Source organism: Teredinibacter purpureus (assembly GCF_014217335.1).
Taxonomy (GTDB): domain Bacteria; phylum Pseudomonadota; class Gammaproteobacteria; order Pseudomonadales; family Cellvibrionaceae; genus Teredinibacter; species Teredinibacter purpureus.
On the sequence record NZ_CP060092.1, the window covers coordinates 3,244,719 to 3,706,091 of the forward strand.

Below are 461,373 nucleotides of genomic sequence, written 5' to 3' on the forward strand. Positions count from 1 at the left end.
ACTCTCAATACGGCATTCGTGCACTTAACCAATCCAGTATGTACACCGCCATTACCAACGGAAACGGCATTGGTGCAGGGCGTCTAGCGCATAACTTCGGTTTCCAAGGCCCTGCGATGGCTACCGATACACTCTGCTCTTCGTCCCTTGTCAGCGTACATTTAGCGATACGTAGCTTACAAAACCACGAGTGCGAACTCGCGCTGGCCGGTGGTGTGAACCTCATGTTAACGCCCAGCATGTTTATCGTAACTTGCGCCTCCAATATGCTCGCAGCCGATGGGCTTTGTAAGACGTTTGATAACGCCGCTGACGGTTATGCTCGTGGCGAAGCCTGCGGCATGATAGTACTAAAACGCCTTAGTGATGCAGAACGCGATAACGATAATGTTCTCGCGGTTATCAGCGGTAGCGCCATCAACCAGGATGGCCCTAGTAGCGCACTACCAGTACCTAATGGGTTAGCGCAGGAAGAGGTTATTCGTTCTGCGTTAAAAGATAGCAATATAGAAGCCAGCGCAGTTAGCTATATCGAAGCCCATGGCACAGGCACCTCGTTAGGTGATCCACTAGAGATTGAAACGCTATCACGTGTATTTAAACCTTCAGGGCAAGAAACACAATCGCCCCTGCTAGTTGGTTCGATCAAAACGAATTTCGGGCATACAGAAGGCGCAGCAGGTATCGCCGGCTTACTGAAAGTTATCCTGTCGATGCAAGCCAATACATTACCGCCCCATATAAATGTACAAAAATTAAGTGAACATATTGATTGGGACAATACCGGCGTTAAGGTTTGTACTCAGTCTCAAGATTGGACGCCCGTTGATACACCGCTTTATGCAGGTGTCAGCGCATTTGGTATAGGCGGCACCAATGCTCATATTATTGTTCAATCAGCGTCAGCCACTGACAAGCCAACGGCCCCGGCACCACTGAACAGTAGCGTACTAACCTTATCAGCGAAATCGCAAAAATCCTTAATAGCGCTTACTAAAAAATACGCGCGTTACCTCGATACAACACCCGATACGTACGATCGAATTTGTTATACCAGCAATGTCAGCCGCTCGGCATTCAATCATCGTATAAGTATTTGTGCGCACAACAAAGAAGATTTAGTTGAATCACTTAAAACCTTATCTCTTAGTGAAAAGTGGGCTACCTCACCCGCAAATAAAGACAAAAATTCTTTTATTTTAAATGCTAACCTAAACATTACGCACATTAAACAAGTCGTGAACAGCCTTAAAAACAAACCTGTTTTTAAGGCTGTTGTTGGACGGTATGAACCGATTTTTAGCGCCCATTGCGGTAGGGATTTATGGCCATTACTTGTAGGCGAAGAAGGACTCAATACTGATAAAAAATGCCAGCGCGCGCTTTCCGTTATAGTGGAATTAATATTCGTAGAAACAATGGTTGCGTTTGGATTTACGCCATCTGTAATCACTGGAGTGGGGCTAGGTGAATATAGTGCCGCCTGTTTTGCAGGAGTACTATCGGTTGCAGAGCTGTTAGACATTGTTAGTGCCGTGAACGAGACCTGCTCTCAATACCGGCAAGAAAACAAGGTTAAACTATTGGAGCTGAAGTGTGAGTTACGCTCAGCAAAGTCATTCCTTCGCTCGGTAAGTTTTCCACAAGACGCCATTAGCATCGCTGCACTGAACGCTTCTGACAGCACCTATATCGTAGGCTCCGAAGCAGCTATTAACCTCGCGTGTGAAGCATTAACGGATGGTAGTATCGCGTACAAGATGCTAGGCGCAGCGAGTGTCGACCAGTGCATGCCCCTAATAAAGGATACGGGTTTCTTAGCCGATAAATTAAGTGCAATAACCTTAGGTAAGCCAAAAAATAAAGTTGTTTCGGCTACTACGGGGCAATTGGTACAGGCAGAACTCATTACTCAGGAATACTGGCTACGTCAGTTCAATAAGCCCGTTAAGCTAAAAGCCATTACTGAAACACTGGCTTCACTCAATATCCACACTATTATCCAAACAGGTAATAGCGGCAAAGGTGAGCGTAGTTTAGCGAGCTTTATGACAGCAACAAACAGAAGCCGAGGTAGGGATGGCTTTACGCTGTACTTTTCTCACGAGGCAGAAGAGGCAACGAATCATAATACATTAAACACCTTTATCGCCGCAGCGTGGCAAGCTGGCCTAACCATAGACTGGAAAAACTATCACCAAGGTGTCGAACATCAACCGTGCAGGCTGCCTAGCTATGCTTTTCAAAAAGCCCCCTGTTGGCTTGACTTTGCAGAAGCGGTTTTTGATACCTCACGTGATACGTTAATGCAGGGAAATGAACTGCCTACGGAAAAAACAACGTTTATAGAATCCTCGACTGATATTGGTGAACAGGTTCGCTCTTTAGTCGCAACGGTTAAAGGCCTCGAACTCGAAGATGTATTACCTGAACACAATTTCCAAGAACATCTCGGTTATGATTCCATGACTATCATGGAACTCAAGACGCTATTAGAGAAAAACATCCATTCGGCGAAGAATATCGAACTAAAAGATATGATGATGGTGCAAACGGTAGCCCAGCTCATCGAATTTGTTAAAAAAAATCAATCCGAATCGATCAATAAAAAACAAGAGATCGAAGTAGAAGACTAACGACGAACAAAAACTGAGAATCAAACTGGACAACATTTTATGCAAAGCGTAACCATCATTGGTGTAGGGACTCATCTACCCGGAAAGCCCATCGATAACAAAAAAATTCAAGAAAAGTTTAATGTTAATGCCGAATGGATTGATCTCGTTATTGGAAACGAAACACGTCATTTGGTCATGGATCTAGATACAGGCGAAGTCAACAGCACTCTCGCCGATATATGCGCCCTCGCTAGCGCTCAGGCGCTGGATAAAGCACAAATAGACCCAGAAGAAATTGACTTTGTCGTGATGGGAACCGCAACGCCCGACCACTTAATGCCCGCTACGGTAAATTTTGTCTGTGAAAAACTCGGGATTAACAATGTTCCCACCTACCAGTTGCAATCAGGTTGTGCCGGTGCAATGCAAGCTCTTGATATAGGCACTGTCTTATTGCGGAGTGGGCAATATACAACAGGTCTCATTATTGGTGGTGATGTTTGCGCAAAGTATATTGACTTAAGCCAAGATTTTAGCGGTTTATCATCGTCCGAATTAATTAACTACGCACTTTTTGGCGATGGTGCGGGGGCAGCGGTACTCACCAATGAAGACAGTGAAGGGATGGAAATACTCCATACATTGAATCGCTGTGAAGGCTTGAACCGTGAACCCGGGCAGGAACTTAACTGGTTAGGTTCAGCGGCTATTAAATATGATGACGTACAACCACTGCGTGAAGAGTATAAAGCGATTGAAACGGAAGTGCCGCGTATGGCTCGGGAAACTACCACCGAGCTATTAGCCAAAGCGGGCTGGGACGAAAATAATGTCGACTATTTTATGACCCCTCAGCTAGCGGGATTAATGACAGATAAAATTATTGATTACATGGCGTTACCCCATGAAAAATCCGTTAATTGTGTTGCGGTCAGCGGTAATAACGGTAATGCATTACCTTTTCTACAACTAAAAATGCTGTCCGAAAAACTGCAAAAGGGGCAAACCGCAATTGGCGTAGCCATTGAATCATCTAAGTGGATTAAGGGCGGAATAGTGCTGCAAGGCGTATAGCCAACAAACAACGCCGTAAGGCAGCCTATACGCCGACGTACAATTTCTCTGCCCGTTAACAGGGTGGTTGATTTGGGTTTTTCAATAGCAATACAGTGACCAAAAGATATAAGTGGGGCCGAAATGGGTGAGCGAGATATTATCCGCCAAGTAAAATCGTTAAGACAGAATATTGCAGAAAGTGGTGCAAGCGCTCAGCTCGCCACACTGTTATCTCAACTGCATGACATTCATTCCAAATCTAAGGCGGGCTACCTGCTAAGAAAAGTCACGTTTGAGGAACTCAATCAATCTAAAACGTCGAACATTAAGCCCATTAAAATTGCGGTTATCAGTAATTTCGTCTGTGACGAGATCACTAATTATATTCGTACCGCTTGTTTAACTGATTCCATCTTTGCGGATATTTATTGCGCCGATTTCAATCAATACATGTGGCAACTACTTGACGACGACAGCGAGCTCTACCAATTTTCACCAGATATTACACTGTGCCTGCTAGATGAACATATATTCCTCGATAATATGCCTGCCGATTGGTTGCTGGAAGATTATCTAAACAGTATGGACTCTGTCTTAGAGAACATCACACAAGCGTTTAATCGTTACTTCCACAATAGCGATAAGCTACTGGTTACCAATACCGTTGTGCTAGGACAAGAGCAGCATCAGCTACTTATCGACTACCGTTCAAAAATGACGCTAAGCCAAAAGTTTCGTCAGTTTAATACGGCAATAAATGAAGCCTTTTTTGAGCAAAGCGCCGGCATAGTCATTGATACCGATATTTTACTGCAACAGCAAAACGTAGAGCTTAAGCGCTTGAATTTGTCAGGATTTGCCAAAATGCATTTTAGCGAAGAATTGCTGGATCAGTTTGCCAATGAATGTAAAAAAGTAGCGCAAACGCTTCTTGGTAACACCAAAAAATGTCTTGTCCTCGATTGCGATAACACGCTTTGGGGAGGCGTTGTTGGCGACGATGGTATAGCAGGCATTACGCTGGGAAGCAGTGCAGAAGGCGAACTGTACGCACGTTTCCAAGCAGCAGCGAGACAACTGGGTAAGCAAGGTATAATTTTAGCCCTTAATAGTAAAAATAATCGGGACAATACTGATCAAGTTTTTAGCCAACACCCAGATGCAATACTGAAAACAAAGGATTTTTCTTTCCAATGCGTTAACTGGGACCCCAAACACGAGAATCTAAAAACCATTGCACAACATCTCAATATCAGCTGTGAGCATATAGTTTTTGTGGATGATAGCGATTTTGAATGCGATATGGTTAGAGAGTTATTGCCAGAAGTTGCCGTGGTAAAACTTTCCGGTAATCCAGAAGAACATCTTTTACAGCTCACCTCGCCAGGATTTTTTAATTCCCGGGTGCTAACCGCTGAAGATTACACTCGTAGTGAAAAGTATAGAGCCGAATCAGAACGTAAAGTAGAGAAAAATAAACACACCGACATTAGTGGTTACCTTCACAGCCTAAATATCGCCGTCGATGTTTCGTTTGCTGATGAATTCACGCTACCACGCGTAGCACAAATAACCCAAAGAACAAATCAATTCAATCTCACTACAGAAAGACTAAGCGAGCAAGATGTACAGCGGCTTTATCTCGACGACTATTGCCACATTCTTACCGTTTGTGTAGACGATAAATTTGGTAGTAGCGGAATTGTCGGTTGTGCAATCATAGATGAAAAACCAGATGGAAGCTTTCATATACGTAATTTACTATTGAGTTGTCGGGTGTTTTCTCGTGGAATCGAAACAGCAATAGTTGGGTATATCATTCGCTTCGCACGCGAGAAATTTGCAAGCACGGTATACGGTTATTTTTCTGAAACAACCAAAAACCAAAAATTTTCAGGTTTCTATCGTGAAAATGGTTTTGTCGCCGACGGCCATGTCAACGGCGAAACGGAGCTTAATCGTTACAAGCTGAGCGAGCTGGACTTTCAGTCGCTATTCGCAAAAATCCCTTGGGTCACACTTAAAACACACACGGATAACGCCGTAAGCACAATGGAGCAATAAGCAATGATTGAATTAGATGAAGTTGTCGAATTGATACAAATGATTGTCGATAGTGAAGCAGACATTACCGAAGCGATGGGGGTAGATTCAATTCCAGGTTGGGATTCCGTCAACGCCCTGCGTTTATTTTCTCAGCTTGAAAAAGAAACAGGCCAAAAACTGTCGATGAAACTATTTTTGGAGACACGTACCGTTGCAGATATTGTTAATTTTATTCAGGCGGGCTAGTAGGACATGGTAGATATTAACGATTTCCCGCAGCAACGTCGTCACACGTATTACTTCCTCAAAGATGCAAGTAATACTGCGCCCGTATTGTTAACCACTAAAGTTGATATGAGTGCGATGGAGAAAAGTAGAGCGTCACTCAAAACCGAAGGTGTAAATGTCAGTTACATTGCATTCTTAATTAAAGCGATTTCCGTGGTGATAAAACAATACCCGCAAGCAAATGCCAGCATGCTTGACGGATGGCGACCTAAAATAGCACGTTATGAACGGGTAATTGCAAAGTTTACGCTAGATAAGCATGACGCAGGAGAACGGTTGGTAGCATCTGCCGTAATCGAAGACAGTGACTTACTCGGTGAATACGATATTCAGCGAGAAATTGAGCGGTTTAAAAACGCAGACTACAGCGATGCCGATGAATACAATAATCTACGTAGGCTCAATAGTTTAAAGAAACAGGTAGGGCAATGGTTATATCGAAAACTCATGTCTAACCCGAACAAGCGCCACGCTATACAAGGTTCTTTTACCATTACATCCCTTGGCCACCGGCCCGTGGATGTGTTTTGCCCAATTAGTAGCAACTGCATAGCGTTTGGGGTAGGGGCCATTCAAGATAGCGCAGTCGTTATGGGTGGCGAGATAACTGTACGTCCGATGTTGCCATTAAGTATGGTGTTTGATCATCGCGTTATCGATGGCGCTATGGCCGCCGACATTCTGCATGATATTAAAAACGTCATTGAACAGTATCAATTTCCATTAAAATAATAAAACTTTAGACACAATACGGGGTTGCCTAATATGGAACGTAAAGAGATTAAAACACAAATATGTATCGTTGGTGCAGGCCCGGGCGGGGCATTTTTAGCCTTACTATTAGCGAGGGCCGGTATTAATACAGTGCTACTGGAAAAAGCCGATGATTTTAACCGAGATTTTCGCGGAGAATCCCTTTCTCCAGATGCACGACAATTATTGGAAGACCACGGCCTAGAAGACTTTATTGAACATCATGGTTACTTAGAATCCCGAGCGCTTAATTTATGCGATAACGGTGACAGCCTCATGCGCTTCGAGTTTTCCGATTATAAATTCAAAAACCAGTGTGTTATCGAATTCCCTCAGCCTGCATTGTTGCAAGTACTCACCAATAAAGCAGCCGAATACGACAATTTCACATTTTTGGCAAAGGCCTCGTGCAAATCGTTAATCCAAGATGATAAAGGGGCCGTAAACGGTATTACTGTAAAAAATAGCGATAAGAGCGAAATTATAATACACGCTAACCTCGTGGTTGCCGCTGATGGTCGCTATTCTAAAATGCGTAGTTTGGCCAACCTAGGTGCCGATATTAAAAAGGCCCCGCGCGACGTCTTATGGTTAAAAGTCCCTCGTCCAGCCAATTGGCCTTCAGAAGTTAGTATAAAACTGAAAAAAGATCGTCATCTAATCGTATTGCCAACCTTCCCAGATCATTTACGCCTCGGTGTGAATATTCCTGCCGGTCAGTATAAAAGTTTTCGCAAGCAAGGCATCGAACATCTACACAACTTCATCATCGATCTTGAGCCTCGAATAGAAAAAGAGGTCCGTGAGACGATAACCGACTGGTCGTGCGTAGCCTTGTTGGATATTTTTACCGCGCGCGTACCGCGTTGGTATGTAGATGGCATGGCGTTGTTGGGAGATTCTGCTCATACCATTACTCCCGTTATGGGGCAGGGTATTAAGCATGCTCTGTTTGATGCAAAAAAACTATACGAAGTCATTACCGATCGTTTGGCAGTCGCGCCTGAGGCACTTATTCGTGGAAAATATTTGGAAAGCTACCAAAAGGAACGCCAAGAAGAAACCGACTTTATTCTTGGCATTCAAGAGCGCCAAGAACGCATATTTAGTTTTGCTAGCCCTCTTAAGGTTCTGTTGCGCCGAACCGTATACCGGATTATCAACAACTTGAGCGGGGTAAAGAAGAAAATGGTCGAGCGTGTTTACTTCGCCGGTTATCTTAAGGCTGAAGCAGATCGTAAATCCGTTTCCTAAACAATATTATATTCAGGGGGAATCACTTGTGAGTTATTTAGCAGAACTTCGTGATCTTGTTATGTTGCATGCTCATGCGCAGAATATGGATATTCCACGCTGCAGTAATATTTTGGAGCGCGTGAGAGAGTTACAAAGCGAAAAAGAGGGAAGCTGGGCATATGAATGGATGTCGGAAGCAAGAGGCCTGCTAGGGCAAGGTAATAATTATGATGCATACCAGTACTTTAATTTGGCTCGATTCCCCTACCCATCAACCCCGTTAATGCATGAGGCACACTCAACTTGTGTGGCTACATTTAAAGAGTGGATTAATAACGCGGCGCCCGACGTAGAATGTTGTCATGCGCCATATAGAGGCTGCATTATTCCATTTTATTTATATCCGTGTGACAAAAAAAATGCACCCACACTCCTTGTCATGGGGGGGATTGTGTCCTTAAAGGAGCAGTGGGGCCAATTTTTGCTGGCGGGGAAAAAGCTCGGTATGTCCGTTATTGTGGCCGAGATGCCTGGCGTTGGTGAGAATCCATTACCTTATGATGAGCATAGTTATGGCTATCTAACCGCACTACTCGATGCTGTTTCGGCCAAGGTTAATGTTGATTACGTGCATACAGTAATGATGAGTTTCAGCGGAAACTTGGCGATTGGTCAAGCGCCTTTTGACCAGCGTATACGTGCTATTACCAGTGTCGGTGCCCCTATACAAGCATTTTTTCTTGATCTCGAATGGTGGCAAAGCGTACCTAATACAACCAAGTACACCTTAGCGCATTTATGCCGACAGGAAGTCGATAGTGTATTTAGCTATTTGTCACGATTTGCTATCTCAGAGGAAGAAATAGCAAACTTGGACATTCCATTATATTACGTGCGCAGTAGTCGCGATGAAATCATCCCCTCTGAAGAGGGCAATATTCTTAAACGTAATGCCCGTAATTTTTACCTAAAAGAATTTGACGATGTTCATGGCTCGCCGGACAACATGGCAGAAATGCAAAAATTCGTACCCTGGACAGTATTAAATGAGTCGCGTCAAAAACCTTTTATAAAGCATATTTTAGGGGTTTTGTTGTTGGTAAATAATTTCAAGCGAAAGCTTGGGTTAAAAAAATAGAGCTCGGAACCCCATACGATGGCTACGCAAACCACCCGTAACGACAAACCGTTACCGCAAGAAAAAACGGTAGTACACCACAACATTAAACGATGGTTGCCCCGTTTAGGGGACAAGCCCAATGCTAAAGTTCGGCTTTATTGCTTTTCCCATGCAGGGGGAGGCGCCTCGGTTTATTATCCTTGGAATAGTTACTTTTCCGATGCTGTTGAAGTTTGCCCAGTACAGCTACCCGGTCGCGAAGAACGTTTGGGCGAACCACTCATTGACGACTTCGAAAATTTGATTGGCAGTTTACTGCCCATAATAGCAAGTAGTATTGATCGTCCCTATGCTATCTACGGCCATAGTTTAGGCGCTTGTATTGGCTACGAAATTGCCAAACGTCTATACACGGAATACGCTTTATCCCCGTTATGTTATTTTGGCGGAGCTCATCGCAGCCCCTGTAAACCATACTACTATCCATCTGTTAGAGGCTTGCCAAACGCTGAGCTTACTAAAATGGTCACACGTTTTAACGGCCTGCCTCAGGCATTTCTCGACAGTCAAGAAATGATGGATCTGATGTTACCAGTATTGCGCAGTGATTTATTTCTGTGTGAATCGTATCGGTACGTGCCTAGCCTGCCGTTGCCGTCTGACATTATTGTTTTTTCTGGTCAATTTGACCGTAATGTAACCGCAGATAAACTTTCATCATGGAAAAACCATTCTACAAAAGAGGTGACCTTCATCAGCCTCGATGGAGACCATTTCTTCCTTAAAACCCATAAAAATAACGTTCTAGAGGTTGTTCAATCTACCTGTGAAAGTCTATTAGGTTGTAAATTATAGCTTTTGAAATTAGACAACAACAATCACTATGTGTGACTACTATTTATTTCTTCACACGTTAAATACGCACACGTCGTAATGAAATATAATTTAACCAATTGACATAAAGGAAGATCGATCAAATGCTTCGAGAAGTCAGGACAGACGTTGTTATCAACGCGTCTAAAGAATTCGTTTGGGAAACCTTGACTCGTTTTGAGGACTACCCTTCGTGGAACCCGTTTGCAACGTCAATAGAGGGAAATCTCATTGTAGGTGAAAATCTAGCAGTAACAATAAATGTTCCAAACCAAGGCATTATGAAATTCAGACCTAGAATAATCGATGTGAAGCACAACGTACGTTTCGCATGGCAGGGTAAGGTTCTAGTAAAAGGCGTTTTTGATGGTGAGCATAGTTTCGAGCTAGAATCGATTTCAGATACGCAGTGTCGGTTGGTTCATCGTGAAGTGTTTAGTGGTTTTTTAGTGGCAATGATGTGGAAAAAACTCAGCAACAATACACATGAAGGCTTTAGTCATATGAACCAAGCACTCAAACTGAAGTGTGAAGGTGCAGCGTAAATGAACGAAACAGTAGCGGTTAAGCGTGCTTCGCCAAGTTGGGTTAGGGCGCTAACAAGCGCCCTTGTTATTGGCAGTTTTTGGAGTGCATGGGCGGCGTATATTAATGCCGATCACGGCAGTGCTGCACAGCTGAACGCGGCTTTTGCACAAGGTAGTGTGTCTTTTGTTATTACGTTTTTTATGACAATTCTATTGGAAACTTTATTTTCATTGTGCAGACACCCGTACGCTCGCGTCATTATTCCGATTTTTGGCACCATGGGTATAGTCATTATAGTAACTACTTTTGCCCACGTTATTATGGGTACGCCTGAGATCATTAACACCATGGCCGCCCCCTGCATTGCAGGCACGGTTTATTGTAGCGTCTATGTTTTTAAATTAACCCGCCAGCGAAAAACGACGGAAATACTGTAAATGAAAATGATTATTTGGAGCCTCGAGCACAAAGCGTTCAGTGTAATAGCCTCTCTCATGCTGGTTCTTGCACTTGCTAGCGGCATGAAAGGCCTAAGTTTGACTAATGATTATAATATTTATTTTGGCAAGACGAATCCTCAGTTGATCGAATATGAAGCGCTGCTAAACAGCTATTCAAAAAATGACAATATAATGATAGCCATTGGTGCGAGGGATGGGTCAGTTTTCGATAGAGAAACACTCGCGGTTATAGAGGACATTACGTTAGAAGCATGGCAGACACCGTTTTCCCGTCGAGTAGACTCCTTAACCAATATGCAATATACCTTCGCGGACGAGGACGATTTACTCGTACGTGCACTTGTATTAGACGCTCATTTAATGAGTGCGGCGGAAATCGATAAGGTGAAAAATATTGCGCTAAATGAGCCTTTATTAAAAGGTTCGTTAGTGTCGCTAGATGGTGCTGCCGCGGGTATCAATATCATTTTACAAATGCCGGGTGAAGATCCTATTGGCGAAATCCCCCAAGCGGTTGAGTATGTGCGTGAAAAAGTCAGCGAGTATCGAGAGCGTTATCCAGAACTGGAGTTTCACCTAGTTGGGCAGGCCGTGTTGGCCATGGCTTTTCCCGAAACATCCCGTGCCGACATTAAAGGCTTATACCCTTTAATGTTTATATTGGTGCTAGCGCTGTTATTGGTGTTGTTACGTTCGGTGGCGGTATGTCTATTAACCTTACTTATCATTATTTTATCGTCCGTAGCAGGTATGGGTGTATTTGGCTGGTTTGATATGAAACTGGCCCCAATCGCAACGGCAGTACCGGTGATGATAATGTCTTTAGCCATCGCCAACTGCGTGCACATTACCATTGCGTATTTTAGCCAATTAAGTTTTGGGCAAACGCCTGCTGCAGCAATGCGCAGTAGCTTAGCGCTAAATTTTAAGCCCATACTGCTTGCCAATATAACCACAGCAATTGGCTTTTTAACCCTTAATACCAGCCATTCACCGCCGTTTCAATTATTAGGTAATATGGTTGCACTTGGCGTTATGTGCTCGGCGATGCTTTCACTCTTTTTCTACCCAACATTACTCATGTTTTTTGTGCGTCGTCGCACGCTTATTTCTGACGATGAACAACAACAGCAAACATCTATGCAGCGTCGTTTTTCACTACTCGGCGAATTTATTGTTCAGCGTTACAAGTTTTTTTTGGCGATCACCGTTGTCACCAGCATTACATCGGTGGCATTAATGCTACAGAACGAACTGAATGAAACGACGTTGAATTATTTCGATGAACGAATGGAATTTCGCCAAGATATTGATTGGGTAAATGAAAATCTAACCGGTGTAATGTACGCCCATTTCTCGGTGGGTAGCGGGAGCTCTAATAATATTGTTGACCCAGAATACTTGGCGAACCTAGACGACTTCGCTACGTGGCTACGCAAGCACCCTGATGTTCGCTCTGTGCGCTCCCTAAGTGATATATACAAACGCTTAAATAAAAATATGCACGGTGATAGCAATGAATATTTTCGGGTACCTGACGATCGGTTAGAGGCGTCACAATACCTTTTACTGTATGAACTTTCCTTACCGTTTGGTCTCGACCTTCGCTCTATGATTAATATTGATAAATCGGCTAGTAAGGTATCGGTAAACTTACGTAAAATGTCTTCGCGTGAGATGCTAGCTTTCGAAAGTGAGACGCTTTTATGGATGCACGAAAATCTACCAGAGCCTATGTGGGCGAGGGCGTCTAGTACAAATGTTGTTTTTGCCCATATCAGCAAACGCAACGTAAACAGCTTGATCGGTGGTATTGGCGTAGGCATTTTGCTTATATCGCTTATTATTATGTTTGTCTTACGTTCCGTAAAATTCGGTTTTGTGAGCTTAGTGGCAAATGCTTTACCGTTCTTTATCGCTTTTGGATTGTGGTCATTATTTGTGGGTAACATCGGCCTTGGTGTGGCTGTTGTTGTCGGTATGGCCCTTGGTGTAGTAGTGGATGATACTGTTCACTTCTTAATGAAATACCAAGCAAATCTAAAGCATGGAATGTCTAATCATGATGCGCTAGTGGATGTTTTTCGTCGTGTTGGTATAGCGCTAACGATCACTACTGTTTGTCTCGTAGCCGGTTTTATGGTGCTTTCCCAGTCCTATTTATCGCTCAATAAAAACATGGGTATGATGACGGCCCTAACGATTGCAATAGCCCTCATTATTGATTTTATTTTTCTTCCAGCCTTACTCAAAGTGCTTGGGCCTAAAAAGGCCCAAGCACTTTGATACGGAACAGGGATTGCATGTTGTATAGCATAAAACACTGGGGTGCCTTTCAAGCATTCACCGCCTCCCTTATTTTGGGTACAGGCACGATACTCGCAACTAATATTGCAACGGCTGATTCTGACTGGAGCAGTGTAGAAGTTTCGTCCGAACTTAGCGTCTTCAAGAATGAGGGGGTTCTAGGTCAGGAAACACGTAATTTATCCTTTAGTGTGACACCCGAGTACTTTAAAGAGTGGAATGACGCGCGTGATAGCATAACCTTAATTCCTTTTTTTCGCTTAGATGAAAACGACAGTGAGCGTAGCCATGTTGATTTAAGAGAATTTAAATGGGTACATCAGTTCGAGACGTGGGATCTCACAGCGGGTTTTGATATCGTCTACTGGGGCATTACAGAATCACAACAATTGGTGAACATCATCAATCAAACCGATTTTGTCGAAGATATAGATGCACAAAGCAAATTAGGGCAACCTTTAGTCTCTGCGAATTACGGTAGCGAATGGGGCTCTTTCGAAAGCTATATTCTTTTGGGTTTTCGGGAGCGTACATTAGCGGGTATAGAAGGGCGTTATGCGTTCCCCATTGAAATCGATCACGACCATACACTCTACGCATCGGAAAAAAAATCTCAACACATTGACGTTGCTTTTCGATGGAGCCAAATGTTTGGCGGTGGTGATATAGGGGTCTCATTTTTTCAGGGTACCGAGCGTATGCCGCAGTTCGTCATAGATAATGGCGTAGCGCCAGATGATTTGCGATTACGCCCTTATTACGATTTGATGCGGCAGGTGAGCATTGACTTCCAGTATATTTCAGGTAGTTATTTATGGAAGTTTGAAGCGCTCAATAAAAATCCCGACAATAGTGTTGCCTATAGCGCAGGAACAACAGGTGTTGAATACACACAGGTAGGGCTGTTCGATACTCGCGCAGATATTGGCTGGATAGCAGAGTACCTCTATGATAATCGCGGCGAGCAAGCGCCAGCCGAAGTTTTCGAAAATGATCTTTTTCTCGGTGCACGCTGGGTACCGAACGATACGGTTTCAACAGCGTTACTCCTCAGCGTAATACACGATATTAAAGGCAAAGAAAAAGTATTCACCTTAGAGTTCAGCCGTCGATTTTCGGCGTCTTGGACGCTCGATATTATGGCAAGGGCATTTAGTGGCGGTACTGCACTTGATAGTGAATCGCCCGATTTTATAATGCGATTATTGCAGCCCGAGCCAAACGAAAAACTCGCTTACTTACTTGAAGAAGATTCAGTGCGGATCACCTTAAGCAAATACTTCTAACACAGCAACGGCCCTGTATAGAGTGGTCAACGAATAATAAGATGGAAGGTTGTAACCTATGAAAATATTGAATAAAAACAAGTCTAAAAAGCTATCACTTTTGATAGTTCACCTATGCTGTGTATTGTTATTTGGCGTAAGCGCCAGTTTTGCTCAAAGCCCCGAGGAAAAAGGAAAAGAGGTGGCAGCCGAGGTCGACAGACGAGATTCAGGCTTTGTCGATCTGGTAACTGAAATGACAATGACCTTAAAAGATAAAGGGGGGCGCGAAAGCGCACGAGATTTACGTATTAAAACGATTGAACTAGAGGCTGGTGATAAAACCATTACGGTATTTGATACACCAAAGGATCAAAAGGGTGTTGCTCTGTTAACTCACAGCTACAAAGACAAAGATGACGACCAATGGTTGTATCTACCCGTAATTCGACGCGTTAAACGTATCGTAGCGCAAAATCGCTCTGGCCCATTTGTGGGCAGTGAATTTGCCTACGAAGATATAAACACCCCACAAATTGAACGTTTTACCTACCTGTATATAGGCGAAGAAATGTGTGGTGAGGTTACGTGCATAAAATATGAGCGTTATCCCATAGACCGTTTCTCGGGGTACACGAAGAATGTTATCTGGGTGCACAAAGACGAAATGCGCTATGCACAAATTGATTACTATGACCGTAAAAAGAGCCTTCTAAAAACGCTTAAATTTCATGATTACAAACGTTACATTAATAAGCTATGGCGACCCGATTTTATAGAAATGCACAATCATCAAACTGGCGCCAGCACTCGGTTAGATTTTTATAAGCGGGTTTTTGGGCAAGGGCTTAACGAAGCAGACTTTATGTCGAATCAACTTAAACGAATCAAGTAGCGTAACCAAGCAAGTATTGGTGTGCTGTATACGCGCGCACGGCCTTAAAGGGGCTAAAACGTGCAGAGAAAGGCTTTATTAGGGTGTTTTCGCCCCTTTTAAGGTCGTGCGCTCTACTTCCGATAATAACAATTATCGGAAGTAGAGCGTGCTTACCCGCCGCGTCTATCGCCTTATTTTACCAATAAGCCCCGCTCCGCTTCCCCCCTTAAATCGTTCTTTTGTGAATAACGCCAAGCTGATACGGGAACGTTTAGCTGGGAATATAAATACAGGCTTTTTGCGCTGTACTCATCACGTATTATTAGGGGTACATCAAAACATCTTTAACATGCTTCAAATTGTTCGTTACCCATGTTTTTGACACGGCTCCCCAGTCATTAATTTGGTAATGCCCGTTTTTTGTGCCACCTATAAATTCGACGTTAATGCCCAGCTCCTTAAGAGCCGCTAAAGTATCCTGGGCCGTGCGCTTGGGCATGCCGGTCATGTCTATAATAGCTGGAACTGTATTGATGCCGCTATCGATCAAATAGGCCAAATAGATCCGACGATAAAAGCTTGTTTTGGTCTTACTGGGTTTATTTGTCTGCATACGTGCTTAATACCAATAACGATTGAAAGGTGTAAATGGTCATTGTCGCCAAAATTTCGGGGCAACGCTATACCTACTCGCGATCACTTACACCTGTAACTAAAGGCTTTCTCCTCTTGATTGTAACTATTGCGGCTCGCCGTCATTGTAGCCTGCACTTCCTATGTTAATCGGGAGGCCAGCCATTCCTTAATGGGCTGAGTTAAGGTGCTTCATCGTCCAGTCTGGCTGAACTTTCCTCTTTAACTTGCCGGCAGTAACATTGAAGGATTCTGGCCTTTATTTAATGGCGCTTAGCTCGCCTGCTCTATTAGTACTTAGTTGAAATCGTCTCTTACCATAACGACCTCTAACTGTTATTTCGTGCTGCATTAAAAATCATGTATATACCTATTACTTTAGTTGCGACGCAGGGAAACGTGAAACGACCCCATGAAACAAGATTGCAAGGATTATTTATACCTACCCCTAAAAACTGGTATTGTTATCCAACAATCAGCACGACACGCGAGCTTATGGCTTGCTTAACGAATACACCTTCAGGTTTGCCCAACTGGCGCTTAATTAAGCCCTCCTCACCCTCTTCGATTCAAAAGTAACACGATAAAAACCGATTGCCCATCGGTTTTTATCGTGTTACTTTTGCTTCCCGTATAAATACTGCGTGATTCATTCTATGAACCTTGGCGAACTCGAAAAATTAGTGCTTCAGCACATCTGGAATACTGGCGAAGTGGATGCCAAACAAGTATTCGCACATTTCAAGAAAACTCGCGGTGGTACGTTAAATACCATCCAAAGTACCCTAGATCGCCTATTCAAAAAAAAATTGTTAAGTCGAGAAAAACAAGGACACGCTTACCTATATAAAGCAGCAATAAATCGAAATGCTTTTATAGGGCAATTAATTAATGATATCGCCAGTGATTTTGGCTCAACAAATGACAGTCCCCTACTCGCTGCTTTCTCCTCTCTATCTTCAGATCTTGATAGTGAACAACTGGATGAACTCGAACGACTGATAGAGGAAAAGCGCGCGGCTTATCGAGCTGGTGGCGCCAAATGATTTTGGGCTACTGGGGGCTGAGCCTGAACATACTGTCAATTATTTTTATAAGCCTCTGCGCGTCGCTTATCTTTATCAGCGTAATCATTTACTTCATCTCTAACTCGCTAAACCGCTTTCAGGCTAATGCCAAAATCAGTATTTTGTGGTGCATCGCTATTCTTCCTTGGTTTATCAGTTTATTCAGCATTGTTATGCTCGTGCTCCCCGAATTTACGTCAAATAGCGATACATGGTTATCCATCTTTCTACACTGGCATCACATTTACCAATTTAAAATTATTAGCTGGCATGGAGCTTCGTTATTTTTGTTTTGTATTATTTTTTTTAGTGTGTGTTCAACAAAAATGACCAAGGCTATTTATACTAATAAAAAACTTAATCAGCTCGAGTTCTTTATACAGAACGCTAATTCTAAGCAAGCCCTGAGGGTGATCGAATCGGAAGAGTCACGGGCGTTCACTTCGGGATTTTTTAGTCCCAGGTCGTACATTACAAGTGGTCTCAGCAATCAATTAACTTCACAGGAAGTAACCGTGGTAACCGAGCATGAGTTAGCGCACGCAAGGAGACATGACCCATTGAGAAAATACATCTTTTCACTATTCGCAGCTTTTTTCCCTACGATTATTGCACGACAACTGAATCGTGAATTTTCGCTGGCTTTAGAGCAGGTCGCGGATCAGGATGTATTACCGACTGTAAACGATGTGACCGTGATCGCAAAAACCCTTCTCAAAGTGTCCAAGTTAAGTCATCGCTCCTTCGGCAAAAAAATGGCAGCCTCGAATTGTCATTTTTCTACCCATCCGTTGACTTTACGCATTGAGTATCTCCTCAGCGATAACAAAGGTCAGTCATTTCCGATCTTATTATTATTTTCGTTTTCCATATCGGTAGCCCTGCTTAGCATCTTGTCTGTTGATCTATTTCATCACGGGCTTGAACGGCTATTTAGCCACTAAATCACCTATTTTAACTTTACGCTTTTAAAGGAGCGCTAATGCTATTGTTTATACCCTTTAGCACAACCCAAAAACCGACTATAAATCGGTTTTTGGGTTGTTTACTTAAGCTTGTAGGCTTCTCCGGAACAGCAATTTATTTCGGGCTGTCGGCCCCCCTTATGGCAACTGAAACGCCTCATGAGGCATTGACGCTCAGGCAAACGGTAGAGCTTAGTTTGCTAAGCCACCCAACACTTGCGTCTTATCAATACCGCGTAAAAAGTGCCAATGCGCAAACCCAGCAAGCCGCTATTGGTGAAAAGCCGGAAATCAATCTGACGCTTGAAGATGCGCTCGGTACCGGCGAACACACGGGTCTCGGTAATGCGCAATCAATGCTCAGTATCAGCTGGATTTTGCAGGGTGGTCTGCTTGATCAACGTGTCAAGTCTGCACGGTCCAAAGCTAACGTAATGGAGGTTGAACGTGACATTCAACGTTACGATGTTGCAGCGCAAACGGCACATGCGTTTTTAACGGTGCTGGCTTATCAGGAAAGGTTAGTTGTGGCTAAAAATGCACGGCAACACGCCATTCAAATACTCAGAGAAATACAAAAACGGGTGGATGCCGGCCGCTCTCCGTCTACTGATAAGTTACAGGCTGAGGTTAATTTGGAGCGACGCGAACTTGAGGTAGAAGATATTCAGCATGAATTAAAGTCAGCTAAAAAGGTTCTGGTATCGCAATGGGGAAGCACTAGTGTCGATTTTCTTTGGGTTAATGGAGCGCTAACGCTAAACGAACAAGTCATCCATTACGACACCTTGGAAAATGGGATAAACAACAATCCTCAAGTACGATATTTTTTAACACAACAACGGGTTATCGACTCTGAAATCACCTTAGCGCGTGAAGAGGTAAAAAATCGCTGGCGATTTAATACCGGGGTCCGACGCTACGAAGCGACGGAAGATTATGGTTTAACCTTTGGCGTATCCCTGCCGCTGGGTAAATCCACGCGCAATCGGCATCACATTTCGGCACTTAGTGCTGAGCAAGCTCGTTACGCCGCTGATGCTCGTGCTAAAGAAATTCAATTGTCTACCCAGCTTTATGTGTTGTACGAAGAGCTTCAACACAGCTATCACCTTAACAACGCACTCACACACAAAATATTGCCACGCCTAGAGAGAGCGCTTGTCGAAACACAAAAAGCTTACTCACTGGGAAAATATAGCTACAGAGAGTGGTATGCCCTACAAAACGAAGTCTTGGATACGAGAATGGAATTGATCGATGTACGCTTAAAAGCGCACAACAATTTAACGGAAATTGAGCGTTTAACGGGGCTGAACTTAATGGGAACGTCATCTGTAAAAGAATTTGAAAACAACGGGGATAACCAATGATTAACTCTCTTCTACGCCCTTTTATACCGCTGCGCTCCTTTATTATTGCGCTTATTGCTTTAGCTTTTTTTGGCTATATCTCTTTCAGCTTGGCCGTTGAAACAGAAGTTAACGTAGCGGAACCTGAGAAAGGAGAGCATCGCGGGCGGCTGTTAAAAGATGGAGGTTTTGTACTGGAGCTCGCCATTTTTGAAACGGGTGTGCCGCCGGAATTTCGTGTGTGGATTATGAAAGATGGGCAGCCCGTAAAGCCGGAAGACGTTTCGCTGGTGGTAACGCTCACCCGCTTAGGCAATGTGGTTGACACGATCAACTTCAAACCACAAGCCGATTTTTTACGAGGCGATATGGACATTTATGAACCACACTCGTTTGTGGTGACAATTAAAGCGGACTACCAAGGCAAGAAACATCAATGGCAATACGATAATTTTGAAGGTCGAACACGTATAGAGCCCGCGGTGGCCGAGGCGATGAAGATACAAACCGAAATAGCCGGTGAAGCCACGCTGGTTGAAACCATCGAAGCATTCGGCAAGTTAGTCCCGCAAGCCGATGCCGAGCGCAACATTAGTGCGCGCTTTGAGGGTGAAATTACGACAGTACATGTGCGCTTAGGGCAAGCGGTAAAGGCTGGCGATAAACTCATTACCCTCAACAGCAATGAGAGCCTAAAAAGTTTCACCATTAATTCGCCGATTAATGGTGTTGTCACCAGCAAAGCAGCCAATCCTGGTGAACAAAGTGGTGGACGAACCTTAATCTCGATTGTTGATACGTCAAAGCTCACAGCAGAGCTATCAGTATTCCCTGCTGATCGTCAACGTGTTGCTATAGGCGCAGAAACCACCCTACATGTTAATGGCTACGAAGCGGTATTGACCGGACGTGTTAACGCGATTGATACACAGCTCAAAGCAAATCAAGCTAGTACTGTGCGCGTAGAAATAGACAACCCAGTGAATGCGCTGTCCGCAGGTCAATTTATTACCGGTGATATCGACGTCGCGCGCTATACCGTTCCTCTGGCAGTTAAACGGATTGGTTTACAGGCCTTCCGAGACTTTACCGTGGTGTATGCAAAAGTGGGGGACGAATATGAGGTGCGGATGTTGGAGCTTGGGCGTGAAGCCGGAGAATGGGTGGCGGTATTGGGGGGATTAAACCCCGGTACCGAATACGTGACTGAAAACAGTTTTATTATCAAAGCCGATATTGAAAAGTCCGGCGCTTCTCACGATCACTAAGGCTTACCCGCTTAAGGAAATATTATGCTTGAATATCTGATTCAATTTGCTATCCAGCGTCGGGCCTTAATTATGATAGCGGTGCTGGCCATCAGTGGTTTGGGTATTTGGAATTTCACCAAACTACCCATTGATGCTGTTCCCGATATCACCAACGTCCAAGTGATGATCAACACTGAAGCTCCCGGCTATACGCCGCAAGAGATTGAACAACGGGTGACATTTCCCATCGAAACCGCAATGGCGGGCCTACCCAATCTACAATACACACGCTCGGTTTCCCGATACGGGCTTTCACAAGTCACGATTATTTTTAGTGATGACACCGACATTTACTTTGCCCGGCAGTTGGTCAATGAGCGCCTATCTAGCGCACGATCCAATCTCCCTCGCTTACTCGAACCAGAATTAGGCCCTATAGCCACAGGCTTGGGTGAAATCTTTATGTTTACGGTGGACGCTGAGCCCGGCGCAGTTAATAAAGACGGTTCACTGGTAACGCCCACGGATTTGCGTTCAGTGCACGATTGGATTATTAGACCGCAACTGCTTCGGGTACCGGGTGTGGTGGAAGTGAATCCCATCGGTGGTTATAAACGTGAAATCTTGGTGGCGTTTGAACCCGAAAAGCTACTGGCGTTCAAGTTGACCCAACAGGATGTTATTCAGGCGATTCAGAATAACAATCAAAATCGTGGTGTTGGCTTTGTTGAACACAACGGCGCGCAATGGTTGTTACGTGTCCCTGGGCAAAAAGAAACGCTCAACGACATCGGAAATATTGTGATTCGCAGCGATCAAGGTGTACCGCTGCGCATTAAAGACATTGCCAATATTGAAGAGGGTAAAGAATTACGCAGCGGCGCGGCCACCCAAAACGGTCGAGAAGTGGTGATGAGTACGGTATTTATGTTGGTCGGTGAGAATAGTCGCACCGTGGCCAAAGCCGTGGCAGAAAAATTGGGCGAAATAAAGCAAGGGCTGCCACAAGGTGTTACAGCAACGGCCGTCTACGACCGAACCACTCTGGTCGATAAAACCTTAAAAACAGTTCAAACCAATTTATTTGAAGGCGCATTATTCGTCATCGTCATATTATTCTTTTTGCTGGGCAATGTACGCGCTGCCTTATTGACTGCAGCAGTTATTCCGATCGCCATGTTAATGACGGTGACCGGTATGGTGCATGCCGGTGTCAGTGCCAATTTAATGAGTCTGGGCGCTCTGGATTTTGGTTTGCTCGTAGATGGGGCCATTATCATTGTCGAAAATTGTTTGAGACGCCTCAACCATGCCTCTTCTCCTGGCAAAACTTTGGACACAAAAGAACGCTTTGACATTGTTTTTCACGCAACACGTGAAGTGATTCGCCCTGCCTTGTTCGGGGTATTTATTATTACGGCCGTTTACCTACCCATCTTTGCATTGACAGGTGTGGAGGGCAAAATGTTCCACCCCATGGCCTTGACCGTCGTAATCGCTTTAGCCTGTTCGATTGTACTGTCGATTACCTTCGTTCCCGCCTGCATCGCTTTATTGTTCAAAAAACCTGTCACAGAAAAAGACAGCGCCATTATTAAAGTATCGCGCTCTACTTATAAACCGTTGTTGGCCATTGCGTTAAAAGCACGCTGGGCAGTCGTGGCGATTGCACTTGTATTAGTTGTTGGTTCCACTTGGCTGGCTACGCGCTTGGGTAGTGAGTTTGTGCCCAACTTGGATGAAGGCGATATTGCGATGCACGCGCTGCGCATTCCTGGAACTTCGTTGACACAGTCGATTGAGCTTCAAAAAACGCTGGAGTCTGAAATTACAGAACTTCCTGAGGTGCTCCACATTTTTTCTAAAATTGGTACTCCCGATGTCGCTACTGATCCGATGCCGCCCAGTGTCGCTGATACCTTTGTCATCTTAAAACCCCGTAGCGAATGGCCAGATCCGAATAAAACCAAAACTCAAGTTGTCGATGATTTGGCCGAATTGGTTGAACCGATTCCCGGTAACCGCTACGAATTTTTACAACCGATTCAGATGCGCTTTAATGAGTTGCTATCGGGCATTCGTGCAGAATTAGCCATCAAAATATTTGGAGATGATTTTGAGCAATTAGACAAACTGGGCAACGATATTCAGCGAGCCATTTCCAGTGTGGAAGGTATTGCCGATGTGCAAATGGAGAAAACTACCGGCTTACCGATTATGACCTTGCAGCCCAAAATCGATGTGCTGGCGCGGTACGGCTTAGCCGTGAGTGAATTGCAGGACCAGCTGGCCATTGCATTGAGTGGTGAAGTCGCTGGTCAATTTTATCAGGGCGACCGCCGCACCGATATTGTGGTACGTTTGCCTGAAGCGCGTCGAACGGATATGGATCGCTTAAAGTACCTGCCCATTCAGCTAGCTAACGACAACGCTGTTCCCTTACAGGAACTCGCAACAATGGAACTGGTTGAAGGCTTTAACCAAATCAACCGCGAAAATGGCAAGCGTCGTGTCTTTGTTACCGCCAATGTGCGCGGGCGTGATTTGGGCTCTTTTGTAGCCGATATTCAAACTCAAATCAAGGAGTCTGTAGATATTCCAGCGGGCTATTGGGTGGAATACGGTGGTACCTACCAAAAACTTCAATCGGCTTCAAAACGTTTAATGTTAGTGGTTCCGATCACACTAATCATGATTGTGGGCTTGCTGTTTCTCGCACTGGGTTCCTTCAAAGATGCTCTCATTATTTTCACAGGCGTGCCTCTCGCCCTCACCGGTGGCGTTCTGTTTTTGGTGATGCGTGATATCCCGTTTTCCATTTCCGCAGCAGTTGGCTTTATTGCCTTGTCGGGCATCGCTATTTTAAATGGCTTGGTCATGGTGTCGTTCATTCGTGAACTAATCCACGACGGTTTGAGTGTTGAAAAGGCCATTATTGAAGGCGCGTTGACACGGTTACGACCAGTATTAACCACAGCACTGGTTGCGTCCTTAGGTTTTGTGCCGATGGCCTTAAATACTGGCATAGGCTCAGAAGTGCAGCGTCCACTTGCCACGGTGGTTATTGGTGGGATTATTTCATCAACATTATTAACACTGTTTGTATTACCGGTGCTTTATCACTTGGTATATCGAGACAAACAACAACTCAATTACGGCTAGCTAGAAGGGTAAAACGCCTTAAAGTAACAGCAACGTCCAAATAACAACGTTTGATGGGAACATTATGTAAAACTATTAACGATGGGTTTGCTGTGCCTCATCAGCATCAATGCTATATCGCACGGCATGTCAGAGGAAGATCAAGCCAGTATATTGAATGCGAGTTATATGGAACATATGCATCTTGGCGCGACGCATATGTTATCTGGCTACGCCCACTTGCTACTCCTGTTTTGCGTGATCTTTTTCTTAACCCGCTGTCGCGATATTATGTGTAAAGTTTCGGCATAAGATTCAATTTTTATCGCGAGCAGTAAAGAATTCCCCGCTGGATCGCGTTGTTACTGGGTATTAAAACACCGTGATTAACATCCTTTTTATGGGGCTTTGTTCACTAGTCTCGTCCCTTCGTTGCCACATCTCGGTACGTCAAGAAGAGGTGCCCGTTTTGCCGCGGCGCTGTTTCTTGGTAAGGCATTAGTAACGATTAATTATTGAATATCTATTGCTAGCCAATATTGTCATACGCTAAACAACCTTTAAAAGGTGTTAACAATAAAGCATACCTAACGGCCCTTAGTGTGCATGCAAGTATAAATTCGGTGTTGTAACGGTAAGCCCGACTAATGTTTTACATAATTACTATTTTTTATAAACATATCCAAAGAAAATCCTCTATAAATAACCAAACGCATGCAAGTATAAATACGGTAGGACGCAATTATTTATTAGTTGGCGCTATACGCGCTTGTCATATTTTTCGTTTAAATATTTATCTGCCGCAAAATATCGTCCACGTCACAAAGTAGTGACGTGCTACTCCTCCAATCATATTGGCATGCCTTTATTCCATATATTATCGATCGTACGTTTCATATCCACTTTTAAAAACGGCGAGAAAATAAATGAATGAAGACATTAAATTAAAGTTCGATAGTTTACGGGTTACAACTGACGCTAAGCTGGATGGTTATATCGAGCGAATATACCGTGACATTCCTTATGCCAGCCACCAAAAAGACGCTGACAAAATAGATATGGAATACTACAAGCGTCACAGCATCGAAACGCCTATACGAATTAAATTAAAGCGCACTATCGATGCTTTGGTTATTCATTATTTCACCAAGCATAACCCGAAAGCTGCAAAAGACTGGGCAAATTATACCGATGATGAAATGCTCCATGGCCACATGTTCGCTAAGGATATAGAACGCCTATGGGGATTAAGCTTTGAAGAGGTAATGGCTCACGAACCACTATTTGCGACTCAGTTACTTAATGGTTATTTTTACTTTCACTTAGAGTATGAAGGCCCAATGGCCGCGATAGCATCGGCATACTTCCTTGAATATGTAACGGCGAGAACTCAACCGGAGTGGCTAGACAACCTACAAAGTAAGCTTGGTGATAAATCAGTAGCCGGTGCACGCGCCCATGTAAATCTGGACTTAGAAGAAGATCACTCAGGATTTGTTTGGGAGACATTAATGGCTACGGTTAAATCCGAAGACGATATCGTAAAACTTAACAAACATTTTGACCGTATTTTTGGTTTATTCTGCGCGTACTTGGTAGAGGTTTATCAGTCTACGGCGGGAAAAAATGAGGATAATCCCCTCATGCAAGCCCCTATTGCTGCAGTTAATTTCTCTGAAGCCGTAAGCGCATAAAAAAATCCCATACTGGTTAACTGCCAGTATGGTTTCCCTTCGTCTACATCTAACGAGTTCGTCATGACGACTATATCCAACCACGCCTCGATTTTACCGACAGGCTTAAATATGATGTGCAGCACAAAGCGGCGTATGGATAACCCCTTACTAAAAGCAATTCTATCGCCGCTTTTACACTCAATAGCCAAGCGTTATGTAAAAGGTTCTGCAAAAAATAACCTGACTTTTGGTGTAGTAGATAACCTTCAGAAATGGGAAAAAATTCGTTCGCTACGATTATCTGAGTATAACGAAATACTACCGTATATGACGGACGTCTTAAACGAGGATGGAACCGATCTGTACGATTCTAGATCGGTGGTGTTTGGCTTATGGGATGCGGAGAAAGCCATTGCGACTATACGTTTTACGGCCGCACCCTATGAATTCTCTTGTTTTCTTAGCCCGGAAGAGAACAAAAAGTCGCTAGAAAGTCTATACACTAGTACCACAGTTGAGTTCTCACGATTAATAGTCGCTCGAAAAACACCCTACAAAGGTGTACTGCAAGCTCTAATAATATTCGCCGGGCTCAATATTTTGTGCTTTACCGATTACAGGCACTATATCGGGTATACCAAGCTAGGCGTATTCAAAAAATTGAAGAAATTCGCGATAACTGATCTGGATATACGCTTTTCAATTCCTAGCCGTGGCGAACACAGCTACTGCATGTTATGCGGTAATTTTAGGAATGACGTGGCACTACTCGTTAAAAAAATAATGCCTAACCCTTTCCCATTTTTCTCCCCCAAAAGGTTAGCAGAAGCGGACAATGAACACTAAAAACACTACACACCGCCCTTTTTTTTGACGGAAAGTTTAAAGGGTTGTGGGATTCAATTAAGAATTCGCCCTACCCTTTACACTACACGCTACGCTGGCCATGGTATTTTAAAAATCCGTCCGTTCGAAATCACTCGGGAATGCAACCTAACAATGATAAATACAATATTTCAATAAGTGACTGCACAGATAAAGGCCATGAAAATAGCCTTAAGCTGCTGTTTGCCGGCGACATCATGGTACTTAACGGAGATAAAGCACCGGTATTATGCACAGAGCTGTGTGATCTAATTTCAAGCAGCAATCTTTTTATAGCAAACCTAGAGGCACCTCTTGGCGACCATAAACCGGTACTCGATAAAAAGTACGCATTTCGTTTTCATATGCCTCGCGAATTTCTCCTGGATATTCAGCAGCAGATAGGCCTACCCTTCGAGCAATGGGTATTAACCAATGCAAATAATCATTCGGGTGATATGGGCATAGACGGTTTCAATACCTCTATAAACCTTCTTGAATCACTTGGCGTAAACCATGTTGGTCATCGAGATTTTACATCGCCATTTAGAATTATAGAAAACAATGGATTTAGAATTTCCGTCGCCGGGTGGACGCACTGGTTAAATCGTGATTTGAATACAGGCATACAGCCCGTTATTACTCCCTCAGACATTCATAACGTAGACGTTAATCATTTTAAACAACAAAACAATCTAGATTTCGTCATTGGTTTGCCGCACTGGGAATTTGAATTTCAACATTTCCCCCGTAAAGGTACTCGTACATTAGGTAAAAATTTCTCAGAGATTGGGTTTGACTTGTTAGTCGGGTCACACCCTCATGTACTTCAACCCTACGAAAGATTTAGTGATACGTTCTGCTTCTATTCGCTAGGAAATTTTTGTGGGCTGGGTGTGGCTAAGCCCGTTAAGATAATCCCAATACTTGAACTAAACCTAGTTAAATCAGAAAATGAAGAAGCGTCAGTTAAAAACTTTAGTATTCATTACTTTTATCAGCTTCACCAAGGAGACAGTATTTCTATAGTGCCGCTTGAGGAAGTACCTTGTGATGTAAAGTCACTTGCTGAGTCACGTATTAGTAAAGTAATGAAACGCAATCAAACATCAATTGGAGATACACGCGCATGCTAGTAGAGAACGACATTACCAATGACATATGGGAATGTGAGATATGTGGCTACCTTTATGACCCAAGCAAAGGCTCCGCTCGGGATGGCATTAAGCCCGGAACACCTTTCGAGGAATTACCAGAAAACTGGGTATGCCCTGATTGCCAAGTAGGGCAAGAATATTTTGAAATTCACAAAGGCTGAGCTTCCATATGGGAAACCCAGCAACAAGACGAACCTTTTCCACAGCAATAATTTCTGCGCTGTTCTATGGCAGTTGGGCGCTCTACATTAACTATAATTCTGATCGGTTGTGGCAATCTGTAATTACACAAGCGGCGTGTAGCTTTATTGGTGGGCTACTGGTGGCCGTGCTAGTAGAGAAAACATTTAAAGCGCTGGAACCGCCTTGGCGAGTGCCAGCGGCGGCTTTTGGGCCCTATTCACTTGCGCTTTTCTTGTTTTTACTCGCCCACTTAGCCGTTGGCTCGGAAAACCCTCTTTTACTGCTAGTTCCTAACGCTCTTTTGGGTACAGTTTATTTCTATGTGTATTCTTTGAGGTTAAGTATTCAGGCTAAATCAATAAGCCCCGGCTAATACTTGCAAGACTATGGTATTTAATGTGTGAGGTTTAACTCTCATCGAAGGCGCTACGGAAAACGGTTTACCTACCAATACTAAGCTCAATCACAACAAATATTTTATTCGGTAGCGGATATTGTCAAAAGTGTCTGGAGGGAGGCGCGGTGCTTTTTAAGCACTAGATCGGCCAACGTATACTGATCAAGACAAATAAAAAAACTCTCCATCGCTTCTGCAAAAACTTGCTTTAATTGGCACGCGGGCGTTATTACGCACTGATTGTCCTGACCAAAGCACTCAACCAACGTTGAATCTTGTTCTATCATTCGGATAAGCTGCCCAACATTTATCTGTTCTGGCGAACGGCTTAATCGAATGCCCCCGCTATTCCCTCTAGTGGCAATGAGAAACCCTTTACTGTTTAGATCTTGCACCACTTTCATCAAATGATTTTTAGAAATTTGATAACGTTCAGCCACCTCCCTGATCGTAACTAGCTCGTCTTCTTTCAATGCTAGGTAAATTAGTACGCGTAGTGAGTAGTCGGTAAAACGCTTAATCTTCATAATTCTTGAACTCTTCGCTGGTCACGCTGCGAGTTTAAAGCATTTTAACCCAAAGGTTCGTATTAATTGCACCTTTGATAGGAACCGTATAGTATCGACATCAAAGATACATATAAAATACATGTTAGCCTTCCAGTGGTGGATATGCCCTCGCCCAAGGTTGGCTGCGGCATACACTTTTCACTGAAATACCCATTTCGTCTCCGCTATTTTGCGCCGTGGTATTGGGCACAAAAACCACGGAGTTTGTACAAGAAACAAGGCAATCAAGGTGATGCTTACGTGGGAGCCTATTAGGGTTATGGCACAAAACACAAGGAGAACTACCAGCACAGATATAACGAGTTAAGCGGCTTTCAGCAGAGGCCGAGCACTATTAATGTTTACGTTTAGCACTGGTGCTGAATAGCGGTCTGCAATCTCACAAAGCAGTTTTATTTTAGATAACAGTATTTTTTGCACGCGCAAGGAATGGAGACTAACAATGAAAGAATATAAAAAATTATGGTGGGCCCTTATTGGTGTGCTTGCCGTTACATTTTCAATACTGGGTTATTTCGGCACTGAGATCTATCGCGTTGCGCCACCAATACCAGACGCATTTCAATCTAGCCAAGGCGAAATTGTAACCACTCATACACAAATATTGGATGGCCAAACGGCCTGGCAATCTATCGGAGGTATGCAGCTTGGCTCCATATGGGGACATGGTGCTTATCAAGCTCCAGACTGGTCTGCCGACTGGCTCCATCGCGAACTTTTACATTGGCTAGAGCTAACGTCTCAGGCTAAGCATAATACAGCGTATGAAATGTTGTCGGACAAAGAAAAGCATTCTCTACATTACGACCTCAAGCTGGAGTACCGCACAAACGGTTATAATTCCGAAACAAAGACGGTTACGTTGTCAGAGCGTAGGATTGAAGCCATTGCATTAACCGCAGCATATTATAATGCGCTTTTTGGTGGTGCGGATGAGCTAAAAGAGACTCGCGAGCATTACGCGATGAAAGAAGTCACTTTACCGAATGACGAGAGACGAGCCCGCCTAACGGAATTCTTTTTCTGGACAGCATGGGCCGCATCAACGGAACGTAGCCCTGGTGAAGCAACTTACACCAATAACTGGCCTCACGAGCCGTTAATTGACAACAAGCCAACGGTCGAAAATATTGTTTGGTCGATTGTCAGCGTAGTGATCTTGATTGCCGGTATTGGCGGCTTGGTATGGGGTTGGGCATTTTTACGCAAGGAAGAAGAGCCCGCTATTGCGCCACAAAAAGATCCAATCACCTCATTTAATCTAACCCCATCGCAAATCGCACTTGGTAAATACCTGTTTGTGATTGTGGCTCTATTTACCTTCCAAGTATTCCTGGGTGGGTTTACCGCCCATTACACCTTAGAAGGTCAAAGTTTTTACGGTATCCCTACATCGGAGTGGTTTCCTTATAGTCTTGTACGTACGTGGCATATTCAAGCGGCTATGTTTTGGATTGCTACAGGGTTTCTTGCAGCGGGATTGTTTTTAGCACCCGTTATCAATGGCGGAAAAGACCCGAAATTCCAAAAACTGGGTGTTGATGTGCTTTTTTGGGCACTGATTGCGGTGGTTATCGGTTCGTTTACAGGTAATTATTTGGCCATTGCACAAATAATGCCGGCTGAACTTAGCTTCTGGTTGGGGCATCAAGGTTATGAGTATGTCGACCTTGGTAGAGTATGGCAGATCGGTAAGTTTGTAGGTATTGTCCTTTGGTTAGGTTTGATGCTTCGCTGTATCGTTCCTGTATTACAGCAAAAGGGCGACAAAAATTTATTGGCCTTATTCACAGCGTCAGTTGTCGCTATTGGGCTCTTCTACGGCGCTGGATTTTTCTATGGTGAACGCACTCACATATCCGTGATGGAATATTGGCGTTGGTGGATAGTACACCTGTGGGTTGAAGGTTTCTTTGAAGTGTTCGCAACCACTGCACTTGCTTTTATTTTCTGCAATATGGGTTTAGTTACTAAGCGCATGGCGACAATCGCTTCACTTGCTTCAGCGTCGCTCTTTTTGTTAGGTGGTGTGCCGGGAACATTCCATCATTTATATTTCGCAGGCACTACCACCCCAGTTATGGCCGTTGGTGCAACATTTAGTGCGTTAGAAGTTGTGCCATTAATCGTACTCGGGTACGAGGCTTGGGAGCACTACAACTTAAAAACCAGAGCACCATGGATGAGTAATATCAAATGGCCTCTGATGTTCTTTGTCGCAGTTGCTTTTTGGAATATGCTAGGCGCTGGCGTACTTGGGTTTTCAATCAACCCTCCTCTTGCCCTTTATTATCTTCAAGGCCTAAACACTACAGCCACGCACGCTCACGCGGCCTTATTCGGTGTGTACGGTTTCTTGGCGCTAGGTTTTACGTTGCTCATCCTTCGGTATATACGCCCTCAATTAACCTTTGATGATACGGTAATGAAAACCGCTTTTTGGTGGCTAAATAGTGGATTAGCATTAATGCTATTTACGAGCCTTTTACCTGTTGGCATAATTCAATTTGTGGCAAGTGCTTCAGAAGGTCTTTGGTATGCGCGCAGCGAATCTTTGCTTCAAAGCGATGTACTTGTCACATTAAGATGGGTACGAACTTTTGGGGATGTCGTATTTATTGTAGGTGCTTTAGCCGTAAGCTGGCAGGTTGTAAAAGGTGTTTTCTACATTGGCTCCAATTCTGGCTCAAACATCCCTACTCGTAATGGCCAAGCCAAATAGGTCTGCGTGTATTAAATAGAGTGGCGCTATTGATATAGCGTAGAAGGGAGCACTTTAACGAGTGCTCCCTTTTTCTTAGCCATTAGACACTGCAGCAACTCCCTGCCCCAGCGTCTATTGTACGCTGTTGATATTTATATAATCAAAATCGGAATTTCAAACCGATGTAGATAGAACGTGGCTCACCGGGATTCAGGATGGAGGCATCTGGCGAACCTATATCCACAACCGTAAACGTCCCAACATAATCGGTGTCAGTAAGGTTTCGAAGCTCACCGTAAACCTCCCAATTGTTCTGATCAAGACCCGCACGAAAACCCAATAACGCATAGGAATCAACAACGTAGTTATTACTAAAATCTGCGTACCGCTTATCGATAACATCGAAAGTTGGGCCCGCAAAAAAGCCACTTGTATTGCGATAAATGATCTCGCCTTTCACGGCATAACCGGGCGCGGCCGGAAGCTGATTGTTGCCATAAACCGGATCGTTATGGAAATTAAAGTTATTCATGGTAACGCTTAGCAATGGTTCTATACGGCTTGTATCGTTGTCCCCCAAACCGAAGCTCGCACCAAATAGAGCTTCAATACCGGCATGAACAGTATCGTCTACGTTAGCAGATAGGCTGGTGCCCGGCGCATCAGGATCATCCACTGACAGAATTTCATCAGTTAACGCTCCATAATAGACGGCAATATCCCATCGCCAATAATCTGTTGTTCCCGTTAGATTTTTTTGGCCGCGTGTACCCACTTCGATTACAGTACCCTGCATGGGGTCTAGCGGTTTATTGTCCGGGCTAACATCATCTTGCAATTCAAAATTTGTGGGCGCTTCGTAAAGGCGGCTGAGGTTTGCAAACAATTCAACATCGTTGGCCTGCTTATAAAGCACACCCACTCTTGGGTTCAGGTTTTGAAAATCGGCCTTAGGGTTGAAAAGGCTGCCGTATTCATTATTAATATTCTTAACATCACGGTCAGATGAAATAGCTTGCACTCCGTACACGACATTCCATTTCGGAGCAACCTGCCAACGATCAACCAGAAATACCTCTAAACTACTAGCCGTATTGTCCACACGAGTGGTAAGACCATTACGAATACCATGACCGTTGCGATAGTTACCACCTTCAACAATTGTATTTGAATAGTTAAGCCCCGCTAGAATATTGTGTTCGCCCGCGTTAAGGTTATAGCGCAACGAGGTTCCAGCTGTATTCTGCTCAGTATTAATCAGCAGGCTAAATACTTCTACAGGAGGATTAGGGCCGTTACCATCGAAATCCACCATTATTTTATCCACGATGGGATGATAAAGCATTTGCGATTCGTAGGAGACGCCTATAGAAAGATGACTATTTTCATTGATATCCCAAACAGTCTTGTTAGCTGCACGCCAAGTTTCAACGTTATATTGGTAATTGCCATTCAGCGCCTGTGTTTGTGCTTGCGTTGGATTTTCGTGTAATTCCTCTCGAGTCAATGACCCCGGCAGCTGCTGATTATTGTCGATATACGTAAGATATAACCGCGTGTGCACCGTATCACTCAGCTTCCATCCAGCGTTGGCGTAGATACTTTCTCGTTCTTGCTTTTGGTGATCACGGTAACCGTCCCAACGTTTGGCTTCCAGTGTTACGAGCCCGTCGATATCGCCCGACACCATGCTCGCTGTCATTCTTGCTTGAGCCTGGCCGTGACTGCCACCATTAAAAAATATTTCTGGCGGGCTATCGCGGGCGGTCGGTGTAATAAAATTAATGGCACCACCAAGTGTACTTGCGCCGTAGGTAAGTGCATTGGCCCCATGAGCCACAATGGCGTAGCGTGCACTTAATGGATCCATAATACGATTATGATTATTGCCGTCCGCCGTCGTTACTGGCAATCCATCTTGTAATAATTTTACACCATTTCCATCATAGTGGGTGGCATCGAGATTAGAGCCGCGGCTTGAGAAAAATGAAGTGTCGCCAGTAGAACCACTCGCTGCCCAGACGCCAGGAACATAACGCAGCATGTCTTCTAGGTTGGAGACGTTGCGCTCTCGCAAATCTTCGCCATCTACAAGCGTAATGCTGCCAGGTGTAAGAGCCTTTTCTTGCTCAATCTCAGCCTTACTTTTTTGTCCCACTACCAACACTGTTTCAAGTATTTCTGAATTATTTGGCGTCTCCGAAAAAACACTTTGTGAAAATCCGAATGCTAGGCAGAGCGGAATATTAACGTATTTATATAGCTGCATGAAATTATCCTTCGTAAAAATTCGGTAAGCGCCGTTCTGGCGCGCGAACATTACTACACAAATTAACAAAATATAATGTGCCTAATTGTCGCAGCCCTACCATCTTCAGACACAAAAAAAATTGTATATGCGGCCAACAAATATAAGCACTCTAAAATAAAGTGTCATTATTATATCGTTGTTTTTCTTCGCGCCATTGATTTATACAGTGCGACAATTTGCCGCATTTCCGAAAAATAAAATCTGGTATTCTTCTGGCTACATTTTTAGGTCAATAAGAATATTGCTAACGCATTATAAAAATAATTATCACCACAAGCATTAAATAATATTAATAGAGAGGTTTTGCCGTGACTATAAGGTTTATCACACAATATTTTTTCGCCACTTTAACGGTTCTATGTTTTTCTGCCAATAGCCATTCTGACAACAGTGGAAGCGCCTCTCCTACTGTCCATAATGATGCGCATGCAATACGGGCCATTATTAATACAACATACGACACTCCAGAGAATAAAGTCACAATCAATCCAGTTGTCGTCGAAGGCGATCATGCAGTCGCTAGCTGGATCGTTGCTGAAAAAGGTGGTCGAGTTGTCATGTTTCGAACGCCTAACAATAAGTGGGAAATTGTATTGTGTTCAGGGAAGGTCGTAAAAGAAGAGAAATTTTTGAAAGAAACAGGAATACCAGATATCAGCGCGAGAAAACTTGCCATTAATCTCGCGAAAGAAGAAGCAAAACTACCGGCCGCCACAATTGCACTTTTCGATAGTTTTAGCGCAATTGTTCGTGGCGCCCATCACAGTAGAAACGACTCTAACGCAAGTGAACACTTCAAAAACAGCGATACTTTACACCCGAGCAATCACAACGACTAAACAGCTAACAATAATATTCACGAATTAAGTCACTAGTTAAACGCAATTGTGCTCGAACGATATTTAGCAACCAATAACCAATTAGTGTTTCACGGCTTTATAGCCGCAAGCGCAGTGCATGTAAACAACAAACCAATGGTTGGAAAATTCGTTGGTGTAGTTAATTATCGGCGATAGTCGTCGATACAGTACCCATAACGCCTAGAAAGTTACCGCTCGATTATTGTTTTTTTTGCAGGCGCTTCAAGGCTACCCAGCACATCAACGTCTACAGGATTAGGCCACCCTTCAAAATTACCGGGTAACTATTGAGTAGTTTAACATCAAAAAATATACGTCACAGCCACAGCCAAGGATTTAAACATGAAATTGCCTCCTCTGGTGGAACCCCTCGCCGAACTAAGTTCAGAAGAAATTGCACGCTATAGCCGTCACCTACTGATCCCTGAATTTGGTATAACCGGCCAGAAACGACTTAAAAACAGCAAAGTGTTGGTTATTGGTGCGGGTGGGCTCGGTTCGCCAGCATTGCTGTACCTTGCCGCGGCAGGTGTTGGCACCATAGGTATTGTTGAGTTCGACACGGTCGAGGAGTCTAATCTACAGCGACAGGTGATCCATCGCGTTGAAGATGTTGGCGAACCAAAGGTTGAAAGTGCAGCAAAATCAATTCGTCAATTAAACCCCTATATTCAATTAACATTATACCCGCAACGTTTGGACGCCGAAAATGTATGCCTTATTTTTAGTGGGTACGATTTAATTGTTGACGGCACCGATAATTTTTCCACGCGGTATCTTGTTAATGATGCCTCTGTGTTAACCGGCAAGCCCTATATATGGGGCTCTATCTTTCGCTTTGAAGGGCAAGCGTCTGTATTTTGGGAGAATGCACCTGACGGCTTGGGGCGAAACTACCGAGACTTATACCCAGAACCACCTCCGCCAGAGTTTGCACCGTCTTGTTCCGAGGGCGGTGTGTTGGGTGTGCTGTGTGCTTCTATTGGCTCTATTATGGCTACAGAAGCGATTAAATTAATTACCGGTGTGGGTGAGAGCTTGCTTGGTCGCTTAATGGTGTATGACGCACTCGACATGACTTACCGTACCCTGCCTTTGGGCAAAGACCCAAATCGAACACCTATCACAACACTTGTAGATTACGATTATTTTTGTGGTTTACAACACGTAACAGAGGATAACCGGCTACCCACAAGTATTCACCCAAAAGATTTAAAAAAACTTCGAGATACGGGTGAAAAATTTCATTTGATCGATGTACGTGAAGAAACTGAATGGAATATTGCGCATATTTCTGGTGCGCTTCACATTCCTAAAAACGCTGTCGTGAATGGCGGATTACCTGAGAATATCACAAAAGATTCACCTATTATTTTGCATTGTAAATCGGGTGTTCGTTCTAGGGATGTATTTTATTCATTACAAAAAAGAGGATTTTCCAACGTAAAGCATTTAGAAGGCGGAATTATTTCTTGGATAAAAGAGATAGATCCATCTCTACCACTGTACTAATTTTAAAATAACAAGTCGACGATGATGTCCGCACCATAAGCTTACGAGAAAACCAAAGCCAACTAGGAGACTGCTCAACAATGTTAACTATTCTTAACAACCTTATAGATGCGATGAAAACACAAGCACAGCAGGATCATCCCATCGAAACCTGTGGCATTATCGCTGGCCCGAAAGATTCACACTTACCTTTGCGTTTGATCCCTATGCGTAACATTGCACAATCCAGTACGTTTTTTGAGTTTGACCCCCAACAACAATTGCGAGTATGGCGCGAGATGGAAGCTCTCGATGAAGTTCCCGTTGTTTTTTATCATTCACATACACAATCGGCGGCTTATCCTAGCTATACCGATAGGCTCTATGCCTCCGAGCCAGAGGCACATTACGTAATAATAAGTACAGATCCCACGAGAAAATGCAGCGTACGTAGTTTTCGTATCATAAAGGGTGAGGTCACTGAAGAGCGCATTGTGAACCTCGTTAGTTATAACAATACCATTGCCTGTTAAACGAAATTTTAAAGGAGACTCTTATGCCCATCACTGTCAATATTCCAACCATTCTGCAACCTCTTACGCAGCATAAAAAACGGATTACAGCAAACGGAAAAACGGTAAATGAAATTATCGATGATATTGATATTCACTACCCCGGAATTAAAAATCGCGTTATAGCAGAAGGGAAAGTACATAGATTTATGAATATATATGTGAACGATAATGATATTCGATTTACGGAAAATCTACGTACAACTATTAGCGAAAATGATTCTCTGACTATTCTTCCTGCTGTTGCAGGTGGTTAACGGCCCTTAATCGCTGAATTTTTTCTTCCGGATATTCTATGCAAAAACTTACACACTTGTTGAAAGGCTGCTCGCTCGATGTAGATGTAATCGGTGCTTCGGTAGGTTCACCAGCGGGATTTTCCTCTGTAATACAGTCTCTTTCTGATCAAAGCCGTACGCTGGGCCTACAGCCAAAGTTAAATCAGGTAAATGCGCCCTCTCCCTCTCTTGCTTTTCGGTTTTCAACACCCTTCACAAAACCAGTTTATTGCACTATAACAGCATGGGAAAATGCTCCCCAAAGGGCTGGTGGTGAAATGGTGTTACAAGCGGCCACGGGAATAATGTCAGTTCATGGGCGTGCAACCGGCAACGCGCAAGCGCTTGGTTTACCCTATGTTTCTACACTCACATCAGCCTTAGCGCTACACGGTGCTTTTGCTTCTGCCGTCGGACAATTGCGCGGCCTTGATTGTGAACGCTGCGATATCTCGATGATGTCTGCTGGATTGTTGGCGGTTGGGCAATACCTAGCCGGTGCTACTGCAAACACCGATACAGAAAAATTAACACCCGACACCTTTACGGGTGAACTCCACCCGCCTTTTGTCTCGTCTGATGGCATTATTTTTGAACTAGAAACACTGACACCTGAACCTTGGAAAAATTTTTGGTGTGCAATAGGTGTAACCCCTAAACAAGCAGGTAAAGGTTGGTCCGCATTTTTAATGCGTTACGCAAAGGCCGTTGCTCCCCTTCCCTCTGAGCTAAAACAAGCGGTTTCACGATTATCCTATAAGCATATTGAGGAGCTGTGTAAAAGTACTGGCCTATCGATTTGCTCCGTACGCAGTATTGCAGAGCGACAAAAAGACAGCGATTATGCAGAACAACGGCAGCATGGCCCGTGGCATTTTAGCACCGAAGGTGCTTCGCACTATAACGCACAGAATAATAGCCACACACCAAACAGTAGCCACAAACAGCGCCCAACAAACCAATTGCCTTTAACAGGCTTGGTTGTTATTGAAGCCTGTCGACGTATTCAGGGCCCATTGGCAGGACATTTATTGGCGTTACTCGGCGCTACAGTAATTCGTATAGAACCTCCAGGGGGAGATCCACTGCGTGGTATGCCACCCGTTGAGGGCGATGTGTCAGTACGTTTTGATGCACTAAACCGTCTAAAAAGCATACGTGAAATTGATCTGAAAACGGCTACTGGGCAAGCAGAAGTAAAAGCGCTAGCACGTGATGCTGATGTTTTTTTACATAACTGGGCACCAGAAAAAGCTGCTGAATTTCAGCTGGACAGCGCCGATATGGCCAAGATCAATCCCCATCTAATTTACGCTTACGCCGGCGGCTGGGGGACATTAGATGGACAGCAAACCTTGCCCGGCACCGATTTTATGGTGCAAGCTTTTTCAGGTATCGCTGCAATAATTTCGGCACATTCGGGTCAAAATGGCGGTTCTTTGTTTACCGTACTGGATACATTGGGTGGCGTTATTGCCGCACAGGGTATTACAGCTGCGCTGCTGGCTCGTTACCTCAATAACGAAACGGTACGTGTTGATACCTCTTTGTTGGGCGCAGCACATTTACTTCGCCACAGTAGCAATTCAATAGATAGCCGTTTACACATAAATCCTTTAACGTCATCCGTTAACTTTCTACCGGTCAATAATATTTACCGAACGCTACAAGGTTCGCTAGCGATTGAATGTTTTGATGAACAGAGTATTGCGCGTTTTGCTGAAGCGATTGGCGTTACCGTACCCATACAGACACCCAGCTTCATTGACGCAGTAAAAGAAAAATTGTTGACCAGAGCTGCGCAACACTGGCTAAAAGTAATAGTGGCTGCTGATGTTGCCGTTGCGAAAGTCGTAGTCGATCTAGATGAGTTAACGACGCATCCTTACAGCAAAATCTGTTTGGCTCTTGCTCCTAACACCTATGCACAAGTAAAAAGCCCATGGCGATTTAACAAGACACCTTCTGTTATGAATAATTCCGGTATTAAAGACCTCGTGCCCTTCGCGCTGCGCAAACAATGGGTGGATGAAGGTGTTTACCCTAATCAATCTATCTTCGCCCTATTCCAGCAACACGCGCAGCAAGAACCGGATAAACCTGCAATTTTAACGTTGATGGACACGATTACCTACGGCCAGCTTCAAGACAGTACGTTACGTTTGGCAAGCAGTTTTCAACAGCTGGGCATTGTAGCAGGCGATGTTATCGCGTATCAGTTACCCAACTCCTGGCATTGTTGTCTCATCGACCTAGCAGCGGCAGCATTGGGGGCAGTAGTAGCCCCTTTCCCTCTGGGGCGCGGGCGTTTAGATATAGAAGCGCTGTTAGGCCGCTGTAACGCTCGTGTATTTATTGGTGTAGAACAGTATGCGGGTATAAATATTTGTGAATTGATTGAATCGCTACGACCAACATTACTTTCATTGCGTTTTATGATTGTTGATAGCGCATCGCGAACAGCTTGGTATAATTTGCAATCGCTACTGGAAACCACACCGATTACACGTGAACATCTACCGGATGTTTGCCCTCATTCGCCAGCACGTTTATTGGTGTCATCAGGTACTGAGTCCGAACCCAAACTTGTTGCCTATTCACACAATGCATTGTTGGGTGGGCGCGGTAGGTTTTTACAACGATTGATACAGGAAGGAGGTCATTTTCGCGGTCTGTATCTGGTGCCTTTGGGATCGGCTTTTGGTTCTACGGCAACGGTCGGCGCTTTATCTTTTTTAGGCGGCTCTATTGTCCTTTTATCAAAATTCGATCCTGCCGCAGCAGTTCAAGTCATGCAAGAATTTAAACCCACGCATATTCTGGGTGTGCCCACTATGTTTCAACGCATTGCGGTAGAGCCCAGCCTAGCCAGTATCGACAAATCAAGCCTTCACTGTGTTGTTAGCGGCGGCGCAGTCATTGATGAGGCTACCATTCATCGCTGCCGGGACGCCTTCGCTTGCAACTTTGTAAACCTCTACGGTTCCGCCGACGGGGTTAATTGTCACAACCACCCAGAAGATCACCCCGAGACAATTCTCCACACTGTTGGTAGGCCCAACCCTTCGGTTTGTGCCCTTAAAATTATCGATGAGCAAGGCATTGAATTACCACAGGGTAGAACGGGCGAAATTATCGCACGCGGCCCTTTAAGCCCCATGCAATATGTCAATGCGCCTGAACTAGATGCACGCTATCGCGATTCCTTAGGTTGGGTGCATACCGGTGATATAGGGCGCATGGACGAATACGGATACCTGGTTTTATCGGGCCGAAAAAAAGATATCATTATTCGTGGTGGTGTGAATATTAGCCCCGTTCAGATTGAAAAATTAGCCACTGGCCATCCGGATATCATTGGTGCAGCTTGTGTTCCTATTGCCGATCACGACGTAGGCCACCGAATGTGTATTTGCTTGATGTTACGTATTGGCGCAGAACGACCGAGTCTGTTGGCCATGTCTGAATTTCTGGTCGCCGAAGGCATAGAAGTGAATAAGCTGCCAGAATATTTACGCTTTTATAAAGACTTCCCGCTAAGCCCCGCAGGAAAAATTGATAAAATTAGCTTAGCTGCTGACCTAGAATCACTCAGCACATCCGTTGCGCGTGCCGAACAGGTTGTTTAACCATGATAGTTTCCAGCGAAAGTATAGCGCTAACCGTGCGCGAATTTGTCGATCAAGAAATAATCCCTAATGAATTATTCTTGGCCAAGAATGATAACGCTGCACAAAAATTATTAGGAGAATTGCGCAAAAAAGCTCAGGATGCAGGTTTGTTTGGTTTGTTTTATCCCAAGATAAGCGCCGGGAAATTCACATCTTTGAGCAACTATCTTGGCGTTGCAGAGCAAGAGGGCCGAAGCGAATATGGCCCGTTAGTTTTTGGTGGAGAAGCAACATTAGATGCACATATGCTGCATCAATACGGCAACCCGGTTATTCGTGAAAAATTTCTTGCGCCAATGGCTGCGGGTGACATTATTGCCGGCTATGCCATGACCGAGCCAGAAGCCTGTGGCTCAGTTCCCGCGACACTTCATTCGTCGGCAACATTGATAAACGGGCACTGGATAGTCAACGGGCGAAAGTGGTTTATCTGTAGAGCTGATCGTGCATCCTTTGTCACGGTGGTTGCGCGTACAAATCCTTGCGCGACTATTGATCAAGCCTTTTCTATGATTGTTGTACCGGTAGCCACACCAGGTTGTAGTATCGACAATCACATTAAGATATTTGGGCAATATCGGGGCCAAGCAGAAATCTCCTTTAATAAAGTCAGTGTACCCGAGGACTATTTACTGGGTAAGCAGGGCTTGGGATTATCAATGATAGGCCAGCGACTGAATTTGGGCCGAATATTACGCAGTGCACAATGGATAGGCCTGGCACAACGCTGTTTCGATCTAATGTGTGAGCGCATAGGGTCTCCGCGCGGCGTTTCCATAATGCTTGCGGACAAACAATTAATTCGCCAGCATGTTTTCAATGCCTATAAAGCTATCGCTAGTGCACGTGCGTTAATGCAAGCAGCGGCCCAAGCACTGGACAGTTGGCAGCCTAGCGATATAGCCGTAAATATGGCCAAGGTTGCCGCTTCGCAAGCCCTGAACTTAGCCGCTGACTCTGCCATACAAGTATTTGGTGCAGAAGGCGTTAGTGATCGCACGCCCTTGGCCAGTATCTTTCAAATTGCACGAACAACACGCATTTTGGATGGTGCCGATGAAACGCTAATCAGCAGCCTTGGTCGCCGTATCCTTGCCAGTCACCCTAGTTATAGGGTTGCCCATTCCAACGCCAACGTTAACCTTAATCAAGCGCCCATCTATTATCATGACAACAACTAATAGCCCACCGTTTCGCGCTGTATTGTGGAGGCTCAATGTGGTGCTCGTAAGCGCCATGAGCTTGCCCATGTTAGTGCTGTATGCCATGAGCAGTTTAGGGCCGTTCATTACACAGGATTTACACATACATCCAGGCTTACTAGGCTATGTGATTTTTTCATCGTTTGCTGTTGCTGCTTTATTATCTTTAGTAGCGGGACGTTATGTGGACCGCCTTGGCTCTCGCAATGCCCTGCTACTACTTTTCCTAGTGGTCGCACTGGCATTCAGCCTTATCGGTTTTACCTCGCAGTTTTCTGGGTTAATGTCAGCCGCTGCCTTGTGCGGTGTGGCTCAGGCATTGGCAAACCCCGTAACAAATTTATTAATTGCACAACAAGTTCCACCAAAACAAAAAGCCTTTACTGTTGGTTTAAAACAATCCGGTGTACAAGTTGCAGCACTCTTTGCCGGTTTGATATTACCCACGCTGGCCAGCATATTAGGCTGGCGAAACGCCGTGGTCATTATAGTGCCGTTGTGTTTATTGCTCGCCGTAACAAGTACAACGGTAACGCCAAATACCCATACCCCTAAGGATAATGCCCTACCCCTTACTGCACCCAATCAACGCCTGTCGTTATTGATGGGCGTGCAATTTTGTGTCGGTGTTTCCTTGTCGGCCTTCGTGATCTTCGTGCCGTTATTTGCGCACCACCTAGGCATGGCAAAACCTCTGGCCGGATTACTGATTGCAGGGTTTGGCGCTATGGGTATTCTCTCCCGTATCTTACTGACGTCTATCAGCGCAAAAATGCGCGAAGAAGCAGTATTGCTCGCGATACTAATCGCCGTCGCTGCGTTGGCCGTCTTGCTCACAACGCACGCTACCCCATCCCGCTATTGGCCGATCTGGTGCGGTGTTATTGGCATGGGTTTAACCGCCGTTGCGACCAATGCTATAGCCATGGGGATGTTAATAAGAGACCCAACACTGGGGGCTCTAACGACAGCATCCGGCTTCGTATCAGTAGCGTTTTTTGGTGGGTTTGCAGTCGGGGCTCCCATTTTTGGCGCGATTATTAATTCGAGCTTAGGGTATGGTGTCGGCTGGAAACTGCTCTGTTCAATATTATTGTTGGGGTGTTTTATTGCGAGCCTATTAATCGTTGCACGACATCGCGCAACACGGGCAAAGAGCCAAACAATATGATCCAAAATAATAAGACGGCATGTACAACACAGCTCCACTGCAATAAAGCGCTAAGCCAAGTGGAAATAGAGCACGCTCTCACTCTCCTATTTAATCGAATGGATACCATTAAAGCGGATTGCGGTGAAAAATTTCCATTGTTTTCGCCTGACACACAAGATAATTGGCTTCTTTCCAAACGAGGAAGCTGGGCCGGTGGATTTTGGGGTGGCTGGTGGTGGTTACGTGCAAAAGTAACCGGTGATTTAACCGCAAAGGCCTATGCAGAAAACATTTGCCATAAACTTGCCCCGCAACTTGCTACAAGCTCTATCAATCGCAGTTTAATTTTTTGGTACGGCTGCGGTTTAGGAGCACAATGGTTCGGTGACTCTGTTGCTAAAAAACTCTGCGAGAAAGCTTCAAATGTACTGGCGTCATCTTACTGCCACGCACTAGGCATTGTGCCACTCGGCGTAGAAATGGGTGGAGGGCCTCAAGGCGATGAACGCTGCACTATCGATAGCCTCGCCTCTTGCAGCCTGCTACTCACTAAGTTTGGCAGTAACCACAATAAAAAAATTGCAAAGCAGCATGCCGAAACACTGCTTACACTTTGCTGTTCCAAACACGGCACTTACCACTCCGCCATTAACCTCGTTAACGGGACACTGCAACCGCAAGGCGTTGCGGGCACTTGGTCGCGCGGCCAAGCATGGGCGATGCTTGCATTGAGTCAGGCGGCCATTTACTGGGGAGAACCTTATTTAAGCCACGCGCACGCCGCAGCAAATTACTGGAAGCACACTCGACCATTGCCAAACGCCCCTTCAAACTTAAACAAACCCAATGGCCCTGCCGACCCCTCCGCAACCCTTATTGCAACTATTGCTATCCTGCAGCTTGGCAACAGATTGCCAGATGAAAGTAACTGGCGGATCTATGTTCATCAGCAAGTACGCCATATTTTATCCAACACTTATTTCACTGGTTTTACGAACAACGAAAAACAAAAAGCGTCCGGAATTTTTTGGGGCAATTGCTATAATATCGCTAACAACAAACACGCGCTGGTTGAATGTGTGTGGGGCAGCTTCTTTTTAACGGCAGTATTATCAGTATTAGGGAATAAAATTTCCGCCGATGAAATATAGCGTTAACGCCTTAAGGGGTTTGACGTCGCTATTTTGTGGAGCCTATTTCGGGGGCTTAGTTCGTACGTACAAGGGTATGTAATCTCCCCATTATTAACCCCAATTAATAATGGGGTTAACGTTCCCTATTCTTCGCTCCAAATCGTCGGCGCGGCAGTTTCCCCCACCTAGCTGTCATCGCGGTTCGCATTCTATCGGCATAATGTTTTTCGAGGAGATTCCATTGAATGGGCTCATTCAAGAGCGACTGGAGGTTATTCACTGTCATGGCTCAATCCCGTTTGTAAACATTCAGAACTTTGCTGTGTATCGCCATGTACTGTAACTGGATCGAAGTCGGATACATCATTGAGTAACCCAATAGGTGGCTCACATGGCAGAATAAAGCGCTATACGTGCTAAATATGGTAATACGCGATCCCACCATAACCGCCGTAACGGATAGGGTTTTCACACAGTAAACTGTCTTCGTAACGATCCCAAAGTTTTCCACAATGTTTGTGTAGATTGAGCGCGCATAAGTAGAGCCGCCAGTTTTGATAGACACCTTTTTCTTTTCATTGTTAATGATACAGTATATCATATCTTAACTGAATGGATTGCTACGGAGGGAAGTACACAAAATGAAAGATGTTTTAGGCGCTGCCTGCTCGGGACTTTGCTTAGTCCATTGTTTGGCTCTACCTGTTTTAGCAACCACGGGCACTACCTTTGTCGGGCTCGCTGCGCTGTCTGGTGAAGCAACTCACCTATGGCTTAGTGCTGCCATGATAATTATCGCACTCTGGGCTTTCCCTAAGGGGTGGCGTGTTCACAAGCATTTACTGCCTGGTTTATTGGCCTTGGCAGGATTTGGATTAATGACTGCTGCCCTAATGGTGGCGGAGTCCATGGAGGTCTATTGGGCGGTTGCCGCTGGTATAACCTTTATTGCTGGGCACCTAATAAATCGACATTTGTTGATTACACGGAACCTTCAATGAGATTACCGTTACCCGATTCTGCAAATGCTAGCGCAATTAATTCGTCACCTCGTATACCTGTGATGGTGTTGTCCAGCTTTTTGAGGGCTGGAAAATTCAGTTTCGAGAAAGCTCAGCAAGCGCCAGGCTAGCGCAAAGAAAATCGCGGTGAGTATGTATAGGAAACCGAAGAGTACGGTATCAGTAGTTTTATGTCCCGCGCGCGCAAACCCTTTTTCCCACAAAAGTATTTTGGCTTTCGCACAGCAAAACCCATGAAGGCAAACTTATTCGCTCTAAAGGCTATTTCGGGTTAGCAACACGCCAAGAGCAGCGGGCCAATGGAGCCAGCTACGTGAAATATTTGATGAATGTGCCCCCCCATTGGCAAACATGTGATATTCAAAAGTCTCACAGTAATTGGAATGCGGAAGATCGACGCATGTTTATTGAAGACGTTGTGCTGGTGATGAATATGCAGGTGCTGGTACCGAATGGCATCCGCCAGAGCACGTAGAACGCTTAGGCAATAGTGCGGTAAACCCCTTATCAGACGCAACGCCCAACAGCCTAGCGCTTCGTAATGTTGCGTTATTGAAGCCCGAAGTGCGGCATGGTAATAAAAGATCGCGGCGTGGTCCACCGTTCGCCAGTGGCGACTAAAACAATGCCACGTTTAGTACTTACACTGGATCTTGCTAAGCGGCCAAGTACTTAGAGCATAGTAACGAAGAAACAGAATTTAAAAAATATCGCTTAATCTTTGGAGTAAACAATGAAGTACCCACTATTAGCTGCAGCCATTGCGGTAACCACCATAAATGCTTACGCCTTAGAAGGCACTGTAGCAAACGACCATGGTACCCCCATTGTTGGGGCCAAAGTTAAACCTAACGGCCACAAAAAAAGTGTTGTTACAGACGGGCAAGGCCGCTTTAATCTAGCCGATGATGTGGAAGAAATTCACGTAACAGCGCCGGGCTACAGCCATCGCATCGTGCATTTGCACGAGCAAGACGGCAAAACACTCATTATTACTTTAGCCGACACCGTTATCGAACAAGTGGATGTTATCGGCTTACCTATTCACGCTTCTGTGATTGAATCGGCGTTACCCGTGTCAGTACTCAGCGGTGAGGCACTGCGGAATCAACAAGCCGCCACGTTGGGAGATACCCTAGATAGGCAGCCAGGTGTGAATACAAATTTCCATGGCAATGTTGCCAGCACGCCGGTTATTCGCGGTTTAAGCGGCCCGCGTGTACTGATCACGCAAAACAGTTTGGATGTGAGTGACGTTTCCCGTGTTGGCCCCGACCATTCTGTAGCGTCAGAAGTCTCTACTGCCCAACAGGTTGAAGTGCTACGCGGGCCCGCCACCTTATTTTATGGCAGCGGTGCAATTGGCGGTGTTGTTAATGTGGTAGATAAGCGCGTGCCGACTGATTCCGAAACCCGTGGCGAATTTTTATTAAGTCGTGAATCTGTCAATAGCCAGAATCTGGCCTCCTTTAATGGAACAACAGGCACAGATACTTATGCCTTCTACGTTGACGGTTTTTGGCGTGAGGCAAACGATTATGAAGTGCCCGTTGCGCCAGAAAAAAACCACAATGACGACCAGCATCTTAGTGAAAACACCGTGGCAAACAGCGCAGAAGAATCCAGCGGCTATACACTAGGCACCAGCTACTTGCTGGACAATGGCTATGTCGGGCTTTCAGTTGGGCGCTTAGAGCGTGAATACGGTATTCCCGGTCACAGTCACGGCAGCCAAGACCACGAGGAAAGTGAAGAAGAACGTATTTACGCCGATTTAAAGCAAGACCGCTACCAACTGCTGAGTGAACTGGATGTTGCCCTGCCCTGGCTACGTGCCATTCACACACGTGCGGCTTACACCGATTATACCCATGCCGAAATTGAAGAAGGTGTTGTAGGCACGTTGTTTTCCAATCAAACCTCGGAAGTGCGTATCGATTTACTTCATCAGGAATGGGCACACTGGAAAGGCGGTTTGAATGTCCATTACAAAAACAGCGAAGTCGCGGCTGAGGGAGATGAGGCATTTACACCACCGTCAATCTCCGAAACGCTGGCAATGGCACTAATGGAAGAAAGGCACTTTGGTGATGTATTAGTGCAAATGGGCGCGCGCATTGAGCACGTGAGTATCGTTGCCGACAACGTGCTGCTGCCGCACTTAGAAGTACATGACCATGAAAGCCTAGACATGGACGATGACGATCATACGGATGAAGAGACGCGTGTCTTTGCGGCTGATCACGATTTTACTCCGGTCAGTTTGTCTTTCGGCGCGGTGTGGGATTTTAGGCCCGGCTATAATATGGGCGTTTCACTTTCGCACTCGCAACGCGCGCCATCTGCATCAGAACTTTTATCGTTTGGGCCGCATATCGGTACGCGATCATATGAGATTGGAGCATTGTTTTCTGTACACGACGAAGACGGCGAATCTCATTTCGAACTGAGTGCCGATAATTTAGAATTGGAAACCTCTAGTAACATCGATCTGACTTTTCGTAAACATGAAGGCGACGTAGGTGTTATTTTTAATGTTTTTTACAACCACATTAATGACTACTACTACCAAAGTGCAACGGGATTGTTTACTGAAAGCGGCCACGAAGACGAGCACAACCATGGCGGTGAGGACGAAGATGAGCATGAAGATGACCTTCCGGTTTATCTGTTTACCCACGCTGATGCTGAACTTTATGGCTTTGAAGCTCAGGGTATTTGGAAACTGAATAATCGCTGGAAAACGACCGTCTTTTCTGACTATGTTCATGCCGAACTTACCGACGGAACCTATTTACCCCGCACACCACCACTACGCTTCGGTGCCGACGTGGATTACACCGGTGACCAACTCAGCGCCACCCTAAGCTGGACGCAATACGCTAAGCAAAATAAAACGGCTCAACTGGAAACCCCCACAGACGGTTATGACACGCTAGACGCAACGGTGACCTATTATTTGCCGGTTGGACCTCATGAGCTAGCACTGTTTATCAAAGCTGAAAATATCACCGACACTGAAGCCCGCGTCCACACCTCCTTCATTAAAGATATAGCACCGCGACCAGGTCGAAATTTAACCTTGGGTATTCGTGGGCAATTTTAGTCTGAATATATTGACACCTACAGCATTTGAATTTTTCACTATTGAGGCTCAAACATGAAGCAAGTGAGTAAAACATTAATAACCCTAAAGAAGCCCGTGGTATTGTTTATCGCAGCGAGCGCCATGGCGGTACTCGCAGGTTGTGGTGATGCCAAAACAACCATCATAGAAAAACACTCTATTCCTGTTGATGGTGACGGTCACAATCACGGCGGCAGTGAACACGAAGACGAGCTCATGGGTCGTTTATTGGTAGTGAATTCAACAACCATTGAAGCTCAGATATTTGACCTAGAAGACAATGAACGGATAACAACCATTCCACTGGATGCACTCCCGAGCGCTGTTCACGCCTCAGGTGGGTATCGTTTTGCGGCATTGATCGATCGCAATGCTGACAAAGTGGGCTTCGTTGACGGTGGCCTGTGGCAGGAACCCCACGGCGATCATTTTGATGTATTCGCAACCATACCCATGTTAAGCAATTTCACCTTAACAGGCAGCCGCCCAACACACTACGACACACACGAAGGCAGTGTCGCGGTTTTCTTTGATGGCAATGCAAACGCTGGTAACAATGCATCGGTTCAAGTTTTTGATGATGAAGTGGTTGCCGAAGCAAACATGGCGGCAATGGTTAGTTTTAATTTGCCCATGCACGGTGTCGCAAAACCCCGTGGCGAACACTTATTGGCGACTATTCGACGAGAAGATACAGAGAGTACATCTACTAATTTTAACCTCCCTGATCAACTCGGTGTTTATCACCTACATAACGGTGAGTATAAATTAGAACAAACACTCGATGTCGCTTGCCCCGACTTACACGGTGCCGCACAGAACGAAACAGTTGCGGTATTTGGCTGTGGAGATGGCGTTCTATTGGCATCTGAAAGCAATGATGACACCTACCGTGCGCAAAAATTGCTAAACCCCGACGCCATGTTGGAGGGCGCACGTATTGGCAGCCTTTGGGGGCACCATGAAAGTGACAAATTTATCGGTTTGGCCAGTAATGATAGTGCGAGCCAATTTTTTATCATCGACCCCGAAGAAGGCGAAATCGAGCTTATTGATTGGCAACCGATGCCAAATGCCAAACCCGTTGCCCGTGACTTTACCTTTGAGGCCGAGCAATTTGTGATTCTAGATAACCAAGGCTACCTCACGTTAATTGAACAGCATCAAGAAAATGGCCACACGCACTGGGAATACGGTGCGCGCTTGGCTATTACTACAGCGGATGTGAATTTAATGCCCGAAGGTATGAAATTTTCCATGACGCTAGCTCAGAATGGCCATACCGTTTATATTGCTGACCCTATTGCTCAACACATAGTGGTAGTGGATTTGGGCTTGCTTGAGGTCAACGCTGAAATTGAGCTGGATTATGCTCCAACCATGATCACCTGGTTGGGTATTGTCGACGAGCACGACCACTAACGTCATCGACCATCCACTTATATCCACTCTCCCAATGGGATTTTCGCGGAAGCCTAGCTTCCGCCTTTATAAGTTAACGAGTACGTGAGAGTCGTTTATGCCAATATTATTGCGTATGCTCTTAATCGGGCTTTGCCTATCTTGCCCTAAAGGGATGGCCCAAAGCCGATTAAACCCCGCGGCGCATACTCACGGTACAGCACATATAACGGTCTTATATGAGGCGGGGCAATTGCTTATCAAACAAAAAGCCACTGTACTTGGCTTTGAGCATAGTCCTCAAATTACAGAACAATGACAACAACTACGTCAGCGGAAAAAAGTTTAACTGATCCAAAGAACGTTATCGTTTTACAGCCTGTAGCCGAGCTACCCTAGACATGCGCATGATAATGGCCATAAACCCCATCAAGAACATGATAATAACAACGATGGTACCCTCTCGGGTTATGATGGAGAACCTCATGAAACGCATCACGATATTCACCTTAGTTATGCGTTGAAATGCAATGGGCAGGTACCACCTACCCTAAAATTGCAAGCGTTCAGCCGCCACCCAAATTTTGAAAAAATACAGGCGCGATGGATTACGAACGGAAAACAAGGCGTAACAACACTGGACAAGAATCATGTATCACTGGAGCTAAAGCCATGAAGCAAAAACAACTGAATACTATTATGAACAAAGCACAGGATATTTGTTCGCAATCTGGTGGACGTTTGACAGAAAAACGTAAGCGTATTTTAGAACTTTTACTCGTATCAAATACGCCTCAATCTGCATACGAAGTGGCAGATGCCTATAATAAGAGTGCCGAAACCTCCATGCCGCCCATGTCGGTCTACCGTATTCTGGATTTTTTGGAGTCTGAGCAGCTGGTTCACAAACTCAGCTCGGCCAACAAATATGTTGCGTGTTCTCATATCGCTTGTAGCCATACTCACGAAATACCGCAATTTTTAATTTGCGGAAAGTGCCAAAATGTTAAAGAAATCGCTATTGCCAAACGCATAATCGAAGAGTTGGATATGCAAGTCGAAGACGCAGGCTATAAACTTATAAATTCGCAATTGGAACTTCAATGTCTATGCGATAACTGTTTGGTGAGCGCAGCATAAAATTCACAACCCTTTTTATGCATCTCTGGAAAAGCTATACGCGGGTGACACCATCGTTCTTCAAAAATAGGTTTCACAATTAACATTTAACGCGCAACGCTTAATTTCGGTCGTTACCCAATATGCCAAAAGCCCTCAAGTGCTGGAGCTTGCATGGATGAGCAAGGATGCACTGGAACTCACGTTATCAACCAAACGCATGACCTATTATTGGTCTCGATGTAGAAAGCATCTTTGGATAAAGGGTGAAACAAGTGGACATACCCAAACACTCGCATCTATGTCTTTTGATTGCGACGGGAATTCTATTCTATGCCGTATCGACCAGCTCGGACCTGCTTGTCATACTAAGCGTGCCGGTTGCTTTTATCTAACGGTTGATAACGACAAACAGACAATAATTATCTCTTGATACGCACAAAGTCGTATTCATCAACTACCCGGTGTATAAACTATTATGACTGTATTTGATGGCAATAATTTGATCAACAAGTCAGAAGAGACTAACAATGAACACTGTTGTAGCAATATTAGTTGTTGCGCGCCACAAAGCCCTACTATTCGCTTGACACCAAAAGTAGGTAGAAATAAACCCTGTCCATGTGATAGCGGTCGAAAATTTAAAAAGTGCTGCGGGCACCGTAATAAAGGAGCTTAACTTGGCGTCGCAAAAACATAACCTTTCTGCCGTACCCACCAATATCATTACCGGCTTTTTAGGCGTAGGAAAAACCACCGCAATTTTGCACCTGCTCAAATCTAAACCTGAAAGCGAACGTTGGGCTGTATTGGTGAATGAGTTTGGCGAAATTGGTGTGGATGGCAGTTTATTTCAAGGCCAACACGCCGAAGTGAATGGTGTATTTATTCGTGAAGTGCCAGGAGGCTGTATGTGTTGTGCGTCGGGCCTGCCTATGCAGATTGCCCTCAATCAGTTACTCACCCGCGCAAAGCCTAACCGATTATTAATCGAACCAACAGGGCTTGGCCACCCTAAAGAAGTACTCGAAGTATTAAGCGCCAGCCATTATCACGATGTATTGCATATTCAAAAATGCATAACACTCATTGACGCCAGAAAATTACACGATACCCGTTACACAGAACACAACACATTCAATCAACAAATTGATATCGCTGATGTTATTGTTGGCAATAAGCAAGACCTCTATCAAGCAGGAGATCAAACGCTTTTGAACAATTATGTTGCCGACCGTAAACACCCAGAAATGTCGGTAATATTTTCACGCCATGGCCAAATCGATCCGTCGATATTGAAAGGTTCGTCGGAAACAGCGAAGGCTATTAATCTACACCACCATCACAATCATCAATCCCCACGTCCCAGCAGTAACAATACGCCATTGCCTGAAGATGGATTTTTAAAAATTGAAAACTCAGGTGAAGGCTATCAATCTACTGGCTGGCGATTTTCACCTGATAAAATTTTTGACAGGCAGCTGTTGTTTTGTTGTTTAAGCGGAATTCGCGCTGAACGTATCAAGGCTGTATTTATTACTCATGAAGGGGTTTTTGCTTACAATGCCACCGCGGATGCGTTAACAGAATTTGAGCTGGACGATTGCATAGAAAGCCGTATTGAAATTATTGCCCGTAATGGCGAATCTATAAATGAGATTGATTTATTGCAGTGCGTGGTAAAATAATTAGCCGATCGTACACGCGAAAAACGATTATACAACCTTCGTTTAGAGCGCCTCATAACAACATATGACTCACCTGCTACGAGGGTAACTACAATATTTTTTCTACCTTCATACTATTTCCGAACAACGCCTAGCCATCGGTAGGAAAAACAACCAACAAAATAATCAATAAACGTATCAACTTACTTATACAATCTATTTTTTCAATAGTTTATTCACCTTCACGAAGACCGATTCCAACACCACCTAAAATCGTATACCTAAAACTAAACGCATAGCTTTCGTCTGCTGAAAACGATCTTATTTCGAACCACTGGACGTGGCAAAACGATACTACTGCCATTAACCTCTTCACTAAACCTCAATCTCGTTAAACCTACCGGCACGCACCCCATGTTCTGGTCAAGTAAAACCGGACACCTATTTTTTATAAATTCCCTGCTAACGCGCTTCACTTGTTGACTGCAGAATCGAAGTGTCGAACCTGCTCTATTCGAGCAGAACCGACTCTTCCATTTTGCAGCACATACTTGGATTCTTCGTATTTTATTGGCGATAAATCTTCATTCGCCGAATGAAAACGATGTACATTGTAGTAGCGCATATATTTGCCCACGTCAGTCTTCATGTGCGCTCTTGTCGGCTGCGCAATCTTAAATATCCAATCGTGTTTAAGGCTTCCGAAGAAGCGTTCAACAACCGCATTATCCCAACAGGCACCAACGTCTCCCATACTCGCCCGCATATCGTAAGCCGCTAGAAGTTTTCGATAGCGCTTACTGGTATATTGTGAGCCTCTATCGCTATGAAAAACTAAGCTTTTAGGCGGCTGTCTTAGGTTGTAGGCCTTTATCAGGGCCTTGCTCACTAAATTAGTTGTCATGCGCTTATCAATGTACCAACCAACAATTCGACGCGAGTACAAATCCATAACAATCGCCAAATACATCCAACCTTCGCCGGTCTTCAGGTAAGTGGCATCGCCCGCCCAAATTTGATTCGGCCCCACTGGGTTAAAATTCTGATTCAGCAAGTTGTCGGCTACGGCATCCGAGGTTTTGCGTTTAGCTGTCACTTTATAGGCGGTTCGCTGAGTGACCCTTAAGCCAAGCTTGCGCATCAAGTTACGAACCCGATAACGACCAATCTGAAAGCCTTCTTCGCGTAATTTCTTCATCATCTCGCGACTACCCAGGCTATTGCGACTCTGCTCGAAAAGCCACTTCATCCTACGGTGTAGGTGCAAGGTATCGCTTGTTATCACTGTGCCTGGGCGCTTAAGCCAATCGTAATAGGACGTTTTCCCAACGCCCATCACGCGACACAACATAACTACAGGAAAGCGAGGTGATTCAGTCTGAATGAAATCGTACTTTACTTCATTTCTTTCGCAAAGAAGGCGCTGGCCTTTTTTAAAATCTCTTTCTCCATGCGCAGCTCTTTGTTTTCCTTGCGCAAGCGCTTAAGCTCGACTCTCTCATCCTCGGCCAGCACTTCACCTGCCTCACTAGACTCCACCTTTTCTTTCCATTTGTAGAGCATGTTGGTTGCGATACCCAACGATTTAGCGGCCTCAGGAACGGAATAGCCTTGTTCTCGAACAAGCGCAACGGCCTCTTCCTTAAACTCTTTCGGGTACTGCTTGTAAGTACGCTTCTGACTCATAATGACACCTTAATTGTTGACTAATATTGTCTCTCATTAAAGTGTCCGGTGCTATTAGACCACTACAGTTTGTATCACACGCAAAAACTGTGGCGTGTAGTTTGTGTAAAATGGGCGAAGCCCATACACAAACGGAGCGACGCAGTTTTTGTCGTGTGCATACACTTGTTAGTAATTTACGCACTCAATAGTCTGCGGGGAGAATGCTTTTTATTGACTCTGGCACCACCGTGTATGAGTACGGAATATAAAGAGATAAGTGTAAAGGACCGGCACGACTCCACATTACTGGTTGATTAATACCTTCCAGAACCACCTTATATTCTTGCCCCAGCTTATCTGTAATAAAATTAATATCTTCAGCTACTAAGCCAAGTATTTCATTACGGTATTGGGCCGGATTTACTACGCTAACGTTAACCTCACTAAGAGGTATTAATTCTACGCGGCCTACGACTGGAACGGATTTTACGAATTTTTTTAGTTTGACAACTAAACTACTAGCATCAGACATATTTTCATTAATTCTGGCTTTAAATGTAATTTGCGCCTCACTAGTATCCTGACGCTTACCCTTAACCAAATCTATTTCGTAGTTACTTTTTGTTAGTGGTAGTACAAGGTTACCTTGAGCAACGCTAATTTGTATGCTCTTGTCCTTATTTGCTAACGCTATCGCTGTCTTTATAGTTTTGTATATTTCAGATTTTCTTTCCTCTAAATCGCGAGTGTCATTAACTATTTTTACGTTCAGAAGTAAAAAATCACCTTTCTTTTTTAATGTCACGCCTGGCAATTCAGAAGCTGACGCCCTAATGCCTGTAACAATCACTTCTTCCTCCATGAAATCTTGTCCTAGAACATTAGCGCTCAATAAGGCTAAAACTATTAAAATCTTAAATTTCATACATAACTTCCTGATTGTTTACTAACGCTTTGCTAAACGGCGCACAGTGCGTAGCTTGTTTTGTGCAATAATTTGCGAAGCAAATACACAAAAGAAGCGTAGCAATGGGCGTCCAGTGGAGGCCACTCGTGGCCGGAACGATGTTTGAGCAACTTGTTGAACGAAGCCGCTACGCGGCAAAGTTAAAACCCTTATGTATTAGATAATTCCTCTCCGAGCAAGCCCGCTCGTTAACGAGAGGAATATCTAATGAACAAAACACAGCAAAAACGATTCGATTCACTGTACCGCAAGCATGTTAGCGCATTGAAACGGCAAGGCAAAGCCAATACAACTATCGATGTTTATTCTCGCGCCCTTAGGCGTATTACAGCGTTTTTCGACTGCCCGCCTGATACCCTTACCCAAGAACACTTCGAAGCCTATTTCGAATCCCTTGTTCGCACCCACTCATGGTCTACCGTCAAAGTCGATCGCAATGGCCTCCAATTCTTCTATAAGTACGTACTCAAAAAAGAGTGGAACTGGGTCGAGATTGTTCGGCCACCTAAAGTCAAAACCCTTCCCGATGTGTTAACGCTAAAAGAACTCGAACGCCTACTGAATGGTACCCGGGAGTTACGCTTTCAGGCCTTTATCTTTACTTCGTTTAGTATGGGGCTTCGTCTTGCTGAAGCCCTGAACCTTCAGGTTGGCGATATTGATAGTGAGCGTATGAAGGTTCACGTTCGATGCGCTAAAGGTAAGAAAGATCGCTACGTCACCTTGCCGCAGTCAACACTACAGACCTTACGCGCTTACTGGGCAACACACCGCCACCCTAGGTTCCTATTTCCGCGTGGACGCGACGCTCAGGAGCGGCATACAGCAACAGCCGCCATGGACCGAGGCGGTCTTCAGAAGTCTTTTAAGGTCATTGTAAAAGACGTAGGTATTAGTAAAGCGATCACCATTCATAGCTTGCGGCACTGCTACGGTACGCTATTGACAGAAGCCGGTGTAGGCCTACGCTCTATTCAGCATGAAATGGGGCACGAATGCCCAAAGACTACAGCCTTGTATACACAGCTATCCAATCACACAGACGTTAATGCGGGCAAACGCATCAACGCACTCATGAACAAGCTGCGTATTTTGTGGGGCCAAGCATGAGTACGCCAGCGCACACCCTACAAGCTATCACTGAAAAGTATCGAACCCGTTTTGAGCCTCGCTATAGATCCAAGATTAACAAAGATCAATGGTCGGCCTTGAACGCCATAACCGGTTGTCGTAAAGGGCAGTATGGCGAACTAGGCACAACCTGTTCTTCTTGCCCCTACAGCCAAAACATTCCGCAATCATGCGGGCATAGGGCCTGTAATCAATGCCAATATGGCAGCACTCAAGACTGGCTTGAACGGCAATTACAAAAACAGCTGCCCGTAGATTACTACATGGCGACCTTTACGTTGCCAAGCGAGTTAAGAGCCCTATCAAAAGCCCATCGTAAAACGGTATACAGGCTTTTACTCGAATCGGCGACGAAGACTCTAAAGACATTCGGGCTAAATAAGCGAGGCTTTGAGGCAGAACTGGGCATGTGCGCAGTATTGCATACTCACTCACGACGTCTCGACTACCACCCTCACGTTCATATTGTCATTCCTGGTGGTGGCCTGCACCGCCGCCGAAAGGAATGGCGCAAGCTAAAAGGCAAATACCTATTTAACGGCCGAGCCCTCGCCAAGGTATTCCGAGGAGTCTTTTTAAAGGCACTCAATGATGCGGGGCTACCACCTCATAAATCACCTAAGAAATGGATTGTTCAGTGCACTAAGGTCGGACGAGGTAAAGAGGCGCTGCAATACTTATCGCGGTACTTATACCGCGGAGTAATCGCCAACACCAATATCGTTGCCGACGACGGCACCCACATTACGTTTCAATACATCGATAGCAAAACAAAGATAAGAAAAACCCGCACGCTACTGGGCGAAGATTTTTTGTATCTTTTGCTTCAACACGTATTACCCAAAGGGTTTAGGCGAGCGCGCGACTACGGTTTCTTACATGGAAACGCCAAGCGTATATTGCGCATTGTTCAGTGGATACTAAAAGTGGATATTGAGAACACCACACAGAAAGAGCCTCAAATGAAAAAGCGAATGATGTGCCCCAAGTGTCACTCAATAATGAATGTAATAGGTAGGCACTGGCTTAAACCATCCCCACGCTAGCGCACGAATAAAGTAACAAAAAAGCCATTTAAATAGGAGAACCACTACACGATGACGCAGTGATTTTTAATCACCTACTGGGTGAGGACTCTGTTCGCCCAACAAAAATAGTGCCGACAAAAACCGGCACTATTACAAACACCTCCTATCGACTTATTTACTAATAAAGAGCTCGACCACGGGCTTGTTCAACAATGAGATATGTCGCGGCAAGCGCGACATATCCTTATTTGTTAGGTGCTTTAAATAATTAAACATAAAATCCTAGCATTAATGCGACCCAAGTAAGAAAAAACATAATGAAGCTTGAATTTTCTGATTCATTGTTAAGGTGCCAGAAAAGCATTGTTAAGAAAAATGCGATTGGGGTGTTTATGAATTTTGAAATCTCTGCCGTTATTTCCCTACCCTCGAACGCCAAAAATACTCTCAAGACGATACATAGTAGTGACAACACAAAGAAAGACCGAATCATCCATATCCGTGTATTGTGATCAGACACCATAGGGTCGATTTTTCGGAGCTGAAAAACGTTTTTTAATATCCTTATAATGTCTTCATCGGCTTTATTCATATATTTAAAACCATGAGCATAATTGTGCACCTAACGCCCAAATTTGCGGACGACTGAAGCGAAGCGTAAGGCGTTCCGCAAGATTTGATTGTTATACACGCCGAATTCGCAAAGTAAGTGCAACGCGCCTGCATCTTCCTTTATATAGGGTGAACTGGGATACTCATGGTTTTTCTCGACCGGCAAGAAGAGGAGCCTCATGATGTACCACCAGCTCACCACTGATGAAAGATATACTATAGCGGCCTATTTAAAGCAACGTAAATCTCAAGCCTATATTGCACGGGCCTTAGGCCGCGATCCTTGCACGATCTCCAGAGAGTTAAAACGAAATCGTCGCCCAGACGGTAAATACTGCGCAGCGCGAGCAGTAAAACGTACCTCTCGAATACGGAGGGAGTCTCGTCGTAAATGGCAATTCAATGATACCGAGCTTCAGATGGTCATCGCCTTAATACGCCTCGATTGGAGCCCAGAACAAGTTTCCTTGTGGCTTAAGAAGTGCAATATATTATCAATCAGCCATTCGACCATTTATCGCTATATTTGGTACAACATGTTTTATTCAGGGGATCTCTATAAGCACTTACGTCAATCAAGCAAGAAACGCCGAAAAAGATATAGAAGCCCTGACTCTAGAGGCGTTTTAGCCAATAAGGCCCATATCTCTGAGCGACCTCTAGGGGCAGAAAATAAGAGCCGAATCGGTCATTTCGAAATTGATACCGTTCATGGTTCACGCGATCAACATTCAATTGTCACGTTAGTTGAACGAAAAAGTAAATACACGATCATTGGCAAAATTAGGAACCGTACGACTGACGAGTTAAATCGAAAAGTTATTCAGCTAATCAAAAAACAGGTTAATCAGGTAAAAACAATTACCGCTGATAACGGTACCGAGTTTCATCAATACAAAAAAATTGAAGACGTCACTAACTCAACATTTTACTTTGCCAACCCCTACCACTCATGGGAAAGAGGGTTAAACGAAAATACCAACGGTCTCATACGACAATATTTACCTAAAGGAGAATCAATGAAGAGCATAACTCAAAAGGATTGCGATAAAATTGCAATGAAACTTAACCGACGACCTAGAAAATGTTTAAATATGGAAACACCGGAGGCAGTCTATGTTCGTTAATCACTTTCATTGCACTTCAGTTGATAACCTGGGTCTGCTGCCATTCCTTAACTACTTCATCCCAATCAGCATTTCTCTCAACTACATTTCCATCTTCATCTTTTCTTGTCCAAACATCCCAAAAATCAGGATCGTCTGAATGTGGCTGTTGCTCTTTTGTTAAATTCTTCATTTTAACCAAAACAGGAAGCTCAGATGCCCAACCCATAAGTATTGCATGTTGAGATGGCAGAGAAGGCAACTCACGGAGTAGTCCACGTAAATTATCTGGTACCATTTTATGCACTTGCTCTTGATCTCTATCGTTACTAATCCGATGCAATAGAAAGGTATTACATTGAGATAAAACCGTAGGTGATAATTCCGAAGGGCGCTGCGAGGAAATCACCATTCCAAGCCCAAATTTTCTTCCTTCACGTGCAATTTTCTCAAATACTTGGCAACAAACAGCTGCAACATCCTGATTTTCAGTGTCATCACGATAGCGTTTAATAAATATATGCGCTTCTTCAGCCACAAGAACTGTTGGTAAAGATTTATTATATAGTCGCTTATAGCGTTGCAATGATTCAAAGATAATCCTTGAAATAACAGCAGTCACAAGATGGGTGATTTCGCTTGGGACTAAAGAAAGATCAATAATTGAAACACAGCTGTCATCCTCACCAGCTCCATCCTTACCTATATAACTTTCTAACCACTTAGCTAAATCAACTCTCTGCTCTGCATCATTAGTGATAGGCTTCATTCTTGTATCAGAGAGCATGGTGCGTATTCGAGCAACTAAATACTCTACATACTGTTCACTACCGTTTTCTTGTGCTAAAGCTTCTAAATAGGCTACTAAATTCCCCCCCTCAAAGGGTACTGGTATATCTTCACTTTTAGGAAGAAGCTCATCTTCATTACCCCCAAAACTAAGAAATGATCTTACTATTCCATTAATAAGAGTATCAATTTCGGCGACTGTCGCATTGTAATCAGGATATTTCCCGCTTCTTTGATTACAATAACTTTGAGTATCAACAATTAGTTGGTCTAAATCTGGGTGCGGAGTAGTTAAATTTGCTTGGTACTCTTCAATGCTTTGACGCCAAGCATCTATTTTAGCCAAAAGATTTTTTACACCGGGAAAACTATTAAGTGCAGCGGCGCCTTTAGACTTATCCGCTCTCAAAGAAACAAGAATCGTACCGAGATACTTTTTAACCTCCAAATCTAAATTGGTATTAAATTCAAACTCTTCATTTCTCATAGCTCTTAGGGAACGCTTCAACAACGGCAGTTGAACTTTTGGGCTTGCTTGTGTGAAAGATGCCCATTCTGCACTATTCCAAAGCCATGAAGGCACTTGTAATTGGTTTTCACCTTGCTCTGCTTCGACTTTAAATACTCGGCCTTTAAATTTTGTAGAGGGGCCTAAAGCACGTGCATATTCACCATTTGGATCAAGCACAATAAATCTAGCATTAGGCTTTTTATCTGACTTCATTGCCGCTTCTAACGACCATTGAATTAAGCCAGCAACTGAACAGGATTTACCACTACCAGTATTGCCAAGTACCGCAATATGCCTACCAAATAATCGATCTGGATCTACTGCAACATTTGCATTATTTGCAAGTGGACTTTGCCCTATGGTAACTCTTCGATTATTACCAGACTCAACAATTGATTTAAGTTGAAAATCCGTCGGCAGTAAGATAGCAGAACCAATAGAAGGAAATGATTCCGAACCTCGTTGAAATTTGAAATAATCAACACCTTTTTTTTGAAATTCGCTTGAGAGTCCCGACCGGATTTAAACTGATTTTTTTCTGTGGGAAAGGTAGATTAACTAAACCAAAATCTTGGATATCCCTTTGTTTAGGATAAGGCGAACGCTCAACGGCAAGCCACTCAATTTGTCCAACCAAATAACCATTATCACAAGAGACTAAAACATAACTGTTTACTCTTGGGAAGTTTCTTGGTGTTCCAGCATTTAAGGCAACAGAATCTGGTGAATCGATATCGAGGACTGCTCTAATTTCATTTGGCGAAACAAAATCTACAGTACCAACTCTTAACTGTTCTCCTTGCTCAATGGGCAGCGAGCTCATTCTTCATCACCAATTGTGCTTTGAATTGCTGCAGGATATAAACCTCTTGATTTCAAAAGTTCAGCCATACGAATTGACGTGCGATCTATTGCAGCTTTAGGAAGGTAATAATCGACTAGTGTTTTTAGGCCTCCTAAATGATCACCAAGTAATAAAGATATTTGAGCCTGACGCCCGCTATCCTTTATGAAACTCATGATTCTTCCAAGCGGATCGGCATAGGCAATAATCACGATATGCGTTGAGGGTATTGTTAGCATATCCGTAAGAACTCGATTTATATGTTCATCACCAAAACTGTAGCCATAGGTTACAAGGGTGCTATTTGGGCGGCATGTTGCTGATGCTAAATCTCTAAACAACTCTACATAGGGGTATTCTGATGTTTCACGATCTTTAACTGAATTTGGATAAATCATCAACTGCTGGTAGTTAGCTGTACCAGCACCTTCGACTTGTAAAAATGGCTCGACAGAAGCCGCTCCAAAAGGTAGCCCAAAACGCCTTATAGCCCCCTCGTTTGCATACCAGTCTAATGAACCGTGAAGTTTAGTAAAACGAGCTACACCTTCTAAATACCTTGGCTCGCCACGTATACCAGGTGGATTGTAATGATAATCAACCTCTAAACGTGATGATCTGAAGATTGGCGCAATACTACCGACAAATCGATCGACTAATCTAAGGCCAGCTATTTCGGCCCCTGTTTCTAAAATTCGATCATAATTAGTTGTGAATATATGCAATCTATCACGCGTCGCAGTTCGACTTGAAAAGCTCATTAAAAAATTAACCAAATAATTAAATGTTTCAGTTTTCAAGTCTGAATCTGAGTTTCTAATAAGATTTTCACCATGGCTTATGGAGCGCGAAAATTCTTTTAAAGCCCGAGATAACTCTTTCTGTAACTGCTCAAGTCCATCCAATAATTTCTGATTTGGTCTGTCCAATGCTGTTAAAACTTCTATACCTTTAATTAACTCATTAAGTGATCGTATTTGATCTTCAATATTTCCTTTGTTTCTACCAGCAGCTGTTGCTGCTTTTTCGACATGAGCATTAATTTCAGACCTACATATTTTTAAGTCTTCTATCCACCCCATACCTTGTGGAGGTTGCCCTGTTGCAGATTCCTGCACGGCTGCACTAAGGCCAGCACCGACAAGTAAATTAAGGTGCTCTGATTGAAAGAGTGCAGTTAGCCAAGGCTCTACTCTTGATCGTATAAAGTCTGGAGTAATTTCATCTTCAGCTTTTGCCCAAACACAGTCGCCAACAACTTTAAAAGCACCATTATCACCATGCGCGTCCAATTGTACTGGAGATTGGTCATCGCCTAATTTTAGGTATTGAGTCAAGTTATATACATCCTTATTAAATGGTGAGATCTGAATAGGAGCTAACGAGCCTGTAGAAAAACATAATCCACAATCAGTTATCCATAAGCTTATATTTATTATTTCATTGCCTGCCATTTAAGCAGATTTCATTAACATAATCACGATTATGCGATTTAGCATCGCGTATTTGTGGATATGTCTGTGCATTTAAGCAATTCTTCCGTAATTCTTAATCTTTTCGATGTTGTGTATCAAACTAAATAAATACCACTGCCCTTGCACCTTCTCTTTACCGCGTAATGAGAAGCGATTTAATCCTTTATTCGTACCGATATTTCCAAAAACCGGTTCCACAACTGACATTCGATGACTGTAATACAGCTTTCCTTTTTTACTATCAACGCGCTTACGCATCCAATCGCTAGGTGTCTTGCCGTTTGTATAGGAACCTCTGATTAACCTATCAAAAATGCGATAATAAAAACACCTCATAACTTAAGCCCGAATGATATGAAACAACAAAGCCTTGAAGCCAGTGGATTTGAAAAATACCGCAAGAAAACGCGTAAAGAGATATTTCTGGATCAAATGAACGAGATTCTTCCCTGGGAAGAGCTTTGTGAAGCGATCGAACCCTTTTATCCCAAGGCATCCAGCTTGGGTGGGCGCCCAACGATTGGTATAGAGCGCATGCTACGCATTCATTTCTTGCAGCATTGGTTTGAATTGTCTGACCCAAGTGCCGAAGAAGCACTTTATGATTCACGAGCTATGCGACAGTTTGTCGGTATCGATTTGGGCAAAGAGCCTGTTCCTGATGAAACAACAATGTGTAAATTTCGTCATTTAATGGAACGTCATAATTTGGGCGGTGAGTTATTTCGGTTGGTGAATGCGTACCTTCAAGAAAATGGCCTTAAGCTCAACCGCGGCACCATTGTGGATGCCACGATTATTGATGCACCACGCTCGACCAAAAACAAAGCGCGTCAACGAGATCCCGACATGAAATCTACTCAGAAAGGGGGGCAATGGTATTTTGGTATGAAAGCCCATATTGGCGTTGATAGTCAAACAAAGCTAATCCATTCCGTACGGGTAACGTCCGCGAACGTTCATGACTCACAAGTACTTGGGGATTTACTTCATGGAGAGGGGCGGCGCGTCTATGGTGACTCGGCCTATACGGGACAAAAATCGCAAATAAAGGCCAGTGCACAACATGCCAAAGACTTTACTCATAAGCGTGGTCGTCGCAATCACCCACTTACAAATAAAGAGCGCCAGGAAAATCGTAACAAGTCAAAAATTCGACCACGGGTAGAGCATTTGTTTGGTGTAATCAAACATCAATTTGGTTTTCGCAAAGTGCGTTATAAAGGTTTGGCTAAAAACGCACAAGCGGTATTTACGAAATGTGCATTAACCAATTTGTTTTTGGCTAGACGTCATTTAATGACAATTTAACAGGCGAGGTACGCCTGAAAACGGCTTATCGCCTCAATGGCGATAAGAAAACGTTAATATTTAGCTGAAATATTGTGTGCTTATAGATTTAAATAACGTTTGTAGGAACTCTCGGGTTAATCAGATGTTCCTATAGGTAGTTGATACCTGTCGGCCATGTCCCTCACGTGTGTCCGCAGATTCTGGATTACGCATGCAGTTTTTTTTATCGGACAGTGTCTGCAGTCCGTTAACTTACCTTCGAAGAACAGTTTTATTTTTCCATTGCCGTCATCGATTTCATTCTTTAACCACAACTCATTACCTTCTGGACAGTGGCATGTTTTTTCTTTTTTGTTAAAGGTAAATTCACTTGAAGGGATTACGGATTTAATGCCTACCACGGTATCGCGATGGCGCTTTCCATGTTTGGCTTTTTGATTACGGAAGCGCTTGTCGCGCGAGCGGAATTGATTATCAGGAATGTAAGCGTTTATACCTTCTTCTTGTAGATAAGCATCATTAGTTTCGTTTGAGAATCCGGTATCGGCGGTGACGACAATGTCCGTTTTTAATATCGACTCATGCATGCCCATTCGACGATAGCGTTTGTCGATGGATTCCAATACAGGCTTAAGGGTATGGTGTTCTTGCCCCTCGCCGAAGACTTGGGCATCCACAATAATTTGATGTTTCTTATCCACTGTAGCCACACCGTTGTATCCCTGAATGGTGCCTTTGCTGGTCGTCATCTTCGCGGACTCGTTATCCGTGATATTACTTTTAACTTCTTTTGGCCGTTTAGCTTGGCCCATCCGTGGGCTGGCTGTCTTTAGGAATTGGTTGATTTTTTCAAATTGCTTTTTAAGTGTTTCGGCTTCTTGTGCAACTTTTCTTTTGGTATCGCGCTCAGTGGGTTTTCGAGCATCTAAGTTTTTGTGCTCTTTTAAGCATTGCAGGATTCGTTTTCTAATTTTATCGCGTTTCTGACCCAGCTCTTTTAAGGTGCCAGAATATTCCTTTGAGGCATTTGATCGCATCTTACAACCATCAATAGCAAGTAATTCATTGCCAATTAAACCTTGCTCGTCACACACTAGGAGCACTTGTTCAAATACCGATTCTATCGCTTTTGGGTAGCGGCTAACAAAGTTAGCAATACTGGTAAAGTGAGGAACGGAATCGCAAGAAAGTGCTTTAAAGATAATATTCGTCTCGCACTCCCACTGAATATCCCGGCTGGAGGTAATTCCACGCGAATAGGCAAACAAAATTATTTTTAGCAGTATTGCGGGATCGTAGGCAGAACGTCCACCACTGTCATTTTTGTAATGATCATAGAACGCAAAGAGGTCAATGTGGTTATCGATTAGGTGGGAAACAGTAAACTCGAAGGTATTAGGCTTTATCTGCTGCTCAAAATTAATTACCACCATGGCATCTTGGTTGTAATTATGCTTTTTGAAGTTGCGCATAGTGATCTCCTCCGATTTGAGATCCATTCTATCAAAAAATACCTTGTTTTGAGAGTTTTTCTACAGCCTGAACGCTTTTATAAACGGCGCGCGGCTTTTTGCGCGTCCAGTGTAGGCCATTTGTTTTTGTGGCCGTAACGATGTTTTATAAACTTGTTAACTGCTTGTGAATTGCTCGTACAAATACTTTTTATTTGCAGCTGAAATTTCACAGAACTGACAACCTAACGGCAGAAAACCCATAATATATTTAGTAACCTTTACTTTCTCGAACCCCGGACTAAAAGGTTTAAATGTCATATTAATTTTACTAAGCCCAACCCTGAAAGTAAGGTTTTTATCGCTGCACTTTAAAACTGTAGATTCAGAAACCTTGAAGTCGCCAAAAACTGAAGATTGAAGGCCAACTATTGGGGATATTTTATAGTACAGCTCCCCGTTTTTCTCATAGAAGCTTGAGTTTATGGAGCCCAAAGGTATCTCTTTCATACGATTGCCAGTTAACGCCGCGCACAAGGGCCGGAACGTAGTTGATTGTTTTGTGGTAGCGTTAGCGTTAAGCCACAAAACAAGCGACGCAGTGGAGGTCCAGCCACGAAGTGGCGTGCTTGATGCGCCTTGTTAGGGCGGGATCAGTCATCATAACGCTCAAACCATTGAGAAACTAGATCGGGTCTTATTTTATACAAATTTTCAAAACTCGATTTAGGTGCAAAGCGTGCTACAGAAAAGTATTTAAGTTTTGGGTTCGATGCTACGTAGTCTAATTTCTTATCCTTTAGCTGTACAGAAGCCATGAATAGCGCTTCAAGCATGGGCATTTCAGAAAATGGCTCGAGCGAATCTACTTTTTGCTTTGTCCAAATAGCACCTTCGACCCCTACGGCAATTAGGGATTTAGCACCTTTTATAAAACTGTAATCAGTAATGTCTTTTGATTCAGTTATCCAAAGCTTTTCAAGCCTTGGTAGCAGTGCTAACCCCTCAAGGCCATCACATGGTTTTAGTTTTTCTAATGCTAGATATCTAAGATTTGGCAATTGACTTAGCTTGTCTAGGCAGTCTATGTCTATATTTGCGAGAACCAAACTATCCAGAGATTTTAATTCACATATTTCTTTAAAGAATGAGTTGTTTACTGCCGTAGCAGTCAGGTGATTAATCTTCTTTAGATTGCTAATACCTACGTGTGAATTTCCCTTCCGCCAAAAGTTAAGATACTCTATGTCACTGGCGACTTCAGATATTTTTCTATAAATCTCCGTATGATGATATCTCTCTCGATAGAGATCATGGGATGTGATTTCTTCTGGAATCATACTGAGCCCTAACGCCAGTAGCAATTGCCGGAGTAAGTTGGCTTGTGTTTTTGCGTCTTATTGCAAAAACCAAGACAGCTTACGGAGGTCAATTGGCTACTTTTGTTATGACTATTTTTCATTGCTAGCAGTAAACTCATAAGATTTACACCGACCCTCACCATACAAGAACGAAACACTGTAGCTAAAACCAGGTTTATTGCTTACATACCCAAGGAATTCAGGTACACCTGATTCATTTATTGATGAATGAATAGATTTACCAACCAACTTTCCATTTAGGCTTATTGAATAGATTCCTAGCTCAAAGGGTTCACCCTTATACTTTAATGGGGCTGTAATACTAATTTCGGTGACCGATTCGTAAAACTCAGACTCTTTCTCAACGAAGTTAAAGCCATTGGGTTCGGAAACATTAAGCTGAACAGGCCCAACAATACACGCGAATGTATTAATGGATAAAAAAACAAAGAAAAGGAAAATATACTTCATAGTTGCCTTAAGTCATAACGCCGCAATTACCGGCCGTAACGTAGTTGTTTGTTTTGTGCCAGCGTAGCTGAAAAGCACAAAACAAACAACGTAGTGGAGGTCCAGCCAGCTTGCTGGCGAGGGTAGATTGCTTTGTTATGCAATTTACTGATTCTCAATTTTTTGTACTAAGTCTTCTGAAATATTTGGATTCCCGCCATACTTCCATTTCGGGTGAATCGGTAGAAATAATGGTATCCAGCCAGACATGTACGTTGCCTTAGCCTCCCCAACACTTACACTACCAACTTTCACCTCATAGTCATCAACGCAATGAGTTGGAATCAAACCAAGGGTTAAGACAAAAAGCATTGGCTCAAAGCACTGACCTCCCTGAGGATAATCATTAAGCTTGATGACTTCAATTTTTTCGCGATTATCATCTTTAATCTTTGAAAAATCAAAAGAACTAGATGTCTCGATTTTATAGCTAGCACAACCACTAAGAAAAAGAGAAATTATAAATACGCCGTGCTTCATTACTTGCCCTGCATAACGCCCCTAAGCAGAGGCAAATTTTGTATTTAGTTGCGAAGCAACGTTAAATTTGTCCTGCCAGCTTTGCTGGCGTACTGGCTTGGTTTGTTAGAACTAAGCTCTTAAAGTGATACATATATTGCAAAGACCGCTAATATGAGTGGAAAAATGTAGTCAGTGAAAAAGCTTCTGGCCACTATAGCTAAGACCCCTGCTTTTAAAGACTGCCACCAAACTTGACTCATGGAAACGGATAAATAGCCTGTATTTTCGCCACCTACGCCATCTTTTTCTGAGCCGACCATAATGCTCCAGGTAAATATCCCTGATTTCCTAACACCAAGGTCCTCATATAACTCAAGTCCCTTCCCATCGGGATATTCATCATCCCGCAACTTAGTGATTTTTTTGTTCGCATATTGGTTCAACCTTCTATAAAACTCGAATTTAATTCCAAATGAAGGTTCTTGAATGAAGTAAAGCCAATACCGATAACTAAAATACATGGTCATCAATTTAAGGCCAAGAATGATGACTTCAGGACGTTTAAAAGTTGCACTAAGCCCAAGAATTTGGAAGGAGTTTATTTCAGCTTGAGCATAGTGTAAGAATATAAGGGCGGAGCAAGTTAGGATTAGGTTTCTTCTTTGCCTTAATAATCCTGCTGACAAATCATGTGCCTTTTCCATTTGCTTTCCTCAGAGTTCTAACGCCTGTAGCACCTGCACAAATTGCGGAGTGCCTTTTTGTGTAAAATTGAGCGTAGCGAATACACAAAAAGGCGCGCAGCAATTTGTGTCCGGTGACTACATTTGTTATGAGTTTTTCGTAACATGCGTTTTCTCTGGGAGTAACAACGCCCCATTTTGAAGAACACCTACCATTACAAAGCCATCTTCTTTATTGTGACTAGGCTCTTCTGACTGATACATAAACAAATACACCCAATGTCCTTTTAGGCTCACACACTCCCTCTGCATAAACATTACGGAAAAAAGTGATAGTTGAATTTTATTTTTAGATGCCCATAAATTTGCAATCTTTGTTGCCTTACCTACCGAAAGCGGTGGCTCCTCGCTATCCGAACCCCAGGTTGGCACCCCTTCTAAGTCTTTATGAGATGCGTAGAAAGCGTACTCTTCGCCTTCATAATCCGTATACCCATAAAAAGGCAAGTTTGTGCACGACGCCGAAAAACAACCTACCGGAAAAAATAGCAATAAAATTATAAGAGCTTTATTCATGGTGTACTCATAACGTTGCCAGCAGCGGCAGCTTGCATGGAGCGCCTTTTGTGTTAAGAGCGCAGCAAACACAAAAGGCGCGGAGTGTAAGCTGTCCAGCCCACGCAGTGGGCGATGCTGACTGGCCTTGTTAGCTTTTTGCACGTACTGCATTGTATAGACTACCTACAAATTTTAATAAACAAGCAATACCAAACATGGTGCCTAGCAAGGCGAACACAACTACCAAACCAACATATTGCTCGAAAAAAAATATCATTAAGTATGATAAAGGAGCTGTAGTAAAACCATAAAGCCACCATTTAGCCATTTTAAGATGGTACTGCCTCTCAGTTTCATCTTCCTCCCGCACTGGCCCCATCTGCTTAGTAAATGCAAAGTTCCCAGGCCCACTATGTGGCGAAATTATAAAAAATATGAATGCGATAAAAGGTAAGCATGCTAGCGAAGCTGAAAATACATTACCCTGATACAAATACCAAACACTCAGAGCACCCCAGCATAAAAAAGGTATTGAAAATGGTAGAATTGAAAATATTTTCTTCATTCGATTTAAGCTAACGCCAAGTTAACCTGCCGAAGCGGTGTTGTTTGTTTTTGTGGTAGCGTAGCGTGAAGCCACAAAAACAAACGACGCAGCGGAGGTCAGGTTGAACTTTTTGTTAGGCTTATTCACTAGGTACCTCGCTATATCCACTAATGGTATTAGACTGATCTAAGTACTGTACTGATTTAGCACCATTCACAATTAGGTAAGAAACCGATACTTTTACTAGTTCTTTTTTGAAATCAGAAGTTTCGAGTAATCGTTCTCCGCTTAAGTCTGTTATACGTATCAAGGATGCCTCTTCAGGCGTATCTGCGTACCTTTTACCTGATACGGATTCATTCCCCAACTCAAAAATAATAGTCTCATAGTCATAATAAAATCCATAGGCTCCATCACTATCTGGGCCAGAAGAGTCTATACAGTGAGTGAGTGTTATTGACACTCCATCAAACAGTTGCTTTTTGGGTTCGTCACAGTTGAAGCTCATTTCTGACTCAGACTTCGAGACCATAGATACGCCCAGTAAGAGAATAATAATTAAATACCGAATTTGACTCATGGCAAAGCCTAACGCCGCCCACAGGGGCCGCAGTGGAGGCGAATGTTTTGCGGTAGCGTAAGCGACAACCGCAAAACAAGCGCCGAAACGGAGGTCCAGCCCGCTTGCGGGCGAGCCTGATGGGCATTGTTAGGCATTAACCTCCTACTAACTGTTTGTACCAATACAATTGATCTCCGAACCACAAGCCAAAAAGAAACTGAAAGTAAAAAATAAACACCAATGGAATGACAACAACACATACCATTGACAATATAACTATGATTAATTTCTTCTTTAGATACGAGTAATTAGAGCTCGTTCTTACCCAAATTAAATATTCGGCAATTAATTCAAACAAGGCCGAATGAGGCAGAGGATATAACTTTGGGCTTATGTACCAGCCCAAACCATAGATTAGCCACGTAAATCCGACAAAGGGAAATATGAGGCCTGACCCATAAAGAATAATCCATACAGGGTATTGGAACACAAGCTCAATTAAGTTCTTTCGGTTTTTATATGGATGTGATTCCCAGCTCATAGCTATTGATGCCTAACGCCTTTGTAACAGGCATTTTTTGTGTAGTGGAGTTTTGCGGTAAAGTGGCGAAGCCACCGCAAAACGGAGCGTAGCAAAAAATGTCCTGTTGACAAACTTGTTAGCATTTAACGATCTCCCTTAGTGTAGAACGACACTAGCTCCTTAGCTTTTGGGTATAAATCCTGCCCGACTAAAATGCCATGTGCGACGCCGCCTTCTTTACCACCTTTTTTATACATAAAGTGAAATACTGCTTCTTTTAGAGCGTGTAAAGTTAAGCAAGGTTGTGCGCGATACATTGTGGAATCTCTTTTAGAACTAAGAGGAACATAACTTACCCCCTCGCCACTAGATTTGAGCAACATATTAATACCAGAGAATTCAAGATTACGATACTGCGCCACCGACGACAGGTTGATTGTTACACACTCAAATTTAACCCATGACTCATCAGTAAGTTCCCATGTAACTTCAAGCTTACGATTATCACGATCCCTAGTACTTTCCGAAAAAGCGGAACCAGAAATCAAAAACAGAATTACGAACCAAAACTTATTCATAGATGCTAACGCCTTTGTCATTTGCGTTTTGGTTGTAGTGTAGTTTTGGGGTAAAGTGGCGCAGCCACCCCAAAACGAAGCGTAGACCAAAACGTCAAATGGACAAATTTGTTATGAATTTTTTCCATTTTGTTTCTCGATCAGTAAGTTGTACCTCTGGCTCCACTCTTTGAATTGCCAAATGATTAGTTCATTTTTTTGTAGCAAGCTAGGAAAGATTAATGACTCGCCAACCTCTAGAACGTATTTATTTTCACCTAACGTAAATTCTTGAACAGTAACCTCGCAACCATGAAAATAGTTGACATCAGCTGAGTACTGACCGTCAGACATCACAAATACTGACTTAGCAGTATCGCACGCATTTTCTTTAGATTTGCCAACAAATCTTACTTTGACTCCTGATACATTAAGGTCAGAAGACTCTTCAAACCGAACACGTTTACCAAAAATACCTTCGTCCCCAAAAACCTGAAAACTCAGCATACTTAATATTAATAACGCGATTACTCTATTCATGGCTCTCATTCATAACGCCGCCAGCAACTGCCGGAGTGAATTGGCTGCTTTTTTGCGGTTTTTTGCAAAAAAGAAGACAGTTTACGGAGGTCAGATTGACTGGCCTTGTTCTGTGTTTCCAAGGTAATTTACCTTACTTTTATAAATTTTTGATGCACTAACCAATGATGCTGTGCAATTACTACAATAGTGGTCGAGCTGACCATGGTTGAACTCAAAGATAAGCCTTGCTGACGAAATATCTTTTGGCTCGAATCCCTCGGTAATTACTAAGCGATAAAATGTTTCTTTAAGCGAGTTAAGTGCGGCACGTAACGGTTCTATATGCAGGAACACTTTTGGGCATGGCTCCATATCGGATACACAAACCTCTATGGAATCGATGCCTTCTGCCTCACAAGCCTGCCCAAGATGCGGATGCACAAAAGAAAGCGCACCCACCGCATGGTGAGCAATGCTCTGTACAACACTTTTTAATCGCTTATGAGATGCCATGATTCCCCTGACACAGAACGCCAGTATCACACGCAAAAACTGTGGCGTGTAGTTTGTGTAAAATGGGCGAAGCCCTTACACAAACGGAGCGACGCGGTTTTTGTCGTGTGGATGCTTTTGTTATGCATTAGCCCATTGCGAAGCTATTTGTAAGCCCGCCAACAGCCAAAAATAGAAGAGCTAGCTTACCGTACACTCCGATTTCTACTTTTTTCCACTCGCTTAAGTTTACTATAGCGATGTTTCCAGTAGCAGCTTCAGTAAACAGAAGGGCGATACCTATATAGGAAATTACCTGCGGAATTAAACCGATAGAAAAACCCATACCCGCGTAAGTTGAGTATGCTCCGAGAGCAACCATTACTAAAGCAAAAACTAAGAAATAAGTAGCCTTTTTTCGGGCGACATTTTTACTCATACTCTCTTTCCTTGATTTATGCATAACTCCTTGCTCAGCGGCGTGGTGAGCTTGGCGGATTTTTTGAGTATTTTTCAAAAAAGATGACAAGCTTACTACGTCCGATGCAGCAATTTATAGTTTGACCGTTCCTGTTTTACGGTAGTTTCTCTTTCGGTGAGATTAGTGGGAACATGCTTCTTCTGGTTACGAATATGGAGCTTTAAACTTTTAAAGATCATAACAATACTTTCGAACCAGAAGAAGTCTTTCGTTTCAAAACGCATACTCAGGGAATGTCGTTGCACCGACTTTCTATAATGCCTGCGCGAAACGAATTCATTGCATGCCCCCTTGCACCATACTCTAAGGAGATAGAGGATGAAAGAACCGAAAGTTTCAAATTTTTCCCTATTAGTCGGCATTGATTGGGCCGACCAAAAACATGATATCTGTGAACGCTCCGTGGATGGCAAGAACCAGCGATTACTTGTGATATCGAGCAAACCGGATGCCATTGATGATTGGGCGAACTCGCTTAAAAAGCGCTACCCTGATAAACCCGTTGCCGTTTGCTGCGAGCTTAAGAAAGGACCGCTGGTTTACGCTCTTCTTAAATATTCTCATATTGTCATTTTCCCCGCCAACCCCGCAACGGTCTCCCAATATCGGAAAGCCTTTGCCACTAGTGGCGCAAAAGACGACCCCTCCGACGCTATGATTCAAGCGGATTTCTTAATGCTCCATATGAACAAACTTCGAATGCTCGAGCCAGAATCTGCATCGATTCGCGCTTTAGCGCAGCTATTAGAGACTCGTCGCAAAATGGTTCAAAACCGCGTGGACATTTGCAATAAAATCATTGCTGCTCTAAAAAATCATTTTCCTTTAGTTTTGGATATATTTCCAGATAGGGACACTACCATCTTTTGCGATTTCCTAGACCGATGGCCTACATTAAAAGAGGCCAAAAAAGCCCGAAAGAGCACACTTCTGAGATTTTTCAATAATCACAATGCACGCTATCCGGACATTAACGAAAAACGTATCAGAGACATTAAAAACGCTGTGCCGCTTACTGACGATTTTGGCGTAATTGAGCCCAGCGTCATTTTAGTCAATATTCTTGTGAGCCAGCTAAGACTTTTGATTGAAGCTATCGATATATTGAACAAGGAGATAAAAACACGGTATCGTGTCACGAAGGACCATTTCATTTTCGACAGCTTTCCTGGTGCGGGCCCGCAAATGGCTCCTCGAATTTTAGTCGCCTTTGGCGAGAACAGAGAGCGCTATGAAACTTGCGAAGAACTTCAACGGCTATCCGGTGTTGCGCCTGTACTCGAACGCAGCGGTAATCAAGAATGGGTTCACTGGCGGCGAAGTTGCCCTACGTTTCTAAGGCAAACGTTTATTGAGTGGGCCGGGCTAAGTATTCGATATTCTTTTTGGGCTCAAGCCTACTATGACCAGCAAAAAGCTAAAGGTAAACACCATCAAACGATAATTCGGGCACTGGCTTTTAAATGGATTCGTATTGCTTTTAGGTGCTGGAAAACAAAAACACCCTATGACGAAACAAAATATTTAAATGCTCTTAAAAAACGAAATTCGCCTCTGTTGAATTTTGCAGTACAAAGTTAAAACCTGAGCATAAGCTAAGCAACAAACACATTATCGGTACTAACAATATTGTTGGTTGTCGCAACAGTCTGCGCATGTAAAATAATTACCCGACATTATTCTTATCCGATTTTTAACAAACCGACCTCCTGAGGCATTAATACAAACATTTATGAAATAGTGCTTGACTGTCCTACTCAGGGCGTATTGTTATGGACTTTTATGCACAAAAAATAAGCCCATGCAATTAAAATAAACTGCAAGGGTACTCGAATTAATAGATAAATAGGCCCCCATTGATGACCGCCAAGACCTATACTATTGAATGCTGCATAAATATTGGCTGGAAAAAATATTACAAGGACGATGATTGCAGATTTTGCTGCATTGACCTGAAATTTTGGAATAAATAAAGCGATCCCTATCACCACCTCTAGCAAACCCGTCAAATAAATTACCGCTTGTCGAAATGGAACCCAAATAGGTAGCATTTCTACCATACTCTCAGTTTTAACAATGTGCCCTATGGAGAAAAATATAAACGCTATACCCAGCCCCCAGAAAGTGAACAAACATACATTTAATTCTAAGCCTCTTACTTTAGAAATAAGAAAGGCCACAACTAAAGGTAAGGTTAATAAAATTAGTACGATTATTGGAGTAGTCATAATTCCCTCATTGAGCCATAACGCCTTTGTCAGTTGCGTTTTGGTTATAGTGTAGTTTTGGCGTACAGTGGCGCAGCCACGCCAAAACGAAGCGTAGACCAAAACGTCAACTGGACAAACTTGTTAGGACTTTTTGTATAAATCATGTTTCCCAACAAGAGGTGAAAACAGCATAATTTTTCCATCTTTACTAAACCCATATTTAGCGATTTTCGCTGATGCGCTTCGACTTTCCGCATGGGAGTCTACCCACTCGACATCAATATAAAACTCTAGTTCGAATATTTCTGGTGAATCCCCTTTTCTTAATGCTCCTTGTTCCACAAAACTTTTCGTAAAACTCTCCGTAAAGCTAATTTTACATTGAACTGCCTTGCGGGAACTTAAAAGCATTGAAGGGCCTTCGCCTATCTCAACTCTCTGGGCCGGTGTACTACTCCCCTGTTTATTTGCATGCTCAAAACGCCCTAGAACTGACGTTAGAAGCAAGTCTCGTGTGCCATTATTAACCAGCGCGATTTGGGGATTCATAAACTCGCCAACTTTATCAATTCGCACTAGATGCAACTTATGCTTAACTCTTAACTGGCTCCAATAGAATGTGAGAAAACTTAGAATCAGCGCTAGTGAAGATATGATTATTGGTAAGTATTTCATCGTGGTCCTAACGCCGCAATCAGCGGCAGACTAGTTGTTGATTGTTTTATGCGACTATGGCGAAGCCATGCACAAAACGAGCGACGGCTAGGCTGTCCAAGCCACGAAGTGGCTGATGCTGGACTGCCTTGTTAGGTGCTTCACCACTACTCCTTTTTGCTTTCAACGATAACCCAGTTTCCGTCAATCAATTTCGCCTCATACATTGCGAAATCCTTTTCATTTGCGCTGGAAAAGAACCTTATTGAATCAAATACACCATCATTATCAATATCAATCACGTCGATCGAAGATTGCCCCGATCCACTAGGTTGATGCACCATAACTGTAGGCGCTGGACCTAATGAATCATAAGAAAACGTGAGGCCATTATTTTTGTTTACCAAGATAAAGTCTGAGGATTTCTCTGGGAGAGTTAAAATCTCCCATTCATCTATTTTGACTTGATTAAAATCACTACTATCAGCGGTTATCGGATCACTCCATCGCACTCGTTCGCGATCTACATTTTTTTCACATCCAACCAGAAATATTGAAAAAATTAAGAATGCTATTTTTGTGAAGTTCATTTTGCCACCTAACGCAGAGCTAAATTGCAGTTTTGGAGGAGCGTTTTTGTGGTAGTGTTTTTTACCACAAAAAGAAGCGACGGAAAAACTGTCAATTTGAGCGTATTGTTATGGCCTTGGTAAATTCAGAACTTTCTTAATAGCATTATGCCGACTAAGCCTATTCCCTTTATCTCTTGTACCTTCTTTAGCGAAAGATTTATATTGATATATATCAGCAATACAATCAGAAAAATACCTTTCTAACAATTCATCGTTATCATAATTATCTATGAAATCACGGTAATTATTAACTTGCGAATGTGATAGCTGGGATTGATCAATTGTCACCTCGTAAATAGCGGTGAATAGACTATAAAGATGTACTTGTCGTCGTAGGATTTTAATTCGCTCATTATTACCTTCAATCACCCTCCCAATTTGCTCCAACACAGATTTAAACCTCTCAACATCGTCATCTTTAGAGGGGTAGCTGTCATTATATAGGTCATATATCGTATTTAAGTTATCATTCCGTATATCCTCCTGAATACCTTGCTTCATAAAAACCAATAAGGTACTTATGAATGAGATATCACGCATACGCCTTCTATCAGCAATGCCGAACAAGCGATTATCGTTCCAGAAGTCGAGCTCAGATAAATATGACGTAACTTTCATGAACTCACCTTCGAACTCTGCATTTCGAAGTTCTTGCGGATTAAGCGTCAAATTATTGCTATTCAACCTTAGAAACATCGTGACAATATTTTCCCTTGATACACTATTTCTAATTACTCGAACAGAAAAAACATAAGCCCAAATAGCTTTCTTTTCTTCAGTTTCTAAATCTTTGAAAAAACGATTTTTGACGCGATCATAACATTCATTTGATTCGTTCAAAGCAGAATCAGCCAACTTGAAAGAGTTTGCTATGAATTGAAAAACTGCACCAGTTCTTTGCTGCCCGTCAACAATCGAATAACACGTATCTCCTGAATTCTCATCCGTACCAGTATTCCAAAGATAAATTTCCGGTATGGGATAGCCCATCAGAATAGACTCGACTAGTTGAACTTGATTTTTTTTAGTCCAAACATAGTTCCTTTGGAATGAGTTATCAACAACCAAAAGACCACTGTTATGTAGATCGGATAGCCATTTAATTGTCTGTGGTTGGATATCAATTGATTCAATTAACTTCATTATTCATTTCACCCTTAAGTTTGGCTATCCCTCTTACGTGGTAATCTTGTACCGATTCCCAGTCCGAATAAATTCGATAGTTTATTTCATGGAGTATATTAAATTTAAGCTGTAGATCTGCTTTAAAAGTACGCACCTTCCTTTGCCACTCCTGAAGAACTTCATTACCGTAGGTGGAATCCGAGTCCTTTATACTGACAAAACCATTAAATATGTTGGTACATTTCCACTGGTAACCCTTCAAGAAAGTTTGCTGTGAAATCTCTTTATAGGCAGACCACATACTTCTATACATATCTTTTGACACTATTATGAGGTCAAAATCAGATTCATCATTAAATTCTCTAAAATTTTTATTTGGCGAAAAGCTATATCTTGTTTTCGCACTCCCAACTATAGAAATATTATTAAAAGGTATTTCCAGCTTTACTGAAATAAACTTTTTAAACTCATCATAATCTGCACTGGATTCACCTCCGTCACGCTGGAAATACCATACATCCTGACCAATTAAATACCTATAATAGATTTCCGTCTCATCATTCGAATCAATAAACTCTTTTATCTCTGCTTGATCCATCGTATTTGTTTACCCTAACTGATTTCGGTTGGATATTCGTTTGAGCCATAACGTTGCCAGCAGCGGCAGCTTGCATGGAGCGCCTTTTGTGTTAAGAGCGCAGCAAACACAAAAGGCGCGGAGTGTAAGCTGTCCAGCCCACGCAGTGGGCGATGCTGACTGGCCTTGTTAGATTTTTGCACGTACTGCATTGTATAGACTACCTACAAATTTTAATAAACAAGCAATATCAAACACGGTGCCTAGCAAGGCGAACACAACTACCAAACCAACATATTGCTCGAAAAAAAATATCATTAAGTATGATAAAGGAGCTGTAGTAAAACCATAAAGCCACCATTTAGCCATTTTAAGATGGTACTGCCTCTCAGTTTCATCTTCCTCCCGCACTGGCCCCATCTGCTTAGTAAATGCAAAGTTCCCAGGCCCACTATGTGGCGAAATTATAAAAAATATGAATGCGATAAAAGGTAAGCATGCTAGCGAAGCTGAAAATACATTACCCTGATACAAATACCAAACACTCAGAGCACCCCAACATAAAAAAGGTATTGAAAAAGGTAGAATTGAAAATATTTTCTTCATTCGATTTAAGCTAACGCCGAGCTCACCGGCGCATATTGCGGAGAGCGTTTTTATGTAAAATGGAGCACCGCGACATACATAAAAACGAGCGTAGCAATATGCGTCCGAGTGCAGCGATTTGTTACATTTTTAGCTCGATATTGTACTCCGCATAGCAGCCAACAAACGAGAAACTATTACTTTCCTTATTGTAGCTACCAAGTTTCTTGTAATTTACCGACAAATTAGCTGCATTAAAGAATTCTTTGCTTCCAATAACTGTTGTCGATACCCAACCAATATAATCTATTCTGGTGAAGCTCAAGGCAACTTGTATTTTACCACTTGTAAGTGTGCCACTTACATATTTATGCTCTTTGTAATACTCAGGAACCGATATAAACAATTCGATCTTTTCATTATTTGAAGACCACTCCATTCGTTGTGGGATCTCCAAATCATCACATGACAATGAGCAATTTGAAAAGAGCAGTATTAACAGTGAAATATGTTTTTTCATGGGTAAATGTAACGCCTTTGTAACAGGCATTTTTTGTGTAGTGGAGTTTTGCGGTAAAGTGGCGAAGCCACCGCAAAACGGAGCGTAGCAAAAAATGTCCTGTTGACAAACTTGTTAGGCTTTTTCACGCCACAATGCCCAAATTTCATTTGCCAACCCGACATACCTATTACGATTACCCGCTGTATCCTCACCAAACCAAACAACGAACTCTTGATGTATGATATCTAAGGCTTCATCTTCGTTATTCGCCGTTGGCAGCCTAGATATTACAGTTCCAGCTTCTGGATCATATTCGTCTGTATTTGTTTCAAAGTTAATCTCAATTGGATCATGCTTGAACATTAAATCAGAGACTGCTTTAAAAAACTCGGGTTGCTGCTGCTTAATCTCTTTATATATGTTTTGGCGAGCTTCATTCCTTCGGGATATTTGCGACCTCCAGATATAGAGCGCCACACAAGCGAAGCTAACTACTATTATGATAAATATCTGATTCATTCCCAATGAAGCCTAACGCCGAGCTCACCGGCGCATATTGCGGAGAGCGTTTTTATGTAAAATGGAGCACCGCGACATACATAAAAACGAGCGTAGCAATATGCGTCCGTGTGCAGCGATTTGTTACTTGTACCAAACACCTACTCACTTTTAACTACGCTGCTACGCCAATTTCTGTATTTGTTTAAAAAGCCTGAAGCTTTGGTTAGACCCAACTATAACCGTGGGATAGCCAAAACAGAAGGCATAAAATTGACCCAAAACAACAAGTGATTATGGCAACCAACAGAAAGGAACAAACGGGAGGAATAAGCCGCAAACTCCCTTTGCTAGGTAAAGCTTGGATGCGCTTTTTTGCAACGAAGCTTTACCGGATTACCAAATCTACCTTTTTCGAAGCACGTTGTAAGCGACCAAAGGTGACTTACCTAAACTTGATGGAGGGTAACGAATTTAGGAACACCCTACTGAAACTTAACTACACACCAAACTTTTTTTAATAGACAAGTAACGCTGAGCTAAACGGCGCACAATGCGTAGCTGGTTTGTGCAATAATTTGCGAAGCAAATGCACAAACAAGCGTAGCATTGGGCGTCCAGTGTAGGCCGAAGGCCGAAACGGTGTTTTAGCGTATTGTTATGTAAGTGAACACCGAACCACCCCATACCTAAACCACCGACAATTTACAGTTAGAAATGGTACTACTGGTACACTGCCAATAGAAACCCTAAAGCAGCTAAGCTTCGACGGTCTGACCTACGACCGTAGGCAGCCTAACCAATACCACCTACAGCGAACTAAGAAACAATTGCGCCAGCGAAGGATGGACTAGGTTGGCGACATGAATAACGTTACACCAACAACTTACTTATAACGAAGCTTGCCCGAGAATTTAAGTGGCATACCCGCCTCGCTTACTACATTACAAAATAAATAACTTAAAAAGGGCCAACGGCACATAACGCCTTGCTCTGCTGCATTTTTGGAGTGGATGATTTTGTGCTATTAAGCACAAAAGAAGTAACGGAAAAAATGTCAGCAGGAGCAACTTGTTAGAGTTTTTGTACATTTTTAGAACTTAATATGATTTTTGTATAATGATGGCCCGTATGGCCATGAAAAGCATTACCGTTTACCCGATATTTGCCACCCACCTCAACTTCAACTCCTTCTGGAACCACAAGTTGAACCTTTCCAATTTTTACTTCTTCATCTGAAAGTTCACCATCCGGTGAAAAACATTCGGGTTCTACTAGCTCCAAGGCACTATAGTGCGCGATCATTTCTTGAGTTTTATATACAGCAGGTACTACTGTACCGATAGTCTCCACCTCACTTCCATCGGTTGGAAAGCAGGCTAAAACCAAGCTTGGAAATATTAAAATTATTAACGCGATAAATTTCATAATGAAACTCTAACGCCGCTATCACCGGACAGCTAGGCGTCGTTGTAATTTATGTTAACGAAGCGGCAGCGTAGTGCATAAATTGCAAAACGTAGCCTAGCTGTTCCGGTGCATAGCCTTGTTAAGCAAAGACGGTATAAGGCCACACACCTTATTGAAATATATTATTGCACTGACGAACCAATATATATGTACATACAATAGAATAATGGAGCACACACTAACCAGCCACTAAACAAAACTACCGTAAAGCTATTATTTGATATTAGGCCTTCATACTCAGGCATTTTACGTTTTATTATTTTACTTACAACTTTAGTGAGCGCAAGACCTACCAAAATCGGAAACCCTGCAGCAAACACAACTATTAGAAGTAAAACCCATAATTCTAATGGAGCCTCATCGATATTGTGAGAATACATAAGCTCGTTCTTTAATTAGTGCTTAACGCCCGTAGCAGGCGCATTTGTGGAGGTGAATTTTGTGTGGCAGCGTAGCGCCCGCCGCACAAAAAGCGCCGGAATAAATGTCGCACTGCCTACGCTTGTTATATTTTTCCACTTTCTATGTTTGCACTGAGTTTAATAATTTCCAACATTGCTTCGTAAATTACATTCATTTGGTTACTTACCAAAGTGTCAGATGCACCCGATTTACCCCATAGATTTATTAAATCTTGATTGGAAGGGCTCTCGTTTAATACATGCCTAATGAAGCTCATCAACATCTCTTTTTCCGAAGAGCTAAGCCCTTCTAGGGCAAACAATATTCCTTCGTGAAAATCCGCGTGTTCAGAAAAGAAATCTTGGTATATGCACAATCCAAATTTCAACCAAACTTTCGGTATGTCGATCATTTTTCAATCTCGATGATTCTGGAAATATAACGCCCCGCTTAGAGGCAGTTTTGGAGCTGATTGATTTATGGCAGTCTTTTCGCCATAAATTTAAGCGGCGGAAAAACTGTCCTTCTACAGCGGCTTGTTAGGATTGCACTGTTAACCATCACCAAGGCACTTAATAACACCCTCAGTTAAGGGGTGAAATACTTGCACTGGGTAATAACTACTGTGACCACCATTTTCTTTTGAAACGATATCATATCCACTTGGGCATAATTCTGCGGCTCGTTTTTCCCAATATAGCTCGACTGTTTCTGGAGAAGTAGTACCGTTTCCCTGATACGAAACTTCAATAGACCCATCATCTAACTGCTTATCTTTATAGCCACCTGAGAAACCATATTTACCATATGCAGTTGCGCATCCAGACAAACATAAAACAAAAATTGTGAAATATAAGTTTTTCATAAATCCCCTAGATTGATTGATAGAAATATCCTAACAGTTTATTCAACGTCGTTAAGACGCATTTCCACAACACTTATACTTATATACCTAAATCTAGGCATAGAACAATAGTATTTATACAGCGTGGATATATGTCAGTACGACGTTAAAGTTCGTGAATTAAGAGCCAGTTTATACCCAATACGGATTTTAATTCTAGGGCCAACTAATAGACGATTATCTGTGGCAAATACCACACCACTGAACATATTCCATATACCTTTAGTCTCTTTTCGATTTAGAGCCATCAGGTCAATAGGCATGCCCTGCCTTGACGCTAATCAAGTGCGCCACTTTAGGCCAATCAACAATCAATACGGGCGCCCCGATAAGACCTTCTCATCATAATGCCAAACAAACCGTAATGAGCCGCCCTTATTAGTGACTACCACAATCTAAGGGCAACACCAATCCATTTATTCCTTAAACAACAGGAGTAGAGCGCCAACAAAACCGAAATCAGTCGGTACTACGAATACCCCTGCCACTCAGTTTGGCGCTTGCCACCCAGCTCTTTCCATAAGCTCATACCCGTTCATTCGCGCAGGTGAATTCAATGAAGCAACGCTGGACGTATTATAATGGCAGCGTTACCCGCCCACCAAACAAGGAAATAAAACTTGCAACAAACAAAGCTTGGTTCGCTTATAGAGTCTTTAATCAATATCGCGATTGGATTTTCAATAAACTTCACTGCAAATTTAACGCTATTTCCGATTTTTGGCTGGGAAATATCAATCGCTCAAAACATAGGGCTTGGCGCTTGTTATACAGCAATATCAATAGTGAGATCTTACTGCATTCGCCGGTGGTTTAATGCTCGCCTACATGCAGCGGCCATGCGAATAGCCAGTAAAACCCTATAAATTGCTACTACGGTAAAGCGGCAGGGTTTTCCACACAACTCCAAATGCTCGCACGCCCAGATAAAGGTTATGCGCACCCGTCAAAATACAAAAAGGCACAACCTCAAAGCCATAAAGATTCTTTTTGTTTTGTGATTTTTTACAGGTGAATAACGGAAAGCAGAGAGAAGGAGGAGTAGGTTTTGATGGCAATTCGCGAGCACACCCATCCATAACGGCCGAAACACCAAAGGCGCAACAAGAGATATAAGATCTTAGGAGCGAAGAATTGCAAAGGCCTTACATGAGGGGAGTAATTACAACAGGAACAACCCGTTAAATTTAGGAATGATATTAGGAATTGATGTTAGGAAAGCTGGTTTTACGTACAGATATTGGTTTAGGAGGGCTTTGTAAGATGTTGATTTTAAACAAAAAATATGGGGTGACTGACGGGGTTCGAACCCGCGACCACTGGAATCACAATCCAGGGCTCTACCAACTGAGCTACAGTCACCATCGAAAAACCAAAAACAAATTTCTCTAAAATTGGCGCACCCGGCAGGATTTGAACCTGCGACCGTCCGCTTAGAAGGCGGATGCTCTATCCAGCTGAGCTACGGGCGCCTATCTATTTTGCGGGTCGCTTACTCTCAACAATGCTTCTGTTTTAATCTTCAAACTAGGTTTAATGTTAGAACAGATATTGCGGGTTGAGTAACCACGCCAATGTAATGCAGGCTCGAAAATGGTCGGAGTGGAGGGATTCGAACCCCCGACATTCTGCTCCCAAAGCAGACGCGCTACCAGGCTGCGCTACACTCCGACTACACATGGCTTGTTAGCCGTGTCCGAGAAGGCGTGCATAATACCTACGAGCCTTAGTCCCGTCAACGCCCAAGTTGATGCTTTTTAAAGATTTTTTTAGATTCCCTTTTTGAATGCTTGGTGCCCGCCCCTAGCTGTGGGAAAATGCGCGGCTTGAAAGCTTTAGTCTGTGTACTTTAAACACAGGTATAGCCTCTTTATTGTACGCTTGCGCCCTACCGAATCAATTTAATGCTAATTTTTGAACAACTAAGGAAATTCACCCTATGTCTGCACTACTACTTGATGGCAAAGCACTTGCTCAGAAAACTGAAACAGAACTTGCTCAACGCGTAGAGTCTTTGCGGCAGAAAACGGGAGCTGCGCCTATTCTGGCGACAATACTTGTCGGTGATGACCCTGCATCTGCGACCTACGTGCGCATGAAAGGGAATGCATGTACACGCATAGGGATGGATTCACTAAAAGTTGAAATGCCCTCCACCACCACAACCGAAGAGCTCCTGTCTAAAATTGAGGCGCTGAACACAAATCCTGACGTACACGGTATATTGTTACAGCATCCTGTTCCCGATCAAATTGACGAACGCGCTTGCTTTGACGCCATTAGCCTGCAAAAAGACGTAGATGGCGTAACCTGTTTAGGCTTCGGCCGTATGGCAATGGGTGAAGAGGCCTATGGCTGTGCGACTCCCAAGGGCATTATGCGGCTTCTCGAAGCTTACGGCATAGCAATTGAAGGCCAACACGCCGTAGTGGTCGGTCGCAGCCCCATTCTTGGCAAGCCAATGGCTTTAATGTTGCTGAACGCTAATGCGACCGTGACTATCTGCCATTCCCGTACCAAAAACCTAGAAGAGCATATTCGCCAAGCCGACATAGTCGTTGGCGCGGTTGGCATTCCGGAATTCATCAAGGCCGAATGGATTAAAGATAACGCCGTAGTCGTTGATGCGGGCTACCACCCTGGCGGTGTTGGCGATATTGAATTAGCTCCCCTCATGGAGCGTGCAGGTGCTGTCACGCCTGTTCCCGGCGGCGTTGGCCCTATGACCATCAATACTCTTATTTATCAAACTGTCGATTCTGCTGAAAAGTCGATGGCCTAACTTTAATGTACGGGCTAGGGAATACGTAATGCGCCTCGATAAATATATCGCTGCTAATACCCCCCGCTCTCGGGCTGAAGTTTCCAAGCTGGTAAGGCAAGGCGCCATCACCGTCAACGGCGCTCGCGCAATAAAAGCGTCACAACATTTTGATGAACGCGGCGATACAGTGATGCTACTGGGAGAAACAGTAAAAGCATTAGGCGAAACCTATTTAATGCTTCATAAGCCGGCGGGCTATATCTGTGCGAACAGCGACGCCGAACACCCAACCGTAATCGATCTGCTTATCGCGCGCGATAGTAAAAAATTCGCGCACCCTCTACCAATTGAGCATTTACAAATTGTTGGGCGACTCGATATTGATACAACAGGGCTGGTATTAATGACAACCAATGGTGACTGGAACCACACAATTACGGCACCGAATAAAAAATGCCTTAAGGGGTATAGTGTTGAAACCGCTGAACCTATCGACGAGTCTCTAGCGGTAAAGTTTTTAGAAGGCATTCAATTGAACAATGAAAAGCATTTGACCAAGCCGGCAATACTCCGCGTACTTGGCAACACTCGATGCGAACTCGACATAAGCGAGGGTAAATACCATCAGGTAAAACGTATGTTTGCAGCCTGCAATAATCGCGTCACGTCATTACATCGCTATAGGATTGGCCCGATTACGCTTGACACCCACTTAGAAGAAGGCGACTTTCGATTGCTGACTCCGTCAGAAATCGCGTTGAATGCCTCGTGACACGTTCTGACCCACACAGCCTGTATGCGCTTTTGCTTTCAGCAGAGCTTCCTCTAGACGCCGATATTTTGTGGGTGGCGGACGAAAATATGCCGCCCGAAGCGTTACACCAACTCTCTCGGTTCGAACAGCTCACCTTTTTAACGAATCGTGCCGACGTGTATGCCAGCGCTAAGAACGTCCTGACTCTTCCCGCGGCTGTCGTTTGTTTTTCGGACTTTGATTTTACAGATTTTAATCTTGCGTCTAAAAAGTTCGACGCTATTGTTTACCGAATATCAAAAGAGCGCGCTGTTTGCCACTGGGTACTCAATAATACACTCCCATTGCTCAAACCGGAGGGGCGGCTGGTACTGGCCGGTGATAAAAACGATGGCATTAAATCGTATGTCGATAAAGCGTCTACAGTATTGGGGTTTGCCGGTAGGGCTCAAAAGAAAGGCAATGGGTACATTGCCAACCTAAAGGTTAATACCGCTAGACCAATCGCCGAATGCGAACGTCTTGACGATAAAAACTACCCTCTTTCACGCAACATTGGCACTTTGTACGGCCAAACGTTTAGCAGTAAGCCTGGTATTTATGGGTGGGATAAATTTGATGCCGGTAGCCGGATTCTAGTGGATACTTTTTATGATTGGATTAAAACATTAGAAGATGAGAATACACTGAAAGAACTAACCGCATTAGATTTGGGTTGTGGCTACGGGCTCCTTTCACTGGCTCTTCACAATGCCGGTATCGGCGGCATAATAGCCACCGACAATAACGCTGCTGCCGTAGCAATGTGTGATTTAAACTTGACGAACAATCATGCCACTAATTTTACAGTAACAGCCGCAGATTGCGGCAAAGGTATCAATACACACGCCGATATTGTGCTGTGCAACCCGCCTTTCCATCAAGGGTTTTCTATTGATTCAAGCTTAACAGCCCGCTTTATTCAAGCGGCAGCCAACACCTTGCGCCGACAGGGCGTGGCTTTTTTTGTGGTGAATGCGTTTATTCCCATCGAAAAAGTTGCGCAAAATCACTTTAAATTCTGCACAACCCTTTTTAATAACAAGCAATTCAAAGTGCTTATGCTAAAACATTCAGCCTAAACACTTTATTGTTTGAGCAAATCTTCGTAGCCACCCTCATTGATTACGTTGGTATACCCCATGCTAGCCAAAACATCCCGCGCTATTCCGGAGCGGCGACCCGTCCGACAATAAACACGAATATCCGTGCCCTTGTCCATAGTCACGCTATCGATATTATCGGCAATAACATCGTAAGGAATATTTATTGCGTCACTATAGTATCCGCCAGCGTATTCTTCTGCGGTTCTAACATCTATCCAAATAACATTATTGCTAGTATTTTCGTCTTTCATATTTTCTCCGGCAAGGGTCGAACCACTAAAAAGCAAAAAAGTAAGCGCTACGAGAAATGTAAACACTCCTAGAATACTTTGTTTTTGATGTAAGTTTACATAATTCATAACGTACTCAGTGTTGCGTTCAATTTTAATTGTGCGTGTATTCATTTGAGCACTCGCCAATCAAATAATACGTGTTAATGTGAAATTAGCGATACTTTTTCGATGACGTGCCGGCAGCACACTCTTTTCCGATAATGCTTCCAGCAAGCGGTTTTTTAACCGTACTTTGTTAAAGTCTAGCCTAGAATACACGGCTATCGCATTATGATACTGTGGTTTCGTAAACGCAAAAATAGCTTTAAACATTTTATTCTGCTTAGCGTACTTTGTCGCTTCGCAGCCACGCAATTGGGCCACTGAACTGTAATTGATAACCAGTATACCCTGAGGCGCTAACAACGCGTACAGTTGAGACAACCAGTGTGCGCTGGGCTCTATTACTCGCTCAGCAAGGCATTGCCCGTCGGGTTGTTTAATATCGAGAAATAGATCTTCAACAATAGTATCAAAGCGGCCCAAATAATACGTGTCTGTAGTGGCGCCAGCCACCCACGCCTTTGCACACTGGTGCGCTAATACAACATTGTGCGGTTGTTCGATAAAATATTTTTTTGCGATACGTAGGTGAGTTTTATCGAGATCAACACCTTTTATGTGTTCAAAATCGAAATAGCGATTAAGTAAATTAATAACCGCACCACCACCCACGCCCAGTACAAGACCGCACCGGTTCGTCGTGTCACGGCCAGTTGACACTAACGCAAGCTCGTGTAGAAAAGAAGGTAATATAAGCAAATCCCACAAGCTACCTGCAATCGGGGTGTTAGGGTTCCACTGGCTATGAAATACGCCATTTGAATAAAGCCGCAGGGTCGCTCCAGCAGTACGCACTTGATACAGCCTGTGCCCCACTGTTTTTTGCCAAATGATAGCCATATCAGTAACCGCAATAGCGTTGCTCTGCCGCTACCCTTGTATCCGGTACTTCAGTTCCCTGCGTATGCGCCACCCATGCCTGCATGCCAGAAAAGTCACACCAGCCAGCATGAAGCACCCCATGACCGCCGCCTGTACGAATCAATGTGACGTCACCACCGCTGTTGGTATAGGTATCGGCAAGTTCCTCCGCCCACTCCCGAGGGGTTACAGGATCATTTTCGCCCGATAAGATCAAAGTGGGTATCGAAACGTTATACGGTTGCTGCAATTTGGCATCAACCGTTAACGGGTTGGTATTTAACGTCTTTTGAAAAAAATTCGCAGCACAAACATCATAGCGCTGCATTACCGTTAGGTACTCGCTCCACGCTGGATACTGACTAATCGCTCGCTCTATATCGGCCGCCGTAGCACGAGGATTGTCCGTACACTCTGTTGCAAAATACGCGAATGAATTGAAGGCCGGATCAAAACTTGAATGAAGAAAGAGTGAAAGTAGAGTGTTAATATTGTGATTTTTTGGCGATACGCGAACCGTTTTGAGTTGCTCCAGCTCGTATAAGGCCGCATAAAATTGCTCATGCAATGACGCGTTATAGAGAACAAAGTACATTAAAGCCGCTAAACGTGAACGACTCATATAAAACGTAAAGTGGTCGGTTGTATAAACGGGTAATGCCTGCTGTTCATCGGTAGCAATTTCATGGCGAAACCCGTTTTCAACGTGAAAATACAAGCGTGAGTCATGCACATTAACGCCCTTCTGGCTCTCTTCACTTTCGATCGCGTCAAGCGCTGCATTAACGCTATCCCATAAGTGTTCGAAAGACGAAAACGACGTTAAGTACTCGATGAGGCGTTCATCATTACCTGCTGCAAGCGACAAGTCACGGGTGAATTTAGCCCAATTGCGTTCATGTAAGCGAAGCGCGTTATCTTGTAATGCCGCCCACTCATGTAATACACCTTTATTAAAAGGGTAAGGTGAATCGAGTATTTGCGATGTCAACTTTGCACTCTGTTCGGGTACTAAAAGGGCTAACTGTGACGCCTTTAAGGCCACTCTAGTGCCGTAAGATACGCCCCATAAATGCCATTGCTCATATTCAAGCGCGCTGAGTATCCCAAGTATATCTCGCGCTTGCTGCTCCGTAGAAAAATCGCTGAGTTTGCGGTAATTAGGTAAGTCCATCGCTTGCAACCGAGCACTAAACCCTTCCATACATGCGTGTAGAACGGGTGCTGCGCGACGCGCCTCCTCTTCGAAACCAACCTTTTCAGACATCACATTTAATGATACTTGGTCATACTCGGGGCAATACCAATAAGGTTTGCTGCCTGGAACGCCTCTGGGGTTATAAATTAAAAGGTCGGCCTCAAGAGGCGAGCCACCATACCAATCGAGCCAATACTCAAGATTATCAGCTTGCGTCTGAAAGCCATCGCCAGGGCCACCCGCAATATAAACGAGTACCGATGTATTATCGTTACGCTCATGGGGTTTTGACAGAATGGCGACCGGTAGCTGAAAACGTTTACTTCGTTCATTTGAATACCACAGGCAGCGAACAGCCACGTCAGTTTCACCTACGTATGAGCGAAGCCCACAGTTACGGTGAACAATTGAAACGTGATCGGTTGCCGCCGATGTTTGTGCGGGCCCCTTAGGCTCTGAGCAGCCCACCAGCAAGGCTGCGCAGGCTAGAACAGCGCGTAGCACTACACCCATTTACACACAGCCTTTCAGTTTGGGCCATGGCAACGCTGAAAAAGGCATGAGCGACAATAATTTTGCTCGACATTCATCCGTTTGAAATTCGGCGCCAAATTCCGGCTCAGACGTAAAAGTATACGGCTGACCGTTTAGCGAAAAGCTCAAATGTTGCGCATGCAGATAGCATCGGTCAGCTTTTTCCCCACCGTAACGCTCATCCCCGACTATAGGTGTGCCCAGTGATTTCATTGCAACCCGTAACTGGTGCGTTTTACCGGTGTGCGGCTTTAGTACGAACAATCGCTTTGAGTTGCCGAGCCCATAGCTAAAAAATTGCGTAATTGCAGGGTTTTGCATTGTTCGGCGTAGAATCCAATCGCCCCCTCGCGACGTTTTCATATCACCTTTAATCATACCTTGCTTCTTGCTCGGTTTTTTTGAAGACAACGCAACGTAGGTTTTTTGTATTTGCTTGTTTTGAAAAAGTTGAGACAAGTCGCTATTGGCTTGCTTGCCTTTAGCAAACAGCAATAGGCCTGAGGTTACCCTGTCCAGCCTATGACATGGAAATAATGCTTGATCGTTGAACTGCTCCCGTATTCGACTTGTTAGGTTGCCTTCTCCCTCAACCGATTCAGGGTACCCATGGACGGACAAACCAATAGGCTTGTCTACTACAATAAAAGTATCTTGTTCTGCCACTACCTTAATTTCGGTGCTCATTATCTGAAGTTAACCTTATAACATATTGAATTTTCGAGGTTTTTGCTATTCTACCATTAGCACGAAAATAACTTGATAGGCGCTTTCCTTCAATTTAAGATTCTCTTGCCGTCAACCTTCTTGCTATGGTTCAGCCTACCTTAGGGCTTATAATCCCCCCAAAGCGTCTTGGATGCCTATAGAAACCGTTACCCTTTTACCAGATTTAGAGCTAACCAATGAAATTGTCCCTTATCTTTTTTCTTTTGTGCCTTACCTCATCTAGCTTTGCCGTGGATATTGATATCGCCAATAAAATCCTAGCCAACAGCGATTCTGGCCCTCAGGTTCGGGAATTAAATTGGTTGAATATTAATTTTATGGACCGGCAACGAAAGTCCATTCAAGGGCTTACCAGTGCTCACTACGGCCGTTTTATTAAAGGCGATAAAAGTGACCTAGCGCTACTTCAACGATTGGTAGACGATAGCGTTATTGCACAAGATAATATCGAACAGCTACAAGCGCTAGGCGTAATTTTGGGCGATGTATTTGCCCACGAGCACGAGTCATTAAGCTGGGTTATATACGAAGACGACCTAGCCGCAACTCAAGCGGTTTGTGCGGGCGAATCAAAGAATTGCTTATTCCCTATCACAATGCTGTCGCGGCGTATGGAGGTTGGCCTAAAACCAAATATTTCGGCCCTATACCAGTCAGCAATCGACGATATGAAACCCTATTTACCTAAGCTTCCGTATGCTGTTCAGTAAAGCGAGTCATTAACGTAAACACTGGCGAAACATATTCTAAATAAGGATGGAAATTAAAACTATTCGTTTTTAATTTCCATCTCACAAAGAAAAACTCTTCGCGCTCTCGACTATCACTCCCGATCATCACTGCTCATTCAACCTCTCCTATCAACCTCCCTTTGCCCCTCCGTCATATTCCGAAGACGTTACGTGAATATAGCCGCCATCAATACACTATCTACTGATAAACCCATCATTTTGTATTGTTTTCGTAATAGAACGGGCCTAAAATCGGCAACAGAAGTGGGAGAAATAATGCAGAATGAGTTTTTGCCCTATTCAATTTCCGGGCAAAACAAGGGCTCTTCAGCGTGCCTAAATTTAACCGAGAACATTTTCTTGTTTGCACTCTAGGCGTTGCCCTCCCCTTCTTTGTTTGTTATATCCTCGTATAAGCAGGCGCTACCCCATGTCTAACTCACCGTAGTTTCGGTTTGAACGATACGGTAAAAATGGAATTTGGATTAGACCTGCTATTAAATTTAGTCGTTTAATAGACAGTAAAGCAACAAAGGTTAAAGAAAGACAATGTCAGAAAAAATTAACGGAACCGTTAAATGGTTCAACGAAAGCAAAGGCTACGGCTTTATTTCTCGCGATAGTGGAGCCGATCTTTTTGTGCATTTTAGCAATATTACCGGCTCAGGCTTCAAAACCCTGAAAGAAGGTCAGCCAGTTACCTTCACTGAAGGTTCTGGCCAGAAAGGCCCTCAGGCAGAAGAAGTAGAACTCGCTTAACACATTAAGCGCCGACTAATTCTACTCGCCACTGATGTGTTGCTTGCTACAGCCTGAGTCACCAACCAGAACTCATGCCCGATTCTCACAAATGTGTATTTAAAGGCACTGTGCAACAACACTATTATCATTTTTTTCGTACGTTTTAATCTTTCATAGCCAATATTAAACCCTCAAAAAATAAGGGCCTCAACCAGGCATTGCATAGGTACACCTTCCTATTACCCCGCTTTTCTCAGCACTGCATCCATTAGTCCGACCGGTAATACAACTTTTAACGCCGCCATTAAATACGTTGGAAACGTAACGCGATAGCGCGCGCGCGGCCGCTTACTTTCAAGTGCATGAATCAATTTCTCTACCACCGCTTCGGGCCCCAATGTAAAAGGCACCGCTGGGCCAGGTTTCTCTAAACGTTCTAACGCTTCCCCATAAGCTAAGGCATGTCGACTATTATCAGTATCGATATTTTGCTTGAGCGCACTCAGCGCATTTTTTCTAAATGCCGATGCTATAGGGCCAGGTTCAATTAGTGATATTTTTACAGGCGAGCCCTTGAGTTCTAGCCGTAGAGTATCGGTTAGGCCTTCTAGGGCGAATTTGGCCGCGTTATACGCCCCGCGCATAGGCATAGCAACAAAACCAAGTACTGAGCTATTTTGAATAATACGCGCATCGTCCATTGCTAACATCGAGGGTAGTAATTGGATAGTTAATTGATGCGTACCAAATACGTTGACGTCAAACTGCTGCCGTAACACCGCCCGAGAAAGATCCTCAACAGCACCAGGCTGACCATAAGCGGCATTATTAAATAAACCGTAAAGCTTGCCTGCCGTCATTTTGATAACAGCGTTTGCACAATTGTTCACAGATTCTTCATTCGCTAATTCTAGCAATAGAATATCGGAGGCCGTAATCCCAGCGTTAAGTAATGGGGTTTTGTCTTCCTCTTTGCGTACCGTAGCAATAACTCTATAACCGCGCTTATGAAGCATAATCGCTGCACTTTGCCCTATACCACTCGAACAGCCCGTAATCACAACGGCTTTTTTACTGCTGTTTTTCATTCCAAAATCTCTTTAATTTAATGATTGATTTAGATATTGCAATGTTCGATCGATTGCTTTTGCGAGTTTTTCTGAGGCCTGCGACTGAACAAATAATCGGTAACGCTCAGTTTCATCAAACTCATAAATACCTTTCGCTAAACCAACAGATTCTACTACCCACTGCTCAATACGCATGTCGAAAGGCTGAACCTTATTGTCCGATGGTGCTTGTGCACGGTATGCAAAATCCTCCCATGCGCCAGCACCCCTGTCCCACAACTGATGAAGATTCAGTGCACAATGTTTTGCGCGGCCACCCCTAGTAACACAAACACCATTCCCGCCTCTGTCGTGCTGGCATTCAACGTTTGAACCCGAAAAAGCATGAAGAGGTTGATGTATATCCGTAATCAAGTGGACGATAAAACTGAGTAGCATAGCTTTCTCGGGAACGGCATTAGCCTGTTCAAAACGCATAACAAGCTCGGGTAAAACAGTGACCAATTTCCCCTCATTGGCCCACAGGCAACCACTTAATTGATTGCCTGTAGCAATATCGTAAAAAACGTTATGGTAATGCCAAAACCGTGTTGGTATATCGGCTATAAGGTGTAAGGAGGAGGGAATTTCAAGTGCACTTTTGGCATACAACTGCCTTAAAGTTTTATCGCGTACAGTCTCGGGCCAAAGCGCAAAGTAGCAGAGCGACTGCGCCACTAAGCAAGGTAAATTGCGTTTAGAGGCTACACTCGGGCTACCATTCAGCGTATAGAGCGTATCCGCCAATTGCCGATACTGATGCTGTTGAGAGATCTCAAGCTGCTGGTCAATGGCCAGTACTGCGAGTGTATGACCTTTAACATTCCACCCCAATACTTTCGACGGCAGCATGCCAAAGAGCAACACACAACACCAAACAACTCGAATAGAAAACAAGGCCGCCCCTTTAGTGCGTTAAAATCGCGTAGATGCATTTTTTAAAACGTCGACTAATGTGGCGCCCCGCCTTCGTTGGGGCTCCGCAGTATAAGAGTACTCATTTATCTTAGCGTTCAGCGCAAAATTCTACACGATCACATTACCGTGAGGCCCTTAGCACAGAGCGCCACGTAGAAAGCGTAAGGCTTTAACACGCCGATTTATTGTTTTTTACGCGAGGTTTTCACTAAATCGTACGCTGTTTGAATTTCCTGCGCGCGCTCCGTTGCCATTTTCACCATATCTTCCGGCACACCACGCCCGGTTAATTTATCGGGGTGATACTCGCTCATGAGTTTACGGTATGCGCGCTTTAAATCTGTATCGGATACGGAAGGTTTTACGCCGAGAGCCGCGTAAGCAGTACTTAAGTCATTCTCACTGGCTTGGGGGCCAGAGCGTTGTTGACCACCCTGCCCCTTATAGAAGTGACTTTGCGCTTTAACCATGCCAATTAGGTGATTAAAGGCAAATCGAGAATACCCCAAATCTTGTGCTACTTGAGACAAGATACGCTCTTCAGCCTCATGAAAATGGCCGTCAGCGAAGGCCAGTGTTATTAGGTACACCAATAAGATTTGCTTTAAATCTGGGTAGCGTCCACATGCCACATTAAACGATTGAATTGCCGCATCAACAGAATAGTCGGCCTCTGTTCCTTGCTTAAACAGCGTAATAGCTTTTTGTCTTGCCGAGGGGCCAAGGTTCATTTTGGTCATTAACTGTTCTGTGCCCGCAATTTCATCTTCTGACACTCGGCCATCCGCCTTGGCGATATACCCTAGTAACGGAAACACAGCATCAAAAAAAGCGCCTTCAATTTCTGCACGCTGCCGTGGATTAAACTGTTGATTAAGCCCCGATCGCCCTCGATCAAACATATGACCAACGAGTAGACCAATGATAGCGCCGACAATACCAAAACTTGATAACCCAATTAACGCTGCGACTATTTTCCCCATGCGGTGTGACCTTATTAGCAAAACGAGTATTGCCCACGATTATACCGACTATTCCATGAAAACTGGGGCCAATCACGCCTGTAAATCGCAAGAAATTATCACGCCCGTGATTACTTTAGGCTTAACCTGCACGTTAAGAGGGATAAGCGATTGATAGGCGTTCTCTTAAAAGAGGGGGTTGATCAACAGGAAGCAGCCTAGATAATTGAAATTTATACGCTCGAATAGCCAATATTCGGCAGTATTTTAAGGTATTTCGTCTCGTTATTGGGTTAGAACCTTAGACTGATTGTGCAGGAGAGTCGGTGTTTTTCAAGCTAGCTGCTCGGTGACGCAGAAAATAACCGCCGTAAGATTGGTTCCGACGACGAGCCCCTTGAGAGTCCAGCGATTAATATGCCTTTCTCTCGAGTTAATCCGTACTACTATCATTTTTAATGTAGAACGTTAAAACAGAACCCTCGCCTAATTTACTCGATAGACTAATTTTCCCTCCGTGCATTTCGACAAACTTCTGTACTAAATATAAGCCAAGCCCGGTGCCTTTCTCCACACCAAATTTATCGTCTACTTGGGAAAACTGTTTAAATAATTTACGCTGGTCTCCCTCTGCAATACCCACACCACTGTCAATTACCTCGAACCCGATGTAGCCCGGCTTCCCTTCTCTCTCAAACGCACGCAAGCTCACGTACCCTTGCGCTGTTGCTTTGACCGCATTCGATACTAAATTCGTTAAAATTTGAATAACTTTATGTTTATCACAATACAATCGCCTATCACCTTCGAGTTCATACACGCGAAATTCAAGGTTTTTCTCTTCCGCTAAAATTCTTGTTTCTGCATGCGCCTCTTTCATAATGCTATTAACGCCAGCCCAACTAAGATGCAACCGCGCAGTACCTGATTCAATCGCGGCTAAATCCAAAACATCTTCGATAAGTTCTAAAAGATAATTGCCATTGCTATTAATGCGCTGTAGTGCTTCTATATGGAAGTCATCAATACTTCCCTCAAGCTTAATTTTGAGTCGGCGACTAAAACCTATTATTGAATTTAAGGGTGTCCGCAATTCATGAGACATTTTGGCAAGAAACTCCGTTTTTGCCTTGCTGGCTTTTTGTGCCTCGTCACGGGCAACTTCCAGCTGTGTTGACCGCAAATTAAACCAATGCGCCAATAACCCTAACTCATCATTCTGGTCGTATTTAAGCGTTAACCTTGATTGAGCGGTTTCGGCAACCGCGAATGAAAGCTGCTCTACCATATTATGAATTGGATTAAGAATACGAGTACGCAAAGCCAAATAAGCGATAACACCAAACACAAGCGTCGCTAACGAAATATAGATGACCAGCTCTTTACTTACCGTGTCGGTGAGCAGTAAGTATGCTGATTTACGAAAAACAGTTACCACTTTCCAGTTGGTTGTCGGCATTTGGAATACAATAGCCGACGCGCTCTCGGCCAAAATGCTATCACGTACAATCTCGAATCGCTCTACCTCTTCTGGGTAAAGGTTGCCGATACCTCTATAACTTAACAGGTGCGCAGCTATACGGCGGGCCTCTCGGTTATCAATTTGGTAACTACTTTTTTCAAGTAAATTGACGTTAACATTATATTCGTCGGATCTTTCCGAAAAACGGCTCAAAAGACGCTCTTCAATTAATTCAAGGTGTTGAGAAAAGGACGCAAAACTTGGCTGGATATCCGCGAGTTCATGTGCGTAGATAAAATCAGGCGTAGTCGCGCCGCCCTGATTTCGTTCCGTTATCACGCGATCAGGATAAGGGTAAGCTATAAATTTATTATTTCTATCCACCACAAACGCGTAGGCGTCGACACCATTGGCTAGCTTATCGAGCGTACGAGAAACACTATCGAGCTTCAAATCGACGGTGGCAACACCAACGAAATTGCCATTATCAAACATGGGAGCCGTACACGTGACCATGGGTTGAAGTGAATACGGATCGGTATACGATTTTGACCAATAAACGTCACCCGGTTTTAACAGCCTCGCCGGTACATACCACTCCTCGTTATGATAACCGGGGCCGTTAGTATCATTGTAATCATCATAATATTCTAACTCCCCTGCTTCGTTTCTACCCCAAAAAAAGCTTCGTCTCACCACTCCCCGCTTAAAGGCATGCGGTTCTGGCCATATGCCGCCACCGGCAATAATCGACTCTTCTCCTGTCTGGTTAAGTAAATCGGGAATACTGTGATTAAATAAATAGGCTTCTTTAGGAAGTGACACGCCCGCGACAGCAAGACTACGAGTGATGCCCGCAATTTGAGCTAACTCTTGCTCCATAGCCAACGCAATATTTTGCCCAAGCTGAGCCTGAGTATGCTTGCCTAACTGCTCGAGTAACGGCCTGCCTTTAAACCAGATAACAGACGAGCTCACCAGCAGGATTAAGGCTATCAAACAGACTAGCCCAAGTATTAGCTGGCTTGATAATCGGAATCCAAACGCTTTATGCGCGCGATTATCCAGTTTTTTGTGACTCGTAACGTGATTCGCCATTGGGTATCGAATTAGGCATCCTGTGACTAGAAATCCGTCGGCGACAAACTTCTAATAGATAAGAGTTGATAATAATTAGTGGATATAATCAGGATAGACTAGGTATAGAAAGAATATATTGAAATGCGACTTTTTACGGTTCTGTGATTGCGCGCTGTCGCCTAACTCTACATGGACGGCATTATTTCGCCATTACTGCCTTTAGCCGGTCGTAGGCTTGTCGCACTTCATGGAACTCCTGCTCTGAGCCTCCCCTATCGGGGTGGCAGGCCTGAGCCATTTGTCTGTAACGAGCGATCACCTCTGGCCATGTCGCTTGGGGCGTTAACGATAGCCGAGCAAGAGACTCTTCTCTCTGGTCAAGCGAATTGAACTTTACCCAAAAAGAGGACATCAGAGCAACAACCGATTCGGACGTTGCCTGAGTATAATGGGAAAAGTCGAAATAAAAATCACGCAGTTCGGCCACAATGCTGTCGGCGCTGACAGCATGCGAGCCCACGGTTTTTTCGTTTGTACGGGTAAGTACAAGCCCTGTGGGTGCTATCGCCATTTGATAAGGAGCATAGTCTGTTGGGGTATCGTTAAGACAAAAAAAACAGTGTCGTACAATGAAATGTTTTTGGAAGAGTGAAAGTAACGCATCTGAAGACCAAACCAACCCGTCTATATGAGTTACGGCCTGAATACAACTGTACTCCTCAATCGAAAAACAGATGCTACCCTCTGATACGGCATGCGCTAACGCGGTCTGAACAGTGTTGTGTATTAAATATTTCGCTTCACGAATACTGGACGCTTTAGGCTCTTCCAACGCCGACTCTCCTTAACGAGATAGTGGCCTGATTAACTAAAACTGAATGGAAAAGGCCCTGTATTTCTAGCAGAACATTAGAATCACGCCCTACAGCCTAGCCATTCTTACCCCTAAGCATAGCCTTTAGTTCTGCTAAATCCTTTCGAATATTTTGAAGCTCGATATTTTCTTTACTAAGCTCTTCTTCAACAAGCGTTTGATGCTCTTTTTCCATGACGTTAACGACAATGCCAATGACCATATTCAAAAAGGCAAAGGCAGTAAAAAAGATAAATGATAAGAAATAGATCCAGCTCAGTGAATAGACTTCCATTGCCTCGTACATTACGTCTGTCCAGTCTTCGAAAGTCATAACACGGAATAATGTCAACATACTAATCGATACATCGCCCCACAGCGTAGGGTTTATATCGCCAAAAAAGGTACTGCCTATAGCCGCATAGATATAGTAAATAATGAACATTAACAGCATGACGTAGCCAAGCTGAGGCAAGGCTTTTAGTAGGCTGGTTATTAATACTCTTAACTCGGGTATTACCGAGACCATCCGAAGCACACGAAATATGCGAATGAGGCGCCCAACAATGGCTAAATCAGAATTTTCTATGGGAATTAAACTGACGGCAACAATAAGTGTGTCGAACACATTCCAGCCACTGTGAAAAAAGCGAGACTTATTCTCTTCCGCCAAAAAACGAATAGTGATTTCAACCAAAAATATAAGCGTTATTAACCAATCTAAAACCGCAACGGCTTTCGCGACGCCTTCAGGGATATCATAGGTTTTGGCGCCGACAATAAGCGCAGAAAACACAATAATCCCAATAATAAAGAATTCAAAAACTCGATTCGCTTTAATATTTTGAAACAGTTTATTTAACGTGATAGCAGACATAGAAATGTAAATGGGTAACCGTGTTTAAGAAGCCGCTTAAAGTATATAAATGATGGCGCTATCACCTTGTTAATACAATTAAAATAGCGCCGTAACGAATGGATACCTGATTATTCTGTACTGTCACCCTCACTATAGAGACAGTCGCGAGCAAACAAAACCGCATCATCTTCGGTCCATTGATTGTTCGGCCGCTCCATAAGCGCTTCGCACCATTCTTCTGTCATTTTTTTTTCAGCGCAACCCAGTAACATGACGTACAGCAGCCCTAAAAAAGTATATACCCCAATACGATAACCAATATTCATTTGCCTACTCCTTTCGCCATGTAGTTCCCGTGGCGGAGTCTTCCAACACAATACCTTTGCTTTTAAGCTCCTGACGAATTTCATCGGCACGCGCATACTCTTTATCTTGTTTTGCCTGATGCCTAGCAACAATAGCTTGGTCTATCCAATCCGTATCGTCGTCTGCGCTTCCTTTAAACCATGTTTCTGTATCTTCTTGTAACAACCCCATTAAATTGGCAAGCGCTAATAGCAGGCCTTTTTGATCGCACGCGTCTTGACTTGAGGGCTCTGACTTATTCATAGATTTTGCTAGCTGATGTAATTCACTTATTGCCAACGGCGTATTGAGATCATCCATCAACGCGTTAAAACCGGGATTACGTCGAAATGATTCGTCTGTTGGTAGGTTCTCTTGCTCAACCCGTTGCAGTGCGCAGTAAAGGGAATCTAGGCTAGACTTCGATTGCTCTAATAGCTCAAAGGAAAAATCCAATTCCGAGCGATATTGTGCAGAAAGTAAGGCGAAACGTATAACTTCGCCGTTGTAGCGTTCCAACAGCTCACGAACTGTTCGAAAGTTGCCCAACGATTTCGACATTTTTTCGCCATCGATATTAACATAGCCGTTGTGCATCCAGTATTTAACGTATTGCTCACCTCCATGAGCACACTGGCTTTGAGCCCGCTCATTTTCATGATGAGGGAATATTAAGTCACGGCCGCCGCCATGAATATCTATGGTATTACCCAAATGTTTTTCTATCATTGCAGAACATTCTAAATGCCACCCAGGGCGCCCTCTTCCCCAAGGACTTTCCCAACCGGGTTCTTCTGTACTACTGGGTTTCCAGAGCACAAAATCACCGCCGTAGCGCTTATAGGAAGCCACTTCTACACGGGCCCCTTCTAGCATGTCGTCTAAACAGCGGTTCGATAATTTTCCATAATCAGGCATCGATTTAACATCAAACAAAACGTGTCCGTCCGCCTCATAGGCATGCCCTTTTTCAACCAAGGTGGCTACCATATTTATCATGGGTTCAAGGTGATCGGTGGCGTAAGGGACGATTGTTGGCGGTAAGGCATTGAGTTGTGCCATGTCACAATCGTAAGCGTCGGCATAACGACGGGCCAACACCGATATTGGCTCCTTATTTTCTGCCGCCGTTTTCATAATTTTATCGTCAATATCGGTGATGTTACGGGCATAAGTGACGTCATCATATAAATAACGCAGTACACGAAACAAGGTATCAAACACTACAACTGGGCGCGCATTGCCAATATGTACAAGGTTGTAAACCGTAGGGCCGCATACATACATTTTCACGGTATTAGCCGTAATTGGCTCGAAACGTTCTTTTGTTTTTTTGGCTGTATTGTAAATAGATAAAGTCATAAGGCTACTTGAATTACGTTGGTATAAATATCTTGTGATCGTTAAGTATGGATGTAAACTTACGGCGTTATTTTTGATCCATTTTCGCCCAGCTATCGCGCAAACCGATGGTGCGATTAAAGACTAATGCCGTTGAGCCAGTATCGCGGCAAAAATACCCTTCACGCTCAAACTGATACCCCTCACCCAAACACGCTTGCAATAAACCTTTTTCACCTTTGCAATTGGCCACAATGGTAAGGCTTTCGGGGTTAATACTCTCAAGAAAGTCTTTACCACCGCTATCTGGTGAGGCTTCCGTAAATAGGCGGTCGTATAAATTTACCGTAAATTCGGCGCAATCGTGTGCTGCCACCCATTGAATTACACCCTTGGCTTTAATGCCGTCGGCAGGGTCATTGCCTACTGTATTTTCAATAATACGGGCGTGAACTGCGATAATATCACCCGCATCATTTTTGATCGCTTCGTCGGCTTCGATAATATAAGCGTTACGCAAACGCACGCGCTTACCAATAACCAGACGTTTATATTTTTTATTCGCTTCTTCTCGGAAATCTTCAACATCGATATACAGCTCACGACCAAATGGAAGTTCACGTGTGGGCAAATCGTCTCTATTAGGATGGCCCGGCGCCGTTAGCAATTCTACTTTTTGTGCGTCGTAATTGGTGAGCACCACTTTTAAGGGATGCAATACGCACATTGCTCGCGGTGCATTTTTATCGAGGTCATCGCGTATCGCATGCTCTAGCATCGCCACATCGACCACGCCATCCGACTTAGTAACACCAATCATGTCACAAAATTTTCGAATAGATGCGGGGGTATAACCTCTGCGCCGAAAACCTGCCACAGTGGGCATACGAGGGTCATCCCAGCCGTCGACGTGTTTTTCGTCGACTAATTGCTTCAGTTTACGCTTCGATGTCACGGTGTAGTTTAAATTTAGCCGGCCGAATTCATATTGTTTCGGTTTAGTAGGCACGGGCAAGTGCTGTATAAACCAATCATATAAAGGGCGATGATCTGCAAACTCGAGCGTGCATATAGAGTGCGTCACGCCTTCAATGGCGTCTTCTTGCCCATGAGCGAAGTCGTAAGTTGGGTAAATACACCATTCGGTACCCGTTTGATGGTGAGCCTGCTTGCGAATACGGTATAGAATAGGATCGCGCAAATTAATGTTGCCGCTAGCCATATCGATTTTTGCACGCAACGCTTTTGAGCCTTCATCGAACTCGCCGTTTTTCATACGCTCAAGTAGGTCTAGACTTTCCTCTGCCGGCCTATCTCTATATGGCGAGTTTCTACCCGCGTCCGTCAAAGTGCCACGGTATTCACGTGCCTGATCGGCCGTCAAATCGCATACATAGGCATTGCCTTCACGAATAAGGTGTTGGGCCCATTGGTAGAGTGTGTCGAAATAACGTGAGGCATATCGAATCTCACCCGACCACTTAAACCCGAGCCATTCCACATCACTCTTAATAGCCTCAACATATGCCATTTCTTCTTTTGCAGGGTTTGTATCGTCAAAACGTAAATTACAGGCACCCTCAAAGGTTTCCGCTAGGCCAAAATTCAAGCAAATGGCCTTAGCATGGCCAATATGGAGGTAGCCGTTAGGTTCTGGCGGAAATCGTGTGACCACCTGTTGATGAACCCCTTCCTCAAGATCTTTCTTAATAATTTGCTCAAGGAAATTTAGTGGTTTGTCTTCAACGCTCATGAATCGATAACTCGTCTGCAAGATGGGTAAATGTGGCCTAGCGTTAGAAATGTTGCTAGATTTTCTATACTGGCAAAAACGCGTATTATAGCCGCCTTCCGCCAGTGTGCGCAGGTTCATTTTGGCTAGCGCACACACTTTAAAACGCCCTAATGTGTAATAGGACATAGAAATGATTAGATTACAGACGAATTTTGGTGACATTGACGTTGAATTAGATTTCGACAAAGCACCCGTAACAGCCGCAAATTTTAAGCAATACGTTGAAGAGGGGTTTTACAACGGTACAATTTTCCACCGCGTGATTAAGGATTTTATGATCCAGGGCGGTGGATTCAACGAAGATATGAGCCAAAAAGAGACGCGGGACAACATTGAAAACGAGGCCGATAACGGGCTTTCCAATGACAATTTGACCCTCGCAATGGCCAGAACTATGGACCCTCACAGCGCAAGCGCTCAATTTTTCATCAACGTAAAAGATAATGGCTTTCTCGACCACAAAAGCAAAGATATGCAAGGCTGGGGATATTGCGTATTTGGCAAGGTTGTAGCCGGTGCTGAAATCGTAGACAAGATTAAGGCTGTTCCAACCGGTAGCGCACACGGCCATCAAGACGTACCCGTTGACGCCGTAATCATCAATACTGCGACTATTGTCGACTAAACCCTCTCTAACGATAAAACAATACTATGACCGACTTCTTTATTTCGGACCTACACCTTCATGCCTCACGCTCAGCTATTGCTGAGGCATTTTTTTCGTTTGTCGAAAAAACAGTGCTATCCAAAGATGAAGGCGATCCATCCCAAAATCGTTTATATATTCTCGGCGATTTTTTTGATGCTTGGATTGGCGATGACGATGACGATACTTTTGCTGCATCCGTTAAACTTAAACTGCGTGGCTATGCCAATACCGGCCTCCAGTTATTTTTCCAGCATGGCAACCGCGATTTTTTAATTGGTAATGATTTTGCTAGTGCCACTGGCATGACATTACTACAAGAAGAGCATGTTATTACGGTTAACGGTGACGCCGTTTTACTTATGCACGGTGATAGCCTGTGTGTCGACGATGTGGAGTACATGCAGTTTCGTGCTCAGGTACGTAACACTGAATGGCAACAGCAGATTTTGCAACTGCCACTTGAGCAACGCCGTGTTATGGCACAACAACTCCGGTCGCAAAGCCAATCAATGAATGCAATGAAGGCCGAAGATATCATGGATGTTAATGCGCAAGAGGTTGAAAACGCGCTGGCTCGCCATGAACTTTCAATTCTAATTCACGGTCATACCCACCGCCCAAATGTTCATGAACTTAAAGAACAACAGGGTTTACGGTACGTACTCGGGGACTGGGAATCGAACGGTTGGTATATTCGTGCAGATGAAAAGGGCTTACAGCTGCTTTCTTTTACTTTGTAGGTTTCATGGTATAACGGTGTAGAGTTTTCTCTCTCACCGCAAAAAATCAGGCTGTAATACTGATTACAGCCTGATTTGTTTTTCTAATAATAACTACTCTTCTATCGTATTCGTTTTAAGTCGCTTCTCGTAAATCATTTCAAGCTCATATAAATCTTGCTGTAATTCGAAAAATCCATGCCAATGCGCATAATCTGCCGCGCCCATCATGGCACCCTGCCTTGCTCGACGCCCCTCGTGGTGCCAGAGGTAGTAATACTTCACTTGGAACGGATCTGTCCACGGGTTTTCTTTTAATAAGTTCTTTTCTTTTAATTCATTTAACATGGCCGTTGCAGGCTGATAATAAGCCTCATTATAGAGGCGAACAGCTTTATCGCCTTGCGCAAAAAAACCCTTAGTATGTGATGGGCTATGGCAATTGTGGCATACAGATTCCATTTTCTCTCGACCTGCAGGACCATCCCCTAGCAATGGACTTAAAACATCATCAGAACCGCGCACTTTTGACTCTTTGGCCCATAAATTCCAGTACAAACGTTCACTGACATTATGCGTAACGGTAAGCTCACCGATCCCGCTCATATGGCAGGTTGCGCACGTAGGCGCTCTATAATCCCCTGGTTCCCACGCATCGGGTGCGGTATCCCAGCGCCAATCAGCTGAATCTGTATTGAAGATATGACCGTGCTTTGAATTGTTAAAAATCTCGATATTTGGATGGTCCGGCCCCAAATGGCAAGAAGCGCAAGCACTAGGTTTACGCGCTTCGGCAATATCAAATTTATGACGACTGTGGCAAGCCGTACAGCTACCAGTAGAGCCGTCGGGGTATACGTTACCCATACCATTGTTCGGCCAAGTTTCCACTGTTGGCCTATTGTTTTCATCAAGCAGAAGTTTAGTACCGTGACATTGCATACACCCAGTTTCGGATGGCGCCCCTTGAAGCTCTGGGTGATTACGCCCCTCGTGAATATTGGTCAGCGCATGCAAATTATCTTTCGGTACGATCTGGTGATACGCCCTAAAATGCCCACTATTATCGAATTGTTTTTTTGCATCGACATGACATCGACCGCAAACATTCGGTGAAACTAAAGCTGTAATATAAATATCGGTGCCGACTAAGGACTCGTGCTGAGTGGCCATGGGGGACTCTTTCGTCACCGCATGACAATCGATACACGAAACACCTGCATGCGCATGTCGGCTCATTTTCCAGTCTGCTACTTGGCCAGGGCTTTCTACTTGGTGACAACTAATACAGTCTTGCCCAATGCGCGAAATATCGCGTTCCATCTTCAGGGTTTTGACCTCGGCCACCCCTCCCACGTTAGCGTAGACGCCTGCAGAACAACATAGCAGAGCCACAAACAATAACCCCCTTTTAATCATCATTATTCTTCTCCCAACCATGCTTTTCTAGATGAATACCCAAATTAGAATGCCCTACATTTTCGTGACAGCCCACACAATGTAGGCCCTCCTCTTCTTCGTTAAAGTATTTACGGTGAGGAAGAAAAGACTTTCGATTGGCTTCGCTTGTCGTTGATAAATATTTATGACACTGCAGACAGCCAGAATCGTATACGTAGCGTTCTCGATTTAATCGGTTACCATGCCAATCAATATCCAATGGGTCTTTTAATATTTCCATTGTAGGGTCGACAATCCCATGGACACCCTTTACCCATAAATAGTGCAGTGCGTTATCTTGAGGAATGTGACAATCACTGCAGCTGGCGCGCCAACCCGTGGTGTTATTACCGCCATGTAAATCTTCACGGTACGAGGTTCCGATAGGTTTATGTGAATGACACCCCGAACAAAACTCATGGTCGCCAGTGGTATGAATAACCGTATCTACAAGTGCCCAGCTTAATGACATAAATAGCCCTAAAGCAGACCCAATAATCGAAAATTTAATTAACTTTTGATACGTCATCAAAATCCCTTGTTTTATTATGAATAAAGCCTTTGGATTACGAGTATCGAAAACTGACCATGAAGTGTTATTTAACAAAGGCTAATAGGTTTTGGTGATCACAAATTGGATATAAATCAAACTACCAGCAATTAACTAGCGTAATTCATTACGGCAATACAGTTCTTAGTAGACGGCGTTCAAGCTAAAGGGTTGGAAGTTGATTTAGCCGCCCGAAAATTTACCGGTATACGCAACGTGAAGGTACTGCCCTTTCCAAACTCACTACTAACAGACACATTGGCGCCCAACAAACGTGACACGTTAGCCACTATTGCTAGCCCTAGCCCTGAGCCTTGACCAACAGCAAAACGTGTATTGTCATCAAATTGTTCAAAACGTTTAAATAACTTTTTTTGATCCTCAGGTTTAATACCCAAACCTGTGTCTGATACGCGAATTGCCACGCTCATATCACCGTACCCAGACTCTATTTCGACTTTAACAAAACCTTCATTGGTGTACTTTACGGCATTAGATAATAAATTAAACAATATCTGTCTAATTCTAACAGGGTCCGACTGAACCTCCGGAATACTGGCTGGATTAAAAACTAATTCAATACCTTTTTCCTCGGCCGCAGGATTGATTTGAGAGGTGCAATCCATACAAAGTGCGCTTAAATCTACGTTAGTAATCTTCAGCTCTAGCTTATTAGCTTCAATTTTACTGAGATCCAAAATATCATTGATCATGGCCAGTAAATGACGACCATTCCTTTCAATTGCATCCACCGCTTTTAGCTGACGCTCATTTTTTGTATCTAATTGTTTTCCCAGCCTAACGGTAAATCCAATTATGGAATTAAGTGGCGTACGCAGTTCATGAGACATATTGGCAAGAAATTCTGTTTTGATAGAAAGCGCTCGCTCCGCGCGTCGTTTTTCTATCTCTAACTCTTCATTCAGAACTTTCTGATCGCGAACCATTTTTTTACTTTCAACCAACAGTTTAATTGTTTGTTCGTTTTTTGACTTAAAGACATTAGCGGCTGAAGACAACAAACCAATCTCATCCCTCCTGTTCACAGCAGGAATAGAGCCCACATCTTTTCCTTCTGCCAACTGAATAAAAACGGAGGTAATGGCCTCTACCGGCCTCGTTATACGCAAATAGAACAAAACAAACACTATGATGGCCAATAAAATTCCCGCCATTGACAGGATACTGCTCCACACATTATTCGAACTCATGCGTTCTTTTGCCGTTAATCGCGTATTATCGGCCCGCTGTGAAAATATATCCTCAAGCGTTTTTCCATGGTAGAGAAATTCATTTGCTGAACCAGTCATAACAACATTAATGAGATAAACGTAATGGCGAGTCAATGCTACAATGCGAGAAAAATTTTTCTGGTAAACCTGTAGATTTTGATTAACAGCCACTCGCTCACTATCACTACCGGTTATACCTGCCAAAAGTATTCTGGCTTCCTCAACTCTCCTATCAAACTCCGTAATATGATTGTGATCAAATGATGCCAAATAAGAGAGTGAAGCCCCATGTGCGAGAAGAACAGAATTTTCTATTGCCATCAGCTCTATGTCGGTGGCGTTAATCATTGGAATTTCCGCTACGGGTTTGGCTTGTAAATGTCGAGTAATAAGCTCACTGCGCTGTATACGCATACCCGTTACAACATCAAAATTTTGCTTATAATCGTCCAGATGCTGGGCCATGACATTAATCGATTCGAGATATTGAATAACAGAAGGATAACTTTTTAATCGTACGAGCCTATTTACTATTTGAATGTAGTAAAAATTTACCTTTTCTATCGCACCAGGGCTGGACGTTTCTTTGAAAATCAATATATTGCGTTGTAAGTCAACAATATCTTTTTCCACTTCACTTAGGAGATATGAAACACCTTCCGTTTCGATTAGCTCATCTAGAACATCGTTAAATAGACGGTTGGTAAGTGAAGAAAAATAGATAAGCGAAGCCAGCGGTAACACCATTAAAAAAAAGGCTGCCACAATTTGTGTTTTTATTGAATAAAAGCTAGGTGTTTGCATAATAACCGCGAATGAGGAAAGTCCTTTAAGTTCAAGATTAAAACGTAATTAATCAATTACATGCTAATAAACTCGTACCACTTTTGCAGGCTATAATCGTAGCTTGGCATAACCGTATTCCAAACAGCTACGTTGCTAAAACGTTTTAAATAAGAGCCTCCCGTTCGAACAGCACCTGCTTTAACCGACACATTGCCATCGGTGCCCTTTAGCGGTGCTCTTGCTGCCTCACCTTGATACCAGTAACCCCACTCATCATCCGTAAGCAGTGTTTTGGATCGTTCAGGGTTGGAAATATAGTAACCCTGCCTCGCGATATAAGCGCCAGGCCACCCAGAAAGCCACCAATTCATATAATCATACGCTGCGTCTTTTACCTCATTCTTGGCCTCAGAAGATAAACACATAACCCCATGCCAGCCACGGTACCCTTCTTTCGGCGCAGCGTACCTCACCGGTATATCGAGGCCATTTAACGCGGCTACCGCCGGCGAAAACATACTTTCGATAACCACTCTGCCCGACTTCATAAACTCCACAGATTCTGGAACAGATGTCCAAAAACCACTGAAGTGCCCTCTGCGTTTTTTCTCAGCCAAAATTCCAAACAATGTATCTATCTCGGTACGGGTCATAGCGCCAATATCGTTGAAGGTCATTAATCCAGATGCTTGTGCCGCGAGCGCCATATCAAATATACCGATGGTGGGCGCATTTACTACAGCCACTTTGCCACGATAGCGATTGTCGATAAGCCAACCCCAACTTTCGGTTTCGTAGGGAATTCCTGTAGCAATTGTGCGCGTGTCATAACCAAACGAATCTACATTGTGTACGTACGGCAAAAAACTAATGTCGTTACTCTCTATCGAGCCTAGCTCGCCCCCCGGTTGCACATATAACAATTTGCTGGGTGCATCACCGGCACCTATTTTTGCGTCTGGTGTCAGACGGCCGGTTTTAGTGAGTGAATTAACTTCAGGCCAATTAACAATGCGTGATTTATCAATTGGCTGAATGGCACTGGCTTCCCAAAGAATATTGATACTGTTCGACCATTGTTCATACAAATCGAAAGACTGGGGGAAAAGAGAGGCTTTTTGGAGGACGGCTGCGCTTCCTTTTGGTTCAAAGACAATGTTGATCCCAAGGTCGCTCATTGCCCGTTGTCGTAACTCTTCCTGCAATGTCACGTGCGTACCCAAAATACGCAGAGTTACATTTTTTTTTGAATGGACATAAGGAGCCTTGGCCCCCGTTATGAGTGCAGTTGCGGTGGTTGCAGCTGTTCCAATAAAGTTGCGCCGCGTGAGAGAAGCTGGAGTTCCCCCCTCTTCACCCTTTTTATTCCGAGCCATTCAACTACCCCAAATATCATTGCTAACTGAATCAACGCGACCCACGTAGCACGATTAGAACGAGGGCCTCCTCAATGAGTGTAGATGGGGAATACAGACCAAGCCAGCGGACTTTAGGAGAGTTAAATACTTGTAAAATCGGAATCTATGCGTCTACGAGACCACTATGAAATCGAAATTCATCATCAGCCGCATTAATAAGGTTTTTATCACGCTCCAAAAACAACGTGATACGATCTGATATATCGGCACCTCCTGCTGCTTTTCGTGCCAAACCGAGATAATCTTGAAAGTGACGGGCTTCAGACTTCAGTAAGGAGAGATAGAATTTTTGTAGTTCGTCATCAAGATGAGGGGCTAACTTTTCAAACCGCTCACAAGAACGCGCCTCGATAATGGCGCCCACAATGAGGGTGTCAATTAATCTTGCAGGCTCGAAAGTACGTACAGGCTTGCGTAGCTCCGCGGCATAACGCGAAGCGGTTTCCTGACGATAAGGAATACCACGCTTTTCCATAATGGCGATAACTTGTTCAAAATGACGCAATTCCTCCCTCGCAAGCTTCGACATTTTATTGAGTAGCTCAAAATCATCGACGTATCGATACATCAAATTTAACGCCGTACTTGCAGCTTTTTTCTCGCAATTGGCGTGATCTATTAATAGCATCTCTGGATGCTGAAGCGCTGACGCAACCCAACGATCAGGTGTAGAGCACAGTAAAAACTCATGAATTGTTTGTAACATAATTAGTGTGAAAAATACCGTTCGAGGTGGGCGCATGAAAGCGCATAAAATTCGGCGTCCATTATATCGCGAAGCTCCGTTAGTGCGCAGCTTTGCCATTCAACGTTTACTCTACAACCGAAAGTTTCAATATTTTGAATTTGCTTGGCGCCCGCCTTGAGTAAATCAAAAACCCAGCAATAGGGATCTGAATAATCATTTATTCGAATATCATGGCGCGCTAGCGCAGCACTTAACACGGAGATATTCACGATTTGTATTTTACTTTTTACAACTTGAGTCAGTAGTAATTGTAACCGATCTAACACCGCGTTTTTTTCAGTATCGCTGTAACCATTCCAATGAATGACTTCATGATTAAAACGTTTACAACCTCGGCACACAGAATCACCAATGCCGGTCGAGCATACGCCTATACAGGGAGTTTTAACGCCTTTTCCCGATTTGTTGGCAACGCTCATTTTAATCATCTATTCCGCCACTACTCTTTTATTAATTCAAGCACACCAAAAACACTGGCATCTATCCAGCCTCTGTTTCTTTCGCCATTAACCGCGGCTATATTTTCAGTGCCTATAAAATGGTCTCTTGTCTTGCCACCGTCGTTATCGCAATAGGCAAACATAAACCCCATAATTTTACCTGATTGTAGCGTTACTGGTTTTGCCGTTACTGCCCCGTCTTTATAGTCATCGGCATAGATATCCAGTGCTACCTCCCAAATTGTGGCGTCACCCGTTCGCTGCCAACGACTCATAAGGTGTTCGTTATAAAGATGAGGCTGTTTATCGAGGCCTGCATCCACAACCTGATTATCCAGTGCTATATGGTAGGCAAATGCATTGTGGTTATATTGATGATCGCCACCTGATGCATCTTCATCTACAAATATTTCTAAGGCTTCATCATCCCAATAATGACTGAGTGGATCCGCGTATACATCAGACAAACGATCGTCAATTATTTCGGCCAACACATACAGTTTTTTGTTGTCCCAGACGAGTTTAATTCGGCCACTAAAATCGTCTGCCGCGAGATTTTCACCGATAATAACCTGATCAATGGCTTTCCATTGCGCAGCCTCCCAAATGGTTTCCGATGCAATACCGTCTATCACTGGCGCTTGTGCGGCATAAGGCGCACGGTAATAACTTCTGCTGTCTTGCGCAAAGGCCTCAAAACAGTGCAGAAGCAGTAACGTAAACACCCAAATTGAAATGGGTTTCAAAACCGTTGTCATTATTATCATTTCCTCTAAGCTGGCATTATTTGGGCCGGAATATAGTCAGTTCAACGCAAAATTACTAGCAGACAACCAATGTTGCCCACTTTTAACCGCTCCACCTCGGCCGGAACTATCGGTCATTCACCAATTTGCGGTAGAATTCGCCTCCCGGTGATTGTGGGCCGTAATTTGCGTGTTTTTTAGACGTTGCTATCCTCATGTGAAGCTGAACCCGCTTTATGTGTGTTGAGCACCGTACTGCTAATAATACAGCAATGATCGCAACATTTATGAATGAGCGCGTCCTTGCTAAACACCACCACAGCCTATTTACACTGACTATTCATCGATAACGGTTATCGATAGCCTCGTACGCAGAGATCCTGTGGCAACGAGTAATTCATCTATTTAGAGGACAATTATTGTGCTTGAAGCCTACCGTGAACACGTTGCTGAACGTGAAGCTCTTGGAATTCCACCGAAGCCCTTGAGTGCTGAGCAAGTATCAGAATTGGTACTACTGCTTAAAAACCCACCCACTGGAGAAGAGGCTGTACTGCTTGACCTGTTAAGCACACGCGTCCCCCCAGGTGTTGACGAAGCCGCCTATGTTAAAGCTGGCTTCCTTTCTGCTCTAGCAAAAGGAGACGACGACTGTAGCCTAATTGATAAAACGGCAGCTATAAAGCTTCTGGGCAATATGCACGGTGGTTACAATATTGAGACGCTAGTCGCCCTGCTTGATGAACCCGAACTCGCTGAAGCTGCAGCAAAAGAACTTAAACACACCTTGCTTATGTTCGATGCTTTTCACGATGTGGAAGACAAGGCAAAGACCGGTAATAGTCAGGCACAAGCCGTACTTCAAAGCTGGGCTGATGCGGAGTGGTTTACAAACCGCAGCGCCGTTGCAGAATCCATCAAGGTGGCTGTATTTAAAGTTACAGGCGAAACCAACACCGATGATTTATCACCCGCTCAAGATGCTTGGTCTCGGCCCGATATCCCATTACACGCATTGGCCATGTACAAAATGGCCCGCGACGGCATTGAACCAGAAGAAGGCGGCGTCAAAGGACCGCTTGCGCAAATTAAGGCTGTGCAAGCTAAAGGCGTACAAGTTGCATTCGTAGGCGATGTTGTTGGAACAGGTTCCTCGCGAAAGTCGGCTACAAACTCTGTACTGTGGTATTTCGGTGATGATGTTTCCGGCGTACCCAACAAGCGTGGTGGTGGTATTTGTATAGGCGGTAAAGTAGCCCCTATTTTCTACAACACTATGGAAGACGCAGGGGCATTGGTTTTTGAAGCGCCGGTAGACGACTTAGGTATGGGTGATATTATCGAAATTCGCCCCTACGATGGAAAAATATTGAACGACGCTGGCGACTGCATTTCAGAATTTGAGCTCAAATCTGACGTATTGCTTGACGAGGTACGTGCCGGCGGCCGAATCAACCTCATTATTGGACGCGGCTTAACCACTCGCGCCCGAGAGTCCCTCAACTTGCCCGCCTCTACCTTATTCCGCCAGCCTACTGCACCAGCTGACAGCACAAAAGGCTTCAGCCTTGCACAAAAAATGGTGGGTAAAGCGTGTGGCCTAGCCGAGGGACAAGGCGTCCGAGCGGGTACCTATTGTGAACCTCGCATGACCACGGTAGGATCGCAAGACACTACCGGGCCAATGACTCGTGACGAACTCAAAGACTTAGCGTGTTTAGGCTTTTCAGCCGATTTAACCATGCAGTCCTTTTGCCATACTGCAGCTTACCCAAAGCCCGTGGACATAGACACGCAGCACACCTTGCCAGATTTCATCATGAATCGCGGTGGCGTATCGCTACGCCCAGGTGACGGTATCATCCACAGCTGGCTTAATCGCATGCTGTTGCCAGATACCGTTGGTACAGGCGGTGATTCGCATACACGCTTCCCCATGGGAATATCCTTCCCTGCTGGCTCTGGGTTAGTGGCTTTTGCTGCTGCGACAGGCGTTATGCCATTGGATATGCCCGAATCTATTTTGGTTCGTTTTAAGGGTGAGATGCAACCCGGCATAACGTTGCGCGATCTAGTGCATGCCATTCCGTATTACGCAATACAAGAAGGTTTGTTGACCGTTGAGAAAAAGGGCAAGAAAAACATATTCTCCGGAAGAATTCTTGAAATTGAAGGTCTAAATGAATTAACCGTTGAGCAGGCTTTTGAACTCTCCGATGCCTCCGCAGAGCGCTCAGCCGCTGGCTGTACTATCAAGCTCCCCGAAGATTCTATTGCCGAATATTTGCGGTCCAACGTTGTGTTATTACGCTGGATGGTAAGTGAAGGCTATGGCGATAGGCGAACGCTTGAGCGCCGTGCAAGCAACATGGAAGCGTGGCTGGCGAACCCCAGCTTAATGGAAGCTGATGCCGATGCGGAGTATGCCGCTGTCATAGAAATTGATCTTGCTGATGTTAAAGAACCTATTGTTTGCGCACCCAACGACCCCGATGACGCACGTTTATTATCCAGCGTTGCTGGCGACAATGTCGATGAAGTCTTTATCGGTTCGTGTATGACCAACATTGGCCATTTCAGAGCGGCAGGTAAGCTGTTTGAGCAAACGCCTGGGGCACTTAAAAGCCGTTTTTGGATGTCTCCTCCTACCAAGATGGATCAACACACCTTAATGGAAGAAGGCTATTACAATATCTTTGGCGCTAAGGGTGTGCGCATGGAAATGCCAGGCTGCTCACTTTGTATGGGTAACCAGGCACGTGTGGCCGATAATACAACCGTATTATCCACCTCTACGCGCAACTTCCCGAACCGTTTAGGGGCTGGAGCCAACGTTTACTTAACATCTGCCGAACTAGCGGCCGTCGGTGGCATACTCGGTAAACTACCTACACCGGAAGAATATTTGGAATATGCATCGAAAATTGACACTATGTCCGCCGAAATATTCCGCTATATGAATTTCGATCAAATCGCTGACTTTGTGAAAGGCGCCGAAGATGGAAAACGTATTGCCGCCGTCGAAATTGAGGAAGTAAAGGTATAACAACCTTGTTCGATAATACCGAATACTGAATAAGCCCCGCATATGCGGGGTTTTTTTATGCTTCCCAATCGTACTCGTAGCCTCTACTCTATCAGGACTAATACGCAATATATTGAGCCATAGCTATGAGCATAAACCCACATGACGATTTAGGTGTAATTGAAGTACTAATGAAACGCTTGAACAAGCAACGCCTGCCTCATGCACTCGCACTGGAAGAAAAGGTGGGAGGAGGCAACAAGCTTAATGATTTTGATATGGAGTTTTTAGAAGAAGTACTAAAAGACATTAGACACGTTAAACCAATCTATGATCGGCACCCTGACTACCAACCTATACTCACTAAACTAATGGCGCTGTACACGAAAATAATCGAACGGGCTGCGCTAAATGAGTCTATCGACAGCTAACAGTCTAAATTTTTACGTACTTTGTATCTTTTACGTTTTTGTAACAGTCGCGAACGCACTATAAAACGCTGACAGCCCTGAAAAACGCAAGGGCCATCAACCTCTTATATGGGCTGCATATAACTTTCGAAGATGGCTCACGCCACTTTTGCAATAGGCTCTTCGTCTTCTGTTACGATAAATAGCGCAAGATCGGAAGGCAAGGTTTCCGAGAGTACCGTAACGGCCATTTCGTAACGCTTAGAAACATTTAAACAACGAACATCGAAATAACCGCTCGCCAAATTTTGAATTTGATCGCCAACATCTATTTGTGCGTCAGCAGGAAAATGAATCACTAACGCCTGCCCAAAGCCTACGTCGGCTAAAGCTAAACGGCTGTTTGAATTAATGTGTGAAATACGTGCATCGATCATGTTGTGTGCCCCCGCAACTAAAGTTTGTTTTCGTCGGTAGTGCTATACCCCGCGAATTTGAAAGCATTATAAAGGGCGGCTTGACCTCTGGATGCGAGTGAACGATGGCATAGCATGTGAGACATTGCTGACAAAGCTGTAAGTCATTAGAGTCAAAACGTGATCAACGCCACATTTCGGGTGTTTTCTCAATTCGGTCTACGTTTACGTCCTCCACCCTAATAGCCTCGAGCACCGCAGCGATAACGACCATACTGCAGCCTACCCATTCCACAGGCATGAGCCTTTCACCAGCGATAACAAGCGCAGAAATAACCGCTACCACTAACTCTACGATGATAATGATGGACGACCGCCCTGCTTCCATCTGCGTCACAGCCCATTGCGAGCCAATATTGGCCACCATAAGCCAGCACAACGTGTACCCTACAAGCCAGCCCCAATGAGCCAATGGAACACCATGGGGTAAAGGTTGTACGTTGGTGATAACGAGTAACCCGGAAATAAGCGCACAACCCAAAAACATAGCCAGTAGTTTGGTGGGTAATGGCAGATCGGGCACGCCACGAAAGACGATATTGTTGAGCGCGAAACACAATCCAGAAGACAACGCCAGTACATCAAGCCATGATAAAGATGAACTAAAAGCCTTCGTACCCCCCAGCAATAAAAACGCACCCAGAAGTGCTAGTACAACTCCACACCAGCGAATAAGGTCAGGCCGTTCTCCGAGCAAAAGCCAACCACCCAAAACGCCCCACACAGGAAGCAGATAAAACAACACCATCACTCGAATGATATCGCCATACATTAACGCGTAAGTAAAACAGAGGATCGCGCCACCGCCAGCGATAGAAATCGCAATTAACGATCGGTAATGCGTAAGGATCAAAGCCCCACGGAAACCCAAAGGCAAGAAAATAATAGCCAGTATCGCCTGAGAGATTAGCAGCAACGAAATGCCGTTAAAGCCCACTTGCTCTAAGTATTTGAGCGGCAACCAGGATAACCCCCAAAGAACAGAAGCAAAGACAAGAACAATAACGGGAAATGAGCGAGCGCTAAACATTGAATAGTATAACTAGGTGGCTTAATGGAGCATGATTATGCCCCAAAGGTATTCTTCTGATCACCCCTTTCAAAGAAAGCTTCAATATTATCTTTTTCCCACATCGCATCTTGATAGCCTAAATCCATCAGTTCATTGCAGTATTCGCGTGTGAACAACAGATAGCTCGCCGCAGCAGAGCCCCCGCCATGGGCTGTAGCACCAATAGCACGAAGAAAAAACCTTAAGCTAGCAGGCATATGCCGCACACACCGGCCTGCAATTTTATCGAGGGGTTTAGAGGGTGAAATAATAAGCGTATCAACGGGCCGTAAATGATGAGTTTTTTCGCAACGCTGGGCATCAACCAGTTTTAATAAGTGATTCACGCGCTCCAAGTGCTCAATATCGCCCTCTAGCGCGTCAATAAACGCGCTATTAAACATTTGCCCTACTATTTGCGCCATTGAAGGAGAATGTTTAGGCCGAGGTAAATACTTAGGAGCCCCCCAATGAGAGGGATTGCGATTGCCACTCACGCCAATGATAAAAACCCGATCGGCACCTAGATGCAATGCCGGGCTGATAGGAGCCATTTGTCGCATAGCGCCATCACCAAAATACTCACGACTTAACGGTACCGTTGGGAAAACCGTTGGGATCGCAGAAGAGGCCATTAAATGCTCAACGGTTATCTCTGATGGCGTACCCACACGTCTGTATCGCCGCCACCCTCTAAGTGCACTGTTCCCTTGAAAAAAGCTAACGGATTCGCCGGAGTTATACCCCAAAGCCGTAATACATAAAGCCTCCAGATTTCCGTTTGCGATATTCTTAGGTATGTTGTCGAAAGTAATAATACGGGAGAGAAACTCTCTTAACGGCGCATTATCAAGCAGCGCTAAGGGTTTTGAGGTACCGATACCGTGATTAAATAGCGAACCTCCAATTTTTAGAGACCCAGCAATTAACGGCCACCAACCCGCGTGAAATACATTGTCAATTTCGAGGCTTTTCCATGTATCAGCCAAATCTAACGCGCTTTGCCTAAATTCCCCAGAGTGCGACGCTAGAGCGGTCGCATTAATAGCACCCGCAGACGTACCACAAATTATTGGAAAAGGATTATGTAGGTCAGGAAGGATATCCGCCAATGCATTTAACACGCCTACCTGATAGGAGGCGCGAGCACCACCACCAGATAGAATAAGAGCATTTGTTGACATTGGCGTTCATAACTTAAATGGGCTTAACATTAAGTGTAGCGCCTTCGTAGCCAGTTACCTCTACCAATACACCACTATCAAGGTCTGTATCACAGGAAACAACCCACAGTGCATCATGAATTTGCACTTTACCGACGCCTGCCTTTACCGGCACGAGTATTGCGGTTTTATGCCCTACAAGCCTTGCCATTTTATTGTTTAACATTGGGTCTTCTGTTTCTATGTTATTGGGCCGTACAAATTTCCAATACATGTACGTGGTAACAACAGAAAGTACGCCGAAAATAACAAATTCAACGGGCCAAGGTTGTTCCGTCATCCCCGAAATACCCGCCGTGATAAGTGCAGAAACCCCTATCGACAGCAAGAAGCCTCCTGCGCCAAGAAGCTCCAGCCCCAACAACACCAATCCAATGGCTAACCAGAACCATGGCCCTACAATTTCAGACAACGACTGATCCATGTAAAGCCCTTATTTCTTAACATTATCGAATAATTCTTTAATGCCGCTAATAGAGCCAATTACACTCGAGGCTTCTATTGGCATTAAAACGACCTTACTATTGTCTGCTGCTGCAATTTTACCCAGTGCGTCGACATACTTTTGCGCAACAAAATAATTAATTGCTTGCTGATTACCCTCAGCAATAGCAACACTAACATCTCGCGTAGCTTTTGCTTCAGCCTGAGCTTCACGTTCACGTGCTTCAGACTCCAGAAATGCCGCTTCACGCTTACCTTGCGCACTCAAAATTTGCGCCTGCTTATCACCCTCGGCAACTTTAATTGACGACTCACGCTCACCTTCTGCTCGTAATATTTGCGCGCGTTTTTCTCGCTCTGCTTTCATTTGATTTGCCATCGCATCCACAAGGTCGCGTGGTGGCCGAATATCTTTAATTTCAATACGTGTGACTTTTAAGCCCCAGGGGTTAGTAGCTTCATCCACTTTAATCAACAACGCAGTATTAATGGCGTCTCGATTCGAGAGCATTGCGTCTAGCTCCATAGACCCCAGCACCGCACGAATATTCGTCATCACCAAGTTCTGCATGGCTCGCGGCAAGTCATTAACTTCATACGATGCCTTAATAGAGTCGATAACTTGGAAAAAACATACGGCATCGGTAGTCACCATCGCATTATCGGCACTAATCACTTCTTGGGGTTCAACATCAAGTACCTGCTCCATCACGATTTGACGATGCCCAACAGCATCGACAAACGGAACTATAATGTTAAAGCCAGGTTTTAGTACGCGAATGAAGCGCCCCCAACGCTCTACAGTCCATTCTTCACCCTGCGGAACACTTTTCCATCCTTTAAATATGACGACAACGACAAACGCGATAAATATTATCGCGACCAGATTGAGATCTACCATACTAACCACTCCTGTTAAACATTATCGTTATGATAACGTAACTATTTTCCCTATAGATACCCTGTAAAACAGGTTTAACTATAAGCCTTCCATAGAGCATATTAATCTCTAAGCTCTCGCCTTAAAATTTTCCCTACGTTAGTTTTAGGTAAAGCGTCTCGAAACTCAATAATTTTCGGCACTTTGTAGGCCGTTAAATTTTTACGGCAAAAATTATAAACCTCTTCTTCTGTAAGCTTGTTATTCACCGCGACGACGAACAACTTAACAATTTCACCACACTTTTCATCAGGGATACCAATTGCGGCTGCTTCGACAATTTCAGGCATTTGAGTAGCTGCGTCTTCAACTTCATTAGGGTAAACATTGAACCCAGAGACTAGTATCATATCTTTTTTACGATCGACAATTCGAATACAGCCATCGCTGTCTATCTCGGCTATATCGCCTGTTTTAAGCCAGCCATCGTCCGATAATACTTTATTCGTCTCATCTTCGTTGTTCCAATACCCCTTCATAACTTGCGGCCCGCGAACACACAGTTCACCCGGCCCGTCCGTTACAGGCTTGCCGTCATCGTCGAGCAATAATATTTCCGTTTCGTTTACCGCAGTTCCAACGGTGCCTCGTCGAATATCATCGATTCTATTGCTGCACACCACCGGCGATGTTTCGGTCAACCCATATCCTTCGCAAACATCGCACCCTGTTACCGCCTTCCAAGTATCAGCGGCGTGATCAGTTAAAGCCATGCCGCCCGAAGACGTCACTTTAAGGCTAGAAAAATCTAATGCTTTGAACGCTTCATTGCGTGCCAGTGCCGTAAACAAGGTATTGAGGCCCACAAAAACGGTGAAGGGTTGAGCGGCCAACGCTTTGATCATTGAATTGAGGTCGCGAGGGTTTGGGATGAGCAGATTGTGCTCACCAAGACAAAAACCCGCTAAGGCGTGAATATTTAGTGCATAAATATGGTACAAAGGCAAACAAGCTACAAACGTTTCTTTGCCTGGAACAAAAGCGTTCTCCAATTGACAAAGCGTTTGCCAAACATTAGTTGTCACGTTTTTTTGCGTTAACATCGCGCCTTTCGATATGCCCGTTGTTCCTCCGGTGTATTGCAACACCATAAGAGAGTCATCGCTAAAGACGGGTCTAGCAAATGGTTGGGCGGCGTTTTTCAAGCATTGTCTAAGTGACACCTTATTCTCAAATTCAAAAGGTGGCACCAATTTCTTAACGTATTTAACAACCGAGTTAATCAATAATCGCTTAGGCGTTGGATGCAAATCAGCAAGATTTGTCACTATCACCGTTTCTACTTCGGTTTGCTTCACAATACTTGCGGCATTGTGCGCAATATTTGACAGCACAATAAGTACTTTTGCGCCGCTGTCTCGAAGCTGATGCTTAATCTCCCGAGGGGTATAAAGAGGATTGGTGTTGACCACAACCAAACCTGCTCTCAATATCCCATAAAGCACGACCGGAAATTGCAGTATGTTTGGTAATTGAATCGCAACACGATCACCTTCTGATAAATTGAGATCATTGCGTAAATAGCTGGCAAAGCGATTACTCAAGTCATCCATTTCTCGGTAGGTTAATGTTTGCCCCATGCAGGTATACGCTGGTTTATCCGCATAGACCTCAAATGAGTGTTCAAGAAGTTCAAGTGTGTTGTTATATCTTGGTATCAATGAAGACTCCTAAAAATAACTGAATAGTAAATTAATGACTGAGGGTGGTTGCTCGAGATATAGGCCCAATTATGGGCTATTCTCAACGTCTTACAATTATTATATGGATTCAAGCGTTGGTAATATTCCTCTAAAGCATAAATATACGGTATAAGCGGTTCGCTTCGGCTATATTGCAACTAAACACTGTGTTCACTTCGCTTTATTAGCGCTTCTAGGTATTCGTTAATTGTTCATTTCACGCACCTAAAATACAGCAAAAAAGTTTGGGGGTTGTTAGAAACAATAATCGAAGCCAAAAAAAAGAGTGAAGATCAACTCTCACTCTTTCTTGATACAACCCCACTCTATCGCTGGGAACAACGCAACCTATATTTAAAATTGCGCCTCGTCCATCGACATGAGGCTGGTAGCACCCGCTTTAATAGTCGCCTGTAAGGTTTTAGTTCTAGGCAGTAAACGAGCGAAGTAGAACTGAGCCGTTTTAACTTTCGCTTCATAGAAACCCATCTCCGCCTCATTCGAGGACGTTAACGCCACCTTAACCGCCCTCGCCCACAAATATGCTAGCGTCACATAACCTGAAAACATAAGGTAGTCGACCGACGCAGCTCCCACCTCTTCAGGGTCAGCAATCGCCGCCAAACCAACGTGCATAGTCAAGTCCCCCCATTCTTTATTGGCCTCAGCCAATGGGGTAATGAATTCTGACATGCTTGGGTCGTCTTTGTTGGCTTCGCAAAATTTGTGTATTATTTTGGTAAAACCTTTTAGCAGTTCGCCCTGGCTCATAAGAACTTTTCGCCCTAGGAGATCTAGTGCTTGTATGCCGGTTGTGCCTTCGTAAAGCATTGAAATACGGGCGTCCCGTACATTTTGCTCTGCTCCCCACTCCCTTATATAACCATGCCCGCCAAAACATTGCATACCCAAATTGGCTGATTCAAAACCCGTTTCCGTTAAGAATGCTTTTGCTATTGGCGTCAGGAACGCAAGTAAATTCTCCGCATTCTGCTTTTCCTCACCCTCTGCATGATGCTCCACATCAACTAATTGAGCAGCATAGTAGATAAGCATACGCCCACCTTCGGCAAACGCTTTTTGTGTAAGTAACATACGACGAACGTCGGGATGAACAATAATGGGATCTGCAGGGCCAGTAGGATTCTTCACACCCGAAAGTGACCGCATTTGCAACCTGTCACGGGCATAGGCTAGTGATTGCTGATAGCCTAACTCGGCATGCGCCAAACCTTGTATGGCCGTACCCAAACGGGCCGTATTCATAAAGGTAAACATACAATTTAGGCCACGGTTTGGTGGGCCTATTAGATACCCCTTTGCACCATCAAAATTTAGGACACAGGTGGCATTACCGTGTATACCCATTTTGTGCTCAAGTGAACCACAGTTCACTTGATTGCGTTCGCCTGCATCACCATTTATATCCGGCAAAAACTTTGGAACTACAAATAGAGAAATACCTTTGGTGCCTTCTGGCGCATCGGGAAGCCTAGCCAATACAATATGGATTATATTGTCCGCCAAATCGTGCTCACCTGCTGAGATAAAAATTTTAGAGCCGGTAATAGCATAACTACCATCGTCCTGCGGTTCAGCTTTAGTTTTTAACATCCCTAAGTCTGTTCCGCAATGCGCTTCAGTCAAGCACATTGTGCCTGTCCATGCGCCTTCTACTAACTTTGTAAGGTAAGTACTCTTTTGCTCATCGGTTCCGTGAATTTCGAGTGTATTCATGGCGCCGTGTGACAAACCGGGATACATCGCCCAAGACCAGTTGGCCGTACCAGTTAATTCACTTAAAACGGTACCCAATGATTCAGGAAGACCTTGCCCTCCATGTTCTTGGGTATGACACATCGATGGCCAACCGGCCTCAACATATTGGTCATAAGCTGCCTTAAAACCTTCGGGTGTTGTCACAACACCCTCGCTTAATGTACAGCCTTGCTCATCGCCGATGCTATTGAGCGGGGAGATAACCTTTTCACAAAACTTAGCGCCTTCCTCTAGCACAGCTTTTACCAACTCTCGCGAAGCATCTTCGCCACCGGGCAACTTGGCACAATGCGCTTCGTAGCCCAGCAATTCGTAGAGTGCAAACTCTATATCTCGTAATGGGGCTTTGTAATCCGACATCCTGGCATCCTCTTTTGTGTATGCATACTCTACAGCTTAGTATCAGTCTTTAAGCAATGGCAAACAGTGCGCTAAAAGCACTTTTGATTAAGGCGTATAGAGTTGCGCAGAGTCGAACATCTTACAATTACCAATTCGCGCGACATGAGTATCAATATTTCAACTTTATAACTGTATTATTGACTTTTTGAAGGCGGGAATTGCGCTAACAAACCGGAAAGTTGGCGTGTGATTCTTGCTTGCCGAGCTTCAGGCGTACTATTTCTTTTAACTTTTCCCTCAACGGTTCCACGCCATAACACTTCGTTAGTTTGGGCATCCAACACATCGACAATAATACTGCCTTGCTGATAGTACGTGTTTTGACTAGGGGGCGTGCTATAACCATAGTTATAGCCAAAACCTCCTCGGTATACACCAAAGGAGGCGTTGTAATTGTCTACGCGCATACGCTCTTCAACAATCAACACATGGCGCACATGAAAATCAGCCTGCTCCTTATCAACTTCACTGTATCGCTCAGCGAAAACATTTTTTAACACTGAGGCAATACGATCAACTTCTAACTCCGATACTTTTGGGTTTTGATAATGCGTTTTATCAAATTTCAACACGGCAAAAGATTCTAGTGTTGAAAAATCATACTCCGTACGATAATCAACGGCAGGCTGACGAGTTGCACAACCACTCATCATCAATATTAAAGTGACACATAGCAATATAGAACGGTTTAAAAACATTACATTATTCCTCGGAACTTATTATTTCAACGAGCAAAGTAGTACTGCTCGTTATAAACCCCCAAAATATCCTGCTCGTGTATAACACTATTTGTCTTTGTATTATTATTCGCAGCAGAATTTGGGGTTCGGCGGTTTGCTAAGCTTTTTGATTCAATCGCGCTCGGTATTCACCCGGCGTTTGCCCAGTCCATTTTTTAAACGACCTAAAAAAAGCACTAGGCTCGTCGAAACCTAATTTTTCTGCAATATCTGAATTAGACAGCTCAAGACAGGAAAGATAGTAAATAGCAGCTTCCATCCGACAGTCATCCTTTAGCTTTTGATAAGAAACAGAATCTTTCGATAACTGACGACGCAGCGTTGTAACCGACATATTTAACTGCGATGCCAGTTGTTCTGCAGATGGCATCGCACGGCTCACATCACGTTTTAATATATTCCGAACACGCTCGCCAAAGCTGAGTTTGAGGGAATCTTCAGTGACTAAATGATAAGGCGCTGTGCGCAAAAAAGACAAGAGCGAATCATGGTCTTGCACTAACGGAAAGTCTAAACACTTAACGGGAAAGCTGAAGCCATTTTTCGGTGCATCATATTGTATATTGACGTTCTGCGCGTAGGCCAGAGGCTCTACGTTTTTTCCCGCAGGATAGGATAACTGTAATGTCACTAGTGGTATCGTTTTACCCGCAAGCCACTCGGTAAACTTGTGCCAAGCAATTATCGATGTAAGCATATACGAAGGGTCAGCATCATTAATAAGCGCATCATACTCCTCCACCGAAATTGAATGAACCGGTGCCATTGATACACTGGCTATTTGCTCATCCACATCTAATTTAAACCGTACTTTCATTCCCCGGCATATTTCGGAAAACTCACCGGCACGAATAATAGCTTGCTGCAGGTTAGCGCACGTTAATAACGTAAGACACATCATTCGAAAAGAGCCAAGAGGCACTTTGCCCCCAACGAACATCCCAAACCATTCATCTTCTGCCGCACGCATAACAGCCTGATACAACAGCCCATAGCGCTTACCCGATATCTCTCTACGAGACTGAAGACTTACCCAGTCAAGCTCCGCTTGGTTTAAAATATCATCACGATCGCAACCTGACGCTTGCGCCTGCTCCAACAAACGAATAGCGTAATCACTAGGGATCATTGAATCTTTATTGCTCATGGCAATTCATTTCCCTTCCCCGCCTTTGGTGGCGTTGGCTGCGATACCAACTGATCACGATCGCGCCTAACGGCCAACCAGCGTAACAACAAAGCTAACGGCGCGGTTATAACGAGTATTAACACTAGCGCCGCCAAACAAATCCAAAAAATGGTCAGTAATTTTTCTACCGGATAATTAAAACGAGTAACCATCATCCAGAGTGCAGCAGCGCACGCAAAAAGTGTGACGAAAAAGTTATAACGTTTGTTAACTTTAAAATTAATTTTCAATCTACATTACGTCTCTAGTGGTGATGTTCAATTTTTACAAAAAAGTATTTTCTTGAGTCCACTCACACTGAACTTGCTGTATCCCTGCACCCGGCGTATGGCTGTTCGCCCTACTTTCCCAGGTAAAAGTGTGTGTGCCCGTCAATTCGGTTTCTAAATGTACAACAGCAGACACCCAATACATTTTATTGAGTAGTGTCTCAAATTTTTCCATCCACTGCGCCCATTCATACTCTATCGCCTTATAAGACGCACCAAAATGCATTACCTCTGTTTGATAGTGCTCTGTGCCAGTTTCCATATGGGGAATGGCAAACATTTCTTGGCAAAGGTACGGCCATTCATCCGCCTTCGGCAATGACAACATTGCACTACGGTTAGCCTGACGCCTCATCGCGTCATCTTGATAGTGCACTGCATCTTTAATACATCCGTAAACAATTGATTCTTGATCCATTATGTCGACCCCGTCCTTAAAATGGCCACCACCACGAAGAATCTAAACGGTCTTCGCATTTGTTGAGCTGTGCCTGATACATCTTCGCCCGCTTATCAACCTTTCGGGCAACAGCGGTTAGCCAGGCCTTCTTTTTATAAGTACCGCGTTTATAGCCCCCATGACCTTCATGGTAAGCCAAGTATAATCGGTAGGTATCATTCGCCCGAATACCGGCTGAAGTAACGCTAATATGATTAAACCACGCAACAAAATCGATTGAATCTCCATACTCGTCGCGATCCGCGCCCCAACTCCCTGTCTTATCCTTGTACCAATCCCATGTCTCGTCTTTCGCTTGAGGGTAACCATAAGCGCTACTTTTACGAGGCCCTGGTATAAAACCAAGAATTTTCGTGCGCGGCGGTTTAGCTTTAGGTACAAACCGACTTTCTTGATGCATGATAGCCATGTTTGTGGCTATAGGAATGCCCCACTGCTTACTCGCCTTCTTTGCCCTTTTATACCAGCCATCTTTTTCGTCGAATATATGGCAAATATTATCCTGATGTTTCGGTGGTGTAGATACACACCCTGTAAGTAATAAAAACGTTGATACTACAACCATCAATATTGACCGTGCCGTAATTCCCTTTAGCTGCACTACCGTCACGCTCATCATTATTATAATGTCTCTATAAATTCAATGAAGGTCGCTTCGTCCATAATTTGAAGCCCCAAACTTTCGGCTTTTGTTAATTTTGACCCAGCGCCAGGCCCCGCAACCACACAATGTGTTTTTGCCGACACGCTGCCAGCAACCTTCGCACCTTTTTTCAATAACCGCTCTTTTGCTTGGTCACGCGTCATCTTTTCTAGGCTACCGGTCAAGACGAACGTTTTACCCTCTAACGGCAACGATTTCCGTTCAACAGGTTCTGTTTCTGGCCAATGAACACCTGCTATTTTAAGGGATTCAATTGCTTCAATATTGTGTGGTTGCCGAAAAAAGTCGTAGACATAATGCGCCACTATTGGGCCAACATCATCGACACTCTGTAACGCCGATTCTTCAGCAGCGATTAACCCCTCTAGCTTGCCGAAATGTTGCGCAAGATTACGAGCGGTTGCTTGCCCCACCTCTCTGATACCCAGTGCAAATAAAAAACGGGGTAAAGTTGTCGATTGAGACTTTTCGAGCGAACGCAATAGGTTCTCTGCCGATTTACTGCCCATGCGCTCTAATCCTGCTATGGAATGGCCCTCTAGTGTAAATAGGTCGGCCACTTTATTCACAAGCCCTTCATCAACGAACTGTTCTACGAGCTTATCGCCTAAGCCGTCAATATCCATCGCTTGACGGCTTGCGAAATGTTTAATTGCTTCTTTGCGCTGAGCTTCGCACACCAACCCACCACTACAACGGGCAACCACCTCGCCTTCTAATGTTTCAACAAGCGAACCGCAAACGGGGCACTCGCAGGGAAATTCTATTGGCTCCCGTGATTCACCCATATTATTCGGTACCACAGCGACAATTTGCGGTATAACATCGCCCGCACGCCGAACAATAACAGTATCACCTATACAGAGCCCCAAACGATCTATTTCATCACGGTTATGAAGTGTCGCGTTTGAAACCGTAACACCGCCGACAAAAACAGGCTCTAATCTAGCAACAGGGGTAATGGCACCCGTACGGCCCACCTGAAACTCTACCGCATTCAGGCGGGTCAACTCTTCTTGTGCGGGAAATTTATGTGCAATGGCCCAACGCGGCGCACGTGAAACAAAACCCAATGTTTTCTGAAGCGCAATACTATCAACTTTAAATACAATGCCATCTATATCAAATGGAAGCGACGCTCTTTCAAGCCCTAAACGAGCAAAATAATCGAGACAACCTTGCGCGCCCGTTACCACGTCAAGCTGCTCGCTAATAACAAAACCCCAAAGCTCCAGTTGTCGAAGTATTGCACTGTGCGTTGAAGGTAAATGTCCCTCCACATAACCAACACTATACGCACACATGATTAACGGGCGTGTTGCGGTAATAGAAGGGTCCAACTGCCTTAAACTACCCGCAGCAGCGTTGCGCGGATTAACGAACGCTTTCTCCCCTTTAGCCACTTGCCGTGTATTAAGCGCTTCGAAGCCTTTTTTGGGCATGAAGATTTCTCCACGCACCTCGAGCACAGAGGGAAACCCTGCGCCAACAAGCGCTAACGGTATAGAACCAATGGTGCGTACATTTTGCGTAATATTTTCGCCCGTTGCCCCGTCACCCCGTGTAGCGCCTTGCACTAAAACGCCATCGCGATAGAGCAAACTTACAGCAATGCCGTCATATTTCGGTTCACAACTGTATTGAATAGACGCATCGCTCTTCACGCGCTCTTTAATACGCTTATCAAACGCGTGCATATCCTCATCACTGAAGGCGTTATCGAGCGATAACATGGGTACTAAATGTGTAACAGATTCAAACTCAGGGAGAGGTTTGGCTCCCACTCGCTGGGTTGGTGACGTGTCGTCACGCAGCGAGGGGTAAGCCTCTTCAATCGATTTTAATGCCTGAAATAACCGATCATATTCTGCATCCGGTAATTCTGGCTGGTCTAGAAGGTAGTATTGTTTACTATGATAATTGAGCGTCGAAACCAGTTTGTCTCGATGCTCTAACACCTTTGTCGGAACCGACAATTCGGGGTTGCTCATGATTGTATTTCTCGAATGGGCAATGCTTAAGCTCGAGTGAGCCGCTGCTTTCTTTCATATTCCACAACAAGTTCACGATCATAATCTATCGTTTGCTGCGTCATTACGCTGCGATTCTTATCTTTTAATTCGCCATTTAATGCAGCAGCTAACGCTTTTGCCGTTGCTGCCAAATTATCGTACGCACGTATGCTTAACCCATTGGGAATCTTTCCTTCTTCGTCGGTAATTTCGAGCGGCAAACTTAAAAACAAACTCACACCAGGTGTATGAAAACTTTTCATTTGTGCGAGACTAAACGTACCGGGTACCACCATGTTAGCGAGACTGAAAAGTACCGGCCCATCGCCATCATCGTTTACGTGCCTATGAAATATATCCATAGCGCCTAACCGCATACCCTGCTCCATAAGAGCGGCCAGTAACGCATCACCGTCAAACCGAGCGCTGGGTTTGGCCATTACATTAATAATAAGCACTTTATCGGGTTGCAAATACTTTGTGTTGTCGGCTGTATTGTCGATTGTACTCGCAGAAGTTATCTCCGCTTCTACTGGCGAATGGTCAGGCTCATGATGATTTTCAAGTATAACGCTAGGCGCTTCTGCAACAGGCTGTTCTTCATGTTCTACCGTGGTATCGATATCTTTAAGGTCACCTAAAATAGGCTCATTAACATGTTCTATTTCATCTTCTCCTGACGCACGCTGTTCGGCTTCGGACAAATCTTCGGCTACAGAGTCCATCAGCATAGGAACATGCTCATCTAGATTGAGCGTCACCTGCTCTGGAATCCTGTTGGGAGCGCCGATAGTTGTCTTCTTCGCCAGGTAAGTACTCTTGAGCGATTCATTAATACTGCTGACATGGTCGGGATCGCGATATCCAGCCACTCGTGCACCACCACGCGGAAATTCGCTAGAGCTAACCGAGACTTTCCCTCTATCGGCTTCTTTTGCTTTTTTGGATATTTGCAAATTTTCACGCCTAGATTGCCTCATACGCCGAAATCCATCCAGCAATATACCGACAATAAGCAAAACGATGATGACCGTTAACCAATCTCGCATGCCGCTTATTTTCCCCCTAAACTTTTGTGTTCTAAATTAATCATGCAACATTTTCTATTACTGCGTTTCAAAAAAAATGACGTTAAGTTGATGCCAGTTCTGCTGCGGCTTCAACATCAACTGTTACCATGCGAGAAACACCCGGTTCATGCATGGTAACGCCCATAAGCTGCTGCGCCATTTCCATGGCAATTTTATTATGCGTAATATAAATAAACTGTACTTGGCTCGACATTTCTTCCACCATTCGGGCGTAACGTCCAACATTGGCGTCATCCAAAGGCGCATCAACCTCGTCTAGCATACAAAACGGCGCCGGATTTAATCGGAATATTGAGAAGACTAAAGCAATGGCTGTTAGCGCCTTTTCCCCACCAGACAACAAGTGAATAGTGCTATTTTTTTTGCCTGGTGGTCTCGCCATAATAGCGATACCTGTATCGAGCATATCGTCGCCGGTCAACTCTAGATAAGCATGCCCACCACCAAACACTTTAGGAAACAACTCTTGTATCCCAGTATTTACTTGATCAAACGTCTCTTTAAATCGCGTTCGTGTTTCTCTATCAATTTTCTTAATGGCATTTTCTAACGTTTCCAGCGCTTCGCTCAAATCGTCGTTCTGCGCATCCAAATAATTTTTTCGTTCAGACTCTGTTTTGTACTCATCAATTGCCGCTAGGTTGATTGGCCCTAGACGCGCAATACGATTGCCCATTTTTGTTAGCGACTCTTCAAGTAACGCCTCGTCCTCATCATCGTCAAGCAAAGACAGCACAGTAGCCAAATCGTATTCTTGTTCGACCAACTGCTGCTTGAGGCCTTCACTTTGAACATCTAGCGTTTGTGCATCCAAACGTGCTTTTTCGAGCTCCACTCGAATGCCACCAATCGTGGATTCAATTTGGTGCCGCTGCTTTTCAATATCACGTAAGGCCGACTCAACCGTTTCTACAATCTTTCTAGTTTCAGTCAATTCCTGCTCAACAGTAATACGCTTTTCGAGTGACGCTTCTAAATCTAGCTTATGCTCTTCAACTGGTTCACGATTTTCTTCCAAAGACCCTTTGAGGGTTTCACGCCGCTCTTGCATTCGACCCATCTGGTCTTGAAGTCGTTGAATGCCTTGTTTAATGGCATCCACTTGCGTTTTTAACGATTGGTGCCGCATTGCAAGTTCGTGAGCACGATCCTTGTCGTGACGAGCCTTTTGGCGGGCTTCGTCTAATTTACCGCGTATGCTGTCTCGTCTGTGCAGCAACGCCTCTCTTTCGGCAGTATCTGTCTCCATAGCTGAAATGGAAGCTTCGAGCAACGTTCGCGCGTCAACAAGGTTGACAGATTCAGCATCCATCTGTGCTTGAGCGTCAGCGATATCACGCTGGGCGCGTTCGCGACCCTCAGTGACTTGATCTACTTTTGCCCGGCTCGAGCTGAGCGACGATTTCGCCTCATTATACTTCCGCCCTAAGTCATCAGCCTCTCGACGAAGATTTTCGCGCGCTTTTTCACTATCACTATTGCGTAATTTTGAGGTCTCAACTTGTTCGATAAGGGTTTCGATGCGCCCTTCGAGCGCCTCAATATGTAAACTGAGTTCGTCCAATTCTTTTTGGCGAGCAATTACACCTGCATTGGCGTCATCCGCCTTTACAACCTTTAGCCAATTTGAACCCAACCAAATTCCGTCTTTGGTGACTATCGATTGGTCCGCACTTAGAGCTTTGCGCTTAGCGAGAGCTTCAGCTAAATCCTCGGCAACCAGAATACCCGCCAACGCTGACGACAAATTTACGGGAGAGCGTAACTTAGACAGTAACGTATCTGTGCCAACCGAATCGGTTACCAATGTCGCGTCAAAAAATGTCATTTCGCCCGCGTCAAAACTATTTAAGGACTCGCTAATAGCGTCGAGTGTACTTTCCATACAGACGGCCTGAAGTGTGTTTCCAAGCACAACCTCAACCGCGGTTTCCCACCCCTGTTCTACCTCTACTTTCTCGGCCAGCCTCGGATAATCTGCCAGCCCCTGAGATTCTAACCACTGCGTAGTTGAGCCCGCCGCTTGACCCAGCGACGCCTGCTGAAGCGTTTCGAGTGACGCATGCCGCCCACGGGCGCGCTGAATGTCCGACCGCAACAAATCACGCTCTTCCGTAAATTTGTGCTGTGCGTCGCGCGCTTCATTTACAACGTCGGTAAGGGCTTCAACTTGCTCTCTTTTTTCTTCCGCTGAAAGCTCTAGTGTTGCCAGCTCTTCTTGGAGAATCTCTATATCGTCGGCAACATCATCGATAACGAGCGCATCTCGCTCAGATTTCAACCGATCCATTCTCTCCAGTAATCGCGTTTGTACCTGTTCGAGATACTTAATACGAGACTGCTGAACTTCAGCCTGCTGACGTGGCTCAGCGGCCTTCAAATTAAATTGATCCCAGTCTTGCTGCCACAGATGCATAGACTCCTCAGCCTCAACGAGAATAGAACCAGACTCTTCTTCGGAACCCTGCACCAACTCCAGCTCCGGTAGTATTTCAAGCAGCTCAGCTTCCCAACCTTCAGCTTTGGCCATATCAACGGATAAATGTTCCTGAGCTTCCGTACAATCTCGCTCCGTTTGTTCTAGGTCTATACGTAATTGACGCTCACGCTCTTCCGCATGCTGGATCGCTTGTTCAATACGCGTAATATCGGAACCAATAGCGTAGTAACGGCCTTGAACTTCGTTGAACGTGTCGCTTTTCTCCGTATATTCCGCTCGATACTTTTCGATATCCGCGTCATGGCGCACCTGCTCCGTTACTCGAGCTTCAACTTTAAGCTCCAACTCTTTGATTTCTTTGTGCTTTTGGTCTGATTTAAGCTGTAATTGCTGATAACGCAGGGCCTGCAGCCTTGCTTTTAGCGCACGCTCTTCTTTCTTAAATTCAGTGTACTTTTCAGCTGATTGCGATTGACGTTCTAACCGTGAGAGTTGCCGTTCGAGTTCTTCTCTAATATCGGCAAGACGCTCAAGGTTTTCATGCGTACGCCGCATACGATTTTCAGTGTCGCGACGACGCTCTTTATATTTTGAAATGCCTGCCGCTTCCTCGATATAAACGCGCAGCTCTTCTGGCTTAGCCTCAATTAATCGAGAAATCATACCTTGTTCGATAATAGCGTAGCTTCTCGGCCCAAGGCCTGTTCCTAAAAATATGTCGGTGATATCACGTCGCCGACACTTATTACCGTTCAAGTAATAAATATTCTGGCTCTCTCGCGTGACCTTTCGTTTTATGGCAATTTCCGAGTAACCAGCAAACTCTCCAACAATGGTGCCATCGCTATTATCAAATACGAGCTCAATAGATGCCTGCCCAACAGGTTTTCGACCACTTGAGCCATTAAAAATGACGTCTGTCATCGCCTCGCCACGCAAGTTTTTCGCCGAAGATTCGCCCATTACCCACCGAACAGCGTCGATAATATTGGACTTACCACAACCATTGGGCCCAACTACAGCACAAAGATTACTGGGGAAATTAACGGTGGTTGGGTCGACGAAAGATTTAAATCCCGCCAATTTGATACATTTCAACCGCATATATTTTAGACACCGATTTTGAACTGAACGCCACGCCTTACTATGATGAAGGACTGTATTGGCTAAAAAGGAAAGCCGCCGATTCTACACAGATAGGCTCGGCTAAGCATTACTGAATTTATTAAATTAGAGACTAGCGAGGCGCCTTTACCCTTATGGGATCTGCTCGAAGATCTTAAGCGTTATCGTCTTCGTCTGCTCCGCAACAATTATTGGACCTTCCGAGACTTGCCAATCACCAGACTGGGGTATCGCACTACCAGAGCCAGTTATACGCGCAACAAGCTCCACCTGAGGAAAACTACCCAAATCCATACCGGGCGCCATGGCCATACTATTGTCCAACTGTATTCGGATAGGTAATTCAGACACTTTCAACTTCCGAATGGCTAAAGGCATTTTGGGGCCTTGCCAAGCGCGTGCATAGACAAACACTTGGTCATCCGGCTCTGCATTTACTAAGCTTTTATCAAAGCTTACCGAAACATTTAACACTGAATTCAACGCCACTTCAGGTGTTGTATCACTCTGATGATTAGCTCCAGACTTATTCAACGCTGCTTGTGCCCGCGCAATACCGCCGGTCAAAGCAACTGACGACGGCGAGCTAGGGTCTAGTTGGGACACCGCCAAACTCCAGTGCTCAATTGCAGTTTGGTACTTCCCTGTTTGGAAAGCTTCTATCCCCGCTAAGCCAAGCGCTGTTGGCATTTTTGGGTTTAACTGTAGCGCCAAATGAGTGTTTTCGCTGACCTCCGGCGTAATCGTATTACCCGCGAGCAAGAACAACGCCTGAGCGAGTTCAGCCATCACTTGGGCGGCCCGAGGCTCAATTTCAAGTACTCGCCTAAAAGCTCTAACCGCTTCGTCGTAATCACCCACCTCCGAAGCAACGGTCGCAAGTAAATGCCAGTTATGTTCATTTTCGGGCTTGCTCTCGAGACGAACCTGTAAACGCTCGATAAGCTGCTCACTAAGCTGGTTTCGCTCATCCATTGACGCCGCATGAGCACGTTCTTTAGCAAGCTCGTAGATTGCCCAATCAGGCTTAGCACCCAGCCAACTGTATAATGCTAAAGTGCATACTGGGAGTGCAACCGCTAGCGCGATAACAGGCAGACGGCTTTTAAAGCTCGCAATAATGGGTTTATCCGACTGCGAAGCAGTGCCTTCGTTTTCTATAACCAAGGTTTTATCGAGATCTTGTTTAAGCGCACTGAACTCATTCGCTTCTAGTTCGCCGCGCAGATGTGTAGCCTGAAGCTCTTTTACGTGCTCTTTAAACACATCTTGATTAGCTTCTTCCTGCGCATCTATCAGCAATTCACGCTTCTTTTCTTTACGAATGAAGACTGTGGGCCAAAGAACGAAAATTATCGCCAATACAATTAGCGCCAAGAATCCTTGCCAAAATGCAATTTCCAAAGAACTTCCCCTAAATAGCGTTTAATATCTTGCGGCAGTCACATTGGGCCGCACTCATTATTGTTATAGGTACAACAGCACTACGCCTGAACGTCGCCGCTACCGCTGTCCACTAATCGCCGTCTACGAAAGGCAATCACAACAAAAACACATAACCCGACGAACAACATCACGGCGGGTGCCCACCAAAGTACCAACGTATTATTTTGTATTGGCGGCCGATACAAAACAAAATCCCCGTATCGATTTACCATATACGTCTTTATCTCACTATCACTACGCCCCTCTCGAATCATGCGAGCCACCTCATTGCGCAAATCAATCGCAATGGCTGAATTCGAATCGGACAAGTTCTGGTTTTGGCACTTAGGGCAACGTAACTCCTGCGCTAAACGTTGATACCGTGCACGATCTACTTCTGAGTCAAACTCATAAGCATCAATACCTGCTAGAACATTTTTCGCGCCACAAGCCAATACTCCGATAAAAAAGACCCAATGCAGGTATCGAATAAATGAAAAAACTGTCCAATGATTCAAGTGGAGCACCCTCAACGTTAAATGGCCGACATTATAGCAGCGCGCTCCACTCCAGATACAGCACAGTACTCACACCAACAAATTTGGCCATAAATTCAACAACTTGCACATTCTTTTCTCTACCACGCTTCGCCATGCAACCCATCAACTCAAAAACCCGTAAGAATGTGTCACAAAGGTATTGACCGCCATAAAAGAATCATTACAATAGCCGCTCCTTCGAGGGTGGTTAGCTCAGTTGGTAGAGCGGCGCCCTTACAAGGCGTAGGTCACAGGTTCGACCCCTGTACCACCCACCATATCTGCTTTGCAGTATGGAATCGAAGTTACGCGGCCCGGTAGTTCAGTTGGTTAGAATGCCGGCCTGTCACGCCGGAGGTCGAGGGTTCAAGTCCCTTCCGGGTCGCCATATACAAAAAAGCCCCGCTCTTTATGAGTGGGGCTTTTTTGTATATCACCGTAAAACACTTTCGGTCCAACCAACCCATCTGCACGGTTAAAGCGACACGCCCTTATATCAACAACTATCACAAGCACAGCCAAGTTCGGTGGCACTATAATTCTTATTTGCTCGTTTTTAACGCTTTCACCGGAACGAAAGGCGCAAACAGCGCTCAAAACTCCATGAAATGCCGGCTGCCCACCCCTTAGCAGCAGTACTCTGTGCTATATTTGGCGTATGCTTCTCCTTGCGAAGCGCACGCGACTTCTAACAAACTATAAACGCTGGTTACCCTACGTATGAGATTGATCGCCACTTTTCGTTTTTGCGTTTTATCATTATTACTGCTGCCATTTGCATTAAACGCTTCAATTGTTTCGCCGCTCCAGTACACCAGCAGCCAAGCCGAAACAGTTAAAGATGTCATCAATAAATTACAGTCTCGGCATTATCGCGAACAATCTGTCGACGATCAGTTATCTCAGCAATTCTTAGATCACTACCTTGACACCCTCGACCCCTCAAGAATGTTTTTCTACCAAAAAGACATCGACGGCTTTAGTAAAAATGCCTCCAACTTCGACGACTTTTTCAAGAAAGGCAACTTAGAGCCTGGATTCGACATCTACCATACTTTCAGGCAGCGCCTCGTTTCTCGACTAGAAGGCGTGCTCGAACTACTTGAAGACTCAAATGTTAAGTTCAATTTCACAGAAAAAGATTCCATTAATTTGGACCGTGAAAACGCTACCTGGCCAAACACACGCGCCGAAGCAGACGACCTTTGGTATAAACGATTAAAGCTCAGCCTCCTCAACCTTAAACTTGCAGGAAAAACCGCTGAAGAAGCTCGCACCACGGTACAACGCCGCTATAAAAACCAGTTAAACCGCGTTCTACAGCAAGACAGCGTCGATGTATTCGAGACAATGGTTAACGCCTTAACCATGCTTTACGACCCTCATACAAATTACTGGAGCCAACGCACCTCCGAAAACTTTGACATAAATATGTCACTCTCTTTGGAAGGAATTGGAGCAGTGCTCCAATCAGAAGATGAATTTACCAAAGTCGTGAGGCTCGTAGCCGGCGGCCCGGCAGACAAACAAGGCCAACTCAAAGCTGCCGATCGAATTGTTTCTGTCGGTCAAGGAGATGACGGTGAATTGGTCGACGTTGTTGGATGGCGCCTCGATGAAGTAGTAAACCTTATTCGTGGCCCTAAAAACACCATGGTTAAGCTTGAGGTTGTACCTTCCGACTCGCCCGCGAACACCGTTTCAAAAGTTATTCGCATTAATCGCGGCAAGGTTAAACTAGAAGACCAAGCCGCACAAAAAGCGATTATGGAGTTATCCGACGGGAAATCTATTTTTAAAGTGGGCGTCATTCACTTACCCGCTTTCTACATTGACTTTGAAGCCTACAACAACCGTGATCCGAATTTTAAAAGCAGTACTCAAGACGTATTTGTGTTGCTAGAAGAATTACGCGCTGAAAACGTCGATGGTGTTATTCTCGATTTACGCAACAACGGCGGCGGTTCGCTTCATGAAGCAACTCGCCTAACAGACCTTTTCATCGATCAAGGGCCCGTTGTTCAAATTCGCTCTCCTGATGGCAGGATAAACCGTCACAGCCGCTCACACTCCAAGGCACGGTATCGCGGCCCTCTAATCGTTTTGGTAAACAGATTAAGCGCATCAGCCTCCGAAATTTTTGCTGGAGCTATTCAAGACTATAACCGCGGCTTAATCGTAGGCTCACAGTCGTTTGGTAAGGGAACGGTTCAATCCGTTACGCCCTTATTAGAAGGTAAACTAAAAATCACGGAATCTAAATTTTACCGTGTATCCGGTGATAGCACGCAACACCGAGGCGTTGTGCCTGACATATCCCTCCCCCTACTCATCGACAATGAAGAAGTGGGTGAATCATCTTACGATAACGCTCTACCGTGGGATCAAATACACGCCGTACCGCACGCCTCGTACTTTGATTTCTCTTCTCTTATTCCCGCGCTGACAAAAGAGCATGAAAAACGCGTAAGTCACGACCCAGACTTCAGGTTCATTCTCGATCAAATCGACATAATGAAAGAAAACAAGCTGAATAAAGTAGTGTCTCTCAATGAGAAAGACCGTATTGCAGATAAAGAGCGGCTTGAAACACAAGCTATGGATATAGACAACAAACGTCGCATCGCAAAAAATCTGGCACCTTACAAAAACTTAGTTGAGTTCCGGAACTCCGAGAAAGAATTTGAAGAAGACGAAAAGAAAAAAGCATCCTCTTCAGAGCACAACAAAATCGATGTTGACGGCGACACTCTCTTGATCGAGGCGGGCAATATTCTCGTGGACCTTATACGCTTAACGCCCACAACTAGTACGCAACAAGCGGCCACCTTCTAATCAAACCGGCCCTAGCGCTTAGCTTGGGCCGCTCTTTCTTTTTTTGAAAAACAATACTCGGATTTATAACCGCCATGAAGTGTGTTTCTTTTAATGTAAATAGTATCCGCATTCGTTTACACCAACTGCAAGCCGTTATCGATAAACACAATCCTGACTTTATCGGTGTACAAGAAACCAAGGTAACCGACGAAGATTTTCCTATCGACGCCATAAAAGAGATGGGGTATCACGTCGCCTTTCTTGGCCAAAAAACACATTACGGCGTTGCGCTACTGTCTCGTCACCCCTTTGTTAAAACACAAAAAGGTTTTCCTGGCGACGATGACACCGCACAAAAGCGATTTGTCTGCGGAGAATTCGAAGTGGACGGCCAGCCTATTGTTGTTATGAATGGCTATTTCCCACAGGGTGAAAGCAACGAACATCCTACAAAATACCCTAACAAACGTAAATATTACGAAGATCTACAGCACTACCTTGAAGAAAACTTCTCACCTAAAGACAACATACTAGTCATTGGCGACATGAATATTTCTCATAAAGATATCGACATAGGTATTGGCGACGACAACCGTAAACGGTGGATTCGCTCTGGGAAATGCAGCTTTTTGCCAGAAGAACGCGAATGGTTAGAGCGCCTATTGGCATGGGGCCTTACTGATACATTTAGGCTCGTTAATGGCGCTGCAGAAGGTGAGTACAGTTGGTTTGATTATCGCAGCAAAGGCTTTGAACGGGAGCCCAGACGCGGCCTTCGTATTGACCTTGTGCTTGCAACCGAAAGCCTTACCCAAAAGTGCACTGCTGCAGGAATAGACACTGATGTAAGAGCAATGGAAAAACCTTCTGACCACTGCCCTATTTGGTCGGAGTTTAAGCTTTAATTCAGTTAAACGGCTTTATTGAAACGTCACACTTCAAAGGTAAACGCTCCGTTTCAATAAAGCACTCTTTAATCTTCGCTTACAACCATTAGCGCTAACCAATTCTCTACCACTCTACGCAAATGCTTTTTAGGGTTTGATAAATCGACAAAATCATCTACGCCCAACTCGTAAGCCGTTGACTCTGAAGCGCTAGAAGAAGAGCTGATGCCTATAATTGGAATATAAAACTCGGTACCGTTTTGCTGTTCTATATCACGAATCCCGTCAACAATACGAATAAAAGCAGGTTCTTCATCGCAATCTACCATTGCCATTGCCGGTGATTTCTTCGAGAAAATTTGCGCGATTTTCGACTCATCAGACACAATGGTTAACTCAAATCTTAACCCTTCAAGCATCTCTCGCACCCGCGATTCAGCATTTTCTCGTCGACTAATTAACACCATCTGTTGATAGGTTTCATCCAACGCCTCGACGGGAACATCCTCAATGGGAATATCGATATCGTCAAAGTGGCTATACACTTCCTTGAAAGACGACTCTAATTCATACAGCCCCGATGGCTTGTTAACGACATGAAGGTACTCATTATCCGTAAAACCTTGATTAATCAAAAGACGCTGCTGGCGATCGGTTGCAGCGACCAATTGGTGCGTATAGCGCAATTCGGAATGTTCCGACAACTGTCGATTAAACTCCGCAGCCTCATCGTCCCCCTCCTGAAAATAATAGAAAACACATTCAATAGGCTTTCCATCTTTATAGCTATTCACTAATTGTTGCTGTGCGCGCTTATATTGGGATTCGGTATACACCTCAAACCCCAAGGCAATTAGCTCTCGTCGCTTGATATCGACAATGCGTCTATCGCTCTGAATAAGCATTACGCTGTGGCCATAAAACGAATTTCGATGAAAATCAAGATGACCCGCTTGCTCAGCTATATCGAATTTTGCGTCGAAACGATAAAGATGCCCTTCTTCAGCAATTTCACTCACCTCTATACTGCCATTCATAAGATCTGCCAAACCCTTTGCAACAGCGAACGAGAGGTTTACTCTTGGGACATTTGCTTCGTCATCACCAAAAAAACGTTTCTTGTGTGCTGTATTGAAACTCGAGATATTAATATAAAGTTCGCCAGCTGTTTCATACTCGCGCAGAAATTCCACTTCAATCAATATCACGCCGCTTTCAAGTGTTTTTACATTGAGAGAAATCAAAGTGCGCAGAATTTGAGCCAGCCTTGAGGCATCGCCCTTTAACCGCATTGGCAGTGTTGGTGAAAGTGCCGTTTCAATCCGGACTCCTTCAGCCTCAGAATCGTCGATATATTCTGCCACTATGTGCTGTAGTTCATGCCGAATATTAAATATTTTGTTTTCGAGCGTGAGCTCTTTATTCAAAACACTATTGAAATCACTTACATTGTGGAAAACATTTTGAAAAGATTTTTCGCATTGCCGCATTAGCGGGCGGTTTACCGTCCCTTCATCTAACGCCTGTAAAGCCTCTTTGGAGCGCGAATAAATACGCTGTAAATCATGCCGTAAATACGTTAAAAACTCTCTATTCAATTGAACGCTTGCACGAGTGTCTCGTTTCTCTTCTTCGATAGATTGTGTTTTTCGGGCAAGTGCATAAGCGGCTTCTAATCGCTCCCAATAATTTTCCGAGATTAAACGACATTGGTGCGCTAACACAAAATAGAAAACCAGCATTAATATGCCGTATAGATAGGATGTAAAATAGTCAACAAATAGCGCTGATACTGCAGCTGGCACTAGGCCAATAAATTGATAATAAGATAAGAACTTTTGGTAAGGTGCAAACGCATGCGCAGTTGTTGAAAAAAAGACGACCGTATACAACCACAACAACGGCGCTTCGTTTCGCATCTCTAGCTTTAACGTGATACTCACAAGAATCACGGCCCACCAAAACGCACCCAGTAGTGTTGCAATAAAGTAACTATTTCGCCAACGCTGTGGCGCACGCGGGTACAGCTGATCGAAACGAAAAAGAAAGAAACCACGAACTATTGTGATAAACAATAACCCAATGGTTAGCGTGATGGTTAAATCTCTATTTTCATCAACAAAACGGCCACCTACCAAGCACACTAGATAAGCAACAAAATTGAAGATCAAGCCGCGTCGACTGTATTTCGCCATTCGCGAATCAGTTGTACGCATGATGCTGCGATCTTTTTGGACTTTGCTGGAAGGTAAGAAAAATTTAAACATAAATGCCGAATCCTAGCTTGATCGTTTTTTAAACGCAGCACGTTATAGGGTTACGGCATTTTACTCCTGCTATAACGACAGTAACAAGTTAAGCAGGAGCAATGGCCTGAACGAGCTAAATACTCATTCGGGTGAGAGGTAGCAGGCTATTCGCTTATCTTTGCTGTTAGCTCTGGCAACACATCGAACAAATCACCTACAAGGCCGTAATCAGCAACTTGGAAAATAGGAGCATCTTCATCTTTATTGATGGCGACAATCACTTTCGAATCTTTCATGCCCGCTAAATGCTGAATCGCTCCCGAAATACCAACGGCTATGTAGAGGTCAGGTGCCACAATTTTCCCTGTTTGCCCCACTTGCATGTCGTTGGGCACAAAACCAGCGTCAACAGCCGCTCGAGACGCACCAACGGCACCACCAAGCTTATCGGCCAAAGTGTATAACAACTCAAAGTTATCGCCATTTTGTAAACCACGGCCACCTGACACAACAACTTTGGCGGCGGTTAACTCTGGGCGATCAGACTCTGCCAACTGCTGACTATCAAACGACGATAATGTTTGCGAGCCTTGCGTCTCAAGCATTTCACTGGCTGCGCACCCACCGGTATCATTACACGCATCGAAAGCCGTAGCGCGAACGGTGAGAAACCGAATGGCATCGTTACTTTTAACAGTCGCAATAACATTCCCCGCATAAATAGGGCGCTTAAACGTATCTACCGAGTCAATAGCCATAACATCGGATAATGGCTGACAGTCTTTCAACGCCGCCGCACGTGGCAATGTGTTTTTACCCGCGGTTGTGGCGGCGGCCAACACATGAGTGTAGCTATCCGCTAATGTTGCGATTATGGGTGCAACATCTTCCGCTAGCTGGTGCTCCAATGCAGGCGCTGCGGCAACGATTACTTTAGCAACACCGAGCAGTGAAGCAGCAGCACTCACCACAGAATCAGAGCCGTTGCCCACGATCAATAAATGTACGTCGGCATCGATCTGGAGCGCCGCTGTAACGGTATGTCGAGTGGCCGGTTTAAGGGTTTGGTTATCGTGCTCGGCAAGAACTAATACGCTCATGAAATCACCTTTGCTTCATTCTTCAATCGTTCAACAAGCTCGCTAACATCGGCCACCTTGATGCCGGCCGAACGTTGCGCGGGCAACTCAACCGCAAGAAGCGTTGTCCTTGGGGCTGTGTCTATATTCAAGTCGCTGACCGGCAGTACCTCTAACGGTTTACGCTTGGCTTTCATGATATTAGGTAACGCGGCAAAACGCGGTTCGTTAAGCCGTAAATCAGTGGTAACCACAGCGGGCAATGGCAAAACGACGGTTTCCAAGCCACCGTCGATTTCTCGAGTAACCGTGACGGAAGTATTTTCTACCGACACGTCTGAGGCGAAGGTACCCTGCCCCCAGCCACACAGCGCGGCCAACATTTGCCCCGTTTGATTGTTATCACCATCAATAGATTGCTTACCCAGAATAACTAAACCCGGCTGCTCTTTTTCAACAATAGAATGTAAGCACTTGGCAACGGCCAGTGGCTCCAACGCCTCTGTTGTCTCGATCAAAATGGCACGATCTGCGCCTAACGCCATGGCTGCACGCAACTGCTCTTGTGACTTTGTCGGGCCGACACTCACAACTACAACCTCATTGGCTTTACCCGCCTCTTTAAGGCGAATAGCTTCTTCAACAGCAATTTCACAGAATGGGTTGACTGACATTTTAACGTTGGTGAGATCGACATCACTTCCATCCGAATTAGGCCGGACTTTAACGTTGTAGTCGACAACACGCTTGATTGGCACCAAAATCTTCATGGTAATTTTATACTCCAACTATCTTTTCGTTTTGGGAGGTTCTGTTTGTCTATGATTATAGGCAAGGTAATCGAAGGCTATGCTATTGTCGCGTGCTGAACAAGCGTAAAACCTAAAAAAATGCACGGGTTATGTGTTTTCGACGAAGTTTGTTTACGTCGCGAACTTACTGATCGCAAATGATAGAATCTACGCCAGCTTTTGGTATTGGTCGCACGGTTTACTGCGCCCTATACTTCACCACCCACTATAAAAGAGGCTTATCGTGGCAAAAGAATTTATGGAGTACGACGTTGTTATCGTCGGCGCTGGCCCAGCAGGCCTGAGCGCGGCTTGCCGTTTAAAACAACTCGATAAAAACCTCAGTGTATGTGTTGTCGAAAAAAGCGCAGAGGTAGGCGGTCACATTTTATCCGGTGCTGTTTTTGAACCGCGCGCGCTTCAGGAATTGTTTCCTGACTGGCAAGAAAGACAATGCCCGCTCAATACTGCTGTTAAAAACGATCAGCTTTATTTGTTAAGTGGCGAAGCCTCCGCTTTTAAAATTCCGAGTATCCTTGCACCGAAAACCATGCGCAACCATGGTAACTACATTATTAGTTTGGGTAACTTTTGTCGTTGGCTAGCGGAGCAAGCTGAACAGTTAGAAGTAGAAATATTTCCCGGTTTTTCTGCCGCTGAACTTCTGCTTACGGACAGCAATACGGTTGCGGGAGTTATTACCGGTGACATGGGCGTTGCGTCAGACGGCTCAGAAAAAGACACTTATATGGAAGGCATGGAGCTGCGCGCAAAATATACGATTTTTGCCGAAGGTTCCCGAGGGCACCTTGGAAAGCAATTAATTCATCATTTCAATCTTGATAAAGCCGCCGATGCACAGCACTACGGCCTTGGTATAAAAGAGCTATGGAAAGTATCGCCAGATAAACACCAGCCAGGCTTGGTTGTTCATACTGCCGGCTGGCCGCTCAACGAAAGCCAGTCACATGGCGGTGGTTTTCTTTACCACTTAGAAAATCAACAAGTCGCCGTTGGGCTTATAACTGACCTTTCTTATTTTAACTCTCACGTTAGCCCTTACGATGAGTTTCAGCGTTACAAGCACCATCCCATCATTAAAGCTCACCTGGAAGGTGGAGAACGCGTTGCCTATGGTGCGCGCGCCTTAACCAAAGGTGGAATACAGGCAATACCTCAAATGGTTGCCCCGGGCGCGTTACTTATTGGTGATGATGCCGGAACACTGAACTTTGCCAAGATCAAGGGCTCTCATACGGCAATGAAATCAGGTCTTTTAGCCGCTGAAGCAATTCATTCCGCCTTGGGCAATGGCCTGCAGAACACTCAACTCGATACCTTTACCGCGAGTTTTAACGCAAGCTGGGCTTTTCAAGAGCTCCATTTGCAACGCAATTTTGGCCCTGCCCAACACAAATGGGGAAACCTTATCGGCTCCGCTTATGCATTTGTCGATATCAACATATTCAACGGGCACTTACCGTGGACATTGCGTGACACCACGCCAGACCATAAGACATTAAAGCCCGCCAGTGAATGCACTCCCATTCACTACCCAAAACCGGATGGCGTACTGAGTTTTGACAAACTCTCCTCTGTATTTTTATCGAACACGAACCACGAAGAGGACCAACGCTGTCACTTGCAACTAAACGATGCAGCAATCCCAATTGAGCACAATTTAAAAATTTTTGATGAGCCGGCTCAGCGGTATTGTCCCGCCGGCGTATACGAAGTAATCAAAAATGAAGCCGGTATTCCCGTTTTCAACATCAATTCACAAAACTGCGTGCACTGTAAAACCTGTGACATAAAAGACCCTTCACAAAACATTACATGGATCACGCCTGAGGGTGGCGGCGGCCCCAACTACCCCAACATGTAGCGGTTTATAAACTAACAGAGGTTTATGGCTCGCCGGCAAACAGACCAGCGAGCTGTTGAACATAGCGTTCCGTAGCGCCCTCGAATAAATAAAGCGCCCCATGGTCTTTTGTCAACCCGTAATTCGAGCGGCTAGTAACGAGGCTAGAATTAAGTATCTTATGAGTATGAACGTCGACCAACAATATTTGAAATTGTGTATTGTAGATGCCCAATAAAGACGAGTGCTGGCTCAGGGGCTCTTGTTGAAGAAAGTCAATTAGACGCGGGTACACCAGTATCCGGCTTCCGTTATGACTAGCGGCATTCAGTGCCTGTTCAAGTGTGAAAGTTGCCATTGACGCAGTGGAAAGCGGATAGTGCTTTATAAAAGCCGACTCTAATGCACTCAATAGGGATAACCGGGCTCGATTATATTCGAGCTTACCGCTATTCACAGTATAAGGGTAACCTGGTTTCGCTATAAATAGCGGTGTCTTGGTATCCAAACGCCATCTTTGCTGATGATCTATCTCATGTTTTTCTGACAAGCGTAACGTCTGAAGACTCTTATCAACAACTGACGCAGTATAGGACGCGGTACACCCCCCGAGAAAACAAAGAGTAATAAAGCAGTACCAATGTTTAACAGCTCCAATCAACATATCGAATCCTTACAAGACCGTTATATGTAATCAATCGATCTCATTAGCCGCTTGAGGGATAGCGAGCTTAACAAGACCCAAAAATAGCGTTTGTTAACGTTTTATCGGCGGTAAATGCAAATTATTGAAGGTTTTTTTATGCAGTCTTATCTTGAGCAAATTCTCGACCTAGAAAAACTCGATTCGAACCTTTTTCGAAACAGGCACCACCAAGAAAACTTTAAGGGGACACTGTTTGGTGGGCAGGTTCTCAGCCAAGCATTACTGGCCTGCCATGGAACACAAGACGATCCACGTGGACCAACACTGCCGCACTCACTACATGCTTATTTTTTAAGGGCCGGTAAAAGTGATGCCCCCGTCATTTACGATGTTGAAAAAGTCCGCGATGGTCGTTCTGTTATAAGCAGAAGAGTTGTTGCTCGTCAGTTTGGTCGACCCATTTTTAATATGTCGGCGTCATTTCACTACCCCGAAGAGGGTTTTCATCACCAAACGACATTTCCTGTGGGTATTCCTATGCCTGAGGCATTATTGGAACAACGCTCACCCCCAAGCAGTGAAGACCCTTTACCCGCTCCAGATAAAGGTCACGCCACCACGAACCCCTTTCACCTACTGCCTGTCGATGACGATCTTTTTACCTCGACTAAAGTCCGACCCGCTGAAGCCTATTTTTGGATAAAAACGCGAGAACAGCTATCGCTAGACAAAATAGGGCACTGCGCCGTCCTAGCATTCGCTTCTGACCTTGGGCTATTAGCCACGGCGCTCTTACCCCACGGGACATCCATTATTTCCCCCGACATATTTCCTGCAAGCGTCGATCACGCCATGTGGTTCCACAGCATGGACTTTCGCGCCGACGAATGGTTACTGTGCCATAGCTATAGCCCTTGGGCTGGTGCTGGGAGAGGGTTCGCTCACAGCAGTCTATTTACAAAAGAAGGACAACTCATACTCACAACCGCACAAGAAGGCTTAATTCGACAGGTTTAACCTTACAGATCGCTGCCGACGTCTATACTTTATTAAAGTTAAGACAGGTGAGCGGTACAACATGAATCGAATAAACATAGCTGAGGCAATACATTCATTAGAAGAATTATTAGCTGCACTGAATAACGCCTACTGGGAAACCAGCGATATTCATCGTAAAGATTGTATGTTCGACTTAGTAACTACCCTATTCGGTGAACTCAACGAACTGGCAAAACTTAGTATTTCTGACCACGCTATGACCTACGAGCCTGTAACAAGTGCTTTTCATTCGAGCAATGCCAATTTAAGACAGATTCAAAATAATATTGAAAAATGGTTTCCGCGCACAACGACGGCAAAACAATTGCAAACCGCTATTCCGCCTGTAGTCAATTTGTTTGAATTTAACTGAAAACTCTCTAGGCACTCTTTAGGCATTATGCTCTGACATAATGCCCCGTACCGCCAAACCGGCCCCCTCCATCGCCTTCGTATTAAAATGGCTAAATACCCGCTAACCGGCCAGCCTGCGGCAATGCTAACTCGCACCTTTTTATTGTAAAAACATATAGCTTTGCATTTAAAATAGAGATCCAACTATTAAGAAATGATTTAAAAATAAGCCGCCTTAAAAGTGGAATTACACGAAATATCACCGATACTTGTATGTACCGGCATCACTCATCCCCCCAAGTGTCAGTGTTACCGGTAGAGCTCCTGTAGCTCGTTAAGGATTTATTCCTTAATGTTTCACTCCTAATGGTCCTGGCCCGGCGCTCTCCCCCCAGAAACGCCGGGCTTTTTTTATTGTCAAAAATTTACCTGTCACTTTTCTCTCGAGTAGCGATTATACGCCTTGCGTTTGCATACCATGCCGGCGGGTTTTCTAATTCACCGTCATCTCTAAGCTTCGGGTATTCAAGGTTGTGCTGTTTACAATAGGCTGTTATTTTTGGGTGAGCCCAATGCATAAAACGATCGTCATAAAGACCTTGCTCAAGGCGGGGTATGTCGTACAAGCCTGCTTCTGTGCGCTGTCGATGCGCCTCCATTAGAATGACGGCCGACGCTACCGACACATTAAACGATTCAACCATTCCTACCATCGGCACAACGATATTGTGATCCACCTCACCACGAGCATAAGCACTCACACCGTTAACCTCAGCACCCAACAACAATGCCGTCGGTTTGGTGTAATCTATTTGCCGAAAATCAACAGATTGTTCACACAGGTTTGCCGCGATAACCTGAAAGCCCACATTTTTTAATTGGCAAATGGGTTCGCTTACCGTTGAATAGTGCTTCTGCTGAACCCACTTGTCTGCACTAGCTGCTGCACCACTGTACGTTTGATAGCCGAATTCAGGCATAACGCAATGGATGGTATCCACCCCTACCGCATCACATGTGCGTACAATGGCGGAGATGTTACGGCCTTTATGGACTTCGTCAGTAATCACGGTTAAGTCTGGCTGGCGTTGATCTAGCACAGAACGGATTCGCCGAAGGCGCTCTGGGGTCATACGAGACTCTCCTATCGTTATTTTCGGCAAGAATAGAGGTTCTCTGACTTAAAATAAAATAATCTAAGGCCATATTTCATTTATAAGTCATAAGTGTTCATAAACATGCCAATCAAGACGTGTAGGTTGTCCACATTTCCTGTGGATAAGTTAGTGGATAGAGCTTGGGAAAAACCTTAAGAAGCCCAGAAATACTCGACGCCTTTCAGATTGATCATTTTGCGATCAATTTCTATTTATTGTTATTTATCAATAAGTTAGGGGCTTTACCAAGGCTTTTTTGCTCTCTACGTGCGGTTTTTGTGCAATGTGGCGCAAATTTCTACAGGTAATTTTATGGGTGTGAATAAAACGTTAGTCGCTACTTACGCTCTAGGGCTCATAGTCACACAACTGAAATAAACCAGCTAAAGATGTGGCGTATATTGCTGCGGTAATTTGCGCCAAAGTATTTCGTTATAACCCTGTAATTTTTATTCTCTTTAATTAAGCCAACTACACGCTTGAACAATACATTTATGAAACCCATCGAACAAATCGTAATAACGGCGAATGACCGATTACAACGACATCTTGTCTCCACGTCTTTAGGCGGCCTGTTACCCCGTACAGCATCGGTAACCCCAGCCGCCAATATTGTGAGCCTGGAACGCTGGTTTAATGACATTTGGTTAACGCTACAAGATAAAGCTTACCCTGGTACAGACAAACGCCTACTCAACGACCACGAAGAGTACTTTCTCTGGCTACAAATACTGAACAACCCTGATTTTGAACAACATTTAGAACTGCACGGTATTGCGCTGGGCTCGCTCATCAATAAAAAGCAAATGATTGAGCAGCTTATGCAAGCGCGTTCATTAATGGCGCATTGGCAGCTCAACGATAATGACCTTAACGAATTCAATAATATTGAAACCAAGTTCCTAGCCTCTAGCCTCGATTACTTAACTCGCTCACTTAATCTGTGCAATGGCCTATTGAAAGATGACGCCATCCAAATTGTGGGTGACGCTATACAGAACAACGGTATAAACAAGCCAGCGTCCATACGGCTGCATGGCTTTGTAGAGCTTAGCCCTCTTTGGCAACAGAATTTATCCGCTCTAAGTACAGATATTCAACTAAAGCAGTACATTCAACCGTCTAACGCTACAGCGCCTATCACTCAATATTCGTCGCTTCAACAGGAAATAGAGCATGCTGCGCAGTGGTGTCAATCGCTACTCGGTGAATTGGAGCCAAACGAACAAATAGCTATTATCGTACCCAATCTCGCTACGATACATACAGAGATTGAACAAGGTTTTAACCGCGTTTTTGACCCCGGTTTTATCACCAATCTTGACGCCGAATTTGCGAATGTACCTTATGATATTTCACTGAGCCACATGCTTAGTGATGAGCCTATTATTCATGCCATTTTTGAGCTAGCCAATTTTGCTGAAAACCGGCTAGAACTCGAGTTAGTTCAAAAACTCAATCTCTGTCGCTATTGGGGGCTGGGAAGATCAGAAGCGAGGCATAGAGTTAGCCAACAGCTAGCGCAACGACTTAGCTTTGATGTGTCAAATGCTGATTATATTGATTTACTCTCCTCTGTAGAAACCGCCATAGCTCGAGAAAACAATGAGCACCCTTTTGATCATGATCGCGTATCCACGTTCAGAAAAGACACTCGACAACGCTATCAATCGTTTGATTTGAAAGACGGCAAAAAGGTTATGTGCTCGTTACTCGAAAATTTAGGCTGGCCGGGGCATGTCACACTCAACAGCCGAGAGTATCAAGCCGTACAAAATTTTATGGCTTTACTCGACAAGCTCGCGGGTTACGCTTCGCTATCGGCGCACTCGAAACAGACTCGATCAAACGGCAGAATACGCTTTAACGCGTTTATGAGCCTGCTAAAAGATTTAGCCTCCAAGACATCATTCCACGTGCAACTACCCCCTCGCCCCATACAAGTACTCGGCCTTATGGAGGGGGCGGGAATGCAGTTTGCGCACTGCAGAATGATCGCCATGACCGCCGCTAATTTTCCTGCGCCCCCTCAACCCAACGCGCTAATTCCCTATCACTTGCAAGATAAGGTAAAAACGCCTCGCTCTACGCCTGAACGAGAACTCGAATATGCGGAGAGCTTGCTGTGCGCCTACCAAGAATGTAATCCCGCGCTTGAATATAGTTTTCATTTGTACGACACCCAAGATCAGCCCCAAGAACTAAGCCCTATCATTCCGCAACATAATGCGCAATTAACGCCTATAGAGCCTGACCACCTATCTAACCTCATCGATGCCTATGTCACTAACGCAGCTAACGCAGCTACGCACTACGAAACTATTGACGTTACCTACACCACCCCCTACCCACTCAATAGCGTCATTGATGGCGGGAGCTACCATCTCCAGCTCCACATCGCCAACCCCTATTACGCCTTTGCAACCTACCGCTTAGGTATCCCTAAAAATGTTGAACCCCAATTTGGTTTTCCTGCGTTTATTAAAGGCACCTTGATCCATCAGCTATTGGCGCTTTTTTGGGAGGACTGCCAAAACTCTGATAATTTGGCTGCAAAATCTAATGACGACGTTCAGACATTTTTGAAACGCCATTGCGATGACATCATTCATCAGCATATTTATCGACATCGCTTAAGCATAAGCGGTGACTACCTAGAGGCGTACAAAACCCAGATATGTTTACTCGTTAACAACGCCATACAAATGGATAGAGAAAGAGGAGCCTTTTGCGTACTGGCCATCGAGTCAGACGCGACCGCAGAATTCCTTGGATATCAGTACAGGCTTAAGCTCGATCGGATAGATAAAATTGGTGATGAAACATTCGTCATCGACTACAAAACCGGCTCGAGTAACTTAGCTAATATACAAAAACAGCTGCTTAGCGAGCCACAACTTCCGCTCTACGCCTGTATAGACACTACAAACCCGCACGCAGCTATAGGTTATTGTGAGATAAGGCCCAATCAATGTCGTTATCTTGGTATTGGAGAGCTCGCAACACCCGTACACGGTATTCACCCCCCCGCTACGCTCAATCGCTATGAGTTACCCGCAGATTGGACACAAACTTATACTTGGTGGACATCTATTTTGGAACATTACACTCACACGCTTGCCACGGGCTACAGCGTCAATATTGAACGCAATCCTGTCATCGTGAATTATTACACCCACTTAGCCCCCAGCACTAGATTCGTCGGCCAATCTGCCACCGAGCCGTCGGAGTAACTTATGACGACAAAACCTATTGATTACGCGGTTAGAGAAGCGGCACTGGATATTAGCGAGTCGTTTGCAGTATCGGCCCCAGCCGGTTCAGGCAAAACGGGATTACTGACACTGCGAGTACTTAACCTACTCGCTTACAGCGATAAACCCGAAGAAATTTTATGTATTACGTTTACCCGTAAGGCCGCACAAGAAATGCGCGAGCGAATTTTGGGTGCACTGACGGAGGCTCAACAGCTAAGTCACTACGATATTGATCGCCTTGCTGACCCGCATAAGCGCCAATTAATGCAGCTCGCAAAAAAAGCAGCCGACAACAATCAACAACGTAACTGGCAATTGGAGAAAATGCCGTTTCGGCTAAAGGTGTTAACCATTGATGGTTTTTGTCGAACGTTAACGCAACAAATGCCACTGATGAGTAAGATGGGGGCCAACCCCGCCATTAGCGAGGACGCCACCGCAGCGTTTAGCGCGGCCGTTCGCTCGCTGCTTGAGGATTGCCATTCGCATGGCTGGCCAAAGGCTCTGCACACACTGTTCAACCATTTGGGTGGCGATTTAGATCGATTAGCCAGTTTGCTCGTTTCACTACTCTATACCCGCGATCAATGGCTGCCCCTCATATATCAATCGAGCAACCCAACTAATGAGCAAGCCATACGTAACCTGCTGGAAACCAACCTGCAGCGCTGGGCGTGCGACATACTCCGCGAGCTTGAAGAAGAATTAGCTCCGTATGAAAGCGACTTGTGTGAACTGCTCGATTTCGCGGGCACTAACATGCAAGAAACAGACGCAAGCTCAGCTATAACCGTCTTAGCGGGGGTGACCTGCTTTCCTGATGCACATAATACTCAGCACGCATTGACCACTTTCTGGCAACCTTTCGCAAAGTCTGCGTTAGCATCGTCGACGCAGACATTTCTAAAACGCGTCGACAAACGTCACGGTTTTCCAACCGGCGACAAACTACAAAAAGCGGAATTTACAGCGAAGAAAAAACGTTATGTTGCCCTTTTAAATGAGCTCGCTACTCAGCCGAGTATCTTAGACAATCTCGTCTTAATATCGTCATTCCCTTCACTCGAGTACTCACAAAAGCAATGGGCGGTACTCTCTGCCCTAATGGCGCTGCTGCCTTTACTCGTTGCACATTTAAAGCTGATATTTCAACAATCTGGCGCTGTCGATTTTGTCGAGGTTTCAGAAAGTGCTCGTACCGCATTGGGTGGGTTCACTAACGTTACCGATTTATCACTGAAACTCGACTACCAGCTAAAACATATTTTGATTGATGAATTTCAAGATACTTCTCATTCACAATTGTCGTTATTACAACTACTCACCCGCGAATGGGATTCAGACCCAGACAAAACGCTGTTCGTCGTGGGTGACGGCATGCAGTCTTGTTACGGTTTCAGAAACGCCAATGTAGGCATCTTTTTAGATGTACGCCAAAATGGTCTCGCTGGAAAGCCCTGTGCGAGCGTTGACCTTAGTGTTAATTTTCGATCGACCGACACCATCATTCAGTGGGTTAACGAACATTTTCAAGCTGCATTCCCTCAAGAGGACAATATAACGCTCGGTGCCGTGCGCTATACGCCCTCGTCAGGCTTTAATTCCAACACAGAAATGGCCGCTGAAAAAACAACAAACGCCGATACGAGCTATGTTCGTGCAGTCGGTTTTATCGATCAAGAAAACCGACTGACAGAAGCGCACTACATAGCAACGGAAATTGAAGCACTCTATTCACGCTTCCCTAACGACAGTATCGCCATTTTGGTGCGCGGGAGAAGCCACCTAAACGCTATCCTACCCGCGTTAAGCCAACGTAATATTGCTTATAGTGCCGTCGACATCGACCCACTCGTTTCTCGTCAACACATCCAAGATTTATTGGCGTTAACGTTGTTACTCGAAGATCCCTCGTCGCCAATCCACTGGCTGACACTATTGCGCAGCCCTTGGTGTGGTCTCAACAACATCGACCTTCTGTCATTGTATCGCCCCATAAACATTGACGAAAAACACTCGTCCATCGTGTATAGAATTGAACTAGCGCTCAAAAACAATACACTTTCCAGCGACGGGCTAGCGTGTTTAGAACGTTTAGCCAATGGCGTTCTGCACGCGAGCAATCAATATCAGCGACGCTCCTGCAGAGAACTTGTAGAAGCCTGCTGGCTCCGCTTGGGCGGGCCAGAAACGCTCGAGAATGAAACCCATCAACATGATGCTAATGCTTTTTTCTCGCTATTAAGTCGTCACTCATCTCATGGGGGTATCGACGACCCTAAACAATTTGTACGGGCCTTACAAAAATTATATGCGCAACCCGACATGACTGAAAATGCCGTTCAAATACTCACTATGCACAAATCGAAAGGATTAGAATACGATACGGTTTTTCTACCCTCTCTAGACAAACAAAGCAGGGGCGATTCAGCTGAGCTATTTTACTGGCACGAACGCCTAAACACTGAACACAACATCGATTTGTTACTTAGCCCCATTTCAAGTTCAGATGCTGATAAAAAAGATCCACTGACCGCACTTTTAGGCTCAGAATCTAAGCGACGCAAAACACTAGAAGAATGTCGGCTTCTCTATGTAGCCTGCACAAGAGCAAAACACCGCTTAGTGTTAACGGCCAATCTTTCCAGTGACGATAAATCCGAAGAAACAGACGCAGTAAAACCGCCCATTAAATCGTCCATGCTCGCTAAGTTATGGCCTACCCTGCAGTCAACACTGGTGATGGAGATCAATTCTGGTACAGCAACGCAACCGGTACCGGTACCGGAAGGCTCGGCGCACGCACCACAGAACCAGCAAATCCCTCGGTTACCACTAACGCCCCCGTCAGAAATATTACAATTCGAAACGCATCATAACTGGCTGCCAGAGTCTTACGATAACACCGAGCTTAGTGTATTTGACGGCGCGTATGACACCCACCTGCACGCTGCTGCAACGGGTACGGTATTACATAGAATATTGTGCCAACTTCAAAAAGACGGGTTAGTCGAGTGGGATCAAGACCGTATAAGCCAGGCCAAGCCCTTCTGGGCCGCGCAGCTATCTCAACTAGGTGTTCATTCGAATATCATTCCACCGGCACTTAACCTACTAGCAGACACGGTACGCACCGTTTTACAAGATCCCAAAGGTGTATGGGTGTTGAGCAACGAACATCACGCAAGTGAAAGTGAATATCAGCTTCATTACGGGCAACCACCAAAACTTGCAATTGTTGACCGAACTTTTATTGATAAAGAAGGAACGCGCTGGATAATTGATTATAAAAGCACCGTCCCAAAAGAAAATATTGAGTTAGAAGCCTTCTATGCAGCAGAAATTGCCCGCTATAAAACCCAGCTCGCTTTTTATACGGGATTATTACGACAACTGGATAAAAACACGCAACGTAAAGAGGTAAAGCAATACAAGGCTGCGCTTTATTTTCCTCGGCTCTGTGAGTTGGTCGAAGTTAGCTTACCCTGATAGATCTTATAGTTTGTTACTTTTTATCGGCCTAATCACCCAATTTGCAAATTGAATCCAGTACAATACGGACACAATGATGATCACCAGCTGAGTACCGCTGACGCGTTTTCGAAGCTAAAACCCAGTAATGAATGAACTCGGATACACCTATGTCAAATATCCAGGATTTAAATGTAGTTTCTCAGGAAGTATTAGTTACGCCTGCCCAGTTACAAGAAAAGCTCCCTCTTACAGAGAAAGCTTTAAACACCGTAAATTTGGGCCGCGAAACGGTACGTAATATTTTAGATGGTAGCGATCCACGATTAATCGTGGTTATCGGCCCCTGCTCTATCCATGACCCAGAAGCTGCAATGGATTATGCTCGCCGCTTAAAAGTACTGGCCGAGAAGGTTAAAGACTCGCTATACATCGTTATGCGTGTCTATTTTGAAAAGCCTCGTACAACAACAGGCTGGAAAGGGTTGATCAACGACCCCCATATGAATGACTCCTTCAAAATTGGCGAAGGCTTACACGTAGGTCGTCAATTATTACTCGATATCGCCGAATTGGGTTTACCTACTGCCACCGAGGCACTCGACCCTATTTCTCCGCAATACCTACAAGATTTAATTACGTGGTCTGCTATCGGCGCACGTACAACCGAATCTCAAACACACCGTGAAATGGCTAGCGGTTTATCCTGTGCTGTTGGCTTTAAAAATGGTACCGACGGTGGCTTAACTGTTGCAATCAATGCACTTCAATCAGTCTCCAGTGCTCACCGTTTTCTCGGCATCAACAAACACGGCTCCGTATCTGTTATTACAACGCGCGGTAATGCCTATGGACACGTTGTATTAAGAGGCGGTAATGGCAAGCCCAATTACGACTCTGTCAGTGTTGCAATATGCGAGAAAGAGCTTATTGGCGGTAAAGTCGCCAACAACATTATGATCGACTGCAGCCACGCTAACTCAAACAAAAATCATGAGCTCCAACCATTAGTAATGGATAACGTAACCAACCAAATACTGGAAGGCAACAAATCCATCATGGGCGTTATGATTGAAAGTAACATTGGCCCAGGCAATCAAAAAATACCCGCAGACTTGAGCGAATTAACGTACGGCGTATCGGTAACCGATGCCTGTATCGACTGGGAAACCACCGAGACAGTTATCTTAAGCTCCGCTGAGAAGCTTACTTCCGTACTGCCGAACCGAAAGCGCTAAACCACGACACACCTAACGAGAACGGGCCTACATGGCCCGTTTTTTGTGCTCATCGTTTTCTTATAACTAACCTTCCGTTGCCTTTGAGGAACAGCCTCGCCCACTCTATACCCCCTCCCTTCCTGTTAAAACCTAGAAATGACTTTACAAATAGGGCCTAACCCCCTGTTATTATTTGCATTAACCGAAACCACTGAGCGACCGAGATAGACAGTAACACCACCAGCAGTATACCGTTCCTTTCTTAACGTATAATAAACACTCATTTTTTGATCTAAACCAGCCAAAAGTAGTGGATTTACGCGCTAGTTGCTGTTAATTTCTCATTAGCATAACCGATGGGTGACCACTAATAGGTTTAGTTATGGTATTTATCGGCTAAAGCGAAACAAACAATAAAAATCAATTCATCAGAAAAGATACAACAAGGAGTGTGTCAGTTCTCAACAAGACTACGGGGTACGCTCATGACCACCCTCACGGAAAAGAACTACACAAGAACCACGGCGCCCATATCCCAACCTTTTGGCGAGCTTTACGATACCGTTGCAGACTGGTTTGATATCCGCGTCGCGGAAATGTCTGGGTTCGACTACGTATTTGCACCAATGGAGCTTTGCGATCAAATAACCGACTTTGTGACACTGCAGGAGTTTCTTCAGAACGTTCAGACAGTCATCCACTCCGAAGCAGATCGAACAATCTTAATTGGTTTTTGCCGAACTGAAGACGGCGCCATTGAAATGGACCGCTATGATGTTGAATGGGCAAATGACATGATTATCGACTGCAGACGATCAGCCTTAAACGGCACGCCACAGTATGAATTCGTAGAGATGATGCTGAAACACAGCGAAAAATTAATTAACGACGTCTAAATACTGTGTACACCGACAAAGTAACAACGCTGGTTGTCGGTGTACATCTCTCCTTTACTCACAAAACACCTCATTGCTGAAGAAGTGTCACCATCCCCTAAACTAACAGTTAGTAGTAAGCTTGAGACTTATCCGTATGGTCTGTAACGTCTTTTACCCCTTTTAACTCAGGAACTTTAGCAACTAAAGATTTCTCAACGCCCTCTTTTAACGTCATGTCGACAGCACTACACCCCTGACAACCACCGCCAAACTGTAAAATGGCATAATGATCCTCGGTCACCTCAACCAAACTAACATTACCCCCATGAGAGGCTAACCCGGGGTTAACTTCATTGTGGAGAACGTAATTTATTTTGTCTTCAATAGGGCTGTCGTCACTTATTTTCGGCATTTTAGAGTTTGGCGCTCGAATAGTAAGCTGCCCACCCATCTTATCGGAAGAGTAATCAACCTTTGCTTCATCAAGAAATGGCACGCTTCGACCTTCAAAATAAGCCGTAAAGCCGTTCAGATCGAGCGTAATGTCATCATCAATTTCTTCACCTGGGCGGCAATAAGCAATGCACGTTTCAGCTTGCGGAGTGCCCGGGCTAGAGACAAACATTCTAATCCCAATACCTTCGCATTCTTGCTTATCAAGAAGCTCTTTAAGATAGCTTTGTGCCGATGGCGTGATAGTTACATTTAACATCGAAGTCCCTAAAATGGCCAGGTTAATACCCGAGTGAATTAGTAGGGTATGGTAGCCGAAATCCCCTTCAATGAAAATGTAAAATAGTCCTTCTCTGTACTGTCGTACATAACCACACCCCCAAAATACTACCCACTCACAAATACGAGTTCCTTTATCGAGCGGGCGCAGAGGCTTAATTTAATTACAACCGAGGTGCCGCGGTTACACCCGAATCACTTATACTTACGCCCGCTAGCCGCAGGCGCGAGCCTAATCAAATAGGCGTGTGATTTAAACGTCAATCTGGTAGCATTCACTACCCAACATCTATATCAATATATTTCGATATAGATGTTGGGGCGGCAATACGGCCCTAGCCCGTCAAAAATTTCATTTTCACTTACTACGTTTGTCACAGGTAACTTATGTCTCCCGAACAACTGAAACGCGCTGAATTACTCCGCACGGCATTAAAAGACAGAATTCTCATCCTTGATGGTGCGATGGGTACAATGATTCAACGGCATAAGTTGCAAGAAAACGACTACAGAGGCGAGCGCTTCGCAGCACATCATAAAGATTTAGGGGGTAACAACGATTTACTCACCCTCACTCAACCCAACCTTATTCGTGATATCCATAAAGCCTATCTAGACGCTGGCGCCGACATATTAGAAACCAATACGTTTAATGCTACGCAGGTTTCGCAAGCCGATTACGATACCCAGCATATAAGCTACGAACTAAACGTACAGGCAGCCAAACTAGCCCGAGAAGCCGCCGACGACGCAACACGCCAAACACCAGAAAAACCGCGATGGGTTGCCGGTATTATTGGGCCAACCAGCCGCACTTGCTCTATATCACCAGACGTAAATGACCCCAGCGCACGAAACGTTACGTTTGAAGAGCTTGTTGAAAACTATTCAGAATCTACCCGCGGGCTTATTGAAGGCGGCGCCGATATTATCTTGATCGAAACGATTTTCGATACACTCAACGCTAAAGCCGCTATCTTTGCCGTTAAATCGGTTTTTGTCGAGATAGGTTCAGAACTTCCCATAATGATATCGGGCACAATTACAGACGCTTCTGGGCGCACCTTATCCGGCCAGACCACAGAAGCCTTCTACAACTCACTTGCCCACGCAGACCCAATATCAATCGGCCTTAACTGTGCGTTAGGCGCTAAAGAGCTAGAGCCTTACGTAAAAGAGCTATCGCGCATAGCAAACTGCTTTGTCTCGGCTCACCCTAATGCTGGTTTACCAAACGAGTTTGGCGAGTACGATCAAACCGCAAATGAAATGGCCGAAATTGTCGCCGGTTTTGCGGAGAAAGGTTACCTTAATATCATTGGCGGGTGCTGCGGCACGTCTCCTGAGCATATTTCCGCTATAGCAAAAATCGTTACCCCTTATTCGCCACGAAAAATTGTTACCCCGCCCTCCGCCTGCCGACTATCAGGCCTAGAACCGTTCAATATCAACACCGATTCTTTATTTGTAAACGTAGGCGAGCGATGCAATGTCACCGGATCCGCTCGATTCAAACGTTTAATTCTTGAAGAGGATTACAATACCGCGCTAGAAGTTGCACAGCAGCAAGTGGCCGAAGGCGCCCAAGTAATCGACATAAACATGGACGAAGGCATGCTCGATGCCGTCGCGGCCATGACCAAGTTTTTAAACTTAATTGCCGGCGAGCCTGATATTGCACGCGTGCCCATAATGGTGGATTCGTCCAAATGGGAGGTTATTGAAGCTGGATTACGCTGTATACAGGGCAAACCCATTGTTAACTCCATTAGCCTTAAAGAAGGCGAGGCTGAATTTTTGGAGCGTGCCAAATTATGTCGGCTTTACGGTGCTGCCGTAATCGTGATGGCATTCGACGAAAAAGGCCAAGCCGACACTGCCGCTCGAAAAATCGAAATATGCAAACGCTCCTACGACATCCTCACCAAAGAGGTGGGATTTCATCCAGAAGATATTATTTTTGACCCTAATATTTTTGCGGTTGCAACAGGTATAGATGAACACAACAATTACGCCGTAGACTTTATTGAAGCAACCCAGTGGATACGAAAAAATCTACCGGGCGCAGGTATTTCCGGTGGTGTTAGTAATGTCTCTTTTTCCTTTCGTGGTAACAACCCTGTTCGAGAGGCCATTCACTCCGTCTTCCTATATTACGCCATTCAAGCTGGAATGAGCATGGGCATTGTCAATGCCGGACAACTCGCCATCTACGATGACCTTCCCGAAGAACTACGCAAACTCGTTGAGGACGTTATTCTCAATCGGACACCCGAAGGCACAGAAGCGTTGCTCGCTGTCGCAGAACAATATCGTGGTGACGGCCAGACACAAGCAAAAACCGAAAATCTCGAGTGGCGGGAGCTTCCCGTCAACAAACGATTAGAGTACGCACTGATAAAAGGCATCTCTAACTTTATCGACGAAGACACGGAGGAAGCTAGGCTCAACACCAATCGCCCTCTTGATGTAATCGAAGGCGCTTTGATGGATGGCATGAACGTCGTCGGCGACCTATTTGGCTCAGGAAAAATGTTTTTACCGCAGGTCGTAAAATCTGCTCGCGTGATGAAACAAGCGGTGAACTGGTTACAACCTTACATTGAAGCTGAGAAAACAGGCGAGACTCAATCGAACGGTAAGATTCTGATGGCCACCGTTAAAGGCGATGTTCACGATATAGGCAAAAATATTGTCGGTGTCGTACTTCAGTGCAACAATTTTGAAATTGTCGATCTAGGTGTAATGGTACCCTGCGAGAAAATACTGGAAGTCGCCGTACAAGAAAAATGTGACATCATTGGGCTTTCAGGTTTAATTACACCATCCTTAGACGAAATGGTAACTGTTGCTAGCGAAATGGAACGTCAGAACATTAACCTGCCACTTATGATTGGAGGTGCAACAACATCAAAAGCGCACACCGCCGTCAAAATCGATCCTAAATACACTCTAAACCAAGCTATCTATGTTGCGGACGCCTCTCGCGCAGTAGGTGTAGCGTCCAAAATAATGTCTGACGACGCGCGCCCTGCCTTCTACGAAAAAACACAGGCAGATTACGAAAAAGTCCGTGAGCGCAGAAGAAATCGTACGTCTGTACGTAAACCTATGCCCTACGCTGAAGCCGTTAGCAACAAAACACAGCTGGAATGGAATAATTATAAGCCGACAACGCCGCAATTTATCGGCACCAAAATAATAGAAAACTATCCGCTTGAAAAACTACTACCCTTCATCGACTGGACGCCCTTTTTTATCAGTTGGGATCTTAGTGGTAAATACCCCGCTATCCTTACCGATAGTGTTGTTGGTGAAGCCGCCACACAGCTATTTGCAGACGCTCAAGCATTACTAAAAGAGATTATCCGCAACCAATCATTACGCGCCAGTGCGGTTTATGGTTTCTGGCCCGCCAATACAGTTAACGACGATGATATCGAAGTTTCCGATAGCGATGGAAACGCTATAGCAACCCTGCACCATATTCGCCAGCAAATAGACAAAACGGATAAGGGCAACCCGTTAACCTCTCTCGCTGACTTTATTGCCCCTAAAACCGCAGGCTATACAGACTATATAGGCGGATTCACGGTTACTGCCGGCATAGGTGCCGACGAACTCGCAAAACACTATCAGGATAAAGATGATGACTATAACGCCATCATGGTAAAAGCACTGGCAGACCGGCTGGCAGAGGCGCTAGCAGAAACCCTACACCAACAAGTGCGAGTTGACGACTGGGGGTACGTAAATAATGAGAAACTCAGCAATACTGAACTCATCAAAGAAAAATACCAAGGTATTCGTCCAGCACCGGGTTATCCGGCTTGTCCTGACCATACCGAAAAAGGCACATTATTTACACTGCTACAATCGGAAGAATCCATTGGAGTATCACTTACCGAACACTTTGCCATGTATCCGGCCGCATCGGTATCAGGCTGGTATTTTGCCCACCCTGACGCTCGCTATATTAACGTAGGGACCATTACGCGAGATCAAATAGACTCCCTCGCTAAGCGTAAAGGTATGAGCATTGAAACACTCGAAAGATGGTTACAATCGATCCTTCATTACGACACCTAGACAAGCCCGTGAGGCAAAAGCAGAACAAGTAAAAACACCCGCCAAAACACACTAAAGAATGGGATTTTAATCACACAAAACCCATTCTTTAGTGCCCAATCCAGATATACACCTACAATCAAGCTAACCTATTTTGTAGAAGTAACTAACTGGAATCATTGCTCATGTACCCTCTTAAAACGGCAACCTGTCACGTCATCCTCTCGATTTTAATTAGTGTAAGCCCACTTTCTTATGGTCGTGATGCCAACTCTCATATGATGACCCAAGAGCAAGCGCTAGCCGTGATTAATGAATACAAATCGTTGCGCACTACCTGCTCAGACACAAAAGACAAGGCGCGTAAAAACTGTTTTAGTGAATTAAAGGAAGCGAATAAACTCTATACCGTAGCAAAAAAGATGTTGGCGAAAGCAAACGCCACCTCTACACAGCAGGGGCTGCATTACGTAAGTTTTACACAATAGAAATTGGGGTTTGAGGTAATCTCTGGCACTATGAGCGCTTCAATTTAAACGTGCGCAGCTTTTTCTATGTCCAGCAACCCCGAAAAACAATCAGAACCCACAGCCACGGAGCAGCCTCGGAAGCTTAGTTTTTTAAGATTGATGCTAACGGCATTTGCGGCTGCATTTGGTGTGCAGAGCAACAAAAATAGAGAAGCCGATTTCGCCCAAAAAAGCATTGTTCCCTATATCGCAGCAGGCGTAATTTTTACCCTATGCTTTATGATGACGCTTGTTTTTATCGTTGCTATGGTTGTTTAACTCCAACCTATCACGCATAACGCTTACATAAAAAAAGGCCCCACTCAAAGAGCAGGGCCTTTTTAGCCTTTCCATACCAAGCCAACACTTATAGCGTACAACACGGTAGGACTCATCCTGTATGGGCTAAAACTTATTGTCCGCTAATCCAGAATACGCAAGTAGTAACGAAGATCAAAATCAACGCAACTGCAGCTACAGCATCTGCAACACTGTCACCTGTTTCCATCATTTGAATGTCATCTTCCACCGACTCCCCCTTGTTATTCTCATGTAGAGTACGATTTATAAAACGAACATGATTCACATATAAGAACTGTTCAACGAAGCTCTATTCAAGCGTAAGTGGGGCAAATTGGCAAGACCCTTTGAAGAATTATCACCATTAGTTCTAAATAAAAGTGCCATTTAACTGATTATCCCTACTTTAAGCCCCTAAACCGACCCGCATCCAGTCGACTATTGACTATTTTCTGGTCAACCAGAAGCACACGCACCATCCTATCTTTCCAGAGGCTCGCAGGCGACGATCAAATCCTGTATCCTTGCGCTCTTTTTTATTGGCAGTATTTACGTTTTAACCACGTAGATAATGGGTATACAAGCCCTCTCTAAATTTACGTGTATAACGGTAATACGTCTTTACCACTATAACCCGATAATCAGGTAATGCTATTCAATGTACGTTTACGACGAACATGACCATAAAATCATCCGTGAGCGCGTAGCCCAGTTTAGAGGTCAAACAGACCGTTTTTTGGCTGGTGAACTAAAAGAAGAAGAATTTCTCCCGCTACGCTTACAAAATGGACTTTATATTCAGCGACTAGCGCCAATGCTTCGAATTGCAGTGCCTTACGGCATGCTTAATTCCAAGCAGTTACGTAAAGTTGCCCATATCACGCGGCTTTACGATAAAGGCTATTGCCACTTCACTACGCGTCAGAATATACAGCTAAACTGGCCGCAGCTTGAACAAGTGCCCGATATTCTGGCTGAGCTTGCAGACGTTGAAATGCACGCGGTTCAAACAAGCGGTAACTGTATTCGCAATGTGACTTCTGACCAATTCGCTGGTGTGGCACAAGATGAAATTATTGACCCTCGCCCCTATTGCGAGATTATTCGTCAATGGTCTACATTCCACCCAGAATTTGCCTTCTTGCCACGTAAATTTAAAATTGCTGTTTCAGGCACTGAAGAAGATCGCGCAGCTATCCATTTTCACGATATCGGCTTACAACTAGTCAAACAGGAAAATGGCGCAATCGGCTTCACCGTTCTCGTCGGCGGTGGACTCGGCCGAACACCGGTGATTGGCAGTATCGTCCGTGAATTTTTACCGGAACAAGATCTGTTAACCTATCTAGAAGCAATATTACGGGTCTATAACCTACATGGCCGCCGCGACAATAAGTACAAGGCGCGCATCAAAATATTGGTGAAAGCAAAAGGTGTAGAAACCTTTGCCAGCATGGTTGAGCAAGAGTGGAAACTCATACAAGACAGCCAAACGCTTCTTACTGATAAAGAGATTAATCGCGCTAAAAGTTTCTTTACTGCACCGGAATACGCTATTTTCGATGCTGACGAGAGCCAAGCGTTGCTTTCAGAGCAAACGGCCAACAACAAAGCATTTTCCAATTGGATTAACCGAAACGTCACAGGCCACACAAAGCCCGGTTACAACGCTGTAACTTTATCACTGAAACCCACAGGGGTAGCACCAGGCGACGTTACTGATACTCAGCTAGAGGCTATAGCAGACCTTGCCGACCGTTATTCGTTTGGTGAAATTCGCACAACGCACGACCAGAACGTTGTACTAGCCGATGTAAAAACTCAAGAGCTTCAAAACCTTTGGGCTGAACTTAAAATATCAGGTTTTGCAACGCCTAATATTGGCACGCTTACCGACATGATCTGCTGCCCTGGCGGCGATTTCTGTTCGTTAGCGAACGCTAAATCTATTCCTGTTGCCGAGGCTATTCAACGTGAGTTCGACGACCTTGACTACCTCTACGACCTAGGCGACCTCGCCCTTAATATATCAGGCTGTATGAACGCCTGCGGCCACCATCATATTGGCGATATAGGCGTGTTAGGTGTTGATAAAAAAGGCCTCGAATTCTACCAAGTACAGCTGGGCGGAAATTCAAAAAATGATGCTGCACTCGGTAAAGTACTAGGCCCGTCTTTTTCTCGCGACCAAATGCCAAGCGTTATTCGCAAGCTAATCGATGTATTCGTTGAGCAACGAATCGAGGGCGAAGCCTTTTCATCGACGTATCGCCGTGTCGGAATAGATTCATTCAAGGAGCGCGTATATGCCAAAGCTAATTAAAAATGGGGAGGTCACGGAGAACCCGTGGGTCACATTAACCTCAGAGGAAGTTGTAGGCGCAAACCTTGCTTCGGGCCAATGGCTCATACCGCTAAGCGACTATTTGACGTTTGTGGAAAAGAAAAGTGCCGAGCTTGCAAACTGCTCACCGTGGATCAGTACCGATTTTGACCTCTCAAGCCCACACTTAGAGATTGCACTTCAACATGCCTCTCTAATAGGTATCGAGTTTCCAGCGTTCACCGATGGACGCGGTTTTTCTCTCGCACGCACCATTCGAGAGCTTCATGAATTCAAAGGCGATTTGCGAGCCGTTGGCAATTTTATTGCCGACCAAATGTTTTTCTTAAGTCGATGCGGCATTTCAAGTTTCGCTGTAAATGACGACATTAGCACCAATACCGCGCAAGAATGCTTAGCTGATTTCTCCGTTAGGTATCAGGCAGGTATAGACGAGCCTCAGCCTCTCTTTAGACGTAGAAGCTAACGCCTTTTCACGCGCCTTCGTTTTCTTTACGAACAAAGGCGCGTATATTCCTCCTCCTTCTTTTTCAGTACTCCTCTGCAATATTCCACTCAACACTACCACCACTTCAGTGCTAGACTAATAGGGTATGAATACACCCTACGGCTGATGAATATCAGTGCCCCACTCCCCTAACGAACAAAAAGCAACTGACTTATGGAAGGCGGAATATTTAGCGCTTTTTTTGCCATTTTTTGCGGCGCAGCGGTTCTCGCCTCAGTTGCACTTTATACCCGCCAACCTCTTTTAGTTGCGTACATCGCGTTAGGTGTCGCACTCGGCCCTTTCGGCTTCTCTGTTATTGAAGATATCTCTCACATTGCGGAAATGGCAGAGATTGGCATTATATTTTTACTTTTCTTGCTTGGCTTGGATATGCAGCCACGCGCCCTGCTGGCTGTTTTAAAAAGCGCCACTCATATCGCCATTATCAGTAGTGCTGTGTTTGCGTTAATCGGTATAGGTATTGGGCTTTTATTTGATTTTACCCTAATGGAGTCGGTCGTTATTGGTATGGCCTCAATGTTCTCCAGCACCATTATTGGCATAAAACTCCTACCAACAACGGTATTGCACCACAAGCACACCGGCGAACTAATGATCGGCTTACTATTGCTTCAAGACTTTATCGCAATTTTTTGTTTGATGATTCTTCTAAGCGGTAAAAACGGTGAGCTAGACTTCAAGTTGCTCGGCTTTGCTGTCGCAGCCCTTCCTGTATTAGTGCTTTGCGCCTTTCTATTTGTAAAATTTATACTAATCAAATTAATCACTAAATTTGATCGCTTTCACGAATATATTTTTCTTGTCGCCATAGGCTGGTGCTTGGGTTTAGCGGAGCTAGCGGAGCTATTAAATCTTTCAGCCGAAATTGGGGCGTTTATTGCGGGTATCTCAATAGCAACCAGCCCAATTGCGCAATACATTGCCCTTAACCTTAAGCCTCTACGCGATTTCTTTTTAGTTTTGTTCTTTTTCAGCTTAGGCGCAAGGCTAAACATTGAACTACTGCCACAAGTGCTTTTTGCTGCAAGCGTGTACGCTATCGCTATGTTAGCGGCCAAGCCTTTAGTGTTTTATGGTTTACTCAGGCAGCAAAGTGAAAAACCCGCGCTCGCGTGGGACATAGGCTTTAGGCTGGGGCAGATCAGTGAGTTTTCACTGTTGATAGTATTTGTTGCCTTGAGCACAGGATTGATTGGGGAAAAAGCATCACTTCTCATTCAAAGTGCAGCGATATTTAGCTTTCTAATATCGAGCTATATCGTTATCTTCAATTTCCCCAACCCGATTGCCGTTGCTGACAAACTTCGGCGGGACTAACTCATTATTTTGTTGTTCAGTTTGGTCAGTGTTTTGTTCACTACACTATCAAAGGCCACCGCCACACTTAAACCAAGTTTCTCAGGCAACGTTTTCTTTTCTATATAGTTAATTTCAAACACGTCCGCTTCCGAGCATGCATCCATTAAATATTGATCAGACGTCTGAATTTCATCAACCAAATTCTTAGCCAACGCTCGCGACCCAAACCAAATTTCACCCGTAGAGACTTCATCTACATCCACCGCTTTGCGATTTTCATGGATAAACTCTTTAAACAATACATGGGTGTCTTCTAAATCTTCTACGAATTTCTTACGACCCTTATCGGAAATTTCACCAAACATAGTGAGCGTACGCTTGTACTCGCCCGCCGTCAGCATTTCGTAATCAATATCATTCTTTTTAAGTAAACGATGAAAGTTAGGTAGCTGTGCCACAACGCCAATCGAGCCAATTATAGCGAAGGGAGCACTAATAATTTTATTCGCCACGCATGCCATCATATAGCCGCCACTCGCGGCTACCTTATCAACGCAAATAGTGAGAGGAATATTTTTATCAGTGATACGCGTTAATTGGCTAGAAGCCAAACCGTAGCTGTGCACCATGCCACCTTGACTTTCCAATTTCACGACGACTTCATCGTTTTCTGTGGCAAGCGCTAGTATTGCCGTTACAATTTTTCTTAGCTCTTCTGTTGCCGATGCTTTTATATCACCATCGAACTCCGTTACAAACACGCGCTTTTTGGCGACTTCGGCTACAACTGTATTATCACTTTCAACGGGCTCCTTTTTTGATTTTTTAGCCGCTTTTAGTTTTTCTTTCGCGACTTTCTTTTCCAACTTCGCATCAGCTTTACGCTTTTTTTCTTCCAGCTTAAGGTCTGACTCATCCAACACTACAGACTTTATACCTTCAACAATATCGTCAAACTTTTCGTTTAACATAGTCACTTCTATATGACCTTTACCTTGGCCCTGCGACTTCATGCTGGACGCCGCGACTACAACAACAATAGCCACTATAGCCACAACTAACGTTATGCTCTTGGCTAAAAACATGCCATATTCAAATAAAAATTCCAAAATCCCACTCCAATTCGTAGTTTAATAATTTAACGCCAACGCTCAACCGCTCGAGTTGCGACATCATTCATAGGTCTGGCAACTAGGCCACTCGCACTCAGCGATATCTGATAGAAAGCCCCGTCCTCCATCGGGAGGTAAGTCGCACTGCCATAGCTGGCATCAATAAGAGGGACAAAACCTCCACTATTTTGCAACCAACTCCAACTATCTATCCAATACTGATTTTCTGATAGCTGATGAACACTACGTTTTTTTCGGTGTTCATCCTCAAGTGAATAATACCGCCCACTAAGGCGGTCTAAACGGTACCCAGGCTTCGCCCCCATTCCCTTAAGAAAACCCGTCCAAGCTATCACTCGAGCATCGATTTGCCATTGATCTCCATAAATTACAACGCTGTTTTCAGACCCCTCATGGATCAACGTTAAGGTTGCAGTGTAATCTTGAGTATCATTCTGACTAAAGCTGATTGTACCTAACGTTTTTTCACTCAAAAGTTGTTTGTAACTTAACAGATCCAAGCTAACTAGCACCATAAATACAGCTAGTGCGAGTAAACCTAAGCCTACACTGCCCCGCATCCACGCAATAATCCAGCGGCCTTTCCCCACCATTTTCAAGCCAAAATAAATCGCCACTAGTGATATCACTATAATGAGGCTTACGAATCCGCTGTATAACATGCTCGCTCCTATTAGCTGACCGCTTGGTTCGTTTTATCTTTTACAAACCGCCTTATTAATTGCCCGGAAATCGTACTCTCCGGAGGAATAAGGGGAAGATCACTGTAATGGAACCAGTCGGCCTCTAAAATTTCTTTTTCGTCAATACGTATATCGCCAGCCTTATGCTCGGCAATAAAACCAAACATTAACTGCCCAGGAAAAGGCCAAGCTTGAGAGCCTGCATACCGAAGGTTATGTACGACAAGCCCAACCTCTTCCTCCACTTCACGGGCAAAAGCCTGCTCTGCATTTTCCCCCACCTCAATAAACCCCGCCAGTGTACTAAACATTCCCTCTGGGAGCCTATCTCCTCTTGCGAGTAAGCAATGATTTCCACGGATAATTAAACCAATGACACAAGGTGATATTCGAGGGTAAAAATTTAATTGGCATTGCTGGCAATCTAGGCTAGGTTCATCGTCGGCTAACACCGTTTTACCGCCGCACTTGCCGCAGTATTGATGCTCGATAAGCCATCGGCTCGTTTGAACCGCTCGACTCGCCACTTGAAACGCCGCCTGATCGATATTACCCAGACAACTTCGGAGGCTACGCCATTCCAATTGATCGCATGCCAAAGACGCCGTTGAGCACAGGTAAAGCGTTAACGAAGGTGTGAGTTTAAAGTGGAGGGCCTCACACAGAAAGCCTGACGGTAGTTGCGAACGGGATAAAAGGTATTCACATGACCCCGCTTCTACCAATAGTCGTTCGCCGTCTAAAACAACGATAATACGAATAGGTGTCTCATCCCCATTGCCCTTTGAGTGACTAGTCCTCTCCATAAACAGCTAAACCGAGAGTTTCGAGGCTTTCTTCTGCAATTTTGAGTACAGACTCATCCATCTCTAAAGAGGCGTTAGCAGAATCCAAATAATATTCAACCGCCACCACCGCATCGGCGAAGGTTTCGAGCAATTCTTTTAGCGCCGCTGGTCGATCTTGATCCATCAAAACCCCATCAACAAAATCAACGCACTTTGAAAGAATTTCAGCCGCGCGATCCTTCTTGAGCATTATCATTCCGCCACGCACAGTGTTTAACGTTTTCGCAATGTTACGTATATGGCCACTATCAAAATTAGAATCCGCATACGACGTTAATGCGCGCTTGGTGAGGGATAAGCCCGCTTCGCACTCTTCTATTACAATTCGGCCTGCCTCTGACAGCTCGTTTGAGGCAATAATTTCTGTTTGCGCGAGTTTGTTCGCCTCGGCCAATTTTGCATCGGAGAGTTTGGCATTTTCAAGGGAGGCTACCGCACTATCTAAGTACAACATGGTGCTGGCAACATCTGAAAGCTCGCTGAGCTCAGGGCCATTTTCTTCTAGTTTCCACAAATGAATGCGCTTTATTTCATCTTTTAAGATATTGCTGGGCGAGACAAGCCCAACTATCGATAAGATTTCCGCAATTTTTTGCAAGTTACCCAAAAACTCGTCGAGATCATCAATTTTTTGGGTACTGCTTTGCGCAGCACTTTCAAGCACCTTTTTCGTATTTGAGAGCTCGCCCTGTAGCACTTTTGCAAGGGACATAACCGTGTGCGCACTGGGGCCATGAAGAGCATCACGCTCATTCGATAAATCAGTATCTTTGTAGTCGAAATTTTCAATATCATATTTCGACCGAATATTACGGATATCATCCGAGTCTTTACCCGAGAGCGCTAATAAATAAACCAACTCTTTCAGCAAAGCCCTAGGGGGAGAGGCATTAAGAGCGCCCTCTCCATTTTGCTGAACTTGCCTTAGTACGCGATCAATTCGACCAAACAACATTTTCCGCGTTTCGAGCAATGACATATTCTCCGTTTGCATAGCATCGAGCACGAGATTCGACATCCACCAAAGTTGTGTCAAAGCATGGCTACTGCCAGACAAACGCTGCATTCGGATCATCGCTCGGCGCATCATGGCATAAGAGTTTTTAACCTGTTTTTCACGCATCAACCCCAGAAGCCCTATTTGATACATTTGGCGCAGTCTCGACACCACCTGATCAAACGCGCTTCCTTGCAGATCTAAAGGCTCGAAAGCCGGCATTACCGGTGTTTGGCTTAAATCGACATGAAAAAAATGACACTCGGTAAGCGCCGGTTCAAACCGAACTTTTCGGAGTTCATTAATTTGAGGAATAAGCAAAACAGGAATTTTTCGCTCAACTTGCTGAATGTATTCTAGGTAACGCGTTAGCACAAAAAACGTATTCGATATAACTTCTAGGCGCCTGTCATATTCGGCACCTGAATTGCCCGGGGATATATCCGTAGCGGTTACCAGCAGCTCTTCGGCTAGCAAACAAGCCCCACGAAATTGAATTAACCGCAAAATGCCGACTATCTGACGAATGCCATCTATGCAGTTTTGCAACGATTCACTATTTTGCTGCTGCCCTACGAAATTTTCTAAATTACGTGCCGAGTCGTCAATGGTGGCCACTAATTCATCACGCACTAATTTAAGTGATTGAAAATTAACGGCATCAGTTGATGAGTTCACTATACGACGTCCTCGCTAGGGGTGGGTTCTTGCCGGAATACGGATGTATAATTCAGTTAAGTATAATGGCTAATGTTAAAAAGTCTTTAATTTTCTGAGAGTTACCCAATTACCTTAATAGAAAATCTCGATCTAGTCACATTGCCTTGCTTAACACGTACGACACTGCAAACGACGCCACAACATCAACCAAGGCGCCTAAGGGACCAAATTCTATACTGGGCGATCAATATTCGCCCAACGCCAAACAGTAAGTCTCTGATAAATGTTGATTTTTAAGTAAAACTCCGTCATTTTACCGGCCCGCTTGGACATGTAAAATCAATATTATCATTGCGCAAGCGGGGCAGTCGTCGCAAGTAAACAACCTCTATTCTGGCCCTTTAGCACTCTCCCAATGGCGTTCATACTATGAGCTACTCTTAATGGGTTAAGTTAGAAAGTCAGCATCAGCCTTATTTTTGTGATATTTAAGGAATTCACGCCATGCAACAAAACCCATTAGCCGCCCTAACGGACAATTTTCTCGGTCAGTCTGGTACCTGGTACAAGCAAACAATCATAGCGTTTCTCGTAATTAACCCCTTTCTCTTCGCTTTCGATCCTTTCATAGCGGGTTGGGTACTCATCCTCGAGTTTATTTTTACACTGGCTATGGCGCTTAAGTGCTACCCCCTTCAGCCGGGCGGCCTACTTGCAATAGAAGCTGTTGCGATTGGAATGACCTCTCCAGAGAGTGTTTTTCATGAAACCGAAGCTAACTTTGAAGTAATATTACTGCTGATGTTTATGGTGGCAGGCATCTACTTTATGAAGAGCCTTCTACTTTTTGTCTTCACAAAAATATTGCTAGGTATACGCTCCAAAATACTGTTATCGCTACTCTTTTCGGTGGTCTCAGCAGTTCTTTCCGCCTTCCTTGATGCGTTAACCGTGACCGCCGTACTCATAGCCGTCTCGGTAGGGTTTTACGCTGTTTATCATCGATACGCATCTGGGGGGCATAAAACAGGTAATCACGACCACTCTCACGATGGGGATGTTCACGATCACCATCGTGAGGATCTCGAAACCTTCAGGGCCTTCTTACGCAGTCTCGTGATGCACGGCGCCATAGGTACCGCATTAGGCGGCGTTTGCACGTTGGTTGGTGAGCCCCAAAACCTACTAATTGCCCAGCAAGCGGGATGGGATTTCATCGAGTTTTTCAAAGTTATGGCCCCTGTATCCATGCCAGCCTTGGTTGCAGGCCTTATGACTTGCGCGCTTGTCGAAAAGCTTGGTGTGCTGGGTTACGGTGCAAAATTACCCGAGAGCGTACGAAAAATATTAATGGACTTTGATCAGGAAGAATCGGCTAAACGAACCACGAAAGAAAAGGTGGAGCTTATTGTTCAAGCAGTAGGCGCCCTGTTGTTGGTTCTCGCTCTCGCGACTCACGTAGCTGAAGTCGGTCTCATTGGGCTTGCTATTATTGTCTTCTTAACAGCGTTCAACGGTATTATTGATGAACACCGTATCGGCCACGCATTTGAAGAAGCGCTCCCCTTTACGGCATTGCTTGTTGTGTTTTTCGCTATTGTTGCCGTCATTCACGACCAACATCTATTCCAGCCTATTACCCATGCGCTGCTGTCATTGGATCAGAATATACAAGGGCCGATGTTTTTTGCAGCAAATGGTATTTTATCTATGATCAGTGACAACGTGTTTGTCGCTACCGTATATATTACTGAAGTTAAAAGTGCTCTAGAGGCTGGCGAGATTAGTCGCGAGCACTTCGACTTGCTAGCAGTTGCCATTAACACCGGTACCAACTTGCCAAGTGTTGCAACCCCCAACGGACAAGCGGCTTTTTTATTCCTTTTAACCTCCGCTTTAGCCCCACTTATTAGGCTCTCATACGGCCGCATGGTAATAATGGCTCTGCCTTATACCTTTGTATTAGGGATAGTAGGCTTTATTGCCGTCTTTCAACTAGCCGGTTAAAACCCTAGGGTTTTAACCATACACAGTTGCCACCGGAAGCTTTGTCTACGGTGGCTAATTTAGACTCATGCAGTGCCAGCTCTTCATCGCTGGCACGTATGACCTTTAAAGTACGGCGGGCATTGTCCATGCGCATAATTGTATCGCCACTCTCACCGCTATCACTTCCCTCTACTTGGTTCGCATTTAATGCCAAATTAGTTTGGCCACCGGTCATTAGCAAATAAACGTCAGCTAGAATTTCCGCATCCAGCAGAGCCCCATGCAGGTCTCTCTGAGAGTTGTCCGCACCGTACCGCTTACACAAAGCATCGAGGTTATTTTTCTGCCCCGGATGTTTTCGGCGTGCATAGACCAGGGTATCTAAAATCCCACAACGCGCTTCGATAGTGGCCAAATTTTGATTCATCTGTTTTAGCTCATGATTCAAAAAGCCCACATCAAAGGGAGCATTATGAATAACGAGTTCTGCATCGCCAATAAACGTTAAAAACTCTTGCGCAATTTGAGCAAACACCGGTTTATCTGCCAACATTTCATTGGTGATACCGTGCACCTCAATGGCACCTTCATCAATTTCACGCATAGGCTTGATATATTGATGGTAATGTCGGCCCGTTAATTTACGGTTCACCATTTCCACACAACCAATCTCAATAATCTTATGGCCTTGAGATGGCTCCAGACCGGTTGTCTCTGTATCCAATACGACTTGTCGCACGTTATAATTCCTTTCTATTGTTCATCAATGCCACGATTCGCCAACTGGTCAGCAATGTCATTTTCACGATGACCACTGTGCCCTTTTACCCAATTCCACTGCACAGTATGCCTTGCGGCTTGTTCATCAAGAGCCTGCCACAAATCCTTATTTACCACGGGTTTTTTAGCCGCATTACGCCAATTATTGCGCTTCCAATTTGTTATCCACTCGGTAATGCCTTTACGAACATACTGAGAATCAGTCACCAGCGTGACATCACAGGATTCTTTGAGCGCGGTTAATCCTTCAATTGCCGCCTGCAACTCCATTCGGTTATTCGTGGTATGAGCTTCGCCACCGTAGAGTTCTTTTTCAGTATCGCCGTGCCGTAATAACACGCCCCAACCACCAGGCCCGGGATTACCTCTACAGGCCCCGTCGGAAAATAATTCAACTTTTTTCAATGGATTACCGTTTTAAATGAAATTTATTTTTGCGCCTTAACGGCAGTATTAAAGCAGATCGACTACTTCGAGCACTCATCGAGCGCTTACGTATTTGCGAAGCCCCCAGCAATGTAGATTTATCCCACTCGGGTTTAAGGGGTGTTAACCCGACCTTATCTTTTCGCGCTATCAGGCAAAAAGTCGAGCCAAAAGGCACTGTTGAACCTGTTTTACATGACATAAAACGGCTGTGCACCTGATAGCGAGCGTGATTAATGGGTAAATTATGCGATAGATATTGAAGCCTAACGCAGGAAAAATCCAAAAACTCTAACCAATCGCGTAACCGCCCCGCTCTCAACGCTCGTCGTTTCCAGATAACATTAGCGCTGTAAAATTGAGCAATTAACTGAATCAATCCCAGCATACTCAGAGGGTTGAACCCGAATATAACAATATGCCCACGCGGCACCGTCACTCTAGCGGCTTCTTTGAGCACTTTATGGGGGTTATTGGAGAACTCCAGTACATGATGCAACAAAGTAACATCTATTGATTCATCTGGCAGTGGCAAAGCATCCAAATCGGCCAAACCTTGGACATCACATAGATGGGTTTTAACATCGGAGGAATTCACAACCGCTGGCGACAAAGAAAAACAATGGTTGATACGGCTAGACTCAGACAGGCGCCGATTGGGCAACACGCTAAGCTGCATAAGGTGGTAACCAAATAAACAACTCAGCTCTTCACTTAACACCTGTTGTTGTGCAGCCAACATTGATTGCCCAAGGGGTGTTTCGTACCACTTAGCAATACTCCCGATGGTTTGGTGCAATGGCTTGAGACTAGTATGCGCTCTCATAAAATTCTTCAGCATTTTGCCTTGTTGCACTTTCGAATGTGACGCAATAATGTAACACTCCCCAAAAGAAAACAAGCGCTTCGAAAGAAGGTACTATACCTTTATGTAACGCGCGACCAATCACACCAACTCCTCCAAATATTATATATATCAATATGATAGAGATAAAAGCTATACCAATACTTCAAGATAACTATGTCTGGGCATTGCTACCCAAAAACTCAAACGATGCCATTATTATTGACCCAGGCCTAGCCGAACCGGTCACGCAGTTTCTTCAAGAAAATAACCGAAAGCTCACGGCTATTCTAGTGACACACCACCACTGGGATCATACCGACGGCATAAAAACATTAGTAGACGCTGCGCAATGCCCTGTCTACGGGCCCGACAGCCACGCCATACCGCAGGTTACACACCCACTCATTAGCGGTGCAACTATCTCACCTTGCGCTAATGGTCAACTGGCTGTAATCGCTATTCCCGGTCACACCGAAGAACATATCGGCTATCAACTGTTACACCAAGAGCAACCTATTCTTTTTTGTGGTGACACGCTCTTTTCTGCCGGCTGTGGGCGGCTACTCGGTGGCACCGCCGAGCAACTCAAACACTCATTAGACATGATCAAGGAACTCCCTTCATCGACCCTCATATACCCTACTCATGAATATACACAGGCCAATTTAACGTTCGCTAAAGCGGTAATGCCGAACAACCGCAGCGTTAAAGATTACACCCGATGGGTCGCTCAACAGCGCAACAAACACGCGATAACCCTACCCACCACCGTAGCACGTGAATTAGCACTTAACCCTTTTATGCGCTGCAATGATCAAGAGGTGGTAGACGCTGTAAAAGGTCATTTCTCAATAGACGCCTCCGACGAGCAAACGATTTTTACCCATTTAAGGCTTTGGAAAGATCATTTTTGACCGAGAGGGCCGGCCTTGCAATCCCTGACTCGACCAGTAAACTGCAGTTCTTAACGTTGTTTCTTGCGAAAATCACAGCGCATAGAACCAATATGAAAGGCGAAGGTCACACCTATTCGCCAATTGATACCAAAGAGATAATTTGACGTACCCTATGCCTGCACTGACTCAACGAACTATTCGCCTTTTTCAAGCCACTTGCTGGTCGCTCATCCTCTCGAGCCTATTGCTTTCCGGCTGTGCAAATGTCTCGTTACCGCAATTGGTCAGCGGCGAGCAAGCCGTGAACGAAACGCCCACGATTCCTTTTTTACTTGAAGAACCCGAAGATTCGCTTTCAACTGAAGACATAGCCCTGCTGCCCGAACCTCTTCCAGAGGATCTATGGGCCCGGATAAGACTCGGTTATCAACTCGACAAACCGATGAATAAACGAGTAGAACAGCAACTAAAATGGTATGCGAAGCACCCCGAATACATGAACCGTGTGGCCAAACGCGGCGAGCGATACCTGTTTCATATCGTCGATGAAATTGAAGCCCGAGGGTTACCTATGGAGCTCGCGCTGTTACCCATCGTTGAAAGCGCTTTTGATCCATTCGCCTATTCCCACGGACGAGCTTCGGGTATTTGGCAGTTTATCCCCGGTACCGGCAAAATGTTTGGGTTAAAACAAAACTGGTGGTATGACGGACGACGCGACATTACCGCTTCAACCGATGCTGCACTACGCTACCTTGACAGGCTTCACAAACGTTTCGACGATGATTGGATGCTGGCGCTAGCCTCATACAATAGTGGCTCTGGTAACGTATCGAAATCCATGCGAAAAAACCGCAAAAAAGGCAAGCCGACAGATTTCTGGAATTTGGCTCTACCCCGTGAAACAGAAGCTTATGTACCCAAGTTAATTGCCCTAGCAATACTTATTAACAACCCCGAAGACTACGGTTTAACGCTTCACTCTATTCCTAACAAACCCTACTTCGCCAAGGTGGAAACTCACGCTCAAATCGATTTGGCGCAAGCAGCAGAGCTTGCTGAATTAGATATGGATGCCTTTTACCACCTAAACCCCGCATTCAATCGCTGGGCCACCGACCCAGACGGCCCGCACTCGTTACTCGTTCCCATTGCGAACGAGGCAATATTCACACAGAAATTATCAGAAATCCCTAAAGAAGAGCGCGTAACGTGGGAACGCTACACCATTCGAAACGGGGATTCGTTATCCACTATCGCGTCACAATATGACATTAGCGTTCAGTCGCTCAAAACCATCAATAACATACGCGGCTCAACTATTCGCGCAGGGAAAACACTCATGGTACCCGTAGCGACCGCCGGCACCGATTTCTACAGCCAAAGCCTTGAGCAACGTCTAGCGCATAGACAAAACATGAGTGGCCGATCAGAAACTGGAACACGCGTTAACCACAAAGTAACATCAGGTGAAAGCCTTTGGACTATTGCCAAACATTACAATGTGAGCACACGAAAAATTGCCCGCTGGAACAATATGGCCCCCAAAGACCCTATACACCCCGGTCAAAAACTGGCCATCTGGACCAGTACAAAGCCCCTACAAACCCCATCTAGTAACGCAGTTATTCGAAAAGTGTCATATAAAGTTCGACAAGGCGACTCACTTCATCGAATAGCCGATAAGTTTCAACTAAAGGTGAAGGATATTATGCGCTGGAACCAACTTAACGCAGCGAAGTACCTACAACCAGGGCAATCGATCACCTTGTTTGTCGACGTTACTCACGTTAACTAGGCTCTTTTTCGCCGCTATAAAGGCAGCCAAAGTGCAACGCAAAGGTCACGCTCACGCAAATACAGTGAGCGTTTCTTTAGTGCTTCTTCGGTTGTCGCGTCAAGCAAAGCTGAGCCTGTCCGGCAAAATGCTTAAAACTTTCAAATTGCTCCTGATCAAGCTGCCCACCAAAAGTCCATCGATCGGCATAAAACAAACCTACTTTTCTCTCATCTAACTGAAGCACGGAAATAAACGCCGGAAATTTACCCACAATACGTTTAATTTCATCATTGAACAGATGGGTATTCGTTGCGACTGCGTTTTGATCAAACCAGTGATTACTGCCTTGCGATACTGCCTGGGTAAAAATATTTTCGCTATAGGGCCCTATATCAAACAAAAATCGAGAGCGCCAATGCTCCGTGCCCTCCCCTAATACATATTTTGCTTTGAGCTTTCGCTTATCAATAAAAGCGATAGCTACACGCTCTAAACCAATACCGCGGTGCATGCCTTCCAATACCATTTGGAAAATAGTGTTCACATCCAGCCGATCTTCGGACGCAGTAGAGAGTTCGCGTAATATGCTAAGCTGAACACTTGGGTCTCCTTTAAGTATTTTACTAATCGGTTTGCGCTGCGTAGCATCGACTATTTTTGTACTCGAGGGGATCAACGGGCAAGCTTCTGAAACACCATAGTTTAAAGCGACCTGAGCCGCTTGATCTGCGCCATCGCGTACCATTGCAAGTGCCGCTTCGGCATCCATCGATGTATACGCTACCACTTCTTTAAGTACTTTTTTTACCTGTGGGCTCGTCCAGCCATAAAGAGCCGCCCGGCTAAGCCTCTCCCCTGTGATAACCGCTTTTACCTTATCTGAAACGGGCGCCTGATTTCTCAACGCTTCCTCTAGGGTATCGCCAAGCTTCCAGTGCCTGGCCAACTCACGCGTAATCGCCTTAAACGAAGTGCCCAATACCGAATCCATAGCCTGCTTACGCGCTTTAGCGTCCTCTGAAAAAAGTACTGGGTCATTATATTGTTCGTCGTCCAAAGACCAAAAAGACATCTCACCCAGATGGAATAATAACGCCGCTATAAACACTTCCTCCGACGCTTTTTCGTCTATTTTTTGTACAAGCAAGCGCGCCTGAGTTGCAGCATGAAAACCCCGCGCAATCAGTTTTAACAACTGTTCTTTAGGGTGCTCACCTAGCAGAGCATCCATTACCAATAAAGAGATGCAAATAGCACGTACACCCTTTAAACCAATGAGAACAATCGCACGGCTAACGGTGTTAATCTGGGTTTTGCCGTAATTATATTGAACACTATTGGAAATTCGCAGCACATGTGAAGTGAGCTGCGGGTCCCGTAAAATAACCTCCGCTAGCTGATTAACATCGGCGTCATCACTGCCCGTAATCTTGTTTAACTCCGCTATTACGTCACCGAGAACGGGTAAATCTTGTTTCCGTAGCCTTTCTGTCCAAGCTTTCAACCCCTTTGTCGCCATTGAAATAACCCGATAATTGAATAAATGATCTGATTAAAGTGTAGCCCAGCACCCATCATTTGAGCAGTTTTCACGGTTAGACGACAATTGGCGTTCATAGAGTACCGCAATCGGCTGCAGCGCATTTCGCAGCACTAGCGTTTTGCGTTAGACTTTGAGGTAATTGAAACACTCTTTAGACGAAGGTATACAATCTCATGCGCCCTACTACCCACGCGGCTATGTCACGCTCCCTCCAATCTAGAGGCATAATAGTATTAACGCTCATCATCCTTTCTCTTGCCGGTTGTTCATTTAACAACCCGGAAATAGATGATACAAAAACGAGCTGGACTAAATTCGATGACCCTCAAGCTAGCCAATATCAACGCGAATGCAAGGGCGATATAAGCCTCTCCGCCGCCATGTTTGGCAACCTCGAGAGCGATCTTGTAACCCGTGACAATTTACTAACCGAAATAAACCGTTTAGATATTCTGCTTGATAGAAGCTTGAGTAAATCCGGCTTGTACCGAAACGTGCACCCCAACGCAGACGTGCGAACAGCCGCCGATGAATGCCAACAAAAATATATAAAATTACTGACGGACATATCACTGTCCCGTGCTATTTTTAACAAATTACTCGCAATCGATCTAACGAGCCTCGATAAGCAAGATAAGCGCTATGTAGAAAAAATGATCCTTGACTACAAACGATCCGGCGTGAACCTAGAAGACGACGCCCGCGCGCGTATTTTCGAGCTTAACCAAGAAATATTAACGCTCGGCCAGTCTTTTAATAAAAATGTACGTGAAAATGTACGCGCTATCCACATCAAGTCCAGCGACAGGCTAGAAGGTTTGCCACAAGATTATATCGATAGCCACAAGCCCAACGATAAGGGCGTCATTACAATCACAACCGCCTACCCCGACTATTTTCCAATAATGCAATACGCTACAGACGATGCGCTACGGCTCGAAATTTACAAAGAATTCCGAAAACGAGGCTACCCGGCCAATCAATCAACATTAAAAGAACTCATAGAAAAACGTCACGAACTCGCGCAAATACAAGGTTATAAAACTTACGCCGAATATGTAACAGAAGAGTTGATGATACGCACCCCGGAAGCCGCCGAAAATTTCATCAACAAGGTTAACGATCTAGCTAAACCACAAGCCGATAAAGAATACCAAACGCTTCTCACGCAACTACAAACCCTCTACCCCGATGCAACCGAAGTGGGTGACTGGCAAAAAACCTTTATAGAATCGCGCGTTAAAAGTGAAACTTTCGATATAGACTCACAGGAAATACGTCAATACTTCAGTTATACCAATGTAAAACAAGGTGTATTCGATTTAACTGAAACTATGTTTGGCGTAAAGATAGTGCCATGGCAAACAGACGTATGGCACGAATCGGTTAACGCCTATGAAATGTATGACGGCAAAAAACTTGTTGGCCGATTTTATCTCGATATGCACCCGCGTGAAGGGAAATATAACCACGCAGCAGCCTTCGGCATACAAGACGGCATTAAAGGCGTTCAACCGCCTATCGCTGCCCTCGTATGTAACTTTCCGGGTGAAAAAGATGGCAATGAATTGATGGAGCACGAACAAGTCGAAACGTTTTTGCACGAATTCGGCCACCTACTCCACGCCTTATTTGGTGGGCACCAACGCTGGCTATATTTTTCAGGCATAAAAACTGAACGAGATTTTGTTGAAGCTCCATCTCAAATGCTGGAGGAATGGGTATGGGATGCCGAGACACTGAAAACTTTTGCACGAAATGCCAATGGCGAGCTTATACCTGACGAGCTTGTAGCAAAAATGAATGCAGGGCGCTATTTTGGCCGCGCCCTATGGACACGCCATCAAATGTTCTATGCCTCTGTATCATTACACTTTTACAACCAAGATCCCGACGAACTTGATCTAACCAACACAATGGCCGAACTACAACAAATCTATTCGCCTTACGGCTATGTAAACGATACCTACTTCCACAACAGCTTTGGCCACCTGTACGGTTATTCTGCTGCTTATTACACCTATATGTGGTCACTGGTCATTGCATCAGACATGTTCAGTGAATTTGAAAAACAAGGTTTACGCAACCCGTCTATTGCGAAACACTATCGCGATACTGTACTAGCCCCTGGTGGAACGGCGGATGCCGCCATACTGGTTGAAGATTTTCTTGGGCGGCCGTACAGTTTTGAAACCTTCTCAAATAAACTCAAAAACAATCCTTAAGCGTTTGTTCTCTAATTAACAGTGGCGCCAATACCCATTGCGCCACTGAGTAAAATAATACCTAAAAAGAGCAGTTAATCATGACCAAGGCATTACAAGCACTTATTATCAGTACACTATTATGTGTAGTGGTCGGTTGCGGGAAACAAGAACTTACGAACGTAGAGTTTGGTAATAACAATCAAATACTATTTATAGGTAACGGCGACGAACCCCAAGGCCTCGATCCCCATACCACCACCGGCATGCCAGACTTTCATGTTATTTCGGCCCTATTCGAAGGGCTAACCTCACTCCACCCAAAAACCCTAGAGCCCCAACCCGCTATCGCCGAAAGCTGGAAAATATCCGACAACAAACTTGACTATACTTTTTCGATACGCAGTAATGCCCGCTGGTCCAACGGTGACAGTTTAACCGCCCACGACATCGTTTACTCATGGGAACGGGCACTTACACCCAACATGGCAAACCCCTACGCTTACATGATGCATTACATCAAAAATGCAGAATCTTTTAACGTAGGTAAATTAACCAATTTCAAACATGTCGGTGTAAAAGCTATCGATGACAAAACGCTGCTGGTAACCCTCACAAACCCTACCCCCTTTTTCTTGGAACTGCTTGATCACCACACTTATTATCCCGTACACCCGCCAACCATCAAAAAACATGGCGATATGACAGATCGTAACTCACAGTGGACTCTTCCAGAGAATATGGTAAATAGCGCGCCCTTCACACTTAAACGATGGGAAATTAACAGTGTTATTGAGGTTGTCAAAAATCCTCTTTACTGGGATGCCGAAAACGTAAAGTTAAACGCGATACACTTCCTGCCCATAACCGACCAACAAGCTGAAGAACGGGCATTCAGAAGCGGGCAAATACACTTGACCGACACACCGCAAATGGCCATAGAAAAAATTGCCACCTACGAAAAAAAATCGCCCGAACTACTCCAAAAATATGCAGTTTATTCAAACTATTTCTACTCAATAAATACAACACGCAAACCCTTTGACGACATTCGCGTTCGCAAAGCATTCTCCTATGCGATAGATCGCGAAGCTCTTGTAAAGCATATAACCAAGGGAGGGGAAGTACCGGCTTTTAATTTCGTACCGCCAGATAGTTCAGGCCACAAACCAAACGCGCATTTTAGCTACGATCCAGAACAAGCTCGGGCGCTGCTCAGTGAAGCCGGCTATCCCAATGGAGAAGGCGTTCCATCTTTCGATATTTTATACAATACCCATGACAACCACAGAAAAGTGGCGCTCGCGATTCAACAAATGTGGCAAGACACGCTAAATGTTAAAGCCAACCTTGTGAACCAAGAATGGAAAGTTTTTTTAGACACACAACATAATATGCACTACGACATTTCGCGCTTTGGTTGGGTTGCCGACTATCGTGACCCCAGTAATTTTTACGAACTACTGTTATCGTACGGCGGCAACAACTATACAGGTTGGAAAAACGAAGATTATGACACCGCTATTTTAGCGGCCCAAAGTGAACCCAATACCGCCGCCCGATATGCCCTTTTTGAACAAGCAAACAAATTAATAGTAGACGAAATGCCTATTATCCCTCTCTACTTCATGGTCGATTTAAACTATGTACAACCCAACGTTAAAAATTGGCACCCTAATGTTTTACATCGACATCCCTTTAAATCGGTCTATCTAGCCACACCCCAGCCAGCCAGCGAGTAACGTAACACGTGTTTAAATTCATCTGTATTCGCCTGCTATCGGCTGTGCCCGTTTTATTTTTGGTCGTACTCATTACATTTATTCTTATTCGGATGGCGCCAGGAGGCCCCTTCGATGAAGACCGTGCGGTGCCTCCGCAGGTACTTAAGAACCTTAACGAGCGCTATCACTTAAACGATCCTATTGTGGTGCAATTTAGCGACTACGTCATCAATATTTTACAGGGCGATTTTGGCCCCTCCTTTAAATATCCTACACGTTCTGTCACAGAGTTAATTGCTACCGGTTTACCCGCAACCATCGAGCTTGGCCTGTACGCCCTGCTCTTCGCGATTTTACTCGGTATTTCGTCTGGTATAATCGCAGCCTTAAAACCCAACACCCTCCAAGATTATATTCCCATGTCTATTGCCATGACGGGTATCTGTTTGCCCTCGTTTGTGATGGGCCCACTTTTAATACTCGGCTTCGGCATAGGGTTGGAATGGCTACCTGTGTCGGGCTGGGGGCTCTCGCCGGGCGATAAAATTCTGCCTTCCATTACACTCGGTTCGGCCTATGCGGCCTATATTGCGCGTCTAACCCGAAGTGGCATGCTCGATACTCTATCCCAAGATTACATTCGTACTGCACGCGCAAAAGGCGTCTCAAAAACAACACTTGTGCTACGCCATGCACTACGAGGCTCACTTACGCCTGTTATCGCTTTTGCTGGGCCTGCTGCTGCGGGCCTACTCGCAGGCTCATTTGTGGTGGAAACAATTTTTCAAATACCGGGGCTTGGGCGTTTCTATTTACAAGCCGCTTTTAATCGTGACTACACCATGATACTGGGCACCACTATCTTTTTTGCATCGCTTATTCTCTGCTTTAACCTTATAGCCGATATTCTACAAACATGGATGACGCCAAAACTGCGTCAATCCCTAAATCGTTAACCTACCTATGTTTTTTCGTATCAGCACACCTCGTCACGACATTGCGCAATTTGAAGCAGGCCGCTCGCTCTATCAAGACGCCTTTAATCGTTTGAAAAAAAATGTTCTCGCCATGAGCGGGCTAGTGCTACTAATTGTGATGTTGAGCCTATCAATTTTTGCGCCATGGATTACCCCCTACGCCTACGACACTCAAAATTTGAACCTAGGTGCAACTGCGCCATCTTTACAACACTGGATGGGCACCGATATTTTTGGCCGTGATCAGTTCACTCGAATACTCTACGGCAGTAGAATCTCGTTAATGGTGGGGTTTATCGCTACCGCAGTGGCACTGATTATAGGCGTACTCTGGGGCACCCTAGCAGGATACATTGGCGGTAAAACAGACGCCTTTATGATGCGTATTGTCGATATTTTGTATGCGCTACCCTTTGCCATATTTATCATTCTACTTACCGTCGTATTTGGTAAAAGCCTATTTCTTTTATTCCTCGCTATTGGCGCTGTTGAATGGCTAACCATGGCGCGCATTGTACGCAGCCAAATTATGGCACTTAAACATCAAGAATTTGTTGAAGCGGCCGTTTCAATGGGATTAAGCCAAAGACACATTATGGTGAGGCACTTAATCCCTAACATTCTCGGCCCTATTATCGTCTACACAACGCTCACCATTCCAAGCGTAATATTACTAGAATCTTTTTTAAGTTTTCTAGGCTTAGGTATTCAACCGCCTCAAAGTTCATGGGGATCATTAATTTCCTATGGTGTTGAAACCATGGAAGAATACCCTTGGCTTATTATTTACCCCAGCATATTTCTCAGCACAACTCTATTCGCACTTAATTTTTTAGGCGACGGCCTACGCGACGCTTTCGATCCGCGTAGCGCTAAAGATTAGCTACCATGAAAAAACAACACTCCATTTTAAATGTTACCAATCTCAGCGTCGACTTCCATACCCGTGAAGGTATTACAAATGCCGTTAAGGCTATAAGTTTTGAACTGAATAGCAGTGAAATACTCGGGATCGTCGGCGAGTCGGGTTCAGGAAAATCTGTTTGCTGTTATAGCCTACTAGGGCTAATACCTACACCACCAGGAAAAATCAAATCTGGAACAGCCATATTCGAAGAAAAAAACCTTCTAGCATTATCCGAAAACGAGTTGCGGCGCATTAGGGGTAATAAAATCAGCATGATTTTCCAAGACCCTATGACATCACTAAACCCTTATATGAGCGTAGGCAATCAGCTTATAGAAGCCTATACACTGCATGTCAACAACAATAAAATAATGGCCAGAAAAAAATCTATCGAGCTATTAGAAGAAGTCGGCTTAGTGAATGCAGAGAAACAACTAAACGCGTACCCCCATGAGTTTTCAGGCGGTATGCGCCAACGTGTAATGATCGCAATGGCGTTAATTTCCGAACCTACCCTACTCATCGCAGACGAACCCACAACCGCGCTCGACGTAACCATTCAAGCACAAATAATAGAACTTATTAAACGAATACAAGCATCACTAAATTTAGCGGTAATTTTTATTAGTCACGATTTATCCGTACTATCATTAATTGCCGATCGTATACTCGTAATGGAAAATGGAAAAATTGTAGAGCAAGGCGAAACGCAAAAAGTATTTGCTGAACCTTCACACCCTTACACACGAAAACTAATAGCGGCTGTACCAAAAGGCACGAAAGCGATAGACAAAATATGTCAGAAAAAAACCACACCACTCCTAATCGCCAAAAATATCACTAAACGCTTCCCTATAACCCAAACGGGGTGGAAACCGTATCAAACTGATCACTTTACCGCTGTTAAAAATGTTTCGCTAACCATCCATAACGGTGAGATCGTGGGCTTAGTCGGCGAGTCTGGGTCTGGAAAATCAACGCTTGGCCGCAGCCTCATTCGCCTTACAGACTGTAACGCCACAGAATTAAATATTAATGGCCGAGAACTGCAATCGCTATCATCTGCAGAACTACGTTTAGCACGAAAAGATTTTCAAATAATCTTCCAAGACCCCTATGCATCCCTGAACCCGCGCTACACCGTATACGACACACTGGCCGAGCCATTGTTACACCATGGAATAGCGACGAAAAAAAATATACTCTCCAAAATTTATACCTTACTCGATGATGTAGGGTTAGAACGACATCACATGCGTAAATACCCGCATGAATTTTCTGGGGGCCAGCGACAGCGTATAGCCATTGCCCGCGCTCTAGCGGTACAACCAAAATTTATTATTGCAGATGAACCTGTTTCCGCTCTCGACGTAACCATTCAAGCCCAGATTCTAGAATTAATTTTACAACTTACCCGTAAACACGGGCTAACCCTACTATTTATATCCCATGACCTTGCCGTTGTACGCTATTTGTGCGACCGTGTAATAGTTATGAAAACGGGAGAAATTGTTGAAGAAGGATTAGCAGAATCAATTTTCTGCAACCCACAACATCCCTACACGCACCAATTATTAGCGTCGCTCCCCACACAGGTATAATACTGACATGATACCTACCGCTTCAGGCCGAAACACACACCCCTATATTGAAACCCGCAATCCAAAATTGGAGACAGTATTGTGTCAGCATTGATAACTAAAACCGATTTTCTTGGGCATCCAAAAGGATTATTCGTGTGTTTTACAACCGAGCTTTGGGAGCGTTTTTCTTTTTATGGTATGAAATATTTGCTGCTGCTTTACGTAACCAAATACCATCTATTTAGCGACGCCGCCGGCTACGATATACTCGGTGCCTACGCAGGCTTAGTCTACACACTGCCTCTTGTTGGTGGCCTTATTGCAGACCGTTATTTAGGTATGCGCAAAGCCGTTATATTTGGTGCCCTACTACTCACCGCAGGCCATGCGACCATGGCTTTTGAAGGTACACAAGCGATCAGCTACGCTGCCGGCACGGTACTCACCGAACCACTCACCTTAAATAATGGCGAACAACTCATAGCGGGCACTACACTAGCCGAAACAGTGGTAATACAAGACACTAAAGCATTGCGTGTATTTTTCTTTGCGCTTGCACTCATTACGTTAGGCGTGGGCTTTTTAAAACCCAACATCTCCGCCATTGTTGGGCGACTTTACACCTTGGAAGATGGTCGACGAGATGCCGGTTACACTATTTATTACATGGGCATCAATACCGGTTCTTTTGCCGCTATAATTTTATGTGGCTGGCTAGGTGAAACCTATGGCTGGAATTACGGCTTTGGGGCTGCGGGTATAGGGATGCTCTTGGGACTATGCAGTTTCCTTTATGGCCAGCGTTTTATTAAAGGCCACGTTGAACCCGAAAACCCCGAAAAACTGACACAAAATATTTTGGGCCCACTCAACCTAGAGTGGGCAATATACTTACTATCACTCCTTTCTCTCTCCCTTATTTGGTGGGTAATACAACACGAACATATCGTGCATATCACCCAAAATAGTTTACTGATTGTCGCAATCGTAGGTCTAATTTTTTATTCGCTACGGCATGATCAAACATCTATATTTAGCGACATACCTGCAACCACACTAGCATTACTGTCGATGGGTAGTGGTTTAATCTGGGCCACAACAGGCCAAGATATTGGCCTAGGGTTAATGATTACGGGTTTAGTTGCGTTCATTATTTATGGTTTTAACATCAACAAAAGCGACGAATACAGCCGCACGGTTGTATTAATGTTTTTAATTTTAACAAGCGTTGTATTCTGGGCGCTATTCGAGCAATCCGCCGGTAGCATGACCCTATTCGCGGACCGCGTACTCGATAGATCTCTAGGCGACGGTGAAATTCGCGCGTCAATGTTTGGCTCCTTAAATCCTGGGTTCATCATGTTACTCGGTCTTCCTCTCGCCTACTTTTGGACTGCACTTGGCAAACGCGGCTTGCAACCCAATACCGCAATTAAATTCGGGCTGGGCATAATACAGGCAGGGTTAGGGTTTGGTGCCTTAGTTATCGGTGCAGAATATACCAATGACGCCGGTAAAGTAGCGGCTATATGGATGGTGCTGGCCTATTTATTACATACCACCGGTGAATTATGTTTATCGCCCGTAGGCCTGTCAGCCGTGAGTAAATTATCCATTCAAAAAGTTGTCGGTGTGAGTATGGGCACTTGGTTTCTTGCCACAGCCCTGTCTGAAACTATTTCCACACGCATCGGAAAACTCGCCTCTATAGACACCTCCGGTGTAGAAACAGCCACAATCGCAACTATGCTCACAACCTATACCGATCTCTATACACTACTTATGTGGATAGGCATTGCAGTGGGCACGTTTGTTATCGCCGTATCGCCACTCCTTAAAAAAGGAATGCGCGGCGTCGAATAAGGGGGAAAGGGATTTAGAGGTTTTTTATTGGCGAATAATTTACTCTTTTCTACGGAAACTTTACAAACAATAGGATTATTCAAAACAAAGGGCAATGGAATGGAATGCAATGCAATGCAATGCAATTGAACCGATACTACTCCAGTAGCGATACTGCACTTTAATTGTACGCGAAACCCCGTGTAATAAGGCTAGTTATTTCGCGGTTGCGGCTAAGCTCGCAGCCTAAAGGCTATCAAACGGTGATATTTCAAATTGAAAAACCAAATCCGTTCCACAATACATACACTTGGTTTTATTCGCTGGAATGGATAGCTTACACTTTCCACACTCTACCTTAGCGGTATTTCGTTTTGTTCTGTCTAACGCCACTTCAACCATCATCTCTTTCAGTTTAGACAATGTAATATTTTCACTTTCTGACACCACACCCCATAGAACCTCGTTAATAATCGATAATGTTTCGAGTTTTTTTTCTAACCGCTCTATTCTAGAGGAGTTATCACTTGAATTCCTCGACGCTTCCCTAACCGTTTTTTTCTCGGTTAGATCTATAGCCGGCACATTATAATGACCTATTCCATCGTTCATTCTACTCTCCTTATCTGGACATTAAAGTAATCGTAAATTATGGGACTTGGTTAGCGTGCCTTACTCCTCGCAAACACCGCCAGCACTAACTGTGCATGTTGTCCTCTCACCGCTAGGACAACTTTCAACCGGGAGCGCATCCCCCTCTGGTTCGCCTTTATTATCCAGCCCTTTTATAGATTGCGAAAATCATTCTCTAGAGTCTAGAGCCGCCGCAACGGTGTCCAGTTGCAAATTTCGCTCAGCCATATCGTTATCACCCCCCCTTTGTAATGAGCACTGTTATACCGAGCGTCAGCCTAAATATTTTAGTGCTCGCAGCAAGGGCTGAGTGAGTTTTGTAGGGTAAACATTGGTTAACGACACCGTAGCACACTGTTGAAAATTACAAAATTGGGCTATGGCTGCTATAAACGCGACTTTCACTAGCTCGAAATCAACACCATGCGGCTCAAAATGGAGTGATTTAATTTCCAAATGGCTGGTTTTTCGATACGCTTTGCAATCCATTCGCCCGACGAATTCATCACGAAAAAGTAATGGCAAGCTGAAGTATCCATACTGACGCTTGGCGGCCGGCACGTAACACTCTATCTGGTAGTCGTAACCAAACAAAGCTTTCAGTCGTTCACGCTGGATAACGCTATTGTCAAAAGGCGAAAGAATGCGCAGGCGGTCACTCAACCGAGGCATTGAACGCTCTAGCGCTCCCACCTCTATAATAAATAGTTCGCCATTATTTAAACGTACCTGCTCTAAGGTGTGCTGTGCCACTCTCTCGTCCACCAACGCTTTCACCGCTTTACGTAATGCCGTATTGCGACGCAGGTAGGTCAGCCCTTTGAGCGAAACCAAACCATGGCACCGCAACTGTTGATTAACAATGTGCGACGCAAACGCTTCCGCAGTAGGCATTTGAGTGTTGACGCCGGATGATAGTACCCGCTCAGTCAAGTCATAGGTTTTTTGAAAGCCCTCTCTACCCCTGACCATTAAATCGCCTTCCATATACAGTTGTTCTAGCGCCTTTTTCGCGGGCTTCCAATCCCACCAGCCCTCGCGTTTTTCGGCGTTAGTGGCTATATCGCGAGACCGTAATGGCCCATCGGTTTTTATACGCGACATTAATTCAGCCATAAGTTTGGTGTCGCGAGTTTTATGCCAGTGGGTTTGGCCACTTTTAATAGCGTATTTATAAGGCAAGGAGAACCGAAAGTCGGCAATGGGAAGGAAAGCCGCCGCATGGGACCAATACTCAAAAATGTCACCATCGCGTAACATTTCATTTACCATCGCAGGCTCAAATTTAGGCACTCTAGAATAAAAAACATGGTTGTGTGCGCGCTCCACAACCGATAATGTATCAATTTGTACATAGCCCAACTGGTTAATAGCATTACGAGCACCTACCACACCACGCCCATAGGGCTGCGCTTGAATCAAGCCCTGAGAAAACAACGCGAGGCGCCGCAAGCGCGCCATCTCTTGCGGGCGCTTAAGTTCAATTGTGGTCATAATGGCCTGACACCCTGTAACTCATTAATATTGAAGATGACTATTGCTCTATTTTTTGATAGTTGCAGACACCACCTAATCGCTAAAATTCAATAACAATAGCGTGGTGTTAACTCACAAAAACAGACCATAAACCTGTTAACACTATTTATTATTTAAACATAAAATGAGTGCGCTAGGCACGGTAATACCTGCCTTGCTATAGCGTGCCGATAACGCGCAGGCTTAACGCCCGGCAGGCCAGTTAACTTGAGAAATCTTTCGGGTGTTACACGAATACTAAAACGCCACTTTTTAGGGTTACTAACGTTATAATAAGCATACTTTTTTCCCGATACTGAAAATAACACAATATTGGACGATGCTCCCTGTTCATTTTCGATTACCCCAAGGAATGACCCACATAATGGCCTAACGTATTGAATATCCATACAAACCAAAACCTCACTCATTACCATTACGTCTAAAAAAAGACAAATTCTACTACCGCTATTGTTCAGCCAAGTAAATTATTTCAGAAAATTAAATACAACAACATTACACCAAAACCATACTTTCTCTACGTAAAAAAAACGCGCACCCCAAAATATTTTATTCTGAATAAGATGACGCGAACGACACATAAACGACGCCACTTTTATTCATTAACATTTCTCATCATTACATCCATAAAAATATAAAACGAAATTACGACAAACAAATTAATCCCCATTAAATATCGTGAATTCCTTCTCAAAACATATTAGCCATTAACTTTTTCTCTACATAGAGAGGTATAGTCCGTACTTTGCGCAAAGATAATTGCATGTCTTCGCGTGATATTTGAAATTAACTCTAGCAAGAAATAGAAACGTTTTATGCCGCCAAACAAACACTTTTAATAAGAGGGACACATCATGCATTATGGAAAAATTTCGTTTTTGTTAAAGACACTTTTCGCCGTGTTACTCGCCATAGGCATCCACTCCAACACTGCCTATGCCGGTGAAAACTTTACTTGTCAGTTTGTCGTTTCGTCGGAATGGGATACTGGCGCTACAGCGTCTATCGTCATTACTAACCACAGTAATCAGACCGCCGCGTGGTCCCAGCTTACAGCAGATTTCGGTACCAGTAATGGTGTCGCCGTGAGTAACGCATGGAACGCTCAGTCCAGCGGAAGCCCCATACTCACACTAAGCCCCTATGGCTGGAACAGTCAACTACAGGCAGGTGCAAGTGCCGAAATCGGGCTTCAATTAAGCAAGCCCAGTGGGGCTGTCATTGAACCACCCTTTTTAAGCGGTGACTGCGCGAGCGAAGACGGCGAAAATACGTACCCTACCGCCAGCTTTAGCTGCGAAAACGATCAAATCAATTTCGAACTCTCTACCGAGACAGGCTACATTGCCACAATCGAAGAATTTGTTATTTGTACAAGCGACTACTCCAACAGCAATAGTGACGCAGTGAGCGTCCTTTGGGACACTGGCGATGGCTCTGCACCCCTTACGGACACCACCTTTCGGCATGCCTATACTGACTCAGGCTTAGTCACTATTACACTAACCGTAAGCGATGACGAATTCAGCGAGACCACCACTCTAGACCACATCGCAATAGGCAATGGCTTACCACCCATCTCCATCCTAGATTGTGTCGCTGAAAATGTGGATATTACCTGTGCCTTCAGCACCGAAGACCCCGACAACACCAACTTTACTTATATTCTAGAGTGGGGCGACGGTAACAACAGTCAAACCACAAGCAGCGCGACCCCTCTTACGCACCGTTATGATGAACCTGGGCGCTACGCCCTACGCCTAACCACCTATGACGGCCACCATAGGCATAGAGCGGATACAGAAATAGTGATCCACACCAACCCCTCCAGTAACGAACCGCCTGTGGCAACAATCCTATCCTGCGAAAATAGAACACGCACTTATGAACAAGGCCCATCGGGATCATCCGATTTTGTGGTTGTGTGCGATTACGAAGCCTCTGACCCCAATAACGACACACTCACTCGCACATGGGATGCCGGTGATGGTAGCGAGCTCTTTGAAGGCTACAATCCAAATTTTATGTACAGCGCGGAAGGTGTTTATACCATTACCTTGACGGTGAGCGACGGCGAATTTTCAAGCGCATCATCCATAGATCATTTCGCAGAAGGCAATGACAGTAACGGCACTGCCAGCCTAAACTGTACCAGCCAAGCAGAAACCGTCACCTGTGACGCTCACGCGAGCAATGCTGAACACAAAACACTGCACATGGATTGGGGCGATGGCAACGTAGAGCCCCTCAATAATCTCGACAGCCCCCTGACCCACGCCTATGTCGAAAGCGGTGAATACAGACTTAACCTAACAGCCACTACCATCAATACCGGCATTGCTGCGGAAACAACTGTTGCTGTCGCTATTGATGACCGCAACCTTGCCCCCATCGCGCGCTTCAGTTGTGAGAATACGGAGGTGAATTACGAAACAAACACACCAGACTACGGATGGATTGCCGACATCCACCAACAAGTAAACTGCACAAACGAATCTTCAGACCCTGACGGTGATGAATTGAGCTATTCATGGCTCGCTGGCGACGGCTCGGATGCACAGACACTCACTCATTTTAACCACGAATACGACGAATCTATTGTTTACACCATTACCCTAGTGGCTAGCGATGGCGAAGCGAGCAGCAGCTTTTCCCTCGAACATCTTGCCATTGGCAACAACCGGGAAGAAGACATACCAGCCGCCGTAGAATGCCTATATTCCATTACCAATACCTGGGGAAACAATTTCCAAGGTAGCGTACGCCTCAACAATATTAGCGACGAAAACATTGAAGGCTGGTCGGTACATTGGGAGTATAACGACGGCTCCAGCATAGAAAGCCTTTGGGGTGGCGAACTGAACACAGACAATGGTTACACCGTAACGCCCTTTAGTTGGAATAGCCTAATTGCCGTTAATGGCAGCATTGAAATTGGTTTTAACGGCAACAACGGTGGAAACAGCCCTAGCATTCCCTCACTAGGCGGGAGCACGTGTAATCCATAAACCAAACATGTACACACAGCAATAAGTAATACGAAAAAAAACGGCCTCTCCCAAGGTGAGGCCGTTTTTTGTTCGTTACCTTGCAACTGCTAGCCGATAAATACTATATTGTCGGTTGTTCTAATTCTTGGATTAAATAGCTTAATTCGTCTGCTTTTTCCGTAAACAACATATGTGCGTCGAATAACCCTCGATTATAGAAAAACATCCCCACTTCTTTAGAGAAAAAATCAATCAAAAATTCCGCTTCGAAAGCTCCAATATCTTGGTCAAGCTCATCGTTAAAATACTTCTTAATTTTATGGACAATTCTATCTAACTCGTCCCGCGAAAATTTTATATCGCTCATACCCTTATCTCCACACACCTGACGCTGCTATAAAAACAATCAGATGACATCGTTTTAGTGTGTGAGTATTTTAGAATAGAATGGGTAATAATGCCCACAGGAACACTCGCCAAACTTAAGTGAAAGCCTACATTCTAACCACACTCGAAGCGATTTAATTGAGACGCCACACCCTGCCCCCCTAAAATCGAGATGAGTAAGCCTATTGCCCCCTAATATGCGCTATTCCTATCATTTGGGCGCCCTTAGGGCCATACTGCTATCACTACGCATTGACATGTCCGGCTAAATGGACGTTGACGCGCAGCCGCACGTCTTAAGCTGGCAAAAACTGGCTTTAGATTTAATGGGTTACGTCAAAAGGAATGCATTATGAGTAAAGGGCAAGACAACAAAAAAAACGTCAAGAAGAAACCGCTTTTAACGCCAAAAGAGAAAAAAGCCGCAAAGGCCGCGAAGAAATCGACAGCCAACGTTTTAGGTAATTAAGTGCGCCACTACACATTGGCCATCGATTTTATCGAAGGCCTTTATTTCGCTAATCAAAAAAACAAATAGACCAACTCGCATTTAGCCATAAAAACAGTACCCCCCTCTCAACCAGCGTCCTTGTTGCGTCCACATCTTAGTATCAAATTATGGACGGGCACTAATTATAACTAAAGCTCTTTCAATTTTTTATCTGAGAAAAAAGGAAGCGCTAATTGAGTAAGCAAGGGCAAAGGTCTACCGGAGCCATTGCCGCATTTATCAATATCAGCCTTTGCAGAAAACGTACCAAAGATTCGATCCCATAAGATTACCGCGCAACCATAGTTAGTATTACTCTCATCAAAATCTAGCGAGTGATGTAACTGATGTGATTCAGCGGTAGTAAAAACCCAGCCGAAAATGCCGGAGGTTAGCGGCAAGTTAACATGGTTCATATGAACTGTCGTGACCTTAAACATAACAGCTACCGCAACAACTTCCGGGCTCGCGCCTAAAAAGCTGAAGATCACCGCCATGCCTATATTCAAGCCTAAAAATTCTAATGGATGTGTTCGATCTGTACGGCCAACACTCATCTTTGAAATATGATGATGCGTTGCGTGCATTCGCCAGAAAAACAAAAAGCGATGCTGCAAACGATGAACCCAATAGGTAATAAACTCCGCCGCTAAAATTGCGATTAGAGCCATACCGACTAGACCTGCAAAGCTGTTGGCTGCTAAGGCGAAGGTTAGCCCAATTGATTCTCGCATAGAAGCAAACAGGGCCTCGATATTCGCATCGTAGTACACACTATAAAAAGGCACCCAAAACAGGTAGGTTGCAAGAACCCAAAAGGTGTCGCGGCCCAATTCTCGCCACTCAAGTTTCCAGTCTACACGGCGTGGGGCAAGCCACTCAGCCAGCAGCAAGGCCGGAAATGACAACCACAAGACCCAAGTAAAAAGCTGCCAAGGATCAACCCAAGCATGCAAGCAAGCACTTGCGCTCAGCAAGGTAAACCCGAGTACATAAATTGGCTGGGGCAATGACCTTAGCGTGGCACTTAGAGTTTGAGGAAAAGGCGCAGGCATAAGCGTATCCTTGAAAAATAAATGGTGTTTGATTGCGTAAAGCGCAAGAGCTCTGAACGCCACAGGGTCCGGCACTATTGAGCTGCCATAGTACCTGTGGCGCTTTTACTTTGCGTAACTTTAGGGTAATCATTAGCTAATAAATAGATAAATCGCTTCGACCGAACACCCAAAGAGCTTACAGGACCTTAATTAACCGCAAATTTTTATCCAGAGCTTGTCAAATCGACCCTGAAATTCTGGGTGCTTTGAGCAGCCATGCATAGCCAGATAGCAGTCGATGAATACTTCTTGAACGTTGTTTTCAGCCGCCTTTAAAGTTAGCTATCTTGCGCTCGACGATAAGCAACACGCTCTGACAACGAAGAATTAATCGCAAAGTAACCCGCCATTGAAATGTAGTTTCTAGCTTCTTCAATTTCTGGTAACGAGTCACCCACACGACAAAATACAATAATAATCTGTTTATGCTGAATGCCGTTTTTTACTAACTCATGTGCCAGCCTGACGGTTGGCTCTAAGTCATCCGATGATATTCCAGTAGGCAGAATGAGCAGGTCTGAGTGCTTGGCAATAGACAAGGTTTCTTTGCTGGCGGCAGGCGCACCATCAAATATAAGGAGGTGAAAGTCACCTTTGTTATAATCTGATACTGCGTCATTTACGCTTCTGTATTGCTCTACCTTAACGATGGGTTCAACTTGATGCTCATTTCTCAGCATATTCCAGCGAGTGGATGTGCCTTGCTTTGAGTCCATATCGGCAATTTTAACCATCCAGCTATTAATTGCGTATTCTCGTGCAATCAGTCTGGTTAACGTGCTTTTACCAACGCCACCTTTTTGGGAAACTATTCCAATTATCATATTACCTCTCGATGAAGAATGCGTTACTTCCGTTCATCGCGTTAAATAACGAATGCGTTATAAAGTAAATAAAAATATTGATGCCTTCTGAAACTTCAGGTTGATTGCCAAGCATTGATGAATAATCACCGCACCAACCAACGGCGCGTTAATGTGTTAAAGTGTTAAAGTGTTAAAGTGTTAAAGTGTTAAAGTGTTAATTGACGCAGGTTTTAATACTTCTTTAGATACTGATAGAGTGTTTCACGGCTAATACCCATGGCTTTAGCAATTTCCGTTTTTGTATCGCCAGATTCAATACGGATTTTTATTTCATCAATTTTATCTTCGGAAAGTTTTTTCTTCCGGCCACGATACGCGCCTCGTTTTTTAGCAAGAGCAATACCTTCTTTCTGTCGCTCTTTAAGTAGAGCGCGCTCAAACTCTGCGAATGATCCCATAACCGATAGCATCAATATCGCCATAGGGCTGTCTTCACCGCTAAACGTTAAACCTTCCTTGACAAATTCGATGCGAATTTCTTTTGATGTTAAAGTCGTAACAAGTTGCCGAAGATCGAACAGATTTCTCGCAAGGCGATCCATACTGTGAACCACGAGCGTATCGCCTTCACGAATAAAAGATAGCAAAGCATTAAGTTCGGGGCGATTAGTATCTTTTGCGGAGGCTTTGTCAGTGAAGGTGCGATCAAGCTCAATGCCTTCAAGCTGGCGTTCAGGATTTTGGTCTGCGGAGCTGACTCTGATATATCCGATGCGTTGACCTGTCATAGAAACCTGTAAATCTGATTAAGTGTCAGATTAATCTCTATGACCTCTTGAGGAAAACGTCAATTAAATAATGAATCAACTCTATTCTGACAGATTTATATTATCTGCCTGACATCAGGTTAGGGTATACCCAATATAGACATGTAAGAGTAAAAAATATTAACTGCTATTCATACCCCTGTTAAAACCTATAGTGCCGGTTGTTTATACAAAAGGAGCGGATTTTAGAGATTTTTCGGATTGAACCAGAACTAAACACTTCCCTTTTGAGCGTGTTACCGCGTTATACAACAGCCTCCTTTTTTGCTCATCTGAACCTTGTGTTGAAGCAGGCCATAGAATTATTACATTATCAAATTCTCTATTTTTTGCTCCGTGTATTGTCATTGCCCTTATTCCTGATTCGTTTGATTTCATTCTTCTCTTCTTGTTAGCAAAGCACGTTCGAATGAGGCTTACTAATTCCTCACTGGTCACAGCAGTACATCCTACGCAACGAATTTGTTTTTCGACCCATAAGCTGACGATTTTGTTAATGGAAAGATCACCACCAAAAGAAACTATTTTTGCGACATCATTTATTGAGATTTTACTGGGCATTTGAAGTTTTGATAGAAACCCGGATATACGTATTTTTTCCGAATTTTCATAATTTATTTTATATGGCCCGTTTTTTTTTGAGGTTGTTTTCGAATTTACCCATTCGATAACATTGTTTAAGTAATTCCCGCTAACTGGACTTATTATTGCTATAGATTTCCCTTTTCCATACCAGCCAATATCATTACTTACCCAACTTCCGGCCAGTCCAGGCTTATAGCCAGGAGAAACTTTAAATTTGTTTCCGGAAATGGGGGGATTCCCTTCTCTAATTGAATTAGCTGCGCCGATCAGATCTTGGTTGTTCGTTCTTTTTTGTATTGTTAGTTCGGTAACATCACTAAGTGTATCAATCCATTCACATGCTGGATTAGGTCTTAGATTTTCGTTTAGGCATTGAAATTCATCCGCGGCCACAAATAGTTTAACGTGTGGGGATAGCGCTTGAAAGATAGCCAATCTTTCTATGGTCAAATCTTGTGCTTCATCGAGGAGAATACAAGGAAAAGTTTTTGCTACCCACTTTGCAATAAAATCATGTTGTAATAGTAAACTAGCTGCGTAACAAACCTTTTCATATTCATCATGAGTAACTGTTTGCATTCCTAGATCTGTAACAAGGGTTCTCCATCGTCCAATTATTCGCCAAGCAAAACTATCAATCGTAGAGCATTCAAATCTCCGTTTGACGGTATTAATCTGAACGAGTTTATCTTCTAACCTTCGTCGAGAACCATGCATGAACGTAAGGGCTAGAATTTTTTGGTGAGGTTCTAATGGCTCATCAATCAGAGCGATTTCAAGTGCTTCCATTAGATGATATGTCTTTCCACATCCAGCTCCACCTATAAATGCTTTTACACTCATTGTTTAAAAACCCAGATTCCACTTTCGTCCTGAAGGAAATGATCATTTACCTCATTATTGCACGCATGGGCTATCGAGCTAAATAAATTACTCGCATGTTTTCGACAATCCTCATTGTTCGCAATTACATCCGCTACATGCTCATAAAAAATAAGATCCATTTTTTTAGCTTTTAAGTGGATAATAACCTCGTCAATTGAATCAAATTTTTCTCCAGATAGTTCGTTCAAACTAGCTAGTATAACTTCTGGTGATGCTTTTAAAATCCAGCCGATAGTATCTTCAATCATTGCTCCTTGCTGCCACGATAAAATGGAATTTGGGCGAGGATTACTAGCCAATACAGATTTAGCATAACGTTGTCCGTCAACATCACCATCTACTAAGCAACATACACCTTGATGAATATCTTTAAGTATTTCATAAGTTTCAACAACTTTAGCATCTTCTGTGGGAACTATTCCAACGTTTAAGTTAAACGGTTTTTTCATCGTTGTTATCCAGCCTTCATTTATCAACAAAGGTCGAATAATTATATTGAGTAAGTAATACTCTGTTTTTCCTTCTGGAATCAGAACAAAGGGATGCATTAGTGCAGATATTACTTCAGCTCGACTTTGTTGAAAAAACTTTCGCATCCAATTTGGAGAGTTGCTATTAAGTGGTTTCTTCAATAATTGTTCTGACTTTAGTTCTCCACCAATATTACGTAATAGAATCACTGAAGTTGGATCTGCCATCGATGCAATTGTTGGTGAATGCGTAGTTACAAATGTTTGTGATGATAATGATTGTAATCTATGAACAATTTGTTGTTGTGTTGAGGGTGGAAGGTGAAGTTCAGGTTCTTCAAGAGCCATGGTGAACTCTTCGCCAGATTCGGTTCGAACACGGCCTAATTCAAGCAGGAGAAGGAGACCCTGAAGTGAAATTAGTCCACTCCCTTGACGTGCGCTAGGTATGCAAAGCCCGTCTTCAGTAGAAAAATGTGCAGAAACAACATCCATTACCGATTTGCTATCAGTATTGGTTAATCTAAGTTTGAGCGAAGGCGAACTAGGAATGCATCTGCCAATTTCAGCATTGACATTATTAATTAGTGGCGAAATATTTGGATCTTGGTCTATGGCTAATTCTGGATTTCTAAGCCTATCCCGTTCAGCCAGAATCGATTCAAATGGTTGCGCCGCAGTAGTGTTTATTGTACGTCTAAATAATTCACTTCCCCATGAGAGAATTTTATCCCAAGTTCTATTAGTCCTGATCAAGAAGAACCCTAATTCTCTAATTAGTTGTGATGGCACTACTGTTTGGGAGTCATTGACAAATGGATCAATAGGATCAGAGTGATCGTGAAAATACCGCAAAAATTCAACAGACATTGATGTGTAATCAAAATATGCTTGCGCAGCAATTTGACAGCATAATTTCCACTCTTCATTATCAGGGGTAGAGTGAATGTCACCATTAGTTAAATCTAGCCATTTAGGTATAGCTCTTCCATCTCTAAACCAATGATCGTTTTGGTCTAAGTCATTGCCAGGAAAATCTATTATTGTAGCTATCAACTTGATCCGATCAGCCGGTTGAGGGGTCGAGCCAAAGAAATCATGTTCAGTTAAGTCCCTGATTAATTTGTCTCTACCGAGCAATAATGTCAATGCTTCGATAACGGTTGTTTTTCCGGTGTTATTAGCGCCAATTAGAACAGGATGCTCGCCAAAAACAATTTCACCATTACGAACACCTCTAAAGTTCTTTATTTCTAATTTATATATTTTCACATTGAAACCTTATCTAGTATTTTAGAGAAACGTAATAAATGCCAAAATATTCATAATTGATTTATATTCTCTCGTTAACGACTTATCGGGATGGGAATACAAGTGGTATCATCGAATTCATCTCCTGATATTACTGCTTGCAGACGCAAATTTTTATTGAAACTACCCGAATTATTTCCTGCTGTGAAGATAAATCCTATGAAGTCACTAACCTCCAGTTGTTTGGATATTAGCGTTACTCCATTTGCTGGAATTCCGCTTTCATTAAATAGTTGTTCAATATTTGGTTTTTCGGGATAGTCGGAAGAGTCCCAAATGGTATGCACGTAGCTAATGTTGTTCTTATTACAATATTCAAAATTGGTTAAGTGACTTAAATCCAGTCCGTAGCAGTGTGCAGTTTCATCTCGCTGGTATTGAAGGTTTTCATCTACATACCTGAACAGTGCCTCACCGTAGGCCATGTTTGAATTTCTGCATGATTGAAGAATATTCAGCAATAGGCTTTTTGTAACGTGCTTTCCTACAATAAGAAAGCAGCCTCCAGGGCAGGGAGTTTTTCTTTTGAATTCATGGAATATTATTTGCGAGTCTGTAATTTCAATGGCGTCCACATCAAGCGGCCATACCTCCTTAAGGCCTATGTTCATTAATAGGCGCTGGATAAGGAGTTTCTTCCTATACACATCGCTTGCATTTTTCAGCCAGTACTCCGTGAATGGATTCGGGTGTTCGCTCTTTCGTGACAGGTTTTCAGCTTCATCATTCATTCCCTTGATGTCACAAATATTTTGAGTACTATCGACTTTTCTCTGTACCAGGGAACTGCCGTTATGCACTATTTCATGGAGAATGAAATAGTGGTTTTCGTCAAGACTTATGCTGAAAAATCGTGATTTACTGTCTATATTCTGGAGACGTTATACGATCTCTCTATCAGTTGAGCGTGCTGTTTCGTCGTCATTGTCAAAAGCTTTAAACCAATGCCTGTTTTGCCCTTGTTCCACATAACACCATCCAGTAGTTGTGTCGCCTTTTGAAATTCCGGGAAGGATTTCATTCTCGAAATACAACTCTGTTACGTAGGCATCCCGTCTTTTACTGCTCCTTTGATTGGTGGCATTGCAATCCACGTAATCGAGCATTTTAATTATATTTTCCCTGGAAAAATCCGCCATTCTGTTGCTGTCCCTGCTATACGGCTACGTCTACAAAATCATATGACTTATACAATGTATCAAGGTGTTTGTGGTTTACCCTGAATTGACTGCGGCGTTTTATTTTGGGTTTTTCCGTCGAAGCATGTTCAACTTTAATGCCAGGGTCATAATAAACAGTTCCCAAATGCATGGCAGATAAAATCATTTCAAAATTAGTCCCTGTTCCCAGCTCCACATCCTTGCCGTAGTGATATTGGTGAACCCCGGCTACTGTGCGCCTCATGCATGGAATATAAACAGCTTGTGAGTGTTTACGTTTCCAGTGATCCATAATCTTGGCAAAGCTCCAGCTCGCTGTTACTTCTCCTTTGTTATCCAGTAAGGCAATTGCACCGGAAGCATCCGTGATAGAAGACGTTTCTGCATCAAAACCGACAAGCTCCATCCTCAAGTTAGTCAGATTCTGTACTTGCCCTACAAGATGCTTGCCACCAAAATTAATACGATCTTCCTTACCGCTCTTATCGGGATAGCCATAGGCTTTAACAAATTCTATAGCGCCAGCCGTTGTGTAATAACCTCCATTAGGTTCCGGGGTCATCAGTGTTGTGGGCTTTGAGCCTGTCGTCGGGAATTTTGTAACACCAAATTGCTTCACTTCCCAACCCAGATAGTCCGGTTCGGCGATACCGTTAGGGGAAACCCCCAACATGGCCTCAAGCGTATATCCACCGCCATTAGGTGCTTTATAGGGTTCAAAAATCATATCCGAGGTGAGCTTTTGGCTGGGTATCCAGCCCATCTGGTGAATTTCCATTAATTTGCTAATAAGCGCATCTCTGGTAGATACCTTCGGAGCTGTATGCAGTACATCCAGTTTCCAGATTTTCGGGCTGACTTCTATATAATCTGCTTTGCCCAGCTCTATTGAAAGGGTACTTTCCGGCGTTGCCAGATAGGCGTATATTTTTTCATCTTTTGCTACACCGAGAATGAGCCACCTGCCTTCACTTCGCCCCTGTTTTTCAGGAGCCATCCATTTACTGGCATCAACTTTTGAGCCACGCAAAAAACCTGAAAAACGAACTTCAGGGTATTGAGGGTAGTAAATAAGTTTGGAATGAGGGGCGGGGTAGACTGTGCCTTCAGCATCAACCCATGACAAATCAAGGGAGGCCTGATATTTAATTCTGGTTTTGGAATTTTTCTTTGAATCGGTAGCGGATGCTGTAATCTCACCCGTGGGGATAAAAGGTAGATCCGTTAAATGACCACCAAGATAGGGCTGGTTTTTACTGTTGTCATTCGGAGCAAGCTGTTTTACATAAATGTCTGATACGCCCAGATTCTGCATGATTCGTGTGACATTATCCAGACTAATTCCCTGTGCTGATGGGGTGTCATAAGTTCCCTGATCCGATACCATTAACGCTACCTTCCGAAATTTCACCATTATTGTTATCAGTCAACAACCAGTGTTCGATATTATCAAGCACTTTCTCGACCTCCTGTTCTTTTTTGCCTTTTATTGCGCATTCCCATACGATCAATATACGCCAGCCAGCATCTGCTAATTGCCGAGAATGACGCTCATCACGCTGTATATTCCCCGTAATCTTATCACGCCAGAACTCTGTATTGCTTTTAGGCCACTTGAAAAGCCTGCAATTATGCCTGTGCCAGAAGCATCCATGCACAAAAATAACGGCATGATAGCGAGGTAAAACAAGATCAGGTTTTCCAGGAAGTTGCTTTAAATGCAGGCGATAGCGAAAACCTCGCCTGAAAAGTCCTTTTCGTACGACCATTTCAGGCCTGGTATTCTTCCCCTTAATGCCAGACATCATTCGACTGCGCATTTCAGGGGAAACAATATCGCTCATCAGGCTGCCTGACGACGCTTGCCTGTTTTTCTTGTGGTGGTTTGAGGGGCTGAGGCCTTAACCGGCTTATTATCTGCTTTTGCGCTCAGAATATAAGGCTTCATCAGCTTGGCGACTGATTCAAATACAGGTACAACAACGCTGTTTCCAAATTGCTTGTAGGCTTGAGTATCTGATACAGGAATGATGAATTTACTTTCTCCTGGTTTGTCAAAACCCATAAGCCTCGCGCATTCGTGTGGAGTTAGTCTGCGCGGTCGTCGTCTTGCTCCACGATCAATCAATACTTCCGAGCCATCTTTATAATATCTGGCAGACAATGTGCGAGTAGACCTGTCTTCCGCTGTTACTTTCCCGAAGCCAAAGCCGTTACCTGCTTTCTTGTGTTTATCTGCATAGGCCTTTAAATATTTCCAAAGGTTAGGCGTAAGGATGTATTTATCATCAACTTCATTTTCAGGTTCAAGAATGTCGCCCACTTTGGGTTCATTCTTGGGGAAGAAATTGCTTATATCTCTGAGGGTGAGGCCTTTAATGTTCAAATCCCGTCTGAACGCGACTATGACAATCCTCTCTCTGTTTTGCGGAACAAAATTCTTGCCATTGATAATTTTTGGATCGGCACCTGATTCATCATAATTACGATCAACTACATCATAACCAAGTTCATCAAGAGTCTTCATAATGACTTTGAACGTCTTGCCCTTGTCATGGCTTTTAAGGTTTTTTACGTTTTCAAGCATTATCGCCAGTGGGCGCTTTGCATCAATGATTCTTGCTACGTCAAAGAATAATGTGCCTTGCGTTTCATCTTCAAATCCATGCGCTCTGCCTAATGAATTCTTCTTCGATACCCCTGCAATAGAAAAAGGCTGGCATGGAAAGCCTGCCAGGAGTACATCGTGATCAGGGATCGATTTCTGAATGTGATTGTAAACCTGCTGCTTGGTCATACCCTCTGGCTGGGTAATTTCCTTAATGTCGCCATGTACATCATGGTCACAGTGGTAATTAGCCAGGTAGGTTTTTACGGCATATTTATCATACTCACTGGTAAAGACGCATTTACCGCCTGCCGACTCAAAACCGTACCGGATACCACCAATACCTGCGAACAGGTCAATAAAAGTGAATTCTTCTTTTTTTGTAGAGGGTGAGGGAAGCATTTTTTCAAGTGAAATGCGCTCATTATAGGTAAGCCAACTTTGATCCTGTTGCCTGGAACGTTCTTTAATCCAGCGGTTTACCACTTCTCTGGGGTGGTTTATTTTATCGGCAATGGCTTGCTGGGAGTAGATGGAAGAAAGTCTGGTTAATAGGTCAAAGTCACTCGGATTTTGCATGCGATTTCCATCAGTAATAATTTGGGAGTTATTTGTGATGCATAGTCACAGATATGTCCCTTTTTTGTCAACCGATATTGACAGATTATAACTAAAAAAACTGTATATAAAAACAGGTGTATTGGCTTGGTCACACTGCTTTAACCATAACGGCCTTTCTTTGATCCGTGCCAGGGATTTACAGTGTTCTATATGAGGTTAGTTTTTAGCTTTCTTTGATTCATAAATACCCATCGCGCCATCATTTCCATATAGTGGAGCTGGTCGTCGTCGCTCAGGGCGAAGTAATGTGCGTGGTCAGTGGTTAGTTCGGACAATATTTTTAGGACGGGTGGGTTTTCAGACAGGACGCGGATATAGAGGCAAATGCCGACTACATAGAATTCAACAAACAGCGCTATTTCTTCATAGGTGCAGCAATGCTCCTTGAAGAAATAGCGCGGTACAGGGGTTTCCCGTCCAGCAGCGCAGCAGGCGCACGGACAGGACACTTGCCGCTTACTCTTGCCAATCAGCAAGGTCATAGTTGCAGTCTGGCAGAAAGACGATTTTATCCCTGACAAGATCATCGCCTAGATAAGCGGCAAGTCCTTCGGTAGATAGCTCATCTGAACCCGTCACACGGGTGAAGAATGCACCTACTTCGCCAGTCTGAATGAAGTTTGAACAAATAATGCCTCTGTCTACATCTACCAGTGCTTCAAAGGTGGCATTAAATGGATTCGAGATATACAGCCTTACATCGCCCTCTGTATCAGTAGTGGCTTTCAGGTTGAAGCTCTGGTCGCCTGCACTGTCAGTAACGATGCTGTCTGCAAGCTGGGTAATGCTTACAAACTCCATATAGGTAGGTTGCCAGTCTTCCGATATATCGGCAGCTTGAATCCCATCGGTATCACACTGGCGGAAGGTGATGGCGTCGGAGGTAATATCACCTTTCACGCTGGTGGTGTACTCAAAGTACCCTGCGTACTGGAGGCATACGATGCCATCTTCTTCCAGATACAAGGCAGGAAAAATTGAGGCATCAATGTCGTAGTCGCTTGCCCCTGCAATGTCTTCGCCTTCTTCATTCTCAAAGTAGAAGTAGATTTTCTCATCGCCGTTGATGTCGAGCTGGCGGGTGGCGGTAATGGCGTGACCGCTCACGATGGCAAGGGCTACATCCCCCTCAAAGGCAGGCATGAAGCCTGTAAATGCTGTGGGGGTAAAGGTAGGCGTTGGATCAGGTGTAGGGTCTGGCGTTGGCGTGGGGTTAGTAGAACCGCCTCCACCACTTCCACAGCCTCCGAGTAAGGCACTTAGTGCCACAGTTGCAGCAATTAATACGCGCATAGCAGTTTCTCCAATGGTCTAGTCATAGTTATGAAATGCGGCTCAGAAAGTCCGCGCAAACAGTAGCGTGCTATAGCACGTAACTATTCTCTTTTTGTTTAGGCACCGAACATTTAGGGGGAAATGACGCTATGACAGACGTGAAAACGGTATTTGGGGAAACGCTCAGAAGACATCGAACGAAAAGTAACCGCTCGCAGCAGGATGTTGCCACGCGCTGCGATATGTCTTTCCGTTACTATCAAGAATTAGAGGCTGGAACGAAGCAACCAACGATAACGACCCTGTTTAAGTTGGCTGATAGCCTAGAAGAAAGTCCGGCAACGCTCATAGAGGAAGCCTATAAGACTTGGCAATCGTCCGCGAGCAAAGCGAGCGACGATTGATGCGCTTTGGCGGCAGGCATTTTCTGACGGCAAAGCGCGGCGACCTTTTAGGAAGCCCGAAGAAAGTTGCGTTTACGCGATCCTTGCCCGTGCAACTGGCTTAAATGCGCCACAACCATTTGATTGTGACGCTATTGTTCAGGAGTTATTCGCTGGCAAGTCCATGAAGAAAATCCACGGCTTTTTGTGCTTGTGAGGCGGCTTTAAATATAAACTTTTTATCGTTTTTTAATGCTTGCAACCAAGATTTAATATAGGTGGCGTGGTCATCACGTCCATGTTGTTTAATGCGAAAGTGAGAACATAAAAACGCGCTGCCTAGCTCCGCAATCAATTCTTCAAAAGCATATTTCTTTTCATCGGTAGAATGTCCGACCTGTTCACGATCTAAACGGCTCTTGCCTCCTGTCCAGTGGGTTAGCTCGTGAAGTAATACAGCGTAATAGTTTTCTGTTGCGCTTTGCCCATTATCAAAAAACAGGGTTTTTGGGGGCATGTTGATTTCATCGTGTGATGGCACAAAAGAAGCGCGGTTTTGATCTTCCTTTATCACTGCTCCAGATTGAGTAATAAACTTTTCAATCTCTGCAATGCGTTCCACTTGTTCTGGTCAAGTAAAACCGGACACCTATTTTTTATAAATTCCCTGCTAACGCGCTTCACTTGTTGGCTGCAGAATCGAAGTGTCGAACCTGCTCTGTTCGAGCAGAACCGACTCTTCCATTTTGCAGCACATACTTGGATTCTTCGTATTTTATTGGCGATAAATCTTCATTCGCCGAATGCAAACGATGTACATTGTAGTAGCGCATATATTTGCCCACGTCAGTCTTCATGTGCGCTCTTGTCGGCTGCGCAATCTTAAATATCCAATCGTGTTTAAGGCTTCCGAAGAAGCGTTCAACAACCGCATTATCCCAACAGGCACCAACGTCTCCCATACTCGCCCGCATATCGTAAGCCGCTAGAAGTTTTCGATAGCGCTTACGGGTATATTGTGAGCCTCTATCGCTATGAAAAACTAAGCCTTTAGGCGGCTGTCTTAGGTTGTAGGCCTTTATCAGGGCCTTGCTCACTAAATTAGTTGTCATGCGCTTATCAATGTACCAACCAACAATTCGACGCGAGTACAAATCCATAATAATCGCCAAATACATCCAACCTTCGCCGGTCTTCAGGTAAGTGACATCGCCCGCCCAAATTTGATCCGGCCCCACTGGGTTAAAATTCTGATTCAGCAAGTTGTCGGCTACGGCATCCGAGGTTTTGCGTTTGGTTGTCACTTTATAGGCGGTTCGCTGAGTGACCCTTAAGCCAAGCTTGCGCATCAAGTTACGAACCCGATAACGACCAATCTGAAAGCCTTCTTCGCGTAATTTCTTCATCATCTCGCGACTACCCAGGCTATTGCGACTCTGCTCGAAAAGCCACTTCATCCTACGGTGTAGGTGCAAGGTATCGCTTGTTATCACTGTGCCTGGGCGCTTAAGCCAATCGTAATAGGACGTTTTCCCAACGCCCATCACGCGACACAACATAACTACAGGAAAGCGAGGTGATTCAGTCTGAATGAAATCGTACTTTACTTCATTTCTTTCGCAAAGAAGGCACTGGCCTTTTTTAAAATCTCTTTCTCCATGCGCAGCTCTTTGTTTTCCTTGCGCAAGCGCTTAAGCTCGACTCTCTCATCCTCGGCCAGCACTTCACCTGCCTCACTAGACTCCACCTTTTCTTTCCATTTGTAGAGTATGTTGGTTGCGATACCCAACGATTTAGCGGCCTCAGGAACGGAATAGCCTTGTTCTCGAACAAGCGCAACGGCCTCTTCCTTAAACTCTTTCGGGTACTGCTTGTAAGTACGCTTCTGACTCATAATGACACCTTAATTGTTGACTAATATTGTCTCTCATTAAAGTGTCCGGTGCTATTAGACCACTACAGGTGTTGAAAGAAGAACAGGACATTATCAATTTTACGGTACAGGGCTACAGCACGCAGGATAAATTGAACGCGGATTACCACATTCCTATTGTTAAAGACTACCGAGGAAACAAGGAATTTGAGTTAAGTGATGAGCAGAAAAATGCTGTAACGGACATTCTGCAAAGTCGTCATAGAGTGACGGCGGTACAGGGAAAGGCTGGCGTTGGTAAAACCACGATGATGGCAAGTCTAATACAAGGCATACAAAATGGAGGCGGTAACGCGCTTGTGTTAGCCCCGACAGCGGATGCAGCCTATGACACGCTACGCGATGATGGCGAAGTTCACCAATGCACTGCAATGCAAGAAGCACAAACATTAGCGCGGTTTTTCAAAGATGAAAAACTCTGGGACGCAAACAGAGGAAGCACGCTGATCGTTGATGAAGCAGGCCTAATGGGTGTGGGTGATATGCATAGCTTATTTGCTATCGCCAACCAGTATGACAACCGCATAGTGTTGGTCGGTGATACTGGACAACACAATAGCGTGATGCGCGGCGATGCGTTCCGTATCTTGCAGGAAGAAGCAGGACTTGAAACCCTCACTCTTGAAAATATTCGGCGGCAAAAAGGTAAATATAAATTTGCCGTTGATGCCATTTCAAAGGGCGATTTAACAGGCGGATTTGATCGCCTCGACAAACTCGAATCGATTACCGAAGAAAACGATGACGAAGCCCGTTATAGAACCCTTGCCGAGAAATATGCTGACTATGTTGATAGGCAGGAAACGACCTTAACGGTTGCCCCTACTCACGCCGAAGGCAAGCGCGTCACCGAAGAGATTCGTCGCTCTTTAAAAGAACGTGGACACGTCAAGGACAATGACCACCAAGTAACACGATATAAAAATCAGCAATTCACCGAAGCGGAATTGGGTTCTCGCCATAGTTACAAGGTGGGGAAAATGATCCGCTACCAGCAAAATGCCAAAGGTAATATCAAGCGAGGCTCGCAATCTACCGTTTCCAAAGTGGATAAAAATAACGTCTGGGTAAAAGACGAGAACGGCGAGGAAAAGGTTCTCGATAGATCACAGGCAAAGCACTTTAATGTCTATGAAAGGCAACAACTTGATCTAGCGGCTGGCGACAAAATCCGCATCACCGAGGGCGGTAAAAGCAAGAACGGCAAGCGGCTGATTAATGGCTCGATTTATCAGGTAAAAAACATTCAGAAGAATGGTGATATTGAGCTTGATAACGGCATGGTACTAGACACAGAACAAGGCAATATCGCGCATGGCTACGTTACCACTTCCCATGCCTCTCAAGGTAAAACCGTCAAGCATGTCTTGATCGCGCAAAGCACCGCTTATGGCGGTGCTGCCAGCGCAGAGCAATTTTATGTTTCTGTTTCACGCGGTAAAAAATCGGTGGAGATTTTTACCGATGATAAAGCTGAATTGCGCGAACAAATTCAGCGTAGCCATCAACGCCAAAGTGCGATTGGTCTTCTCAAAAACCAACCTGATACAGACAAGGCCAATAAGGAGCATTCAGAGTTTATTGCGTCGAGAACTGCAATGGTCAAGCAGGGATTATTGCAGCCCGACTTTATGCCAGTTCCACCACCGAGCAATGATCGATGGCAGGATCGCGTAAGGCAGAATCAAGGTAGAGGTTTAGCGCGTGAGTAATTCTGCCGATGACATTTTAAGTTCACTCAAAGGAAGCCTGAAAGAACAACTTCCTGAAAAATCGAGCGAAGCTAAAACCCACGAAGCAGGTGCGCCATCCATCACTTTTGTGCTTACAGGTGGATGGCCACACAGCTTTCCCTATAGTTACCTGCGTTCGTCGCGCCACACAAAAGATGGCATTACCGTTAAAACGAGCGATGCCATTATCACCGTTAAAGGCGCGCATCTGGAGTCTATTTACAGTTTTGTCCGAAGGCAAAAAATTAGTGAGATAGCTCTCTCACCCAAGCAGGAAAATATAGGCAAGCAAACCTTTGTTGAGTCCATTTCCATCCACTATATAGATGAGGAAATCACCTATGAATGACAACACTCTTTCACACACTGAAATCTCTCGCCCCCTTCCCATTGTCGATCTTAAAACGATGGATGATGAAGTGATAAAAACGCTGATAGCGGATGGCTACAAACTGTTGGATCAACGCAAGCGTGAACACGAACGACAGGTAAAGGAAGCGATTAAGCAAATGGCGATTGATGCAGGGATCAAGGTATCTTTTCGTGAGCCTGTGGAGCGCAAGAAACGGGTAAATAAAAATGACCCCGCTAACGCGGAGAAGTAAGGACACGCCAAAGCGTGAAGACTTAGTTTATTTTGGGCGCTTCGCTTGAGCGCTCACCAAAAAACAGTTGTCCTGCGCCGCCTACAGGTCTTTAAATCACACTCAGAACCGTGGCTACAACCCCGCAAGGGGGTATTCCGCCAGAACCATGAGAATGATTTAAACCTTCCGCGCGGCTCCGAAAAACAGTTTTTAAGACATCCCCTTGTATTGGGTTGGGCATGAAAGAGCGAGGTAAAACCCGTGGAAAAATTACTGCTTGAGATTTTAAACGAGCTGAAATCACAGAATGTTGCCAGCAACGAGCTTTGGAGTGCTAGCGATATAGCGCGTTACATGCGCCTGAGTACATCATCCATTCAATCTCGGGTGATATGCCGACAAGACTTTCCCCGTGCTGTGCGTATCCCTACGGACTCAGGTATGGGTGGGAGGCGCTGGTATGCCAAAGAGGTTAAGAATTGGGTGTTGAGGAACAGAGAACCCGTCATGCGCTAGAGTTTTTTTATCATTAGGCGTAATATCGGAAGGGATTTTTGCATCTAGAAAAATACAAGTATTTTGACGACAGGAAGAGTTGATATGAATGCCCTTTGGGAAAAAGTACGTGAGCTATTATCCGTATGGATGATCGCCTTCAAGACCGTGTTTATGGTTCTGGTGGGTATCTACCTCTGTTTTGAAATTGGGCAGTTATTTGTGGATGGGTGCCTTACGCCTTCTTGTGACGCGGGTGCTCACGCAACCAAGAGCAAATTTATGGATTTCTCGCTCGTATTTCTATTTGAGGTGATCGCTATTGCGCTCATTTCCCTTTTACTACCTCTGTTATGGATAGCAGGAAAGCTGGTTTTATACAGTGCGGCACTGGCATTGGGAATTGCTTTTGCTCTTGTTATGGTCGCTGTTGCAATAGGAATGATTGCCATTGTTTATCTGATGTTCAGGGATTTCGGATTTTGGGGCGGAATCATGGCTATTGGTGGCGTTGTGGTTGTCATTAGAATGTTTGGCGGTAAGGCAAGAGATTATGCTTCGTCAACCTATGAATCATATGCCAGAAATTCGATTATGAGCGCAGGATTAGAAAATGAGATGAAACTTCAAGAAAAACAACAAAATGAAATTAACTGACAATAGCAAGAACAAAATCACGCAAATCTTTTAAAAAAATTAAATAATTTTTGGTGAACTTCTAGTGAAAAAAGGCTGTTTTTAGGAGGCTTTTAACATGATTGAATTTATTTTTTCTACACTATTAAGAATTAAAATTATAGCCGGGTTATTACTCGGCTATTGCTTTTTATTTATTCCCGTATTTTTTGTGTTGGGTGTTCTGATCCTAATCCTAGAGTCAATTGGCATCCTAAGTCATAGTTATTCTGATTATTCTACTTACACGGCAATGGCGATATACACAATAGTATATTTATATGTTGCAATTGATTATCTCAGGGATACCGATAAATACAAATCAAAAAGAAGAGCCTATGATGAGAAAGTGTACAACGAATATTTGCAATCCAAAGAAGTCCTGATAGAAGAAAAAATTCCTGTCGAATCCGGTTACGATGATACCAATTCGGAATGGCTAGAAACGAGAAGAAGAGAGCTTGCGCAAGGTAATAACAAATAAGAAGCCCTATATTTATACTGATTTCGAGAGCAATACATATATTTCTTGTGTGAGGAAAATTCTGCAACTATCAATGGTTGTGCCTCGCCTTCAGAAAACAGCGAGGCTTTAAGACTACCTCGCAGGAATATAAAAACCGCGCCTATCAGCTTCGATGAGCAGCAACTTGTAATATTCACAGACTCGCTCAAGGACAAGTTTTCTCTGTAAGAAGTCCGCACGGATAATCACTCCACCGATCAAGTTCATTCTTTCGTCACGATGCTCAGAGTAGTTAAATCTAGACCCTCCCTCCACTAACGATCCAAAGCATAGCCATAGAAAAAATACGATATTGTCCGGCAGGTTTTTGGGGCGAAGATCATCACCCTTAAAATCACGCAAGAAGTTTTCCAGATAATCTAGCAGCTCTGCGTTAGGGTACTGGAAGGTTATATTACCCTCGGTGAGTTTACGCCTTGCATTATCAAGATGCGTGGAAGCGCGTTTCACGTCCTCACGCATCCTGTCGATTTCAGGGCGTGATAACTGTAAGAGTTCCCATAGTTCCATTATCCTAACCTCCCTGCGATTTCTTCGGCAGTGGCGTTATAGTAAATCATTAGGCTGCGTGGATCACGATGCCCGACCATACGGGCAAGGTCTAGCACGTCTAACTTTCTTGCAAGTCTAGTAAGCGCTTCGTGGCGAGTGTCATGAAAGGTTAACCCTTTGATTCCAGCAAGTGGCAAACAGCGACGAAAAATAGTACCACTACTGGCCTGATTACTGTTAAACACCTTGCCATTGCTATTCGTTGGTAAAAGCTCAAGCAGTCTAACGGCTTCAATGGATAGCGGCACATCGCGCTTTGTGCCGTTCTTCGTTTCATGCAAGTGCACGAATTTCTTTTCCAAATAAACATCATCCCAAGTAAGCCCCCAAATTTCGCCTTGGCGCATGGCCGTTTCGAGGGCAAACAGGAACGCAACGGCAATGATATGGCGGGTGGTCGTTATCGACAGCCCGTCAAAGCCTAAAGCATCCAGTATGCGTTCAATTTCTTTGTCACTGATACGGCGATCTCTGGGCTGCAGGTTCTTGGGTCTTCTGATTCCCCGAACGGGATTGGTCGTCGTCCAGTTCCAGCGAGTAGCTTGCTCAAAGACTGCACTGAAAAGATTGAGGTTACGATTCACCGAGCTGGCTTTGATCTTGGTGAGTGAGGTTTCTATCCATTCATCAAAGTGATGCTGTTTAAGCTCGATCAATAAAATGCCTGTCAGAGATGAGCGAAGAAATTTGTTTAAGCGGTTATGCTCGTTGCGGTGGCTTTTCTTGGTAGGGGATATTTCATCACGATAACGGTTTAAGGTATCGCCAAGCGTCTTACCCTGTACCACACCATCCTGTGAAAGCTGTGGCTCTATATCGGCAACCCATGCCATTGCCTGCACTTTTTATTGCCGAAGGTTTTTGACTTGTATTGCCCGTGTTTTCTGATTTCTGCGAGAAAACGTTTGCTCTTAAGTTTGCGAAGACTTGCCATAGTGGATGCCTCGTTCGTATTTCATTCGTAATCTATTCGTAAAATCACGCGAAATATGGCGGGTTATGGCTATATATACAGAAACATACCCTAGCGAAGAAACGCTAAGCTATTGATTGATAAGATAAAGTTGAATCTAGCCAGCTATGGCAAAATGTATAGTGGTGCCCGGGGCCGGACTTGAACCGGCACGACATTGCTGTCGGGAGATTTTAAGTCTCCTGTGTCTACCAATTCCACCACCCGGGCATGGGCTTTTTGATGTGAGGCCTGGTAAGCCTAGTGCCTTTCGGCTTTTCCTGTAACCTAGTGGTTACAGTGAAAGTGGAGGCGCGACCCGGAGTCGAACCGGGCTACGTGGATTTGCAATCCAGTGCATAACCGCTTTGCTATCGCGCCTAATAATGCTGCTTAAAACAACCTAGCGTCTTATTTTGTGCTTTGTATGAATTCTAAAATTCAACGCACTTTTCACAAGAACTACTTGTTGAACCCACGCTTTCTGCGCTTTAGGGTTCGTGCCGTTCAAGGGCTGCGAATTGTAATGGATTAAATGGGGAAATCCTAGTGCCCTTTTACTTAAAATGTTATTTTTTTCGCTGACCGTTTTATGTGCAGCCCCCGAAGCACGGGGGTTGGGCGATATATAACCAATTGTTGCAGCGGTGTTATTCGTCGCCTCTGAGGCTTGGCCACGCTGCGCGCAGGTATACGTACATGGACCAGAGCGTGAGTATTGCAGCGCTGTACATGGTGACATAACCCAGCATGTTGATAATGGGCCAACCTTCTGGGTCGACGGAGAGTAATACCACTATGGCAATAATTTGTAGTGTGGTTTTTATCTTGCCAATAGAGGATACCGCTACCGTTGCGCGCTTACCGAGTTCGGCCATCCATTCACGTAGTGCTGAGATTACAATTTCTCGGCAAATAATGATGGTAGCCGGCAGCGTAAACCATACGTCGGCATGGCTCTCTATGAGCACTGCTAATGCCACGGCGACCATGAGTTTGTCGGCTACTGGGTCTAGGAAGGCGCCAAAAGGTGTGGCGAGGTTGTATTTACGAGCAATGTAGCCATCTAGCGCGTCGGTGATACCCGCCAAACCAAATAAAATGGCTGAGGTGAGAAAGCGCCATTCGAAGGGGGAGTAATACACCACGACGAGTAGAGGTATGAAGGCGATACGAATAAGGGTTAACTGATTGGCAATATTGAACATGAAAACCTGTTGCCTGAATGCGGATGGAAATTCAATAACTACGCAGCAGGAAACCCCGCCACTTAACCTTAACTTCTGCCGCCAATTTAGCCGATTTGAGCGTTTTAACACCACCGAAAGGTGCTTAAACTTGAATGGTGAGCACGTTACTCACTGTGAAGCGTGGTGTAAACCTCTTCCGCCATTTTTTTACTAATGCTGGGCACTTTCGCTAGGTCGTCGACACTTGCTTTCATTATGGCTTGTAGGCCACCGAAAAAGTTAATGAGTTCTTTTCGCCGCTTGGGGCCAATACCGGGTATAGATTCTAGTGTGGAGGTACGGCGTTTTTGGTCGCGCCTTTGTTTGTGGCCGGTAATGGCAAAACGGTGCGCTTCGTCGCGTATCTGCTGTATTAGGTGGAGTGCGGGGCTATCGCTTTCGAGCACGAGTTCGGTACCGTTGGGTTTTATTAACGATTCAAAACCGGCTTTACGTGTGGTGCCTTTGGCTACGCCTATTAGCTGTATTTCTTGAATACCTAGCTCTTCCATGACTGTTTTTGCTTTACCTAGCTGACCTTTACCGCCGTCTATAAGCAATAAGCTGGGCAATGCCTTGCCCTCTTTTTGCAATCGCGCATAGCGGCGATTGAGCGCTTGCTCCATTGCGGCGTAATCGTCCCCAGCGGTGATGTCGTTTATGTTGAAACGTCGGTAATCTGATTTTACCGGCCCGTCTTGGTCAAACACCACGCAGGAGGCAACAGTGCTTTCGCCACTACTATGGCTAATATCAAAACATTCTATGCGGCTGGGGCATTCATCTGCCCCCATGGCTTCTCGCAGGGCTTCATATCGCTGTTGCAATGTGTGGGTACTGTTAAGCCGTGCCTGTAAATTATGGCGAGCGGCTTGAAGCGCCATGGCGAGCCATTTTGCTCGGTAGGTGCGCACATTGGCGGTAATTTTTATTGGTCTTTGTGTGTGCAGGCCTATAGCGGCACTAATTGCGTCTTCGTCGCTTATTACGTGGCTGAGCACTACGTAAGGCGGTACATCCATAGAGGAGCCACCTAAATACGTGTGGCTAACAAAGGCGCTCAGCACTTCGCTCTCGCTACTTTCGAGTTTGTTTTTAGGGTGATAGTTTTTGCTGCCTACCACGCGACCTTGCCGTACAAATAACATGTGGATGCACACACCAGCGGGCACTGCAGCACAGGCAATGATATCCATATTGCGGTGCCCTGCTTCCATTACTTGCTGGGCTTGCACTTGGCGCAGTGCCGATATTCGGTCTCGGTAGAGTGCGGCTTGTTCAAACGCGAGTGTTTGTGAGGCGGCCTCCATTTTGTTTACGAGCGAATGATGAAGGCTGTCATTTTTTCCGTCGAGAAATAGCGATGTTTGCTCTACATCGGCGGCATAATTTTCTTCGCTTATGTGGTCTACGCAAGGCCCAGAGCAACGGTCTATTTGGTACAGCAAGCATGGCCGTGCGCGATTACGGTACACACTATCTTCACATTGGCGTACACCGAAAACTTTTTGTAAAAAATTAAGGCTTTCACGCACGGCGCTGACATTAGGGTAAGGCCCAAAATAGCGACCTTTTTTCTTTTTAGTGCCTCGATGCAACGATAGCCTGGGATGCGGTTCGGCGTCGGATAAGAAGATATACGGGAAGGATTTGTCGTCACGCAACAAAATATTATAGGGCGGCTTTTGCGATTTTATGAGGTTGTGCTCAAGCACTAAGGCTTCGGCTTCGCTCGGTGTTACGGTGATTTCAATTGTATTAATTTTTCGAACAAGCGCTTGTGTTTTGGTGGTTAAACCACTTTTATGGAAATAACTGGAGACGCGCTTTTTTAGGTTTTTGGCTTTTCCGACATACAATATTACGCCGGCGTTATCGTACATTTGATAGACGCCGGGTTTACTTGTGAGGTTTTTAAGAAAGGTTTTGGAATCGAATTCAGCCGGTTCTTTTAGGGGCTGCTCTGGCTCGCCGGTGTTTTTTTCGGACATTTAGCTGAGGCTGTCTACATCTAATATTTTATGTTTTACTGCCAGTAATGCTAGCTCTACATCGCTGTTAATATCGAGCTTATCGAAAATACGATAACGATAGCTATTGACTGTTTTAGGGCTTACACAAAATGATTCGGCAATTTCTTGAACTTTAGAACCGTTTGCAATCATTATGGCCGTTTGTAGCTCGCGCTCAGATAATAATTCAAAGGGGGATAGATCACTCTTAGATGAGGAAAAGTTTTTAAGCGCTAATTGCTGCGCTAAGCTGCTGCTCATGTACATGTTGCCGATTAAGACTGAATTAACGGCATCTACGATTTCGTCGAAACCTGAACCTTTAGTAACATAACCGGATGCTCCGGCTTTTATAAGGCGCTCTGGGAACATGTCATCGGATAAGGCGGTGACGGCAATAACTTTTGTACCCTCGCACGCCGCAAGTATTTTACGAGTAGCTTCCATTCCACCAATTCCGGGCATTTTTACGTCCATTAGAACGATTTCCGGACCAAGCTCACGCGCTAGGGTAACGGCTTGCTCACCTGTTTTGGCTTCACCAACGACATCAAACCCCTCGACATCTTGCAGCATTCTAACAATGCCCATACGCACTAAGTCGTGATCGTCAGCAACCAATATTCTCGTCACCTATTTCTTCCTCTTATTATGTCTAGGTAAGCTCTTATTAAGCCTAGATTATTATGGTTTCAAGGAACTGCTTTCTTAAATGAAACAGAGGACCGAGCCCTATGGCTCGTCCTTACCTGGATTAACCCTGTAAGCGCACACAATGTACCACTCGACCCTTCGAATGCCTAGCAGAATGACGATAGCACGACACTTATACCGGATATTCGGGATTCGCCTTACAAGGTGTGTGCTTCTTGACCTGAAGCATTACCAAGTGGCGCCTATTAATCGATAAATTCGCTGTTATTTATGTGAGTTTAACCACGTTCCTGAAGGTTAGATTAATACGCATTTCGCTGGTTGTACGGGTTTTCGGCAAGCTGTGCAGCCAATGGAGCTGTGTATTGCCGTTCATAACGAGCAGATCACCCTCACCTAGATCGAGCGACACCCGTTTACCCGTAACGCTAGGCGTTTCTTGCGTATGAGCACGTTTTGGTTTCAATAGGAACGGCCTACGCTGCCCCAAACTAACGGAAGCAATTAAGGGTGTTTTACCCAACTCTTCTTCATCGTCTGCGTGCCACCCTACACTATCGTTGCCATCTCGGTATAAATTAACTAATACGCTATTAAAGGGTGCTTCCAGCGTTTGCTCGAGCATCGCTTTTAGGGATGAGAGTTCTGGTGTCCAAGGATTGGGTTTAAAAAGTCGCCCGGAATAACGTAAGCAGGCTCCGGGGTCGGCGAACCAGCATTGCAGTCGAGGAATGGGCACAGGCTGCCCAGCTATAACAATAGTAGGCTGCTGCCAGGGGTAGTTTTCGACAAACTGCGTAACAGCATATTCGGGAAGGGCTTGATCTAGCCAGCGTGGCTGATAGTGCAGCTGGGAGCCGTTGCCCAACATGATACATTCGGGCGTTTGCGGGGCGTCAAAAAGGCTATTTTGCTGCATAGCTTGGCTGTTCAAAGCGCTTTTAACCAATCTGAAAACGCCTGCTCATCGAACGGCCAACCGAGTTCTTTGCGTGTTGATAGGTCTACAACGACTGGAATACGCACGCCATAAGCGCCTAATAAGGCGCTATCTTCGGCGATATCAACAACGGTGACATTAAAACGACCACAGCGAGCAATAACCTCTTTTGCGAGGTCACAAAGATGGCAGCCAACGGTGCTATAAAGTGTTAGGTTTTTCATGCTAGGGGAATGTCATTCAGCATTATCGAGAGCGGGAGTTTACACCACTCGAAAGGAAACGCTAAAGACCTACGCAGAATCTCATTTAACGCGCCGTCGGGCGGACAATATTATAGCGCCCCTATGTGCGGCTATAACCTAACCATCCTATAGGTAGAAAGGCGATATTTACTCGGCCGTAACGAGCAGGTTAACCCTCAGTATGATGACGTTCTAACGCGCCAAACATCTGCCCCATAAACGGCTGGTACTGAGGGAAATGTGGGTGCTGCCCAAATTTCGGACGACCCGTAAACTCCGCCAAAGCGGGTAGCTGAGCTGAATCGAAACCCAGCTCACTTGTACGTTCGCGCACCGCTTCCAACTGCTGAATAAATTCACTCATACGTGCAACGCGATTATCAACGGGGGGCAATGCAAATGATTGAGGCTCAGACTGCAACTCAATTTTTTCAGTACCGGCATTCGCCACACCGCCGTAGGCCGATTCGATGCGGCTATAGGTTGTTTGGCTGAGGTTTAACGAAAATTGCATTATTTCGTCGGTATCAAAACCCACTTCCAATGCTTTTTCGTACGCTTGATAAATATCGCCACCAAAAAACGATTCGGCAACGTCGTTCAGCTGTGAGAGCAGATCGGTAATTGCACCCATTTCGCCGGCATCTAGATCCCCTTCTACCGTCAATTGGAAATTATCCATGGCATCACGATCATATTGGCTATCGCTGCCTGCTGGCCCAGACACGGATTGAAAGCGTTCACCTTGGTCTGCGTAGCTGCGAATGGTCACAACATCACCGTCGGTTGTTTTTAGTTGAAAGCTATAGAGATTACTTTCTGATTCTTCTTTATCGATTCGGGTATAGAAATCTTGTGTTGGGGCGATGAGCGTTTGGAAATTCTGAGCGTCTTGATTGGCACTCATGTCTTCGGTAAAAGGTTTGATAAAATCTTGTGGTGCAGTGGCGATACTATTAATTTGGCCTGCAGTTACCGACTGGGCGGTTTCGGCGGGCAATGGTTCTGCCGTTTCGTCAAATAAGGCTACGTCGGTTGCCGGGCTTGCCAGGCCATATTGCTCAGCCATATCATTTATGCCTTGCACTACTTGATTAAACATTCCCTCTACTGCGGCTTTAACCGCACCTTCATACAACCCCATATCTCTAAGCTGTTCCGCCGCTTCTGTAAAGCCTTTCATAAACCCTTCAAAACCAGCTTCTATGCGAGACTGCAATTCTTCTTGGCTGGCACCATCATTTACATCCGTGGCGAGTCTCTGTTCAATGAAAGCCAATACCGTTGCTGCGCCTGGGTTACTTACACTGTTATTGCTGGCAGCAGTAACACCCGCAGTATTTGCAGTATCAGTGTCAGGTGCTGCCGCTGGCGCCTGAGCGTTGGAACTCATGGTAGACGGTTGATAGGTTACCGCTGGCACACTTTGGGTTTGACCATAACTAGGCGTGTAGTGTGTGGAGGAGTATTGATAAGAGGTTGTTAGCGTTGCGCTAATGGTGGTTTTGCCACCGCTCCCGTTTTCGGTTACTACCGTACTGCTTTGCTCTGAACGGTGGCTACTATGGCTATTGCTGTAACCGCCCAATACATTGCTGGGGTTGTGGGTAGGCAGGTGAATCATAACGACGCTCCAAAAACTGGGCAGTTAGTTTCTATACCCTGCTTTCGGCAAATAATGCCGTTACTTCAATAATATTTGGTTCTGAAAAACGGTTTCTTCAGTGTGCACTAGACCGCACTTTTGTACCAGACCCAAACGCCCGCGCCAAGCACGACTAAAACAGCGCACCACAATGCCACTCCGCCAACTTTAGGCCCCCTTTTTATACCCTGCAATGTCCCGTCGGCATTAGCCTCCTGCGATATAGAATCGGCAACGTGCTGGTGAGGCGTGCGAATTTTGGGTTGCATGCCAGAGGCCGTGTTGCGCAGCGCGGTTGATGCGTGACGGGCCTTTAGGTCGGCAACTTTCACTACAGGCCTAACGGTTGTCGACTCTAAGTCTATTTGGGGGCCTGTAACATGAAATAGTAATGTGTCAAAACGGACTTGATCACCAGGTTTTAATACGGCGGAAGTTATGCGCTGGCCGTTAACAAAAGTGCCGTTAGCTGACTGTAAATCTTCAATCAACAAGCCTCTGTCACTGACCTTCAGGCGCGCATGTTTACGAGAGAGGTGCGCTACCCCTAAGCTGATGTCACATTCTTTTGCGCGCCCTAGAACGGCCGTACCCGTAATCGTAAATTCTTTACCGGCGAGCGCTGTCCCTGAAGGCGTTAGCGTCCATTGAGCCACTTCGGTGTGGTTTGCAGGCAACTCACCTTCTTCTGCACTTTTTATACGGGAATCGAGCAATGTTAATTCGGTGTGACCCCAATGCAAAATATCGCCATGTTGAAGTTTGCGCGCGTGCTTTACGGGCACACCGTTAACCCGGATTAGAGCATCACCCACACCATTCGAGATAGTTGCGGTGTTATCCAGTATCGTTAGTTCTCCATGGCTCGGGTGTAAATTTGCCGCTCTAAACGGTGCGCCGCAGTCCAGCCCAGAACCGATAACATAAAGAGGCTCCACCAGCCAAATAGGTGTCGTTTGACCCTTAAAATAAAGTTGAAGCATAACCGCCTGTTCTCAGTTTAAGTAAAGAGATGTAAAAGAACTTCCACCAACCCGCAAGACTTTTCTATTATCACCGTTAACGTGGCGTGATAAATGGATTATATCGAAGCGGAACAACGCTAAGCGAGCCTTAATCCCGTAACTTTTGAGGCATATCCGGTAATCGCTGCTCTACTTACTTAATTTAGACAATAATTTGGATTGAACCTAACGGGATATGTGACTAAGCCCCTAAATTACGCGATTCACACCTCGAGAACCAAGACACGATTATTAATTTGGTTTACGCTGGTTAGAGATCGGTATAAAAAATAAGTGAACCAGAATGCCACTAACCCAGTTTCACTCCGCTACAGATGTTGGGCTACAGCGAAGCAATAACGAAGACTGTTTTTTAAACATGCCTATGTTTGGCGTGTGGGCTGTTGCAGATGGAATGGGTGGGCATGCCGCGGGCGAAGTCGCCAGCGCTATCGCCTGCGATACCCTTCGGCGAAAGGTTACAACGGGCAGCCATTTAAAAACTGCTGTTCAAGCCAGTCACAGAGCCATTTTAGCGGCCGTCGAAAGTGGCAGAGGCGGTTCAGGCATGGGCTCTACATTGGTAGCACTGCAGTCTAGCGGTAATCAATATGAAATCTGTTGGGTGGGCGATAGCCGAGCCTACAGCTTTTATCGCACACCTACCCACGAACGACCCGACCCCCTTCTGCAGCTCACTCACGATCACTCTTACGTGCAGCTACTGGTCGATTCCGGTGTAATTAGCCGAGAAGAGATGTTGAGCCACCCCGAAAAAAACATTATTACCCAATGTTTAGGCTCCACCGATTTAGAGCGCGTAGAGGTGGACACTTTAAAGGGGCAATGGCAAGACGACGAGTGGCTTCTGCTGTGCAGCGACGGCCTATCTGACGCCGTAAGTGATGACGAAATCACCACGATTTTACAGCATTGCCAAACAACCGAAACCGCTACAACCACGCTAATCGCTGCGGCGCTCAATAACGGCGGAAGGGATAATATCACGGTGCAAATTGTTGCCGCGCCAAGTCGCTTTACTCAGGCGCTCCAAAACGCTATTCGGGCCGTACGTAAAATAATCGGTTAGTCTCCGTTAGTACCTCTACGACTCGCTCCTTATCTGTGGTATAAAGCGCCGCTAATACGCCAACCTCACGTCCACCGTTTTTGTAGCCAAGCTGAATGCCCAAACCTATTGCCACAAGCTTAAAAGTTATCTTCGCTGCGGCCATGCTTGTCGGGCTCGGCTGGTGGGTGCATATAAGCTATGGATGGGCCTCCACCTTGAGCCACTGGCAAACGGTTTCAGGTGCGGCACTGGCTGTAGGGATCGCAATGGTACTCGTAAGCCATTTAGCGCGCGTATGGCGAATTCACTACGCTTACAACCAACAACAACCAACGGCATTCAAGCGAACGCTCGCCGTTAGTTTCGTACACAATACGGTTAGCTTTCTATTACCTATGCGCCTTGGAGAGCTGGCACTGCCTACGCTAAGCCGACACCAACTTAAAATCGACGTAAAATATGCGCTGGCCACACTACTGCTAATTCGTCTATTCGACGCCCATGTTTTGCTCTGTTTGCTCGTGTTTTTTGCCGGCAGCTTATGGCTTGAAGACCTAGCGCTAGTTGCTCCCATCACTTTAATCGTTGCCTTGCCTATTGGGGTAAAAATAGTGCAGCTAGTTGGAACGCGTTTCTCAGCATTGAGTTTCGCCAGCCCTCTCTTACAACAAAGCAGCACCTGGATTACACTATACGTTCAGACGCTGATTATATGGGTGATAAAATTGTTCGCGCTGGCAACGCTTGCTGCAAGCATAGGCGAGCTGCCGATAAACCATGCTTGGATAGCCACTATTATTGCTGATGCCAGCGCTCTATCACCTATTACCGGTTTTGCTAATGCGGGCACTTTCGAACTCGCTTTCACACTGCCTCTAATACCTTTAGGCTATGCTGCCGAACCACTCATTAAAACAGCGGTCAATGTGCATCTGTTTATTTTCGTTATTAATATTTGTATTGGTATTGTCGGTTTTTTATTACTCGATTCAAAACACTCAACCCATTAATTTATTCAAGGTTTTCACGTTACTATGCATTTACCCAGCCTTACTGTAGTTATTCCCGTTTACAACGAAGAAGAGAATATTCAACCTCTATTCGAGGCTTTGGAAGCGGCGTTAAAAAACTATGCTGGCGATTGGTACGCCATAATCGTGAATGATGGTAGCCGTGACCAAACAGCCGCTCGCATTAATACGTGTGTGAGCTCCTTTGGCGCACGATTTAAGCATATTGAATTACAGCGCAACTTCGGCCAAACCGCAGCAATGCAGGCCGGTATCGACGCTGCTGAAACCGAACTTATAGCCACTATGGATGGCGACCTACAAAACGATCCTGCCGATATCCCTCGGCTCGTACGCGAATTGCTCGAAAGAGATCTAGACCTTTTACAAGGCTGGAGAAAAAACCGACAAGATGCGATGGTCTCTCGGAAACTACCCTCGCGCATTGCCAATAAGCTCATCCAAAAAATTAGTGGCGTTAAGTTAGACGATTACGGTTGTAGTCTAAAAATATACCGCGCCGACGTCGTCAAACAAATCCGTATTTACGGCGAGATGCACCGTTTTATTCCAATCTGGATGGCAACCGTATGCCCGCCTCATCGCATTGGCCAAACCCCCGTTAACCATCGCGCGCGAACGGCCGGCGAATCCAAATACGGCATTACACGTACTTTTCGTGTGCTTATCGATTTAGTAACAGTCTTCTTCTTCCTAAAATTTCGCGCACGCCCAGGCCATTTCTTCGGCTCGATTGGCTTATGGGTTGGCATGATTGGCGGTAGCATGATGAGCTATTTGATGTTTGTGAAATTCGCACTTGGGCACGACATTGGCGATAGACCTATGCTCTTAGTCGCCAGTATTCTCGTTATCGCTTCGCTACAGTTCTTAACGACAGGTGTACTATCAGAAATTCTCAGCAGAATATTTTTCCAAACAACCAATGTCAGTAGTTATAAAGTGCGCCAGCCACTTAATTACGAGCTAGGTGAGGAACCCGCTTCAGTCGTTGTTGACGAAAAAACGCCGTTATAATTCGGCCTCACTCACAACACACCGTGTTTTAATGCCCGTCTAGCAGCGCCCCTACAGGCCTCAGCCATATTAAAACACGGTGACCGTTATTCAGCTCTAGTCAGTACGACCTAGTCTTTATTGTTAACTCCAATCAACTTAAAAGTGTATCTAGCGTGCAACTATTCAGTTATCAGCTTCGACGTTTTTTAACGTCGCCATGGGCCATCCACTTTAGCATCGGCTTGAGTTTTTTCTTGGGCTTGGGCTCTATTCCTTTATTTGATTTAGATGAAGGGGCTTTCACGGAAGCGACACGTGAGATGCTTGAAAGTGGCGTTTTTTCTGCAACCTATTTAGATGGAGAGCCCCGCTACGACAAGCCTATATTCTTTTACTGGTTACAAGCCACAAGCGTAAGCGTATTTGGATTTAACGAATGGGCCTTCCGGTTACCCTCAGCGTTAATGGCGTGTTTGTGGACGTTCGCTGTATACCGTTTTGCCGCTGAATTTATTGGCCGTACACGCGGTTTAATCGCTGCGCTTTTTCTCGTTAATTCTTTATGGATAGCGCTAATTGCACGTTCTGCAATTGCAGATGCCACGCTGAATGTTTTTCTTTGTCTCGCAATTTTCGATATTTGGCGGTATTTTCAAACCCCCGCTAAGCCGTTAGTTATACGTATCTATTTATGGATGGCGCTTGCTACGCTAACCAAAGGCCCCGTAGGCGTAGTAGTACCGCTATTAACGTCTCTTGTTTTTCTTATTTCGACGAGAGCCGACAAAAAACACTATCTCGCTTACCTAAACCCGCTTGGCTGGTTTGTGTATATTGCAACGGTTGCCCCATGGGTGATTGCCGTATACCTCGAGCAAGGTAGCGGTTTTTTTGAGGGGTTTATTGTTGAGCACAACCTAAAACGTTTTTCCGCTACACGCGAAAGTCACGGCGGATCGGTACTGTACTACCTTTTTGCTCTCCCTTTGTTAGCCCTTCCTTTTACGGGGCTTCTCGCTGGTGTATTCAAGCCCATTAGAGCACAACTACGAGACCCGTTAAGCCGCTATCTGCTTATTTGGTTTGCTGTGTTTTTTGTTATTTTTTCTTTCTCTAAAACACAATTACCCCATTACATCTTAAATGGGTGTGTGCCTCTCATTATATTGTTTGCGCGGCAGAAAAATATTTTCAATCAACGCCAGTGGATTACTGTTTTTCCTTTAGCCTTCATGGCGCTATTGGTCTCACTACCACAATTGGTTAGCACTGCCGCACAACAAGCGTCTGGCTATGACGGCGCTATCCTATCGCGTCATGCCGAGGTCTTTACGCCGTCATACACTTTATACGCTGTTATCGCTTTTGGCATGATGCTCATAGCATGCCTGCTTCCACGCTTGCGTATTTGGCAACGACTCGTACTGTGCGGCATTATTTTAAACAGCTTTAGTTACACTGTTTTCGCAGATGTTATCTCGAAATTTCAGCAACAACCGATACATTACGCTATTGAGTTTCTTAAGGAGCGAGAGGCTGAACTCGGCGTAAGCGAAACCATCGTCGCGTACCGTATGCATATGCCTAGCTTCAGCGTGTACCGTAAAAAAATAACACCACTACGTGCACCGCTAATAGGTGAGCTAGTCATGACGCGCGTCGACCGCGTAAAGCGCCTTAACCATTATTTACAGGAATCGCTAGACGGCAGTCAAGCTACACTCGTCTGGCAAACAGGCGGATTAGTCATCTATAAAATTCACGAAGAGCCATAATGTTGATTACTTTATTGTCGCAGTATTTCACCCAAATTCATGGCCAGCATAAGCAATTACTGGCCACCGAATACAATCATCTTGATACTCTGAACACCGCTAAGCTTTATCAGCTTTTCGCTATAGCCATGGCTCTGTTCTGTATTGCTTTGGTGGGGTTTGGAATAAAGGGGTATCATTTTGCGTTTTACCCCATTAACGGCTTGGCTAGCCATCTTCCCGAAGTTGTCTTACATTTGCTTACAGTATTTGGCGATGGAGGCCTCTTATTGGCGCTTGTGCTACTCATAGCCAATACAAAAGCGCGCTTCCACTGGCTGGTGTTTGTAACCGCTATTCTCGGCGGTATTGTGTCGAATGTTTCTAAAGAATATTTTGATGCCTTGCGCCCCCCCGCAGTATTAGGCCTGGAAACATTTAATATTTTTGGGAAAGCCTACAAGTACCATAGCTTTCCATCTGGCCACACGTTAACGGCATTCCTATTGGCAACTGCGGGATTTTATCACGCCGAAAAGCCTTGGCAGAAAATTGGCCTAATGATCGGTGCCGTTCTGGTGGGTTTTAGCCGTATTGGTTTAGGTGTTCATTGGCCTGCAGATACACTTGTGGGTGGCGGGCTTGGTATTCTTACAGGCATAGCCGCAATTTTTATAACGCATTACTGGCGGGCAGGACGCTCAGTAAACGTTCACGGCTTTATCGTTAGCCTCTTTATCCTAGCGTGCGTGTTATTGCTTGTAGATAAAAACGACTACCGTCTGGCCCTTCCACTCCTCTACATAGTCGCAGTGTGGGCACTGTGTAGAACCGTTATTAATTACCTTGTGCCGCACACACAGCTTGATCGTTTACCAATCACCTATAGCCACTTTAAGCTGCCCGTTGTGCCCATATGGTGTAATGCACATTACCTTTTTTGGTTTTTCTTGGCTGCGGTAACCATTTACCGAATTGCTGTACTCTTTCAGCCGCATTTCAGCTTATTTTATGACGAAGCCTACTATTACCACTGGTCACTCAACCCTGATTTAGGCTATTACTCTAAGCCCCCCATGGTTGCATGGGTCATCACGGTGAGTACGGGTATTTTTGGTAGTAGTGTGGTTGCGATTAAGTTAATGGCCAGTTTGTTGTACGGCGCTGCTGCTATCACCATTTATTCCACTTTGAAGCGATACAGCACTCCGTCTAATGCGCTAATTGGCGGGCTTGTTTTTCTTTGTATTCCCATGATCGGCTTCAACAGCGAATTTATTACAACAGACGCGCCACTTATCTTTTTCTGGAGCGTTGCCCTACTGTTTGCGTTGCGCGCTATAGAAGAGCAAACCTTTTCAATGTGGTTTTATTTGGGTGTCGCAACGGGTTTGGGAATGCTAAGCAAATACACCATGGGTGCGCTACCAATAGCGGTATTCGGGTATTTGTTAACCTCTAAAATACACAGGCCTCTATTGCTCAGCTATGGCCCTTGGTTGGCGGCCATAGTGGCGGGCGCTATTTTTAGCCTGAACATATACTGGAATCACATCAATGGCTGGGTTGCCTTGCATCACACTCAAGAAATATCGCAAACGAGCGGCAAGCTATTTAACGTTAAATCTTTAGCTGAATTCACCGCGAGCCAGTGGATTATTTTTGGGCCGGTATGTAGCTATTTGCTATTAAAAGGTATTGTTAGAACACAAGGCACGTTGAACAAAGCTACCGCCGCAGACATTACCCAACCGCGTTTCCATTTATTACTCTGGGTCATGCTAACGATACTCGGCACGATTGCCTTGCAGGCTTTTTTATCTAGAGCATTCCCCAACTGGGCTGGCCCTTGGATGGTCGCAGCGACATTATTGCTCGCACTTACGTGGCCAGCGGCGTTTACCGTCAAGCGCTTTCATTCTCTACTTATGAAGGCATTAGCCATCAATTTAGTATTGCTCTCATTATTTTATCACTGGCCTGCGCTACTTCGCTGGATTGATATAGAGCCCAATCGTAAGAACGACCCCTTTCAGCGTGTGGCAGGATGGCCCGCACTTGCCGAGGAATTAAAACCTTTTCTTACGCAATACCCCAATGCAATATTAACCAGCGATTCTCGCGATCTACTTGCCTATTTAGGCTATTTCGCCATGCCGAATCAATTTCAACTAGCTCGCTGGAACCCAGATGAAACCAATATTCGCGATTACTACGATTTAAAAGCCAACCTACGCAAATGGCAGGGTAAAACCGATCAAGGTTTTATCTTTGTAAGCCGTCGAGAGCTAAACACAGCCATATCAAGTCAATTTGAACGCGCGACACCGCTAGGTGTTATTGCGACCGAAGTCTATCGAAACGACAGTATGAGTGTTTCGGTATCGTACTTAAAAGGTTTTAAGGGGTATACTCGTGACCATTAAGCGCCCTACTATCACGTCTTTTTTTCGTATTGACACCATATTGTTTACAATGAGCGTTCTGATTTTTTTGTTGTGGCCAGATATAGATCTAGCTGTTGCAGCCTATTTTTTCGATCACAACACGTTCACCTATGCAGATAACTCCGTTGTTCGCTTTATCTACCTAGTGTTTGCTCGAATCCATATTCTGTACCTCTTGTTTTTTATAGGTGCCATAATTTACTGCTCACGAAAACGCCTACCCAACGCTAAAAAACGTTGGGTTTACTTATTGATAACACTCGTAATTGGGCCTGGTATATTGGTGAATCTAGTTTTGAAAGATAATACGCTAGGGCGACCGCGGCCCCAACATATAGAACAATTTGGCGGTGAAATGATCTTTACTCCGGTGTTTTATTATTCAGGTGAATGCGCTAAAAACTGTTCGTTTGTGAGCGGCCATGCAGCCATTGGCTTTTATCTCATGGCTATTGCATGGGTCACCCAGCGGCGTCGCTGGATTTTTTACGGTATTGCGCTGGGATCTTTCGTGGGGTTTGTTCGCATATTGCAAGGCGGTCATTTTCTTAGCGATGTCCTGTTCGCAGGTTGGTTTACTTACTTCACCTACACGCTTATCGGCTACTTAATGGGCATGGTGCCAAAAACACCCGCGAGGCTGCCGCCCAGTTAACGCTAAAACTCGCTTACGCAACCCGCTAAATCGGCGACTGCACTATACTGATGAGAGGCCACTTCTTTGGAACTCGGTGAAACTCTCGTTAACAATGACCTTTAACAAGCGTTATCTGCGCAAAAACCCACTATCGGTGCCTGCCAGCCGCCTATTTTGGCGTGTGGCCATTACACTGTTACTGCTTACGACCTTTTCCAGCTCAGCGGAAACGCGCAATAGCGACACGAAAAAAAGCTTATCTGAGCCCCCGAAAGATATTCGCTTTAGCCGCTATTACAAGTCCCATATTAACGAGCACCGCTTTAGCTATATCAGCACGCTCGCACAAGGCCCTCTAGGCTTTCTTTGGGTAGGCACAGCCAATGGTTTGCTGCGCTATGACGGTCGATCGACACGGCTCTACCGAACCGACACCAACAACCCTGCAACTATTAGCGCCAACTATGTCAGGCGAATAGCCTTTGATAACAACAACATTATGTGGGTAGCAACCGAATACGGATTAAATAGCTACGACCCTGCAACCGACAGTTTCAAGCGCTGGATGCACGACCCCCGTAACTCAAACTCCCCTTCCAATAACTTCATAAAAACCGTTACGGTTACCCGCGATAATCGCGTCATACTCGGCACCGCGGCAGGTATGGATATTATCTCCGCCAACCGCCGACTGTTCAGCCACTATCAGCACGAACCGAATAACCCGAATTCTTTGAGTAACAATTACGTGCGCGTGGTACACGAGGCAAAAGATGGCCGAATCTGGATTGGTACCGAAGGTGGCGGGCTCGTGGTTTTCGACCAAAAGAAAAATAGTTTTAGGCGCTACAAGCACGACGCTAACAATGCGCAATCTATCATTGATGATTACGTAACTGCCGTCATTGAAGACCAGCACAATCGTATATGGGTAGGCACCCAAGGCTCGGGTATCAGCAGAATAGAAGCCAATGGAAAAACCATTACAAACTTCCCTCACAACGAAGATGGCTCAGGATTACCCGACGGCATTATTTATGAAATAAGTGAAGATAAAACAGGCGCATTATGGTTTTTAACTGACCGAGCAGGGGTATTAATTTACGACGAAAAAATAGATAAATTTATCGCGTTCCAGAACAAACCCTATGACACAACGACCCTTGCATTTGACACGGTAAAAGGGTTTACCGAGGACACCAACGGAAACATTTGGATCTCCGCCTTTCCGGCGGGTTTACATTACTTCAACCGAAAAGCTTCAAAATTTCAGTATCACTACAACATTCATAACAATGCCAATAGCCTGTCGAACAGCACCATTCTAGACGTAACTCGCGATCACACTGGTACTCTATGGGTGGGAACCGAAAAAGGTTTAAATGCCGTAAACGAAAAAAACAACACCGTTAAACAGTTTCTAAAAGGCGACCAACCCAACCAATTAAACGCACATGCCATACTCGCGATTCAAGAAGATACAGACGGGAAAATTTGGATTGGCAGCTGGAATGGCGGCCTCTCACGACTCGACCCAAAAACTAACACCTTAACTCACTATCCTGTAGCCGATTCGGGCCCTCACACAATTAACAGCGCATTTGTATGGAAAATATTTCTCGATTCTAAAAATAATCTGTGGGTAGGCACCGAAACAGCCGGCTTAAATCGGTACGACAGAACAACTGACAGTTTCACACGCTATGTTAATAATGCCGCCGATGACAGCACACTTAGTTACGATTATATTTGGGATATTATGGAGGACTCAAAAAATCGGCTATGGATCGCCACACAATACGGATTAAATCTATTTCACTATGATACTGAGTCGTTTACACGGTACCTTCCAGAGGATGACCGGCCCGTTAGCTTGTCTACAGGACGACTACAAGATTTAGAAGAAGACAGGCAAGGTAACATTTGGATAGCGACCCAAGGCGGTGGTTTAAATTGGTTCAACCCAGAAACAGAAGAGTTTAAGCACATTCGAGTGAATGATGGCTTGCCCGATGACAGCGTAGCGGCAGTAGAAGAAGACGACAGCGGTTACATTTGGGCGGCAACATCTGACGGATTAGTTAAGATCGACCCATATTCTCTACACATTATCACAGGGTTCTCAGAAGCTAACGGCCTAATGAGCCATGAATTTATACGAAAGGCTTCGCACAAGGATAAAGACGGAAAACTATATTTCGGTAGTTCGAATGGTCTTCTCAGCTTTTATCCTGACGAAATAGAGGTTGAACAGGCTCTTCCAAAACCCATTATTACCGATTTCCAAATATTTAATCAGGCGATGGACTTTATTGGGATTCGGTCATCCGGACACCCTTTAGACGAGACTTCGAACAAACAACACTCGCCCATTCAGCTTGATCATAAAGCATCGATGATTACTTTTGGCTATACCGCCATTAATTTCCAACAAAGGCGTCACAATTTATTTGCCTATAAACTCGATAATTTCGATACTCAGTGGAATTATGTTACCAACAAAACTACCGCCACCTATACAAACCTGGACCCAGGAGATTACACCTTTAAACTAGCCACTGCCGATAGCAATGGAAAACTATCGAATGAGATTGCGAGCATCGACATCTATATTGCTCCACCCTCGTGGAAAAGTTGGTGGGCCTATCTTTGCTATACCTTTTTTGGCGCCACAATCATATTTATACTATTAAGATTGATTACGCTAAATTTAACGACCCATAAACTTAACAAGCTCGTAGATATAAGAACACAAGAACTTACTCGAGCCAACAATGCTAAAACAGATTTTTTAGCGAATATGTCACACGAATTACGAACACCACTGAATGCTATTATAGGCTTTTCAAAGCGCCTTAAAGATAGGCGCGCCACAATCGACACAGAAAAAGCAGGGAAAGCCCTGGAATCCATTTATAGGAATGGTGTTCATTTACTGGCAATTATTAATGACATACTGGATATCGCCAAAGTTGAATCTGGCACCATGAGTATTTTCGTTATTCCCTGCGATATAAGAGTCGCCATTAAACAGGCCATTAGCGACATGCGACCTCGTGCAGAAGAAAAAGGTTTAATCATTGTTGACCCGGGAGAGTTCACCGTTAAAAAAATTATGGCTGACCCAATTAGAGTGAGCCAAATCGTAAACAATCTACTCTCGAATGCCATAAAATACACACAGAAAGGCCATATAACTATCCGTGTTACACTTCAAAAAATTGATAACATAGAATATTGTCGAATAGATTTTGAAGACACTGGTATAGGTATTCGAAAGGAAAATCAATCAAAACTATTTACGCGTTTTGAACAATTTGAGACAGAAACCAGAAAACAAAAAGGCTACGGCACAGGGCTTGGCTTAGCGTTAGTTGAAAATCTTTGTCGCGCGCATCATGGCTGGGCTGAATGCAAAAGTAAATTTGGAGAAGGCAGCACTTTCTCTGCCGTACTTCCAACCACGCAACCAGAATAATTTCACTCAGAAAGTTCTGAATTAGCGCGCACGCTATTTTACGTAATTTTAATTTTCCTCACCGATAAAAAACTGCGACATACAAATATACAATAAAATACTGTATTGCCTTAGCTCTTTCTCTCAAGCGCATCCGTTCCGATACTCCATAGCCTTAAATTGACCGATTAAAACAACCGTGCGATCATAGAGCACTTAATAAACAGAACGATCGGTTTTTAGTGGCTCAACAAGTACTGTGCAAATTGAACAAAGCACTACCTCCAGCCCAATAATTCTGTACGTTTCACAATAATTACAAGGCTGATGAAAAAATATTTCTATAGCGTTTCACAATTCACATTACTTTTGTTAGCCGGCTTTGCGGCTACATTCTGCATCGCAGAACCCATACAAAAGGCGCAATTCTGGGCAACCGGGGTTAGTACTTCTCGCGCAACATATGAATCGCTTTTAGCGGAAGAATTACTGAAAAAAACAGAAGCTGAGTACGGACCGTACAACTTCGGTGTAAATTATCTACAGGTTAATTACGATAGAGGAAGACGTGTTGTTGCTGAAGGCCGTGTCGTTAATTTCTTCACTAATCCTTTACCGGCTCGCAAGCTCGAAATCGATCGAGAACTAAGCGTTATTCACACACCGGTCATGCATGGCTTACTGGGTTATCGTGTACTTATTGTACGAAAAGATAATCTCGAAAAGTTTAAGCGTATCGAAAACTATTCTGATCTTCAGAAATTTAAGGCAGGACAAGTAAATTTTTGGGCTGACGTGCCCGTCTATGAAGAAAATGGTTTGCCACTGGTACTTAGCAGTTCATTTGAATCGCTTTTTTTTATGCTAAGTCGTGGTCGGTTTGATTACATTCCCTTAAGCGTCGGTGAAGCGCGGCAAACGTTGGAAGAAATTAGTACTCAGTACGACAACCTCGTTATTGTTCCCGACATAGTCATTTATTACCCCTTCCCTGTTTTCTTTCAAGCGAGTAAACATTACCCTGAACTCACGGTTCGTTTACGTAAAGGTATGCAAATTGCTCAATCAGATGGCACGCTAGATAAACTATTCAATCATTATTTTCACGATGTTCTTACCGAACTTAATTCGGAGAATATTCGCCTGTTTCGACTGACTAATAGTAATCTTCCAGCAGGGATTTCAGTACGAGAGCCGGAACTAATCCATACGAATAATATAGTGCTAGCCCCAGGCGTTGTGTCTATCCCCTAATATTAGGCGTTACGAGGACGCACCACTCACAAACAACGGTGCGTTTTCTTTTTGGTATTTTCGCTCAGTTTTTTCATCAAAAAATTTCTGGAAAAACAGCTCCATTCTTGGCTTCACCTCAGAGCGGAAACGACTCCCACTGAATACCCCATAGTGGCCGACACCCTTTTGGATATAATCTAACTGATGCTCCTGTGGAATATTGCAACAAAGCGTGTGTGCGGCCTGCGTTTGCCCAATACCCGAAATATCGTCTTTCTCACCTTCCACTGTCATCAGGCCCACCTGCGTAATACATTCAGGCCGAACAAGCTGCCCCCTATGCATAAAGGTTCCCTTCGCCAGCGTGTGCTCTTGAAACACGTCACGAATAGTTTGCAGATAGAACTCTTCCGTTAAGTCGAGCACTGAGAGATATTCATCATAGAAATCGCGATGTTTTTGGGCGTTATCGCAGTCGCCTTCAACAAGATGCTCAAAATATTGATGATGCGCCGTAACATGGCGCTCTTGGTTCATCGTGATGAAACCACTTAATTGTAAAAAGCCCGGATACACTCGCCTCGTTACGCCTTTGTTAGGCCAGGGCACGGTATAAATCATGTTGTCTTTAAACCACTCAAATCGCCTTTCCATCGCGACTTGGTTAGGCACGGTGGGCGATAATCGGGTATCAATGGGTGACCCCATAAACGTCATAGTGGCAGGTAGCGCAGGGCTATTGTGCTCGGACATGTACGCAACCGCAGCGAGTACTGGTGGCCCAGGCTGACAAATACCAATAACGTGGCAACCCTTACCCAGAACGTCGAGTATTTCGATAATGTAGTCTATGTAGTCGTTTAGATCGAACGCCCCTTTACTGAGTGGGACATCACGCGCATCAGACCAGTCGGTAATATAGACCTCATGATTTGGTAAAAAGGCCTCAACAGTACTGCGTAGCAACGTAGCGTAGTGGCCAGACATAGGTGCCACCAGTAATACACGGGGATGAGCAGTAACAGCGTCACTCTGGGCGCTACGAAGCTGGTCAATGTTGCGCTCAAAATGCAATAAACGACAAAAGGGTTTCGACCAAATAATCCGCTCGGTAATTGCAATCGTTTGCTCGTTTATTTCAGTGGAGGCAATACCCCACTCTGGTTTTGCGTATCGACGTGTGAATGACTCAAAAAGATCGCAAGCCGCAGCAGCCGTTCGACCTGCCCAAGTATACGATGCGGGATTATAAGGGGATTCTAAAAATCGTTTATTCGCGTCTACAACTTCTCGCAAAGGTGCTAGCGCAGCATGATTGAGTTCGTAAGCGTGGTATAGCATGACTGACCCTCCGAGACCGGATAGTCGTGTGAAAGAGCACTGGATAGATCAATAATAGCACACCAATGCTGCACTGCACCATTGGTGTGGAGGCACGCCCGCTCTCGGCGAGTGAATGGCCAACATCATTGCCATCAAACCGGTGATTGTGGCTTGGCTTAGTCGAGCCATCGTCGGGTTAGGTTGTGATAGGCATCTATACGCCTATCGCGAAGAAAAGGCCAGATCCGACGCACGGACTCTGATCGTGCAAGATCTACCTCGGCACAAAAGGCGCCTTCCACTTCTACAACCGGCGACAAACAAAATTCACCTTGCGGGCCAACGATAAAACTAGACCCCCAAAATTCTATGCCGTCGCCATCGCTCAGAGGCGACAACTCGAAACCCGTGCGATTCGCAACAAGAACCGGCAGGCCATTAGCAATTGCATGGGACCGCTGAATTGTGATCCACGCCTCTAATTGCCGCTTCTGTTCGTCCGTATCGTCATTTGGGTCCCACCCTATTGCGGTTGGATAAATCAGGCAATCGGCTCCTGCCAGCGTCATTAAGCGAGCGGCTTCGGGGTACCATTGATCCCAGCAAACAAGCACACCCAGCTTACCCAGCCGTGTTTGTACTGGCGAAAAACCATTGCAGGCTGCACCTTCTGCATCGCCCGGGGTAAAGTAAAACTTTTCATAAAAACCTGGATCATCTGGAATGTGCATCTTCCTAAAGATACCCACACAACCACGATCGCCATCATAAACCTGTGCAGTATTGTGGTAGAGGCCAGGCGCCCTCTTTTCGAAACCTGACATCACTATCACGATATTAAGTTCATCCGCGAGTGCCGCGATAAAACGTGCCGTTATGCCGTCTAAAGGTTCGGCTAAATCGAACGCATCGGTATCTTCAACTTGACAAAAATATTGCGTAGCGTGTAATTCTTGTAGCACGATAAGCTCAGCGCCTTGAGCTACCGCATCGCGAATGTGCTCTTCCGTTGCGCGCAAGTTCTCGTCTTTATCATTGCCAGAGATGGCTTGTTGAACCACGGCGGCGATAAAACGATTTTTTTTATGAGGGCTCATAGAGCGTCTCCTGCAATTTGCATCGTTGCGCAATGTAAACTGCCATGCTGCTCCAGTAAAGCTTCACACCGTATTGGAACAATTGTGTAATTGGGTGCAATGGCAGTCATTGTTGAAATGGCCTCTGCATCCTCCCTAACCCCGTAGGTTGGCACATAAATATGGCCGTTACAGATAAGGAAGTTAGCGTAGGTAGCGGGAAGTAAACGGTCGTCCACCTTGCTTCGCACAATAGGCATTGGCACTGTGTGCAATGTCCATTGTTGTTCGTTACAAATGCCCTCTAATTGTCGGTTTAATGCTTCTAGGGCTTCGGCATCGTGATGCTGCCGGTTACGACCACAGCACACGACTGTGTCGTCATTTATAAAGCGGGCAATGGTATCTATGTGGCCGTCAGTATCGTCACCGGTAAGCTGGATATTGTGTAGCCATTTAATATCGTGAAGACCTAACGTTTTATACAGCATAGTGGAGACCGCAAGGTCATTTAGCCCAGCGTTGCGTTTATCGTCCACAACACAATCACGGTTAACCAATAAGACGCCCTTACCGTTTATCTCGAGACCGCCACCTTCAATCACAAAATCGCTTTTTAATTGCGGAGCAATGCCATAACGCACCAACGCTAAGGCCGCTTGATTATCGGCCTGCGATGAATATTTTTGACCCCAGCCGTTAAAATTAAACGATTTATAACTGTAGTGCGATGCACCCTGCTGGTTTTCGTCTTCAATAAAACTCAGAGGGCCGTAGTCTCGAATCCATGTATCGTCATAGTCGATATCGGTAATAATAACTAAACGGGACCGTTCAGCATTTGACAAATTAGCTGTACGGCAAAGCTTTTCTAGCCACGAGGCCCAGTCACTTCCCGGTTTAGCGAGTAGTTGTACTATAAGACTATTGTCGTGCTGCAGAAAGTTAGTAACCATCGAGCGATAGCACTCAAGTGCTTCATCAATAACCGCATCCCAGTCACTGCCTTTATACGGCAGCGCTAATAACAATGAGGTTATCGAAGAGTATTCAGGTAGTAGGCGCACAACAAGCCTCGTCCAAAAAGACTATTGATTAAAGATCGGCGCTAGTGTCGATCGCCAAACACGCTCGTCAACAACACCAACGTGCTTGTAACGAATAATGCCTTCAGCATCGACAACAAACGTTTCTGGCGCTCCATAAACGCCTAAATCCAGGCCAAATCTACCATCTTGATCTGCAATATTAATAATGTACGGATCTTCAAAGTTTTTAAGCCATTCGCGAGCAGGCTCGTTTTCATCCTTATAATTAAGCCCAACTATAGCAACACCTTGGCCCGCCAATTTATTTAAAAACGGGTGCTCTATTCGACAGCTTGGGCACCACGTTGCCCACACATTAAGCAAATAAGGTTTACCGGCCAAATCGGCGTTGGTAACACGCTCATCTGCACGCAATAAATTGGGAAGATCAAATGCTGGCACGGGTTTATCGATAAGCGCAGACGGCAAATGATTTGGATCTATTGAAAGCCCCCTCCACAAAAAAGCGGCCATTACCACAAAAATAATTAAGGGAATAAATAACTTAAACCGGTTCACGATTCGGGCGCTCCTGTCGGCGTTACAGCCCGCAACGGCTCTTCGATTACCGAGCCTTCAGTTTCTCCTTGCACGTCCGTTTCGAGTTCATCATCGTTGTGCGTATCCCCACTTAATGCGTGCTTACTCTTTTCGGCGTTAGGAGCAAGGGCCGGTTCAGAAGAATCATTTTTTTTGGTTATTTTATAGCGTCTATCGGCAATTGATATTGCGCCGCCAATCGCCATAAGTAGTGCGCCGAACCAAATCCAACGAACCATTGGTTTGAAGTGGATACGGACCGCCCAGTCGCCATTATCTAATTCTTCTCCAAGCGCGACGTATATATCACGGAAGAAGCCAACATCAATATCGGCTTCGGTCATAATGCTACTGCCAGAAAAGTAACGGCGTTTCTGAGGTGATAAACGTGTTATTTCTTTGCCGTGACGACGCACAATCACATCACCCACATCAGCAGTATAGTTCGCACCGCGCATTCGGGTTACTTCAAATAATTCATATTCGTAACCGGCGGCATAGAGCGGCTGACCGATACGCAAACGCACGTCTCGCTGATCACTGTAGATGGTGTTCAAGCTTGCACCCAATAAAATGACGCCAAAGCCAATGTGCGCGACCACCATGCCGTAATAACTCAACGACAGCTTTGAAAGGCCTTCTGAAAGGCTTTTAGCATTATTGGTTTTACGACGAACATCCGACAAGGTCGACAATATGACCCATGCACCTAGGGTGATAGCAATTGCGGCAGCTATTGAGTAACTGCCTTCAAGCACACCCGGTATAAATGTTCCCAGCCATAAGCTGATAAGTAGCGGCCCAACCTGCCAGCGCTTTATTTTGGAGTAGTCTGTTTTTTTCCAGTTTAACATCGAGCCTATGCCAATAAGCACGGCAACAATCACCATTAATTTGACAAAGAAGAAATTAAACCACGGTTCGCCAACCGAAATTTTACCTAGGTTAAGGGCATCAGCGATTAACGGGTATAGCGTTCCCAGCAAAACAAAATTAGCGGCAATAATAAAAATTATGCTATTCGCCAGCAAAAAGGCTTCTCTGGATAATAAGGTAAAACCAGAAACACTTTTTACCATGGGGGCTCGTAAGGCAAACAGTGTGAGCGAGCCACCCACCACTAAACCCAAAAACATTAAAATAAAGACGCCGCGCGTAGGGTCTGTAGCAAACGCGTGAACCGACGTTAACACACCCGAACGCACCAAGAATGTACCAAGCAAACTAAGCGAAAAAGTAAATATAGCGAGCAGTAGCGTCCAATTTTTGAAGACGCCACGCTTTTCTGTCATAGCCAAAGAATGAATAAGTGCAGTGCCTACCAACCAAGGCATGAAGGATGCGTTTTCAACGGGATCCCAAAACCACCAACCGCCCCACCCTAGTTCGTAGTAAGCCCACCAACTACCCAGCGCAATACCCACGGTTAAAAAACACCATGCTGCATTTGTCCACGGCCGAGACCAACGAGCCCAAGCGGCATCCAGGCGACCAGACAACAGCGCTGCTATGGCAAAGGAAAATACAACTGAAAAACCCACATACCCCATATAGAGCATTGGCGGGTGAATAATAAGCCCTATGTCTTGTAGTAACGGATTTAAATCACCGCCGTCGTGGGGGATGTTCGGTAACACTCGATCGAAAGGGTTAGATGTCACTATCATAAACAATAGAAACCCAACGGCTATCATACCCATTACAGACAGCACACGTGCGAGCATATCGATGGGGAGGCGGCGACTAAAGATACTAACGGCCAATGTCCAGCCCGCCAGAATTAACACCCAAAGTAGTAAAGAGCCTTCATGCCCTCCCCATACAGCACTTAACTTGTACTGCGTTGGTAAAACAAGATTAGAGTGGTTTGCAACATAGGCGACAGAAAAATCGTCTACATAAAATGACCACGCTAGAATGCAAAACGCAATCGCTAAAAATACAAACAGCCCTGCCGTGAGCGAGCGGGCGGAAGCCATCCAAACCAGCCTACCGTTATAACTGCCGGCCATGGGAATTACGGCCAAACAAAGCGCTAGTAAAAATGCAACTATTAAGGCAATTTGCCCAAACTCAGGAATCATAACTTAGGCCTTTACAGGTGGCAGTATGCTCTTCACCGTTAGTTTGTACTGTATCGGCAACTTCTGGTGGCGTGTAGGTCTCGTCATGTTTTGCAAGAACTTTTGTAGCAATAAAAACCCCTTCCGTATTTAGTTGGCCCGTAAGAACCGCTGCTTCACCTTCGCCGAATAGATCCGGCAATATACCATCATGCATTACAGCTAGCTCCGCAATACCATCGGTCACTTTGAAATCGACCACTAAACTGTCTTTTGACCTTACAAGACTACCAGGCACCACACAGCCTCCGGCACGAATTGTTTTACCAACAGGTGCCTCGCCTTTAACAATCGCTGAAGGCGGGTAAAACAAGTTGAAGTTGTCGCGCATAGCATAGATGGATAAACCTATGACCGTACTGCTTAACACAACAATAAAGGTCACAAGAATTAAGCGTTGTTTTCTTTTAGGGTGCATTGCTAACTTAATCCGTTTTTCGGCTCAAAATAGAGCGTTGGGTTTTTATGAATTTGCGTTTAGCCGCGGTACAAGACAGTGCCAACAAAGCAATACCGCTAAACGTTATTAAATAGCTCGCCCAAACATAAGGGCCGTGGCCATTCATAGAAAAAAAGTCTTGAACACTGGAAAATTGGAAAACTACGTCCATTAGTGTCCTCCCAAAATTAATGTTTGAACCCAGCGCGTTCGTTTTTCTCGCTGAAGAATTTCAACACGGGTGCCCATTAGCAGTAGCCAGGCATAGGTGACATAAAACGCTAAAATCATCCAAATTAAGGGGTAAGCCATACTCGGGTCGATAGAAGATTTTTCGGTTAATTTAAGCGTGGCCGGTTGATGCAGTGTGTACCACCAATCAACCGATTTATAAATAATAGGAATGTTCACCATGCCAACTAATGCCAGTATGGCGCTGGTTTTATCTGCGCTCTCTTGATTTTTATAAGCTTCTTGTAGCGCAATGATACCCAAATACAAAAAAAACAATACCAGCATCGAAGTGATACGAGCATCCCACTCCCACCACGTGCCCCATGTGGGTTTTCCCCATATAGCGCCGGTGATAAGCGCTATAAAAGTGAGCACAGCGCCTAATGGAGCCGCGCACTTCATCACAATAAACGACATTTTCATTCGCCAAATCAAGCCAATAGCGCCACTAATCGCCATTATGTAATAGCCCGCTAAGGCTAAAAATGACGACGGTACATGTATGAATATTATGCGGTAGCTATTACCTTGTTTGGCATCTTGTGGCGCAAAGCCCAACCCCCATAGACTGCCAATAATAAGCATAACCACGGCTAACACCCCAAGCCCCACACTCCACACTGCTGTTTTTTCAAAAAACCAACGAGGAGAACCTAATCGGTGAAACCACTGCCAAGCCACGCTGACTCCTTCAATTTAATGATCTAGACCAATTTTTAACGCACCTGCCGCCGCCAGTGGTGCCAACATAAGAGACCCCGCTAAAAACGCCCCTAGAATAGCCAGCTGCCCGTCGATAGGGAAACCTTCTATTGCATTGCGCACCACGCCCGACCCAAAGATGAGAACCGGCACATAAAGCGGCATGATAATCAGCGATAATAACAGCCCGCCGCGCCTTAAGGCCACTGTTAGCGCCGCGCCTATGGAGCCTATAAGGCTAAGGCTTCCGGTACCGAGTAACAGTGAAACGACCATTGGCCAATACCCCGCTTCTGGCAACGACATCATTACACCAAGTACTGGCGCTAGCAAGATAAGCGGAAGCCCTGTAATGAGCCAATGAACAATCACTTTCGCAATAACAAGCCAATAGAGCGATTGCCCACTTAACACCATCTGCTCAAGACAACCGTCTTCATAATCCGCTTGAAAAAGCCTATCTAATGACAGTAGCGTTGCCAGTAACGCCACTATCCAGATTATTCCTGGGGCGAGTGTGGCTAACACCTTTGCTTCTGGGCTAATACCCAAAGGCACGAAAACCACTACACAAAGAAAAAATATAGCGGGATTCGCCATATCGCCACGATTACGAAAACCTAACAACAGCTCACGCCGTAAGCTAGCCGAGAAAACTGACCCCAATGACGGTAATCTAATCATTTAGGGGACCTGTCATTAATGGTTTTTCACCACCTACGCATGGGTTCTCGGGCAAAAAATGCGCAAGATCCAAGATTTTAACCGTTTGAATGGCAAGCGTTTGATGAGTAGTAAGCAAGACAATACCACCCCGTTCGGCGTGTTGCTGTATCTGTGTTTCTAGCGCCTGAACACCGCGTGTATCAATGGCCGTAAAAGGCTCATCCAATATCCATAGCGGCGCAAAGCTTAAGAACAGACGCGCTAATGCAACTCGTCGCTGCTGCCCCGCCGACATCTGACAGCATTCAACATGCTCATAACCGGAAAGCCCAACCTTGTCGAGCGCCTTCTCGTAGTCTGCAAGGGAGGGTGAAGAAACGTCGTTGATAGACTTAACGCCATTAAGACCAAAGTACCACTGTAAGTTTTCGAGAGCGGTTAAGGATGCTTTAACCGCCGGCTGATGACCAATATAAAGCAGAGATTCATACAGGGAAGGCGGCTCATCACACCGCTGAATGGGGGTCCAGTCTATTCTGCCTTGCGCGGGCATTAAGCGCCCTACAATCATTTTGAGTAACGTTGTTTTCCCCACACCGTTTGGCCCTGCCACTTGGACGATATCCCCGGCCCCATAGGTTGCGTTCACGCCACTAAACAGTAAACGTTCTTCGCGCTCACACGCAAGATTGGTGAGTGAAAGTTGGAAAGGCAACCGATTGTCTCCAAGGTAAAAATCCTAAGGGCAGCTATTATAACGTTACAGCTCCCGTTTGGTATCAGTAAAAAATGCGCGCCGCCAACAACCTACGCGTACATTATTTAAACGGAGTAGCAATAGCCAGCACACATATGGCTACCGTTTAAGCAGTTACAAATCACTATAGCGTTTAGGACGGGCACGATGGAAATACCACCGATTAATACCCCCACGGGCACGCAAGGTAGTATTCGAAGTCGCAGTACACCAACAAACTCGACTGCTTCACTGGTTAAATTAGTTAATGCTACACCCAACCAAACCGTTAACGTAACAGTCGAGCAACAAACAGTGGTAACTGTCGAGCAAAGACAAGCGCTAATCAAAAGCCTGACCACACCGCCTTCACCGGCCTCTAGCAGTACCGCAGGAAAAAACGACTCGACACAACACCCAAACCAAAACCCAACACCAATAGCGACGGCACGCCCAACAGTATCGAAGGCGCTACTACAACTGCTTGAAGCGTCACCGTCACTGCACTTTTTACGCGTAAAATTGCAACCCACGGCTAACAATTCAACGCTTCCCAAAACCTTTACACTACTCTCACCGGTTTCACTCAGCATAAGCAGTGCCGTTAATATTCAAGTACGTGCCGATGGCAATGCGCAACTATTGCAAGGCGCTCACAATACCCCAACGAGCCAACTTACGGCCAAGGCCGATACGCAAACATCCGACCTGTTTAAAAGCGCACGCGATTACGTGATAAAAAACGCACCGACAGCCAATATCGAACGCCAATCGCCCACGGTCGAATCGAGACAAACCACAAGCACGCTTCAAACATTACAACACGCGCTGCGTCTACACATGCCCTACCAACAACCCCTGAAAAATAGCGTAACAACGATAAACACGCTGCATAAGGCGCTTAATACACTCCCTTCAGCACTTAAAACCCACGTTGTTAATCCAAATTTGCTCAACGCGGTTACACGCCTTACTCAACCGAATATACAATCTGCGTCCCAATTGTCGCCACAAAATATTAAACACATAATCCAGCAGAGCGGGCCTTATCTCGAAAATAATATTCGAGCCAACATGGATAAACCAACGCAATCATTGACCAACTCCACTAGCGCATTGCCATTTAAATACGACACTAAAAATCTTTTACTGCAAATATTTACCGAAGCGTCGAAAAGCTCACCCGAGCCTCTACCCACAAACCGTCCCGATCCAGCGAGCACAACCTTGCAACACACGCTTTCACGTGCGGCAACGCTATTACGCGAATTCTCCCCGCTTATCGATACCTTAAAACAACTGACTACCAATGCCGCAGTCGCTCCAAAACAATCGCTCGAGCTCAAAACTCAAATAGCCCGTATTTTGACAGCCGCCTCAGCCATAGGGCTCGCCAATATTTCCGCCAATCAAATTCGTCAACTACTCAATCGTTCAACCGACGTAAACACCGGGCCCGTGATGCTGGAGTTTTCGCTTAAACTTCAGGAACACATCATTCCCGTTAGCCTGCAACTTACCCCTTACTACGCAACACCAGAGCAAGAAAGCGATACGCCTCCACCGAACAACGCTGCCAAAAAACAAAAAGCGCAGCGCTGGACCCTTTTTATGACGCTAGAGCTTGACGACTACGGCCCGCTTGCGACGGAAATAACCCTAACGGGTAATCGAATAACCACCCGTTTTTGGAGTGAACACGAAGACGTGAGGTCTCGAACCGCTGCACGCCTTACTGCACTGAAAGCCCTACTGGAAGAAAAAGGGTTAGATGTTGAAGATTTGCGCTTAGAAGCAGGAAAACCTCCCACAATGGCCATGCCTATTAAACAAACACTCATTGATATTCGAACGTAATATTCACAGTTAACTTCCAAGTACTGGCTACTACTTATTGGGGAAAATCGACGAGAGGCGACGTATGAGAAATGATGATGTGCCAACCAAAGCCGTTGCACTATTTTATGATGGCCAACAAGCGCCAACAATTACGGCCAAAGGGTTTGGCGAACAAGGCGATGAGATTATCCGGCTTGCGCAAGACGCGGGTGTGCCCCTTTGTGACAACGGGCCGCTGGTAGAGCTGCTTACGCAACTAGAACTCGGTGATAGTATTCCAGAGCAGGTCTACGTTGCGGTTGCTCATATCTTGGCGTTTGCCTACGATTTACAATTTAGTCGCCCACAAGAGCCAAACGACGGAAATAGCCACGCCCCCTATTAAACGCTATAATCCGCGCCGAAATTCTACGGCGCTAAGACGCTAGCACACACCAACTCTAGGGATAATTTCATGTTAGATGTAAACGAATATTTTGACGGAAAAGTGAAATCAATTGCATTTAAAACGGCATCTTTACCTGCAACCGTAGGTGTTATGGCTGCTGGAGAGTACACTTTCGGCACCGATTGCCGCGAAATAATGACCGTTGTGAGCGGCGAACTAATCGTAAAACTGCCGGGCCGAGATCACTGGCAAACCTTTATCTCAGGCCAAACGTTTGAAGTAGAAGCGAATACAAATTTTGATTTAAAAGTAAGTGTCGACACCGCTTATCTATGTCAATACGACCGCTAATTTTTACACCCTATTCTAGACAGCGGGTGTCTCTATAGAGGTTTGCGGCAGTACCACCGTAAAGGTGCTGCCCTTCCCGTAATCACTGTCTACCGTTATATTTCCGTCTAGCACCTGAATCAATTCACTTACCAACGCCAACCCTAGCCCAGTGCCTTGTATACCACGGTTCTGCGTTTCTCTTACTTGCTGATACTCCTTAAAGAGCAGCGAAAGCTGATCCATGGGAATACCTACACCGGTATCCGTTACACTTATCGTAAACGTATTGCCGTTATCAGAACACTCAATTGTTGCACTCACACGCCCTTTTTTCGTGTATTTAATGGCATTAGAAATTAGATTAACCAAAATTTGCCGTACTTTTCTGCGGTCACTCGTAACATTAAGATTAGGGGTACACCGGATCATATAATCGAGATTTTTTGCGTCGGCCAAATAACTCATTTGCTCGTTGATATCCGCTACAACCGAATCTACCTGGAAATCCTCAATTTCGGCCGTCATTTTACCCGCCTCGATTTTTGATATATCGAGTGTGTCCGAAATAAGTTCATTTAATTGCATTCCACCAATTTTTATACCTCGCAACGCCCGCTTATCTTTATCGGTCATGCGCTCATCTGCACGGCATAAAATTAGATCGGAATAACCTATAATCGCGTTTAGTGGGGTGCGTAATTCATGTATCATTTTCGCGTAAAAATCACGCCTCGCTTGCGCCCTCGTCACTTGCGCCTGCTGCTGAGCGATTCGCCTTTCCGTTGCGTTAAAAGCGTACCCAATGACGGTGGTACCACTTTTTTCTTCTAATGGATAAAAATTCCAGCTAAACCAATATCCATCTACCTCTACATCAATGTGTGTAGTGCTGACATTATCAAAGCAACAATGCCGACAAAAAATATTTAATTCCGGCGGGAATATTTTAGCGTTCCCTTTGCCATCAAAACCATGTGCCAGCAATAATTCTTGCATCGCACGGTTTCCGAATAACATTTGCCCTTCATGGTCAAACTCAGCGATTGCGCCCGGACTTTTCTCTACGAAACCAGCAAACTTAGTAAGCTCTTCATAATTATGTTGCTGATATCTATTTTCGAAAAAGCTAACGATACGATGGCATTCAGACTCCACAGGTGAAACCATCACACGATAATCAACACCCACATACTCACCATTATTGGCCAACCAATAGGCAGACGTCATAACGTTTAAGTGAATATCGCTCTGCGCCATTAGCACGCAGTCTTTAGCGTCATGATGAGTCTCACGAGAATGTACACACAGTAGATCGTGTATATGCTTACCGATTGTACCGACCGAATCCCAACCCAATACTGTTGTGGCATAATCAGACAACCAAAGAATATAACCATTTTCATCTAAAGCAATTAAGCCGTCTGGCCATTGCTGTAAAATATTTTTAGCTTCTTGAAACGTTAACGTCATTCGAATACCGGTACCAATCGTCTTTCAGGATCATCTTTTAAATCACCAGGCAAAAGCAGCTCGCTAATTTTTCGGTGCTGATTAGAGGGGTCGCGCAAATCTGCAACATAAGGTTCGCGTAGCGGCTTTTCGTTTTTATCGTAAATAATTCGAACAATTGGCTCTAAGTGTGTCTCGATAAACACCTGCTCAATGACCGCTTTTTCAGTTGTAGTTAAACGCACGGCACTACTAACGGGGTACACACCAAGAATATTAATGAGTGCGGCCACTACCGTCGCATCAAATTTCCCACTGTCTGCCTCGCGATACAAATAACGCAAAGCATTCGTCGGTAACATTCCCGGTTTGTCCTTCAGCTGATGTACACACTCATCATAAGTATCGACTACCGCTAATACCTTTGACGCTGAGTGCATCATATCACCACTAAGGCCTGCAGGATAACCGCTACCATCACAACGTTCATGGTGTTCACGAATGATACGAACAACTAAACGCGGTAATGCTGAATGGCTCAGCATTTTCAATCCAATATCAAGATGAGAGTGAACAAGCTTTGTTTCAGTACCTACATAACGAGAACGCTTTCCCATCAAATTGAGGGGTAACTGCAACCAACCGCTATCGTGCAATAAAGCTGCGATAGCGAGCGCCCCACGCTCTTCTTCGCTTAACTTTAATGCAAGCGCCAGATTTAATGTTAAACAGAATACACTAAAGGCATGATCGACTATTTTTTTTGACTTTCGGCTTAAATGCACGAGGTTAAGTAGGGCTTGATTATTACGCTCAAGGCTATCCAATGTTTGATCTATTAACGGGAATAACGTATCGGCAGAGACAACCTTGCCACTTTCCAAATTAGCATTCAATATTTCAACCGTATTTTTAATCTCTGTTCGAATATTGACAGCTAACTTCATCTCTGCGGCTAACGCTAGAGTAGCATCTTGCGATACACCCTCGACTACCGCTGACTTACTCTTTATCACCGACAATTTTTCAGGCGAAATAGAGCCCTCTCCACTACCCCCCCTACCCTTTTCCGATGTTAGCTCTTTGCCCTCGGGCGCGTCAGCAGACAACGAGACACGCCCCTTAGATAGATCAATTACAACTTTTTTTACGCCAGACTCTCGAAGCTTTACGACCTCTGTAACGCTTTTAATAAGACGGGTATGCTTGAGAAACGGGCTATCAATCCAAGGAATATCAAGCTTAACCACGAACATTCCAGGCTGAAGCTGATTAATTGTTATAACTTGAGTACGTCTATTATCGCTCATTAAACTTAATACTTGAATGAAGAGAGTGGGACACTGCTTTGCCCAACAAGTATAGATAGAGAATGGAATACCAACATAAAAAAACCCTGCCATTTGGCGACGCTTTATTCTTAACAATACGCCCGCCACGCCGAAGCCCGTAGCACCTAGCGCAACGGCCTATCACCACTATTTAGCGTACGAGTAATTAGGCAGCAAAATCAACGCATGGAAGGCGAAGCAGTACCTGTTAACACGCAACAGTGCATTACGGAACAAACAAAGGCAAATCTCATGCCTAGTCGATACACTACACGCTACGTTCTACAACGTTCGAAAATCACCAGCGCTATATGGGAGAACATTCTCTAGATGCATCGCCAATAAACCTAAAAAACAAAAGAAATAACGGCGCTAATCACGTATTATTGCGCAGTACGCTAGGCTAAGCGTTCATCGCGCAGGCACAACACCTCGATGCAGCAACGCTAATTCCGTACTCCCCAATCCTACCTTCAATACCATCATAGATATCCCGCATGGACGATAAAATCATCAGACGTTTAGGCCAACGCCTAAATCATATTTTTCAGTGGATAAACTCTGCAAATACTTACAGCACTATTTGGGATATATGCTGTGATCACGGCCGGTTGGGGCTGCACTTACATCAACGCTTTCCTACAACACATATTCATCTCGTTGATAAAGTGGCTTCTATCATAAACACGCTAGAAACAGATTACGCAAGCCTAAACGACGGGCGCCTGCACTTTATAGCCGCAGATGCAACCCGCTTGTCGCTTCCGGCCGAGCAACGCTCATTAGTTATCATTGCTGGTGTTGGAGGACAAAACTTACAGGCCATATTAAAAGGTATTATCGACCGATTGAAAAAAGGCTCAGCCGTTGAATTTATTCTTAGCCCCAATTCACATACCTTTGAATTACGTTCTTTTCTACGCGAACAACATTTCACGTTAATTGAGGAAAGTTTTGTCACAGAGAAAAACTTTAGCCACGAACACCTATGGCTTCGTTACCATTGCGGAAGATCGCCCGCCCAACTAAACACTGAATCGTTTCAACCCGTCACCATAATCGGTGATTCGCTGTGGCGGGACATGTCCAACATCAAACGCACGTATATACACAAACTAATACGGCACTACGAACGCATGCAAGCGAATCGCGACTGTCCCTATGCCGAGGTAGCCCTTAACGCCTATAAAAAAATAATTCAGTAAAAACCAACAATTGGCGAAAGCCCTAGAGTACCAATAAATTCTTATTATTTTAATTCCAGCGTATAGGTTCGCGAGCAAAAATTAAACGCGGGGCCTCCTGCAAACCGATTATCGTCCACGCGTATAACATAAGTACGGCCTAACCTATCGTGAAGAAAATTGCCCGAGAGAAAGCAATTAAAAAACCACGTAACTTTTGTGGACACACATAAAATGGCGAAGCTCACCCCACACCCTGAACATCTCGATTAACAACCCTCAACCCCAATAGTTTTTTCCCGAGACTGGTCTGCCAAACAGAACATTCCATCAACCAATACATCAGTAGCATACATCGGTCTGCTAGAAGCGCGGCGAGGCCAAACAGCGCACTCGACATAAGTATCCCATTAAAAAAAGCCCTTTATTGTAGAAAAATCAGCGCCAACGCTGACAGTTCAAGCGCACTAAATTGCGTTTAGCTAACACGATTTTACCCACCATTACTTTTCCATTATCATCTAAACCAACAACAGAAGGGGTTATCCCTTCGCCCAAGCGGTTAGGGATAAGCCAACGCCCTCCTCCTACAAAATCTATACCGATAATCGCCATTTCGTCCCAAGCGCCAAACTAGCTTTAAAAAAGTGGTGTAGTGTAGCAAAATTAGACAATATTTCAGCCAAGGTGAATATACCTTCACAAGAGAAAGCCGACCATCATAGGGAAAATACGCATGGCGAATATACTGCACACGTTTGGAATTGCTTTAGGGGTAATGTTAGGGGTATTGGGCTCGGTACAAGCCTACGCACAAACAGATCACCTCATTGGCCGCTGGGCTCTCAGCACCCCAACCGACGAGCATAATATTACAGCTCTACAATTTGAGCCCGGCAATCGAATCATTATTGAGCAAATTGATGGAGACGAGCATTACCGAGAAACCTATCGATATTCGGCGGAGAAAGAGCATCTTTTCATAGAAAACGACTATGACAACCCGGCCATTTACTCGATTTCCAAGAACACATTAACATTGCTTTACGACGACGAAACACTCGTACTTGAGCGTAAAAAGCACAGCCGATATTACCAAACCATTGCCATAAATGGTTACAATCAAGGTATTCAAATAGAAAAACTGAACCTTAACGTCACTATTGACGGTTCCCTAGCCTCTACTGTAGCAACCTACACGCTACGCAATCTTTATCGGAGCGACACAGAAGCTTACATTAATCTTCCCATTGCAGACGGCGCAATAGTGACAGGATACGCACTGGATATTGACGGTGAAATGACGAATGCCGTTGCAGTTGAAAAAAATAAAGCCCGAGAGGCATTCGAAGAAATACAGGACCAACAAATTGATCCGGGCATTCTTGAATATACCCGAGGGAATCGCTTTACAACGGAAGTTTATCCCGTGCCCGGAGGCGGTACTCGCACAATCACACTTACGTCAACAGAGATACTAAAACGACAATTAAATGGCTCTCTGCTCTATCAATTTCCTACCGAATTGCTAGACCCCTCAACTGAAATCAATCTTCATATTCGCACAGAGCGTCCAAAAAAATTGCCGCAACTTATTACTCACCCCTTTCCTCGACAAATACTTTCATCAAGGTCTGGGCAACATCACAATATTATTAAGGCAACATTACAGCAAGACAGTGCAAGAGTTTCACAGCTAGAAACAACTAAACTGCGCATCTACCCCCGCAGGAATGCTCGCTGGTCTCATACACTTAAAGACGATGCACTCTATGTAAAGGGTGAAATTAACGTTAACGTAGCTTTACTTGACCGCGTAGAAAAAATAGATTCCCTGTTAATTATTTGGGATAGCTCCCTTTCAATGGAAAACAGCCATAATGAAAAAATAGCAACGTTAAAATCACTTTTAAAAAACATCAAAAAACGAAAACCCAAGCCAACCGAACTTCAATTACATCGGTTTTCGGCCACCAACTCCCCATTAGAAACGTTTCCCTTTAACGAAAAAGGTATTATTGCATTATTCAAGCGATTATCAGAGGTACCCTATGACGGGGCTAGCCACCTTCAGGGCGCACTCACTGCCGCCAATACCTCCAGCGCAGATATTGCATTATTGTTTAGCGATGGCCTATCGACACTCGGTAACGAAGAATTGCCCGCGGTTAAAATGCCAACTTACCCCATTCTTTGTAACACGAAATTACATGAGGCAATTCTTAGGAATATTGCGCACGAATCACGAGGCGTAGTGCTCGACACCAATCGTTACTCTCCCAAAAAACTGGCTCAATCACTCGGCGTTCTTGCCCCCAAACTTCGCCCAGCCTCCACCAATACCGAGTGGCTAACCCATTTTGATTATAACGGCCGTTACACGTTAAAAATTTACGCAAAAGCAACAGGTGATAACGCAATATCCGAACTCACAACGCGAGTAACGTCCGATCACTCTATTAATATTGATCAAACGCCACAGTCCGAGACGGCTCTGCAGAACTTCACGACTGCATGGCTAAACCAACACATGGCTAACCCTAAACGAAACGAGCACCACATTAGAGATTTTGGATTAAAGCACGGGCTAGTGACACCGTATACAAGTTTGATTGTACTAGAGGACATTAATGACTATGTTTTTTATGGCGTTCGGCCACCGCATAACATTTATAATGCGCAGCAATACGAGACTCTACGACAGGAGCTGCTCGACTCGCAGAAAAATGAACCCAGTCAAGATACCGTTATAATGCAGTATCTACTAGACGCTTGGAGCCAGCGTGCAAAATGGTGGCATCAAGCAAAACCAATCTCTATAAAAAAAGCGCTATCACTTTTATCCCAAAAGCCCTGCACCCACAACTGTAACGCTTTGGGTTTTGATCATGAGAATAGTTTAGTCGAAGAGGTTTGGGTTACTGGAATGCGCGCTAGCGATAACCCCAATGATGCCAACAACACCATTAATTTAACACCTTGGGCCCCCAATGCACCTTACTTAACCCCACTGAAGGCAGTAGCCCCACCACTGATTTACGAGCAGTACCTTAAACTAAGAGAAAATTACCGTGAAAGCCCAACATTTTACATGGACGTAAGCCACTACCTATTACAACTGCAACGCCCACAAGAAGCCTTCCTTGTAATATCCAACATTCTGGAGATTCACCCTGAGAATGCAGGAATGGAACGCATGGTCGCATACAATTTAATACAATCTAATGAACTGACTACTGCGCTGGTAGTTCTCGAACATATTGCACAAATTGCCCCACATCAACCTGCTAGCTGGAGAGATCTCGCATTAACCTGGGAAGCCATAGGCCGCCACTCATCTGACATTAGCGCACTAGCAAACGCCGTAGAATATTACCTGCGTGTTATTCTGGGCCCATGGGAGGCCGAAAACTATATGCGCATTACCGCGTTAACTGAGCTCAACCACCTACTCAACCTACACCCCTCTCTTAGAAAAAACGCGCAAAGGTTGGACGACACTCTACTTGAGAATTTTGAACTCGATATACGTATAGTGCTGTCTTGGAACTCGAGAAACGCCGACCTTGATTTATGGATTGAAGAACCCAGCAAAGAAGATGTACATTATGGCAACCCCGTCAGCGTTGCTCACGGTTATCTACCCTTCGATGCCATTGATGGCTTCGGGCCAGAGGAATACCTCACTCGCTTCGCAATGCCAGGACAATACAAAATTGAAACGAGCTTCTACAGTGAAAACCAGATCGAATATTTTGGGCCGGTTACAGCAACCCTCGATGTTTACACTCATTACGGCCGAGCAAACGAAACACACCGCACAATAACACTGCATATTGAAGAACCTGGCGATAACATACCACTGGGGGATATCGAGTTTTTTCACTGACCTTCTATTACAAATAAAAAAAGCCTCGACACCATAGTGCCGAGGCTTTTTAGAAAGAACCGTTCTATTGTATTAAGATATTTTTCGTTTACGTGACACAATCAAACCCGCCAACCCAATTAACATTAAACCGAAAGATCCTGGTTCGGCGACATCTATCGCGCCGGTTGTAACCGTCACATTATCTAAAATGGTATTACCTTCAATTTGAGAGCCGGTTGTATAAAACGTGAAACCAGACACGCCATTGCCCGACACCACGGAAAAGGTATCAAAACTTGAACCACTACCCACCGAAACAATCTCATTTAAAACACTAACACCCGAAATATCGAATACCTCTACCGAAAGACCCGAGATGTAGGTTGACACATCGAAAGATAATGACATGATACTTGCACCAAACACAGCGTCAAACACAAGCTCAACGGTATCGGTACCTCTTACGCCATCACCATCATCCATCCATACGCCGTAATTGTTTCCTCGCAACGTATGCTCATCTCCGTAATAATTGTGTAAATTACTGTTCTGCCCTAACCATTCATTCTCCCATGCTGGAAAAGCGTCTTCAAAACCCTCAGTTAATACAGCCGCTTGTGCTTGAACGGCTACCAGAAATAATACGAATAAAGCGCCAATAGCGGTAATCTTTTTCATGCCCAGATATCCATTTAAGTTATAAAAACTGCATCTGATATCCATAAAGCATTATTCGGGCCAATATTAAGATCGCCGTATTCAGTGGGCGAGAGACGCATCACACTTTGTTAAAGTTAATTATTTCGACGGTATTAACCCTTTAATGTATAACCCTATAGTACCTATTGAGCCCTAAGACTATAGAACCAATTTAATCTTGTAAAAATAGACTGCGGATCAACCGATACGAGCATAATTTATACATATTGCGGAGTTACCCATTTAAACGATGGAAAAACAACCTATTTTTTTCACTTAAAGATAAGGCAATAGTGTTAAATTTTATGACACCCACGCCCCCCCCAACAGACTACCGGTTTATTCGATAGCGCATTTTATTACCCGCACTACACACCCTTGCAACACAAACACTAGCCGACAGTACAACACGCGCAATTGGGTAACACGGCTATTTACTCACGCCAAAGTCGCGTAAGCAGACGGTTATGAAAACATCGTTACTGAAAAACGTGCACCAAATTTCCTGGGACGCCTTACCATTATTAAGACGAAACAATGAAACATTCTGCGACAAATTTTCGAACAAATAAATACACTATATTTTTATTAAAAATAAGTGTCGCCACAATGATTTTAATTTAGGTTTAAAAAAATATTTTATATATGGTGCACGGGTTAACTCAGTTGCTTTGGAAAATAGTTAACTTAACTTCACTATTTATAACAAAATACAGGACCCAACATGCGTCATTTTAATGAAAAAAATTTGCTAAGCAGCATAGGCAGTTTTGCCATTGTGCAAAGCCGATCAAGATCAATATCCCGTTTTTGTAAAGCCGCCGCTTTATTATCAGGTTTAATGGGTGCATCACTTAATGCACAGGCCCTCACCTGCTCCACGACTGAGAATAGCTGGGGGAGCGGATACGTACTAACCGTAAGCGTTAATAATGACAGTGCCAACGCTATTTCTAACTGGGAAGTAAATTTAGATTATGCCAATACACCTGGCGTAACGAATCACTGGAACGCAATTCTTAGCACCACCGGAAATACCGTTACCGCCTCTAACGTTAATTGGAACGGAAACCTTCTCCCAGGACAAACAACTACCTTTGGCTTGCAAGGTTCTCACAACGGGCAATTTGTTGCGCCCACGTGCTCTAGTACGTCACCGAGCACACCTACACCTACCGTCACACCTACACCTATCGTTACACCTACACCAACTGTTACCCCCACACCAACCGTGACGACTACACCAACTCCGCCTCCTACCTCTATACCTACACAAGCGCCTAGCGTTTCACCAACATCAGCGCCCACCAACTCGAGTTCTTATAGCTCCTATAGCTCCTATAGTTCGAGTTCAAGCTCGAGCACTCCCAATCCAGATGTTGATCCTGAGATAGGCAGCGAAGAAACACATTTTTATTTGAGCTACGACGATTCGGCCAGCACCGCACCACGCGATTTAACTTTTGCAGCCCTTGATTCCGGCAATACACCTTCCCCTTCATGGGGACGCGCCTATGAGTTTCTTAATGCAGAAACCTTCGAACATTTTTCTGAAGAAACCGTAGAGCCATTTTTGGTATCGATGGGCCTGCTTGAACTGCCCCAGTCAGAAATCCCAATTAACGTCGTGTACGAAGGCAATATGTTTGCGTTGGGCGTTAATATAAGCGGCCCAACATTAACAAAAGAAGCCCGTAAAAACACCGTTATTACGGTGCTCCTAGACATTTCTGGCTCAATGGGCTCAGCCTATGCCAGTGAAACCCGTTCAGATATTTCAACACTACTAGACGTAGCCAAACATGGCTTAACAACCATGACCGAAAGCCTAAAAGATGGCGATATCGTCAACTTAATAACCTTCGATACTAGTGCCGATATTATTCTAACCGATTGGGTTTACGCCCCCGACGATACATTCTATATCGACGCCGTTAACGCTCTTTCTACAACCGGTAGCACAAACTTAAATGAAGGAATTGAACTCGCCTACCAAGTAGCCAACGCCAGTTTCGACGAAACGAAAGCTAACCGTGTCATTATTCTTACCGATGCCTATGCGAATACAGGAACCATCGATACCACTGTTATTGCATCACATACCATTATTAACGGCCTAGAAGGTATTTTGTTCTCGGGCATTGGTATTGGCGATGACTTTAATGAAGCCTTTTTAAATGAACTTACTGACGCAGGCAAGAGTACCTATTCTGCCATGGTAACGCCGACGGATGCCGAGCGAATATTTACAGATGGCTTTATGCGTTTTGTTGATCACGCGGTGGAAAACATTCAGTTTAGGATCGATTACCCACAGAGTTTGGATCAATTAAAATCGGCTGCAGAGGAAGTATCTACAGAGGAAGGCGAGGTCTCGACAGTTAATTACGCCTACAATAGTTCTCAGTTTTTTCTTGAGCTTTTCAACAGCACGGTAGATATCGATACAAGTGAAACCATTACGTTAACGGCAACATTCGATAATGATACTGGAGAAACTGAAACCGTTGTAGTCGAAAAAACGTTAGCGCAATTATTATCTGAAGGATCTGAACAGATATATTCTGCCGCAACCGTAACGACTCTCGCAGCTCTCGTAGCGAATGATATAACTTGTGAAGAAGTGCAAGCCAGCGGTCTGTATGAGCAAAATATTGGTACGGATATTTTTAGTCATTATATTGTAGCAATAGACAATTTTTGCTTGCTAGCAGCTCCAACTCCAACCGCTGTGCCAACCATTACACCCACTCCAGGGCCGATAACGCCAACACCAACATTACCACCTACACCTATTCCAACGTCATCACCTACACTTATTCCAACGTTACTGCCTACACCTATTCCAACGATCTAACGGATCTATTAGGGTATAGCAAGATAGCGCTTTAGATAAGCGCTATCTTTTACGCTCGCCACCTTCAACCTATAAGGCAGGAGGTGGCATTTTAGTTTTTAAAAGACCAAAAAAAGCCTCGGCTAAAGGCCAAGGCTTTTACTCAACACACTAAAAACGTAACACACCGGTTAACTCATGCGCTATCGCCTTTAAGCGATTATCTCTCAGCCTAGCGGCCAATGTAATTCATTAGCCAATCCATCGCAGGGCGATGCTGGCCATTACTTTGAATTAGGCCTGTTCCATCACGCCATGTTGTGCCAACAACATATCCCCACAGCGTAATACCTACTACAGAAGAATGATTGTAGAACACAGGAAACTGCTCTTGCATTACTTGAAGCTGCTCCTGATCATTGGTTTTCTCAATATCATATTCCGAAATATAAATAGGCAACCCAAGTGCAGCAATGCGATCTAGGTTTGTCTGAAGTTCGGACAGTGATAAATCAGCAATACCATGAGCTTGCAAACCAATTGCATCCACCACTCCAGCATTAATCGCAGGCTGAGCCATTGAGATAAATTCACTGGTGTTCCAAATAAGTACGTTGTAATCATTCAATACCAATATGGAATTGGGGCAGTACTGTCGAGCAAGCTGAAAGGACTTGATTATCCAGTCGTTACCAAAAGCGTCTTGTGCAAAATTAGCCGGAGCATGCCCAGGCGTCGCTTCGTTCACAACATCAATAATCTCGGTATCGGGGTAGCGCGTACAATAATCTCGAATCCACTCTTCAATTTCAGCAGCCTTTTCAGACGCGCTTAAAGAGTCTATCCAATTAGGGTACTGACTTCCCCATACAAAGGTATGCTGCTTGTAAGGAATACCATTTTGCTTGGCATAGTTGTAGGCATCATCAATACCGCTCCAATCATATTGATCCCGTTGCGGCTCTACCTGTGCCCACTTGCCCTTATTTTCCAACGTAATCTGATCCCAATACTGGCCGAAATCAGAACGAATGCTGCCGTTGGTGGTAATGTTCCCCACAAAAAGCGATCCGTTATTGGGAGTGGATGAACTCGAAGAACTGCTACTAGAACTTGAACTACTGCTAGAGCTGACGCTACTACTAGAACTGTTGTTACCACTTACGTCACCAAAACCGATTGATCCGTCACAGTGCAACATTTCAGAGTAGGAACCACCGCCACAATCACCGTCGTATGCACCGGTGTTGTCTTGCTGGTCTTCCGCCTCTCGGGTTTCTCCATTCACAACAATATAATCGACTTGTACATCTCGGTCGCCTGAATCGTTTGTAAACGCTACACGTATTTCACCCGTTGAATTAGTGTTTACCGTGTAGTCGCTCATGCTAGTGCTAAGCGTCCATGTCTGAATAGTGGCGCCTCCAACGGTTAAGCTAACGCTCTCGTCTCCTTCAACACCAGACATGCGAACAACAATACTATTGCCGCTGGCTGACGATGAACTACTGGAAGAAGAGCTTGAACTTGAGGAGCTGCTCGATGACGAACTAGAGCTTGAACTTGAGGAACTGCTGGAGGAAGAGCTTGAACTTAAAGAGCTATTGCTGGACGATGACGTTTCGCAATTACTGACAACGCCGCCGCTCCCGCTTTGCCCTTCACAGGTGCTTCGACCAATACAACTCTGGTTATTTTCATAACCCCAGCCACTGCTTTGATTTGCACACAGCGGACGCGGGTCATCCTGGTACCATTGACACATGTCGGTACATTGACCGCCCGTAGAACTCGAAGAACTACTTGAACTCGAAGAACTACTTGAACTCGAAGAACTACTCGAACTCGAAGAACTACTCGAACTTGAGGAAGAAGAGCTTGAAGAACTCGACGGCGAAACGTCACCAAAACCAATGGAACCATCACAGTGCAGCATTTCAGAATAAGAGCCGCCGCCACAGTCACCATCGTATGCACCGGTGTTATCTTGCTGATCTTCTGCCTCACGAACATCACCATTCACGTTAACGTAATCCACTTGTACATCACGATCACCGGAATCGTTTGTAAACGCTACACGCAGTTCACCAGACGCATTAGTAGAAGCGCTATAGTCTTGCATGCTCGTACTGAGCGTCCACGTTTGAATGGTTGCACCGCCTATAGTTAGGCTAACACTTTCATCGCCAACGGCGCCCTGCATACGCACAATAATATTTCCGCTACCAACTGAAGATGAGCTAGAGCTAGATGAACTAGACCCGCCAGAAACATCAATGAGTGTTAACATTTTTTCTGCGTAACGTGTACCAATTTCTCGGTAACCTGCGGCATCAAAGTGATACTCATCACGTCGACCCAAACCGCTTGCGGACACCCAATGGCCGTTGGTAACGACGTCCGAAATACGATGAACCTGTGTATCATGGCTGGTACAACACGCACCAGGCACCATTTCACCGGCAATAAACGGTACGGCATTCGCATTTAAACCAAGATCGTTTCGTAAATCCGTAACCACTTGGTTCACCATGTTGGGCCAGTTCGAATCGCCCGTATTGCTCTCGCCTTGATGAAAAATAATGCCTTTAATCACGCCGTCTTGCTGCGCTTTTTGCGCGAGGTCGAGCATCCACTGATAACCACCCTGCCCTAACGGTACAGAACCGTTCGCGCTTGACGGGCTACAACTACCTCGCGAAGCGCAGTCTTTCATAAAAAATTCAATTTTTTGACCCTGATATGCTGCACCAACCAAACCTACTCTTACGCCTGCGCCACTGCTATTAAGCATGGTACGACCAAAGTAATCGCCTGGGCCTAAGCCACCATTATTAAAATTGTGCGCAACATCATAGCAACGAATTAACGGTGGAGTAGCCGAGCGCCACTCACCGTAGCTCGCGCCATTAACGGTACAATTATTGTCGGCTTGCATCGCCAATAAATCAGAAGGAACCTGACGATCTTGATCAGATATTTGTCCTTGCCCTTCCATGTTGGACTGGCCGAACATAAGGTAAATATGGAAATTGGGATCTGGTGCTGCAAAAGCTGCCGTTGATGACAAAGTAAATGCCAAAACACACAGGGGTTTCTTAGCTGTTCGAAATAAAGACGTCGCAGAAGCGCTTGCCACATTAGCAATTGCACAGGCCGTCTTCATTATGGGTAGGTGTATTTTTCGTCTCATAATGAGTATGTCCGCTTGTTATTAAAGGAATAAACAACAAAAACCGGAAATAAAATTCGACAAACATTTTTGCAAGCTTCTTCATTGGTTATCGTTATTGAAGAGCCTGACAAAACCTGCAGCACACACAGCATAAAGCTATACGGCGTACTGCGTCGTGTATTCTCACAAGTCATTTTATCTCACCCACAACACCACACTATCAAAAATAACGGGATGCGAAAGGGTCAATAAAAACCTGGATTATGTCGTTCCGGAGAAAACAATCTCCACGGCCCAATAGATTAAGCCGCGTAATTAATAGTGATAATTCTCGAGCGCCTAGAAATAATATTACTAAAGTATAAAAATACTAAAGCATAAAATTCGTGGCCACTTCTTTATTGTCTGAGAGACCATAAGGGTTGTTCAATAGTATTTATATTAGACGAAGGTCTACATCGAGAGATTATTCGAATGTAACCCTTTACATTAATCCGGCTATCGAAAATTCATTTTTAAATTGGCCGTTACATAATCATTCTGTAGTATGATGTGTGAAATTATTAGCGCGTTTTTAACCCTCTAACATATTATTATCCTACAACTAGCTTTCTGCGGTATTAAAGTAATACTTATAAAAAATAGCCCACGCAATATTTTTCGACACCCATAAAAAACCCGGCACCCTATTTAAGGTGCCGGGTTTTTTATTTAACGACGCTAACGCTGGGCTCTATACCAATGAACAGCCCGCTAAAAACGTAATCAACCTTCGCTAGAATCGACTTTTAGTACAGTCAATGCCGCATACTCTTTTTCATAGCGCTTCAGCACTTTTTTACCGGCACCACCCAATACATCTACTCCTTCGCGCAATCGTACGCGGGACATATCTGCGCCCAACAGTACCATGGCATCCATTACAGAGAAGCTCGACGTAGAACCGGATATGGCTATAAATATGGGGGCAAGAAAATCCTTAAGCTTTATACCCAAGCCCTCTGCTAACAATTTAAATTCGCCAAAAATATCATCACGTTCCCACTGCCGAAGATTATCCATCTTCCATTGCGCAAACTGTAAAATTTTCTTTTGGGTTTCAATATCAAGTTTGTTAGCACTGTAGTCGGCTTCTGTTAACGGGAGTGTTCCAGTTGCTAAAAACGCGACCGTAGGAATAAAATCGCTCAGTGTTTCCATTCGCTGTTTTACATGCGGTATAGCGCTGAGTAAACTTTCTTCGTTTAACAGCCACTCCGCCAGACGTTTCGCCAACTGTTGATCGTTATGGTTTTCACGTATCCAAAGCCCATTAAGCCAACGTAACTTTTCCACGTCAAAGATAGGGCCGCCTAGCGATACTCGGCTGATATCAAAATGATTCAGCATTTCCTGCAAGCTAAACTTTTCGCTTTCATCGGGCATTGACCACCCCATGCGACCTAAATAATTCACTACTGCCTCAGACAAAAAACCCATGCGTTTATAGTAAAGAATACTGGTAGGGTTTTTACGTTTGCTCAATTTTGTTTTGTCAGGGTTCCGCAACAAGGGTAGATGGCAAAACACCGGCACCTTCCAACCAAAATATTGATACAGCAGAATATGTTTGGGGGCCGAGTTTATCCACTCTTCACCGCGAATAACATGGGTAATTCCCATTAAGTGGTCATCAACAACATTAGCAAGGTGGTAAGTAGGCATGCCATCTGATTTCATTAATATCTGTGCATCAACGAGCGTCCAATCCAGTGCCATTTTGCCACGTAACAGATCTTCCACTTCACACGTGCCGGCCTCTTCGGGTACAACCATTCGAACAACGTAGCTCATTCCCTCCGCCTCGCGCGTTGCTTGCTCGTCGTCACTTAACCTAAGGTCTGATGCCTTTAGCGCCGTATGAATACCCGCTTCTTTCCGTTCAGCTCTGAGCGTATCCAGCTCTTCCGTTGTGCGATAACACTTGAAGGCATGCTTGTTATCCAGCAATTGTTGCACATATTGGCTGTAGATTTCTTTACGCTCACTTTGACGATAAGGGCCATGACTGCCACCAACGTCTGGGCCTTCGTCCCACTCCAAACCTAGCCACCGCAGCGAATCTAATATCGCTTGTTCCGATTCCGCCGTAGAACGACTTTGATCAGTGTCTTCTATACGTAAAATAAACTGACCACCGTGCTTGCGGGCGAAACACAGGTTAAACAAGGCAATGTAGGCTGTACCTACATGTGGGTCGCCAGTAGGCGATGGAGCAATACGGGTTCTTACAGACATGAGTCTTCTCTGTAGCGGGTTTAAAGGGGGAGTCAATTATACTCCCAGCGTTTTAAAAACGGTAACGCAGTTTACCCCTCACAAGAGCAACCCACACAAAACAGGGTACACAGTATACTGGGGGCTACTCCAGAGACCTGCTAATGATCAAAAAGCACTCATCAATACTGGAATAGCGAGATTTTTCGCGGGACGCTACCGAGCTTTGGTTAGAACTACCGACAACACGACCGTTCTGATCAAAAATACGACGAAGTGACATAAAAGTGTCGCATAAGTTACGTATGAGTATGCTTTGATGGCTTTAGTAGGTGCAGTATTGATTATTGTGTGTGGTGATTTATTGCCGCCGCGAAGCTACAGGGTTATATTGGCCCCCAAAATGGCGCGCATTAATTGTGGTGCGCGGTAAGATTAAAACCTTCCTTATTTGAGTTGTGATATTTTGTGAATAACACTATTTCTGATTTCATACTGGCACGCCGCTCAGTTACGGCTAAAGATCTCTGTGCACCAGGCCCCTCTGAAGAGCAGCTGGATATTATTCTTCGTTCAGCACACCGCGTGCCTGATCACGGCAAAATTGGGCCTTGGCGTTTTGTGCTGTTCCAAGACGACGCCCGCGATCGTTTTGGCAAAAAACTCGCTAGACGCTTCGTGAAGAAAAATGAAAACGCTACTGAGGCTCAGATTGAGTTCGAACGACATCGTTTTTTAAGGGCGCCACTGGTCATTGCGGTTGTCAGTTCCCCCATAGACCACCCTAAGGTACCGGAGTGGGAGCAAGTTCTGTCTGCTGGTGCTGCCTGCCAAAACATACTCTTAGCCTCACATGCTTTGGGTTTTGGGGCCCAATGGCTAACCGAGTGGTACGCCTTCGATAAATACGTTGCCAAAAAGCTTAAGCTCACCTCTGCAGAGAAGATTGCGGGCTTTATTTACATTGGAAGCGTCGATAAAAAACCCGATGAACGCACAAGGCCAGATTTAAATCAGCGTATTACCGTATACCGGTAGGGCCCTATGCGACAACGTTATTTCCGCTCCTCCAAACGAAAAAAGGCGGGATCCAGTTACGGATACCGCCAAAGTAAGAGAGTTTTCAATCGAGTAGGAGCTAAAACTATGCTATCTGGAACTTAGAGCACCCCAGAGCCAGAAGGTTCCATTTATTTCCTTAGTTTTTAATTGTTTTTTGGCGTTTTTTCGGTCACGCACCAATACTGCTCATTATTGCCCTTGTACCACGCAAAACAGCCACTCTCCCTATTGCGTTACCTTCTGTAGGCCGTAATCCACCACGAGCTGGTCATATACCGCAAAATCTCTTGCTTTGGCGATATACCGCTTGCCTTTCACTCTAAACATCATCTCACCCCATTCACCACTTAATGCGGGCTCCCAGAAAAAAGTCCCTACTCCTTGCCCATTTGGAAGCTCTCGCATGATGTCGTTCACTAATCGTCGTTGAGGGTTGTATTCTACAAATGAAAATTTTAAGCCCTCGTAACGATGACTTAGGTGGTTTAACGTGTCACGCCACCGAGCCGACGGCCCCTGCCACTGCTCATAAGCGGATAAACCAAGCACATCGAACTTAACATTGCGTGCCAGCGCATTATCAACCCATTCCATCACGCTTTCTGGATGACCGGTATTTTCGATATGCAACATAATTTGAGCATCGCTGTGTACGTGTTTTACGGCTGCAATGCCCGCATTTAAATACAGCGCTAGATTATCCCAGTGCGCGATGCTGCCATTTAATGCGTCGTTCTGAACGGAGTTATTGCCAAAGCAATCTGTTTTAGACGTAGGCAAATGAATTAGCATGCCAGGTGTAACTTCATTCCCTACTTGTACCATATCGGGCAACGCATCGGCGTCGGCCAACGCTTGCATAACGTCTTGGGTATAGGCTGTTATTTCGTCTGCCATATCTTGTGCGCGCGTAATATGTCGCCACTGCTCCGGAATAACTTGCTTATTCGGGTCCGCCCACGTGTCGCTATAATGAAAATCCAATAACAACTTCATTCCAGCCGCTTTAACTTGCTGAGCAAAATCAACAATATGCGCCTTATCGTTGTAACTTTTACGTTTTCCTTTACACCATTGCCCTTGAGAAGAGGCATACCCATAGGCGTTACTAGGCTCGACAAACGTTCGCAACCGAATGTAATTAAACCCGTGGTTCGCCAAAAGAGCCAGTAGTGGTTTTTCTTGACCGTCAGTATCAACAAATACAATGCCATTATCGATAAACTCCGAAGCACTGGAAATATCTGCACCGAGAATAAAATCGCCCTGCCTGTGTAGCGCCACTCTTGCGTGATCTACCGCTTCAACCTGTGACATTTTTGTTCCATTTGAACCATTACAACCCGAAAACAAAAAGACCCACAAACAACAGTGAACAATCAAAAAAGTTTTACCACGGTGACACATAATTCATTACCTTTTCTAAGAGAAAAACGGCAGGCCACTTGCACCCACCGTTTTATTTACCTCAGCTTACTCAACGGTAAACTGATTATTTTATTACTTCTGAAAACGGCTACTGCGAGCTACAGGTACTCTCCGAAATACAGCTCTGGCTTTCTTCCCAACCCCATCCACTGGTAGTTGTTACGCATAACGGGTAGTCGGTGCCGTACCAATTACACACACCGCCATTATTACCTGTACTGCTCGAACTAGAGCTGGCACTAGAGCTCGTCGAACTGCTGCTTTGGCTGGCCCCTGAAGAGAGTTCGCCAAACCCAATAGCACCGTCACAATGTAGCCATTCCGATTGGCTGCCACCACCACAGGCATCATTCGCCCATACACCACTGTTTTCGGTCTGATCTTCAGCTTGTCGGGTTTCACCGTTCACTTGAATGTAGTCCACTTGAACATCTCTACCCTCTTCATCATTAGTAAACTCAACCTCCACATAACCGGTATTGCTGGTAGAGGCCGTGTAGCTGGCCATTGAGGTTGTAAGTGTCCAACTCTGAAGAATAGAACCACCCACAATGAGGTTAATATTTTCTGAGCCATCGGCGCCCTGTGCACGCACCACAATTGTGTTAGTGCCCGAAGACGCTGAGCTACTACTGGAGGAAACTGATGAGCTGCTAGATGAATTGGAAGATGGACTACTACTCGAAGAGCTCGTTGCCCCTCCGCTTACACTGCCGAAACTAATAAAGCCGTCACAATGCAACCATTCGGAATTGCCCGCTCCACCACAGGCTTCATTTGCCCATACGCCTGTATTTTCCGTTTGGTCTTCGGCCTGCCTAACTTGTCCATTAACTTGTACGTAATCGATCTGCACATCTCGATCGGTGCCATCATTGGTAAATTCAACCTGCACGCTACCCGTTGCATTAGTACTCGCGGTGTAATTGGCCATGCTGCTGGTTAACACCCAACTTTGAACAGTATTTCCTCCCACCGTTAGCGTAATATTCTCATCACCGTTTGCGCCACGTGCGCGCACGACCAAGGTATTATTACCGGAGGTAGAGGACGACGAACTACTACTCGAGCTGCTACTGCTTGAAGTACTACTCGATGAAGTACTACTCGATGAAGTACTACTCGATGACGAGGATGGATTACCCCCTTCTAAAAAAGCATCCATTCCACCTGCTGGCTGTCGAGTGTCTGGATTCCATGCACCCATTTCATAACCGTTCCAGTTGTACGCTTGAGGCTCCCAATAAAAAACACCTTTACCGCGACCATTATTGACCTGTCGCACTTTGCTTATTACGTCGGCAATAATCTCGCGCGCTTCACCGTCATTCCACGGTGTTCCAACTTCAACGACCATGACATCTTTGCCGTAAGTACTGGCCATATCGTTCAAATTGCTCAAGCAATTATTATTTGCCGTACGCCATGCCATATCGCTGGTGGTGGGGTAGGACGAAGCGCCTATAATATCGAAATTAGCGCCGTTATCTCGCAACCCACCGATATTCCAACGAAAGAGGTCGTTGTCGTGACAGTTAGACACGTGAACAATGACTTGCGCACTGGAGAAAACGGCCTTTACGGCATCGTACCCGCTAGAAACAAAACGTGCATAGTTGGCCATGCTGTCTGATGCACGCCCTTCCTCCCATAGCATGCCATCGTTTGTTTCATTGCCTACCTGCACCCACAGCGGTGTAATACCGTTATCTTTAAGTATTTGTAACGAATCATGAGTGTGCTGCCATACTGCATCCGCTAATTCTTGTACGTTGAAGTTACTCCACGCGCTGGGCTTGTATTGTTTTCCCGGGTCTGCCCAGTCATCGCTATAATGAAAATCGATCATAATATCCATGCCCGCATTCTTCGCGCGCTGCGCTTTTTGCACGACATCATCAATACTGCTGTACCAGCCACCATTGGGGTTTACCCATACCCGTAACCGAACCGCAGTCATGCCGTAGCTTTTAAGAATCTCGAGTAGATCTTGCTGTTGGCCATTAGCGTTATTCCAAGTATTCCCTTGGTCTTCCATTTCAGAAATCCAACTGATATCTGCTCCCTTTGCAAAGCCCTGGGCAGCCACGCTCATTGCGCATAGATGCGACAGCACGACAAGCAGAATAGTTAGGTTTAAATATCTCATGTATGTCTCCTCATTATTATTGGTTGGTTACTCGGAGACTGCAGCAGGGCTCATCTTAAGACCCAGCACTTTCGAGCTGCGCCAAAATATAGCATACATATTTATTATAAATATGATTATTAATACATTTAAAGTTGCCTGTTTATTTCGCTTTTAGCGTTACTAAAAACAGAACGAATTTCGAAGAATAAGCGAATAAGACGAGAAAACAAATGAATGTTTTTAGGTAAATTTAGGAGAGGAAAATTTACCTAAAAACCAGCGTGACTAAACAGCCCTACCTTGAAAAATTAAGGGCTAATAACGTGTTTTATATACTCTAAATTAAGCCACAATTCAGATCGGTCGACCGGCGTTTGCGGCGAAAGATGAGGATTTGGAATGGTATACATTCTACGATTCGCAAGATTAGAACGTGCCAACGCTTTTTTAACTTCGGGTGCATTAAAAAAATAATCATCGAATGAGCCATCGTCTATCGCCTCCTCCAAACCAGCAGCAATCCGGCCTGCCAAGACCGCGTGCGACGGGCTTACGTAAAAATAGTAAGGCATGGTGTATTTCACTACGATATTCTTTTCAACCGTAAGGTTCATTCCCGGACGGCTAGCAACCTCCTGCCAAGGCTCATGAACACCGCGCGGAAAAGCATCAAATCGCCCGCCTTCTAACATAGGGTATAAACCGGGCGCTTTTAGTGTGGTAACCACATTCATCCCACCACTTTGTAGAATTGCGGTATCGCTCCAAGTTTTACCTTGCCCCATTTTTAATTGCCGAAGGTCATCAAGAGATCGAACTGAATCAAAACGCGGCTGATCGCCCTCTCGAATAATAAATATTCTATAGCCCATCAGGCCTTTATAAGTGGGTATACGAACAGGCACATAGGTACTTTCTTTTTCAATTGAAGCGCCCGACCACATCAGGCTAAGATCACCCGTTTCCACCATTCTAGCTAAACGCGCACGGGTTATACTGTCGGTACTTTCAATAAAGGTATGATCTTCTTCGGAATAAGAAAGCGCTAATTTTAGCAATCCAATCATATACACATCATTCGGCAATGATTGTTTTTGATGGTAAATCGTTGTCTCTGCGTTCGACAATACAGGGAGCAAAAGACACACAACTAACAGCCAACACCAGCTTTTTCGATCATTCATTATCAGGTTCTCCTCGCTATTCTCTAGTTTAGCTAGAAAACGAGTTCCCTCCATGAAGAAAATTTTTGGCCAGCGTCGAGACCAAAAAAAAGTTAATGACTGATGTACAGTTTGGTGTTTTTTTCACCCCAGCTATATTGGCTAACGAAGCACACAAAAAATAAACCAATAATGCCTGCAAAACATTTAACAAAGGGAAAGAAGGGAAGAAACAAGGCGCTGGTACGCAGCGCGTAATGGGAGCTACAGTGTGCCTAAACATGGCAACACGTTTTATTGTGGACGAAAATACTTTACCGTTAACAGCCGTCTATTCCGAGTTTTCGGAACCCTCAATTAAGGTTAGCGCTTCTTGTAATAACAATTGCATCGCGGCAGAAGCTGCGGCCGGGTCACCCGCTAAAATAGGATCGGAAATTCTTTTATGGTCTGTATAACTCGCAAAAGAGACCTGTTTTAAACGGTTTGAATACGAAATACTCACGCGAAGTGCCGTCTCAATAAAATCACTTAGCTGAATAAAAAAACGGTTTTCACTCGCCAATAGAATGCTCGTATGAAACGCGATATCTGATTCCAAAGGATCATCGGCACCCATTTCAGCCTGCCGCATTCGCTCTAGCGCAGCGGCAATAGCCTCGTTCGCTTCAATGCTAGAGTTTTTCGCCGCAAGCGCAACTGCTTCAGGTTCAATCGCGTAACGCAATTGTGTAAATTCCTTTAGTAACGCAATCGATGGCCTACTGCTTAATGTCCAGCTAAGTACATCGGCATCAAACATGTTCCAATCTCTACTCGGCTGAAGCCGAATACCTTGTCGAGGTCGAGACGATATCAAGCCCTTTGCTGTAAGCATTTTAACCGCTTCGCGCATCACGCTTCGGCTTATACTAAATTGTTCGGAAAGCTGCGCTTCTGTGGGAAAGCCTCCGCCAATTTTATATTTACCTTGAACGATCGCAGCCCCTAGCTCGTGTGTCACTTGATGCGTCAAGTTGTGGCCTGCACCTGTATTTCTCATATTAATCCCAATAATTATAGTTCCGCCATTATACGCCGGCGGTTCATTAACGCTTAAACGAACTCGTTACAAAAAAGCCCTTTCAAATAACGCCCCTGCAGCGGCGGTAACTACCATCGCTGCGCCTCCCCAAAAACCAATCCGAACGATTGCTGGCAAAATCTTGGCGCCTCCCAATCTCGCAGAAACGCCCCCTAACATTACCAAACAAAACAGAGAACTTAATCCTACCACTAGTAGGGTATTCCACCGGGTGAAGGTTAAAGCGGCAAGAAGCGGTAAAAGTGCGCCAACAATAAAAGCAAATGCAGAAGCGAATGCAGCCTGAAATGGCTTCGCCGATGTGCGGCTATGAATGCCTAACTCGTCACGCGCATGTGCGCCTAAAGCGTCATACTCCATTAACGCAAGCGCAACGTCTTGAGCCAGCTCAGCGGTCAAACCACGCTGCCGGTAAATTGCCGCTAGCTCTTCTCTTTCATATTCAATATTGCGCGCTAAATGTCGTTTTTCAATTTCTAAATCGGCACGTTCACTATCGGCTTGAGTGCTCACAGACACATACTCACCGGCCGCCATAGACATTGCTCCAGCCACTAAGCCCGCGGCGCCCGCCAACATAATATCGTTATGTACGGCGCCGGCCGAAGCAACACCAATGATTAAACTTGCGGTAGACACAATGCCATCGTTTGCGCCCAACACCGCCGCTCTCAGCCACCCAACACGATGAGAAAAATGTTCGTTTTTAAACTCACTAATATTCAATTGTCTACTCCCTCATTATGATTGAGCTTAGCGTTGCGTACCTAGCAGGCACAAAAAAAGGCACAAATATGTGCCTTCTTATTACGAAAAAACGGATTGATCGACTCTGAATGAGTGTCTCATTTCAACCCACGCTATAATGTTGCCCGCAGCATCCACGCGGTTTTTTCGTGGATACGCATACGATCCCCCACAAGCGCCGCTGTCGATTCATCTTCGGCCTGTTGCGCGACGCCTAACACCGCGCGGCAAGTTTTCACCACCTGCTCATGTCCCCCAGTTAAAATTTCGACCATTTGAGTGGCAGATGGAACCCCCTCAACCTCTTCGATCGAAGTTAAACCGGCGAACATTTTATAGGTACCAGGTGCGGCAACGTCGAGTGTACGAATACGCTCAGCGATTTCATCAACCGCCGTCGCCAACTCGGTGTAATGTTCTTCAAACATCAAATGCAGCTCTCGAAATTGAGGGCCTGTTACATTCCAGTGGAAGTTATGTGTTTGCAAATACAAGGTATAAGAATCTGCTAAAAGCTTTTTTAAGCCCTCTGCAATAGCAGTGCGGTTTTCCGAGCTAATACCGATGTCAATCTGTCCCATAATAGCGTCCTTTATAAGGTTACCTAACATTAACCGCAAATCAAAACTAACCGGAGGCTCGCATAGCGTTTTCCGCCTTTATTTGTCTGCGTTTGCATCAGTTTAACCCACTATCGCCATAGTGATAACTTATGGAAAGCTAACCGTTCGATAAATAGAAGTTATGGCCAGTTATCGCTAAGTAATCCTCAAGCCAATCTACACACCCATAGCATGACGTTTCACCGAGCAAGTACCTCGCGTGCAACCACTTCTGCAACTTCAACGGAAAACGCTTGCGCCCCAATAGCATTTAAATGCCCCAAGTCAGCCCAAAGACGAGATCGCGAATAGAGTGCATCGTTCTTGAGGTACAACACTGGCCCCATTGATTCATAAAACGCCACATCGATGGGCCTACTGTTAGACGCATAATTAGGCAAATACAAAAAGACAACCTTTGTGCCGTGGGATTTTGCTTGTGCTACCAATTGCGTTAAATTAGATCTGTTCGCGTTAAAATTAAGGTGATCTCGCCATTTATTACCACGCTGCAGCTTAAACCCATTTGCGCTATCCCACTCATTCCTTTCTTTAGTTAAAGCTGACGCCGTTCGACGATAATCACGCACCGCTCCTCCATCAGGAAAAGCCAACGCGTAATTTACATGAGGCCCCGCGTAATCTTCGGGCGAGAATTCTGCAGAAACGCCAAACAATTCAGGGAAAATTGACTGGAAAAACAAACGAGTTTGCCTAAAAGGTAAACGTATTAAATTCCCCATATAACGCATATTGACTATGAGAGGAGCTGCGACAAGATCGGTACTATCGGCAAGATAATGCGTTGCTGGGTGCTGATCCCGCTCCTCGCTTTCCCGAACCTCAATAATCATTAACTCCGGCCGACGATGTTCAAAAATCTGCTCACCAATGAGGCGATGCATATCTCGGCCAAAATGCGGAATCGCTAAATTGGCTACATGCTTAGGTGCGCCTATTCGTGCGTTAAGTTCAGTCTCAAAGACCTCACTGTCAACTGCGTTCAGCGTATGTGAAGTTCCAACAAACACAATATCGAGCGGCGTTGGATCAAAGACAATACGCTCGTATATCCAACTCGCTTTACTATAGGCCCCAATATCCAGCGCCTTATAACGTAAATATTTAGTGTGTGGCAGCGCGCAAAAGGCGACGAGTAAAATACAACATGCACTCGAGACTATCAGCCAAAATTTTAAACTTTTCATGACGCTCTCGTTAAAAATTAAAATACAAAAAGACGGTGGGTTGCGGCATAAACATCAATGACAAGCAGAGAAGCATCCCAACAAACAGCGGAAATAAGAGCGCAGAGCCCTTTAACTCGAAGCTAAGCATTGCAGGCTGCCAATTGTCTGGCGTTTTACACCCGTCATAATGAAACAGTTGGTAAATATTGGGGGCAAACAAAGCGATGCAGGCGGCCACAAAAACCAATATAAAATCTATAGGAACCCACATAAACTCGGAAGCTAATGGCCCTGTTGGTGCAACAAAGCCGAACATGCTACTTAACAACGTTAACGCCCCCGCCGTTGATTCTGCACGAAAGAAAACCCACGCAACCACGACACAAAGCATTGTAATGGCTATACCCATCACCTTAGGAAGCATCACACCAAAACGACTGCAAAACTGACTAAAGCCATGATTAACAACTAAATAGACACCATGTAAACCGCCCCAAATAATAAAATTCCAACCGGCACCGTGCCATAAACCGCCCAACAGCATCGTCAGCAACAGGTTTCTATACCGCTTAAATTTACCACTTCTATTACCGCCTAAAGCGATATAGAGGTAATCCCGCAAGAAGGTCGATAGCGTAATGTGCCAGCGGCGCCAAAACTCGACAATAGACGCTGATTTATACGGCGACATAAAATTGATAGGCAGCATTAAGCCAAACATTAACCCTAAGCCTACCGCCATATCGGAATACGCAGAGAAATCGAAGTACAATTGAAAGGTATAAGCCAAGGCCCCCATCCACGCGGTAAGCCCATCCACTGAGGCACCGGCATCCGAAAGTTTAAATACTGGGTCAGCCAATTTTGCAAGATTATCGGCAAGTACCAGTTTTTTGCTCAGGCCTACAATAAACATAACGGCACCAGCGCTAAGCTTGTTGATATCGTAGGGTTTATTGTTCAAAGCCGATATTTGCGGCATGATTTCTTTGTGGTGAACAATGGGGCCGGCAATTAACTGCGGAAAGAACGTAACGAACAAGGCGTATTCGCTAAAATTGTAATTTACGTTTCGGTCTTTGTAACAATCTACCAAATAAGCGATTTGTTGAAACGTATAGAAAGAAATACCTACGGGTAGTATTAGTTTTTCTACCCCAAAATCTGCCGAAAACAGGCTTATAGCAATCTCACTAAAGAAAAACAAGTATTTAAAATAGGCGATAATTAATAGATTAAAAACAACGCCTATTATTAGAAATAGTTTCGAGGCCAGCCCTTCGTACTGTTGTAACTTTCTCGACAAGAAAAAATTTACCAATATCGACGAAATAATAATATAACCGTCGGACCAGTTCGGCAGAAGATAAAAAACAATAGAGAAAAAAAGCAACGAAGGAACAATAAATCTATTATTATATTTATTTTTTACCGTCAAAAATATGAGCAATGTGATAGGCAAAAATGCAAACACAAACCCAAAAGTGGGGAATAACATTATGTTCCTTTTTTTAAATTTATTAATTGATCGTTAATTTAATAATAATGTCAGGCGACTCAACCGAAGCCGACCGAAACTTACCCCAAAAATAGTACGACTACAACTGTGTATAACTTTTGTTTAAGCGACACGAAGAAAGCGTGCATAATACCGTAAAATAATCACAATAGAGCTGATTTATTTTTACGTACTCAAACCTTCTAAAAGCCCTACACAGCGCTTCTTTTTGCCTACTCTCCTCAATATCAACCAATACAGCCTCTCCCAAAAACGCTGCTCAAGCTGTGATTATTAGCTTTTAAATCAATAGCTTAGAATAAACTTTAAAGGATTTTATCCAAGATTTAAAGCGTATGGTTAATCTATACTCGGTCAATGTCGCTGTTTTTCAAGCTAGATGTCGCCAATCACTGAGGCTAACCACCGCTTTCTACACGCGACTACTGCATACTTTATGCCCCTTAGCGCCGCAGCTCTGGCAGTAACATTGCAGGCAAACTGACGATAACATTTACAACTTAAAAAGGAATGCCGCCCTTGTACGCGTTTCCCCACCCAAGAGCTGAGCATAAACAATAAGCGCTAAACTCCAGGTGCAACACCTTACGGCTCGCTGGATGTGTGGCTTTACTCGATGCGTGCAATAAAAGTGGGGGCATTACCAAGCTTTGCGATGCAGGTTAGTGGCGTGTAGGCATTAACATAACGATTAATATCTGAGGAGGACAAAATGCCATGTTTATGGCTACTGGGAATTATGCTGAGACAACCCGATTCTTCATTAGAGTCATCTAAATGAATACGAAAAGCTACTCTGGCATTCAACAGACTAAGAGGCGGTTGAACATGATAAACACCTTCTTTTTCACTCCACGGCCCCCAACCTTTAAGGGCTATTTTTGACGGTACCTCGCCCCAAAGCTAGTAGGCTTTTCAAGCCTGGAGATAAAATAGGAACACTAACTATTAACGAACAAGCGTATCGAGCACTGGTTGTTTATCAACCGTTTTCATCCCCTCCGGTATCTCGTACCAGCTGAGTTTGCTACTCACCCATATATGCATTGTCGGAGAAAAAATCGCAGCGTACTCACTGGATATAGGTTTTAATTTTAATTTAATAACCCCTAAATCATCCGGGCTGTAATGATAGATTCGATTTCCACATGTCCCGCAAAATTTCGCGTAGTTTCGTTTACCGCTATCCGCCACACGTCGCCATTCCTGTAACGGACCATAAAACTCAATCGCGTTAGCCGAAACAAGAGCTGTTACGCTAAAAGGGCTGGTTGATAGTTTTTGACATTCCGTACAATGACATGCCAACACCGTGGTAGGCGCTTGATGCAATACGTAAGTTATCTGCCCACATTGACACGCGCCCTTAATGGGATAATACATTTTTCCTCTCCCCGTTACTCACAAGACAAAACCAACAATACCGCAAATAAAACCACTATTGTCGTCTTCACTCATCTAAAGAACAATGGTGCCGCGCTACCTCGCACGGTATAGGCCAAAACTCTCCGGCATCACAGGTAGACAACCCGAATGATATACATAACGCTCTACCCCTCATAACGTCTATCTCAGTCTCAAATATCTCATCTTGGCTTTTAAGATTTAAACAACGGCTTACGCGATTCTGTCACTGCTGAACGTCTGTTGGCGATCGTGCCACTTTGGCGTCAGCCTACGTATTTGAGCAAGTGTCATCATACGTGCTCTTAATAGAGGCAGAACATCCACTCGCTCTGCATTCTCTAAATAACAGCGTAACCACTAAGACGCTAGCGAAAGAAAACCCCTACAAACCCATACGGCGAAGCCAAAGCGGACACCACAACCAACTATAACTAGCATTAACTTTGGCACTCAAAAATTGATTATAAAGAATAATAAATAATTAAATCTGTTGTTTTGGAGAAAATAAAATAAACCAAGCATTGCGTTTCAAAACCAAACTGTAATCTATATAGTACCTGTGTTAATTAAAAACTCGTCGAACTCTTCATTCCTAGACCTCTAACGCAGAGCATCATAATGAGCATAACTAACCCCAACTCAAAGAATGTACTACAACGCTTTCTAAGCTCAATATGGTCAAAGCTATTTTTGACCCTATTGATCATCCTCTGTATTTACACCGCCTTCACGATCAAAAACACAATTGATGAATTGGAATACGTACTAACTCCACCCACTTTAGTGGAATACGAAGACCTTCCGGTTGAGTACATAAACCAAACAGGTTGGGGTAAAAATGACAGTGAATGGTTTTACCACGCCTCACAAGGTACGGCCACCATACCCATTCCTAGCCAGTGGTTTACCGCATTAGAAGCGCCCAAATCGAGCCCCTGGTTTCTACCATTTGGCCAAGAAAAAATGTTTCTTGAGGAATACGTATACCAACTAGGGTTTATAAAATCGCCGAACAATGTATTGCCAATTGGTATGGCCACAACGCCAAGCATGTATTTTGAAGGTGTAGACAGAGAAGAAACCGCTGTAGGCTTTACATGCGCCGCGTGCCACACTGGCCAACTCACTAAAAACGGTACGCGCTATGTGATCGATGGAGGCCCAGCCACAACCGATTTAGGCTTGTTCACAAGCTCATTAGGTGCAGCACTGGGCCAAACCATACTTTCCAGCAAACTCAATATTATGAATGGCCGTTTTGAACGCTTTAGCCAAAACGTACTTGGATCTAACAACAACGTTGTAACGCGCAACCAGTTAAAGAAAGACCTTGCTGCAACCCTAAAAAACATCGCGACCCAACAAGATGTCATCCACGTTACGGAGGGCTTTACACGCCTAGATGCCCTGAACAGAATTGGCAACCAAGTCTTTGCCAATGACGAACCCTACCATGGTAATTATCAGCCTATCGACGCCCCCGTTAACTACCCTCATATTTGGACAACATCTTGGTTTAACTGGGTGCAGTATGACGCCTCCATTATGCAGCCACTCATCAGAAACACCGGCGAAGCACTCGGCGTTGCAGCATTTGTAGAAACACAAAAAAGCGACATTCCCGCACAAGATTTAGTGCAGTTTTCATCATCCATACCGGTTGCAAACCTATACGACATAGAACGGTGGATAGCAGGAACCTATCCAGATTTCGACTCCAGCAACCCCAGAATAAACGGCCTACAGGCACCGCAATGGCCCGGCGCTTTTACTAAAATTGACGCGGAAAAAGCACAAAACGGAGCCGATCTGTATCTAGAGCTCTGCCAAACTTGCCACTTACCAACCATGGATAAGCCTGAGTTTTGGCGCGATCACTGGGCAACGATCGAATATACCCAGCACAACGAACAAAAAGAAACCGTCGAAAAATACATAGACGTAAAGATTATCCCATTACAGGTAATCGACACAGACCCCGCGCAAGCGAACGTACTAACACACCGTACGGTGAACACCAAAAACCTGGATCTAAACGTAGACGTTTGTACATGGAGCCCTAAAGAAATTCAAGCTGACGTTAATCCGCAACCACGAAACCCAAGCGAATTAACCTATGTAGATTTTAGAGACAGCAGTAATACCAGTTTTGCACTAGCACTGGGAGCCTTTGTTCAACATACCAATAACCAATGGTTCGCACAAAACTACATTAACGAACAACAGCAACCTCTATATGAAGGCCTAAGACCGAATTGCTTGCAAGCCGGTAAAGGCTATAAGGCCAGACCCCTGAATGGCATATGGGCTACAGCCCCCTACCTGCACAACGGATCAGTTGCCACCGTATACGACCTATTATCCGACGAGCGCCCAATTTTCATCGAACTAGGAGACCTCGAATTTGACGATCGACACATCGGTATTACTCAAAGCGAACATGTAAAACAACTCAATAAAAACGCTAATCACCTTCCTGTAAAACACATGGAAGACTACGACCAAGGGCGCTTTGTTCTCGATACGCGCGAACCAGGCAACTTCAATACCGGTCACTTATTTTCTGAAAGAGATGGAAACAGGAAAACGATTGGCAGAAAATTATCAGAAGAAGAGAAACTAGCGCTTATTGAATACCTCAAAACACTTTAGAAAAACAAAACGCCCCTTCAGAAAAGGGGCGTTTCCCAATACACAGTAATAGACCCTATCTATTGTTTACTCGCCTCTATAGACCAGCGTAGCGCATAAATATGCGTGCTACCGCTCCAGAGCGTCTTCCCGCTCACACTCATATTCACTAAATGGCTTACTCGCGTTTTTCATACACTGTTCAGCTAAGTGTTGTGACATATCTATTTGGCTATAGACATCCAGTGTGCCGTTGCTTCCTTGTTAGACATGCCGAATTCGCAAAGTAAGTGCAACACGCCTGCATCTTCCTTTATATAGGGTGAACTGGGATACTCATGGTTTTTCTCGACCGGCAAGAAGAGGAACCTCATGATCTACCACCAGCTCACCACTGATGAAAGATATACTATAGCGGCCTATTTAAAGCAACGTAAATCTCAAGCCTATATTGCACGGGCCTTAGGCCGCGATCCTTGCACGATCTCCAGAGAGTTAAAACGAAATCGTCGCCCAGACGGTAAATACTGCGCAGCGCGAGCAGTAAAACGTACCTCTCGAATACGGAGGGAGTCTCGTCGTAAATGGCAATTCAATGATACCGAGCTTCAGATGGTCATCGCCTTAATACGCCTCGATTGGAGTCCAGAACAAGTTTCCTTGTGGCTTAAGAAGTGCAATATATTATCGATCAGCCATTCGACCATTTATCGCTATATTTGGTACAACATGTTTTATTCAGGGGATCTCTATAAGCACTTACGTCAATCAAGCAAGAAACGCCGAAAAAGATATAGAAGCCCTGACTCTAGAGGCGTTTTAGCCAATAAGGCCCATATCTCTGAGCGACCTCTAGGGGCAGAAAATAAGAGCCGAATCGGTCATTTCGAAATTGATACCGTTCATGGTTCACGCGATCAACATTCAATTGTCACGTTAGTTGATCGAAAAAGTAAATACACGATCATTGGCAAAATTAGGAACCGTACGACTGACGAGTTAAATCGAAAAGTTATTCAGCTAATCAAAAAACAGGTTAATCAGGTAAAAACAATTACCGCTGATAACGGTACCGAGTTTCATCAATACAAAAAAATTGAAGACGTCACTAACTCAACATTTTACTTTGCCAACCCCTACCACTCATGGGAAAGAGGGTTAAACGAAAATACCAACGGTCTCATACGACAATATTTACCTAAAGGAGAATCAATGAAGATCATAACTCAAAAGGATTGCGATAAAATTGCAATGAAACTTAACCGACGACCTAGAAAATGTTTAAATATGGAAACACCGGAGGCAGTCTATGTTCGTTAATCACTTTCATTGCACTTCAGTTGATAACCTGGGTTTTGCGTTACTTAAAAGCCTTAGTTGCTGACAAAGCAGCGTCTTTTAATGCCTGCCACTCCGAAGTACCTATAAAATCTGAAAGCGCAGGCAGACATCGAGGCGTTTTGGCAGCCACTTTCTGAACCGTGACATTAAATACCTGCAACGCTAAATATTCTTCATTTGTATAAGCTTTCTTATGCCATTCATGACCAAGTGGTAGCTCATAACAATCTTCCCATTGGTTAAATAACTCATCTGGAACATTAACAATTGGCACTTTTTCCTGGTAGTCCCTCTGCTCATACTCAGAAGAAAACAGCTCAAGCAACTCCATCGCCTCCACCCTATTATTTTTTTGAAGATCACTTAATTGTTCGATATCCATTTTAAACCTAACGCCAATGTAATATGCCGAGTGAAGCGAAGCGTAACGAGGTCATATTGACATTTTTGTTAGGCAATTTACCACTTAAGCCGTAAGGCATTGCAAAACCCCACTTTCTCTATTTGGCATAAATTTAAAGTTAACTATCTTTCGTTCATTGCCATCTGCTCTAATTACCTCGACATCTAATGTAACTATCAATACCGATCCATTATCTGGACCTAATCTAATGTTATCGTCCGACCACAGACTGGCTCTGCGAGATTTTTTTACAGCTGGAGAGGGATTATGATACTTAATAGGATCTAGAGTCCTAGCAACGGGAAAATCCACTTCGCCAGTCTTTTTGGCTGCATTATCAATTGTTATTGGCTGAAAATTGTACTTTCCTCCTTGGCTATCCGTAACTTTTACAGAATGAAATACGATAGATTTATTTTCGATTGTATTCTCTGTAGCCGTAATAATTATTCTGTAAGGGGAGCTGCCACTATTTGTGGTTTCATTGTGCGCCTTAACAAAAATATTCATAAAGACGCCGTCAACATAGAGCCCACTAAACTGTTCTACATCAGGCATGTTCCACGGTGAAGGGTAGCCGTCAAATTCAAAGGTCGTTTCATAGTTCCAAGCGCTCCATGGTATTGGAGCACAACAGCCTGAAATACCCACAATCAAAAAGACCAAAAATACACTAAGGTATTTATTCATATGATTTTTGCCTAACGCCTAAAGCAGCGGCGCGCGTTAGCGCGTCCAGCCCGCAGGGCGATGCTGCCTTTACTTGTTATGTGAAATTGGCACATTGTAACTAACGAACTCTTTTGTAATATGAATGTTTTCACACGGCTCGGTAGAGCGATAGTTTGCGAGCACGGATACTTTTGGCAAATCTGCTTCAGCTATGTAGAAGCCACCTAGAACCATATTAGATTTTACTGCTGTTGCCACGTCGGTTGCGAAGCCATTGTAGCCACCGATTTTCACGGTAACGATTTTACTGGGGACACCCGCTTTTTAATTCCACTAACCAAAACCCTATCTAGTGGCGACACACAACACAAACACTACATCGTGGGATTTTTGATGCGTGTCCCTCTTGTTCGCCGTATTCATGGATTTTTGATGCGTGTCCCTCTTGTTCGCCGTATTCATCATTTTTTCCTGCACAAGAATTCCAAGGACACCCACTTTTCAATTCCAAGAATTCCAAGGACACCCACTTTTCAATTCCAAGGACACCCACTTTTCAATTGACATCATAACCAACCAAGGCTAGCATTGGGACTGTATATTCATACAGAAACGGATTTCCTTATGACAACACCTCGCGCCCAACAAATATCGATTTCCGACACACCCTACTACCACATCATGTCACGCTGCGTACGGCGCACCTTTTTATGCGGAACCGACGACCGTACCGGCCAATGCTTTGAGCATCGCCGCCAATGGATTGAAGACCGTATTCGACTACTCGCCACCCTCTTTTCAATCGACATCTGCAGCTACGCCGTAATGAGTAACCATTACCACATCGTTGTGAAAATTGACCCAGAACCCACAAAGCGCTGGAGCTTTGACGACGTTATCCAGCGCTGGCTATGCCTACACAAAGGCCCCTTTTTAGTTCAGAAATACCAAAAAGGTGAGCTAATGGAAAAAGCTGAAATGAAGGTGCTGAGTGAAATTGTCGACGATTGGCGGCTTCGCTTAGCCAGCATTAGCGAATTTATGCAGCAACTGAATCAGGTGATTGCACGACAGGCCAATACAGAAGAAAGCTGTACGGGGCGATTCTGGGAAGGAAGGTATAAATCACAGCCTTTACTCACCGAAGAAGCCTTACTCACCGCTATGGCCTATGTGGATTTAAATCCCATTCGAGCACAAATGGCAAAAACTCCCGAAGGTTCCAAACATACAAGTATTAAAGAACGAATTAAACCCACCTTTAATCGTGAACGCGCTCTAGTGAATAATCCCGACCTTAACCCTTACTACCTGCAACGCTTTCCTATAAAGGCACTCGCCGTGTTTGAAGGGAACATTAAGCAAGGCGGCCAAGACGGCATACTGTTCGGCCATAATGATTACCTGACCTTGGTAGACACCACTGGCAGAATTCAACGCCAAGATAAACGCGGGGCTATCCCCAATACAATATTGCCGATTCTACAACGCTTAGCAATAGACCCTGACGAATGGCTGGAAAACACCGAAAAATTCGAAGCGATTTTTTATAGTCGGTTTTATTACCAAAGAAATGAACGAAATATCGCTTAACGCTCTTAAGTAACCCCTCCCAAAACAATCAAATGGACGGTTTAGGGCGCTCTACGCCTGAAAACTGGAGATTACGAAGACTTCCCCGCCAAACAGCATTTTTTAACTCCGATCATAATTAAACCGGAAAAATAAATTATTTAGCATCACTAAAAAAATAACTTTTTTAAGAGCGGGTGTCCTCGTTATTTCTCTACAGCCAAAACATTTCGCAATCATGCGGGCATAGGGCCTGTAATCAATGCCAATATGGCAGCACTCAAGACTGGCTTGAACGGCAATTACAAAAACAGCTGCCCGTAGATTACTACATGGCGACCTTTACGTTGCCAAGCGAGTTAAGAGCCCTATCAAAAGCCCATCGTAAAACGGTATACAGGCTTTTACTCGAATCGGCGACGAAGACTCTAAAGACATTCGGGCTAAATAAGCGAGGCTTTGAGGCAGAACTGGGCATGTGCGCAGTATTGCATACTCACTCACGACGTCTCGACTACCACCCTCACGTTCATATTGTCATTCCTGGTGGTGGCCTGCACCGCCGCCGAAAGGAATGGCGCAAGCTAAAAGGCAAATACCTATTTAACGGCCGAGCCCTCGCCAAGGTATTCCGAGGAGTCTTTTTAAAGGCACTCAATGATGCGGGGCTACCACCTCATAAATCACCTAAGAAATGGATTGTTCAGTGCACTAAGGTCGGACGAGGTAAAGAGGCGCTGCAATACTTATCGCGGTACTTATACCGCGGAGTAATCGCCAACACCAATATCGTTGCCGACGACGGCACCCACATTACGTTTCAATACATCGATAGCAAAACAAAGATAAGAAAAACCCGCACGCTACTGGGCGAAGATTTTTTGTATCTTTTGCTTCAACACGTATTACCCAAAAGGTTTAGGCGAGCGCGCGACTACGGTTTCTTACATGGAAACGCCAAGCGTATATTGCGCATTGTTCAGTGGATACTAAAAGTGGATATTGAGAACACCACACAGAAAGAGCCTCAAATGAAAAAGCGAATGATGTGCCCCAAGTGTCACTCAATAATGAATGTAATAGGTAGGCACTGGCTTAAACCATCCCCAAGCTAGCGCACGAATAAAGTAACAAAAAAGCCATTTAAATAGGAGAACCACTACACGATGACGCAGTGATTTTTAATCACCTACTGGGTGAGGACTCTGTTCGCCCAACAAAAATAGTGCCGACAAAAACCGGCACTATTACAAACACCTCCTATCGACTTATTTACTAATAAAGAGCTCGACCACGGGCTTGTTCAACAATGAGATATGTCGCGGCAAGCGCGACATATCCTTATTTGTTAGGCACTTGCACTGACCTCTTTGGCTATGACGAAGCCATAGAAACCAATTGCAGAGGTAATTTCCCAAACTTTAAGACCCATAGAGCTCAACTTTTCAATATACGTGGCAACATCTAATTTCCAATATTTTACACCATACATTCGATTCCACTCTGCCAGTTCTTTTTCTTTAGAAAGGATAAATTCTACCAAAGGAACCTCCTCGATATCTGTAATGATAGCGCCTTGGCAGTTAATGAAATTATAGAGCGCAACCCCCATGAAAGTAATTTGGCTATCATCTTTTTCCTCACCCGGATATTCGTAGACCAAATTAATTTCGATCTTTTCTCCTCGCTCTAAGACTTTATAGCTTTCCAAGTGAAAATCGTGGTATTTCATATTTGCCTAACGCCAACATAAAAGGCGGAGCGAAGCGACGTCCAGCCCGCAGGGCGAATTTTAATGTTTTTGTTATGCATTACCTGAACCAAAGTACTTAATTGGATCTAAATAGAATGCCTTTTTATAACCTTGAGTAGAATTATCTACTAACCAAGGCAGCGGTAGTAAACTGAATAAGGAAAAATGCAAGTGAGGCTGCTTACCCCTTGCATTGCCCGTATCACCTACCGAGCCAACCTTACTACCTGAAGCTACAAACAAACCTAGAGTTGACTCAAAGTTATCTAAGTGAGCAAAGTAGTGTAACCGCCACTTAGGGCCTAAGCCCACTACGATTTTTCCGCCTTTTTGAATTTGACCAGTATATAACACCAGCATATTAGTTGTGGCAACAACCGAGGCACCTTTTGATGCAAACACATCAACACCTTTATGCACCCCAGATGTGCCCCAAGGCTCATACCAAAAACTATCTTTGTTCCAATCGGATTTAGTTGCTCCAACTACCGGTATACTCTTCGGCTCTGGGATGACAAACCCAATAAATATAATACTTGAAACCCAAATTAAAATTTTAAATCGTTTCTTCATGATTTATGCATAACGCCGCCAGCAACTGCCGGAGTGAACTGGCTGGTTTTTTGCCGTATCTTGCAAAAAAGAAGACAGTTTACGGAGGTCAGATTGACTGGCCTTGTTAGCAATTTAAGTGTCAATGAGCATCGCTGGTTTAGGCCCATATTGGTTTGTTTTCCTTGATCCGGGAATAAAAAATAAAACCAGAGAAGTCAGAGCGCCTATACCGGGTATAAACACCAACAAACAAAACCACCCACTTTTTCCAAAATCATGAAATCGCTTAATCGCTGCCAGTGCAATAGCTAGATCCCGTATAAAGGATAGAGTGAAATAGCCTACTGGATCAGGCTCAAGTTTGTACATGCCAGGCACCATAAACCTAGCCGCAACTATAAAAATAAAGAACATTAGTAAGCAAAACAAAGCGTATTTTAGCCTACCCCACCGTTGACCTCTTTTTTCTTCTGGTGCTAATTCCACATTTATATCTCCATGATGATAGTGCTAACGCCGCCATATGCGGCAAATTTGGAGTTGTTTTTTTGTGCTAGCGTAGCGTTAAAGCACAAAACAAACAACGGAAAATTTGTCCAGCCAGCTTGCTGGCGCAGCATGATGGCCTTGTTAAATGGCGATACACCAAACAACACCAACACTGCGTTGCGGAACGCAAATGGAGCTTTGCTACCAAAGTGGCGAACAACGCTACATGAACACCCGTAAACGCTAAACCTGAAAACCCTAAGAAGAACGACCGGTAAACTTTACACCACTACCCCGCTCTGCTTTTTTCTTCATTAAAACTACCCGCTCGAAAATAACACTTTTTACGAGTTACTAAAATATGCTTGCAACCAGTAAAACTTAAAATACTAAAACAGACTTTTAGAGTGGTTTGCACGGTTTAATGCTGGTAGAGCTAAACGAACTGTTTCGTTATGAAACTAGCATTATATTTAAAACCACTACACAGCTAAAAATGTAAGTTTAAAACTGAAATCTTCACGCCGTATAAATAGTATGTTGCCGAGCTATTTAACGCAGAGTGCAGCTGCATTTTGGTTGGTGTGGAGTTTTGTGTAAAATGGCGAAGCCATACACAAAACAGAGCGCCGACCAAAATGTCAGCTGGCACGTATTGTTAGGCTTGCTTACTTTGCCTTTAATGTGACAACTCCAAGGAAGCTTCGGCTTCATTTTTAACGTAATATTCTTTCCAATTTATTTCCATTATAGATTTTACTTTTTCTATGAAAGTAGCCCATGTAGATTTATTTTTGTAGGTATAAATAGTTAACATCATAGGTAGGTTTGAAACGCTACTGTTACTCCAAATCCGTTTATCGACATTCATAAACAAGCCATTTTCAGAACAAAGCGAAGCATTAAACATTGTGAGGCCACCGTAATCACGATTATCATAAAAGAAACGCACATTACTCTCTTTTGCTATTTTCTCTAGTTGGCCTCTCAATTTTGGCCAATGTTCGACGTCCAGTTCTAACGAAATTAAGAGTTCAGGTTTCGCACCCGCTAGCTTTTCTCCAAAATCACCGCCATAACAAGACTCCACATAGCCTTCAGGAGGCGGATAATCGGGCTCACAACCTGAAATAGTAAACAAAATTAAAATGGCGGTTAAGATTCTGTACATACTTAAAGCCTAACGCCTCAAACAGCGCGCGGCGTAGCCGTCCGACTGCTTTGAATTGTTAACTGTGGTGGTACTGGCAATTAAGCTCATTCGACTTTAGCTGCGATACATGTACTGGTCTAATAGCACCGGACACTTTAATGAGAGACAATATTAGTCAACAATTAAGGTGTCATTATGAGTCAGAAGCGTACTTACAAGCAGTACCCGAAAGAGTTTAAGGAAGAGGCCGTTGCGCTTGTTCGAGAACAAGGCTATTCCGTTCCTGAGGCCGCTAAATCGTTGGGTATCGCAACCAACATGCTCTACAAATGGAAAGAAAAGGTGGAGTCTAGTGAGGCAGGTGAAGTGCTGGCCGAGGATGAGAGAGTCGAGCTTAAGCGCTTGCGCAAGGAAAACAAAGAGCTGCGCATGGAGAAAGAGATTTTAAAAAAGGCCAGTGCCTTCTTTGCGAAAGAAATGAAGTAAAGTACGATTTCATTCAGACTGAATCACCTCGCTTTCCTGTAGTTATGTTGTGTCGCGTGATGGGCGTTGGGAAAACGTCCTATTACGATTGGCTTAAGCGCCCAGGCACAGTGATAACAAGCGATACCTTGCACCTACACCGTAGGATGAAGTGGCTTTTCGAGCAGAGTCGCAATAGCCTGGGTAGTCGCGAGATGATGAAGAAATTACGCGAAGAAGGCTTTCAGATTGGTCGTTATCGGGTTCGTAACTTGATGCGCAAGCTTGGCTTAAGGGTCACTCAGCGAACCGCCTATAAAGTGACAACTAAACGCAAAACCTCGGATGCCGTAGCCGACAACTTGCTGAATCAGAATTTTAACCCAGTGGGGCCGAATCAAATTTGGGCGGGCGATGTCACTTACCTGAAGACCGGCGAAGGTTGGATGTATTTGGCGATTATTATGGATTTGTACTCGCGTCGAATTGTTGGTTGGTACATTGATAAGCGCATGACAACTAATTTAGTGAGCAAGGCCCTGATAAAGGCCTACAACCTAAGACAGCCGCCTAAAGGCTTAGTTTTTCATAGCGATAGAGGCTCACAATATACCAGTAAGCGCTATCGAAAACTTCTAGCGGCTTACGATATGCGGGCGAGTATGGGAGACGTTGGTGCCTGTTGGGATAATGCGGTTGTTGAACGCTTCTTCGGAAGCCTTAAACACGATTGGATATTTAAGATTGCGCAGCCGACAAGAGCGCACATGAAGACTGACGTGGGCAAATATATGCGCTACTACAATGTACATCGTTTTCATTCGGCGAATGAAGATTTATCGCCAATAAAATACGAAGAATCCAAGTATGTGCTGCAAAATGGAAGAGTCGGTTCTGCTCGAATAGAGCAGGTTCGACACTTCGATTCTGCAGTCAACAAGTGAAGCGCGTTAGCAGGGAATTTATAAAAAATAGGTGTCCGGTTTTACTTGACCAGAACAACAATTAGTGCGCGCTGTAAATAGAAGCTTAAACAACAGAGTTTTCCTGAAGCGCGAAGAGCCTAGTATCTCTTTTTTTAGTACAATGACATCTTTTTTCAGAATTGCTTGTTGCACACGAATAGCAGCTTCGTCGCCTTGACTTAACAGTTGATTCAATTTATTCATACCTTCCTCTGAGCACGTTATTACAAGCTTCTCAGAGGCCAATTTAGTAAGTGTTTCCAGCTCCCAAACTAAACTTTCTCCCCAGGATGACAAGTCAACTAATATCGCATCAACTTTTCCTCCAATTTCAATGATAGACTTTCTCCAAATATCGTTGTGGGTATGGACTCTCCAAATCGGACTATATAGTAACCTCGCTCTCCCGTTCTCTTTTATTTTCCCAAGTGCTAAATCTAGGGATGAATCACTATTTACTTGTAAAGTAGTTTTCCTTTCTCTTTTTTTTGAAAACAATGAATTTATTTTAATAGATAAAGGGCTAGAAATTATAATAAAAATAATAAATCTAAGTGCGGGTGAGTCTGGCAGTAAATCTATATCAAGAAATATTGCTGCTGAAAAAACAGCGGAAAAAACAAATACATAAGCAATAAAGTTGGCAAAGCCTTCTAAAGAAACATGAGGATTGGACACTAGTTTATCATCAAATAACGATATAGTTCTAAAGTATGAATTAAAGGTAGGTGCTATAATATTGTCTTTAATTGACGAATCCTTCTCATTAAATTTCCTAAGATAGAGAACAAGGTAGGCAGGCCTTGACCCATAATATAAAATCAATGCTGCCAATGGAATAATTAGAGACCAAATTATTGAAAAAAAGAAGCATAGAAAAATCGTAGAGATAACTAACACTATGGACAATAAGAACAAAAAGGCTTTCTGAAGAAAGATAAGCTGGCATACGAATTTTACTTTCCTATCTACAGTATAAATATAATTTACGACCTTAGTAGGCGGCATTGAATTCGCGACCCCTCTCATTTCAGAAGCTAATTTTCACATAAAAGATTAGTTGGAAATAATTAACCTTTTACATATGGAAAAGCACTATTGATTAGAACAAGTGAATGCAGAGCAATAAAGACCCACGGAACAAAAATTTCAATGTGAGTGAATGGGAGGTAAAGTTCGGGCTTCTCTCCACGACCGACAGCTTCCCACTCAGCATCATATGGGCTAACAGGCAAGCTCTTTTCAATTTCATGAATGACTTTAAATTTAGCACTATTCAAATCTTTGTATGAGCGAACCAGCCTGTACCACATGTATGATATTGCAATGCCTGCCAAAGAGACCAGCCAATAGTATTCTGAGGGCGTTTCTCCGCCGAAATTTAAATAGCTAATTAAAGAAACCAAGGCCGTATTAATAGTTACGAAAAATGAATTCGCGGTTTGTCTACGGTCGCTAATTTTTTCAGCTGAAGACTGGTATAGCTTATATTGTTCAAGCATGTGTGCTTGATAGGCTGTATTCTCTTCGTAGCTGCTAGCGTTGCCGCTAGCATATAGACTACGATTTATTTCTTCCGAGCCCATATTATCTAGCCCCACCAATCAGTTTTTTCAGATTGTCCCATGTCCAATCATACATTTTATCTGAGCTTTTTGACGTCGATGGAAAGGTGCATTTTTTATCTTTGTAACCTCTAAGAAGGAAGTAAGGAATACCTTCTTCTTGTGCCAGCTTAAGTTCGGCGTTTACACCAGTTGCATTATACTGGCCGCAGAGAACAACTACTTGGTCGGTTTGTTTGATCTTTGTTCTGGCTTTCTCTTTCCAGTCACCGGTCAGGTGATCTTTTATCGACCAGTCTGCGATTTCAAATGGTGTGTCACTATTCTTTGACTGTCCGATCAAAAGCTCTTTTATACCCTTATCGTTGTCGTAGTCAAAGCTTATAAATACACTAGATTTTGCCATCTTTCTTGCTCCATGCTTTCGTTTAGTTTTAGTGCGATCTTATTTAAGACAGTTAACGCCAACATAAAAGGCGGAGCGAAGCGACGTCCAGCCCGCAGGGCGAATTTTAATGTTTTTGTTATGCATTACCTGAACCAAAGTACTTAATTGGATCTAAATAGAATGCCTTTTTATAACCTTGAGTAGAATTATCTACTAACCAAGGCAGCGGTAGTAAACTGAATAAGGAAAAATGCAAGTGAGGCTGCTTACCCCTTGCATTGCCCGTATCACCTACCGAGCCAACCTTACTACCTGAAGCTACAAACAAACCTAGAGTTGACTCAAAGTTATCTAAGTGAGCAAAGTAGTGTAACCGCCACTTAGGGCCTAAGCCCACTACGATTTTTCCGCCTTTTTGAATTTGACCAGTATATAACACCAGCATATTAGTTGTGGCAACAACCGAGGCACCTTTTGATGCAAACACATCAACACCTTTATGCACCCCAGATGTGCCCCAAGGCTCATACCAAAAACTATCTTTGTTCCAATCGGATTTAGTTGCTCCAACTACCGGTATACTCTTCGGCTCTGGGATAACAAACCCAATAAATATAATACTTGAAACCCAAATTAAAATTTTAAATCGTTTCTTCATGATTTATGCATAACGCCTCAAGCAGCGGCGCGCGTTAGCGCGTCCAGCCACAAAGTGGCGTTGCTGCCTTGACTTGTTAAGTGATTTCTATTGTAGATTACAAACATTTTTTGCAACCAGTTTAATTTCAGTATGATTTTCGGGTATAGAGATAAGCTTGAAACCTGTACCTTTGAAATAGGACTTCAGTTGTTCTGACCTAACCATGAGCGTCTCCCCTTCCTCTCGGTTAGCCGCGATCCCGCTTTGAAAATAATCACCACCTGAATCACCACTACCTAGATCAATATACCGACCCTCTTTTAACTCAAAAAGGTAGTATGTACTCGAGTTTGATTTTTGTGGATACATAAGTCCTAAAATAGAATCTTTGTACTGGCAATATGAGACGAAGGCCTCGAGCGAATGAGCCTGCATAGAGAAAAATAGAAATAGTGCTATCAGTTTCTGCATATTCACTTAACGCCGGTAGCAATTGCCGGAGTGAGGTGGATTGTGTTTTTGCATCTTTTTGCAAAAACCAAGACAGCTTACGGAGGTCAATTGGCTACCCTTGTTAAGTGCTTACCCCAACCTAAACCGACAATAAAGAAAAACAAAAGTGAAAAACCTACGCTAAAATATGCCAATGATTCTACAAGATCTTGGCCCGAGTGAGAAAACACTAATGACAATACTACCAAAGGAGCGCTAATCGCGACCGCACTTAAATTAATAGGAAAAACTACTCCCAGCCCCTGAGATTTTCCATACCAAAGCCCAACAACTATGCCTGCCACAATGCCAGACAGGCACATTGCATCTTGACCTGAATAGGTGCCAACCAGCTTATACAAACCTACCGTTCCAATAGACATTAGAATCAACATTAAGAAGAAAATTATAGCTATATGCTTAATCATGGTTTTGACACTTAACGCCGCTATAAAAGGCGCGCGTTAGCGCGTCCAGTGGAGGCCGCTTTTGGGCCGGAACGATTTTTGATAGCCTTGTTAATTGGCATACTGGTAAACACCCACAGGGAAACTAAGAAAGAAGCCAAAATACAGACCAAGAATAATACCGCCATATTTGGGATGTTCCCACTCAGCCATGAGCCACCTAGCCATTAAAACAATAATTAAAACCGCTGCCGCATAAAAAAAGAAAAAAAACAATGCTAGCAACGCCAAACTTACAGCAACTACCAAGGCGGAAACTACGAGTACAGATCTCTTGCCTTCATACCTCTGTGAAAGCCAATACATGACAATCAACGAAAGAGTTATTTGAACAATGTAAAAAATGACGATTAGCACTGTGCTCATTTTTGCCTATTAACGCTGAGCTAAACGGCGCACAATGTGTAGCTGGTTTGTGCAATAATTTGCGAAGCAAATGCACAAACGAGCGTAGCATTGGGCGTCCAGTGGAGGCCGAAGGCCGGAGCGGTGTTTGAGCGTATTGTTATACGTAACCTCGCTAAATGGCTCCAACTTTTTTTAAAGTATAAAATAGCTCTTTACCATATTTAGTACAGTCTATCTTCGCAACTCTATCATCAAGCTCAGTAAACGCTCGATGAAGTGTAAATATCATATCGTTTTCTGTTTTTACCCGATGAAGCTGCTTAACAATAGATTTGATCGTACTATTAAGTTCATCTTCCAACATCGATTTAGCTGATTCATAATCTGGGTCTGATGGGTCTAAATCTGGTTCATCATCATCGTAAGTGGCCCAGGCTATTGGCTTCCACGTATGAACCACTTTCCTTACTTCCTTAAAAGCTTCTACTTCCAGTTTTGTCTTCATCTGTAGTTACGTATAACGCCGCAATTTGCGGCCGTAGTGTAGGCGCGAAGCGCCGAAACGGAGGTCCAGTGAGCGCAGCGAACGAGGCAAGATTGCCTTGTTAGGCAAGCTACTGATGGACATAAACACCGTCATTTTTAACAAACACCGGCCCGCTGGCAGTATAGCGCTGACCATTTCTCCATGCCCTTGTTGTAAACGATATCAAATTGCCGTTTTGCTTCTCAGCCACCCACTCGGATGGAAACGTTTCAATTTTTTCATATTGCTCTTTGCCCGCCAATCCCAATTTTCCGAGGTTAGCGTTTTCAATACGGCTAACATTCGTTGGAATATTATTGGCAATAACAAAACAAATTGTTTTATCTTTTGATTCACAAAAGGCTAATGCCGTTTTATCTGTCAACGCCAGCTTAAAACTGACCCACTTTTACCGATTATCGCCAAAGTAAAACTGACCCACCCCGTTTAATTATTGATCGATTGTGGCGGGGCGATGCCCGCATGCTTTTTGTTTTTTAGCCGATAGCTTTCTCCCGATATTTGTACAATGTGTGCGTGATGCAGTAGCCGATCGAGTAGTGCTGCGGTTAGTGTTGTATCGTCAGCAAAGGCATTTGACCATTGTGAGAACGGCAGATTGCTGGTGACGATAATGCTGCCTTTTTCGTAACGTTTTGCTATGACATTGAAGAATAAATTCGCCTCCTCTCGCCCAAAGGGTAGATAGCCAATCTCATCAATGATCATTAATTTCGGCCCAATAATATTTCGCTTAAGATAACCATCAAGTCGGCCTTGCGCTTTTGCTGTGGAAAGCTGCAACATTAAGTCGGCAGCGGTTATAAAGCGCGTTTTGTGACCCGTCAAAATGGCTTTATAGGCCAAAGCGATTGCAAGATGGCTCTTTCCTACACCACTTGGACCAAGTAACACCACATTCTCTGTCCGCTCTAAAAAACCTAATCCAGCAAGTTCCTGAATCTGTTTTTTGGGGGCTCCTGAGGCAAACTTGAAGTCGTAATCTTCTATGCGCTTTTGGGCTGGCAAACCAGCAAACTTTAGTAATGTCGCTTGCGTACGTTCAGCTTTTGCATCTAGCTCGGTGCGCAGTAATTGCTCAAAGAAGTCTGCTAGGGTTTGCTCAGTTGAGCTGGCTTTATCGGCTAGCGCCGACCACTCTCTGGCCATTGATTCCAACTTTAGCTGCGTGCAAGCACTGCGTATGCGTTCGTGTTGAATGTTCATTGAGCCACCTCAAGCAGTTGATCGTAGACGTCCAGCGGGTGCTGGAAGCTTTCTACCGGAAGTGGTCGTATAGTTGTAATAACCGGTGAATCTACTGTCTTGTATTCAGATGGCAGCGGCTGTAGATATTGCAGCTCTTTATCCATACGTATTTGGGGTTTAACATTAGTTGTGCCGTGCGTCCGCTGATGAGCTACGTCATTTAGCCAAGTGCCTATATGGGCATTTGCGGCCTCAACATTCAGAGTCAGGCCAGCTTGCTTTAATGTGGCAGACAACGGTGTGACAAAACACTGCTTAAGATAAGAGTTGAAGCGTTCAACCTTACCTTTGGTTTTAGCTCTGTACGGTCGGCAAGCCCGAGGTCGGTAACCATAGGTGTTTGCCTGATCTAGTAATTGAGCATTCCATTGGTGCTTACCGTTGCCGTACGCATCGCGCTGAATCATGATGGACTTGGCGTTATCGAAGAGTATCTCCTTTGGTACACCACCAAAGTATTCTAGCGCACCCTTGATGCCTTCAAGCCAATCTTGCTGGTTTTCAGAACTAGAGAACTTTACGTAAGTGCCTCGGCTAAACCCCATTGTAGCGACAAAGGCTTTAAGCGCATTTCGGCCTCGGCGAATGATCGTAAAGTCGACCTGCATTTGCTCGCCAGGTTCGGTTTCGAATCGCACGACAGGGTCATTAACCGAGGGTTTGAACGCATGAACAAACACCTTAATCGTTGATACGCCACCCGTGTACCCTCGTTCACGAATCTCTCTATGCAAAACAGTCGCAGGTATCCAGTGCGGCTTAGCTGCCTCAATACGTTCGAGCAAATACGGCTTGTAAGGATCTAGGATCGAAGGGCGCTGCTCTCGCTCCGAATATGTTGGTGTTTTAGCTGGTGCACGAAGGTAGCTTCGCACGGTATTTCTGGAAAGGTTGAGCTTTTTTGCAATCGCGCGAATGCCAAGCCCTTGCCTATGTAATACGTGAATATCCACTAATATCTCCTGAGTAATCATGTCACCGCCTAGCTATTAATCCGGCGGCTATAGTGCCTCAGGTGGGTCAATTTTCGTTTGGCGTTAGTGGGTCATTTTTACATTGGCGTTAACATTTATCGCTATTCCAAAGAATTTCACCACCCAAAACAGTGATAGGAAATATGATTAAAACAACAATTGCTATAATTCTTTTCATGTGTGCCTAACGCCGTTGTAACCTGTGCCCCATGCGGAGCGTACTTTTGCGGTAGAGTGGCGAAGCCACCGCAAAAAGGAGCGTAGTATGGGGAATCAGGTTGACAACATGGTTAGAATGCAACCTGCTAAACCAGCCCAATTACCAGTCCGCCGATAAGTATTACCCAATGCAACATACCGTCTTTGAAGTTGTTTAGCAGGGCGAAATAAACTAGGGCTAACCCAAACGCAATAGCTGATGAAATTACTACATACAGAAAACCTGAACCGAACAGAAGGCCAAGAACAAATCCAATTCCTGCGTATATCCCAGCACACAAAATGGGTTTGTTCGTTTGATAAAGTATCTGTATTAATGCAACAAGCATTACTATTTTTAATGCAAAGACCAAGAATTTTCTCCCAGATTATTTTTGAATTCTAACGCCTCAAGCAGCGGCGCGCGTTAGCGCGTCCAGCCACGCAGTGGCGTTGCTGCCTTGACTTGTTAGAGGGCATTTTTTATTACCCCGTTTGATACCGACAAAGCCACATAATCCATGAACCGCTCTGCGATAGTAAGACTCAAGCAAACGTCACCCCAAAACCATCTAGTGTACGGATAAGGGCCTTCCCCTATTCGGGTGGCTAGATTTCTGGCATCAGGTCCAGCCCGCCGAGATGAAATAAAATTGCAGCCTTAAAACGGGCCTTATTCCTAAAACCTTTCGCTTTTACTTTTAGCATTTTTATTCTGCTATTTATACTTTCTGCACCAGCATTATTCTTTTTATTTACGATGGCGTTTATTATCCCCCATAGATTCTTCTTTATGCTTTTAGCTACCGATTTTATAGGATTGAGGCGGCTTCTTATCGCCCAGCTGTACCATTGCTTCCAAGCTTCTTCAGCCCATATACGATCATCATAATTCCAGAGCTCCATGGCATACTCCTTTATCGCCCATGCGCGTGCAGTCTTCTTTGCTACAACGCTTAATGTTGAAATCTGTACAGAATGAATATCCTTTAGATTTTCACGTGATCTCAGCCATGCAAATTTCGATCTATGGAGCTCTAGCTTGTGTTGTTGCGCGACCATATTGGCTTCACTTTTACGAACACTATTTAGAGCCTTATTTAAGTCCATCGCAACATGGAACCTATCAAAACATATCGCTCTTTCCCAGTGAGGAATATACTCTTTGGTGGCATAAATATAGGACGGACTCATATCCATACTAATCGTTTCAACTGATTGGATTTGCTTGTCACTTAATCCTGTAAAAAATGCGTTTAAACTCGATTTTTTGCGATCTTCTTGGACATCTATTACATGCCCATGATCATTAGAAACAATGGTCACATATTCATGTCCCTTTTTGCTGCAGACCTCATCGACAGCTAGGTTTTGAATATGTAGATGAGACCGTCTTTTTAGGCCTCGCTCTACAGCCCGCTTCATTATTCCATCGGCAGCATTCCAGCTAAGCGCCAGCTTCTTACTGACGGCATTAATACTCGCCTCTTGAAGCCAGGAGATTACATAAGCCTCAAACATCAAGGTGAAACTTGATCGCTTATCAGCCCAGGGGATATCAGCTTGCAATACACCGTGCGTGCGACATTTAGAGCGAGGGATATTCGCGTGAACGAGAGTGCGAAATTGACAGCTATCGAGATGGCGCCATGTTCTTGTTCTGGTGTCATGGCGACTACATCTGGATTCACACAAAGGGCAGGTTAAATGTTTGTCGCAATCGTATTCAACGTGGACGTGAACGGTGTTGTCACGCTCATCTAGCTGAACTGATTCGACAAACCAAGGAGAAGAGATTGATAATATTTTTTCGTAAAGAGAAAGCTCGTCCATCACTGAAAACCAAGAAATAAAAGGCTGGGATTCTAGGGGAGTTTATTAGGAAAGGCTAGAAAGCCACCCGAATAGGGGAAGGCCCACGGATAACCATCTTTTTCTACCGCTTTATCTGGCGCGCCAAACTTAGAAACCAATTCATGTTTTACTTGCTCATATTCAGTTTCTGCTGAATCAGCGTTGTCTTTATTTTTCGGGCTCAAGAAAAATATACCGTTGCCTTGTTGCATCGCTTGAATCGAAACATTCATGCCACCAAAGATGGTTTCCTGCTTCCAGAAGAACTGATTAGTTTTTCCTTTTTCAGGTAACGGCTTACCACCCATTTTTGTAATTTGATGCAAGCTTTTATACCACGGCAAAATTTTACCTGAACTTTCTAGGTATAAGCCTTCAGACAATTTATATGGCACTGGCTTCATGATGCCCTCTAACGTTGCCAGCAAGGGCTGGAGTGAAGGCGCGAAGCGCCGTAACGGAAGTCCAAGCCACGAAGTGGCTGAACTTGGCTGGCCTTGTTAGCTTTTCCCTCGATTTTTATTAGCAACCTCTTCGTGCGCCTGCTTCAACCACTCATCAATAGGGTTTTTACCATCTTGCTTGTAATGTTTTAGCATCCACGAAAGAAATCGAGATTTTCTATCTATGTAAAATTTTGTTTTGTTTAGCTCATCACTAACCTTCTGGGATTTAGCGACAAATGCAAACCCTTCTTTCTCTTTTCCAAGAGGAAAGTCATGACTTCCAGAGCAGTTCTTTTTATAGTCGTCTGATAACATAGCGTATCGCCTAATCTCAGACCGCAAATTATCATTAAGCACATAAACAGAAACAAGCTTCCAAATGACGTAATCCCTGAGCACAAGCACTGCGGGCAACAAGACATATGTAGCAAGTGCCGCTACCATCACTTTTCCTATTGAAGCCCAAGTAATATCCATTATTGATTCCAAAAGCTAACGCCGTTATAAATTGCCCGCGTTGCGGGAGTGGAGTTTTGGAGTATAGTTGGCGAAGCCAACCCCAAAATGGAACGAAGCAATGCGGGTCAATTTGATAACCTTGTTCTACGTTTCATCGCCACTAAATAATTTATTGTAACCTTTCGTAGAAGAATAACTTAAAAGTGTGTCTCCCTTTAAAAAATGTAACGACCCACAATTTTCACATTCATAGACTCGATTCATATTAACTTGTTGGGAGTTCCCAATGATGTCATATGCGAATGTATCTTTAGACAGATCTTCAGGATACCCATTTCCTTTATTAGTAGAGAACCAATTATCTAAGCTACCGGCTTTTGCTGATTCAACGCATTCCTCAACAGGCATTGCAATCGCATCAGCGTAACGATCTTCATTCGATTCTGTTAGATAGTACGCAGATGTTGAAGAAGGATATGAGCCCTCTTTAATTGTATTTCCGCATTGGCACTTAATTTCATTCATATTTACGTAGAACGCCGCCATAAATTGCCGCTTGAAGCGCAGCGTAAAGCTGTCGATTTGATGGCTTTGTTAGCTGTGACACTACTTAAGTTGAACTCCGTTTATACTCATTGATAAATTAAAATATGCTTCTTTGACTGTTTTGGTCATATGTTTTGATGTTTGGTATTTACCAACTCCATTTTCCATACTCACCAACCAGTATGTTTCGCCATTTATTTTTGGCAATATATGGTTCAGCGGAATCATACGACCTTTCACAATATCGCCACACCAAGGGACTGAAACTTCTACGTTACCTAGTTTAGGATCAGTAAATTTAAATGAGCTCGTTTGACCTGATTTTTCAGAACCAACTTCCCGAACGTCCCAGTAGTTTCCGCGCTCAGCGCACAAAGCATCGTAGTATTCTTCGCACTTTAATTCCATACTCATCTCCTGCTCTTGGAAGGCAAGGCTAACGATTATGGTTTTATCAATAGGTTTCGGCTCACGCTCTACTTTCATATCTATGCATTCATAGACCCCACACCCACTTAACACGAGCATTAATAACAATAATAGTTTATTCATGGCACTCATGACGGCTAACGCCAAGTTCAGCGGCAATTAGTAGGTGGGTGTTTTGCAGTAAACTGGCGAAGCCAGTGCAAAACGGCTACCTACTAATTGTCCAGTGGAGGCGAAGCCGAAACGAGCTGCAACGCCTTGTTAACTTTATCTATGCCCATTATATGAAACTTCATCTTGGTAAATGCCAATATCTTTCCGCATTTCAGATAAGTAACTAAGTGCCTTTTCTCGAAAAACACTAAATTCAAAACCGCCTGTTTCTAATGAATCGTAGATATAGTCGATCATTGTATTAAAAGATTCAAAAACATTTTGCGGGGCAAATAGAGCCAATTGCGCAGTAATGTGTAGACGCTGTCTGTCGAATTCGTGAACATGTGCCTCGGTTAGCCCTTCTCTTTTATTTATAAGTGCAACAAGTTCGACCAATGGTAAGCGCCAATCCAACCCCATCTATCAGCAGAGCTAGACATTCAGTACCCTAATGCCTCCACTAAATAACCGGAGGGATCATGCGAAAATACAAAAAGTACGACTGGCCAAAACTCATTGAAGCGTTTAAACAAAGCGGCCAGACTCAAACTCAGTACTGCAAAGACCAAAAAATAAACTCCAGCTACTTCAACCAGCAACTGAACAAACGCCTAAGTCGCAATCAATCTAAGTTTGTTGCCGTTGGTGTTGAGTCGACTAAGATAGGCACCGTAGATACAAACTTTACGATTGCTGTTGGTCGCTGCAAAATCCAGTGTCCTGCCAATATGCCGATGCAGTCACTTTTGACCTTGGTGCATAGCTTAGCATGATTCATTGGAATGATGATATTGAGGTCTATCTGCATAGAGATCCGGTTGATTTTCGTAAAGCGATAAACGGTCTATCGCTTATCGTATCTGAAGAAATGGAGTTATCGCCTTTTGATCGCGCTGTTTTTGTTTTCTGCAATAAGCGCTGCTCCCAGCTCAAAGTGCTTTACTGGGATGAGTCAGGATTTGTACTTTGGCAAAAGCGTCTAGAGAAAGAGCGGTTCAAGTGGCCTAAGCGTTCAAAGAAAGAAACCATAAAGCTTAGTGGTGAGCAATGGCTCTGGCTGCTACGTGGCTTCGATATTATGCAAATTAAGCCTCATAAAACGCTAAGTTATCGCTCCGTTGGCTAGTGTTTTTGGTATAATCCAGCACCATGAATACCGTGGTGAAACTTGAAAAAGAAAATTCGGAATTGCGAGAAAAGCTTGCTAAGAGAGATGCGCAAGTTGAATCACTGAAGGAGCAAATTCGTCTCTTCCTTCATCGTAAATTTTCACCCTCAAGCGAAAAAGCTTCTCCTGATCAAGTCGGTCTCTTTAATGAGGCTGAATCCATTGCCGAAGAGGCAGCTTTTGAGCAAGAAGCAGATACCACAATAGTCAAGTCTCACGAGCGTACACGTAAGCCACGCATCAGCATTCCCGAAGAGCTTCCAAGAGAAGACATTATTCATGATCTATCCGAAGAGGATAAAGTCTGCCCACATGATGGTGCGGAGCTAGAGCTTATCGGTAGTGATGATTTAGAACAGCTCGATATTATTCCTGCTCAAATCAAAGTCATTCGTCATCGACGATTAAAGTATGCCTGCCCGTGCTGTGAAGAGCATGTCAAAACAGCAGCGCGGTCCACCAAACTACCAATAGAGAAAAGTATCGCCAGCCCAGGGTTACTTGCCTATGTGGCGGTTCAAAAGTATTGCGATGCGTTACCGCTTTATCGCCAAAGCGACATGTTTAAACGTATTGGTATTCACTTGGATCGTACCAACCTCGCCAACTGGATGGTAAAAGTTGGAGATCTTGTACAGCCTTTCATTGATCGTTTACAAGAGCATTTACAGCAACAAACACTCTTGCACTTAGATGAAACAACACTGCAAGTCTTAGATGAACCGGGGAAAACGGCGCAAAGTAAAAGTTATTTATGGTTAATGGCAAGTTTTGGTGATCGGCCTGCATTGCTTTATCGTTATTCAGCATCGCGATCACAAGAAACACCCAATACCTTACTATCAAATCAAACCGCCGCCATTATGGTGGACGGCTATGAGGGTTATCAGCCTGCATGCGAAAAATATAATATTACTCGCATAGGATGTTGGGCTCATGCGCGAAGAAAGTTCGTTGAAGCACAAAAAGTTCAACCAAAAGGAAAAATAGGTAAAGCGGATGTTGCAATTAACGAAATCAAGAAGCTTTACGCGATAGAGGCAGCAACCAAACACGATCCTCCGGATAAGCGTTATAGAATCAGACAGGAAAAAGCAAAGCCTATTCTTGAAAATTTGAAAAGATGGCTGGATAAAAGTCTTCTCACTATTCCGCCGGAAACGGCTGTGGGCAAAGCGTTGTCGTATCTATCGAACCAATGGGCAAGGCTTGCAGCTTACATTGATGATGGCTCGTACCCAATTGACAATAATGCAGCTGAACGCTCTATCCGTCCATTTACTATTGGTAGAAAAAATTGGCTCTTTGCAAAGAGTCAAGCTGGTGCACGAGCGAGTGCAAACATTTATAGTCTTGTTGAGACAGCAAAGGCCAATGGACTAAACCCGTATAACTATTTACGCTATGTCTTTGAAACGCTACCCAACTTAAACAGTACCGACATGGATGATCTGTTACCTTGGAATATTAAACACTCTGACCTGTAGTTGGATTGGCGCTTACGACCAATGGGTTGGATACCACTTTGTATAGATCCAGCTTTTGCTGATAATTAAGCGATTTTTGATGCGCAAGAGAAGAAAGCCGTGTTTTAAATTCACTGATTTCTTTTTCATGCTCTGACTTTTCAGATTCCAATATTCTTTGGGCCCAAACTTTACCTAAGAAACTAGATAGAGAAAGTATAATCAGGCCGCCGCCACCTAATGAAAGTAGTACGGCTTGTGCAATTTCAAACGCTTCGGGATTCAATGAACTCTCCATGTAAAGTTAACGCCAAGCTCACCGGAACATTTTACGGAGAGCGCTTTTGTGAAAAAATGGAGCGCAGCGGAATGCACAAAAACGAGCGTAGTAAAATGTTTCCGCGTGCAGCTTTTTGTTATGCATTAAAACTTGATCTCACTATGTTGCCAAGTTGTTTCACTAGTTTTTACACGCAAGGAGCGTGACACCAACTTTAAATCATTGGTGATGATATGTGCTGTATTTTGCCCTTTATTCCCATAATTAAACACTACATAGATACCTACACCAAGGTTATATGGATTGTGAAGCTCACTTTGAATCCTAATGCTGTTGGTTTGAATTTGATCTATATCAGAGAGAGCTTTCTGCGGCACTTGGAATTCTTTATCCCCAATAGAAAAAGTCATTTCAATAATTTTTCTACTTGCATAATCTCCCCCAAATTTAACATTAAGCTCAACTAGTCCATAAGGTTCTGGCAATGTTAGTTTATATGCCACGTCTTCCCATTGATGAATTCTCTCTTGAGAAGAAAAACAAATTAATGGAAAAAATAATAAGCTTATAAATAGAGCTCTAATAATCTTCACCTTGGATGCATAACGCCAAGCTCACCTGCAAATATTGCGGAGAGCGTTTTTGTGTAAAATGGAGCTACGCGACATACACAAAAACGAGCGTAGCAATATTTGTCAGGTGCAGCTTTTTATAGTTTGACCGTTCCTGTTTTACGGTAGTTTCTCTTTCGGTGAGATTAGTGGGAACATGCTTCTTCTGGTTACGAATATGGAGCTTTAAACTTTTAAAGATCATAACAATACTTTCGAACCAGAAGAAGTCTTTCGTTTCAAAACGCATACTCAGGGAATGTCGTTGCACCGACTTTCTATAATGCCTGCGCGAAACGAATTCATTGCATGCCCCCTTGCACCATACTCTAAGGAGATAGAGGATGAAAGAACCGAAAGTTTCAAATTTTTCCCTATTAGTCGGCATTGATTGGGCCGACCAAAAACATGATATCTGTGAACGCTCCGTGGATGGCAAGAACCAGCGATTACTTGTGATATCGAGCAAACCGGATGCCATTGATGATTGGGCGAACTCGCTTAAAAAGCGCTACCCTGATAAACCCGTTGCCGTTTGCTGCGAGCTTAAGAAAGGACCGCTGGTTTACGCTCTTCTTAAATATTCTCATATTGTCATTTTCCCCGCCAACCCCGCAACGGTCTCCCAATATCGGAAAGCCTTTGCCACTAGTGGCGCAAAAGACGACCCCTCCGACGCTATGATTCAAGCGGATTTCTTAATGCTCCATATGAACAAACTTCGAATGCTCGAGCCAGAATCTGCATCGATTCGCGCTTTAGCGCAGCTATTAGAGACTCGTCGCAAAATGGTTCAAAACCGCGTGGACATTTGCAATAAAATCATTGCTGCTCTAAAAAATCATTTTCCTTTAGTTTTGGATATATTTCCAGATAGGGACACTACCATCTTTTGCGATTTCCTAGACCGATGGCCTACATTAAAAGAGGCCAAAAAAGCCCGAAAGAGCACACTTCTGAGATTTTTCAATAATCACAATGCACGCTATCCGGACATTAACGAAAAACGTATCAGAGACATTAAAAACGCTGTGCCGCTTACTGACGATTTTGGCGTAATTGAGCCCAGCGTCATTTTAGTCAATATTCTTGTGAGCCAGCTAAGACTTTTGATTGAAGCTATCGATATATTGAACAAGGAGATAAAAACACGGTATCGTGTCACGAAGGACCATTTCATTTTCGACAGCTTTCCTGGTGCGGGCCCGCAAATGGCTCCTCGAATTTTAGTCGCCTTTGGCGAGAACAGAGAGCGCTATGAAACTTGCGAAGAACTTCAACGGCTATCCGGTGTTGCGCCTGTACTCGAACGCAGCGGTAATCAAGAATGGGTTCACTGGCGGCGAAGTTGCCCTACGTTTCTAAGGCAAACGTTTATTGAGTGGGCCGGGCTAAGTATTCGATATTCTTTTTGGGCTCAAGCCTACTATGACCAGCAAAAAGCTAAAGGTAAACACCATCAAACGATAATTCGGGCACTGGCTTTTAAATGGATTCGTATTGCTTTTAGGTGCTGGAAAACAAAAACACCCTATGACGAAACAAAATATTTAAATGCTCTTAAAAAACGAAATTCGCCTCTGTTGAATTTTGCAGTACAAAGTTAAAACCTGAGCATAAGCTAAGCAACAAACACATTATCGGTACTAACAATATTGTTGGTTGTCGCAACAGTCTGCGCATGTAAAATAATTACCCGACATTATTCTTATCCGATTTTTAACAAACCGACCTCCTGAGGCATTAATACAAACATTTATGAAATAGTGCTTGACTGTCCTACTCAGGGCGTATTGTTAGGCAATTTCAGGCTCAACTACCTGGTTTAAATTGAAATTCTTTGTGTTTAACATAGTACCTACGTGCAAATGAACTTCTCTCGCACCCGCGCCAAGTGCTAATTCGCGATAAACCCTACATTCTATATCAGTAATGCCTCCTTCCAGCTTTTCTATAGGATGGATTACGACGATCGGGCTGGGTGCAAAAAATTTATTTTTATGCACTTCGCGAATACCATGCAATAATACTTTTTCAGCTTTGATAAAGCATGACACCAATAGCCTAGGGTGAGAAAAAGGATTAGTCACCTCGTATTTCAAACTACCCTTTAGATGCTCAGCCTCATTGCCTATAGCATGAACAATCTCTTTCTTCGGATTTGATTTATCAATAGCAATATAAGGGCTCTGATCGTATATCAAATCTGACTCAATATTGTATATACGGATATTACTCTCACTCAATTGAACATAAACCGTTCCGGAGAATATTTTTTTAATTGAGTTAAAAATCATAATTCGATTACTGCCTAACGCCGCTAGAACCTGCATTGCATGTAGAGTGTAGTTTTGGGGTAAAGTGGCGAAGCCACCCCAAAACGGAGCGTAGCATGCAATGTCAGGTTGCTGGCCTGGTTATGTGTTTCTACTTTATTGAATTTAGTACTGACAAAACCGATTCGCTTGTTGAAATAACCACTTCTTTTTTCGCGGTGAAATGGCCGTATACCCATTTTATGCTACCGTTTGACTCTAGATATGCAACCGCTTCAGAATCAAAGCTGTAGAATACCGATATATATGCGCTAAAGTCAGCTTTACATTGGTAGATTAACCTAACATAGCCCTTCTTTAGCTCCAAATCTCCTTTCTCACTCTCAATAGCACCCTTCCAGCCAAGGGGGCGATCGGGGCATTCTTTATATGTCTTTACATGCTCTGCAACAGAAAAAGCAGATTCAATTGCAAAGACATCAATTTCTAGTTTTCCTTTCTGTTCTTTTTCTATAGCAACTCTACAGGTAATAAAAACCACCGAGATCACTAGCAACAAAAAAATTAGGATAGTCTTTTTAATCTTGCACACCTCAGTTGCGTATTACACATAACGCCGCTATAAATTGCGGCTTTGGAGTTGATTGTTTTTGTGGTAGCGTAGCGTTAAGCCACAAAAAAAAACGACGGAAAATCCGTCAATTTGATAGCTTTGTTGAACGAAGCCGCTACGCGGCAAAGTTAAAATCCTTATGTATTAGATAATTCCTCTCCGAGCAAGCCCGCTCGTTAACGAGAGGAATATCTAATGAACAAAACACAGCAAAAACGATTCGATTCACTGTACCGCAAGCATGTTAGCGCATTGAAACGGCAAGGCAAAGCCGATACAACTATCGATGTTTATTCTCGCGCCCTTAGGCGTATTACAGCGTTTTTCGACTGCCCGCCTGATACCCTTACCCAAGAACACTTCGAAGCCTATTTCGAATCCCTTGTTCGCACCCACTCATGGTCTACCGTCAAAGTCGATCGCAATGGCCTCCAATTCTTCTATAAGTACGTACTCAAAAAAGAGTGGAACTGGGTCGAGATTGTTCGGCCACCTAAAGTCAAAACCCTTCCCGATGTGTTAACGCTAAAAGAACTCGAACGCCTACTGAATGGTACCCGGGAGTTACGCTTTCAGGCCTTTATCTTTACTTCGTTTAGTATGGGGCTTCGTCTTGCTGAAGCCCTGAACCTTCAGGTTGGCGATATTGATAGTGAGCGTATGAAGATTCACGTTCGATGCGCTAAAGGTAAGAAAGATCGCTACGTCACCTTGCCGCAGTCAACACTACAGACCTTACGCGCTTACTGGGCAACACACCGCCACCCTAGGTTCCTATTTCCGCGTGGACGCGACGCTCAGGAGCGGCATACAGCAACAGCCGCCATGGACCGAGGCGGTCTTCAGAAGTCTTTTAAGGCCATTGTAAAAGACGTAGGTATTAGTAAAGCGATCACCATTCATAGCTTGCGGCACTGCTACGGTACGCTATTGACAGAAGCCGGTGTAGGCCTACGCTCTATTCAGCATGAAATGGGGCACGAATGCCCAAAGACTACAGCCTTGTATACACAGCTATCCAATCACACAGACGTTAATGCGGGCAAACGCATCAACGCACTCATGAACAAGCTGCGTATTTTGTGGGGCCAAGCATGAGTACGCCAGCGCACACCCTACAAGCTATCACTGAAAAGTATCGAACCCGTTTTGAGTCTCGCTATAGATCCAAGATTAACAAAGATCAATGGTCGGCCTTGAACGCCATAACCGGTTGTCGTAAAGGGCAGTATGGCGAACTAGGCACAACCTGTTCTTCTTGCCCCTACAGCCAAAACATTCCGCAATCATGCGGGCATAGGGCCTGTAATCAATGCCAATATGGCAGCACTCAAGACTGGCTTGAACGGCAATTACAAAAACAGCTGCCCGTAGATTACTACATGGCGACCTTTACGTTGCCAAGCGAGTTAAGAGCCCTATCAAAAGCCCATCGTAAAACGGTATACAGGCTTTTACTCGAATCGGCGACGAAGACTCTAAAGACATTCGGGCTAAATAAGCGAGGCTTTGAGGCAGAACTGGGCATGTGCGCAGTATTGCATACTCACTCACGACGCCTCGACTACCACCCTCACGTTCATATTGTCATTCCTGGTGGTGGCCTGCACCGCCGCCGAAAGGAATGGCGCAAGCTAAAAGGCAAATACCTATTTAACGGCCGAGCCCTCGCCAAGGTATTCCGAGGAGTCTTTTTAAAGGCACTCAATGATGCGGGGCTACCACCTCATAAATCACCTAAGAAATGGATTGTTCAGTGCACTAAGGTCGGACGAGGTAAAGAGGCGCTGCAATACTTATCGCGGTACTTATACCGCGGAGTAATCGCCAACACCAATATCGTTGCCGACGACGGCACCCACATTACGTTTCAATACATCGATAGCAAAACAAAGATAAGAAAAACCCGCACGCTACTGGGCGAAGATTTTTTGTATCTTTTGCTTCAACACGTATTACCCAAAGGGTTTAGGCGAGCGCGCGACTACGGTTTCTTACATGGAAACGCCAAGCGTATATTGCGCATTGTTCAGTGGATACTAAAAGTGGATATTGAGAACACCACACAGAAAGAGCCTCAAATGAAAAAGCGAATGATGTGCCCCAAGTGTCATTCAATAATGAATGTAATAGGTAGGCACTGGCTTAAACCATCCCCAAGCTAGCGCACGAATAAAGTAACAAAAAAGCCATTTAAATAGGAGAACCACTACACGATGACGCAGTGATTTTTAATCACCTACTGGGTGAGGACTCTGTTCGCCCAACAAAAATAGTGCCGACAAAAACCGGCACTATTACAAACACCTCCTATCGACTTATTTACTAATAAAGAGCTCGACCACGGGCTTGTTCAACAATGAGATATGTCGCGGCAAGCGCGACATATCCTTATTTGTTATGCAGTATTTTAGACTTATTGAAGCTTAATGACTTCACCACCTTCAAACACAATAGCTGTAATACTAGTTTTAATTGAGCCAGTACCATTTGTCACCGTGCTCAGGAGCTTGTCATAATTCTCCCCATCAATAAACTGATTATCTTTAAAGACATAGAATAAATTGGCCGTAGTTTTTTTCTTAGATTTGATTTTTTCTTCACTGTCACCATTTATCTCTAATACCATCTCTCCAAATGGATCTAAAAATTTAGTAGTAAATTTAAGAGCAATAATATTTTTATCTGACTTATTTGTGAAGATAGGCATAAAACGAATGGTTTTTTGAGAATACTTATCAACATTATGCTCGAAAAGATGAGAGGATACTTCGACCATGCTATCACTTGAATTAGTCTTTACACCTTGAATCTGATAAGTGCCATCCTTATTTAAAACTATTGTCTGTTCTGGTCAAGTAAAACCGGACACCTATTTTTTATAAATTCCCTGCTAACGCGCTTCACTTGTTGACTGCAGAATGGAAGTGTCGAACCTGCTCTATTCGAGCAGAACCGACTCTTCCATTTTGCAGCACATACTTGGATTCTTCGTATTTTATTGGCGATAAATCTTCATTCGCCGAATGAAAACGATGTACATTGTAGTAGCGCATATATTTGCCCACGTCAGTCTTCATGTGCGCTCTTGTCGGCTGCGCAATCTTAAATATCCAATCGTGTTTAAGGCTTCCGAAGAAGCGTTCAACAACCGCATTATCCCAACAGGCACCAACGTCTCCCATACTCGCCCGCATATCGTAAGCCGCTAGAAGTTTTCGATAGCGCTTACTGGTATATTGTGAGCCTCTATCGCTATGAAAAACTAAGCCTTTAGGCGGCTGTCTTAGGTTGTAGGCCTTTATCAGGGCCTTGCTCACTAAATTAGTTGTCATGCGCTTATCAATGTACCAACCAACAATTCGACGCGAGTACAAATCCATAATAATCGCCAAATACATCCAACCTTCGCCGGTCTTCAGGTAAGTGACATCGCCCGCCCAAATTTGATCCGGCCCCACTGGGTTAAAATTCTGATTCAGCAAGTTGTCGGCTACGGCATCCGAGGTTTTGCGTTTGGTTGTCACTTTATAGGCGGTTCGCTGAGTGACCCTTAAGCCAAGCTTGCGCATCAAGTTACGAACCCGATAACGACCAATCTGAAAGCCTTCTTCGCGTAATTTCTTCATCATCTCGCGACTACCCAGGCTATTGCGACTCTGCTCGAAAAGCCACTTCATCCTACGGTGTAGGTGCAAGGTATCGCTTGTTATCACTGTGCCTGGGCGCTTAAGCCAATCGTAATAGGACGTTTTCCCAACGCCCATCACGCGACACAACATAACTACAGGAAAGCGAGGTGATTCAGTCTGAATGAAATCGTACTTTACTTCATTTCTTTCGCAAAGAAGGCACTGGCCTTTTTTAAAATCTCTTTCTCCATGCGCAGCTCTTTGTTTTCCTTGCGCAAGCGCTTAAGCTCGACTCTCTCATCCTCGGCCAGCACTTCACCTGCCTCACTAGACTCCACCTTTTCTTTCCATTTGTAGAGCATGTTGGTTGCGATACCCAACGATTTAGCGGCCTCAGGAACGGAATAGCCTTGTTCTCGAACAAGCGCAACGGCCTCCTCCTTAAACTCTTTCGGGTACTGCTTGTAAGTACGCTTCTGACTCATAATGACACCTTAATTGTTGACTAATATTGTCTCTCATTAAAGTGTCCGGTGCTATTAGACCACTACACACCTCCCATCAGTTGTTGTAACAGTCTCTGCATATGCGACCGATATAAAAAGGGCTAACAACATAGTAAATACTGCTCGTTTCATTTATTTTTCTCCGTAAGTGGGTGGACTCTAGTTGCATAACGCCTTTAGCATGTGCGCCCGCCTTTTGGGCGTCGCATGGCTAAACTTGTTAAGGGCAGCACTGTATTAGCTAATTGTGCTGGACTTAGCCCGGCACAAACAAATGCGAAGCACTGCCCTTGATTATTAGTTGACGACAAAACGGAACACAGGGAACGGATGGATTGAGATGGATACAACAGCTAAACCCTCCATTGGTGCCACGTTGACGCGGTCTTTATTACAAGCCACTTTACCGGTTAAACACACGGACTGAAAGAGGCGGACGATCACTGCTAACTCGTTGGTGGAAAACCCTAAAACCACGAACAGCCTTTAACGCCCAGCTAAGCCGCCGGAACGGAGTTGATTGTTTTGTGCCAGCGTAGCTGGAAAGCACAAAACGAGAAACGCAGTGGAGGTCTGCTTGAGCTGTTTGTTATGTTTTTTGATGGCGAACAACTTGATAGTACTCCATTACAGAAGGATTGATTTGAACTTTTATTTTACTAGGAAATTCTTCAAGCTTATTGAGCCCTGACTCTATGAGAACTTTATCTTTAAATTCAAGAAGAATTGGATGCTCAAACTCTGGTATATCTAAGGTACCAATTACCCAATAAAAAGAGTGTTCATCATCGCCAGACGAATCAATTAGCGAGAACTCTCCGCTAACCTCTTTGGGCCAGCCTGGTTCTACGTCTAAAAACTCTTCGGCATCATTTTTTTCAGGAATGAAGTTTGGATCTGGGTCTACGAGCTCAACTCCCGTTAATTTTTCAAATATCCATTTATAGATGCTCATAGCTCACCTTAAAACATAACGCCGCGCTATACCGCAGCTTTGTAGTTGGTTGATTTATGGCAGTCTTTTTTGCCATAAATTCAAGCGACGGAAAAGCTGTCAGTATGAGCGCCTTGTTAGTTTGTGCACTGGGAATTTTCGCAGTTGTACACATGCGTTACTTTAGGATAATCGAGATGACATCCAATTAGCTGAAAGTGCACTTTCTGGGATGAGGCCTTAGCTGCAAGTAACATTGAATACATCTCTGGTGTTCCGACACCATTGAAATCCAAAATATACCATTCAGACTTTGAACAACCTTCTGCGCTAGATATATTCTGAGTTTTAACTCTCGCGAAATCTCTACCAACTGTCATATTGGTGATAACGCTCGGTGCAGTATAACTCGCCGCTTGCGCAGTACTTGCTAAACTCAGCAACAACGCTGAAATTATTTTCCTTTTCATAAATACCTCTTAAAAAACTAACGCCTCAAACACCGGCGTGGCAAAGCTGTCACCTTTTGTGCGTGTTTTTGCACAAAAGGTGACAGCTTTGCCACGTCCGCGTGCTTTGACTTGTTATGACTTTTATACCATAATTAGGTATATATTGGTATTACGGAGGTGAATCATGGCTAAAAACACAAGTATGACGTTAGGCGAACACTTTGACGGCTTTATTTCTCATCAAATTCAAAGTGGCCGCTATGGCTCTGCAAGCGAGGTTATACGTGCAGGTTTGAGGGTGCTTGAAGATAAGGAGAGTAAACTTGATGTATTGCGCCAAATGCTGGCTGACGGAGAAGAAAGCGGTACAGCTGACTATAGCTATGACAGCCTCATGAGTGAACTTGATGCTGAAAGTCATATATGAGCGCATTTACTTTAACACGACGTGCTAAAACTGATTTGAAATCTATAGCTAAATTTACTGAAAAGCGCTGGGGACGAGAGCAACGCTACATTTACATTAAGCAATTTGATGATACATTTCATGTGCTTTCTAATACCCCCGAAATAGGCAATAACTGTAACCATATAAAAGAAAATTACCAAAGATTTCCTCAGGGTAGTCATATAATTTTTTATCGCATAGCGACCCAAGGCAGCATTCAAATTATTCGTATTCTCCACAAAAATATGGACGTACTCTCAAAATTTGGCGGCTCATAACGCCAGTAGCAATTGCCGGAGTAAGTTGGCTTGTGTTTTTGCGTCTTATTGCAAAAACCAAGACAGCTTACGGAGGTCAATTGGCTACTTTTGTTATGACTATTTTTCATTGCTAGCAGTAAACTCATAAGATTTACACCGACCCTCACCATACAAGAACGAAACACTGTAGCTAAAACCAGGTTTATTGCTTACATACCCAAGGAATTCAGGTACACCTGATTCATTTATTGATGAATGAATAGATTTACCAACCAACTTTCCATTTAGGCTTATTGAATAGATTCCTAGCTCAAAGGGTTCACCCTTATACTTTAATGGGGCTGTAATACTAATTTCGGTGACCGATTCGTAAAACTCAGACTCTTTCTCAACGAAGTTAAAGCCATTGGGTTCGGAAACATTAAGCTGAACAGGCCCAACAATACACGCGAATGTATTAATGGATAAAAAAACAAAGAAAAGGAAAATATACTTCATAGTTGCCTTAAGTCATAACGCCAAGCTAATAGGCATTTTTTACGTAGCGTTTTTGCGGTAAAGTGGCGTAGCCACCGCAAAAAAAGCGGAGTAAAAAATGTCCTATTGAGCGCCTTGTTAGCTGCCATTTGCGCACTCACCGAGAAGTTCGACTGTGCTACTGTTTATGTATTCTGTTTTGACACAAAGTAATTTCCAGATATCCATGTCTTTTTCAGCTTTAATATAAATTTTTGCTTCGCCTCTAGCCCCATCAACTCCAAATGACATATTTGCGCTTCCTTGATGCCCAGAAGTAGACAGGTTTCCGGTTATAAAACCTGCGTCATAAGGAACTCCGATCTCTTCTTTAAATTTTGGCGAGCCTTCGAGCAGCGCCATTGACATAATGTAAGGTTCAGAATTCCTGAACAAATGACCAACCATGAAAAATAATGGTAGTGCGAGAAGAAAGCAGAGCCCTATATACGCAAATGACGCTCGCGACCAGTTTCGTTGTACTTTTACAAAATGATCTTCATCTCTCCATGTCCCGTTTTTCCATGCATATTCGCTACCGTGAGCACCAAGCTTGAAAATATAGTAGAACCCATATACCGGAATAAATATTTTAAACGCAGAATAGGTGTTATTTCCTACACCCCAAATCCAGTTTAAAAAGAACGCACCCCAATTCCATTTTTTTAAGTGTTCAGGTATCTCTTTATCCATAGAAAATCTCTAGTTTCACGAAAACAGCTAACGCCGCTATAAATTGCGGCTTTGGAGTTGATTGTTTTGTGGTAGCGTAGCGTTAAGCCACAAAACAAGCGACGGAAAAGCCGTCAATTTGATAGCTTTGTTATACGCCGGCAAATACTTCTTGAAGAATTTCATTTACTTCGTCCTGCTCAAATGTTTCGGGATCAAAATACTCTCCAGCCCACTCTTTTAATTCTTCATGTTCAGGGTGGCTCTTATCAACCCACTTTTCTAGAAAATCAGCATAACCCCATACCCCTCCGACATCCTCTGGAGGACAGCCTCGCTTTCCTTTCACGCAAAATGGTAAAAATAGTGCTTTATCGAAAGGAAGGACTTTTTCCAGCTTTATTTGGTGTTCCCATCCATCACCGAAGTCATATTCATATAGGATAGAATCGCCTTCATTTCTCAGTAAGTCTTTAACCTTATAATTTAATTCATCTTGTAGATCATCATCCCAATCCATGCCAAACTCAGGATCTACAATTCCATATCTCGATTTTCCGCAAATAAACTGATGCAAGTGCGAATTCGTCCACCCCATAACAATTTGAATTGTATGGTGAAACTCCTCCAAAGTAGAAGTGTTTAAAACCAAGAAATGCCTCCATACTGGAGGACGAGTTCCTTTTAGTTGGACCTTCAGCTGATAGATTTCTCTTAATTTACTAACCATTTATATTTAGTACTCAATTTAAACGTATAACGCCTGTATAAGCGGCAGGCAAAGCGCAGCTTTGACTGTCCAGTGAAGCACCGTAGGTGCGAAACGCGCTTTATACAATTGTTATGATTTGAACCTGCCTGTGTCAAATAACCCGATTGCCCTGCGCTAGACAATTATAAACTACGTTTTGAGGGTTTCCACCGATTAACGATAACGGTGCGATAATCGGCGCCAAATTAAAGCACCAGAGTAAGCATTGTTATACATAAAAAATTCAGGCGGAACAATCGAGATGAATACAAACCGATTGATAAACCGTTATTGATAAGCCGTAGCTTTACCAATTGACCCTACTTACGGACAAGAGAGACTGTAGGTAGGGTACTGAATATAACTTACCAGTATTAACGACTTAGCCCAACGTTGAATTAGCATTTAAGCTGATTGCTCTAGAACAAAAAAGTGTAACCTGACTTTAAAACTAAAAATGGAAAAAATCATAACGCCGAGCTCACCGGCGCATATTGCGGAGAGCGTTTTTATGTAAAATGGAGCACCGCGACATACATAAAAACGAGCGTAGCAATATGCGTCCGAGTGCAGCGATTTGTTATGAGCTGGGTGGCACTTACTTTCTACAGCGCTCTTTGTGGAGCGAACGCGGAACTTTAGCCTATTAAAAACCCAACCAGTTTAATCCACTATTCTAACAATTCGCACCTTCTTGATGGAGCCTTGAAGATGCGAACTACCTGTTTCATTTCGCAGTGGGTTTTTAAACGGTAAACCAAAGAACGAACAGGTTTGCGCTCACCTTATTCCAATGCTTTCTATTGTAACCACTTCACTACATTCTTGTGCCGAGTGAAACTATTTGCTCTTTCTCGACGTTTGCACTTACTAAACTGCTAGTTCTCAAATTGGACAGTATTCTGGAACGATTTACAAATTATTTAAACCCGCCATAACGCCGCTAGCAGCGGCCGTAGTGAAGGTGATTGTTTTTGTGTTAGCGTAGCGTCCAACACAAAAACAATCGCCGGAACGGAGGTCCAGCCCCAGAGGGGCGGAGCTGGCTAGCCTTGTTATACGTAAGGTACTAATGCTGAGCATATTGAAGAACCCAAAATGTTCCACCTACAAGTATTAACTGTAGAATCAGGGGAAACAAAATTAGCAGCCATTTTTGCATATTTTTAAGTGCACTAAATTTTATTGCAATTATTACCAAAGCGGGAATAACAGCCCACAAAATGGGCAACACCACCAATGAAACGAAATAGCCTACGTAATTGGCAACAGTGTCACCCGTATGTATGTAGTGATAATAAGTCAGAGCAGCTGAAAAGATGCTAAGGAAAATTACCAGCACTGAAACTAAATATTTATTCATACTTCGATAAAAACGTATAACGCCTTAAGCACCTGCACGAATTGTGGGGTGCCTTTTGGTGTATTGTGAGCGACGCGAACACCAAAAGGCGCGCCGCAATTCGTGTCAGGTGACTTTATTTGTTAGTGCTTTGCTGCAATTTTTTCCAAAAACGGAGATATAAATTTTTTATCCCATGTTGGGTCCAGCTCTCTGGCTTTCAGAAAGTATTCTTTTGCGCTATGAAAGTTGTTCTGTTCATATAATGCTCGCCCAATATTGTAGTTAGCTATAGCGGAATTTGGGCGTTTTGCTAACTCTGCTTCACAATACCTGACCAGTTCATCGTACTCACCATCTTCTAGTAGCTGGCTGCAAACCACCCCGAATTTTTCGCCCCTCGTTTGATCCTGAAAACGCACACCCATGAATTTAGACGCGACTACAGCTATCATAGGTATCCCTGTCGAGAACAATATACCTATGAGCAAGTATTTAATTGTTACTAATTCATTCAATATTTCTTGCTGCATTGCTCCCCCTGAGCACTAACGCCACAATAACCGAGCGGAGCTAAGCGTGGTATTGTGAGCAAAGCGAACCACGCTTAGCGGAGTCCGGTTGATTGTTTTGTTAAATGCGCCTAACACGGTACTACCGAGAACGCTGAACCCAAGGCATTGGCTATTCCGTTTATTACCTCGGTTGTAACTCGCGCTTTATTTAGTGCGATATCTATTAGTACACCAAATATAACCGAGACATACGCCAAATAGCCAAACCCCATATAATCGTTGTACAAAATGGTATAGAACCAATCTTGGCCATATATGTAAATTGCCGAGGATATTATTGTAGCCAAAACCAGAAGTAATCCAGGTAAAAACAAATGTGCCATAGCTCGTGGCTTTGCGAAGGACACCACTAGGAGAATAAGGAACATCGTAAGATTTGACCCAAGAAATATCCGTAGATCAAATTTCAGGTTACTAACTATTTCGATGTATTTTCCTTTGATTAGATCACCCAAGGTATCTTGAGCAACTTTTATGCTCTTGAGGCGATCCAAGTATCCCGATGTAATTGACTGAGCCAATGCTTTTTTCCTTTCACAATCATAGCCACACATAGAGGCGATGACACTTGCAATCTTCTCTGGCAGGTTGTTATCTAAATCCTCTTGTATTTTTTCAGATTCCAATCCAAGGCTTTCTGCGACATTTAGAGCTTTACTCGCAACGCTAGAATCTACTATAGATTGCTGCTTTTCTCTGACTTCCTTTTCTATTTGGTATTTCACGAATCCTTTCGCTGACTCTTCAATAACCCCCGGCGATACAAAGGTTACAGAGAACAGAATTCCGAAAATTAATATTCCGAATAATCCGATTGATCTTAGTGTAATACTCATAGCTTCCTTAGCATTTAACGCAAAGCTAAATTGCATTTTGGGCGTAGTGGAGTTTTGTGCAAAAATGGCCTCTGGCCATGCACAAAACGGAACGAAGGCCAAAATGTCAATTTGAGCGTTTTGTTAGCACTTACCAAGACCAAACCGCACCGTAATCAATTGAATCTACGGCTGCCGTACATAATATATTTTTATAGTTCCAAGCAACCATAACAGTATCAGGATTGGGAAGTTCTTCTTTATTTAGAAACTTGGTATGGATATACGGTTCACCAATTTTAGTTTTTATAATGGGCACCCAAGAATATACCACTTCCTTTGCTTCACTATACTCGGCGAATTCCTTATAAGAAAAATTAATTAATTCTGTAGCTCTACACTGATAGGAAATTTGAACCCTATACCCCTTATGCTCGCCACTAACAGAATAAAAAACGACCTCGTCGTCCAGCTCTACTTGTCCTTTTTCAGCTCCGACAATTAACGATTCAATGGCCTTCGCCTCAGAACAACTATCGCCAGGAATTAACTCTAAAAAGGGATTCGCTAGTATATTTAGAGGAAATAGTATGATTAAAGCAATTAGTTTATTCATAATTGTGTTTTTATTCGTTGTGCTAACGCCTTAATAATGGGCCGCGTTGCTGCGAAGCAGCGCTTTTAGCGGTCCAGCCAGCTTGCTGGCGAACATTGATTAACTTGTTATAAGGCATTAGTCACTGTACCAAAACCTTACGAATCTCTGTTCACTTTTACTCCAAAAGAAGAGTGAGCCCGCGCTTTCAAACCTGAAGTAGTCTAGTGCTGGATTAGCGAAGTCTTCTTCAGTAGGAACTATATCAGTTGGTGTAGGCCAAGCTTTGCCAACATACCGACGAAATGTACTGGGAGGTAACGTACCAACCCCCATATTGGGTGAAGAATATACATAGTTCTTATCTGGATATGATTTGTCCCAGTTACTTTCTTCCAAAATATGCCACTCATAACCTTTGGTGCCAGACAGATATAGAAAAAGGCCATCGCCATTGAACTTGTTACTTATAAGTATGTAGGCGCTATCGATTTTTCCATCGCCGTTAAAGTCGCCTTCGGCTTTGGTGAATCTGTTTTCTGAAATGTATGAGTTATGTTGATTGTCTCTTTCTTCTCCTGAAAGCTCTTTCGCGGTAGGCAGCCTCCAACCCTCTGGCAGCTCAAGCGCGAAAGCTTCAAGTGATAGCAATATAAATAACAATATTGGAATTCTTCTCATACTTGAGATGCCTTATAACGCCGCCATAATTTGCCGCCTGAAGCGCAGCGTAAGGCGGTCAAATTGATGGCTTTGTTATGAGCCGCTGTATAATGGATATTTCCGCCATAATCATTTCTGATTGAGATCAAGTTCTTTTTGTTTCTTTTTAGTTAACCCCAAAGATACTATACGGTGAGATTCATTAATATAGTACTCTAGATTTTCATCATGTTCTTTAGGTGCATCGTATTGCTGAATCCATTTCATGCCGCGAGATGCCATGTAAGGAGCTGGTCTAAACCCCGGCTGATCACTTAAAACCTCAAAATTATTCTCTGATGTCTTAAATGTAAATGCAGGGTTATTAGATTTTTCCCAGCCCCCAATAGCAAATACTTTCCCCCCTACCTTCCAAACATGAGAATTCCCCCATTGCACAACATAAGATGTTGCAGATAGAGAGCCACAAAATTTATTAAAGTCTTCGTAAGTCACGCAAGCATCCTTTTGCCTCATAACGCAGAGTGCAGCTGCATTTTGGTTGGCGTGTAGTTTTGTGTAGCATGGCGAAGCCATACACAAAAAGAAGCGCCGACCAAAATGTCAGCTGGCACGTATTGTTAGAGGCTTTACCTGCGTACATATTTCGTAGTATCTCCATTTGAGTTCGTTGTGATCTTTCCATAGATCCCCTCAGCATTATCTAGGTAATCTATTTGAAAAAACACAGCACCATTTAACCTTTTGGTAAGCATTAAGAGATCACCTGAATCACAAACAAGCTGCATGTAATAAGCTTCACCTTTTGACTCTTTGCGCTCGGCTTCAGCTTTAGTAATGGGGCTGGATACCGTCTCAGGGAAAACCTTTAAGTTCGCCCATGTGTAATATGTTTCGGTTGCATTATCACAGCTAAAGCTATAACCAGAAAAAAGCATGCTAAAAATCAAGAAAAATCGAATAACTATGCCTGCCCTCTAACGCCTCAAACACCGGCTTGGTGAAGTTGGCGACTTTTTTGGAACAAAAAAGGTGACAGCTTTGCCAAGTCCGCGTGCTTTGACTTGTTACATGCTGGTCAGGCACTCATTCAGAATATTGTTTAGTAGAACTTTATCTTGCTCTCCAACCTTAACCAACATACTGTTTATTTTTTCTGCCAATGCACCCTTTAGCCATACGGGAACACCTTGCAAATCTTGCATGTATTGGAGCGCACAGTATGACCCCATATAGCCTCGGCACTTTACTACTTGAAAAGCTACCAAGGACTTACTTTTCCCATAATGATGCTCAACAAATGAATGCGCTAACATTACGCGCCAGTCATCAGGCTTTTCCTTCTTCGTACTCTCAATGAACGCATCCCACTGCTTATCACTAAACTCTCTGGAAATGTTGGCTATTTCATCACATGGCCCCAAATACCAAAGATCCCATTCTTGATCGTGGTATTCATCCAATATCTTTTCTATGCGCTTTAGGTCACTCATCGTTTTGACATGTAACGCCTATAGCACCTGCACAAATTGTGACGTGCCTTTTTGGTAAAATGTGAGCAACGCGAACACCAAAAAGGCGCGTTGCAATTTGTGTCAGGTGGCTATACTTGTTAAGGCTTTGACTCCACAAGTAGAACAAAAGCGCCCTCCCATAATCCATAAGTGACACCATTGTTTTGAATGAGATGGGAATAAATGTACCCCACCTTCATTGGGCAACCAATGGTGACGACTGATACAGACCCTATGCCAAAACCCAACTGCTCGAACGTAGCTCTATAGCTGAATTCGAAATCCTCTCTATTAACGGAACTCTCGCTAAAAACTGGTTCAGTACACAATGAATTTCGTAGCGTAACGTTAGAGCTAGATACGATACCAGATGTACCGATAAGGGGCGTAATATTTTCCATTCCCACGGCACTAATTCCTGGAAATTTCGCACTAGAAACCATCCAGCTACCCTCATACCACTTCCCAGCGTGGGCATATACCGAAAATACCAGAATGAAAAGAAGTAGATATTTCATAGTGAGCCTTAACGCCTTGCTCTGCTGCATTTTTGGAGTGGATGATTTTGTGCTATTAAGCACAAAAGAAGTAACGGAAAAAATGTCAGCAGGAGCAACTTGTTAGAGTTTTTGTACATTTTTAGAACTTAATATGGTTTTTGTATAATGATGGCCCGTATGGCCATGAAAAGCATTACCGTTTACCCGATATTTGCCACCCACCTCAACTTCAACTCCTTCTGGAACCACAAGTTGAACCTTTCCAATTTTTACTTCTTCATCTGAAAGTTCACCATCCGGTGAAAAACATTCGGGTTCTACTAGCTCCAAGGCACTATAGTGCGCGATCATTTCTTGAGTTTTATATACAGCAGGTACTACTGTACCGATAGTCTCCACCTCACTTCCATCGGTTGGAAAACAGGCTAAAACCAAGCTTGGAAATATTAAAATTATTAACGCGATAAATTTCATAATGAAACTCTAACGCCAAGCTCACCTGCAATTTTTGCTGTGAGCGTTTGTGTAAAATGGAGCTGCGCGACATACACAAACGAGCGCAGCAAAAATTGTCAGGTGGAGCGCCTTGTTATGCGAGGCGGCACAAACCAGTAACACACACGTTGGGCCAGCTAGCCTGGCCCTTTAGCCTAAACGAAGCGATTAGACGTAAAACACTAAAACCAGATACTACCAAAAACCCAAAATAATACTACAAGAAGGTTTGGATAAAGCTTGATTTGGTAATACCTAAAAAGAAACCACTGAGAACAACGACGGGAGACATAGTGCGGACACGACCGACTAGAAATTGAATGCCACTCCCTGACTGCATCACTGCGATTTATCCTATTACACCACTGCTGGAGCGGCACAAACTACAAAGACAACTGACAACAACCTAAAACCGACAAAGCGCTTTTTTTAATACCACGCATAACGTTAAGTTCAGCGGCAGCTTTTAAGTTGCGGCTTTGTGGAATACTTTTGCGCAGCAAAACCACAAAGACGCGACTTAAAAGCTGTCCAGTGGAGCGAAGCGGAACGATGCTGCAACGCCTTGTTATGTGTGTACTCGCTCAGTGATATACGCCTGAATTACGTTTTCAATATTCTTTTCAATTTGTTCTCTTGAAAGGCCAGAAGTAACTTGCCGCTCTATGCACAGTTCATATATTTTTACAGCACACTGCTCAAGTAAAGGCCATATTCTTTCAAGTTTCGCAGTTGCTTCAGCTAACAATTCAGGACTAACCCCAATAGCTCCATATTCACGCACAAAATGATGTGCTACCCAATTCCTAACCTTTAAAGCCTCCTGAAGTTCCGCAGTTAAGCTTTCCGATAGGTTTAACTCGATAGCAGCGTCTCGGATTAATTTTCCAAGAGTTTGAGTGTAACGAGTGTCCATGATTTCACGGATACTTAATTTTAATTTTTCTTTCTTTTGGTAAGCACTAACGGCGAAAAGAGAAACAAGCGTATGTTCAAGCGATTGAGCTTGAAATGATGACATACCTAAAGCTACAGCAAAATTTCTAAATGCTTCTTCGTTGTTCATTCTGGCTTCACATAACGCCGCTATGTGGGGCATTTATTGTGGAGTGGAGTTTTGGGGTAAAGTGGCGTAGCCACCCCAAAACGGAGCGTAGCAATAAATGTCCCTACGATAGCTTTGTTATGCGACTTTCTATATATACAAAACACCCCGTTCACCACACACAACAAAGCCATAAATTTAGTAAAAATAGCTTTGATTTAGACTTAAAACCCAAAGCCACTACCAACAACCATTGAGATTAACCTAGCTTTACATCTGAGCCAAGTACCCGTCGAAAATAGAGTTACAACTACGAATACAAGAAAAACCAAAAAACTATAAACGTGAAGACTAGAATACTGGTAGCGTTTTGACGCTGTTGTGCTGATTGCTAAAGTAAACGGAGGATGCACGTAAACTCTTCGAAACCAGATGAGACTTTTACAGTAAACAACACCAATGAATTCCAAGCCCTACTCTACCAGCCGTTAAGACGCATAACGCTGCAATAAAAGGCGAGCGTTAGCGAGTCCAGCCCACGTTTTTTGTGGGCGATTTTTAATTGCCTTGTTATAAGCTACGCAGGCGCTCATTTGCTTCACTGTTTGTAGCCTCTAATTGTTGTTGAATATCCAGGCCCATACCTAAACAACGCTCAATTTCGCCGTTTATTGTTTTTAGTTCTGATACTAACCGTAATGTAGCCTCTGGTGAAGACTCGATATCTAAGCTTTTTAGCGAGTAAATAATACCGTCTGTATAAACTTTGTAAATACTACAATATGTGAAATCAATATCTCTTTCTTTCGATGAGATACCAAAATAATAGCCGACGCTCACGGCAAACACGGCGCTGATGATTATTGAAGGAATGATGAATTTCATATTGCCTTATAACGCTTGGGTAACCTGTGCCGCGTGTGGAGCACCTTTTTGGGGTAAGCTGCGCAGCAGCCCAAAAAGGAGCGAAGCATGCGGCATCAGGTTGACCCACTGGTTATATTTTTACAACCTTTCCAAAATATTGTTTCGCTAGGATTAACCTTACGATTTATGCAAAAGTACACTTTATCTATTGCCACGCAGACTGGCAGAGTTAAGATTGTTTCTATTTTTTGAATTGAACCCAAGTAATTATGCCTATATGGAAATTCGTCATTACTTCCCATTGCATTTAATATTGGATACAGAGCATTCCAAATACCGAATATTTTAGGGTGGAAAGCAGTAATATAGTTCGATATATGATCCCTTTCTTGCAATAGATCAACTTCTGATTTTGTGTAGTAATGCTGAACTAACTGCTGCGACAGGCTAGCTCCTTGCTCGTCTTTCTTTTCAAGATATTGCTCCATTTTTTCGATGTAATATGCAATATCGTCTCTGTTAGCAGATATGTAAGATGTATCGTACTGGTACTTATTTATTTTACTCTGCCAGCCAGCTTGAACAAGAAGCACGACAAAAGCAAATAACGCGACTACTGGTGAATACACACCTGAGAAAAACGACCCAAATTCAGCCCATTTAGTATGTTCACTCCAAAGCCCAATACCGAATTGGTATCCATATAGAGCTACAGGCGATATGAACACGGTAATGAAGCAAAAAGTCAAAATATGTTTTCTTTTCAACTTCACCTTAACTCCTTATAGATATAACGCCGAGCTCACCGGCGCATATTGCGGAGAGCGTTTTTATGTAAAATGGAGCACCGCGACATACATAAAAACGCTCTCCGCAATATGCGTCCGAGTGCAGCGATTTGTTATGAGCTGGGTGGCACTTATTTCCTACAACGCTCTTTGTGGAGCGAACGCGGAACTTTAGCCAATTAAAAACCCCAACCAGTTTAAACTACTATTTTTGCAATTCGCACGTCCTTGATGGAGCCTTGAAGAAGCGAGCCACTCACTTTTGTTTCGCAGTGAAATCTTAAACGGTGAACCAAGGAACGAATGGTTTTGCTCTCACCTTATTCCAATGCTTTCTATTGTAACCACTTGGCTACTTTCTTGTGCCGAGTGAAACTATTTGTTCTTTCTCGACGATGGCACTTACTAAACTGCGAACTCTCAAATTTTGACGAACTCTAGAACGATATACAAATTATTTAAACCCGCCATAACGCCTGTAGCACCTGCACAAATTGTGGCGTGCCTTTTGGTGTACTGTGAGCAACGCGAACACCAAAAGGCGCGTTGCAATTTGTGTCAGGTGGCTACACTTGTTAGGTGCCGGTAGTAACTCTAACTTGCACACCCTTTTTATATTTTTTCCTTTCAATAACTTTACTTTCTGAAACCCTGTAATTCACCCAAAATTCTTTGGGGTCTCCGGGGTATCCACATGGAAAAACAAATAACTCAGTGACTTCTTGTGCAGCGCCTATTTCAATTCGGTGAGCCACATCACCAGGAAAATCATTTTCGCCTGAATCTATTTCCATTCCATGCCAGTCGATACTCGCAACAATATTTTTCTCTACCGCATCGGGATTAAAAAACTTAACAGCCAAACCGCACCTTGATGCATTAGCAGCATTGACAAAGGTAAGAGATAATATTATTGCGAAAATATACTTCACTTGAATTCACCTAACGTCGCCATTCAGCTGCGTAAATTGTGACGATTGATTTGTGCAAGAATACGCGCAGCGTATGCACAAAACAATCGTTGCAATTTACGTCAGGCGGAGGCGCGTAGCGCCGGAGCGGACTGCAATGCCTTGTTAGTTTTTTGAGCGAACAAAGGAAGATTCGTAATGTTTTTCCCAGATGTTCTGATTTAATAACTCATAGCCTCTTGCCGCCTCTGGGCATTTCTCAAGCGCTAGCTGAATTTCATTTTCAGTTAACGATGATAGCTCAACGTTTCCAGGCACTGCCAAATCCAAGCCAAATATATTCTCACCCATATCTGTAGTTAACTTGACGTGATCTAGAACAGTTATTTTTTTAGCAACAAGACTGAAAGGTATGTCAAATTGATCTTTCTCGTCAAGATAGTAGCCACTACCACCACCTGCGAAATTCCAGTACTTAATGGTAAATAGGCTATACGCTCCAGCAGGCAAAATACGACAAAAGTAATAGCCCTTTTCTTCCTTCTTGGAATCGATTATGTCATAGCTGGTATCAGCGCCAAACATGTTTCCCCTAACAGAACTAAATCTATCGCTATACTCTAATTCTCCAGTCGCAGTATAGTAAACCGACATTGAATTAAAAGGTTGGCCGCATTTGGTTCCAGAAGAATTTGCCTTACATTGAACAGAATATTTCCCCACTAAATATGATCGCTCAGACTCATCTAGGCTTTCAATTAACTTATTTCTCTGGTCTTCATAAGTAACGCAACCAGCCATAATCACGAATGACGAAATGGTTAGAAAATGCTTTATATATTTTATGACTAATTCCTCGGTATAAGATTAAAAACTAACAGTTTATTCAACGTCGTTAAGACGCATTTCCACAACATTTATACTTATATACCTAAATCTAGGCATATAGCAATAGTATTTATACAGCGTGGATATATGTCAGTACGACGTCAAAGTTCGTGAATTGAGGGCGCGTTTAAGCCTAATACCACTTTGTGCTCTAAACCAAGTTTACGCACCACCTTATGTGGTAAATACCACGCTTTTTGACTGCGATCCCATTGCCCGTTATGTTCTTTTATTAGGCGTCTTAGCTTTAGCTCGGTGAAACCTATTTTCAATGGTAGGTACAACCCTTTTCTCGCGTCACGATCCATTGGCCGCGTGTCTACAACAATTTCTACCGTAGTTAATATTCTTTTATTGGTATCATCTCTTCTGTAACGCACGTTTACGAGTTTATCAGCCCATTTTTCGTAGTACCGTATTGTGCCCGGCGTACCGGGCGCCATGGTTTTTATCACGTCCATTGTCCAGCTTCCTTGCTGTGTTTATAGTTATCTGTACCTTAACCAACTGGCTCCCGCATGGTGACGAATTCTTCAGCGGCCGTTGGGTGGATACCAATGGTGCTGTCAAAGTGTGCTTTTGTCGCTCCTGCTTTTATGGCAATGGCAAGACCTTGCATTATTTCGCCTGCGTCAGGGCCAACCATATGGGCGCCCAATATTTTGTCTGTATTTTTATCGACAATCAATTTCATTAGCGTACGCTCATCAAGGCCACTTAGCGTATGCTTCATGGCTTTAAATTCGCTCTTATAAATGTCGAGCGTATACCCTCTTTCAAGTGCTTCCTCTTCTGTCAGCCCTACGGTGCCAATATTGGGCTGACAAAATACTGCGGTGGCAATATTGTCGTAATCCATATTAATGGGCTGTCCGTCGAAAAGATGACGCGCTAACGCCATACCTTCGGACAAGGCCACAGGGGTAAGCTGTTTACGCCCAATAACATCCCCTAACGCGTAAACCCCTTCTACATTCGTTGTAAAATTGTTATCGACGATAATACTACCATCGGTTTTTTGCGCAACGCCTAAGGCTTCTAGACCAAGATTGCCTGTTTTGGGTGTTCGGCCAATAGCTGTCACAACGGCGTCGACAGTCACATTCCGATCTTCTTCGTTTTGCGCAGAGTTCTTTATGTTCACGGTGAGTGAACCATCATTATTTTTTTGCACACTAGAGATTTGTTGCTTAAACGATAATTTAATGCCTTTTTTTCGAATTTCTTCGGCCACAAAATGGCGAATACTGTTATCAAAGTTACGTAGAAAAAGTTCGCCACGGTAGACCAGTTCAGTATCGCAGCCTAAACTATTTAAGATACCCGCGAATTCAACAGCAATGTAGCCTCCACCTTCAACGATTACTTTTTGTGGTAATGTTTCTAGGTAAAAAAATTCGTTTGAATCGATAGTGTATTCAGCGCCTTGGTAAGTAGGCTTTCGGGGCCAGCTGCCGGTGGCAATTAGAATATGCTTAACTTTATAGTTTGTGCCATTGACGCTAACGCTGTTTTTACCCGCTAAGGTCGCTCTACCGTGCAATATCTCTACATTAGCGCCGGATAAGATATTGTTATAGACGCCATTTAAGCGTTTTATTTCTGTTGTTTTATTGTCACGCAGTGTTTGCCAGTTAAAGCTAAGCTCTCCATGCCCCCATCCAAAACCTTTTGATGCGTCAAAATCTTCGCGAAATTGCGATGCATAAACAAATAATTTTTTGGGGACACAGCCAACATTGACACAGGTTCCTCCCAGATACAGTTCTTCTGCTACGGCAACCCTTGCGCCCAACTGTGAGGCTATGCGACTTGCCCGCACGCCGCCTGAACCGGCTCCAATTACAAAAAAATCGTAATCGAATGCAGTATCATTAACATCGGTTATTAAGGATGAACTGGGAGTCTCTGACATATTGAATACCTCTAGCTGAATCGCAACGGAGAAGGTACTAGCATAAGGTGCAAGAGGTCTTATATCAAACGTCTATCTCTATTGAAGGATGACCTTGATCATTTTTTCGGCGGTCGGCTCCTGAGCGTAACTCGTAGAGTTTACGGGTTGTTTTGCAAGGCCTTTGCCTGCGGTCTAACTGTTGTCGGCGCTCTTTGCGTGGCCGCCTATTATTGGACGCCACGGTGTTTTTTTGATCTTGGTGAGGTTCTACGGAGGCCGCGCTACGCTCGCGCTTAGTGGCGGAGTTTATCGGCTGTGGTCTATTGGAGGGTGTGATTGCATCAACCATGCGTGTCGTTCTATAACGTTGGCGCCGAGCAATAGCGCAGCGCAACAATTAAGTTGGTAAAAAGCGCTGTTACTGTAGCGCCTAACTTAGTAGGTTTTTCGGCAATTATCAGGTTTTCTTTAGCGGCTAACGTCGCTAGCGCAATGTTGTTGTGCGCACGTTAATTTTACGGTGTAGCTATTTCATCGGTCTGTTTAAACCACGCTAATTTCGAATGAAGCTTAACCACATCACCAATTATAATTAAAGTAGGGGCATGAACCGTGCGGCCTTTAATTAGCCCGGGTAATTTTTCTAAAGTGGAGGCATGAACGACCTGAGTTGGTAGTGTGCCCCGCTCCACCAAGGCTGCACCTGTATCGGCATCTTTGCCGTATTCGATAAGCTTGGCGCAAATTTCCTCTAACCCTACCAGCCCCATATAGAAAACTAGGGTTTGTCGTGCATCCACGAATTCTTGCCAATTTAGGTTTGCCTGACCGTCTTTTAAATGGCCCGTTATAAAACGAACAGACTGTGAATAATCTCGATGTGTAAGCGGAATACCTGCGTAGGCAGCACAACCCGATGCCGCTGTTATGCCAGGCACAACTTGAAACGGGATGTTGTGCTCGGCCAACAAATCGATTTCTTCACCCCCACGACCAAAGATAAACGGGTCGCCGCCTTTTAATCGCAGTACTCGTTTGCCCTGCTGTGCGTAGGACAATAACGTTTGATTGATGGCCTCTTGCGGCATGGCATGTTCACTGCGTTTTTTGCCCACGTAGATGCGGTCCGCGTCGCGGCGAACCATTTCCAATATGGGTTCGGATACGAGTCGATCGTACAGAACGACTTCGGCTTGCTGCATTAAACGCAGCGCCTTAAACGTGAGTAGATCGGGGTCTCCGGGGCCAGCTCCAACAAGATAAACTTCCCCTCCTGTTTCGCAATCCTCCGCGGCTAGGCGTTGCACCATCGCACACTCCGCTTGCGCTTCGTTACCAGCCAATACTTGCTCGGCTATTTCGCCATTTAGAACACTCTCCCAAAAACGGCGACGAAGCTCTCCATCCGCAAAGGTTTGTTTCACTTTGTCGCGGAAACGGCTGGCTAGCTGGGCTAATTTGCCATACCGCCCAGGTATGGTGGCTTCTAGATGTGAGCGTATGCGACGCGCTAAAACAGGCGCTTCACCCCCACTCGAAATGCCAATAATAAGGGGGTTTCTATCCACAATAGCGGGGGTTATCACGCTGCATAACTGTGGGCAATCGACAACGTTCACGGGTAGGTTTAGTGCATGACAATCACTGGATACCTGCTGATTAAGCCGGTCATTATCGGTAGCGGATATCACCAGTACTGTGTTGTTCAAATACCCCTTTTCGTAACACTGCACATAACACTCACCACCACTTTGACTGACAAGTGTTTGTAGTTCGGGCTGTATATACGGAGCTACTACATAAATAGCCGCATTGGCTTTTGCCAATAACCGTGCTTTACGGGTAGCAATGGTGCCACCACCAACGATTAGGCAACGCTTGCCCCTTAAATCAAAAAATAGTGGAAGATAATCCATTGGGTTTACCTCAAACAGGGCGGGTTGTTCGATTATCGAAAATAGATACGCCCAATGCGATTACACATTGGGCGCTACAAAGACACACTATGTGACAGGGCTAACGCTTACGTATTTTGAATATGCGTTTGACCATTCATATAGGGACGTAACACTTCTGGTACTTCAACAGAGCCGTCGGCTTGCTGGTAGTTTTCAAGTATAGCGACCAGTGTGCGGCCTATAGCCAAACCCGAGCCGTTCAACGTATGAAGCAGTTCAGGTTTTCCTGTTTCGGCGTTGCGAAAACGCGCTTTCATACGGCGCGCTTGAAACTCACCGAAACTGCTACATGAGGAAATTTCGCGGTAGGTGTCTTGTGAGGGGAGCCACACTTCTAGGTCGTAGGTTTTAGAGGAAGAGAAACCTACATCGCCACCACATAACATAACTTTACGGTAAGGCAGCCCCAGCGCTTGTAAAATAGCTTCTGCATGCCCAGTTAACTCTTCCAATGCTTGATTAGAATCTTCTGGCTTTACAAATTGTACCAATTCTACTTTTTCGAATTGATGCTGACGTATCATTCCCCGCGTATCGCGACCATAACTGCCCGCTTCGGAGCGGAAGCACGGCGTGTGGCAGGCGTATTTAAGTGGCAATTTTTGTTCATCAATTATTTCGTTACGCATAACGTTGGTAACGGGGACTTCAGCCGTTGGAATTAAGTAGAAGTCTCGATCGTCTCGTAATTTGAACAAATCTTCTTCAAACTTGGGTAACTGACCTGTTCCGAAGAGTGAATCTTTGTTGACAATAAAGGGAACATAAATTTCGTCGTAACCGTGTTCGCCGGTATGCGTATTCAACATGTACTGAATAAGCGCACGGTGCATTCGCGCAATAGTGCCGGTCATAATAGCAAAGCGAGAACCGGTAATTTTGCCCGCGGTTTCAAAATCCAAACCGCCGAGATCACCGCCTACATCTACATGGTCTTTCACGTCGAAATCAAAGGTACGCGGTGTTCCCCACCGACTAATTTCTACGTTATCCTCTTCACTCTTTCCATGTGGAACATCCTCTGCGAGTATATTGGGAATACCGAATAGAATATCGTCCATTTCAGTTTGTACCTGCCCCAACTTTTGCTCTGCGGTGGTTAACGCGCCCTTTAAGTTTTCCACTTCTTTTAAGAGGGGTGCAATATCTTCTCCGGCGGCCTTCGCTTTACCAATACCTTTGGATTTAGTATTGCGCTCTTGTTGAAGCGCTTCGCATTCAACTTGAACAACTTTACGAGTCTCTTCTAACGATTGTATTTTTTCGACATCTAACGTGTAGTGGCGTTTTTTTAAGCCTTCAGCAATTTCAGCAAGTTGCGAGCGAATAAGTTTCGGATCTAACATGATTTTTCCAGTTACAGTATTTTATCGGTGATTGTTATTCCCAAGAAAACGGCGGTTACACTAAGTAACACACTGAGCCCCAAATAAAGGATGGCCGTTTGCCAATGCCCTGCCTGAAACAGGTGCAGGGTTTCAATTGAGAATGTCGAAAACGTTGTAAACGCGCCAAGAAAACCTATCATGATGGTGTGGCGCCATTCTTGTGGTATCAAGCCTTTTTCAACTATGACCACATAAAAAATGCCCATCATTAACGAACCTATGATGTTGACGGTTAGCGTCGCAATCGGAAACTTATAGTGGTGCGGCGCAAACATTACGGATACACCGTAACGCCCCATTGCGCCCATTGCGCCACCTATTGCCACTGATAACCAAAGCATAATAATCTCGAAATATAAATTATTGATTAACCGTCAACTATAAAAGCACTGCGATGCTATTTAGTAGTCGTTTTACTCGCCGTTTTAGCGTGTTTATTTAGACTGCGTAGCCGTTGTAATTTTTCGCCAATTTGAATTTCTAAACCACGATTTACCGGTGTATAAAATTGATGTGCGTCCATTTCGTCTGGGAAATAGTGTTCGCCAGCAGCAAAGGCTTCGGGCTCATCATGGGCGTACCGATATTCGCTACCATAGTCCAGTGTTTTCATGAGTGTGGTTGGCGCGTTACGCAAATGCATCGGTACATCATAGCTCGGTAGGCTTTGTACCACTGCGCGTGCCGCTTTGTACGCATTATACACGGCGTTACTCTTTGCGGCAGAAGCCAAATACACAACCGATTGAGCAATGGCTAACTCTCCTTCAGGGCTACCCAGCCGCTCTTGTACATCCCACGCACTTAACGCTATTTGCAGGCCTCTTGGGTCTGCGTTGCCGATGTCTTCACTGGCCATTCTAACGACTCGGCGGGCAATATACAGCGGGTCACAGCCTCCGTCGAGCATTCGTACAAGCCAATAGAGGGCGGCGTCTGGGTCTGAACCGCGCACGGACTTATGTAGTGCTGATATTTGTTCATAAAATAGGTCGCCGCCTTTGTCAAACCGACGAACATCCCCTGTTAGCACTTGCTCAACGACTTGCAGCGGTACAGCCTTGCCCTCTTCCGTTAAGTCACTTGCAATTTCAAGTAAATTCAATACTTTTCGAGCATCGCCATCGGCAGCGGCTATGAGTAACGGCTGAACCCCTTCGGCGAGTGATAGCTTTTTGCGACCTAAGCCAACATCAATCGTTAACGCCCGCTGTACTAATTCACTTAGCTGCTCTTCGGTGAAACTTTGCAGTACATATACACGGCATCGTGACAATAAGGCGTTGTTAACTTCAAAGGAGGGGTTTTCTGTGGTGGCGCCCACAAAAATGAGAGTGCCGTCTTCTACGTAGGGTAAAAATGCATCTTGCTGGGATTTATTAAAGCGATGTACTTCATCGACAAATAATATTGTTTGCCGCTGGTAAGCTTGCCGCTGCTGTTGTGCTTCGATAACCGCAGCTCGAATATCTTTTACGCCTGCGAGTACGGCGGATATTGAGAGAAAATGCGCATTAATTTCATTGGCTAATAATTTTGCCAGTGAGGTTTTGCCGACTCCGGGCGGGCCCCACAAAATCATCGAGTGTATTTGCCCCTGCTCAAGCGCTAAACGGAGCGGTTTGCCCTCGCCCAGTAAATGTTCCTGCCCAAGATAGTCGACAAGTTTGCGCGGCCGCATGCGCGCGGCTAGCGGTTGGTGCGCAGAAAGGTCGGTTGGAGATTCGCTGAATAGATCTGTACTGGTCATAGCCGTTTCAACACAGGGTTACCGCTTCTTTGTTCGCTAATAAAGGCTAGAGGCCAGCAGGCTTCTAGCACGATAAGAGGTTATTCGTTGGTTATAATATCCACACCTTCTGGTGCGACAAAATCGAAAATGCTACTCGGCAGTTCGGTATTAAGCTGTTGATCTGAAAAGGTAACAGCCGTAACTTGCCCAAGCTTATCGACAAGTGACATAGACGCCAGCTGTTCATTTTCGTGTTTGCTATCGTACGTAAATTCAAACACAAGCTGTGTGAAGGTGCTCGCATTCAGGTCTAGCGTTTCAAGCGTATAGCGTGCTTTTTGTTCAATTTGCGTTACCGTCACCGCGAATGTCTCGCCCAAGCTGGAAAAATCGCCGCTTAATATTTGTGCTGGGCTGTTATCGAGACTCCGACGATCGGATACCGTTGCTTGCTCTAAGTCTGGATCATAAACCCAAAGAGAATGCTGGTTTGCCACTACCAGTTGCTCGTATGGTAGTGATACATGCCAGTAAAATAAGCCCGGATTTTTCACTTTTAACACGCCGGATGAGGGCTGAATTTCGCCTCCAGAGGGGTCCGTCAAGCTTTGCTCAAATGAGGCGGTAAAGGTTTGAATTGATTTTAACTTTGCGCTTAACTCATTCGCCGCTATAGCTTCTACCTTGTTGTCTTGCGCATACAACTTCATCGATAAAAGGGCCAAAAAGGTACACAAGTACAAGGCTGAACGTTTTAACATCATAAATAATTTAATCCCATTAAATAAACAAGGTGTTATCGCTTAGGTGGCGGTGGTGCGAGAACTTCACGCATACCGTTAGAACCCATTTCAGTGATTACGCCAGCCAGCTCCATATCTTCGATAAGTCGTGCGGCACGATTGTAACCAACACGTAATTTTCGCTGCACCGATGAGATGCTTGCCTTGCGAGATTCCGTTACAAATTCTAACGCTTGATCGTACAGAGGGTCTGATTCTGGCTTGTCCCCACCTTCCCCTTCCGTTGCAAACCCTGGAACAGGAATACTGGCCACGTCTTCACTTAATATATCATCTAGGTATTCGGGTGAACCTCGCTTCTTCCAGTCGGCCACTACTTTGTGGACTTCATGGTCATCCACAAATGCACCGTGTACCCGCACCGTTACGCCAGTACCTGGGGGAAGGTAGAGCATATCGCCATGACCCAATAGCTGCTCGGCTCCGCCTTGATCCAATATGGTTCTAGAATCGATTTTTGACGAAACTTGGAATGCCATGCGGGTGGGAACGTTCGCTTTAATCAACCCCGTTATCACATCCACGGAGGGCCTTTGGGTTGCTAAAATCATATGTATGCCCGCAGCACGGGCTTTTTGTGCAATTCTCGCAATCAGTTGTTCTACTTTTTTGCCGACGATCATCATCATATCGGCAAACTCATCAATGACGACGACAATACAAGGCATGGTTGTCAAGTTGGGGGCCGTCGCATTCTCAAGCACTATGACGCCTTCATCTTCCGCCGACCAAAATGGGTCGGGTATGGGTGTGCCCGCTTTATTCGCATCCCGAATTTTCTTATTGTAACCGGCTAGGTTTCTCACCCCCATGGCCGCCATTAGTTTATAACGGCGTTCCATTTCGCCGACACACCACCGCAAACCGGTGGCGGCATCTTTCATGTCGGTAATGACGGGCGTTAACAAATGAGGGATGCCATCATAGACGGATAGCTCTAGCATTTTGGGGTCGACGAGTATCAAGCGAACGTCTTCAGGTGGCGATTTGTAAAGCATACTCACCAACATGGAGTTTACGCCTACCGATTTACCCGAACCGGTGGTGCCCGCCACCAGTAGGTGGGGCATCTTGGCAAGATCGGCAATAATAGCTTCCCCTGAAATATCGTGCCCTAGCGCAAGTGTTAACGGCGATTTAGATTTTTCGTACGCAGCCGAGCTGATAACTTCACTTAAGCGAACCATTTCTCTGTATTCATTAGGGATTTCAATACCGACTACAGACTTGCCTTGAATAACTTCAACCACTCGCACACTAATAACCGCAAGCGACCGCGCAAGATCTTTCGCTAGGTTGGTAATTTTACTCACCTTCACCCCTGCGGCCGGCTGAATCTCAAAACGAGTCACTACGGGGCCAGGTAATACAGCGACAACTTCTGCCACTACATTAAAATCCTTTAACTTTAATTCAAGCAATCGCGACATCGCTTCTAGGGATTCTTCTGAATAACCTTTATCACTTTTAGCGTTTGCTGGGTCGAGCAAACTAACCGGCGGCAATTCTCCTACTGGAGGGGAGTCGTCAAACTTTAGGGTTTGCTGTTTTTCTTTTTGTGCTCTTACACTCACTTCTGGCGGGGATTTCTTAGGCGGCGTAATTTTTGGGGGCTTACGTTTCTTTTCTTGCGCGATATGAATTTTTGCCGCGTCCCTTCGTGCTTTAACGGCAAGCTTGGCTTGTTTACGCTCTTGCGCACCATTGCGCCAGTGCACAATACGGCCTTTTGCCCAACCAATTGCCTTAAATACCGACTGACCTACCGTATCCATTACCGCAAACCATGATATTTCGATAAATATTGTTAACCCGAACAATAAAATGGCAAGGAGCAACATGCTCCCTCCCATATACCCAAACGTATTATTGATCGCCATTGCGGTAGTGAGGCCTAAATAGCCTCCGGCAGAAAACGGTAACAGCTCGCTTTGCGTTCCGTATTGCATAACGGCGATGCCTGTCGCCGCAACCATAACTAGAATAAAGCCAATCAGTCGCAACAAAAATATGATGCCGTCGAAGTTGGCTCGACAGCGGTCGCGTAACTGAACGATCACTTGATAAGCCAGCAACATTGGGAATAAATACGCAATATTGCCAAAAAGGGAGAAAAATACATCCGCTAACCAAGCCCCAGTAGGGCCTCCAGCATTCTGTATCGCGTTGCCATCACCGGTTGTCGACCAGCCGGGGTCATTCGCTGAATAGCTGATTAACGCCAACGCTATAAACGCACATGTGAGCATTAGGCCTATAAGCATGCCTTCGCGCAGTATGCGTGCCACGGTGGTTGTTTTTTCGGCAACCTCATCCCCTTTTTTCACTTCTGCTTTGCTCAAAACTGGACTCTTATTGCGTTATAATTTAAAAGACTGCGGTATTGTACCCGCTTTATTAATCCCAATATATTGACCATCAATAATTGTATTGGTTTTCGCTATGGCAAATATAGAACGCCAAACCTAGCAGCCTTACGCCGGATACTCTAAGATTCGGCCCCAATAAGCAGTGGCCGTGTTAACTGAGCACGCTACGGACCAAGGGAATCAGCCCCCTCTCTACTTACACCCTACTTGATAAAGGAACAGCGAACTATGAGCGACGCGAAGCATTTCCCCTTGATTATTCTTGGCTCCGGCCCTGCGGGATACACCGCCGCCATTTATGCTGCACGCGCCAACTTGAAGCCGGTGGTTATCACTGGCATGCAGCAAGGTGGCCAGCTAACGACAACAACAGAAGTCGAAAACTGGCCCGGCGGTGTTCATGACCTACAGGGGCCGGATTTAATGGTTCAAATGCAACAGCATGCCGAACGCTTTGATACCGAGATCATTTTCGACCATATTCATGAATGTGACCTTAACAGTTCCCCTAAAAAGTTAGTGGGTAACGAAACTTACACCTGTGACGCTCTAATCATCTCCACGGGCGCATCAGCTCAATATTTAGGTCTTCCTTCAGAAGAAGCCTTTCAAGGAAAAGGCGTTAGCGCCTGTGCTACCTGTGACGGGTTCTTCTACCGCGACCAGAAAGTTGCGGTTATTGGCGGTGGCAACACGGCTGTTGAGGAAGCGCTTTATCTATCCAATATTGCAAGCGAAGTTATTCTTGTGCACCGTCGCGACTCTTTACGTTCAGAAAAGATACTGCAAGATCGCCTGCTCGAAAAAGCGAAGAACGGAAACGTTACTCTTATGTGGAACAACACTCTAGACGAGGTATTGGGTGATGACAGCGGTGTAAACGGCATGCGTTTAAAATCAACCGCTGATGGCAGCACCCAAGACATTGACGTGAGCGGTGTGTTTATTGCCATTGGACATAAACCTAACACGGATATTTTTGCTGGCCAACTCGACATGCATAATGGCTATATCAAAATTAAAAGTGGGCTGGAAGGTGAAGCAACCTCCACAAGCGTTCCCGGTGTATTCGCGGCGGGTGATGTTGCCGACCACATCTATAGGCAAGCAGTGACATCTGCTGGTGCTGGCTGTATGGCGGCGTTGGATGCAGAGAAGTATTTAGACAACCTATAATCTGTTAAGCACCTGCCGCCGCTAATGAGGGGAACCTGCAATGAGCCAACTACACTGGCTTGATACACATGAAATCTGGTTCCCCCCTACTGCTAGCGCATTAAAAGACCCCGACGGCCTCTTGGCCGTGGGGGGCGATTTAACTCCCCCACGCCTTATTCAAGCTTATTCTCGCGGCATTTTTCCTTGGTACAGTGAAGGTCAACCGCTACTGTGGTGGACACCAGACCCTCGCATGGTGCTGCTACCGGAAAACATTCACTTTGGCCGGTCTTTAAAAAAGCTACTGCGTAAACAGATGTTTCGGATCACTATCGATCAGGCCTTTGAAACCGTTATGCGCCAGTGCGGTACAATTGATCGCAAAGAACAAGATGGCTCGTGGATCACCGAGGAGATGATTGAGGCGTATGTAGAGCTCAACAAGATGGGGGTAGCGCATTCTGTTGAGGCTTGGCTAGGCGACGACCTTGTCGGCGGTTTGTACGGCGTAGCCCTTGGAAGCGCCTATTTCGGCGAATCTATGTACAGCCTTGTAAGCGGCGCGTCAAAAGCAGCTTTTTCAACGCTCGCTCAACAGCTAAAGCGCTGGCAGTTCGAACTGATTGACTGCCAAATAGAAAGCCCTTACTTGGCTTCTTTTGGCGCAACAGAAGTCTCTAGAGATCAGTTTGAAGAAACGCTCGCGCGGGCAATTGAGAAGCCACCCTTTGCTCCCAAAGGCATGAATTCAGCACTGAGGCGCATAAACGGTTCCCGTTCACCCTTTATTCTAGAGTGGCAGCAAGCCTGGGAAATGCCGGAAACGGGCTTTAACGGCATCGACGCCACCATTGATGGCGATACTATTTCAGGATGATCAGATTCCCATGAGCGAGCAGAACGATTTATCAACGTTAAAACTTTACGCTACGCGACCTCACCCGTGCAGCTACCTTCCCGGCGAAGATGCTACCACCGTGTTTATCGACCCTACGGCTTCGCTGGACGCAGCGCTCTATAGCGAACTATCTCGGTACGGTTTTCGTCGAAGTGGTGCAAACGTATACCGACCTCATTGCGAAAACTGTCAGGCTTGCGTGCCTATCCGCCTTATGGTCAATAATTTTAAACCTAATCGATCACAGAAAAGATGTTTGAAAAACAATCGTGATTTAACGATAACAGTTGTTCATACCATCGACACACCAGAACATTACGCTTTGTACGAAAAGTACATCAATAAGCGCCACTGTGATGGCGATATGTTTCCAGCTAGTCACGCGCAATATACAGATTTCTTAACCGCCGAGTGGGGCGTTACCGAATACCTTGAAATGCGCGACGCCAACAATAAACTAATTGCGCTAGCGGTGACCGATACGCTCGATCATGGATTATCAGCTGTCTACACCTTTTTTGACCCAGATGAAGCTCACCGCAGCTTAGGCAATTTTGCGGTACTTCATCAAATTCAATACGCGCAAAACAATAATCTCACATTTATTTATCTTGGTTATTGGATACGCAAATGTCAGAAAATGAATTACAAAATAAATTACCGGCCTTATCAGGTGTTAATTGATCAACACTGGGTAACCGTAACGGATTATCCACCCGAAATTGAGGCCAAAGGCCAGTTGTTATAATATAACAACGACTGCATAATGTACGTATTGGCTGTTTTCCCCTCGCCCCACCTTTCCAATAACGTCAAACAGGCCAGCTGGCTCCGTCCTGTTTTTCTGCCATAACCCCACTTTATTTCAGGTAACAATAAAATCCCGCTCTTTCTAGTCAATTAACTTGGATTTCACACTCATTTAGGGCAAAATGCCGCCTCTCTAAATCAACCTGAAATGACTGAGGTTTGTGCCGAATGGCAAAAGAAGACCATTTTGAACTGGAAGGCGAAGTTATCGATACTCTGCCGAATACCACCTTCCGCGTGAAACTGGAAAATGGGCACGTTGTAACGGCTCACATTTCTGGAAAGATGCGTAAAAATTACATCAGAATTCTGACTGGCGATAAAGTTAAGGTGGAAATGACACCTTACGACTTAAGTAAAGGCCGAATCACTTACCGCGCCCGTTAGTCTTTATTTGCTGTCAATAAAAAAGGCCTGCTTTATATGCAGGCCTTTTTTATTGTGTGTTGATTCCAACAGAAAGTGATTGCCGACTAAACGCAGGCCTCTGGAGAATCTTCCTTGGGTTTTTCGACCACAGGGATAACCCTTAGCACATCATCTTTCACATCGATGGTGACAACACCGCCCTTCTCCGCTAGCACACCAAACAACACCAGCTCTGCCAAAGGCTTTTTAACCTTTTCTTGAATAATACGCGACATTGGCCGAGCACCCATTTTTTCATCGTAACCATTCACTGCCAACCACTCTCGCGCTTCGGTGCTAATTTCCAGCGTGATTTTCTTGTCGTCGAGCTGGCCTTGTAGCTCCATCAGGAACTTATCAACAACGGTTTTAATAACATCCAACGACAGGCCACCAAACTGTACAATGCCGTCTAAACGGTTACGGAACTCTGGCGTGAACGTTTTCTTGATAGCCTCCATTCCATCGGTTGTGTGATCTTGCTTAGTGAAACCTATGGAGGAGCGCTCCATTGTCTCAGCCCCGGCATTAGTGGTCATAATAAGGACAACATTTCGAAAATCGGCAGTGCGACCGTTATTATCCGTTAAAGCGCCATGATCCATTACCTGAAGCAACAAGTTAAAAACATCGGGGTGCGCTTTCTCTATCTCATCCAACAACACCACGCTGTGAGGCTGCTTTGTTACCGCTTCAGTGAGTAGACCACCCTGGTCATAACCTACGTAGCCTGGAGGGGCGCCTATCAAGCGTGAAACCGTATGCCGCTCCATATACTCGGACATATCGAACCGCACGAGCTCAACGCCCATTGCCGTCGCAAGCTGCTTACAAAGCTCTGTTTTACCAACGCCAGTTGGGCCAGCAAACAAGAAAGAACCAATCGGTTTTTCATGGTTAGTTAAACCCGCACGCGACAATTTAATCGCAGAACCTATTGAGCCTATAGCCTCGTCTTGACCGAATACCGTCATTCGCAAGTTATCTTCTAATTTTGCTAGCAACTCTTTATCATTTGACGATACCGTTTTTGCCGGTACGCGGGCAATTTTTGCAATAATATTTTCAATATCCCGCACACCAATCACTTTTTTACGCTTTGATTCGGGCAGCAGCTGTTGGTAGGCTCCTGCCTCATCAATAACATCAATGGCCTTATCGGGCATAAAACGATCACCAATATACTTGCTTGCCAGCTCAGAAGCCGATTTTAGCGCGGTATCGGTGTACTTAAGATTATGGTGCTTTTCAAAACGAGATTTTAAACCTCGAAGAATTTTATACGTGTCTTCTACCGATGGCTCGTTCACATCAATCTTCTGGAATCGTCGCGAAAGAGCGCGATCCTTATCGAAGATGCCTCGGTATTCTTGATACGTTGTGGAACCAATGCAACGTAAATCACCGCTCGTTAACAAGGGTTTCAGAAGGTTTGATGCATCCATAACGCCGCCAGACGCTGCACCGGCACCAATGATGGTATGGATTTCATCGATAAACAATATTGCATGCTCTCGCTTCTTCAGCTCTGCGAGTAGGCCTTTAAAACGCTTTTCGAAATCTCCGCGATATTTAGTCCCGGCTAATAAGGAGCCTAAATCGAGAGAATAAACCGTACTACCTGCCAAGACCTCCGGTACCTCATCATCAATAATTTTTTTCGCCAAACCTTCAGCAATAGCCGTTTTACCGACGCCACTCTCCCCCACCAATAGAGGATTGTTTTTACGACGCCTAGCAAGAATTTGTACCACGCGCTCCACTTCTGAATCTCGCCCCACTAGAGGGTCTATACGCCCCTGCATAGCCTGTTCATTCAGATTAGTGGAATAGGCTTCCAGTGGGTTCTGCTGGCCGCCCTCACCTGCGGCGGCAACCTCTTCTTCTGGCGGCTCTTGGTTTGTATCACCATGAGCACCACTAGAACCTGAAACTTTCGAAATACCATGTGTAATAAAATTAACGACGTCTATGCGTGCAACGCTTTGCTGCTTCAAATAATAAACAGCTTGGCTTTCCTGCTCACTAAAAATGGCAACTAATACATTTGCACCAGTGACTTCGTTCTTACCTGATGACTGAACATGAAAGACCGCGCGCTGTAACACCCGCTGAAAACCAAGCGTTGGCTGCGTTTCCCGCTCTTCATCTTCTTCTGGAATAAGAGGCGTTGTAGAATCAACGAACTCTAAGAGGTCCCGCCGCAAAACGCTCAAATCAGCACCGCAGGCTCGTAAGACGCTAGCGGCAGACTCATTGTCCAGCAAGGCCAGCAAAAGGTGTTCGACGGTCATAAACTCATGACGTTTCGATCTAGCACCTTTAAACGCTGTATTTAATGTAGATTCTAGCTCTTTACTCAGCATTGTTTATCACACCTGAATTGGGTTCCACTGCACCACGATACCACGCCCTATGGCAACATGCGGAAACTACTTAAATTCCAATCTCATTCAGAATCACCATCATCACACGCTTCGATCTCACAAAGCAGCGGATGTTCATTTTGCCGTGCATATTGATTGACTTGTGCGGCTTTGGTTTCTGCAACATCACGTGAATAGACGCCACATAAACCTTTACCTTGGGTATGTACAGTTAACATTACGTGAGTCGCCTGCTCCCGGTTCATACCAAAAAAACTTTCCAACACCTCAACAACAAATTCCATCGGCGTATAATCATCGTTCATTAAAACGACCTTATACAGTGGTGGTTTTTTAAGCTTCGGCTTCTCAGCCTCGACAGCTAAACCGCCATCATCTATGACCGAATCGGAGTCGTCATCTTTATTTAAGGTTAGACGAAGAAATTCAAGATTACCCATGTATTACACCAACGACACAAAACGTTATAGAAGAAGATTCTAACTGAACCAAATGTACGCAAACAGCGGAGATTGAGCAAAAACTTGACAATGAAGTCGTTGTTGGTTACAAAGTATCCAATCCGTCAAGGAGACGGTTGCTGTAATAACAATAAATACCCAGAAGACACTATATGGGTGCAAAGCAACAATACTAAAGGGACCGAGCTATGCCTACCGGAACCGTCAAATGGTTTAACAACGCTAAAGGCTTCGGGTTTATTTTACCCGAAGGTGGAGGCGAAGATCTGTTTGCACATTATTCATCCATTGACATGGACGGATACCGCACACTTAAAGCGGGTCAGCCTGTCACCTTTGAAGTAGAGCAAGGTGACAAAGGTTTACACGCCAAACAAATCAAATTATCGGCAGGAGCCTCTACCTCCGTCACTGAGCCTGCACCACCACCAAAAGAAACTATGGTGGAGGAGTCTTAGCGCGAATACTGGTTAAATCCTAAGAAAAGGCCTTTATCTTTAGGTGATAAAGGCCTTTTTTGTGCTGCACTCTTGCGTACTACGTACGACGAATTACACGCCGTCAATAATCGAGTTTAGAGTGGTACTTGGACGCATGGCAACCCCTAGTGATGCTGGGCTTGGTTTGTAATAACCGTTTGTCTCAACAGCTACGCCTTGCACAGCGTTCAGCTCTTCAATAATAACCGCTTCTTTTTCAACCATTTCTTTTGCTACATCACTGAACCGTGTACTCATATCAGCATCAGTATTTTGCGCAGCGAGCGCCTCAGCCCAATACATGGCGAGATAGAAGTGACTGCCGCGATTATCGAGCTCTCCTACACGTCGTGAAGGCGACTTATTGTTATCCAAAAAGCGCGCGGTTGCTTGATCAAGGGTATCAGCCAACACCTGCGCCTTAGGATTCCCGTGCACAAGACTAAAGTGTTCAAATGACGCAGCTAGCGCTAAAAATTCACCCAGGCTATCCCAACGCAAATGATTCTCTTGCTCAAACTGCTGAACATGCTTTGGCGCGGAGCCTCCCGCACCGGTCTCAAACAAGCCGCCGCCATTCATCAACGGTACAACTGACAACATTTTTGCGCTAGTTCCCAACTCGAGTATGGGGAACAAATCCGTGAGGTAGTCGCGTAACACGTTACCAGTAACCGATATGGTGTCCTGGCCATCTTTGATGCGCGCCAATGACATCTTAGTCGCCTCTAAGGGGGGCAGAATCTGGATATCGAGCCCCGCTGTGTCATGTTCAGCCAAATACCTTTTAACCTTAGCGATTAATTGAGCATCGTGCGCTCGACTTTCATCCAACCAAAAAATCGCAGGCGTATTGCTCGCGCGCGCGCGGGTGACCGCTAGCTTGACCCAATCTTGAATAGGCGCGTCTTTCACCTGACACATACGGAAGATATCACCCTCACCAACGGTATGTTCCATTAGAACAGAGCCAGCAGCATCGATCACTTGAACCGTACCCGCTGAGGACATTTCAAACGTTTTATCGTGAGAACCGTATTCTTCTGCTTTTTGCGCCATTAAACCAACGTTAGGCACACTTCCCATTGTGGTGGGATCGAAAGCCCCATGCTCCTTACAGAAATCGATGGTGGCCTGATAAATACTGGCATAACAACGATCGGGCACAACGGCTTTAGTATCTTTTTGCTCGCCATCAGGGCCCCACATTTGCCCAGAGGCACGTATCATTGCGGGCATTGACGCATCAATAATGATATCGCTAGGGACATGTAAATTAGTAATACCTTTATCTGAGTTTACCATCGCCATTGCTGGGCGATCGGCATATACAGCTTGGATGGCAGCTTCGATTTCAGCTTTTTGCTCAGCCGGCAACGTTTGTATTTTTGCGTAAACATCGCCTATACCATTGTTGGCATCAACACCTAGCTCATCAAATAACTCACCGTATTGGGCAAATACATCTTTGTAGAAGACTTTAACCGCATGGCCAAAAATAATAGGGTCGGACACTTTCATCATGGTGGCTTTCATGTGTAATGAAAACAGCACATCTTGGGCTTTAGCATTATCGATTTCAGCGGCTAAGAATTCACACAGCGCCGCTTTGCTCATCACTGACGAGTCAATAACTTCGCCCGCTAACAACGGTAGATTGGATTTTAACGCGACAACATTATTCCCTTCGAGTAACTGAATACTCACAGTAGTAGGTTTGCTGACCGTTACGGATTGCTCGCTACCGTAAAAATCGCCCGCGCCCATGGAGGCCACGTGCGATGCGGAATTGCTCGCCCAAGCGCCCATTGAGTGTGGGTTTTTCTGTGCGTACTGCTTAACTGAAGCAGGCGCACGACGATCGGAGTTGCCCTCTCGCAATACAGGGTTAACAGCACTGCCTTTGATTTTATCGTAACGCGCTTTAATGTCTTTTTCTTCGTCAGTACTCGGAGCTTCAGGGTAATCCGGAAGCTTATAGCCTTTGCTTTGAAGCTCTTTAATAACAGCGCCCAACTGCGGTACGGAAGCGCTGATATTGGGCAATTTAATAATATTCGCTTCTGGTTTTTTCGCCAATTCGCCCAATACGGCTAATGCATCTTCTTGACGCTGATCTTCTGAAAGGTATTCGGAAAAGTTGGCGATAACCCTACCTGACAAAGAAATATCTTTAGTTTCCACCGCAATATCGGACGCCTTTGCGAAAGCTTGAATAATTGGCAACAAAGAATAAGTTGCAAGTGCTGGAGCTTCGTCCGTTTCGGTGTAAATGATGGTAGGTTTATCTGTCGACATTCTCTATACCCTTAGTGAGAAGATAAAAAGGAGGCACCCGACGCGAGTGTGCCAGTGGCTCCAATAAAGAAGGAAATCGGTGGGGATACACCGTAAAATGGTCGCAAATTATAGCAGCGTTTACCCGATGACGTAAGCGCCGTTCGCACGCTCTTCAGCACCAAAAAGATGCATCTATATGCCTACAATCATTCTTCTTAACAAACCTTTCAATTGCTTAAGTCAATTTAGTCGCAGCGAAGAAAAAACAACATTAGCGAATATCTTCACCGGTAAGAAATCGATTGCCTCGGATTTTTATCCTGCCGGCCGGCTCGATCATGATTCTGAAGGGCTGCTTTTGCTGACCAATAGCGGAGATCTTCAGCACCGTATTACCAGCCCCGATAAAAAACTGCCGAAAACCTACTGGGTACAAGTAGAGGGGGAACCCAACCAAGCAGCCATTGACGCCTTAATAACGGGCGTTACGCTAAAGGACGGAAAAACCAAACCCGCCAAAGTACGCACTATTATTGAGCCATTACTCTGGGCGCGTACTCCTCCTATCCGACAACGCAAAGAGATTCCTACTCATTGGCTAGAAATCATTATTACAGAAGGTAGAAACAGGCAGGTACGGCGAATGACGGCCGCCGTAAACCTTCCAACGTTACGGCTAATACGCGCGGCTATAGGGCCTTGGACGCTTGGCGAATTGCAACCGGGTGAATGCCGGATGGAAGAGGTTCATCTGCCAAAACAACCAGTAACAGCGAAAAAAACACGTAACCACGTAAACTCACGCAATACACCAGCAAGAAATACTCGAAAAAGGTAGCCTATGAAATGGTATCCACATGTCACAGTGGCCACGATCGTTGAGCGAGACAATTTATTTTTGATGGTAGAGGAAAATAAAAATGGTGCGCTTTTACTTAATCAGCCCGCTGGACACCTCGAGCAAAACGAAACGCTTTTTACAGCGGCTATTCGAGAAACAAAAGAAGAAACCCAATGGGAAATTAAGCTTGAGGCCTTTCTAGGGAATTCATTGTTCACATCGCCAGTGAACAACATTACTTACATGCGAACAAGTTTTATTGCTAGCGCCCTCAGGCAGGATCAATCACAACCCTTAGACCCCGATATTGAAAGCGCTCTATGGTTAAGCATAGAGCAGATTCGAGCCAACAAACATCGCTTACGAAGCCCAATGGTGCTCTCCGACATTGAGCGCTATCTAACGGGAGAACGCTACCCATTAACAATGCTAGAGCACTTTTAAGCGCCCCGGCGTACTTATAAGGTTAATCGCGATTAACTCGATTCAACCCATTCAAGGCCGCGACACGATAGGCCTCAGCCATAGTTGGATAGTTAAACGTACTGTTGGCAAAATAATCGATAGTGTTAGCTTCGCCAGGCTGATCCATAATCGCCTGACCAATATGGACGATCTCCGAGGCTTCTGCGCCGAAACAATGAATACCCAATATTTGATGGGTATCGATATGAAAAAGAATTTTTAACATTCCTTCATCTTCACCGCTAATCTGACCTCGCGCGGTATCTTTAAAAAAGGCGCGCCCGACTTCGTAGGGAACTTTAGCCGCCGTTAATTCTATTTCAGTTTTACCAACAGAGCTAATTTCTGGAATGGTATAGATTCCGGTAGGGGCATTTTCAACAAAGCGGACATTGCGCCCTAGAATGGCATCCACTACTGATCGGCCTTGGTCGTAGGAGGCACTGGCTAAACTTGGCCATCCAATGACATCGCCCGCGGCGTACACATGAGGGACCGCCGTGCGATAATTTTTATCAACACTAACCTGGCCACGGTGATTGGCCTCTAAACCGAGCGCGGTCAAATCCAAAGAATCGGTATTACCCGTGCGACCATTACACCACAGCAATGCATCAGCCCGTATCCGCTTACCTGATTTCAAGTTTAACGTCACGCCCTTACCCGAACAATCAATCGAGGCGTGCTCTTCGTTATGTCGCACCATCACACCGTTATTTCTAAGGTGGTAACTTAAAGCATCCGAAATTTCATCATCCAGAAATTCGAGTAATTTTTCTCTTGCGTTAATAAGATCAACTTTAAGGCCCAAACCCGAAAAGATTGAAGCGTATTCACAACCAATCACGCCAGCGCCCACAATAATTAATGTGCGAGGCGTATAGGCCATTGATAACACGCTATCGCTGTCGTAAATGCGAGAGTGATTAAAATCAATATCATTCGGTTGATATGGACGAGACCCCGTAGCTATCAAAAAATTCTTCGCAACAATAGAATCGCACGCACCATGTACATCCATAACTTGTACTTCATGCTCACCCACGAATTTAGCCATGCCACTGTGAACCTGAATGCGGTTCCGGCTAAAAAATTCAGTGTGTAACTCTACCTGTTTGGGAATAACTTCTAAAGCCGCAGACAAAATACGCGGATAGGTTAACGGCTGATTGTCGGCGATATGACGAAATAAGGGATGCGCTTTATATCGAATGGCCTGCTTTACAGCATTTCTCAACGCCTTCGAGGGAATAGTACCTTTATGAGTACAGTTACCACCGAGAAATGTTTGGCCTTCTACAACACCAACTTTTAAATTATTTTTTGCACCGGCCATTGCCGCTGATTCACCCGCGGGCCCGGCCCCTATCACTAAAAGATCGTATTGATAATCTGCCATTCGATGTACATCCCCTAACCATTTCTAAAATTCATGTGGCTCGTTTTATTGATTTTTTGTTGCATCATAAGCGAGCGCTTTTTTCTGGGTAGGCGTCTCTTTGCCTTCCGACTTGGCAACACGCTCTTGCTCGTCGTCACATTTCTGCGTATCGCCGCCACATATCTCGCAATTACTGGTCGTAATTCCAATCGCACCTAACCCACCACAAGAACCCTTAATAGGTTTATTGCTAAAAATGACCCCTACAGCCATGCCCACAACGACCAAAACCAAAATAAGAAACGCTAACAAATATACAATCATAATGTCACTCGATACTGATTAAATGCGGGAGAGGCTTTCGAAACAAACCCCTCTTTTGTTCGAATAATAAAATAAGCGGCAATATTATTGTCTACCGCCAAAGCGTACCCCTTATCAGGGCCTAAAACATTCATTGCTGTAGCAATAGCATCCGCTTTGGCCGCCGAACTTGCTACAACAGTTACAGACGCCAATGTGTGAGTAATAGGGTAACCGGTTTTAGGGTCAATGGTATGAGAAAACCTTTCGCCTTCAAACTCAAAATAATTACGGTAATCACCCGAAGTTGCAATTCCCCCGTGGCTAACCGAAATAGCTTGCATAACCCCTGTTTGCACGAGCGATGGCTGCTCAATGCCTAGACGCCACTGAATGCCCCTAGCATTATTACCCGCTACAGCAATTTCACCACCGACCTCAATCATATAATCGACAATAGCATGGGCTTTAAACAGCGCAGCAATGGCGTCGGCCCCGTAACCCTTGGCTACCGCCGAAAGATCAATGGCAACGCTAGCCGTTTTGGTAACCTGCAAATTTGATTGTTCGAGCCTAACAAATTGTTGGCCTACACGTTGATTCGCCGCAGCAATCAAGCTGGCACTCGGCTTTTTTTCGTCGCGCTCTTCTGGCCCGAAGCCCCACAAATTGACTAACGGCCCTACAGTAATATCGAAAGCACCACCTGAGAGCACATGAATATCACGACTTAACTGCAGCAAGTGAAACAGCGGTTGCGACACAACCGTCGGCTGATGAACGGGCGCTTTGTTTAGCAACGATAACTCTGAATCTGCTATATAAGTAGACATTGCCTGATTAACATTCTCCAGCAACTTATCCACTTCCATTTGCAAAGCACTTTGCGCAACAATCACCTCAGGGTTGAGCACCGCCGTAATATGATAGGTAGTACCCATCGTATGCCCCTCTAGGGCATATTCGCGCAACGGAGTTTCTGGTGAACAGGCATTAAGCATAAAAAAACAAAGCGAGACCAGAAGAACCGGGCTCGCTTTGCGTATGCTTTTTGATAAAAAGCAGTCTATAAAAAACATTATGTTGTGTGCTTCCTTAACCACCAAAGTCATCAAGCATAATATTTTCGTCTTCAACCCCAAGGTCTTGAAGCATTTTAACCACAGCCGCGTTCATCATGGGTGGACCACACATGTAGAACTCACAATCTTCTGGTGCTGGGTGGTTTTTTAAATAATTTTCTAGTAATACATTGTGAATAAAACCCGTTAAGCCATCCCAATTATCTTCTGGCTGCGGGTCAGATAACGCAACATGCCAGTCGAAATTGTTATTTTCTTCGGCTAATAGGTCATATTCGTCTTTATAAAATAATTCACGTAAAGAACGGGCGCCATACCAAAATGACATTTTACGATCAGTTTTAATTCGGCGTAGCTGATCAAAAATATGTGACCGCATTGGCGCCATACCCGCACCACCACCAATAAACACCATTTCAGCATTGGTCTCTTTCGCAAAAAACTCACCAAATGGGCCATAAACCGTTATTGTGTCGCCCGGCTTTAAATTAAAAACATAAGACGACATTTGACCGGCAGGAATACCTTGTGTACGTGGTGGCGGTGTTGCAATGCGAATATTAAATTTCACAATACCCACTTCATCGGGATAGTTCGCCATGGAATACGCACGAATCACAGGCTCTTCAACTTTTGACTCCATTTTAAAGAAACCAAAATTTTCCCAATCGCCGCGATACTCTTCTTCAATATCGAAGTCTGCATATTTCACATGGTGCGGCGGGCACTCAAGCTGCACATAACCACCCGCGCGGAAATCAACGTTTTCGCCTTCTGGCAATTTTAACGTTAACTCTTTAATAAAAGTGGCAACGTTTGGATTGGATTCAACAGTGCATTCCCACTGTTTTACACCAAATACTTCTTCGTCCACTTCGACTTTCATGTTTTCTTTAATGCCAACCTGACAACTTAATCGCCAGCCTTCTTTTTCTTCATGTCGCGTAAAGTGGGATTCTTCTGTCGGCAACATAGAGCCGCCGCCTTCCGTCACCTTACATTTACACTGTGCACAAGTACCGCCGCCGCCACAGGCAGACGCTAAGAAAAGGTTGTTCGCAGCCAGTGTTTGCAACAATTTGCCACCGGCAGGAACGGTAATGGTTTTTTCACCATTAATTTCGATACTGACGTCACCACTATTAACCAGTTTGGAGCGGGCACTGAGGATAATTCCCACCAGCGCCAATACCACAACGGTGAACATGATCACGCCAAGGATGATTTCAATATTCATACTCGTTTAATTCCTTGCTGATTACAGTGAGATGCCGCCGAAAGACATAAAGCCCAACGACATAAGGCCAACTACAACAAAGGTAATACCTAAGCCTTCTAGGCCCTTGGGTACATCGCTGTACTTCATTTTTTCACGTATACCGGCTAAGGCCGTAATGGCCAACGCCCAGCCCACACCGGAGCCAGCACCAAACACAACACTTTCTGTAAAGTTGTAATCGCGCTCAACCATAAATAAAGAACCACCAAGAATGGCGCAGTTCACGGTAATAAGCGGAAGGAAAACACCGAGTGCGTTGTAAAGAGCCGGTACGTACTTATCTAAAAACATTTCTAAGATCTGTACCAACGCGGCGATAACACCAATATAAGTAATCAAGCCTAAGAAGCTTAAGTCCACCTCTGGGTAGCCCGCCCACGCCAAAGCGCCGGGAGCTAACAGGTAGGTGTAAAGCAAATTGTTAACCGGTACGGTAATGGTTTGCACTACAACAACCGCAACACCTAAACCAAAAGAGGATTCCACTTTTTTGGATACCGCAAGAAACGTACACATTCCCAAAAAGAATGCGAGTGCCATATTTTCGATAAAAATCGAACGAACAAATAAGGAAATGAGTTCTTCCATTACACGGCCTCCTTCTTGGTATTGGGTGCAATTTTAAAGTCGGCATTTTCAACTTGAGCAGGCTTGTATGCACGAATCGCCCAAATGTATAAACCAATCAGGAAGAAAGCGCTGGGCGGTAATAACAACATTCCGTTTGGATCGTACCAACCACCGTTGTTCACGGTTTGCATGATTTCAAAGCCAAACAAAGTGCCGCCGCCAAAAAGCTCACGCACAACGGCCAAAGCGATAAGCATGGCGCTATACCCTAAGCCATTACCAAAACCGTCTAGGGCGCTCTGTAAAGGTGGATTTTTCATAGCGAAGGCTTCGGCACGGCCCATTACAATACAGTTAGTAATGATCAAACCAACAAATACTGAAAGCTGTTTACTTATATCGTAAGCAACGGCTTTGAGTACCTGATCAACCAAAATCACCAACGAAGCAATAACCGTCATCTGCACAATAATGCGGATACTGTTAGGTATATTGTTTCGGATTATCGATACAAAAAAGTTAGAAAAAGTTACAACCGTTGTGAGTGCAATACACATCACGATGGTGACCTTCATGCTGCTGGTTACCGCCAGCGCGGAACAAATACCCAAAATTTGTAAACCAATTGGGTTGTTGTCGAGTATGGGCTTAAATAAAAGCTCTTTAACTTTCATAAATCAGGCCTCTCCCGCTTTAAGCTTGTTGAGGAAGGGACCGTAGCCGTTTTCACCCAACCAGAATTTAATCATATTCTTTACACCAACACTGGTTAAGGTCGCACCGGATAAGCCGTCAACCTTGTGCTGTGCACCTGCAGAACCTGGGGCGACACTACCTTTAATCACATCAAAGGCCACCGTGCCATCAGCCGCATAAATTTCTTTACCCGTCCAAAGTGCTTTCCAGCGAGGGTTTTCAATTTCTGCACCTAGCCCTGGCGTTTCTTTATGGTCGTAAAAACCTAAGCCAACAACCGAGTTCATATCAGACTCTATTGCCAGAAAACCGTACATGGTTCCCCACAGGCCATATCCTGAAACAGGCAGGATAACCGTTTCGATACCCGCATCACCTTTAACTAAATAAACCTTGGCGAATTTTTCGCGACGAGATAGGCCGGCAATATCTAGTTCAGAACTTAGCGCATCCGAAAGGCTTGGATCTTTAACAGATTTGCGTTGATCAAAAGAGTCAGCATCAATTTCAGATGTAAATTGGCCACGGCTTAAATCAATAATGCGGGTTTCAATTTTTTCAAATTGCGCATCAACACTAACCCCCTCTTCCAGCAAGCCTGCTGCAGAGAGAATATTACGTTTAAAGTCGAGTTGTTTATTGGCCACCTGTAGCGGCTTGAGTACAACTGACGCCGTGGATACTACTACCGAGCATACGATACACAGCAGTAACGCGACCGTAAGGGTCTTCTTAATCGTATCGTTATTAGCCACGTGCTAACCTCCGCTTGATGTTGGATTGCACTACAAAGTGGTCGATAAGCGGAGCAAACAAGTTAGCGAATAGAATCGCCAACATCATGCCTTCTGGAAAGGCTGGGTTTACTACACGAATGGTAATGACCATAAAGCCGATCAAACCACCGAACCACCACTTACCTGCGTTCGTCATCGAAGCCGATACAGGATCGGTCGCCATAAAGAACAGACCAAAAGCATACCCCCCCAAGACCATATGCCACCAAAAAGGCATGGCAAACATTGGGTTTGAATTGGCATCACCAACAGCGTTGTAGATAAGCGTGGTAATAATGGTGCCAATAAGCACGCCCAAAACAATGCGTACCGAAGCAATACTGGTAGCCAGTAATGCACCGCCGCCAATAATTAAGGCCAGAGTTGAGGTTTCACCAATAGAACCTTGCATCTTGCCGAAGAAGGCGTCCATCCACGTCATTTGTAATTGCAGAACATCCATACCCTGCTGTGCCACAACGGATAAGGCTGTTGCACCGGTATAACCGTCAACCGCTGCCCAAACCGCATCACCCGACATAGACGCTGGGTAAGCAAAGAACAAAAAGGCTCGGCCGGTAAGCGCAGGGTTAAGAAAGTTTTTACCCGTACCACCAAACACCTCTTTACCTAGTACCACGCCAAAGCTAATACCTAACGCAGCCTGCCATAAAGGTAGGTCTGGCGGACAGATAAGCGCAAACAAGATAGAGGTAACAAAGAAGCCTTCGTTAATTTCGTGCCCGCGCTTCATCGCGAATAACACTTCCCAAAAGCCACCCACAACAAACACCGTGGCATAAATGGGTACGAAGAACGCAGCACCGTAAATAAAGTTATCCCAAATACTCGCAGGATCGTGGCCAGCCAATAAGCCAATTAGCGCACCGCGCCAACCTTCAATAGACGTCGCGCCCATATCAGCCAGAATGGTGTTGGCCTGCCAACCCAAGTTGTACATGCCATAAAACATGGCAGGAAAGACACACAACCAAACGGTAATCATGACACGCTTAAGGTCTACCCCGTCGCGTACATGGGCGGTTGACTTTGTAACGTCAGAAGGCTGGAAGAAAACGGTATCGGTCGCTTCGTAAAGTGCGTACCACTTTTCCAATTTACCGCCTTTGTGAAAATGCGGCTCTACACTATCTAAAATATTTCGTAACATTTTCATCAATTAACCCTCCTTCTCGATACGCGTAAGGTTATCGCGAAGAATTGGGCCGTATTCATATTTGCCCGAGCAAATAAACGTACACAAAGCCAAATCCTCTTCATCCAACTCCAAACAACCTAGTTTTTGAGCCATTTCAGTGTCACCCACAATTATTGAACGCAATAAATGCGTTGGCAAAATATCCAACGGCATAACACGTTCGTAGGCACCAGTGGGCACCATTGCACGCTCACTTCCATTAGCGGAGGTTGTAAAATTGAATTTCTTACCTTTAAGCAGGTTTGAGATATAAATAGGTAACGCAGAAAAACGGTTAATGCCCGGCACCATAAAGTGAATAAAGGGGCGCTCACGGCCCTCCAGTAAAACACTCACCTGGTTATGATAGCGACCAAGGAAAGCTGATGGGCCATAAGCCTTACGCCCACCAAAAACAGACCCGGATATAGTCCGATTTTCACCAACTTTCACTTGCCCTGCTAACAATTCTTCCAGATTTGCACCTAAACGCGTACGAACCATTCGAGGATCGTCAATTTGAGGGCCAGCAATAGAGATCACGCGTTCGACGTTTAATTGGCCAGTTGTAAATAGATCGCCAATAGCCATCACGTCTTGATAGCCAACAGACCACGCTACTTTTGTTGCGCTCACCGGTGCAAGAAAGTGCATGTGCGTTCCTACGTTACCCGCAGGGTGAACGCCACCGAAGGCCTGATATTCGACACTATCAATTGCCACCTGAGGGATTGGGGCGCCTTCCCCATGAGCGACAAACAACTTGCCCTCTGTGAGACATGACAACACCGCTAAGCCATTTTTAAAGCTTTCTGGACGCTCGTTTATGATGATAGTAGGGTCAGCGGCCAAAGGATTTGTATCCATTGCGCTCACAAATACGGATGAGGGCGCCGTTTCAATAGCCGGAACCTTGCTGAACGGGCGGGTACGAATTGACGTCCACAAACCTGATTCAACTAAGTTATCCACCACCTTGCTGCGTTCCAACGACGCCAGCTGGGCAGCGGGGTACTGTGCGAACACCTCCCCTTCGTCACCATCAACATCGATGACAACCGATTGCATTACACGCTGGTTTCCGCGATTTATCGCGGCCACCGTACCCGATGCCGGCGAGGTATAACGCACGCCTTCGGTTTTTTTATCAGTAAACAGGAGTTGCCCTTTTTTAACCCTATCGCCCGCTTGAACGGCCATCGTTGGCTTCATACCGTGGTAATCAAAGCCTACAACAGCAACAGAACGAATCGACGGGCCATCTTCTATGGATTGCCGGGGAGCCCCGGTGATAGGTAAATCCAATCCTCGACGGATCTTGATCATACGTCTTTGCCTAAAGTTTAAGATTTAGATGAGTGTGTTTTAAAAATCTTGTTGCCGCCGGCAAAGTGCCCTTGCTCTTGCCAGCAGTATAAATTTGATTACTTACATGCCAACTACCGTCAAAACCACTAGATAACGTGTGTAATGAAGCGCGAACCTATTCGCAATGACATTCCAATTTAGAATAGATCAAATTGGCGGACTTTTTAGTCATGGGCGGCCTCATTGCTCAAATAAGCATCAGCGCCGTAGCACCCCATAAAAAATCGCGCCAATTATATGTTTGGGCGCCCTCTATGACCAGCTAAACCCTGAAAAAAACCCAATTAACGTATTGTTTTATCGGGAATATTTTGCGTTTGAGCAAAACAATGGGAGACAGTGGCTACGCAATCACCCTTCGTCGAAAAATTAATCATCAACTATTTGCACCTAAGCCCGTGCTTTCATTAAAATCCCGCTCCTAACTCCCTCTTTCTGAGTAACAGGCTGTAATGACCCTATCAAACCCGCTCTCTCCAATTGTGCCCTCTAAAGCCGCCGACAAACGCGCCTGGGGGAACCTATGCGGCACTAGCGGCAGCGCTTTCGCCATGGTGCAAGCGCTTATAGATACCCAGAAAAACATGCTGGTTATTGCACCCGATATGGGGACAGCCGAAATATACAGGCGTGATATCGCGCAATTTCTAAAGGGCCGCGATGAACAATGTCGCGTTATGCTCTTCAACGACTGGGAAACACTCCCTTACGATAGCTTTTCACCTCACCAAGATATCATTTCCGAGCGCATGCGGTGCCTCTATCATATGCACGCACATGAACGTTGCGTCATTGTCGTTGCTGCTACAACGCTCATGCAGCGACTCCCCCCCGCCGATTTCATACTAACCAAAACACTGATTCTGAAAGTAGACGACACCCTAGACCGTGAAGCCTTTCGAGATCAGCTGGTCAATGCTGGCTACACACACGTCGACATGGTGTACCAACATGGTGAGTTTGCGGTGCGGGGCGCGCTAATAGACGTGTACCCCATGGGGAGTCGCGCCTGCTACCGCATAGAGCTGTTTGATAACGCTGTCGACTCTCTTCGCGAATTTGACCCTGAAACACAGCGCACCATCCAAAAAGTCGATCAAATTGAGCTCTTACCCGGCAAAGAGCTCCCGTTAGACAAAGCCGGTATCAATGGCTTCAAACGGCGTTGGCACGAAACCTTCGATGTCGACCATCAATCCTGCCCTGTTTATCAAGATGTTGCCGATGGCCTTTCCCCTGCAGGGATTGAGTATTATCTACCGCTATTTTTTGAAACAACATCGTCACTGTTTGACTACCTGCCCGACGCACGAGAAGACACCCTCATATTTGTGCACGAAGGCGTAAACGCCGCTATTGAGCACCACTGGAGAGACATTGAGCAACGTTACGCAAGCAGAACCGGCGACATCGAACGCCCCATCCTTCCTGCACACCTAGCGTTTCATCCGGTAGCCGACCTACACGCGTCGCTAAAGCAGTTTCCCCGCATTGTTTTACACACACAGAAAATAGCCGAGTCTACTGGTAATTCGAACTACAATTTTTCGCCCACACCCGCACTGGGAATTGACAATCGAGCGCAAAACCCCCTTCACTTACTCGAGAATTTTTTACTCGAGACTGAAAAGAGAGTTCTCTTTTGTGCCGAAACGTCTGGACGCAAAGAAATACTAAAAGAGCAATTACAAAAAATAGCCGTTTCGCCTGACGAGCCCGACGGCATTGCCGGCTTTTTAACCGGTAATAGCAGTATTGCGATTACCGTCGCTGATATCGATACCACCGTTAATATCAATGACCCCGCAATGATATTCATAGCGGAACAACAACTCTTCGGCAATCGTGTTTCACAAAAACGACGACGAACAAAGGCCACAGACGATGCCGACAACATTGTCAAAAACCTCACTGAACTTAAACTCAACGCACCCGTAGTGCATATAGAACATGGCGTTGGACGATACAAAGGGCTGCAAACCATCGAACACGATGGGCAGGCCGAAGAATTCTTGGTGCTCACCTATGCCAACGAAACCAAGCTATATGTACCGGTTGCCAACCTCCATCTTATTAGCCGTTATAGTGGCGCAGAAGAAAGCCACGCCCCTTTGCACAAACTTGGCAGTGAAACCTGGCAAAAAGCAAAACGCAAAGCCGCAGAGCAGGTGCGAGATGTTGCCGCAGAACTTCTTGATATTTACGCAAAACGCAAAGCCCGCCAAGGGTTTGCATACACCAACCCAAAAGACGCTTATCTACAATTCAGCACAGGCTTTCCGTTTGAAGAAACGCCAGACCAAGTAGCGGCCATTGCTGCTGTGCGCGACGATATGCTCTCGTCCCAACCAATGGACCGCCTTGTATGTGGTGACGTCGGTTTCGGCAAAACAGAAGTTGCTATGCGCGCAGCCTTTATCGCTGCACAAAACAGTAAGCAAGTGGCCGTACTGGTACCCACTACACTGCTCGCACAACAACATTACGAAAACTTCAAAGACCGTTTTGCCGATTGGCCGGTTAATATCGAAGTCATATCTCGCTTTAGAAGCACCAAAGAGCTTGAGGTCGTTCAGAAACAGCTGGAAACCGGCCAAGTCGATATCGTTATTGGCACCCACAAACTTATTCAGGGGAACCTTAAATACGCCAATCTAGGCCTATTGATTATTGATGAAGAACATCGCTTCGGAGTTCGTCAAAAAGAAGCTTTAAAAGCGCTGCGAACAGAAGTCGACATCCTCACTCTTACCGCAACACCTATCCCTCGCACACTCAATATGGCGATGTCGGGAATTCGAGACCTCTCAATTATTGCTACACCTCCAGCAAAACGACTGTCGGTAAAAACCTTTATTCGCGAATCCGACGAGAACTTAGTAAAAGAGGCGGTTCTGCGTGAAATACTACGTGGCGGCCAAGTGTACTTCCTCCACAATGAAGTTAAATCCATAGAAAAACGTGCTGCTGAAGTTCAAGCGCTCATTCCAGAGGCACGAATAGGTATTGGTCACGGCCAGATGAGAGAAAGAGAACTTGAGGGAGTAATGTCGGACTTCTACCACAAGCGCTTCAACGTTCTTATTTGTACCACAATCATCGAAACCGGTATTGATGTACCCACGGCCAACACCATTATTATCGAGCGAGCCGACAAATTTGGCCTCGCCCAACTCCATCAACTTCGAGGGCGAGTGGGCCGCTCACACCACCAAGCCTACGCCTACCTTTTAACGCCCCACAAAAAGGCCATGACCGCAGACGCCCATAAACGACTTGAAGCAATTGCCGAAGCCCAAGATCTAGGTGCTGGCTTTATGCTCGCTTCCCACGACCTTGAAATACGTGGCGCCGGCGAACTTCTAGGTGACGACCAGAGCGGGCAAATGCAAGCTATCGGCTTTTCACTTTATATGGACATGCTCGACAGAGCTGTAGCAGCCATCCAAGAAGGCAAAGAGATTGATCTAGAGCAGCCTGAAGACAGCAATATCGAGATTAATTTGCGTATACCAGCCCTGATTCCCGACGACTACTTGCCCGATGTGCACACCCGCCTAACACTTTACAAACGTGTAGCGCTTGTGAAAAACGAGCAAGATTTGAATGAATTACAGATTGAGATGATCGATCGATTCGGGCTACTACCCGACGCCGTTAAAAATCTTATGCGGCAAACCCGTGTTCGATTCGAAGCAGAAAGCCTAGGCATTACCAAAGTTGAAGCGAGCAAAACCGGCGGCAGAGTGGAATTTGCGAGCAAAACGAGCGTAGATCCCCTCACAATTGTTAAACTCGTACAAAAACAACCCCAACACTACCGACTTGAAGGGGCAAACCATTTAAAATTCAGTTTCGATATGGAAAATGCCGATCAACGCTTGAAGCAAGTCAGCCAAGTACTGCAACTACTCAAACAGGCCAGCTAATGATTCTTACCTCTAAAACAGCGCAACCGCTTTTCCACCCATTTTATTGTGGGCGCATTTTTCGGTCTTTACTTTTGTGTGCAGCCACTCAATTTTCGCCCCATGCCACAGCGCAAACCCCTTCAGCGCAAGACAATAGCGTTATCAACAATTACGAAAACTGGTACCAAATTGAATTAGTCATTTTCAAACGCGCTGAGCAGAATACCGCCGACAAAGAAATATGGCCCAAAAATATTGCCTTAGGCTACCCAGCCAACCTACAACACCTCATCGACCCTACAATAGCGCTACTCGACCTAGATAACGCCGCATTAGCACCCACGACAGAAGAGCAGCACCCCAATGCCGACGAAACCTTGCTCGAGCTGGAGGAGGCGTTGCCTACGCAAGCGCTTGCTTTTGAGGATGATGCGCCAACAGCAGAGAATGACACCCCAGAAAACGCAATGATTAAGGAGGGTGACTACAGCGCAGAGATTGCACCCTTTGAGCTACTCGAACAACATGCCTACATTCTCGAAAATATCGCCTATCCGCTGCAAGCCGAAAATGGGCTCTCCATATTGTTCCACCAAAGTTGGAGGCAACCAATTAACGCAGAAGAAAGCGCGCCGGCTATTGTTATTAATGGCGGGGAACAGTTTGGCGAACACCACGAACTCGAAGGCACAGTGACCTTTAGCCGCAGCCGTTACCTGCACATAAAAAGTGACCTTTGGCTTACACAATTTACCGCCAACTACGGGCAAGAAAGTGAACACTGGCCAGAGCTTCCATCAATTCCAAAACGAATCACAACGGACCCCCTCGACATTACACTAACGCTCGATGCTCCTACAGGAATTGCACCACCCAATATCACCGGCGGCCTAATTGGCGGCATGAGCAATACTGATTTTTCGTTAGACCTTAACGCTGGCACAATTTTAGATTCAGATTCACGAATGACGGCGCTACTCAACGATTTTTCAAACTTAACCGATCAACCTTTTCTCGTGCAGAAAATAGCGACATTTAATCAAAAACGTAGAATGCGTAGCGGTGAATTACATCTTATCGACCACCCTAAACTAGGCGTTCTTGTAGTCGTTCAACCCTTTACGCCGGAGATGCTCGAAAACGAAAGTATCGAGCCATAGAATGACACACCCAATAATACGATGAACGCTTAGCGATAAACTTATTGTAAGAAACACAACAATTTATCGCTAGCGATTCAAACGAACAACAGCTAAATACAAAAACCTAGCCAACGAACACTATTAAACGGCTAGTATAAAAAGTTTTAATATTTAATTTTCGCCTGAACAGCATTGCAGCGATACCACTAATTAGATGCAGGCAACATCTTCTGCCTGCAATCCTTTATCACCTTTTTGAAGTTCAAATTCCACCTTCTGACCTTCGCTTAGTGAGCGGTAACCTTCTCCTCGAATATTGCGATAGTGCACAAAAATATCTTCAGATTCTTCACCGCGAGTAATAAAGCCGTAGCCCCGTGCATTATTGAACCACTTGACAGTGCCGAGTTCTCTATCAGCCATGTCTACACCTCTTGTGTCTATTGTTATTATGTTTAGTTGTTTCTTTTGAATTACGCCTATCTATTTATTGAAGAAAGAAAACCCAAATTGATTTAACTTTTTTCGAATGATTCAACGCCACCAAAACCCATACAAGCGTTTGAGTTAGCATTCAGTAGTAATTATCACTCGAACCAATAAACTAAAGCGTGAATAGACATTAAGACAAAATCATTTTAATGTCTAGGGTAATATCAGTGTATCCACTAAGACATCTTGAACTTTTGTGAGTTGTGCCGCTAACACGTCCTTTATTCCTTCAATGTTTAGAGGCGCCACATCGGTTCCATCGCCAACGTCTTTACCATATTGAAGCCCGGCACCCCAATTGGTCACCACACAAATCGACATATAACTTATTGCTTTTTCTCTTGCCAATGCTGCTTCGGGCATTAATGTCATGCCAACCAAGTCGCAACCATCAGCCTTTAGTTTTCGAATTTCGGCTGACGTTTCTAATCTCGGGCCTTGCGTGCAACCGTATACACCGCCGTTCCATGCCGGCAAGGTATCGACCAATCTACTAAAACATTTTTCACGCAACGGGCTTTCTAGAGGCCGTGTAAAATCAATATGGCTTAGCGCCCCTGAAAACTCATCAAAATAAGTATGCTCCCTTCCCCACGAGTAATCGATTATTTGATCAGGCAATACGATTGAGGCGGGCGGCATCTCAAATGTCACACTACCTACCGCGTTAATGGCAACAATATGCTCAACACCTAACTGTGAAAGCACATCAATATTGGCGCGATAATTAACTTTGTGCGGCGGTACAGCGTGAGAATCGCCGTGTCGTGCAATAAAATAAACTTTACTACGGCCGCCACCAAGCGTCCCACCCAAAACACTAACGGGCTCTAAACTGTAGCGTGAGCGAATCCGTTGTCGTTGCGCGTTCTCTAAATGCGGAAAAGAATAAAAACCAGACCCACCAATTACTGCAATCGTCATATTGAGTTTACTTTTCGTCTAAGACATATATACCAGGTGCGTTACGGTACAACCCAGCGCTATCCATACCCAATCCAACAACAAATTCATCGGGCACTTGTAGTGCAAAAAAATCGGGGCATTCCAGCACCTCGGCTCTCTGCTTCTTTGGTGGTAGCTGCTTCCACGCTAAAACACTGGTTATTACATGTTCAGCGCCCTGTGAAAGGCACCAAGCTTTCACCATTGCGAGAGTAATACCTTCATCATAAATATCATCTAGCAAAAGCACTTCGCTTCCAGACAAATCTACACCAGGGTACGAATGCCACTGCAAGTCAGCACCGGTCGTCTTTTGGCGATACCGCGACACGCAGATACTATCAAGCAACAAAGGGAAGTTTAAATGGGGCAATAGCAAACCACTAAAAACCATTCCGCCATTTAATAAAGACAAAACAATAACCGGCTTTTTACCATTACTAGAGGAGGAGCGATAATGGCGATTTAACTTGTCGGACAAGCCGACGATCGCTTGCTGCGATTCATCGAACGAAAACAATTTTTTAGCATTTTTCATAGAGATTTTTTATCTACAGAAATTTTTACATTACGGATTAACCTCGGCCTTAACCGACAGACGATCGTTGTTAACTGTCAGGCGACTCAGGCGCCGACGCCACCTTAACAGCTTCTGGAATATGCAGCGTAGACGTAGGGAAAGCACACTCAGCACCATGAGATTCTATTATATGAATAATTTTCAATAAAATATCTTGCTTGACCTCATGAAAGTAAACCCAATTAGTTGTTTTTGTAAAACAATAAACAAAGAAATCTAGAGAGTAAGCAGCAAAGGCATTAAAATTTACAATAAGCGTTGCATCGGGATCAATTTCATCATGATTGGCGAGCATATTCTTCACTTCGGTGACGATCAGCTCCATTTTATTGGCATCATCATAACGAACACCAATGGTTTCATAAATTCGACGGTGGGACATTCGAGAAGGGTTTTCCACTGAAATTTGCGTGAATGTCGCATTGGGGACATACAGTGGACGCTTATCAAAGGTACGGATTCGAGTTAACCTCCACCCAATATCCTCAACCGTACCCTCTATATTTTTATCCGGAGAACGCACCCAATCTCCAACGGTAAACGGCCTATCCAGATACACCATAAGACCGCCAAAAAAATTCGCCAGTAAATCCTTTGCCGCAAAACCAACAGCAATACCACCAATACCACCAAAAGCCAAAACGCCCGATACGCTATAGCCTAACGACTGCAAGGCTACTAGCACGGACGTAATAATTACGGATATACGTAGCAACTTACCCATCGCCATAGCCGTGGTTTTATCCATCGGTTTATGGCTATAGTCAGGATTCATCAGGTTTATTTCTGCGCGCCTAATAAACCCAGTAAGAAACCAGGCGATAACAATAACCGCACCCAATTGACGAAGATTATCAACCGACCCCAATAAAAGAGAGGCCGATTGCTCTCCAGCCATATCCGCTGCAGTCAAAATACCAAAGCCCCATACAAACCATTTAGCGGGCCGCTGCAATGAAGATACTAGCGCATCGTCCCAAGCCGACTTAGTTTTAAGTGCTTTTATTTCTATTTTCTTTAAAAATCGACTGGTGAGTGCCGCTACGGATAATGTCAGTAGCACAACCGTAAACATGTCGACAATCCAAAGATACTCAGGCCCTATCCCCTCAACATAAATTGTGGAATAAATTTTTTTCAATTTTTCTATCATGTCTTCCATCGTTAAATCACTCAAATCGAGCTAAGTAAACTTACCGCTGAGCGCCATCGTTCGCTCTTCTGGAGCAGCCCCCATGTTAAGGTTTTTCTCGCTTTCATTTTTTCAAGGTTTGATTGAAGTACGCTCGGAAATAGCGCACGCAAAGCATCCACAACCTCCAATGCGCCACTCCGACTATTACATACTAAAACCGAATCACATCCCGCCTGCAACGCTTTGATCGCCCGTTGAGAATAACTCCCTGCCCCAACAGCCCCTTCCATAGTCAAATCGTCACTGAATATAACACCGTCATACCCCAACGTTCCGCGTAGGTAAGTTTTAAGCCACCAAGGTGAAAAGCCTACAGGCTCACCATCAATTGAGGGAAACTGAATATGTGCAGGCATTACACCATCCAAAGACTGCGTGAGATCCGCAAAGGGCTTCAGATCACGCGACTCCAATTCATCTAACGTCCTAGCGTCAACAGGTAGTTCTAGATGGCTATCGGCTTTTATCCCGCCGTGCCCAGGAAAATGTTTTCCAGTTGTCGCCATACCCGCTTCGTGCATTCCAGCCATAAAAGACTGCGCAAGCACGCCAACAATAGTGGGGTCTGGATGAAAACTTCTATCACCAATAATATCGCTCACACAATCGTCAACATCTAAGACGGGTGCAAAGCTAATATCGATATCGGAAGCCAATACTTCGGCCGCTAACAACCAACCCATTTCTTTCGCCACCAACAAGCCCTGTACATGATCAGAACTGTAGAGATTGCCGAGAGACTGCATAGGCGGAATAAGAGAGAAGCCTTCTTTAAAGCGTTGCACGCGCCCACCCTCATGATCTACAGCAAGAAGGAGCTTAGCATTACTATTGCGAATATCAGCTACCAATCGAGCCAGCTGTTCTTTATGTTCGAAATTGCGGCTAAACAAAATAACACCTCCCACCCAAGGGTCGGCGAGTAGCTTTTTATCAGCAAGCGACAAAGATGTGCCCGCAACATCAATAACAACGGGACCAAGATAAGAATGTATCATGATGGGTTTTTTAAAATCGCGGTTAAGGACGGTACCATTAGGTTCATTACGTCTTCGAGCTCACTATCTTGAGCATATTCACTGTTCAATATTGAACGAAGAGAATCGTAGCTAGACAAGGTAAACGCCATAGCCCCCAACATAAAATAGAGACGCCAATAAAAAACCACAGGTGTGAGTTCCGGCAGCGCCTTTTGCACTAATGCTGAAAAACGGCCATATGTCTTACCGTAGTTTGCAACCAAGTGGTGGCGCAAATGCTCTTGTGATTGCGTATACGCCAAGCTTAACAATCGCATTATTCTCTGCACACTTACCCCAGTAGCCGCCGGTGTTTTTAAAACGGCGGCCGAAACACACCCTAAAACTGTCTCAATATCGAGCTCCACACCGGCCGACACTTTATCTAAGGCGGCGTCCATTTCAGATTCCAAAATAGTACAAAACGGACCTAAAAACCCGGAAAACACCGCTTGAATCAATTCTTTCTTAGAGCCAAAATGATAGTTAACTGCGGCCAAATTAACGTCTGCCATTCCCGTGATCGTACGCAAAGACGTTTCCGCAAAACCACGCTCAGCAAATAAAACACCAGCTGAATGCAATATTTTTTCTACCGTATCTCCCTGAGCCATAAACCACCTCTATTTATTTATTTTTTTAATGGGTTAAAGCTGTGTACGCAGCGGTTTCAATAGTATTTACCCAAACCACGGTTTTCAGCCAAAGTTTTATAGACTTTTTCTATATTTATGAACCGTCGACTATAACAAAGGGGTTTATAAATCATCATTTATACCCCCCTAGAACCTCTAAAAGTCAGTGCAAATCATAACGTTACAGTGCTTTTACGATAATACGCCTAACAACTGAATATTTCATCCTTGCATTACCCAAAGATAGTGCGAAGCAACAGAAGAAGTGGTAGCGTAAAGTGGTAACGTTGGAGGTTGGTTATGGCAAAGATATTCCCAGTAATCGGTGTCTGGTATCAAGACACGTCAAGCAAGCAACTTTTTGAAATTGTCGCATTAGATGAAGATAATAGCGCCATCGAGATTCAATACGAAGACGGTGATATCGACGAATTTGAACTGGACACTTGGGGGCAATTAAATCTAGTGGTTGCGGCCGCCCCTGAAGACGCTAACGCAGGTTATGGTGCATCATATGCTGAACCGTGGGAAGACAATCCAAACTCTATTAATAGCGGTTATGGCAACCCACTCGAAACGATAGAACCAGAGCCTTTTCTCGGCTTCGACGACAGCCTATAAACATTGAAATAGGCCACAATTAGCACATCACGTTTTAGATTATTCTTTCAGGCAGGCATCCGCTCTACTGTTTAACTGTTTCTTTTGTCTTATTCCCGCGAAAGGGTCATTATCCCGTAGCGGATTTTCCGAAAAATTTTCGCATGCGGCACCCAAAACGGCTTCTTCCTCTGCATCACGTAACCGCTTGCCGGACTTATTTTTACGTAATATTGCGGGCGGGAAGTTTATAACGTAATAAACAAACGTGCCAATGGCCATAGCAGCCCACTTTACGATGTAAGCAAACCCTAAAGCATTTTCCGTTTGGCTCGCCAGCGAATACTCCACATAATCATCATGAATAAGAGCAATAACAAAATACATAAGAAAAAGGAGTACCGTCGACACTATAAGTGTCTTATAACGCCGCCACACCACGCTAAAGACAATAGATTTTGTTAAAAACTTAAACATAGGGTCACCTTAAGACCAAAACGACAAACCCAAAGCGGCAAGTAACATAAGAATACCCTTATCCTTAAATTCCGCACGTAGCTTATCTTCCTCTTCTTTAACAATAACTTCGAGCACCTCTTCAGCGTAGTCTTCTGGCTGTTTGCCATGCAAGTAAATACGTGTTCGTGCCCGCTCGATCGCTTTTTCTCTAATACGGCTATCCACACGCTCCTTCATTCGACAGTACTGACGCCGCATCCCAGCTCCTTTAAATAGAGTATCAAGCATTCACATTCTCCCGTTCTTTACCCCGCCGACCACTTAAACCTAGACCAACAGTTCCAGCTGCAAGTTTAACAGAGCAATACAGAACAACGAACGGTAACTTACGAAAGCAAGGCACTCTATCTCTTTTAGGCCTTACCACGAAAAGCTTGCGCACACACAAACACTGTATATAATACCAAGTACTGTATATTAAAACAGACTGAAATCACTCAGCTTAACCACCAAGCTGCGCCCATTAGACTGGAGACAACGGATGATCAAACTCACGGCAAGGCAACAGCAAATTTTAGATCTAATTAAGGATCACATTCAAGATACAGGCTACCCACCTACACGAGCTGAAATAGCAGAAATACTAGGGTTCAAATCGGCGAACGCCGCGGAAGAACACCTAAAGGCACTAGCCCGAAAAGGCGCCATTGAAATGATCGCCGGCGCATCACGTGGAATCCGCCTTCCCGAAACGCAAACCGGTATCCCCCTCGTTGGCCGCGTAGCCGCTGGCAGCCCCATCTTGGCAGAAGAGCATATAGAAGATTATTGCGATGTCCCCCAAAGCTTTTTTAGTCCTCAAGCTGATTTCCTGCTAACCGTTCACGGAATGAGCATGAAAGACATCGGCATTTTTGATGGAGACTTATTAGCCGTCCACAAAACGGACCAAGTTCGAAATGGTGATATTGTCGTTGCTCGGATAGAAGATGAAGTAACGGTCAAACGATTTAAGCGTGAAAGAAATCGAGCAATTATCGAATTATGGCCAGAAAACCCGGACTTCGACGTTATTGAAGTCGACCTGAGAGATGAAAACTTTGCAATCGAGGGTTTAAGTGTAGGCGTTATTCGTCGCAGCTAATCCCTGTAAACCAGAGGACATTACCATGGCAAATTCAGCACAAAAAATAGCTTATAATCGAAGCTGTGCCAACTCATCGCCCGTCCACTCAAACTCGGCCAGTTTGACCGAGATTGTATTATCCGGATCAAACGGCATCCCTGACTACAACCTAGTGCTACCGATGCTTGCGCACCTAAGCCAGCAAAGCCAATCCAAATGGTTTACGTGGATAGCCCCGACGGGCATTAGCAAAGCACAACTTCAATCGTTCGGCTTTAATTTAAACAATGTGCGCATCATTCACCCTAAAAATGTTAGCGATATTTCTCGAGTATTCTGGGAAGCCCTGACCAACAATACAAGCAGCACTGTTATAGCAGAGGCTGGAAGCCTTACGGAGTCAGATTTTTATACGCTGGATACCGCCTGTAAAAATACTGGCTGCAAAGGGCTACTACTACGATTTCGTTAACGCCCGCGCAGATTTACAAGCTTGTTAGACTTAAACTCGAAGGGGTACAGGACAAAGATTTATAAGTAACATTGCGAGTATTGCCGCACACGCCTTATGGATATGAAGGTTACCCATAGATCATTAGGGCAACCTATTCTGCTGAGTTAAAAATACGTTTAGGTGGTTTACAGCCGAACTGAACACCTTAATGAAGCGTAAACTCTTCAACCTTTCCCTCTTCTCGGCTCTCTTGCTCTTGAGGGTTTGAACTGTCTTGAATATCACTTGCGGCTTCAAGGCCGGCTTCGATCATTGCTTTAGCAATATCAAACTTTGCTTCATTTAAAAAATAAAGTGATTCTTCCGAAAACTTTATTCGTACGAGAGGCTCACTTCCCTCTTCATCTTTTTGTAACGCAATTTCGCCATCCGCTAATTCAACTATCTCGTATAACATTGATATCTCTTTATCGGTACTGCTTTGAGTCATCAGGGCTACCCCCTACCTATTGACAACCTAATATGTGACTCAAAATTGTATCATTTTTTATGCCCGTATTTTCACTCACTCGGTTAAAAATCTACAATCACGCTAAAACGCCTGTCAAGACTCTATAGACAAACCGCGTTGATTATCGATGAAAGCTCTAAAAGCCTGAATAACCCGCTCAACATCCGCAACCGATAGTTCATCCCATTGTTGTGGAGCGGAGCCACTGGAAGCGATTACATTAACAGCGGACGCAGCAAAAGAACGGGTTACCGGTAGCGAGGAGCCTGCCGTATAGAGGTGGTTAATACTAAAATAAAGCTGCGATAACCACTGAGCAGTATCCGTAGCTAAAACCTGAAGTTCTTTTAGCCTAAAATCGTACGCACCCACATCGAGCCGTAGAAGCTCCTCAGCACCCTCTACGACAACACGCCCATTGGTAATTTCTGAGATATAAGCCTTTAACGCAAGATGCAATTGCAATAATGCCGCCTGCAAAAATGCTTGCTTCGCAAAACCGCTCTGACCCACCAACGCATTCAACTGCGTCCGGGCATAGAGCAGCTGCAAATCGACTTTCTTTTGAAATACTTCTGCAGCAGCCATCTTATGCTTAGCTTGTTGTTTTCTTTTTAGCAGGCGTTTTTTTAACCGCGACTTTCTTCTTCGCCGGAGCCTTCTTCGCCGGCGCTTTTTTAGCTGCGGCCCGCTTAGGAGCTGGTTTATCCGTTACAACCCATTTACTCCCCTCGTAAAAGGCCTTCCAGCCCGTTGCCTTACCATCGACTTCTGACTGAACATACTGTTCTTTGGTTTTGCGGCTATACCGAACAAGCGTATCAATACCGTCACTATCCTGTGCTGGAGCACTTAACAAAAAGTTATACTTGGGGTCGAGTACGGCTTTGTGCGGTAAAATTTCTTTAACTAGCGGGGCCCGTGTCTCGCGATTTTTAGGGAACTGGCTCGCAGCTAAAAACAAGCCGCTGGCACCATCACGCAGTACGTAATGGTCATCCACTTTATCGCAAATAAGCTCCGGCATATCGATAGGGTCCATTTTAGGCGGTGCAGCTTCGCCGCTGCGCAACAACTTACGGGTATTTTTACACTCGTCAGCGGTACACCCAAAATACTTACCAAACCGGCCAGATTTTAACTGCATATCTTGGCCGCACTTGTCGCACTCAATCAAAGGGCCATCATAGCCTTTAATTTTGAATACACCCTGTTCCACCTCGTACCCATCACAATCTGGATTTCGGCCACAAATATGTAACTTGCGCGTCTCATCCAGCAGGTAGCTATCCATTGCCGTGTTACACAATGAACAACGTCGTTTTTGACGCAACTGCTTTGATTCAGCTTCTTCGTCATCATCTACGTTGACAGCCTCTTCACCAGCCACCAAATTCATGGTGTTTTTACAGCGTTCCTTAGGTGGCAGGGCATAACCAGAACAACCCAAAAACACACCTGTACTGCCGGTACGAATTTGCATTTTACGGCCACAATTTCCACAGTCGATATCTGTTTCCACTGGCTCATTGCGACGCATACCTTCATCGATATTTTGCGCCTGCTCCAACTTCACCGTGAAGTCTTTGTAAAAATCATTTAAAAGCACAAGCCAATCTTTGTTGCCGTTGGCCACCTCATCCAAAGACTCTTCCATATTGGCTGTAAAGCTGTAGTTCATAAGATCGCTAAAGCTTTCAACCAACCTCTCGGTCACTATATCGCCCATTTTATTACTGTAAAATCGACGGTTTTCCACATGAACGTAGCCGCGATCTTGAATGGTAGAGATGATAGCCGCGTAGGTAGATGGGCGCCCAATGCCACGTTTTTCTAGCTCTTTAACCAAGCTGGCCTCGGTGTACCGCGCGGTTGGCTTAGTAAAGTGCTGAGTAGGCATAACGTCGTGTAAATTGAGGGCATCGCCTACTTTTACATCCGGTAAAATAGCATCCTCCTCTTTCTTCGCTATCGCTGGCATAACTTTGGTAAAGCCATCAAATCGAATCACTCGACCACGTGCCCGCAACTCATACTCTCCAGCCGTTACCACAATAGCGCTTGAGGTAAATTCAGCCGGTGTCATTTGGCAGGCGACAAACTGGTTCCAGATAAGCGTGTAAAGGCGCTCTGCGTCCCTCTCCATGTTTTTAAGATGGATAGGCAGACAAGATACGTCCGAGGGGCGAATCGCTTCGTGCGCCTCCTGAGCGCCGTCCTTGCTGGAATACTGATTTGCCTGTTCTGGCAGGTAGGCCTTGCCATATTGATCCAAAATGAATTCTCGGCAGGTTTCAACGGCCTCTTTACTGAGATTCGTCGAATCTGTACGCATATACGTGATGTAACCCGCTTCGTACAAACGCTGGGCCATCATCATAGTTTTCTTTACGCCAAAACCTAATCGTGTTGAGGCTGCTTGCTGTAGTGTCGAGGTTATAAAGGGCGCATTTGGCGTTGATTTGGTGGGTTTGTCTTCACGCTGAGTAACATTGAAGTTACCAGCACGCAAAGACGCATCAGCGGCCATTGCCTGTGTTTCATTGACGGGTTTGAACGCCGCACCTTGAAACTTTTTAACCTCGTACTTGGCCCGCTCGCCTTTTGCGGTATCTAATTGTGCCTTAACTTCCCAGTACTCTTCTGGAATAAACGCGCGAATCTCACCTTCGCGCTCACTGATCAAGCGCACGGCCACCGATTGAACACGGCCAGCAGAAAGCCCACGTGCAATCTTTTCCCACAACAGCGGCGACACCATATACCCAACAACACGATCGAGGAAACGGCGGGCTTGCTGTGCATTGACACGTGCGATATCCAAACGGCCAGGCTTTTTAAACGCCTCTTGGATAGCACTTTTTGTAATCTCATTAAAGACAACACGACGATAGCGGTTGCTGTCGCCACCAATGGATTCCCGCAGGTGCCAAGCAATGGCCTCCCCTTCGCGGTCGAGATCCGTCGCGAGATAGATTTCATCGGCGTCTTCCGCCAATTTCCGTAATTCCGCAACAACTTTCTCTTTTCCAGGAAGCGTTTCGTATTGCGCTTCCCAATTGTTATCGGGGTCAATCCCCATGCGTTTTATCAGTTGCTCTCGCGATTTTGATTTTTTATGTATGATCTTTTCTTCTGGCGACATTTTTCGCGTCAGAGCGGCTTGTTTCGCTCTGGCTTTTGGGTCTACCGGCGCCTTATTCGAACCACTTGTGGGTAGATCTCGAATATGACCAACACTCGACTTCACCACATATTGGTTGCCGAGATATTTGTTAATCGTTTTCGCCTTTGCAGGTGATTCCACAATTACCAGCGATTTCCCCATGAGAGCCTTCTACTTTTTATTCAATGAATTTGGATGTGGTACGCGCTTTTTCACCCCATTGGGGCAATCATGCTCGCATCCCTCTTTTTATACATTTCCGTAATACTGACGTTCAAATAGCCAATTTCTATCTAAGAAATTCGCCAACCCTACTGGTTTAATTTTATACACCAATACAAACTGAATTTACGAAGGTGCGCATATATAAGTCCTTGTTGTTATAACGTCAAGCGCGAATTATTTAGCCTATCGGTACTTTTTTAGGTCGACGACCACCAATTGCCACCAACCAACTAACATTAACAAAAGAACCTAACTATCTGATAATTAGCAATATAATGCCATACGAGACTGAAAGACTACAAACCCAATCATAGCCGTGAGGCGCCTGCGCCGCCAAATACTACTAAAATAAAATTTATTACCTATGTCTCATTTATGGCGCCCATACTCATACACAATGTCTAGCATTACCTTACTTGTCATCTTTATCATCATCGCCATGATTTCGTTAATTGTGGTTAGTGCCGTCAACGAGCGGCAGACCCGCTCGCGACTCATTGGCCGAAAACTAGTGCAAATGAAACGACGTGTTGATGATTTAGAAGAGATGGCCGTTACGCTTGATGGCCTTGTGGATTCACCCGAGATTGCTCGCCATGTGAACGAAGAGGTTATTGATTTAATTTCGGGAATGATACGACTTGACCCCGAAAGTCAAAGCCTATTCGTGATCAAAAATACGGCAGAGCAATTAGCTGAAGAGTTTAGAAACCCCAATAGGCCTAGGGAAATATACCGGTTACAGGAAAGTGATTCTGCCATCGCAAGAACCCTTTTTTTATTGAACGAGACTGGCCGTATTTTACGTAAGCGACAGGCTGCTGGAAAACTTGAGATGGCAGAAATGGAAGCGCTGATCAATGACCTTGCCTGGGCACATATGATGGTAGGTGTGGTCAGCAATATCGGGCATGGACACAAAGCACTTAACCGTGGAGACGTGCTTAAGGCCTACGCTTTTTATAAAAAAGCCCAACAAGTGGCAATGCAAACCAGCATTAGCGACGACCGACGTCACGAAATAATTAAAGAAATAGGCGAACTTATGACGAACCAACGAAAAGCCTTATCCGAAGAATACATGCCCGAAAACCACTACAACCCCAAACCCGATACAGAGTCCCTGCCCAGCAGTATGTTAAATAACACCTAGCCCGCTACACGTATCATTGAGCGTCCACTATTTGAGTAAGGCGATTTAAAAACTGATCGACATCGTTCAGGCATTTGTCCACAGACAACTCCCAACGAGGCTCTTTGTGCCAACAAGACTCAGTCCAATAAACGCCGACACTGTGCTCTGTCACCTCGACCACTCGAATAGACGCTGGCAGCGCCATCAACCACTGCTGTATAGGCTCGTGCAACACTTTCGGTGCTTGCCTTTCACAAAGCCAATCCCAACCTGTGGCGAAATTCAATTCGTGCTCAAGCGTTTGCCTTGCCAAAGACCACGTCGGTATTTTTTGAAGCCTTTTGTTCGTCTCTATAGCATGGCTATAGATGGCCAGTTGTCGCGGCTCCCCCGGTGCAGGGTTTTGACCTAAGCGTACCCTTAAACCCCGTTTAGCCGCCAATGTGCGCAGCCGCGCGAGACGCTTTTGGTATCGGCTGGGCTGCACCATCATAATGGGCCCTACAATCATTACCACAACTAAGCACAGCGCTATGAATGTTGGCAGCATATCCATTCCTTAAAACCATGGGTTGATGAAGGCTATTGTCCAGTAACAGCCGGTTCGGCGCTATACTCAAATCACATGAACCCACAGTGTTCACGGATAAATTAATCTATGACAGCCGGAGGTAATATGAACAGCACTAACCACTACAAACACATTCTTGTAGGGCTTGACCTTTCAAAAGACTGTGTTCACATTTTAAATAAAGCGGCACTCATTGCAGATCTATTTAAAGCCGATATTAGTGTTGCACACATTGTTGAACCTCTCGCATTTGCTTACGGCGGCGATGTGCCCATTGACCTCACTGAAGCGCAAAAGATAATGGAACAACAGGCCACAACCCGGCTAGCCAAAATTATCGATGAAGTGGACGTTAAAACACAGGCTCAGTATATTTGTATCGGCCAAACCTCGCACGAGATTCACCGCATTGCCGAAACACACAGCATGGACCTAATCGTTGTCGGCAGCCACGGCCGACATGGATTAGCCATACTGTTTGGCTCCATTACAAAAGGTGTCGTTCAAAATGCCTGCTGTGACGTCCTTGCGGTTAAAGTTTAAGGGGCCAGATAGAACTCACAAATCGTTCTGCAAACCCTCGAGTTCTTCCCAGCGCTCATATCGCTGTGCCAATGTCTTTTCTATGGCCGCAAGTGATTTCAGGGCCTCATCAACGGTAGATGGGTCTTGTTGATAGAAATCAGGCGCGGCCATTTTAGCTTGCACGGCTTCCACCTGCCCTTCAAGTTTTTCGAGTTCGGCAGGCAGTTTATCCAGCTCTCGCTGAAGCTTGTAACTCAGTTTTTTAGCGGGTGCGGCTTTCACTGCAGGCACTTTTTCAATAGCCTCCACGGAGTTTGCAGCCGGAAGGCCTGACTGCCCAGTCTGAGGCCAAACACCGCCTTGCCTTACCCAGTCATCATAGCCCCCCACATATTCCTTAACCGTGCCGTTCCCCTCAAAGGCGATACTACTGCTCACCACGTTGTTTAAGAACTGCCGATCGTGGCTCACGAGCAATAACGTACCCGTATATTCCACCAAGATATCTTCCAGCAACTCAAGTGTTTCAGCGTCGAGGTCGTTGGTTGGCTCATCCATCACTAAAAGGTTGCTGGGCTTACTGAATAGTTTGGCAAGCAGAATACGGTTCCTCTCCCCACCGGATAACGTTTTAATGGGCGTACGTGCCCGCTCTCCAGTAAATAAGAAATCTTGCAAGTACGACATAATGTGTCGAGGTTTACCGTTAATTTCAACGCTATCACGGCCTTCACTGATATTGTCCATCGCACTTTTTTCAGGGTCTAATTGGTCACGCATTTGATCAAAATAGGCAACACTGAGTTTTGTTCCCATTCGTACACTTCCATCTTTTGGCTCTATATCGCCCAAAATCAATTTCAGTAGTGTACTTTTTCCTATTCCGTTAGGGCCGATAAGGCCAATCTTATCGCCACGAATAATTGTGCTCGTGAAGTTTTTAATGATCGATTTATCTTCCCAGCCGAAACTAACATTTTTTAGCTCCGCCACTAGCTTGCCCGAGGCAACATCACCGCCGTGCTCCATACGAGCACTGGACAACTGCTCCCGTCTTTGGCCACGCTCATCACGCAATTTTTTTAACGCCCGTACGCGCCCCTCGTTTCGAGTTCGACGTGCTTTAATTCCTTGTCGTATCCATACTTCTTCTTGCGCGAGTTTTTTATCAAATAGCGCATTCTGTCGCTCTTCTGCGTCTAATTGCTGCTTTTTAAACTCCAAAAAGCCATCATAATCACCACGCCAAACACGTAATTCACCACGATCGAGTTCGCCAATACGATTGGCCACTGAACGCAAAAATGCGCGATCGTGGGTTATAAACACCAACGCTCCAGCAAAGTTTTGCAGTTGTTGTTCTAGCCATTGAATAGCAGCAATATCGAGGTGGTTCGTTGGCTCATCTAGCAACAAAATGTCAGGCTCAATTACCAACGCTTGCGCTAGTGCTACACGCCTTCGCCACCCACCCGATAGACTATTCATTTTTACATCGCCATCGAGTTCTAATTTGGTCAACACTTGTTGAATACGCGTTTGAACCCGCCACCCATCGGCTGCCTCAATTCGTTGCTGTACGCGTTCCATTTCGACTAGGTCAGCATCTACACCTTGATGAATCAAAACCTCATAGGCATTCAAATCGGCCCCTAACGCTGGCATGCCCGCAGCTACAAATTCATAGACCGATCGCCCATCCGCCGGTGGCAACTCTTGATCGAGTGTGGCAACGCGTATGCCATCCCCCAGCCATCGACTTCCAGAATCGACATCCACCGTACCCAGTATGTATTTAAGCAGTGTTGATTTGCCCACACCATTACGGCCAATAATGCAAAGGCGCTCGCCTGGGTCCAACTGCAACGAAAGTTCGTCAAACAATATTTGTTCGCCGTAGTGAAGATGGGTGTTTTCTAATTTGCAAAGCGACATGAATTTCTCGTAAATCGTTAATCGAATGTCAGAACATTTCGATTGGGGCACTGTCAAAGAACACCAATGTGGATAAATCATAAAAGATATTCCAAATTGGCAGTGGCGGTGGCGCATTTTATCGGTAACACTTGGTTAGATGCTATGTGAATACACTTATTTTCTGTTTAATTACTCGTTGTATGCGGTGAGATGTTGTTGCGCTTTAGTCGAATTACCCTAATTTCCTCTTTTACTTGGCTTTCCATTTGCTATTTTTGCTTTCCTGTAGGTGCCTTAGGCATTACAGCCCAACCTGCCTCACTCACATCATCACGCTCCACTGAACTCAATTCTATTACCCAACAACGCTATCACTATGAGCTGGCGAAGGGTGCATTAAACAAGCAGGACTGGCAGAGCTTTGACCAGCACTTTGCCCTTCTTGGTAACTACGCGTTGGTTCCTTACCTTGAATATGGAAGGCTAAAGCACAACCTCCCACTACTAGAAATAGGTAAACTGGACAAATTCCTATCTACGTATCACGGCACTTTTCTGGAAACCCGCTTACGTGAACAGTTTCTATACACACTGGCAATGAAAAGGCGTTGGAGCGAGTACCTCCGTTATTACGAAGGAACATCACTCCCCTCTAAAGCACTACAATGCTATTGGCTATACGCCCGCAGTGATCAAGGTGATGAGGACGTGTACGATGAAATTGCGGCATTATGGCAAGAAGGACAATCGCACCCAGAAGCCTGTGACCCCATTTTTGACCGATGGCGTCAAACCGGTGGGCTCACGCAAGAGGTAGCGTGGGCTCGGTTTCACAATGCCATGCAGGCCCAGAATCAAAGCCTTGCCCGCTATGTACGTTCATTTATGGATAAAGGCGCTCTTCAACACGCCGACCTGTACCTACAAGTGCATCGCTTACCCTACTCTATTCGCAAAACGCGCACTTTTACCGAACAGTCGCTTCACATGCAGCAGATTATTGCTCATGGTATCCGGCGCTACGCTCGCAAAAATGCTAAAGATGCATTCAAATATTGGGAACTCTACGAAGCACAGCAGCTTTTCCCTGCATCACTCAGCACCAAAACGAAGCTCTATATTGCCACTCGGCTCATTCGTAACGGAGATACCGCACTTGCTGAGCGAATCATTGCCGGCTCACATAACCTGCAAGAAGATAAAGTTATTGCGTCGATTATCCGAGAGTCACTCAAATTGGAGGACTGGCCCCGTGTTTTAGAGTGGATAAACGCCCTTTCCTCTCCTGAACAGCAAACTGACCGCTGGCGGTACTGGCGCGCACGCGCAATAACGGCGCTGGATTCTGCAAACGAAACATCACAAAGCCCTGGCGATATTTACCTATCCCTTGCCGAAAAACGAAGCTTTTACGGCTTTCTTGCCGCCGACCATATTGGTAGTACCTATTCTTTACAACAATTACCCGTCGAAATTACCGCTAGTTCACTCCTCACAATGGAGAGTATTCCTGGCCTGCGGCGCGCTAAAGAACTTTGGCTGAAAGGTGATCTTGCCGAAGCTCAGGCTGAATGGATTTTTACTACCCGCGATATGGCATCCGATGATTTAATTGCCGCAGGCGAGCTCGCGCGACAATGGGGTTGGTACAACAAGGGTATCCACGCAATGATTACCGGCAACCTTTGGGATTACTTGAGTATTCGTTTCCCCCTTGCGTACGAAACTGAAATACACGATGCCGCGAGCACCACAAAAGTCGCACCCGACTTAATTTATGCCGTCGCTCGGCAAGAAAGTGCCTTTTCAGAAAAAGCTCGATCGTCAGCGGGCGCCATGGGGCTTATGCAATTAATGCCTTACACGGCAAAATCTACGGCTAAACGAAACGGAATTAAGCATAGCAAACAAGATTTATATAACCCTGAACACAACATTCGCTTGGGTGGCCATTACCTCCAGCAACTCCTTAAACGATACGAGGGGAACCGAATACTGGCGGCTGCAGCCTATAATGCCGGCCCCCGCCGAGTATCAACGTGGATAGAGAAAAACCCACAAGACCTACCCTATGACATTTGGATAGAAATCATCCCTTATAAAGAGACTCGTGGCTACGTACAAAACGTTTTAGCCTTTTCTGTAATATACGGATATCGACTTGGGCAACCCCGTAATCTTGTGAGTGATTTAGAAGCTAAAAATCGTATTTAAACCCGCCCACAAATACCGGCTACGTCCCCGAAAATTACACGCAAATCTGCTCAACCTACCAATTTTCTTCTATGCTTAGACAATCATCATTCTCTACTGAGGCCATATAATGAACCAAGTGTCAGAAGAGGCTCAACCGCCCCAGCACTCAAGTGCAGACTGGTCTCACGTAAAAGAAACCATCAACATGCTCTGCTTGGCAGTCTGTCAAATAGAAGCGACTATGGTGGACTCCAATCAATCAGTCGACACCCTGACACACTCCTTCACAAAGCTAGCCAGCCATACCGGTGACATATGCACGCAAATCCAAAAACTGTCGAAACCAGAAGAGCTGGAAATTTTTAAATCTGATTTTGCCGAAACAGCTAGAGAAATGAACACCAATATAGGCGCCTCAATACAAGCCTTTCAATTTTATGATCGCGTATGCCAACGCTTGGACCATGTCACGAGAAGCCTCGAAAAAGTCTCGGAGCTTATGCAGCATGACGAACAAATTGCCAATCCGGAACAATGGCGAAGTTTGCAAGAAAGAATTAAAAGTAGTTACACAATGGAAGCCGAGCGGATAATGTTTGAATATATTATGCGCGGAGGCACAATCGAAGAAGCGTTAAAAATATACAACCACCATTTCGAAAAAGAAACAGAGCAAGCGCTTGATGCGGATAATGACGAAATCGAATTATTCTAGTGCTGGGACACGCTATTAAAGCAACCTAGGCTCCTGTTCAAGCGTAACACCAAAGAGTGCAAGTACCTGCGACGATATTGCATCAGCCATCTTTAGTATTTGATCGCGTTCAACGCGATTAGGATTGGTAATTACCAATGCCTGATGCTCATGTACACGCACACCAAACTGTTCTTTACCCTTCCATCCCGCTTTTTCAATTAACCAACCGGCCGCAATTTTTTTGTAGCCTTCCCCTGCATCAAACATCACAACATCAGGATTACGCTGTTTTAATCGCTTAGCGACATTGTTACTCACAATAGGATTTTTAAAAAAACTACCTGCATTGGGCAGTTCTCTTGGGTCCGGTAATTTTTTTTGACGAATCGCCACAACTGCTGCGGCAACATCGTGTGGTGTCGCACTTTTACTTCTTCCTACGGCCGCCAAGGCGGCCTCCAATGCTGGGTAACATTCAGCGACGGAGGCATGACGACTCAGGCGAAAAGTAACCGCTGTGATAACAACCCGATTTTCCAAACGATGCTTAAAAACACTGTCTCGATAATCAAACTCACACGCGGCCGAATTAAACTCAACTAATTCACCCGTATCTCGATCCAACGCTTCCAGTGTTTCGAAAACATCTTTTAATTCGACGCCGTATGCACCAATATTTTGTATGGGTGCCGCACCTACCATTCCCGGTATTAACGCTAAATTTTCTAGCCCAAAAAACCCCTGATTTAAACAATACAAAACAAACGCATGCCAGTTTTCACCAGCCGATGCTTTTACCAATACTGAAGTCTCGAAATCCTCCAACAACGTAATCCCCAATAGCTTCGGGTGTACAACCAGAGCATCAACAAACGCGGGCAACAAACAATTACTACCGCCAGCCAAAATTGAAACGCTAACGCCTTTTTGTTTTGCCCACGTTAAGGCGTAACGAATATCATCAACGTTTTCTGCCGTTAAAAAGAAACGGCAACGCGACGGTACCGCCATGGTGTTGAATGGCTGTAAATCAACATTTTCTAGAATATTAGGCACAATCATAATCGATGCGTTTTTATATGCTCAAGCAAGCCCCTACAGCCATCTTCCGCTAAATCCAGAACGGTTTGAAAACCACTACCGTCACCATAATAAGGATCTGGCACTTCGGTGTAAGAAGTTTGACTAGAAAAATCCAGAAACAACGCCAGAACGCCGTTGTAATCGATCGGTTTGAGGGAATGCATGGCCGAGAGATTGGCGTTATCCATAGCCAATATATAATCGTAATGCTGATAATCAGAAGCTTCGAATGCTCTACCCCGCAAGGCAGACAAATCACACCCCCGTGAAAATGCTGCGGCACTCGATCTTTTATCCGGCGGCTCTCCAATGTGCCAGCCCGAAGTTCCAGCAGATTCAGTATGAATAACATGGGAAAGTTTTTCTTGCGCAACTACATCACGAAAAATGCCGTGCGCTGTCGGTGACCGACAAATATTCCCCAAGCATACAAATAAAACACTCGTGTTCTTCACAGCTAAGCCTCTAAAATTTCTGTGCGCACGCGATCCAAATCTTCTTGGGTATCAACACCACCGGGCACGTATTCACACGCATCCTCTACATGAATATTAAGTCCATTCGCGAGAATGCGTAGCTGCTCCAGCTTTTCTATATTTTCAAGCACCGAAATGGGCCACTGTACAAACTCATGTAACAATTTTACGCGATAAGCGTATATACCAATATGTCGACGCGTCGCTTCATTCGCGGGATGTTCACTCTTAATTTGGCCGTTTGCACTATAGCCATCCCTATCCCACGGAATGGGAGCCCGTGAAAAGTACAACGCAAACTGCTGAGCATTGCAGACCACTTTTACAGCATTCGGGTTTAGAGCAGCCGCTATCGTTACAATGGGTTCACATAACGTCGCCGCACTAGCCTGCTCGTTGTTCGCTAAATTGCGTGCAACCTGATTGATGACCGCAGCAGGAATTAAGGGTTCGTCCCCCTGAACATTAACCACTAATTCGTCGTCCGCTAAGCCGTAATGCCGAACGACCTCTTCTAAGCGATCAGTGCCAGATTGATGTGTTGTGGATGTCATACACACTTCTCCACCAAACGCTTTAACCGCAGTCATTACACGATCATCGTCTGTTGCAACAATAACGCGCTTGGCATCACTTTTTTGTGCGCAACGATAGACACGCTCAATCATTGTTTTGCCTGCAATATCCACCAAAGGTTTGCCGGGCAAACGTTGAGAGGCGTAACGCGCGGGGATTACGACACTAAATGACATCTGTAGTTACCTTTCTAATTTTTTCAAGTAGCCTACCAAGCATAGGCTCGGGCAAATCTGCTTGAATATTTAAACACCACCAATTATCTTGCGCGAAAGCTTGGCATTTCACGGCGTCTTTTGCTGTCATGACAATTGGTGAATGGTTGGCGAACGTAAAATCATGTTCGCTATAGGTATAGTGGTCTGGAAAGCTGCAGGCGGTATAGCGCAAAGGCTTTTCAACCGCGCAGTGCAATTGTCCTACTTCGTTTAAAGAGGTATAAAATTTTTGGGGATTGCCTATACCGGCTACCGCATAAAAAGGCGGCAGCGAACATAGGAAATTTAAAGGCTTTTTCTCGCCACTTTTAACATTTGTAAGCCCTACGGTTAGAAACTGGAATACCGACGCACCTAATAATGAACGGTTTCCGCCTCTTACTAAAACCTCATCCACAGAGCCTAGCCTGCTCACGGGTTCTCGTAAGGGGCCCACGGGCATACAATGCCCGTTACCGAACATTTTATCGCCATCTAGCACAACAATTTCTAACGCGCGCGGTAAGGTATAATGCTGTAAACCATCATCGGCCAAGACAATAGTGCAATCACCACTCTCGGCCAAGTACTGAACGGCCTGCCGTCGGTCGGCGCTCACAATGACGGGAAGCCGTGTCGCTTGATAAATTTCTAATGGCTCATCGCCTGCATTGGCGGCCGTTGAAGATGGCCCAACACAATGTAATGTGGTTGTCGTACGACCGTAACCCCTAGATATAACACCTGGCTTAAATCCGTTATCACGTAAATACTGCGCCAAGGCAATAATAACCGGTGTTTTGCCCGTACCACCGACTGAAATATTTCCAACCACGATTACCGGTAACGGTGATGTCGTCTGCCGCTGAGTTAATATTTTTTTCCGATAGTAAGCTATACCTCGAAAAAGGTATTCAAAAGGACATAACAACCACAGCCACCCTGGGCGGCTATACCATCGCTGTTCAACGAAAGCAGCTAAACGATTACGCCGAACCGGTTTGGCCAATAATGCAGCGTTGAGTTCTACCACTATTAAACCTCTTAATCCGCGGCGCGGCTATTCTCGTCGCCCTCTTCGGGTGTCTGAGTGGTTAAACTCAAGTTGCCATAGCCCATATCTCCCGCGAGATCCATCACCGAAATAACAATTTGATAAGGCGTGTTTGCATCTCCTGTGATAATAAACGGTACACCAGTATTGCCGCCGCCCACGTCTAATATTGCAGTACGGAGCGTGTTTATCTGTTTGTTCACCAAAGCTCGACCGTTTACTGAATACCCTCCGTGGGAATCAACAACAACTTCAATTTGATCCACAACTGTAGGCTGTTTATCGCCAACGGCTTCCGGTAAATCAATTTTTAAATGCGTTTCTTTGGTAAAGGTTGTTGAAACCATAAAAAATATCAACAATAAAAAAACCACGTCGATGAGCGGTGTAAGGTTAACCTGTTCTTCTGCTTTTACTTGTCGCTTAAATTGCATTGAAGCACCTGATTTTCGCTGAGCCTATATTTACGACGCTTTCACATCAACGCGACGATCGCTATGCAACGCATCGACTAACTTGATAGCCTCTTGCTCCATGGTCACAACCAGAGTGTCCACACGGCGAACATAGAACCGGTGCGCCATCATTGCGGGAATGGCTACACACAACCCCGCGGCAGTGGTAATCAACGCTTCCGAAATACCGCCCGCCAATACGGCTGCATTACCGGCACCTTCTAGGTTAAGCGCCGTAAAAACCTTAATCATTCCAATAACAGTGCCCAGCAAACCTAATAGAGGTGCTATAGCGGCTATGGTGCCCAAAGCACCTAAATAGCGCTCCATTTCATGCACAACTTGGCTGGCGGCTTCTTCAATACTATCCTTCATTACATCGCGACCATGGCGAGAATTACTCAAACCCGCAGCCAATATACGCCCCAATTGAGACGATCGACGGAGTTCACGTAGCTTGTCACTATCCAGCTTATTTTCTTGTATCCACTTCCACACCTGCCCCAACTGGTGACGCGGTGCAATCTTTGTTGGGTTAAGTGTCCAGTAGCGCTCGATACTGATGGCAATTACGGCAATAGAACAAACAACAATCGGCAACATCAACCAGCCGCCCGAGGTAAGAATCTCTAACACTACTTACTCCTAAAAATGAGTTTCAGGGGTTATTTACGCGTGAGAATGCACGCCTAACCCTCTGTTTTATAGGGCGTTATGATACCCGATAAAGTTAAGTTGTAGGGGTGAAAATGGGGGAAATGCTATCTATACCACGGCTTAACCAACATTGTACGTGCCGTTTCGACCGTTAAATGCCCTTGCGTATCCCATCTAAATCCAATGGCCCCTTGCAGATCTGTACGCAATATAGTCGCACCTACAGCGGTATAACGCTCAAGCACTCGTAGGTGAGGATGATGGTACCGATTGTTATAGCCAGCACTCATGACCGCATATTGAGGGTTAAGATGTTTAACCAGTGCTAGAGACGATGACGTTTTACTGCCATGGTGGGGCACTATTAGCACATCGACATCGCGTGGTAACTCGCCACTGCGCATCAATTCACGCTCAACAGGTTTTTCTATATCACCTAGAAACAAAAGCCTAAAGTGATTCGATTCAACCAACAGTACGCACGAATAATTATTGGCCTCTTGAATATGGCTCTGCGTGTTGGGCCACAATACTCGAAAATCCAACCCTGCGGCCCGCCACACACTACCCGCCTCACATTTCGCCGGATGAGTGTCAGCCTTAGGTAAGCGCTCTGGTTGCCCCGCAATAACATTGCTGGTATCCAATTCCTCTACCAGCGATAGATACCCGCCCGCATGGTCGTTATCCCCATGGCTAACGACCATGGTCTCTAACGTATGAATACCTCGAGACCGAAGATAAGGTGCTACAACACGGCTTCCCATATCAAAGCCTTCCCCATAACGGGCGCCAGTATCGTATAGCACCGTATGGTTAGGCGCTTCTAATGTAACCGCTAAACCTTGCTGAACATCCAAAACCCGCATTTGCAGCAGCAAAGAATCAGATGAAGCGCGGTATACCAAGGGACGAACAACCAATACCGCGCCCAATATCACCCCTAAGATGCGCACATTTAGGCCCCTAGGTGACAACAACAGTACGACGGTGAGCAACGCCCCCACTCCCGATAACAACGTAATTTCCGGCACCCAATACCCGTACCACTCGATGCCCGACAGCCACTCTAAATACTGCCAAAGGTAACTGAATAACGTTGAAGTGAAAGCAATAAATTCGATGGATAAAGACGGTGCAAACGGAGCCAGTAGTACGGCTAGCAGCAGCAATGGCACAATAAAAAAAGATACAAAAGGTACAGCAATTAGATTAGCCACTGGGGCCAACAACGTCGCTGGCATACCCAAAAAACCGAGCGGTAGGAATAAACCAATCAACAACCAAAACTGCGCTTTAGTTAATGCTTTAAGCATTGCGAAACGCCCACGTGCGCTGCGCCGCCACCCAAAAACAAACACCAGTATTGCAACAGCGGCAAAACTCAACCAAAAGCCGGGCGATAAGAAAGCAAAAGGGTCCAAGAGCACAACGCAGACTAATGCGACCAAAAAAACAAACCAAACATTTAACCGCCTACCACACGCCCATGCCACACCAAACAACACTACCATTACCAAAGCCCGCTGAGTTGGTATGGCAAAACCCGCTAAACCCGCATAAAAGGTGGCCATAGCGATAGACACTAAAGGCGCGATCCAGCGGAGGCCTGCTTGTCGCCAGAGCGCTAAAGCATGTGCCAACAATAAACCTAGCCAGTAGCCTATTGTGGCCACCAAACCAATATGCAGCCCAGAAATCGCCATTAAATGCACCGTACCCGTTTGGCGTAATACTCGCCATTGTGAGCCGCTAATATCCGACTTATCCCCAAGTAACAGCGCCTTTAGCAATGGTAATGACGACGCCTCAGCAACCTCCCCGTCTTTCCCCAAGTCAAACAGTTGGCCCATAAGCGCAAAGCGCCACCGTTCAAAATTTACGCCACCGGCTGCGTTACTGCCGAGCACTTTTGTCACAGGCTGTTTATCACGAACATACCCCGTTGCCACAACATCTTGCCCTAGCAACCAGGCCTGATAGTCAAAGCCACTTGGGTTTACCGCGCCTCGTGGGCGCTTTAATCGCGCGGTAAACTGCCAACGTTCGCCGGGTTCTAGCGGCTCGGCCGAACGCGCCTGATACCAACTTAAACGCAGTTTATGACCCACCTGTAAAATAGCGCTATTTGACGGCAGGTCGATGGTATCTATCTGAAAATAAAAACTCGTGCTTTTACGGTAAGCACTGTGCTGTGTCACTTTGGGCATACTCACTATCTGCCCCGTAACAGGAATATCGGCGCCTTCTAACGCTGCCGGTAATTGGGCATTTATAAGCAGTGCAATGCGATAACCGTTAACAACAAAACCCACTATCCCTACCACGAGAATACACAGCGGCCAGCGATAATGTCTTAGTACAAAGGCACATAAACAGCAAACAACTGCAACGGCCGTTAGCCCATAAAGAAGCGTCGTAAATTGATCATAGGAAATCCTTAAGATTACCGGTAAACCAGCCCCGAGAGCGAACAGTAGCAAAAGAAGAAAACGCCTGTAGATAGTGCGAGTAAAGGAGGGCAACATAGTGATTTTGGTATCCATTCCGAGGGCGCTTATCCATAATCAAAATTAGCAAACACGTTACAGACTACAATGCTTTTATCAATACAGAAAGTAGCCAAGCGGTGTCGTTCTGGGCATAATAGCCGCCGTTTGCGACCATAGGAAAAGTCGAGGGGTAAGCGAATGGAGACGTTATTTTAGTTAGCTAACTGCACCTCTTTGGAGCAACAGTTGCTAGGCAGTACAAATGACGCCTATTTTAATCTGTACGAATACGCTTATGGCTATAATGCTTAAGTTACTCGACTACTCGTACCGACTCTGTGCCATATGACACCGTATACGCAAAGCCCCTCAGCCTACTGCTAATGTGGCCAAAACGATAGATAACCCTCTTGAATTAGCGCTGTAAACTATGCCTCGAAACATTATAAAACGCTGGATGCCGGACCCTGCCAAAATCCGCAACGCACCAGCTCTACAGTTTTTAGGTTCCATGTTGCACGACCCCAATTTATTCCATCTCAATCGACACTCGGTTTCCGTCGCTTTTTTTGTGGGTCTTTTTGTAGCGTTTTTACCTACGCTTGGTCAAATCCCTATTGCTGCGGCAGGTGCTCTACTATTTCGCTGCAATTTGCCAATTTCGGTTGCGCTCGTGTGGGTAAGCAACCCCCTTACCTTTCCCGTAATTTACTACGCCACCTACAAGCTCGGTGCACGATTATTACAAATTCAACCTCACCCAGTGAAAGTTGAAATGTCTTGGCAGTGGGTGGTGAGCGAGTTCTCTAATATTTGGGAGCCACTGGTGCTGGGAAGCTTAATTGCTAGCGTATTTTTCGGGTGCCTCGGCTATATCGTTGTACAGTGGGCATGGCGATGGCATGTCGTACAACGCTGGCAGCAACGAAGACGTAAACCCTAAGACCCAAGACCCAAGACCCAAGACCCAAGACCCAAGACCCAAGACCTAAAGGTAACTTACTCATACCGCAACGCTTCCGCAGGTTGTACCCGTGTTGCTTTCCACGCAGGATACAAGGTCGCGATAAAACTCAAACTTAATGCGGTTGACGCTATGCGGAATAAATCGGTGCTACGAATTTCCGACGGCAAATAAGTTAGCGGGTAGACATCTGATTGAAGAAATTGAATATGAAATACGCCTTCAATAAATTGTACGAAGCCCTGTACCCCCATCGCCATTAAACAACCTAACGCTATTCCCAGTGATGTCCCTACCAAGCCAATCACACTGCCCTGCACAATAAAAATAGCCATGATTGTTTTTGTTGAAGTACCCAGTGTCCGGAGAATGGCAATTTCGCCCTGTTTATCAATCACCACCATTATTAAAGTCGATACCACATTAAAAGCTGCAATACCGACAATTAGCGACATGAGCAACCCCACAAGATTCTTTGACATTTGAATGGCGTGATACAAATTACCTTGAGTACGGGTCCAATTAGTACCCGTGTACCCTGCACCCAACTTAATCAAACTTGTATAAACAACACGGGGAGCCGCAAATAAATCGCGCAATTTAAGCCGAACACCACTCACCTTCCCTGCCATCCCCGCTAAATTTGACGCCTGCTCTAGGCCCGTTAACGCCAACGTGTGATCCAACTCTGTTTTCGAATCGATGATCCCGATGAGCGTAAAATAATCGACCTTAGCCGATGAGCGCTCGCCTTCCGAACCAGGCACAACCACCATTACTTTATCGCCAACCGCCACACCAATTTTTGTGGCAACAGCTGAACCAAGCAATAAGGATGTATCGTTTTGCGCTAATAATGTTAATAAATTGGTGTCTATAACGTAGCGTTCAATATCAGAAACCTTCGTTTCATATTGAGGATCAATGCCGTAGAGCAGCACCGGCTCCGTTTTTTTTCTAAAGCTTACCAAACCATTTAACTCGACAAACGGCGCTATGCCCACAATATCGGCGTTGCCTTTTAATTGGTCGACAACATATTGCCAATTATCCAGTCCTTCTCGGTGCTTAATTGTCGCCTGAGGAACTAGGCCCAATATCTTTTCTCGCAACTCTCGATCAAAACCATTCATAACCGACAGCACAACCACTAATAACGCAACACCGACGACCAATCCCGAAATCGAAATAGCAGACAAGAAAGAAACCAACTGGCTACGGCGCTGTGCACCGACGTAACGTAAACCAACAAACAACGGCAACCATACTTTCATAGCGCGATTAACTCGCCAGCGTCCAACCGGTAGATAATATCCATTGTTTTGGCAAACGTTTCATCATGCGTAACCACCACAAAACTCGTCGCTAACTCTTGACTCAATTGATTCATTAATAATTGAATTGCTTGCGCATTTTTCCCGTCTAGATTTCCCGTTGGTTCATCCATCAAGACGCAAGCGGGCTGATTAGCCAAAGCTCTTGCGATTGCTACTCGTTGCCGCTCACCACCGGATAATTCCGAGGGTTTGTGTTGCAAGCGAGGCTGTAACCCCACCAGCTCCAGCAAACGCTCCGCTTCTCTCAATGCCAATTTTTTATTCTCGCCGCCAATAAATAAAGGCATAGCAACATTTTCCAGCGCTGAGAATTCAGGCAGCAAGTGATGAAATTGATACACAAAACCTAGTGATTGATTGCGCACTTTTCCTCGCTGATTATCTGTTAGCGTAGAAAATGCCTGCTCGGATATCTGCACCTCACCGGCATCCGGTTTATCGAGACCGCCCAGCACATTTAATAGTGTACTTTTACCACTGCCCGACGCACCAATAATGGCAACATGTTCACCCGGTTTTACGCTTAAATTCACGGAACGTAACACTTCTACCAACTGTGGGCCTTGGCTATAATTTTTGGCTACGTTACGGCAGGTTAATACAAATTGATTAGTCATAAGCTCTATATGTCATAGCGAAGCGCTTCAGCCGGCTCTATTGTCGACGCGCGATAAGCAGGATAAATTGTGGCGAGAATTGCAATGAGCGTAGACAGCCCGCACACCATTAATGTGTCGTCTAACCGCCATTGCGACGGTAAATAAGCAACGAAATAAACACTAGGGTCAAAGACCATTAGGCCGGTATGGGCCTCAATAAATGCCATTATTTCGGGTAACCATATCGCAGTTAACACCCCCGCTATGGCACCCACCACAATACCAATTAAACCGAGCGTTATACCTTGCACCATAAAAATTTGAACGATGTCATAGCGTGTCATGCCAAGGGTTCGCAAAACGGCTATATCACTCCGTTTTTCCGCCACCATCATCACCAAACTCGTAATAATATTAAACGCCGCAACCGCAATAATAATACTGAGCATGAGCCCTACGACAGTCTTTTCCATTTTGACCGCCTGAAACAAACTGCCCTGCGTCTGGCTCCAGTCTTTCACCTTTACACCGTCGCCTAGCGATCGCCCTAATGCGCTAAGTGCCGCCGGCGCTCGATAGATATCATCAAATTTCAGGTGCAACCCATCTACTGTCTCACCGCGCCGCAAGAGTTTTTGAGCGTCTCGAATATGAATTAACGTTAAATATTGATCAACCTGAGCCCCAACTTCAAACACCCCCACCAAGGTAAAACGTTTACTACGCGGAAAAATGCCTGCTGGTGTCACCGAGACTTCGGGTAGCGTGACCGAGATTTTATCGCCTATCGTCAACCCCAAATGTCGTGCAACAAGATTACCCATCACTATGCCGTATTCGCCAGGCTGCAAATAGGCCAATTCACCAATTAACATGTGCTGCTCAATCGCCGATATATCTTTTTCAAATTCAGGATCTATACCTTGAATTTGAACAGGCTTCACCGTACGACCAAAACTAATGAGAGCTTTCCCTTCTATGAAGGGCGCAGCAGCATTCAGCCCCTCAGTAGTACTTACGCGATCGTAAAGCACGGGCCAATTTTCAAGCGGCTTTTCAGTGGTTAAAAAACCATGGGGCACAACACGTAAAATGCGCTCCTTCAACTCTCTATCGAAACCGTTCATAACAGACAGCACAACGATTAAGGCAAAGACACCTAACGCCATACCTACCAACGCAAATAAACTGACGAAAGCGATAAATCCATTGCGACGTTTAGCGTTGGCATAACGCAAACCAATATAGAGCGGAAGAGAAGAGCGAAAGGGAGAATTAATCATGCCTGCGATTAAACAGGAGAACCCGCGTTAGAACAAGTTTTGACGGAATGAACTATTATACTATTCAGCAGCACACTGCCGATTGCTGGGCGAAATAGGGCGAACAATGAACGACCACGAAACATCGAAAGCAGACAAACCTAAGGTACTCTCAGGGCGAGAGCGCCGTGACTTTTTTCGTGTGGACCAAGATGTGATCTTTGACTACAAGGTAGTTGATGCTTTTGCTGCTGAAAATGACCCACCAGAAATTGAATTTGAAGACTCAGTATCACTTAGCCTATTAAACGAACTACGAAGACTCGACCAGGACAATATTCAAACTCTGCGCGCACTGACCGACAAAAACCGGCTACTGGGCGACTACCTTCAAACACTTAGCAGTAAAATCGACCTTATCGCGCGCCACTCTTTATTCGCACAAGATAAAGAAGCAGGCGACAAACCTAAAACCCGTATCAATCTTAGCGAAGAAGGCATTGCTTTTATTGCCGAACGCGCCGTCTACAAGGGAAATTTTCTCGCAATGAGACTGATATTTTTACCCCACTACGCTCCCGTGGTAATCTTCGCTAAAGTAATTCGCTGTGAACCCAAACAAAGCAACTATCAAGTTGCCGCTAAATTTCATCGATTACAAGATAAAGACCGCCAAGAGTTATCTCGACAAATACTGAAGACTCAAGTCAGTCAAAAAAAAGCCACAGATAAGTAGTAGCCAGTAGAGGATTTAGAACATGATGTTTTTGCAGACAGTACAAAAGGCGACCCTTCCTGCCGTGCTCGCCGCCCTATGCTGGGCAACTCCCGTTGCCGCTGATACCGTACAAATGCCCAATCCCTCCACTGACGTGCAGCTTGGACGAGCACCGTGGAACGTACCCATCCCGTCTCGCGGCATGACTAAAGCCGAAGTGGAGGCTTCGTTTGGTCAACCTCTAAGCATGGAAGGCCCTGCAGGCACCCCCCCCATTTATTATTGGGAATACACGGCCTATACCGTCTACTTTGAAGGGCAACACGTTATTCATGCTGTTCGTAAATATAAGCCCGAATAACCTATTTTTCGGCAGTGTTATTTAGGGGTAACGCTGCCAAAACTCAAACATTGCTCGCAGTGCTTGATCCCTATAAATGTCTGCTTCAAAAAACAATTCATGCTTAGCGCCCTCTATCACGCTCGGTGCCCCACCCACGCATACCGTTTCACCTTTCTTATTTAGCAAGGCACAAAACTGATTTTGTGCGGCATTATGAACCACCGTATCGGCTCCCGACTGAAGCAACATCACTGGCACGGCAATGCTCGCTGCCGCATCTCGTTGTGAGGCTCGGCTATCACAGGCCTGCTTAACCCAACCAAAGGTCGGCGCAGACAACGCGATTTGAGGCTCCGCTTTCATTAACGCTCGCGCCTTGAAAAATCGCTCTTTATCGTGAGTCAATGCTGTATGGTTAAACGCCTCCAGCTCCGTCGCAAACACTTCGCGCGGGGTGGAACATTCAGCACAAAACCAGCTCATAAGCGCAGCAATGGCACAACCTCCAGGCAAACCAAGGTTCGCCTCCATCATAGGGGAACTTAAAACTGCAGCATTGAAACTGGGCGAGGTACTCGCAAGAGATAATACTGCGATACTGCCACCCATAGAATGGCTAACCAGATAGCGGTGCTGACCCGGTGTTTCGGGCACCACAATGGTATTAATAAATTGGGTAAAATCAGCGCCATAATTAGCGAAAACCCGAACATGCCCCTTACGCCGATCATCGAGTAACCGCCCCGACAACCCCTGCCCGCGATGATCTATCCCATAAAAGGAATAGCCCTGTTGATACACCACCCCAACAAAGTCTTTATATTTTAGATACGACTCAGTACGACCACTGGATAACACCACCACGCCACGAGACGCTGGATGCACGACTCTAACGTACGCAATCTCCATGTCGTCAGCACCAACGAAGCTCGACGTTTCCGCATTTTTCGCCCAAAAATGCTCTACGTCATCAGGTACTATTGGAGTATCGATCGCCAATCCGACATTCACCCATCCTAACGTACCAATCAGTACACCCCATACCCATTGCCGCTTCAACATTCGCATTCATCAACCCCGTATTTTTCAGCTATTTGATTACTCTTCAGTCTTTAGCAACGACAAAAATACCACTCATAGTCCCTTGAGCCCCATTCCCCATGTCGAAACCCACGCGACTGTACTACAATATCGTTCCAGAACACCCAACGTGAGCTTACCCAGTTATCACCATCACACATATGCCCATGCCCGAGCTACCTTTGTCTAAACCTGTCTCCGCTACTAAAGTAATTGTCGGCATGTCCGGCGGTGTCGACTCTTCCGTTTCTGCCCTGCTGCTTTTACAGCAAGGTTATAAAGTGGAAGGTTTATTCATGAAAAACTGGAATGAAGACGACGGTACAGAATACTGCACGGCCATGACCGACCTAATGGACGCGGCGGCCGTCTGCCAAAAACTCGGTATTCATTTGCATACGGCAAACTTTGCCGCCCAATATTGGGACAATGTTTTCGAACATTTTCTAGCCGAATACAAAGCCGGCCGAACCCCAAACCCCGACATTCTCTGTAACCGAGAAATAAAATTTAAAGTCTTTCTAGATTATGCAGAATCTCTAGGCGCCGATTACATTGCCACGGGTCACTATACCCGCACGCGCACACAAAACGGACATACCTACCTATGCAAAGGGCTAGATAACAACAAAGACCAAAGCTATTTTTTACACGCGGTGGGCGAACGAGAGTTTAGTAAAACACTCTTTCCCATTGGGGAACTTGAAAAACCTGTTGTTCGCGCCTTGGCCGAAAAGCACGACCTTGTAACGCACAACAAAAAAGACAGTACTGGTATTTGTTTTATCGGCGAAAGACGTTTTAAAGACTTTTTAGAAACCTATTTACCGGCCCAACCCGGAAACATCGTTACGCCAGAGGGAGCGATAATTGGCCAACACCAAGGCTTGATGTACTACACCATCGGCCAGAGACAAGGCTTAGGGATTGGCGGTGTGGCCGGCGCACCGGAAGAACCCTGGTATGTCGCTCGCAAGCAACTCGATTTAAACCAGCTCTTAGTGGTGCAAGGTAAAAACCATCCGCTACTATTTGAACCCGGGTTAATCGCGAGCAATATGCACTGGATTAATCATACGCCTCTCGCAAGTGGCAGCCGCTGCATGGCGAAAACACGTTACCGTCAACCAGACCAAGCCTGTACGCTCACCCAAGTACTCGATAACACCATATCCGTTGAGTTTGATGAGCCTCAACGCGCTATCACCGCAGGACAAAGCATTGTGTTGTACCAAGATGACACATGTTTGGGCGGAGGCGTTATCGAGCACCCCGCTCACTCACAACCCCGTGGCGCCGATACCCAGTAAGTTATCCGTCAACACCAAAGGAGTTAAAGGTTGGAAAAGTCGTGGCAAGATATTGCCCTCGCGTTAGCGGGCATTGTCCAGTGCGCCCTTCAAGTTGAAGAGCTCGCAAAAACCGGTTATCTTAAAACCGAACAATTTGAAACCGCAGTTAACAGCCTGCTCAATCTAAACCCCTCCACAACAGAAGAGGTTTTCGGTTGCGCGGCCGCACTAGACAACGGCTTAGAAACCTTAGAAGTACTCCTCCAAAATCACCGAAACCCTAACCACGCCGATACCTTGCGTTATATTCTTGGCATGATCCATTTACAAAATCGGCTGACAAAGCGCCACGACATACTCCAAATTATTAGTAATCGACTGGAAAAAACCGAGCAACAAGTCCAGCATTTTGGGGCCACACATGACAACGTCGTAGGCAATATCGCAGATATTTACACCGACACCATTAGCAAGTTCCCCTACCGTATACAAGTCACAGGCGAATACAGTTATCTTCAGCAAAACCGTGTAGCCTCCCAAATTCGGGCGCTCTTATTGGCCGGAATTCGCTCCGCTACCCTATGGCGTCAAGTCGGCGGAAGCCGTTGGCACCTAGTATTTTACCGATCTAAGTTAATTGAAACGGTTAAGGTACTGCGCGCTTTTTAATTGAGGCGCTTGCCTCTAGTGGTAAATATTGAGCCACACCTTAAAAAATAACGTTCTCCACCTAAAGAAGCTCAGGCCTCTTTTCCATAAAGCGCCTAAAATCCAGGCATGCCGTCACCAAACACCTGAAAAACATCAATATTTCAGGTAAACTGCGCGCCTTTTTATGACAGTAAGACTGGGCCCACGCTAGACGTAAGCCGTTCGGTCACCACAACCAAGAGAACTCATTCGCTATGGAATTATCAGCCCTCTCCGCCATTTCCCCTATCGACGGCCGCTATGGCAGCAAAACCGCCGACTTGCGCCCCTTCTTCAGTGAGTTTGGTTTGATTCGCTGCCGCGTGGAGGTTGAGATACGCTGGTTGCAACGCTTAGCAGAACACACTGATATAAGCGAAATAGCCAACCTAAGCAGTGACGCACAAGCCGTGCTGAATAGTATCGTAGACAATTTTTCGGAAACCGACGCACAAGCGATTAAAGATATTGAACGCACCACGAATCACGACGTTAAAGCCGTTGAATACTTTATAAAAGACAAATTTAAAGGCAATAGCGAACTCGAAGCAATATCAGAGTTCGTTCATTTTGCTTGCACATCCGAAGATATCAACAACCTGTCCCATGCCTTGATGCTTAACGCCGGACGCGAACAAGTGTTAATCCCTGCTCTGGAAGAGATCACATTAGCTATCGCCGATCTCGCCATTGAACACGCCGCCGCTCCCATGCTATCACGCACCCATGGGCAAACAGCCTCACCAACTACCGTCGGTAAAGAATTTGCGAATGTCGCCGCACGCTTACAGCGCCAAATCAAACAGGTTAAAAGCGTTCCTTTAATGGGGAAAATTAACGGTGCCGTAGGAAACTACAATGCCCACCTGTCGGCCTACCCTGAAATCGATTGGCAAGAAAATGCGCAGACCTTTGTCGAAAGCCTTGGCCTAACGTGGAACGCTTATACCACCCAAATTGAACCTCACGATTACATCGCAGAACTTTTTGATGCGATATGCCGGTTTAACACCATTCTCATCGACTTCGATCGCGATATATGGGGCTATATTTCACTGGGCTACTTCAAGCAAAAAGCCATTGCCGGTGAAGTTGGCTCATCAACCATGCCGCACAAAGTAAACCCTATCGACTTCGAAAACTCAGAGGGCAATCTAGGTTTGGCGAATGCAATGTTCAACCACCTATCGGCTAAACTGCCTGTATCGCGCTGGCAGCGAGACCTTACAGACTCCACCGTCTTACGCAACATGGGCGTGGGTTTTGGTTACAGTCAAATTGCATATGCCTCTACCCTTAAAGGAATTAGCAAGTTACAAATCAACGACACAACGCTCGCCACCGACTTGGATAACAGCTGGGAAGTGTTAGCCGAACCCATTCAAACCGTCATGAGACGCTACGCCATCGAAGGTGCGTACGAAAAGCTTAAGGAATTAACCCGCGGGCAAGCGATTAGCCAGCAAGTTATCCAAACGTTTGTACAAACGTTAGATATTCCAGAGAAAGCAAAGCGAGAGCTAAGCGAACTTACGCCTGGCCGCTATATCGGCAACGCAATTGCACAAGCTCAGTCAGTAAAAGCACTGCTCGAGCCATAGTAAGCGTTCAACTGAGCCGTATTCTATTTGATTTTATTTGAGGCAATACCCCGGTATTGCCTTTACCCCCTTGCCCGTCGCCACCGTACGAATAAAGTATTCATCACTTAACGGCATCATCACAACTACCATTCAACCTGTATTGATGCTTAACCCATACGTTTACTCGTGAGTTCACCACCACTATCACTTGAATTGTTAGCGCCCGGAGGCACCATGAACAACACGCACCCCTTCGCTCGACTCACCCATCTCGGCGAGATGCCAATCGATATATTTCTCCGCGATTATTGGCAACAAAAACCTCTACTTATCCGTCAAGCGTTTCCCAATTTTATACCGCCGGTTTCGGCCGATGAGTTAGCGGGCTTTTCACTTGATGAAGACGTGGTGTCTCGCCTCATCGTTAAAGGTAGCCAACAAGACGACTGGACACTCCAGCACGGCCCTTTACCCGAGACCGTATTTGAGGAACTCCCCAAGAGCCACTGGACTTTACTGATTCAACATGCCGATTTACTAGACCCCGAACTTAACCAACTCCTTGAAGCCTTTAGGTTTATCCCTAATTGGCGCTTGGACGATATTATGTTGAGCTACGCCGCCGATGGTGGCAGCGTTGGCCCTCACTTTGATTACTATGATGTTTTTCTATTGCAAGCACAGGGCACACGCCGATGGCGGTTAGGGCAACAATGCGATTCTGATACACCGCTAATTCAAGGCGTGGACCTAAAAATACTCGAACAATTTAACTCGACAGACGAATGGATTGTGGCGCCTGGTGACCTTCTTTATATACCGCCTAACTTAGCGCATTGGGGAGAAGCCATTGGCGACGATTGCATGACCTATTCCATTGGTTTTCGCGCACCCAGCTACAGCGACATAATGCTCGACTTTGCTCAAGAAATGGCATCACTCGCCAATGCCGACATGCGCTATACCGACAAAGGGCTCACCCAGCAATCGTTGAGCGGCGAAATCACCCCTGAAGCTATATCCAAAGTAGAAGATATTCTTAAGCGTTTTGCCACTAACAAAGGCCTTATCGCTAACTGGTTCGGCGAATATATGACCCGTCCCAATCCTGGTGGAATAGACGCCTGTCAAAGCGACCTCACACCCGAGCAGCTCACCGTTCAGCCCTGTGCCCTCAGCCCATTCGCGCGCTGCGCTTTCTACGAAACCAGCGACCACTGTGTCGTTTTTATTAACGGTGAAAAATGGCACTGCACTAAAGAAATGGCCTTAAAACTTAGCCAATACGAGGCGTTTCTTTTCGACGAAGTAAACCCGCGCGACCACTACTTATTACAACACCTAGCAGAAGAAGGGCTGCTGTGTGACGCCGAAAATCAACCGTAATAGTAGAGACCTAATTCACATTACACCCCTATCGTTTTGCCTTAAAAAAAGTATCAGCCCTCTCATATGTCAGTAGTTTTGAGTGAGAAAAAAATCCGGTAAACTCATATACCCGACGACACTAAGCAAGATTAACGATGGATATAGCATGAGCTCACGCCCCCCTAACCTCGACATAAAATGTGTGACCTGGAGCGAATCTAAAATACCGCTCGCCTACATTCGTCGTCGTGTATTTATAGACGAACAAAAGGTCCCTGAGGACGAAGAATGGGAAAGCCTAGATGAGCATAGCGACACTTATCATTTCATCGTTGAGTACAATCAACAACCGATCGGCTGCTGCCGCTTATTGCCTACAGGGCAAATAGGTAGAATGGCCATTCTTAAAGATCACCGAGGAAAAGGGTTCGGCAAACAATTATTGAACGCCGTTTTACAACAATTGCAAATAGAAAACTTTACCCAAAAACAAACACTAACACCTTTTTTGCATGCCCAAGTACATGCAATACCCTTTTACGAAGCATTAGGCTTTACACCCTCCTCCGATGACCTCTTTATGGAAGCCGGGATTGAACATAAAGTGATGACCCTTAAATGGGGCAACGCACTTAACGAGACACTTTATGGCGATAAGGTTCTACGCCTAGAAAATTTCTCATCATTCAATCAACATATCAACCAAATCCTCGGCGGCGCTAAACGTACTGCAACCCTTTACACCACTCAACTTTATCCCAATCTATGGGCAACACCCACCATTGTCTCGGCGTTTTCTAACCTCGCGCGACGTAGCCAACATTCCAAAATTCGTATTCTAGTACTAGACCCAACCACGCTGTATAGAGGTAACCACCCGCTACTTCTGCTCAGCCAACGATTAAGTTCGCGTTCGGAAATTAAAGTGGCCAACAAAGATAATGATCGCACAGTGCACGCGTTCATTATTGTGGACGATCGCAAGTTGGTTTATTTTAATAACGAAGAAGAATTGGCAGGCTTTGCCAATTACTGTGCGCCAGCTGAATGCAGAGCACTTAATGAGAAATTTAATACGTTATGGAATTACAGCAGTCATACGGATACGAATTTGAGCCAGCTGCTTATCTAGCCTTAGGGTAGTTCAACACCAACGAAGGCACCGTCAAAAATTACGGGGTATTTTTTTAAGCAGTCCAATTGGCTGGCTAACGGCCCCTCAGCTCGACCACTCTCCAACTGAAACTCTATACCGTGAGCACGACATCGAATTTTTCCGCTGGGCAGTAACTGTGCATGCGTTAAAGGTACGTCCATGTGAGGGCAACGGTTCTCAAGAATAAAAGGCTTTCCATCCTGCTGAACCAACAACAACTCTAAACGATCAACAGAAAACGCTTTCTGGTAACCATCGTGCAATCGGCTTAGCTGCTCTAAAGGATAAAAAGCCATTTCGCTCTCATCATTACCTCAAAGGCATAAAGAGTTAACGCTAGATTAAAGCGTTAACTTACGGATACTAGCATTAATAAACGCTTGCTTTAAATCGTCGAAGGTATGCACCGCAGGAAATTGAGGGAACTCGTCAATAACATTTTGTGGCGCACTAAATAATATACCCGCATCGGCTTCAGCCAACATCGTAGTATCATTGTAGGAATCACCCGCCGCTATCGTGCGATAATAAATTGACTTGAAGGCACAAATTGACTGGCGCTTCGGGTTGGCCTGACGAAGATTATAATCGATCACTTTGCCATTATCGTCCACGGTTAACTTATGGCAAAACAAGGTGGGATACCCTAACTGCGCCATTAAGGGGCCCGCAAACTCATAAAAAGTATCCGATAAAATAACTACCTGAAAGCGCTCTCTAAGCCAATTTAAAAACTCAGCGGCGCCCGGTAAGGGGCTAAGCGTAGAAATCACTTCCTGAATTTCGTTCAAACCCAAACCCGCTTTATCAAGCTCTTTCAAACGCATAGTCATGAGTTCATCGTAATCTGGAATATCGCGGGTAGTGGCCTTGAGGGCTTCAATACCGGTTTTTTCGGCAAATGCAATCCAGATCTCTGGAATAAGTACACCTTCAAGGTCGAGACAAGCTAGTTCCACAATCAGCTCCTTTAGCTAATAATTGGCTAATATTAACGTACCATATTGACGTTATTGGGGTAATTTGAGGCGCAAATCTACATTACTTACAGCGAATTACAAGGAGTATAAGCATATTGTGCATGATTATTTTTAATCATTTTACGGCTCTGGTATTCTTGCCCGCTTCGCTGGACTCCATAGTTGAATCTCAACCATAAAACATTTGCTGAACACAGGCTGTGTAGATAATGAACAAAACTGTAAACCTAGTCGATATCGACGCCCAACTCCAACAATCAACCCCGCAAGAGGTGCTCGAATACGCGCTAGCGCAACATGATAACTTGGCCATCTCTTTCAGCGGCGCTGAAGATATTGTACTAATTGACATGGCCACGCGTATCAAGCCTAACGTTGAAGTCTTTTGCCTCGATACCGGCCGCCTACATGCAGAGACCTATCAATTTATGGAGCGTGTACGCAAACATTACGCGATTAAAATGGATATCCTGTTCCCTAACGCTGACTCAGTACAAAAGCTCGTCGCCAGTAAAGGGTTGTTCAGCTTCTATGACGATGATCACAAAGAATGCTGTGGTATTCGTAAGGTAGGCCCATTACGAGCCAAGCTTTTAGAGCTCGACGCATGGGTTACCGGACAACGTAAAGACCAAAGCCCCGGAACACGAGCATCCATACCTGTCATCCAAAACGATAAGGTATTTGCTCGCCCCAATGAGCAACTAACCAAGTTTAACCCGCTAGTCAATTGGACATCCCAGCAAGTTTGGGACTATATTCGCGCCAACGACGTTCCTTATAACGCGTTACATGACGCAGGTTATGTTTCTATCGGCTGTGAACCCTGCACCCGCCCTGTTGGGCCGGGCCAACACGAGCGTGAAGGTCGCTGGTGGTGGGAAGAATCAACCAAGAAAGAATGTGGCTTACATTCAACCAATAGCGCAAAACCTTAACACCTCTGGCAACGCACTCCAGTAGAGCAGAAATAACTATGAAAATTACACTCGTTAAGAAAATTCTCGCCGACGGTTCACCCTGCCGAAAATGCGGGGACGTGTTAGATAAGCTTGAATCTAGCGGCCAAATATCGCGTATTGACGCTATAGCCGTGGCCGATGAACGCGACCCCTTGAGCGAAGGTATTACACTGGCTAAGCAATACGATGTTAATCGGGCTCCATTCTTCATTGTCGAAGAGGAAGGTAAAAAACCCATGATATATACCGTGTACATGAAATTTGTAAAAGAAGTGCTTAACCAGAAAACAGAAGAAAGTGAAGAGCTAAAAGAGATTATGGACAACAATGATGATTTAGATTTTCTATAACAACGTCTAAATTTTTATGGTATAGAACTGCGTTTATACGTAAAAAAGGCCGGAGCGTTAAACCGCTCCGGCCTTTTTGTTTGGACAACTAACGAACAACCGAACGCTATCTTTTAGTATTCAGGCAGCGCCACATGAGAGAACAGCTCTTCAAGCTCAACTTTAGAGTGGCGGTTAAATGCCTCGCTCACCAATTCTTTCGTTAAATGGGGCGCGAACTCCTCAATAAACTCGTACATAAAGCCTCTCAAGAAGGTTCCCCTACGAAACCCTATTTTCGTTGTACTTGAACGGAATAAATGGCTAGCGTCTAGCGCAACCAAGTCACTATCTTCCTCTGGGTTGTAGGCCATTTTTGCCACAATCCCAATACCCAAGCCAAGTCGAACATAGGTTTTGATCACGTCTGCATCTGCCGCGGTAAATACGACGCGAGGTGCAAGCCCTCGCTCCATAAAGGCCTCGTCGAGTTTAGAGCGTCCAGTAAACCCGAAGACATAAGTCACTATGGGATGTTTTGCGACATCCTCTAACGTTAGCGAGGAAATCTGGCAAAGTGGGTGATTTTTAGGCACCAAAATGCATCTATTCCAGCGATAACAAGGCAACATAATAAGATCGCTAAACAATTCTAAGGCTTCAGTTGCAATCGCAAAGTCTACGGACCCGTCAGCAGCCATTTCTGAAATTTGCATCGGAGTACCCTGATGCATATGCAGAGAAACATCGGGGTATTTATCAATAAACTTCGAAATAACATTAGGCAAGGCATAGCGCGCTTGCGTATGTGTTGTAGCAATCGACAAACTACCCTTACGCTCATTGCTAAATTCTTGCGCAACCTGCTTTATGCTTTCGACTTTCCGTAGGATTTCACCCGATGTGCGCAGAATAGCCTCGCCTGCGGGTGTGATTCTGGTTAGATGCTTACCACTACGAGAAAATATCTCGACGCCTAATTCATCCTCCAATAACCGTATCTGCTTACTAATCCCTGGTTGTGATGTGTATAGACTCTGGGCGGTCGCCGATACATTGAGCTCGTGATGAGCTACTTCCCAGATATACCGCAGCTGCTGCAGTTTCATATGCCCTCCAATTGGCGGCAGAACTTTAAGGTGAAGAGTCGCCAGAAAAGAGTGCTTTATATCAAAAAGCACCCAAAACGTTAATTCATTATAAAAATAGAAGAAAATATTATTTTGAAGAATAGTTATAAATACGTATATTTGCCACCCGTATTTGTAATTTAGCCAATAGCTGAGCGTTTTTCCGACAAAATGATAGATTTAGTATTTTATATAGTCGCTGGCGCCGGTGTTGGGCTTGCGGTTGGCCTCACTGGCGTAGGAGGAGGTTCATTAATGACCCCTCTACTCATTCTGTGGGGCGTGCCCGAAAAAATAGCCATAGGAACCGATCTACTCTATGCCGCTGCGACAAAGGCAAGCGCAATGCGCTCGCACAACAAGCAAGGTACGGTGCGCTGGAAGCTCGTTATCACCCTCGCTGCAGGGAGCATTCCAGCATCATTAGTTACCACGCTCATTATTCGTTTTGCTATCCCGGAAGATCTAGATTACGGCCCGCTATTAACTCATAGCCTGGGTTTTATGTTAATCCTTACGGCTTTCGTTGTCTTTTTTAAGAGTAGACTTCAAAAAGGCCACTCAGCTAACGATAGCGCAGGCGGCTGGTTTCATCGAAACGCCACTCCCGTAACTTTTTTTGCTGGAATTCTGTTGGGCACGTTCGTCACCTTATCATCTGTCGGCGCCGGCGCCTTTTGCGCAGCACTTTTGTTAGTGCTCTACCCTCGGCTACCCGCACTTCAAGTTGTTGGTACCGATATCGCACACGCCGTTCCCCTCACCCTCATTGCTGGGCTCGGACATCTCTGGAACAACAACGTAGATTTTCAGCTCCTTTTCGGCTTATTAATAGGCTCCTTACCTGCCGTACACCTTGGCAGCAAGCTTGCGGTAAAGGTGCCCAACTCAATATTACAGCCCATACTCGCCAGCATATTGCTGATTATTGGCGTTAAGTTTGCGTTCTTTGCCGGGGCTCATTAATACTCTAATCCACATCATTGGCAATACCATGCGGAACATGCCCCGTCGCCACGTGGTCACGTGCAGACTGGCAGTGCGCAGGCTGATCGTCAAAAAAAACGTCTGCCCCGTACGCCTTTAAAAACTCGCCTTTACTCAGCCCACCTAAAAACAAAGATTCGTCGATTCGAATATTCCACGCCCTCAATGTACGGATTACCCGCTCGTGAGCAGGCGCAGATCGCGCTGTTACAAGTGCCGTTCGAATAGGGCACTCTCGGCCTTTAAACTCATTCTGCAAACTATGCAGTGCAGCCAAGAACAACTTAAAAGGCCCTCCACTCAAAGGCGTTTTGGCCGCCTCTCGCTCACTCTTCGCAAACGCATCTAAACCCTGCCGCTTATAGACTTGCTCTGCCTCGTCCGAAAAAAGCACCGCATCACCATCAAAAGCAAACCTCAACTGCTCCAAACCCGACGTTTTTTTAGACGATGTTAACAATGTAGCGGCCGCAACACCGTGCTCTATAGCATGGCGTACGTCTTGTGCGTCTGTAGACAAAAACAAATGTCCACTGAATGGCGCAATGTACCGATAAGGGCTTTCTCCCCCCGTAAATGCTGCTCGTGTAATATTCAAACCATAATGATTGATTGAATTGAACACACGCAGTCCCGTATCGGCACTATTACGGGAAAGCAAAATAACCTCTACACGAGGAGCGCCCTCTAACTGCTCATTAATACGCAGCATTTTTTCTACCATTGGAAAAGCATCGCCTGGCGGTAACACAACATCTTCATGCGCAATTTGATACTTCGAATACGCTTCCAACCCTTCACTTTCAAAAACTTGATGACTTTCATCCAGATCGAATAAAGCCCTCGAGGAAATGGCTATTACAAGCTTTTCTGATTGTTTATCCGTCATATGGTCTACCCTAAGTCATCCGTGCAGCTCTATAAACCAATAAAAGCATCGCGCCGACATTACATTATGATGATTTACATCCCCAAGAGCTCATCTTTGTGTGGAAACAACCCAAAGACTCCACCCGTATGGACAAATACAATATTTTTCATAGAGTGGAAAACGCCCTGTTTAATCTCGTTAATCAAACCATAAAAAGCTTTTCCAGTATAAACTGGGTCGAGAACCACCCCCTCCTCTCTAGCAAGCCACTGGATGGTTTCATAAAGCGCCTTGTAACCACGAGCATATCCAGGACCGATATACCCATCCAACGTGTGAACATTCAAACTGTCAGGCAGCTCGGAAATCAAAGACGCATTAAATTGCGCTCCCCAGCGTTTCCCCCATCGGCGAACATCAAGCCTCACTTTTTCCAAAAAATAGGCTTCAGAATCACACACCGCTACGCCAAAAACAGGGACATTTGAATGGCACAAATGAAACCCCAGTGTTAGCCCGGCTTGCGTTCCGCCAGAGCCTGTCGCCACCACTATGGCATCAGGCTTTACGCTGCTATTCTCAAAATCCGCTAGCAACTCCTGAGCAGCGTTCAAATATCCCCACAAACCCACTTCGTCGCTCGCACCCATAGGAATAATATACGCCTTACGCCCAAGCCCTTCATAATGCATTCGCCAGTGTTCAAAAATAGACTCTATACCACCAACGAAGGCTTTATCATCGTATATCGATACCTCAGCGCCTGCCAAATGATCGAGCAACAAATTACCATCGATACTCGCGCTAGGATCCCCCCGCAATATTAGGTGGGCCTTTAAACCCATGCGAGCAGCGACCAACGCCGTTGTTCGACAGTGATTAGATTGCACACCCCCACATGTAATAAGCGTGTCACAACCCTCTGACAGCGCTTGAGCCACAACGAACTCCAACTTACGTAACTTGTTACCTGTATCGGCCGAGCCTGTACGATCATCTTGCTTTATCCAGATACGAGGCCCCCCGATAGCGCGTGAAATACGATCCAACGGACGAAATGGGGTAGGCAGTTGAGCCAAGGAGACTCTAGGGGGGGTATAGGGCAGCATGAGAACAAAGCTACCGTGAAAGTGATTGAAGGTAAAGAGGGAAACAAACAAGAGAAATCAGGGGCCGGCGCAATATTGAATAGACAGCCCCTGATAAAAGATCAGCCAAGACTAGATAGACTTAATCGTGCCCTTCGGCAAAACGGCGTGAACCGATACTTTTTGAAACTTAAGGTCTACATTATTGGTGGCATTAATGGTTACGTAATGCTCATCCACTTCTATAATTTTACCCAGCATACCACTGGTTAAAACTACCTCATCACCTTTACCCAAACTCTCGACAAGTGACGTATGTTCCTTCTGTCGCTTACGCTGTGGGCGAATAATCACAAAGTACATAAACAGGAACAAGCCACCCAGCAACACAAAATTCATAAAACCTGCGTTAGGCGCGGCTGCACCCTCAGTTTGCGCTACGGCATCTGCAATAAAAAATCCCATGGAAAAATTAACCTCATTTGACGCTTATAGAATAATTGATGAGCTAAAAAACCATCAATTGAATTAAGAAAGAAGGCGGGTAACTCTACAAGAAGTTGGCATATAGTCAAGAGCAACCTGCTCCGAGACACAAGGGAGGTTAGAGGCAGTACAGATAAAGGAGCCCCCCGTCGTAATGAAGCGGGGCTCCTAATTCAGGAAGAACACGGCAGCATTGGCTGTATTCTTATCGATATAAGGTCTCTAGGGTATAAAACCACTCTACTACAGTGCTTAGGGCCTAGAGAACCGTCTATACGTAGTCTCTGAACAGCTTCCTAAACGTACTAGGAGACAAGCCAGTCCAACGCTTGAAGGCGTTAGTAAAACTCGTACGATCAGAAAAATCCAACGATGCCGAAATACTATCGATGCTCAGATGCTGCTTAATCAAGTAGTCGATCGAGTAATGGAATCTTACTTGGTCTCTCAGGTCTGCGAAGCTAACATCTTGCTGCTGCAAGCGTCGCTGCAAGGTCCTCTTTGACAAGTTTAATTCTTCCGCAATATGGCCAATACTTAAAGGCGCCCTACTTATTCGACGCTCCAATACCTCTACCACACGTGCGGGAACGCCAAACACTTCAGGCAACCGAGCCTGCTCCAAGTATTCGTCGAGAGTTTTTACAGATCCGAGGGCAAACATCGCCTGATCGGTGAGTTTACGTTGGGCTTGCGCTAATTGTTGGTCGGTCATAAAGGCCACTCCTTCTGCCAATAGCTCTAAAAAAGCTGCATCCTCAGAACTGTATCCTTCACTAGAATAATTTCCAGCATTCTCACGAACCCCTAAGCTTTGTGTTTTTAGAAAACACAACACCGCTTGCTCAGCATGAGTAGAATTAACTACAGTGCCCAAGTACGCATCTACTTGCGTATTATTATACGCCATAGATAGGGATTCCACACGGTGATCAGGTACTTTTGGACAGATATAAGTCTCATTTTTTGCTATTACATCTTCACAAAAAGTACCATTTAGCGATAAATGCTGGCCTACGAAAAAATTTTCGTCATTTCCCGCGCACGCAACAACCTCGTATACCTGCGAGGAAACGGGACGCGTAACCAAACCAATCTCTACGTTAAATCGCTTAATTCCAGCTTGTAAAAATAAACACACGGCTCGATTATAAGATTCTACATTATGGCTATTCGCTAGTACTCGATATAAAAATGTTACTCCGTCAGAAGCTGTATTCATATCGTATTGATTTAAGTCGAGCGGCGTCCCTGGCAGGCTCTGATGGAAACTACTGCTTGATAAAAGCTTCAAATCACTCACCCTATTGTGTTGTTAAATTTCTTTATAATTTTTTGTTATTAAAATAACTACTGATAGTTAGATTTTCTAAGCTTTGATACATCGTCTTACGGCTCAGGCAATCGTCGAACCTCATACCACTGTAAAAAATACCACTATTCCAATCAATTTTCGTTGGATTTATTTACACATCCAAACTATGTATAAACTATTTCTTAACATATCGATAAGCCAGATCTAATTGCGCCAGCTAGCTGCTTTTTGCGTCATAAATTAGCATTTAGAGTTTATAGGGCCGTTTAGGCCTAATTGCGAATACTGCGCACTCTGAATTGCAAGAAAACACCGGTCATACAAACAAACGTTTGTATTGTATAGCGTATTTAAATAATCATTTAAATAAACGTAATTAGTACAGCGATTAATGGTGATCGCTTTTGAAAAGTGCCTCACCCCCTTTAAATTAACATGTTAACTATACAGAAGATGTAACCCTTAAATAAAGATAATCACGTCTCTACGGCCCAGCAGAAGTCTCTCTCTCGAGAATTACTGCCGTAAGCTGTGTGCAAGCGCGTAGGAAAATTTAAGTATATGAGCGCTGGACGCCCCCTCAATCTCTCTGCCGTTGCGAGGCGATCCGCATTATAAGTGCTAAATCAAGTTTTCTGAAATGTAAGATATTACATCATCATGGTGACTTTTCGTTTTGACCTTATCCATAATATAGGCTAGGCGACCATCCTTCCCTATTATAAAAGTCGTACGCAAAATACCCATAAACTCTCGCCCCATAAACTTTTTAAGCCCCCAAACACCATACTTTTCTGCAATAGTTAAATCCTCGTCTGACAAAAGATCAAAATTGAGGCCCTGCTTGTCTTCGAACCGTTTTAATCGCTCCACCGGATCAGGGCTAACCGCAAACACCACGGTATCGATTGCTTTAAATTCAGATTGAGTATCTCTAATACCGCAAGCTTGTGTCGTGCAACCTGGCGTCATTGCCTTCGGGTAAAAATAGAGTACTACATTATTCTTTCCCGCATAATCTGATAACTTTATCGTCTCGCCATTTTGATTTTTCAACGAAAATGCAGGTGCTTTGTTGCCAACTTTAGGAAAGGCCATGCCTAGACTCCAATTATAAAATGGTAAATTTTAAGCAAAAAAAAGCGCGGTATAGTACCGCGCTTCGCTAACGCTATTTATTACGCTGGCAATAGGGACTTTACTGCATCACGTTCTTCTTTCAATTCATCCTCAGATGCAATCATGCGAGCTTGTGAAAACTCATCAATACTCAAACCTTGCACAATTTTCCAATCGCCGCCTTCACACGTACAGGGGAAAGAATAGATTAACCCTTCTTCAATGCCGTAGCTTCCATCGCTGTATACGCCCATGCTCACCCAATCACCGTCGGTGGTACCTAGAGCCCAATCTCGTATATGGAATATTGCTGCATTGGCTGCAGAAGCTGCGCTAGACGCCCCACGGGCCTTGATAATAGCTGCCCCACGCTGCTGTACGGTTGGAATGAAGCTTTCTTCGTACCAGCTTTTCTCGACTTTATCGATAGCCACTTCATTGTTAACAAGCGCATGGAACAGATCAGGATACTGTGTTGAGGAGTGATTACCCCATATTGTCATTTTGCTAATATCGTTAATCGATTCGCCTAATTTTTGACCTAAGGCAGTCATCGCGCGATTATGATCAAGACGCATCATTGCCGTAAACTGACGAGGGTTAATATCTGGAGCGTTACGCTGAGCAATAAGTGCATTGGTATTCGCTGGATTACCAACAACGAGTACTTTGATATCGCGTGAAGCGTGATCATTGATCGCTTTGCCTTGCACAGAAAAAATGGCCGCATTCGCTTCCAATAAGTCTTTACGCTCCATACCTGGGCCTCGAGGGCGCGCGCCAACCAGTAAAGCGTATTCAGCATCTTTGAACGCAACATTTGCGTCATCGGTACAGACCATCCCGTGCAATAGCGGGAATGCACAATCATCCAATTCCATTGCCACGCCTTTTAGGGCTTCCAGCGCTGGTGTAATTTCTAGCATCTGTAAAATAACAGGCTGGTCTTTACCTAGCATTTCTCCTGCTGCAATTCTAAACAACAATGAATAACTAATTTGGCCTGCAGCGCCGGTAACGGCAACTCGAACGGGTGCTTTCACGATATATCTCCGTTAATTAAAAATTACTGATTTTGAACCGCATTATAGTGGCATAAATCTAAATGTCATTGCTCTATAGCACTTACATCTATGATGGATAGCGTTCCTGTAGTTTTTGATATAAAACCGCACCAAAATTGGGATTTTTTGGGTCTAAATTCGCGAGTATTTCAACTAAGTGCTCATTATCTTCTTTTCCATTCCATACTTTGAGGTAGGAACCGTCTTGGTAGCCAAAATCTTGCCTGAACATATTAAGTACGTTTTTACCAACATACCTGTTGAATAGCTGTTCGAAATTAAGGTCGACCGGCGCGAAAAGTGCGCAAAACTCAGTTACGCAAAAATTATGGGTCTGAAGCGTCGCCAAAGTGAACGCCTCTAAATCTTCACGAAAGTTTTGTCCTGCTGTTGCACTATTAAGCTCTGCTTCAATAGCACTTGCTATACGCTGGTAACCAGTAGCACTAGGCTCCTCAGTCAGCAACCGAATACTGAGACCAAAATGCCAAATATCGATTAATTCCAATATTACTTGATCAACGTCAGGTGATTGCTTTTTCCACCATTTCCACCCAAAGTGGTCCATCAGTTCCGCACATTCAACCCAAATAGCTCGGTACCACTCAAAATTTTCCGTACGCCAGTTCAAGTTCACTTTACTGTTCATCGCTTCCTGCAATTCAAGCATTGTGATCAATTGTTGCTGCATGACTGCACCCTACCCTATATTTTTTAAAAAAAGATTATTGAAATTTTCACTGGTGATGCTGGCCAGTTTCTCGAGAGAAATCCCTCGTAATTCGGCAATATATTCAGCGACTTCTCGCACGTATTTAGGCTCGTTTGGCTTGCCTCGAAATGGTACAGGCGCAAGATAAGGGGAATCAGTCTCCACCAGCAGTCTATCGAGAGGTATTTTTCGAGTGACGTCACGCAATGCTTCAGCATTTTTAAAAGTAACAATTCCCGATATCGAGATATAAAAATTAAGGTCTAATGCCTGCTCGGCCATTTCCCAGCTTTCCGTAAAACAATGCATAACCCCGGCTGCTTCGCCACAAGCGTGCTCTTTCATTAAGCTAATCGTATCCTCACGTGCATCACGCGTATGAATAATTACGGGCAACTGCGTTTTAGCGCCCGCCTTCAAGTGATTAACAAAACTCAGCTTTTGAATATCCGCTTTCTCTGCACTGTAGTAATAGTCTAAACCTGTTTCGCCTAAAGCAACGACCTTATCAGCCTTCGACCATTCGCAAAGCGTATCAACGTCTACCGCTGACGCCATAACATCCGAAGGGTGGATACCAACTGATGCAAAGATTCCATCAAATTGTTGAGCGATCTCAACAACCTGCTGTCTATTTTCTTCGCTGATACACACACACAGCATTTGCTTAACGCCCCTAGATTTAGCCGCTTCTACCGCACCGGCCAAACCATCGGGGTATAAATCAAGATTAAGTCTGTCGAGATGACAATGAGAGTCCACCAGCATTACGAAATTGCACCTTTTATTTGTAAATTATCGGAGAGGAGAGAAAGCCTAGAGGTAATACGAAAAAAGAGACGATGGAATGGAGGCTGCACACCTCCATCAAACTACATAGTATGAGTGGGCCTATCCGAATCTAACGAACCGGCAAGATAAGTTTCTATTTTCTGATTGGCAATATCATCTTCACCACTAAATTGAACGCCAATACCCGCTGCACGATTACCTTGTGCACCTCGCGGTGTAATCCATATTACTTTTCCCGCTACCGGTATTTTCTCAGGCTCATCCATTAAGCTTAAAAGCATAAACACTTCGTCACCGAGGGTATACGATTTATTGGTTGGTATAAACAAGCCACCATTCTCCACAAACGGCATATACGCTGCATATAAAACAGCCTTATCTCGAATGGTTAGAGAAAGTATCCCGTTTCGGGCCGCGCCACCTAATCCTTTCATAAAGAGTTAACTCGTGTATCGACATTATTAGCAATTTTAAGAATAGCGGACACAAGCACGAAGGTCATCCCGTGTAACGCCGTTTTCGGTTTCCAATCCTACCTTAATACGCCAATTACGGCATCAATCACCTGTAGGTACCCGCAATAACCGCGAAGAGTGACGAATCATTGCCTTCCAGTCCATTAACAGCTCTTCCAAAATCAGTGTTGAGTTTAAGTTACTGTTCCTTTGAATGTGCGCTTTTCGCTGACAAAGCGCATCACGGAACCTAAAAAGAAGTGTCTCTGGAATAGCCGCCGTTGCATCGCGTAAAGATGCCCACACCTCGGACGCCCTCTTTTGAGCGTTTCCATCGCTAGAGACACGCTCTCGAATCAATCGGTCTAGCCATGTAAGCGTTGCATTAATGACATCCAACGCGGAATAGGATGACCAGCTCTGCACAACCGTGCCAACAGAAACAGCCCCCTCACTTAACGCCACCAAACTTTCGCACATTTTAATTCGCTGCTGAAAGTAATCATTATGCCACCACTCAAGCGCAAGCAAAGGCGCTTGCCCGCACTCATCAAGTAAGGTTTGAGGCTCTTCAACCCCTAATTCCGACAACCAAGCAATGGAGTCTGCATTGCTTGGAGGCAAAACGGATACTTTGCTACAACGACTGCGAATTGTCGGCATCAAGCGGCTCGGCTCCAAACTCAACAATATTAGTACGGTGTCACCGGCGGGCTCTTCTAAGCACTTTAGTAAACTATTGGCCGCATTAAGATTCATCGATTCAGCGGGATTTATAATGACTAGCTTACGCCCGCCTTGCTGCGATGTTTTGGATACGAACGCTGTGAGCGATCGAATTTGATCCACCTTAATCGCTTTGCCTTTCCCTTCAGCCTCAATTTCGACCAAATCAGGATGGCTTCCCGCACGGATAAGTAAGCACGCCTTACAGCCGCCACACGCAACACCCTCCATAGGGGAGCGGCATAAAAGGTAATGCGCCATAGCAGCGCCGAGCTTTTCTACACCAATGCCATCACCCCCGCCAACTAGCAATGCATGCGGCAATACTCCATTCTCTACCTGCCGAATAAAACTCTGCCAGACACTATTCTGCCAAGGAAAGGGAGGCATGCTGATATTACTCATTTTTCGGAAAATCCCCGTGCTAGAATACGGCGCCAAATTCGCTTGCTGATGTTTACCGTATGGAAATTGTGTATCAAGATGATGATTTAATCGTTATCAACAAACCCTCAGGGCTGCTAACCGTACCAGGTCTCTCTTCGCCGGAAAATGCGCTTGACCAATTGAAAAGCGAATATCCAAACGCTCGCGTTGTTCACCGGCTTGATATGGGAACCTCCGGCTTAGTCATATTCGCTAAACACTATGACGCTCAACGCGCGATGGGAAAAATATTCGAACAACGAAAAATCAAAAAGCGCTATACCGCCATTGTAAACGGTATTATGTCCGTAAAAGGCGGTGAAATACGCTCTAAATTAATCTGCGACTGGGACAATAGGCCCAAACAAAAAATTGACTGGCTAACCGGTAAACCATCTCTCACACACTTTGATGTTCTATCGACCGATACAGCGAAGAACTGTTCTCGTTTAGCGCTCTACCCGCACACCGGGCGGTCCCATCAATTACGTGTACATATGCTACAAATTCATCATGTTATTCTTGGTGACCCACTTTACGGCTGTCCAGACACCATTGCCGCATCAAGCAGACTACTACTGCATGCCACTCAACTTGAATTCGAACAGCCTCTCAGTAAAAAGGCGCTAAACCTTATTTGTGAACCCAATTTCTAACACAAAATTTACGGTACTATTGATTTTTAACGGTGTACTTGTCTCGCCAAGACGCTAGCACGCCCGATAATTGGATTGCGATATTCGCCTGAACGTCACGCAGTGGTCTACCGGCATCAATAAGTATAAATTTTTCTGGTCGCGCATTAAGCCGCGCCTTGTAACCCGCACGCACACGTTCAAAAAACTCAATTTTCTCAGATTCAAAACGATCTAAAGCGGCTCTAGCCGTTGCACGCTGCAAACCAGTCTCTACATCAATATCCAATAACACGGTTAAATCGGGTTGCCAATCACCCTGCACAAGAGACTCTAATGTCGCAATTGTCGCCAAGGACAGCCCTCTACCAGCCCCCTGATAGGCATAGGTAGCATCGGTAAATCTATCACACAACACCCACTTTCCTGCATTTAGAGCCGGCAATATTATCGTATTAAGGTGTTGAGCTCGTGCGGCGAAAACCATTAGTAATTCAGCGGTAGCATCAAATGGCTCAGATCTTTTTGCAAGTAACAAACCTCTAATTTGTTCGGCCAGTGGTGTGCCTCCAGGTTCTCTGGAAATAACCAGCTCGATACCTTGCTTTTCGAGGTGCGACTGAATAAACGCGATATTGGTTGATTTACCAACCCCTTCCGTTCCCTCTACCGTAATAAACTTACCTACCGCCATGTGTTACACCCTTTTATTCTTCTAGTCTCAACTCTACGGGAGATGAACGATAATTACTTCTACGACTTTTCTGATATTTTTGAACTGCGTTTTCATGCTCATCTAACGTTGCTGAAAAATAGTGGGTGCCATCGCCCTTTGCGACGAAAAACAAGTTATTTCCCGAAGCGGGATGCAAAGCTGCTCTTATCGCTTCTTTGCCCGGCATTGCAATTGGCGTAGGCGGCAAACCATGCATAGTGTAAGTGTTATAAGGTGTAGGTGTTCTTAAATCTTTTTTCCGAATGTTTCCGTCGTACAGCTCACCCATTCCATAAATGACCGTTGGGTCTGTTTGCAAACGCATATTTTTTTGGAGCCTACGGACAAACACACCGGCTATTTCTTTACGTTCAAATACCGCGCCGGTTTCTTTTTCTACTATCGACGCCATGATTAACGCTTCGTAGGCCGTTTTATACGGTAGCCCCTCAGCTCTGTTTATCCACTCCTGGTGCAGCACCTCGTTCATTCTTAAATGAGCACGTAGCAAGATGTCTTTATCGGTGTCACCACGAACAAATTGATACGTATCAGGGAAAAAATAACCTTCTGGATGCTCAATTGACAAGCCAAGTTCCGCTACGATTTTCGCATAATTTTTATCAACCAGCGTCTTACTCAATTTTTGATGACGATGCAATGTTGTAATAAAATCGGTCAGAGTGCGCCCTTCAACGAGCGTAATGTGGTACTGCAATAGCTCGCCCGTTTGAAAACGAGACAAGAGTGACAGAGGTGATTCTCGCTGAGCAAGCTGATACTCCCCAGCCTTTATTTTAGATAGATTTTGTAGTTGAGCATAGAACACCCAAAGACGAGGCCATCGAATTAAACCTTTTTTATTTAAGTCTTTAGCGACGCCATGTAGCGTTGAACCGCGCTCAATAATATAGACGTTGTCCTGCAGTACAATATTCTGCGGCGTACGTAGCCAATTCCATACATAATAACTAGAAGCCCCCATCATGAGCAAAACCCACAACGCCAAGGCCAAAACAACTCGTATAGGGCTAACATCCATAATTCTAGCTTCCACTCGCTATTCTCGCTTTATGAATACGGCCAAACCTACTTACGTACACTGCACACCTCTTCAGCACCCAACTCCACCCATTTAAAAAATGATTACTCAGGCAACGTGCCATAAGGAAGACACTCGGCTACCATCTGTGCAAAAGAAAAATCAATATAGTGAGAAGATTCCAACATAGCCACGGGCACAACGCCCCTCAAAGCATTAGTAAGAAATATTTCATCCGCATCGATCAATTCAGAAAGGGAATACTCACCTACTTGTACTGAGGTACCTAACTGCTCCTCGCAAAAAGTGATGATTAAATTCCGCATAACACCCGCAACGCCCGACGTTGAAACACTTGCAGTATAGAGACCGCCATCTTTCAGCCAAAAAACATTGTGGTGCATACATTCAACAACATGATCAGCAGTATTCAAAAACAAAAGCTCTTCATTGTGATTTACAACGCAATTACCAGCCGCAACAATATAGTCTAACCGATTGAGATGCTTTAATTCTGCCAATGAGGCATTACAAGTCAACCGACCCTCGGCAACTTTAAGCTGGACTGCAGGCTGCATCCAGCCCTCAAGATCAGTATTTTGACTGAAATGAATGAGCGTTTCCGTTCGCGTTATATTATGGGTATAGCAGCCACGACCACCGGTTGCTCGCGACAAAACAATTTTTAACGTTCCATTAACAGGCTCATTTTCACCCCACAGCTCTTTGAGCTGTGCCATGTGTAACATGAACTGATGTTCATCAAATACAAGATTTAATTTAGAAGCTGCGGCCACGAGACGATCTATATGACGGGCTAACAGTGGCGTTTTACCGAGAACAACGCGAATGGTTTCAAATACTCCATCGCCATACTGAAACGCTCTACTGGAGACCGAAATACAAGCGTCATCCACTAACTTACCGTTCAATAAAATAACGCTTGCCACAGAACTATTACTCACCGTGTTAATAATTTATAGTTTTTTAAACAGCAGCGTGCCATTTGTCCCACCAAAGCCAAATGAATTACTCACTGCAGTGTCTATTTTCATTTCCTGAGCCGTATGCGGCACGAAATTCAAATCACACCCTTCGTCAGGGTCATCTAGATTGATAGTGGGTGGCGCAATTTGATCTCGTATCGACAAGATGCAAAAAATAGCCTCAACTGCACCTGCAGCACCTAACAAGTGGCCTATCATCGACTTCGTTGAACTAACGGCAAGTGAATGCGCATGAGAACCAAATACGCCTTTTACTGCTCCACACTCCGCGGCATCTCCAGCAGGAGTTGACGTGCCATGGGCATTAATATAATCGACAGCATCGGGGTTTACACCCGCGTCATTTAACGCGTTACGCATTGAAAGTTCAGCGCCTTCACCGGAGGGAGAGGTAATATGAAAAGCATCACCACTTGTACCAAAGCCACATAGCTCAGCGTAAATTTTTGCACCACGTTTTTTTGCGTGCTCGTATTCTTCAAGCACTAACATTCCTGCTCCATCACCCAACACAAAGCCATCTCGACCTCGGTCCCATGGGCGACTCGCACGTTGAGGATCATCGTTGCGCTTCGATAATGCTCGAGCAGCTCCAAAGCCACCAATACCAACAGACGTTGTGGCCATTTCAGAGCCACCCGCCACCATAACATCCGCACTTCCGTACATGATTTCGCGGGCCGCAAGACCAATACTATGAGTACCGGTTGTACAGGCCGTCGTTACGGCTAAATTCAATCCTTTAAACCCATAGCGAATCGATAGATTACCCGCGATCATATTGATAATGGCACCCGGAACAAAAAACGGAGACACACGACGCGGCCCACGCTCTTTGATTATCAAAGCCGTTTCTTCAATTGAACCTAAACCGCCTATCCCAGAACCAATTACACAGCCAATGCGGGACGCGTTTTCATCCGTCACGATAATACCGGAATCTTCCACGGCCTGAATACCAGCCACCATACCAAAGCGGATAAATGGATCTTGTTTTCGTGCTTCTTTCGCATCCATATAGGGCGAAAGATCCAAATCTTTAACAGAGCCACTAATTTGTGTTGAGAACGCTGAAACATCAAATGAAGTAATAGGCCTTATGCCACTCGTACCCGCCAGTATTGCCTGCCAAGTTTCATCTACATTGTGACCAACCGAAGTAACCATACCCAAACCGGTAACGACAACTCTTTTGCGACTCACATATTCCTCCAAATTCTTACACGGTTAACCCAACACTATGGGCCGCCTCTCACTCAAAAATAAAAGTACCAGAAACAACAAAAGCCGTACTATGCAAGATAGATACGGCTTTTGTGTATAGGGTCAATCGAAGACAGGCTAATTAAGCCAAGTTTTCGTTGATGTAATTTATCGCCAACTGAACAGTGGTGATCTTCTCCGCTTCCTCGTCAGGAATTTCAGTTTCAAACTCCTCTTCGAGAGCCATAACAAGCTCAACGGTATCTAGGGAATCAGCACCCAGATCTTCGACGAAAGATGCTTCGTTTTTCACTTCTTCTTCTTTAACGCCAAGTTGTTCCGCGACAATTTTTTTTACGCGTTCTTCAATGCTGCTACTCATAATCTTAATTAACTCCTAATGATAACCTTTCAGTGAAGCCTTAAATGAACTATTCAAGCCGTAACAAACGCAATACAACAGCAGAATTTAATGTTCCGGCTTACACGTGCCGCGCATTTTAACGCGATTTTCTCTGCGTTGTAACGCATCAATACAAATTTATTAACAAATAGTAAAAATATCTTTAAATATCAGCCACTTAGCACATATACATGCCGCCGTTAACATGTAATGTTTCGCCGGTTACGTAGCCTGCATCATCACTACACAGAAACTTTACTACATTTGCGATCTCTTCTGGCTGCCCTAAGCGAGCCATCGGTATAGCACCCAGCATGGTCGCTTTTTGATCATCCGAGAGAGATTTGGTCATATCGGTATCAATAAAACCTGGCGCCACAGAGTTAACGGTAATATTACGCGACCCTACTTCTTTCGCTAAAGAGCGCGCAAAACCCGAAACACCGGCTTTTGTCGCGGCATAATTCGACTGGCCAGCGTTACCCATCTGACCAACAATTGAACTGATATTCACAATGCGGCCCCAGCGAGCCTTCATCATGCCGCGTAAGCATGCCTTACTTAAGCGATAAATAGCACTTAAGTTAGTGTTGATCACATCGAACCATTCCTCTTCGCTCATGCGCATCAACAAATTGTCTTTCGTAATTCCCGCGTTATTCACCAAAATTTGAGGCGTACCGTACTGCTCTACCACCGCTTTAAGCAAGGCACTAACTGAATCTGCGTCCGTAACATTCAATGACATGCCCGCACCTACTATGCCTTTTTCAGCAAAACGCGCACTAATCGCCTGCGCACCAGATTCCGAGGTCGCAGTACCAATAACAACCGCGCCAGCAGCGCCCAAAGTATCGGCTATTGAAGCACCTATTCCACGACTTGCGCCTGTAACTAAAGCTATTCTTCCATCAAACGACATATTCTTAATCCCCCTGTTATTTTAGCTCCGCGAGACTGGGTTCCAGCTTCGCAATTGTGTCAGTATTAAAGGTCTGTAACCCTTTATGAATTCGCCTGTTCAACCCGGATAGAACACTCCCAGGGCCACACTCTACAGAACCATTCACCCCTTCCCCAACTAAAAACTGAACGCACTCAACCCAACGAACCGCAGAATAAATTTGCTCAATCATTAGCGCTTTAATTTTTTCCGGATCTGACTCTGCCTGCGCATTGACGTTATGCACCACCGGAATTTCCGGCACAGAAAAAACGGTATTCTCAATCTCTCCGGCGAGCCGCTCTGCTGCAGGCTTCATTAATGCTGTATGAAAAGGGGCGCTAACGGGAAGCGGTAATGCACGCTTAGCACCCGATTCTTTGCAAAGCCCCATCGCCTGCTCGACAGCGGCTTTATGGCCCGCAATAACGAGCTGCCCAGGAGAGTTATAATTAACAGGTGACACAATTTCACCGTCGCTACTCGCGCTAACACACGCCTGCTCGACTAATTCATCACTTAGCCCAATAATGGCTGCCATTGCACCTACGCCAGCAGGAACAGCTTCCTGCATATATTGACCTCGCGCCCTAACAAGCCTGATCGCGTCTGCAAACGCAATAACCCCAGCGGCAACCAGAGCCGACCACTCCCCCAAGCTATGCCCGGCCAGCCAAGCAGGCTTGACACCGCCCTGCTGCAACCACACACGCCAAAGAGCAACACTCGAAACCAACAACGCAGGCTGGGTAACTTCTGTCATATTCAGCTCTTCTTGAGAACCGGACTGCACCAACGACCACAAATCATACCCCAACACCGCAGCAGCCTCATCAAACGTATCTTTGACAAGCGGGTAAGCCTCTGCAATTTCCGATAACATTCCAATTTTTTGAGAACCCTGACCAGGAAATACAAAAGCAAGCTGTTCGCTTTTACTCATAATTTAAAACCTAAAGAATAATAAAGAACTAAAAGAAATATTACCTACGCTCTAGACAGGCCTCAATACGCTCAGGGATACGCGCGACCACCTGACCAACCGCAGCATTTAAAGCTTGCTCGAAGCCCTCTTTGTCGGCTGCGCCATGGCTCTTGACCAGTGTTCGCCTTAGCCCCAAGAAAGCAGCGCCATTGTACCGAGTAGGATTAAATGACTTTCGCCAATTAGACAGTATTGGGCGCAACGCCCAACCCAACAATCGCCGACCTATGCTTGCTCGAAACGTTTCAGCCAAACTCGCCATAACGAGATTAACCACGCCCTCACTTACCTTCAGCGCAACATTTCCGACAAGACCGTCACAGACTACGACATCAACCTTTCCGGAATAGAGATCATTTCCCTCAATAAACCCCGCAAACGCAATATCGTCTCGCGCTCTTAACGCCTCGGCCGCCGCTTGGATAGTACTACTGCCCTTACTGCGCTCAGTGCCAATATTTAACAGCGCAACAGACGGACGTTGCACCCCTCCAAGTTGCGCCAATGCGCTACCCATAACGCCAAATTGCTCTAACTGCTCGGCAGAGCAATTAATGTTCGCGCCCAAATCCAGCAACAAACTAGTGCCACTATAGGTCGGTATAAGTTTACATATGGCTGGGCGACGAACACCATCAAAGGTACCGATCAACTTACAACCAATAGCCATTAGCGCACCGGTATTACCGCCGCTGACACACGCGTCAGCATGGCCCTCTGCAACTAGGGCTACAGCCCTCCACATAGAGGAGGACTGCTTTGAGCGCAGTGCATCACCGGCTTTTTCAGCCATTGCGATAGTATCTTCAGCGTGCAGGAAAAACACACGAGACAAAATGTCCGCGTGGAGGGATTCGGGGAGGGATTGCTTTAGAAAACACTCATCACCAACCAACGTAACGACGACATCGGGATGAAATTGTAGAAATGCGAGCGTAGCATCAACGACAAGGCGGGAACCTTGGTCCCCGCCCATCGCATCAATCGAAATATGTATAGGTCGCGACAAACTTACTCAGCGTCAGCTATATCAATCACTTTACGACCACGGTAAAAACCATCTGCCGTCACATGGTGACGAAGGTGCTTTTCACCTGATGTAGGATCGACGGACAACGTTGGGCCAGTCAAAGCATCGTGTGAACGACGCATACCGCGCTTGGAACGAGTTTTTTTGCTCTTCTGAACTGCCATAATTTACTCCTGGTAACACATCAAACTGACGCACTTTTCAGTGTAGCCGTTGCCTGTGGACTAACCATTATCAGTATTTTTCATATCCTGCTTCAAGCTAGCGAGTACATTGAAGGGGTTATCTTCATCGCTATCTGAAGCCTGGGCTTCTTCTGTTTCGTCACCAACCGAAAAACGACTGGCATCGATACACTCGAAATCGTGTAGAGCGGAAGCAGGCAAAGCCAACAACAACTCATCTTCTAACACAGCATGCAAATCGGCTCGACCATCAGTAACGATAATCCAAGGCTCCAGATTGCTCGGCAACCTCTGCGCCTGATCTTCATCAAACACTACAGCGAGATTCACATCTGCTTCAATATTAAGTTCAAGGGCTTCAAGGCAACGCTGGCACTCCAAACGCACCCTTGATGACACTTGCCCAGACAACAATCGCCGCCCTTGATCATCCCGAAAGAATTCAAGTTCGGCCGCCATTGCGCCATATCCATCAGCCGTAGCCTCAAGTTTGAATGACGCATCCCGCAAGCGTGGTAGGCTTTCCTCAGGTACAATGCCCACCAACTTAACGTTCATATGGGCAAGTTTTCTGGGGTCGACCAGCTTAGGAAGCTGTTTGATAAGGGCACCCTCTGACATAAGCGCGCGATGATAGGGAATTGACTATTCCATGTCAAAGAAAACCTTGAATTCAAAGACATTTTCCCCGAAAACAGCGCACGACTAACGGATATGCTCATGACAACCACACCAAACCAATCGGTCGCGACCGAAAAACGCATTATCCTAGCCTCAAGCTCGCCCTACCGACAACAACAGCTCCAGCAGCTTGGCATGCATTTTACGTGCATCTCACCCGACATAGATGAAACAGCCCTCATAAACGAACCCCCTAGCCAGCTTGCGGAGCGACTCGCCATCGCCAAAGCGAAAGCCGTCTCTACACATGAGAACATAAGAGCCCTTTTTATCGGGTCAGATCAAACGGCAAGCTGTAATGGTCGACTATTAGGGAAGCCTGGCAACGTAACAAGCGCACAAGAGCAACTATCTCACTGCCAAGGCAATGTGGTCATGTTTTATACGGCTCTTGCGCTTTACGATAGCGACTCAAAAACTACGCTTGCAGACACAACCACCACCGAAGTAAAGTTCCGCTCGCTCACCCGCCAGCAAATAAATACATATATAGAGAAAGAGCAACCTCTCGATTGCGCAGGCAGCTTCAAGTGCGAAGGGCTCGGCATTAGCTTATTCGACTACATCCGTAGCGATGACCCATCAGCATTAATAGGCCTACCGCTCATTCGCTTAACAAGCTTTTTAAATCAGTTTGGCGCAAGCCCTCTATAAACACACCCAAACGAACACGATTCGCAACACGATACCCTTATGATTCAACTGCAGAAAGTCAGCCTTCAACTGGGCCAAAAGTTCTTACTCGACAATACCGACCTAACAATTTTCCCCGGTCAAAAATGGGGCGTTGTCGGTGCTAATGGCAGCGGTAAATCCACACTATTTAAACTACTGCTCCGTGAGCTAGCAGAAGACGCCGGCAATATTCAAATACCTTCCGAATGGCAGTTAGCGCATATGGCGCAAGAAATATTAGCGACCGACCGCAAAGCCATCGACTATATTATTGATGGCGACCGCCCCCTGCGCAAACTTGAATCTGATATTGAAAACAGCGTACACGACGGAGCAAAGCTCGCCCAACTCTACCAGCAACTCGAAATAATCGATGGCTACACGGCTAACACACGTGCCGAACGACTGCTTCACGGGCTAGGATTTAAAACCGAAGACAGCCAGAAAACCGTTAAGGATTTTTCCGGTGGCTGGCGAATTCGGTTAAACCTCGCGCGCGCATTAATGTGTCGCTCAGACTTATTACTGCTAGACGAACCAACCAACCACTTAGACCTAGATGCCACACTATGGCTGGAGCAGTGGCTTAAAAACTATAAGGGCACACTACTGATCATTTCACACGATCGTGATTTTCTCGACAATCTCGCAGACAGCATTGTGCATATCGAACACCAAAAGCTAAACACCTACACCGGTAACTACTCATCCTTCGAACGACAGCGCTCCGAAAGGCTCGCCCAACAATCCGCCGAGTTTGAAAAACAGCAAGTCCGCATCGCCGAAATTGAAAACTTTGTGCGGCGTTTCCGCGCCAAGGCTACCAAAGCCAAGCAGGCACAAAGCCGCCTTAAAGAGCTGGAGCGCATGGAGAAAATAGCGCCGGCGCATGTTGACTCGCCGTTTTCATTTAGCTTCCCAACACCCGACAAGCTTCCACAAACAATGCTCACGCTCGACCGCGTAAACATTGGCTACGAATCCAACACCATCGTAAACAATGTGGAACTCAGCCTTCTCGCCAGCAGCCGTATAGGACTACTGGGCCACAATGGAGCAGGCAAAAGCTCTTTAATGAAAACCCTTGCGGGCGCGTTACCGCCCATAGCCGGCACGATACATGAGGGCACACACTTAAAATGCGGGTACTTTGCACAACACCAGCTAGAGGCCTTAGATTTACACGCGTCCTCCGCGCTGCACCTCCAGCGCCTAACACCCAAGGCAAGCGAACAGGAAATCCGCAATTTTCTTGGCGGTTTTGGCTTTCAGGGCGATAGAGCATTTGAGGTTATCGAACATTTCTCTGGAGGAGAAAAAGCCAGGCTCGCGCTCGCCGTACTGGCATGGCAAAAACCCAACCTATTATTGCTCGACGAACCCACCAACCACCTCGATTTAGACATGAGGCACGCCTTAACACTCGCCCTACAAGCTTGGGAAGGCGGCCTAGTTATCGTATCGCACGACCGCCACCTGCTACGCACCACCGTAGATGATTTTATATTGGTCGACCAAGGTAAAGCGGCCAACTTCGATGGAACGCTCGACGATTACCAGCAATGGCTACTGAATAACGATCGAGAAGAACCCTCTAATGAAGAAGCAACACACAGCATTTCATCAAAACAAGAGAAAAAAGAACTTAGGCAACAACAGGCCGCCATTCGACAGCAACTCACGCCTTTCACGAAAAAGCTCAATCAACTCGAAAAAAAGCTAGCCAAAACTACTAAGGCATTGGCCGAGATTGAAACTCAACTAGCCGACCCGGCGCTATACGCCGAAAAAAATAACCTGCTCGCCGAACTCCTCAAACAACAAGGCGAGCTTAAAAAAGAAGAAGAAAATATTGAAACCGAATGGATGACGATAAGTGAAGAAAAAGAAAACTTAGAAACAACACTCGGACTCTAGCGCAACATACTGCCGAATACCTGCATTCAAACCATAACAACAGACATAAAAAAACCCGAGGCCGCGAAGCCTCGGGTTTTTTTATGTTAAGAGAGGAAACCCTCCCTTAGAGCGTTGCCATTAGTCCCAAAGAACATCCAACAAGCTCCACTTAGTTTCGTCGAAACCAAGCCAAGTTCCCCATCCGCCAGAATTATCGGTTGGGTGATAAGCGTGCTCATACAAGCCACCAGTGTCGCCAGACTCTGGGTTAATTGACCAGTAACATGCTTCGATATTACGCTCAGCCATGTAACCGATAAACTCTTGCTGCCACTGCTGATCTGGGCTATCTGTGATGTGGCTCCAACGATCCATATCACGTTCGCTAGATCCGTCTGGCCAGTTCAAGTGTCCACCAAACTCACCAACAACAATCGCGTAACCTTGATCTTTCAGGTAACCGAAATGCTCTTCCCAACCTGGGCGCAACGTTTCACCGTCAATCACAATAGCACAACCAGCATCGCCAGCTTCGTCACCTTCAAGACCTTCACATGCTGGATCAGCTGGATCCATAAACATACGCTGTACGAATACAGATGGGCCGTAGGTGTGAGGAGAGTAAACAATCTGAGACTTAGGTACGTCTGGAATGTTGTCGCCAGCTTCAAATAAGTTCTCACCCCAGTTCGGGTTACTGAACTCGTCACCGTGTGGAACAGGTGTCTTAGAGTCTGGAGTTCCATCCTGAGCACCAGCGTTAGCTGAAATACCCTGAACGAAGATCAACAAGTTAGGGTTAACTTCGTTGATTGCTTGATAAGCTTGCTCAGTCAAGGTTTTCCACTCTTCCCAAGTGTAATCCCATGGCTCGTTGAAAATATCGATACCAATGATGTTATCAACATTTAACTGCGTAGATAAACCAGCAAGTTCACGCAAGTTATCAAGCCAAATTTGAGTATTGTAAGCCTGAATATCCGTTACTGTATCGGGGTTACCGCTAGCAGCACAAGACCACTCTTCACGAGTAAAGTCATAGTTATCGCGATCAGCATCCGCATACGGAGGACGTGCATCTATACGGCCCGCACGCCAGCCAACGTAGTTTGAACAAGAGTGAACATCGAGCATTACTTCAAGATTGTTCTCATCAGCTTGAACAATGAAATCTTCCATTGCTTGACGAGCATTATCTTGACGAACAGATTCGTGGTTCTTCAGAACGCTGCCAGTACCCTGTGAATCACTTGGATCCAAAGTCTGAGGTACAACAGGGAAACGAATCACGTTAATACCGCGCTCAGTAATTTCGTCCATAGTCTGCTGAATATCACGTGAATGATCATCGGCCCAAGACATGTTACCTACGTACAATTCCATAGGTGCTCCGCCTGGGTTAGTGTCATCATCATTTGGCTCATGACGACCCTCTAGACCAAACCAGCTACCACACTGAACAGGGAATACTTCACCGTTCTTAGTGATCTGGCCACTGTCGTTTACACGGAACAAAGCATTATCACCAGGTTCGCCAGAAGGAGTAGCCGTTGGCACTGGAGTAGGCTCGCCGCTTGGCGTAGACGTTGGCTCAGCAGTTGGTACTGCAGTAGGCTCTGGAGTGCCACCACAATCTGACACTACACCACCTGAACCGCCGTTTTGGCTTTCACAGGTGCTACGACCAATACAGCTAGCGTTATTTTCCCAGCCCCATCCAGTTGAGTTTTCACAAATAGGATAAGTGCTTTCGCTATACCACTGACAAACTTCAACACACTGACCTGGATCATTAGTGGGCACAGCAGTCGGCTCAGCAGTCGGCTCAGCAGTCGGCTCAGCAGTTGGCTCAGCAGTCGGCTCAGCAGTCGGCTCAGCAGTTGGCTCAGCAGTTGGCTCAGCAGTTGGCTCAGCAGTTGGCTCAGCAGTTGGCTCAGCAGTTGGCTCAGCAGTTGGCTCAGCAGTTGGCTCAGCAGTTGGCGAAACGCCATCAGCAGAACAACCTAAAACAGAAATGCTTCCGTTAGAGCTACCCTGAAAACCGAAGCTTACAGTTTGCCCATCACCTAAATTACCGTTCCAGCTAATATTGGATGCAGAAAGAGTATTGCCTGAAGCGCTTAAATCGGCATTCCAGCTATTAGTTACTTGCGGAGCCGCATCAAATTCTACATTGATTGCCCAGCTGCTTACAGAAGAACCAGTATTGGTTACTTCAACGTTAGCCTGGTAACCACTTGTCCACTGATTAAGATAAGTTACTTCACACGAAATATCAGCAAGAGCCAATGGCGACATAACTACCGCCAGCGCGGCGCTGGCCGTTCGCAAAGGTCTAAATAGATTATTTATTTTCATTTTTCGTCCTTCAAGGGTTCGAATGATTGTTTTTCGCAAAACACAATACCCACTGGAATCATATTGATCGGGATGATTTGTAGCTTTTGATAAGCAGCAAAAAACTGATAAATTTTTACCGCATCAATAGCATCGGCCGACTTCATAGGTCTAAGCCATAAAAAAACAACATTGAAATTTCTTTTTTATTACAAACCGATTTCCAAGATTATTATTATTAGGAAATTATTGGTATTTGCTTGCCGAAAAATGAGAGCATAAAAACCTGAACTTTTGGCTTACATTTATATTCACCTCATGCAATGCCACAGAACAGATTACGGCTGACCGATTTATTATTTTATTCGGCTCACACCTCTCACTGGCAACAAATATGTTAACCGAATCAAATAGGGGGTGGTAGAAATTGATGGCGGAAAAAGGACTAAATACACAGAAGATTGTTATGATATATGCTACTTATTCTATTAAAGTATTAACTGCATGTATTTTTACTTTGTTTGATTATTAGGTGACACCTATTACGCTATTTTTTAGGTATACAGCTAAGTGATGTGAAAATTAATAAAAGTGTGGACAACGTTTTTACCCCCTAATACTTTAAGCGTAAGGGAAGCTTTTTATCAGACAATACGAAAAAGAACTGGGACGCCAGAAATATACGTTATGGACAAACCGCTAACCCTAAAGTGCTACAGGCAAAAAACATAACAAAGCCAAACCTCCATTACGAGGCTTGACTTTACAGAAAAAACACCAACCGCTTAACGTGTTAAGCAGTGGGTGTTTGACCGCTATAGCATATCGAGCAAGCTCCACTTGCGCTCATCGAAGCCGCCCCACTCGCCCCATCCAGACTCATTGTCACGAGGATCATAGGCATGCTCATATAGCCCACCAGTATCGCCTGACTCTGGGTTAATCGACCAGTAACAGCTCTGAATGTTTTTACGCGACATATAGTTCACAAAAGCATTCTGCCACTCTTGGTCAATCCCTGGAGAGATATGATCCCAACGGTCTTGATCACGGATGCTAGCCTTATTTGGCCAATCCATATTGCCACCCCACTCACCTACGACCATGGCATAACCCATATCGCGCAGATAACCAAAGTGCTCTTCCCAGCCCTGCTCAAGAAGATCGGCGTTTATCACAATACTACAGCCGTTATCGCCAGCTTCATCACCTTCCAAACCTTCACACTCGGGCTCGGACGGATCCATAAACATACGCTGAACAAACACTGAAGGCCCGTAAGTATGTGGAGAGAACACTAGCTGCTCTTTAGGGATATCGATTGGGTTATCGCCGGCTTCAAATAAGTTTTCGCCCCAGTTAGGGTTAGAAAACTCTTCACCATGCGGCACGTCAATCTTATCATCTGGATTACCATCCTGGTTTCCAGCAGATGCGGATATACCCTGAACAAATAGAAGAATATTAGGGTTCACACCGTTAATCGCTTGGTACGCATTTTCCGTTAGCGTCTTCCACTCATCCCACGTGTAATCCCAAGGCTCGTTGAAAATATCGATACCAATAATATTATCAACACCTAACTCTTCCGATAAACCGGCTAGCTCGCGCAACGTATCCAACCAAGCCGCTTCACCATAAGCCTGTGCATTCGTCACAGAACTAGGGTTACCACTTGCAGCACAAGAGGAATCTTCGCGAACGAAGTCATAGTTATCACGATCAGCATCCACATACGGAGGACGAGCATCCAAACGACCGGCTCTCCACCCTACGTAGTTAGAGCAAGAGTGGATATCAAGCATAATTTCAATGCCATTCTCGTCCGCCTGAATAATAAACTCTTCCATTGCTAGTCGAGCATTATCCACGAGAACCGATTCATGATTCTTTAAGGCATCACCGGAGCCTTGAGGATCATTAGGATCAAGTGTTTGCGGTGCAATCGGGAAGCGTACAACGTTAATACCGCGCGCCGTAATCTCATCCATTGTTTGCTGGATAGTACGAGAGTTATCGTCTGCCCAAAAGGTGTTACCCACATAGAGTTCCATTGGGGCGCCACTTGGGTTCGTCTCATCATCTGAAGGCTCATGACGACCCTCTAAACCAAACCAGCTACCACACTGAACAGGGAAAATTTCTCCGTTCTTTGTAATATTGCCGGAATCATCCACACGGAATAGCGCATTACCACCAGCCGTTGACGACGAGCTTGAACTCGTTGAGCTGCTTGTTGAACTGCTCGTGGAGCTACTAGTAGAACTAGAAGAACTACTCGTAGAGGAGCTAGTAGAGCTAGACGTACTGCTAGAGCTGCTTGGGCAAGACGAGATTATTCCGCCTTCCGTACCGCCCTGTCCCTCACAGGTAGAGCGACCTATACAGCTACTATTGTTTTCCCAGCCCCAACCACTATCTTGATTTTGACACAAAGGCCATTCGCCATCGCCATACCACTGACAAGACTCTTCACCAGAACACTGGCTGCTTGACGAGGAGCTCGATACACTAGAACTTGACGAACTAGACACGCTAGAACTTGACGAACTAGACACGCTAGAGCTAGATGAACTAGAGACACTTGAGCTAGACGAGCTGCTAGAAGAACTAGAACCCGTTGAGTCGCCCACGCAACCAGGAATGGACAGGTTACCGTTACCGCCCCCTTGGAACCCAAAACTAGCTGACTGGCCGTCACCCAAACTACCGTTCCAACTTATATTCGTCGCAGTAACAGTGTTACCAGACGTGCTTAGGTTAGCATTCCAGCTATTACTCACTTGAGGTGAAGCATCAAAATTAAGGGCAATACTCCAACTACTCACGGATGAACCGCTATTCGTAACAGTAACATTCGCCTGATAGCCACTACTCCACTGATTAAAATAGGTGACTTCACACGAAACATCTGCAAGCACACTCGGCGACAAAATAAACGCCAATGCAGCACTTGCCGTTCGCAAGGGTTTAAACAGGTTTGTTATTTTCATTTTTCGTCCTCTGAGGGTATCGAATGATTATTTTCGAAAACATGATATTAATGATTAGATCCACTATGGAACTTGAATAAAGAACCGGAATTTGAACAAGTAAAAGAACGCTTCTCAAGCCGGCCCGCAGAACCAGCCTTTTGACTAAAACCTACAAAGCAAGGAAGCAACACACTTACCACGCTCAGCAATCAAACGGCATCCATTTTATTTTTATTAGATGGATTTAAAGGGGCTCACACGCTGAAAACAAAAAGAGGGGAAATAAAAAACAAAAATTATTGTTATTATTAATTTGCAAATCAAAATTTTTAGACTAGCGAAATTTCGACTTATTTTACAAACCCTTCCCTAAACAGCGTCGAATATGTTAACGGAATTACAAAGCCTTCGATATGAATTCGAGTGCCAAATCAGCACCTACAACACCAGTTTATGACGCAATTCTTCTGCTTATTGGCAAAAGAAATTACGGAAATATATTAATATTATAAATTCTGATTTTACAATGGCGCTCATTACGAAAGGTATCCTCTACCATTAGATAAGCTTAAGCGGGAATGACAATAAATAATGCGGGAAGCGATGCCCAACCATCATCAGGCACAACCAAATAGACATTTAACAAACCAAACTGACATACAAAAATGCCGGCTAGACGCCGGCATTCACGAAACACTTAACATGACGACTTTATACCTATTCAGCACACCCCTGTTCGCCCTCAGGCAACCGCTCTATTCGTATATTAGCAATGCTTAGGGTCATCTTCCCCTCCGTTGAGATGGAAAGAGGTGAGCTTATCTTTGACAAGTCGAAATCATCGCTCTTAAAACAATTTAATGGAATAGGCATAGAAAACCATTTCTTCTTCGGAGATTTCCGTAAAGTTGCACCAATCTCAAATTCAGCTCTACAAGGATACCCGCAATCCATACCAACGCTCACCGCTTTACTAGGTGTTTTATCAATTTTCAGGTCAAATACAATTGCTGCTGCATTTTCTACGGCCGAAAGATTAATAGCCTTTCCCGAAACTGAAAACTATCCTTTTTTCTTCGTACGATTCCAAATAACTTGCACGGCATCATCATCTCGGACATACGCCGTCGGTAACACCTCGACCTTTCCACCCTTAGACTTCGCCTTAAAATCAATGGCCTTTTCGCCCGACCAATCTGCTGGGTCCGAAACAGACAATCCCCACTCACCCATCATACTGCCATTCACGTAATAGAAAAAATTCGGGTTCAAAGCTGTCTGCGCATTCACCGAGTGGGGCAATACCAACATCAGGATGCCCACCCAAAAGCTTAAGCGAACACTCCCAACCACACGCTGCATAATGGTAGTACTTTTCATATTATTCACCTTTAAATTTTTCTATTGATAAACCAGACTAATGACGTCATAACCCACCAATTACACGACAATAAAATGCTTTTTTCAAGCAATCAAAGCCTGCACAACCAATAAAACCAGAATAGCGAGCCATTCATTGAGTAAGCAAATTTGGGTATAGCGACCGGCGCGCCCGTTCTGTAACCCAGAGCGGGCAATAAACGATAAACCACTAAAGCGCGGCTAGAGATTTCTCCCAAAACTCGGCGGTGCCCGCCTCGCCTGCCAATTGATAGGGCTGAAAACCAAACTTTTCATACAAACGTTTAGCCGGTGTATTATGGGTCAGCACCTCCAAGGTTAACTTACAGCAACCCGATCGCAGAGCAACGGCGGTCGTTGCCTCTAATAAGGCCTTACCGACACCTAACTTTCGCGCGGCAGGTACGACATAAACATCATGTAAATTTAAAACAGGTTTTAAATAAAAAGTAGAAAAAGACGTAATAGACGTTGCAATGCCTAAGGGCAAATTACTGCTCTCCTTTGAGAAAGCCAATACCGTAACAGCGTGACCAAACGTCTCAAGAGCTTTACTTATTTTCGCGCAATGCTCCCTAGGCAAAGCGCTCCCTCCTCCCATCAAATCACCAGAATAGCCCTGCATCAGATCTGCAATAGCCGCCTGATGACAAGTATTCGAATAGTCAGCTACTAGCACATCACAATGCTCATTCAATTGCCTTGCCACTCCAAAATACGAGAAAAATCATCGATACACATCACCGGGCTATAAGGTTTCAAACGGTCAATATGATGAGCACCAAAACTTACCGCTATACGCGGCATATCAATCGCTTCAGCCATCGCCATATCGTATTCTGTATCGCCTATCATCACCGCATTATTTACATCACAGTTGAATTCATTCAATAGTTCCAACAACATTTGGGGGTTGGGTTTTGAGGCGGTTTCGTCAGCACAACGACTACCATGAAAGAATTTATCCAAGTCCAATTTTTTTAGTACTCTATCCAACCCTCGGCGACTCTTACCTGTCGCCACAGTTAGAGTATGGCCGTCATTAGCAAGCGCCTGCATCGTCTCCATCGCCCCCTTAAAAAAAGGTGAAGGCGTACTGTCGGCATCCACAAAAAAAGCCGAATAACCCGTTCTAACATCGTCCAATTGCTGTGCGGTAATGCTCGGGTACAGCGAACGAATGGCTTCCGGCAAACCTAACCCTATTATGTTCTTTATGGCATCATCACTTTTCTCGCCCAAACCAACGGCGTCAGTCGCCGACCGCATACAACGGACAATTTTCGCAGCAGAATCGCTAATTGTTCCATCCCAATCAAAAATATACAGCACATCTACTCCAAATTATTAAGTACAGTTTGCAACTCTGAAGGTAGCGGCGCTTTCACCTGTAAACGGCCAGCGCCTTCAGGCAATGGAAACGATAGGGACGCAGCGTGCAAAAATAGACGCTTACTCCCAGCCGATTTCATTTGCCGGTTAAAATCTTCATCCCCGTATTTTTCATCCCCAACGAGTGGGTGCCCCTTGTGTAATGCATGCACACGAATCTGATGAGTACGTCCGGTAATGGGCCTTGCTTCTATCAATGTTGACTCTTCAAAACGCTGGACAACCTCGAACTCCGTTTTAGACGCCTTCCCTTCCAAGCTCACCCTTACTACTCGCTCACCACTTTGCAGCTCATTTTTTTGCAAGGGTGCATCAACCACCTTTCCTCTATTCGGCCAACGCCCCTTTACGAGCGCCATATAACGCTTATCTATCTTCTTTTCGCCCCGAAAGAGGTCTTGTAAATACACCAGCATGGAGCGTTTCTTTGCCACCAGTACACATCCTGAGGTATCTCGGTCTAAACGATGCACCAACTCCAAAAAACTATTCTCAGGCACCATTTGCCTCAAAGACTCGATCAAGCCCAGGCTAATGCCGCTACCACCATGCACGGCAAGGCCCGACGGTTTATTAACGACCATCAACGCCTTATCCTCATAAAGAATAGAATCGGTTAATAGTTGCCGTAGCCCACTACTCGCCTTAACGGGCACCTTACCCTCCGCTTCCCGAACCGGCGGAATTCGAACGATATCACCTAAAACCAACTTTCGTTCCGGTTTTGCCCTGCCTTTATTAACCCGTACCTCACCCTTGCGAATAATCCGATAAATCATCGATTTAGGCACGCCCTTCAAGTGGCCAAGGAGAAAGTTATCCAATCTCTGGCCCTCGTTGGCTTCGGTAATGGTGTGCAACTGAACGTTAGAGGTCATAAATTATACGAACCGGAGAGTGATGTGAGGGCGGCCATGATACCAAGCTATAAAATAGGCACAAGTGGCCACATTATGTCCCAAATGAAAGCAGTTCCTAACACGGAGGCGCCCATAAATTGAAAGGTTTGCATAACAGTGCTATATTCCTGTCGGCTGAGCTGAAAGTGTCTGAGTTGTTTGTCAACCCAATAGACCATTCGTTCTCCAAAAATAAACTCGTGACTCCCTTTAATACAACTATTTATTCGGGGCCGAGCCAAGAATTTTATTATGGTGCTCCAGCCAATTATGGCTTGGGCTAATTTGCAACTATAGCGCGAACATTATCGTGCATTGCTAAGAAACAAACGGATCGGCAAGCGAAGCCGGTAGAGTTCCTTATATTATCAGCGGCAGCTGCGCTGAGAGCCGAAACACAACACAATGGCTCCGCTCAACGTTATACGAATGAAAGTGCTGCTCCCATACCGACACAGCGGGTTACTTGAGATAGGTTGTATACAACTTATACCGCTCCGAACTAGTCGGCGCCACATAATATAAAGGTGTTATTGGTACGCCCTTTAATAGGCTCAATAACTCTACCGCCCCACGCTAACCATCGCCACTGAAGCACATAACTAAGTGGTCGTTTAATGCAAAACATGGCGTATACATAAACCGCTTTGCTTATAACGATTACAGGATGACATTGAGCAATAAATGGATCTCACTTTAGCCCTACATAAACCGCAGCAGCGCCAAGCGCGCCAATGCTCTGGGCTCTATTCTATTGCAGTTACAGATAACCTAACGTCTCCGGCGTATTTTAGAAGCGAGTACTCCATTCGCTTTCTAGATATTTGCTGAACGAAATTAGGCTGCCGCCCCCTATTTAAGGGCTGTAGAGCAATTCTGTATATTCTTTCATCCGGTTAAGCGCCCCAGCTGTATCCTTTTGTCTCCCTCCGCAGTGCCTCCGATAATTGCAGCGTAACATCGAGACACAATTACATGAAAAGAATGCTAATCAATGCTACTCAGCCTGAAGAGCTGCGCGTAGCGTTAGTGGATGGCCAATGGTTATACGATCTGGATATCGAAAATCGACATAGAGAACAGAAAAAAGCCAATATTTACAAAGGCAAAATCACTCGAATCGAACCATCTTTAGAAGCGGCTTTTGTTGAATACGACGGCGGCCGTAACGGATTTCTTCCTTTAAAAGAGATATCCCGCGAATACTTTACGAAACAGCCACGCGATATCGAAGGCCGCATCCGCATTAAAGATGTGCTTAAAGAAGGCATGGAAGTTATCGTTCAGGTCGATAAAGAAGAGCGCGGCAATAAAGGTGCAGCACTCACCACCTTCATAAGCATAGCGGGCCGATACTTGGTTCTTATGCCAAACAACCCGCGCGCTGGCGGTATTTCTCGCCGTATTGATGGCGATGATCGCTCCGAGCTCAAAGACGCGCTCAGCCAAATCGACATCCCAGAAGGCATGGGCATCATCGTGCGTACTGCCGGTGTTGGTCGCTCTGCTGAAGAACTGCAATGGGATATGGGCTACCTCACACAGCTTTGGGGCAACATTAAAAAAGCCGCTGACGAATCCAAAGCACCAGAATTTCTATTTCAAGAAAGCAACGTCATTATTCGCGCTATTCGTGATTATCTGCGCCCAGATATCGGCGAAGTAATCGTCGACAACAAAGAAGCCTTTGATCTAGCAACCACGTTTGTACAGCAAGTAATGCCGAATTACCGTAGCAAGGTAAAGATGTATGAAGAGCCTGTACCGCTTTTTAATCGTTTTCAGATAGAAGGCCAAATTGAAACAGCGTTTGAACGTGAAGTTAAACTTCCTTCTGGCGGCTCAATTGTTATTGATGTTACAGAAGCTTTAATTAGTATCGACATCAACTCCTCTCGGGCAACCAAGGGTGGCGATATTGAAGAAACCGCCGTGCAAACAAACCTAGAAGCCGCCGATGAAATTGCTCGCCAATTACGTTTGCGAGATATGGGTGGCCTCGTCGTTATCGATTTTATCGATATGCAGCCTGTTCGCAACCAGCGCGCAGTAGAAACCCGTATGCGTGAAGCCTTGAATATGGACCGAGCCCGCGTACAAGTAGGCAGAATTTCCCGTTTTGGCTTACTCGAGATGTCTCGACAGCGTTTACGCCCTTCACTCGGTGAAACAACGTCAAAAGTATGCCCTCGTTGTAGTGGGCAAGGTACCATCCGTGGCACCAAAAACATCGCTCTCTCCATACTACGCTTAGTAGAAGAAGAGGCCCAGAAAGAACGCAGCGCCGTTATTCGTGCGATCGTACCGGTAAGTGTTGCCACCTACCTACTCAACGAAAAACGTACAACGATCTCGGACATTGAACAACGACACGAAACGCGCGTCACCATTTTGCCTAACACCGAAATGGTAACACCGCATTACGACGTACAGCGCTTACGCGATGATGACACCACCACTGACAGCATCAGCTATCAGGTAGATCTCGGCAACGAAGAAAATGCCGAACCTGTCGAATCCAAAGCCATCCCTGTGAGCATGCCAAAGCCTGCCGTTCAGCTCGCGGTACCTACTCAACCGGCACCAACACCTGCCCAGAAAGCAAAACCAGCAGAACCAGGGCTCATTAGCAAGATACTTAAAACCTTAAAAGAGCTCTTTGCCAGCGAACCAAAGCCAAGCACTGAAACAAACAAAGGCAAACCTCGCACCCACCAGAAACGTGGAAACGCTAATCGCAACCGCAATCGTCGAAACACTCGTGGCGATAGAGACAGCCGTGGCGACCGAGATAATCGTGGTGATAGAGACAGCCGTGGCGACCGAGATAATCGTGGTGATAGAGACAATAAACGCGACAACGAAAATCGCGACGCCAACCGCAATCAGCGCGACGGCGCACGACGCGATCAACAAAATCGCAATCGCCGCAACACTCGCAGCGATGAAGATATCAACAAGCCCGCTACACAAGAAACAAAACCACAAGCAAAAGCGGATGACGATAAAACCAATGGTGCTGACCGCCCCAACAAGCGACCTTCCAACCGTCGCGGTCGCCCTCAGCAACGCCAGCGCGGGCCATTACCTGAAGTAGAAGCAGGTTTAACGCAACCACCGGAAATAGACGAGCTAGAGGCTGTAAGCACGCCTGCAGCTACCGAAACAGCATCCACAGAAGAGCGCTCGGCCAACAGCGAAGGTAATACCCGCCCTCGTCGCAGCCGTAATCGAAACCGCAACCGCAACCGCCGTGATGAAAACAACACAACTCAAGCGCAAACACAGGAAGGTACAGACCAATCCAATAGTGCACCTGCCGAACAATTAACCCCCGATACCACAGTAACGGAAAAAGCAGAAGCACCAGCGACACCCGTAGTAGCAGCTGTTACGCAAGAAAACAGCACGGCCAAAGACAACACAGCACAAGCGCAAAGCGAACAGGCTCGTGAAGAGACTCCCACTGCAGAAGCTCAAGACACTTCTGCAGTGGTACCTCCAGCTCCAGCTGTCATTGCCGTCGAACCTGAGACCAAGATCGAAAGTTCGCCCGTAGAAGAAAACGCTGAACACGAAAAACCTCAGCTTGCAGCCGAAGAGCCAAAGGCAGCCATAGAAGAAACCGTTGGCGTAGAAGCCGCTCCAGAAGAAAGCGTGCCGCAAGCTAAGGAAGAAACGCAATCTGCAGAGGAACCACCGAAGGCCTCACCCGCGAAAGCCGATACACCGGCACCTTCGCAGCCACGGTCGTTCTCAAGGTCCTCTAACGACCCGCGTTATGCGCCTAAACCCGTACAAAATACCTTAGTGACCAATGTAAGTGCATCTGCACAAATGGGTCGTCCACTCGATACCTCCGCTCCAGCCAAGGTTCAAAGCAAACCGCGTGATTTGGCTCGCCCTACTAACGACCCACGTCAGAGTAGAAACACGCTAGAGTCCGAGTAGACATTAGCCAAACCTAGTCAGTAGACACCTCGGCGTTCACCCTAGGCTCTACAAACAAAAAGGCCAACCCCTAAAAAGGTTGGCCTTTTTTTATTAAAACTACAAAATTCTCCACAATAAAATGGGAACCATTAACGGCATAAAACAGAACAGCGTATTCTTATGTACTCCTCTCTAACCTGCCACGAAAATCCTCTAAACTACGCTAGCATGTAAATCAAACAATGGTCTGAAAAGTGCCAGACACTCATAAAACAAGGTAAAAAGCACTTGCTAATCCCACCTTAAACTGGATTAATACGCCGCCTCAGCAACCCCTCCAAAACTCGATGTAATGACTGTACTGATTCTGTTTCTCGCGGCAACCGCGATGCTGGCCATAGCCTTAGAAGAGGTTATTCACCTAAACAAAGCCAAGAGCACCCTACTCCTCGGCTGTGTTAGCTGGATGTGCCTATTTATACACGCAAACAACACCGGCGATTTAATCGCAATTAATCACGCACTCAACGAAAACCTGCTCGACATCGCCACGCTATGGCTATTTCTAATGTCCACCATGACATTTGTAGCCTACCTAAATGCGCGCGGCCTCATTAGCGGGCTAGTACTTCGGGTTCTACCCAATTCCACATCGCTACGCAGCCTTACAATTTTTATAACGGTGTTCTCGTTAGTGTTATCCATGCTGTGCGACAACATTACCGCCACACTCGTATCTATAGCCGTTGTACAAAGCTTTAAACTTACCACTAGAGAAAAAGTGCGGCTTTGCGTGCTCTCGGTATACGCCGTTAATTCTGGTGGCGTTATCCTAATAACCGGCGATGTCACCACACTTATGATATTCAGCAACGGTCACGTGAGTATTTCCGAACTATTAACTTTAATTGTTCCCAGCTTGTGCGGGGTATTTGCTTTGATGGTAATGTTTCTCCTCCATCCAAATAAAGCCGTGGAAGCAGACACAAAAATACAACCTATACGCAAACTCGATATTGCTATAGCCGTACTCTTTTTCGGTACCATCACCGCAACTATGGGGCTCAGCCTATTCTACTCAGTGCCACCCGTACTCACATTCTTAACCGGCTTGTCCATGCTGTTTATGCTCGGCGGTGTAGCAAACCACTTTGATAGCGAAATCCATCTAATGGAATACATTCGCAAAATTCAGTTCGATACGCTGCTATTTTTCTTAGGTATTTTACTGATTGTGGGCGCGCTAAAAGAAGTTGGTATATTAACATGGCTAACAAAAATCTATTTATCGATGAACCCCAATATTTCCAGCGCACTAATGGGCGGCCTATCGTCACTGCTAGACAACGTACCGCTCACCGCAGCACTGCTGAAAGCAGAACCTATTCTTACCACCAAACAATGGCTGTCACTGGTATATGCGGTGGGAGTTGGGGGTTCTATCTTAGTGATTGGTTCGGCAGCTGGCATAGTGGCTATGAGTAAAGTTAAAGAGATTACTTTTTTCAGCTATCTACGCTACGCGCCCCACCTTATACTGGCGTATCTAGTGGGCTATGGAGTCACACTTCTTTAACGGGCGCCAAACGCTCGCCAATCAAAACCAAAAACCGCCCAACAGATATACGAACACCAAAGGCCCGCTATATTTCACCACTCTCACGTGAAAATAGAGGGCCCATTACTCGTTCATTCACGTCACCTAGCACACAGGCTATACACATAGATTTCAAACAAAAAAATTATCGTTTCTTATTTTTCATCGTAGCTTTTATAAGCTTTCCAAAAGCCTTATCCTTCTTTCTTTTTTCTGAATAAGACATTTCGTTAAATTCTGACTCTTTTTTCATCTTTAGATGATTTCTATAACGCTGCTCGGAAAGCTCCCCAGCCTTTATGGCCGCCAATATTGCACAGCCCTTCTCATTATTATGGGAGCAATTAGAAAATTTACACATTTCAGCAAGCGCCAATATATCCGAGAACGTCGCATCCAGCCCCTCCTCGACAAACATACCGCCCATCTCTCGCATGCCTGGAGTGTCTATAATCATAGCGCCACAGTCTAAACGAACTAATTGACGGCTAGTCGTTGTGTGTCGGCCTTTGCTTTGTATATTACTTACCGGCTGAGTTTGGAATGTAGTACTACCGAGAATACAGTTAAGCAAAGTAGTTTTACCCACACCAGAGGAGCCTAATAAGCAATAAGTAGATTCGCTCTCTAACGAACCCATAATACAATCGATATTGTCTCGGCTTAAATTGCTAAATTCAATAACCGCAATGTTAGGAGCAATAGCCGCGATTTTTTGCTTACATTCGCCCGCGTCTTCTTTAGATGTAAGATCGCATTTGCTGAGCAAAATAACCGGCGTAATCCCGCCTTCATTCACCATAACCAAATAACGTTCCAACCGCCGTAGATTGAAATTATCATTCAAAGACTGGATAATAAAAGCAACATCAATATTGGCCGCAATCAGTTGGAAATCAACAAGCTTTCCCGCCGCCTTCCTTTTTAAAAGTGTTTTTCGTGGCAAAACACCGACGATAATCGCATGAGTCGCGTCATCGTAAAAATCGGCATACACCCAATCACCCGTGGTCGGAAGATCGCTAGCCGATTCTGAAGAATAAAGAAGGTTTCCTGACAGCTCAGCAAATATCGCCCCCTCTCCTTTCGTCACCGTATAGCTATCTTTATGCACAGACACAATCCGTGCCACCTCATGATCTGCAATTTTTTCGCCATCCGCGCGCGTCTCAAACCAATCGCTATACCCAAGCTTTTTCACGTTATTCATAAAACAGTATTAACCTCGCCCATTATTACGAACATTGATATTCTTAAGCTCCTCACCATCACCCAAGCTCTCGCAAATCACCAATTCTATCAGCGAGAAGAAGATTCCCAACACTTCAATACTGCCTATTCAATACAAGTCAGTACGCTACCAACAATAGCCTGATCATAACGCTCTGCCAGCCAAAAGCGTCAAATATAGCGAAGAGAGGCGAAGGGAGACTAGTTTTCTCGCTCTACAAACGTAAAAAAACTGACCGTACCACGCCGAGAAATATTACGGAAATAATTTGGCGTAAAATAAAGCTACGTGACATATTCAAATAAGCGTGGCATAAGTGGACTGACCCCGCTATTTGAGAGTGATTTTTATAGGGTTTATGAACCCTTAAAATACCTCTATCACAACATCAGGCTCCGACCCCAGAATTAAATACTCACCATTTAAAGCAATAGCCTGCTTGGTTTTTTTCGTTAGTACTTCTTGCGCTAACTGACATTTGTTATGTAAATAATTGTATATTCTAAACCCATTCCCATAAAAATATGCGAGTATTGTTCATTGACAATCTAGGCCGCGTGAAATCCCTCTAGCCTATAAGTCATCATCATTAACGACGCGTAACATTAAAAATATATTCAGAATAGCAGGAACAAATATTTTATCTTTAAACGATTTTTTAATATTGAATACACCCCTTCCCTAGGCTATCACCAACAACATCGATACCAGCAACCAACCCAACCTCAGTTGTTATTGCGTTTATGATAATTTTCTTGTTGCGTCCACATGTTACGCCAAGCCTACCACTGGACGCTCGACACCGTTAAGGAGAACTGTAATTAGCCCCCTATTTTTCGACGCACAAACCAGAGTTGCCCATCACGTCAACCGTGGTTTCACCTCCCTTTTTATGAATACAACGTAATACTGAAAACAGACCTTCCCAGCCGATTCGTTTACCTCTCCTAGATTGAACACAGCCTTATTGGCGGCTCTATTAATTGCAGTTACATACGGATAATGAATATTATCCCCTTCGCAACACCTATTGCCAATTACGTTTCTATTTCATTTGATAAAGACATCGCATCGTATAACGACTACAACATCTTCTTTGCCTATATGGTGCCCTCAAGCTAAAGCGCATATAGCTACGCGTTCAAACCTAGACACATAATCCAGCGCACACCTCTACAGCCTACATCATTACAACGCTCACCTTCATCCATTGAAAGCGGTGCGCAACTTTTTTCACCGCTCGCTAGAACTCATGTTTCCATCTCATTAAACCGGCCAAGCCTACTCTTGTGATCTAGCCCGGCAAAGGGACCATTAAAAACACAACCCCTCTCACTTAAAAAGGGCAAGCGCTTCTACCTTTTATTCGAGCACCACCCCTTGGATGGTCAAAATCCAGCTCGCTGGCATGCAGCAATAACCGATTGGCCATTTTCTCACTAACATTATTCTTATACAAATCGCAGCCCAGTATAGGCCGACCAACTTTAAGGCTATGTATTCGCAACTGATGGGTGCGCCCCGTTAATGGCGTAAATTTCACTCGACAACGTGCAGGCTTATCTAGACGCTCTAACACTTGGTATTCACTACAGGCAGGTTTTCCTGTATCGAAACATATTTTTTGTAAGGGAAAATTTTCTTTGTCTTTAGCAATAGGATATTCAATTTTACCGTTGTCACTCACCAACCAGCCTTCTAGCATAGCGATATATTCTTTCCTCACGGTACGCGCTTGAAACTGTTTAGTTATATTACTATTTGCGTTCTTGTTCAATGCTATAAGCATAATACCCGAAGTGCCAAAATCTAATCGGTGCGCTAAAGTTGCCGAGGGAAACCCACGAACCTCTTGCTCTACCCCCTCTCCCTTTAAGCACCCCTGCACTAATCGGTAATGCACTGAATCTTTATTACGAGGGTTTTTACCCGATAGGCTTAACAGGCCACTAGGTTTTTCTATAAGTAATATTTCCGTATCTTCATACAAGATACGAATTTCACCATAACAAGGTGGTGCAATAAAGTCATCGACAATACAAGAAGATAGTTTGGCGGGCATTAACGGTAACCTCTTGAAAACCCAATTTATACACAGTATTTAAACAGAACACTAACCGTTTTCTTGACACATTAACACTAAACTTAAGATGCTCTTTTGCCACAAACTTACCTACACTACCCACCTCCTGCGGGAGCAACCTTGGATCTCACAAGTTCCTCCCTCATCTCTTTATACATGCCACGGTTTTATAACTCCGCTAATTCGCGACAATCTTGCCTTTACGATTGCTTTGCGTGGGCTTCGACAGCGTTACAGGCCTTGCCAATTAGAACAACACATTTACGGAGCGATACCAACACTTCAGGGACACGAATCCCCTGTGGCCTACATAATTCTCTGTCTACGCTTCACACTGTTTGTTCGATTAATTGAAAACTTTAAAAATAAATAACGTTTTCCGGAAAGGTATCAGCAATCCTTAATCTCCGCGCAGCGCGCAAGACTCGATACGGGTGAGCGGCTAAGTCTTACCCGACAGGGACTTTCACCCCGCAAGATGGGACAAGCTTCCTTGTCGCACTAACGCCCACACAAAAGGCGCGCCCAGCGTAACGAAGTGGAGCGTTTTTTAATGCGATTATTAGGCATTTAAGAGCCCATACCGGGAGGCAAAATATCGAATTTTGGAACACCCTCAGGATAAACGGCCCATGAAGGGGCTGACGCAGTATAAATTGCCATTGACGGTGCAAGACCACTCACTTGATGAAGCGTTGAGACCCCGACAGAATAAAAATTACCGACTGTAACTTCCGCCGCTACCATTACCCCGCAATGAGAGCAAAACATGTGGCTCATATCTTTGCCCGAATCGCCTTTACGTGTATAGATTGATGGGCTTCCTGCCGTAATTTTGAACTTGTCTTTCGGGAACCATGCGCCAAACCATTTATCTGAGCCAGTATGAATTTGGCACTCTTTGCAATAACAAAATACTGCATTCACCGGCTCATCTTCGACAGAATATTTTAATTCGCCGCATCCACAACTTCCATTTCTAACTGTCATTTTAATCTCCTGTTTAGTTCGACGGTATTGCCAAACGTCTTTATAACGGGCAGCCTGTGGCGAAGCCACGTTTTAGGCTGTCCAACCACGAAGTAGCGTTCGCTGATAAATTCGTTATATACCATTAGCCGGTGAATAATATTTTTATATTTTTTTTCGAGGACTCACTTGCAATATTCGTAATAATTTTTTTAACAAAGTAGACCTGTATGAAAGCAAGTAAAGTAGCTAGCAACATAACAACAATATATTTAATTAAAAAATGAGCATTAAAATATTTAACGATCGGAATATGCCATAGATAAATCCAAATTGAATTATTCGCCATAAAAGTTACAACCTTTTCTATTTTTATTTTTGAAAAAACACCTTCAATTTCTTTTGAGTAATACCACAACGTACAGGACACGAATAAAGAATATGAAAAATAATAAATAGATGGTGGGTATTTATAGTTTTGAGTAGGTACAAAATGGCCATAAAACAAATACAACCCTACAGCTGGCACAGCAAAAAGGAGAAAGCTTACAATTGAAATGTATCTTATTTGTACGTCTTTAAGCAATGGTATGCGCAAGCCGACAGCAAACACTACCCCATAAGGAACAATATAATGTGTTACATACGACATGGTTTTTCCTGCTCCTTTTTGGATATACGGTAAAGATAAATACCTAAGGAGTTCATAAATAATAAAAACCAAAAACAACAAAATAAAATATTTTTTATGCGAACTAATTTTTTCATGAAGTTTAAAAATAAGCGGGGAAATCATTGCCACCAAAACAAATACTTTTATAATCCAAACATAGCCGATACCACTAATAAGTAAATATGATGTTATAACTTTATGTAAATTTAGATCTAAGCTTTTCGGGTCTAGCATTAACAATGAAATAAAATATATTGTTAAAAATATCCATACAGGAAATATTAACCTTTTCACCCGCTTCCATAGGTAATTTAAATATTTATCATTAACCTTATAACTCAAACCGAACGACATACCTGAAACTAAAACCATTAAAGGAACATCAAAATTACGAATCTGAAAGAGAACTCCATATGAACCAACATGAGAAAATATAATCATTGATAGACCAATGAATCTCAAAAGATCGATTTTCGAATTACGCACTAGCTTTCCTTGAACTAACGCCCATAGCAGGCGCATTTTTATAGGTGATTGTTTTTATGCCAGCGTAGCGCCCGGCATAAAAACGAGCGCCGGAAAAAATGTCGACCTGGCTATGTTCGCTAATCGCTTTCATTGCACTTCAGTTGATAACCTGGGCATTTCTATTCCGAATCCTGTAGGTTTCCCTGGATTATAATTAGACATGCTTTTGCACATTTGCGTACTTTTTCATTTTTAGCATTGATCGAAACATGTGCTATACCGGCAATCGCAGTTTCGTTAAGGCTTTCAAGTGGTATATTGGAGCAATTACATGGTAACTGCGCCCCGACAGCATCGGGGTAAGCATGCGTGACTATGTCCGCATAGTTCTGCAGTTTTTCGGGAGGCATTCTTGAAAAATCCAATTTAGAAACTTGTTCAGATGTATATGCCAGACCGGACTCGTTGAATGTTATACCTTCCAAATTTTTGGGACATATTTTTCTCGCTGATTCGACCACCTCAGGGAATGACCATGATTCAGGTTGCAATATTTCCACCTCTGAAATGGCGAGCGCACTTACTACTGCCAATAACGTAAAGCAAAAAACCTTGCACATATTTTGATACATTATCGAATTCCTGATTATTGCCTAACGTTAAGTTCAGCGGCAGCTTTTAAGTTGCGGCTTTGTGGAATACTTTTGCGCAGCAAAACCACAAAGACGCGACTTAAAAGCTGTCCAGTGGAGCGAAGCGGAACGATGCTGCAACGCCTTGTTGAACGAAGCCGCTACGCGGCAAAGTTAAAATCCTTATGTATTAGATAATTCCTCTCCGAGCAAGCCCGCTCGTTAACGAGAGGAATATCTAATGAACAAAACACAGCAAAAACGATTCGATTCACTGTACCGCAAGCATGTTAGCGCATTGAAACGGCAAGGCAAAGCCGATACAACTATCGATGTTTATTCTCGCGCCCTTAGGCGTATTACAGCGTTTTTCGACTGCCCGCCTGATACCCTTACCCAAGAACACTTCGAAGCCTATTTCGAATCCCTTGTTCGCACCCACTCATGGTCTACCGTCAAAGTCGATCGCAATGGCCTCCAATTCTTCTATAAGTACGTACTCAAAAAAGAGTGGAACTGGGTCGAGATTGTTCGGCCACCTAAAGTCAAAACCCTTCCCGATGTGTTAACGCTAAAAGAACTCGAACGCCTACTGAATGGTACCCGGGAGTTACGCTTTCAGGCCTTTATCTTTACTTCGTTTAGTATGGGGCTTCGTCTTGCTGAAGCCCTGAACCTTCAGGTTGGCGATATTGATAGTGAGCGTATGAAGATTCACGTTCGATGCGCTAAAGGTAAGAAAGATCGCTACGTCACCTTGCCGCAGTCAACACTACAGACCTTACGCGCTTACTGGGCAACACACCGCCACCCTAGGTTCCTATTTCCGCGTGGACGCGACGCTCAGGAGCGGCATACAGCAACAGCCGCCATGGACCGAGGCGGTCTTCAGAAGTCTTTTAAGGCCATTGTAAAAGACGTAGGTATTAGTAAAGCGATCACCATTCATAGCTTGCGGCACTGCTACGGTACGCTATTGACAGAAGCCGGTGTAGGCCTACGCTCTATTCAGCATGAAATGGGACACGAATGCCCAAAGACTACAGCGTTGTATACACAGCTATCCAATCACACAGACGTTAATGCGGGCAAACGCATCAACGCACTCATGAACAAGCTGCGTATTTTGTGGGGCCAAGCATGAGTACGCCAGCGCACACCCTACAAGCTATCACTGAAAAGTATCGAACCCGTTTTGAGTCTCGCTATAGATCCAAGATTAACAAAGATCAATGGTCGGCCTTGAACGCCATAACCGGTTGTCGTAAAGGGCAGTATGGCGAACTAGGCACAACCTGTTCTTCTTGCCCCTACAGCCAAAACATTCCGCAATCATGCGGGCATAGGGCCTGTAATCAATGCCAATATGGCAGCACTCAAGACTGGCTTGAACGGCAATTACAAAAACAGCTGCCCGTAGATTACTACATGGCGACCTTTACGTTGCCAAGCGAGTTAAGAGCCCTATCAAAAGCCCATCGTAAAACGGTATACAGGCTTTTACTCGAATCGGCGACGAAGACTCTAAAGACATTCGGGCTAAATAAGCGAGGCTTTGAGGCAGAACTGGGCATGTGCGCAGTATTGCATACTCACTCACGACGCCTCGACTACCACCCTCACGTTCATATTGTCATTCCTGGTGGTGGCCTGCACCGCCGCCGAAAGGAATGGCGCAAGCTAAAAGGCAAATACCTATTTAACGGCCGAGCCCTCGCCAAGGTATTCCGAGGAGTCTTTTTAAAGGCACTCAATGATGCGGGGCTACCACCTCATAAATCACCTAAGAAATGGATTGTTCAGTGCACTAAGGTCGGACGAGGTAAAGAGGCGCTGCAATACTTATCGCGGTACTTATACCGCGGAGTAATCGCCAACACCAATATCGTTGCCGACGACGGCACCCACATTACGTTTCAATACATCGATAGCAAAACAAAGATAAGAAAAACCCGCACGCTACTGGGCGAAGATTTTTTGTATCTTTTGCTTCAACACGTATTACCCAAAGGGTTTAGGCGAGCGCGCGACTACGGTTTCTTACATGGAAACGCCAAGCGTATATTGCGCATTGTTCAGTGGATACTAAAAGTGGATATTGAGAACACCACACAGAAAGAGCCTCAAATGAAAAAGCGAATGATGTGCCCCAAGTGTCACTCAATAATGAATGTAATAGGTAGGCACTGGCTTAAACCATCCCCAAGCTAGCGCACGAATAAAGTAACAAAAAAGCCATTTAAATAGGAGAACCACTACACGATGACGCAGTGATTTTTAATCACCTACTGGGTGAGGACTCTGTTCGCCCAACAAAAATAGTGCCGACAAAAACCGGCACTATTACAAACACCTCCTATCGACTTATTTACTAATAAAGAGCTCGACCACGGGCTTGTTCAACAATGAGATATGTCGCGGCAAGCGCGACATATCCTTATTTGTTATAGCGTACTAGTAAAGCTTGACTGGACACTTTGTCGTAGACCCCTTGCTTAACTTTACAGTAGGTTTACGATCAAAATCTTTAGAGCTACCATCGTGTGTAACGTATGTTGTATACCCTTTTTTGGTGACGCACCAGTTCCAATAATATACTTCCATACCGTGCATAACCATAACTTCCATCCTCCACTCCTTAGAGCTAGGAAAACGAGCCTCACCTTTATAGTTTGTCACGACCTCCATTCGAGTTTTCTCATTACCGTATGGATATGCATTCGACACCAATACAACGGTAGCTCCTTGTAATGGCACACCGAATTCATCTACAACCAAAATGTTCGATCTTGGCTGTAATGTTTTGTATACCGGATAACAACCCGACAACAAAACACAAAATAAGAGAACAGAGATAATCTTCATAGATTTGAGCTAGTCATGGTAGAACGGCCAGTTACCCGAACCGCCCCCATACAGATCCGGACGTGCGGAATTACCGCATCCGGCTCTTCAATAATATCGTTGCTCGTGTAAATCACGAACCCTCAATACCAATCTACTGTAATGTATCGCTTCGACACACGCATAGGTTGGATCTGAAAATATCTTAACATGTCCTTAAAACCATTCCAGCTAAAACTCCGCTTCTGACTGCGACGGTTAAGCCATTTATATAAGTGTCAACGCCAGCTTAAAACTGACCCACTTTTACCGATTATCGCCAAAGTAAAACTGACCCACCCCGTTTAATTATTGATCGATTGTGGCGGGGCGATGCCCGCATGCTTTTTGTTTTTCAGCCGATAGCTTTCTCCCGATATTTGTACAATGTGTGCGTGATGCAGTAGCCGATCGAGTAGTGCTGCGGTTAGTGTTGTATCGTCAGCAAAGGCATTTGACCATTGTGAGAACGGCAGATTGCTGGTGACGATAATGCTGCCTTTTTCGTAACGTTTTGCTATGACATTGAAGAATAAATTCGCCTCCTCTCGCCCAAAGGGTAGATAGCCAATCTCATCAATGATCATTAATTTCGGCCCAATAATATTTCGCTTAAGATAACCATCAAGTCGGCCTTGCGCTTTTGCTGTGGAAAGCTGCAACATTAAGTCGGCAGCGGTTATAAAGCGCGTTTTGTGACCCGTCAAAATGGCTTTATAGGCCAAAGCGATTGCAAGATGGCTCTTTCCTACACCACTTGGACCAAGTAACACCACATTCTCTGTCCGCTCTAAAAAACCTAATCCAGCAAGTTCCTGAATCTGTTTTTTGGGGGCTCCTGAGGCAAACTTGAAGTCGTAATCTTCTATGCGCTTTTGGGCTGGCAAACCAGCAAACTTTAGTAATGTCGCTTGCGTACGTTCAGCTTTTGCATCTAGCTCGGTGCGCAGTAATTGCTCAAAGAAGTCTGCTAGGGTTTGCTCAGTTGAGCTGGCTTTATCGGCTAGCGCCGACCACTCTCTGGCCATTGATTCCAACTTTAGCTGCGTGCAAGCACTGCGTATGCGTTCGTGTTGAATGTTCATTGAGCCACCTCAAGCAGTTGATCGTAGACGTCCAGCGGGTGCTGGAAGCTTTCTACCGGAAGTGGTCGTATAGTTGTAATAACCGGTGAATCTACTGTCTTGTATTCAGATGGCAGCGGCTGTAGATATTGCAGCTCTTTATCCATACGTATTTGGGGTTTAACATTAGTTGTGCCGTGCGTCCGCTGATGAGCTACGTCATTTAGCCAAGTGCCTATATGGGCATTTGCGGCCTCAACATTCAGAGTCAGGCCAGCTTGCTTTAATGTGGCAGACAACGGTGTGACAAAACACTGCTTAAGATAAGAGTTGAAGCGTTCAACCTTACCTTTGGTTTTAGCTCTGTACGGTCGGCAAGCCCGAGGTCGGTAACCATAGGTGTTTGCCTGATCTAGTCATTGAGCATTCCATTGGTGCTTACCGTTGCCGTACGCATCGCGCTGAATCATGATGGACTTGGCGTTATCGAAGAGTATCTCCTTTGGTACACCACCAAAGTATTCTAGCGCACCCTTGATGCCTTCAAGCCAATCTTGCTGGTTTTCAGAACTAGAGAACTTTACGTAAGTGCCTCGGCTAAACCCCATTGTAGCGACAAAGGCTTTAAGCGCATTTCGGCCTCGGCGAATGATCGTAAAGTCGACCTGCATTTGCTCGCCAGGTTCGGTTTCGAATCGCACGACTGGGTCATTAACCGAGGGTTTGAACGCATGAACAAACACCTTAATCGTTGATACGCCACCCGTGTACCCTCGTTCACGAATCTCTCTATGCAAAACAGTCGCAGGTATCCAGTGCGGCTTAGCTGCCTCAATACGTTCGAGCAAATACGGCTTGTAAGGATCTAGGATCGAAGGGCGCTGCTCTCGCTCCGAATATGTTGGTGTTTTAGCTGGTGCACGAAGGTAGCTTCGCACGGTATTTCTGGAAAGGTTGAGCTTTTTTGCAATCGCGCGAATGCCAAGCCCTTGCCTATGTAATACGTGAATATCCACTAATATCTCCTGAGTAATCATGTCACCGCCTAGCTATTAATCCGGCGGCTATAGTGCCTCAGGTGGGTCAATTTTCATTTGGCGTTAGTGGGTCATTTTTACATTGGCGTTAACATCTATGTTCGTTAATCACTTTCATTGCACTTCAGTTGATAACCTGGGTGTACCAAACACCTACTCACTTTTAACTACGCTGCTACGCCAATTGCTGTATTTTTTTAAAAAGCCTGAAGCTTTGGTTAGACCCAACTATAACCGTGGGATAGCCAAAACAGAAGGCATAAAATTGTAAGCGCCAAACCAACCACACCTTATCGAGACCTCAATAACCCGATATTCTAATGCCTCCCATAACACCGAAGGAGGCATCATGAGAAAATACCGTAAATACGATTGGCCAAAGCTAATTATGGATCTTCCTCCTACGACGGAAATTTGCATAAGAAATCTTTTGTTTCTTGCAAAAATCTGTCATGGTCAGGTCAGAGGATTCATACCTCTCATATAGGGTCTGCCACTCTGATTCAGATAGGCGGGGAGATCTGTGTTTGGCCATGGTTATTCACCTCAGAAAAGTTAATGAGGTGTGCAAAGTAATTGTTTGCAGCAATGGAGGGTAGAACGGGCTGGAATGAACGCTTACGTGTTAGTGACATATAATAAAGGGGGGTAAACATACCCCCACTCTGCTAATAACTTAAGCCCCCCCCGAAGAGCTGGAACTACTAGAGCTAGAACTAGAGCTAGAACTAGAGCTGGAGCTGGAGCTAGAGCTGGAACCAGGATCAGACCCAGATACAGATCCATTAACTGAAGGTCCGCTCCAGCTGAAATTAAAATAGTAACTAAAGGACCAATCTCCCCCAGCGACAGACTGAATTTCAACCTCAGACAACTCTCTTAACGGGCTAAATTCCAAGCTGACAATACTTTTTAGTTCATTCTGATTTAATTTTCGCATACTAAAATCCTTAATTAGCACTCATCAAGAGGCAGCGCTTCTATGGGAAAATGAAAGTCATACCTTTTACCGCGAAGTAGACACCTAGGGAAACTCCAACAACTGCATCAAACAACAAGGGTATGATCATCAATTTTATAATAGTAACCGTCGATACCTGAGAGAATACTGATTATATATTTACACTCCTTACAGTAAGGAATGCCATTTCAACATATGTCCTAAGAGCAGTTGCATTTTTCAAGATCACGCTCTATCGGACACTCTTCAAAAATTCACAAATCCGTCGCCCTTCTTTTCATACAACCTAGGCATAAATACGTGAATCACTGAAGCCAAATAGCTTGAGGTCATTGCCCTCATTGCCTAGATCCTTTCAATGGAGAGTCTAATAATCTTAGATCCTCTAACCAAGGAGACATCATAACATCAAGCGTAAGCGCCAAACCAACCCCAGGTTAATCAAGCGCTACATTCCAGGGTAGCAAAGAACCCATAGTGTTATCACTACTTAGGTTTGGCAACGTTTCAAACACATGGCGCAAGTATTCATAGGGATTCAACCCGTTCGCCTTTGCCGTTTCTACCAGACTATAGATATTTGCACTGGCACGTGCGCCAGCCTGACTTTTTGCAAAGAGCCAGTTTTTCCTGCCGATCGTAAATGGGCGTATTGAACGCTCAGCTGCATTATTATCAATCGGGTACGAGCCGTCTTCAACGTAATTGGTAAGCCTATTCCATTGATTAGCGAGATACACAAGAGCTTTACCCAAAGCTGTTTTCGGCGGCACCGTTAATAAACTTTTATCCAACCATTTTCTTAGTTTTTCCAGGGTTGGTTTGGCCTCCTTTTGCCTGATTTCAAAGCGCTTATCCGGGGGATCATGTTTAGTTCTAGATTCGATTTGATAAAGTTTTTGTATATAGTTTATTGCTACGTCTGCTTTTCCTGTTTTTTTCTTCAGTTGAGCCTTTTGGGCTTCTATAAACTTTCGGCGTGCATGCGCCCAGCAACCTAAGCGTACTATGTCATAACTATTACAAGCAGGCTGATAGCCATCGTAACCGTCGACCATTATGGCTTTTGTTTGATTGGATAAAAACGCATTGGGTGTTTCTTGTGATCGCGAAGGTGAGTAATGATAAAGGAGCACCGGTTGATCTCCGAAGCTTGCCATTAGCCATAGATAACTTTTACTTTGCGCTTTCTTTCCCGGCTCATCTAAAACTTGCAGCGTGGTTTCATCCAGATGTAATAATTCTTTTTGCTGTAAGTAACTTTGCAATGAATCAATCAGTGGCTGAACAAGATCACCGACTTTAACCATCCAATTCGCCAGGTTTGTACGATCTAGTTCAATGCCGATCCGCTTAAACATCTCACTTTGGCGATAAAGTGGCAATGCATCGCAATATTTTTGCGTCGCAATGTAAGCTAGAAGCCCTGGACTTGCAATGCTCTTCTCGATCGGGAGTTTCACTGAGCGCGCGGCTGTTTTTATGTGGCCTTCGCAGCAAGGGCAAGCGTATTTGAGTCGACGATGACGAATGACTTTTATTTGAGCTGGAATAATATCTAATTGCTCAAGGTCATCGCTACCGATAACCTCAAGTTCTGTTCCGTCATGAGGGCAGACTTTATCTTCTTCGGGAAGGTCGTGAATAATATCTTCCCTAGGGAGCTCATCAGGAATGCTGACGCGCGGCTTGCATTTTCGCTCGTGCGATTTTACGGTTGTTGTTACCGATTCATCCTCAGTGGATACATCTTCGGCGAGAGATTCAGCCTCGTTAAAGAGGCCGAGTTGATCTGGTGATATTTTTTCGCTGGAAGCGGAAAATTTTTTATGAAGAAAAAGACGGATTTGTTCCTTTAACGATTCTACTTGCACATCACGCCTTGCAAGCTCTTCTCGCAATAATTCATTTTCTTTTTCTAGCTTCGCCACGTCATTCATGGCTGTGGATTATACCAAAATACCTATCCTACAGCACTATAGATGAGCTGCTTATGAGGTTTTATTTGTGTGATATCGAACCCGCGTAATAGCCAATGCCATTGCTCACTATCGATTTTTATGGTTTCGCTACTTGAGCGCTTTGGCCATTTAAACTTCTCTTTCTCTAAGCGCTTTTGCCAGAGAACGAAGCCTGTTTCATCCCAATAAAGTACTTTGAGCTGAGAGCGGCGCTTATTACAGAAAACGAAAATGGCGCGGTCAAAAGGCGATAACGCCATATCATCTGATACGATCAACGATAGACCGTTAATGGCTTTTCTGAAGTCCACAGGGTCTCGATGCAAATAAACGTTGATGGAGTTTGACCACTTAATCATGCGAGACTGTGCACTAGAGTCGTAAAAGACTGTAACTGCATGCTGGTAGGGCATTCGATTTTACATCGACCTACGACGATTATTAGGCTGGTTTTTGCGGTGGCCGTTTGCTGCGGCTCGACCTCCAACTCGATGAACTTGGTTTTATCTTGGTTGCGGTGTTTATGTAGCTGTTGATTGAAATAGCGTGAGTTTATGTCACGCTCCTTGCAAAATTGAGTTTGGGTTTTATCGCTAGCCTCAAAATCTACAATTAGCTTTGGCCAATCGTATTTACGGTATTTTCTCATGATGCCTCCTTCGGTGTTATGGGAGGCATTAGAATATCGGGTTATTGAGGTCTCGATAAGGTGTGGTTGGTTTGGCGCTTACCATCAAGCTAATAATTATGGTGAAGAACCTAAGCTCCTCCTCATACTGGCTAGGCCTTTACTAACAGTCCCACCATTCGTTTTTTATATAACTTTACAGATCCACTGAGATAATCGTGGAAAAATCCCAATTTAAACATACTCCACAAAATACCTTTAGCAGAGGGATAGTTTGAGAACTCAATATGAAGCCTTAATGCCCACCGCATCATTATGCAATATTGCAAAGGATTGGAACTGAAAAAGTGCGAGTGTTCCATAAATATCCTCTCATAAACATTAAGGTCTGAATATATTTCAAAACTTGAAGCCAGGCGACTAATATGGTCTTCGTACTTTACTATACCAATAAAACTCACTGATACTGGATTCATTCCACGACTTAATAGACGAACCATAAGCTCGGTGTCCTCAGCAACCTTGTATGAATGGTTAAACATACCAGCCGCAATAAGATCATCACGCCGAATGAGAAAGCCAAAACTAGCTCCTATCGAAAGAGCGTCTCTAGTTGCCTCAAATGAGCTCTCATAGACATCAGGGTAAGTCCTATACAACCTTCGTTGATCAGCATTGATATTTGATTGAACAAATTCAACACCACACCAAAAGAATGTATTCGAATAACTAGATGCTTCTATATTTGAAGCCATATACTCCAAATAACCTGGCCGAAACTCATCATCATCATCCAAGAAAGCGACCCATTCATTTTTTGCCGCTAACAATCCAGTATTACGAGTATTAGAGACACCTTGGGTGGAGGCGTGTCTGATGTAGATCACCTCAGTCTCAAACTCAGACAGGATCTCATCATAGGACTCAGCGGAACAATCATCGACAACAATAATTTCAACACCTCGCACCTCTTGAGCCAATACACTTCTTATAGCCCTGACTAGGTAGGATGGTCTATCTAATGTTGGAATAACGACGGTAAACATAAGGACAGACTACGTAAATTAACAAAATTGAGGAAAATTCCAGAAACTTTTTAACAGACAAGAGAAGATGAAAATAGAAACTGTTCTTATCTTTTACATGATGCTTGCAGATGATCCTACTCAGCATCCTTACGTAGAAAAAGGAACTGGTCGAAATATAAGGGTGGTACCCTACCCGCGAAAAGACCCCGCACAATACTAGTGACATTAGTGCAACGATCCAAGCAATTTGCCCAGTCCGTCAACTTATCCTTATTAAACGTAGTTAAATGGCCATACTCTCTATGAGGCTCAGCCTCAAAAGGCACATGGACAATGAGCATTGATTTAGTAATAGACCACAGCCTTTTAAAAATTTGTAATGAATCTTCATCGTTGAAATGCTCGAGAATATCATTGGCTGTAACAATGTCTGAATCGATCTCTGAAGGGTTCACATTAAACAAATCTAAGCGGCTCAGCTTAATTTCACTTAAATCAATCTCGCAAGTCTTTGATAACAGATCAATCGTACGATGTGGAAGCTCTAGACATAGATCTGAGCACTCGATTCTAGCAATATTAGTCTTTAACCCTTCAGCTATATTCAAAGAATTTACTAGAACAGGAAAGTGAGCAGTATTCGTTGCCACATCATGCAAAGTCAACCCATCACTATCCTGAAACAATTTCCCTATCGCATAGATTTCAATAAAGTACATAGTTGAAAAGTTCTCTACATGCGTGGCTACATCCACTGGCTCAGAGTCAGACAACTTACGATAGTTTCCAAGCATTTTCAGATGTGTATTAACTGTCTTTCTTTCATTCAGTGCTTCGACTGATATATTGCAGGTCATCCCAACTATGTGATGATACAAAAGAATGATCGCACTAAACACACCATGATCCATATTCTCTAAACGGGTTAGGCTCAACTCTCTTGCTCGATCCTTTAACTGAATACTTAGAATTGAATCAATTGACTGATCTAGACTGTCGATCAAATCCTCTCTCTCAGAAAGGCCTAAAGATCTAGGTTGAAAAATAAGGAATGAAAGATCATCAACTTCCATATAAACCGCTTTAAGGCAATCGGTATCCAAGGACCAGCACCGAGATCCTAGCTTCAATGCAAGGGCACCCACATTAAGGGCGTCAATTCTAGGGCTTGCATAAATATGACTAACCGATTGCCCGCCGGCTGTATCTATCTTTGAGAATACAAAGGGAAACCCTTTAAAATATTTCTCGGCAACATTGGCTTTCCTACGTGAAAAGACATTTTCGAAAAGGCGCGTTAACATTGATTTAGACTTCCAAAAATTACTCAAAATTGGGGAATGGCTATTGTGCCTACTTTGTCACATCAAGAGGCAATATTTCTTTGCGAATATATTCAACAATAAGCTCATCATAAAAGGTTGAATATAGCGTTATAAGGTTATTTCTATATCCGTCATTTAAATATCGTAAAACCTCTCTGTGAAGCCCAAAGACTTTGATATTTGTATCTTCTAGCGCTATAAGTTTACCATCCAATGAATTCCAATAATGATCCTCTGGATTTTGTGAAAATACGCAAAAGCCAGAGATATTCACTGGAATTTCGAAGTGATCATCTAAATTTTTCTGACTGACCAAAAAGGCTGTGTACAAGTAGAACTCTGTACAGCTATCATAACCATCTCGCGAGAACAATAACAACAGAGATTCAGCAATCCAATGTTTTTTTGAAAATCCCTTATGTGTAGCGATATGAGAGGCCAATAGGTGAAGATTTCTAAAGCTTCTTAATGAAATCTTCCTCAGCAACAAAGTGACATACTTAGAAATAAATATGAAAGGTGTGATTGTTACAGGCATCCTTTTAATATCAGTAAATTGATTCTCTGCTTTGAAATATTTAAGGCAATTCAGGTAACAAGAGATCATAGATCCTGAGTCTCCAAGATAGAGGTACGGCTTTCCAGCATCTTCTTGACTCAAAAATGAACCTTTTGTTACCTTTCTAATAAAATGATTTTTAGCATCAAGGACAAGATAACATTCACTTTTCACTATCGTGGAGACAGCAAGTTTGATCTGCTGCTGACTCAACCAGCCAGGTGTCAAGCGATCTATCCCGAAAACTTCACTATCTACAAACTCCAGCTTCCCCCTAAACGCTTCAGGATAATCGTTAACTAACACTGGCAGTTTTTTATTTGTAAATACATCAAAGTGCTTATCGTTATAGATTATGAATACTGTGTTCACACTTTCAGGGTCAACCAGAGTATAAGACTTAGCCTGCAACCTCAAAAGTCTAAACTCTGCTTCATCATCAAATATTGTCGTTACTATATCCATACACAAAAATAATCTCGGGGGCGCCATCAATGAAAATCAAGAGCTTGCAAGCTACAGCACTCTAGATTCCTTATATTAGAGGGAAGTCCTACATGAGTTTTTCACCTCAACTTTCCACATCACAATACTCGGTTACAAAATCTCTATGCAGCGGAAGCTCACTCAGAGTTTGTTCAATTGACTGCCTCATCATACCCAACTGTGCCATATTCACGTTCTCACGCATCAACTCAGCCACACGACAATGTGTCATCTGCTCAACTCCCTGTCCGGAAAGAACCTGAATCCAAGATGCCTCTTTAAATAGCTCATTTCTATCCTCAAGTGCTGATACTCGACCCACCTCTCTATAGCGTTCTATGCGATCATGCAATTCAGTTGGAATATCCATACTCCTACAATACTCCCAAAAATCACTATCATTTCTGTTGGTCAATTTGTAATGTGCGATAATGAAATTTCTAACACAGTCCGTTTCCCTTTTTAAAGATTCATTATATGCATCCACATCATATTTATTAATACCAGCAAATGGAAATACTTGTAACAATCTCAATATTCCCCTAGATATCATATGTATACTTGTAGACTCCAAAGGTTCCACAAAACCTCCTGAAAGACCCAGTGCAATACAATTTTTATTCCAGTACAACTTCGATCGACCCGTAGTGAAACTTAAAACATTCGGCTCAGTTAACTCATTCCCAGTCATGTTGGATCGCAATATCTTTAAAGCCGTTTCATCATCCATATAACGATCACAGTAAACATGGCCGTTTCCAGTCCTACTTTGGAGTGGGATTCTCCACTGCCAACCTGCCTCCCGGGCAGTAACATCTGTATATGGTGAAAAAATTGAGGTGTCATCGGTTTGTATAGCAACAGCCTTATTACAAGGAAGCCATTTTGACCAATCCTCATAACCAGTCTGAAGTGTTTTCTGCATTAGAAGCGATCTAAAACCTGTGCAATCTATATATAAATCTGCCTCTAGAACTGCTCCATCCTGTAGCTTTAGGCTCTTAATATGTCCAGTCTCAGAGTCACATTGGATATCACTGATTTTCGAGTTTATATGCTTAACGCCAAAATTTTCAGCAATAACTTTCAAAAATCCGGCATAAGCTGATGCGTCTATATGATAGGAGTATCCAATTCTTTTTCCTTTTGGAAACCCAAACTTCCCCTGCCGGGCAGCACAAGTTTCTAGAGAGTAATCTTCCAATTTTCCGGCGTATCCATTATCTGCTCCATGCTTCCAATATTGGTTAAATGTTCCCAGCCAAGTATCTTGCCCTACACGTCCAAATGAATGAAAGTAACTTTGGCCAACCTCTTTCCAATTCACAAAATTAATACCAAGCTTAAACGTTGCATTAGTCAATTTCATGAACTCCTGCTCATCAATCCCCATGATATTATGAAAGTCAATCATCGTTGGTATCGTTGCCTCACCAACCCCGACCGTGCCGATTTCACTTGATTCAATCAATGTAATATCAATCACCTTACCAGCCACTTTGGATAAGGCCATTGCAGCCATCCACCCTGCGGTCCCACCACCTGCAATAATCACTTTTTGCACAGGCTTAGTATTCATACTCGCCTCCATATTCCGTACTATATTTTATCTGTAAATTCTAGCAACACCATCATCGAATCAATAAACATAAAATCGGTCATGCCGATATGGCAATTCACGAGCAGAGCACATCCCTACTGAAAGGATCATTAATGAGTATTTAGGCGGACAAAAACACCCTTCCTTTTTACCGCAATAACAGCTCGACGACGCCTATAGGCAACTACCTTTTTACCCTTAATAAATTGCCTAAACAGCCTAGATCCGAAATTTCTATGCTCCCCTGAAATGCAGACATCCGATATCAAGCATATCAACCCTTCATTCCACTCATGCCAATGATAGGGCATTCTTCCTATCCGATTCAGCCTCAAAAAGGACTCTCGTGTAACATTCACCCAGGATACATACCCTATTACCTGACCATCTGATGCTTTCATCAACAAAAACGTGCCAGCCTCAATTGAAAACATCACGCTGCGCCTTCGATTATGATTAAGATTGTCAAACCCTGACCTTGACCTTAAATCATCGACAACGCATATGGTATCTCTAACACTCCCTAAGCCAGACACTCAGATCTCCTCTTTGCCATCATGACAGAACCAGACAAAGCTGATCAAACAATACTAAAAAATTAAAACCTCCCACCTCAAATTGCTTCTTATCAATTTTACAAATCTCTACATAGCATTCAGAGTATGTGTAAAAATAATTTTCTTCCCCAACTGCATCACAAATACAAAACTTTCCCGATGAGGTACAATACGAGACACTCAATTCCCCAGAGGAAAATAAATACACCCGTTCACTTCCTGGAGCTTCATAGCAGAACTCACCAACAGCCAGTGCCGTCTCGATATAAGAAGAATAATAATGTGAATCAGCTAAGTGAAGAGTTTCTGAGAGTTGACGGCGCAGTCTTCCCCTGTAGAAAAATGAGGAACAGATTGTCTGCCTATACGATACAATAACTGCACGTATCAGGTCTCTGCTTACGGTCCCATCAGGAGCCTCAGCAAATACATCCTTGCTCAATCTTAGGAAACTCTCGCAAAGCTCTTCGACCCTGTCGTTATCATCAAGATACTCTTGCAATCCTCGCTTACTAACCTTAATGCTAAGACAACTTCCGTACACTGCAAACAGTAGTGATAACATCGGATCATCATAATAACCATCAGGACTTCCAACGATTGCTTCTTTATTCAAATGAATGATGTCATGCATGACTCTAGATACGACATCTGCGTCATTGTTTACATTATACTCCGGCCATTTCTCATAAGAGACCCCTAAAACGTAAGCGCTGTGCTTATGAAAATAGAAATCCATGGCCTCGTTATAGTAAGTCAACAAGGGGTCTATATGTATGTCATAGTTATTAAATTTAGTATGTGTATCCGCATACTCAACAACAATGTCTTCTACATTTCTCCATTCATCTTGGAAGGGTTCCTGATTGGTACCTGTCTGGAAGTTCTTACCAGTGGGAAGAAAAGTGGTCGCCGCAAAATCTATCCATGCTCCATCCACAGTTAAATTCGACGAAGTAGTAGAGCCATGTATTATCCTTGCTGCTTTTGCAAATGCAAATTGATTAGCTTGTGCACGCACAACTTTTGATAGATGCTCAACAAATTTCAGCCTGTCTCCGAGCTCATTATCTACCGCTTTTGAGATGCCTCTCACTCTTACTACATCACTCTGTAACTGCCACTTCCATTCATCGAGAGGGATATAATTTCTTGCCCTAAGAAAATGCGCAGGCCTGACGCACTCGTCTCTGACAATAAGCGCCCCCCAGCACCTCTCAGCATCGCTTATACTTGTAATATCTTCTCCATAAAAACTAGACTCCTTGGCAAGCAATACCAAACCATGGCATTCAACCACACCACAAGGGAGTATTTCACTCAAAATATTCGAGTATATTACTTCACACACAGCATCCACGATATTAAGTGTTCCATGTGAATACCAACTATTAATAACGGACTTCCCTAACAGCTTGTTAGCACCAACTCCTTTTATTTGCCTCCCATCTAGATTGACACAACGAGCTCCTCCACCATTCGATGCCCCCCCATAACCGCCGTATCTATCAGCGAAAGCACTTCCTTCAGAGTCAGCATCAATATCAACTTCCGAAAAAAACTCAGATTCGGGAATAATAACTGAATATTTATTTACAAACTCTTTATCCGTTTCCCTTATAGAGTCCGACTTCCAAACTAAATTAGGAAACCTTACCCTGCTAACCTCAACGGGAACGTAGTTATATTTCCGAACAATTTTCATCAATTTCATAAAGCCCTACAATGCCTTCTAGTAGATCATAAGCTAGACAGCAAACCAACTCGAACAACTTAAACAGCTTGAAAGAAATCAATTAAACATGGTGTAATTCGAAAGCCATGACATACCCTCTTAAAACGGAGACATTGAATACCTGCCATCCCAAACATACATAGATACAGGCCATGATTCATCATTCTAAAATCTGGCATATTTTGGCAATCCAAGAACCCTTAAGAACGATGCAGAAATAGTATATTTAATGCAATGCATCTTATCCCCAATAACCCATAGATTTTTTATTGCATTAATTTCTCCCTTAACATTTTTGGATTGCCCATGCACCTGAAGGGCCCACCTAAGCATATGTTTTGTACATGCAGGGTTATTCTTAAAAAAATCTTTATGTTTGCCTATTAGCCTTTCATAAACCCCAGTCTCGGAATATATCGCTAAATTTCCGGACAACCTATCACTGTGATCTTCATACTTTACAACACCGACGCGACTAACAGGCTGTACTTTTATATCTTTACTAAGTAGTCGAGCGATCAACTCAACATCTTCACAAACACTAAAACTTAGGTCAAAACCCCCATACCTCAGAAAAAACTCCTTCTTTATCGCGAGCCCAAAACTTGCACCTATCGATAACGCCGTTGATTTAAGGTGCTCATCATCAACATATGCCCTCGGCCACACCCTTTTCAGGCTCTCAACCTCCCCATCCTTGCCTACTGAGCGAATTTCCACATCGGACCATAACAGTCCAACATCAGGACTTCTCACTATATATTTTTCGAGGGTTTTCAGATACCTATCAGCCAAAACATCATCATCATCCAGAAAAACTATCCACTCACCGCTCGCTCTTTCAATGGCTTGATTTCGTGCATACGAAACACCCCCAGCATGATCATTCCTGAGATATCTTACCCCCCTGCACTCGTCCTCTCCTAAATTATACTCATCCGTAGATCCATCATTAATAACTATGACCTCTAAACCCGAAAAATTTTGGCTCCTAACGCTCCTAAGAGCTCTCCTAAGAAGTGCTGGCCTATTGTGAGTTGGAATAACAACGGTAAATAAACACTGATCATTTGTTGAAGCAGATTTAATCACCGCCTCATATCGCTTTTTTTCTATATCCATTTATCGTTCTTCAAGGGAAATTTACATGATATACTTTATCAAAATGCATATTTTCATCAGGCTCCCATCGACCCCCTTCCACAGAGACATTTTTAACCCCCATATTCTTTAACGAGTCAAGGTCATAATAAAACCCAAAATACATCCCCGAGTCGCATATCTCTTTATAGTCCCCTTTCTGCCCGTATGTTGGGAGCTCATTGCTCACGCCCATTTCCTCAAAATATTCCTGCTCTATTTTCACTAGTGCGTTGAGCTCTTCCTCCAAGCTATCTGATTTCTCCAAACCGAATAAATCCATAATATATTGTGGCGTATCCTGGTCATTATATGCATTCGATTTGGCTGACTGCTCATACGTCCCTGATAGCGTTTGGTCGAGCAAGCCCTCCTGCTGTAGACCACCATGAAATACCACGAGTGAGTTTCGCGTGATGACTTTATCTTCACCCGCTATAAAAATATAATTTGCACAGGAAGATACACAATAACCCTCAACTTTTACCCTCATTTTCCTGTTTTTAATCAACCTCCCTATTGCCATTGCAACAAGCGCCGAACCGCCTTGACTTGAAACTGTAACTTGCTGAGCTTTTGGGCTTTTCTCCAGCTCAATTTTAAAAGCATCATATGTATTCGCACTAATCTCACCAACAAGCTTTATATCCAATTTCTCACCCTCCGAACCTTGAGCACACGAAAAACCTGCTAGTATAAACACAGCGAATAGAGAGGTTTTGATAACTCTATTTCTTCCATCTTGATTTAAAGTCATCATAAGACACCTCAATACCCTCATATTTCTAGCCCCATCATTTCAACGACTTTCATATTACCTGGAGAATATAGAAACTTATTTTCAACAGATCTCTTTCCATTTTCTGCTATATCAGTAGCGAAGGCCTTGTCCATCAGCATTCGTACAACTTTCCCTCTAAATTCATCATCATCTTTAGCCACAAGCAGGCTTTCACCGTCAGCAAGTGAACATTCAAACCCTCTATGAGCCAAAGGAGTTACCACTGTTGGCACACCCCTCAATAGAGATTCTATTACCTTTATATGTGTTCCGCTACCCTGATACATGGGAACAACTGATAAATCCACCCCTTCGTATGCTCTATTTATGTCCTCGACATACCCACAAAGCTCAATACTTGTATCGCTCCTCCATGCGCACGCATACTCCTCGGGAAGCCCTGCCCCTACGATCTTAAGCTTAACGTCACAGCCTACTTCATCACAGACACGCTTCCAAACATGTCGTATAAAATGGTCGAGCCCATGATAATTTGGGTAATAACCCAACATCCCTATAAATAAAACAGTCAAACATCGATCTTTTGTGTCTTGGAAAGATGAATCAATGCCACTCACCGGGAAAATTTTATTAGGGCACTCGTAATAATTCTCACTCCATTTAATCGCACCACTTTTTTTTGCAAATAGAACAGCCTTGCAACGGCTCAAATCTTTAACATACCTAAGGTTAATCAGGTGACATATGCATCTAAATATCGATCTCCTCACCGGCTTTCTTGATAACATCTGCACAGCTTGTCCGTTTGTTTCACTCAGACAATCATCACAATCGAGAATCAATTTTTCTAAACCGATCAAGCCTAGCCAGTACGCCGTCGAATAGTACCTGACAAAAACATAGTCATATGTCGAACCAGCTAACGCCTCCTTCACCTTTTCATGCAAGCCGGGCCTTGCCCAAACCTTTAGTGGCTTCCAACAATTTTCAAGGACCGTCCCTAGAAAATTATTCTCACGCTTAAATGGCCCTATATCTTTTACGTTCCTAGTGGCCGGATCGGCCAACATGAAGTCTACTTCAAATGAAACTTTCAACTCTTCATAAATCTGATAAGTTCGCATTACCCCCCCAGAACCTGACATAAGAGGTAAATATGGAGAAATGAATAGCAATTTTTTCATGGCGTAACCTTAATCCGCCACCAATATAACGCCCGAAAAATATATTTCCAATTCTTCGGAGGGATATCGTCTTTTCTTTGTTGATGGATCAAAGACGATATAACTCTCACCCCGCTCACTTTTCTCCTTTTTTGCTAAAACCACAAATCGACAATTCTCCCAGTATAAAATCGCCGGAACTTCCACAGCGCTCAACTCTGATACATCACACTGGTATGCAGTATGTGGCTTCTTGTAGAAACTGAATAATTCTACTAGATTTTCCATATTCATCTTATTACTAAAACTGGGGAACTTTCTCTTTATTTTTTCCGGTGACGTTTCAATCTTGTAGTAAATACAGAGCATAGAGGCACATGCCAACCCATCCCCCCCTGTACTGTCAGCTTTAACAAATGGAATTACATCACCCTTCATAGGAAACATTTTGAATAAATTCATGCTGTAACCACCCCATTTTGTTCCCGAAGATACCCATCAATGATACTTCCTGCTTTTTGTAAGGGTTGAGACCTCCCAATTTCTGCTGAAAAGGCCGCCAAATTGTTATTTTTTTCGGCTTCTTTAACCAGCTCCCTGATCATGGGAATCACTATATCAGGCTCAACAACGCAATGAGGAAAAACGAAATCTCCAACCCCCAACTTTTTGACTCTAAGCGCATTGTCTGGCTGATCTGCCTGAAATGGGATAATAAGCTGGGGAATTCTGGACTTAATTGCTTGAGATAGCGTTCCTATCCCACCGTGATGCACCAGCGCCAAGCATTTAGGCATAAGTCGATCAAAATTTACATAAGGTAAGTACAAAAACCCTCTATCTTCTTCAATCTCCCTCTTTGCACGCCCCCCAACAAACAAGCACGGCATCTCAAGCTCTTCACAGATATCTTTCGCAATATCAATTAAGAATTCAGCTTTGGACACTCCTGTCCCTACAGTAAACAAGATCGGCTTTCCGTTCTTTCTTATAAAGTCATCTACTACGCCATCGTCTATGTCCGTTGATGGCACCCAGCATGGGAAGCCAACTAACTTAATGTCTTTTGACCAATCCTTAGACCTGAAACTATACCACTCTGGGAAAAGCCCAAGTTCAAGAACCTTATTCGTCATGGGCCTGCCGGGAACAAACTTAGGCATACCATTTGCCTTTCGAATCCCATTAATGTAATTAATAATGATGTCCTTCCTAGCCCCATGCTGATATGACCCATGCCTGTATTTAACCGCCCTGAACAGTCTACGAACTGGTGCAGGAAAACGTTTAAATTCCCAGCAATAAGGTGCAGGAGGGTTTTCTATAGAAAATATAGCCTGAGGTATAATGTTCACTTTCACTATTGGCCAGCCCATCTCTTCCGAAGCAGCCGACGCACCGTTAGCTTCATCCGTTGTAATAATTAACAGCTTTGAGCCCCTATCATAGGTATCTATCAGGTATTTATATGTTCGCTCCATAGCGGGTATTTGATAGTACAGATCACAATCGTGTCTTTTATCTTCTGAAAATAACTCGGAGCGGGTTCTCTGATACTCTTCTGCAGGCCCATTTGAAATAAAATTTAGCTCCTCATCTTCGACTGCTGTTTTAAAGCTGTCATTCGTAATAAAGTCGATTTCGTAACCCAGGGCTTTTAATTCCACTCCTAAGCCTATAAATGGGTAAATGTCTCCTAACGTACCAGTGGAGCTTATAATAACCCGTTCATTTTTGCCCGCTGCAACCATACTCTCATTCACACTAACGTCCTCAGACCGTTCTATCAATTCTTAAAGCTGGGCCTTATTAAGGCCCATTTTATTCTCTACTCAAACAAGAAATTAAGCGCCGCCTGAGCTAGAACTAGAGCTAGAACTAGAGCTAGAACTAGAGCTAGAGCTAGAACCGGAATCAGTCTGCGACACTGAGAAGTCAACCCCAAGACTTGGTGCAGTCCACCGAAAATCTATAGTAAATGACCACCCCCCTCCTGCAATACTCTCGATCTCTGCATCTGATAGTTCTCGCAAAGGCGAAAATTCCAAACTCACGATACTCTTTAGTTCAGTTTCGTCAAGTTTTCTCATAAAAACGCTCCTTATAAAATAAACTCATTCTCATTGATGTGTGGTTTAAAATGAAGGGGGGAAGCCTCCCTTCATAATTAATTACGCCCCACCCGATGAGCTAGAGCTTGAACTCGAGCTAGAACTCGAGCTAGAGCTCGAACTTCCGTCCCCTCCAGAACCACTAGCGCCACCACTCAATGTTGGCCCACCCCAATTAAAATTA

General features: G+C 44.7%; 431 protein-coding genes, 7 tRNA genes and 8 pseudogenes (2 of these 446 running past the window's edge). 154 read left to right on the forward strand and 292 right to left on the reverse strand.

Annotated elements, in window-relative coordinates; all coding sequences use genetic code 11:
- From H5647_RS14115 to H5647_RS14175, 13 genes are all read left to right on the forward strand, one after another.
- Positions 1-2,636 carry the 3' portion of a type I polyketide synthase gene (locus H5647_RS14115; protein WP_045859444.1) on the forward strand. 505 nt of this gene lie to the left of the window's left edge, so the window shows 2,636 of its 3,141 coding nt (coding positions 506-3,141); the start codon falls outside the window, past its left edge; the stop codon is at positions 2,634-2,636.
- Positions 2,637-2,675: 39 nt separating this feature from the next.
- Complete coding sequence (locus tag H5647_RS14120) at positions 2,676-3,692, forward strand: 3-oxoacyl-ACP synthase III family protein (protein WP_045859446.1); 1,017 nt, start codon at positions 2,676-2,678, stop codon at positions 3,690-3,692.
- Between the two features lie 123 nt (positions 3,693-3,815).
- Entirely contained in the window at positions 3,816-5,738 is a 1,923-nt protein-coding gene (locus H5647_RS14125; RefSeq protein ID WP_045859449.1) for an HAD-IIIC family phosphatase, read from the forward strand.
- A 3-nt stretch (positions 5,739-5,741) separates the two neighbouring features.
- A complete protein-coding gene (locus tag H5647_RS14130) occupies positions 5,742-5,966 on the forward strand; it encodes an acyl carrier protein (RefSeq protein WP_045859452.1) in 225 nt (74 codons plus the stop codon).
- 6 nt (positions 5,967-5,972) lie between these two features.
- The gene (locus H5647_RS14135; protein WP_045859454.1) at positions 5,973-6,740 is read left to right on the forward strand and encodes a 2-oxo acid dehydrogenase subunit E2; all 768 of its coding nucleotides are present in this window, start codon (positions 5,973-5,975) and stop codon (positions 6,738-6,740) included.
- Between the two features lie 33 nt (positions 6,741-6,773).
- A complete protein-coding gene (locus tag H5647_RS14140; RefSeq protein WP_045859456.1) occupies positions 6,774-8,015 on the forward strand; it encodes an FAD-dependent monooxygenase in 1,242 nt (413 codons plus the stop codon).
- A 28-nt stretch (positions 8,016-8,043) separates the two neighbouring features.
- Entirely contained in the window at positions 8,044-9,135 is a 1,092-nt protein-coding gene (locus H5647_RS14145) for an alpha/beta fold hydrolase (protein ID WP_045859458.1), read from the forward strand.
- Between the two features lie 18 nt (positions 9,136-9,153).
- Entirely contained in the window at positions 9,154-9,972 is an 819-nt protein-coding gene (locus tag H5647_RS14150) for a thioesterase II family protein (RefSeq protein ID WP_052692082.1), read from the forward strand.
- Between the two features lie 122 nt (positions 9,973-10,094).
- On the forward strand, positions 10,095-10,535 hold the full coding sequence (locus tag H5647_RS14155; protein ID WP_045859460.1) for an SRPBCC domain-containing protein: 441 nt from the start codon (positions 10,095-10,097) through the stop codon (positions 10,533-10,535).
- Entirely contained in the window at positions 10,536-10,955 is a 420-nt protein-coding gene (locus H5647_RS14160) for a hypothetical protein (protein WP_045859462.1), read from the forward strand.
- Positions 10,956-13,265 carry an efflux RND transporter permease subunit gene (locus H5647_RS14165; RefSeq protein WP_045859464.1) on the forward strand — a complete coding sequence of 770 codons (2,310 nt, stop codon included), beginning with the start codon at positions 10,956-10,958 and terminating at the stop codon, positions 13,263-13,265. It abuts the gene before it with no gap.
- Between the two features lie 17 nt (positions 13,266-13,282).
- Complete coding sequence (locus H5647_RS14170; RefSeq protein ID WP_045859466.1) at positions 13,283-14,572, forward strand: hypothetical protein; 1,290 nt, start codon at positions 13,283-13,285, stop codon at positions 14,570-14,572.
- A 58-nt stretch (positions 14,573-14,630) separates the two neighbouring features.
- Positions 14,631-15,446: an outer membrane lipoprotein-sorting protein gene (locus H5647_RS14175; RefSeq protein ID WP_045859468.1), complete on the forward strand. Its 816-nt coding sequence runs from the start codon at positions 14,631-14,633 to the stop codon at positions 15,444-15,446.
- 304 nt (positions 15,447-15,750) lie between these two features.
- On the opposite strand, the gene H5647_RS14180 is transcribed toward H5647_RS14175, so the two are convergent.
- Complete coding sequence (locus H5647_RS14180; protein ID WP_045859470.1) at positions 15,751-16,041, reverse strand: winged helix-turn-helix domain-containing protein; 291 nt, start codon at positions 16,039-16,041, stop codon at positions 15,751-15,753.
- Positions 16,042-16,717: 676 nt separating this feature from the next.
- Between H5647_RS14180 and H5647_RS14185 the strand changes: the two genes are divergently transcribed.
- The 11 genes from H5647_RS14185 to H5647_RS14230 all read left to right on the forward strand — a co-directional run bounded on the left by H5647_RS14185 (position 16,718) and on the right by H5647_RS14230 (position 28,089).
- Positions 16,718-17,107 (forward strand): BlaI/MecI/CopY family transcriptional regulator, encoded by a 390-nt coding sequence (locus H5647_RS14185; protein WP_045859472.1) that lies wholly within the window; start codon positions 16,718-16,720, stop codon positions 17,105-17,107.
- 194 nt (positions 17,108-17,301) lie between these two features.
- Entirely contained in the window at positions 17,302-18,072 is a 771-nt protein-coding gene (locus tag H5647_RS22195) for a M56 family metallopeptidase (RefSeq protein ID WP_268871377.1), read from the forward strand.
- 38 nt (positions 18,073-18,110) lie between these two features.
- The gene (locus tag H5647_RS14195) at positions 18,111-19,466 is read left to right on the forward strand and encodes a TolC family protein (protein ID WP_052692083.1); all 1,356 of its coding nucleotides are present in this window, start codon (positions 18,111-18,113) and stop codon (positions 19,464-19,466) included.
- Positions 19,463-20,713: an efflux RND transporter periplasmic adaptor subunit gene (locus tag H5647_RS14200; protein WP_052692084.1), complete on the forward strand. Its 1,251-nt coding sequence runs from the start codon at positions 19,463-19,465 to the stop codon at positions 20,711-20,713. Before H5647_RS14195 ends, H5647_RS14200 begins: the two co-directional genes overlap by 4 nt.
- A 24-nt stretch (positions 20,714-20,737) precedes the next feature.
- Entirely contained in the window at positions 20,738-23,857 is a 3,120-nt protein-coding gene (locus H5647_RS14205) for an efflux RND transporter permease subunit (protein ID WP_045859475.1), read from the forward strand.
- A gap of 177 nt (positions 23,858-24,034) precedes the next feature.
- The gene (locus H5647_RS22370) at positions 24,035-24,148 is read left to right on the forward strand and encodes a HupE/UreJ family protein (protein ID WP_328286798.1); all 114 of its coding nucleotides are present in this window, start codon (positions 24,035-24,037) and stop codon (positions 24,146-24,148) included.
- A gap of 614 nt (positions 24,149-24,762) precedes the next feature.
- Positions 24,763-25,530 (forward strand): hypothetical protein, encoded by a 768-nt coding sequence (locus H5647_RS14210; protein WP_045859477.1) that lies wholly within the window; start codon positions 24,763-24,765, stop codon positions 25,528-25,530.
- A gap of 63 nt (positions 25,531-25,593) precedes the next feature.
- Complete coding sequence (locus tag H5647_RS14215; protein ID WP_162926399.1) at positions 25,594-26,358, forward strand: hypothetical protein; 765 nt, start codon at positions 25,594-25,596, stop codon at positions 26,356-26,358.
- 140 nt (positions 26,359-26,498) lie between these two features.
- Positions 26,499-27,512 carry a CapA family protein gene (locus H5647_RS14220; RefSeq protein WP_045859481.1) on the forward strand — a complete coding sequence of 338 codons (1,014 nt, stop codon included), beginning with the start codon at positions 26,499-26,501 and terminating at the stop codon, positions 27,510-27,512.
- Positions 27,506-27,694, forward strand: a complete 189-nt coding sequence (locus tag H5647_RS14225) for a rubredoxin (protein ID WP_045859483.1) — start codon at positions 27,506-27,508, stop codon at positions 27,692-27,694. Before H5647_RS14220 ends, H5647_RS14225 begins: the two co-directional genes overlap by 7 nt.
- Before the next feature lie 8 nt (positions 27,695-27,702).
- A complete protein-coding gene (locus H5647_RS14230) occupies positions 27,703-28,089 on the forward strand; it encodes a hypothetical protein (RefSeq protein ID WP_045859485.1) in 387 nt (128 codons plus the stop codon).
- 104 nt (positions 28,090-28,193) lie between these two features.
- Here the strand turns inward: H5647_RS14230 and H5647_RS14235 are convergent, their stop codons facing one another.
- Complete coding sequence (locus H5647_RS14235; RefSeq protein ID WP_045859486.1) at positions 28,194-28,640, reverse strand: RrF2 family transcriptional regulator; 447 nt, start codon at positions 28,638-28,640, stop codon at positions 28,194-28,196.
- A gap of 484 nt (positions 28,641-29,124) precedes the next feature.
- Here H5647_RS14235 and H5647_RS14240 point away from each other — a divergent pair, with 484 nt between their 5' ends.
- Positions 29,125-31,404: a nitric-oxide reductase large subunit gene (locus H5647_RS14240; protein WP_045859490.1), complete on the forward strand. Its 2,280-nt coding sequence runs from the start codon at positions 29,125-29,127 to the stop codon at positions 31,402-31,404.
- Between the two features lie 142 nt (positions 31,405-31,546).
- Here the strand turns inward: H5647_RS14240 and H5647_RS14245 are convergent, their stop codons facing one another.
- Positions 31,547-33,655 (reverse strand): TonB-dependent receptor family protein, encoded by a 2,109-nt coding sequence (locus tag H5647_RS14245; RefSeq protein ID WP_200911587.1) that lies wholly within the window; start codon positions 33,653-33,655, stop codon positions 31,547-31,549.
- A gap of 350 nt (positions 33,656-34,005) precedes the next feature.
- Here H5647_RS14245 and H5647_RS14250 point away from each other — a divergent pair, with 350 nt between their 5' ends.
- The 18 genes and pseudogenes from H5647_RS14250 (at position 34,006) to H5647_RS14335 (ending at position 52,414) form a co-directional block, all read left to right on the forward strand.
- A complete protein-coding gene (locus tag H5647_RS14250) occupies positions 34,006-34,536 on the forward strand; it encodes a copper uptake system-associated protein (protein WP_052692086.1) in 531 nt (176 codons plus the stop codon).
- A gap of 363 nt (positions 34,537-34,899) precedes the next feature.
- Positions 34,900-36,069, forward strand: coding sequence for a molybdopterin-synthase adenylyltransferase MoeB (gene moeB, locus H5647_RS14255; RefSeq protein ID WP_045859492.1), 1,170 nt, complete (start codon positions 34,900-34,902; stop codon positions 36,067-36,069).
- Positions 36,070-36,149: 80 nt separating this feature from the next.
- The gene (locus H5647_RS14260) at positions 36,150-36,581 is read left to right on the forward strand and encodes a Mov34/MPN/PAD-1 family protein (protein WP_045859494.1); all 432 of its coding nucleotides are present in this window, start codon (positions 36,150-36,152) and stop codon (positions 36,579-36,581) included.
- Positions 36,582-36,604: 23 nt separating this feature from the next.
- Positions 36,605-36,877, forward strand: a complete 273-nt coding sequence (locus H5647_RS14265) for a MoaD/ThiS family protein (RefSeq protein ID WP_045859495.1) — start codon at positions 36,605-36,607, stop codon at positions 36,875-36,877.
- A 38-nt stretch (positions 36,878-36,915) separates the two neighbouring features.
- Entirely contained in the window at positions 36,916-40,527 is a 3,612-nt protein-coding gene (locus H5647_RS14270) for a CoA transferase (RefSeq protein ID WP_200911588.1), read from the forward strand.
- Between the two features lie 2 nt (positions 40,528-40,529).
- Positions 40,530-41,750 carry an acyl-CoA dehydrogenase family protein gene (locus H5647_RS14275; protein ID WP_045859497.1) on the forward strand — a complete coding sequence of 407 codons (1,221 nt, stop codon included), beginning with the start codon at positions 40,530-40,532 and terminating at the stop codon, positions 41,748-41,750.
- The gene (locus H5647_RS14280) at positions 41,737-42,942 is read left to right on the forward strand and encodes an MFS transporter (protein ID WP_045859499.1); all 1,206 of its coding nucleotides are present in this window, start codon (positions 41,737-41,739) and stop codon (positions 42,940-42,942) included. Before H5647_RS14275 ends, H5647_RS14280 begins: the two co-directional genes overlap by 14 nt.
- Positions 42,939-44,075 (forward strand): hypothetical protein, encoded by a 1,137-nt coding sequence (locus H5647_RS14285; protein WP_045859501.1) that lies wholly within the window; start codon positions 42,939-42,941, stop codon positions 44,073-44,075. Before H5647_RS14280 ends, H5647_RS14285 begins: the two co-directional genes overlap by 4 nt.
- 623 nt (positions 44,076-44,698) lie before the next feature.
- Complete coding sequence (locus H5647_RS14290) at positions 44,699-45,058, forward strand: MerC domain-containing protein (RefSeq protein ID WP_052692087.1); 360 nt, start codon at positions 44,699-44,701, stop codon at positions 45,056-45,058.
- A 334-nt stretch (positions 45,059-45,392) separates the two neighbouring features.
- Positions 45,393-45,554 carry a hypothetical protein gene (locus H5647_RS14295; RefSeq protein ID WP_162926400.1) on the forward strand — a complete coding sequence of 54 codons (162 nt, stop codon included), beginning with the start codon at positions 45,393-45,395 and terminating at the stop codon, positions 45,552-45,554.
- Between the two features lie 96 nt (positions 45,555-45,650).
- Positions 45,651-45,755: a DUF1826 domain-containing protein gene (locus H5647_RS22455; protein WP_121495380.1), complete on the forward strand. Its 105-nt coding sequence runs from the start codon at positions 45,651-45,653 to the stop codon at positions 45,753-45,755.
- A gap of 57 nt (positions 45,756-45,812) precedes the next feature.
- Positions 45,813-48,185: a TonB-dependent receptor gene (locus H5647_RS14305; protein WP_045859503.1), complete on the forward strand. Its 2,373-nt coding sequence runs from the start codon at positions 45,813-45,815 to the stop codon at positions 48,183-48,185.
- Positions 48,186-48,239: 54 nt separating this feature from the next.
- The gene (locus H5647_RS14310; protein ID WP_236074901.1) at positions 48,240-49,628 is read left to right on the forward strand and encodes a 5-methyltetrahydrofolate--homocysteine methyltransferase; all 1,389 of its coding nucleotides are present in this window, start codon (positions 48,240-48,242) and stop codon (positions 49,626-49,628) included.
- Positions 49,629-50,019: 391 nt separating this feature from the next.
- Positions 50,020-50,283, forward strand: a pseudogene (locus H5647_RS22460) (ZrgA family zinc uptake protein); the annotation flags it as partial.
- Positions 50,280-50,747 carry a Fur family transcriptional regulator gene (locus H5647_RS14320; protein WP_045859507.1) on the forward strand — a complete coding sequence of 156 codons (468 nt, stop codon included), beginning with the start codon at positions 50,280-50,282 and terminating at the stop codon, positions 50,745-50,747. The pseudogene H5647_RS22460 and the gene H5647_RS14320, both read left to right, overlap by 4 nt.
- 85 nt (positions 50,748-50,832) lie before the next feature.
- Positions 50,833-51,159, forward strand: a pseudogene (locus tag H5647_RS14325) (phosphoribosyl-AMP cyclohydrolase); the annotation flags it as partial.
- 45 nt (positions 51,160-51,204) lie between these two features.
- Complete coding sequence (locus H5647_RS14330) at positions 51,205-51,405, forward strand: SEC-C metal-binding domain-containing protein (protein WP_082087068.1); 201 nt, start codon at positions 51,205-51,207, stop codon at positions 51,403-51,405.
- A gap of 1 nt (position 51,406) precedes the next feature.
- Entirely contained in the window at positions 51,407-52,414 is a 1,008-nt protein-coding gene (locus tag H5647_RS14335) for a CobW family GTP-binding protein (RefSeq protein WP_045859509.1), read from the forward strand.
- A 451-nt stretch (positions 52,415-52,865) separates the two neighbouring features.
- On the opposite strand, the gene H5647_RS14340 is transcribed toward H5647_RS14335, so the two are convergent.
- Together H5647_RS14340 and H5647_RS14345 are read right to left on the reverse strand one after the other, a co-directional pair.
- Positions 52,866-54,079, reverse strand: a protein-coding gene (locus H5647_RS14340; protein WP_236074902.1) for an IS3 family transposase whose coding sequence is annotated in 2 segments (ribosomal slippage) — positions 52,866-53,830 and positions 53,830-54,079 — 1,215 coding nt in all. Because the reading frame shifts where the segments join, the coding sequence is not laid out codon by codon here.
- A 184-nt stretch (positions 54,080-54,263) separates the two neighbouring features.
- Positions 54,264-54,986, reverse strand: a complete 723-nt coding sequence (locus H5647_RS14345) for a hypothetical protein (protein ID WP_045859514.1) — start codon at positions 54,984-54,986, stop codon at positions 54,264-54,266.
- A 249-nt stretch (positions 54,987-55,235) separates the two neighbouring features.
- On the opposite strand from H5647_RS14345, the gene H5647_RS14350 reads away from it, so the two are divergent.
- From H5647_RS14350 to H5647_RS14360, 3 genes are all read left to right on the forward strand, one after another.
- A complete protein-coding gene (locus H5647_RS14350) occupies positions 55,236-56,138 on the forward strand; it encodes a tyrosine-type recombinase/integrase (protein ID WP_045859516.1) in 903 nt (300 codons plus the stop codon).
- On the forward strand, positions 56,135-57,205 hold the full coding sequence (locus H5647_RS14355) for an IS91 family transposase (RefSeq protein ID WP_052692088.1): 1,071 nt from the start codon (positions 56,135-56,137) through the stop codon (positions 57,203-57,205). Before H5647_RS14350 ends, H5647_RS14355 begins: the two co-directional genes overlap by 4 nt.
- A gap of 773 nt (positions 57,206-57,978) precedes the next feature.
- On the forward strand, positions 57,979-58,926 hold the full coding sequence (locus H5647_RS14360; RefSeq protein WP_045859518.1) for an IS30 family transposase: 948 nt from the start codon (positions 57,979-57,981) through the stop codon (positions 58,924-58,926).
- A gap of 16 nt (positions 58,927-58,942) precedes the next feature.
- Here the strand turns inward: H5647_RS14360 and H5647_RS14365 are convergent, their stop codons facing one another.
- The 4 genes and pseudogenes from H5647_RS14365 to H5647_RS14375 form a co-directional block, all read right to left on the reverse strand.
- Positions 58,943-60,727: an ATP-binding protein gene (locus H5647_RS14365; RefSeq protein ID WP_328286799.1), complete on the reverse strand. Its 1,785-nt coding sequence runs from the start codon at positions 60,725-60,727 to the stop codon at positions 58,943-58,945.
- Positions 60,684-61,028, reverse strand: a complete 345-nt coding sequence (locus tag H5647_RS22205) for a hypothetical protein (RefSeq protein WP_236074903.1) — start codon at positions 61,026-61,028, stop codon at positions 60,684-60,686. Before H5647_RS22205 ends, H5647_RS14365 begins: the two co-directional genes overlap by 44 nt.
- Positions 61,025-62,503 (reverse strand): SIR2 family protein, encoded by a 1,479-nt coding sequence (locus tag H5647_RS14370; protein ID WP_236074904.1) that lies wholly within the window; start codon positions 62,501-62,503, stop codon positions 61,025-61,027. Before H5647_RS14370 ends, H5647_RS22205 begins: the two co-directional genes overlap by 4 nt.
- A gap of 72 nt (positions 62,504-62,575) precedes the next feature.
- Positions 62,576-62,791 (reverse strand): annotated as a pseudogene (locus H5647_RS14375) (transposase); the annotation flags it as partial.
- A gap of 87 nt (positions 62,792-62,878) precedes the next feature.
- On the opposite strand from H5647_RS14375, the pseudogene H5647_RS14380 reads away from it, so the two are divergent.
- Positions 62,879-63,903 (forward strand): annotated as a pseudogene (locus H5647_RS14380) (IS5 family transposase).
- 64 nt (positions 63,904-63,967) lie between these two features.
- Here H5647_RS14380 and H5647_RS22210 read toward each other — a convergent pair.
- The 13 genes and pseudogenes from H5647_RS22210 to H5647_RS14445 all read right to left on the reverse strand — a co-directional run.
- A pseudogene (locus tag H5647_RS22210) lies at positions 63,968-65,289 on the reverse strand (transposase); the annotation flags it as partial.
- Positions 65,290-65,445: 156 nt separating this feature from the next.
- Positions 65,446-65,778: a hypothetical protein gene (locus H5647_RS14390; protein ID WP_045859524.1), complete on the reverse strand. Its 333-nt coding sequence runs from the start codon at positions 65,776-65,778 to the stop codon at positions 65,446-65,448.
- Positions 65,779-65,921: 143 nt separating this feature from the next.
- The gene (locus H5647_RS14395) at positions 65,922-66,608 is read right to left on the reverse strand and encodes a leucine-rich repeat domain-containing protein (protein ID WP_052692089.1); all 687 of its coding nucleotides are present in this window, start codon (positions 66,606-66,608) and stop codon (positions 65,922-65,924) included.
- A gap of 111 nt (positions 66,609-66,719) precedes the next feature.
- Positions 66,720-67,100, reverse strand: coding sequence for a hypothetical protein (locus H5647_RS14400; protein ID WP_045859526.1), 381 nt, complete (start codon positions 67,098-67,100; stop codon positions 66,720-66,722).
- Between the two features lie 144 nt (positions 67,101-67,244).
- On the reverse strand, positions 67,245-67,619 hold the full coding sequence (locus H5647_RS14405) for a hypothetical protein (protein WP_045859527.1): 375 nt from the start codon (positions 67,617-67,619) through the stop codon (positions 67,245-67,247).
- A gap of 119 nt (positions 67,620-67,738) precedes the next feature.
- The gene (locus H5647_RS14410; RefSeq protein ID WP_045859529.1) at positions 67,739-68,305 is read right to left on the reverse strand and encodes a hypothetical protein; all 567 of its coding nucleotides are present in this window, start codon (positions 68,303-68,305) and stop codon (positions 67,739-67,741) included.
- A 126-nt stretch (positions 68,306-68,431) separates the two neighbouring features.
- Positions 68,432-68,860 (reverse strand): hypothetical protein, encoded by a 429-nt coding sequence (locus H5647_RS14415; protein WP_162926401.1) that lies wholly within the window; start codon positions 68,858-68,860, stop codon positions 68,432-68,434.
- 130 nt (positions 68,861-68,990) lie between these two features.
- A complete protein-coding gene (locus tag H5647_RS14420; RefSeq protein WP_045859533.1) occupies positions 68,991-69,407 on the reverse strand; it encodes a hypothetical protein in 417 nt (138 codons plus the stop codon).
- A 121-nt stretch (positions 69,408-69,528) separates the two neighbouring features.
- Complete coding sequence (locus H5647_RS14425) at positions 69,529-69,969, reverse strand: hypothetical protein (protein ID WP_045859535.1); 441 nt, start codon at positions 69,967-69,969, stop codon at positions 69,529-69,531.
- A 648-nt stretch (positions 69,970-70,617) separates the two neighbouring features.
- On the reverse strand, positions 70,618-71,052 hold the full coding sequence (locus H5647_RS14430) for a hypothetical protein (RefSeq protein WP_045859537.1): 435 nt from the start codon (positions 71,050-71,052) through the stop codon (positions 70,618-70,620).
- A gap of 111 nt (positions 71,053-71,163) precedes the next feature.
- Positions 71,164-71,571: a hypothetical protein gene (locus H5647_RS14435; RefSeq protein WP_162926402.1), complete on the reverse strand. Its 408-nt coding sequence runs from the start codon at positions 71,569-71,571 to the stop codon at positions 71,164-71,166.
- A 90-nt stretch (positions 71,572-71,661) separates the two neighbouring features.
- A complete protein-coding gene (locus tag H5647_RS14440; protein WP_045859541.1) occupies positions 71,662-72,066 on the reverse strand; it encodes a hypothetical protein in 405 nt (134 codons plus the stop codon).
- 127 nt (positions 72,067-72,193) lie between these two features.
- Complete coding sequence (locus tag H5647_RS14445; RefSeq protein WP_162926403.1) at positions 72,194-72,484, reverse strand: hypothetical protein; 291 nt, start codon at positions 72,482-72,484, stop codon at positions 72,194-72,196.
- A 360-nt stretch (positions 72,485-72,844) separates the two neighbouring features.
- Here H5647_RS14445 and H5647_RS14450 point away from each other — a divergent pair, with 360 nt between their 5' ends.
- On the forward strand, positions 72,845-74,107 hold the full coding sequence (locus H5647_RS14450; RefSeq protein ID WP_045859545.1) for an IS110 family transposase: 1,263 nt from the start codon (positions 72,845-72,847) through the stop codon (positions 74,105-74,107).
- Positions 74,108-74,283: 176 nt separating this feature from the next.
- On the opposite strand, the gene H5647_RS14455 is transcribed toward H5647_RS14450, so the two are convergent.
- The 11 genes from H5647_RS14455 to H5647_RS14505 all read right to left on the reverse strand — a co-directional run bounded on the left by H5647_RS14455 (position 74,284) and on the right by H5647_RS14505 (position 82,046).
- A complete protein-coding gene (locus tag H5647_RS14455; protein ID WP_045859547.1) occupies positions 74,284-74,754 on the reverse strand; it encodes a DoxX family protein in 471 nt (156 codons plus the stop codon).
- Between the two features lie 123 nt (positions 74,755-74,877).
- Positions 74,878-75,285, reverse strand: coding sequence for a hypothetical protein (locus tag H5647_RS14460; RefSeq protein ID WP_162926404.1), 408 nt, complete (start codon positions 75,283-75,285; stop codon positions 74,878-74,880).
- 272 nt (positions 75,286-75,557) lie between these two features.
- The gene (locus tag H5647_RS14465; protein WP_045859551.1) at positions 75,558-75,980 is read right to left on the reverse strand and encodes a hypothetical protein; all 423 of its coding nucleotides are present in this window, start codon (positions 75,978-75,980) and stop codon (positions 75,558-75,560) included.
- A 108-nt stretch (positions 75,981-76,088) separates the two neighbouring features.
- Complete coding sequence (locus H5647_RS14470) at positions 76,089-77,165, reverse strand: GmrSD restriction endonuclease domain-containing protein (protein WP_045859553.1); 1,077 nt, start codon at positions 77,163-77,165, stop codon at positions 76,089-76,091.
- Positions 77,152-77,745: a hypothetical protein gene (locus tag H5647_RS14475; protein ID WP_045859555.1), complete on the reverse strand. Its 594-nt coding sequence runs from the start codon at positions 77,743-77,745 to the stop codon at positions 77,152-77,154. Before H5647_RS14475 ends, H5647_RS14470 begins: the two co-directional genes overlap by 14 nt.
- A gap of 168 nt (positions 77,746-77,913) precedes the next feature.
- A complete protein-coding gene (locus tag H5647_RS14480) occupies positions 77,914-78,330 on the reverse strand; it encodes a hypothetical protein (protein ID WP_045859558.1) in 417 nt (138 codons plus the stop codon).
- Positions 78,331-78,451: 121 nt separating this feature from the next.
- Positions 78,452-78,748, reverse strand: coding sequence for a hypothetical protein (locus tag H5647_RS14485; RefSeq protein ID WP_045858627.1), 297 nt, complete (start codon positions 78,746-78,748; stop codon positions 78,452-78,454).
- A gap of 195 nt (positions 78,749-78,943) precedes the next feature.
- Positions 78,944-79,330 carry a hypothetical protein gene (locus H5647_RS14490; protein ID WP_052691875.1) on the reverse strand — a complete coding sequence of 129 codons (387 nt, stop codon included), beginning with the start codon at positions 79,328-79,330 and terminating at the stop codon, positions 78,944-78,946.
- Between the two features lie 1,053 nt (positions 79,331-80,383).
- Positions 80,384-80,737, reverse strand: a complete 354-nt coding sequence (locus H5647_RS14495; protein WP_045859564.1) for a DUF4431 domain-containing protein — start codon at positions 80,735-80,737, stop codon at positions 80,384-80,386.
- Between the two features lie 547 nt (positions 80,738-81,284).
- Entirely contained in the window at positions 81,285-81,593 is a 309-nt protein-coding gene (locus tag H5647_RS14500; RefSeq protein ID WP_045859567.1) for a hypothetical protein, read from the reverse strand.
- A gap of 141 nt (positions 81,594-81,734) precedes the next feature.
- Positions 81,735-82,046, reverse strand: coding sequence for a CC0125/CC1285 family lipoprotein (locus H5647_RS14505; RefSeq protein WP_045856500.1), 312 nt, complete (start codon positions 82,044-82,046; stop codon positions 81,735-81,737).
- Between the two features lie 659 nt (positions 82,047-82,705).
- Here H5647_RS14505 and H5647_RS14510 point away from each other — a divergent pair.
- Positions 82,706-82,951: a DUF7220 family protein gene (locus H5647_RS14510; protein ID WP_045859569.1), complete on the forward strand. Its 246-nt coding sequence runs from the start codon at positions 82,706-82,708 to the stop codon at positions 82,949-82,951.
- A gap of 420 nt (positions 82,952-83,371) precedes the next feature.
- Here the strand turns inward: H5647_RS14510 and H5647_RS14515 are convergent.
- The 3 genes from H5647_RS14515 to H5647_RS14525 form a co-directional block, all read right to left on the reverse strand.
- Positions 83,372-83,447: transfer RNA gene (locus H5647_RS14515), tRNA-His, on the reverse strand.
- A 33-nt stretch (positions 83,448-83,480) separates the two neighbouring features.
- Positions 83,481-83,557: transfer RNA gene (locus H5647_RS14520), tRNA-Arg, on the reverse strand.
- 122 nt (positions 83,558-83,679) lie between these two features.
- Positions 83,680-83,756 (reverse strand) — tRNA-Pro (locus H5647_RS14525).
- Between the two features lie 268 nt (positions 83,757-84,024).
- On the opposite strand from H5647_RS14525, the gene folD reads away from it, so the two are divergent.
- From folD to H5647_RS14540, 3 genes are read left to right on the forward strand one after another with little or no spacing between them, the layout of a single operon-like run.
- Complete coding sequence (gene folD / locus H5647_RS14530; protein WP_045859572.1) at positions 84,025-84,867, forward strand: bifunctional methylenetetrahydrofolate dehydrogenase/methenyltetrahydrofolate cyclohydrolase FolD; 843 nt, start codon at positions 84,025-84,027, stop codon at positions 84,865-84,867.
- Between the two features lie 28 nt (positions 84,868-84,895).
- Entirely contained in the window at positions 84,896-85,621 is a 726-nt protein-coding gene (locus H5647_RS14535) for a pseudouridine synthase (RefSeq protein WP_045859574.1), read from the forward strand.
- Entirely contained in the window at positions 85,618-86,724 is a 1,107-nt protein-coding gene (locus tag H5647_RS14540) for a methyltransferase (protein WP_052692091.1), read from the forward strand. The genes H5647_RS14535 and H5647_RS14540 overlap by 4 nt, the downstream gene beginning before the upstream one ends.
- A gap of 5 nt (positions 86,725-86,729) precedes the next feature.
- Here the strand turns inward: H5647_RS14540 and H5647_RS22215 are convergent, their stop codons facing one another.
- The 4 genes from H5647_RS22215 to H5647_RS14560 are packed head-to-tail and all read right to left on the reverse strand — an operon-like array spanning position 86,730 to position 90,423.
- The gene (locus H5647_RS22215) at positions 86,730-87,152 is read right to left on the reverse strand and encodes a rhodanese-like domain-containing protein (protein WP_236074906.1); all 423 of its coding nucleotides are present in this window, start codon (positions 87,150-87,152) and stop codon (positions 86,730-86,732) included.
- Between the two features lie 15 nt (positions 87,153-87,167).
- Positions 87,168-87,983: a methyltransferase domain-containing protein gene (locus tag H5647_RS14550; RefSeq protein ID WP_045859576.1), complete on the reverse strand. Its 816-nt coding sequence runs from the start codon at positions 87,981-87,983 to the stop codon at positions 87,168-87,170.
- Between the two features lies 1 nt (position 87,984).
- Positions 87,985-89,715: an alpha/beta hydrolase gene (locus H5647_RS14555; protein ID WP_045859578.1), complete on the reverse strand. Its 1,731-nt coding sequence runs from the start codon at positions 89,713-89,715 to the stop codon at positions 87,985-87,987.
- A complete protein-coding gene (locus H5647_RS14560; RefSeq protein WP_045859581.1) occupies positions 89,716-90,423 on the reverse strand; it encodes a TIGR01621 family pseudouridine synthase in 708 nt (235 codons plus the stop codon).
- A 218-nt stretch (positions 90,424-90,641) separates the two neighbouring features.
- Here H5647_RS14560 and H5647_RS14565 point away from each other — a divergent pair, with 218 nt between their 5' ends.
- Both H5647_RS14565 and H5647_RS14570 read left to right on the forward strand, forming a co-directional pair.
- On the forward strand, positions 90,642-91,175 hold the full coding sequence (locus tag H5647_RS14565; protein ID WP_045859583.1) for a DUF3806 domain-containing protein: 534 nt from the start codon (positions 90,642-90,644) through the stop codon (positions 91,173-91,175).
- Between the two features lie 570 nt (positions 91,176-91,745).
- On the forward strand, positions 91,746-91,955 hold the full coding sequence (locus tag H5647_RS14570; protein WP_045859585.1) for a cold-shock protein: 210 nt from the start codon (positions 91,746-91,748) through the stop codon (positions 91,953-91,955).
- 221 nt (positions 91,956-92,176) lie between these two features.
- On the opposite strand, the gene H5647_RS14575 is transcribed toward H5647_RS14570, so the two are convergent.
- The 9 genes from H5647_RS14575 to H5647_RS14615 all read right to left on the reverse strand — a co-directional run bounded on the left by H5647_RS14575 (position 92,177) and on the right by H5647_RS14615 (position 102,619).
- On the reverse strand, positions 92,177-93,025 hold the full coding sequence (locus H5647_RS14575; protein ID WP_045859587.1) for an SDR family NAD(P)-dependent oxidoreductase: 849 nt from the start codon (positions 93,023-93,025) through the stop codon (positions 92,177-92,179).
- Positions 93,026-93,037: 12 nt separating this feature from the next.
- Entirely contained in the window at positions 93,038-93,943 is a 906-nt protein-coding gene (locus H5647_RS14580) for a S1/P1 nuclease (protein WP_162926405.1), read from the reverse strand.
- Between the two features lie 203 nt (positions 93,944-94,146).
- Positions 94,147-94,947 carry a co-chaperone DjlA gene (djlA, locus tag H5647_RS14585; protein ID WP_045859590.1) on the reverse strand — a complete coding sequence of 267 codons (801 nt, stop codon included), beginning with the start codon at positions 94,945-94,947 and terminating at the stop codon, positions 94,147-94,149.
- 412 nt (positions 94,948-95,359) lie between these two features.
- Positions 95,360-97,486, reverse strand: a complete 2,127-nt coding sequence (locus tag H5647_RS14590; RefSeq protein ID WP_045859592.1) for an ATP-binding protein — start codon at positions 97,484-97,486, stop codon at positions 95,360-95,362.
- Between the two features lie 181 nt (positions 97,487-97,667).
- Positions 97,668-98,300 (reverse strand): DNA-J related domain-containing protein, encoded by a 633-nt coding sequence (locus H5647_RS14595; protein ID WP_045859594.1) that lies wholly within the window; start codon positions 98,298-98,300, stop codon positions 97,668-97,670.
- A 97-nt stretch (positions 98,301-98,397) separates the two neighbouring features.
- On the reverse strand, positions 98,398-99,198 hold the full coding sequence (locus H5647_RS14600) for an ion transporter (RefSeq protein ID WP_045859597.1): 801 nt from the start codon (positions 99,196-99,198) through the stop codon (positions 98,398-98,400).
- Positions 99,199-99,308: 110 nt separating this feature from the next.
- Positions 99,309-99,506 (reverse strand): DUF3012 domain-containing protein, encoded by a 198-nt coding sequence (locus H5647_RS14605; RefSeq protein WP_045859599.1) that lies wholly within the window; start codon positions 99,504-99,506, stop codon positions 99,309-99,311.
- Between the two features lie 4 nt (positions 99,507-99,510).
- Positions 99,511-100,887 (reverse strand): cysteine--tRNA ligase, encoded by a 1,377-nt coding sequence (gene cysS, locus H5647_RS14610; protein WP_045859601.1) that lies wholly within the window; start codon positions 100,885-100,887, stop codon positions 99,511-99,513.
- 67 nt (positions 100,888-100,954) lie between these two features.
- Complete coding sequence (locus H5647_RS14615; protein WP_045861427.1) at positions 100,955-102,619, reverse strand: glutamine--tRNA ligase/YqeY domain fusion protein; 1,665 nt, start codon at positions 102,617-102,619, stop codon at positions 100,955-100,957.
- Between the two features lie 172 nt (positions 102,620-102,791).
- Here H5647_RS14615 and H5647_RS14620 point away from each other — a divergent pair, with 172 nt between their 5' ends.
- Positions 102,792-103,286: a peptidylprolyl isomerase gene (locus H5647_RS14620; RefSeq protein ID WP_045859603.1), complete on the forward strand. Its 495-nt coding sequence runs from the start codon at positions 102,792-102,794 to the stop codon at positions 103,284-103,286.
- A 26-nt stretch (positions 103,287-103,312) separates the two neighbouring features.
- Positions 103,313-104,050, forward strand: coding sequence for a UDP-2,3-diacylglucosamine diphosphatase (locus H5647_RS14625; protein ID WP_045859605.1), 738 nt, complete (start codon positions 103,313-103,315; stop codon positions 104,048-104,050).
- A 93-nt stretch (positions 104,051-104,143) separates the two neighbouring features.
- Here the strand turns inward: H5647_RS14625 and H5647_RS14630 are convergent, their stop codons facing one another.
- The 7 genes from H5647_RS14630 to H5647_RS14660 all read right to left on the reverse strand — a co-directional run bounded on the left by H5647_RS14630 (position 104,144) and on the right by H5647_RS14660 (position 111,401).
- Entirely contained in the window at positions 104,144-105,451 is a 1,308-nt protein-coding gene (locus H5647_RS14630) for a multiheme c-type cytochrome (RefSeq protein ID WP_200911589.1), read from the reverse strand.
- Positions 105,441-105,998 carry a cytochrome c3 family protein gene (locus H5647_RS14635; protein ID WP_045859606.1) on the reverse strand — a complete coding sequence of 186 codons (558 nt, stop codon included), beginning with the start codon at positions 105,996-105,998 and terminating at the stop codon, positions 105,441-105,443. The genes H5647_RS14630 and H5647_RS14635 overlap by 11 nt, the downstream gene beginning before the upstream one ends.
- Positions 105,999-106,177: 179 nt before the next feature.
- Positions 106,178-108,055 (reverse strand): sensor histidine kinase, encoded by a 1,878-nt coding sequence (locus H5647_RS14640; protein ID WP_045859608.1) that lies wholly within the window; start codon positions 108,053-108,055, stop codon positions 106,178-106,180.
- Positions 108,056-108,111: 56 nt separating this feature from the next.
- Positions 108,112-109,413, reverse strand: coding sequence for an ABC transporter substrate-binding protein (locus H5647_RS14645; protein WP_045859610.1), 1,302 nt, complete (start codon positions 109,411-109,413; stop codon positions 108,112-108,114).
- Positions 109,414-109,558: 145 nt separating this feature from the next.
- Positions 109,559-110,161: a tRNA-(ms[2]io[6]A)-hydroxylase gene (gene miaE, locus H5647_RS14650; protein WP_200911590.1), complete on the reverse strand. Its 603-nt coding sequence runs from the start codon at positions 110,159-110,161 to the stop codon at positions 109,559-109,561.
- 2 nt (positions 110,162-110,163) lie between these two features.
- Positions 110,164-110,631, reverse strand: a complete 468-nt coding sequence (locus tag H5647_RS14655; protein WP_236074907.1) for a DUF1289 domain-containing protein — start codon at positions 110,629-110,631, stop codon at positions 110,164-110,166.
- 11 nt (positions 110,632-110,642) lie between these two features.
- Complete coding sequence (locus tag H5647_RS14660; protein WP_082087071.1) at positions 110,643-111,401, reverse strand: CBM9 family sugar-binding protein; 759 nt, start codon at positions 111,399-111,401, stop codon at positions 110,643-110,645.
- A 409-nt stretch (positions 111,402-111,810) separates the two neighbouring features.
- On the opposite strand from H5647_RS14660, the gene acnB reads away from it, so the two are divergent.
- Together acnB and H5647_RS14670 are read left to right on the forward strand one after the other, a co-directional pair.
- Positions 111,811-114,435 (forward strand): bifunctional aconitate hydratase 2/2-methylisocitrate dehydratase, encoded by a 2,625-nt coding sequence (acnB, locus tag H5647_RS14665; protein WP_082087072.1) that lies wholly within the window; start codon positions 111,811-111,813, stop codon positions 114,433-114,435.
- Between the two features lie 125 nt (positions 114,436-114,560).
- Positions 114,561-114,845: a hypothetical protein gene (locus H5647_RS14670; RefSeq protein ID WP_045859614.1), complete on the forward strand. Its 285-nt coding sequence runs from the start codon at positions 114,561-114,563 to the stop codon at positions 114,843-114,845.
- 137 nt (positions 114,846-114,982) lie between these two features.
- Here H5647_RS14670 and H5647_RS14675 read toward each other — a convergent pair whose 3' ends face one another.
- The 17 genes from H5647_RS14675 to H5647_RS14755 all read right to left on the reverse strand — a co-directional run bounded on the left by H5647_RS14675 (position 114,983) and on the right by H5647_RS14755 (position 134,754).
- The gene (locus H5647_RS14675) at positions 114,983-115,261 is read right to left on the reverse strand and encodes a hypothetical protein (RefSeq protein WP_045859616.1); all 279 of its coding nucleotides are present in this window, start codon (positions 115,259-115,261) and stop codon (positions 114,983-114,985) included.
- 163 nt (positions 115,262-115,424) lie between these two features.
- Entirely contained in the window at positions 115,425-116,330 is a 906-nt protein-coding gene (locus tag H5647_RS14680) for a DMT family transporter (RefSeq protein WP_045859618.1), read from the reverse strand.
- Between the two features lie 35 nt (positions 116,331-116,365).
- Positions 116,366-117,535 (reverse strand): patatin-like phospholipase family protein, encoded by a 1,170-nt coding sequence (locus H5647_RS14685; protein ID WP_045859620.1) that lies wholly within the window; start codon positions 117,533-117,535, stop codon positions 116,366-116,368.
- A 13-nt stretch (positions 117,536-117,548) separates the two neighbouring features.
- A complete protein-coding gene (locus H5647_RS14690; RefSeq protein WP_045859623.1) occupies positions 117,549-117,998 on the reverse strand; it encodes an NfeD family protein in 450 nt (149 codons plus the stop codon).
- Between the two features lie 9 nt (positions 117,999-118,007).
- Positions 118,008-118,919: an SPFH domain-containing protein gene (locus H5647_RS14695; protein WP_045859625.1), complete on the reverse strand. Its 912-nt coding sequence runs from the start codon at positions 118,917-118,919 to the stop codon at positions 118,008-118,010.
- Between the two features lie 101 nt (positions 118,920-119,020).
- The gene (locus H5647_RS14700) at positions 119,021-120,619 is read right to left on the reverse strand and encodes an AMP-binding protein (RefSeq protein WP_045859627.1); all 1,599 of its coding nucleotides are present in this window, start codon (positions 120,617-120,619) and stop codon (positions 119,021-119,023) included.
- 375 nt (positions 120,620-120,994) lie between these two features.
- Positions 120,995-122,779 (reverse strand): acyl-CoA dehydrogenase C-terminal domain-containing protein, encoded by a 1,785-nt coding sequence (locus H5647_RS14705; protein ID WP_045859630.1) that lies wholly within the window; start codon positions 122,777-122,779, stop codon positions 120,995-120,997.
- A 176-nt stretch (positions 122,780-122,955) separates the two neighbouring features.
- A complete protein-coding gene (locus tag H5647_RS14710) occupies positions 122,956-123,519 on the reverse strand; it encodes a DUF4136 domain-containing protein (protein WP_045859631.1) in 564 nt (187 codons plus the stop codon).
- Between the two features lie 139 nt (positions 123,520-123,658).
- A complete protein-coding gene (locus H5647_RS14715) occupies positions 123,659-124,708 on the reverse strand; it encodes an AraC family transcriptional regulator (RefSeq protein ID WP_045859632.1) in 1,050 nt (349 codons plus the stop codon).
- On the reverse strand, positions 124,705-124,980 hold the full coding sequence (locus tag H5647_RS14720) for a hypothetical protein (RefSeq protein ID WP_045859633.1): 276 nt from the start codon (positions 124,978-124,980) through the stop codon (positions 124,705-124,707). The genes H5647_RS14715 and H5647_RS14720 overlap by 4 nt, the downstream gene beginning before the upstream one ends.
- 34 nt (positions 124,981-125,014) lie before the next feature.
- Positions 125,015-125,437, reverse strand: a complete 423-nt coding sequence (locus tag H5647_RS14725; protein ID WP_045859634.1) for a hypothetical protein — start codon at positions 125,435-125,437, stop codon at positions 125,015-125,017.
- Between the two features lie 16 nt (positions 125,438-125,453).
- Complete coding sequence (locus H5647_RS14730) at positions 125,454-126,044, reverse strand: transglycosylase SLT domain-containing protein (protein ID WP_082087189.1); 591 nt, start codon at positions 126,042-126,044, stop codon at positions 125,454-125,456.
- A 56-nt stretch (positions 126,045-126,100) separates the two neighbouring features.
- Positions 126,101-128,134, reverse strand: coding sequence for an NAD-dependent DNA ligase LigA (gene ligA, locus H5647_RS14735; RefSeq protein WP_045859635.1), 2,034 nt, complete (start codon positions 128,132-128,134; stop codon positions 126,101-126,103).
- A gap of 26 nt (positions 128,135-128,160) precedes the next feature.
- Positions 128,161-129,204, reverse strand: a complete 1,044-nt coding sequence (zipA, locus tag H5647_RS14740) for a cell division protein ZipA (protein WP_045859636.1) — start codon at positions 129,202-129,204, stop codon at positions 128,161-128,163.
- Positions 129,205-129,286: 82 nt separating this feature from the next.
- A complete protein-coding gene (smc, locus tag H5647_RS14745) occupies positions 129,287-132,790 on the reverse strand; it encodes a chromosome segregation protein SMC (RefSeq protein ID WP_045859638.1) in 3,504 nt (1,167 codons plus the stop codon).
- Positions 132,791-132,943: 153 nt separating this feature from the next.
- Entirely contained in the window at positions 132,944-134,215 is a 1,272-nt protein-coding gene (gene ccmI, locus H5647_RS14750; RefSeq protein WP_045859640.1) for a c-type cytochrome biogenesis protein CcmI, read from the reverse strand.
- A gap of 80 nt (positions 134,216-134,295) precedes the next feature.
- Complete coding sequence (locus H5647_RS14755) at positions 134,296-134,754, reverse strand: cytochrome c-type biogenesis protein (RefSeq protein ID WP_236074911.1); 459 nt, start codon at positions 134,752-134,754, stop codon at positions 134,296-134,298.
- Between the two features lie 223 nt (positions 134,755-134,977).
- Between H5647_RS14755 and H5647_RS14760 the strand changes: the two genes are divergently transcribed.
- From H5647_RS14760 to xthA, 4 genes are all read left to right on the forward strand, one after another.
- A tRNA-Val gene (locus H5647_RS14760) sits at positions 134,978-135,053 on the forward strand.
- Positions 135,054-135,086: 33 nt separating this feature from the next.
- A tRNA-Asp gene (locus H5647_RS14765) sits at positions 135,087-135,163 on the forward strand.
- A 332-nt stretch (positions 135,164-135,495) separates the two neighbouring features.
- Positions 135,496-137,610 (forward strand): carboxy terminal-processing peptidase, encoded by a 2,115-nt coding sequence (locus H5647_RS14770; RefSeq protein WP_045859643.1) that lies wholly within the window; start codon positions 135,496-135,498, stop codon positions 137,608-137,610.
- A gap of 74 nt (positions 137,611-137,684) precedes the next feature.
- On the forward strand, positions 137,685-138,497 hold the full coding sequence (gene xthA, locus H5647_RS14775; RefSeq protein ID WP_045859645.1) for an exodeoxyribonuclease III: 813 nt from the start codon (positions 137,685-137,687) through the stop codon (positions 138,495-138,497).
- A 68-nt stretch (positions 138,498-138,565) separates the two neighbouring features.
- On the opposite strand, the gene H5647_RS14780 is transcribed toward xthA, so the two are convergent.
- The 3 genes from H5647_RS14780 to H5647_RS14790 all read right to left on the reverse strand — a co-directional run bounded on the left by H5647_RS14780 (position 138,566) and on the right by H5647_RS14790 (position 142,577).
- Positions 138,566-140,746 (reverse strand): sensor histidine kinase, encoded by a 2,181-nt coding sequence (locus H5647_RS14780; protein ID WP_045859647.1) that lies wholly within the window; start codon positions 140,744-140,746, stop codon positions 138,566-138,568.
- Positions 140,747-140,892: 146 nt separating this feature from the next.
- The gene (locus H5647_RS14785; RefSeq protein ID WP_045859649.1) at positions 140,893-141,828 is read right to left on the reverse strand and encodes an electron transfer flavoprotein subunit alpha/FixB family protein; all 936 of its coding nucleotides are present in this window, start codon (positions 141,826-141,828) and stop codon (positions 140,893-140,895) included.
- Positions 141,825-142,577 carry an electron transfer flavoprotein subunit beta/FixA family protein gene (locus H5647_RS14790; protein ID WP_045859650.1) on the reverse strand — a complete coding sequence of 251 codons (753 nt, stop codon included), beginning with the start codon at positions 142,575-142,577 and terminating at the stop codon, positions 141,825-141,827. The genes H5647_RS14785 and H5647_RS14790 overlap by 4 nt, the downstream gene beginning before the upstream one ends.
- Positions 142,578-142,857: 280 nt before the next feature.
- On the opposite strand from H5647_RS14790, the gene H5647_RS14795 reads away from it, so the two are divergent.
- A complete protein-coding gene (locus H5647_RS14795) occupies positions 142,858-144,483 on the forward strand; it encodes an electron transfer flavoprotein-ubiquinone oxidoreductase (RefSeq protein WP_236075066.1) in 1,626 nt (541 codons plus the stop codon).
- A gap of 22 nt (positions 144,484-144,505) precedes the next feature.
- Here the strand turns inward: H5647_RS14795 and H5647_RS14800 are convergent, their stop codons facing one another.
- Positions 144,506-145,126 (reverse strand): DUF4823 domain-containing protein, encoded by a 621-nt coding sequence (locus H5647_RS14800; RefSeq protein WP_045859652.1) that lies wholly within the window; start codon positions 145,124-145,126, stop codon positions 144,506-144,508.
- A 114-nt stretch (positions 145,127-145,240) separates the two neighbouring features.
- Here H5647_RS14800 and H5647_RS14805 point away from each other — a divergent pair, with 114 nt between their 5' ends.
- A complete protein-coding gene (locus tag H5647_RS14805; RefSeq protein ID WP_236074913.1) occupies positions 145,241-146,125 on the forward strand; it encodes an acyl-CoA thioesterase in 885 nt (294 codons plus the stop codon).
- Positions 146,126-146,186: 61 nt separating this feature from the next.
- Complete coding sequence (locus H5647_RS14810) at positions 146,187-146,519, forward strand: hypothetical protein (protein ID WP_045859653.1); 333 nt, start codon at positions 146,187-146,189, stop codon at positions 146,517-146,519.
- A gap of 406 nt (positions 146,520-146,925) precedes the next feature.
- Here H5647_RS14810 and trmH read toward each other — a convergent pair whose 3' ends face one another.
- A complete protein-coding gene (gene trmH, locus H5647_RS14815; protein ID WP_082087074.1) occupies positions 146,926-147,633 on the reverse strand; it encodes a tRNA (guanosine(18)-2'-O)-methyltransferase TrmH in 708 nt (235 codons plus the stop codon).
- Between the two features lie 518 nt (positions 147,634-148,151).
- Here trmH and H5647_RS14820 point away from each other — a divergent pair.
- The 4 genes from H5647_RS14820 to H5647_RS14835 all read left to right on the forward strand — a co-directional run bounded on the left by H5647_RS14820 (position 148,152) and on the right by H5647_RS14835 (position 156,501).
- Positions 148,152-150,890, forward strand: a complete 2,739-nt coding sequence (locus H5647_RS14820) for a PD-(D/E)XK nuclease family protein (RefSeq protein WP_045859654.1) — start codon at positions 148,152-148,154, stop codon at positions 150,888-150,890.
- 3 nt (positions 150,891-150,893) lie between these two features.
- Positions 150,894-154,403: a UvrD-helicase domain-containing protein gene (locus H5647_RS14825; protein WP_045859656.1), complete on the forward strand. Its 3,510-nt coding sequence runs from the start codon at positions 150,894-150,896 to the stop codon at positions 154,401-154,403.
- A gap of 152 nt (positions 154,404-154,555) precedes the next feature.
- Positions 154,556-155,623, forward strand: a complete 1,068-nt coding sequence (locus H5647_RS14830) for a 3-deoxy-7-phosphoheptulonate synthase (protein ID WP_045859660.1) — start codon at positions 154,556-154,558, stop codon at positions 155,621-155,623.
- 467 nt (positions 155,624-156,090) lie between these two features.
- Positions 156,091-156,501, forward strand: a complete 411-nt coding sequence (locus tag H5647_RS14835) for a hypothetical protein (RefSeq protein WP_052692092.1) — start codon at positions 156,091-156,093, stop codon at positions 156,499-156,501.
- Between the two features lie 109 nt (positions 156,502-156,610).
- On the opposite strand, the gene nfuA is transcribed toward H5647_RS14835, so the two are convergent.
- A complete protein-coding gene (gene nfuA, locus H5647_RS14840; RefSeq protein WP_045859662.1) occupies positions 156,611-157,195 on the reverse strand; it encodes a Fe-S biogenesis protein NfuA in 585 nt (194 codons plus the stop codon).
- Positions 157,196-157,602: 407 nt separating this feature from the next.
- Between nfuA and metH the strand changes: the two genes are divergently transcribed.
- From metH to H5647_RS14870, 6 genes are all read left to right on the forward strand, one after another.
- Positions 157,603-161,304, forward strand: coding sequence for a methionine synthase (gene metH, locus H5647_RS14845; protein WP_045859664.1), 3,702 nt, complete (start codon positions 157,603-157,605; stop codon positions 161,302-161,304).
- 164 nt (positions 161,305-161,468) lie between these two features.
- Positions 161,469-161,771: a hypothetical protein gene (locus H5647_RS14850; RefSeq protein WP_045859666.1), complete on the forward strand. Its 303-nt coding sequence runs from the start codon at positions 161,469-161,471 to the stop codon at positions 161,769-161,771.
- Positions 161,772-161,837: 66 nt separating this feature from the next.
- Positions 161,838-162,071 (forward strand): DUF2970 domain-containing protein, encoded by a 234-nt coding sequence (locus tag H5647_RS14855; RefSeq protein WP_045859668.1) that lies wholly within the window; start codon positions 161,838-161,840, stop codon positions 162,069-162,071.
- A 679-nt stretch (positions 162,072-162,750) separates the two neighbouring features.
- The gene (locus H5647_RS14860) at positions 162,751-164,415 is read left to right on the forward strand and encodes a nitrite/sulfite reductase (protein ID WP_045859672.1); all 1,665 of its coding nucleotides are present in this window, start codon (positions 162,751-162,753) and stop codon (positions 164,413-164,415) included.
- A complete protein-coding gene (locus tag H5647_RS14865; protein ID WP_045859675.1) occupies positions 164,399-164,902 on the forward strand; it encodes a DUF934 domain-containing protein in 504 nt (167 codons plus the stop codon). Before H5647_RS14860 ends, H5647_RS14865 begins: the two co-directional genes overlap by 17 nt.
- 195 nt (positions 164,903-165,097) lie before the next feature.
- Positions 165,098-166,264, forward strand: coding sequence for a cation:proton antiporter domain-containing protein (locus H5647_RS14870; protein WP_045859676.1), 1,167 nt, complete (start codon positions 165,098-165,100; stop codon positions 166,262-166,264).
- Here the strand turns inward: H5647_RS14870 and sohB are convergent.
- From sohB to H5647_RS14890, 4 genes are read right to left on the reverse strand one after another with little or no spacing between them, the layout of a single operon-like run.
- The gene (gene sohB, locus H5647_RS14875) at positions 166,261-167,355 is read right to left on the reverse strand and encodes a protease SohB (protein ID WP_045859677.1); all 1,095 of its coding nucleotides are present in this window, start codon (positions 167,353-167,355) and stop codon (positions 166,261-166,263) included. The two genes, H5647_RS14870 and sohB, sit on opposite strands and share 4 nt — an antisense overlap.
- Positions 167,356-167,384: 29 nt before the next feature.
- Complete coding sequence (locus H5647_RS14880; protein ID WP_045859678.1) at positions 167,385-168,041, reverse strand: hypothetical protein; 657 nt, start codon at positions 168,039-168,041, stop codon at positions 167,385-167,387.
- 11 nt (positions 168,042-168,052) lie between these two features.
- A complete protein-coding gene (gene nudC, locus H5647_RS14885) occupies positions 168,053-168,868 on the reverse strand; it encodes an NAD(+) diphosphatase (RefSeq protein ID WP_052692093.1) in 816 nt (271 codons plus the stop codon).
- Positions 168,855-170,585 (reverse strand): hypothetical protein, encoded by a 1,731-nt coding sequence (locus H5647_RS14890; RefSeq protein WP_045859679.1) that lies wholly within the window; start codon positions 170,583-170,585, stop codon positions 168,855-168,857. Before H5647_RS14890 ends, nudC begins: the two co-directional genes overlap by 14 nt.
- 486 nt (positions 170,586-171,071) lie before the next feature.
- Between H5647_RS14890 and nhaB the strand changes: the two genes are divergently transcribed.
- A complete protein-coding gene (nhaB, locus tag H5647_RS14895) occupies positions 171,072-172,574 on the forward strand; it encodes a sodium/proton antiporter NhaB (RefSeq protein WP_045859680.1) in 1,503 nt (500 codons plus the stop codon).
- Positions 172,575-172,578: 4 nt separating this feature from the next.
- Here nhaB and dnaQ read toward each other — a convergent pair whose 3' ends face one another.
- From dnaQ to H5647_RS14910, 3 genes are read right to left on the reverse strand one after another with little or no spacing between them, the layout of a single operon-like run.
- Positions 172,579-173,295 (reverse strand): DNA polymerase III subunit epsilon, encoded by a 717-nt coding sequence (dnaQ, locus tag H5647_RS14900; protein WP_045859681.1) that lies wholly within the window; start codon positions 173,293-173,295, stop codon positions 172,579-172,581.
- A gap of 14 nt (positions 173,296-173,309) precedes the next feature.
- On the reverse strand, positions 173,310-173,741 hold the full coding sequence (gene rnhA / locus H5647_RS14905) for a ribonuclease HI (RefSeq protein WP_045859682.1): 432 nt from the start codon (positions 173,739-173,741) through the stop codon (positions 173,310-173,312).
- 4 nt (positions 173,742-173,745) lie between these two features.
- Positions 173,746-174,588 carry a methyltransferase domain-containing protein gene (locus H5647_RS14910; RefSeq protein WP_236074915.1) on the reverse strand — a complete coding sequence of 281 codons (843 nt, stop codon included), beginning with the start codon at positions 174,586-174,588 and terminating at the stop codon, positions 173,746-173,748.
- Positions 174,589-174,743: 155 nt separating this feature from the next.
- Between H5647_RS14910 and gloB the strand changes: the two genes are divergently transcribed.
- Together gloB and H5647_RS14920 are read left to right on the forward strand one after the other, a co-directional pair.
- Positions 174,744-175,523, forward strand: a complete 780-nt coding sequence (gene gloB, locus H5647_RS14915) for a hydroxyacylglutathione hydrolase (RefSeq protein WP_045859683.1) — start codon at positions 174,744-174,746, stop codon at positions 175,521-175,523.
- Between the two features lie 142 nt (positions 175,524-175,665).
- Positions 175,666-177,303: a lytic transglycosylase gene (locus H5647_RS14920; protein WP_236074916.1), complete on the forward strand. Its 1,638-nt coding sequence runs from the start codon at positions 175,666-175,668 to the stop codon at positions 177,301-177,303.
- Between the two features lie 76 nt (positions 177,304-177,379).
- On the opposite strand, the gene H5647_RS14925 is transcribed toward H5647_RS14920, so the two are convergent.
- Complete coding sequence (locus H5647_RS14925) at positions 177,380-178,789, reverse strand: HDOD domain-containing protein (protein ID WP_236249148.1); 1,410 nt, start codon at positions 178,787-178,789, stop codon at positions 177,380-177,382.
- 212 nt (positions 178,790-179,001) lie between these two features.
- Between H5647_RS14925 and H5647_RS14930 the strand changes: the two genes are divergently transcribed.
- The 6 genes from H5647_RS14930 (at position 179,002) to H5647_RS14955 (ending at position 188,086) form a co-directional block, all read left to right on the forward strand.
- The gene (locus H5647_RS14930) at positions 179,002-181,053 is read left to right on the forward strand and encodes a M3 family metallopeptidase (RefSeq protein ID WP_052692094.1); all 2,052 of its coding nucleotides are present in this window, start codon (positions 179,002-179,004) and stop codon (positions 181,051-181,053) included.
- A gap of 80 nt (positions 181,054-181,133) precedes the next feature.
- On the forward strand, positions 181,134-182,774 hold the full coding sequence (locus H5647_RS14935) for a peptide ABC transporter substrate-binding protein (protein WP_045859685.1): 1,641 nt from the start codon (positions 181,134-181,136) through the stop codon (positions 182,772-182,774).
- An 8-nt stretch (positions 182,775-182,782) separates the two neighbouring features.
- Entirely contained in the window at positions 182,783-183,712 is a 930-nt protein-coding gene (locus H5647_RS14940; protein WP_045859686.1) for an ABC transporter permease, read from the forward strand.
- 7 nt (positions 183,713-183,719) lie between these two features.
- Positions 183,720-184,616 (forward strand): ABC transporter permease, encoded by an 897-nt coding sequence (locus tag H5647_RS14945; protein WP_045859687.1) that lies wholly within the window; start codon positions 183,720-183,722, stop codon positions 184,614-184,616.
- A 5-nt stretch (positions 184,617-184,621) separates the two neighbouring features.
- The gene (locus H5647_RS14950; RefSeq protein WP_045859688.1) at positions 184,622-186,241 is read left to right on the forward strand and encodes an ABC transporter ATP-binding protein; all 1,620 of its coding nucleotides are present in this window, start codon (positions 184,622-184,624) and stop codon (positions 186,239-186,241) included.
- A gap of 81 nt (positions 186,242-186,322) precedes the next feature.
- Positions 186,323-188,086: a peptide MFS transporter gene (locus H5647_RS14955; RefSeq protein ID WP_045859689.1), complete on the forward strand. Its 1,764-nt coding sequence runs from the start codon at positions 186,323-186,325 to the stop codon at positions 188,084-188,086.
- Between the two features lie 225 nt (positions 188,087-188,311).
- On the opposite strand, the gene H5647_RS14960 is transcribed toward H5647_RS14955, so the two are convergent.
- From H5647_RS14960 to H5647_RS14970, 3 genes are all read right to left on the reverse strand, one after another.
- Positions 188,312-188,677, reverse strand: coding sequence for a hypothetical protein (locus H5647_RS14960; protein ID WP_045859690.1), 366 nt, complete (start codon positions 188,675-188,677; stop codon positions 188,312-188,314).
- 294 nt (positions 188,678-188,971) lie between these two features.
- Entirely contained in the window at positions 188,972-190,192 is a 1,221-nt protein-coding gene (locus H5647_RS14965) for a winged helix-turn-helix domain-containing protein (protein WP_045859691.1), read from the reverse strand.
- A 155-nt stretch (positions 190,193-190,347) separates the two neighbouring features.
- Positions 190,348-190,644, reverse strand: a complete 297-nt coding sequence (locus tag H5647_RS14970; protein WP_162926406.1) for a hypothetical protein — start codon at positions 190,642-190,644, stop codon at positions 190,348-190,350.
- Positions 190,645-191,088: 444 nt separating this feature from the next.
- Here H5647_RS14970 and H5647_RS14975 point away from each other — a divergent pair, with 444 nt between their 5' ends.
- Positions 191,089-193,242 carry a PKD domain-containing protein gene (locus H5647_RS14975; protein WP_045859692.1) on the forward strand — a complete coding sequence of 718 codons (2,154 nt, stop codon included), beginning with the start codon at positions 191,089-191,091 and terminating at the stop codon, positions 193,240-193,242.
- 103 nt (positions 193,243-193,345) lie between these two features.
- Here the strand turns inward: H5647_RS14975 and H5647_RS14980 are convergent, their stop codons facing one another.
- The 13 genes from H5647_RS14980 to H5647_RS15040 all read right to left on the reverse strand — a co-directional run bounded on the left by H5647_RS14980 (position 193,346) and on the right by H5647_RS15040 (position 205,764).
- Positions 193,346-193,591 (reverse strand): DUF2164 domain-containing protein, encoded by a 246-nt coding sequence (locus H5647_RS14980; RefSeq protein ID WP_045859693.1) that lies wholly within the window; start codon positions 193,589-193,591, stop codon positions 193,346-193,348.
- A gap of 659 nt (positions 193,592-194,250) precedes the next feature.
- Positions 194,251-195,156 (reverse strand): sterol desaturase family protein, encoded by a 906-nt coding sequence (locus tag H5647_RS14985; RefSeq protein WP_162926407.1) that lies wholly within the window; start codon positions 195,154-195,156, stop codon positions 194,251-194,253.
- Positions 195,157-195,476: 320 nt separating this feature from the next.
- On the reverse strand, positions 195,477-196,022 hold the full coding sequence (locus H5647_RS14990; protein WP_082087076.1) for a ParA family protein: 546 nt from the start codon (positions 196,020-196,022) through the stop codon (positions 195,477-195,479).
- A gap of 212 nt (positions 196,023-196,234) precedes the next feature.
- Entirely contained in the window at positions 196,235-196,792 is a 558-nt protein-coding gene (locus H5647_RS14995) for a recombinase family protein (protein WP_045859695.1), read from the reverse strand.
- A gap of 204 nt (positions 196,793-196,996) precedes the next feature.
- Positions 196,997-198,259, reverse strand: a complete 1,263-nt coding sequence (locus H5647_RS15000) for an ATP-binding domain-containing protein (RefSeq protein ID WP_045859696.1) — start codon at positions 198,257-198,259, stop codon at positions 196,997-196,999.
- A complete protein-coding gene (locus tag H5647_RS15005; RefSeq protein ID WP_045859697.1) occupies positions 198,256-200,043 on the reverse strand; it encodes an ATP-dependent nuclease in 1,788 nt (595 codons plus the stop codon). Before H5647_RS15005 ends, H5647_RS15000 begins: the two co-directional genes overlap by 4 nt.
- A gap of 74 nt (positions 200,044-200,117) precedes the next feature.
- Complete coding sequence (locus tag H5647_RS15010; protein WP_162926408.1) at positions 200,118-200,813, reverse strand: hypothetical protein; 696 nt, start codon at positions 200,811-200,813, stop codon at positions 200,118-200,120.
- 150 nt (positions 200,814-200,963) lie between these two features.
- Complete coding sequence (locus H5647_RS15015; protein ID WP_045859699.1) at positions 200,964-201,221, reverse strand: hypothetical protein; 258 nt, start codon at positions 201,219-201,221, stop codon at positions 200,964-200,966.
- A gap of 16 nt (positions 201,222-201,237) precedes the next feature.
- Entirely contained in the window at positions 201,238-202,629 is a 1,392-nt protein-coding gene (locus H5647_RS15020) for an MvaI/BcnI family restriction endonuclease (protein WP_045859700.1), read from the reverse strand.
- Positions 202,604-203,086, reverse strand: a complete 483-nt coding sequence (locus H5647_RS15025) for a very short patch repair endonuclease (RefSeq protein ID WP_045859701.1) — start codon at positions 203,084-203,086, stop codon at positions 202,604-202,606. Before H5647_RS15025 ends, H5647_RS15020 begins: the two co-directional genes overlap by 26 nt.
- On the reverse strand, positions 203,086-204,429 hold the full coding sequence (gene dcm / locus H5647_RS15030; RefSeq protein ID WP_045859702.1) for a DNA (cytosine-5-)-methyltransferase: 1,344 nt from the start codon (positions 204,427-204,429) through the stop codon (positions 203,086-203,088). The genes H5647_RS15025 and dcm overlap by 1 nt, the downstream gene beginning before the upstream one ends.
- A 188-nt stretch (positions 204,430-204,617) precedes the next feature.
- Positions 204,618-204,953: a hypothetical protein gene (locus H5647_RS15035; RefSeq protein WP_162926409.1), complete on the reverse strand. Its 336-nt coding sequence runs from the start codon at positions 204,951-204,953 to the stop codon at positions 204,618-204,620.
- A complete protein-coding gene (locus H5647_RS15040; RefSeq protein WP_045859703.1) occupies positions 204,928-205,764 on the reverse strand; it encodes a hypothetical protein in 837 nt (278 codons plus the stop codon). The genes H5647_RS15035 and H5647_RS15040 overlap by 26 nt, the downstream gene beginning before the upstream one ends.
- A 131-nt stretch (positions 205,765-205,895) precedes the next feature.
- On the opposite strand from H5647_RS15040, the gene H5647_RS15045 reads away from it, so the two are divergent.
- On the forward strand, positions 205,896-206,150 hold the full coding sequence (locus H5647_RS15045) for a helix-turn-helix domain-containing protein (protein WP_052692096.1): 255 nt from the start codon (positions 205,896-205,898) through the stop codon (positions 206,148-206,150).
- A gap of 145 nt (positions 206,151-206,295) precedes the next feature.
- Here the strand turns inward: H5647_RS15045 and H5647_RS15050 are convergent, their stop codons facing one another.
- The gene (locus H5647_RS15050; protein ID WP_052692097.1) at positions 206,296-206,751 is read right to left on the reverse strand and encodes a zincin-like metallopeptidase domain-containing protein; all 456 of its coding nucleotides are present in this window, start codon (positions 206,749-206,751) and stop codon (positions 206,296-206,298) included.
- 58 nt (positions 206,752-206,809) lie between these two features.
- Positions 206,810-208,023 (reverse strand): IS3 family transposase gene (locus tag H5647_RS15055; RefSeq protein ID WP_236074918.1). Its coding sequence is split into 2 segments (ribosomal slippage): positions 206,810-207,774 and positions 207,774-208,023, totalling 1,215 coding nucleotides; the frame shifts between segments, so codons are not numbered across the junction.
- Positions 208,024-208,091: 68 nt separating this feature from the next.
- Here H5647_RS15055 and H5647_RS15060 point away from each other — a divergent pair.
- The 6 genes from H5647_RS15060 to H5647_RS15085 all read left to right on the forward strand — a co-directional run bounded on the left by H5647_RS15060 (position 208,092) and on the right by H5647_RS15085 (position 212,036).
- Positions 208,092-209,774: an ATP-dependent DNA helicase gene (locus tag H5647_RS15060; RefSeq protein WP_045859706.1), complete on the forward strand. Its 1,683-nt coding sequence runs from the start codon at positions 208,092-208,094 to the stop codon at positions 209,772-209,774.
- On the forward strand, positions 209,767-210,144 hold the full coding sequence (locus H5647_RS15065) for a hypothetical protein (protein ID WP_045859707.1): 378 nt from the start codon (positions 209,767-209,769) through the stop codon (positions 210,142-210,144). The genes H5647_RS15060 and H5647_RS15065 overlap by 8 nt, the downstream gene beginning before the upstream one ends.
- Positions 210,137-210,400 (forward strand): hypothetical protein, encoded by a 264-nt coding sequence (locus H5647_RS15070; RefSeq protein WP_045859708.1) that lies wholly within the window; start codon positions 210,137-210,139, stop codon positions 210,398-210,400. Before H5647_RS15065 ends, H5647_RS15070 begins: the two co-directional genes overlap by 8 nt.
- Positions 210,401-210,643: 243 nt before the next feature.
- On the forward strand, positions 210,644-210,898 hold the full coding sequence (locus tag H5647_RS15075; RefSeq protein ID WP_162926410.1) for a hypothetical protein: 255 nt from the start codon (positions 210,644-210,646) through the stop codon (positions 210,896-210,898).
- Positions 210,899-210,982: 84 nt separating this feature from the next.
- Positions 210,983-211,534: a hypothetical protein gene (locus H5647_RS15080; RefSeq protein WP_045859709.1), complete on the forward strand. Its 552-nt coding sequence runs from the start codon at positions 210,983-210,985 to the stop codon at positions 211,532-211,534.
- A gap of 97 nt (positions 211,535-211,631) precedes the next feature.
- Positions 211,632-212,036 (forward strand): hypothetical protein, encoded by a 405-nt coding sequence (locus H5647_RS15085; protein WP_045859710.1) that lies wholly within the window; start codon positions 211,632-211,634, stop codon positions 212,034-212,036.
- A 114-nt stretch (positions 212,037-212,150) separates the two neighbouring features.
- Here H5647_RS15085 and H5647_RS15090 read toward each other — a convergent pair whose 3' ends face one another.
- From H5647_RS15090 to H5647_RS15140, 11 genes are all read right to left on the reverse strand, one after another.
- Positions 212,151-212,588 carry a hypothetical protein gene (locus tag H5647_RS15090; protein ID WP_045859711.1) on the reverse strand — a complete coding sequence of 146 codons (438 nt, stop codon included), beginning with the start codon at positions 212,586-212,588 and terminating at the stop codon, positions 212,151-212,153.
- Positions 212,588-213,463 (reverse strand): tyrosine-type recombinase/integrase, encoded by an 876-nt coding sequence (locus H5647_RS15095; RefSeq protein WP_082087190.1) that lies wholly within the window; start codon positions 213,461-213,463, stop codon positions 212,588-212,590. Before H5647_RS15095 ends, H5647_RS15090 begins: the two co-directional genes overlap by 1 nt.
- A gap of 263 nt (positions 213,464-213,726) precedes the next feature.
- Positions 213,727-213,813, reverse strand: a tRNA-Leu gene (locus tag H5647_RS15100).
- 76 nt (positions 213,814-213,889) lie between these two features.
- Positions 213,890-213,963: transfer RNA gene (locus tag H5647_RS15105), tRNA-Cys, on the reverse strand.
- Positions 213,964-214,232: 269 nt separating this feature from the next.
- Entirely contained in the window at positions 214,233-214,790 is a 558-nt protein-coding gene (gene pgsA, locus H5647_RS15110) for a CDP-diacylglycerol--glycerol-3-phosphate 3-phosphatidyltransferase (RefSeq protein ID WP_045859712.1), read from the reverse strand.
- Between the two features lie 146 nt (positions 214,791-214,936).
- Positions 214,937-216,802, reverse strand: coding sequence for an excinuclease ABC subunit UvrC (uvrC, locus tag H5647_RS15115; protein ID WP_045859713.1), 1,866 nt, complete (start codon positions 216,800-216,802; stop codon positions 214,937-214,939).
- Positions 216,803-217,456, reverse strand: coding sequence for a response regulator (locus H5647_RS15120; RefSeq protein WP_045859715.1), 654 nt, complete (start codon positions 217,454-217,456; stop codon positions 216,803-216,805).
- A 289-nt stretch (positions 217,457-217,745) separates the two neighbouring features.
- Positions 217,746-218,426, reverse strand: a complete 681-nt coding sequence (locus H5647_RS15125) for an alpha-ketoglutarate-dependent dioxygenase AlkB family protein (protein ID WP_052692098.1) — start codon at positions 218,424-218,426, stop codon at positions 217,746-217,748.
- Positions 218,408-218,641 (reverse strand): glutaredoxin family protein, encoded by a 234-nt coding sequence (locus H5647_RS15130; RefSeq protein WP_045859717.1) that lies wholly within the window; start codon positions 218,639-218,641, stop codon positions 218,408-218,410. The genes H5647_RS15125 and H5647_RS15130 overlap by 19 nt, the downstream gene beginning before the upstream one ends.
- Positions 218,642-218,831: 190 nt before the next feature.
- Complete coding sequence (locus H5647_RS15135; protein ID WP_045859719.1) at positions 218,832-220,286, reverse strand: DUF5610 domain-containing protein; 1,455 nt, start codon at positions 220,284-220,286, stop codon at positions 218,832-218,834.
- A 107-nt stretch (positions 220,287-220,393) separates the two neighbouring features.
- Positions 220,394-221,290, reverse strand: coding sequence for an FHA domain-containing protein (locus H5647_RS15140; protein WP_052692099.1), 897 nt, complete (start codon positions 221,288-221,290; stop codon positions 220,394-220,396).
- Between the two features lie 325 nt (positions 221,291-221,615).
- Between H5647_RS15140 and H5647_RS15145 the strand changes: the two genes are divergently transcribed.
- The 8 genes from H5647_RS15145 (at position 221,616) to H5647_RS15180 (ending at position 233,962) form a co-directional block, all read left to right on the forward strand.
- The gene (locus H5647_RS15145) at positions 221,616-222,401 is read left to right on the forward strand and encodes a PP2C family protein-serine/threonine phosphatase (protein ID WP_045859722.1); all 786 of its coding nucleotides are present in this window, start codon (positions 221,616-221,618) and stop codon (positions 222,399-222,401) included.
- A 95-nt stretch (positions 222,402-222,496) separates the two neighbouring features.
- Positions 222,497-223,393, forward strand: a complete 897-nt coding sequence (locus tag H5647_RS15150; protein ID WP_045859724.1) for a lysylphosphatidylglycerol synthase transmembrane domain-containing protein — start codon at positions 222,497-222,499, stop codon at positions 223,391-223,393.
- 24 nt (positions 223,394-223,417) lie between these two features.
- Positions 223,418-224,431 (forward strand): glycosyltransferase family 2 protein, encoded by a 1,014-nt coding sequence (locus H5647_RS15155; RefSeq protein WP_045859727.1) that lies wholly within the window; start codon positions 223,418-223,420, stop codon positions 224,429-224,431.
- 155 nt (positions 224,432-224,586) lie between these two features.
- Complete coding sequence (locus H5647_RS15160; protein WP_045859730.1) at positions 224,587-226,188, forward strand: ArnT family glycosyltransferase; 1,602 nt, start codon at positions 224,587-224,589, stop codon at positions 226,186-226,188.
- A complete protein-coding gene (locus H5647_RS15165; protein ID WP_052692100.1) occupies positions 226,188-228,593 on the forward strand; it encodes a glycosyltransferase family 39 protein in 2,406 nt (801 codons plus the stop codon). The genes H5647_RS15160 and H5647_RS15165 overlap by 1 nt, the downstream gene beginning before the upstream one ends.
- Positions 228,583-229,269, forward strand: a complete 687-nt coding sequence (locus tag H5647_RS15170; protein WP_236074920.1) for a phosphatase PAP2 family protein — start codon at positions 228,583-228,585, stop codon at positions 229,267-229,269. Before H5647_RS15165 ends, H5647_RS15170 begins: the two co-directional genes overlap by 11 nt.
- Before the next feature lie 94 nt (positions 229,270-229,363).
- The gene (locus H5647_RS15175) at positions 229,364-232,729 is read left to right on the forward strand and encodes a ligand-binding sensor domain-containing protein (RefSeq protein WP_045859733.1); all 3,366 of its coding nucleotides are present in this window, start codon (positions 229,364-229,366) and stop codon (positions 232,727-232,729) included.
- A 306-nt stretch (positions 232,730-233,035) separates the two neighbouring features.
- Positions 233,036-233,962, forward strand: coding sequence for a type 2 periplasmic-binding domain-containing protein (locus tag H5647_RS15180; protein ID WP_052692101.1), 927 nt, complete (start codon positions 233,036-233,038; stop codon positions 233,960-233,962).
- Between the two features lie 9 nt (positions 233,963-233,971).
- Here H5647_RS15180 and H5647_RS15185 read toward each other — a convergent pair whose 3' ends face one another.
- The 10 genes and pseudogenes from H5647_RS15185 to ccmA all read right to left on the reverse strand — a co-directional run bounded on the left by H5647_RS15185 (position 233,972) and on the right by ccmA (position 242,850).
- Positions 233,972-235,285 (reverse strand): polyhydroxyalkanoate depolymerase, encoded by a 1,314-nt coding sequence (locus H5647_RS15185; RefSeq protein WP_045859736.1) that lies wholly within the window; start codon positions 235,283-235,285, stop codon positions 233,972-233,974.
- A 158-nt stretch (positions 235,286-235,443) separates the two neighbouring features.
- Positions 235,444-236,364 carry a carbon-nitrogen hydrolase gene (locus H5647_RS15190; RefSeq protein ID WP_045859738.1) on the reverse strand — a complete coding sequence of 307 codons (921 nt, stop codon included), beginning with the start codon at positions 236,362-236,364 and terminating at the stop codon, positions 235,444-235,446.
- The gene (locus H5647_RS15195; RefSeq protein ID WP_045859739.1) at positions 236,361-237,410 is read right to left on the reverse strand and encodes an agmatine deiminase family protein; all 1,050 of its coding nucleotides are present in this window, start codon (positions 237,408-237,410) and stop codon (positions 236,361-236,363) included. Before H5647_RS15195 ends, H5647_RS15190 begins: the two co-directional genes overlap by 4 nt.
- 21 nt (positions 237,411-237,431) lie before the next feature.
- Complete coding sequence (locus H5647_RS15200; protein ID WP_045859741.1) at positions 237,432-237,950, reverse strand: DsbE family thiol:disulfide interchange protein; 519 nt, start codon at positions 237,948-237,950, stop codon at positions 237,432-237,434.
- A gap of 149 nt (positions 237,951-238,099) precedes the next feature.
- A pseudogene (locus tag H5647_RS15205) lies at positions 238,100-240,055 on the reverse strand (heme lyase CcmF/NrfE family subunit); the annotation flags it as partial.
- Positions 240,045-240,512: a cytochrome c maturation protein CcmE gene (locus H5647_RS15210; protein ID WP_045859742.1), complete on the reverse strand. Its 468-nt coding sequence runs from the start codon at positions 240,510-240,512 to the stop codon at positions 240,045-240,047. The pseudogene H5647_RS15205 and the gene H5647_RS15210, both read right to left, overlap by 11 nt.
- A gap of 7 nt (positions 240,513-240,519) precedes the next feature.
- Entirely contained in the window at positions 240,520-240,705 is a 186-nt protein-coding gene (gene ccmD / locus H5647_RS15215; protein ID WP_045859743.1) for a heme exporter protein CcmD, read from the reverse strand.
- Positions 240,705-241,448 (reverse strand): heme ABC transporter permease, encoded by a 744-nt coding sequence (locus H5647_RS15220; protein WP_045859744.1) that lies wholly within the window; start codon positions 241,446-241,448, stop codon positions 240,705-240,707. Before H5647_RS15220 ends, ccmD begins: the two co-directional genes overlap by 1 nt.
- Before the next feature lie 15 nt (positions 241,449-241,463).
- The gene (gene ccmB / locus H5647_RS15225; protein WP_045859746.1) at positions 241,464-242,153 is read right to left on the reverse strand and encodes a heme exporter protein CcmB; all 690 of its coding nucleotides are present in this window, start codon (positions 242,151-242,153) and stop codon (positions 241,464-241,466) included.
- On the reverse strand, positions 242,146-242,850 hold the full coding sequence (ccmA, locus tag H5647_RS15230; protein WP_045859747.1) for a cytochrome c biogenesis heme-transporting ATPase CcmA: 705 nt from the start codon (positions 242,848-242,850) through the stop codon (positions 242,146-242,148). Before ccmA ends, ccmB begins: the two co-directional genes overlap by 8 nt.
- A gap of 189 nt (positions 242,851-243,039) precedes the next feature.
- Here ccmA and fliK point away from each other — a divergent pair, with 189 nt between their 5' ends.
- The 3 genes from fliK to ppnP all read left to right on the forward strand — a co-directional run bounded on the left by fliK (position 243,040) and on the right by ppnP (position 245,449).
- Positions 243,040-244,728: a flagellar hook-length control protein FliK gene (gene fliK, locus H5647_RS15235; protein WP_045859751.1), complete on the forward strand. Its 1,689-nt coding sequence runs from the start codon at positions 243,040-243,042 to the stop codon at positions 244,726-244,728.
- Between the two features lie 64 nt (positions 244,729-244,792).
- A complete protein-coding gene (locus H5647_RS15240; protein WP_045859752.1) occupies positions 244,793-245,095 on the forward strand; it encodes an EscU/YscU/HrcU family type III secretion system export apparatus switch protein in 303 nt (100 codons plus the stop codon).
- Between the two features lie 69 nt (positions 245,096-245,164).
- Positions 245,165-245,449, forward strand: coding sequence for a pyrimidine/purine nucleoside phosphorylase (ppnP, locus tag H5647_RS15245; RefSeq protein WP_045859753.1), 285 nt, complete (start codon positions 245,165-245,167; stop codon positions 245,447-245,449).
- A 15-nt stretch (positions 245,450-245,464) separates the two neighbouring features.
- On the opposite strand, the gene H5647_RS15250 is transcribed toward ppnP, so the two are convergent.
- A complete protein-coding gene (locus tag H5647_RS15250; RefSeq protein ID WP_045859754.1) occupies positions 245,465-246,901 on the reverse strand; it encodes a PAS domain-containing sensor histidine kinase in 1,437 nt (478 codons plus the stop codon).
- Positions 246,898-248,190, reverse strand: a complete 1,293-nt coding sequence (locus tag H5647_RS15255; RefSeq protein ID WP_045861451.1) for an HD-GYP domain-containing protein — start codon at positions 248,188-248,190, stop codon at positions 246,898-246,900. Before H5647_RS15255 ends, H5647_RS15250 begins: the two co-directional genes overlap by 4 nt.
- Before the next feature lie 518 nt (positions 248,191-248,708).
- Between H5647_RS15255 and H5647_RS15260 the strand changes: the two genes are divergently transcribed.
- Positions 248,709-249,416, forward strand: a complete 708-nt coding sequence (locus H5647_RS15260) for a tRNA (adenine(22)-N(1))-methyltransferase TrmK (protein ID WP_045859756.1) — start codon at positions 248,709-248,711, stop codon at positions 249,414-249,416.
- A gap of 223 nt (positions 249,417-249,639) precedes the next feature.
- Here H5647_RS15260 and H5647_RS22465 read toward each other — a convergent pair whose 3' ends face one another.
- Together H5647_RS22465 and H5647_RS15270 are read right to left on the reverse strand one after the other, a co-directional pair.
- Positions 249,640-249,795, reverse strand: coding sequence for an RDD family protein (locus H5647_RS22465; protein WP_082087080.1), 156 nt, complete (start codon positions 249,793-249,795; stop codon positions 249,640-249,642).
- Positions 249,796-249,833: 38 nt separating this feature from the next.
- Positions 249,834-250,010 (reverse strand): hypothetical protein, encoded by a 177-nt coding sequence (locus H5647_RS15270; protein WP_162926244.1) that lies wholly within the window; start codon positions 250,008-250,010, stop codon positions 249,834-249,836.
- Positions 250,011-250,131: 121 nt separating this feature from the next.
- Here H5647_RS15270 and H5647_RS15275 point away from each other — a divergent pair, with 121 nt between their 5' ends.
- A complete protein-coding gene (locus H5647_RS15275) occupies positions 250,132-253,284 on the forward strand; it encodes a VIT domain-containing protein (protein WP_045859759.1) in 3,153 nt (1,050 codons plus the stop codon).
- 72 nt (positions 253,285-253,356) lie between these two features.
- Here the strand turns inward: H5647_RS15275 and H5647_RS15280 are convergent, their stop codons facing one another.
- Positions 253,357-253,944, reverse strand: a complete 588-nt coding sequence (locus H5647_RS15280) for a PEP-CTERM sorting domain-containing protein (RefSeq protein ID WP_045859762.1) — start codon at positions 253,942-253,944, stop codon at positions 253,357-253,359.
- Between the two features lie 745 nt (positions 253,945-254,689).
- Here H5647_RS15280 and H5647_RS15285 point away from each other — a divergent pair.
- Positions 254,690-256,822, forward strand: coding sequence for a cellulose binding domain-containing protein (locus H5647_RS15285; RefSeq protein WP_045859763.1), 2,133 nt, complete (start codon positions 254,690-254,692; stop codon positions 256,820-256,822).
- Positions 256,823-257,033: 211 nt separating this feature from the next.
- Here the strand turns inward: H5647_RS15285 and H5647_RS15290 are convergent, their stop codons facing one another.
- Together H5647_RS15290 and gltX are read right to left on the reverse strand one after the other, a co-directional pair.
- Positions 257,034-259,967 (reverse strand): endo-1,4-beta-xylanase, encoded by a 2,934-nt coding sequence (locus H5647_RS15290; RefSeq protein ID WP_045859765.1) that lies wholly within the window; start codon positions 259,965-259,967, stop codon positions 257,034-257,036.
- Positions 259,968-260,741: 774 nt separating this feature from the next.
- On the reverse strand, positions 260,742-262,253 hold the full coding sequence (gltX, locus tag H5647_RS15295) for a glutamate--tRNA ligase (RefSeq protein ID WP_045859767.1): 1,512 nt from the start codon (positions 262,251-262,253) through the stop codon (positions 260,742-260,744).
- 447 nt (positions 262,254-262,700) lie between these two features.
- Between gltX and H5647_RS15300 the strand changes: the two genes are divergently transcribed.
- Positions 262,701-263,270, forward strand: a complete 570-nt coding sequence (locus tag H5647_RS15300) for a nitroreductase family protein (protein ID WP_045859770.1) — start codon at positions 262,701-262,703, stop codon at positions 263,268-263,270.
- Positions 263,271-263,519: 249 nt separating this feature from the next.
- Here H5647_RS15300 and H5647_RS15305 read toward each other — a convergent pair whose 3' ends face one another.
- From H5647_RS15305 to H5647_RS15350, 10 genes are all read right to left on the reverse strand, one after another.
- Positions 263,520-264,611: a glycosyl hydrolase 53 family protein gene (locus H5647_RS15305; protein ID WP_162926411.1), complete on the reverse strand. Its 1,092-nt coding sequence runs from the start codon at positions 264,609-264,611 to the stop codon at positions 263,520-263,522.
- Positions 264,612-264,810: 199 nt separating this feature from the next.
- Positions 264,811-266,871: a glycosyl hydrolase 53 family protein gene (locus tag H5647_RS15310; protein ID WP_082087081.1), complete on the reverse strand. Its 2,061-nt coding sequence runs from the start codon at positions 266,869-266,871 to the stop codon at positions 264,811-264,813.
- 290 nt (positions 266,872-267,161) lie between these two features.
- The gene (locus H5647_RS15315; RefSeq protein WP_045859772.1) at positions 267,162-268,037 is read right to left on the reverse strand and encodes a type 2 periplasmic-binding domain-containing protein; all 876 of its coding nucleotides are present in this window, start codon (positions 268,035-268,037) and stop codon (positions 267,162-267,164) included.
- Between the two features lie 310 nt (positions 268,038-268,347).
- Positions 268,348-269,058 carry a FadR/GntR family transcriptional regulator gene (locus H5647_RS15320; protein WP_045859773.1) on the reverse strand — a complete coding sequence of 237 codons (711 nt, stop codon included), beginning with the start codon at positions 269,056-269,058 and terminating at the stop codon, positions 268,348-268,350.
- A gap of 66 nt (positions 269,059-269,124) precedes the next feature.
- Positions 269,125-269,826, reverse strand: coding sequence for a VIT1/CCC1 transporter family protein (locus H5647_RS15325; RefSeq protein ID WP_236074921.1), 702 nt, complete (start codon positions 269,824-269,826; stop codon positions 269,125-269,127).
- A gap of 134 nt (positions 269,827-269,960) precedes the next feature.
- Entirely contained in the window at positions 269,961-270,428 is a 468-nt protein-coding gene (locus H5647_RS15330) for a Dps family protein (protein WP_045861455.1), read from the reverse strand.
- A 221-nt stretch (positions 270,429-270,649) separates the two neighbouring features.
- The gene (locus tag H5647_RS15335) at positions 270,650-271,657 is read right to left on the reverse strand and encodes a hypothetical protein (RefSeq protein ID WP_045859775.1); all 1,008 of its coding nucleotides are present in this window, start codon (positions 271,655-271,657) and stop codon (positions 270,650-270,652) included.
- A gap of 10 nt (positions 271,658-271,667) precedes the next feature.
- Complete coding sequence (locus tag H5647_RS15340) at positions 271,668-272,945, reverse strand: MBOAT family O-acyltransferase (RefSeq protein ID WP_200911591.1); 1,278 nt, start codon at positions 272,943-272,945, stop codon at positions 271,668-271,670.
- Between the two features lie 822 nt (positions 272,946-273,767).
- Complete coding sequence (locus H5647_RS22470; protein ID WP_082087082.1) at positions 273,768-274,037, reverse strand: phytanoyl-CoA dioxygenase family protein; 270 nt, start codon at positions 274,035-274,037, stop codon at positions 273,768-273,770.
- Positions 274,038-274,106: 69 nt separating this feature from the next.
- Positions 274,107-274,541 (reverse strand): GFA family protein, encoded by a 435-nt coding sequence (locus tag H5647_RS15350; protein WP_045859779.1) that lies wholly within the window; start codon positions 274,539-274,541, stop codon positions 274,107-274,109.
- Positions 274,542-275,183: 642 nt separating this feature from the next.
- Here H5647_RS15350 and H5647_RS15355 point away from each other — a divergent pair.
- Positions 275,184-277,217 carry a di-heme-cytochrome C peroxidase gene (locus H5647_RS15355; protein WP_052692104.1) on the forward strand — a complete coding sequence of 678 codons (2,034 nt, stop codon included), beginning with the start codon at positions 275,184-275,186 and terminating at the stop codon, positions 277,215-277,217.
- Positions 277,218-277,568: 351 nt separating this feature from the next.
- Entirely contained in the window at positions 277,569-278,516 is a 948-nt protein-coding gene (locus H5647_RS15360) for an IS30 family transposase (RefSeq protein WP_045859781.1), read from the forward strand.
- Between the two features lie 40 nt (positions 278,517-278,556).
- Here the strand turns inward: H5647_RS15360 and H5647_RS15365 are convergent, their stop codons facing one another.
- Both H5647_RS15365 and H5647_RS15370 read right to left on the reverse strand, forming a co-directional pair.
- Complete coding sequence (locus H5647_RS15365; RefSeq protein WP_045859783.1) at positions 278,557-278,919, reverse strand: hypothetical protein; 363 nt, start codon at positions 278,917-278,919, stop codon at positions 278,557-278,559.
- An 84-nt stretch (positions 278,920-279,003) separates the two neighbouring features.
- Positions 279,004-279,630: a hypothetical protein gene (locus tag H5647_RS15370; protein ID WP_045859785.1), complete on the reverse strand. Its 627-nt coding sequence runs from the start codon at positions 279,628-279,630 to the stop codon at positions 279,004-279,006.
- A 606-nt stretch (positions 279,631-280,236) separates the two neighbouring features.
- Between H5647_RS15370 and H5647_RS15375 the strand changes: the two genes are divergently transcribed.
- A complete protein-coding gene (locus tag H5647_RS15375) occupies positions 280,237-281,205 on the forward strand; it encodes a transposase (RefSeq protein WP_045857281.1) in 969 nt (322 codons plus the stop codon).
- A 194-nt stretch (positions 281,206-281,399) separates the two neighbouring features.
- A pseudogene (locus H5647_RS15380) lies at positions 281,400-282,299 on the forward strand (IS91 family transposase); the annotation flags it as partial.
- Between the two features lie 233 nt (positions 282,300-282,532).
- On the opposite strand, the gene H5647_RS15385 reads toward H5647_RS15380, so the two are convergent.
- The 4 genes from H5647_RS15385 to H5647_RS15400 form a co-directional block, all read right to left on the reverse strand.
- Positions 282,533-282,916 carry a hypothetical protein gene (locus H5647_RS15385; protein ID WP_045859791.1) on the reverse strand — a complete coding sequence of 128 codons (384 nt, stop codon included), beginning with the start codon at positions 282,914-282,916 and terminating at the stop codon, positions 282,533-282,535.
- Positions 282,917-282,988: 72 nt separating this feature from the next.
- Positions 282,989-283,510, reverse strand: coding sequence for a M23 family metallopeptidase (locus tag H5647_RS15390; protein WP_045859793.1), 522 nt, complete (start codon positions 283,508-283,510; stop codon positions 282,989-282,991).
- Positions 283,511-283,624: 114 nt separating this feature from the next.
- On the reverse strand, positions 283,625-283,978 hold the full coding sequence (locus H5647_RS15395; protein WP_052692037.1) for a DUF805 domain-containing protein: 354 nt from the start codon (positions 283,976-283,978) through the stop codon (positions 283,625-283,627).
- A gap of 682 nt (positions 283,979-284,660) precedes the next feature.
- Positions 284,661-285,152: a hypothetical protein gene (locus H5647_RS15400; RefSeq protein WP_045859796.1), complete on the reverse strand. Its 492-nt coding sequence runs from the start codon at positions 285,150-285,152 to the stop codon at positions 284,661-284,663.
- A 177-nt stretch (positions 285,153-285,329) separates the two neighbouring features.
- Between H5647_RS15400 and H5647_RS15405 the strand changes: the two genes are divergently transcribed.
- Positions 285,330-286,543 (forward strand): IS3 family transposase gene (locus H5647_RS15405; RefSeq protein WP_236074922.1). Its coding sequence is split into 2 segments (ribosomal slippage): positions 285,330-285,579 and positions 285,579-286,543, totalling 1,215 coding nucleotides; the frame shifts between segments, so codons are not numbered across the junction.
- Positions 286,544-286,561: 18 nt separating this feature from the next.
- On the opposite strand, the gene H5647_RS15410 is transcribed toward H5647_RS15405, so the two are convergent.
- From H5647_RS15410 to H5647_RS15495, 18 genes are all read right to left on the reverse strand, one after another.
- Positions 286,562-287,242: a hypothetical protein gene (locus H5647_RS15410; protein ID WP_162926412.1), complete on the reverse strand. Its 681-nt coding sequence runs from the start codon at positions 287,240-287,242 to the stop codon at positions 286,562-286,564.
- 392 nt (positions 287,243-287,634) lie between these two features.
- The gene (locus tag H5647_RS15415) at positions 287,635-288,150 is read right to left on the reverse strand and encodes a RipA family octameric membrane protein (RefSeq protein ID WP_052692106.1); all 516 of its coding nucleotides are present in this window, start codon (positions 288,148-288,150) and stop codon (positions 287,635-287,637) included.
- A 1-nt stretch (position 288,151) separates the two neighbouring features.
- Positions 288,152-288,535 carry a TIR domain-containing protein gene (locus H5647_RS15420; protein WP_045859803.1) on the reverse strand — a complete coding sequence of 128 codons (384 nt, stop codon included), beginning with the start codon at positions 288,533-288,535 and terminating at the stop codon, positions 288,152-288,154.
- Positions 288,536-288,653: 118 nt separating this feature from the next.
- Positions 288,654-289,175, reverse strand: a complete 522-nt coding sequence (locus H5647_RS15425; protein ID WP_045859793.1) for a M23 family metallopeptidase — start codon at positions 289,173-289,175, stop codon at positions 288,654-288,656.
- Positions 289,176-289,262: 87 nt separating this feature from the next.
- Positions 289,263-289,628, reverse strand: coding sequence for a hypothetical protein (locus H5647_RS15430; RefSeq protein WP_045856534.1), 366 nt, complete (start codon positions 289,626-289,628; stop codon positions 289,263-289,265).
- Between the two features lie 86 nt (positions 289,629-289,714).
- Positions 289,715-290,077, reverse strand: a complete 363-nt coding sequence (locus H5647_RS15435) for a hypothetical protein (protein ID WP_052692107.1) — start codon at positions 290,075-290,077, stop codon at positions 289,715-289,717.
- Between the two features lie 90 nt (positions 290,078-290,167).
- Entirely contained in the window at positions 290,168-290,482 is a 315-nt protein-coding gene (locus tag H5647_RS15440) for a hypothetical protein (protein WP_045859805.1), read from the reverse strand.
- A 154-nt stretch (positions 290,483-290,636) separates the two neighbouring features.
- Positions 290,637-290,969, reverse strand: a complete 333-nt coding sequence (locus H5647_RS15445) for a hypothetical protein (protein ID WP_045859806.1) — start codon at positions 290,967-290,969, stop codon at positions 290,637-290,639.
- 109 nt (positions 290,970-291,078) lie between these two features.
- The gene (locus H5647_RS15450) at positions 291,079-291,375 is read right to left on the reverse strand and encodes a hypothetical protein (protein WP_045859807.1); all 297 of its coding nucleotides are present in this window, start codon (positions 291,373-291,375) and stop codon (positions 291,079-291,081) included.
- A gap of 62 nt (positions 291,376-291,437) precedes the next feature.
- Positions 291,438-292,217 carry an IS21-like element helper ATPase IstB gene (gene istB / locus H5647_RS15455; RefSeq protein WP_045855575.1) on the reverse strand — a complete coding sequence of 260 codons (780 nt, stop codon included), beginning with the start codon at positions 292,215-292,217 and terminating at the stop codon, positions 291,438-291,440.
- Positions 292,214-293,233: an IS21 family transposase gene (gene istA / locus H5647_RS15460; protein ID WP_045856331.1), complete on the reverse strand. Its 1,020-nt coding sequence runs from the start codon at positions 293,231-293,233 to the stop codon at positions 292,214-292,216. Before istA (H5647_RS15460) ends, istB (H5647_RS15455) begins: the two co-directional genes overlap by 4 nt.
- Positions 293,234-293,538: 305 nt before the next feature.
- Positions 293,539-293,805, reverse strand: coding sequence for a hypothetical protein (locus H5647_RS15465; RefSeq protein WP_045859808.1), 267 nt, complete (start codon positions 293,803-293,805; stop codon positions 293,539-293,541).
- Positions 293,806-294,040: 235 nt separating this feature from the next.
- The gene (locus H5647_RS15470; protein WP_045858420.1) at positions 294,041-295,264 is read right to left on the reverse strand and encodes an ISL3 family transposase; all 1,224 of its coding nucleotides are present in this window, start codon (positions 295,262-295,264) and stop codon (positions 294,041-294,043) included.
- A gap of 32 nt (positions 295,265-295,296) precedes the next feature.
- Positions 295,297-295,689: a hypothetical protein gene (locus tag H5647_RS15475; protein ID WP_045859810.1), complete on the reverse strand. Its 393-nt coding sequence runs from the start codon at positions 295,687-295,689 to the stop codon at positions 295,297-295,299.
- A 96-nt stretch (positions 295,690-295,785) separates the two neighbouring features.
- Positions 295,786-296,208: a hypothetical protein gene (locus tag H5647_RS15480; protein ID WP_045859100.1), complete on the reverse strand. Its 423-nt coding sequence runs from the start codon at positions 296,206-296,208 to the stop codon at positions 295,786-295,788.
- 126 nt (positions 296,209-296,334) lie between these two features.
- On the reverse strand, positions 296,335-296,715 hold the full coding sequence (locus H5647_RS15485; RefSeq protein ID WP_162926413.1) for a hypothetical protein: 381 nt from the start codon (positions 296,713-296,715) through the stop codon (positions 296,335-296,337).
- Positions 296,716-296,796: 81 nt separating this feature from the next.
- Complete coding sequence (locus tag H5647_RS15490; protein WP_162926414.1) at positions 296,797-297,222, reverse strand: hypothetical protein; 426 nt, start codon at positions 297,220-297,222, stop codon at positions 296,797-296,799.
- Between the two features lie 210 nt (positions 297,223-297,432).
- Positions 297,433-297,717, reverse strand: a complete 285-nt coding sequence (locus H5647_RS15495) for a hypothetical protein (RefSeq protein ID WP_162926415.1) — start codon at positions 297,715-297,717, stop codon at positions 297,433-297,435.
- 83 nt (positions 297,718-297,800) lie between these two features.
- On the opposite strand from H5647_RS15495, the gene tnpA (H5647_RS15500) reads away from it, so the two are divergent.
- The 3 genes from tnpA (H5647_RS15500) to tnpC (H5647_RS15510) are packed head-to-tail and all read left to right on the forward strand — an operon-like array spanning position 297,801 to position 299,976.
- Positions 297,801-298,094 (forward strand): IS66 family insertion sequence element accessory protein TnpA, encoded by a 294-nt coding sequence (gene tnpA, locus H5647_RS15500; RefSeq protein ID WP_045856576.1) that lies wholly within the window; start codon positions 297,801-297,803, stop codon positions 298,092-298,094.
- Positions 298,091-298,447: an IS66 family insertion sequence element accessory protein TnpB gene (gene tnpB, locus H5647_RS15505; RefSeq protein WP_045858751.1), complete on the forward strand. Its 357-nt coding sequence runs from the start codon at positions 298,091-298,093 to the stop codon at positions 298,445-298,447. Before tnpA (H5647_RS15500) ends, tnpB (H5647_RS15505) begins: the two co-directional genes overlap by 4 nt.
- A gap of 23 nt (positions 298,448-298,470) precedes the next feature.
- On the forward strand, positions 298,471-299,976 hold the full coding sequence (tnpC, locus tag H5647_RS15510; RefSeq protein ID WP_045856572.1) for an IS66 family transposase: 1,506 nt from the start codon (positions 298,471-298,473) through the stop codon (positions 299,974-299,976).
- Here the strand turns inward: tnpC (H5647_RS15510) and H5647_RS15515 are convergent.
- Positions 299,957-300,253 (reverse strand): hypothetical protein, encoded by a 297-nt coding sequence (locus tag H5647_RS15515; RefSeq protein WP_052692108.1) that lies wholly within the window; start codon positions 300,251-300,253, stop codon positions 299,957-299,959. The genes tnpC (H5647_RS15510) and H5647_RS15515 overlap by 20 nt on opposite strands.
- Positions 300,254-300,378: 125 nt before the next feature.
- The gene (locus tag H5647_RS15520) at positions 300,379-300,828 is read right to left on the reverse strand and encodes a hypothetical protein (protein WP_045859817.1); all 450 of its coding nucleotides are present in this window, start codon (positions 300,826-300,828) and stop codon (positions 300,379-300,381) included.
- A 362-nt stretch (positions 300,829-301,190) separates the two neighbouring features.
- Between H5647_RS15520 and H5647_RS15525 the strand changes: the two genes are divergently transcribed.
- The gene (locus H5647_RS15525) at positions 301,191-302,453 is read left to right on the forward strand and encodes an IS110 family transposase (RefSeq protein WP_045859545.1); all 1,263 of its coding nucleotides are present in this window, start codon (positions 301,191-301,193) and stop codon (positions 302,451-302,453) included.
- 189 nt (positions 302,454-302,642) lie between these two features.
- Here the strand turns inward: H5647_RS15525 and H5647_RS15530 are convergent, their stop codons facing one another.
- Both H5647_RS15530 and H5647_RS15535 read right to left on the reverse strand, forming a co-directional pair.
- On the reverse strand, positions 302,643-303,143 hold the full coding sequence (locus H5647_RS15530; RefSeq protein WP_045861460.1) for a rod shape-determining protein: 501 nt from the start codon (positions 303,141-303,143) through the stop codon (positions 302,643-302,645).
- Positions 303,144-303,273: 130 nt separating this feature from the next.
- Positions 303,274-303,714 carry a hypothetical protein gene (locus tag H5647_RS15535; RefSeq protein ID WP_045859821.1) on the reverse strand — a complete coding sequence of 147 codons (441 nt, stop codon included), beginning with the start codon at positions 303,712-303,714 and terminating at the stop codon, positions 303,274-303,276.
- Between the two features lie 216 nt (positions 303,715-303,930).
- Here H5647_RS15535 and H5647_RS15540 point away from each other — a divergent pair, with 216 nt between their 5' ends.
- Together H5647_RS15540 and H5647_RS15545 are read left to right on the forward strand one after the other, a co-directional pair.
- Entirely contained in the window at positions 303,931-304,833 is a 903-nt protein-coding gene (locus H5647_RS15540; RefSeq protein WP_045858005.1) for a tyrosine-type recombinase/integrase, read from the forward strand.
- Complete coding sequence (locus tag H5647_RS15545; RefSeq protein WP_052691964.1) at positions 304,830-305,900, forward strand: IS91 family transposase; 1,071 nt, start codon at positions 304,830-304,832, stop codon at positions 305,898-305,900. The genes H5647_RS15540 and H5647_RS15545 overlap by 4 nt, the downstream gene beginning before the upstream one ends.
- Positions 305,901-306,151: 251 nt before the next feature.
- Here H5647_RS15545 and H5647_RS15550 read toward each other — a convergent pair whose 3' ends face one another.
- From H5647_RS15550 to H5647_RS15565, 4 genes are all read right to left on the reverse strand, one after another.
- A complete protein-coding gene (locus tag H5647_RS15550; protein WP_045859824.1) occupies positions 306,152-306,514 on the reverse strand; it encodes a hypothetical protein in 363 nt (120 codons plus the stop codon).
- A gap of 124 nt (positions 306,515-306,638) precedes the next feature.
- Positions 306,639-307,852 (reverse strand): IS3 family transposase gene (locus H5647_RS15555; RefSeq protein ID WP_236074878.1). Its coding sequence is split into 2 segments (ribosomal slippage): positions 306,639-307,603 and positions 307,603-307,852, totalling 1,215 coding nucleotides; the frame shifts between segments, so codons are not numbered across the junction.
- Positions 307,853-308,462: 610 nt separating this feature from the next.
- A complete protein-coding gene (locus H5647_RS15560; RefSeq protein ID WP_045859827.1) occupies positions 308,463-308,828 on the reverse strand; it encodes a hypothetical protein in 366 nt (121 codons plus the stop codon).
- A gap of 116 nt (positions 308,829-308,944) precedes the next feature.
- Positions 308,945-309,277 (reverse strand): hypothetical protein, encoded by a 333-nt coding sequence (locus H5647_RS15565; protein ID WP_045859828.1) that lies wholly within the window; start codon positions 309,275-309,277, stop codon positions 308,945-308,947.
- Between the two features lie 166 nt (positions 309,278-309,443).
- Here H5647_RS15565 and H5647_RS15570 point away from each other — a divergent pair, with 166 nt between their 5' ends.
- Both H5647_RS15570 and H5647_RS15575 read left to right on the forward strand, forming a co-directional pair.
- On the forward strand, positions 309,444-309,686 hold the full coding sequence (locus H5647_RS15570) for a type II toxin-antitoxin system ParD family antitoxin (protein WP_045859830.1): 243 nt from the start codon (positions 309,444-309,446) through the stop codon (positions 309,684-309,686).
- Positions 309,683-309,985 carry a type II toxin-antitoxin system RelE/ParE family toxin gene (locus tag H5647_RS15575; RefSeq protein WP_045856568.1) on the forward strand — a complete coding sequence of 101 codons (303 nt, stop codon included), beginning with the start codon at positions 309,683-309,685 and terminating at the stop codon, positions 309,983-309,985. The genes H5647_RS15570 and H5647_RS15575 overlap by 4 nt, the downstream gene beginning before the upstream one ends.
- 99 nt (positions 309,986-310,084) lie before the next feature.
- Here the strand turns inward: H5647_RS15575 and H5647_RS15580 are convergent, their stop codons facing one another.
- The 25 genes from H5647_RS15580 to H5647_RS15700 all read right to left on the reverse strand — a co-directional run bounded on the left by H5647_RS15580 (position 310,085) and on the right by H5647_RS15700 (position 332,946).
- Entirely contained in the window at positions 310,085-310,465 is a 381-nt protein-coding gene (locus H5647_RS15580; protein ID WP_045859526.1) for a hypothetical protein, read from the reverse strand.
- 117 nt (positions 310,466-310,582) lie between these two features.
- Complete coding sequence (locus H5647_RS15585; RefSeq protein WP_045858604.1) at positions 310,583-311,176, reverse strand: cytochrome c oxidase assembly factor Coa1 family protein; 594 nt, start codon at positions 311,174-311,176, stop codon at positions 310,583-310,585.
- Positions 311,177-311,306: 130 nt separating this feature from the next.
- Positions 311,307-311,885 (reverse strand): plasmid pRiA4b ORF-3 family protein, encoded by a 579-nt coding sequence (locus H5647_RS15590; RefSeq protein WP_045859833.1) that lies wholly within the window; start codon positions 311,883-311,885, stop codon positions 311,307-311,309.
- Positions 311,886-313,391: 1,506 nt separating this feature from the next.
- The gene (locus H5647_RS15595) at positions 313,392-313,781 is read right to left on the reverse strand and encodes a tetratricopeptide repeat protein (protein ID WP_045859837.1); all 390 of its coding nucleotides are present in this window, start codon (positions 313,779-313,781) and stop codon (positions 313,392-313,394) included.
- A 110-nt stretch (positions 313,782-313,891) separates the two neighbouring features.
- A complete protein-coding gene (locus H5647_RS15600) occupies positions 313,892-314,659 on the reverse strand; it encodes a hypothetical protein (protein WP_045858854.1) in 768 nt (255 codons plus the stop codon).
- Positions 314,660-314,789: 130 nt separating this feature from the next.
- Positions 314,790-315,254 (reverse strand): hypothetical protein, encoded by a 465-nt coding sequence (locus H5647_RS15605; RefSeq protein WP_045859839.1) that lies wholly within the window; start codon positions 315,252-315,254, stop codon positions 314,790-314,792.
- Positions 315,255-315,371: 117 nt separating this feature from the next.
- A complete protein-coding gene (locus H5647_RS15610) occupies positions 315,372-315,914 on the reverse strand; it encodes a hypothetical protein (protein WP_045859841.1) in 543 nt (180 codons plus the stop codon).
- Between the two features lie 111 nt (positions 315,915-316,025).
- The gene (locus H5647_RS15615) at positions 316,026-316,391 is read right to left on the reverse strand and encodes an MmcQ/YjbR family DNA-binding protein (protein WP_045861461.1); all 366 of its coding nucleotides are present in this window, start codon (positions 316,389-316,391) and stop codon (positions 316,026-316,028) included.
- A 134-nt stretch (positions 316,392-316,525) separates the two neighbouring features.
- Positions 316,526-316,834, reverse strand: a complete 309-nt coding sequence (locus H5647_RS15620) for a hypothetical protein (RefSeq protein WP_045859843.1) — start codon at positions 316,832-316,834, stop codon at positions 316,526-316,528.
- Positions 316,835-316,963: 129 nt separating this feature from the next.
- Positions 316,964-317,389, reverse strand: a complete 426-nt coding sequence (locus H5647_RS15625) for a hypothetical protein (protein WP_045856532.1) — start codon at positions 317,387-317,389, stop codon at positions 316,964-316,966.
- A 119-nt stretch (positions 317,390-317,508) separates the two neighbouring features.
- A complete protein-coding gene (locus tag H5647_RS15630; protein ID WP_045859845.1) occupies positions 317,509-317,928 on the reverse strand; it encodes a hypothetical protein in 420 nt (139 codons plus the stop codon).
- 102 nt (positions 317,929-318,030) lie between these two features.
- Positions 318,031-318,384: a hypothetical protein gene (locus H5647_RS15635; protein WP_045859846.1), complete on the reverse strand. Its 354-nt coding sequence runs from the start codon at positions 318,382-318,384 to the stop codon at positions 318,031-318,033.
- Between the two features lie 589 nt (positions 318,385-318,973).
- A complete protein-coding gene (locus tag H5647_RS15640) occupies positions 318,974-319,471 on the reverse strand; it encodes a hypothetical protein (RefSeq protein ID WP_045859849.1) in 498 nt (165 codons plus the stop codon).
- Between the two features lie 549 nt (positions 319,472-320,020).
- The gene (locus H5647_RS15645; protein ID WP_045859852.1) at positions 320,021-320,335 is read right to left on the reverse strand and encodes a hypothetical protein; all 315 of its coding nucleotides are present in this window, start codon (positions 320,333-320,335) and stop codon (positions 320,021-320,023) included.
- Between the two features lie 95 nt (positions 320,336-320,430).
- Positions 320,431-321,090, reverse strand: a complete 660-nt coding sequence (locus tag H5647_RS15650; protein WP_045859853.1) for a hypothetical protein — start codon at positions 321,088-321,090, stop codon at positions 320,431-320,433.
- Between the two features lie 590 nt (positions 321,091-321,680).
- Positions 321,681-322,037, reverse strand: a complete 357-nt coding sequence (locus H5647_RS15655) for a hypothetical protein (RefSeq protein ID WP_045859855.1) — start codon at positions 322,035-322,037, stop codon at positions 321,681-321,683.
- Between the two features lie 144 nt (positions 322,038-322,181).
- Positions 322,182-322,817, reverse strand: a complete 636-nt coding sequence (locus H5647_RS15660; protein ID WP_045859857.1) for a hypothetical protein — start codon at positions 322,815-322,817, stop codon at positions 322,182-322,184.
- A 188-nt stretch (positions 322,818-323,005) separates the two neighbouring features.
- Positions 323,006-323,365, reverse strand: coding sequence for a hypothetical protein (locus tag H5647_RS15665; RefSeq protein WP_045859859.1), 360 nt, complete (start codon positions 323,363-323,365; stop codon positions 323,006-323,008).
- 38 nt (positions 323,366-323,403) lie between these two features.
- Positions 323,404-324,819, reverse strand: coding sequence for a glutathione-disulfide reductase (gene gorA / locus H5647_RS15670; protein WP_045859861.1), 1,416 nt, complete (start codon positions 324,817-324,819; stop codon positions 323,404-323,406).
- 497 nt (positions 324,820-325,316) lie between these two features.
- Entirely contained in the window at positions 325,317-326,717 is a 1,401-nt protein-coding gene (gene cysG / locus H5647_RS15675) for a siroheme synthase CysG (protein ID WP_045859865.1), read from the reverse strand.
- 107 nt (positions 326,718-326,824) lie between these two features.
- Positions 326,825-328,105 (reverse strand): serine--tRNA ligase, encoded by a 1,281-nt coding sequence (gene serS, locus H5647_RS15680; RefSeq protein WP_045859867.1) that lies wholly within the window; start codon positions 328,103-328,105, stop codon positions 326,825-326,827.
- Between the two features lie 11 nt (positions 328,106-328,116).
- On the reverse strand, positions 328,117-328,488 hold the full coding sequence (gene crcB, locus H5647_RS15685; RefSeq protein WP_236074925.1) for a fluoride efflux transporter CrcB: 372 nt from the start codon (positions 328,486-328,488) through the stop codon (positions 328,117-328,119).
- Between the two features lie 56 nt (positions 328,489-328,544).
- The gene (locus H5647_RS15690) at positions 328,545-329,897 is read right to left on the reverse strand and encodes a replication-associated recombination protein A (protein WP_045859872.1); all 1,353 of its coding nucleotides are present in this window, start codon (positions 329,895-329,897) and stop codon (positions 328,545-328,547) included.
- Between the two features lie 80 nt (positions 329,898-329,977).
- A complete protein-coding gene (gene lolA / locus H5647_RS15695) occupies positions 329,978-330,643 on the reverse strand; it encodes an outer membrane lipoprotein chaperone LolA (RefSeq protein ID WP_052692110.1) in 666 nt (221 codons plus the stop codon).
- A 32-nt stretch (positions 330,644-330,675) separates the two neighbouring features.
- Positions 330,676-332,946: a DNA translocase FtsK gene (locus tag H5647_RS15700; RefSeq protein WP_082087192.1), complete on the reverse strand. Its 2,271-nt coding sequence runs from the start codon at positions 332,944-332,946 to the stop codon at positions 330,676-330,678.
- Positions 332,947-333,279: 333 nt separating this feature from the next.
- On the opposite strand from H5647_RS15700, the gene trxB reads away from it, so the two are divergent.
- The 4 genes from trxB to infA all read left to right on the forward strand — a co-directional run bounded on the left by trxB (position 333,280) and on the right by infA (position 336,304).
- Positions 333,280-334,227, forward strand: a complete 948-nt coding sequence (gene trxB / locus H5647_RS15705; protein WP_045859876.1) for a thioredoxin-disulfide reductase — start codon at positions 333,280-333,282, stop codon at positions 334,225-334,227.
- A 40-nt stretch (positions 334,228-334,267) separates the two neighbouring features.
- A complete protein-coding gene (gene aat, locus H5647_RS15710; protein WP_082087084.1) occupies positions 334,268-335,086 on the forward strand; it encodes a leucyl/phenylalanyl-tRNA--protein transferase in 819 nt (272 codons plus the stop codon).
- 10 nt (positions 335,087-335,096) lie between these two features.
- Positions 335,097-335,855 carry an arginyltransferase gene (locus tag H5647_RS15715; protein WP_045859878.1) on the forward strand — a complete coding sequence of 253 codons (759 nt, stop codon included), beginning with the start codon at positions 335,097-335,099 and terminating at the stop codon, positions 335,853-335,855.
- A 230-nt stretch (positions 335,856-336,085) separates the two neighbouring features.
- A complete protein-coding gene (infA, locus tag H5647_RS15720) occupies positions 336,086-336,304 on the forward strand; it encodes a translation initiation factor IF-1 (protein WP_045859879.1) in 219 nt (72 codons plus the stop codon).
- Between the two features lie 86 nt (positions 336,305-336,390).
- On the opposite strand, the gene clpA is transcribed toward infA, so the two are convergent.
- Together clpA and clpS are read right to left on the reverse strand one after the other, a co-directional pair.
- Entirely contained in the window at positions 336,391-338,691 is a 2,301-nt protein-coding gene (gene clpA / locus H5647_RS15725) for an ATP-dependent Clp protease ATP-binding subunit ClpA (protein WP_045859882.1), read from the reverse strand.
- An 83-nt stretch (positions 338,692-338,774) separates the two neighbouring features.
- Positions 338,775-339,152: an ATP-dependent Clp protease adapter ClpS gene (gene clpS / locus H5647_RS15730; protein ID WP_045859884.1), complete on the reverse strand. Its 378-nt coding sequence runs from the start codon at positions 339,150-339,152 to the stop codon at positions 338,775-338,777.
- Positions 339,153-339,361: 209 nt separating this feature from the next.
- Here clpS and cspD point away from each other — a divergent pair, with 209 nt between their 5' ends.
- Positions 339,362-339,631, forward strand: a complete 270-nt coding sequence (gene cspD / locus H5647_RS15735; protein WP_045859885.1) for a cold shock domain-containing protein CspD — start codon at positions 339,362-339,364, stop codon at positions 339,629-339,631.
- 93 nt (positions 339,632-339,724) lie between these two features.
- On the opposite strand, the gene H5647_RS15740 is transcribed toward cspD, so the two are convergent.
- Entirely contained in the window at positions 339,725-341,950 is a 2,226-nt protein-coding gene (locus tag H5647_RS15740) for an NADP-dependent isocitrate dehydrogenase (RefSeq protein ID WP_045859886.1), read from the reverse strand.
- A 178-nt stretch (positions 341,951-342,128) separates the two neighbouring features.
- Between H5647_RS15740 and H5647_RS15745 the strand changes: the two genes are divergently transcribed.
- Both H5647_RS15745 and H5647_RS15750 read left to right on the forward strand, forming a co-directional pair.
- Positions 342,129-342,770 (forward strand): pseudouridine synthase, encoded by a 642-nt coding sequence (locus tag H5647_RS15745; RefSeq protein WP_045859888.1) that lies wholly within the window; start codon positions 342,129-342,131, stop codon positions 342,768-342,770.
- Positions 342,771-342,773: 3 nt separating this feature from the next.
- A complete protein-coding gene (locus H5647_RS15750) occupies positions 342,774-343,217 on the forward strand; it encodes an NUDIX hydrolase (protein WP_045859890.1) in 444 nt (147 codons plus the stop codon).
- Positions 343,218-343,239: 22 nt separating this feature from the next.
- On the opposite strand, the gene sthA is transcribed toward H5647_RS15750, so the two are convergent.
- The 9 genes from sthA to H5647_RS15795 form a co-directional block, all read right to left on the reverse strand.
- Positions 343,240-344,637, reverse strand: coding sequence for a Si-specific NAD(P)(+) transhydrogenase (sthA, locus tag H5647_RS15755; protein WP_045859892.1), 1,398 nt, complete (start codon positions 344,635-344,637; stop codon positions 343,240-343,242).
- Positions 344,638-344,682: 45 nt separating this feature from the next.
- A complete protein-coding gene (nqrM, locus tag H5647_RS15760) occupies positions 344,683-344,943 on the reverse strand; it encodes a (Na+)-NQR maturation NqrM (RefSeq protein ID WP_045859893.1) in 261 nt (86 codons plus the stop codon).
- Positions 344,940-345,863, reverse strand: coding sequence for an FAD:protein FMN transferase (locus H5647_RS15765; protein WP_236074927.1), 924 nt, complete (start codon positions 345,861-345,863; stop codon positions 344,940-344,942). The genes nqrM and H5647_RS15765 overlap by 4 nt, the downstream gene beginning before the upstream one ends.
- Positions 345,864-346,017: 154 nt before the next feature.
- Positions 346,018-347,241 carry an NADH:ubiquinone reductase (Na(+)-transporting) subunit F gene (nqrF, locus tag H5647_RS15770; RefSeq protein ID WP_045859895.1) on the reverse strand — a complete coding sequence of 408 codons (1,224 nt, stop codon included), beginning with the start codon at positions 347,239-347,241 and terminating at the stop codon, positions 346,018-346,020.
- A gap of 21 nt (positions 347,242-347,262) precedes the next feature.
- Positions 347,263-347,871: an NADH:ubiquinone reductase (Na(+)-transporting) subunit E gene (nqrE, locus tag H5647_RS15775; protein ID WP_045859897.1), complete on the reverse strand. Its 609-nt coding sequence runs from the start codon at positions 347,869-347,871 to the stop codon at positions 347,263-347,265.
- Positions 347,871-348,527, reverse strand: a complete 657-nt coding sequence (locus H5647_RS15780) for an NADH:ubiquinone reductase (Na(+)-transporting) subunit D (RefSeq protein ID WP_045859899.1) — start codon at positions 348,525-348,527, stop codon at positions 347,871-347,873. Before H5647_RS15780 ends, nqrE begins: the two co-directional genes overlap by 1 nt.
- Positions 348,528-348,530: 3 nt before the next feature.
- Entirely contained in the window at positions 348,531-349,304 is a 774-nt protein-coding gene (locus tag H5647_RS15785) for a Na(+)-translocating NADH-quinone reductase subunit C (RefSeq protein WP_045859901.1), read from the reverse strand.
- A complete protein-coding gene (locus tag H5647_RS15790) occupies positions 349,297-350,502 on the reverse strand; it encodes an NADH:ubiquinone reductase (Na(+)-transporting) subunit B (RefSeq protein ID WP_045859903.1) in 1,206 nt (401 codons plus the stop codon). The genes H5647_RS15785 and H5647_RS15790 overlap by 8 nt, the downstream gene beginning before the upstream one ends.
- A gap of 3 nt (positions 350,503-350,505) precedes the next feature.
- Positions 350,506-351,849, reverse strand: a complete 1,344-nt coding sequence (locus tag H5647_RS15795; protein WP_045859905.1) for a Na(+)-translocating NADH-quinone reductase subunit A — start codon at positions 351,847-351,849, stop codon at positions 350,506-350,508.
- Between the two features lie 494 nt (positions 351,850-352,343).
- Here H5647_RS15795 and mfd point away from each other — a divergent pair, with 494 nt between their 5' ends.
- Both mfd and H5647_RS15805 read left to right on the forward strand, forming a co-directional pair.
- Complete coding sequence (gene mfd, locus H5647_RS15800) at positions 352,344-355,820, forward strand: transcription-repair coupling factor (RefSeq protein WP_045859907.1); 3,477 nt, start codon at positions 352,344-352,346, stop codon at positions 355,818-355,820.
- Positions 355,820-356,962, forward strand: coding sequence for a CsiV family protein (locus tag H5647_RS15805; RefSeq protein WP_045859909.1), 1,143 nt, complete (start codon positions 355,820-355,822; stop codon positions 356,960-356,962). The genes mfd and H5647_RS15805 overlap by 1 nt, the downstream gene beginning before the upstream one ends.
- A gap of 192 nt (positions 356,963-357,154) precedes the next feature.
- Here the strand turns inward: H5647_RS15805 and H5647_RS15810 are convergent, their stop codons facing one another.
- The 6 genes from H5647_RS15810 to H5647_RS15835 all read right to left on the reverse strand — a co-directional run bounded on the left by H5647_RS15810 (position 357,155) and on the right by H5647_RS15835 (position 361,789).
- Positions 357,155-357,367, reverse strand: coding sequence for a cold-shock protein (locus H5647_RS15810; RefSeq protein WP_045859911.1), 213 nt, complete (start codon positions 357,365-357,367; stop codon positions 357,155-357,157).
- 222 nt (positions 357,368-357,589) lie between these two features.
- Positions 357,590-358,360, reverse strand: a complete 771-nt coding sequence (locus H5647_RS15815; protein WP_045859913.1) for an S-methyl-5'-thioinosine phosphorylase — start codon at positions 358,358-358,360, stop codon at positions 357,590-357,592.
- A 7-nt stretch (positions 358,361-358,367) separates the two neighbouring features.
- Positions 358,368-358,919 (reverse strand): phosphoribosyltransferase family protein, encoded by a 552-nt coding sequence (locus H5647_RS15820; protein ID WP_045859914.1) that lies wholly within the window; start codon positions 358,917-358,919, stop codon positions 358,368-358,370.
- A 70-nt stretch (positions 358,920-358,989) separates the two neighbouring features.
- Positions 358,990-360,114, reverse strand: a complete 1,125-nt coding sequence (locus H5647_RS15825) for a mechanosensitive ion channel family protein (protein WP_082087193.1) — start codon at positions 360,112-360,114, stop codon at positions 358,990-358,992.
- 20 nt (positions 360,115-360,134) lie between these two features.
- Complete coding sequence (gene nagZ / locus H5647_RS15830) at positions 360,135-361,154, reverse strand: beta-N-acetylhexosaminidase (RefSeq protein ID WP_045859915.1); 1,020 nt, start codon at positions 361,152-361,154, stop codon at positions 360,135-360,137.
- The gene (locus H5647_RS15835) at positions 361,151-361,789 is read right to left on the reverse strand and encodes a TetR/AcrR family transcriptional regulator (RefSeq protein ID WP_045859916.1); all 639 of its coding nucleotides are present in this window, start codon (positions 361,787-361,789) and stop codon (positions 361,151-361,153) included. The genes nagZ and H5647_RS15835 overlap by 4 nt, the downstream gene beginning before the upstream one ends.
- A 321-nt stretch (positions 361,790-362,110) precedes the next feature.
- On the opposite strand from H5647_RS15835, the gene H5647_RS15840 reads away from it, so the two are divergent.
- Positions 362,111-362,431, forward strand: a complete 321-nt coding sequence (locus H5647_RS15840; protein WP_045859918.1) for a DUF6763 family protein — start codon at positions 362,111-362,113, stop codon at positions 362,429-362,431.
- 39 nt (positions 362,432-362,470) lie between these two features.
- Here H5647_RS15840 and H5647_RS15845 read toward each other — a convergent pair whose 3' ends face one another.
- Together H5647_RS15845 and H5647_RS15850 are read right to left on the reverse strand one after the other, a co-directional pair.
- A complete protein-coding gene (locus tag H5647_RS15845; protein ID WP_045859920.1) occupies positions 362,471-362,887 on the reverse strand; it encodes a hypothetical protein in 417 nt (138 codons plus the stop codon).
- Positions 362,888-362,896: 9 nt separating this feature from the next.
- Complete coding sequence (locus tag H5647_RS15850) at positions 362,897-363,157, reverse strand: hypothetical protein (protein WP_045859922.1); 261 nt, start codon at positions 363,155-363,157, stop codon at positions 362,897-362,899.
- Positions 363,158-363,410: 253 nt separating this feature from the next.
- Between H5647_RS15850 and lexA the strand changes: the two genes are divergently transcribed.
- Both lexA and H5647_RS15860 read left to right on the forward strand, forming a co-directional pair.
- Entirely contained in the window at positions 363,411-364,013 is a 603-nt protein-coding gene (lexA, locus tag H5647_RS15855) for a transcriptional repressor LexA (protein ID WP_045859924.1), read from the forward strand.
- Between the two features lie 25 nt (positions 364,014-364,038).
- Positions 364,039-364,467, forward strand: a complete 429-nt coding sequence (locus tag H5647_RS15860; RefSeq protein ID WP_052692111.1) for a cell division inhibitor SulA — start codon at positions 364,039-364,041, stop codon at positions 364,465-364,467.
- A 187-nt stretch (positions 364,468-364,654) separates the two neighbouring features.
- On the opposite strand, the gene H5647_RS15865 is transcribed toward H5647_RS15860, so the two are convergent.
- The 3 genes from H5647_RS15865 to topA form a co-directional block, all read right to left on the reverse strand.
- Positions 364,655-364,912, reverse strand: coding sequence for a hypothetical protein (locus tag H5647_RS15865; protein WP_045861467.1), 258 nt, complete (start codon positions 364,910-364,912; stop codon positions 364,655-364,657).
- A gap of 141 nt (positions 364,913-365,053) precedes the next feature.
- A complete protein-coding gene (locus tag H5647_RS15870; protein ID WP_045859926.1) occupies positions 365,054-365,548 on the reverse strand; it encodes a DUF6586 family protein in 495 nt (164 codons plus the stop codon).
- 7 nt (positions 365,549-365,555) lie between these two features.
- Positions 365,556-368,288, reverse strand: coding sequence for a type I DNA topoisomerase (gene topA / locus H5647_RS15875; protein WP_045859928.1), 2,733 nt, complete (start codon positions 368,286-368,288; stop codon positions 365,556-365,558).
- Positions 368,289-368,748: 460 nt separating this feature from the next.
- Here topA and H5647_RS15880 point away from each other — a divergent pair, with 460 nt between their 5' ends.
- Positions 368,749-369,504: a hypothetical protein gene (locus tag H5647_RS15880; RefSeq protein WP_045859930.1), complete on the forward strand. Its 756-nt coding sequence runs from the start codon at positions 368,749-368,751 to the stop codon at positions 369,502-369,504.
- Positions 369,505-369,517: 13 nt separating this feature from the next.
- Here the strand turns inward: H5647_RS15880 and H5647_RS15885 are convergent, their stop codons facing one another.
- Positions 369,518-370,036 carry a hypothetical protein gene (locus H5647_RS15885; RefSeq protein WP_045859932.1) on the reverse strand — a complete coding sequence of 173 codons (519 nt, stop codon included), beginning with the start codon at positions 370,034-370,036 and terminating at the stop codon, positions 369,518-369,520.
- 126 nt (positions 370,037-370,162) lie between these two features.
- On the opposite strand from H5647_RS15885, the gene H5647_RS15890 reads away from it, so the two are divergent.
- The gene (locus H5647_RS15890) at positions 370,163-370,600 is read left to right on the forward strand and encodes a universal stress protein (RefSeq protein ID WP_045859934.1); all 438 of its coding nucleotides are present in this window, start codon (positions 370,163-370,165) and stop codon (positions 370,598-370,600) included.
- Between the two features lie 15 nt (positions 370,601-370,615).
- On the opposite strand, the gene H5647_RS15895 is transcribed toward H5647_RS15890, so the two are convergent.
- Complete coding sequence (locus H5647_RS15895; RefSeq protein WP_045859936.1) at positions 370,616-372,517, reverse strand: ATP-binding cassette domain-containing protein; 1,902 nt, start codon at positions 372,515-372,517, stop codon at positions 370,616-370,618.
- Between the two features lie 192 nt (positions 372,518-372,709).
- Here H5647_RS15895 and H5647_RS15900 point away from each other — a divergent pair, with 192 nt between their 5' ends.
- Positions 372,710-374,713, forward strand: a complete 2,004-nt coding sequence (locus H5647_RS15900) for a transglycosylase SLT domain-containing protein (protein ID WP_052692112.1) — start codon at positions 372,710-372,712, stop codon at positions 374,711-374,713.
- Between the two features lie 109 nt (positions 374,714-374,822).
- Positions 374,823-375,410 carry a hypothetical protein gene (locus H5647_RS15905; RefSeq protein WP_045859938.1) on the forward strand — a complete coding sequence of 196 codons (588 nt, stop codon included), beginning with the start codon at positions 374,823-374,825 and terminating at the stop codon, positions 375,408-375,410.
- Positions 375,411-375,425: 15 nt separating this feature from the next.
- On the opposite strand, the gene murB is transcribed toward H5647_RS15905, so the two are convergent.
- The 7 genes from murB to H5647_RS15940 all read right to left on the reverse strand — a co-directional run bounded on the left by murB (position 375,426) and on the right by H5647_RS15940 (position 382,436).
- Positions 375,426-376,454 (reverse strand): UDP-N-acetylmuramate dehydrogenase, encoded by a 1,029-nt coding sequence (gene murB / locus H5647_RS15910; protein ID WP_045859940.1) that lies wholly within the window; start codon positions 376,452-376,454, stop codon positions 375,426-375,428.
- Positions 376,451-376,930 carry a low molecular weight protein-tyrosine-phosphatase gene (locus H5647_RS15915; protein WP_045859942.1) on the reverse strand — a complete coding sequence of 160 codons (480 nt, stop codon included), beginning with the start codon at positions 376,928-376,930 and terminating at the stop codon, positions 376,451-376,453. Before H5647_RS15915 ends, murB begins: the two co-directional genes overlap by 4 nt.
- A 2-nt stretch (positions 376,931-376,932) precedes the next feature.
- Positions 376,933-377,703 carry a 3-deoxy-manno-octulosonate cytidylyltransferase gene (kdsB, locus tag H5647_RS15920; protein WP_045859944.1) on the reverse strand — a complete coding sequence of 257 codons (771 nt, stop codon included), beginning with the start codon at positions 377,701-377,703 and terminating at the stop codon, positions 376,933-376,935.
- Positions 377,693-378,757, reverse strand: a complete 1,065-nt coding sequence (lpxK, locus tag H5647_RS15925; protein ID WP_236074930.1) for a tetraacyldisaccharide 4'-kinase — start codon at positions 378,755-378,757, stop codon at positions 377,693-377,695. The genes kdsB and lpxK overlap by 11 nt, the downstream gene beginning before the upstream one ends.
- An 11-nt stretch (positions 378,758-378,768) precedes the next feature.
- Positions 378,769-379,212 (reverse strand): ExbD/TolR family protein, encoded by a 444-nt coding sequence (locus H5647_RS15930; protein ID WP_045859947.1) that lies wholly within the window; start codon positions 379,210-379,212, stop codon positions 378,769-378,771.
- 30 nt (positions 379,213-379,242) lie between these two features.
- Positions 379,243-379,869, reverse strand: coding sequence for a MotA/TolQ/ExbB proton channel family protein (locus H5647_RS15935; protein WP_045859949.1), 627 nt, complete (start codon positions 379,867-379,869; stop codon positions 379,243-379,245).
- A gap of 125 nt (positions 379,870-379,994) precedes the next feature.
- Positions 379,995-382,436, reverse strand: coding sequence for a DNA internalization-related competence protein ComEC/Rec2 (locus H5647_RS15940; protein ID WP_052692114.1), 2,442 nt, complete (start codon positions 382,434-382,436; stop codon positions 379,995-379,997).
- A 376-nt stretch (positions 382,437-382,812) separates the two neighbouring features.
- On the opposite strand from H5647_RS15940, the gene H5647_RS15945 reads away from it, so the two are divergent.
- Positions 382,813-383,325: a DUF2062 domain-containing protein gene (locus tag H5647_RS15945; protein ID WP_045859951.1), complete on the forward strand. Its 513-nt coding sequence runs from the start codon at positions 382,813-382,815 to the stop codon at positions 383,323-383,325.
- Between the two features lie 56 nt (positions 383,326-383,381).
- Here the strand turns inward: H5647_RS15945 and H5647_RS15950 are convergent, their stop codons facing one another.
- Genes H5647_RS15950 through H5647_RS15960 form a run of 3 tightly spaced genes read right to left on the reverse strand, consistent with a single transcriptional unit; the run spans position 383,382 to position 386,565 of the window.
- On the reverse strand, positions 383,382-384,620 hold the full coding sequence (locus tag H5647_RS15950) for a lipoprotein-releasing ABC transporter permease subunit (protein WP_045859953.1): 1,239 nt from the start codon (positions 384,618-384,620) through the stop codon (positions 383,382-383,384).
- Positions 384,617-385,300, reverse strand: a complete 684-nt coding sequence (locus H5647_RS15955; RefSeq protein WP_045859955.1) for an ABC transporter ATP-binding protein — start codon at positions 385,298-385,300, stop codon at positions 384,617-384,619. The genes H5647_RS15950 and H5647_RS15955 overlap by 4 nt, the downstream gene beginning before the upstream one ends.
- A gap of 5 nt (positions 385,301-385,305) precedes the next feature.
- Positions 385,306-386,565: a lipoprotein-releasing ABC transporter permease subunit gene (locus H5647_RS15960; protein WP_045859957.1), complete on the reverse strand. Its 1,260-nt coding sequence runs from the start codon at positions 386,563-386,565 to the stop codon at positions 385,306-385,308.
- A gap of 106 nt (positions 386,566-386,671) precedes the next feature.
- Between H5647_RS15960 and H5647_RS15965 the strand changes: the two genes are divergently transcribed.
- Positions 386,672-387,280 (forward strand): PilZ domain-containing protein, encoded by a 609-nt coding sequence (locus H5647_RS15965; protein ID WP_045859959.1) that lies wholly within the window; start codon positions 386,672-386,674, stop codon positions 387,278-387,280.
- A 22-nt stretch (positions 387,281-387,302) separates the two neighbouring features.
- Positions 387,303-387,623, forward strand: a complete 321-nt coding sequence (locus H5647_RS15970; RefSeq protein WP_236074932.1) for a hypothetical protein — start codon at positions 387,303-387,305, stop codon at positions 387,621-387,623.
- A 21-nt stretch (positions 387,624-387,644) separates the two neighbouring features.
- On the opposite strand, the gene H5647_RS15975 is transcribed toward H5647_RS15970, so the two are convergent.
- Positions 387,645-388,673 carry an alpha/beta fold hydrolase gene (locus H5647_RS15975; RefSeq protein WP_052692115.1) on the reverse strand — a complete coding sequence of 343 codons (1,029 nt, stop codon included), beginning with the start codon at positions 388,671-388,673 and terminating at the stop codon, positions 387,645-387,647.
- 179 nt (positions 388,674-388,852) lie between these two features.
- Here H5647_RS15975 and mnmA point away from each other — a divergent pair, with 179 nt between their 5' ends.
- The 5 genes from mnmA to H5647_RS16000 all read left to right on the forward strand — a co-directional run bounded on the left by mnmA (position 388,853) and on the right by H5647_RS16000 (position 394,750).
- Positions 388,853-389,995 (forward strand): tRNA 2-thiouridine(34) synthase MnmA, encoded by a 1,143-nt coding sequence (gene mnmA / locus H5647_RS15980; protein ID WP_045861473.1) that lies wholly within the window; start codon positions 388,853-388,855, stop codon positions 389,993-389,995.
- Positions 389,996-390,025: 30 nt separating this feature from the next.
- Complete coding sequence (hflD, locus tag H5647_RS15985; protein WP_045859962.1) at positions 390,026-390,646, forward strand: high frequency lysogenization protein HflD; 621 nt, start codon at positions 390,026-390,028, stop codon at positions 390,644-390,646.
- A gap of 236 nt (positions 390,647-390,882) precedes the next feature.
- Entirely contained in the window at positions 390,883-392,268 is a 1,386-nt protein-coding gene (purB, locus tag H5647_RS15990) for an adenylosuccinate lyase (RefSeq protein WP_045859963.1), read from the forward strand.
- A 216-nt stretch (positions 392,269-392,484) separates the two neighbouring features.
- Positions 392,485-393,636: a cupin domain-containing protein gene (locus H5647_RS15995; RefSeq protein WP_045859965.1), complete on the forward strand. Its 1,152-nt coding sequence runs from the start codon at positions 392,485-392,487 to the stop codon at positions 393,634-393,636.
- Between the two features lie 148 nt (positions 393,637-393,784).
- Positions 393,785-394,750: a GNAT family N-acetyltransferase gene (locus H5647_RS16000; protein WP_052692116.1), complete on the forward strand. Its 966-nt coding sequence runs from the start codon at positions 393,785-393,787 to the stop codon at positions 394,748-394,750.
- 2 nt (positions 394,751-394,752) lie between these two features.
- Here the strand turns inward: H5647_RS16000 and H5647_RS16005 are convergent, their stop codons facing one another.
- Positions 394,753-395,070 (reverse strand): Rieske (2Fe-2S) protein, encoded by a 318-nt coding sequence (locus tag H5647_RS16005; RefSeq protein ID WP_045859967.1) that lies wholly within the window; start codon positions 395,068-395,070, stop codon positions 394,753-394,755.
- Positions 395,071-395,115: 45 nt separating this feature from the next.
- Complete coding sequence (gene thrH, locus H5647_RS16010; protein WP_045859968.1) at positions 395,116-395,733, reverse strand: bifunctional phosphoserine phosphatase/homoserine phosphotransferase ThrH; 618 nt, start codon at positions 395,731-395,733, stop codon at positions 395,116-395,118.
- Positions 395,734-395,963: 230 nt separating this feature from the next.
- Between thrH and H5647_RS16015 the strand changes: the two genes are divergently transcribed.
- Together H5647_RS16015 and H5647_RS16020 are read left to right on the forward strand one after the other, a co-directional pair.
- The gene (locus H5647_RS16015; RefSeq protein ID WP_045859970.1) at positions 395,964-396,692 is read left to right on the forward strand and encodes a phosphoadenylyl-sulfate reductase; all 729 of its coding nucleotides are present in this window, start codon (positions 395,964-395,966) and stop codon (positions 396,690-396,692) included.
- A gap of 38 nt (positions 396,693-396,730) precedes the next feature.
- Positions 396,731-397,066: a hypothetical protein gene (locus tag H5647_RS16020; protein WP_045859973.1), complete on the forward strand. Its 336-nt coding sequence runs from the start codon at positions 396,731-396,733 to the stop codon at positions 397,064-397,066.
- 113 nt (positions 397,067-397,179) lie between these two features.
- Here the strand turns inward: H5647_RS16020 and cysB are convergent, their stop codons facing one another.
- Complete coding sequence (cysB, locus tag H5647_RS16025) at positions 397,180-398,154, reverse strand: HTH-type transcriptional regulator CysB (RefSeq protein WP_045859975.1); 975 nt, start codon at positions 398,152-398,154, stop codon at positions 397,180-397,182.
- Between the two features lie 192 nt (positions 398,155-398,346).
- Between cysB and H5647_RS16030 the strand changes: the two genes are divergently transcribed.
- Positions 398,347-399,141, forward strand: a complete 795-nt coding sequence (locus tag H5647_RS16030) for a sulfite exporter TauE/SafE family protein (RefSeq protein ID WP_236074934.1) — start codon at positions 398,347-398,349, stop codon at positions 399,139-399,141.
- Between the two features lie 4 nt (positions 399,142-399,145).
- Here H5647_RS16030 and H5647_RS16035 read toward each other — a convergent pair whose 3' ends face one another.
- From H5647_RS16035 to H5647_RS16080, 10 genes are all read right to left on the reverse strand, one after another.
- The gene (locus H5647_RS16035) at positions 399,146-400,051 is read right to left on the reverse strand and encodes a 5'-nucleotidase (protein WP_045859977.1); all 906 of its coding nucleotides are present in this window, start codon (positions 400,049-400,051) and stop codon (positions 399,146-399,148) included.
- Positions 400,052-400,125: 74 nt separating this feature from the next.
- Positions 400,126-401,142, reverse strand: a complete 1,017-nt coding sequence (locus tag H5647_RS16040) for a D-cysteine desulfhydrase family protein (protein ID WP_045859980.1) — start codon at positions 401,140-401,142, stop codon at positions 400,126-400,128.
- A 111-nt stretch (positions 401,143-401,253) separates the two neighbouring features.
- Entirely contained in the window at positions 401,254-401,586 is a 333-nt protein-coding gene (yajC, locus tag H5647_RS16045) for a preprotein translocase subunit YajC (RefSeq protein WP_045859982.1), read from the reverse strand.
- 292 nt (positions 401,587-401,878) lie between these two features.
- Positions 401,879-402,910, reverse strand: a complete 1,032-nt coding sequence (locus H5647_RS16050; RefSeq protein WP_121495384.1) for a helix-turn-helix domain-containing protein — start codon at positions 402,908-402,910, stop codon at positions 401,879-401,881.
- Between the two features lie 633 nt (positions 402,911-403,543).
- On the reverse strand, positions 403,544-404,020 hold the full coding sequence (gene bcp, locus H5647_RS16055) for a thioredoxin-dependent thiol peroxidase (RefSeq protein WP_045859983.1): 477 nt from the start codon (positions 404,018-404,020) through the stop codon (positions 403,544-403,546).
- Positions 404,021-404,100: 80 nt separating this feature from the next.
- On the reverse strand, positions 404,101-405,084 hold the full coding sequence (locus tag H5647_RS16060; RefSeq protein ID WP_045859985.1) for a malate dehydrogenase: 984 nt from the start codon (positions 405,082-405,084) through the stop codon (positions 404,101-404,103).
- A gap of 88 nt (positions 405,085-405,172) precedes the next feature.
- Complete coding sequence (locus H5647_RS16065; RefSeq protein ID WP_045859987.1) at positions 405,173-405,796, reverse strand: dUTP diphosphatase; 624 nt, start codon at positions 405,794-405,796, stop codon at positions 405,173-405,175.
- Between the two features lie 9 nt (positions 405,797-405,805).
- A complete protein-coding gene (locus H5647_RS16070; protein ID WP_045859988.1) occupies positions 405,806-406,585 on the reverse strand; it encodes a TatD family hydrolase in 780 nt (259 codons plus the stop codon).
- 104 nt (positions 406,586-406,689) lie between these two features.
- Positions 406,690-407,043, reverse strand: coding sequence for a PilZ domain-containing protein (locus H5647_RS16075; protein ID WP_045859990.1), 354 nt, complete (start codon positions 407,041-407,043; stop codon positions 406,690-406,692).
- Between the two features lie 123 nt (positions 407,044-407,166).
- Positions 407,167-408,195 (reverse strand): DNA polymerase III subunit delta', encoded by a 1,029-nt coding sequence (locus H5647_RS16080; protein ID WP_045859992.1) that lies wholly within the window; start codon positions 408,193-408,195, stop codon positions 407,167-407,169.
- Between the two features lie 59 nt (positions 408,196-408,254).
- On the opposite strand from H5647_RS16080, the gene H5647_RS16085 reads away from it, so the two are divergent.
- Positions 408,255-408,872, forward strand: a complete 618-nt coding sequence (locus tag H5647_RS16085) for an RluA family pseudouridine synthase (RefSeq protein WP_045859993.1) — start codon at positions 408,255-408,257, stop codon at positions 408,870-408,872.
- Between the two features lie 16 nt (positions 408,873-408,888).
- On the opposite strand, the gene tmk is transcribed toward H5647_RS16085, so the two are convergent.
- From tmk to H5647_RS16135, 10 genes are all read right to left on the reverse strand, one after another.
- Positions 408,889-409,545 (reverse strand): dTMP kinase, encoded by a 657-nt coding sequence (gene tmk / locus H5647_RS16090; RefSeq protein WP_045859995.1) that lies wholly within the window; start codon positions 409,543-409,545, stop codon positions 408,889-408,891.
- A 13-nt stretch (positions 409,546-409,558) separates the two neighbouring features.
- Positions 409,559-410,623, reverse strand: coding sequence for an endolytic transglycosylase MltG (mltG, locus tag H5647_RS16095; RefSeq protein WP_236074936.1), 1,065 nt, complete (start codon positions 410,621-410,623; stop codon positions 409,559-409,561).
- An 89-nt stretch (positions 410,624-410,712) separates the two neighbouring features.
- Positions 410,713-411,558, reverse strand: coding sequence for an aminodeoxychorismate lyase (gene pabC, locus H5647_RS16100; RefSeq protein WP_045860000.1), 846 nt, complete (start codon positions 411,556-411,558; stop codon positions 410,713-410,715).
- A 27-nt stretch (positions 411,559-411,585) separates the two neighbouring features.
- Entirely contained in the window at positions 411,586-412,818 is a 1,233-nt protein-coding gene (fabF, locus tag H5647_RS16105) for a beta-ketoacyl-ACP synthase II (RefSeq protein ID WP_045860001.1), read from the reverse strand.
- Between the two features lie 142 nt (positions 412,819-412,960).
- Positions 412,961-413,200: an acyl carrier protein gene (gene acpP, locus H5647_RS16110; RefSeq protein ID WP_045860003.1), complete on the reverse strand. Its 240-nt coding sequence runs from the start codon at positions 413,198-413,200 to the stop codon at positions 412,961-412,963.
- Between the two features lie 199 nt (positions 413,201-413,399).
- Positions 413,400-414,143, reverse strand: coding sequence for a 3-oxoacyl-ACP reductase FabG (gene fabG / locus H5647_RS16115; protein WP_045860005.1), 744 nt, complete (start codon positions 414,141-414,143; stop codon positions 413,400-413,402).
- 16 nt (positions 414,144-414,159) lie between these two features.
- Complete coding sequence (gene fabD / locus H5647_RS16120) at positions 414,160-415,107, reverse strand: ACP S-malonyltransferase (protein ID WP_045860006.1); 948 nt, start codon at positions 415,105-415,107, stop codon at positions 414,160-414,162.
- Positions 415,108-415,147: 40 nt separating this feature from the next.
- Positions 415,148-416,158, reverse strand: coding sequence for a phosphate acyltransferase PlsX (gene plsX / locus H5647_RS16125; RefSeq protein WP_052692117.1), 1,011 nt, complete (start codon positions 416,156-416,158; stop codon positions 415,148-415,150).
- 2 nt (positions 416,159-416,160) lie between these two features.
- Positions 416,161-416,343, reverse strand: a complete 183-nt coding sequence (gene rpmF, locus H5647_RS16130; protein ID WP_045860010.1) for a 50S ribosomal protein L32 — start codon at positions 416,341-416,343, stop codon at positions 416,161-416,163.
- 60 nt (positions 416,344-416,403) lie between these two features.
- Positions 416,404-416,985 (reverse strand): YceD family protein, encoded by a 582-nt coding sequence (locus H5647_RS16135; protein WP_045860011.1) that lies wholly within the window; start codon positions 416,983-416,985, stop codon positions 416,404-416,406.
- Positions 416,986-417,084: 99 nt separating this feature from the next.
- Here H5647_RS16135 and H5647_RS16140 point away from each other — a divergent pair, with 99 nt between their 5' ends.
- Positions 417,085-417,699 (forward strand): Maf family protein, encoded by a 615-nt coding sequence (locus H5647_RS16140; RefSeq protein ID WP_045860013.1) that lies wholly within the window; start codon positions 417,085-417,087, stop codon positions 417,697-417,699.
- A gap of 39 nt (positions 417,700-417,738) precedes the next feature.
- Complete coding sequence (locus H5647_RS16145; RefSeq protein ID WP_045860015.1) at positions 417,739-419,637, forward strand: ATP-binding cassette domain-containing protein; 1,899 nt, start codon at positions 417,739-417,741, stop codon at positions 419,635-419,637.
- Positions 419,638-419,757: 120 nt separating this feature from the next.
- Here the strand turns inward: H5647_RS16145 and H5647_RS22570 are convergent, their stop codons facing one another.
- The 8 genes from H5647_RS22570 to rluC all read right to left on the reverse strand — a co-directional run bounded on the left by H5647_RS22570 (position 419,758) and on the right by rluC (position 428,602).
- A complete protein-coding gene (locus tag H5647_RS22570; protein WP_082087087.1) occupies positions 419,758-421,977 on the reverse strand; it encodes a cellulase family glycosylhydrolase in 2,220 nt (739 codons plus the stop codon).
- Positions 421,974-422,123 (reverse strand): hypothetical protein, encoded by a 150-nt coding sequence (locus H5647_RS16155; protein WP_162926417.1) that lies wholly within the window; start codon positions 422,121-422,123, stop codon positions 421,974-421,976. The genes H5647_RS22570 and H5647_RS16155 overlap by 4 nt, the downstream gene beginning before the upstream one ends.
- A gap of 648 nt (positions 422,124-422,771) precedes the next feature.
- On the reverse strand, positions 422,772-424,949 hold the full coding sequence (locus H5647_RS16160; protein WP_082087088.1) for a cellulase family glycosylhydrolase: 2,178 nt from the start codon (positions 424,947-424,949) through the stop codon (positions 422,772-422,774).
- 699 nt (positions 424,950-425,648) lie between these two features.
- A complete protein-coding gene (locus H5647_RS22490) occupies positions 425,649-425,972 on the reverse strand; it encodes a putative glycoside hydrolase (protein WP_162926452.1) in 324 nt (107 codons plus the stop codon).
- A 21-nt stretch (positions 425,973-425,993) separates the two neighbouring features.
- Positions 425,994-426,311 carry a hypothetical protein gene (locus tag H5647_RS16170; protein WP_052692119.1) on the reverse strand — a complete coding sequence of 106 codons (318 nt, stop codon included), beginning with the start codon at positions 426,309-426,311 and terminating at the stop codon, positions 425,994-425,996.
- 211 nt (positions 426,312-426,522) lie between these two features.
- Positions 426,523-427,029, reverse strand: coding sequence for a GNAT family N-acetyltransferase (locus H5647_RS16175; protein ID WP_045860017.1), 507 nt, complete (start codon positions 427,027-427,029; stop codon positions 426,523-426,525).
- Positions 427,026-427,664 carry an HAD-IA family hydrolase gene (locus tag H5647_RS16180; RefSeq protein WP_045860019.1) on the reverse strand — a complete coding sequence of 213 codons (639 nt, stop codon included), beginning with the start codon at positions 427,662-427,664 and terminating at the stop codon, positions 427,026-427,028. The genes H5647_RS16175 and H5647_RS16180 overlap by 4 nt, the downstream gene beginning before the upstream one ends.
- A gap of 2 nt (positions 427,665-427,666) precedes the next feature.
- Positions 427,667-428,602 carry a 23S rRNA pseudouridine(955/2504/2580) synthase RluC gene (gene rluC / locus H5647_RS16185; protein ID WP_045860020.1) on the reverse strand — a complete coding sequence of 312 codons (936 nt, stop codon included), beginning with the start codon at positions 428,600-428,602 and terminating at the stop codon, positions 427,667-427,669.
- 996 nt (positions 428,603-429,598) lie between these two features.
- Between rluC and rne the strand changes: the two genes are divergently transcribed.
- Positions 429,599-432,574, forward strand: a complete 2,976-nt coding sequence (gene rne, locus H5647_RS16190; RefSeq protein WP_045860021.1) for a ribonuclease E — start codon at positions 429,599-429,601, stop codon at positions 432,572-432,574.
- A gap of 334 nt (positions 432,575-432,908) precedes the next feature.
- Complete coding sequence (gene nhaD / locus H5647_RS16195; protein WP_200911592.1) at positions 432,909-434,132, forward strand: sodium:proton antiporter NhaD; 1,224 nt, start codon at positions 432,909-432,911, stop codon at positions 434,130-434,132.
- A 166-nt stretch (positions 434,133-434,298) separates the two neighbouring features.
- Here the strand turns inward: nhaD and rsgA are convergent, their stop codons facing one another.
- The 5 genes from rsgA to H5647_RS16220 form a co-directional block, all read right to left on the reverse strand.
- Positions 434,299-435,363 (reverse strand): ribosome small subunit-dependent GTPase A, encoded by a 1,065-nt coding sequence (rsgA, locus tag H5647_RS16200; RefSeq protein ID WP_045860024.1) that lies wholly within the window; start codon positions 435,361-435,363, stop codon positions 434,299-434,301.
- A gap of 1,357 nt (positions 435,364-436,720) precedes the next feature.
- Positions 436,721-437,446, reverse strand: coding sequence for an RluA family pseudouridine synthase (locus tag H5647_RS16205; protein ID WP_045860026.1), 726 nt, complete (start codon positions 437,444-437,446; stop codon positions 436,721-436,723).
- A 591-nt stretch (positions 437,447-438,037) separates the two neighbouring features.
- On the reverse strand, positions 438,038-438,457 hold the full coding sequence (locus tag H5647_RS16210) for a GFA family protein (RefSeq protein WP_045860028.1): 420 nt from the start codon (positions 438,455-438,457) through the stop codon (positions 438,038-438,040).
- A 124-nt stretch (positions 438,458-438,581) separates the two neighbouring features.
- Positions 438,582-439,631 (reverse strand): acyltransferase family protein, encoded by a 1,050-nt coding sequence (locus H5647_RS16215; protein ID WP_268871361.1) that lies wholly within the window; start codon positions 439,629-439,631, stop codon positions 438,582-438,584.
- Positions 439,632-439,756: 125 nt separating this feature from the next.
- Positions 439,757-440,209, reverse strand: coding sequence for a hypothetical protein (locus H5647_RS16220; protein WP_045860033.1), 453 nt, complete (start codon positions 440,207-440,209; stop codon positions 439,757-439,759).
- Positions 440,210-440,450: 241 nt separating this feature from the next.
- Here H5647_RS16220 and H5647_RS16225 point away from each other — a divergent pair, with 241 nt between their 5' ends.
- Both H5647_RS16225 and H5647_RS16230 read left to right on the forward strand, forming a co-directional pair.
- The gene (locus tag H5647_RS16225) at positions 440,451-441,353 is read left to right on the forward strand and encodes a tyrosine-type recombinase/integrase (protein WP_045858005.1); all 903 of its coding nucleotides are present in this window, start codon (positions 440,451-440,453) and stop codon (positions 441,351-441,353) included.
- Complete coding sequence (locus tag H5647_RS16230) at positions 441,350-442,420, forward strand: IS91 family transposase (RefSeq protein WP_052691964.1); 1,071 nt, start codon at positions 441,350-441,352, stop codon at positions 442,418-442,420. Before H5647_RS16225 ends, H5647_RS16230 begins: the two co-directional genes overlap by 4 nt.
- A 243-nt stretch (positions 442,421-442,663) precedes the next feature.
- Here the strand turns inward: H5647_RS16230 and H5647_RS16235 are convergent, their stop codons facing one another.
- The 20 genes and pseudogenes from H5647_RS16235 to H5647_RS16325 form a co-directional block, all read right to left on the reverse strand.
- Positions 442,664-443,074 carry a carboxypeptidase regulatory-like domain-containing protein gene (locus H5647_RS16235; RefSeq protein ID WP_045860035.1) on the reverse strand — a complete coding sequence of 137 codons (411 nt, stop codon included), beginning with the start codon at positions 443,072-443,074 and terminating at the stop codon, positions 442,664-442,666.
- A gap of 323 nt (positions 443,075-443,397) precedes the next feature.
- Positions 443,398-444,177: an IS21-like element helper ATPase IstB gene (gene istB / locus H5647_RS16240; protein ID WP_045855575.1), complete on the reverse strand. Its 780-nt coding sequence runs from the start codon at positions 444,175-444,177 to the stop codon at positions 443,398-443,400.
- Positions 444,174-445,193: pseudogene (istA, locus tag H5647_RS16245) on the reverse strand (IS21 family transposase). The gene istB (H5647_RS16240) and the pseudogene istA (H5647_RS16245) overlap by 4 nt, the downstream one beginning before the upstream one ends.
- A 382-nt stretch (positions 445,194-445,575) precedes the next feature.
- Positions 445,576-445,728 (reverse strand): IS66 family insertion sequence element accessory protein TnpA, encoded by a 153-nt coding sequence (gene tnpA / locus H5647_RS22495; RefSeq protein WP_408034005.1) that lies wholly within the window; start codon positions 445,726-445,728, stop codon positions 445,576-445,578.
- Positions 445,729-445,869: 141 nt separating this feature from the next.
- Complete coding sequence (locus H5647_RS16250) at positions 445,870-446,133, reverse strand: hypothetical protein (RefSeq protein ID WP_082087089.1); 264 nt, start codon at positions 446,131-446,133, stop codon at positions 445,870-445,872.
- A 458-nt stretch (positions 446,134-446,591) separates the two neighbouring features.
- Entirely contained in the window at positions 446,592-448,094 is a 1,503-nt protein-coding gene (gene tnpC / locus H5647_RS16255) for an IS66 family transposase (protein ID WP_045858889.1), read from the reverse strand.
- Between the two features lie 23 nt (positions 448,095-448,117).
- Positions 448,118-448,528 (reverse strand): IS66 family insertion sequence element accessory protein TnpB, encoded by a 411-nt coding sequence (tnpB, locus tag H5647_RS16260; RefSeq protein WP_082087014.1) that lies wholly within the window; start codon positions 448,526-448,528, stop codon positions 448,118-448,120.
- Complete coding sequence (gene tnpA, locus H5647_RS16265; protein WP_045858888.1) at positions 448,471-448,764, reverse strand: IS66 family insertion sequence element accessory protein TnpA; 294 nt, start codon at positions 448,762-448,764, stop codon at positions 448,471-448,473. The genes tnpB (H5647_RS16260) and tnpA (H5647_RS16265) overlap by 58 nt, the downstream gene beginning before the upstream one ends.
- 131 nt (positions 448,765-448,895) lie before the next feature.
- Positions 448,896-449,789: a glycosyltransferase family 2 protein gene (locus tag H5647_RS16270; RefSeq protein WP_052692120.1), complete on the reverse strand. Its 894-nt coding sequence runs from the start codon at positions 449,787-449,789 to the stop codon at positions 448,896-448,898.
- Positions 449,790-449,905: 116 nt separating this feature from the next.
- Complete coding sequence (locus H5647_RS16275; protein WP_045860039.1) at positions 449,906-451,075, reverse strand: hypothetical protein; 1,170 nt, start codon at positions 451,073-451,075, stop codon at positions 449,906-449,908.
- Positions 451,076-451,124: 49 nt separating this feature from the next.
- Positions 451,125-452,120, reverse strand: coding sequence for a DUF6492 family protein (locus H5647_RS16280; protein WP_045860041.1), 996 nt, complete (start codon positions 452,118-452,120; stop codon positions 451,125-451,127).
- 106 nt (positions 452,121-452,226) lie between these two features.
- On the reverse strand, positions 452,227-453,720 hold the full coding sequence (locus tag H5647_RS16285) for a tryptophan halogenase family protein (protein WP_045860043.1): 1,494 nt from the start codon (positions 453,718-453,720) through the stop codon (positions 452,227-452,229).
- 576 nt (positions 453,721-454,296) lie between these two features.
- Positions 454,297-456,012, reverse strand: coding sequence for a hypothetical protein (locus tag H5647_RS16290; RefSeq protein ID WP_045860048.1), 1,716 nt, complete (start codon positions 456,010-456,012; stop codon positions 454,297-454,299).
- Positions 456,013-456,198: 186 nt separating this feature from the next.
- Positions 456,199-457,155 (reverse strand): glycosyltransferase family 2 protein, encoded by a 957-nt coding sequence (locus H5647_RS16295; protein WP_045860050.1) that lies wholly within the window; start codon positions 457,153-457,155, stop codon positions 456,199-456,201.
- A 10-nt stretch (positions 457,156-457,165) separates the two neighbouring features.
- The gene (locus H5647_RS16300; protein WP_162926419.1) at positions 457,166-457,933 is read right to left on the reverse strand and encodes a Clp protease/crotonase-like domain-containing protein; all 768 of its coding nucleotides are present in this window, start codon (positions 457,931-457,933) and stop codon (positions 457,166-457,168) included.
- A gap of 17 nt (positions 457,934-457,950) precedes the next feature.
- A complete protein-coding gene (locus H5647_RS16305; protein ID WP_045860054.1) occupies positions 457,951-459,099 on the reverse strand; it encodes a glycosyltransferase in 1,149 nt (382 codons plus the stop codon).
- Between the two features lie 9 nt (positions 459,100-459,108).
- Positions 459,109-459,540, reverse strand: coding sequence for a cysteine peptidase family C39 domain-containing protein (locus H5647_RS16310; protein ID WP_045860055.1), 432 nt, complete (start codon positions 459,538-459,540; stop codon positions 459,109-459,111).
- Positions 459,537-460,841, reverse strand: a complete 1,305-nt coding sequence (locus H5647_RS16315) for a nucleotide disphospho-sugar-binding domain-containing protein (protein ID WP_045860057.1) — start codon at positions 460,839-460,841, stop codon at positions 459,537-459,539. The genes H5647_RS16310 and H5647_RS16315 overlap by 4 nt, the downstream gene beginning before the upstream one ends.
- An 81-nt stretch (positions 460,842-460,922) precedes the next feature.
- Entirely contained in the window at positions 460,923-461,168 is a 246-nt protein-coding gene (locus H5647_RS16320; RefSeq protein ID WP_121495385.1) for a hypothetical protein, read from the reverse strand.
- 81 nt (positions 461,169-461,249) lie between these two features.
- A protein-coding gene (locus H5647_RS16325) for a hypothetical protein (protein WP_121495386.1) crosses the window boundary here: on the reverse strand, positions 461,250-461,373 show its 3' portion. It continues 119 nt past the right edge of the window; 124 of the gene's 243 nt are visible here — the last part of the coding sequence; its start codon lies off the right edge, out of view; it ends in the stop codon at positions 461,250-461,252.

Bases quoted from the DNA above. Each gene is read 5' to 3' on its own strand.
- H5647_RS14120 (WP_045859446.1), top strand. From the start codon at position 2,676: ATGCAAAGCGTAACCATCATTGGTGTAGGGACTCATCTACCCGGAAAG.
- H5647_RS14125 (WP_045859449.1), top strand. From the start codon at position 3,816: ATGGGTGAGCGAGATATTATCCGCCAAGTAAAATCGTTAAGACAGAAT.
- H5647_RS14130 (WP_045859452.1), top strand. From the start codon at position 5,742: ATGATTGAATTAGATGAAGTTGTCGAATTGATACAAATGATTGTCGAT.
- H5647_RS14135 (WP_045859454.1), top strand. From the start codon at position 5,973: ATGGTAGATATTAACGATTTCCCGCAGCAACGTCGTCACACGTATTAC.
- H5647_RS14140 (WP_045859456.1), top strand. From the start codon at position 6,774: ATGGAACGTAAAGAGATTAAAACACAAATATGTATCGTTGGTGCAGGC.
- H5647_RS14150 (WP_052692082.1), top strand. From the start codon at position 9,154: ATGGCTACGCAAACCACCCGTAACGACAAACCGTTACCGCAAGAAAAA.
- H5647_RS14155 (WP_045859460.1), top strand. From the start codon at position 10,095: ATGCTTCGAGAAGTCAGGACAGACGTTGTTATCAACGCGTCTAAAGAA.
- H5647_RS14160 (WP_045859462.1), top strand. From the start codon at position 10,536: ATGAACGAAACAGTAGCGGTTAAGCGTGCTTCGCCAAGTTGGGTTAGG.
- H5647_RS14165 (WP_045859464.1), top strand. From the start codon at position 10,956: ATGAAAATGATTATTTGGAGCCTCGAGCACAAAGCGTTCAGTGTAATA.
- H5647_RS14170 (WP_045859466.1), top strand. From the start codon at position 13,283: ATGTTGTATAGCATAAAACACTGGGGTGCCTTTCAAGCATTCACCGCC.
- H5647_RS14175 (WP_045859468.1), top strand. From the start codon at position 14,631: ATGAAAATATTGAATAAAAACAAGTCTAAAAAGCTATCACTTTTGATA.
- H5647_RS14180 (WP_045859470.1), bottom strand. From the start codon at position 16,041: ATGCAGACAAATAAACCCAGTAAGACCAAAACAAGCTTTTATCGTCGG.
- H5647_RS14185 (WP_045859472.1), top strand. From the start codon at position 16,718: ATGAACCTTGGCGAACTCGAAAAATTAGTGCTTCAGCACATCTGGAAT.
- H5647_RS22195 (WP_268871377.1), top strand. From the start codon at position 17,302: ATGCTCGTGCTCCCCGAATTTACGTCAAATAGCGATACATGGTTATCC.
- H5647_RS14195 (WP_052692083.1), top strand. From the start codon at position 18,111: ATGCTATTGTTTATACCCTTTAGCACAACCCAAAAACCGACTATAAAT.
- H5647_RS14200 (WP_052692084.1), top strand. From the start codon at position 19,463: ATGATTAACTCTCTTCTACGCCCTTTTATACCGCTGCGCTCCTTTATT.
- H5647_RS14205 (WP_045859475.1), top strand. From the start codon at position 20,738: ATGCTTGAATATCTGATTCAATTTGCTATCCAGCGTCGGGCCTTAATT.
- H5647_RS22370 (WP_328286798.1), top strand. From the start codon at position 24,035: ATGCATCTTGGCGCGACGCATATGTTATCTGGCTACGCCCACTTGCTA.
- H5647_RS14210 (WP_045859477.1), top strand. From the start codon at position 24,763: ATGAATGAAGACATTAAATTAAAGTTCGATAGTTTACGGGTTACAACT.
- H5647_RS14215 (WP_162926399.1), top strand. From the start codon at position 25,594: ATGACGACTATATCCAACCACGCCTCGATTTTACCGACAGGCTTAAAT.
- H5647_RS14220 (WP_045859481.1), top strand. From the start codon at position 26,499: ATGCAACCTAACAATGATAAATACAATATTTCAATAAGTGACTGCACA.
- H5647_RS14225 (WP_045859483.1), top strand. From the start codon at position 27,506: ATGCTAGTAGAGAACGACATTACCAATGACATATGGGAATGTGAGATA.
- H5647_RS14230 (WP_045859485.1), top strand. From the start codon at position 27,703: ATGGGAAACCCAGCAACAAGACGAACCTTTTCCACAGCAATAATTTCT.
- H5647_RS14235 (WP_045859486.1), bottom strand. From the start codon at position 28,640: ATGAAGATTAAGCGTTTTACCGACTACTCACTACGCGTACTAATTTAC.
- H5647_RS14240 (WP_045859490.1), top strand. From the start codon at position 29,125: ATGAAAGAATATAAAAAATTATGGTGGGCCCTTATTGGTGTGCTTGCC.
- H5647_RS14245 (WP_200911587.1), bottom strand. From the start codon at position 33,655: ATGCAGCTATATAAATACGTTAATATTCCGCTCTGCCTAGCATTCGGA.
- moeB (WP_045859492.1), top strand. From the start codon at position 34,900: ATGAAATTGCCTCCTCTGGTGGAACCCCTCGCCGAACTAAGTTCAGAA.
- H5647_RS14260 (WP_045859494.1), top strand. From the start codon at position 36,150: ATGTTAACTATTCTTAACAACCTTATAGATGCGATGAAAACACAAGCA.
- H5647_RS14265 (WP_045859495.1), top strand. From the start codon at position 36,605: ATGCCCATCACTGTCAATATTCCAACCATTCTGCAACCTCTTACGCAG.
- H5647_RS14270 (WP_200911588.1), top strand. From the start codon at position 36,916: ATGCAAAAACTTACACACTTGTTGAAAGGCTGCTCGCTCGATGTAGAT.
- H5647_RS14275 (WP_045859497.1), top strand. From the start codon at position 40,530: ATGATAGTTTCCAGCGAAAGTATAGCGCTAACCGTGCGCGAATTTGTC.
- H5647_RS14280 (WP_045859499.1), top strand. From the start codon at position 41,737: ATGACAACAACTAATAGCCCACCGTTTCGCGCTGTATTGTGGAGGCTC.
- H5647_RS14285 (WP_045859501.1), top strand. From the start codon at position 42,939: ATGATCCAAAATAATAAGACGGCATGTACAACACAGCTCCACTGCAAT.
- H5647_RS14290 (WP_052692087.1), top strand. From the start codon at position 44,699: ATGAAAGATGTTTTAGGCGCTGCCTGCTCGGGACTTTGCTTAGTCCAT.
- H5647_RS22455 (WP_121495380.1), top strand. From the start codon at position 45,651: ATGGTAATAAAAGATCGCGGCGTGGTCCACCGTTCGCCAGTGGCGACT.
- H5647_RS14305 (WP_045859503.1), top strand. From the start codon at position 45,813: ATGAAGTACCCACTATTAGCTGCAGCCATTGCGGTAACCACCATAAAT.
- H5647_RS14310 (WP_236074901.1), top strand. From the start codon at position 48,240: ATGAAGCAAGTGAGTAAAACATTAATAACCCTAAAGAAGCCCGTGGTA.
- H5647_RS14320 (WP_045859507.1), top strand. From the start codon at position 50,280: ATGAAGCAAAAACAACTGAATACTATTATGAACAAAGCACAGGATATT.
- H5647_RS14330 (WP_082087068.1), top strand. From the start codon at position 51,205: ATGACTGTATTTGATGGCAATAATTTGATCAACAAGTCAGAAGAGACT.
- H5647_RS14345 (WP_045859514.1), bottom strand. From the start codon at position 54,986: ATGAAATTTAAGATTTTAATAGTTTTAGCCTTATTGAGCGCTAATGTT.
- H5647_RS14350 (WP_045859516.1), top strand. From the start codon at position 55,236: ATGAACAAAACACAGCAAAAACGATTCGATTCACTGTACCGCAAGCAT.
- H5647_RS14355 (WP_052692088.1), top strand. From the start codon at position 56,135: ATGAGTACGCCAGCGCACACCCTACAAGCTATCACTGAAAAGTATCGA.
- H5647_RS14360 (WP_045859518.1), top strand. From the start codon at position 57,979: ATGATGTACCACCAGCTCACCACTGATGAAAGATATACTATAGCGGCC.
- H5647_RS22205 (WP_236074903.1), bottom strand. From the start codon at position 61,028: ATGAGCTCGCTGCCCATTGAGCAAGGAGAACAGTTAAGAGTTGGTACT.
- H5647_RS14370 (WP_236074904.1), bottom strand. From the start codon at position 62,503: ATGGCAGGCAATGAAATAATAAATATAAGCTTATGGATAACTGATTGT.
- H5647_RS14390 (WP_045859524.1), bottom strand. From the start codon at position 65,778: ATGAAAGAGATACCTTTGGGCTCCATAAACTCAAGCTTCTATGAGAAA.
- H5647_RS14395 (WP_052692089.1), bottom strand. From the start codon at position 66,608: ATGATTCCAGAAGAAATCACATCCCATGATCTCTATCGAGAGAGATAT.
- H5647_RS14400 (WP_045859526.1), bottom strand. From the start codon at position 67,100: ATGAAGTATATTTTCCTTTTCTTTGTTTTTTTATCCATTAATACATTC.
- H5647_RS14405 (WP_045859527.1), bottom strand. From the start codon at position 67,619: ATGAAGCACGGCGTATTTATAATTTCTCTTTTTCTTAGTGGTTGTGCT.
- H5647_RS14410 (WP_045859529.1), bottom strand. From the start codon at position 68,305: ATGGAAAAGGCACATGATTTGTCAGCAGGATTATTAAGGCAAAGAAGA.
- H5647_RS14415 (WP_162926401.1), bottom strand. From the start codon at position 68,860: ATGAATAAAGCTCTTATAATTTTATTGCTATTTTTTCCGGTAGGTTGT.
- H5647_RS14420 (WP_045859533.1), bottom strand. From the start codon at position 69,407: ATGAAGAAAATATTTTCAATTCTACCATTTTCAATACCTTTTTTATGC.
- H5647_RS14425 (WP_045859535.1), bottom strand. From the start codon at position 69,969: ATGAGTCAAATTCGGTATTTAATTATTATTCTCTTACTGGGCGTATCT.
- H5647_RS14430 (WP_045859537.1), bottom strand. From the start codon at position 71,052: ATGAATAAGTTTTGGTTCGTAATTCTGTTTTTGATTTCTGGTTCCGCT.
- H5647_RS14435 (WP_162926402.1), bottom strand. From the start codon at position 71,571: ATGAATAGAGTAATCGCGTTATTAATATTAAGTATGCTGAGTTTTCAG.
- H5647_RS14440 (WP_045859541.1), bottom strand. From the start codon at position 72,066: ATGGCATCTCATAAGCGATTAAAAAGTGTTGTACAGAGCATTGCTCAC.
- H5647_RS14445 (WP_162926403.1), bottom strand. From the start codon at position 72,484: ATGAGTAAAAATGTCGCCCGAAAAAAGGCTACTTATTTCTTAGTTTTT.
- H5647_RS14450 (WP_045859545.1), top strand. From the start codon at position 72,845: ATGAAAGAACCGAAAGTTTCAAATTTTTCCCTATTAGTCGGCATTGAT.
- H5647_RS14455 (WP_045859547.1), bottom strand. From the start codon at position 74,754: ATGACTACTCCAATAATCGTACTAATTTTATTAACCTTACCTTTAGTT.
- H5647_RS14460 (WP_162926404.1), bottom strand. From the start codon at position 75,285: ATGAATCCCCAAATCGCGCTGGTTAATAATGGCACACGAGACTTGCTT.
- H5647_RS14465 (WP_045859551.1), bottom strand. From the start codon at position 75,980: ATGAACTTCACAAAAATAGCATTCTTAATTTTTTCAATATTTCTGGTT.
- H5647_RS14470 (WP_045859553.1), bottom strand. From the start codon at position 77,165: ATGAAGTTAATTGAATCAATTGATATCCAACCACAGACAATTAAATGG.
- H5647_RS14475 (WP_045859555.1), bottom strand. From the start codon at position 77,745: ATGGATCAAGCAGAGATAAAAGAGTTTATTGATTCGAATGATGAGACG.
- H5647_RS14480 (WP_045859558.1), bottom strand. From the start codon at position 78,330: ATGAAGAAAATATTTTCAATTCTACCTTTTTCAATACCTTTTTTATGT.
- H5647_RS14485 (WP_045858627.1), bottom strand. From the start codon at position 78,748: ATGGAGTGGTCTTCAAATAATGAAAAGATCGAATTGTTTATATCGGTT.
- H5647_RS14490 (WP_052691875.1), bottom strand. From the start codon at position 79,330: ATGAATCAGATATTTATCATAATAGTAGTTAGCTTCGCTTGTGTGGCG.
- H5647_RS14495 (WP_045859564.1), bottom strand. From the start codon at position 80,737: ATGAAATTTATCGCGTTAATAATTTTAATATTTCCAAGCTTGGTTTTA.
- H5647_RS14500 (WP_045859567.1), bottom strand. From the start codon at position 81,593: ATGATCGACATACCGAAAGTTTGGTTGAAATTTGGATTGTGCATATAC.
- H5647_RS14505 (WP_045856500.1), bottom strand. From the start codon at position 82,046: ATGAAAAACTTATATTTCACAATTTTTGTTTTATGTTTGTCTGGATGC.
- folD (WP_045859572.1), top strand. From the start codon at position 84,025: ATGTCTGCACTACTACTTGATGGCAAAGCACTTGCTCAGAAAACTGAA.
- H5647_RS14535 (WP_045859574.1), top strand. From the start codon at position 84,896: ATGCGCCTCGATAAATATATCGCTGCTAATACCCCCCGCTCTCGGGCT.
- H5647_RS22215 (WP_236074906.1), bottom strand. From the start codon at position 87,152: ATGAATACACGCACAATTAAAATTGAACGCAACACTGAGTACGTTATG.
- H5647_RS14550 (WP_045859576.1), bottom strand. From the start codon at position 87,983: ATGGCTATCATTTGGCAAAAAACAGTGGGGCACAGGCTGTATCAAGTG.
- H5647_RS14555 (WP_045859578.1), bottom strand. From the start codon at position 89,715: ATGGGTGTAGTGCTACGCGCTGTTCTAGCCTGCGCAGCCTTGCTGGTG.
- H5647_RS14560 (WP_045859581.1), bottom strand. From the start codon at position 90,423: ATGAGCACCGAAATTAAGGTAGTGGCAGAACAAGATACTTTTATTGTA.
- H5647_RS14565 (WP_045859583.1), top strand. From the start codon at position 90,642: ATGAAATTGTCCCTTATCTTTTTTCTTTTGTGCCTTACCTCATCTAGC.
- H5647_RS14570 (WP_045859585.1), top strand. From the start codon at position 91,746: ATGTCAGAAAAAATTAACGGAACCGTTAAATGGTTCAACGAAAGCAAA.
- H5647_RS14575 (WP_045859587.1), bottom strand. From the start codon at position 93,025: ATGAAAAACAGCAGTAAAAAAGCCGTTGTGATTACGGGCTGTTCGAGT.
- djlA (WP_045859590.1), bottom strand. From the start codon at position 94,947: ATGGGGAAAATAGTCGCAGCGTTAATTGGGTTATCAAGTTTTGGTATT.
- H5647_RS14590 (WP_045859592.1), bottom strand. From the start codon at position 97,486: ATGGCGAATCACGTTACGAGTCACAAAAAACTGGATAATCGCGCGCAT.
- H5647_RS14600 (WP_045859597.1), bottom strand. From the start codon at position 99,198: ATGTCTGCTATCACGTTAAATAAACTGTTTCAAAATATTAAAGCGAAT.
- H5647_RS14605 (WP_045859599.1), bottom strand. From the start codon at position 99,506: ATGAATATTGGTTATCGTATTGGGGTATATACTTTTTTAGGGCTGCTG.
- cysS (WP_045859601.1), bottom strand. From the start codon at position 100,887: ATGACTTTATCTATTTACAATACAGCCAAAAAAACAAAAGAACGTTTC.
- H5647_RS14615 (WP_045861427.1), bottom strand. From the start codon at position 102,619: ATGAGCGTTGAAGACAAACCACTAAATTTCCTTGAGCAAATTATTAAG.
- H5647_RS14620 (WP_045859603.1), top strand. From the start codon at position 102,792: ATGATTAGATTACAGACGAATTTTGGTGACATTGACGTTGAATTAGAT.
- H5647_RS14625 (WP_045859605.1), top strand. From the start codon at position 103,313: ATGACCGACTTCTTTATTTCGGACCTACACCTTCATGCCTCACGCTCA.
- H5647_RS14630 (WP_200911589.1), bottom strand. From the start codon at position 105,451: ATGATGATTAAAAGGGGGTTATTGTTTGTGGCTCTGCTATGTTGTTCT.
- H5647_RS14635 (WP_045859606.1), bottom strand. From the start codon at position 105,998: ATGACGTATCAAAAGTTAATTAAATTTTCGATTATTGGGTCTGCTTTA.
- H5647_RS14640 (WP_045859608.1), bottom strand. From the start codon at position 108,055: ATGCAAACACCTAGCTTTTATTCAATAAAAACACAAATTGTGGCAGCC.
- H5647_RS14645 (WP_045859610.1), bottom strand. From the start codon at position 109,413: ATGGCTCGGAATAAAAAGGGTGAAGAGGGGGGAACTCCAGCTTCTCTC.
- miaE (WP_200911590.1), bottom strand. From the start codon at position 110,161: ATGTTACAAACAATTCATGAGTTTTTACTGTGCTCTACACCTGATCGT.
- H5647_RS14655 (WP_236074907.1), bottom strand. From the start codon at position 110,631: ATGATTAAAATGAGCGTTGCCAACAAATCGGGAAAAGGCGTTAAAACT.
- H5647_RS14660 (WP_082087071.1), bottom strand. From the start codon at position 111,401: ATGACAACGGTTTTGAAACCCATTTCAATTTGGGTGTTTACGTTACTG.
- H5647_RS14670 (WP_045859614.1), top strand. From the start codon at position 114,561: ATGAGCATAAACCCACATGACGATTTAGGTGTAATTGAAGTACTAATG.
- H5647_RS14675 (WP_045859616.1), bottom strand. From the start codon at position 115,261: ATGATCGATGCACGTATTTCACACATTAATTCAAACAGCCGTTTAGCT.
- H5647_RS14680 (WP_045859618.1), bottom strand. From the start codon at position 116,330: ATGTTTAGCGCTCGCTCATTTCCCGTTATTGTTCTTGTCTTTGCTTCT.
- H5647_RS14685 (WP_045859620.1), bottom strand. From the start codon at position 117,535: ATGTCAACAAATGCTCTTATTCTATCTGGTGGTGGTGCTCGCGCCTCC.
- H5647_RS14690 (WP_045859623.1), bottom strand. From the start codon at position 117,998: ATGGATCAGTCGTTGTCTGAAATTGTAGGGCCATGGTTCTGGTTAGCC.
- H5647_RS14695 (WP_045859625.1), bottom strand. From the start codon at position 118,919: ATGGTAGATCTCAATCTGGTCGCGATAATATTTATCGCGTTTGTCGTT.
- H5647_RS14705 (WP_045859630.1), bottom strand. From the start codon at position 122,779: ATGTCGGATTACAAAGCCCCATTACGAGATATAGAGTTTGCACTCTAC.
- H5647_RS14710 (WP_045859631.1), bottom strand. From the start codon at position 123,519: ATGTTTTTAAACCGTTCTATATTGCTATGTGTCACTTTAATATTGATG.
- H5647_RS14715 (WP_045859632.1), bottom strand. From the start codon at position 124,708: ATGAGCAATAAAGATTCAATGATCCCTAGTGATTACGCTATTCGTTTG.
- H5647_RS14725 (WP_045859634.1), bottom strand. From the start codon at position 125,437: ATGGATCAAGAATCAATTGTTTACGGATGTATTAAAGATGCAGTGCAC.
- H5647_RS14730 (WP_082087189.1), bottom strand. From the start codon at position 126,044: ATGGTTGTAGTATCAACGTTTTTATTACTTACAGGGTGTGTATCTACA.
- ligA (WP_045859635.1), bottom strand. From the start codon at position 128,134: ATGAGCAACCCCGAATTGTCGGTTCCGACAAAGGTGTTAGAGCATCGA.
- zipA (WP_045859636.1), bottom strand. From the start codon at position 129,204: ATGCGAGATTGGTTAACGGTCATCATCGTTTTGCTTATTGTCGGTATA.
- smc (WP_045859638.1), bottom strand. From the start codon at position 132,790: ATGCGGTTGAAATGTATCAAATTGGCGGGATTTAAATCTTTCGTCGAC.
- H5647_RS14770 (WP_045859643.1), top strand. From the start codon at position 135,496: ATGAGATTGATCGCCACTTTTCGTTTTTGCGTTTTATCATTATTACTG.
- xthA (WP_045859645.1), top strand. From the start codon at position 137,685: ATGAAGTGTGTTTCTTTTAATGTAAATAGTATCCGCATTCGTTTACAC.
- H5647_RS14780 (WP_045859647.1), bottom strand. From the start codon at position 140,746: ATGTTTAAATTTTTCTTACCTTCCAGCAAAGTCCAAAAAGATCGCAGC.
- H5647_RS14785 (WP_045859649.1), bottom strand. From the start codon at position 141,828: ATGAGCGTATTAGTTCTTGCCGAGCACGATAACCAAACCCTTAAACCG.
- H5647_RS14790 (WP_045859650.1), bottom strand. From the start codon at position 142,577: ATGAAGATTTTGGTGCCAATCAAGCGTGTTGTCGACTACAACGTTAAA.
- H5647_RS14795 (WP_236075066.1), top strand. From the start codon at position 142,858: ATGGAGTACGACGTTGTTATCGTCGGCGCTGGCCCAGCAGGCCTGAGC.
- H5647_RS14800 (WP_045859652.1), bottom strand. From the start codon at position 145,126: ATGTTGATTGGAGCTGTTAAACATTGGTACTGCTTTATTACTCTTTGT.
- H5647_RS14805 (WP_236074913.1), top strand. From the start codon at position 145,241: ATGCAAATTATTGAAGGTTTTTTTATGCAGTCTTATCTTGAGCAAATT.
- H5647_RS14810 (WP_045859653.1), top strand. From the start codon at position 146,187: ATGAATCGAATAAACATAGCTGAGGCAATACATTCATTAGAAGAATTA.
- trmH (WP_082087074.1), bottom strand. From the start codon at position 147,633: ATGACCCCAGAGCGCCTTCGGCGAATCCGTTCTGTGCTAGATCAACGC.
- H5647_RS14820 (WP_045859654.1), top strand. From the start codon at position 148,152: ATGAAACCCATCGAACAAATCGTAATAACGGCGAATGACCGATTACAA.
- H5647_RS14825 (WP_045859656.1), top strand. From the start codon at position 150,894: ATGACGACAAAACCTATTGATTACGCGGTTAGAGAAGCGGCACTGGAT.
- H5647_RS14830 (WP_045859660.1), top strand. From the start codon at position 154,556: ATGTCAAATATCCAGGATTTAAATGTAGTTTCTCAGGAAGTATTAGTT.
- H5647_RS14835 (WP_052692092.1), top strand. From the start codon at position 156,091: ATGACCACCCTCACGGAAAAGAACTACACAAGAACCACGGCGCCCATA.
- nfuA (WP_045859662.1), bottom strand. From the start codon at position 157,195: ATGTTAAATGTAACTATCACGCCATCGGCACAAAGCTATCTTAAAGAG.
- metH (WP_045859664.1), top strand. From the start codon at position 157,603: ATGTCTCCCGAACAACTGAAACGCGCTGAATTACTCCGCACGGCATTA.
- H5647_RS14850 (WP_045859666.1), top strand. From the start codon at position 161,469: ATGTACCCTCTTAAAACGGCAACCTGTCACGTCATCCTCTCGATTTTA.
- H5647_RS14855 (WP_045859668.1), top strand. From the start codon at position 161,838: ATGTCCAGCAACCCCGAAAAACAATCAGAACCCACAGCCACGGAGCAG.
- H5647_RS14860 (WP_045859672.1), top strand. From the start codon at position 162,751: ATGTACGTTTACGACGAACATGACCATAAAATCATCCGTGAGCGCGTA.
- H5647_RS14865 (WP_045859675.1), top strand. From the start codon at position 164,399: ATGCCAAAGCTAATTAAAAATGGGGAGGTCACGGAGAACCCGTGGGTC.
- H5647_RS14870 (WP_045859676.1), top strand. From the start codon at position 165,098: ATGGAAGGCGGAATATTTAGCGCTTTTTTTGCCATTTTTTGCGGCGCA.
- H5647_RS14880 (WP_045859678.1), bottom strand. From the start codon at position 168,041: ATGTTATACAGCGGATTCGTAAGCCTCATTATAGTGATATCACTAGTG.
- nudC (WP_052692093.1), bottom strand. From the start codon at position 168,868: ATGGAGAGGACTAGTCACTCAAAGGGCAATGGGGATGAGACACCTATT.
- nhaB (WP_045859680.1), top strand. From the start codon at position 171,072: ATGCAACAAAACCCATTAGCCGCCCTAACGGACAATTTTCTCGGTCAG.
- H5647_RS14910 (WP_236074915.1), bottom strand. From the start codon at position 174,588: ATGAGAGCGCATACTAGTCTCAAGCCATTGCACCAAACCATCGGGAGT.
- gloB (WP_045859683.1), top strand. From the start codon at position 174,744: ATGATAGAGATAAAAGCTATACCAATACTTCAAGATAACTATGTCTGG.
- H5647_RS14930 (WP_052692094.1), top strand. From the start codon at position 179,002: ATGCGCCCTACTACCCACGCGGCTATGTCACGCTCCCTCCAATCTAGA.
- H5647_RS14935 (WP_045859685.1), top strand. From the start codon at position 181,134: ATGACCAAGGCATTACAAGCACTTATTATCAGTACACTATTATGTGTA.
- H5647_RS14945 (WP_045859687.1), top strand. From the start codon at position 183,720: ATGTTTTTTCGTATCAGCACACCTCGTCACGACATTGCGCAATTTGAA.
- H5647_RS14950 (WP_045859688.1), top strand. From the start codon at position 184,622: ATGAAAAAACAACACTCCATTTTAAATGTTACCAATCTCAGCGTCGAC.
- H5647_RS14960 (WP_045859690.1), bottom strand. From the start codon at position 188,677: ATGAACGATGGAATAGGTCATTATAATGTGCCGGCTATAGATCTAACC.
- H5647_RS14965 (WP_045859691.1), bottom strand. From the start codon at position 190,192: ATGACCACAATTGAACTTAAGCGCCCGCAAGAGATGGCGCGCTTGCGG.
- H5647_RS14970 (WP_162926406.1), bottom strand. From the start codon at position 190,644: ATGAGTGAGGTTTTGGTTTGTATGGATATTCAATACGTTAGGCCATTA.
- H5647_RS14975 (WP_045859692.1), top strand. From the start codon at position 191,089: ATGCATTATGGAAAAATTTCGTTTTTGTTAAAGACACTTTTCGCCGTG.
- H5647_RS14980 (WP_045859693.1), bottom strand. From the start codon at position 193,591: ATGAGCGATATAAAATTTTCGCGGGACGAGTTAGATAGAATTGTCCAT.
- H5647_RS14985 (WP_162926407.1), bottom strand. From the start codon at position 195,156: ATGCCTGCGCCTTTTCCTCAAACTCTAAGTGCCACGCTAAGGTCATTG.
- H5647_RS14990 (WP_082087076.1), bottom strand. From the start codon at position 196,022: ATGATAATTGGAATAGTTTCCCAAAAAGGTGGCGTTGGTAAAAGCACG.
- H5647_RS14995 (WP_045859695.1), bottom strand. From the start codon at position 196,792: ATGACAGGTCAACGCATCGGATATATCAGAGTCAGCTCCGCAGACCAA.
- H5647_RS15000 (WP_045859696.1), bottom strand. From the start codon at position 198,259: ATGAGTGTAAAAGCATTTATAGGTGGAGCTGGATGTGGAAAGACATAT.
- H5647_RS15010 (WP_162926408.1), bottom strand. From the start codon at position 200,813: ATGAATGATGAAGCTGAAAACCTGTCACGAAAGAGCGAACACCCGAAT.
- H5647_RS15015 (WP_045859699.1), bottom strand. From the start codon at position 201,221: ATGGCGGATTTTTCCAGGGAAAATATAATTAAAATGCTCGATTACGTG.
- H5647_RS15020 (WP_045859700.1), bottom strand. From the start codon at position 202,629: ATGGTATCGGATCAGGGAACTTATGACACCCCATCAGCACAGGGAATT.
- H5647_RS15025 (WP_045859701.1), bottom strand. From the start codon at position 203,086: ATGAGCGATATTGTTTCCCCTGAAATGCGCAGTCGAATGATGTCTGGC.
- dcm (WP_045859702.1), bottom strand. From the start codon at position 204,429: ATGCAAAATCCGAGTGACTTTGACCTATTAACCAGACTTTCTTCCATC.
- H5647_RS15035 (WP_162926409.1), bottom strand. From the start codon at position 204,953: ATGACCTTGCTGATTGGCAAGAGTAAGCGGCAAGTGTCCTGTCCGTGC.
- H5647_RS15040 (WP_045859703.1), bottom strand. From the start codon at position 205,764: ATGCGCGTATTAATTGCTGCAACTGTGGCACTAAGTGCCTTACTCGGA.
- H5647_RS15045 (WP_052692096.1), top strand. From the start codon at position 205,896: ATGACAGACGTGAAAACGGTATTTGGGGAAACGCTCAGAAGACATCGA.
- H5647_RS15070 (WP_045859708.1), top strand. From the start codon at position 210,137: ATGAATGACAACACTCTTTCACACACTGAAATCTCTCGCCCCCTTCCC.
- H5647_RS15080 (WP_045859709.1), top strand. From the start codon at position 210,983: ATGAATGCCCTTTGGGAAAAAGTACGTGAGCTATTATCCGTATGGATG.
- H5647_RS15085 (WP_045859710.1), top strand. From the start codon at position 211,632: ATGATTGAATTTATTTTTTCTACACTATTAAGAATTAAAATTATAGCC.
- H5647_RS15090 (WP_045859711.1), bottom strand. From the start codon at position 212,588: ATGGAACTATGGGAACTCTTACAGTTATCACGCCCTGAAATCGACAGG.
- H5647_RS15095 (WP_082087190.1), bottom strand. From the start codon at position 213,463: ATGGCATGGGTTGCCGATATAGAGCCACAGCTTTCACAGGATGGTGTG.
- pgsA (WP_045859712.1), bottom strand. From the start codon at position 214,790: ATGTTCAATATTGCCAATCAGTTAACCCTTATTCGTATCGCCTTCATA.
- uvrC (WP_045859713.1), bottom strand. From the start codon at position 216,802: ATGTCCGAAAAAAACACCGGCGAGCCAGAGCAGCCCCTAAAAGAACCG.
- H5647_RS15130 (WP_045859717.1), bottom strand. From the start codon at position 218,641: ATGAAAAACCTAACACTTTATAGCACCGTTGGCTGCCATCTTTGTGAC.
- H5647_RS15135 (WP_045859719.1), bottom strand. From the start codon at position 220,286: ATGATTCACCTGCCTACCCACAACCCCAGCAATGTATTGGGCGGTTAC.
- H5647_RS15140 (WP_052692099.1), bottom strand. From the start codon at position 221,290: ATGCTTCAACTTTATTTTAAGGGTCAAACGACACCTATTTGGCTGGTG.
- H5647_RS15145 (WP_045859722.1), top strand. From the start codon at position 221,616: ATGCCACTAACCCAGTTTCACTCCGCTACAGATGTTGGGCTACAGCGA.
- H5647_RS15150 (WP_045859724.1), top strand. From the start codon at position 222,497: ATGCCCAAACCTATTGCCACAAGCTTAAAAGTTATCTTCGCTGCGGCC.
- H5647_RS15155 (WP_045859727.1), top strand. From the start codon at position 223,418: ATGCATTTACCCAGCCTTACTGTAGTTATTCCCGTTTACAACGAAGAA.
- H5647_RS15165 (WP_052692100.1), top strand. From the start codon at position 226,188: ATGTTGATTACTTTATTGTCGCAGTATTTCACCCAAATTCATGGCCAG.
- H5647_RS15175 (WP_045859733.1), top strand. From the start codon at position 229,364: ATGACCTTTAACAAGCGTTATCTGCGCAAAAACCCACTATCGGTGCCT.
- H5647_RS15180 (WP_052692101.1), top strand. From the start codon at position 233,036: ATGAAAAAATATTTCTATAGCGTTTCACAATTCACATTACTTTTGTTA.
- H5647_RS15185 (WP_045859736.1), bottom strand. From the start codon at position 235,285: ATGCTATACCACGCTTACGAACTCAATCATGCTGCGCTAGCACCTTTG.
- H5647_RS15190 (WP_045859738.1), bottom strand. From the start codon at position 236,364: ATGAGCCCTCATAAAAAAAATCGTTTTATCGCCGCCGTGGTTCAACAA.
- H5647_RS15210 (WP_045859742.1), bottom strand. From the start codon at position 240,512: ATGCACCCTAAAAGAAAACAACGCTTAATTCTTGTGACCTTTATTGTT.
- ccmD (WP_045859743.1), bottom strand. From the start codon at position 240,705: ATGGACGTAGTTTTCCAATTTTCCAGTGTTCAAGACTTTTTTTCTATG.
- ccmB (WP_045859746.1), bottom strand. From the start codon at position 242,153: ATGATTAGATTACCGTCATTGGGGTCAGTTTTCTCGGCTAGCTTACGG.
- fliK (WP_045859751.1), top strand. From the start codon at position 243,040: ATGGAAATACCACCGATTAATACCCCCACGGGCACGCAAGGTAGTATT.
- H5647_RS15240 (WP_045859752.1), top strand. From the start codon at position 244,793: ATGAGAAATGATGATGTGCCAACCAAAGCCGTTGCACTATTTTATGAT.
- ppnP (WP_045859753.1), top strand. From the start codon at position 245,165: ATGTTAGATGTAAACGAATATTTTGACGGAAAAGTGAAATCAATTGCA.
- H5647_RS15250 (WP_045859754.1), bottom strand. From the start codon at position 246,901: ATGACGTTAACGTTTCAAGAAGCTAAAAATATTTTACAGCAATGGCCA.
- H5647_RS15255 (WP_045861451.1), bottom strand. From the start codon at position 248,190: ATGAGCGATAATAGACGTACTCAAGTTATAACAATTAATCAGCTTCAG.
- H5647_RS15260 (WP_045859756.1), top strand. From the start codon at position 248,709: ATGGACGATAAAATCATCAGACGTTTAGGCCAACGCCTAAATCATATT.
- H5647_RS22465 (WP_082087080.1), bottom strand. From the start codon at position 249,795: ATGTCGAGTGCGCTGTTTGGCCTCGCCGCGCTTCTAGCAGACCGATGT.
- H5647_RS15270 (WP_162926244.1), bottom strand. From the start codon at position 250,010: ATGGCGATTATCGGTATAGATTTTGTAGGAGGAGGGCGTTGGCTTATC.
- H5647_RS15275 (WP_045859759.1), top strand. From the start codon at position 250,132: ATGGCGAATATACTGCACACGTTTGGAATTGCTTTAGGGGTAATGTTA.
- H5647_RS15280 (WP_045859762.1), bottom strand. From the start codon at position 253,944: ATGAAAAAGATTACCGCTATTGGCGCTTTATTCGTATTATTTCTGGTA.
- H5647_RS15285 (WP_045859763.1), top strand. From the start codon at position 254,690: ATGCGTCATTTTAATGAAAAAAATTTGCTAAGCAGCATAGGCAGTTTT.
- H5647_RS15290 (WP_045859765.1), bottom strand. From the start codon at position 259,967: ATGAAGACGGCCTGTGCAATTGCTAATGTGGCAAGCGCTTCTGCGACG.
- gltX (WP_045859767.1), bottom strand. From the start codon at position 262,253: ATGTCTGTAAGAACCCGTATTGCTCCATCGCCTACTGGCGACCCACAT.
- H5647_RS15305 (WP_162926411.1), bottom strand. From the start codon at position 264,611: ATGTCACAGGTTGAAGCGGTAGATCACGCAAGAGTGGCGCTACACAGG.
- H5647_RS15310 (WP_082087081.1), bottom strand. From the start codon at position 266,871: ATGAGATATTTAAACCTAACTATTCTGCTTGTCGTGCTGTCGCATCTA.
- H5647_RS15315 (WP_045859772.1), bottom strand. From the start codon at position 268,037: ATGAATGATCGAAAAAGCTGGTGTTGGCTGTTAGTTGTGTGTCTTTTG.
- H5647_RS15320 (WP_045859773.1), bottom strand. From the start codon at position 269,058: ATGAGAAATACAGGTGCAGGCCACAACTTGACGCATCAAGTGACACAC.
- H5647_RS15330 (WP_045861455.1), bottom strand. From the start codon at position 270,428: ATGGGACAGATTGACATCGGTATTAGCTCGGAAAACCGCACTGCTATT.
- H5647_RS15335 (WP_045859775.1), bottom strand. From the start codon at position 271,657: ATGAAAAGTTTAAAATTTTGGCTGATAGTCTCGAGTGCATGTTGTATT.
- H5647_RS15350 (WP_045859779.1), bottom strand. From the start codon at position 274,541: ATGTATTATCCCATTAAGGGCGCGTGTCAATGTGGGCAGATAACTTAC.
- H5647_RS15355 (WP_052692104.1), top strand. From the start codon at position 275,184: ATGAGCATAACTAACCCCAACTCAAAGAATGTACTACAACGCTTTCTA.
- H5647_RS15360 (WP_045859781.1), top strand. From the start codon at position 277,569: ATGATCTACCACCAGCTCACCACTGATGAAAGATATACTATAGCGGCC.
- H5647_RS15365 (WP_045859783.1), bottom strand. From the start codon at position 278,919: ATGGATATCGAACAATTAAGTGATCTTCAAAAAAATAATAGGGTGGAG.
- H5647_RS15370 (WP_045859785.1), bottom strand. From the start codon at position 279,630: ATGAATAAATACCTTAGTGTATTTTTGGTCTTTTTGATTGTGGGTATT.
- H5647_RS15375 (WP_045857281.1), top strand. From the start codon at position 280,237: ATGACAACACCTCGCGCCCAACAAATATCGATTTCCGACACACCCTAC.
- H5647_RS15385 (WP_045859791.1), bottom strand. From the start codon at position 282,916: ATGAAATACCACGATTTTCACTTGGAAAGCTATAAAGTCTTAGAGCGA.
- H5647_RS15390 (WP_045859793.1), bottom strand. From the start codon at position 283,510: ATGAAGAAACGATTTAAAATTTTAATTTGGGTTTCAAGTATTATATTT.
- H5647_RS15400 (WP_045859796.1), bottom strand. From the start codon at position 285,152: ATGTACAGAATCTTAACCGCCATTTTAATTTTGTTTACTATTTCAGGT.
- H5647_RS15415 (WP_052692106.1), bottom strand. From the start codon at position 288,150: ATGGGCTCGGAAGAAATAAATCGTAGTCTATATGCTAGCGGCAACGCT.
- H5647_RS15420 (WP_045859803.1), bottom strand. From the start codon at position 288,535: ATGGCAAAATCTAGTGTATTTATAAGCTTTGACTACGACAACGATAAG.
- H5647_RS15425 (WP_045859793.1), bottom strand. From the start codon at position 289,175: ATGAAGAAACGATTTAAAATTTTAATTTGGGTTTCAAGTATTATATTT.
- H5647_RS15430 (WP_045856534.1), bottom strand. From the start codon at position 289,628: ATGCAGAAACTGATAGCACTATTTCTATTTTTCTCTATGCAGGCTCAT.
- H5647_RS15435 (WP_052692107.1), bottom strand. From the start codon at position 290,077: ATGATTAAGCATATAGCTATAATTTTCTTCTTAATGTTGATTCTAATG.
- H5647_RS15440 (WP_045859805.1), bottom strand. From the start codon at position 290,482: ATGAGCACAGTGCTAATCGTCATTTTTTACATTGTTCAAATAACTCTT.
- H5647_RS15445 (WP_045859806.1), bottom strand. From the start codon at position 290,969: ATGAAGACAAAACTGGAAGTAGAAGCTTTTAAGGAAGTAAGGAAAGTG.
- istB (WP_045855575.1), bottom strand. From the start codon at position 292,217: ATGAACATTCAACACGAACGCATACGCAGTGCTTGCACGCAGCTAAAG.
- istA (WP_045856331.1), bottom strand. From the start codon at position 293,233: ATGATTACTCAGGAGATATTAGTGGATATTCACGTATTACATAGGCAA.
- H5647_RS15470 (WP_045858420.1), bottom strand. From the start codon at position 295,264: ATGGACGAGCTTTCTCTTTACGAAAAAATATTATCAATCTCTTCTCCT.
- H5647_RS15475 (WP_045859810.1), bottom strand. From the start codon at position 295,689: ATGAAGCCAGTGCCATATAAATTGTCTGAAGGCTTATACCTAGAAAGT.
- H5647_RS15480 (WP_045859100.1), bottom strand. From the start codon at position 296,208: ATGGATATTACTTGGGCTTCAATAGGAAAAGTGATGGTAGCGGCACTT.
- H5647_RS15485 (WP_162926413.1), bottom strand. From the start codon at position 296,715: ATGAATGAAATTAAGTGCCAATGCGGAAATACAATTAAAGAGGGCTCA.
- H5647_RS15490 (WP_162926414.1), bottom strand. From the start codon at position 297,222: ATGAAAGTAGAGCGTGAGCCGAAACCTATTGATAAAACCATAATCGTT.
- tnpA (WP_045856576.1), top strand. From the start codon at position 297,801: ATGCGAAAATACAAAAAGTACGACTGGCCAAAACTCATTGAAGCGTTT.
- tnpB (WP_045858751.1), top strand. From the start codon at position 298,091: ATGATTCATTGGAATGATGATATTGAGGTCTATCTGCATAGAGATCCG.
- tnpC (WP_045856572.1), top strand. From the start codon at position 298,471: ATGAATACCGTGGTGAAACTTGAAAAAGAAAATTCGGAATTGCGAGAA.
- H5647_RS15515 (WP_052692108.1), bottom strand. From the start codon at position 300,253: ATGGAGAGTTCATTGAATCCCGAAGCGTTTGAAATTGCACAAGCCGTA.
- H5647_RS15525 (WP_045859545.1), top strand. From the start codon at position 301,191: ATGAAAGAACCGAAAGTTTCAAATTTTTCCCTATTAGTCGGCATTGAT.
- H5647_RS15530 (WP_045861460.1), bottom strand. From the start codon at position 303,143: ATGATTTTTAACTCAATTAAAAAAATATTCTCCGGAACGGTTTATGTT.
- H5647_RS15540 (WP_045858005.1), top strand. From the start codon at position 303,931: ATGAACAAAACACAGCAAAAACGATTCGATTCACTGTACCGCAAGCAT.
- H5647_RS15545 (WP_052691964.1), top strand. From the start codon at position 304,830: ATGAGTACGCCAGCGCACACCCTACAAGCTATCACTGAAAAGTATCGA.
- H5647_RS15550 (WP_045859824.1), bottom strand. From the start codon at position 306,514: ATGGTCGAAGTATCCTCTCATCTTTTCGAGCATAATGTTGATAAGTAT.
- H5647_RS15560 (WP_045859827.1), bottom strand. From the start codon at position 308,828: ATGAGCATCTATAAATGGATATTTGAAAAATTAACGGGAGTTGAGCTC.
- H5647_RS15565 (WP_045859828.1), bottom strand. From the start codon at position 309,277: ATGAAAAGGAAAATAATTTCAGCGTTGTTGCTGAGTTTAGCAAGTACT.
- H5647_RS15570 (WP_045859830.1), top strand. From the start codon at position 309,444: ATGGCTAAAAACACAAGTATGACGTTAGGCGAACACTTTGACGGCTTT.
- H5647_RS15575 (WP_045856568.1), top strand. From the start codon at position 309,683: ATGAGCGCATTTACTTTAACACGACGTGCTAAAACTGATTTGAAATCT.
- H5647_RS15580 (WP_045859526.1), bottom strand. From the start codon at position 310,465: ATGAAGTATATTTTCCTTTTCTTTGTTTTTTTATCCATTAATACATTC.
- H5647_RS15585 (WP_045858604.1), bottom strand. From the start codon at position 311,176: ATGGATAAAGAGATACCTGAACACTTAAAAAAATGGAATTGGGGTGCG.
- H5647_RS15590 (WP_045859833.1), bottom strand. From the start codon at position 311,885: ATGGTTAGTAAATTAAGAGAAATCTATCAGCTGAAGGTCCAACTAAAA.
- H5647_RS15595 (WP_045859837.1), bottom strand. From the start codon at position 313,781: ATGCAGCAAGAAATATTGAATGAATTAGTAACAATTAAATACTTGCTC.
- H5647_RS15600 (WP_045858854.1), bottom strand. From the start codon at position 314,659: ATGAGTATTACACTAAGATCAATCGGATTATTCGGAATATTAATTTTC.
- H5647_RS15605 (WP_045859839.1), bottom strand. From the start codon at position 315,254: ATGAATAAACTAATTGCTTTAATCATACTATTTCCTCTAAATATACTA.
- H5647_RS15610 (WP_045859841.1), bottom strand. From the start codon at position 315,914: ATGAGAAGAATTCCAATATTGTTATTTATATTGCTATCACTTGAAGCT.
- H5647_RS15620 (WP_045859843.1), bottom strand. From the start codon at position 316,834: ATGCTTTTTTCTGGTTATAGCTTTAGCTGTGATAATGCAACCGAAACA.
- H5647_RS15625 (WP_045856532.1), bottom strand. From the start codon at position 317,389: ATGAGTGACCTAAAGCGCATAGAAAAGATATTGGATGAATACCACGAT.
- H5647_RS15630 (WP_045859845.1), bottom strand. From the start codon at position 317,928: ATGAAATATCTACTTCTTTTCATTCTGGTATTTTCGGTATATGCCCAC.
- H5647_RS15635 (WP_045859846.1), bottom strand. From the start codon at position 318,384: ATGAAATTTATCGCGTTAATAATTTTAATATTTCCAAGCTTGGTTTTA.
- H5647_RS15640 (WP_045859849.1), bottom strand. From the start codon at position 319,471: ATGAACAACGAAGAAGCATTTAGAAATTTTGCTGTAGCTTTAGGTATG.
- H5647_RS15645 (WP_045859852.1), bottom strand. From the start codon at position 320,335: ATGAAATTCATCATTCCTTCAATAATCATCAGCGCCGTGTTTGCCGTG.
- H5647_RS15660 (WP_045859857.1), bottom strand. From the start codon at position 322,817: ATGGCTGGTTGCGTTACTTATGAAGACCAGAGAAATAAGTTAATTGAA.
- H5647_RS15665 (WP_045859859.1), bottom strand. From the start codon at position 323,365: ATGGACGTGATAAAAACCATGGCGCCCGGTACGCCGGGCACAATACGG.
- gorA (WP_045859861.1), bottom strand. From the start codon at position 324,819: ATGTCAGAGACTCCCAGTTCATCCTTAATAACCGATGTTAATGATACT.
- cysG (WP_045859865.1), bottom strand. From the start codon at position 326,717: ATGGATTATCTTCCACTATTTTTTGATTTAAGGGGCAAGCGTTGCCTA.
- serS (WP_045859867.1), bottom strand. From the start codon at position 328,105: ATGTTAGATCCGAAACTTATTCGCTCGCAACTTGCTGAAATTGCTGAA.
- crcB (WP_236074925.1), bottom strand. From the start codon at position 328,488: ATGCTTTGGTTATCAGTGGCAATAGGTGGCGCAATGGGCGCAATGGGG.
- H5647_RS15690 (WP_045859872.1), bottom strand. From the start codon at position 329,897: ATGACCAGTACAGATCTATTCAGCGAATCTCCAACCGACCTTTCTGCG.
- lolA (WP_052692110.1), bottom strand. From the start codon at position 330,643: ATGATGTTAAAACGTTCAGCCTTGTACTTGTGTACCTTTTTGGCCCTT.
- H5647_RS15700 (WP_082087192.1), bottom strand. From the start codon at position 332,946: ATGCTTATAGGCCTAATGCTCACATGTGCGTTTATAGCGTTGGCGTTA.
- trxB (WP_045859876.1), top strand. From the start codon at position 333,280: ATGAGCGACGCGAAGCATTTCCCCTTGATTATTCTTGGCTCCGGCCCT.
- aat (WP_082087084.1), top strand. From the start codon at position 334,268: ATGAGCCAACTACACTGGCTTGATACACATGAAATCTGGTTCCCCCCT.
- H5647_RS15715 (WP_045859878.1), top strand. From the start codon at position 335,097: ATGAGCGAGCAGAACGATTTATCAACGTTAAAACTTTACGCTACGCGA.
- infA (WP_045859879.1), top strand. From the start codon at position 336,086: ATGGCAAAAGAAGACCATTTTGAACTGGAAGGCGAAGTTATCGATACT.
- clpA (WP_045859882.1), bottom strand. From the start codon at position 338,691: ATGCTGAGTAAAGAGCTAGAATCTACATTAAATACAGCGTTTAAAGGT.
- clpS (WP_045859884.1), bottom strand. From the start codon at position 339,152: ATGGGTAATCTTGAATTTCTTCGTCTAACCTTAAATAAAGATGACGAC.
- cspD (WP_045859885.1), top strand. From the start codon at position 339,362: ATGCCTACCGGAACCGTCAAATGGTTTAACAACGCTAAAGGCTTCGGG.
- H5647_RS15740 (WP_045859886.1), bottom strand. From the start codon at position 341,950: ATGTCGACAGATAAACCTACCATCATTTACACCGAAACGGACGAAGCT.
- H5647_RS15745 (WP_045859888.1), top strand. From the start codon at position 342,129: ATGCCTACAATCATTCTTCTTAACAAACCTTTCAATTGCTTAAGTCAA.
- H5647_RS15750 (WP_045859890.1), top strand. From the start codon at position 342,774: ATGAAATGGTATCCACATGTCACAGTGGCCACGATCGTTGAGCGAGAC.
- sthA (WP_045859892.1), bottom strand. From the start codon at position 344,637: ATGGCAGATTATCAATACGATCTTTTAGTGATAGGGGCCGGGCCCGCG.
- nqrM (WP_045859893.1), bottom strand. From the start codon at position 344,943: ATGATTGTATATTTGTTAGCGTTTCTTATTTTGGTTTTGGTCGTTGTG.
- H5647_RS15765 (WP_236074927.1), bottom strand. From the start codon at position 345,863: ATGGGTACTACCTATCATATTACGGCGGTGCTCAACCCTGAGGTGATT.
- nqrF (WP_045859895.1), bottom strand. From the start codon at position 347,241: ATGAATATTGAAATCATCCTTGGCGTGATCATGTTCACCGTTGTGGTA.
- nqrE (WP_045859897.1), bottom strand. From the start codon at position 347,871: ATGGAAGAACTCATTTCCTTATTTGTTCGTTCGATTTTTATCGAAAAT.
- H5647_RS15780 (WP_045859899.1), bottom strand. From the start codon at position 348,527: ATGAAAGTTAAAGAGCTTTTATTTAAGCCCATACTCGACAACAACCCA.
- H5647_RS15790 (WP_045859903.1), bottom strand. From the start codon at position 350,502: ATGAAAATGTTACGAAATATTTTAGATAGTGTAGAGCCGCATTTTCAC.
- H5647_RS15795 (WP_045859905.1), bottom strand. From the start codon at position 351,849: ATGATCAAGATCCGTCGAGGATTGGATTTACCTATCACCGGGGCTCCC.
- mfd (WP_045859907.1), top strand. From the start codon at position 352,344: ATGACCCTATCAAACCCGCTCTCTCCAATTGTGCCCTCTAAAGCCGCC.
- H5647_RS15805 (WP_045859909.1), top strand. From the start codon at position 355,820: ATGATTCTTACCTCTAAAACAGCGCAACCGCTTTTCCACCCATTTTAT.
- H5647_RS15810 (WP_045859911.1), bottom strand. From the start codon at position 357,367: ATGGCTGATAGAGAACTCGGCACTGTCAAGTGGTTCAATAATGCACGG.
- H5647_RS15815 (WP_045859913.1), bottom strand. From the start codon at position 358,360: ATGACGATTGCAGTAATTGGTGGGTCTGGTTTTTATTCTTTTCCGCAT.
- H5647_RS15820 (WP_045859914.1), bottom strand. From the start codon at position 358,919: ATGAAAAATGCTAAAAAATTGTTTTCGTTCGATGAATCGCAGCAAGCG.
- H5647_RS15825 (WP_082087193.1), bottom strand. From the start codon at position 360,114: ATGATAGAAAAATTGAAAAAAATTTATTCCACAATTTATGTTGAGGGG.
- nagZ (WP_045859915.1), bottom strand. From the start codon at position 361,154: ATGATACATTCTTATCTTGGTCCCGTTGTTATTGATGTTGCGGGCACA.
- H5647_RS15835 (WP_045859916.1), bottom strand. From the start codon at position 361,789: ATGGCTCAGGGAGATACGGTAGAAAAAATATTGCATTCAGCTGGTGTT.
- H5647_RS15840 (WP_045859918.1), top strand. From the start codon at position 362,111: ATGGCAAAGATATTCCCAGTAATCGGTGTCTGGTATCAAGACACGTCA.
- H5647_RS15845 (WP_045859920.1), bottom strand. From the start codon at position 362,887: ATGTTTAAGTTTTTAACAAAATCTATTGTCTTTAGCGTGGTGTGGCGG.
- H5647_RS15850 (WP_045859922.1), bottom strand. From the start codon at position 363,157: ATGCTTGATACTCTATTTAAAGGAGCTGGGATGCGGCGTCAGTACTGT.
- lexA (WP_045859924.1), top strand. From the start codon at position 363,411: ATGATCAAACTCACGGCAAGGCAACAGCAAATTTTAGATCTAATTAAG.
- H5647_RS15860 (WP_052692111.1), top strand. From the start codon at position 364,039: ATGGCAAATTCAGCACAAAAAATAGCTTATAATCGAAGCTGTGCCAAC.
- H5647_RS15870 (WP_045859926.1), bottom strand. From the start codon at position 365,548: ATGGCTGCTGCAGAAGTATTTCAAAAGAAAGTCGATTTGCAGCTGCTC.
- topA (WP_045859928.1), bottom strand. From the start codon at position 368,288: ATGGGGAAATCGCTGGTAATTGTGGAATCACCTGCAAAGGCGAAAACG.
- H5647_RS15880 (WP_045859930.1), top strand. From the start codon at position 368,749: ATGTCTAGCATTACCTTACTTGTCATCTTTATCATCATCGCCATGATT.
- H5647_RS15885 (WP_045859932.1), bottom strand. From the start codon at position 370,036: ATGCTGCCAACATTCATAGCGCTGTGCTTAGTTGTGGTAATGATTGTA.
- H5647_RS15890 (WP_045859934.1), top strand. From the start codon at position 370,163: ATGAACAGCACTAACCACTACAAACACATTCTTGTAGGGCTTGACCTT.
- H5647_RS15895 (WP_045859936.1), bottom strand. From the start codon at position 372,517: ATGTCGCTTTGCAAATTAGAAAACACCCATCTTCACTACGGCGAACAA.
- H5647_RS15900 (WP_052692112.1), top strand. From the start codon at position 372,710: ATGTTGTTGCGCTTTAGTCGAATTACCCTAATTTCCTCTTTTACTTGG.
- H5647_RS15905 (WP_045859938.1), top strand. From the start codon at position 374,823: ATGAACCAAGTGTCAGAAGAGGCTCAACCGCCCCAGCACTCAAGTGCA.
- murB (WP_045859940.1), bottom strand. From the start codon at position 376,454: ATGATTGTGCCTAATATTCTAGAAAATGTTGATTTACAGCCATTCAAC.
- kdsB (WP_045859944.1), bottom strand. From the start codon at position 377,703: ATGTCATTTAGTGTCGTAATCCCCGCGCGTTACGCCTCTCAACGTTTG.
- H5647_RS15930 (WP_045859947.1), bottom strand. From the start codon at position 379,212: ATGCAATTTAAGCGACAAGTAAAAGCAGAAGAACAGGTTAACCTTACA.
- H5647_RS15940 (WP_052692114.1), bottom strand. From the start codon at position 382,436: ATGGATACCAAAATCACTATGTTGCCCTCCTTTACTCGCACTATCTAC.
- H5647_RS15945 (WP_045859951.1), top strand. From the start codon at position 382,813: ATGCCTCGAAACATTATAAAACGCTGGATGCCGGACCCTGCCAAAATC.
- H5647_RS15950 (WP_045859953.1), bottom strand. From the start codon at position 384,620: ATGAAAGTATGGTTGCCGTTGTTTGTTGGTTTACGTTACGTCGGTGCA.
- H5647_RS15955 (WP_045859955.1), bottom strand. From the start codon at position 385,300: ATGACTAATCAATTTGTATTAACCTGCCGTAACGTAGCCAAAAATTAT.
- H5647_RS15960 (WP_045859957.1), bottom strand. From the start codon at position 386,565: ATGATTAATTCTCCCTTTCGCTCTTCTCTTCCGCTCTATATTGGTTTG.
- H5647_RS15965 (WP_045859959.1), top strand. From the start codon at position 386,672: ATGAACGACCACGAAACATCGAAAGCAGACAAACCTAAGGTACTCTCA.
- H5647_RS15970 (WP_236074932.1), top strand. From the start codon at position 387,303: ATGATGTTTTTGCAGACAGTACAAAAGGCGACCCTTCCTGCCGTGCTC.
- H5647_RS15975 (WP_052692115.1), bottom strand. From the start codon at position 388,673: ATGCGAATGTTGAAGCGGCAATGGGTATGGGGTGTACTGATTGGTACG.
- mnmA (WP_045861473.1), top strand. From the start codon at position 388,853: ATGCCCGAGCTACCTTTGTCTAAACCTGTCTCCGCTACTAAAGTAATT.
- purB (WP_045859963.1), top strand. From the start codon at position 390,883: ATGGAATTATCAGCCCTCTCCGCCATTTCCCCTATCGACGGCCGCTAT.
- H5647_RS15995 (WP_045859965.1), top strand. From the start codon at position 392,485: ATGAACAACACGCACCCCTTCGCTCGACTCACCCATCTCGGCGAGATG.
- H5647_RS16000 (WP_052692116.1), top strand. From the start codon at position 393,785: ATGAGCTCACGCCCCCCTAACCTCGACATAAAATGTGTGACCTGGAGC.
- H5647_RS16005 (WP_045859967.1), bottom strand. From the start codon at position 395,070: ATGGCTTTTTATCCTTTAGAGCAGCTAAGCCGATTGCACGATGGTTAC.
- H5647_RS16015 (WP_045859970.1), top strand. From the start codon at position 395,964: ATGAACAAAACTGTAAACCTAGTCGATATCGACGCCCAACTCCAACAA.
- H5647_RS16020 (WP_045859973.1), top strand. From the start codon at position 396,731: ATGAAAATTACACTCGTTAAGAAAATTCTCGCCGACGGTTCACCCTGC.
- cysB (WP_045859975.1), bottom strand. From the start codon at position 398,154: ATGAAACTGCAGCAGCTGCGGTATATCTGGGAAGTAGCTCATCACGAG.
- H5647_RS16030 (WP_236074934.1), top strand. From the start codon at position 398,347: ATGATAGATTTAGTATTTTATATAGTCGCTGGCGCCGGTGTTGGGCTT.
- H5647_RS16035 (WP_045859977.1), bottom strand. From the start codon at position 400,051: ATGACGGATAAACAATCAGAAAAGCTTGTAATAGCCATTTCCTCGAGG.
- H5647_RS16040 (WP_045859980.1), bottom strand. From the start codon at position 401,142: ATGCTGCCCTATACCCCCCCTAGAGTCTCCTTGGCTCAACTGCCTACC.
- yajC (WP_045859982.1), bottom strand. From the start codon at position 401,586: ATGGGATTTTTTATTGCAGATGCCGTAGCGCAAACTGAGGGTGCAGCC.
- bcp (WP_045859983.1), bottom strand. From the start codon at position 404,020: ATGGCCTTTCCTAAAGTTGGCAACAAAGCACCTGCATTTTCGTTGAAA.
- H5647_RS16065 (WP_045859987.1), bottom strand. From the start codon at position 405,796: ATGCAGCAACAATTGATCACAATGCTTGAATTGCAGGAAGCGATGAAC.
- H5647_RS16070 (WP_045859988.1), bottom strand. From the start codon at position 406,585: ATGCTGGTGGACTCTCATTGTCATCTCGACAGACTTAATCTTGATTTA.
- H5647_RS16075 (WP_045859990.1), bottom strand. From the start codon at position 407,043: ATGAAAGGATTAGGTGGCGCGGCCCGAAACGGGATACTTTCTCTAACC.
- H5647_RS16080 (WP_045859992.1), bottom strand. From the start codon at position 408,195: ATGAGTAATATCAGCATGCCTCCCTTTCCTTGGCAGAATAGTGTCTGG.
- H5647_RS16085 (WP_045859993.1), top strand. From the start codon at position 408,255: ATGGAAATTGTGTATCAAGATGATGATTTAATCGTTATCAACAAACCC.
- tmk (WP_045859995.1), bottom strand. From the start codon at position 409,545: ATGGCGGTAGGTAAGTTTATTACGGTAGAGGGAACGGAAGGGGTTGGT.
- acpP (WP_045860003.1), bottom strand. From the start codon at position 413,200: ATGAGTAGCAGCATTGAAGAACGCGTAAAAAAAATTGTCGCGGAACAA.
- fabG (WP_045860005.1), bottom strand. From the start codon at position 414,143: ATGTCGTTTGATGGAAGAATAGCTTTAGTTACAGGCGCAAGTCGTGGA.
- fabD (WP_045860006.1), bottom strand. From the start codon at position 415,107: ATGAGTAAAAGCGAACAGCTTGCTTTTGTATTTCCTGGTCAGGGTTCT.
- rpmF (WP_045860010.1), bottom strand. From the start codon at position 416,343: ATGGCAGTTCAGAAGAGCAAAAAAACTCGTTCCAAGCGCGGTATGCGT.
- H5647_RS16135 (WP_045860011.1), bottom strand. From the start codon at position 416,985: ATGTCAGAGGGTGCCCTTATCAAACAGCTTCCTAAGCTGGTCGACCCC.
- H5647_RS16140 (WP_045860013.1), top strand. From the start codon at position 417,085: ATGACAACCACACCAAACCAATCGGTCGCGACCGAAAAACGCATTATC.
- H5647_RS16145 (WP_045860015.1), top strand. From the start codon at position 417,739: ATGATTCAACTGCAGAAAGTCAGCCTTCAACTGGGCCAAAAGTTCTTA.
- H5647_RS22570 (WP_082087087.1), bottom strand. From the start codon at position 421,977: ATGAAAATAAATAATCTATTTAGACCTTTGCGAACGGCCAGCGCCGCG.
- H5647_RS16155 (WP_162926417.1), bottom strand. From the start codon at position 422,123: ATGAAGTCGGCCGATGCTATTGATGCGGTAAAAATTTATCAGTTTTTT.
- H5647_RS16160 (WP_082087088.1), bottom strand. From the start codon at position 424,949: ATGAAAATAACAAACCTGTTTAAACCCTTGCGAACGGCAAGTGCTGCA.
- H5647_RS16170 (WP_052692119.1), bottom strand. From the start codon at position 426,311: ATGAAAAGTACTACCATTATGCAGCGTGTGGTTGGGAGTGTTCGCTTA.
- rluC (WP_045860020.1), bottom strand. From the start codon at position 428,602: ATGACCTCTAACGTTCAGTTGCACACCATTACCGAAGCCAACGAGGGC.
- rne (WP_045860021.1), top strand. From the start codon at position 429,599: ATGAAAAGAATGCTAATCAATGCTACTCAGCCTGAAGAGCTGCGCGTA.
- nhaD (WP_200911592.1), top strand. From the start codon at position 432,909: ATGACTGTACTGATTCTGTTTCTCGCGGCAACCGCGATGCTGGCCATA.
- rsgA (WP_045860024.1), bottom strand. From the start codon at position 435,363: ATGAATAACGTGAAAAAGCTTGGGTATAGCGATTGGTTTGAGACGCGC.
- H5647_RS16205 (WP_045860026.1), bottom strand. From the start codon at position 437,446: ATGCCCGCCAAACTATCTTCTTGTATTGTCGATGACTTTATTGCACCA.
- H5647_RS16210 (WP_045860028.1), bottom strand. From the start codon at position 438,457: ATGACAGTTAGAAATGGAAGTTGTGGATGCGGCGAATTAAAATATTCT.
- H5647_RS16215 (WP_268871361.1), bottom strand. From the start codon at position 439,631: ATGCGCCTGCTATGGGCGTTAGTTCAAGGAAAGCTAGTGCGTAATTCG.
- H5647_RS16220 (WP_045860033.1), bottom strand. From the start codon at position 440,209: ATGTATCAAAATATGTGCAAGGTTTTTTGCTTTACGTTATTGGCAGTA.
- H5647_RS16225 (WP_045858005.1), top strand. From the start codon at position 440,451: ATGAACAAAACACAGCAAAAACGATTCGATTCACTGTACCGCAAGCAT.
- H5647_RS16230 (WP_052691964.1), top strand. From the start codon at position 441,350: ATGAGTACGCCAGCGCACACCCTACAAGCTATCACTGAAAAGTATCGA.
- H5647_RS16235 (WP_045860035.1), bottom strand. From the start codon at position 443,074: ATGAAGATTATCTCTGTTCTCTTATTTTGTGTTTTGTTGTCGGGTTGT.
- istB (WP_045855575.1), bottom strand. From the start codon at position 444,177: ATGAACATTCAACACGAACGCATACGCAGTGCTTGCACGCAGCTAAAG.
- tnpA (WP_408034005.1), bottom strand. From the start codon at position 445,728: ATGGCCAAACACAGATCTCCCCGCCTATCTGAATCAGAGTGGCAGACC.
- H5647_RS16250 (WP_082087089.1), bottom strand. From the start codon at position 446,133: ATGCGAAAATTAAATCAGAATGAACTAAAAAGTATTGTCAGCTTGGAA.
- tnpC (WP_045858889.1), bottom strand. From the start codon at position 448,094: ATGAATGACGTGGCGAAGCTAGAAAAAGAAAATGAATTATTGCGAGAA.
- tnpB (WP_082087014.1), bottom strand. From the start codon at position 448,528: ATGCCCTACCAGCATGCAGTTACAGTCTTTTACGACTCTAGTGCACAG.
- tnpA (WP_045858888.1), bottom strand. From the start codon at position 448,764: ATGAGAAAATACCGTAAATACGATTGGCCAAAGCTAATTGTAGATTTT.
- H5647_RS16270 (WP_052692120.1), bottom strand. From the start codon at position 449,789: ATGTTTACCGTCGTTATTCCAACATTAGATAGACCATCCTACCTAGTC.
- H5647_RS16275 (WP_045860039.1), bottom strand. From the start codon at position 451,075: ATGTTAACGCGCCTTTTCGAAAATGTCTTTTCACGTAGGAAAGCCAAT.
- H5647_RS16280 (WP_045860041.1), bottom strand. From the start codon at position 452,120: ATGGATATAGTAACGACAATATTTGATGATGAAGCAGAGTTTAGACTT.
- H5647_RS16285 (WP_045860043.1), bottom strand. From the start codon at position 453,720: ATGAATACTAAGCCTGTGCAAAAAGTGATTATTGCAGGTGGTGGGACC.
- H5647_RS16290 (WP_045860048.1), bottom strand. From the start codon at position 456,012: ATGAAATTGATGAAAATTGTTCGGAAATATAACTACGTTCCCGTTGAG.
- H5647_RS16295 (WP_045860050.1), bottom strand. From the start codon at position 457,155: ATGGATATAGAAAAAAAGCGATATGAGGCGGTGATTAAATCTGCTTCA.
- H5647_RS16300 (WP_162926419.1), bottom strand. From the start codon at position 457,933: ATGATGACTTTAAATCAAGATGGAAGAAATAGAGTTATCAAAACCTCT.
- H5647_RS16305 (WP_045860054.1), bottom strand. From the start codon at position 459,099: ATGAAAAAATTGCTATTCATTTCTCCATATTTACCTCTTATGTCAGGT.
- H5647_RS16310 (WP_045860055.1), bottom strand. From the start codon at position 459,540: ATGAATTTATTCAAAATGTTTCCTATGAAGGGTGATGTAATTCCATTT.
- H5647_RS16320 (WP_121495385.1), bottom strand. From the start codon at position 461,168: ATGAGAAAACTTGACGAAACTGAACTAAAGAGTATCGTGAGTTTGGAA.